We start from the raw sequence: 461,373 nt of genomic DNA, 5'->3' as shown, positions 1-461,373 counted from the left end.
AATATTTTTGTAAGGTCTTTAAAAGCGTTACAGGTGTTTGTGCAGGAAAATACGTTACAATGCATAAATAAAATTGATTAGTTTTTTACACTTTTATTAAAACTTTGGAATTGGATTAGGATATTTTAAGAAATATAATGATAGTAACAGATGCGCATCCTGTATTGTATATGTTTACATTTATCTAAATGAGTTTATGTCGAAGATATGAATTTTAAAGTGGGGGGATTAAATTGAAAAAAACCATATCATTAATAATAAGTGCTGTACTTTCTTTAGGTTTGATTGGCTGCGGATCATCAAGTACTCAACAAACTGCTAGCAATACTAACGGGAAGGTTACACTAAAAGTTTGGAGTTATTATAACGACAATGAAAAAAAATCATTTAATAATTTAGTTGATAAATTTAATAAGTCTCAAGATAAAGTAGAAGTAGTAAATGAATATGTACCATTTGCAGACATAAAGAAGCAGTTTTCAGTAGGAATAGCAGCACAAAATCTACCAGATCTTGCTGTTATAGACAATCCTGATCATGCAGCATTTGCAGCAATGGGAATGTTTGAAGATATAACAGATAAAGTTAAAGACTGGGATGAAAAAGATAATTATTTTGAAGGTCCATGGAAGTCAACAATGTATAACGGCAAAAATTATGGAATTCCTATGGATAGCAATTGTTTAGCGTTATTTTATAATGAGGACCTTCTTAAGCAGGCAGGAGTTACTCCTCCTCAAACATGGGATGAGCTTAGAACAGCTGCGAAAAAACTTACAAAAGATGGGGTTTATGGTTTGTCATTATCTGCTGTGAAAAGCGAAGAAGGTACATTCCAATTTATGCCTTTCTTATTATCTTCAGGAGGAAGTGTAGAAAAAGTTAATTCTCCAGAAGTAGTAAAATCACTTCAATTGTGGACAGACCTACTTAAAGATGGGTCTTTAAGTAAAGAATGTATCAATTGGGATCAACCTGGTGTTGAGAAGCAGTTCGCTACAGGTAAAGCAGCTATGATGATAAATGGGCCATGGCAATTTTCAACACTTAAGAGTGATGCTCCTAATATGAAGTGGGCATGTGTAAAAATTCCTAAAGATCAGAAATATGCTTCAGTTCTTGGTGGTGAGAATATAGGAATTGTTAAAGGGCATCATCCTGAAGAAGCATGGGAATTTTTAAAGTTTATTGGAAAGGCTGATAATGTTAGAGACTTCATAAATAATACAGGATATTTTCCACCTAGAAAAGATTTAGCTAACGATAAAGTTTGGACTGAAGATCCTAATAAAGCAGTTTTCATGGATCAAATGCAGTATGCTATGCCTAGAGGACCACATCCAAAATGGCCTCAAATTTCTGAAGCAATTTACACTGCATACCAAGAATCTTTGACAATGCAGAAGAGCCCTCAAGAAGCATTAGATGAAGCTCAAACAAAGATTGATGCGGTATTAAAGTGATTTTTGTAAATGTTAATATGGTTGAGGTGCTTTAATTAAGCCCTCTATCCATATTAAATAGAAAATGAAAAGAGGTGGTAAAATGCATAAGAATAGAGTGGGTTATATGTTTATTGTACCAGCCGTTATATTTATGCTATTATTTGTTGGTTATCCAATAATATACAATATTTTACTAAGTTTGCAAGACGTTAATGTTATGACTGTAAACAGTCCAATAAAAGAATTTGTAGGGTTTAAGAATTATATAGAATTATTTAAAAGCTCTGTGCTTCTGGTAGCTATCGGAAATACTCTTTATTATACTGTTGTATGCATAATTTTTCAATTTGTGCTAGGTTTTGCATTTGCATTGTTCTTTAATATAGAATTCACTTTTTCAAAATTTATAAGAGGTTTGGTTATGGTATCTTGGTTAATACCAATGACTATTAATGCATTATCATTTAAATTTATGTTTAGTCCAAGTGGTGGAGTTATTAATCAAATACTTATGAATTTTCATGTGATAAATCAGCCTTTGGACTGGCTTTTACAGCCTAATAGTGCAATGTGGGGACTTATTATAACTAACGTATGGGTTGGAATCCCTTTTAATATGATTCTTTTAACAACTGGATTGAGTACGATTCCTAAATCCATTTATGAAAGTGCTAGTCTTGATGGAGCAAATTGGTTTCAAAAATTATTTTATATAACTATTCCATCTATAAAACCTGCAATTTTGTCAGTGTTAATGCTCGGATTTATTTATACATTTAAAGTATTTGACCTTGTTTTTATAATGACAAATGGTGGACCCGTAAATGCAACAGAAGTTTTGTCTACTTTATCATATAAGCTATCATTCAATCAATATAGCTATAGCCAAGGTTCAGCAGTAGCCAATATTCTGTTCTTAACTCTATTTATAGTAAGCCTATTCTATGTAAAATTAATAAAAGAAGATGAGGTGATGTAATTTGGAGGAAAGAAGATATATTAAACCGAGAACTAACATTATTTTAAATATTATAGCAGTAATAGTTGGAGCAATATTTCTATTCCCTTTATATTGGGTAATTATAAGTTCATTTAAAAGTGATGCTGAAATATTTAGAAATCCTCCGACCTTTTTTCCTGAACAGCTTACATTAAGTGCATATGCTGCTCAAATAACTGGTGAATATAGCATATTCAAAAGTTTTTTTAACAGCTGTTTCATAAGTTTTTCGGTTCTTGTGATCACATTGCTTTTTGCAGTGCCATCAGCATATGGTCTTGCAAGGTATAGAATTAAAGGTAAAAAACTATTTATTCAATCATTTCTTATTACTCAGATGCTTCCGGCAACTTTATTATTAACGCCAATGTTTATAATATTTGGGAGATTTAGAATATTAAATACCTACTTATCACCTATTCTTGCTGATTGCACAATATCTATACCATTTGTTGTAATTATACTAAGAACGTATTTTTTATCCATACCTAAGGAACTGGAGGACTCTGCCAGGGTTGATGGGTGCAATACATTCCAAGCTTTTATAAGAATTATACTTCCAGTATCTTATCCAGGTATTATAATGGCTGCAGTATTTTCATTCTTATTTGCCTGGGGGGATCTGATATTTGCTTTAACATTTATGAATGAGCAAAGCATGAGGCCAATGACTGCAGGAATTTATAATTTTATGGGGCAATACGGTTTAGCTTGGAATAAAATAATGGCTTTTGGTACACTCACTATAATTCCGGTAGTAGCAATATTTATATTCATGCAAAAATATATAATCGGTGGTTTAACTAGTGGTGCAGTAAAAGAATAATTAAAATGTAACAGGAAAAAGTTAGGAAAATAAATACTTTAGAAATTCACAATAGACTGAGAAGAATAATAAATAGGAGGGATTAATATGGGACAATTTGATGATAACAGAGAATTTTTATTAGGATATTTTGAGGAAAAGGATGGAGCTCTTTGCTATAGATATGATGCAGAACGTCTTATTATCATGCCATGGGGGCCAAATAGTTTAAGGATTAAATCCACAAAAGAACCAGATATGCCTATGGAGGATTGGGCGCTTATAGAACCAAAACCATCTAATGCTAAGATCAGTATTGAGGAGTATAGTGCAAAAATCGTAAATGGTAAGATTACAGCAGTGATTAATCAGATTGGAAAATTGGAATTTTATAATCAGAAAGGTGAATTGCTGTTAGAGGAATATGTTCGTAATCGTAAGGATATGTATAGTTCTACTTGTAGTTCTCTAGAAGTCGAAGGAAGAGAATTCAAGCCGATTATAGGAGGAGATTATCATCTAAGCATGAGGTTTGTTTCTAATCCAGATGAAAAAATCTATGGTATGGGGCAATATCAACAGCCGTTCTTAGACGTGAAAGGAGCAGATTTAGAGTTAGCACACAGAAATTCTCAGGCTAGCGTGCCGTTTGCTCTATCATCTTTGGGGTATGGATTTCTTTGGAACAATCCTGCAGTGGGACGTGTGAATTTTGGAAAGAATATTACTACATGGGAAGCATATTCTACAAAGAAGCTGGACTATTGGATTACTGCAGGAGACACTCCAGCAGAGATTGAAGAAGCATATGCTGATGCAACTGGAAAAGTTCCTATGATGCCAAAATACGCTATGGGATTCTGGCAATGTAAGTTACGTTATCAGACTCAAGAAGAACTTTTAGAAGTGGCAAGGGAATATAAGAAACGTAATCTTCCTATCTCTGTTATTGTGGTAGATTTTTTCCACTGGCCACTTCAAGGCGAATGGAAGTTTGATCCAACATACTGGCCAGATCCAGATGCTATGATAAAAGAACTTAAGGACATGGGAATTGAATTGATGGTATCTATTTGGCCAACTGTAGATTATAGAAGTGAAAATTTTGACGAAATGATGAATAAGGGATTGCTCGTTAGAACAGATAAAGGTTTCCGCATTTGTATGAATTTCATGGGAAATACTATACATTATGACCCTACTAATCCTGAGGCAAGAGAGTATGTATGGCAGAAAGCTAAGAAAAATTACTACGATAAGGGTGTGAAGATTTTCTGGCTTGATGAAGCAGAGCCTGAATATAGTGTTTATGATTTCGAAAACTACCGATATCATCTAGGACCAAATGTGCAGGTAGGAAACATTTATCCTATGATGTATGCAAAAACATTCTTTGATGGTATGAAAGCAGAAGGACAGGAAGGTATAATTAATTTGCTACGCTGTGCATGGGCTGGATCTCAAAGATACGGTGCATTGGTTTGGTCAGGCGATATACATTCTTCCTTTAAAAGTCTCAGAAATCAGTTTGCAGCAGGATTAAATATGGGACTTGCAGGAATTCCTTGGTGGACTACAGACATTGGAGGATTCTTCGGAGGACATATTGATGATCCAGATTTCCATGAGGTATTGATCCGCTGGTTTGAATACGGAACTTTCTGCCCAGTTATGAGACTTCATGGTTATCGCTGGCCTTTCAAACCTCAGTATGGAACAACAGGCGGAGCTGAATGTGTATCTGGTGCTGATAATGAAGTATGGTCTTATGGAGATAAGGTATATGAAATCTGCAAGAAATATTTGAAAATAAGAGAAGCAATGATGCCTTATATTACAACTTTAATGGAAGAAGCACATAAAAAAGGAACTCCAGTCATGCGACCAATGTTCTATGATTTTCCAGAAGATAAACTCTGTTGGGAAAATGAATCGCAATATATGTTTGGGCCAAATATCTTAGTTGCACCTATTATGGAAAAAGGTCAGACTGAACGTGAGGTATATCTACCAGCAGGTTCAAATTGGACTAATGCATGGACAAAAGAAGAAATGGAAGGTGGGAAAACAATACTCGTAGATGCACCAATTGATCAAATTCCATTATTTTTAAGGGATTATAAGGAAGGATCTTGCACTATAAATATTTAAAATTAATATAATAAATCAGCAATTTGGGGTTATAATACCAGCTGATCAAATCGGTTGATTTTTATCATTGTTAAATAGGATGTATTTAGATAAGAGTTTATGTAATGTAAGCTCTTATTTTTATGGTAGAATATATCTATACTATATTTTTTTGTTAGGTGAAATTAAAATGAATCAAATATAGAATTCAAAAGAACAGATAATATTGCTAAAAGAAATATGTGAAATCCATTATAGTATAAAAGAATCTATTTTATATTAATATATGGAGGAATTAAATTATGAAATATAAATATGAATTTAGTTTTATAGAACCAGCAAATGGTAATAAACGTTTGGTTATTAATCTGCCTAAAGAAATTGAATTAGTGGAAGCATTCCTATTTCAAATGCGCAAAAATGAAAAATACAAGCTTTTAGAAGCTAAATTACAGGAAGAATAAAATAATTTTTAATTTATATTAGTAACTTTCATTTTTAAGCATATATCCTATATAGATAAATTATTTATATAGGAGCGTGTTAAAAATGAGAGAAAGAAAATGTGTTAAATTTAATGTGAATATGTATGAGGATACAAAGTTCAAAATAATAGATAGAATGGAAAAAAGAGATCTTATAAATTATGTTTGGACTAGGCTTGTGGTTCTTGCAGGTAAGGTAAATTTAGAAGGAGAATTATTTTTATCTAGAAATATACCATATACTCTAGAGACTTTGGCTATAGAGTTCAATAGAGAAGTATCTGAAATAGAATTAGCTATAAAAACTTTTATAGACTTAGAAATGGTTGAACTCACTCAAGATAAAATATATAAAGTAAAAAACTTTGTAAAGCATCAAAATATTAAAACAAAAGAAAAAGTTCAAAATAAACATAAGGCAGAAGAAGTTGAAATTAATGATAAGAAACAGCTATCTAGCAGCTGTATAGAGAGCATTAATGTGGAGAGTGAGAATAAACATAAGGATAATAAAGTAATTGATATAAAAGATAATATTGCAAATAAAAATGTCACTACTGCTGATAATAAAAGCTGTATGGAAACAAGTACAAGTGTACATTTAAACAGCTGTAATAAAAATGTAACGGAAGTAGATAATGAAGCTACTCAGAAATTAAAGGTGGAAAAATACAAAAGCAAAGAGCATTTACCTAATGAGATAGTAACTACTTTAGAGAAGAAAAATGTGAAAAATAAAAGTAAGCCTAAGAAAAAAGAGAAGATTAATGAAATTAGTGTTGTTGATGAAGTAGAAAATGATGATCTGATGAAGATCACTGAAGGGGAGCCGGTAATAGGAAAAGATGAGGAGATTGTTTTGGCATTTAGCTTTTAACAGAAGGAAAAACTTCAAGTATATTTAATACTCCATGTAGACAAGCTGTGTATGCTGAAAACCACACAAAAGCTATTGAAGAAAATAAAGCAAATTTAGGCGTAAGCTTAAGTCCATTATCTTATGGAATATGTGGCAAAATCCGTGAAATAGATGATGTTATAGATGCATTATGTTTAGCAATTACAGTAGTTATTGGATTAGAAAATGGATCTGAAACAATATCTGAGGTGCCTATGGACGATAAAAGAGGGAAAAATGCAAATGCTTTATGGGAAATTAAGTGAACATAATAAAATAATAAATTAAAATAATGAAAAAACATACAATAAATTAATAAGATATAAAATATAAGACATAATAAAAGCAGATGGACGTAAATGCGATACTTCAAGTTTAGCTGGAGATGAAAAATACAAACTTTTAAAAGCTAAATTGCAAGAAGCAGTTAATGAATTTTTAGAGGATAAGAATTCAGAAGAATTAGCTGATGTAATGGATTTGGGCTTGCAGATAGCTTAAGTTATAGTGAAGAGGAACTTTTAAAGGCTAGAGATAAGAAGAGAGAGGAACGTGGGGGATTTAAGAAATGGATTGTACTTAAATCCGTTAAGTAAATAATTGGATTAAAATGAGAGTTTATGTAGAGTAAACTCTTAATTTGGTGTTAGAATATGTTATAGTTTGAAATTAGAAAATAAAGAAAAGAGGAAAATTAATGCGTAACGAAAAAACTTTAGGGGTACTATATTCAGTTAGTGCATATGTGTTATGGGGCGTTTTGCCTATATATTGGAAATTTGTAGATAGTGTTTATCCTATAGAAATTTTATGTAATAGAATTGTATGGGCCTTTACATTTACAATATTAATTATTATAGTGACTAAACAATGGAAGGAATTAAAGTTTATAGTTAAATATAAGAAACAAATGTTTTATATATTTATTGCTTCAATACTAATTGCAATTAACTGGGGACTATATATTTGGGCTGTTAATTCAAATAGAATTGTAGATGCGAGTCTTGGCTATTACATAAATCCACTACTAGCAGTACTACTAGGTGTGGTGATTTATAAGGAAAAGCTAAGTTATTGGACAGGCAGTGCACTTTTTATAGCTTTAATTGGAGTAATAATAAAAACTGTGCAATATGGTAAAATTCCGTGGGTTTCTTTAGGACTGGCTATTTCCTTTGGACTGTATGGAGCTATTAAAAAATCAGTTAAGGCTAACTCTATAGTTGGATTAACTCTTGAAGCAGCCATGCTTACACCAATTGCTGTGGCATATATGACATTTAGACATATTAGCGGAGTTGGAGCTTTCAAAACAGAAGGGACACTGGTAATATGTTTACTTATAGGTGCTGGCGTAGTTACAGCCATTCCATTGCTACTTTTTGCAAGTGGTGCTAGAAGATTACCGTTATCATTGATAGGTTTCACTCAATATATTTCGCCAACTATAAGTCTGATTATAGGAATCTTTATGTACAATGAAGGTTTTACAACAGTAGACATGATAGCTTTTGGATTTATATGGGCGGCATTAATTTTATATACTTTTTCACAGGTGAGTTTAGCTAAAAGGTTGAAAGATGTAGAGCAAGTTGGATAGTAAGATGTGAGCTGTTAGTAAGCATGGACAATTTATAAAAGGAAAAACTATAAAAGATATATTTGATTAAACTAGATTTTAATTATATTTAGGATACTCATATATATGAAATAATAATAAGTAAGCTAAACAGGAACAATGAAATTTAAAATGAAAGATTAGCAATAAATATTATAAAATATAATGAGAAATACATATCTTATGGAAGATAAAAGAGGGATAAAAATGCAAATAGATCATGGGAATTTAAAGGAAAATAATAAAATAAATGAGAATAGTGAAAAAACCTATAATAAATTGATAAGAGATAAAATCCCAGAAATAATAAAAGCAGATAGAAGAGAATGTGATACTTTAACAGCAGATGGAGATGAAAAGTACAAGCTTTTAGAAGCCAAATTACAAGAAGAAGTTAATGAATTTTTAGAGGATAAAAATTTAGAGGAATTGGCTGATGTAATGGAAGTATTGTTTGGGCTTGCAGATAGATTAGGTTATAGTGAAGAGGAGCTTTTGAAAGCTAGGGATAAAAAGAGAGAAGAGCGTGGGGGATTTAAGGAAGGGATTGTCCTTAAATCTGTTAATAAACCTTTTTGACAATTTAAGAAGGAAAATATATTTATTTGTAGAATAATTTACTAAAATAAGTATTAACAAGGGGGAATTATAATGAAAAAATTCAAAAAAATTATTGCGAGTTTTATTACATTAGTAGCATTGTTTGTCATGGCCCCAGTTGCAGCTCACGCTGAATGGAAAAGTGATAATATGGGTTGGTGGTATACAGAAGGTAACTCATGGGCTACAGGTTGGAGACAAATAGATGGAAATTGGTATTATTTTAATTCCAGCGGATATATAGCTCATGATACTACTATTGATGGATATTATTTAGGAAGTAATGGTGTATGGACAACCAATACATCTGCTCAAAATACAAATGATAATGTTAGTAATACTTCTAGCGTAAAACAATATGTTGATGCAAATGGAAGTGGACTTATAAAAGGAAGCGCTGATTACATATATCATATTCCAGGCAGTACATATTATGATAGAACTAAAAAAGTTCAACAATGGTTTAAGACAATAGAAGAAGCTGAAGCGGCAGGTTATAGAGCCGCAAAAAAATAGAAATATATAATAAGAACAGAGATGACATTTATATGATTCTATTTGCTGGTTATGTTTTATGAGAGTTTATGTAGAGTAAACTCTTATTTTTGTGTTAAAATGTAGGTGGATTGTATTAAAATGGGTGAGGCTGTATGAATAAAGTATATATACCACAAGAAACTATAATATTGCCAAAGGAAATTTCTAAGTCTAGCCTTCTAGAGGATAGAGCTTTACAGGAAGATCAAGGTTTTGACACTTTATATAAGGGAATTTGTCAGGTGCCTTATAGTAACGAAGTAGATTATGCTACATTTGCAGGAGTATTAAATGATACGGTTGCCAGCTATAAAATGTACTGGTTGTTAGCCATATTAGATGAAGTTTCTTATGATAAAAAAGAAATTGAATTTAGAGAATTAGTAAGTAGGATGGTAGTTAAGGCTTGGTATCCAATTTTAAAATGTAAGCTTAGCTTTGGCTTATGTGATAATTTAGCTAAGGTAGTTAATTACATTTCGGATACTTATAATATAGGAAGTAATTATAATGAAGCTAAACTTTTAGAGCTTATATATAATACTGAAGATAAAAATATAAGAAAAATGCTTAAAGATTTAACTTATAATGTGCCATATAGGTTTTTAGCACCTTTTTTCAAAGGTAAGCTTATTGGTAGAAAGGTTGAAAAGCAAATCGAAGAATTATCAAAACAAGATAATAACTGCGTTTATGAAATATATGTAAATGAGAAAAATGAAAATTCTATTAGGATAAGAGATAACTGGTGCAATTATTTAAAATATAACGGAAAAATTATTGAAGGCTGGGCTTATTATGAACTTACATGTTTTCTACAAAAACGAAATCCAAATGTACCAGGAATAGCAATGAAATTAGAAGCACCTAAAAATAGAGAAGCATTAAGAGAGCAGACAAAAATATGGAGGGAAGTCATAAATCATAAGCATATAAAGGATTTATATACTGGTTTAGCTTTCACAGCTAATAATTATGAGGAATATGGAGTGCTAAGCATAGACCACTTCATCCCTTGGAGCTTTGTACTTCATGATCAAATGTGGAATTTAGTGCCAACTTTTAAGAACATCAATAGTAAGAAAAGCGATAATCTGCTTCCTTATGATTCGTATATAGACAAGTTCTGTGAAATACAATACGAAGCTTTTGATTATGTAGTTAACGAAAATAGAAAAAATCAAATTGATGAATATAGAGAAGTTTTAAAAATACAAAATGCTAAAAGGTTTATTGCAGAAAAAAGAAAAGAAGAATTTGTGAAAAAGCTAAAGCAGGAGATTGGACCTGTTTATGGAGTGGCGGTTAATCAGGGGTTTGGAGTTTTGGAGAAGTTTATTTAGAATATACATATAATGTAGGAAGTAGGTAAATACCGTTGAAAGAAAGTAAGAGAGATATAGCTTATAAAATAGTAGAATTTTGGCACATAATCGAATTTTTGAATCAAGAATCATTCCCTGAAAATACTAAGGATAATGGGAAGAAAGTGGAATTGGTAAAAAAAGCGCAAGAAGGAAAATTGGACAAATATGAAAAAGAAAGACATATTAATATGTTTAGATTATTCTATGATTTTCCGTTTGAACTTGAGATTTCAGAAATTATAGAAAGAGATGATACTTTTTTCGCAAAATATCCTTTACATAGTAGTGCCATACATTTGTGTATAGGAAAAATAAAAAGAGAAATTTTAATTAATAGCTTATATAAATGTTTGAATTTAGATGATGATAGACCTGAGAAAGATATAAGTGAAGTTTGCTTAATTGGACTAAAAGTAAATAAAGATGGTGTATATGAGAAAGATAGTTTTAGAATATCTCCATTAGTATGGGGGATTTACAAATGTCATAAGTTTGGCGGGAAAATAGATGGGGTTATATCAAGTATAAATTATTATAATGATATGAAATCATTTGAAGAGGATATTAGTACTACGAAATCATTAAAAAAAGAGAATATTGAGAATATATATAAAGCTGTCGTAGAAAAATATATAAAACCTATTTCGGATGAGTGGATGAAAATTAATATAAAAGGTAGCTTTATCTACACTAGATATGATAGTAAGAAGACATTTGAAAGAGAAGATGAAAAGGTAGAAGATGTTAGTGAACTTTTAAAAGGGTTTTACACGGATGACTTAGAAATAGTAAAAAAATCTCTTGAATATAATAATAACAGCAGAATGTATTTAGATATAGTAGATTATATAGTTAGCTCCTATTATGAACAACAAAATTTTGATATCTCAATTAATGATGGAAAGCGTATTGATATACGTAATAATAAAAGTGAGATTGAAAAATGGTTACATGCAGATAAAGCACCTTATGGTAAATGGCCATCTAGATTTAGATCAGCATTAATGCAGCAAGTTGCCATTAATATAGGAATTAGTGAAGATGATGAAGTTAGAAAAATATTTTCAGTAAACGGTCCTCCAGGAACAGGGAAAACGACATTATTAAAAGAAGTTATAGCATCCAATATAGTTAAACGTGCAGAATTATTGTGTGAGTATGAGAAAGCTGATGATGCATTTGAAGTTAGATATTTTGAAAATGGTACTTTCACAAATAATGGATACGATAAGTTTTGTAATAAATATTATGCTTTTAAGAATGATAGATTATCTGATTTTAGCATGCTTGTAGCCTCTTGTAATAATGCAGCTGTAGAAAATATTACAAAAGAGCTTCCGGATGAAGAAGCTCTAATTGATAGTCTTAAAATAAATAGTGAGGATAGCGATACTACCGCAAATGGATTAGCTGATATTATTAATTTATTTGATACATCTAAAAATTTAAGTACTGAAACATATAAAATTTTTGATAAAAATGAAGAAGGAAAAGTTGAAGTGAAATTTGTAGAGAAGAAGGATGTATATTTTTCATGGCTGGCATATAAATTAATGGCTGGTAGTGATGAAATAGAATCTTCTTTGGATATAAACAAGTGGGGATTAATTTCTGCGCCTATGGGGAAATCATCAAATATAGGAAAGTATTGTTATACTGTTTTGAATCAAGTTATTGAGAGTTTTTATTATAGTAACCAACTTGTGGAAAAACGACAAGAAAGCTATGTAATTGCAAAAAAAGATTTTAAAAACCAACTATTAAAAGTCGAAGAAATAAAAAAAGAACTATCAAAAATTAGTAGATTACCAGAAGAGTATAAGATAAAGGAAAAAAGAAATAAAAGTGCACTGGAAAATGTTCAGAAAGAGATTAGTAATCTAAAGAATGAGATACAAAAACATTTAAAAGATTTAGAAGACCTGAAAATTAAAAAGCAGGAAAATAGTGACTCTTTATCGGATATTAAAGAGAATGAATTAAAAGTTCTAAAAGAACTTAATGATTACAAAATAGAAATTCAAAATGCAAAGAAAATGATTGAAAAGTTTCGGGAAAACATTATTCAAAAAGAGGATGCTAGAAAGTGGTATGAGATTATATTTGGGAAATGGATGCAAACTCAGAGGTTAAGACAGATTATATCTTTAAAAGAAGAACTAGGTAAAATTGAAAAGCAAATTAAGGAGTTAATAGAGAAAGTTGAAAAAAATCAGGATAAGCATATTTCAATATTAGGATTAAAGGATAAATATGAGAAGTTTATCGCTGAAATTTGCAATAAGATAGAAAGTGAAAAAAATATAATAAATGATTTTGAAAATATGATTAATAGAGATAATTATACCATACAGAATATTAAAAATACTATTTTAAATGATAGAAAAGAATTGCAGGATATTTTAATTGAGCACAGCAAAAATATGGTGGTTATAGATGATGAATTTTGGAAAAAGTTTGAAAGTAAAGACGAAAAAACTAATATAAGTATTCAAATATCAAATCCATGGGTAACAGAAGAGTATAATAGAGAAAGGGAAAAGTTATTTTACTTTGCACTTAAGTTACATAAGGAGTTTTTATTATCATCATATGCTTGTAGAGATAATTTTAAAAATCTCTCTATGATGTGGAAATTTCGTGAGAATTGTAATAATGAATTATGTGCATATAGTCAAACTGATAAAAAGATGTCATATAAACATTTAATAAATACACTGTTTTTATTAACTCCGGTAATGTCTACAACTTTTGCTTCAGTAGGCCGCTTTTTAGGGAATATAATAGAACAAGGGGATTTAGGATTATTAATAATAGACGAAGCAGGACAAGCGGCTCCGCATGTTGCTTTAGGAGCATTATGGAGATGCAAAAAAGCAATCGTGGTTGGAGATCCAAAACAAGTTGAACCAGTAGTTACAGATGATGCTGATGCAATAAAAAGAGCATTTTCAGATAAAACTATTCTACCATATATAGACAAAACAATATCAGTGCAAGGATTTGCTGATAGACTTAATAAATTTGGATCATATATAAAGGACACAGTCAATGAGGATGCTCCGCCTATATGGATAGGCTGTCCTCTCGTTGTACATAGACGTTGCATTAATCCTATGTTCAAGATATCTAATGAATTATCATATGGGGAAACGATGAAAATGCAGACTGTCATAGCTAAAAAAGATGATGAGGATAAATTTGTTTTCAAAAAATCTTGTTGGATAAATGTAGGTGGAAATGAAAACTATAAGAGAAACCACTTTATTGAAGTACAAGGCAAAAAAGCGCTTGAAATAATTACTACCAGTTTTAAAAATTATAATGGAATTCCAAACTTATATGTGATCTCACCATTTACAACAGTTATAAATGGCCTTAAAGCAATGATTAATCAATCGAGAGAACTAAATGAATATAAGGAAGATGTTGAAATCTGGGTTGATAATTATTGTGGCACAGTTCATAAATTCCAAGGAAAAGAAGCTAAAGAAGTAATATTTATTCTTGGATGTGATGAAAAGGCAGGACGTGCAGTTAGTTGGGTTAAGCCGAATATTGTTAATGTTGCTGCAACTCGTGCAAAATACAGATTATATATTATTGGTGACTACAAAGTTTGGAGTAAATCTAGAATATTTAAAATAACAAAAAATATAATTGATAATTATTCTGAAGGAAGTAAATAACTATGTAGTTATATTAAAGTATTTATAGATTAAGCGAATTAAGAAAATGGTAAATTTGGGTAAAAGCATAATTAAGGATTAAAAGTAATCTATAATAAAATAAATAATTATGAAAAGAGTAAAAAGTGATGAAAACCTATAATAAATTGGTAAGAGATAAAATTCCAGAAATAATAAAAGCATATGGAAGAGAATGTGATACTTTAACAGCATCTGGAGATGAAAAGTACAAGCTTTTAGAAGTTAAATTACAAGAAGAAGTGGGTGAAGTTGGCTATGGATAATCCTGTTAAGTTTTTATTAAAGAGCCATGGGGATTTATTTAAAGTTTGTTATGAAGGTTGGATGGGATTGTTGGGGGATATTAGAGAGTATGTTTTGGATGATGTATTTGTGGAACATATGAGGGATGTTGTTGGTTATAGAGTTGAGAGGCCTTATGAGGAGAAAAGTTTTGGTTCAGGTAAATAAATTATTATTTGAAACATAAAATGTTTTGTAAAGTTGCATTAATTTGTATATTATAAGAATAGATGTTCAAATTAATTGAAGACAGATGATAAACGTGGAGGAAAAGATGTGTAAGTATAAATTAATAGATCTATTTGCAGGAGCAGGGGGATTAAGTTATGGATTTTTGCAAACAGAGAAATTTGAAGTTAAATTGGCAGTTGAAATAAACGAAAATGCTCAAAAAACATACAAAGAAAATCATAAGAATGATGAAATTGAGATAAAAAGTAATATACATGATGTAAACTTTTCAGAGATAAAAGATAGGTATGGTGATATAGATTTTGTAATAGGTGGTCCTCCTTGTCAAGGATTTTCTAATGCAAACAGGCAGAGAAACACACTAATATCTAATAATAATAAATTAGTAAAAGAATATATTAGAGCGATAGAGTGCTTGAAACCCAAAGGTTTCATATTAGAAAATGTTAAAACAATGAAATCGTCTAAGCATAAGTTCTATTTATCCAATAGTGATTTAAATGATAATTTAATAGCAGAGAAATTACAAGTGCAGGCAGATAAAATAGGAATTGCAAGAAATAATAAATTGGTAGATGAGTGCTTTGATAGTATAGTTAATATACTAGATTTAAATAATGATTTTACTAAATATAAATTAAATGATAAATTATTGAGTATTCTAAGAACATTAATAAAAAAAGATAAGTCAAAAATTGATATTAAGGTATTGCAAAAGGAATGTGGAAGCACATTAAAAGAATGGTTATCTAAACATTCATCATATTTATGTGATGAATATCAACAAGCATTTATAAATTTAAGGAACAGTATTTTAGATAAAAATTTAGATTTTATGTTAAAGCATATAATTGAAATTGTAGAGATTCAGAGAATAGTTTATAAACTAGTAGAAGTTCAAAATAACGATATTATAATTGATGAAGTTTTGAAAGAGGATAATACTATATATTTATGGTTAAGAAGCTATAATATATTTGAATATGTTAAAGCAAAATTAAGCTCACTAGGATATGAATTAAATGATTTTATACTAGATGCAAGTAACTATGGTGTTCCTCAATTTAGAAATAGATTAATAGTTATTGGAATAAAAAAAGAATATTTGAAGGAAAAAGAAATAACAAAACCTGAAATGATTTTGGCAAATGAAGAATATTTTACAATTAAAGATGCTATATCTGACTTGGAACAGTATGACAATTATTTTAAAGTAGAAGATGATTATGGTGTCAAAAGGAAAAAATATAATAAATTGAGTAAATTGCAAACTTATTTGTGTGATAGTGATAAAATAAAAAATTTAATTATAACTGAAACAAGAGAAGATGCAATGAAAAGATTTGAAGTACTTAAACAGGGTGAAAATTTTCACGATTTAGAAGATGAGCTAAAGGAGTCATATGCTAATCCAGAAAGGACACAAAGCTCAATCTATAAAAGATTAGAATATAAAAAACCATCAGGAACAGTGACTAATGTTAGAAAAGCTATGTGGGTACATCCTATTTTCAATAGAGCTATATCTGTAAGAGAGGCAGCAAGATTGCAATCATTTCCAGACAGCTTTGTGTTTTATGGAAAAAAGGATAGTCAGTATCAGCAGATTGGAAATGCAGTACCGCCTATGTTATCAAGAGCTATTGCGGAAAAAGTACTTGAACTAATAGGCGATAAACCTAAAGAATACTTAAAAGATAAAATAAAATAGAATTATAAATGATATGTATAAGTGAAATGGATATGTTAGATAGGAATGAAATTTATGGATAAATATAATGAATGTGAGTTAATACCAAATGCACATCTACTATTATCTTCATTGCGTTCAATGGGGTATACAGAAGAAACCGCAATTGCAGATATTATAGACAATAGTATATCTGGGGATGCTTCTAATATAGAAATATTTTTTCAATGGGAAAATAAGAGAATTATTATAATGGATAATGGGAAGGGAATGTCACAAAAGACATTGTTGGAATCAATGAAGATTGGTTCAGCTGACCCTAATAGTCTAAGGAAAGAAAATGATTTAGGTAGATTCGGAATGGGTATGAAAACTGCTGCTTTTTCATTAGGGAAAAGATTGACAGTGTTCACCAAGGAAAATGGAATTTGTTCAAATGCTTGTTGGGATTTAGAAAGAATTGAAAAATTAAATTTGTGGAATGTACTTATTTTTAATACTAATGATGAACTAATACCTAATTGTATTGATATGCTAAAAGATTTTGAAAATGGAACTGTTGTAATTATTGATAAGCTAGATAAAATAATAGATAAAAACAATTTGAAAAAATCAGAAAATAAATTTTTCCTAACAATAAGTAAGGTTAGGCTGCATGTTGGATTAGTTTTTCATAGATTTATAGAAGATGATGGATTAATAATAAAAATTAATAATAATGAAGTTAATGCGTGGGATCCATTTATACAGAATAATACGGCTACACAAGAATTAAGTCAGGAGACATATTATGATGGGAATATATCAGTTAAGATAGAACCATTTATTTTACCACATAAAACAAAATTTTATTCTGAAGAAGATTATAAAAAAGCCGGTGGACCTAAAGGATGGTTTCAGCATCAAGGGTTTTATATCTATAGGAATAAAAGACTTCTGATTTTTGGGACATGGTTTAATATATTAAAAAAAGAATTATCATATAATTTAGCAAGAATTAAGATTGATATGGAATCAGGTTGCGATTTTGATTGGCAAATTGATATTAAAAAATCAAAAGCAGTGCCACCAGTATATATTGAAGAATTGTTAGAAAAAGTTGCCGTTATTTGTGCAGATAAATCATCGAGTGTATATAATTCAAGAGGAACATATTCAAAAAAAATTAATTCAAACAATTCTAATTTATCATATGTTTGGGAACAAAGAAAAAGTAGTTCGGGTAACTATTCGTTTTTCTTGAATAAAAAACATCCTATACTTGTAGAATTAAAAAATAAATTAACAGATGAAGAGAAGAATAGCTTAAATGCATATTTATCACTTGTTGAAAATTATTCTCCAGTTATGATGAGTGGCATTACTGAAATTATGCAGAGTACAACAAAGAAAAATAAATATGAATTGAATGAAAGAGAAAAAGATATATTACATATTAAAAAATTAATTCAAGTCTTCAGAAAAAATGGATTTGAAAACGAAGAGATTTTTGAAACTATAAGTAATATGACATCTTATAGATATATGGAAGAGGGTATTAGAGAGTTAATTGAGGAGGAGATTCAATGATTAATTTAAAAAGTTTAGATGAGAGCGAAATGAGAATTTATATGTCAGCATATGAATTCTATTGTTCAAAGTTGGATAAAAAATCAGAAAATTTGGAACAAGCTATTGAAAAAGCACTTAATAAAACAATGGTCATTTTTGGAGAAGAAGTAAATGATACTGGCAGGTTAAAAGAATATCTGCAGCAAGAAATAAGTATGATAAGAGAGCAACAGCCAGCAACTTTTATAACCAATGAAGAAGTAAGGAATTCAGTATGGTGGGATGAATTCTCTGCACAAGAAGAAACTAGAACTGAATATTGGGATCGATATGCAAAATATCTTAAAGAAGATAAGCGATGGGATAGAAGTGCAATAGAAAAGAGCATTGACATAACTACCAATAAGGTAATGAATGCAATTGCTAATCCAAGATTAAAAAATTCAATTGAACGCAAAGGTATGGTAGTAGGCTATGTTCAATCTGGCAAGACAGCGCATTATATTGGATTGATTAATAAAGCAGTTGATTCAGGGTATAAAATTATTATAGTTTTAGCAGGAATGCATAACAATTTACGTGCACAAACACAATCAAGAATTGATGAAGAAGTTCTTGGATTTGAAACAAGTTTGGAATATTTATTAAAACAAATGGAATACAAAACAAATATTATTGGTGTAGGTGAAAAATTCAAAACGAATTTGAGTATTCAAACACTTACTACAAGAGATGATAATGGTGATTTTAATAATGAGAGATCAAAAGTTTTTATTGATCCTGATAATACTACTATTCTTATTGTTAAGAAAAATTATAAAGTTCTAGGTTATTTAATGAAGTATTTTAGAAAAAATCCTAAACATAGATTTGATAAAGAAGGAAATAGAAAATATATGGATGCAAATTATCCACTTTTATTGATTGATGATGAAGCGGATCAAGCTTCAGTTAATACTAATTATGAGTATAGTGATGGTGTGCTTCAAAATGAAGATGACCCTTCAAAAATTAATGAACAAATAAGAGACTTATTCCATATGTTTGATTGCAGATCTTATGTAGGTTATACTGCTACTCCATATGCTAACATTTTTATTCCAAATCAAGTTGATACAACTGTGCATGGTAAAGATTTATTTCCAACACATTTTATTCTTAGTTTACCAAAACCATCAAATTATATAGGAGCACATGAGTTTTTTGGAGATGAAAATAATGTTGCAATGCCTTTAAGAAGAAAAATAGATAATAAAGCATTATGTTTTATTGATGCTAAAAATAAAGTGGTTAATGATTTGCCAGAAGATTTACAAAAAGCTATAAAATCATTTTTATTATCTACTGCAATAAGGATATGTAGAGGACAAAGTTGTGAACCAAATTCAATGTTAATACACGTTGCAAGATTGACAGATATTCAAAAGCAAGTATATATTAAAATTTCTAAATATTTTGATATTTTAGGTTGTAAAATTATTGATGGTCATATTGAGACCATAGATTATTTACAGAATTTATGGCAAAATGATTATGAAAAAACTACAAATCAAATGAGAATTACTCATAGTCGCTTTATGAATGACATAGATAATGTCACATGGGAAGAAGTATTTAATGAAATTAAAAACTTAATTAGCAATGATTTAATTAAGATATATAGTATTAATGGTAAAAGTAAAGATTGCTTATTATATAAAGAGCATAAAGGAAAGCAATATAATGTAATTGCAATTGGTGGAGATAAATTAGCACGAGGTTTAACATTAGAGGGATTAACAGTTAGTTATTTTACTAGAGAAACAAAAATGTATGATACACTTATGCAAATGGGTCGTTGGTTTGGATTTAGACCTGGATATGTAGATTTATGCAGATTATATGTTCAAGATGATTTGTTTGCTTGGTTTAAGCATATTTCATTGGCAACAGATGACTTAAGGGAACAAATAGATTATATGAATAATATTGAAGAAACACCTGAAAACTTTGGATTAAGAGTAGCTACTCATCCTGATATGAAAATATCTAATCCTAAAAAAGTTCAAACAGGAGAAGAAAGAAAGCTTACTTTTAGCAATGTATTTAGTCAAACACGGTCTATGGATATAGATGCAGATAAATATGACAAAAATTTTGAAGCAACTAATAGACTATTGTTGCTTTTGGGAAAACCAGTAGAGAACTATTGGAAATCAATTGAAAGAAAAGATAATACAAGCAAGCATTATTTCTGGAAAAATGTTAATGGTCATATTATTGCAGATTTTTTAATGGAGTATAAAACATCCCAAAATGCAAATAAAGCTAATAGTAAATATATGGCTGAATATATTGAAGATCAAATGAAATATGGCGGATTAATAAATTGGACAGTGTGTTTAATAAATACAGGAGGAAAGCCTCATATAGATATTGCAAATTTAAAAATAGGATCAGGTGTTGAAAGAGAAAATATTAGTATAGTTAATGAAGAATTATGCTCTATTCAAACTTTAACATCAGGTGATTTTCAATACTATGACTTTACAAAGGAAGAATACGATAAAATAGAAGTGCTAAAAGCGAAAAAAGAGAACAAAGGTGAAAAAGCAACAAGTGATTATATAAGGGAGCAAATAAGAAGTGCAGAAAAAGGATTACTTATCATATGTCCTATTGATGTAAATAGAAAAAGTGGAAGTAAGTTATTAGATAAATTAAGGAAACATAAAAATCCACTTGGAATAGCAGTTGTTTTTCCACATAATAAAGGAAAAGGAAAACTGATTTCATATAGAATGAATGAAATAGGTTTAAAAGGTGAATCTGATGAAATCTTTGAGTAAGTTATTCGATGAAATAATTTATGACTTTTCAAAACAAGAGTATAAAAATCAACATATTCTTTCTAGAAGGTATGTTTTTGATAATAGCATTGTTTGTATAATATATTATAATAGTCGCTTAAATACGCGCGAAGTAGCCTTTAGATTGCCGAAAGATTGTGATAGTAGTTTAGTAAGTAAATTTCCAAATTGGAAGGGAATAAATGTTGTTTTAAGTAATATAAGTTATGAGGAATTTGATGATATTTTTATTGTATTTCAACAGCTACCTGAGCATGATAGTTTTATTTATGAAACTGTGATACAAGATTTGATAGATAAATTATTAGTATGTAAAGATAAAAGAACAATTATAAATGTTATTGGAAAAGTATTAAGCAAATGGAAACAATTTTTTGTTATGAATAATGAAGTAATTATGTCTGATGTAAAACAGCAGGGGCTATATGGAGAATTGATTTTATTAAATAAGCTTATGGGAAAATATGGAGACAAGGTTTTAGGTTTTTGGACAGGCTGTAATGGTGAAACACACGATTTTTATATAAATGGTGATGCTATAGAAGTTAAAACTACAAGCTCTAATAATGGAAACAAAGCTACGATTAGTAATGAATATCAATTAGATAATAATGATGTATCAGGCGAATTGTACTTAATGTTTGCATCATTAAGAAGAAGTAAATCTGATGGAGAAACAGTTCCAGAGATAGTCAAAAGAATTTCTGAGCAAATATCACAGATTGAGGCAATTGAGATATTTGATGAAATGCTATTTAAATATGGATATATTAAGAATTTATCAGAATTTTATCAAATAGGATTTACAGAAAGAGAAATAAGATTTTTTCATATTAAAGAGGACTTCCCGAAAATTACAAAATCTTTAATAGCTAATAATATAGGGAATGTTAGCTATGCTATAAATTTAGATGCATGTGATAGATTTTCAATTTTAGAAAATAAGTTTATTGATGGATTAAAGGAGTAAGTAATGGTTACTATTCAAATGGAGGATTTTAATAAAGAACTAGTTGAAGAAGTAAGAGAATATTCATTAAAAAATAAAATAAGCATGGAAGACTCTTTTACAACTATTTTTACATCATATGTTATAGATGCAGGAGAATCATTCTTAGCAAATTGCAATATTTTTTCATATAAAAAGTCTAATGAAAAGATGAAAATTAATGGATATTCGTACGATGAATACTTTCAAACACTAACACTGGTTATATGTGATTATAATAATAGAGGAATTACAGATAAAATAGGAAAGACTGAAATAAATAAAGCTGTTAAATTAGCAACAAAGTTTTTTAGAAACTGCAAAACAGATTATTTTATTAATACTGAGGAGTCAAGTGAGGGCTATCAGATATATGAATTTGTAAAAGAAAATATGCGAAACATCGAAAATATTAAAGTTATTTTGTTAACCAATAAAGAAGCAGTCAATTACATACCTAAAGACATTAAAATTGATAATATTGTTGTAAAATTTGATGTTTGGGATTTAGAGAGAATATGCCAATATATTTTTCAAAATAAAGTTCAAGAAGATTTAGTAATTAGATTTCAAAAGAAATATAATTATAATTTACAAATGATAAAAGTTGAAGATAGTAATGAAGTTTATGATTGTTACATAGGTATAATTCCTGGAAATTATTTAGCTAACATATATAAAGACGAGGGACAAAGACTTATTGAAAAAAATGTCAGGTCTTTTTTGCAAGCAACAGGAAAAATAAATAAGGGTTTAAAAGAAACATTGACTAAGGAGCCACAAATGTTTATGGCATATAATAATGGTATATCAACAGTAGCAGAGGATATAGAATTAGACGAAGAAAAATCCACAGATAAAGTTGTTACAATTAAAGAACTTCGAAATTGGCAGATTGTAAATGGGGGGCAGACCACAGCTTCTATATATAGTGCATTACAAAATAAATTAGATTTAGAGAATGTAAGTGTGCAAATGAAATTAACTGTTATAAAAGATAAGGAAAAGTCACAGGAGATTATTCAAAATATATCAAAATATGCCAACAGTCAGAATAAAATTAATATGTCTGATTTCAGCGCTAATGATGAATATCATATTAAAGTTGAAAGATTATCAAGAAAAATGTATGTACCATCAGAAAAGGGGAAATCAAATAATAGATGGTTTTATGAGCGTGCACGTGGACAGTACATGGTTGAATTAAATAGACAACCTACAACTGCAATGAAACGGAAATTTAAAGAAATGAATCCCAAAAGCCAATGTATTTCTAAAACGGTAGCAGCTAAATGTATAATGGCATGGATGAAATATCCTGATATAGTGAGTAAAGGATTAGAAACTAATTTCATTAAGTTTTCTGAAATGGTTAAAAACAAAGAAATAAAAGAACCGAATGAAGAAAGCTATATTTCTATGATTTCTAAAGTTATATTATTTCAGGAATGTGATAGAATAGTAACAAATCAAAAGTTTGGAGGATATAAAGCACAAGTTAATTATTATACTATTGCTTTAATATCAGAATTTTATGCAAATCAAATTGATGATGAAGAAATATGGAGAAAACAAACAATATCAGCAGATGTCTCATTAATAATTGAAGAACTAGCATTAAAAGTTTGGAAACACTTTATGGATCCAGAAGTAAAGGGAATAAATATAACTCAATGGTGTAAAAAAGAAGAATGTTGGAATTTGCTAAAAAAACGTTATGAAAGTAATCAACTATAGATGATGAAAATTATACATAGCATAAAAGATATTTTGTAGAGATTAATTAAGAGGGAATATTAGATATGAATAATGTTGATAAATTTAAGAGTTGGATGAAGAAAAATAATTATAAGCCTAAGACAATTGGAAATTATAAAACCGCAATTGATAAAATAGATGAGATACTTGAAGAAGAATTAGGAAAAAGGATGAATATTTACGAAATCAATTGTGCTGAAGATGTGGAAGAAATTATGGATTACTTTTCCAAAAGTAAAGTGCTTATTGAACGTAATGAGAAAGAACATTCCAGATATTCGTGTGCTTTAAAATCTTATAAAAGATTTATAGAGAATGATGAATTGGATGAAAGCAACGAAGAAGAAAATGAAGATCAAATAATTTCAGGTGTTGATGTTGAACCAACAATAGAATATATTTATGACTTCATAACTAATCAAGGCTATACCTATGAAAAATCACTAATTAAAAATCTCTACATATCACTAAAAACAAAACCTTTTGTAATTCTCACAGGAATTTCAGGTACAGGTAAAAGCAAAATTGTAGAGTTATTTGCAAAGGCGCTTGGAGCTACAGCAGAAAATAAAAGATTTAATTTAGTTCCAGTAAAACCAGATTGGTCAGATAGTACAGATCTTTTAGGCTTTAGAAATATTGAAGGGAAGTTTACACCTGGAATAATAACTAAGGTTTGTTATGATGCTATGATGAATCCTGAGCTTCCATATTTCATTTGTTTAGATGAAATGAATTTAGCTAGAGTTGAGTATTATTTTAGTGACATTTTATCTCTTATGGAAACAAGAAGATTAAATGAAGATAATGAAATAATAACTAATACTCTTCTTGGTGAAGAACAGATAGGAAGGGATTCTGTATCTATTAGTACTTATGGAGATGTTTATATTCCTCAAAATTTATATATTATAGGCACAGTAAATATGGATGAAACAACCTTCCCATTTAGTAAAAAGGTTTTAGATAGAGCAAATACAATTGAATTTAATAAAGTAGATTTAAGTTATTCTTTTGAAGAGGATGATACAAGCTCTGATAATACTAATATTAATGATGAAATTAAAATTTATCATAATGATTTCTTAAAATCAGAATTCTTAAAAATTCGGGATTGCAAAGAATATAAAGATACAGCTCAAAAGGCCATAAGTGAACTTATTAAAATTAACAGCATTCTGGAAAAATATAATTATCATTTTGGATATAGAGTAAGAGATGAGATAACTTTTTATATGATTTATGCTGTTAAAGATAATTTAATGAGTTTTGATGAAGCCTTTGATTTATGCATTGTTCAAAAGATTCTCCCTAAAATAAGTGGAAGCAGCAATGAAGTTTTGGATATGCTTTTTGATATATTTGAATTATTCAATGATTATAGATTTTCTAATAGAGAATATTTAGAAGAAAAAGAATTGAAAGACTTAAAAGAAAAAGTTACAGATTTAAATGAAGGTTCTGATAAAATAAATTATAAATTCAAATTAACTAATGAAAAAATTATCTATATGATCAGGAGGTTCATAAGAGATGGATTCACAACCTTCTGGCAATAATAATGAACTTATATCTGTAGAAACAGAAAATATAATCTTTGTTCTTAAAGGTGAAAGATATGGCATAAGTGATGAAGCAATCTTAAGGATTAATAGATTTAATAAAGATCCCATCGAATCTGATATTGAATATATAAAAGGCTTATTTCTTAAAGAATACTCCAATTATGAAATTATAATTCAGAGCAAAAATGGCGCTGCAGTAGAGTTTTATCATGAAAATATAAATATAAGAAATAAGGTAACACCAATAACTTCAAAATCAAAGAACTTAAGTGGTGTAATAAACTTTAAAGGAGATATTGGAGCTACTGATTTTGTAGTTAAGGTTAGTAATAAGATAGAACTTGAAATTATCTTAGAAGTATATCCAACAAAAATAAGTTATAAAGAAGATTATAAAGCTATTTTAAAAGATGTAAATGAAGAAATCTATAATTTGGCTTATGGATTTTTAGGAAGAACTTATTTATCTTCTGAAATAAATAATAAGAGCAATAATAATGATAGTGAATTTTATAGCATTTTAAATTATGTCTTTGATAAACTAAAGAAATCCATAGACATAATCTTATATAATCCATATCATGAACTTCAAAAAGATTCAAGGGTAGTAAAATATCATAAAATAAGAAATGCAACTAATCAAACAATAAAATATTTAGAAAAAAGACCATATTTAATGGAAAAGATAAATGGCACCTATTTGCCTAAAGAAGCATTAATCACAAATAAAACTGTAACTACCAATACAAAAGAAAATAGATTCTTAAAGTTTATGCTATTAAAAGTAATTGATAAAATAGATAAGTTTCTTTTAAAGTTAAAAAAGCTTAATAACAATGACAAAGAAATATTAGAAAAATTGAACAGTTTTAAAAGGGAGATAAATAAAAGAATTAATACTTCAATTTTAAGAAATATTCCAGGTGAATATAATGAGGCCAATCTTTCATTAGTATTTTCCATGGGGAATGGATATAAAGAAGTATATAAATATTATCTTATGCTTCAAAAAGGATTGAGCATTAATTCAAATATATTCAGTCTTTCAATGAAGGAGCTTTCATTATTATATGAATATTGGTGTTTTATAAAGATAAACTCATTGCTTAAAAAGAAATATAAATTAGTAAGCTCTGATATATTAAAAATAAATAAAGATGGGATTACAGTTTCACTTGTAAAAGGTGTTGAATCATCATTTACTTATTATAATCAACAAACAAATGAAAAATTCAAAGTTTACTATAATTCCAGAAGAAGCTCCAAAACAGTATCACAAAAGCCGGATAACATATTATCAATGCATAAAGATAGCAGCATTAAATCATATGAATTCATATTTGATGCAAAATATAAGATAGATACATCTCCAGAATATATTCAGGCATATGGAAGTGTTGGTCCTAAGGAAGAGGATATTAATACAATGCATAGATATAGAGATGCTATTGTTTATGATTATAACAAAGATAAATTATTAGAACGTAAAGATAAAATAAAGAATCCTGTCGGAGCTATAAATAACTGCATTTTTGGAGCATTTGTATTGTTCCCATATAATAATGAAGAAGAATTTAAAAATCATAAATTTTATAGGAGTATAGAAGAAGTTAATATAGGAGCTATACCTTTTTTACCTTCAACTACAAATCTCATGGAAGATTTCCTAGATGAAATCATTGATGAATCTTCTTACTCAAGTTATGAAAGAGCAATAGAGCCTGTAGGAAAAGAGGATTATTTAAAAGATGAGTACTTTGATAAAAGAGAGGTATTAATTGGATCATTAAAAGGTAGAGAACAACTAGAAGCAAGCATTAAATATAACTTTTACCACATTCCAAAGAATAAAGTCAATTTAGCTAAAAACAATATCAAGTATATTGCTTTGTATCAGTCAAAAAACAAGTTTGGTGATGATGCAGGGATATTGTGGTATGGGAAAATTAAGAATATTGACATAGTAAAAAGAAGTGAAATACATGAGCTGCCAAAGGCTGATGACACGCTATGCTATAAGTTTGAGATTGAAGAGTGGTATAAGCTTCAAAATAAAATAGAAATATCAAATCAGTCTATTAGAAACTTTATATATACAACTTTGTATCTACTACATAATTCAAAGAAAGTGGCACAACTATATATTAAGACAAAAGATGAATTTAGGCTATTCATGGAGCTAAATAGACTTATAGTGAAATATCTATTGAAACAGATAATAATATCGATGATAAAAGTAAAATTAAAGCTTTTAATATAGATGATGTGAAAATTATTGTTGATGATAAAAACATAATGAGTGTAATAGGAGAAAATGTGATTATGGTTTCTAGGAATGAGTTTTTAAAGAGTCCTTTGAGGTGTATTAAGGAGCTTTTGAAAAATTAGAAATGAAAAAAAATCGTTTAAATCAGATTATGACATTGGTTTTTATATGCAACGAAAGGTATGAAAAGGATTATTGGGTAGAAGTGCCTCAAATACATAATTCAGAAGTACAGATATACTTTTAGACTATCTAATAGAAAAATATATTTCAATAAGATGAGATTTTCTTATATCATAGAAAGTCTCATCTTTAATAATTTAATGAATTAAATAAAAAGGCTAATCAACATAAGAGATGAAATATAAATAAGTGAGAGCAAAGATGATTTTGTATCTAAATAAATCTATTTAAGCGATTTTTATCGTAGTCATAGGCAAATTTAGAAGAATTTTTAAGATTGGCATATTGAGTTAATGATATTCTAAATTCTGATATGAGATTTTTGGAATTTATATGTATATCAGAAGTAAACTACAAAATTCTATGCGAAATTTGGTAAAAAAATTAATATTATGGAAGGAATTTGTATTTTTAGATAGAATAATATACAAATAACTATAAATTATTTGGAGGTCACTATATGTTAACTTTAAAACAGCAGAAAATTTACTCGGAAATAGAAAAAATTATATCAGTTAACAATAATAATAATGATTTTATTTATTTTGAGGGACCAATAGGAAGTGGGAAATCAAAAATAATTCTAGATTTTATTTCAAAGGTTTTAAGCCAATTCGAAAATTGGTCTTTTTATTATATAGAAGGTAAAGATCCCTTGGTAGAATCATATGCGACTATTACACTTTCGAATTCAGATAAGATTAAGTTAAATAATTATCAGTTATCAAATGTAAACTTTAATTTGGGGTTTAGTATACCAACAATAATGAATTTGGGTATCACAACTAGTTTTAAAAAGAATAGCATATTTAATGATAAAACAAATTCTGTATTTGTGGATCTAAATAATGATGTAAATGAAAACATTGTAATAATAGCAGATAGTTTTCAATTATGGGATTCTGCTTCTCAAGAATTATTAAATACTATTATTAATTATCCTAATGTGCTAAAAGACAAAAGGGTGATAGTTTTAATTATAGCTGATGAGGATGATTCTGCTATAGAAAAATGTAATTATATCAATAGATTCAAGAAAAAAAGTCATAATATAAAAATCAAAATGATAGATAAAGATGAATTAAAGGAAATTTCTAAGGTTTTAGGATATACTGTTGACCTGACTAATGAGCTAAAAGATATTATTATGTCTCTAACAGGTGGGAATATTAGTTTTATAAAAATGTTTCTTGAAGAATATACAGATTCAAAATCGGATAATTTTATATTGAATTATAATAATATAGATATTATGAACTTATTAGATAACCGCATGGATCAGTTTGGCGAAAAAAAAGAATATTTCATAGAGGTTTTAGAAGTATCTTCAATTCCTAAAGGTACATTTAATTCAAATGAAATAAAGTATATTTATAATAAAGATATAGTTGATGTGGAGGCTGTTTTAGACGAATCACAGAAAGCATCCATTTTAAAAGGTGAAGCAGAATTTATGTTTTCTAATTATTTAGTTAGAAATTTATTTTATAAAAAACTAAATGGAAAAAGTAAAATATTTCATAAAAAATATGCTGAGTATTTGAAGAAATACAAACCTGAAAATTATATCAGTAGAGCATATCATTTAAAATTATCTAATTCAAACAATATTATTGAAATAATTAATTTATTAACAATAGCTTATTGCAGAAGTTTAGAAAACAATGGCAATTTTTCTGAATCAAATTCAATTTTAATGCAAATTGAAAAATTGAAAGATGAATCGTCAAGTGACAGAGAAATAATAGATTTATATGATAATTTTATTAATTTAAAATCTGCATATGAAAGTTATTATCAAGAAATGTATGATGATGCTAATAATAAATTATTAAAAATACCAATGATAGGCCCTTTTCTATTTACAGCAGAAGTGGCCAGATTTCATCTTATTGTAAAATCATTAATAGATATGGATACTGAAAATATATATGAAGCAACTAAGGTTTTAAGTGGAAAAATGGACGATTTATATACAGATGAAAGAGATGAATGGTGTCGATGCGCATTGGTTCTATTTTCCACATATGCCAATAAATTAAATGATTATAATTCTAGTAAAGAAGTTTATAATCAATTAGAAAAACTACTAAATAAGTCTCATGTTAATAGTAGTTTACAGTATTTAAAAAATATAATATTTAGAAAAGCCTGTATTTTTCAAGAACCAGTACAAGCTGTAAACTATACATCTCAAAGTATAAAATATTTTTATGAAAATGTGGATATATACCAATATTATTTGTCATGTTGTAACCACTCTGGAAATTTAATTATTTTAGGTGAATATGATGAAGCGATTAATTCTTTATATGCTTGTCTAAATTCAATTAGAAAATATAAATTTATTAAATTCCCAACTCAGTCCAAAATATACAATAATCTATATTTAGCCTATTTCTTACGAAATTATTATAGCGATAATATTTCAAAAGAATATACAATTAAAATGAAAAAAAAGTTTGAAAAATTAATAAATGATCAATATAACGAGAGTAATGCAATAATACATATAAATTTAATTAATATCTGTGCTATTTTAGGAGAATATAATGAATGTTTTATAAAACTCAATACTCTTGAAAATGAAATATTGGATAATAATGATGATGAATTTTATAAATATTATTTATGCAATATAAAGTTTGCGCTAAATTCATTAACTCAAAATTGGGAGGAAGCAACTAAGAATTTAAATGAGTTAAACACTTCTTTCCCTAATTATTTTACAAAGATAAAGCGAAAAATAAATTATCGTAACAAATCTCTTCAACTTTTATTGGAGGGAAAAATAACCTTGTTACCAAAAGAATTGGATAAATGGGTATATGAAAATTCAAAAAAGGACGATTGTTCTTGCAACTTTTTTTGTAGGTTATTTCTTTTTTCAGATTTACAATTTACTTCATTATAATGAAGTAAATTGATTCTTATATCTTAAGTAAGTTATACCGATTATTGTTGAGTAAATTTCACTATAAGGAATGCATAAATTATCAAATGCAAAAGCAAAAGAACTATGTTTTGTTGTGTATGGAGTTGAAGCAATATCAATTAAATAAGGGTTGCCTAAATTATCAATTCTAAAGTCAATCCTACCATAGTTTTGCAATCCAATAATTTTAGCTATTTTAGCTGATAATTCTTGAATAAATAAACATTGTTGTTTGTTTATTACTTCAGATAAGTTATAAAAATTATAATCATCTTCAAATGAACGTTCATAAGTCAAAATTTCTTTGTTTAGATTAAGATTATTGTTAATTGATATACCTACAGGAGGCATGGTATGTACTTCATTAGATATTATAAGTGGAACCTCACATTCAAATCCAGATATAAATTCTTGTATAAACAAAGGTTGTTTTCTATTAACAAATATATTTTCTAAAAAATCTAAAGAATTTTTATTGAAAGTGTTAATCGAGTTATTGTCTATATCTATACTTGCGGATTCAGACATAGACTTTACAATAATTTGTGTTCCTATATCGGGTTTAGAATCATTAAGCCATTTATTTTGACCAATATATATCCAACTTTTAGGTATAGATATTCCGTGCGCTTCTAAATATTTAGAATATGTGTATTTAGCTCTGCATAATGAAATTACAAATGCATTTGAGCCAGTATATGGTAATGTTATTAGGTCGCAAAATGATGGAATGAGAGATTTTTTTCCAGGCTTTTTACCGTTTCTTGCCAAGTTATAAACAATTTTGTTTTCAAGGCTAAATTTTTTGTTTAATATATCAGACATAAAATTTAGTTCATTGAAAAAAGCATGCACATAAAATTCTGAAGTCTGAATACCATCTAAAATTTCTGAATATTCTTTATCTGTAAAAAACTCATTTTCATCTGAGTATTGTATTTTCATATTTTCTATAATCTTTGTTTTTGAACGAGAATTACTAATTAGAGCAATTTCAATTTCTTGATTAATTTTTGAAGTTGCTTTAAGTATTTTGTTAATAACATTTTTTATTTCATTCATAGTGAAACCTCCAAATAATTTATAGTTATTTGGAGGTTTTATAATAAAAAGTCAAAGTTTTAAATTATTTCTAGCATTAAATTTGAGCAAAACCTGTTTTTTCCTTTCTGTTGAAACTTCTGTATATATTTGAGTAGTAGTAATACTTGAATGTCCGAGAATTTCTTGAACCGCTCTAATATCAGCACCATTATTAAGAAGTTCAGTAGCAAAAGTATGCCTAAGGTAGTGAGGGGTCGATTTTGAATCAAGCTTAGCTAGTTTTCTATATTTGTCATAAATATCTTCAATTGAGTAAATAGATATATTATTTCCGTATTTATTTATGAAAAGAGCATCACACTTTGGGTTTAAGTTGCTTCTTAAGTTAATCCAATTTTTAAGTATATTTATAACATCGGGACTTGAAATATAGAGCAATCTTTCTTTTCTTCCTTTTCCTTTAATTAATAACGTTTGATCTATGAAATTTATATCACTTAAATCAATGTTTACTAGCTCACCAATTCTTATTCCTATACAATAGAGCAGTTCTATAATTGCTGCATTTCTAATACATATAGTTTTTCTAAATTCTGTTTTTATATTATTAAGATCATCGATAGGGGATTTTAAAAGTTTTATTATATCCTGAGAGGATAATGTTTTTGGAAGCTTTTTTGTAGTTTTAAAAGATATTCTCATATTTTCAAAAGGTGAGAATTCTATCAATTTTTTAGTCAATAAAAATTTGAAAAATGATTTCAAAGTAACATACTTTCTTTTTATTGAAGTATCTTTTAGCTGTTTTGTATTTTGCAACCAAGAGATATATAAGTTAATTAGATCAAGTTCGATTATATCAGAATCACTATTTTTAAGCCAAATAGAAAAACTTGATAAATCAGAATAGTAAGCCTTAATACTTTTTTCAGAGAGATTTCTTTCGATTTTTAAAGTGTTAATGTAATTAGTTATATTATTATATATAGTATCGTTAAAGTGTGACATGATTTTCCTCCAATTCTTTCGCATTCTTATTATAAGTAATTTGGTGGATTATGTCTATATTTGAAAAATTTTAAGAAGTATTATTTATAAAGGAATGAAGGCATTAGGCACAATTTTCAATTTAGCAAGATATATTTTGATTTTATAGTATCTGTTTTTCACTGTACAATACATGACATATCTAGACCTATCCATCATAAAATATCATATAATCAATATTTTATGAGGAAGTATGAAAAAATTATTCTACACAGAAATTAAAGACTCCACCGAAGAAAGAGACATTGAATTAGTCTATAAAAATAATATAAAAGCTCATTTCAAAAACTCTGAAATAACATATCCCTTTAAATGTGATGGCTATTTAGAAGAAACTCTAATGTATGATGATGTAACGAAAGTCTTAAGACTTATTATGGAGTTTAAGTATGGCTTGGATTTTAATATTTCAATTAATAGGGCTAAGGTACTAGTACAGGTTATCTTTTATCTGAAGAAATTCACTTTGAGAGAAGATAAAAAATATATGGACATGCCTAATGTGATTTTAGCTGGTGATAAAACTACTTGCTTTATAATAAGTTCAAACGATGTACAAGCTTATTTAGATAGAAAGTTAGACTGGAGTATAGCCCCATCTGAGGCACCTAACAAATACAAAGATTTAACCATTGAAATAAGCAATAATAAATCCCTTAATCCTATAATTTTTAATATTGATAAGAGCTTTAAGTTTGAACGTGTGGCTTTAGATATTAAAAGATTAATAATTGATATTAAAACAAAGTTTAAGGTTACAGAATCTAATATATTAGAAACTTATGATTACTTTATTGAGCGTATAATAAAAGATCCATCCAAATGTTCTGCATCAGATTTAGTGCAATGTTTTATTGACACTATCTTAGGTGAAGTAGAAATATCTCAAAAGAAAAATAGTAAATTCATTGCAAAAAAAGATAGGCGTATAGAGATAGATTCATATAATTATAATCAATTTGAAGAAGAGTATTCAGTTAAATATTCTATAGAAGAAAAGAATAGATTTATATCTATTAAGGACAGGCTCACTGAAGATACAAAAAGGAGATTAAATGGAGAATTTTTTACTCCTACAATTTGGGTAAATGAAGCTCATAGAGAGCTCTGTTATGTCTTTGGTGAGAACTGGAAGGAGGAATATGTAGTATGGGATTGTGCCTGGGGCACTGGCAATTTAACGAGGGATTATTATTTTAAGGAATTATATTGTTCAACCTTGGATAAAATTGACCTTGAACTTGGAGATAGTTACAATAAAACTTCTCATAAATTTGTATATGACTTCTTAAATGACAATCCAGAATCACTTACTTCTAATAAAATAAACAATTCTTTGATTCCTAAGTCCTTATATAAAGCATTTCTTGAAAATAAGCCATTAATATTTTTTATTAATCCACCCTTTGCAGAGGGAAGTAACGGAAAGCAGGGGGATAAAGAAAGTAAAGATGGTATCTCAAATACAAAGGTTAAGTACATGATGGAAAGAGAAAATCTTAAGGATTCCTCTCAGCAGCTATATATTCAATTTCTTTATAGAATATTAAAATTCAAACAAACATTTAATTTATATAATTTAAACATAGGAATCTTTACACCAACCTTATTTTTATCAGGAGAGAGAAGTGAAAAGTTTAGAGAGCTTTTTCTAAGAAACTTTAAGTTTGAAAGAGGTATTGTATTTAATGCAAGCTATTTTTCTAATGTTTCATCACAATGGGGAGTTGGATTCTCCATATGGAGCTCTGGGGAATGTGAAGAAAAGAATAATTTTAAGTTCCTAATTAAGGAGTTAAGTGATAACGGAAAAATAGAAAGCGTTGGTCAAAAGGTAATATATAATTTAGATGCGCCAGAAAGATTGTCCTCGTGGATTAATAATAAAAAATTCACTAATAAGATTGAAACTATAACCTTAAAATCTGCTATAACTCTTGATAAAAAAACAAGAATGGTAGATAAAAATGCAATTGCTTTTCTTATGAATGACAGCAATAATGTATATGCTAATACTCAAGGCGTATATATATTATCTGCACCAGTCACAAGGCATGTTAAAATTACTCCAATAACAAGGGAAAATTATAAAAAGTGCTGCTGTTTATTTACTGCAAGAAAAGTAATCAAGTCTAACTGGCTTAATCAAAAAGATAATTATATGATTCCAAAGATAAACAGCCTAGAATTTAAACAATATGAAAGCGATAGCATAATATATTCAATCTTTGCAAATGAAAATGGAATCAGCTCCTTTAGAGATATAAAAACAGATAATAAAGAATTTAATATTAAAAATGAAATGTTCTTTATGAGCCTAAAAGAAATTAAAGATTTAGCTAATATTAATAGAAATGAAGCCATATATAATGATTGCTTAAGATTTAATAAAGAAAGCTTTATGTATGAAGAATTAAAAGAGATTGAACTTTCAAAAGAAGGAAAGCTAATCTTAGAAACAGCAAGAAAACTAGTGTGGGAAAGCTTTAAGCATAGAGATGAATTTAATAAACTTCATCCTAAATACAATATAAATACCTGGGATGCTGGCTGGTATCAAATTAAGTTTCTTCTTAATGAATGTACGAAGAAGGATCTAGAATTATTTGAAGATATGATTAAAAGTTTTGAAAATAAACTTAGGCCACTCATTTATGAGTTGGGATTTTTAAAATAATAATAACAATATACACTAATATTCTATAATAGCATATGATTTTAGGCGGTAAATTAATAAAAACTTGATTTACTGCTTTTTCATATGTACCAATATGATACAATTTTGCATAAGTAAAATATTAGATAATTACAGACTTCTTTAAGAGATCAAAAAAACTATGTGAGCTTAAATGGAGTTAATATTCAAAACTTAATAAAGAAGAAATACTGAAAATAAAAATATAATATTCAAATATTAAGACTGTCTACTAATGGAAGTAAAGTATAAAGGAAGCTTAAGAATAATTTGGCTAAACTGTTTTATTATTAAATTTTGTTCTATATTGTGAATATAATCCAACAAATCTAACCAAGTATTATTTCTTGTGTTAGATTTATTTTATGCAAAGAATTTAACAAGTAGATTACAAATGATGGAGAATAAGGAGTAATTATGCTATAATTTTTGATAATAATCTTTTTATTATCGAAATAAGGATAATAAAAATAAGCTTAATATTAACTGAAATTATTTAAAGAAGGTGGGTATAAATGATATGGGGTTTATTTCGAATTTATTAAATATAGAAGGTTCAGAATTTAAAAGTATTACAAAGCCAACAGCAATTAAAAATTTTATAGGAGAAAATGATAATTTAAAAGTTTTAGAGGTGTTATTATCAAAGTTAAATAACGCTGAAAAAAAGGAATTAGTTAATAAAGAAATACGAGCTATGAAAAGAGGATTACAAGGAGAAAAAACAGTTGATTTTGAATTAAAAAATTGCATATTACCTTTTCTATATTTACATGACATAAGAATTGAATATGATGGGCTAACCTCTCAAATCGATTATTTGCTTATAACAAAGAAATATATTTGTGTTATTGAGACAAAACAGCTTTTGGGAGACGTAAATATAAATAGTGATGGAGAATTCATACGAGTTTATAAGAACAAGAATGGATATGAAAATAAGGAAGGTATGCTTAGTCCCATTGAACAAAATAAAAAGCATGTGAATCTAATAAGAAAAGTTCTTAAGGAAGTTTTTGAATGTGATAATGTACCTGTAAGATCTCTTGTTATAATGGCTAATCCAAAAGCGATAATAAGAAAAAAATATGCACCTGAAGAAATCCAAAATCAAATAATAAGAGCTGAAAAATTGGGGAATTACATTGAAAGTTTAGAAAATGAATTAAGGAAAACTGTTTTCAAAGAAGAAATGGCCTTTAAAATAGCAGATTACTTTAAAGAAAAACATACACCTATAAATATAGATTATGAAGCAAAGTTTGGAATAACAGAAGAAGATTTTAGTAAAGAAGCTAGTATTAATATTGTAGAGAAAAGTATTTGTGAAGTATCTGAAGTAGATTTTAACGATATTAAAAATGTAGAAAAATCAAGTAAAAAGAAAATAGATGAAACGGTTGAATTAAGCGAGAGTGATAGTCAGCTTACAGAAAAATTAAAACTCTATAGAAATGAAAAGGCAAAAGAAGAAGGATATAATGCTTTAAAATATCATTATGTTTTTTCTGGTAGCACGATTAATAATCTTGTTGAGAATAAGCCAAAAACAACGGAACAGCTGTTTAATATTAAAGGACTAGGTGAAGTAAAGATTGATAAGTATGGAAATGATATTTTAAAGATTATTGAAGAACATGTTGCAAATGAGGATAAGAAGATTGATGATGAATCTAATACTAAATGGGAATTAGAGATGAGAAATCAATTAAAGAAGTTTAGAATAGAGATAGCTAAAATAGAGAAAATAAAACCATTTATGGTTTTTAAAGATGAGGTAATTGAGGAATTAATTAATGCTAAGCCTAAAAATAAAGAGCAGCTATTAGAAGTAAAAGGGTTTGGTAAAATTAAAGTTGAGAAATATGGAGAGAGAATTCTTAATGTATTTAATATAGATATTCTATATTAAAATCCATAGATAAACTGAAGAATATGTCCGAAGTTATGAAAGTACTCATTCTAAGGAATTAGTATTAAAAAACTTTTGAAGTTAGTTTACAAATAATTAAGTTTATAAAAGGGAGTCAAAGAGTTATGCGTAAAGATAATTTACTTAGAGAGGAAACCCTAATAAAAGAGGCGGGCAAATTAATAAAAGCAAATAAAATGACTCAAAAACATCATAATATTATCTTTAATATTTTTACGGCACTAAATATTGAGAGAGATGAAGTGTTTACACATTCTAATTTGATTTATGCCTTATTAAATCCTAGAGAAAATCATGGAATGGATGATACATATCTTAAGCTATTCTTAAAAGAAATTGGCATTTCTAAAACCTTTTTAAATTATACCTGGGCTGTTGAAAGAGAATGGGTATTTGAAAATGGCAGAATTGACTTTTTTCTTAAATGTGAAAAGATGTGTGTAGCAATTGAGATGAAAATTGATGCAGGTGATCAAGATAAACAACTATTTAGATATGAGGAATATTCAAAAGGTGTAAATTCTAATTATTTAATATATTATTTGACTTTAGATGGAAAATATCCTTCAGAACAAAGTGCATATGCTATAGATAAGAGATATTTAAAATGTATAAGCTTTAAAGAGCATATATTAAATTGGTTAAAAGCCTGTTTAGGAGAAACTAATGAAGATATGACTCCTCACAGCTTGATAAAACAATATTTATATCTTATTGAAAAGTTGGTAGGTGAAGAAAAAATGGCAGAAGCTATGAAAAGTCTTATTAAAAATGCAGATGATTTAATGGCTGCTATTACTATAGCTAATAGTTTAAATGAAATAAAAACTGAAGTGCTTGTGAATTTTATGGACGAGTTAAATAAGCAATTCATTAAGAATAAAGTAGAACCGATTGAATATAACAGAGAAGACGCTGAAGCATATTATCAAGGAAGTTATGAACCAGGTTTAGTATTTAAAATTAAAGAATGCATGTTAGCTGGCGGTAAAAAAGTAAATTTTTCAATATGTATTGCAGTTGAATATAATCTATATTATTATTTCGCTTTTATGGAAAAGCATGAAGATGGATTTTATTATTGTATAAATAGGGAAGCGTTTCGAAAGGAACATAGTAAAGTATTTAATGAATGTAATAATGCAATAGTAAATATTTTAGGAGCGATAAAACGCAGAGGTCCAGGTAGTCTTTTGTGGGAATACGTTCTAGATAATAATGGTCATAATTATGATTTTAAGCATTTTTCAGATAACTGTGTGGAACTTAAAGATAACTATGTAGAAGAGGCAACAAGGATTGCAGATATTATAATTAATTTAAAGAAGGCTGTAGAGAATCAATTACTTTAAAATAATGGTTATTAAATTTCTATATATAAATTCCATTATTTTAGCCAGTTTTATTGCCAAAATATCTATAATTTTTTAAAGCTAGTCACATATTGAAAACCTATGATTAATCAGCTATAATGTTGTTAATAATCAGAACAAAAGATAAAAGATAAGGTAAGGTTACTAAGATGAATAAAACTTTAAAAGAGCTAAACCTTGAAGATGATTTCCTATTTGCAAAAGTTATGAGCGATAAAGAAATCTGTAAGGAATTATTAGAGAAGATTTTAGAGATTGAAATAGAAAAAGTAGAAATGGTTGAAGAGCAGAAAACTATAGATTTGTTACTTGAAAGCAAAGGTATTAGACTTGATGTCTATGTTAAAGATGAAAATAATACAATTTACAATGTTGAAATGCAACGTGGAAAGCATAAAAATTTACCTAAAAGACTACGATATTATCAAGGAAACATTGATTTAGACCTAATAAGTAAAGGTGAAGATTATAGAAAACTAGCTAAAAGTTATATTATTTTTATTTGTACATTTGATTTGTTTGATAAAGGTCGCCATAAATATACATTTCAAAATGTATGCCTAGAAGATAATAGTATAATGTTAAACGATGAAGCTCAGAAAATAATATTAAATTCCAAAGGAATTATGAATGATTTAAGTGATGAGCTATTAGAATTCCTTGCTTATGTAGAAGATTCAACAGATGCTACTGTAAAACATGTTAAAGGAAATCTTGTTAAGAATATACATAAAAGAGTGCAAGAAGTTAAGAATGATATTTTAATGGAGGTGGAGTTCATGACTTTGTTGGAAAGAGATAGAGAGAAAATAGAAGAAGGAATAGAAAAAGGAATAGAAAAAGGTGAAAAAAAGAAGGCATTAGAGATAGCATTAGAGATGCTGAAAGATAATGAGCCAATAGAGAAAATAATTAAATATTCAAAACTCAGTAAAGAAGAAATATTAAAAATTAAAATTTAAAGTATAAAAAATAAGCTAAGATTTTCTCGACTTAGAAAATCTTAGCTTTAATTATTTTATGATAAAGAAATATTTTATAAATTGTTTCTAGGAAGGAATTGCTGATTTTAAGCAATTCCTTTTATCTTTTTTAGTCAGTCTTTAGATAACTCGAAGTTTTTTAAGCATCCTGCTTTAGGAAGCTGTATTGAGCTGAATACAGTTTATAATAATAGCCATGATTTTTAAGAAGTTCATCATGAGTGCCTGACTCAACTATTCTGCCTTTAGAAAGTACAAAAATTTTATCACAATCTCTTATTGTAGAAAGTCTATGAGCTATTACTATTGAAGTCCTTCCTTCCATAAGCTTTTTTATACCTTCTTGAACTAATAATTCAGTTTCAGTATCAATATTTGCAGTTGCTTCATCTAGTATTAGTATTCTTGGATCTGCAATTAAGGCTCTTGCAAAAGCTATTAATTGTCTCTGACCAAGGGATAGTCTTGAGCCTCTTTCATTTACATCAGTATCATATCCCTTTTCTAGTTTTTCGATAAACCCATGAGCATTAACAGCCTTTGCAGCTTGTATTACCTCTTCATCTGTAGCGTTTAATTTACCATAGCGTATATTTTCTTTAATTGAGGTTGAAAATAAAAATGAATCTTGAAGCATTATACCCATTTGGCTTCTTAAGCTTTCAACAGTGACGTCTTTTATATCTACACCATCAATTTTTACACAGCCAAATGTAGGGTCATAAAATCTGCTAATTAAATTAGTTATAGTTGTTTTTCCTGCACCAGTTTCACCAACTAAAGCTATTTTTTCACCAGCTTTTAATTTAAAAGAAGTATTCTTAAGGGCTGGAATATCAGCGTTAGTATAGGAAAAAGTAACATGATCAAATTCGATATCTCCTTTAATTTGAGGGAGAGACTTAATTGATGCTTCATCTACAATATCACTTTTGGTATCTAAAATATCAAAAATTCTTTCGCCAGCAGACATACTAGTGACAAAGGCATTATAAAATGATGAGAGATTTATTATAGGTCTCCAAAGCATTTCAATGTACATAAAAAATGCCATTAAGGTACCTAAGCTTAAATTTCCTTGTTTGCTTAACAAATATCCAGAGCCGAGTAGAATTACCATACTTAAACCACGGAAGGAAGTCAAAAATGGCCAAAAGAAATCTTGAGTAAATACAGCAGTCATAAAACCTTTTGCATGATTTCCAATATGGCTGTCAAATTTATCTTTAGCGTAATATTTTCTGCTAAAACCTTGAATTACCTTCATACCTGATAAAGATTCATGAGTGTATCCAATTAAAGAAGAACGATGTTCTCTAAAAATTTTCCATTTATTATCTGCCTTAATTTGAATGTAGAACATTGCAAATAATAATAGAGGCATTGTAATTAAGCAGATACCAGCAAGCATTGGATTTAATATAAGCATTAGACAAATTACAAGGATAATAGTAAAAACATTAGGAATTAAATTTACAATACTATTATTTAATAAATTTTGAAGAGCATTTACATCTCCAACAACTCTTGAAATAATCTTTCCAACGGGTCTATTATCAAAAAAGTTAAAGCTTAAAGTTTGTATATGAGTATATAAGCTATGTCTAATATCCACTAAGATTTGATTGGTAATCTTAGACATGGCGATAGTTCTGATTCCAGATAAAATCATTGAAAATATATTCATAAGTATTAATCCACATCCAAGAAGAAATAAAGCCTTAACATTTTTATCTGCAACAAAAGTATCTATAGATATTTTCATTAAATAAGGGGTAACTGAATTACAAGCCATTACAATAAGTAAAAGTAAAATTACAAGAGTAACTTTCAGTTTATAAGGTTTAACATAGGTTAATAGTCTTTTTACTATTTGAATCTTTGATGATTCATGTAAAATATCCTTCATATTAATTCGCCTCCAATGTAAGTGCTTCAAAATCTTGAAATTGGTGAGAATATACACTATGATAGTAACCTTTAGCCTTTACTAAACTTGAATGATCACCTTTTTCTACAATTCGACCATCTTTCATAAATAGAATTATATCAGCGTCTTTTACACCAGAAATCCTATGAGCAATTATAAAGGTAGTTGCTTTTTTCTTATCATTTTTTAGATTTTGAAGAACTTTAAATTCAGTTTCCATATCGAGAGCAGAAGTTGAATCATCTAAAATTAAGATAGGTGATTTTCTTAATATTGCTCTTGATATAGCAAGTCTTTGTTTTTGGCCTCCTGATAGGCCAAGGCCTCTTTCACCAATAATGGTATCAAAACCTTCTGGCATTTCTTTAATAAAGGAGTAAGCAGCACTATCTTTAACAGCTTTAATTAAGGCACTTTCAGATTTATCACTTCCAAAGTCTATATTGTTTTTTATTGTATCAGAAAATAAGAAAGTATCTTGAAATACAACAGACATATTAGCTCTTAAAGTTTCTAAGTTCCAGTTCTTAACATTAACATTATCAACTAAAATTTCTCCTTTAGTTACATCGTAATACCTGCCTATTAGAGAAAGTAATGTACTTTTACCACATCCAGTGGTACCCATTATTGCAACAGCACTTCCGTGAGGAATATTTAAATTTATATCATGAAGTACTTCAACATTGTTATAGGAAAAGCTTACATTTTTAAATATAATATCTCCTTTAACTTCAGTAGGGTTATAACCATTTTCCTTGGAAGTAATTTCAGAATTTCTATCTAAAATATCAGTTATCTTACCCATAGAAGCTTTATTTTGTGAAAGTAAGTTAATAAAAAAGCCTAAATTCTTTACACACCAAGAAAGATTAAAAATATAACTAGTAAATGCTACTAAACTACCAAAACTTAAATTTCCTTGAATACATAAATAACCACCATAAACAATCATTAAAATTGGTGCAGCGTTTGTTAAAAGTTCAATTATAGGACCATAAGTCCCAACTATTTTTGCTTGCTCAACATTTAAATCAAAGAATTTTTTGTTTACTTTCAAAAATTTTGATATTTCATATTTTTCACGAGCAAAAGCTTTTACAAGTCTGATACCAGAAACATCTTGCTGAACTATAGAGTTTATTTCTGCTGTTTGGTCACTAATTTGTGAATATACAGTCCAGAACTTCTTGTCCATAATTGTTCCAATATAAGCAACGGGTAATAAAACAAGTAAGCAGATAATAGTTAAAGTTTTATTTATATTAAACATTATAAAGGCAGAAACTGAAAAAAGTATTATTGCTTCCAATAGCAATCTCAGTCCAAAGGATAGAGTGTCCCATACTACATCTACATCTTCAATAATTCTCGAAAGTAATTCACCAGTGTTATTATTATCGAAAAAAGAGAATTCAAAAGATTGAAATTTAGAGTATAAATCTTGTCTCAATTTTTTACACACTATAAGAGCGAATTTATCAAACAAATACTCATTTAAGTAAGAAAATAAACCATGAGTTAGCGCAACTGAAGCAACAACTATTAAAAATATAATTAAATAATTATCCATATGACCAAGAATTATATTATCAATAAATATCTTTTGAAAGTAAGGATAAGAGCTATCTGCACAGATGGAAACTATCATAGCAAACATAGGCAAAAGTAATAATTTCCATTGTTTTGCAATGTAATTTTTAAATAAGGTCATAAAATTTCCTCCTTTTTGGCATATGATTTAAATAATCTGATAGTTTGATATGCCTAGATATTGCATGATGTTTAAAATTTTAAATTTATAAAGTTTTTAATTAGGTGCATGAAGATAAATAATAAGTTTTGAATATGCCCTAAGTTAAACAAAGCAACTTTATAAACCTTTAAACGCAAAAAAGACACAGCTATTCAGAGCTGTGTTCAACGCAAAATAATATAAAAGTTAAACGCTAAAAGTTAATGATAGATATCACATAGCAGTTCTTTCGCGAGGTTTCACAGATGAATAAGTACATGTATTTAATTTTATAAAAGTAATAAATAATATAAATGTATTCATAGTTCAACCTCCTTAAAAAATTATTTTTTAAACATCATGTTGCAAATATACTACAAATTAACAAAAAAGGCAAGAGAATAATTTAATTAAAATTAAAATGTATAATACAAGTAAATGCGCATAATGATGCAAAATGGATGTTTATAGATGATATAGACAGCCTTAACTGGGTGCCAGCAGATATACTAGTAATTGAAAAGCTTAAAACACGTGAAGAAAATTATATTTAATCATTTTATCCAAATCTATGCTATAATAAACATAAAAATTGGAAAACCCTAGAAAGAGTGATTTTAATGAAAGATACAATAAATAGAATAAGAAAATTCAGAAATGACAGAGATTGGAATCAATTTCACACCCCAGCCAATCTATCTAAAGCTATATCCATAGAAGCAGGAGAGCTTCTAGAAGAATTTTTATGGGATGAAGAAAACTATAATAAAGAACATGTTTTAGAAGAGCTGGCTGATGTTATGGTTTATTGTATACATATGGCTGATTCATTAGGAGTAGATTTAGAGAAAATCATAAATAGCAAAATGGATAAAAACGAAGAGAAATATCCAGTAGAAAAATCTAAAGGTAACAGCAAGAAGTACACAGAATTATAAAATCATAAGTACAATTAAATTCAGGAGATAATCCTACTGACCCTAAAGTTGTATATATGCTAAAATTAATAGGCAGTTTATCTTTTTAAGTGATAGACTGCCTATTTTGCAGACTTTCGATAAAGTTCTGGGGTAATACCATAGTGATTTTTAAAGGCCTTTTGAAAGTGGCTTTGGCTGGAATAGTAAAGAAAACTACTTATTTTGCCGATGATTATATTAGGGAAAGGATATGCTATAATAAACATAAATAAACCGAAAAATATTCAAACTAAGTAAGGAAAAATATTAAATATGATGGTATAAAGGTGGAGATTATGTTTAGAAAATTATGCATTGGATTAATAATTATAGGAACAATTGCAATAACTGTCTCATGTAGTGGAAAGACAAATGATTTATCAAAGGAAGCTATGGCAAATAACAATGTTTCCTCTGAAAGTTCTAAAATAGAAAATAATAAGACAAATGGAGATGTAGCTCAAAAGGCCAATAAGTCATCGCACCAAAGTTCATATAAAATAATAAGCGAAACTTATGATGATAATCAAGGGACTAAGATAAGCTATCCTCAAATAACAGATTTTAATGATGCTGAAAAACAAAAAAAATTGAATGAGACTATCAAAAATGAAGCATTAAAGGGTAATAATTATTATAAAGATGTGGACGGTAAGGTAACCATTGATATAAAATATGAAATTGTTTGCCAGGAGCCAGAGCTTCTTAGCATAATTTACTCTGGGGTAGGGAACGTTTCAGGAGCTGCACATCCAAGCAATCTTTTTTATACCACTAATCTTGATATTATAAATAATAAGAAATTAAGATTAAATGATATTGTAGATGTTAATGATGATTTTGTTAATATGCTTATTACTGGAAAATTTAAGGCAGTAAATAGCGATTACGAAGCTCAATATAAATCTGATATTAATACATCTTCTCTTGATGATTGGAAAAAAAGACTTTTAGCTGCAGATCCATCAGATAATATGGGAAGTGAATTTAGTTATATGACTAAAGATTCCTTAGGTCTTAGCGTAGGTGTTATTCATGCACTTGGTGATCATGCAGAATTTGAAATCAAGTATAAGGATATATGGAAATATATTAAGCTTAAGGATGATGCACATTTTCAAGATTTTTTTAAAACTGCTGATTAAAGAAAGATGGGCTATTTTTTGTGAACTTTCTCACTATAAAAGACCATCGATTTGGCACAGGCATAGCTCTTGGTGAAAATCAATATGAGCAGATGGATGAAGAGGTTACAGTAAAGCTATCCACTATGGATGGCTTTTTTCAATATAAAAACAAAATTACTGCCTAGATTTAATGTACTATAAGTTGGGCATATTTGGAACGCAATGGTTAATTAGTTGTAATATTGTTAATAATAAAAACAACGGATAAAAAGTAACGAGTTCTTCTAATTTTAAAATATGAACCTAAAATTAGAGGAGAGAATTTTGTTATATAGATGATTGACGTTTTAAATTATGAATAAATTATAAGTACTAAAAACAATGAAATATAAATATAGGAAGGAATTTAAATGAATAATGCACAAAGAATTTTAATGGCAATTTATTTTCCAATAACTATTTTGATCTTAATTTTTGATAATATTTATCCTAAAGAAAATATGGTTTTATATCTTAAATATGTTATCATGGTTACTCTTTTTTTATCAGCAATAACAATAAAGAAGAAATTTTTAGAGCAAAAACTAATGGCTTTATCCTTCTTTTTCCTTGTTATTGCTGATTTCTTTTTAGTATTTGCATATACGATGCAAATAAATATAGACTTATCTCTATTTGGAGTTTTTGGATTTCTGTGTGCTTATCTTTGTTTAATTGTAGCTTATCAAAAAAAATTTAAATTAAGAAAGGCAGAAATATCAATTGCAATACTTTTTGTAATTATTTTTATTGCAGTGTTTTGCATTTTGATGCCATACATTAATAATTTAGTAATGAAAGCAGGGATCTTAATATTTGGTGCTGTTTTATCTTATATGACTTGGACATCAGTCTGTACTATTTTTAGAAATTATTTTACTAAAAAGGCTTCATGTATAATAGCTGTTTCTAGTTCTTTAATGTTTATCTGTGATGTTGGCGTAGCATTTTCAGTATTTTATCCTCCTTTTGTGCAGCAGACTACATGGCTTACTAATATTATATGGATAGCATATATTCCAGGATGGACACTTTTAGCTGTATTAATTTGTGAGAAAGATTTACTCTATTAGCCAAACGCCTCCTTAACTTTACAACTATTATAAATTATGATATTATAACAAAAAGATTGGCAGAATATTATCAAATCATTATGAAAATATAAATTAAATTATCATAATGATAGTAAAATTAGTAGTACAGTAGGAATGTGTTAATTATGAAAGTGAAAAATTAGGAGGACAGTAATATGGTAGGAAAAAGAAAATTAGCAATGTTATTATGTACAGTTTTAGTAGGTGGAGTGCTTTCTGGATGTGGACAAGATGCAACAGGATCTAGCAAAGAGAAAACTTCTTCATCAGAAGTAAAAAATATTGGAATTATACAATTAGTACAACATGACGCATTGGATTTAACTAATAAAGGTTTTATTGATGCACTAAAAGAAAAAGGATATGAAGAAGGAAAAAACATAAAGATTGAGCAGCAAAATGCTCAAGGTGATCAATCAAATACACAGACCATTTCTAAACAATTTGTAGATAGTAAGAAGGATTTGATTTTTGCAATTGCAACACCAGCAGTTCAAGCGGCATACAATGCCACTAAAGATATCCCAATAGTATGTTCTGCAGTAGTAGATCCAGTAAAAGCAGGAGTTGCAAAGGATTGGAAGAGTTCAGGTACTAATGTTACAGGTACATCAAATAAGACTCCAGTAGATAAACAGATGGAATTATTAGTAAAGTTAATTCCAACAGCTAAAACTGTAGGGGTAATTTACAATTCTTCAGAAACTAATGCTGTGATTCAAGTTAATGAATTTAAGGCTGAAGCAGAAAAACATGGAATTACAGTAAAAGAAATAGCGGTCACTAATACAAATGAAATAAATCAAAACTTAGCAAGTGCTCTTGGTGAAATTGATGCACTATACACACCAACAGATAATACTGTAGCTTCAAGCTATACATTAGTAGGTAAGCTTTGTTTAGAAAAAAACATTCCTGTAATTGGTGCTGAAGACGCTGCAATTAGTAAAGGTGCTCTTGCGACTTTAGGTATAGATTACTATAAGCTAGGAAAAGAAGCAGGTTTTGAAGCAGCAGAAATATTTGAGGGAAAGAAGCCTTCAGAAATTGAAATAACAAAATTAAGTGAAATAAAAGTTGTTATTAATACAGATGTTGCGAAGAAATTGAATATAAAGATTCCATCAGATATAGAAGCTAATGCTGAAAAAGCAACAGGTGGTATTGTTGAATCGTAGGGGGGAATTTACTAAGGCACAATCAAAAAAATGGACTTGTTATTTTATTTCATATCCCAAATTATTAATGGAAGTAGATGGTGATTAAAAATGAGTATAAAAACCCGGAAAATAGTAATAGTTGGAAGTGGAAATGTTGGTTCGCACTGTGCATTTTCTCTAGCAATACAGGGTATATGTGATGAAATTGTAATGATTGATAAAATAGAAAAGAAGGCAAATGCAGAAGCAGTTGATTTAAGTGATACAGTTTCATATTTACCTCATTATGTAAAAAGTAAAAAAGGGACTTTTAAAGATTGCGAAGATGCAGATATTGTAGTAGTAAGTCTTGGAATTCCACCAGAAGATAATAAATCACGTTTAGATTATTTAGAAGATACAATAAAAGAAGTAAATACTATAATAGATCCAATACTAGAATCAGGATTTGATGGTATATTTATAGTTATATCAAATCCAGTAGACGTAATAGCTCATTATATATGGAAAAAAACAGGTTTTCCGAAAAACAAAGTCTTTGGAACTGGAACAACGTTAGATTCATCAAGGCTTAGAAGAATATTATCAGATGAAGCAGGCATAGATCAAAAATCTATACAAGCATATTGCATGGGAGAACATGGGGATTCACAAATGGTACCATGGTCACATGTGTATTTTGGTGGAAAACCATTATTTGATTTGATGAAGGAAAAACCAGAAACTTATGGAAATCTTAATTTAGATGAGTTAGCTAGTAGAACAGCAAATGCAGCATATGAGATAATAGCTGGAAAAGGATGTACAGAGTTTGGAATAGGCGTAGGTTTAAGTGAAATAGTTAAAGCAATACTTCATGATGAAAAGAGAATACTTCCTGCATCTACATTATTAGAAGGACAATATGGTGAAGAAAATGTTTTTGCAAGTGTACCTGTTATATTAGGCAAAAATGGAGTAGAAGAAATTGTTGAAATAAACTTAACGGAAAAAGAAAAATCACAATTTAATCATACATGTGGAATTTTAAGAGAATATATAGAGAAAGCCAATACACTTTAAAGTTGAAAGAACCCTAAAACAAGGGTTCTTTTTTTGCAATTAAATTAGATATTTTATATTAATAAATTTAGCTATTTGGACTTAAGAATCACCTTTCTAAGAAAATTGGGTTTTCAAAAGTAGATGATACAATTCATTTAATCCATATATATATAATCTTATATTATAATTTTATTATAATCTTTGAACATTTGTAGCCATAGGTCCCTTTTCGCCACTTTCAATGTCGAAGGTAACACTTTCATCTTCATGCAGATCTTTATCAGGCCCTTTATCTTTAATTTGGGAATGATGTACAAAAACATCATCTCCTTTGTCACAAGATATAAATCCATAGCCTCTTTCTGTATCAAACCATTTAACTACGCCAGTAACTTTAGCCATGAAAAATTCCTCCTTTTGCAATAATTATATTTTATAGTCTTTGTTAAAAGAATGGATTTTAAACATTAAAATAATATAATAAATCAAAAGTTTAAAGTAAAAAATAATCTACTTTAAGCTTTTTTTGATTTATATTAAATTCTAATATAAAATTAGAAAAAATGTGTTATAATTATAAACAAAAGAATATTATGGGAAAATAGGTTTAAAGTGCGAGTTTATTTGTCGAATTTGGCAATAAAACAGTGCAACAATATTTTTGCAGAGAGTAATGGTATAAAAAATAGCGAAAATGAATTTGGAGGTGATTTTATTTTGAAATTAAGTAATATCAAAATAAAAAGTAAATTACAATTATTAAGTTCAATACTATTGATTTTTACAGTATTTGTTGGTGTTTTCGGTTACATTCAACTAAAAATAAGCAATGATAATATGGAATCAATGTATAATAATAAATTAAATGCAATTAATTGGTTGAATGATAACAGAAATCAGGCAAGGGCAATTGAAGCAGATATGTATTACATAATATTATATCCAGATGATAAAGATAAACAAAATGAAAAAATGAAGGACATTAAACAAAGAACTCAAATGTTTGATGATAACTTTCAAAACTATAAAAAAGTAGAGTTAGATACGTATGAAGAAGATATGATTACAACTATAGAAAACGATTTGTCAAAATATAGGGAAGGAAGGAATGAGATATTAAAACTTGCTTTAGAGGGAAAGCAAAAGGAAGCATTAGAAAAGAATGAAGATATTAAAGATGTGGCCAACAATTTTCAAGCAAATTTAAAAGAGTTAGCTCTGCATACTGTAAAAGAAGCCGATGAGATTAATGAGTTAAACAATGAGAATTATAAAAAGATAACATTAATCTTTCTTATATCTATAGCTGTTTCTATTATAGTAGGATATTTGATGTCTAAGATTATCACAAAAAATATAGTTAAACCTTTAGATATTTCAGTTAACTATTTGGACATACTATCAAGTGGAGATTTTACAAGTGAAGTACCTGTAGAATTTAAAAAGAGAAAAGATGAAATAGGAACAATGGCAAAAGCTTTAGATAATATACATGTAAGCTTAAAATCCTTAATTAAAAATATTGTAGAAGAATCAGATAAAATAGAAGAGGTTGTTAACACAGTAAATAATGAAGTGAAAATTCTTAATGGAAATATAGAGGATGTTTCAGCAACTACGCAGGAACTTTCAGCGACTATTGAGGAAACCTCAGCTTCAGCAGAAGAAACTTCAGCAACTTCTCAAGAAATAGGTAAGGCAGTACAATCAATAGCTGAAAAATCACAAGAGGGAGCGATTCAAGCAGGAGAAATAAATAAAAGAGCACAACAAACTAAAGAAAATATTGAAAATTCTCAAAAGACAGCTCATAATACATTTGTAAATACAAAAGATGGACTTGAAAAAGCTTTAGAAAAGTCAAAAGTAGTTGAAGAAATTAATGTACTATCTGATTCAATTATGCAGATAACAGAACAGACAAACCTATTGGCATTAAATGCAGCGATAGAAGCAGCAAGAGCTGGGGAAGCTGGGCGTGGATTTTCTGTAGTTGCAGACGAGGTAAGAAAACTTGCAGAACAGTCAAAAGATACTGTATCAGAAATACAGAAAGTAACAAATAAGGTTAGAGAAGCTGTTAACGATCTTTCATATAATTCAAATAATCTTTTAGAATTTGTGTCTAAAGATGTAAAGAGAGACTATAGTAATATGCTTGAAGTAGCAGGAAAATATAGTGAAGATGCAAAATTTGTAGATGACCTTGTTATGGACTTTAGTTCAACATCAGAGGAACTTTTAGCATCAATTAATGATATTTTAAAAACTATAGATGGGGTAGCAGAAGCAACAAGCGAAGGAGCAAGTGGAACGGTAGATATAGCAAATAAAGTTTCAGAAATTAGTCATAAATCAAATGAAGTATTAGAACAGGTTACACAAACAAAAGAAAGTGCAGAAAAGTTAAAGACTGAAATGTCTAAGTTTAAAGTTTAGGCTATATATCTATGAAGAAAACTCAAATAAGTAATACAATAAATATTAATATTGGGCCTGTAACAAGGCTCTTTTTTTATTATTTAGGAATTTATATTCTCTCGACTACAACCTCTGAGGGCCATAAATTATATACTTAGTAACTGCTAAATGTATTGGTGTAAAAATTTTCATCTGCAATCAAAGTAAAAACAAAAAATTAAGATGTCTTTGTGATTATATGTTATAATTATTTTTTAGTGAGAAATTATGTAAATATATGAAGGGGATCGAATTAAGTCTCTTCAATGTTTAATACTAGCTTTTGAATTTAGTATACATATATTGTTAGGAGAATAGAAAAAATGAACTTAGATATTGATTTAGACAATTTTGAAATAAAGAGAGAGTTACTTATTAAAGTGGATACAAATGGAGTAATTAAATCTATTTCTAAAAACTGTTATAGGATTTTAGGATTTATGCAAAATGAAATTCTAAATACTAATATTGATAAATTTTTAGGTTATAAATTTAATGATTTATTATCACGTGAAAGTTTTGAGACTTTAGTTTTAAAAAAAGATGGTAATCAGTTACTTTTTGAGGTTGTCTCTAAACCTGTTCTTGATGATGGTTCTAAAATAGTTGGAGCATACCTATCTCTTATAGATATAAGCAAATATCTTCACATTGAAGAGAGGTATAATCAGCTAATCAAAACGTGTGAAAAAACTCAGGACATTTTTTTTGCATTTCAAATTTTACCTGAGTTCAAATTTATATATCTTACTTCTTCAATTGAAGAGATTTTAGGATATGATCTAGAAATACATTATACTAATGCCAATTTGCCATTTGAAATTATTCATCCTGATGATCTTCATATACAAAAATCTAAAATAGATAAAAACTCGGATTTTTCCAAAGCTTTTTGTGCAAGATTTAAACATAAAGATGGACATTATGTCTGGATAGAGGATTTTTTAGTTCCTACATATAATGAAAATGGGGATTTGGTATCTGTATCAGGATTTAGCAGGGATATTACAGAAAGAAAAAAATTAGAAAAAATGCTAGAAGAACAAAATAAATTATTGGAAATGGATGTTACTGCTGAAATAAAGGCGAATAAAATCATGGAAAATACATTGAAAAAGCAGGAAGAGTTATTAGTTAATATATCTCACGAACTTAAAACTCCATTAAATGTAATTTCGGCAACAGCTCAGTTATTAGAAATGTATTATATGGATGATTCAATAATAAATAAAAAGGATATATTTATTAAATATTTTAAATCAATAAAGCTAAATACCTATAGGTTATCAAAGCTTATTAACAATATAGTGGACTCATCAAAAATAGAAGCAGGATTTTTTCAACTTAACCTAGTAAATGTGAATATAGTTAATGTCGTAGAAGAAATAGTTATGTCAGTAACAAGTTTTGTTAAAATTAAAGGCTTAAATATTATTTTTGACACGGATACGGAAGAGAAAATTATTGCGTGTGATCCAGAAAAAATCGAGAGAATAATGCTAAACCTTATTTCTAATGCTACAAAATTTTCAAATGATAATGGTGAAATATTTGTAAAGGTTAAGGATATGAATGAATGGGTTGAAATATCAGTAAAGGATAATGGGATTGGTATTGAAGAGAAAAAATTGGATATTATATTTGATAGATTTGAACAAGCGGATAAATCTTTGTCTAGAAATGCGGAAGGTACTGGTATTGGATTGAGTCTAGTGAAATCTATTGCTCTATTGCATGGTGGCAGTATAAATGTTGAAAGTGAATATAGAAAAGGGAGTAAGTTTACTGTGACCCTTCCAGCTGGAGCAGTAGCTAAGGAAAATATGATATATGATAGAAATATTAAAAATAAGGATGAACGTATAAGAATAGAATTTTCAGATGTTTATTTTTAACTTTTAAAATTATGAATTACTAAGAATTCAAAATATATTTTAGTACATAAAAGAAAATAACAGATCCAAATATGCTGATGAATTAACTTGGTATTTTCTTAATAGTGCCTTAATTGGTACAAACAAAATTAAAAAACCGCACTTAGCATAGATATATACTAAATACGGTTTTTTAAAGAGCATAACAATCTTCACTAGCACAATAATAGATAGCTTATCATCATATTATAATCTTTCGACTATAATACAACAAATCACAACCAATTACCATGTTTCGCTCCACCACACAACATATTTATTCAACTTAATATAACCTCACGGCTGTATTAAATCAATTCAACACATTGAATAATGTTAACTCGACCTTATATAATAAGTTGGAGTACTATTATAATAGATATAATCAACTATAATAAAACTTTTCCCCACCAGATAAAATCTTATCGCCGACTATCATAACAACTATATGTTATAACCATTATAAAATCTTTGTTCGACTTATATACACCCTTATATCAAGAGCATATATAAATCTTTGCTCGACTGTTATGTTCCTTATGATATTAGCATGTGTAGTTTTGTTTTGAATATACATGATACGAAAAATAAATTTAAAAATATTTAATGGAAATTGTATTGCAAAATTGTTTCAAGGATATTAAAAGAGGATTTCTTATAGTTTTTGAGAAAAATAAAGAAGTTGAGAAATGAGGAAAGATAATTGAAATAATTAAAGTCTGCTAGATTAAGGAGTGTCTTAAAGGAGGCTGGTAATTTTTTTATCTACCAAGAACATACGTGCGTATATTTCGCTTGATGATGGAAATAATTGTAATATAGACATATGAGTGATCAAACCTAAATTTATGATATAATGGAGGTAGAAATATGGATAGAAAAAATGACTCATTTATAAACTTATTATATACTATTATTAATCCAGATAGTGTATATGAATTAGGGATTAAAGCGGAAGCAGACGATGAATTTATCACAATGTATGGTGTTGGTGGCGAGCATTATTCTTATAGGAAAAATATTAATTCAGTTAATATAGGAAGAAATTGTCTAGAAGATGTAAATATAGATTTTGGATTAATTGATGAAGAAGGACATATAAATGGTTTACTTGGACTTGATGTATTATTAAAATTAGGTGTAACTATCAACTTAAAAGAATTGAAATTATATAGCAGTTAAGGTACTAGAATCTAGTAAAGAAATATTTATAAGCTAAGATTTTCTTATATTTGGAAAATCTTAGCTTTCATAATTTTATAAAGTTTATGCTATGTTCTTTAGAACAAGTTATATATTCTTTAGCAACTTCAGCCCTTCCGACTTCAGAAGAACCCCTGGGGGAAACAAGGTTTTCCATATGCAAGCATTGCACTAATTTATATATTTCGTGCAGTGCTTTTTTGCTAAGGACGATATAGAAAAAACAATATGTTTCTAAAAAAAATAAATACCTAAAAAGTATTTTTTGTTCCTAAATTCTCGGATAATATAAGTTTTTATTATATTGTGATATAGTAAAATTAAAAAAGATTTTGATGGAATGTTTAAATTACATAGAAAGCAAGATGGAGAGGAAAAAACTACAATGGAAAAAAATAAAATCACGGATTTAACAACAGGAAATCCTGGTAAACAAATTTTTTATTTTGCATTACCTATATTTCTTGGGAGTGTGTTTCAACAAATGTACAATTTGGCGGACACAGTGATTGTTGGACATACACTAGGAGAAAATGCCTTAGCAGCTATAGGGGCTACAACCCCACTGTTTGGACTTATTGTTGGCATGGCGGTTGGTATAAATAATGGATTTGCTATTGTGATTGCAAGATATTTTGGAGCAAAAGAGATGCATAACATGAGACAGGCTGTGGCGATGACAGTAATTCTTGACCTTATAATATCAATAGTATTTACGGCTGTTGGAGTAGGTACAATAATGTATCTTCTTAAATTTTTAAATACTCCAGAAGAAATAATAAACGATGCATATGGATACATTGTAATTATTTTAATGTTTATGATTGTTACTATAATGTACAATATGATAGCAGGGGTTCTAAGAGCATTGGGCGATAGCCGTAGTCCACTTATATATTTAATTTATGCTTCAATTCTAAATGTAGTGTTGGTTTTTACATTTATTTTAGTATTTAAATGGGGTGTTAGAGGTTCTGCTTATGCAACTGTCATATCACAGATTGTAGCTGTAATCTTAGGATTTAATCATATTATAAAAAAATGTCCGGAGCTAAAATTATCCAAAGGAGATTTTAAATATGATGGTACTATGGTAATGGAATTAATTACTTCAGGATTGTCTATGGGATTTATGCTATCACTTGTTTCAATTGGTTCAGTTGCACTTCAAGGTGCAATAAACAGCTTTGGTAAGGAAATAATAACTGCACATATGGCGGCAAGAAAAGTTAGTGAAATTTACATGATGCCACTTGGAACATTGGCAACAGCATCAGCCACGTTTGTAAGTCAAAATTATGGGGCAAAGAAATATGAACGGATAAATATTGGACTTAAAAAAACAGTTATCATGGGTGCAATATGGTCAACAATAGTTGTTATAACTGCCTTTGCCTTTGGAACATATATAATAAAATTTTTAACTGGATCAAATGATACTTTAATTATAGATACAGCAGTAAAATATTTAAGAATTAATACTCCTTTTTATTATGTATTAGCCACACTTCTTATATATAGAAGTACGCTTCAGGGAATCGGAAAGAAATTTACGCCACTAGTTTCTAGTTCAATTGAACTTTTTGGGAAATTTGCAGTTGTAGGATTTTTAGCTCCATCAATGGGTTATTTAGGAGTATGTATATCAGAACCAATTATTTGGATTACATGTGCAATTTTTGTACTTATAGTTTTTTACTCAGATAAAAATTTTAGAGTTGAAGCAAAACAAGAGAAAAACTAAAAGCCATGAGATAAAAATTATAGAAAAGGAAGAAGAAGATAAATGATTAAGTTAATAGCAGCAGATATGGATGGAACATTGATTGGGAAAAATCACGATATAGCAAAAGAAAATATAGAAGCAATTAAGGCTGCACAAAAAAATGGAATTAAGTTTGCAATTGCTACAGGAAGAGCGTATTGTGATGTGGAGCCATTTATACATAAATATGACTTACAATGTGATTGTGTTGTATTAAATGGAGCAGAATATAGAGATATTAATGGAGATATAGTTGAACATACTTATATCGAAAAAAAACGAGCAATAGAAATTTTAGAGGTAATGAAATGTACAGATCTGGCTATAGAAATATACACAGATGATGGATTTTATACAACAAATACAAAAGAAGAAACTTTAGCTGGAATGGTAAAAAGATCTCTTACATTCCATCCAGAATTAAAAGATGAAGAAGAGATATTAAAATATGCTAATAATAATCCGCATTTTAAAAATATGCAATATATTACTGATATGAATGAGTTTTTAAATAGACACAATAATATAGCAAAGTTTGTATCTTTTGCGCAATCAGAAGAAATTATAAATAAGCTTCGTAAAAAGATGGAAGCATTAGAAGGACTAGCTGTATCAGCAAGTTTTGGAACTAACATTGAAGTAAATCATATGGATGCTGAGAAGGGAAAAATTCTTGCAAAAGTAGCACAAAAATTGAATATAAAAAAAGATGAGGTAGTAGTGCTTGGAGATGGCTTAAATGATTATTCTATGTTTACAGAATTTCAAAATTCATTTGCAATGGGTAATGCAGTTGATGAAATAAAAGAAGTAGCTAAATATATTACAGATATAAATGTGAATTTTGGAGTAGCTAAAGCAATATATCGAATATTAAACGGGGAATTATAAAAATATCAAATTCGACAATTGGAAGGATTAAGTATTGAAGAAGTAGCTAAAATAAGAGTAAGGAAAAGGAAGTTCTTCATTGGTTGCAAATGAAATACATGGGTATGATATAATAAAAAGGTTAGTATGCATATTGTTATATAAATTGTAATGATAAAGAGAAAATATGGGATAAAAATGTATGTTTGTAACAATAATGGTAAGAAATATAGAAAAGAGATGATCAAATGATAAAAGCAAATTTTAATGATTATAAGTTAAGCAGTGAGTTATTAAAAGCAATTAGCATGTTAAACTTCAAGGAGTTAACAAAAGTTCAGGAACAGGTTATACCGATTGCGTTAGAAGAAAAGGATATAGTAGTAAAGTCTAAAACTGGAAGTGGTAAGACTGCATCATATGCTATTCCTATTTGCCAATTAGTGGATTGGGAAGAAAATAAACCTCAAGCATTAGTGATTACACCAACAAGAGAACTTGCTATCCAAGTCAAAGAGGATTTTTTTAATATAGGTAGATTTAAAAGAATTAAAGCAGCTGCAATTTATGGGAAGTCACCTTTCTATGATCAAGAAAAGGAACTTAAGCAAAAGACACATATAGTAGTTGGGACACCTGGTCGTATTATAGATCATATAGAAAAAGGTACATTTGATCTATCAAAGATAAAGTATCTTATAATAGATGAAGCTGATGAAATGCTTAATATGGGATTTGTAGAGCAAATAGAAACAATAATAAAAAGCTTATCAAAAGAACGTGTGACCATGTTATTGTCAGCCACAATGCCAAAAGACATAGAGACTTTATGTAATAAATATATGAAAGATCCTATACATATTGAAATAGAGGAGCAAAACAAAGCTGCAGATAATATATGTCAAGAAAGATATAACGTAAATGAATTGAATAAAATAGATCTCTTAAGAGATATAACTATATTAGAAAATCCAGATAGTTGTATGATATTCTGCAATACAAAACAAAAGGTAGATGAAGTTTATAAAGAATTGGCAAAGCTCCAGTATGATTGCAGAAAAATACATGGTGGAATGGAACAAAGTGATAGATTAAGAGTAATGAATAATTTTAAGCTGGGTTATTTTAGATATTTAATAGCCACAGATGTTGCAGCTAGAGGGATAGATATAGATAATATCACCCATGTAATTAATTATGATATACCAGAAGACAAGGAAAGTTATGTACATAGGATAGGAAGAACTGGACGTGCAGGCAAGATGGGTAGAGCAATTACTTTTGTAACACAAAATGAAAGTAAGTTTTTAAATGATATACATGAATATATTGGTAAAGAAATTCCTTTGAAGGAAAGACCTAAAGTGGAAACTGTAAATAATCTTAAAGAAGAATTTGCTTTGAAAATGAACACAAGACCTGAAATTAAAGAAACAAAAGGTGCGAAGCTAAGTAAAGAGATTATGAAATTACATATTAATGCAGGTAAGAAAACAAAGATGAGGGCGGTAGATATTGTAGGCACGCTTTGTAATATTGAAGGCATGACAAAAGACGATATAGGAATAATCAATATATTTGATATATCTACCTTTGTAGAAATATTAAATAATAAAGGAGAGTGGGTGTTCCAGCAGTTACAAAAAACACCTATCAAAGGCAGGCTTCGTACCGTAAGTAAAGTTGATATATAAGAATAAACAAGGTATTCTTATGAATTTGAAAATAATATTTTACCTGATGACGTTTTAATGTTGTGAGAGCGAGTAGTTCTTATGAAGAGGTAATAAAGAAGTCTATTTTTCTATTTCTAAGATAAAAACCCCCGACATCTGTCGGGGGTTATATGTAGTTTCCATACCTAATATTTTAAGTGTAATAGTTTTCATTCGTTTGAATTTACTTATACTACAGTTAAATTATATTTTTAGATTTTAACTTATTAATGCTTTGCTTAACTAAATCAATTGCTTCAGACTTACTCTGTCCTTTATGCTTTATCTCATTATCACCTATTTTTGCAATTGCCTTATATGGGTATTGATTTTCATTATTCTGTATTACGATTATTTCATGATCTCCATATTTCTCCATAAAGCATACCACCTCTATATATTTTTATCTTATTATATCATATTCTAAATATTTTGAATATTCCTTCTTTTAAAAAATTTTTAAAAAAATACTCAAAACTAAATAAGGAAGAAATATTAAGAATTAAGATTTGAATAAATGGATGATATGGGGTATTAGTTTGAATAATGTAAAAAGTAGACTTAATAAAAATTATTATAGTAAATTATTTTTTAGTGTTAATATAAAGTGAGTCGTATAATTAAATTATCTTCTAAAAGTTTAAATTTAATTGATGGTAATAATGGGGCTAAATATGATGAATGAGTTAATACTTATGAAAATATGGGGAAGACTTATTAAGCATTAAGCTACAACAACTTTGAAAATTCAAAGAAAGTACCAATCATAAGGGGAATATGATTGGTACTCTTTATTTATTAGGAAAATTTATTTTGCAGGGGTAAATCCTTGTTTCTTCATTGCATCCTTAACTTTTGGATAATATATATTTTGATAAACACTTGAAGTTAAAGTACTCCAATTTTTTTCTTTGTCATATCTGCCGATGTCTTTTAAGTAAGCTTCCATTTCTTCATCGTAGCTATCAATAGAATTTTCTATAGCTTCTTTGTTATAAGTATCATTGTGTCTAAAGCTTTCAAATGGAATTCTTGGCTTTTGGTGTGATTCATCTGAAGGATATCCAATTGCAAGGCCTACAAGTGGGAATGTATATTTAGGCAAATCTAAAAGTTCTATAACTTCTTCTGGATTTTTTCTTATTCCACCAATTGGAACAGTTCCAAGTCCAAGAGATTCAGCTGCAATTATTGCTGCACCTAAAGTAATTCCACTATCTACAGCACCAACTAGAGCACTTTCAATGTCTTCATGTATTATTTGCTTATAACCAGTTTTTTCGCCAGCTAAATAAGTTCTATAAAAATCCATTACGAAAACTAAGAAAACAGGAGCTTTAGCTACATATTCTTGATTTCCAACAAGTTCTGCAAGTTTTTCTTTTTTTGCCTTATCTCTTATAGCTATGACAGTTGTTTGCTGACCATTTATTGAATTAGGCATAGCTTGAGATGCTTTTATTATTTCATCTATGTTTCATCTGAAATATCCTTATCTAAATATTGTCTAATTGATCTATGATTTTTTATATTTTCTATTGTATTATTCATTTTATTCAATCCTTTCAATTTTACGATTTATTACAATTTCATTATAGTCTTATTTTTAAGGGAAGTTACACCTTCTGGAGTATGAGTTGATAAATAAACTGTATCATTTTCTTTTATAAAAGTTCTGACTTTATTTAATGTTTCAATTGCTTGTACTTTATCTTCAAAGACAACAGATAATTGGTTTTGCCTTAAAGCTTCGTCTGTGTAAGTAACATCACCATGAATCATGTAGTGAATACCGTTATCATAAACAACAATTAATGAATTTCCAGTAGTATGTCCATAAGCTGGCAGCATATAAATATTTTCACTTATAATTTGGCTTTTATCAAAGTTTTTATACTGTCCATCAGTAAAATTAACTTCAACTAAATTGTCGGCTGCAATATTCATAGCCTCAAGCTCTATTTTTGATATATAAATCTTTGCATGATCAAACATTCTAAGTTCACCAGCATGATCTGGATGTTTATGAGTCAAAACTACTTTACTAACATCTTCTGGGGCATAACCTACATTTTTTAGTGCTTCTTTAAAATTAGCAATTTTTTCACCCATATATAAGGCTTGATCAGGTTTATCCTCAAAATCAGGAGTCTCAACTGGTAAACCTGTATCTACTAGAATAACCTCTTTCCCAGTATCTATTAAATAATTTTGCAGGCTTGCAGGGTAATCTTTATTTATATTAATTTTTTCTTTTTCAAGTGATCCTCCAAATGCAAAAGATTCTTTCATTCTTCCATTTTTATAAAATTCCAATGCTAAAATTCTCATAATCTATTCCTCCAAAATAATTAATCTTTATACAATGTTCAGTATGACTAAATTATATTGAATAAAATTAAATTTGTCAATCGATATTTTGGCTTAAATAAATAGAATTTATTAATTACTTGAAAGATTAGGAGAATCATGAGTGATATTGAAGCTACAAAAGAAAGAAATATAGCTGTATGTAATGTAGTAGGGTATAGCATCTCAGTTAGTTATTACATTTATATACTTCTTATTTTATTTTTTTAGTAGAACATATGTACGTATAATTTGTTAGCGGTTGGAAATAATTATAGTATAGATAAATGAGCGCTTAAATCTAAATTTATGCTATAATTGAGGTAAGTGAATGGATTATAAGAGGGCTACAAATAATGTACATGATAAATCATATAAAGATCTTTATTCAAATAAATTAGTGTTTGTTAATTTAATTAAAGAAATGCTTAATGCATCTTGGGCAAAAGAATTAAATGAAGAAAATTTAATTTTAGTAGATAAGCAGTATATATTAGCAGACTATGAAGAAAATGAAGCGGATATTGTATATAGGGCAAATGTTGGTGGAGAAGAAATCATATTCTATACACTTTTAGAATTTCAATCAACTGTGGATTATAGAATGCCCTTAAGATTATTCTTTTATATTAATGAAATACTTAGAGAATATACTAAAAATTTAACAGAGGAAGATAAGAAAAATAGAAAAGGATTTAGAGTTCCAGCAGTAATTCCAATTGTATTATATAATGCTATAAGAAAGTGGAATGTACCTCTTTATTTTAAAGATATAGTAAATAAAAATGAGTTGTTTGGTGAGAATATAGTAAACTTTAAATATTCACTTATTGATGTAAATCATCAATATACAAAAGAAGAATTAATAAAAAACAATAATATTACATCAGCTATATTTTTATTAGATCAAAAGGTAGAACCATTAGAATTTTTTGAGAGGTTAAAGGCTGTAGCGCTAAAATTTAATAAATTAACAAGTAGAGAAAAAGAAATATTGAAACACTGGCTTAGGAATACTGTTGATGAAACCGTAAGAGAAAGTGTTGTTAAAATACTAGAAGCTGATAAAGAAGGAGTGGAAAATATGGTAGCAAATAATGCTTTTATGATTAAAGAAATGAAAGAAAAAGTTGAAAAAGAAACTAGAAAGCAAGATAGAATCGAGATTGCTAAAAATGCAATAAAATTGGGTATGAATGATGAAGATATAAGCAAATTAACAGGCTTAAATGTAGATGAGATATCTAAAATAAGATTCAAGAATTAATTTAAGAGATAAGCTAAGATTTTCTAATATTTAGAAGGCCTCAGCTTTAATTATTCTAAACAAAATTATATTATAGTCGATATAAAAGTGCAAAAGCATAGTAAGAACCAATAAGATAAAAGCTACAATAAATAGAGTTCATCAAAAGATATATTATATATTAAAAGCTTTTAAATATTTAGAATATTTCGAATATCATGTTTTCGCTAGAGGTTGGATTATAAATATGATACAATAACTAATAGAAATTATTATATAACATTAATACTTTATTTTGAGAATTAGAATTAGGAGAGATACGCGATGAAAACTGATTTATTAGAAAAAGGGGCAATATTACAAAGGGATAAGGAAACATATGCAATTGCTCCACATTTAACTGCTGGACTTGTAACTCCAGAGATTTTAAGAAATATTGCAGATGTAGCTGAAAAATATAATGCAGCGGCTATTAAAGTTACAGGAGCTCAAAGAATTGCATTAGTTGGATTAAAAGAAGAAGATTTAGATAATGCTTGGGATGATCTAGGGATGGATCCAGGTGCAGCAGTAGGTCTATGTGTAAGAAGTATAAAAGTATGCCCAGGAACTACTTTTTGTAAAAGAGGTCTTCAAAATTCAGTGGCAGTTGGTTCAAAATTGGACAGCTTATATCATGGAAAAGAATTACCTAATAAATTAAAAATGGGAGTAAGTGGTTGCCCTCATAGCTGTGCAGATAGTGCATTTAAAGATATAGGATTAATAGGAAGCGGAAAAGGATGGATGTTCTATGTTGGCGGAAAAGGTGGAGCAAGACCAAGAATAGCAGATAGAATAGCACTTTCTGTATCAGAAGAAAAAGTATATGATTTAATAGAAAAAGTTATTGAAGTATATAGAGAAAATGCAACTAACAGAGAAAGATTAGGAGATTACATAGATAGAGTAGGATTAGATGAGTTCAAAGAACAAATAAATCTTAATAGTTATCTATAAAGTGAAAATTTTAATACAGGGTTTTATCTGAATAGAAAATTTTCAAATTAATGAACAAATCAATTAGTTTCAATTTAATATATCTAATAGTGTAAAAAATCATGCTAAATAATAGCATGATTTTTTATTATTCCAAGTACAGCAGGAATATCTGCAGGAGCCCATTTCAAAGAAAGCAGACTTTCTGGCTTCAGCCATAATAAAGCTGCATGTTCATTAGCTTTAGGATAGCTATTTACTAATTCGCAGTTAGTAGTTATCAAATTTACAATAAAATCATCATATTCATGTCTATTTTCATTATGTATATTAATATATCGCACTTTACAATTTAATTCTTCAAAAATTTCTCTTTCAATAGCTTCTTTTGGAGTTTCGTTAGCTTCTATTTTACCACCTGGAAACTCCCAAAGATTTGGTGATTTCATAATAGGAGAGCGTAAAGCACATAATATTTTTTCGTTCTCATTTTTTATAATTGCAGCTACAACATTAATAGTTTTTTTCATCATAACACCTCAAAAAATATTTTATAGTATATGGATTGTATTTTCAAATAAACTTATAAAATTTAAACCTTCTTTTAAATAAACCTTTTTAACAACAAACAACATTATGGAATATTATTTATAATTATGTTAAAATACAATAAAATGGTATTTTATAATTTTAGGAAAAATAGGGGGATAATATGAAAAAATTGAAATTAACAAAAGTAATTGCTAGTGCTTTGGTAGTAGCTTCTGTATTAATGTTAAATCCAATAGGTGCAAATGCAGAATGGAAGCAAGATAAAAAAGGCTGGTGGTATTCAGAAGGAAATTCATGGGCTACAGGCTGGAGAGTAATTGATGGAAGTTTATATTATTTTGATACAAAAGGCTATATGTTAGGTAGTACGCCAAATGAGTTTGGGGATAATGTCATTAATAGTAGTGGTCAATTTCAAAATGTCACAATAGAAGGAGCATGGGCTTTTTATAAACAAACTGGTGTAATAATGGCTTATTTAGGTAATGACAGCAATGTTGTAATTCCAGATAAAATTGATAATGTTGCAATAAAAAGTATAGGAAATAAAGCATTTTATCTAAATAAGAATATAACAAATATAACTATTCCAAATGGTATAACAGCCTTAAGAAGATCAGCGTTTTTTGGGTGTACGGGTTTAACAAGCATAAACATTCCTGCTAGTGTACAAAGTATAGATGGATATGCATTATCAGGATGCACAAACTTAAAAAATATATCTGTAGATAGCAACAATATAACTTTTAAGAGCGTTGATGGAGTATTGTATAGCAAAAATGGAACTAAATTGTTAAATTATCCTGTTGGGAAAGTTGACGAAAAATACGCAATTCCAGATGGTGTGACAGATATAGGATGGAATGCATTTTCTGGAGGAGTAAATTTAAAAAGCATAGAAATACCTAGCACTGTAACAAGCATAGGAAGTAGTGCCTTTGATGGATGTAAGAATTTAAGCAGTATAACTATTCCTGATGGAGTTATAGATATAGGAATTGGTACTTTTTATGGATGTACAAACTTAAGCAGTATAAAAATTCCTAATACTGTTATAACAATAGAGCATAGTGCATTTCAAAACTGCATTAACTTAACAAACATAGTTCTTCCTGACAGTATAACTAAAATAGAACAAGGAGCATTTAATGGATGTAAAAATACTTTGTTTAATGTAAAAAGTGAGTCAGTGAAACAACTTTTAATTAAAGCTGGTGTAGATTATAATAAAATTGTAGGGAATTCCTAAGATTAAACAGTAAGTAGTAAATTAGTAATTTTATAAGCTGAGATTTTCTTATATATTGCAAAAAAATTCTTAATCATAATTTTAAAAATATTGCAAGAATTTTAGCCGCAATTGTGAAATGTGCATTGTGAATCGCAATATATATATTTAGAAAGTCTCAGCTTTAATAAATAATATTTCTTAGAAGAATTTGCTGATATTATAGCTTATTTCATACTAGTTTTATTATTTCTTAGGTCAAATTTTTCAATTTGCTCTGGACCTCTTAATATTTTTCTTTTTATATGAAGAATACCCTCTGAATCAGTTCTGATTCTCCATTCAATAAGCATAATTTTTCCATCTACTATTTCAATTCCTTGGATTCCACTTGCCCTAACACATGATCCATCATTGAAGTAAGGTAATTCCTTGACTTTTGGAAAGTGGGGCCTATGAGTATGTCCGCAGATGATCATGATTTTATTCATTTTAATCCAATGACTATAAATACGCTCGATTTTATGAATCCTTTCAGAACTCTTTACAGGGCTTGCAGGATTTATGAATCCTATTGAGTGAAGGAATTTCCAAAAATATCTTACTGTAAGCATATTAAAACGCCACAAATTGTCGTTCATCCTGTCTCCTTGATGACCATGAACAGTTAGTATTTCCTGACCTGTGTTTTTATGTTTAAATACCACTGCCTCATATGGTGTGATTCCAGGAAATAACTCTATTTCTTCTTCGTTATATTCATCATAGAATTTATAATAATTCTTTTCTACATAATTGCTATATTTTAAGTGTACATTGTGATTACCATATAACATAATCAATCTATCAGAATCAAAGAACTTTTTTAATAGAGCATATACTTCATCATGTGCAAGTCTTATATGTTTAAAGTTAGAGTGTTCCCAAAGTTCATCTCCATCGCCAACTTCAACATAAGTATACCCATTATTAAGATAGAATTCTAATGCAAATAAAAAAATATTTTGATTTTTTGCAAATTCATCAGAGGGTGTACCATCACCTCTATGGCAATCACTGAAAAATATGTATTTAGAGTTGTTATCAAAATATTCAATTTTAGCATTCTTATAAGCTTCTGTTAATCGCTTTTCTGCGAGCTTTTTTTCCGCTATCATAGTACACCTCTTTTATGATATTTAAAATTAATTTAATTATATGTAGTTAATCTGCCCCTTTAAAGAAGAATATATGTTAGTCAGATACCATTTTTTATCGTGCTTAAAGCAATTTAAGCAATGATTCTAACTCTTCAGATAAGGCTTTTGCACGTTCAAAATCAGTATTTCTTAGGGAGATGGCTATTTTAATTTCTAAATCTCTTTTCTTTTGTTCAATTTCTAAATAGTCTTTATCAAAGTATTTCGCATAAATCATCTTTCTAAATTTTCTCATATTCATTTTTCTGATTGTTTTATCTTCAATAAGTAAAACATAATCTACGCAATTAATTATGGAATAGTAATCATGAGATATCATTAAAATAGCACCATTGTATTTTTCTATAGCTTCTTCAAGGGCCATTTGTGAATATATATCTAAATGGCTTGTTGGTTCATCTAAAAGCAGCATATTTGCTTTGCTTGCAGAAATTTTGGCTAATTGAAGTATATTCTTTTCACCACCAGATAAATCTTTTACTTTTTGGTTGATTCTTTCTTCTTCAAAATCATAGTTTGAAATGTAAGTTTCAACATCATCATAAGTTTTAAATCCTGCGTCTAAGAATTCTTCAAGTATTGTATTAGACTCATTTAATATTTCGCCTTGAAGCTGTGATAAATATGCAACTTCAATTTCAGAATCTATTTCAATAGCAGGGTTGTCATTCTTAAAGATATCTCTAAGTAAAGTAGTTTTTCCTGTACCATTTAAACCAACAATAGCTACTTTATCGTTAGATTTAATCTCAAAATTAACATTTTCTAAAAGTATCTCATCAAAGCCAGCACTATAATTATTAACTTTTAGAGCAACTTTTTCTTCAACTTGGTTGTTAGTAGTTAAACGTATATAAGGCTGCTTGATTTCAACAAAAGGTCTTTTTATTCTACGAGCTTCTAATCTTTCTAGGAATTTCATTTTACCTTTTAGATACCTTCCAGCAGCAGTTTCCCCTGTAACTTCAGCTCTATCTCTCAGTCTCTTGATTATGCGTTCGTTTCTCTCAATTTCTTCATCATCAGCAACAGATAGTTCTTGAAGTTCGATTTTAGTTTGAAGTAATGTAAAGTTATAGTCTATATAGCTTCCATCAAACTCTTGGAGCTCATGATTTTCAAGGTGAATAATTTTATTGAAACAATTATTCAATAGATATCTATTGTGAGTAATAACTAACATCATTCCCTTATGAGAATTTATTAGGTTTTTAAGAGAATTAAGATTTTCAAAGTCTAAAAATACATCAGGTTCATCCATAATCATTAAGTCTGGACTATTAAGCATTTCCCTAATTACTTGGATAAGCTTAAACTCTCCACCGCTTAAATCAGATATCTTTGAATCCTTAAGTTTACTTAGGTTTGCAAGATTTAATTTCTTACTAAGAGTGCTTTCAAAATCATCTCCACCAATTACATCAAGAGCATCTAAAGCTTCTTGATATTTTTCTAGTAGGGCATCAATATCAGAAGATGTTTCCATTAAGCTACAAATAGAAGTTATCTCATTTTGCAGTTTAATATAATCTTCACATAGATATTCGAAAACTGTTGTTTCTTTTGTGTTATCTACCTCACAGAACTGACTCACATATCCAATCCTACAATTTGGATCAATCTCTAGAGTACCATCAAACATATAGTTCTCAGGATCCATGAGTATATCTATTAGTGTACTTTTCCCACTACCACTAGAACCTATAAAAGCACAATGCTGATCATTTTCTAAAGTAAATGAAATATTATGATATAGATCCTTATTTGGAAATGAGTACGACAAGTTATCAATTTTTATCATTTTATTACCTCGTTTTTCATATGATTAAATTCTATAATTATTTATATTATGTTATATCGTGTGGAATTTTACACTTGATTGTATCATAGATTGGGAAGTTTATAAACATTTGTGAGAGATATATTGTATGACTTAAGAAGTGGCTTATGTTTAATCTATGTAGCTTTACTCTAATGAAGTAAAACTTCAAAGTTGGGCGAGTATTGAAACACTGTCTTTATTTAGCTATAATATTGTTAGTATCAAAGCAAAATATAAACTAATTTGCATTAAAGAAAATATTTAGTGTTTTTTTAGAATGTTGAGTATGATGAATATAAAAAATAAAATTTGAGGAATTAAATGAAGTTAAATAATTCCAAATAAGTGGGAGACCTAAGGGGAAATGTTAGATAGTAACATCATATGAAAAACAACTTGAAGATAAGAGAGGTGATATAAGATGAAGTTAGAAAAAATAAAATTTAATAATCATGAAATATTTAATGATTTAGAGATAGATTTTAAAGATAATAATGAAAAAATATTAGATACAATTGTTATTATCGGTGAAAATGGTTCGGGAAAGACTACTTTATTAAAGTGCATTTATGATTCATTTGAAATAGATGAATGTGATTATGAAGAAGTGGGAGATAATAAAGTGGAGCTGACTCCTGCATTATATACAGCAACTGTGAAGTTAGAGAAGAATGAAGTTGGGATGTTAAGTCCAGAGATTGCTTATGCATTAGGGGATAGGTCTACTGATCCTAAAGTTGTATATATGCCAACAGAAATAAATTTTGAAAAGATTAATAAGGTGGACAATACGTTGAATTTTACACCACATTTTCAAAATATAGTAGATCAAAATATGACTCAAAATGTGCCATCATTTATAGCTACAAGGATTAATAAAGAAATATTTAAAAACAGAAATAAAACTATAGGTCAAGTTATAGATAAAGTTTGTGATGATATAAATAGTATATTTTCTATTATGAATTTAGATATTAAGTTGGTAGGGTTATCTGAAACAAGTGAGACAAAACCTATATTTAGAAATAGCTTAGGCAAAGAATTTGATATTGCTGGTTTGTCATCAGGTGAAAAGCAATTGTTCTTAAGAGCATTGTCGCTTAAGTTTTTAGAAGTAAATAATTCAATAATATTAATTGATGAACCAGAAATATCACTTCATCCTGAGTGGCAAAGAAAGATAATAGATGTATATAAGAGCATTGGAAATAACAATCAGTTGATTATAGCAACTCACTCACCTCATGTAATTGGGAATATAACATCTAATGAGTTAAGAGTAATGGCAAAAGATGAAAAGGGAATTAAGTTAGTTGATAATGATGAATTAAGTGAAACTTATGGAAAAAGCATAGGGGATATCTTAAGTACAACTATGAAATTAGATAGCTTAAGAAATGACGATATCACTGATAAATTAAACAAAATATATGATTTATTAAATAGAAATTTATATGATACAGAAGAATTTAAAAATTTATTTAATTATCTAAGAACGTATTTAGGAGATCTAGATAAAGATATTATGAGAATAAGATTGGATGTATCAGTTAGGAATAAAAAAAATGCTAAAGGTTAATAAAGAACAAGAACCTGACTTTTTATTAGATTATAAGAAAAAACATACTCATAAATCGTGGAAAGATTATAATAAGGACGATATTAGAAATAAAATTAAGGAAAATATATTACTTGTTGAGCAGGAAGAATATTGTCCTTATTGTGAAAAAAGAATATATACAAATGATGACGGTCACATAGAACATATAAAACCAAGAGATTTCTACCCTAAAGAATTTCAGGATTATAATAATATTTTGGTTTCTTGTAATGAAAAGAATAGCTGTGGAATTTATAAAAAGAATAATTATGATGATAAATTTATAAATCCAGTTATAGATAATCCTAATGATTATTTTTATTATAGTATTGCAAGTGGTGAGATAATACCTAAAAGTAATGATAAAAATAGTAATGAATATTTAAGAGCTAATTATACAATAGATATTCTAAACTTAAATAGCTATGAACTAAAAGAAGCTAGAAAGGCTTTAATTGATAATTTATAGGAAACATAAGGGGGAGACATATTAAAGTGCTTTGAAGATACAAATAGTATGAAGCTTGATATTGTTAAATCATTTTTATAAAAGCTGAGATTTGTACCATTAGGAAAATCTCAGCTTTTATATATAATATAAGAAATCACTATTTCTTAGGATTAATATATTTATGTTATGCTGAAATATAACATATGGGATAATAGAATTGTTGATGATATAAATTATATTTTAAGTTAAAGCATATTTAATTACTTTCCATTATCATTAATAGAGTCAGCTAGTAAATTTTCAATCTGCTGCATAAAGTTTATAATATCGCAGATAATAGTTGACCTTGTGCTCATTCTTAAATTTAATGTATCTAATTTATTACCCAAAGAATTCACAATCTCAGTGACAGAGTCAACACCAGTTACTGCACCACTAATTTCAGAGCTTGTACGTTCAATTCCTTTAATTATATGCTGGCTAAACTCTTTGGCTTCAATAGTGCAATCAGTTACTTGTTTGAAATCTTTTTGAACATTTTGAGCATATTCATAGTTATCAGTAATTGTTGTTTTAGAATTTCTGATTTCCTCTCTAAGAGAGTCTATGCTTTCATATAATTCTTTAACACTTTTATCAATTCCACTAACTAATTCTGTTGTTGATAAGGATAATTTTCTAATTTCATCTGCTACAACAGAAAAACCTCTACCTGCTTCACCAGCTCTTGCTGCTTCAATAGATGCATTTAAAGCTAGGAGATTTGTATTGCTAGCTATTCCTGTTATACTATTTGACATATTTTGAATGTTTCTAGAGTTATTTTCTAATTCATGAAAAGCCTCTGTAATTGAATCTAGCTGAGTACATGTTCCATTAATTTTATCTGCCAACGTACCCATTTTATTATCTGCTTGCTTTACTGCACTGTCAGAGCGATTCATAACATCATTAATTTTATTAGCATATTGGCTAAAATCATTAAAATTAGAGTCTATATTGTTAATTACATTTTGTATGGCATTGATTTTTGAATATGTATTGTCGATTTCCTTAATGGATTGAGTCACTCTAACTTCTTCATCCATGAATTCGCCAAATTTTTTTTCCATATGTAAAATACCATAGTTAACATACTTATCGTAATTAGACATTTTTTCTGTGTTTAATTTGTTATTCTGTTCATTTTGAATATTTTCTTCTTCGTTTTGATTTTTATTTTTTTTAAATTTAAACCACTTCATATCGCATTACCTCATTCTATTCAAATACAGCAAGAACCATTGTTTGATTAAAGTGTTGATCTCTAAGCTGTTCTCCATAACCTGCAAAACCTATATAGTTACCTAAAGCATTGCCCATATTTTTAGCAAACTCATTTAAATACCCATCTGCTTCGAAAAGCATTGATCTTGCCAGACAGTTAACCATAATAGCTAATGATGGATTTGGAACTTCTTTTTTCACAGTAGCAATTGTTTCATTAATTACATTTTTATAATCATCAGGCTCTAAGAGAACCATTTTTGAATTATTATATACTTTCGCGTGATACGACATTCCATTATTTTTAGTAACCATTTGGTTCGCTGTAATATACAGGTCACTTCCAATAATTCTACCTAAAGGATAACTATCTAAATATTTAGGAAGATTTTCAACAGTGGTGTTTAATGCTTGTGCCATAACAAGTGCTGCTGGTTTATTATCATATTCATATACTATACGATTTCTTGTATCTACTTTAGTGGCAGTAAAATAATAAGCAGTTTTTTTATAAATATTTTCTCTGTATAATCTGATTTTACCGCTTAAATTTTTGATGATTACAAAAGCACATGTATTTTGGTATACTATGCCGTTAAAAGAAACCATTGTTTTTTCAGCCTTACCTTTGTCACCAGCAGATCCACCAAATAGGGGAATCTTATGTTCATCAAGGACTGAATTTAATGTAGATAAAACTAGTTCTTCACAGCTTATTAAAGCAGTAGAAATTTCAAAGCATATGGTATTAGATTTATCACGAAAATTATTAACACATTTAGTCACTCTGTCTATGTATTTAAGAGGATATTTATCTACCTCTTCTAATATATCGGCATAACATTCAATTCCATCCTCAATGCCCATAACCATCAGTGAATTTTTATAAGCACCATCCATACAAAAGCCTGCAAATGTGGTGGAGCCAATAATAATACTGCTTTGAAATTTTTCTTTAATTTTCTTAGAATATTCTTCAAAAGGTTCAACATTGGAAAAAAATAAAATTAATTTAGGTGCTTTAAGCCCAAGCGTAGCTTCTGATACTGCTTCATTTAAATCACCTTTTGAACTTTTTCCTACTTTATAATTCATACGTACCACCTTCTATAATAAAGTGCATAACATTACATTCAATAAATTTTTTATTATGCAAAATTACTCAATATATCAATAAATTTGTCTATTTATTGATAATTGTACGTACTGCATAAATAAAAGTCAATGAAAATATTGGATTATTTACATTATTTTAACCCGTAGCGTTGTAAGTACAGCTTCCTATTGTAATGAATCATAAGGAAAAAATTATCTGAACAGTATGGTAAACAAGTATGGTACTAAGGAAGAAGCAGTTGATGATTATACAAAGCGAAAAAAATATTGAATATTAAGAAAAAACTGAAAATATTTTTGAAATTACAATTATTCTCATAATAGTTATTGACAATTGTGTAACATACCGTATAATAGATTTATACACAATGGCTGGTGTTAATAACACCAGCTATTTTTTTTACAATAATTTTAACGTTAAAAAATTATCTTACAATAATTCTTTGGAATATATTCAAAATAGAAAAGTAAATATTATTATGCATAATATGGTGAAAACAATAAAATAGGATTAAAAATATTAACTATATGACAAAGGCGTCTATAAAATCAAGGAAGATTTTATAGGCGCTTTTTTTGTATAAAACAGGACTAGTATTAAATAAAAAAATTGAAAATTTGGAGGAGATATTTATGATTAAAAAGACATTTTTCAAAAGAATATTGGGGGTAGTAACTGTATTAGCAATGACAGCAACAATGTTTATGGGGTGTAGTGAGACAGCTAAAGTAAGTTCAAATGGGGGAAGTGCAGCTAGTGGAGATACAATTAAGATCGGAGGAGTATTTCCATTAACTGGTGATGTTCCAGCTTTGGGTGCAGCAATGGAAAACGGATCTAAACTTGCAATAAAAGAAATAAATGATGCTGGTGGAGTTCTTGGTAAAAAGTTAGAGCTTGTTTCAGAAGACGATCAAAATCAAGCAGCAACAGCGCCAAATGCCATTACAAAGTTAATTACGCAAGATAAAGTTTCGGCAGTAGTCGGAACATATGCAAGTAAATGTTCAATTCCAATGGCAGCAGTTGCAAAAGATTCAAAAGTAGTTATGATTACTCCGGGGTCAACAAATGAGAAAGTTACTACTGAAGGTGGAGATTATGTATTTAGAGCATGTTTTATAGATCCATTACAAGGTCAAGTTGGTGCAAAATTCGCGTCAGAAAATTTAAAAGCTAAAAAAGTAGCAATGCTTTATGATATTGGTAATGATTATTGTGTAGGTATTTCAAAAGAATTTAAGAAAAACTTTGAAGCGGCAGGGGGGACTGTAGCATATGAAAAAACTTACAATGCAGGAGAAAGTGATTTCAAAGCATTTTTAACTGAAATAAAAGAATTAAATGTGGATGTAATTTATCTTCCAGATAACTACTCAACTGTTGGATTAATTGCAAAACAAGCAAGAGAAATTGGTATAAAGGCACCATTCTTAGGTAGTGATTCATGGAGTGATCCAGGTCTTGTAAAAGTTGGAGGAGATGCAATTGAAGGATCTTACTTTACAGATCACTTATCGTTAAAATCAGATAATGCATCAATTAAAAAGTTCGTTGAAAATTACAAAAAAGAATATAATGGTGATCCTAGTGCATTCTCAGTACTTAGTTATGATTCAGTATACATTTTAGCAGAAGCAATTAAAAAAGCAGGCAGCACAGATGAAAATGCTATTAAAGATGCAATGGCTAAGTTAGATGCAGATTGTGGAACCACACATTATAAATTCGATGATAAACATAACCCAATTAAGAGTGTAGTTATTAATAAAGTTGTAAAAGGACAATTTGAATTTGAAACTGAGGTTAAATAATTCTAAAGAAAATTAAATTTTATTGTTTAGCGGCTATATTAATGGGGTAAGCTGTAATTTAAGTAGACCTAGAGATATAGCCTTTTATAAAGGAGAGGTGTACATGAGTACTTTATTACAACAAATTGTAAATGGTATATGCCTAGGTAGTGTATATGCATTAATAGCTATTGGCTACACTATGGTATATGGAATTATTAAATTAATTAATTTTGCTCACTGTGATATTTATATGGTTGGTGCTTTCTTAGGTTACTTTGCAGCAACTGTATTAGGTCTTGGATTTATTCCAAGTTTGATTTTTTCTATGGTTTCATGTGCTGTCTTAGGTATGTTAATTGAAAGAATTGCTTATAAACCACTTAGAAATTCACCTAATGTAACATTGTTAATAACCACAATGGGAATGGAACTTATATTACAAAACTTTGTAAAAGCTGATTTTGTTGCAGGTCCAAATACTAGAAATTTTCCAGAAGTAATTCCTTTAATTTCTTATAAAATTGGAGCAATAACAATAAGTAATCTTCAAATAATAGCACTTGCTATTACTATTATATTATGTGTTGCATTACAATACCTTGTAAATAAAACTAGAACAGGTAGAGCAATGAGAGCAACTTCTTATGATAGAGATGCAGCAGCATTAATGGGAATAAATATTAATAGAGTAATTTCTTTAACTTTTGCTTTAGGTTCAGCGCTAGCTGCCACAGCTGGTGTACTTGTTGGTATGCTATATCCTAGACTTGAGCCTGCTATGGGTGTTATGCCAGGACTTAAATCTTTCGTAGCTGCTGTTCTTGGAGGCATTGGAATTATACCAGGGGCCATGTTTGGTGGACTTGCAATGGGACTTATTGAGACTTTATCAAAGGTATATATTAGTTCAGGATTATCAGATGCAATTGCTTTTTCAATTTTAATTATAATTCTTATTGTAAAACCAACAGGTTTATTTGGTAAGAAAAACAATGTGAAGGTGTAGGTGATGAAAATGATAAATAAGATAAGCAAAAATGAAAATAGTACAAGCTTAAGCCTGGTTAAAACCACATACACTAGATATATGATTACAACAGTTGTCCTTGCATTAATTTATGTGTTTCTAATGTTTCTTGTAAACCAAGGAATAATTGGTGATTATATACTTAGAATTATGAAACAAATTGGTATTTTTTTAATTGCAGCCTTAGGTCTTAATCTTATATTAGGGTTTACTGGTCAATTTACTATGGGACATGCTGCTTTTATGTCAATAGGAGCATATGGATCTGCAATAATGACTAAAAATTTTAATATGCCCTTTCCAATTGCCTTACTTGTAGGAATCATATTAGCTGGAATTTTAGCAGCGCTAATTGGATATCCAATATTAAGACTTAAAGGGGATTATTTAGCTATTTGTACCTTAGGGTTTGGAGAAATAGTAAAGGTAGTAATTCAAAATGTAGATTATGTTGGTGGTGCTAGAGGGATTTCAGGAATACCAGGAAGCACTTCTTTCTTAATAGTATTAATAGGTGTAGCACTTTGTTATGCAATACTAAAAAATTTAATTCATTCTTCAAAAGGTAGAGCAATTATGTCAATTAGAGAAGATGAAATAGCAGCAGAAGCTATGGGAATAAATTCTACTAAATACAAGATGATTGCATTTATTATAGGTAGCAGTATGGCTGGTCTTGCTGGGGGCTTATATGCACACTTTAATTCTTTTATTGATCCAGCAAGCTTTGCATTTTCAAAGTCAATTGAGTTAATAACTTATGTAGTACTTGGTGGAATGGGAAGTTTATCAGGAACTGTAATTGGAACTTCAATTCTTATTTATTTACCTGAATGTCTAAGAGGACTTAGTGAGGTATTTAAGACATATCGTATTTTAATATATGCTGTTATGCTTGTGCTCATGATGATTTTCCGTCCACAAGGTATTCTTGGAACAAGGGAAATTACAGTAGATAATATAATAAAATTTTTTAAGAAATTTGGAAAAGACTCTACAAAAAATATAGTTCAAGACGAAAAGGCTGGTGAGTAGTATGTCTTTACTTTCAGTAGAAAAATTAACAATAAAATTTGGTGGTCTTACTGCCGTTTCTGATGTAAATATGGAAATTGGGGAACATCAATTAATTGGTCTTATAGGTCCAAATGGTGCAGGTAAAACAACTCTTTTTAATATGCTTACTGGTGTATATAAACCAACAGAAGGAAAAATACAATTAAATGGTGAACGTATTGATGGAACTAAACCTTATGATATTACATCAAAGCATATTGCTAGAACATTTCAGAATATTAGACTTTTCACTGAATTAACTGTACTTGAAAATGTTATGATTAGTTTTAACTTTCAAGCAAAATCTAGTTTGTTTACATCTATTATTAAGACTCCAGCTCATATTTACGAGGAACAAAAAATGAAGCAAGAGGCTTTAGAAATATTAAAAATTTTTAAATTAGATGATAGTGCAGATGAGCTTGCGAGTAATCTCCCTTATGGTAAACAAAGAAGATTAGAAATAGCTAGAGCATTAGCAGCTAAACCTAAGCTTTTACTTCTTGATGAGCCAGCCGCTGGTATGAATCCTCAAGAAACAGTGGAACTTACTGAACTTATTCGCTGGATAAAAAATGAGTTTAAAATATCTATTTTACTTATCGAACATGATATGAAACTTGTAATGAATGTATGTGAATACATTTATGTACTTTCTTTTGGTGAAATTATTGCTAAAGGAATTCCAAAAGAAATTCAAAAAAATCCACAAGTAATTGAAGCGTATTTAGGAAAGGGGGCGGCACAATAATATGTTAAAAGTAGAAAATATTAATATATCTTATGGTGCAATTCATGCGATTCACGATTTGAGTTTAGAAGTAAATAATGGAGAAATTGTAACTTTAATTGGAGCTAATGGTGCTGGGAAGACTAGTACACTCAGAGCAATTAGCGGTTTAAATCCAATTAAATCTGGTGAAATCACTTATGACGGCAAAATGATTAGCAATATTGGAGCACACAAGATAGTATCTTATGGTCTTAGCCAAGTTCCAGAAGGAAGAAGAGTATTTGGTGATCAGACAATAGAAGAAAATCTTTTATTAGGAGCTTATTTAAGAAAGAGTAAATCTGAAATTAAAGTATCAATGGAAGAGGTATTTACATTGTTTCCAAGAGTAAAGGAAAGAAGAAAGCAGCTTGCAGGAACTATGTCAGGTGGTGAGCAGCAAATGCTTGCAATAGGGAGAGCGTTAATGGCAAAACCTAAATTATTATTGCTTGATGAACCATCAATGGGTCTTGCTCCTATTGTAGTTGAAGAAATATTTGAAATAATAAAAAACATCCGTAAAGCTGGAACAACAATTCTTTTAGTAGAGCAAAATGCAAATGCTGCACTTCAAATAGCTGATAGAGGTTATGTTTTAGAAACAGGTAGTGTTGTATTAGAAGGATTAGCACAAGATTTATTACATGACGATTCTGTTAGAAAAGCATACTTAGGAGAATAAAAGGATGGTCATATGAAATGATAGTGTAAAGTAAGTTATGAAAAAATAAAAAAGTAATTTACACTATTAAATAAAGGGGGAGGCAATATGGATAGGTTTGTAATTGCAATCACAAGAACTTGTGGAAGTGGTGGAACAACAATAGGTAAAATGATTTCAAAGGATCTAGAGATTAATATGTATGATAGAGAATTATTACGTTTAGCATCAGATGATAGTGGGATTAATGAATCACTATTTGCAAATGCAGATGAGCATGTTAAAAGTAGTTTACTATATATGGTGTCAAAGAAGGTATATGAAGGTGAATTGATTCCACCAGAAAGTAATGATTTTACTTCAAATGATAATTTATTTAATTATCAAGCTAAGATACTGCGGGAATTAGCAGAAAGAGAATCTTATGTTGTAATAGGGCGTTGTGCAGATTATATTTTAAAGGATAATCTAAATGTATTTAAGATTTTTATTCATGCATCTAATGAGTATTGTATTAAACATCAAATGGAAAGTTTGTGTATTTCAGAAAAAGAGGCTGCTAAGCAAATTAAGAAATTGAATAAGTATAGAAGAGGATACTATTATTACCACACGGGAAACAAGTGGGAAAACGTAAAAAATTATGATTTATCTTTTGATACTAGTAAATTAGGAATTGAAAATTGTGTTAGATATATTAAAGAATATATTAAGTTAAGAATGAATTCTTAACTAAGGAGATATTTATGGATAAAATGGATTACAAAATATTAAAGTGTTTGAAATCAAATGCCAGAATTAGAGCAGCCTCTATAAGTAATGAAATTCATTTATCAGTTTCAGCAGTTCTTGAGCGCATACATAAAATGGAGAAAAATAAGGTGATTCAAAATTATACCATTATAGTAGATCAAAAAAAGTTAGATAATGATGTGTGTGCTTTGATGGAAGTTAGTCTTGAACATCCAAAGTTCTATGATAAATTTACTTCAGCAATTAAAGGCAATGATAATATTGTTTCATGTTATTATTTAACTGGAGATTATGATTTTATGCTTAAAATAATTTGTCAATCATCTGATCATCTTGAGAAAATTCATCGTGCAATAAAAAGTATAGAAGGAGTATCAGCAACTAAAACGCATTTTGTTTTAAAAAATATAAAAAATACATTTAGTGTAATACCAGAGGTAGAAGAGTAAATAGGCATATTAAAAATTTGAGGTTTATAATTGAATTTTTTAAAATATAAGAAAAAATTTTGGTAATACAGCAAATAACAATAAAATTAACTGGAATTTTAAAAAATATTGAAAAATATTTCTGTGAGATATACTATATGAATATAGTATTAGTTTCAAAGAAAAACCAGATATACTTTAGACGAAGAAGTCAAATTCAAAGGTCTAAAATATGTCTGGTTTTTTATTTTAAGAATTTTAGGAGGAAAATACAATGGAGAATTTAGGTTATTATAATGGAAAGTTTGGATTATTAGAGGAAATGACAGTACCAATGCTTGATCGTGTTTGCTATTTTGGAGATGGAGTTTATGATGCTACTTATAGCAGAAATCACAAGATTTTTGCATTGGAGGAGCATATTGAAAGATTTTACAACAGCGCTGGTTTATTAGGAATTAAAATTCCTTATTCAAAGGAGCAAGTAAAAGAAATCCTTAAGGAGATGGTATTAAAGGTTGATTCAGGAGAACAATTTGTATATTGGCAAATTACTAGAGGAACTGGAATGAGAAATCATGCTTTTCCTGGAGATGAGGTCCCTGCAAATCTATGGATTATGTTAAAGCCTTTAAATATTAAGGATATGTCACAAAAATTAAAGTTAATCACTTTAGAAGACACTAGATTTTTACACTGTAATATCAAAACCTTAAATTTATTACCAAGTGTAATTGCATCTCAAAAAACTGAAGAGGCAGGATGTCAGGAAGCTGTATTTCATAGAGGGAATAGAGTAACTGAATGTGCACATAGCAATGTATCAATTATTAAGGATGGTATATTAAAAACTGCTCCAACAGACAATTTAATTTTACCAGGTATAGCAAGAGCTCACCTTATTAAAATGTGTAAATCCTTTAATATTCCTGTAGATGAAACAGCATTTACCTTGAAGGAATTAATGGAGGCAGATGAAGTTATAGTTACTAGTTCAGGTCAATTTTGTATGGCAACCAGTGAAATAGATGGAATACCTGTAGGGGGAAAAGCACCAGAGCTTGTAAAGAAATTACAAGATGCATTGTTAAATGAGTTCTTAGAAGAAACAAAAACAGAATAGGAGGTAGAATATGAATCAACAAGAATTAACAATATTTAATTTGGGAGAGAATTTAGATAATTTAATGAATTTAGACCCTAGGGGATATGGTGTATGCCGCATTTTATATTCTGCAGCAAGAGAGTATACAAAAGAGCCTTTAACTACAAATGCAGCAAAAAAATTGGTGAACACCTTAAAAGATGGCGACTTAGTCTATATAATGACTGGTTTTGTACTTCTTCCTTTTAAAAAGGCTGAGATGGATGGAATTGTTAGCTCTATGATATTAGCTAGAGCTTTAGTTAAAGCTTTTAATGTCAAACCTGTAATAATATGTCCTGAAGATAATATGGAGGCTGTAAAAAATTTAGCGCAAGTAATAGGAGTCCACTTATATGATAGCATAGAGGAATTAAAAGAATATCCTATATCTATTGCAGCTATACCATTTACAAAGGATGAAAATGTAGCTGCCAAGCAGGCTGATGAAATCATAGCTAAGGGATTACCAAGTGCTGTTATTAGTATTGAGTGTCCAGGAGCAAATTCAATTGGTGTTTATCATAATGCAGTAGGACTAAATGTAACTGAATTAGAGGCAAAACAAGATATTTTATTTACTAAATTACAGGACAAGGGTGTTCTTAATATAGCAATAGGAGATCTTGGAAATGAAATTGGTATGGGAACTATTAGTGAACATTTAGAAGAGTATATTCCATATGCAGCTAAAGGAAAATGTAATTGTGGATGTAATGGTGGAATTGCAGTAGCTACAAAAGCAGACAATATTATTACTGCAACAGTTTCTGACTGGGGCTGTTATGGATTAATTGCAGCAATTGCTTATTTAAAGAAAGATTTAGAAATACTGCATACAAAAGAGTTACAAGAAGAAGCAATGGTTGTAGCTTCAAGAAGCGGAATGATAGATATGTATGGATGGCTTGTACCTGCTATAGATGGATTTGGATTATCAATGAATCTTTCAATAGTTAATTTAATGAGAGAATGTGTATCTTATTCTATTAAATTAGAAGATACCTGTGCTACTTGGTTTGATAAAGTTATTGAATTAGGTTTCTATGAAAATGTTGTGTAGGGGCTGCCCACATGGAATGATTTGCAAGTAGTGATATAGGAATAAGTATTAGGAAGGGGATAATTATGGATTATTCTAAGATGAAACCGAGTGAAGTTCGAAATTTAATACGTGAAGGCAAAATTACAGGAACAACTTCAGGAATGTGTGCTGGATATGCACAAGCTAATTTGGTTATCTTGCCAAAGGAGTTAGCCTATGATTTTCTATTATTTAGCCAAAGAAATCCAAAAGCTTGTCCTATATTAGAAGTTAGTGATGTGGGAAGCAGAAGTTTAAGATATATTGCAGAAGATGCAGATATAGCTAAGGATATACCTAAATATAGAGTTTATGAAGATGGAATATTAACTGGTGAATATACTAGTGTTGAGCATTTATGGAGAGACGATTTTGTGAGCTTTTTAATAGGTTGCAGTTTTTCATTTGAATCAGAGCTTTTAGAGGCTGGAGTACCTGTAAGGCATATAGAAGAAAACTGTAACGTGCCAATGTTTATAACCAATATAGAGTGTGAACCAGCGGGGATCTTTAATGGAAAAATGGTTGTAAGCATGAGACCTATTCCCTATGATCAAATTGTTAAATCAGTAATGGTCACTGGAGCAATGCCGAAGGTTCATGGAACACCAATTCATATAGGAGAACCTTCTGTTATTGGAATTTCAGACATTAGCAAGCCCGATTTTGGAGATAGTGTTAAAATAAAAGAAGGAGAAGTTCCAGTATTTTGGCCCTGTGGTGTGACACCACAATCTGTGGTTATGAATGTTAGACCTAAAATAGTGATTACACATTCTCCTGGCCATATGCTTATAACGGATACTAAAAATATAGACATTAAATTCAGTTAAGAGGCTTAACTCATAACTGATCAAACGGGGGTAATTATGTATAAAGTAGATTTAAATTGTGATTTAGGAGAAAGCTTTGGAAGCTATAAACTTGGTTTGGATGAAGAAGTGATTTCATATATATCTTCTGCTAACATAGCCTGTGGATTTCATGCAGCAGATCCGCTTGTAATGGACTATACAGTAAAACTAGCTAAGGCAGCTGGCGTTAGTATTGGTGCTCATCCTGGCTTTCCTGATTTAGTGGGCTTTGGAAGAAGAAATATGAATGTATCTCCAAAAGAAGCTAAAGCTATGGTGCAATATCAAATTGGTGCTTTAGATTCTTTTTGTAGAGCCCAAGGAGTTAAAATGCAGCATGTAAAACCACATGGGGCTTTATATAATATGGCGGGAAAGGATTTAAAACTTGCTGAAGCTATTTGTGAAGGTATATATGAAGTGAATCCTGAACTGATTTTACTTGCATTATCTGGAAGTGAAATGATAAATGCCGCACAAAATATTGGATTAAAAGTAGCAAGAGAGGCCTTTGCTGATCGTGCTTATGAAGAAGATGGATCTTTGGTTGCGAGGACTAAAGAAGGAGCGATGATTACAGATGAAGAAGTTGCTATTAAAAGAGTTATTAAGATGATAAAAGAAAACAAGGTTACAGCTATTACAGGTAAAGATATACCAATTAAAGTGGATTCTATATGTGTCCATGGAGATGGAGCTAAGGCATTGGAATTTGTAAAAAAAATTAAGCTTAGCCTTGAAGAAGAAAATATAGAAATCATTCCACTACACAAAATATATTAATATATAATAAAGAAGGCTTTTTTATGGGAGAATATTTTAGAACTTATGCAAAAATAGATTTAGAGGCTATTTTGCATAATATAAATGAAGCAAAAAAACGAATAGAAAAAAATGTGAAGATTATGGCAATAATTAAGGCTGATGGATATGGACATGGCGCTGCTGCCTTAGGTAATTTTCTTAAAAGTGAAGTGGATTATTATGGTGTAGCTACTTTAGAGGAAGCTCTAGAATTGCGTCAAGCTGGAATAGAATTACCTATATTAATTCTCGGATATACCTCACCTAGTCAATATATAGAAGTAGTCAAAAATAATATTACTCAAACTGTGTATAATACTGAAATGGCTAAGGAAATGTCAAAGGCAGGAGCAATATGCAAAAAAGAAGCAAAAGTTCATATTGCTCTAGATACTGGTATGACTAGAATAGGATTTGCTGCAAATGAAAATGGAATAGCAGCAGTTCAGGAGATTTTAACTTTTTCAAATTTAGTAGTTGAAGGTTTGTTTACTCATTTTGCTACAGCAGATGAAGCTGATAAAGGTTATAGTAAATTGCAAATAAGCAAATATGATAAATTTGTAGCTTTACTAGAAGAAAGAGATATAAATATTCCTATTAAGCATATGTGTAATAGTGCTGGAATTATGGAATTTGATCATCATCGCTTTGATATGGTCAGGTCTGGAATAATTACTTATGGATTATATCCATCTGAAGAAGTTAATAAAAATGCTATTGCATTAAAACCAGCGCTTCAATGGAAAACCCATGTGATAAATGTAAATATAGTTGATGCAGGTTATGGAGTAAGTTATGGGAAAACCTATATTACAAAAAATGAAACAAAGATAGCAACTCTTTCTGTAGGGTATGCTGATGGATATCCTAGAGCTCTTTCTTCAAAGGGAAGAGTATTGATACATGGTAAATATGCACCAATTATAGGAAGGATTTGCATGGATCAAATGATGGTGGATGTTACACATATAGATAATGTGAAGATTGAAGATGAAGTAACTTTAGTTGGGAAAGATGGAGATAATATTATTTATGTTGAGGAATTAGCTAATATGGCTGGAAGCTTTAATTATGAGTTTGTCTGCGGTATAGGGAAAAGAGTTCAAAGAGTTTACAGAGAATTAGCTTAAATATTATATAGGGATAATGAAAAATAAATAAAATTAGGAAAAAGGTCTAAAGGGGTGAAACATGGATATGGAAAAAAGCAAGTTTAAAGCTAAAATTTCTCAAATAAGTGAAACAGCAGCTTTGGTTGAGTTTGGAAGGGAAATTAGTGAGGATATAAATAAAAAAGTAAGAACATTTTGCACTTATCTTGATGATAAACCTTTTTATGGAATGGTAGAGTATGTACCAGCTTTTACAAGTGTTTCTGTCATTTATAATCCATTGGATATGAAGAGTGAATCCCCTTATGAAGTGGTAAAAGTTATTTTGGATAATATAATATCTAAACTTGATTTTTCTTTAGAAGATGAAGAACATATAGTTGAAATTCCAGTGTGCTATGGCGGTGAATTGGGACAAGATATTGAGCAAGTTGCAAAAATAAATAATATTACTGTAGATGAGGTTATAAAAATTCATTCTGAAGGAAAATATCTAGTTTATATGATTGGTTTTGCTCCAGGCTTTCCATACTTGGGTGGAATGTCTGAAAAAATTGCGGCTCCAAGGCGTGAATCTCCAAGAATAGCAATACCAGCAGGTTCAGTTGGTATTGCTGGAATGCAGACAGGGGTATATCCTATAGAAACTCCTGGGGGTTGGCAGCTTATAGGAAAGACACCATTAAAATTATTTGATTTAAAGAGAAATTCTAAAAGCCTTTTAAAGGCAGGAGATATAGTTAAGTTTTATCCTATTTCTTATGAAGAATATGTACAGTTAAAGGAGGAAGAATAGTGAGTATATCTGTTTTAAATCCAGGACTGCAGTCAACTATTCAAGATTTAGGAAGACATGGATATCAAAAATATGGGGTTATAGTTAGCGGTGCTATGGATGTTTATGCTATGAGAATTGCAAACATTGCAGTTGGAAATGATGAAAATGAAGGTGTTTTGGAAATTACAATGATTGGCCCCTCATTAGAGTTAGAAAAGGGAGCCTTAATTTCTATAACAGGTGGAAATATTTCACCTACTATTAATGGAAAGAAAATTCCAATGGGAAGACCAGTTTATTTAAAGGAAGACTGTGTATTAAATTTTGGAGCGTGTATAGCTGGATGTCGTTCTTATTTAGCTATAGCAGGCGGCTTTGCCGTTCCAGAAGTTATGGAAAGTAAAAGTACATATTTAAGAGCACAATTTGGAGGCTTTAATGGAAGGCCTTTGAAAAAGGGAGATATATTAAATATTGGTACTAAAAGTGTAGCAGCTATTAAAATAATAGAAAAGCTACAAGAGATAACTCAAAAAGGTGAGTTTGCAGCTCCCAGTTGGTATATTGGGGATTCAACAGTAGAAAATATCAATAGCACAATTATTAGAGTTTTTAAAGACAGGCAATTTGATAATATTTCTGATGAAAGTATAAATAAATTTTTTAATTCAGAGTTTAATGTAGATAATAAATCAGATAGAATGGGATATCGTTTATGTGGAGAAAAAATAGAACTTAAAGAAAGATTGGAAATGATATCTGAAGAAGTTTCTGTTGGGACTATTCAAATTCCACCTGACGGTAACCCTATTATTTTATTAGCAGATAGGCAAACTACAGGAGGATATCCTAAAATAGCTCACGTAGTTTCTGTAGATATTCAAAAAATAGTTCAACTAAAACCTAATAGTAAAATTAAATTTAAACAGATTACATTAAAGGAAGCTGAAAGGCTGTACTTTGAAAGAGAAAAATATATTGATGAACTAAAAAAAGCAATAAGACTTACAATATTATAATAGGAAGTGAAATTATGATTAATATAGAGGATATAGAAAAAATCATGCAAGTTATTGATAAATTCGAGGTTTCTCACTTTGAATTTCAACATGAAGATAGCAAGATAATAATAGATAAGAATAAGATATGTGAAGGTTTAGCTGGTACTAATACGTTTACTAAAGGCGAAATTAAAGATGCTCAGTCTAAAATTGAGAAAAGTATCAATGAGGACGTTGAGCCAGAAATTACAGAGAAGGAATATATTAAAGCCGCTTTTGCAGGGAGTTTCTATTCTTCCAAAGAAAAAAATGAACAAGCCTTCGTTAAAGTTAATGATGAGGTAGAATGTGACACTGTTGTTGGGTTGATTGAAGTAATGAAATTATTTAATGAAGTTGAAGCGGGCGTTCAAGGAACTATAGTTGATATATTAGTTAAGGATGGAGAGTTTGTAGAATACGGCCAACCACTATTTGAGATAAAAAGTAAGTAAGTGATTTGAAAAGGAGAAAGATATGTTTAAGAAAATTCTCATAGCTAATAGAGGAGAAATTGCTGTTAGAATTATACGCGCTTGCAGAGAGCTTGGAATTTCAACAGTTGCTATTTATTCAGAAACTGATAAAGATGCATTGCATGTAAAAATTTCTGATGAAGCTTATTGTATTGGTAAAACACTTGTAAAGGATAGTTATCTTAATGTGCAAAATATATTGAGTGTCGCTATACATGCTAAAGTAGATGCTATTCATCCAGGTTATGGTTTCCTTTCAGAAAATACAAATTTTGCTCAAATGTGTGAGGAATTTGGAATTAAATTTATAGGTCCATGTCCTGAAATCATAAGTTTAATGGGTGATAAATCTAATGCAAGAGATACAATGAAGCGAGCTGGAGTGCCTACTGTTCCTGGGACAGATGGAGAAATACAAAATATTAATGAAGCAATAGCAATTGCAAAAGAAATAGGATATCCAGTTATAGTTAAAGCATCAGCAGGAGGCGGAGGTAAAGGAATGAGAGTGGTTAATTCTGAAGACGAATTAATAAGCTCCATTGAAACTGCCCAAAAAGAAGCACAAAACTATTTCGGAAATCCTATGGTTTATTTGGAGAAATATTTAGAGTATACTAGACATGTAGAAATTCAAATAATTGGAGATAATTATGGAAATGTAGTTCATTTAGGTGAAAGAGATTGTTCAATACAAAGACGTCATCAAAAGCTTGTAGAAGAATCACCATCACCAGCATTAAATGAGGATTTAAGAAATACTATGGGTGAAGCGGCTGTAAAAGTAGCTAAAGCTGTAAAGTATAATAGTGTAGGAACTGTTGAATTTCTTTTAAATGAGGATAATAATTTTTATTTTATGGAAATGAATACAAGAATACAAGTTGAGCATGGTGTTACTGAAATGATAACTGGCATTGATCTTATGAAAGAACAAATATTAGTAGCAAGTGGTGAAAAATTATCTTTTACTCAAGAAGATGTTAAGATAAATGGATGCGCTTTAGAATGTAGAATAAATGCGGAAGATCCATCTAGAAACTTTATTCCTTGTCCAGGAAAAGTTGAAAATTATTTATCACCTGGGGGAATTGGTTTAAGAATAGATAGTGCAGTTTATCCAGGATACGTTATTTCACCATTTTATGATTCAATGGTATCAAAAGTGATTGCTTGGGGAAGAGATAGAGATGAAGCAATTCTAAGAATGAAAAGAGCATTAAATGAATTTGTTATTGAAGGAGTTAAAACAACAATTCCTTTTCACAAAAAATTAATGGATAATGAAACTTTTAGAAAAGGAAACTTTAATACAAAATTTTTGGAAATACATAAAATCTGTTAATAAATTCTTATGATTTAATTAGACTGCATATTGGGCATGGAGGTTTTAGATACCATTGGTGAAGATATTAATATTAAAGATTACACATTAATATTTTCAATATAGAGGGTTACAGAACTAAAAAAATTCATCTTTACTATAAAGCCATATAAAATTAAGACTTTTAGAATAATTTAATATATAGTTATCATTAAATATATAAAATTTCTGGAAAATATGTTTATGCTAATATAAAGAAGACTTAAAGTGAGCAAATATTTACTTACTTTAAGTCTTCTTTATTCTTTATGACTTTTTATTCCAGTAAAATCTGTAGACAACTTTAAAAAATTAATTGAATAGTTTTTATATTCTAAAAAGAACAAAAAAGAAATCTTATCCGCCTGCAAATTTTTTACTTATTACATATATTCTTGTCCTAATCTGTTAGCTGTTAAAATAGCAGCGTAGACATCTTCAGGGGTAACTTCAAATGGCATATTATGTGCAGTATCTTCTTTTGAAGTAGCAGCCTTTGCAACTTCCATAATTTCTTCTGGCTTTATTTCATCGATACCTAATTGTTTTAAAGTAACAGGAAGACCGACTCTAGTACAGAAATCTAATACTTCTTCAATTTCATCCATTGGAGCATTTTCAAGAACTAATTGAGCTAATGTACCAAATGCAACTTTTTCTCCATGGTACATATGATGACAAGCTGGCAATACAGTTAAACCATTATGGATAGCATGAGCCGCTGCAATACCACCGCTTTCAAATCCAAGACCACTAAGAAGAGTATTAGCTTCAACTATTTTTTCTACTGATTTTGTACAAACTCCTTCTTCTACAGCAAGTTTTGCCTTATATCCTTCAGTAATTAATGTATCATAGCATAGTCTAGCTAATGCTTGAGCTGTAATAGTAGTAGTACCAAAAGCACATGTTCCAGCATTGGATTTTTCACAAGCTCTTGCTTCAAAATATGTCGCTAAGGCATCACCCATACCAGATACTAAAAGACGAACTGGAGCTTTTGCAATAATACCAGTATCAACCAAAACTATATTAGGATTTTGCTTTAAGAATAAGTATTTATCAAAGACTCCATCATCAGTGTATAAAACTGACAAAGCACTGCATGGAGCATCTGTAGCAGCTATGGTAGGTACAATCACAACAGGAAGATTTGCATAGTATCCAACAGCCTTAATAGTATCAATAATTTTTCCACCGCCAATACCAATGAGAACAGTTAATTGATTTTCATCACAAATTTTGATAATACGATTTACTTCAGTTATAGAGCATTCTCCGTTAAATAAATCATATTTTACACCTATATTTTTAGTCTCAAAACTTTTGTCTATAGTATTTTTTACCCTTTTTAAGCCACTTTCACTAATCAAGCATAATGCTTTTTCACCAAGTACAGATACGTATTCCGCAATATTTTTTAATTCTCCATTACCTTGAATGTATTTACTTGGTGCAATCATAATTTTTGCCATAAAAAACTCCCCCTTAACTCTTTAACAATGTATATTAATTATTATGTCTTAAATTATACCATTTTTATCAGTTGTGGTAAAGTTTACATGTATCAAAAGGAAGTAATTAAAGTAATGTTACATAATACAACCATTGATGATCAAATATTAGGTGATGATGAAGCTTTGATTGAGTAACACAATGCACATTTATATTATAAAATTTACGGAACACACTTTAGATATATAATTTTTCAACAAGACAAACTATATAGGAATTTATAGAAAAACCATTGAGAATTTAAGAAAGAACAATTTAACATATTTTAGTTTAAACTACAATTATTATGATAAATAGAAAGGTATGGTATAATTTTATTCATATAAATATCTCAGATTAAACTTGAACTTATGAATATAGCTCGCTGAAATAAGATTTATTTTAAATTTTAGAATATATAAATGGGGGAAAAATAAATGGATGAATTATTAAATTTACTAAAGGTTAAACTTTGTAACTGTACTATAAAAGATGAAGAAATTATAAAGATTAAAGCTTACATTGAAAGTGGAGAAAATTCTTTAAACGTAGAAGAATTTAATAAATATAATATGGAAAAGGCTCTTAGAAGTCACTATAACATAAGAGCAGATTTTTGGAAGCTAATGGACAGCTTTATAGAGAAAGAAGAAATTTTTAAAAGAATAATAAATGTATTCTTTGCTATAGGAGGAGAGAGCTTCTTTCAAATAATAAATGGAAGATTTTATTCTGTATCTAAAACTGTAAATTATTTAAAACCTATGGAACATAAAGAAAAGCTTCTATTATGGCTTATAAAAAATTGTCTTTATCGTAGAAATGTAATAGAAGTAATTACAATCGTTGAAGAAATGGTATCAGAAGACAAGGAAATATTATCAAAAACTTTTTTAGAAGCAGAAGACGAGTTTACTAAATTGTCATTAGCAGCCTTAGCAATTAAAAATGGCTGTAGTTTACCAGAGAATGAAGAAGAATTTATAAAACATAATTTTGAAGATGCAGATAATATAAATAAATATTTAAAGGATAAGCAAACAGCTTTAGTTGATTTTTTCTCTTATGCTTGCGATAAAAGTGATGAGTTAAAGGAAGTTGTCAGCAATATCATTAGTAAAAGCACTAATAGAAAAATGTTATTTTACGAATTAGTAGAATTTATTTGTTTTTATGATAAAACAGCACAAAGTTATGATATTGCAAATAGATTTAATATTGATAAAAAGCTATATATACATAGATTAATAAGTATATATGTTAGAGAAGAAAATAAGAAGATACGTGAAGAGATAGAAGAAAGGATAAAAGAAATACCTTTAGTTTTTAGAGAAACTTTTGAAGCTCTAAAGAAAAAGAAGCTTGGTCAAGATAATTTTCATGATTTAGAAGTATTCTTACTTGCTTATTTTATTTATAGCTACTCTAAGGAAGAAGCAGATCTTGAAAACTTAAAAAATGCTATAGGAATAATTTTGAATCTTTTCATATGTACAGATAGAACCTTAGAAATTTTAGAGAGAAAAGAAAAAGCTAAAATACTAGAGTATGTATTAGAAGGCAAAAATGAAGATTTATTAGAGGACTTTTTTCATAGGACTGAGAAATTTGATGGACATAGTGGTTATATATGGCGATATCATGGTCTTTGTTTTCAATTAATGTATTCTATAGATGAAATTAGAGATATTATACATAGATTTATATATATATCAGTTAATATTGGAGAATATGCCTTAGTAGCTTCAGTTATATCATATGTAACTGGATATAATGATATAAGTTACATAAGTTTTGCAAAAAAACTTTTAAGTGAAGGTATAAATGAAAAGCACTTAATTCTAGTTGCTGATGCAGTTTTAAATCCAAAAGCCAAGGAATATTTAAAAATGTTATGTGATGAAGAAAATACTGAGATTATAAATATTGTAGAGGATTTAAAAGGCGAGTCAAAAGAAGTTGTACTTGAGGCTTTATTTAAAGTTAATAAGGAAAAATATTCTGAGATTTTAGTTAGAAGTTTATCAGATAATTCAAAGTTTATTAGAGATAAAATTGCAGGTTTACTTAGTTCTTATGAAGGATGCAAAAAGCAAGTTTTAGGGATATTAGCAAGCAAAAAGACAGCTACTAGAGAAATTGCTGCTAAAATCTTAATGAATTTTGATATGAGAGAATTTAAAGCAGAAATCGAAAAATTTGCGGAGAAAGAAAAAAATGAAAAAGTTAAGATTTTACTTTTAAACATTGTAAATGCAGATTATTTGGACACCGAAATACTTGAAAGTGCTAATAGTATAAGTAGTTACTGCAGTGAGAGGCTCAAGAAAACTTCGTATACTGCACCAGAATGGATGGTTGTAAAAGGATTCACAGATGTAAAGTATGAAGATGGAAATGTTTTATCAAAGGATGTAATAACTTATATTATAAGTAAATACTCTCTTGAAAATGTTGTAGAAAGAAATCTTACAGCAGAAAAGGTAATAGAAAGGTGCAATAAGGCTGATTTAGACGCCCTTGGAAGTGAAATTCTAAATCTTTGGATTAATAATGGTGCAGATACAAAACAAAAATGGGTACTAGCTCTAGTTTCAGCAATTGGAGGATTCAATGTAGTAAATACGTTAAAAACTCAAATAGATGTTTGGTCAAAAACTTCAAGAGGAGCTATCGCTTGTGAGGCGGTAAAAGCTTTAGCTTTAAATGGCAGTGATGATGCTTTGATAATAATAGATAGTATAGCTAGAAAATTTAAGCATAAACAGATTAAAAAAGCAGCAGGAGAAGCTTTTGTGTCAGCAGCAAAGATGTTTAATTTAACTGAAGATGATTTAGCCGATAAAATAATACCAGATTTAGGTTTTAACAAAAGAGGAGAAAGAGTATTTGATTTTGGAAGCAGAAGTTTTACTGTAAGTTTCGGATTAGATTTCTCTTTAAAGATTACTGATAATACTGGAAAAGTAATTAAGACTATGCCAAAACCAAATAAATCTGATGATGAGCTAAAAGCTAAAGAGGCAGCAAATGAATTCAAAGCTTTAAAGAAACAGATGAAAACTATTGTTTCAGCCCAAAGCTTAAGACTAGAAATGGCTCTTGCAGTAAACAGACTATGGAAGAAAAAAGATTGGGAAAAACTTTTTGTAGCAAATCCCATTATGCATAATTTTTCTCTTGGCTTGGTATGGGGTATTTATGAAGATGGAGAACTAAAGGATACCTTTAGATATATGGAAGATGGTAGTTTTAATACAGTGGATGAGGAAGAGTATTATCTTATAGAGAATTCTTTTATAGGAGTTGTGCATCCTTTAGAACTTGAAACAGAAATGTTAGAAGGGTGGAAGCAGCAATTCGAAGATTATGAAATAGTACAGCCTTTCCCTCAACTACAAAGGAAGGTTTATGCTGTGACTGAAGAAGAGAAAGAAATGAAGAATATAGAACGTTTTGCTGGAACTAAGATTAATGGGCTTTCACTTGTAGGTAAGCTTACTAAAATGGGATGGTATAGAGGTTCAATACAAGACGCAGGATGCTATTATCAGTTTTATAAGGAAGATGAAAAAATAGGAATAGGTGCAGAGCTTCAATTTGAGTATCTTGGAGTTGGTTATGAAGATGAAGAAACTACTATTTATGAACTTGTTTTCTACAAAGCAAGTACGGTCGAAAGAGGAAGCTATGTTTATGATGAAGTAACTGATGAGAATACAATTGTACCAATGAAGGTTCCAAAAAGATTCTTTAGCGAGATACTTTATGATGTGGAAGAACGTTAGAAGCTAAGACTGGTTTTACAGCTAATTGGAAAATGGATAGGTAAAAATCATGAGATAGTATTTAATATGAAATTGTCTTGAAAAATTTAACAGTAAGGAATGATTCGATGTATATAAAGTTCAAATGGGAGTGGTTTGAGAATGAAAAAGAATACGATACGTATATGGAAATAGTAAATGGATATGCTGAAAGACAAATAATGATATGTGATAACAGATATATAGCCTCAAATAGGGAAGATAAAGATATGGGATTTTTCTTAGCAGAAGGCTTAATTGAAATAAGTGAATTGGATGAAATAGTTAGCAAAAATGAGTTTGAAGAGGTATGGTCTATTCATAGCAAATGCCTTTTAGAAGATTGGTTGCGTGCTAAAGAATATTTCACTAAAGGAAAAGAAGTAGAAGGAATATTGAAAGTGTTTTACCCTCAAGGAGTGATTATAGAATTAGAGAACAAAACAATTGCTATTGCTGATTATGAAGAATGTGCCAGAAACTCAGAAGCAAAGAACTTATATCCTAATCATTTGGTACGTGCAAAGGTAAAAGATTATGATGAAAAAAATATGTGGATAATCCTTGAGGATGCAAGAGTGCAATTATAGACGGCAATGAAAATAATATACAGTTTTGGAATGGAGTATTATTTAGCTTTAAAGAATGGTGTTCTGACTAATTTGTATAAAGGTGTAACATGGAAGTTATCAATCATGACAATTTATAGTGATGTAACAAATAATGATATTTAAAAGATATGTTCTAAAATACTGAATTGATTTTAATCATAATTATCAATATTTCAGAAGAAGCTCAAAAAATAAGATATAGACAATACATAATTGTTAAGTAGGGAAAGTAAGATGAAGATAGAAGGTATAAAAATTATTAATGAATTATAGGTATAGGAGGAGTGTTAAGTAAAATGGGATTGGAACAGCATTTAACAGAAAAAATAAGTAATGTGTTTTTAGATTTAGGCTTAACGTATGAAGTTATTGATGATTTTAAGGAATATGTAGAAGGTAGCATCAAAGAAGAGGATTTCTTTAATAATCTTCCTAGTATAGATATGAAACAGTTAAAGAGTGATGCGGTAGAGGCAGTGGTTAGTGTATATAATTCTTTAGTCAAGCATAAAGCTAATGATTATTTGTCAAAATACTTAAGAATACTATTTCAAATGGGCAAGTCTTCTTTATTTTTTGTCTTAGATAAGACAAGTTATTATAAACCAACTTCTTATTATAAAGAGTTTTTAAAATACGGTTTAAGTCCAGTCTTTGTTATAGCTTATTATGCCACGTCTATCACTGAGCAGGAAAGAACTTTAGATCGTGGATTTATTTTGTTTTATGATAGTCTTTATGAAAAGTATAGAGATTCATTTTTAGAAGCTATTAAGATAAGCGAAATAAATGAAAAAGCTATAATAATAACTTATTTAGCTTACAAGGAAAAAGATAAAGAATATTTCCTGTGGTTAGAAAATGACATGATTGAATCAGTAGGAAATTTATTTAATAATAGTATATCTAAAATGCAGAAAGATGCATTAATTGAATATTTAAAAGAGGGAACTTCAGATTTAAAAGATATAGTGGAAACTCTAAAAAATGACAGCAGATTAGTTTTGAACCTTAATAAATATGTTTTGAGGTTTTTGATAGGAATTAGTTGTACAATATGCGTTGAATCTGAAATAGCAAGAAGATTTACTAAATTTGCTGCAGAATTTGATTATAAAGAGTTTTTTTACGATTTACATAATTATCTAAAATATAATAGATATAATGTAATATCAAACCTTGTGGATGCTCTTGAAATTAAAAGAGAATCATATATCGCATGGCTTGGAGCGTCTAACAATTTAAATTATAACTATACCTATGGAAAAGAACTAAAGGAAGAAGCAGATAAACACATAGAAGAATTTAAAAAAGCTACAGAGATGTGTTTTGGCATGAATAAAGCTTATATGGCCTTCATTCTTTGGCAAAAAGGAGAAGGCAAGGAATTCCTAAATGATGTAGAAGATGCTTTTATACATGAATTTTCTACGTTTATGGACAAGAATGGTATTGAAAGAGAGGTTTACGAAGATTTTATACAATACTTAGAAGGAAATATCTCTTTTAGTGACATAGATAAGTCTTTAGAAGGCTTATTTGGAAAAAGAGATATGTACATGCCTTCATTTAATTTTTCTAAAATTCTGTTTTGGTTAAAGGATCAATCTTCGATGTTTTCAAGGGCTATGGATATATTTATTACCACAGGAAATCCAGACATATTAAGAAATATGTATAATGATTATCTAAAGTACGAGGGGAAAAAGGCATCAGAAGATGATTTGAATTCTTACATTGAACTACTTGTAAATTGTGGAGCATCTATTAAAAACTATATATGTTATTTAGGACATTGTGCTTTCGGTAATTACGTCAGAAATAGCTTAAGCAGCCAAGCAGTTAAAATTATAGAAAAGTTAATTGAAACAAAGGAAGATGAGGTAATAGAAAATATCCCTAATTGTGATGCTGAAAGTAGAAAAGGTATTTTAGAAACATTGAATAAAACTCTTGAGGAAACTAAAAGTGCAAAAATTCTTATAGAGTATTTAGGTGATTCCTCTAAAGTTGTAAAGGAAACAGTGATAAAGCTTTTAAGCTCAAGCAAGATAAAGCAGCAGATGGTGATAACTAGCTTAAGTTCAAAAAAACAGGCAGTTAGGGAATCGGCAGTAAAGGTGCTTTTAAAGAGCAGTGATGAGAAAGCTCTGAGAGCCTTAAACAAAGCCTTGGAAGTAGAAAAAAGTGAAAAGATAAAGGCCATTATAAGAGATGCTTTAAATCTAGAAAGTGATTTGGAAGAAAACAATGAAGAATTAGATATTTTAAAATACTGTAAGCATGGTTTAAAAGGGAATAAAGCAGCAACTCTAAGATGGCTGAATTGTGATACTTTGACAAAGGTAAAGTTTAAGGATAGTGAAGCTTATGCAGAAAGTGAAATTATAAAATATATGCTTGTATGTTATGCTTCTTGTATTGAAATTGGATTAAGTAGTGAAGCTTTAAAGGTAGGAGAACTTTTAGATAAAAAGGACTTATCTAAACTTGCCTTAGAAATTCTACAAAGGTGGCTAGATGCAGGTGCAGAAAGTAAGAAAAAATGGGTACTACCATTTGCTTCAGTTTATGGAGACTATGAAGTAATAAGTTTAATTAAAAAGAATATAGAAGAGTGGCCTAAGAATTCAAGAGGTGCAATAGCTAGTGAAGCAGTTAAGGCTCTTGCTCTAAATGGAAGTAATGAGGCTTTGATAATAGTAGACAATATATCAAGAAAGTTTAAATTTAAGCAAGTTAAAAATGCAGCAGCTTCAGCTCTTAAATTTGCAGCAGAGCAAATGGGAATAGACATAGAAGAGCTTTCTGATAGAATAGTTCCAAACTTAGGCTTTGATGTAAGAGGAGAAAGAATTTTTGATTATGGAGATAGAAAATTTATTGTATCGCTTACTCCAGAGCTTACTTTAGAAATAACTGATGAAAGTGGCAAAAAGCTTAAAAGCTTGCCAGCTCCAGCTAATAAGGATGATGAAGTTAAGGCAAAGGAGGCTTCTGCAGAATTTAAAAACTTAAAGAAACAGTTAAAAACAGTTGCCAATATACAAGCTATTCGTCTAGAAATGGCCTTATCTAGCAATAGAAAATGGACAAAAGAATCTTGGATAAAACTTTTTGTTGAAAATCCTATTATGCATAAGTTTGCTATAGGTCTTGTCTGGGGGATTTATAAAGATGATGTTTTAACTGATAGCTTTAGATATATGGAAGATGGCAGCTTTAATACTAAGGATGAAGAAGAGTATGAATTAGAAGATGGAATGATAATAGGAATTGTTCACCCTATTGAATTAAATAATGAGGACATGGCTTTGTGGACGGAACAATTTGAAAACTATGAAATCAAACAGCCATTTGAACAGTTAAATAGAGAAATATTTACTGTTACAGAAGAAGAAAGAAATAGAAATACTGTAGAGCGCTTTGGTGGAGTTATGTTAAATGGTTTATCCTTACTTGGTAAATTAACGGGCTTTGGATGGATTAGAGGAGCCATTGGCGATGGTGGTGGTTATTATGCTTTTTATAAAGAAGACAATAATCATAAAGTGGAAGTAGGACTAAATTTCAGCGGTGTATCTGTAGGCTATGAAAGTGAAGAAGTAACAGTATATGATTTGTGTTTTTATAAATTAGGAACCATGTCTAAGTATGCGTATATAAATGAGAAAACACATAAACAAAATACTATATCCATAGGTACACTGCCTGAGAGATTCTTTAGTGAAATTCTTTATCAAGTGAGTAGAGCTTTGGTTTCTAAAACAGGAAACAATGATAAATGGAGAGAAGAGAAATAAGGAGGAAAGTATGAGTAAAAATAAAGAGATAAAAGCCTTTGATAGCAAATTCAAAGAGGAGATATTTGAGGTGGCTGCTGTAACGTCCTCTCTAGGAGTTGGTGCAGGCAAAGGTGGAAAAGAAGAGTTATGGAGAGCTTCTATAAACCTTATTGCTTGGAAGGATTTAAACAGCAATGAGCCATCAGTAAAAGAGGAGATTAATCTATCGTGGCTTACTGATAATGAAGGCTTAAAGGAATGGCAAAAGACTATTAAAGGAAATTCAATAATTAAACTTAAACTTAGAAAAGGCGAAAAATCCTTCATGCTTGTGGAGCTCATGGATGCAAACTATAAGGATAAGGAGCTTCAGGATATATTAGCAGAAGAACTTAAACCAGTATTTTATGAAGATGAAATCCTTGGAAAATTTCAATTAGATAAAGGCATTAAGACTTTTCAGAATGATATCATTTGGGCAGGAGAAGAAGGACGATTATATTTTGATCTAGATGAGGAAAAAAGAATGAAAGATTCTCTTAAAACTGCTCATGAGCTTTTCAAAAATCAAAAAGATTGGAGCGATAGAATTAGAGCTTATGCTGCAAGTGAACTTTTAGAACTTGCCAATGATTGGATTGATGAAGAGGATGAAATTGACGAAGTTACAGAAGAAATGTTTATTAAATCTATAGAGTTGGATACCATAAGTGTTTATCCTGAAGGTGAGTTTGAGATTTTCTTTTTTGATGGAGACTTGTTTGCAGGACACTGCATTATAGTCAGCGGAAATATAAATGGTAGTTTTGAGTCAGCAGACATCGCGGGCTAAAAGGAAGAATAAAGGAGAGTATATATGAGTGAAATAAAAGCATTAAAACCTACCGTTGAAATATTATATGCAGAGGAATTAGCCGCATTAGAAGCTAACGATGACGGGCCTAAACCAAAAAATTGGAGATTATCTCCTAAGGCTGTAAGGACTTTTATTTTAGGAAGCAGTAAGCCTTTAAAGTTAAAAAGAAAGAATGTTAATGTTACAAAGAAATTTTATGGAGATGATACTCTTATTGAAAGATGTATTATAACTTTAGCTGGAAACAGAGGGCTTATGCTGGTTGGAGAGCCTGGAACAGCTAAAACCATGTTAAGTGAGCTTTTATCTGCTGCTATTTGTGGATGCAGCACAAATACTATACAGGGAACAGCAGGAACTACAGAGGACATGATTAAGTATACTTGGAATTATGCTTTGCTTTTAGCTAAAGGACCAGTTAAAGAAGCGCTAGTACCTTCTCCATTGTATATAGGCATGCAAAAGGGAGTTATAACTAGATTTGAGGAAATCACTAGATGCTCAGCAGAGGTGCAAGATAGTTTAATCAGTGTACTTAGTGATAAAGTTTTAAATATACCAGAGTTTGGAGAAGAAGGACTGCTTTGTGCATCTCCTGGTTTCAATGTTATAGCTACTGCTAATACTAGAGACCGTGGAGTTAATGAAATGAGCAGTGCCTTAAAAAGAAGATTTAATTTTGAAACTGTATTCCCAATAAGTGATGTTTCTTTAGAAGCTAAGATTATAGAAGGAGAAGTTGAGAAGCTTATTAAGAATTCTAATATTGATATGGAAGTTGATAGAGATGCAGCGAAAATTCTTGCTACAACCTTTCATGAATTAAGGGAAGGGATATCTTCTGAAGGTAGTAGAATTGACAAGCCTTCTGCAGTAATGAGTACAGCTGAGGCAGTGTCAGTTTATTATCAAACTCTTATGAGTAGCTTTTACTATGGAGATTCTAAAATTGATATGAGTACTATGGTACAAAACATACTAGGTTCTGTCCTTAAGGAAAGCCGTGAAGATGTGGATAAACTAAGGAGTTATTTTAATATTGTAGTTAAAGGTAAAAGTACAAAAATGGGTGGTAACTGGAAGGATTTCTATGAAGCTAAAAAGTGTATTAAATAAAGGTGGAGCTAGCATGGGTAAAAATATAGGTAATCAGGATATAGATAATAAAATAAAAAACTATGTTAAAAAAGCTTATAATTTAGAAAGCAAAGTAATGTTTTTCCCAGTAAGACACCACAGTCCTGCCTGTAGCTTTCATCTGAAAAAGGTAATAGAGAGTTATAATCCTGAGATTATATTAATTGAAGGACCTGTAGAGGCCAATAAAGTAATAAAATATATAGCTCATGAGGAAACTAAAGCTCCTGTATGCATTTACTATAGTTATTTTGATAGAAATTCATTTATAGAAGAAAATAAAGAAAAGTATAGGTGCTATTATCCCTTTTTAGATTTTTCGCCAGAGCTTTTAGCATTAAGAGAAGGAAAAAAGAAAAATATTGCCTGCGAGTTCATAGATTTATCATATGCTGAAATACTTATAAACAGCAAAAAACTAGAGGTTATGGGAAAAGCTCAGGAGAAAAATACCTATAATGATGATTATTTAATGAAGGAAAGTATTTTTATTAAAACCCTTTGTGAAAAGGAAGGCTGCAGAAATTATAATGAGCTTTGGGAAAAATTATTCGAAATAGATGGACTTAAGATAAGTACTGAGAAGTTTATAGAAAATATGATATTTTCCTGCTATCTTTCTAGGGAAAGCTATAATGAAGAAATGCTTAAAGAAGATGGATGCCTTTCTAGAGAAAAATTTATGAGTATGAAAATAAGAGAAGCTATTAAAAAATACAATAAAGTTCTTGTAGTAAGCGGAGGATTTCATACTTCTGCTCTTATTGATGGACTTGAATCTAATGAGGAAATAACTCTTCATAATATAGCACAAGAGGATACAGGAGTATATGCCATGTCCTATTCTTTTGAGGAAAGTGATCAATTAAATGGTTATGCCAGCGGAATGCCTCATCCTGCTTTTTATCAACGAGTTTTTGAAAATATTCAAAAAAAGATGGATAAGCCTTACGAAGAAGCAGTTCTTAATTATATTGTACACTGCGGGAAACTTATAAGAAAAAATCATGGAAATCTTTCCACAGCAGATGAAATTGAGGCCTTTAATATGGCAAAGGGACTTAAATCTCTAAGGAACAAGTATGAATGTGGAGTTTATGAGCTTAAGGATGGCATAACATCTTCTTTTGTAAAAGGTGAAATGGATGCAGAGGCACAAGTTTCTTTAAAATATTTGAGAGACCTGCTTACAGGAAATAAAATAGGTAAGCTATGTGCATTAGCAGAAGTGCCACCTATAGTACAAGATTTTAATGAATTGTGCAGAAAATTTAACATAAAAACCACTACTTTAGAAAATGAAGTGCCATTAAGTATTTATAAGAGTAAAAAACATAGGGAGCAAAGTAAGTTTTTTCATATAATGAAGTTTTTAAATACTAACTTTTGCTTCATGGAAAAGGGACCTGATTTTATTAAAAGGAAAAATACCAATTTAGTAAGAGAAGTATGGAAGTATAAATGGACTACTAAACTCCAAGCTACACTTATAGAACTTTCAGTGCATGGCGGGAGCTTAAAGGAGGCAGCAAGTTCTATACTTGCAAAGAGGTTTATCTCTTGTGAAAATGTATCAGGAGAAGCTTCGCCGCTTTTAATAGAAGCTGCACTTATGGGCGTTGAAAGCAGTTTTCAGGGACTTCTTCCTTTATTTGGTGAGATCTTAAATGGAGATGAAGATTTTGTATCAGTTACAAATTCTTGTTACAATCTAAATTTTTTATGTAATTCAGAGGATTTGCTTAACATTACTATGAATGAAAAGCTTAAAGAATTCTTTACTGCTGCTTATAATAAAGCTGTGTCTCAAATAACAAGTTTAAGCACTGTAGATTATGACAATGAAAATGAAGTTATATCTAAGCTAAAAGATATTTATCATATTTCTAATAAAGCTGATTTTGATAGTGAAACCTTAATCGACAGCTTAAAACTGCTTATTAATAAGAAGAATCTAAACAGCGCAGTTGAAGGAGCATCATTAGGTATATTATACGGATTAAATTCTATTAATTCTAAAGAAGTGACAGATAAGGCAATGCAGTACCTTTATGGAACTGGGGAAAAACTTATGAAGTCAGGAAGCTTTTTAAAGGGATTATTTTCTACAGCTAAAGATTTATTACTTATTGAAGAGGATTTACTTAATGGAATAGACAGCTTTATGAGAAACATAGAAGAGGAACACTTCATGGCACTTCTTCCAGATTTGAGATTCAGTTTTACATTCTTTAATCCTTTTGAAATTGACAGCATTGCTAAAGAGGTAGCAAAAGTGTACAGCACTGATGATGATAGCATTCTATATGAAAAGGCATTAAAAGAGGAGGATATAAACCTAGCAGTATCATTAGATAAATATGCAATGGAGATTTTGAAGAAGTGGAATATACATCCATAAAGCACCAGATGTAAGATTCTAGATAAAGTGCAGATTAAATAACTTATATTGTGGGAATTGGTTTGAGTTAACAGTTATATGATGTGAAATAATATTTGCTAAGTGTAAGTTTTACTTTAAAAGAGAAAGGGTAAGGTATGAATGAAGATTTAATTGGTTTAAATAGATGGCGATTAGTACTTGGAAAGTTTGCAGAGGATAGAATAGGCTTTTCGGAAGATAGCAGCAATTACTCAGAGCTTAGTGATTTGCTAGAGTTCTTATATGATAGGGATTATGATGAAGAAAGAGGAATAAGAGTAGATGACCCAAGAGGAGGAAGAGGAAGCTCTAAGTTTACAGTGCCTTCTTGGATAACAAAGGTTAGAAGCTTATTTCCTAAAGAAACAGTGGAAATATTAGAAAAGCATGCTCTAGAAAAGTATAACATGAAGGAGCTTTTAACAGATAAAAAAGTGCTAGAGGCCATGGAGCCTAATGCAGAGCTTTTAAAAAATATATTGCAGATGAAACATTTAATGAAGGGCGAAGTTTTAGATACTGCAAGAAAAATAGTTAAAAAGGTAGTCGATGAAATAACTAAAAGTCTTGAAAATGAAGTAAAGCTTACTATTATGGGAAAAGTGGACAGAAACAAAAGAAGTGCTGTGAAATCTGCTAGAAACATTGATTTTAAAAGAACTATAAGAGCTAATTTAAAAAATTATGATAAAGAAGAAGAGAGAATAATTGTAGATAAAGTTTATTTTTATGGCAGAGTAAGAAAATATAATCCTTGGAACATAGTTGTTGCTGTAGATGAAAGTGGCAGTATGCTCTCTTCTGTCATTCACAGTGCTATAATGGCAGGCATATTTTCAAAGCTCCCTATGTTAAAAACCAGCCTTTTTATTTTTGATACAGAAATAGTGGACTTAACTTCTTATGTGGATGATGCAGTTCAAACACTTATGAGTGTTCAGCTGGGAGGAGGGACTAATATAGGAAAGGCTTTAAGTTATGCAGAAAAATTAGTAGAAAGTCCTTTAAGAACTATGGTGGTAATGGTGACCGATCTTTATGACGGTTATAATTACAACATAATGTATGCAAGGGCTAAGGCAATAATTGAAACTGGAGCTAAGCTTATAATTCTTACAGCTTTGGATGATAAGGCGAATGGCTTCTATGATAAGAAGGCTGCAGCTAAAATGACTGCACTTGGAGCAGATGTTGCAGCAATGACGCCAGGAGGGTTAGCGAAATGGATAGCAAAGATAATTTCTTAAGTAAGTTAGAATCGTATATTCTTTCTATTAATGATGAGTATCTTATTGGAGTTACTAATAAAGGTATATTTAATAGAGCTTCAAAGGATTTAAGCTCTGGTGCTGGTGTTAAAATTACAGTGGAAGAAGCATCTATAAAATGTGAACTGCCAGATGGAAATTCATGCAGCGTAAATGAAGATATCCAAGCCTTTAAGTGCAGCTGTCCATCAAGGAGTATTTGTAAGCATGCTGTAATGAGTTATTTATATATAAAAAATCATATAGAAGAAATCTTTGGAGAGTCCTCTCCTTTAAATGGGGATTCTAGTGAAGAAATGGAAATATCAAAACAACATGAAGAATTTAGTCCAGATTATTCAGAACTTTTAAATATAAACTTAAAGAGTATAAAAACTGCTTTGGGTGACAGAGAATTTGGAAATATTGTTAAGAGAATGGAGTTTGGATTAAGAGCAGATATAAAAGAAGATGCTCTTCTTCAGGTGGAATTTGCAGGAGAAGAAACTATAAAGTTTATTTCTGTGAATGGCGAAAAAAAGAAAGATATATCCATAAAGGATAGCAGTATAGTTAATAATGCTTTGTGCAGCTGCAAGAGTAAAGCGCTTTGTAGACATAAGGCAGAGGCAGTAATTCACTATGGTCTTTACAAAGGTACGTTAAAGAAAGAAGAAGTTATTTATTTAATTGCTAAGGATAAAATTGTAAGTAAGGAAACTTTAGAAAGCTGTATAAAAGAAGTTAGAAAAACTCTAGAGGAAATATATTTTACAGGTCTTGCAAGAATTCCTGAAAGCTTTTTAGATAAGTTGGAACAAGTATCAATTATTTGTCATAATAGCGATATTCCAAGTATTGAGAAGAAGATAAAAGCACTTCAAGGAAAACTTAGATTATATATTAATAAAAATGCTTCTTTTTCTGTAGAAAGTTTTAGGTATTTGCTACAAAGTATTTATATATTAACTATGGCTATGGAAAATTACAGCGACGAAAAAACTTTAGGAGAATTAATGGGAGAGCATAAAAGTTCTTATTATGAAATTCCTCCTATAGAACTTGCAGCAGTAGGAGCTAGCAAGTGGATAACAGAGTCAGGCTATGAAGGAACTACATTTTATTTTACAGTAGAAGGCTTTAACAAATGGTTTACTTACACTATATCTAGAAATTCATCCTACAACAATAAAAACAGCTATAGCAGAGAAAGCTGTCCTTGGGGGATTGCTTCTGATATAGAAAGCTTCTCTAAAGCTAGAGTAAAGCTTATTAATGGAAAAATAAATGGAGATTTTAGGTTATCTTCTAGTGAAAATAGCAAAGGGGAAATTATAGGTACCACAGATATTCAAAGTATTTATCTTAAGGACAAGACCTTTAATTCTTGGAAGGATTTATTTTCAGCAGTTTCTAATAACTCAGGATTATATTTTAATGAAAGAGAAGAAAATTATAATTTATTTCTTATAAAGCCATTAAAGTTTGGAGAAAGCAGCTTTGATAAAATACAGCAGCTATTCAAAATGCCATTATATGATGAAAAAGAAGAATGTGTAACCATTAAGGTTAAGTATTCTATTAATAATAAAAGTCTTATAGAAAAGCTGGAGAGAATGGAAAGAATGAAAAACTATCCGTTTATGCTCTTGACTAAAGTATACCTTAACGAAACTGGACTTACTGCAGTCCCTATAACAGCTTATTATAAAAATGGTACATTAGTGAATTTGACTATGTAGATAGTAATTGAGTTAGCTTGCCTTGTCTTCTTATCTTACAGAAAAGATAGGTAATATAGCTATCAATATGTATACGGTAGTTTATTTAATTCAATTACATAAAGGATGTGATTTTATGGAAAATAATCAAGACTTGAAAATTATGGTTGATGACATAGAAATGCTTTTGGATGGAATTTTATTAAGTGGAGTAAGTGTAACTTTAGACGGCACTTTAAGAGAAGTTAATAGACTCGCAGTAAGTTGTGATAAATTTGGATTAAAGGAAGGAGCATCTATGCTTTTTAAGCTGGAGGAAGCTCTAAAAATGAAAAGACACTCTTTGAATTTTGATCTGGATGAAGTGGTGAAAACTCTTGCGGTGCTTGGAAGTTATGTTAGCTTGATTAAGGATAAGATGAAAAAGCTTTAAGTTTATAAACCACCGAAATCATAAATATTTTGATTCCGAAAAACTATGAAAATATCGCTGAAGGTTCTAAGCAGCAGGTTGTATCCACTTTAGCATGCTCCAACTTTCAGTTTGACAAGCTAAAATGGAACAACCTACAGCTAAAAACCTTTAACAGCTTCATTTTCAAATGTTTTCTCCACAAATATATTTATGGTTTCTAGTGAAAATATGAACTTAAAGTCTTAGAAAACTTGTAAATTTGTTTATCTATATAGTTAATACTCTGAAATATATCTAAACTAGAAATAAGAATTATGCTTTTGTGAAATGTTTCATTAGAAACCGGAACAACATCATAATCATTGTTTCGGTGATCTATATGCATAGATTCAGGTCTAAATTAAGTATCCATATAGAATATTTTATATCTTAAATTTTTCATCAAATTTCTTATAGCGTATATAAATGTGATATACTAGGGCAATTATTAAAAGTAAGAATGCAAGTTTCATTTCAGTTCCATGATAGAAGTAATCCACAAGAGCTCTTATGATAAAGAAAATTGACCATATGAAAATTGTTTTTCCAAAGTAGTTACAGATCTTTACTTCGTCATAGTTTTTTCTTTCTTCTGGAGATGCAAGGTTATATCCTGAAATAAAATAACAACATTTCCCATTGGATTTTATAAATAATACACTCATAATTACAAATGCAGCTGCAATTAATAAATCAATTGAAATATATGTCATTGCGTCACCTCCCTATAGTACAATAGTTATACACAACATAATTATAAATATTCAAGTATTTTCATAGATAAATATATAATGTTTATCTAAATTTAGAGTCATTTAATTATAGATAAGGATATTTAAGCATATTCTTATTTTTTATAGATTTAGAAATTTTTCATATCTAATTTGATCTCTATTATCAATAAATACTCTGTCTACCATCTTAAAACCATTGCTTTCGTAAAAGTTTCTCAGCCTATCTCTAAATGTACCACAATTCAACCTTAACCATTTTACATTATGCTCTTTGCAAATTAATTCAGCAGATTGTATCAGTTTGTGTCCATATCCCTTTTTCACACTTTCTCTACAAACAGCTAACTTGTGCATTATTCCAGATTCATTCTTCTGTAAGTTTGCCCAAAATAGAGGATCATACCATTGCAAAATATATACTCCAATTAAGGTTCCGTTTTCGTAGCATAATTTCATATCATCAATACTATATTTCTTTAGCAATTCCTCACTTGTTATATCTTCATACTTCCACATTGGCTGATTAATAGAATTAAGCCATGTGGCAGAGTTATTTAAAACCTTTGAAAAAATATCGATACTTTTGTGGGTTGCATTTACTACTTCCAAATATATTCCTCTTTTCTATATAGTTTTTAATTTACTTCATTATATAAATTTTGAAAAATCATATTATCCATTAGATTATAGCTTCATATAATAATTATTATATCACTACCAAATGAGACAAGCTTATGAAAATAGATTATTAAAAACTACAAAATTGCCACAATCGAAATGAAATATATTGAGCTTTACTGGTGGTTACTTGGAATATATAATTGGGTTATAAAGTAAAACAAGTAATTTGATGGAGGAGATAAATGGATTTTAGGGATTTAAATATTAAAATATTTGCAGATGGGGCAAATTTAAATGAAATGTTGGAGGTTTATAAGGGAGGTATTGTTAAAGGCTTTACTACAAATCCCTCGCTTATGAAAAAGGCAGGAATTGATGATTATAAGAAATTTGCCAAAAATGTTTTAGAGGAAATTAAAGATTTACCAGTATCTTTCGAAGTTTTCTCAGATGATTTCGAGACTATGGAAAGGGAGGCAGACGTTTTATCCGAACTAGGTGAAAACGTTTATGTAAAGATACCTATCATGAACACTAAGGGAGAATCTTCAATTCCGCTAATTAAAAAGTTATCGGAAAAAGGATACCATCTTAATGTTACTGCAATTTTCACTTTGGATCAGGTAAAAGATGTGGTAACTTCATTAAATCCAGAAGTTAAGAGTATTGTGTCTGTATTTGCAGGAAGAATAGCAGATGCTGGAACTAATCCAATTAAGCTTATGATGACTAGCAGCAAGCTATGTGAAGTCAATAAAGGTGTAGAGCTTTTATGGGCAAGCTGTAGGGAATTATACAATATTGTTGAAGCAGATGAATGTGGTTGTGAAATAATTACTGTAACTAATGATATATTAAAGAAACTCCCTACTATGGGAAAAGATTTATACGAATATTCTTTGGAAACTGTACGAAGTTTTTATAAGGATGCATCAAGTTTAGGATTTTCTATTTTGTAGCATTAAGGAAGGTGGCAAGGCTATGATTGAAAAGTTATTTAATAAAGAAACAATTGAATTAAATGTTGAAGTAAATGATTGGATAGATGCTATAAGATTTTGTGGAAGTCTATTTGTTAAGAATGGAAATACCGAAGCAAAATATACTGATGCAATGATAAATACAGTAAAAAATATGGGACAATACATTGTTATTGAAAAGGGAATAGCTATGCCGCATGCAAGACCAGAAGATGGAGCCAAGAAAATTGGTATGGGGCTTATAAAACTTAAGAAGCCTATAGAATTCGGTAATGAAGAATATGATCCTGTTGATATATTGATTTTTATATGTGCAATAGATAAGACTTCGCATTTAAAAGCCTTGGCCGAACTTATGACACTTATTGAGGATAATGAATTTTTAAGCATTGTAAGAAATTCATCTTCAAAAGAAGATGTTCTTAGTTATATTAATTCAAAAAGCTTTTAAATTAGCTTAAAGGATTTTTAGTAATATTATAAAGGAGATAGAAAAATGGAAATATTAACGGTTTGTGGCAATGGAATTGGAAGCAGTTTAATGTTAGCTATGAAGATTGAGGAAATCTGCAGGGAAAATAATATAAAAGCTAATGTTGAATCAACTGATTTTAATTCTGCACAAGGGAAGAAGGCAGATTTGATAATTACTGTCAAGGAACTTGCTCAGCAGTTTGATAATAGAGATGTTGCAGTAGTGAGAAGTTATATAAATAAAAAGAAGATAACAGAAGATGTTTTGGAAGTTATTAAAAAGAAGTATATGGAATTAAATAAATAGGGGGTAAGTATATGTCAGTTCTTGAGTTTTTTAGAGACGTATTGAAACAGCCGGCTTTATTAATGGGAATTATGTCATTCGTTGGACTTATTGCACTTAAGAAACCTGGTCATAAAATTATGACGGGAACTTTAAAACCTATACTTGGTTACTTGATGCTTGGCGCTGGAGCAGATTTTATTACCTCTAACCTAGATCCTCTTGGAAAAATGATACAAGAGGGATTTCATATAAATGGAGTTGTTCCAAATAATGAAGCTATTGTTTCTGTTGCACAAAAAGTATTAGGCGTAGAGACAATGACAATTTTAATTGTAGGACTTTTAATTAATTTATTGATAGCAAGATTTACAAAATTTAAATATGTCTTTTTAACAGGTCATCATAGTTTTTTCATGGCTTGCCTTTTATCAGCTGTTCTTGGGACAACAGGTATGAGCGGAACTGAATTAATATTATTCGGTGGATTCTTACTTGGAGCATGGAGTTCAATATCTCCTGCGATAGGACAAAGATTTACTAGAAAAGTAACTGATGGTGACGATATTGCACTAGGTCACTTTGGTAGTTTAGCGTACTATATTTCAGCATGGGTAGGATCTAAGGTAGGAAAAACTGAAGAAAGTACTGAAAAAATTGAAATACCAGAGAAATGGGGATTTTTAAGAGATACAACTATTTCTACTGCATTAACAATGATGATATTTTATTTAATTGCAGCAATAGCGGCAGGTCCAACTTTTGTAGCAACTATTTCAGATGGTACTTCACCTATATTATTTGCTCTTATGGCAGGATTAAAATTTGCAGTTGGAGTAACAATTGTTTACAGTGGTGTTAGAATGATTCTTGGTGATCTTATTCCAGCATTCCAAGGTATTGCAACTAGAATTATCCCTGATGCTGTTCCAGCTGTTGACTGTGCAGTGTTCTTTACTTATGCACCTACAGCTGTTGTTATAGGATTTGTATCTTCTTTCATTGGTGGTGTTATTGGCATGATTCTTTTAGGATTTGCCGGAGGAGTATTGATAATTCCAGGACTAGTACCTCACTTTTTCTGTGGAGCAACTGCTGGAATATTTGGTAATGCAACTGGTGGTCGTAAAGGCGCTATAGTAGGTTCATTTGTAAACGGGCTTTTGATTACTTTTGCACCAGCATTACTTTTACCTGTACTTGGTTCATTAGGATTCCAAAACACAACTTTTGGTGATTTTGATTTTGGAGTTTTAGGTATTATACTTGGTAAAGCATCAGAATTAGTAGGAAAATTTGGTATTATAGCTATTGTTGTTATATTACTAGTAGTTTTAATTGTTCCTAATTTCATAAAAACTAAATCAAAAGCAATTAATAATTTAGATTGATATTTCTAATAAATTAAAGGAATTTATCTTAATGACATAATATCCTTTCTCTTCAATATAAATAATATTAGTGGGTTGAAAGTAAATTAAGCTTTCAACTCATTTGCTTAAGTTAATGAATATTTAAGGTATTATCAAAGGAATAGCAAGTCGATGGTATATTTAGGGCAGTTATTTTCTTTCATAGTCATAAAAAAGTGAGTGATCTTATTAAAAGCAGGTGTATAATATGCTAAATAGCAGGTGTTCAGATATACTAAAACTCATAGCAAACAGCAGTGTACCTATAACTATAAAGGATATTGCTCTTAAGTTTAAAATAAGTTCTAGAAGTATAAGATATGATTTAGATAGAATAGATGAATATTTAAAAGAAATAAATTTAAAACCATTAGTTAGGAAACCTAATGAGGGAATATCAATAGATTTAAGGCAAGATGAGAATAAGAGACTTTTAAACTTAATGGAATCCATAAACAGCTATGATTATGTTATGTCTCAAAAGGAAAGAATAATTTATATAATCTATAAGTTATTAGAAAAAAATAGCTATCTAACAATAAACAGCCTGGCTGAAAATATGTTCGTCAGCAGGGGAACTATTAATAATGACCTTAAAGAAGTAAGAAAATTACTTGAAGGTAATAATATAAAGCTTCAAAGTGAAAAATCCAAAGGAATAAAAGCTATTGGAGATGAGAAAGATCTTAGAAAAGTTGTTTCGAATCTTATGCTTGAAAATGTAGCTGACTCAGATTTGATTGGTGTTAATTTTAAAAAGTTATTTAAGGATATGGATATAGAATTTATTGGTAATGTAATAAAGACTGCAGAAGATCAATTGGAAAGTACATTATCTGATTATTCATTTAACAATTTATTAATTCATATTGCAATTGCCATAAAGAGGATTGAACTTGCTAAAGATATTGTGATGGATGATAATGAGCTTAAAAATTTAAGTAAAACTTGTGAATTTTCTATAGCTTCTGCAATGGCAAGAATGCTGGAGAATAGATATGATATAAAAATACCAAAAAGTGAAATTGGGTATATGACAATACATCTTCTTGGAAGTAACGTAATGTTAAAAGAAGAAAAAAATGATGATCTAGTATATATACAGCTTATTTCCGCTACATTGATAAGTGAAGTTGGAAAAAGGACAAAGTATAATTTTGAAGCGGATGAGCATCTTTTAGAAGGATTAATTCAGCATATAAGACCAATGATTTATAGATTAAAACATGAAGTCAGTATAAATAATCCTCTTCTTGATGAAATTATATATAAATATAAGGAAGTTTTTACTTTAGTAGAAGAAAGTCTGATATTTTTGGAAAAGGATTTAAATGCAGAAATAAGCAAAGAAGAAATTGGCTATATAACTTTGCACTTTATGGCATCTTTAGAGAGGATAAAGAATTTAAACAAGATAAAGTCTAGAGTTTTAGTGGTATGCGCTACTGGAGCTGGGACATCAAAATTTGTATCAATAAAGCTTAAATCCATATTTGACATAAACATAATAGATACAGTTTCAAGCCACGATATTGAAAAGATAGCAAAAAGAGAACCTATAGATTTAATTATAACAACAATCCCAATTAATATAATAGGTATAAGATGTATTTTAGTAAGTCCATTTTTGACAGAAAAAAATATCAGTGAGTTAAGCTTATTCTTTTCAAAATATTCACAAGCACTTGATGATATTGAAAATAAGAAAGAGTCTGAAAGTGAAGAAAGTTTTTCTGAATGTTTTAATGAAGATGATGAATATTATAATATGAATTTGGAATCAAAAAGAAGTGTCATAAAAAATATACTAAATATAGTTGATAAGAACTGCATAATAAATAACTACTCAAATTTAGAAAAAGAAATAGTGACATGCTTAAGTTCATACAAAGAAATAATTCAGCCTTCATTAAGTGAAATAATAAATGATAAATACATTAAACTAAATGAAGAAGCAGAAAACTGGAAAGATGCAATAGTAAAAGGTGGACAAATCCTTAAAAGAAACAGTTGCATAAATGACTCTTATATTGATGCTATGATAAATAATGTTGAAAAATTGGGCTCGTATATAGTTATTTTACCAGGAATAGCAATGCCTCATGCAAGGCCAGAAGATGGAGTATATAAAATTGGCTTTAGTATTATGACATTAAAATATCCAATTAAATTTGGAAACCTTGAAAATGATCCGGTAAAGGTAATAATAACTATGTCAGTAATAGATAATAAAAGTCACATGAAGGCTTTGAAGGAATTAATGAAAATAATAGAACAAGATGATTTTATAGATGAAATGAATAGAACTAATTCTGTAGAAGAGGTTTTGAGAATATTTAATTTATCTAGATAAAAAGATAAATGACGATGAAAAGTTCTATATTGATGACAAAAGCAAGTAAGCGTGATTCTTTAAAGCTCAACAGTATAATTGAATAAAACTATTTTTAATATGTAAGCATTGTGCTAAATCGATATATTTAGTGCAGTGCTTTTCATTATTTGAAAACTACCTATTAAGGCAAAGATTTCAGAAAGTATAATAAAAATAGCTTTATCTTGTAGTAAATTATAATTTTGTTAAGTCCGTCGCTGACATACACTATTTGAAGTTATAACTTATATAATATGATTTTCAATTGGTTTGAAAAGAATCAAAAGTATAAAGATGGAAAAAAGTATTCATATTCGTATTATATGGTATAATAACTACAATAAAAGCGTAACATTAATGATAGATGTTAAGGCTTAAACAAATTATATCTATACTGTTTACAATTTTAATACGCATGTTGGAATCAAGTTTCTACATTCCAGGCTTAAGTAAGCATTTAGTTCAGATTTATTATTTCAATATAGATAACATATAAAGAGTTTATGATTGAAATAATAAACTATAAAGGAATGAAATATTTCTAGTGTTTGTACACGCAGTGAACAGTAGATATAAAATTATGAATATAAACTAATTTTTATAAATGGAGGGAATAGTATGGAATTTAAAATTAATACAATTAAAGATAATGAAGCTGACTTGGTTATGCTTCCGGTTTATAGTGAAAATAAAGATTTGCAAGATGAAAAGCTTACAGTGATATATAAGCATTTTAAAGAAAGCAATAAATTTAAAGGTAATGCTGGAGAAATATGTGTGGCTACCAATGTAGTTGAAAGTGGAGTTCAAGACATAATATTTATTGGACTTGGAAGCAAGGATGAGTTGACAACAGAAATTATAAGAGGTTCTTTTGGAAAGGCAATAAAAAAGGCAATTGAATTAAAAGCTAAAAAAATAGCATTAAATATGACATCTAATAAGAAGTTATCAGTTGAAGATATTACGAAGTCTATGGTTGAAGGAATTGGTTTTGGAGAATATAGATTTGACAAATACAAGACTGAAGCTAATGAAAATTCGGAAATTGAAGTAAGTATCTGTACTGATGAAAATGGAAAGCCAAACTCAATAGATGAATATATAGATGAAGCTTTGATACTTGTTGAAACAACTAAATTTGCAAGGGATTTAGTTAATGAACCAGCTAATGTACTATATCCAGAAACTCTTGCAGAAAAGGTTATTGGCTCTGGAAACAAATATGGATTTGAAGTTGAAGTATTCGATGAAAAGAAAATTAATGAACTTGGAATGGAATCTTTCCTATCAGTAGCTAAAGGATCAGAACTTCCTCCTAGACTTATTGTAATGAGATATTTTGGAGATGAAAGCAAAAAGGACGACATATTAGGTCTAGTTGGAAAGGGAGTCACTTATGATTCAGGTGGATATTCTATCAAGCCAACTAGCAGCATGGATTCAATGAAATCAGACATGGGTGGAGCTGCATCAGTTATTGGAGCAATAAGTGCTATAGCAAAGAAAAAGCTAAAGATAAATGTTGTAGGAGTAATTGCTGCATGTGAAAATTTAATATCTGGCAAAGCATATAAACCAGGAGATATAATTGGTTCTATGGCTGGTAAATACATTGAAGTTTTAAATACAGATGCAGAAGGAAGACTTACTCTTATAGATGCGGTACATTATATAATTGAAAAGGAAAAAGTTAATAAGGTTATAGATTTAGCTACATTAACAGGAGCTGCCTTAGTTGCACTTGGAGTTACTACAACAGCTGTAGTATCTAATAACGATGAGTTTTATAAAGAGTTAGAAAGCGCATCACTTAAAGCTGATGAAAAAGTTTGGAGATTACCTGACTTTGATGATTATAAAAAACTTATTAAGTCCGATATAGCAGATTTAAAAAATACTGGAGGCAGGCATGCAGGTACTATTACTGCTGGATTATTTATAGGCGAATTTGTACAAAATAAGCCTTGGTTACATTTAGATATTGCAGGTACAGCATGGACTGAAAAGGAAAGTAGCTATTGTTCTAAAGGTGGTACAGGAGTTGGTGTAAGGACTCTTTACTATTTAGCAAAGAATAGGTATTAAGATCAGTAAAAGCGCTCTAACAGTTTTTATTAAATTTCTTCTAGAAAATAGAACTTATTAGCTTCTAAAAAGCTAGTAAGTTTTTTATTCTTTAGGTATTTATATTCCAGTAAGATCTGTGGGCAACTTAAAAAAGGTTACTTGGATAGTTTTGGCATTTTAAAAAGAAATCTTATTCGCCTGTATAAAATGTTCTTATATGCAGCGGAGCTGCTATCTCTGATGTGCGGATTTTTCTCACATGCATTCAAAAAGGCAGATGCGTGAAAAAAATCTACACATATGAAAAGAGTGCGAAGCACAATACGGAACTTAAATGAAAAGAGTGCGAAGCACAATACGGAACTTAAATGAAAAGAGTGCGAAGCACAATACGGAACTTAACCACAGTCGCCTGTGATTTTTTTATATTTATAGGGCAAACTAGAAATGTGATACATACCTAAAATACTAATTTATAAAAAAATGTTATTGTTGAGCAATTTTATCATGTATAATAGTAATAACATATAAGTTAAAATAGACCAGAGGAGGGGATATGAAGTGGATTTACTAATGACGATATTATTGTTGATGGGATGTTTATTGATTTCAAATATTATTAGTCACTATGTTCCATCTATACCTACAGCTTTGACACAAATTGTTTTGGGTGTAATTATTGCATTTGCATTTAAACATACTTCTTTTGAATTAGAAGAAGAATGGTTTTTTCTCTTATTCGTAGCGCCGATTTTATATAATGATGGGAAATACTTTCCAAGAGAAGAGTTATGGAAAATGAGGCGTTCAATATTCGGAAATTCTTTAATATTAGTTTTATTAACAACTATAGGTGGAGGATATTTCATTCATTGGATGATACCAGGAATTCCTCTTGCAGCTGCCTTTGCATTAGCAGCTATTTTATCACCAACTGATCCAGTGGCTGTAAATGGTATAGCAAAGAGAATTCATATACCTGAAAAAGTACTAAATCTTGTTAAAGGAGAGTCTTTGATAAATGATGCATCAGGTATAGTAGCCTTTAATTATGCTATAGCTGCTGTAGTAACAGGCTATTTCTCATTAAAAGATGCAATTTTAAATTTTTCATATTTATTTTTAGCAGGGGCAGTCTTAGGTGTGATTTTTGCCTTGATCTTGACATTAATAAGATTTAATTTGCGTAAAGAGGGAATAAATGATGTTGTCTTTCACTCCCTTCTGCAGATATTAGCTCCATTTGTAATATTTATAATCACTGAGGAATTTTTACACGCATCAGGAGTAATTGCTGTGGTGGTTGCAGGTATTGTTCATTCACTTATCAGCAGAAGATTTGAAACTAGCATAGCGGAAGAGCAGGTACTTACAGAAAATATATGGTCCATTATTTTATTTGTATTAAATGGAATTGTATTCTTATTATTAGGATTAAATATTCCCTTATCAATGAGTGAAACAATAGCTGATCCCAATATAGGAAATTTAAAGGCCATTGGATATGTTATTGCAATTGGATTTGTTATTTTGGCAATTCGTTTTATTTGGTCTTATATTTCAGCTTTCTATGAATATCGCCTAAGCAAAAGTAAAAATATAGAAGTGCCTAATGTAAAAATAGCGCTATTAACTAGTTTAACAGGTGTTAGAGGTACGGTTACAATGGCTGGAGTTCTATCAATGCCTTTTTTCTTGGATAACGGAGATACATTTCCAGAACGCTCACTGATACTTTTTTTAACTGCTGGCGTAATATTATTCACATTAATATGCGCAACAATATTTCTACCGTTTTTATGTAAAGGTGAATTAGAAGAAGACAAACAGATTGGGGATAAAAACTTAATCGAAGCCAAAAATAAACTTTTACTTGCTGGTATTAAAGCTGTTGAGTCAGAAATAAATGATGAAAATGAATCAGTAGCTTATGAATTAATTCATGAATATAAACATATATCTCAAAATCTTAGATTTGAGCAAACCTCAAGCGCAGTCGAGAAAAATTTTAATCATCAAGAAATGGTTGAAATACAATTAATAGCATTAAAGGCAGAACGAAAATATATTAATGAATTAATGGGTAAAAGTGAGATTGATGAACAAGTATTTAAAGCACTTGATAAATCTTTAGATTATAGAGAAGAAGTCTTTCTAAGAAATCCTAGTCAAGATACTATGTTTCTTGTAAGAAAATTAACGAGAGCAACGAAGATTTTTTACAAAAAGTTCAAAAAGAGGAAAGAAATCAAGCTAAATAATTTGAAATTAGTAAAAGATATTCAATTAAAATCCTTTCAAGCTGCAATTGAAGCCTTAGAGGAATATCTAAGAAGTCATGAAGGATCAAACGCTGCACAAGACGTAATTCTATATTACAGAACCATGATTAATAGATTTAAAGGAAACGTAGTTAAATATAATGAGGAAAGCATAAAACAAAAGGAAGAACTAAGAATTAAAGCCATGGATATAGAGCGTTCAGCAGTTCGTAATATGTATGAATCGGGAGAAATTACTAGAGAAGAATCAAATGAATTAAGAAGGTATATAAATTATATTGAAAGTGTGATTTTGTATAAGCATGCAGAATAATTCATATAGATAAAGCAGTTTTTTATGATATGCAATTGCATTATACGTTTTAATGTTAAAGAGAACAGTGAAACGGAGAATAGAGCAGTAGCTTGATTAGCTACTGCTTTATTTCAGTATTTTATTTAGAAATTTGTATTTCACTTCCTAGATTATATCTATCTATTTGTTCTATATTATCTCTAGAAATTATATCTAATGCCTTATCTTTTTCTACATTATTAAACTCTACGATATATCCAAGAGCAACATTTGGATCTTTATAGAAACTCATATTTTTATCGCTATCATAATTAGAGTAATAAACTTGACCTTCTGTAAAATGATAATACATGCTCATGCTACTTGCCATTAATAAACTTGCCTTTTCTGAACTTCCCTTACAATATACTTTTACAGTATTATCATTTCTTTCAATATTATATATTTCCCCTTTACTTCCATCAGAGAAATCGAAAGATTTTGAATAGGTTACATTATTAGTTGTTTCTTTATTTGTATCTTCTTCTTTATTACCATTTTCATGTGTTTTTCTAAATTCGTCCCAAGTTATATTACAAGTTAAAGGTATTAGGCTTATATCTTTTTGGTCTTTAAGAATATCATAAGTAGCTGTCTTTGATTCATATCTTCCTTTTATTACTTTATCATCTGAAGAGCTTCCAGAGGATCTTAACTTATACATTTTATCTCCAACCTTTAAGATCATTGAAGAATCCATATACCTATCATCATGGTCTTTTTGAGGTTCACTATAAGTAACTGTTGTTCCTAAAACATCAGATTCTAATTTATCTAAAGTCCTGTCAGACCCAGAAATTTTTGTTGATAAATCTTTTTCGATTATATTATTAAATAATCCTGAAAAATCTGCGTTTGCATCCATTCCTATGTTAACTTTATAATTTGGAAATACTACATCTAGCCTTAAATCACCGCTTTTAGGAAATTCTTCATCATGAGTATCTTGATCTATAGTAATTAATAGAGTTTTATCATCTATAAAATCAGTTGACATGCTTTCGCCGCCTCGTTGAGTTTCACCATAAAGTAATTGAATTATCGAATTATCATTTTTAGTTTTATCAAAAGGTTGTATGCTTTCTACTTTAATTACTGCATTTAATTTATGCTTTGTTACCGTTGCCTTTACTAATGTTACTTTTAATCCATTTTGAATAACGCTCTTATTTATATCAACTGAATAATCTTTATAAGTAGCAGCAGCCGAAGTTGTACTACTTGTGTAAGAAGAAATTGCTTGTACATTATCAGCTGCTAAAGCTGGCATTTCTAATGCACTCATGGTTAACATAAATCCCATAATTCCAAAAACTGGTCCTAATAATTTACTAACTTTTTTCTTTATCATTGATAATTTTCCCCCTAACTAAATACTTAATAAGTAATAAGTGATAAGTGATAAGTGAGAGTCCAAATTTTACATTTGGTTTCTCGAACTTAGCTGACAACCGCAGGATGTCAGCCTCCTTTGAAGTTGATATTTGGTTTTTAGAACTTAGTTAAGTTGCTTAGCGACTTAACCTCCTTTACTATATTCGGTTACTCGTATTTAGCTAACAACCGTAGTGCGTTAGCCTCCTTTGAAGTTGACATTTAGGTTTTCAAACTTAGCTAACAACCTCAGAGATTCAGTCTCCTTTGAAATTGATTTTGCTTGCTACAACTTAGTTAAGTCGAGTAAGTGACTTAATTTCATTTATCACATTTGGTTCTTTGAACTTAGCCAAGAATAGTATGGTATTAGCTTTATTTGTAGTTCCTTTGGTATATGAAACTTAGATAATAATATTTAAATTCGACTAAGTTTGTCTTTTTTATCATACAATTAATTATATCCCTATAATGGAAAACAATCAATTAATTTACATAATATTCATTTTACTATTATACAAAATTAATATATTCAACCATTAATTAAGAAATTGATTAGCATTTACACTTATTTTATTTGTGATTGATGGATTAAGTTAAATAATAGTAATATTTTTATATGATAAATCAAAGCGTTTAAAAGCAAGTCACAAATAAATGTTTTTTTGAACGAACATTTTTTAAAATAAAACTTTTTTACAATTTAAAAAGGAAAAAAGTTAAGAAGTTAGAAACAAAAGAAGTTAACAATGTAACAATTTTTATTAGATATAGGGTTAAGATGCATTAAAAGATTTTCTAAAAGACAATTATTATGAATTATGAAAATAGTAAAGATAGCTGAAAAATTATTTCTGCTAATTTGAATAATTTTTATGTAATATTGGTTACAATTTTACATTTTTTTGCGATTTTAAAAACGTGAAATATAAAATATATATGAATTAATTGTAAATTATGAAATTAATTAGAATAAATATTCCGATAATAGAAACTTAGTGATATAATAGTTGGGTAAATTATGTAAAAAAGTGAATCGATATACATAAATTACTAAAGTTTTCTTTTGAGGAGGCAATATACGTTGCAAGATATAGATGAACAAGAAGCCGATTATATTATAGAATCAAAAAAGAAGTGTAGAAAATTAGGATTAGATCCCAACAAACCTAGAGTGTCTCCTAATGCTATATCAGAATTAGAATTAGCTAAAAAGAAAGATATATATAAAGAAGTTTTAGATGTTGTTAAATTTTTTGGCAATAAAATGATTAAATCTTTAGAAGGTACTCCTATATTAGTTACTATTACTGATGAGAACGGGTATTTATTAGAAATTCTTGGGGACGAAGCTATAGGAGAAACAATGTTTGAATTTGGAGTTAAGCCAGGTATTCAATTTCGCGAGGAGGATATGGGAACAAATGTTGTTAGTTTGACTCTTAAGCAAAATCATCCAATACAGATAATAGGAAAGGATCATTATCATAATTCTTTACAGAAGAGCGCATGTTATGGAGTACCATTTCACTATTCAGATGATGATAATTTACTTGGAACTATATGTATAATGACGGCTGTTATACTTCATAATCCATTTTTTCTAATGACATTAACTACTGTAGTTGATGCCATAGAACGAGAACTATTGCTTAGAAAACAAAATCGTAAACTTAATAAGCAAAAAGAACTATTATATGAATCGGAAAAAAAGCAAAGGGAGCTTTTAGAAAAAGACCTTGTGATGAAAGATGAATTTATAACCCTTATTACTCATGAATTTAAAACACCAATAAATGTAATTTATTCAGCTATTCAATTGATTGAACAGGTATATATTAATCAGATTCCTCAATCAGTCAAAAACTTAATAGGAAGCATAAAGCGAAATGCTTTCAGGCAGTTGAGGCTTGTAAATAACTTGTTAGATATTACCAAGTTAAAAGCAGATCAATTTAAATTAAACCAAAAGAACATAGATATTGTATTTATAACACAATTGATTGCAGAATCTATAAAAATATATGCAGATCAAAAAAAGATTATGTTTGGATTTAAAACTAATACATATAGCATAAATACTTCAATAGATGATGAAAAATATGAACGCATAATTTTGAATCTTTTATCAAATGCAATAAAATTCACACCAGAAGGTGGAAGGATAACTGTTGAGATTACAGAAAATATGAAGAATAAAACAGTATCAATTGCTGTGATTGATACTGGGGTAGGGATTCCAGAAGATAAACGTGAAGTGATTTTTGAACGATTTGGACAAGTTGATAATAATCTTTCAAGACAGGCAGAAGGTAGTGGGATTGGTTTAGCATTAGTAAAGATGTTGGTAGAAATATTAGAAGGAAGCATTGAGGTAGAAAGTGAATTAGGAATTGGCAGTAAATTCACAATAACGCTACCTATTAAAGAAGTTACATTTGAGGAGGAAAATAGAGCATTTATATCTTCAGATAATGGATTAGTAAATGCCATTAATGTTGAATTTTCTGATATTTATTTTTAAAGGGATATTTATAAAAGTAATATATGAAAAAATTTTATAGACTGAGCTATTTAAGTATTGAGTTATTTATTTAATGTATCTATATAGATTTTGATAGGTATCGAGAAGGGAATGACAGAGTTATTATGGACTATAAGAAGTTATTTACACCATTTAAAATTGGAAACATGGAGGTTAAAAATAGAATAGTTTTTTCGCCTATAGGAATTAATGCATCCAATAGTGATGGTACTATTTCAAATGATGAAATTGATTATTATGAGGAACGTGCAAGAGGCGGAGCTGGACTTATAATTATGGGCGCTCAGTTTATCTCACATGATATAGCACAAGGGCCTCTTTCAGGTATATTAGAGCATACGTATGTAATACCAAAACTTACTACTCTTTGTGAAACTGTGCAAAGATACGGGGCAAGAATAGCTGCCCAATTATGTTGTGGTACAGGACGTAATGCACTTCCAAACGAATATGGAGAGCCACCGATGTCAGCATCACCTATACCAGCAGCATATAATAGAAAAGTTAATTGTAGGCCTATGAGTCATTACGATATAAAAGAAATTATTAAAAAATTTGCATATTCTGCCAAAAATGTTAAAAATGCAGGTTTTGATGCGATTGAGATACATGGACATGCTGGAGATTTAATAGATCAATTTATGTCTCCAATATGGAATAAACGTGAGGATGAGTATGGTGGAACAGATGAAAAACGCGCTCGATTTCCTATGGAAATTGTTCGTTCAATAAGAAATGCTGTTGGACCAGATATGCCAATATTATTTCGTATGTCACTTGATCATCGTTTTGAAGGTGGGCGTACTATAGAAGACAGCATGCATCTTATTAAACTACTAGAAGAGGTAGGAGTTGATGCCATAGATATAGATGCAGGATCGTCTGAAGCAATTGAATATGTTTTTCCACCTTCATATTTGGGAGATGCATGTATGGAATATTTATGTGAGCCTACACGCAAAGCTGTTAATCTTCCAATACTTAATTCGGGAAATCATACGCCCGAAACAGCAGTTAGGTTAATAGAATCTGGAAATGCTGATCTTGTCATGTTTGGACGTCCTCTAATAGCAGATCCAGAACTACCAAATAAGCTTATGTGTGGTAATCGTGAAGATATAAGACCATGCATTCGCTGTAATGAGGGATGTATAGGACGTATTGCAGCTAGATTTACTAAGTTAAGTTGTTCTGTAAATCCGCAAGCTTGTAATGAAAAGCGTTTTAATATTAAGCATACTAAAATTCCACAAAATGTCGTAGTTATAGGAGCGGGGCCAGCAGGGTTAGAGGCAGCACGTGTTGCTGCAATTGAGGGACATAAGGTTACTCTATTTGAAAAAGAAAAAGTAATTGGGGGCCAGATTGCAGCAGTTTCGACACCTGCTTTTAAGAATAAGTTATGCAGATTAATAGATTGGTATGGTGTTCAGCTTAAGAAATTGAATGTTAAAATTCAACTAGACACAGAAGTTACTGCTGCTGATGAGATATTAGCAAAGTGCGATAAAATCATCGTAGGAACAGGCGCAGTTCCAGCTAATCCTCAAATTCCTGGTATCGACGGTTTAAATATTATTAATTTAATTGAGGTACATAAAAATAAAGAATTATTAAAAGGTGAAAATATTGTTATATGTGGGGGCGGCTTATCAGGCTGTGATAGTGCTTTGGAACTAGCTACTGAATATGGTAAGAAAGTTACGATTATTGAAATGTCAGATTCAGTTGCAAAGGATGCTTTGTTTGCTAATGCAGCATCATTAATACCTATGCTTTATAAATCTGGAGTAAAAATTCATACAAATAGCAAAGTTACATCAATTGATAGTAACGGTGTTTATATAGAAACACATGATGGTTCATCTGAATTTATAAAAGCTGATAGTATGATTAATGCCTTGGGCATGGTAATGAACAATAAACTGGCAGAGGCAATAAAAGCAAAATATTATACAAAAACTAGGTTTATAGGCGATTGTGAAAAAGTTGGGAACGTTGGTACAGCTGTGCGTATGGGATTCTATGCAGCAATTAGTTTGGAATAAGGTAAAACTTGATTCAGGAAGCATATAAGTGTTAGTGTAGCTGGGCATCAGATAAGATGATTAATATTCTAAAATTACTTTTTAGAATATTAATATTAATTATAAAAGGAGAGATACATATGAGAAACATAGCATCTATTTTAGTATCCAATTTTAGGAAATGGGGGATTAATAATGTTTTTGGAGTACCAGGAAGACCTCTTGCTTCTTTGATTATGGAATTGGATAGACAAGATATTAATTTTATTTTAAGTAAACATGAAAGTGGCGCTGGTTATGCAGCAGCAGGTTACTCATTAATTAACAAGAAATTGGGTGTTGCTCTTGTAACTTCTGGACCTGGAGGCACAAACGCATTAACTGCTGCAGGACAGGCTAAAGCTTACCATGTACCAGTACTATTTATTACTGGGCAGCAATCTATGCATAATGTTGGGAAAGCTATAGGACAAGATTCAACAATTTTTGGTACAGATTTAGTTAGGATGTTTGAATCAGTTACTAAATTTAGTGCTAGAGTCGAAAGAGCTGATCAGTTTCAAATATTATTAAAACATGCATTAGAAAAAGCTTATTCAGGTGTCAAAGGGCCAGTTCATTTATCAATACCTCTTGACATACTTGATGAAGAAATAGATGAATTTGAACTTGATTTACCTAACAATATGGATAAACTAATATCCTCGAGATTAGATGAATTTGTTAGTAAACTAAATAATGCTAGAAAACCTGTTATATTGGCAGGCAAAGGAGTACATTCAAGTCTAGCTTACGAAGAAGTTAAAAACATAGCTGAAATTTGGGACATACCAGTTATGACGACTCCAGGAGGAAAAGGAACATTTTTTGAGAACCATCCTTTATCACTTGGCGCATTAGGCTTAGGCGGTACAGATAAATCAAGTGAATATATTAAGAAAGATACAGACTTAATGATAGTCATAGGAAGTAAACTATCTGATATGTCTTTAGTAGGAATATCACCAGACAATTATCCTAAAGAAGTAGTTCATTTAGATTATGATAATACATTCATAGAAAAAGCATTACCAGTTAAAACTCTACCTATTATTGGCGATATCAAAGCTAATCTACAGCTAGTATTAGATAAAGCTAAAGATAAGAGAAGAAAAGAATATACTTTATTAGAAAAGATTTATGAATTTAAAAATAATATTAAAGAAAACAATAAGTATCTTTCATCTGCTCATGCTATGGAAATAATAAGAAAAGTATTACCAGATGATGCTGTCGTTTTTGGCGATGATGGTAGTCATTCTTTTTATGCAATAAGATATTTTAATATCAGAAAACCAGGTACATTCTTTTTTGATGACGTATTTGGAGCTATGGGACATGCCATAGGTTACTCAATTGGAGCACAACTAGCAAACTATAATTCTAGAATTGTTTGCATAACTGGTGATGGATGTACCTTTATGCAGGGAGCTGAAATTTCAACAGCAGCAAATTATAATATTCCAGTTACCTTTATAGTAATAAATAATGGAAGATTAGATATGCCAGAAAAAGCTATGATAAAGTTTTTTGGAAAGACAGTAGGGACCAATTATAATGTACCATTAGATGGTAAAAAATTTGGTGAATCACTTGGTGTAAAATCATATAGATGCTGCAATGAACTTGAATTAAAAGAAGCATTAGAAATTTCAAATTTACATAAGGAAGCAATTCTAATAGAAGTTATGGTTGATCCAAATGAAATACCACCAACTATGAAAAGGGGATAGTAAAATGAATAAAGATTATGAAAACGGAATTAATATGTTAAAACAAATGACAGATGAAAATGGTGAACAGATGATAAATTCTGTAGGAGAGATATTTCCAGACTTTTTGGATAAAATGATTTCTTTTGGATTTGGTCAAATATATGCAAGACCAAATTTGGATTTAAAAACAAGAGAAATTGTAACAATAACTGCCCTTATAACACAAGGCGCATTTGAACAATTAGATTTTCATATAAAAGGTGCTCTTAAAGCTGGATTAAAACAAGAAGAGATCTTAGAAATTATTTTGCAATGTGCAGCATATGTAGGATTCCCTAAAGCTTGTAGCGCATTAGGAATTGCAGGAAAAATTTTCGCTGGAAAGCTCTAAATTGAGGATTGCCTTCCATAGCTTCATGTTTCTACTTTTAGTGTGACAAGTACTAAATTAAATAAGCTCTAGCAGAAAATTTACTCGCGTTTGTTCGCTGATTAAGTTATTATCACACAATCAAAAATTGGAGTTATATACTTGGGAGCGTTTAAATACAACATATTTTTGCGTACTTCTAAGCCATTAATATAAGTACCAAGTTAAACAACTGCTTACTAATAAATTTAAGTGGTCAAATTTCAAATGATTATTTCTTGAAATTAAAAAATGCATATGATATCTGATTAGGATAAACAAAAAGTGTAATAGAAAATTAGTTGAGCTGAGGATTTCTAGTATTTAGAAAGTCTCAGCTTTATTTATTTTATATAAGTTTTTAGGTTTAAGTTGCTTTTATTTGACAAGAAATAGAAAAAGTAAATGAATTTTTAAAGATAGAATATAATTTATTGTGTAATAAGTTATAAATAAATGTAAAGTTGAAGGATTTTGGTATTTGATGTAGAAATTATAGTAATATAAAAGAATATTTAAAAATGGGGTTGAGTTTTTATGGAAATGAAATATTTATTTGAGACTATAATCAAAAATATCAAGCAGTCCTTACTAATTACCGATTCTAATGGAAAGTTAGAATTCTTTAATGCTTCAACTGAAAAAATGTGGAATTATTCTGAGGAAGAGCTTAAAAATATGAATATTAATAATTTATTTTATTTTGAAAGTAGTTATGCAGAAGATAATAAGATACGTCAAATAAGCGATCTATTTCTATTTGAAAATTGGAATGGTGAAATTTATGCTAAAAATAAAGAAAATTCTGTATTTTGTCTAAAGTATCTATATGCCAAATTTTTGAGGAAAATTCAAATGTTAAGAAATATCTTATTATTTCTGAAAATATTGAAGAAAAGGTAAACCTCCTAAGTCAATTGAAACTTAAAGATGAAGAATTGCAAAGGAGCATTAAAAATTTAGAAAATGCTCAATTTATGATGATTGAAGAAGATAAATTGGCAAACTTAGGTCATCTATCTGCTGGAATAGCTCATGAAATTAATAATCCTTTAGGCTTTATCATAAGTAATTTTGGAACTTTAAAAAAATATGTTGAAAAGCTTAATGAGATAATATTGCTATATAAAAGTTTACTGGCTAATTCAAAAGAAGGAATGTGCTTGGTTAAAGATGAAGTGGCAAATGTTGAGAATCTAGAAAGAAAATATAATTTAGATTTTATAATGGATGACATTGATGAGTTATTAAAGGATACAGAAGGTGGAATTGAAAGAGTTCAGAAGATAATAGCCGCAATGAGAAATTTTGCTCATTCATCTGTAGAAAAGAATTTTGAACAATATGATTTAAACTATGGAATAACAAATACTCTGGTTATAGCTAAAAATGAAATTAAATATAACTCTAATATTGAAATTGAACTAGATGAAATACCACAAGTGGAAGCAATTCCTAGTGAAATAAACCAAGTTATATTAAATCTTATTATTAATTCTTCTCACGCTATAAAGGAAAAACAAGAGAAGGCAGATTTAGACTATTTTGGATTATTAAAAATTCATACTTTTAGTGATGATTTATTTGTAAGTTGTGTTATAGAAGATAATGGGACAGGTATACCTAAAGAAAACTTAGATAAAATATTTGAACCTTTTTTTACAACAAAACCTATAGGTAAAGGTACTGGACTTGGTTTAAGTATTGCATATGATATTATAAAAAATACTCATAAGGGAGATTTGATTGTTGACAGTGTTTTAGGAGAAGGTACAAAGATTACTATAAAACTTCCTACTAGACATGAAGAACAGGAAGAGGTGACCCAAAATGAGTAAGTCTATTTTATTTGTAGATGATGAAAAAGCTATTTTAAATTCAATCAGAAGAGAATTTTTTGACAGTCCTTATGACGTATATATTGCAAACGGTGGAAGAGAAGCTTTAGATATTCTTGAAAAAAACCATATTGATCTAATAGTAAGTGATATGAGAATGCCCGAAATGGATGGGTATGAATTATTAAAAAGGGTTAAATTAGTATACCCTGAGGTAACAAGATTAATATTAAGTGGCTTTACAGATGAAAAAACGGTTTTTAAATCTATCTATAATAATTTGGCAAAGCTATTTATAACTAAGCCTTGGAAAAAGGATGATTTTAGAAGGGCTATTGATGAGGTTTTTAAAACTGAGGAATTATTACATAATAATATATCCTTAAATCATATAAAAGAAATGGGCAAGCTTCCGACAATTCCGTCTGTACTACAAGAAATAAACGATGTTGTTGAACATGATGATCACAATATAGATAGGATAGTAAGATTAATTGAGGCTGATATAACTTTAAGTTCTGAAGTCCTAAGAATTATAAATTCAGCCTTTTATGGGATAAAGACAGCTTCAATAAAGACAGCAGTATTAAGCCTTGGGCTGGTAAATTTAAAGGCAATCATGGCTACAGCAGAAGTCTTTAAATCAGAAAATGATTTTTATAATAAAAATGAAATATGGGAGCATTCAAACTTAACTAATAAAATACTAATAGAGCTATATAACAAAGCTTTAGGTAAAAAGATCCCTGATTATTACGGTACAGCAGGTCTTCTTCATGATATAGGAAAAGTAGCTTTCTTTAAGATATATGATAAGGAGTATGATGAGCTTTACAAATTAGCATCTTATAAATCATTAAGTGAAATAAATAGTTTAGAGAAGGAAAAATTTAAAATTGATCATGAAGAATTAGGAGGATATCTATTACAATGGTGGGATATACCTTATGCAGTAGTAGAAAGTGCATTATATCATCATGATCCTATGTCAAGTAGTGAGGTAAATAGAGAGCTGGTATCAATGATTCACATAGCAGATTATTATTCTTGGAAAATAATAAAACCAAGTTATGCACCAAAGCTTTATCTAGAGATTTTGCAAAATTACGGAATAAATGAACAAAGATGCGAACAGATAGTAAAAAACTTATTGGAAAGGAAGAGTTAATATGGACAGATTTAATGTACTTTTTGTAGATGATGAAACTAATATATTAAATTCAATAAAGAGAATAACTATTCAAGAAGATTTTAAATCACTTTTTGCAGCTAGTGGCGAAAAGGCATTAGAACAATTTCAAGAAAATGAAATAGCTGTAATAGTTACAGATATGAGAATGCCGAAGATGAATGGTTTAGAGCTTTTAGAAAAAGTTAAAGAAATATCTCCTAACACTGTTAGAATGGTACTCTCTGGATATGCTCAAATATCTCAGGTAATAGTTACAGTAAATAAAGTAGGCGTTTTTAAGTATATTACAAAGCCATGGAATAATGAAGAGGAATTTCTTCCAGCTATTCATGAAGCTTTAGAGTATTATAAATTAGTAAAGGAAAATGAAATATTTAAAGTTCAAATAGAAGAAAAAAATAAGTTATACAAAAAGATTCTTGATAGTAATAACAATTTAGTAAAGAATAGTCAAAAGGATATTAATTATATTAAAGTGGTTTCAAAAATAATCTTTGATTTAAAAAATAATATGTATGACAATTCAAAGGATGAGTGCTCTAGGCAGAAATATATAAATCAGCTGATAGATAAAGTATATTTTCAATATTTAGAGACTATTCCAAGTATTTCTGAAACCTTCACTTTAAATTCTTTACAGTCCAAGTTTGATGAATTAAAAAGCAGAAATTTACCCATAATTTATGATAATAATAATACTGCTCAAATTAATTATTTAGGTAACAAGAGAGTATTTGAGTTAATATTTAATAATGTTTTAGAAGTTATTACTTGGGATTCGAAAGAAGACGAAATATTATTAAACTTCACACATAAAACTACTTTAAATATCAATTTCTTCATTAGAAATAAGAATAATTTCTTAAAGACTATTAGTAAGACAGAAGCTAAATTAATATTAAATTTCTTAGATAATTTGGGTAAAATGTTTGGAGGTAAGATTACTATAGTTCCTGATAAGTTCTTAATAAACATTAATACAGGTCTAAAAATTGCAGATTAGGAGTTGGGAATTATGAATATTTTAATCGTTGATGATACAAAGTTTAATATAATTACTGCGAAAGAAGTAATTAAAATCAGTGAAATTAAATGCAATATTATAACAGCAGCATCAGGAGAAGAAGCTATTGAAATTATGAATACTCAGAATATAGATATTATACTATTAGATATAGTTATGCCTAAGTTATCTGGAATAGAAACCTTGGAGATTATAAGAAGAAACAATAAGAATGTGATTATTTTGATGTTTACGTCGCTAACAGATAAAAAATACTTAGAAAAGAGTTTTGAATTTGGAGCTAATGACTACATTAATAAGCCAATCGAGCCTATTGAATTCACATCAAGATTAAAATCAGCAATAAAGATGAGGGAATATCAAAATGCTTTGATGGAATCTTATAATAATCTAAAAAATACTAATGCTCAACTTAAGGAGTCAAATGCAAAGCTCAAAACAACACAAATTGAATTAGTAAATAGGGAAAAATTATCTACTATAGGAAGGTTTTCAGCAGGAATTGCTCATGAGATTAATACACCTTTAGGGTATGTTACTTCTAATATATATACAATTCAAAGTTATGCTAAAACTCTAAAAGAATATTTAGATAAATATTTAACTTTTATTAAGGAAAATGAAGAGTGTTTTTTTGATAATAAAGAACTTAAAGAATTAGCTGATTCCAGTAGCAAATTAGAATTTATATTGTCAGACTTTGAACCAGTTATAACTGAGACTAATGAAGGTCTTGAAAAGATAAGCAGCATAATTAAAAATATTATTAGATTTTCTAATGAAGATGCTTATGATAACTTAGAAATGAATAAGATCAGTGAATTAATAGAAGAATCTATGAAAATTTTAAAAATGGAACTTAAAGAATACAAGCTTGATGATTTATTTGACTTAAAACTAGACTTAATTGAGGATGACTATATTAAGTGTAACAGGTTTCAAATTGAACAAGTTATTTTTAATATTATAAAAAACTCTATTTATTATATAGGAATTAAAGATAGAAAAGGCAATATAAATATCAAGACTTATAAGGAAGATGAGTATTTTTGTTTAGAGATAAGTGATGATGGAATCGGTATTGAAGAGGAAAATATAAATAAAATATTTGATCCTTTCTTTACTACAAGGGAACCAGGGGAAGGAACTGGTTTAGGTTTAAGCATTTGTTATGATATTGTTGTAGTCAAACACAAGGGTCATTTGTTAGCCAAAAGTGTATATGGTGAAGGATCAACCATCATCATGAAATTGCCCATTTAATAAAGAGAATTATAGTATTTTGGAGGGCACTGAGGATGAGTATATTTAAAGAAAATAAAGACTTAAAAAAAATACATTTTAATGAAGAATTTGATGATAAGATATTTAATTTAATTCCAAATCCAATGTTTTATAAAGATGTATATGGAAAATATTTGTGGTGTAATACAGCATTTGAAAAAGCAATAGGAGTAAAAAGAAAATTTATAGTGGGGAATACGGATTATGAAATTACAACCAAACAGGTAGCAGATCTATTTGCAAGCTTGGATAATCAAGTGATTAATACTAAGAAAGCTAACAATTATGAGACAACCATTTCTCATGCAGATGGGTTAATGTATGATACTATTGTAAGTCGAACGCCTAATTTGGATGAGAGTAATAAAGTATTAGGGATAATAGGGATAGTTACTGATATTACAGAGCAAAAAAGAATACACAATAAATTAAAAGAAAGTCAGTTAAAAATGAGCAGCCTAATTAAAAATAGACAAGCAGCAGAAAAAAAGTTCTATGAAAAATTATATTTTGAAGAAAGATTACTAGAGATTTCTACACGTTGTGTTCTAGAAAAATTTGATTCGAAAGTTATCAATAAGGCATTAGAAGATATGGGGAAATTAAGCGATGCTGACAGAGTATATATCTTCGTAAATGATTATAAAAAGCAAACTACAAGTAATATTTTTGAATGGTGTGCTGAAGCGATAGAAGCTCAAATAGAATCGCTTCAAGACATACCTTTTGAAGCTATACCATGGTGGATGAATGAAATCACTAATGGTAAGGCTATAAATATTAGAGATATTTCTTTAATGCCAATAGAAGCAGAGAAAGAAAAAGAGATTTTGGAAGCTCAGGATATTAAGGCTATATTAGTACTGCCAATGTATAGTAATAAAAAAGTCATTGGATTTATTGGCTTTGACAGCGTAAAACAAAGCAAAATATGGGAAGAAAGCAATTTATATTTATTAAAGATAAGTTCAGAGATTATTGGGAATGCTTTTGAAAGAGAAGAAAATGAAAAATCACTGATGAGGAGTGAAGAAAAGTATAGAGAACTCTTTAATAATGTTAATAGCTGCATTTTTGTAAATAAGTTTTCAGAAGGCGAAAGTATAGGAGAATTTTTGGAAGTTAATAATTTAGCTTGTGAAAAATTAGGATATACTAAAGATCAGTTTAGAGAACTGTCATTTCTTGATTTGTTAGAAGAAAAAATCAGAAACAACTACATTGACAAAATAAATAGAGCTATTATGAAAAATAGAAATATGATTGAAGTAAATATTAAGACAAAAAGTGGTTTTATTATTCCATTTGAAGTGAATTTACATATATTTAATCTTCAGGAGCAAAAGGTAATTCTTTCAGTTGCAAATGATATTAGTTCAAGGAAACAGGCATATGAAAAAATTAAAGAACTATCTTTGGCGGTTGAAAACAGTCCAAGCAGTGTTGTTATTACTAATATTAAAGGAGAGATAGAGTATATCAATCCTAAGTTTACAGATATGACTGGCTATACTAATGAAGAATTAAAAGGAAAAAATATAAGTATATTAAAATCAGGTTTTCATGAAAAAACTTATTATATAGATTTGTGGAGAAGCGTACTTCTAGGAGATGAGTGGAGAGGTGAATTTTATAATAAACGAAAAGATGGAAGTAATTATTGGGAATATACGAGTATTGCACCACTTAAGAGTGAAGAGGGAGATATTACTCATTTTATATCAGTAAGAGAGGATATTACTTCAAGAAAGCTTATGGAAGAGGAGCTAAAGAAAAATAATAAAGAATTGAAAGAAGCCATAAGCAAACTTAAAATTACTCAAGCTCAATTGATTCAACAAGAAAAGTTGGCAGGAATTGGACAGCTTGCAGCTGGGGTTGCTCACGAAATTAACAATCCTTTAGGTTTTGTATCGAGTAATTTTGAAATGCTGAAAAGTTATACGAAAAATTTGAAAAGTCTAATATATGCATATAAAGAATTAATATTAAAAGCTGAGCAAAAGGATATTGGTTTAATTGAAAGAGAATTAGATAAAATTAAAGAATTGGGAAAATCTAAAAAGATAGACTACATATTAATGGACTTAGATAATCTATTTGATGAGTCAGAAGATGGTATAGAGCGTTTGAGTACAATAGTAAAAGGACTGAAATGGTTCGCGCATGAAGATCAATCAAATCAATTTGAAATGTATGATCTTAATCTTGGAATAAAGAATACTTTAATTATTGCTAGAAATGAAATTAAGTTTATAGCAAATGTGATTGAAGAATATGAGGATATCCCACTAATTCAAGCCAGCAGGCAAAAAATAAATCAGGTTATATTAAATTATCTTAAATTCCGTGTATGCTATTAAGGAAAAAGAGAGCGATGAATTTGGACTTATAGCAATTAAGACATATATGGATGAGAAATATGTGTACTGCGAAATAAAAGATAATGGAATTGGTATAAGAGAAGACGCGCTAAATAAATTATTTGAACCATTCTACACAACTAAACCAGCAGGAAAAGGAACAGGACTTGGACTTAATATTGCCTACGATGTTATTGTAAATATCCATAAAGGAAATATTGAAGGAAAAAATAATCCTGAAGGTGGTGCGTGCTTCATTATAAAAATTCCTAAAAAGCAGGATGTTTAAGTTTATAATTAGTGAAATGTTGCAATTTCAAAAGTAACGCAATTAAATTTGTGTGTAGATTAAAGTATTATAACTTAATCTATGCACAGATTTAAATTTAAAGGTTTAAGAGTGTGTTACGTAAAAAGTTTCAAAAGAGGTGTTTATATGGAGACAGTACTGAAAAGAAAGATAAAAGTTGGAATTAGTGAATGTTGTTTTGGCTCAAAGGTAAGATATAACGGTAAAGGATTTGATTATGTTAAAAATTTTGGCAGAGAAAAAGAACAATTTATATTTTATCCTTTGTGTCCAGAATGCCTTGCTGGGTTAGGAGTTCCAAGAACACCTATAAGTATAAAAGGTGGGAGTGGAGAAGATGTTTTACAAGGAACAGCTAAGATTAAAAATAGAAAAGGCGAAGAGGTTACTGATAAACTCATAAAAGCTTGTGAATTTTCATTAGAATTATTAAAGAGTGAAGGAATTTACATATATATGTACAAAGAAGGTAGTCCAAGCTGTGGCGTATATAGAACAACTTTAAAGGATAAGAGACTTGGTAATCCGCCAGGAATATTTGGCGCTATGTTACTTAATGAAGGATTTTTCTTGGTATGTGCAGATGATTTAGAAAGTCCAATAAAAAGATGGGATATAGTGAGAAGGGTAAACGCATTTACTTGGATAAAAGAAGCAGAAATAGAAAATAAAAATCAACTCTATGAGGTATGGCATACAGTAAAATTTTTATGCCAAGAACTAGATGAAAAAACAGCTAGAAGTTTAGGACATGAATTATCGATTTTAGATAATATTCAAAAAGAAGATATAGAAAAATACAGAAAAAACATGCTAGAGATTATTAGAGAACCATCAACTCTAAAAAAAATAAAAGGATGGCTGTGGAAAAATTATAGTTATTATAGAAAGAATAAGGGTATTGAGCTTGATATAGTGAAAGAACCAACAGATTTAAGATCAAATACAATTTTAGCTGAAGAACTAATTAAGTTAGAAATTAAATTATATGGAGAAGGTTATTCATTTGGATCTAGTCCGATTCTTAACAGAGCTAAAAGATAAGAAATACTGAAAATATATTGTAAAAACTAAATGGTTATAATGTATATTTGTTTTTTTGAATAAGATTAAATTGTTTGATTAAAATAGTGAAATTTAAAATGTGAATATTTACTTCTTTTAGAAAAATATAAGATAATATAGATAAAATTACAATATAATGATATAATTTAAACATAAATTTAATTATTTATATAAAAAATAGGTATAAAAGAAGTATTATTTTGTGATGAATATCAATTAGGAAAAAGTATTCTTAATTTAAGTAAGTATTGCTAAAATCTTTGAGTAAAATTTAATAAATTTTAACGATTAAGAAGTGGGATTAGCTTTATTGATAATTATCAATTGAATAGACTATTTGGGAGGTAATGTAAAAATGAAAGATTATTTAGAAATTGTAGACGTACTTGCAAGGCAAATTTTAGACTCAAGATGTTTTCCTACAGTGGAGGTAGAAATATATTTAGAAGATGGAACTACAGGACGTGCAGCTGTGCCATCAGGAGCTTCAACAGGAATGTACGAAGCAGTGGAATTAAGAGATGGTGATAAAGATAAATTTTTAGGAAAAGGCGTTTTAAATGCAATTAAAAATGTAAATGAAATTATTGCAGAAGAATTAATTGGATGCAATGTATTTGAACAAACTTACATTGATAAAATGCTAATTAAATTAGATGGAACAAACAATAAGAGTAAGCTTGGTGCTAATGCTATATTAGGAGTTTCATTAGCTGTTGCAAATGCAGCTGCAAATTCATTAGATATGCCTTTATATAGATATATCGGTGGAGTTAATTCAAAAGTATTGCCAGTCCCTATGATGAACATATTAAATGGTGGATCACATGCTGATAACTCTGTAGATTTACAAGAATTTATGATCATGCCAGCTGGAGCGCCTACATTTAGTGAAGCACTAAGAATGTGTGCTGAAGTTTATCATACATTAAAGAAAATTTTAAATGATAAAGGTTATGCTACAGGTATTGGCGATGAGGGAGGATTTGCTCCTAACTTAAAATCAAATCAAGAAGCTCTTGATGTAATAATCGAAGCTATAGGAAAAGCTGGATACAAAGCTGGAGAAGAGATCTTTATAGCAATCGATGCAGCTTCATCAGAATATTATAAAGATGGTAAATATGTATTAGAATATGAAGGAAGAACATTAACATCAGCAGAAATGGTTGATTTCTTCGAAGAATGGGTTAATAAGTATCCAATTATTTCAATCGAAGATGGTATGGCAGAAGAAGATTGGGAAGGCTGGAAGCTTATTACTGAAAAATTAGGAAAGAGAGTTCAATTAGTTGGTGATGACTTATTTGTTACTAATACTGAAAGACTTGAAAAAGGTATTAATCTTGGTGTAGCTAACTCAATTCTTATTAAGTTAAATCAAATAGGTACATTAACAGAAACATTAAATGCTATAGAAATGGCAAATAGAGCTGGATATACTGCTGTAGTTTCACATAGATCAGGAGAAACTGAAGATACAACTATAGCTGATTTAGTTGTAGCTGTAAATGCAGGACAAATAAAGACTGGAGCACCAGCAAGATCTGAAAGAGTTGCAAAATATAATCAGTTATTAAGAATTGAAGAAGAATTAGATGATGCTGCTGAATATAGAGGCAAAAAAGCTTTCTTTAACTTAAAATAATATATAGAATAAATAAGAAAGAAGCATAGACTTACAATTTACAATTGTAGCTATGCTTTTTTTGTAGAAAATATTATTTGATTGAATTGTAAAATATTTTATAATTATTTCTTCCTTTTTCTTTCGCTTTATATAATGCTATATCAGCATTTTTTATAAGAGTATCATCATCTAAGCCATTTTCGTAAAAAGCAATACCAATACTTGAAGTAGTAAAAAATTCATATTCTCCAATTAACCATTTATCTTGTAGAGCTTTTAAAATTCTTTTAGCAATATTTTCAGCATTCTCTCTTTCGCTAATTAATAATAACGCGCAGAATTCATCCCCTCCAAAACGTGCTAAAATATCATTTTTTCTTAAACATTCCTTTACTCTTTGAGAAAACTGGCATAAAAGCTCATCTCCAATATCATGCCCAAGTGTATCATTTACTATTTTGAATTTATCAATATCCATAAACATAACACAAATATCTTGTCCTAATCTCTCTTTTTCATTTAAGGCCTGAAGTAAATTTGCTTTGAAAAGTCTACGATTTGGTAATCCGGTTAAAGTATCATGATATGCCATATGTTTAAGTTTTTTTTCAAGCAACTTTCTTTTAGTTATGTCTCTAGCAAGCATAAGAACATGAGAAACATTTTTATGTTCATCTAAAACAGCAGAAGCTTTTGCTTCTACCCAAACCCAATTTCCATTAACATGTTTATGACGAAATTCTACAGTTGCAACATTTTTATTTTTAATTAAATCAAAAAACTTTTCTTTAATATTTTCTACTTCATCAAAATAAACAAAATCTAAAATGGATTTGCCAATATAGGTATCAATAGGATATCCTAAAACAAATTCATAAGAAGGAGATACATATTTTATAAACCCATTAGTGTCTATAATGCTAATTAAGTCAGTCATATTATCTGCGATTAATCTATATTTTTCTTCACTCTCTTTTAATGCCTGTTCAGCTAGTTTTCTATCTGTTATATCACGTACAATAGCAATTATATGTGTACATTCACTATTGTTATTTAAGATTGGTGTAACCTTAGTTTCAAAATGTTTAAACTCACTAGAAGAGTAGGGGAATTCTTCTAAATTTGTATACCATTTAACTAAATTATCTTCATAAGTTACGCAAGTTTTTTTATTAATAGCTTCTTTATATTGTTTTGTAATTAAATCGGCCACATTTTTAGGCATTATTTCATAAATAGTTTTTCCGATTGGACTTTCTTTTAAATGTATATATTTTTTAGCTTGTTTATTTATAAACAGATATCTAAAAATGTTCTCATTATCTATCTTAATAAAGAAAACTAAGTCAGATATGCTATTAAAAATCTCCATAAATAGATCAAGATCATTATAAATATTTAAATCTTTATCAAGCATTAATATCACTCCTTTAAGCAACAAGATAATTAGTTTATATTTTAATTATATTTGTAAATCAATATAAAATCCAACAAGAAATATTTATAATAGAACCATATTTTCAAAAAAACAAATAATATACTAAAATTATATTGATAAATAAAGAAAAAGATTAAGAAATTAAGTGAAAAATAAAAGGAAATTGTATATAAATGTAGAATATATATAATTGGGTAATTAACCAGATATATACTAATTAAAATTTAGGAGGAGAGAATTTATGAAAAAATTTGTTTGTTCAGTTTGTGGTTACGTTTATGAAGGAGAAGAAGCACCAGATAAATGTCCGGTGTGTGGAGTAGGAACAGAAAAATTCATTGAACAAAATGGCCAATTATCTTTTGCTGATGAACACATAATTGGAGTTGCTAAAGGTGTAGATAAAGAAGTAATCGATGGATTACAAGCAAACTTTGTTGGAGAATGCACAGAAGTTGGTATGTACCTAGCTATGTCAAGACAAGCTGATAGAGAAGGATACCCAGAAGTTGCAGAAGCTTATAAGAGAATAGCTTTTGAAGAAGCAGAGCATGCTTCAAAATTTGCAGAATTATTAGGTGAAATAGTAGAAGCAGATACAAAAGCTAACTTACAAGCTAGAGTTGATGCAGAACATGGAGCATGTCAAGGTAAGAAAGACTTAGCAACACTTGCTAAGAAATTAAACTTAGATGCCATACACGATACAGTACATGAAATGTGTAAAGATGAGGCAAGACATGGAAAGGCTTTCAAGGGGTTATTGGATAGATATTTTAAATAGAAATAGTTAGTTATAAATTAGACAAACTATAAACAAAGGTACATTTAATTTTTTTGTTATTGAAGATATAAAACATATTTTATTATTAGCAGTTCCACATGTTATAAGAGAAACTCGAGAAGATTATTTAAAAGAAGTTTCAGATATAATTAAAGAGAATTTATAATAAATTATAAATTAGATGGAATTTCATGATTTATTTTATTTTTGAGATTTTGTAATTTACATGATGATAAAATATTATAAAGCAGGAGTGGATAGCTTATGAATCAGAATGATCCTATTATAGAAGTTGTAAATAAAAAATTAATTAGAAATTCTAATTTTGAATTTATTGCTGAATTAAAAGATTTAACTTTATCCGATATTGACTATATTGAGAAATTTTCTAATATTAAAAATATCAAATCAAAGTTTACTTATCAAATTGTAGATAATATTTATATAAAAATTACTTTTCAATATAACAATGAGGTATAGATATGGAATATATTATAAAAATAGTTTTAAGAAAAACTAAAATAAAAGATGAAACTAAAGAAAAGGATAACAATAAATTGAAATAGAAGGTTTAAATTTTTAGAACGTAAATCAAGAATTTAGGCTAAATATAACAAATAAAAAATAGTATTTAATTGATATTTTAACTAATGAACTATAAAAGTTTATTTTTATAGAATAAGTACAATATTGAATACGGATATCATTATTCTTAACGTGTTTAATAGGAAGACCAATAGAGGAGAAGATAGATTAAATTAAGCTGAGACTTTCTTATAATTAGGAAGTCTCAGCTTTTTTATAACTAATATATAAAATTATTAAGTAGATACAAAATCGATGCATCATAAGAAAAATAAATAAAATAAAAGAAATACTTTCTTCTCCCTAAAATTTGATGATTAGTAGATAAGTTTTACGCCTATGAATATAAGCAACTAAACAGATGAATTAAAAATAGTATGACTGACATCTCATACTAATAGTTAAAATGGTGATATTATAAAAAATTAACTATTGGTTAATTTTTATGAATAAAAGATGAAAAGTCTTCAATTGCTCAAATTATGTAGCTTTGATATCATTTAATTATAAAGTTCCGCGGTGAGAATCAAATTTATGTGGATATAGCCGAAATTGAAATATTTCAAATTTTCAATGAGGAACTCAATAATGTTTTATTTAATCAATAAGGACATAATAAATAGAGGAGTTAATTTTATGATTATAAGTGAAGTTATTAGGCATTATAGAAAAAAGGAAAATCTTACTCAAGAGCAGGTTGCTGATTATTTAAATGTAAGTACTCCAGCAGTAAATAAGTGGGAAAATGGAGTTTCATATCCAGATATAACATTGCTGCCACCTCTTGCACGTGTCTTAAAAATAGATGTTAACACTTTATTGACATTTAATGAGGAATTAACAGATACGGAAGTAAAAAAACTTACAAAAGAGGTAGGTGAAACTGCATCAAGAGAGGGAATTAAAAAAGCTTTTGAGAAAGGCAATGATTTGATTAAACAATATCCAGGTTGTGATGAATTAATATTAATGATATCAGAAGTGCTAAGAATATATTTGTTAGGACCTCAAATTGAGGAAAAAGAAAAATATGAAAGAAAAATTATTGCTTGGCTTGAAATTGTAGTAGCTGGTAATAAGGAAAAAACAGCTTCTATGGCAAAATTAGATTTAGCAGCAATTTATAGGGAGAAAAAAGAATATGAAAAAGCTCAGGAAGTATTAGATAAAATTCCAGAAGTAGACGTAGATAAAAAAATTCAACAAGCAATATTATTTGAAAGTATGGATAAAATAGATGAGGCTTATGGTATTTATGAAGATAAGTTAAGAAAAAATGGTGACGAAACATTTGCTGTATTATCTCTTATAATAAGGCTATTGTATAAGGAAAGGAAATTTAGAGAGGCAGCAGAATACATAGATCGTGCTAAAAAGATTGCTGAGGTATTTGATTTAGGAGCGTACCATAAATATGAATTAGATTTATCTTTGGCAATAGAAAAAAAAGATAAAGAAAAAACTATAGAGATGGTTATAAATATGGTAAATGAAGCAAGTACAATGGATGACTCTATTAAATCAAAATTATATAAGCATATGAAATTTGATGTGACTAATAATTGGACCAAAGATAAATATAAAGATTTAGTAAAAAGGGTATTAAGAAAAAGAAAGAATATTGATTTTGTTAAAGATGATCCAAGAATAAAGTCTCTGTTGGAATAAACAATATTAAGTCTATTTTATTTTAAGATTAGAAATAAAATAGATTTAATATTTATCTAAGTGATTTTTAATTTTGCATAAATTTAAGGATATTGCAGCATACATAATATAAAGTCAAAAAGAATTGTAAAAACAATCTTATTAAAGGAGATTTAAATTTGGGACTAAAAGACAGAGCGAGAAAATTAAAATCAGATATACCTGCCGTATATATATCATTAAGAAAGAAGGAAACACCAGTAATTGCAAAAGTTTTTGCTATGATTACAATTATATATGCGTTATCACCAATTGATCTTATACCTGATTTTATACCAGTTATAGGTTTGCTAGATGATATAATTTTACTTCCAATACTTATTGCAATAACAATAAAATTTATACCAGAAGAAGTACTTAGCAAATGTAAAATTGAAGCAGAAAACTTATGGATTAGCGGAAAACCTAAAAGGTGGTATTTTGCCATACCGATTTTATTAGTATGGATAGCGTTAATATTTCTAACATTAAAACTTCTTTAAATGAAACCTTATTAAAAATAAATGAATGTTCAATGTTTCAATTAAATATTCTTTTAAAGAAACATTGTTTTAAATAAAACTTTTTTACAATTTAAAATGTAAATTATCCAGCCATGTTTAGTAATAGAAAAGAGTTTAGAAATTTAGTATTTAACTTTTTGATGTAAATTACAAGAATATTTGGTGGTTAAGATGATATTCCTATATTATAATATTAGGTTAATTAAACCCCAATATGCATAAATCGATATGCCACATTATTCATAATGAGTTTTGTGGCATTTTTTGCAATGCTAATAATATTTTTGCCTTTGGATCAATTTCTATTGAAAAACAAAATTTTCCAAAAAGAAAAATATAAAGTAAAACATATAGCTAATATAGTTACAAAACACGAAAACTACAAATGTGAAGTTAGCCCATTGATATTTGATACATTAATTGATAGGATTTTTATCAAAACTACTGACAAGATAGTGAAAAACCTACATCTAAGAGATAAAGATTTTTGGGTTAATGATAATTGTAATGGCTGCAGATTATGTGAAAAAATTTGCCCTGTTAATAACATACAATTTAATATTAATAAGCCAGTATGGAAACATAATTGCGAGCAGTGTGCAGCTTGTATTCAATACTGTCCAAAAGAAGCAATTCAATGGAAAACGAAAACTAAGAAAAGAAGAAGATATAGAAATCCTAATATAAGTATTAATGAACTTATATGGTGTTAGTATTAAGATTTATTTATAATATGACAGCATGTTGTCATATTTAGCAATTTATAATGATTATGGAGGTGTTGATTTTGAAATATGAATGGAGAAAAGAGGAAAAAGAGATCTATCTGCCAAGAGAAAAACCAGCTTTAGTTAAAATTCCTAAAGCAAAATATTTCTGTATTAAGGGAAAAGGGAATCCGAATAATGGGGATTTTTCTAATAGAATTGCTGTATTATACTCTCTTGCTTATGCAGTAAGAATGATGCCTAAAAGTGGTTTTATACCTAATGGATATTTTGAATATACTGTTTATCCGTTAGAAGGATTATGGGATATGACTGAAGGTGGCAAGAGTGGTGATGTATTTAATAAAGATGAACTGATATATACAATAATGATAAAACAACCATATTTTGTAAACGAAGAAGTAACAGAGAAAGCCTTTGAAATTGTTAATAAGAAGAAGCCAGATAAATTATTAGAAGAAGTTTATTTTGATGAAATAGAAGATGGATTATCAGTTCAAATGCTACACATAGGTTCTTATGATGCTGAACCAGAAACTTTTAGTAAGATGAAAGACTATATTAACGAAAATAATTTGAAGATTAGAAGCTTAGTTCATAGAGAAATATATTTATCAGACGCTAGAAAAGTTGAAAGAGATAAATTAAAAACAGTATTAAGATATACGGTAACTAAATAATAAACTTAAATTTGTACAAGAGGTAAAATCAATAATTATTTATACAATAAAGGAGAAATACTATGGCATATAAATTGAAAGATATAACAATAAGAACAAATAATTCTGATGAGGGAATAAAAATGATTGATGAACTATGGGGGGATATTGTAAGTGGTAAATTACCTCTTCTTTTTGATAGTGAACATATACTTCAAAAAGATGCTTCTCCAATTTCAAAATATAGCAACTATTCTAGTGATGAAAGAGGGGATTATGACCTTACAATAATGAATGTAACACCTGATTTTTTTGAGAAAATGGAAATGAAAGTGAGAACAGGCCTATATAAAAAATATGATGAAAGAGATGAGGATGGGAAAATAGATGTGTGTGCAAAAAAAGCATGGGAAAAGGTATGGAGTGAGCAAAAATTAGGAGATATAAAGAGGGCATTTTCGGAGGATTATGAAATCACTGTTCCTAGTGAATACGCAAAAGATGGAAATGCACATTGTTATTTATATATTTCTGTTCAGTAAAATAAAAAATAAGTTGAAATACATTTTAAAGCATTATATTATGAATTCAGGCACCGGTGTACATTATTAATAAAGAAGGTAAAGTATGGACATTAATATTGAAATGATACCAGAATATGAAATTGCTTATATAAGGAAAGTAGGTCCTTATGGTTTAGAAAATGTGCAAGTAATGGAAAAATTGAAAAGCTGGGCTGAAGAAAATAGCTTATTTAATGAAAGGTCAATAATCCTAGGAATAACTCAAGATAATCCTGAGATTACAGAACCTGCAGATTGCCGCTATGATGCATGTCTAGTTGTTTCTGATGAATTTGATTTTGAAAGTAAGAATATTAACATTGGAAAAACTATTGGTGGAAAATATTGTGTGTTTAAAATAAATCATACAGTAGATGCTATACAAAAAGCATGGCTTGAAATATTTTCGGAGTTATCAAAAAGAAATTATAAAATTGATGATAAAAGAAAGATTATTGAACGTTATACCATGCAAATGATAAGTAACCATTATTGCGAGATTTGTGTGCCTATATTATAAAAAAATATTCAGTGAATAAGCAGTTTATAAAGTTAGAAAATGCTGTATATAATATACATCTATCTGTAGTCAATAATGAAATACTTACCTAATATGCTATAATTAGTTTATTAAAATTTTATTTTGCATATAAAGGGGGATTAATTATGATAGTAAAAAGTGTAACAATTTATGTAAAACAAGGTCACATAGAAGAGTTTATTAAAGCAACTAAGGAAAATAAAAATAATTCATTGAAAGAAAAAGGAATTATATGCTTTGATTTTTTTCAATGCAAAGATGATTCAACTAGGTTTTTACTTTACGAAGGCTATAAATCAGAAGACGATGTGAACAAACATATGGAAACCGAACACTTTAAAAAATGGATAAATACAGTTGAACAGTTGTTTTCAGCTCCGAGAGATAAAGCTACATACATTCCTGTTCCTTAAATAGTAGAAACGTTAAATGTAGAATGGTTACTCTATTTTGTATTAATATATAAAAAATTTATATTAAATATAATCCTAGACGGTGAGAATAAGTAATAATAAATTAAGCTAAGGTTTTCTTAAATTTAGAGAATCTTAGCTTTAAATATGTTACCTCAAATATCAATAGAATTCAAATCTATTTCAATATTATCATAAATATTAAACTGATTCTTATAACTAAAATAATATCATTAAAAATGCTTTTGTAATCATTTCATATACATATCCTTCTTAAAATTATAGGGTTTTATCACATAATATGGTAAAATTGAAATGTTTAATAAGAATTATAATTAAAGAAAGGAGAAAATATGACCGAAATTATAGTGATTTTTGCATTAACACTAATAACGCTTAGCGCCATATTCTTGGATATCACGAAAAAATTTAATTTGCTACATAAGATTTTAATGTATATATATTTTATATTTGCGCCACATATTGTTGCGTTAGGATATTTTTTAATCCAACATAGCAAATTTGGACAAGATAATGCTATATACAGATGGACTATTTTAACGGAGATAATTATTTTTATTCTATATATTTTTATAAAAATAAACATAATTCCAAATAATAAAAAGCAAATAGTAAACTTTAGATTAAGAATAATGTTAGGCGGAAGATGTCTTGTTTTATATGGATTATATACAGCATTTGTTCAAATTATTATATATTTAATAGGAAATACAATAATGCAAAGATTAGCAATTCCAGAACATATATTAGTAATTGATAGTATTATTGTTATGTTAAACATTATTATTTTAATTATCAATGGAATGCTAAGAATTTTATGTACTTCAAGAAGATTAAATATTGTAAAAAGACTTATAGTAGGCTTTTGGAGTCTTATTCCAATCGTAAATATTTTTGTGATGTTATATGCTTGTCACATTGCAGCAATAGAATATGATCATGAGTGTTATAAAGTAATTAATCATGAAGCGCGTGTTGATTCAGAAGTATGTAAAACAAAATATCCTCTTGTATTAGTTCATGGTGTAGGTTTTAGAGATTTAAAATATATTAATTACTGGGGCAGGATACCTAAAGAGTTAATTCGTAATGGAGCCACAGTTTATTATGGAAATCAGGAAGCTTGGGGAACAGTTGAGTATAATGCAGAAGATATAAAAAATAAAATATTAGGTATATTGAAAGAAACAGGATGTGAAAAGGTAAATATTATTGCACACTCAAAAGGTGGACTAGATTCACGTTATATGATTAGCAAATTAAAAATGGGAGATTACGTTGCATCATTAACTATGATATCATCTCCACACAGAGGATGTAAGTTTGTTGATCTTGCTTGCAAAATTCCTGATAGAATTTATAAATCCATTGCAAGATTTTTTGATAAGCGTTATAGATTTATAGGTGATAAGAATCCTGACTTTTATACTGCAAGCAGACAGTTTTCAACGTATCATAGTAAAAAATTCAATGAAGAGGTAAAAGACGTAGATGGGGTGTATTATCAAAGTTACACATCTGTAGTTAGAAATATATTTAGTGATTATGTTGTTGTAATACCATATATTTTAGTAAAGTTAACAGAAGGTGAAAATGATGGTCTGGTATCTATTGAATCTGCTAAATGGGGAGAATTTAAAGGGGTATTGAGAAATAAACGAAGGCGTGGAATCTCTCATGGAGATATTATAGATCTAAGAAGAGATGACTATAAAGACTTTGATGTAATAGAAAAATATGTGGAAATTGTATCAGATCTTAAAAATAAGGGTTTTTAGGTAGTATTATAAAATTTATATGAAGCATTATAGCTTATAAATAAAGGATTAAAAATACTAAGGCAGGTTTAATTAACTTCGCTTAATATTTTTAATCCTTTATATTTTAAACATTTTTATTTTATCGCCTAAAACCAATATTTATTACTTCTTAAACGTGTCATTTTACAAGTATATTCTGATTCAAACTTTAAAATTTTGTATTATTAAAAAAATCTAAAAGCAGCAAATACTAATAATATTATTATAACTGGAATAGACAAAATAGATGCCATTATACGTCTACCAATTTTACTTCCAAAATTAATAGTGCTTCCTATACCATTTCTCTTATCAACAGATTCAGATGGATTATCTGGATTATAGTAGAAAACTCCAAGTTTCCAATGTCTAGGGTCATCATCTTTATTCACTAGAAATACATCTCCTTATATTTATATACAAATAGTTAATTTTATATTTTTTTAATTATATACCTTTAATTGTAAATATTCAAATGTCTAATGTATCTACATATAAATTTTGAATATTGATTTTGAAAACAGGATGCAAAGCTAAAAATATACTAATTTCATAGTGTATTTACCAAAAAGACTCTGTAGAGATTATTCTATAACTAATAATACTGTACAAGGTTTTAAAATTTTGATGAACAATTATTAATAGTCAAAAATGAGAGTATAGCACCAATACTAGGCGTTACTGTGAAATATAAGTATTCCGTATACTCTCATTATTTCTAATTCATTATTAAAATAAGTAATCGTTCTAAATCAAATATTCTGCTCGTATTAAACATTTCCTCAAGGTCATAAAGGGTTTTTTCTGAATTTTCAACTTCCTTAGAATACATATGCATTATGTCTATTTGATCATTTATATCAAAGTTATAATTATTATCAATCCAGCGTACTACATTTAACTCTTTAATAATGAGATAACTCATGACAGCTAGTGTAACTTTAGAGCATAATTCTTCATCAAAAATAGCTTTCATAAAATATTGGAATATAAAATATACCATTAAGTGTTCATATTCATAGGTTCTAGTTTTATAATATTCATTAAAAGCATCATATTGTTTTTTATAAAAAGTAACATTGTCTATTTTATAAAAACAGTCAATAGCATGATCTAGTATTTGTGGCCAGTTATCATTAATAGGATTGAGATTTTTATACACATTCATACATTTAAGCATATTTTTATACTTATAAGATTGTTTTGCTTTATACTTATCAAACTTATTAAGAAGCTCTTTCTTATAAGATCCGCTAGAATATCTATTTACTATATTTTTAATTTTTGATAGTTCATTTTTATTTATTTCTTCTTGAATATCATGAGCAAAATTAATTACTAATGCAATCCTATGATTTAAATCTATAGATCGGTCTTGTAGAATATCTAAGGCCATTTTCCTAGCTGATATTAGCTGCATGGAAATATCAAAATTTATATCATCATATGGGTTTTCCTCTTCATAATCGTCTGAAACTTCAAAAGTAATTGGCTTAGGACCTTGAAGAATTAATCTTGCAGCCTCAGGGCAGGACAAAGATACCCCCATCTCACGTAAATTACTATATTCCTCTATTAACCTTGGGTATGTCTTGCATGTATAACATAAGCTTTTTTCTCCAAGTTCAGTATAGATATCACAAAGGTTATTTTTATTTAAAAACGGGCAGTTATTATTTTGTAATACAAAACCAGGCTCTCCATCTTCATATAATATTAAATTTGATCTTAATCTTTCACCAAATTCACCACTTACATTGTTATAATTCTTATATGTTTCATCATCAATTATAATTTCCCACCCAGCACAACAAGTATCAGTACATTTTGAAGCGATGCATTTAAAATCTTTATAATAATGGGGTACTATTGTTTTCATGTAAATTACCTCTTATGTTTATTAATTAGGGCATATAGAAGAAAATAGACACATATAAAAAGAGTAGCTATGATACAATACGGAACTTTTCTGATATAAGAACATCCCATAGTGTCATTGACTTGTTATTTACTTGAATATGCCCGAGTTCCATTATAATATACCACTTAATTGAGTATTGAGAAAAGTATTTTAATGAGAGAACAATGTTTTGTGGAATAATACTTGTTTGATTATATGGATAATTTTTTAACTGCAAAGAATAAAAGGATAAATGAAATTACTTTTGATTTTCATAAAATGTCCCTTAGAGATAAAATAGTGGAGAGGGCAGTATTTTTGAATAATGATTGATATTTAGAGAAGTATTGTATTGTGGGTTAGCTACATATTAGGAAAATTATTGCATTTTTATACGCAAAAGGTCTCCTTTTATCTAGCAGATTATTTTTATATAATAATAATATAAGAAATAGGAGAGTGGAGTTCAGATGAGATTTAGTCAGATAATGAGTGACTTCATAGACAATGAAGATTACTGTTCAATTGAATATTTTATTCATAAATACAAAGTATCTAAAAGAACAATTCAAAGTGACATTTCATATCTCATGAGAATTTCGACAAGCAAAGGATTTGAAATACATACAAAAAGGGGAGTGGGGTATTTATTAGAGGTTAAAGACGATGAATTATTCGAGAAATTTCTTAAAACTTTAGATGAAAACATTGTTTTTAAGATAAAAGAAAGACCATCTCAAATACTGGCATTTTTATCAGTCCAAAATGAATACATTTCAATGGATAAAGTTGCAGACACTTTTCAAGTTTCTAAAACACTGATCAAGCATGATGTTAAAGAGGTAGAGGAACTAGCTAAAGGTTATCATCTGGCTTTGGAAAAAAAGAGCCATCATGGAATAAGAATAGTTTCTTCAGATAGAAATCTTAAAAAATACTTATGCCAGGAATATCAAACTAAAAACGTATTTGTTAGAATGGCAGTTGACGGTGTTGTAATGGACTTTTCACATGTTGAGTCCCAATTGATAAGACAGATGAACAAAGAAAAATTAAATATTAATTATAATGAGCTATTAAATATGATAGTTTATCTAAAGTCCATGATATATATTTCACTAAAAGGAAATAAACAACCTGTCCAAGATTATGAATTTCATGAATCTAATCCTATTGAAAAAATTGTTGAATCATTAATTCATACAATGGAAAAGAAATATAAGGTATGCTTTGATAAGGATAGCGTTGAAGAATTGATAGAAGTTATGCAGAAAAATATCCATAGGAAAGATACCTATGTTTCCTTCACTGACAATTTGATTGATGATATAGAAGTTTTTTTAAAAAAAACAGATGAAACTTATGATACTCATTTTTTTGAAGATCAGGACTTGAAACGGCTTTTACTTTCGCATATGTCTCTATTAGTAGATAGGCTTCACAATAAAATTTCATATAAAAATGCTCTGGCAAATGAGCTAAGTATCACATATCCCATGATATTTAATATAGCAATACAATTTTGTGATATTCTCCATGAAAAGTATAATGTAGAATTTACCTTTGATGAAATAGGTTTTGTAGCTATGCATTTTGCAGCACATATGGTAAAGGAGAAACAGCTAAAGCTTCAATCTTACAATAAAATCTGTGTAGTATGCTCTTCTGGCGGTGGAAGCGCATATATGATTAAAATGCAGCTTGAATCCGTATTCCCAAAGGCAGAAGTCAAAACTTTCTCTTTTTTGCAGCAGGATGAGATGATCAGCTATAAACCCGATATTATTTTTACAGTTATACCAATATCTTATGATGCCCACATACCTATCATTTATATAAAAGAGCTTTTGGATGACAAAGATCTATATAGAATTAGGCAGATTCTCGAGTGCGATGATTATGATCCATATACATTGATTAATGAAAATCCAATATACTATTCATATTTCTCAAAGGAATTTTTCAATATAACAGAAGAAGATAACTATGAAAATCTCATTAGAAAGATGGCAGAAGATCTTGAAAAGAAAGGATATGGCAAGGAAGGATATGCAGACTTAGTTATGGAAAGGGAGGCATTCATAAGTACCATTTATTTAAATGGCGTATGCATACCTCATCCTATTGAAACAGATGCCTTAAGAAATGTAATATCAGTCAGTATATTAAAAAAGCCCTTTATATGGCTGGAAAAAGAAGTAAGGATTATTTTTATGATTTGTTTAAAAAAGGAACAGGTAGAGGTCTATAAAGACATTACTAAAAAGTTATATCAGCTTATGCGGGAGCCAAAATACTTAGAAAGAGTTATTCGTGTTAAATCTTTTGAAGAGCTTATGGCAGTGATGAAAGAGATGGGAGGTGTTAATTATGAATGATATTTTATTGAAAGCACTAAGTGATGCGGACAGTATAGCTTCAAATGAAAATGAAGTCAGAGAGATTTTATACAAGGAACTTGCAAAATATAGTGATGAGGTTTTTTGTGATAATATTGGAAGCATTATATTTCATAAAAAAGGGAAAGGTGAGAATCCACTGAAAATTATGTTCTGCGCCCATATGGATGAAGTGGGCTTTATGGTTCGCAGTATTTCTGATATCGGGTTTATTTATCTTATAGCTGTCGGCGGGGTGCAGGATAAAAGCAAAGAAATGCAGTTAGTTAGATTAACAACCTTTACTGGTAAAAAAATAGAGGGACTGTTAAATGTTACAAAAGATAGTGAAGGAAATATAAAAGATATGTACGTTGACATTGGATGTGACACTTTTGATGAGGTTAAATCATTGGGAGTAGAAATAGGCAATATGGTTTGCTTCGCAAGTGAAGCAAGACAATTATCAAATGAAAATGTTTATATGGGAAAAGCAATGGATGACAGGGCGGGCTGCTATGTTATTGCCGAGGCCATGAAGAGTATGAAAGATGACTTGGAAAATGATATTTATTTCGTTGGGACAAGCAGCGAGGAAGTCGGAACTAGGGGAGGGAAAACTTCAGCTTATATAATCAATCCAGACATAGTTTTTGCTTTAGATGTAGCAAATAATCCTGAATTAACAAAAAATAATACAAATCATCGTCTTATTGGTAAGGGACCAATGATTGTGCATTATGATAAGACAATGGCTCCTAATATAAAGCTTCTAAGGTATATCATGAATATGGCGGATGAAAAAGGAATTCCATATCAATGCGATATGTTTAGCGGGGGAGGAACTGATGCTGGAAATGCACATTTAGATCGAGGAGGAAAACTATCATTGGTCTTAGGAATATCACTACGATATTGCCATGGTGCATATTCTTTTGTCCATAGTGATGATTTGGAAAATTTAATTAAACTTGTATATGAGATATGTTATCGTTTAAAACGTAAAGATTACGAAAAATTTATAGATTTTTTAGGAGGATATGAAAATGACTGAAGTAGAACAAAGCATTATTATGGAGATGATTTCTTCCGCTGGTGAAAGTAAGGTGAAATCTTTTGAAGCATTAAAAAAGGTAAAGACGAAAGAGTATGATGAGGCTCGTAAATTATTAAATGAAGCCAGAGAGGCAGATTTGGCTGCTCATCAAATTCAAACAAAGATTATAACTGCTGAATTGTCAAATAGCGAAAATAAACCTGAAGTTGGGTTATTAATGGTACATGCACAAGACCATTACATGACAGCTCAATTAGCTAGAGATCTAATTGAGGCGTTAATAAATATATTTGAAGAAAGGGAGGAAAAGTAAAATGAAGATTGTATTATGTTGCGCAGGAGGCTTTTCAACGACTATGCTTATGGACAGTATGAAAAATACTATTAAAAAAAGTGAAAAACTTAAAGAGGAGGATTTTAAATTCATTGCAATCCCTGTAGATATTCTTGAAAGTGAAGTAGAAGGTTGTGATGCGGTTGTTGTAGGACCACAAATTGCACATAAGCTTGATTATATTAAATCAATTATTGATCCACATGAGATTCCTTATGTCGTTGTTGATAAGGAGACTTATGGCAAAATGGATGGAGCAACAGTATTAAAAAAAGTTCTTATAGAACGTAAAAAAGCTGATATGAAAAAAATAAAGTAAGGAGGCTTTAAAAATGTTTGATAAATTTGAAGCTTTTATGAGCAAGTACTTAGCGCCACTTGCTAACAAGATGGATAAAGAAATTCATTTAAGTGCCATTAAAAAAGCCATGGTAGCTTTAATGCCTTTGTTAATTATTGGTAGTTTTTGTTTGATTCCAGAAGCCATCCCTAATATGATTGGTGAGAATAATCCAATATCTCAATGGATATTAGCTAATCTTGATATTATTTATATTCCTTACAACGTAGGTATGGCATTGATGGCCTTATACGCTACAGCTTTTATGGCCTATCATCTTGCCAATTCCTACAAGCTGGATGTACCAGGGTGTATCAGTATGGCGGTTATTTCTTTCCTTATGATGACTGTTGATTATACAAAAGATGGCGGAATTATAACTAAATATTTAGGACCAAAAGGTCTGTTTGCAGCAATGTTTGCAGCAATTATTGCAGTGGAATTATATCGCTGGTGTAAAAAGAAGAAATTCACAATTAAAATGCCTGATTCAGTACCAGATTTTGTTTCAAGATCTTTTGAAATGATTCCAATATCAATTATTATTATTGGTTTCTTCTTAATTATACGTATTGTGTGTGTTAATGTGTTTAATATTATGCCGCCATTGATTTTTACAAGCATATTTGCACCATTAGTAGGGTCTATGGACAATCCGTTGTCTTATACATTCTTAAAGATGTTGCAATGTTTATTATTTTTCTTTGGAATTCATCCTTCTGTATTGAGTCCAATAACAACTCCAATTTCTACTCAGTTCCTAGCAGAAAATATAGCTAACTATAAAGCTGGATTAGCCATGACTCATTTCTTCGCCCCAGGTCCAGAGTCTGCATTTGGTAACTTTACAGGAACAGGTATAACATTTGGTCTAGTATTCTGGTGCTTATTATCTAAATCAAAGGCCTTAAAGCAGATAGGACGTGTTGCATTAATTCCTGCGTTATTTGGAATAAACGAACCAATACTATTTGGTGCTCCAATTGTATTAAATCCTATATTTTTTATTCCATACGTTATTTGCGGTGGAATTATAGGAACTATCCCTGGTTGGATGATGAAATTTGGAATGTTAAGCTGTTCATTCTTTACACCTCCTTATGTGGGTGTTTTCTTAGAGGGATATCTTACTAATATGGATCCAATGTCCATTGTTGCAAATGGAATTCAATTAGTCCTATCACTTGTTGTATGGTATCCATTTTTTAAGATATACGAAAAACGTTATCAACAAAAGGAAAATGATAAGAATAACATGTCTAAAGAGGATGAAGAAATCTTAAAGGATCTTGACTTGGACTTTTAAAAAGAAGGAGCTGTAGCACAAAGAATAAGGCACAATCAAAAAAATAACAAGTCAATTTGCTAGCCTATTTTCCATCATACTGCGTCGTCAAATTGCCCTAATAGGCCTGCTATGAGACCAATTTATATCCTTGTCTGATGAAAAATATTCACAGCAACTTTAGACTTGTTATTTATTTTCATGTGCCTAAAATCACGATATATTGGATTAGATTTTTAAATCTTAAGACAACATATTATAGTTAAATTTCTTAATGTGACAGCTCCTAGTTTTTAAGGATGGTGATAATATGGCTAAAAGGATAGAAAAAATACACGAGTTCATGAATGATAATAATATTGACGCTCTGCTTATTAAAAGCAAAACTATGAAAAAATGGTTATCGACTATGACAGGCAGCGGATGCAATGTCTTAATCACTAAAAATAAAGGGTTCCTTATATTAGATGGGAGATATTTGACTGAGGCTAAAGAAAAAGAACATGATCTTGAAATCATTCTTCACTCATCTCATGGAATGGGATGTAATTACCTATCGGCAGCTCAAGATATATTGAAGAAAGAAGATTGCCACAATTTAGGGGTTGAAGCTTCTCAGATGTTAGTTAAAGAATACAGAGATGTTGAAAAGATTGGTGTTCCGATTATTCTGCTAGATGAAGAAATAGACAATTTACGTATTGTTAAACAGCAGGAAGAAATAGATATCATGCAAGAGGCAGTTGATATAACAGACGATATTTATAAAAAAGTGCTCGCAAATATTCATGTAGGAATGACAGAGTATGAAATAAGCGCTTTAGTCCAATATTATTCAATTGCACAAGGAGCGCAGCAAATGTCTTTTGATACAATTGTAGCAACTGGGGAGAGAACTGCTTTTCCACATGGCAGGCCAACGGGTCGCAGAGTCAAGGCTCATGAACCCATTATGATTGATTTTGGAATCCAATATAAAAATTATCAGTCAGATATGACGCGCATGTGCTTTCTAGGAGAGCCTGAATCTAAGATTAAAGAAATTTACGATATAGTTTTGAAAGCACAGCTGGTAGGATTGAACGCTATTAATGCGGGAGTTATTGCAAGTGATGTGGATAAGGCTGCCAGGGATGTTACTACGAAAAATGGATATGGGCAGTATTTCAATCATGGCCTGGGTCACGGACTTGGAATCGGTGATGGCTGTGAATTGCCAATTTTGAATTCTACAAGTAAGACCATTTTAAAGGAACATATGATGATGTCCTGTGAGCCTGGAATCTATGTACCGAATATCGGGGGCGTTCGTATTGAAGATGATGTGGTTATCATTGATGGCAGAGGTGTTCCACTAAATAAAACTACAAAGGATTATATAATTTTGGAGGTGAAATAAATGAAATATAATTTTGATGAGGTTCATAATCGCTTGGGAACTTATTCTACACAATGGGATTATATTGAAGATCGCTTTCATAAGAAAGATTTAATACCATTTTCAATTTCAGATACCGATTTTATTATTCCAAAACCAATTACTGAAAAAATTCTTCAAGTTGCCAGCCATCAGATATATGGATATACCAGGTGGAATCATCATGATTTCAAATCTTCTATTACAGAGCATTATAAGAGAAGATTTAATACATGCATTGAAGAAGATTGGATTTTATATAGTACAAGCGTTATGTATTCAGTATCATTACTAATCAGGCTGTTAAGTTGCCCAAAAGATAAGATTTTGACATTTAATCCTATGTATGATTCATTTTTTACAGTTATAGAGGATAATGATCGCATATTGGTATCAAATGATTTAATTCATAAAGATGGTTCATTTGAAATTGATTTTGATCTATTTGAGAAACAGGTTCAGGACTGCAGAATATTCCTTTTATGCTCTCCACATAATCCTACAGGTATGATATGGTCACAAGATGATATGAAACGCATGGTATCATTGTGTAAAAAATATAATACAAAGATAATTTCGGATGAGATACATATGGATATACAGGTTGGGGAAAAGAAACAAATACCACTTTTATCCTATACCCATGATTATGATGAGTTATATACAGCATCTTCTTCCAGTAAAATATTTAATACCCCTGGTTTGATTGGTTCATATGTGATGATACCAAATGAGACGGTGAAAAATGATTTTTTATATCATACTAGGAAGAGAGATTTTTTGAATTCTGCAAGTATATTTGGAATGTATGCCACAATGGTAGGGTATATGCAATGCGATGATTATATCGATGAGTTAAATGACTATATTCGTGGTAATATGAAGCTGGTGGAGGACTTTATTAAGAGTGCGCTGCCAGACTTCAAATTTAAAAAGCCAGATGCCACTTATTTGGCATGGATAGACGGAAGGGGAGTTCCATTCACATCTGAACAGATTCAGGATGCGCTAGTAAATGTGGGTGGAGTTGCTATTATGAAGGGCGAAACCTATGGGAAGAATGGTGCAAAATATTTGAGGATGAATTTAGGATGTAGTCGCTCAAAGGTTGAAGAGGGGGTAAAGCGATTTAAAAAAGCCATGGATTATTTGTATTCAAAATAGGAGGAATATTTTATGCATAAATCATGGGAAAAAGTGACATCATGGATAGATAAGAAGCCGTCGAATGTGAGCATATCAAAACGGCTACTGGCTTACATCATAGATTGGTGTCTGGGAGGAATTATTACAGGATTCCCTGCAGTTTTAATTTATAGTGCGGTGACAAAGAAAGGAGATATGTTTAGCAATCTCTATGTGTTTGCGAGTCTGGGATATTCAAACGGATGGGCATATTTAGCTGGTGGCTATAAATGTCAAGCTAGAAATGTAACTTTTTGATCATTTAAGAATGTGGTTTTTTAATCTTCTTCTTGTTTAAAATGATCTTTTAGTCTATATGATTTTCCATTGATTGTAACAACATGGGCGTGATGTAAAATTCTATCTAAGATAGCACTAGCTATAACAGGATCATAAAAAATATCATCCCAAGAGTTAAAATTTATGTTGGTAGTTAAGATAGTGCTTTTTTTCTCATACCTCATATCAATTAATTGGAAAAACAGTTTCGAATCTTCTTTATCTATAGGTAAATACCCCAATTCATCAATAATAAGAAGTTTATACTTACTAAAATGCTTAAGTCTAGCATCTAACCTATTCTCTAAATTTGCTCGTTTTAGCTGCTGCAGCAAATCATTACACTTAATGAAATATGTACTGTACCGGCGCTTCGCAGCCGCGATTCCTATAGATGTCGCAAGATGTGTTTTCCCAACTCCGCTAGAACCTAAAAATACAATATTTTCTTGTGATTCTAAAAAACGCAGTGTTAAAAAATCCAATATTTGATCTTTATTAATTCCAGGTTGAAAATTAAAGTCAAAATCTTTAATTTCCTTTTGATGTGGAAAAGCCCCAACCTTAACCATTGATTTAATCATATTGGCTTCTTTACAGTCGATCTCGTGAGCTGTAAGCTTAATTAAAGCATCAACAAAAGATAGATTGTTTTTTGTTGTAAAATCAATAACTTCGTCCAAATGAGTAATCATTTGCTTCATCTTCAAATATTCTAAATTATTTATGAGTTGTGTATATGTACTATTCATTTTGATATATTTCTCCTATCATTTTCAAATTATTTCTGGCTACTTCTATCATTTCATATGAATTTTTATTAAATGTTAAACCACTGATTTCAGCATAATGATCAGCATGATAATTTAACTTCTGATTTTTTATTCTATGAATAGTAACTAACTTTGTGCTATAATACACATGTAGTTGATCATCATAAACTTGAAGTTTTAGTTTTTTACCTATATATTCTGGTGGTACAGAATATTGGTTTGATTTATATGAAATCATACTTTGGCGATTTACTTTAACATTTGTGGTGATTATTTTGTGGTGATTTCTTATCTGTACTTTAGGCAGTTCTGATAAGAAATCTTTTTCTTTTTCTAAATGCAATATGGGTATTTTACCAGTTGATGTATGGCATGTACCATTAATTCTATTGTTTAAATCCGAAACAAGCTTATGCAGACCTTCATAATCTAAGGTTCCATTATAGGCCCTTATTTCGTCTAATAGTTTCATAGGAGCCTCAACTTTTGCTTTTGTATTCGGTCTTCCTGCTATGCAGGGACGGACCTTAAATCCATAGTCATCTGCAAATTGTTGAAATTTATTGTTTACTTTTCCCTTAGAATAAGTAGTTCGAGGGTTATCCATAACTGTTTTCATGTTATCTGTTAGTAATTCTTTTGGCACACCTCCAAAAGTTTCGAATGACTCATCTAAAAAAGATAGTAGTATATCTTGCGTTTTATCAATCGATAATTTATATACTCTAAACCTTGAGTATGAAAGGATTACCACAAAAATATTTATATTAATAATTTCACCTGTAGTCAAAACAAATTCTATATTTTCTTTCCAATCCAATTGTGCTTGTTGCCCTTTCTCCGTTTCATATCGCATAGGCGAAGCATTTGATATATGTCCTTTTTTCCTATTATTAAAGTACTCATTAAATTCTGAGTGATTAGAAATGTATCTTCTAAACGAAGATTGTGCGCAATCTAGTCCATGATTATCTTTTAGATATTGCCATAAAATACGTTTATAATAAAATACTTGAATTGAATCTTTGCTAAGAAGCTCTTTTATAATAGGCTCAAAAGCTTCTATTTTAGATTTGCATTTTCTAGTGGTAGGTTTGACATATCCATTTATATATTTGCCTACGGTTCGAGGATCAACTCCAAGTTCTCTAGCTATTTGGCTTTTATTTACTTTCAAATTGTTTACCTCCATAAGTGGCTTTAATTTATGAAGATCTTCTACCTTATTTATTTTAATTTCTGAATAAATGTTTGTTTGTATAATCATAATTACCCCCAATAAATATTGGGTAATTATAATTTATAAAAACTAATTTGTACATTCTTAAATGATCATTTCCTTACATTCTTATCTTATCATTTATAGGTGGCATATGTTTTATTGCAGCTCTAATTTATTATGTATATATACCTTATAAAAAGTACCATGGTCAGACAATTGGAAAGCATTTGGTTAAGATTAAAATCGTAAAAACGGATTATTCAGAAGTAGATTTAAAAACCCTTTTAATAAGACAAATTGTAGGGATCATGGTGATAGAGGGAGCTGCAATTGTTATAACAAGTTATTTAATTCAGCTACTTACTCTTGTGACCGGTTTTTATTTTGAATACTATCTTGGAATAGCAGGCAGAATTTTAACGGTTGTGTCCGGAATCTTGGTTTTAAGTACGCTATCACATAGGGCTATTCATGATTATATTTCTGGAACAACGGTTGTATCAGAAAACGATTAGTATGTTTATGCTATTAATTTTTATCGAGTGAAACTAGATTCGGGTGAAGGGGAATACCAAGCTGAATCTTAGTTGAACTTATCTAGAGATCATATGATGCACTTTTGGCAGCAGATCTTCTTGGAAAAGAAATATTAGGTTAAAAATGGAGATACAGAGGATATAATAAATTTATGAGAGTTTATGTGTAGTAAGCTCTCTTTTTTTAGCAGTAAAATGTACATAATTTATATTAAGTATGAAAATTATTAAAAATATTGGAATATGAAATACAACATTAAATGTTTATATTTAAGAAGAAAGCTATTCTTATTTGGGTACATGCAGAATACATGTAAGAATCAGTATTATTTAGAACATAACTGTTCTCATGTTAAATATATGGGAAATATTCCTTAGTTTAGTAGAAAATGATATACTGAGAATAAGCGAGATAATGAGTAAAAATTATCTTATAGCTAGCATCCGTAATACTCTCCAATATATGAAGATCCTCTTCCTTGCGTCAGATTAGGAAGTGATTCACACTAAATCAATTTTTGATGAGGTTAACTCATGAATGAGTTAACTAAGTTCAAGTGACAAAATTGTAAATTTGTACTTTCACTTATCTGCTTAAGTGTGAGATAACGGCTGCATGCTCCTGGATAAGTTCAACTAAATTCAGATGGAGTTTACCATAAAGGGGCACCAAGAAAACTCCACATGAAAAGTTTCACTTTATGAACATAGAGTTAGGAGGAGAGAAATGAGTATAACTGAAATATCAGTAAAAAGACCAGCAGCCATGTGGATGGCAGTAATCTTATTTATTGGACTTGGAATCATGGGTTATAAAAGCATGGGGGCAGATTTAATGCCATCTATGAATATTCCTGTTATATCAATAATGACAACTTATAATGGTGCTAGCGCAGAAGATATTAAGAAAGATATTGTAAAACCAATTGAAGATGCAGTTTCTGGAATAAGCGGTGTTGATGTTTTAAATTCAACTTCTGGAGAAGGCTATGGTACTGTTACAATAACCTTTAAAATGAGTGCAAATATAAATACCGCATATTTAGATGTCCAAAAGGCAGTTGAACTTGCCTCTGCAAGACTTCCTAAAGCCGCAGATAAGCCTATTTTATATAAAATGGATATGAGTTCCATACCTATGATGATAGTTTCAATAAATGGGGATGCCAGTTATGAGGAACTTTATAATCAATCTGATATCTTAAAGCAAAGATTAGAAAAAGTACCTGGGGTGGGGAATATTTCATTGCTAGGTGCTGATAAGAAGCAATTGATGATAAAAATTGATAAAGCGACTATGGAATATTATGGAGTAAACATTGATACTTTAATGGGCACACTGCAAGCGTCCAACGTTAATGTACCAGCTGGAGAGATTAAACAAGAAGGCTTAGATCAATCTGTTAGAATTATTGGGCAGTTTAGTAGCGTTGATGCAGTTAGAGATCTATTAATACCAACAGGTAATGGAGTGACAATTCGCCTTGGTGATATTGCAAAAGTTGACTTAGAAGTTCCAGATCCTACCGTAGTAACAAGATTTGGTGGTAATAAGACTATAGCAATGATACTAGGAAAGCAAAGTGATTCAAACGTAGTAGAAGTTGCTGATTCTGTAAAAAAGGATTTAGAAGATGTAAAAAGGACACTTCCAAAAGGAACGGAAGTAAATATTTTAATGGATACTACTACGTTTATTAATTCTTCACTTACTCAAATAAAACATAATCTTGCAGAAGGTATCATAACTACTGCATTTGTACTTTATTTATTCTTCCGTAGTTTCCGTTCTTCACTAGTAGTTTTAATTGCAATTCCAACATCGCTGGTTGCTACGTTTTTTATGATGTATCAGATGCACTTTACCTTAAACATGCTGTCTTTGATGGGTTTATCTCTTGTTGTAGGTACTCTGGTGGATGATTCTATAGTTGTTATAGAAAATATACAGAGGCATATGGATATGGGGAAAAATCCTATAGCTGCAGCCATTGAAGGACGTAAGGAAGTAGGAATGGCAGCAATAGCTATAACTTTATGCGATGTTGTTGTATTTGCCCCTGTTTCACTTGTGTCAGGTTTAGTTGGGCAGATGTTTAGAGAATTTGGACTTACAATAGTTGCAGCTACAATGTTTTCTCTAATTGTATCTTTTACAATTACACCAATGCTTTCTTCAAGGCTATTAAAAAATGAAAGCCTTAAAGAGGTGTTAGTAAAAAAAGAAAAATCTAAATTTTTAAGTAAGATAAATTTTAAATTTATCAAAATAATAAGTTCTAAATTCAGTAGAATAAATTCTAAAACAGAAGGCTCTTTTGAGAAACTAGTAGAAACCTATAGAAAAGCTTTAATATGGTCTTTAGATAATAGGAAAAAAGTTTTAGCTATAGTTGTTGCAGGAGTTGTGCTTAGTGTCATGCTTATTCCAATGGGGGCAATAAAGTCAGAGTTTATACCTATGGCGGATCAGAGTTCTCTTCAAATTAGCATGAAGCTTGCACCGGGATCAACTTTAAAACAAACGGATGAAAAGGTCTCTGAACTAGAAAAATATTTGCAAGGAACAAAAGAAGTAAAAAATTATTTTTCGCTTATTGGACATGATGGAGAAGCAACTGCAGATAAATCCATTGCTCAGATTTTCATTAACCTAGTTCCTAAGGATGAACGTAAAAAAAGTCAAAGTGAACTTGCAAGTGAGATTCGCAGATTTGGTAAAAATATGTCTGGAGTAGATTTAAATGTAGCAGAGTCATCTTCGTCTGGTGGTAGTGGTAAGCCTGTATCAATTAAAATAAAAGGAAATGATTCAGATACTATAAGAGATTTATCCAATGAAGTTGAAAAGTTACTAAATACAGTACCAGGAATCACTGATATAAGTAATTCTACAAGTTCAAGAAGCAGTGAACTTAGGGTAAATATAGATAACCTTGCGGCTACTCAGTACAATATTTCTACTACAAATATAGGAAGTGTTGTTAGAATGGCTCTTGCAGGAACCAATGTTGGAGTATACAGATCGAAGAATGAGGAAAATGATATAACCCTTAAATTTGAAAACGGACAAATAAAGAGTGCTGAAGATCTTAAGTCTTTGAAAATTACAAATTCCTTAGGGCAGCAAATTCCACTTAGTCAAGTTGCTTCTATTCAAAAAATAGATAGTGCCCCTTCCATATCTAGAGAAGATAAACAGGATATGGTTACTGTTGAAGCTAATATTCAAGGAAGGGTTCTTGGAGAAGTTACCGATGATATTAATGCTAAACTAAAGGCTCTTTCTGTTCCTGATGGATATAGTATAAGCTTTGGAGGAAATCAAAAACAGATGGCGGAAAGTTTTTCTTCTCTTGGACTTGCTTTATGTGCATCCTTAGCTCTTGTTTATATGATTTTAGTAGTGCTTTATGAGTCCTTTTTAACTCCATTTATAAGAATGATGGCTCTACCTTGTGCTATTATAGGAGCTTTTGGTTTACTGGCTCTAACTGGACAGACTTTAAATTTAATGTCCATAATTGGATTAATTATGTTAGAAGGATTAGCATCTAAAAATGGTACATTACTTATAGATTATACTAATACCCTTATGAAGAGAGGAATGAATTTAAGAGATGCTCTTATAGAATCTGGTGCTACTAGATTAAGACCGATAATCATGACAAGTGCTACAATGATTGTTTCTATGTTACCAGTTGCTTTATCCATGGGTGAAGGAACTGAGATGAAAAAGAGTATGGCTATAGTAATCATTGGAGGAATGGTTGCATCAACAATACTTTCACCAATTGTATTACCAATTATTTATACATTAATGGATGATTTAAAAAAGGTAGTATCTTTTAAAAAGAAGAAAATTCATACCATAGAAGGAGGTAGCACCTATGAAGTTTAAAGGGTTAAAGAAAAATAAAAAACTTTTAATAGGAGGAGTAGTTTTAGCAATTATTGTAGTCATAGTTATTTCTATCTTTGCTAAAAAGAAACCCATAGAAGTAGTACAAGAGGTTAAAAATGTAAAAACGGAAAAAATAACAACTGGAACTATTTCTACAAGTGTAGAATATGCAAGTAACCTAAAGCCAGCAAAAGAGGTAGTGGTTTTGCCGAAAGCAGGAGGAAGAGTTGCAACTGTAGATGTAAAGGTTGGAGATAAAGTTAGTGTAGGTCAAACATTATTTACATTAGATACAACAGATTATGCAGCACAACTTGAGCAGGCAGAGGCTGGAGTGAGTGCAGCTAGTGCTAACTTAGAAAGAACAAGCGACTCAGGGTTTACACAGCAATTATTGCAAGCGGAACAGTTGGTAGGAAAGTTACAAATCCAATATAATAGTGTAAAAGACAGTTATGACAGAGCACAAACTTTGTATTCAGCACAAGCAGTAGCTAAAAAGGATTTGGATGACGCAAAAGCTCAATATGATGCAATAGCTATAGACTTAAAAAATGCACAAGATAGCTTAGAGCTACTAAAGAGCAAGTCAGGGCCTCAAGCTACAAAAGCTGCTGAAGCACAGCTTGAACAAGCACAAGCAGGAGTGAGTGCCGTGCAAAATCAAATAAGTAACGCTACCGTTGCTGCACCAATAGCTGGAGTTGTGTCAGAAAAAGCTGTAGAAGTAGGACAACTTGCAAGTGCGCAATCAGGATCAGTTACTCTTATCGATTATAATAGTCTAAGTGCAGAAATAAATGTTCCTGATAAGATGCTTGAGAAAATTAAAGTAGGTCTATCTGTACCAGTTACTATAAATGCATTACCGGATTCAAAAATAGTTGGAGTAATAGACAATATCAGCCCAAATACAAGTTCTAAAAATAATTTCTACGTTGTGAAGGTTAAAATTGATAATACTAATAACAATATACAGGCAGGTATGTTTGCTAAAATATCATTACCAGCTGAAAATAAGGACAACATCCTGATGGTTCCAAATGAAACAATCAAAATGGAGAATGGTGTAAATTATCTTTATGCAGTTGATAATGGCGTGGTTAAAAAGATATCAGTTGAAACAGGAATTTCAAATGAGAAATTTACAGAAGTAACAGGCAAAGTGCAAGAGGGCATAGATATCATTACTGAAGGCCAGAATTTATTAAGTGATGGAGAAAAGATAAATATAGTACAATAGGAAAATATGAATTTAATCAAAGGTAGTTATAAAAATGAAAAGAGGTTATGTAGGATGTTGATATATTAATAAGGATAAACTTATAAATTTCTTTTCTTATGTTTGTAAACTGAGAATTTCTTGTATTATATTTTAAACATAAGTCATGTTTTTTTATGATTCTAAGATTTTTTATAAAAATTTTTATTTTTTTGCAACACTTCTCTAAGTTGGATTGTATTACTAATATAAAGGCAATCAAAAAATAACTAGTCCATCTGCCAATCTATATTCAATCATGCTTTTCAGGCAGATAACACTAATATGTCCGGTCCACTATGAGTGATATCCGCTTTCTTGGTGAATGATATACCATGGCAATTTTGGACTTGTTATTTTCTTTCAAGTGCCTAAAATGAAAATTTAAGATGCAAGCACATAAAAATAAATACAATATTAGATTGTGCGAGCTTAGAAGGAGAAGATAAGATTATGAAAAAATTAATGATAGGTTTATTAACAGCAGTAACAATTGTGGGGATGTCAGCTCAAGCATTTGCAGCAGATGATATATCAAGGCACAAATCTAATCCAGCGAATATTATTTCTGATACTGTTCCAATATCAAACTATGCACCTAAGGATGTTGATATAAACAAGGTAGCAATATGCGGAAAAAATATTGAAATTGGAAGAAACGGAGTTTCAATATATAAGGGAAAAATTATGGTTCCGCTAAAATTTACGGCAGAGAGTCTTGGGTTTAAAGTTGAGCCAGATAAGGATAATAAAGTTATAAGCTTAGATAATGGTACAATTAAGACAAATGTTTATGTGGGACAAGATAGTTATTATTACTCAAGCAGCAAAGCAATAGGATTAACTATGATGCATGAATTAGGTGCAGAACCTATAATAGAGGATAATATGGTGTATGTTCCAATTAATTTTTATAATTTTCTATTCAGTGATCAAAAAACAGTAGGAAGCTTTTTTGTAAGAGATAAAGATGGACAATGGATTTATTCAGCTAATGGGGAGTTAGCAGTAGGATGGAAATTAATAAATAATAAGTGGTATTTCATGAATAATAATGGCATAATGCAAAGAGGATGGGTTCAAACTAATGGCAATTGGTACTATTTATTAAATAATGGAGAAATGGCTGCAGGTACAGTAACCCCAGATGGATATAAAGTAGATGAAAATGGAAAATGGGATGGTAAACCAGCTGCTACTGTAGTAAATAAACCTGAAGATGCAGATGATATAATAAGTCCTATTGAGAGATTTGATACTATAGACGAAGCACAAAAAGCATTAAAATTTAAGATTACAGTGCCAAAAGAATTATTAGGTAAATACAATATAAAATATATAAATACTATATCAAGAGATTTATTTCAAATATGCTATGTAAACAAACAAAATGACATTATATTTAGAATGGGACAAGGAACTTATGATATAAGTGGTGATTATAACAACTATAAAATCAATAATACTGTAAGTATAAACGGAATCAATGTAAAAGTAAAAGGAGATGACAATCTTATTAAGGTTGCTGTTTGGAGCGTAAATAATATGTCATATTCTATCTCACTAAATGATGGTATGAAACAAGAGGATATTATTAATATTATAAAAAGTACTTTTTAGTTATACAGAAAATCAACACAAAGACCTAATTTGTGCCTCAAATGATAGAAATTCAATACATATTTCTTCATATGGATTGATGAAATTTTTACTGGAATGTTCGAAGAAGAAGGTTTTATCTATTTATGTATATTTCATAAACAAATTTTAGAGATGCAATATCTAGGACAACCTCTATCTAAGGATATTTATTAAGATAAATTTCAAGTAACACCATAGCAAATATATATCTTGTTTCTATCTAGAGGTACAAAACAGGTTTTGTAAAAAAATATAGATACATATTAACCAAGTTTATGATTATATATTCTAGCAAATAATTCTCATTACATATTATTATAATTATAATTAAATAAAGTAAGTTAATCAGAACTTGTATTAGAAAGAAATTTAAATAACAAGTAACATAAGTAGAGACATGAATAATAAGGAAGAGTTAATTTTGGGACTATGGATAAACAGTTTGAAATATAGATTTAAGCAATACTATAACGTTTCATATGGTATTTATTAGATAAAGATATTTAGTTGCTAAAATGGTGAAATCTACACCTTAGAATCTTCGGCGATATTTTCATAGCTTTTCGGAACAAAATATTTATGATTTCGGTAAGTTACCACATAAATTTAGTTTTAAAGTTGAATATCTACAATACATTGTTGTGCTACTGGATGGAAGGATGAGTTTTTTAATGAAAGATGTTTCATTGCGTACGGATGAAATTATTTCACAAGATTTAGATCATTATGGAGATATGCTGCTGAGGCTTGCATATTCATATATGAAAAATATATACGATGCAGAAGATGCTGTTCAAGATGTTTTTGTACAATTGCTTAAAAATATAGAGATATTTGAAAGCGACGATCACAAAAAGCATTGGCTTATTTGTGTTACCAGAAATATATGCAAAAATAAGTTGAAATCAGTATGGTTTAAAAAGCATGTAGAGTTAACTGATATGCCCTATTACGATGAATACAAAGATAACAATGTTTTAAATCAGGTTATGAAACTTCCACTGAAATATAGAGAAATTGTTCATTTATATTATTATGAAGGCTATACTACGGTTGAAATATCAAATATAGTAAATAAGAAAGAAGCTACAGTAAGATCATTACTTAGCAGAGGAAGAAATATGTTAAAAATAGAGCTGAAGGAGGAGTATGATTTTGAGTAAGAAATATAAAGAAGAACTAAATAAAATAGTGATGAATGATGATATGAAAAAAAGAATACTCCAAAATGTTTTGGCTGAAAATAAGAAGGATAACAATGAAGAAAAAGAAATAAAAGTAAAAACTACTATGCCAAAAGTAAAGAAATATAATGCTAAAAGAAATATGCAAATGGCGGCAGCCTGTGGTGCAATACTTATATGTTTAAGCGTAGCTAAAAGTTATCCTATGCTTTTCAAACATCCGTCTAATGATTTAGAACAAAATGAAGTGGAAGAAAATCATGAGGATAAGAATAATGATTTAAAATCTATTGAAGATAGTGAATTGGTTTATAATAAGGATAGTAAAGAAGCATCTGACAATGATCATAAAGAAGATATAGCTGTAGATCAAAATAATACAAATAATAACAAAAATAATAATAACTATAATAATGGCAGTAATAATGTGAACAAAAATACCAATAATGTCTCAAAAGCTGGGCAGGAAGGAAAAGACAACTCACAATTTAACTCAGGATCAGAGGAAAAGAAGAGGCAGATACCCGAAAATAAAAATAATGATGATAAAGCTACTGATAATAAGGCTATAGAAAATTCAAATACTTCTTCAAAAACAAATCATAAAGATGATATTAATAATAAAGAAGAAAAAAATCCAACAAGCACAGATCAAAAAACAGCTCCAGAAGATGTAAAAGAAAATAAAATATCAGAAGATAATACAGATGATAGTGTTTCTAATACATCGGTTGCAATGGACAAAGATGTAGGTTATAGTCAAGAATATAAGACACTAGATGAAGCAGAAAAAGCATTGAATTTAAAAGTGAGTCCATTAAAAACATTGCCTAATGGATTTAAAGTAGAAAATGTAAGTATTATATCAAATGAAATGATACAAGTAGATTATAACAATGGTAATAACAATATGATTTTCAGAGCAGGTAAAAGCACTGATAATATAAGTGGAGATTATAATACCTATCAAGTTAAGAATACAGTAAAAGTAAATGGGATAGACGTAACTCTTGAAGGAAATAAAAATGAAGAGTATAACTTAGCAACATGGAAAAAGGATGATATATCATATTCAATTTCAACTGAAGATGGTATTAATGAAAAAACAGTATTAGATATGATAATGTAACCACACTATTTTTTTAAGCTTATGAAACCATGAGGTATCTTATAATGATATTTCATGGTTTTAATTTGCTTTGTAATGGACAACACTAATTTTTTTTAGATATTTAGTGTTGTTATTTTTATAAAAAAATAAATTAGAACCAATTCTCCTTAATATTTAATTCGTAATATTCTTACAGAATATGTTATAATTAGTTAGATATGGACAGCGGTTTAATTAACTCAAAACAGAAAGACATTGGGGGATGGAGAGGTAAAGAGTGGCGAAGTTAATAATTATAAGAGGCAATTCTGGAAGTGGTAAGACTACTACAGGAAAAGCCTTGCAGAAAAAAATTGGACAAGACACAATGCTAATTTCGCAAGATGTTGTTAGAAGGGACATCCTATTTGCAAAAGATGGACCCAATCCAAAAGCAGGTGAATTAATATTTGAACTTGTACTATATGGAAAGAGCCATTGTAATATAGTAATTTTAGAAGGAATTTTAAATTCAAAGTGGTATAAAAAATTATTTCAAGATTTATCAGACGAATTCGGCAATCAAATCTTTGCATATTATTTTGATATACCATTTGAGGAAACTTTAAATCGTCATAGGCAAAAGTCCAATTCACATGAATTTGGAGAGAAAGAAATGAGAGAATGGTGGAACGAAAAAGATTTATCAGATGTTATTTCAGAAGTATTCTTACATAAAGAATTAAGCTTAAATGAAATAGTGGATATAATCTATCAAGACGTTATAAAGTAAAACAGAAATTAAAATTTATAGGGTGGATTCCAGTATGGAAGATTTTCCTGAGTTTATGAAAAGAGAAATGAATAAAGTTCCATCGGAACAGCAGAATACGAGAGATATTGAAGGGTATTATTATAAATACTAAATTAAAGATTAAGGAGAGCAATATGGAACAAATATGGGAAAAGCTTTATAAAGAAGCCATTAATGTAATAAATCCACATGAAATTTCAAGTACAATGTGGGTTAGAAGCGTTGCTTCAGCTGTGCTAACAAAAAGAGGAAATATTTACACAGGGATTTGTATTGATACGACTAGTTCATTAGGAATGTGCGCGGAGAGAAATGCTTTATCAACAATGCTCACACATGGAGAAAATGAAGTAGATAAAGTAGTTTCTGTTTACAAGGATGGTAAAGTTATACCTTCTTGTGGCGCATGCAGAGAATTTATGATGCATCTTGGAAAAGATTCAGATAACATTGAAATATTGCTTGATAATCAAGGGAGGTCAATCAAGCTAATTGACTTACTGCCAGAATATCCAAGATATAAATAGTTTTATTAAATTTGAATTATAAATTCTAATTTAATGCTGCGCATTATAAATAGTAATTTGTAAAGGAGAAAGAATAAAATGAACTATCCTATTCCTAGCCATATTAAAGAGTTTTTTCAATTAGCTGATGCCAATGACAGCGAATATAAAGTAAAAGGGAAATTAAAATGTTCTTGTGGTACTGAGAGCTTTAATGTTTATCAAAGTAACAACAAAATGATTGTAAAGGCGACATGCCAAAAATGTAATAAAGAAATCAGTATTTTTGATGCCGGAAAGCATGGATGGAACGGTTTTGTATGTAAGTATGATTCTTTAGATAGAACCCAATTATTTAAGAAAGTAATTTGTGAAAAATGTAAAGAAGATGCTTTCGTAATATCAATGGAAATTTATTCGCAAGGAAAACAGGATTTTATCGACGAATGTGTCAGTAACGATGATTCTTTTTCAGAAGAAGATTGGGTTAATGGTTTTGAATGGATATGCATTTCGCTAAGTTGCGCAGAATGTAGTAATCATAGTGAGAATTGGATGGAACATGAGACGATGTAATATAATAGTTTTTGACAAATGGAGGTAAGAGATGATTTTCTTTGATATAGATGATACATTATTAGATCATAAAAGTTCTGAATTACTTGGGATAGAATAATTTTATGAAGAGTATAAGCATTACTTTAAGCTTGAAAAAAATAAGAATACTATTTAGATAAAAGGGAGAAAAGAATGATAAAATTAGGAAATGTAATCATCATTTTAGCATTTATAGCCGCTTTATTTTTTGCTGTTATTGCAATAATTAGAGGATATAAAGGGATGAAGATGAGTAAACGCTTTGATACATCAGATAAAAAAATAAAAGTTAGTTATTGGTTACTTTCTGCTATACACATGTGGGTCGGCATTTTGATAACATTGTGTTATTTGATTGCAGGAGTATTCATTTTAAATAAATTATAGGAGAGGTGATATAATGGGATTTATAATTTTCTTTCCATTCTTTGCAGCTATAATTGGAATTATCATTGCTCTTATCTGTTTTATAGGAACAGGTTTGATAATTATCGGTGGCACAGGCATAGCGATGAATAAAATATACTTGAAACAGATGAAAACAAAAGACAGTACAGTAAATTTTTCATTTAATATAGGTTCAATAATTTTAGGAAGCATATTTATATTATTTCCTTTAGGATGTGTTTTATATGGTATTATTTTTTCATTAGCATCAAAATAAGCGTATAAGCAGTGTTTATATAATAAATATAATCAGTAGTAGACTTAATATAAAATATTCTATTGTTATATATGAAATTTAATGAGTGGCTGTAAGTTAAATATCTAGTCAATAGCGTGAAAAATTTTAAAAAGAGTAAATGTAAAGAGGATTATATATGGACTTTCAAACTTGCTTTGATAAATCTTCATCTATTTTAATGGAGGGAGCTTTAGGAGAAAGATTAAAAAGAGAATTTAATATTATATTTGATGAGAAGGTTGCGATGGCTGGGTTAGTTTATAATTCTGATTCAAGACAAGCCATGTGCAGCATTTTTCAAGAATATTTAAAAACTGCTGAAAAATATGAATTACCATTTATTGCGACAACACCTACAAGAAGAGCAAATAAAGAGCGTGTCGTAGAATCTGAATTTACTGAAAAAATAATAGAAGATAATGTGAAATTTCTGCAAGGAATAAAAAGTAATGCAAAGATAGATATGTTGTTTGTAGGTGGTTTAATGGGATGCAAAGGGGATGCATACAAAGCCAGTGATGCCTTATCAATAGATGACGCAAAGGAATTCCATTCATGGCAGGCAAATTTATTTAAAGAGTCGGGAGTAGATTTTCTATTTGCAGGCATTATGCCTGCGATATCTGAGGCAATTGGAATTGCAAAAGCTATGGAAAGTACAGAATTGCCATATATAATTAGTTTTATGATTAGGGATGATGGACGGCTAATAGATGGAACTACTATTAATGACGCAATTTTACATATAGATAATGCTACAGTTAAAAAGCCTATTTGCTATATGGTAAACTGTGTTCATCCAGTAATATTAAAAAAATCTTTATCTTATTCTTTCAATAAAACAAAATTAGTTAAAGAAAGATTTCATGGAATACAAGCAAACACTTCGCCATTATCCCCAGAAGAATTAGATAATTCTACTGATTTGAAATTTTCTGATAGTGTTAGTCTTGCTGATGACATGATGGATTTATATAAATATTTTGTTCCTAAAATTTTAGGAGGTTGTTGTGGAACTGACAATACTCATATAGAAGAAATAGCGAAAAGGTTAAAGTGTAAAAAAGTATGAAATCTGATGCAATTAAAATAAAAAGAAGAAGGCATCTAATATCTCTGATTCAAAAATGGGAAATGAATGTTAAATAATAACAAATATATGAGTTATAATATGGAGGATAATTATGAAAAAATGGTATGATGAAGAGTACGAATGGGAAATTGAGGTAACAGGATTTATTCGAAGTGACCACACAGAGAGGTATTGCCGAAATGGTGAGGAAGTTGGAGATAAGTATACATGCACCTATGGTTGTCCTGTAAATAAGGATGGACAGGGGATTTGCTCAAAAGTAATGATGATTATGTTTCCAATCATGGAGGCTGTCAGAAGTGGTGGAGATTTAGAGAATATTGGTGGAGATAGCAAGTATACTAAAGATGTTGTATGTCCAGATGGCTGCGTTATATTTAGAATGACGGCGAAGAAACTTGAAAATGAGAATTTTTATACAGGGAAGTTTTTCGATTAGGCTTAAATTTATATTATGTTAAGCTTAAAGATAGTCCGAATATATAAATTTCAGTTTAGTAATCTGGAAAACAGGAATTGAAATTTGAATTTTGTTCTATAGTTAGGTGGCAGAATGGAAAATGTACCTTTGAATACTGAATTTGTAAGCATTTAATATTGAACATTATAAATAGTCATTTGGAGATGAATTGATATGAATTTAAGATTATCTAATTTAAATGATTTACCCAGACTTAAAGCTGTGTATGGAAACATAATTGATAATATGAATAGAAACAACATACCAATTTGGGACGAAATATATCCGTGTGAGTTTTTCAGCAAGGATATTGAAAATAATCGCCTTTATTTGCTAGTTGAGAAAGATGATAATATAGTTGGCTCCTTTGCATTATGTGAATCAAATGCTGGAGAAAGTTGTGTGAAATGGGAGAATCCCAACTCTAAAGCATTATATATTGAACGTTTTGGAGTTAATGTTGATTATTCAAGACAAGGAATTGGCAGTATAATGCTTGAGCATGTCATTATACTAACTAAGCAGATGAACGTTAAATATTTAAGACTTTTTGTTATTAATATAAATAAACCAGCCATAAATTTATACCTAAAAAATGGATTAAGGCAGGTAGATGGAATCTATGAAGAAACAATTGACGCAAACATTACATTTCATGAATATGGATTTGAAATAGATGTATTAAGATAACACAAGTTTCAATTTCTCTAAGCAGGCAAAGCTAGACTATTATTATGTTATTAATAGATTTTCTTAAAAGGATTAGAATTATTATATCTCTATTAGTGACATAATGTATTCATAAGTATTTTATTTCTAAAACTTATGGAGGTTGTTGTGAAACTTAAAATGTTCATATAGAAGAAATAGCGAAAAGATTAGATTTTCTGGATTAATTTTAAAATGGAAAAAAATAAGATATACGTCATACAAAGAACTTTCTATGAGGTATGAGCTAAAGAACTTTTACTTCAGGGGAGTTTTGAATATTATAAAGAATTAAAAGAAATCACAGAAAATGAAACAAGTTTCTATAGTGATTTAAAGCAAGAACTTAAAAATAATAATGGTTATCAAGCTAAGAGTATTTTTCTTCAGATAATATTAGAAGAAAATGATTTGGATGAAATAATGGAATATGTAAGAGACAATCCAACAAGTATCGATAGCTATGCAGAAATTTTAATGTCTAAATTTAAAGATGAGGTTATAGAAATTTATAAAAAATACATAATGTTTGAAGCAAGTCGTGCTGTAAATAGAAGTCATTATAAAAATGTATGCAGAATAATTAAAAAATATAAAAAGATTCCAGGAAAGCAAAGTCAAATCCCAATAGTTAATGAATTAATAGCTTTATATAGAAAGAAACCAGCATTTTTAGATGAACTTAGCAGGATTAAATAAAGAATTAAGACAATATTTTTTCGTAAGATAAAATTAAAATATAAATAATAAAATTACCTCTTGACTTTAACCTTAACTGGAAGGTTTATACTACGATTGTCGACAGGAAGGAGAATTAATTGTGTACACCATTGGACAGTTTTCTAAAATTGGGAGAGTTTCAACTAAGACACTTCGTTATTATGATGAGATTAATCTGTTAAAACCTATGTATGTGGACAGAGATACTCAGTACAGATATTATGCATATGAACAGGTTTTAAAACTTCTTTCTATATCTGAATTAAAAGAATATGGATTGAAGTTAGAAGAAATTAAAGCCATTATGGATAAGGAAGATGCTGACTTGCTTAAAAAGTTTTTACAGGACAAAATTGCTGAGATTAATAAGGAAGTTCAAAACAATATATGAATAGTGTGATATTTTCTTGTTATGGAGGTATAACATGATCTTATAATAATTTTTATATTTACCATTCTAAGCACAATCTATATAGATAGATTAGTAAGCATTAAGTTTCGAGATGAAAGAAGATCTGTATGGAAAGCGATACATATAGTTGCTTATATAATAATATTTATTCCTTTGCTGTGTATAGCATACTTAGTATCTGACGGAAACTTAATTGAAATTGGAATATTGTTTCTTAGCATATTATTATATTTAAGCTTTAAAAATATAATAAGCCCAAGATTTAACTATATGGTTTAGCATAATTTAAACCTTGTCAAAAATAAATAAATTTTCAAAGTTTCCATTAAACATTCTTTTAAAGGAACATAGTTTTAAATAAAACTTTTTTTAAATTTAAAAATGAGCGAATTTAAGAAGAAAAAAGAAAAAAAGTTAAGAAGTTAAGAATAAAAAAGGTTAACAATTTATAGGAAACATGGAGGCTTAGAGATGTTGAAAAGCTTTTAAAAAATAATATAATCTGAAAATTTAAAGGATGAAATATTTATTTGTGATATATTTAGCGATAAATATAGATGATCTAATTAATATTTGATGCAGTAAATAAAAAATGTACTACTAGAAAACATAATAGTATAACATTTACAAAACATGCTATAATTTACTTATAAACAAACATAATATTCATAGAGTATTAAATAATGATTTAAGCAACTGAAATCAGGATAATAAATTAGAATTTATATGATACGTTTAGGAGGATAATATGTTTCCAAGTAGAGAAGTGGCTGAAAAAGAATTAGAAATAGCAGGACAATTAAATCAAGGACCATGGACAGAGCATTCTATAAATGTTGGATTAGCAGCACAAATTATTGCTGAAAAATGTAGTAATCTTAATCCAGACAAAGCTTATGTGCTAGGACTTCTTCATGATATAGGTAGAAGATATGGTATAAGCGCAAGAAGACATGGCATTGATGGATATAAATTTATGTTGGAAAAGGGGTGGGATGAAGTAGGAAGAATTTGTTTGACACATTCATTTCCGGTTCCTGACTTTGATAAAGAAATAGGACAAAATGATATGAGTGATGAAGAAAGTGAATTTGTTAGAAAATATATTAATGATTTAACCTATGATGACTATGATAGATTATTAATTCTTTGTGATTCACTTGCTGACGCTCAAGGATTTTGTATGTTAGAAAAGCGATTTGTTAATACTACAAGACGCTATGGAACATTTCCATTTACAGTAGAACGTTGGAATGCAACATTTGAAATGAAAGATTATTTTGAAAAGCAGATGAATTGCTCTATATATGATATTCTTCCTAATATAAAAGAAACTACATTTATGGAGGCGCCATTATGGAAACCACCAGTAAAATAGAAATAGATAACATTCCAGCGATCTTATGGGGAGAACCTTCAGATAAAATATATATATTTGTTCATGGAAAAATGTCTAGCAAAGAAAGTGCACATGAGTTTTCACAGATAGCATCAGAAAGAGGATATCAGGTTCTTAGTTTTGATCTCCCAGAACATGGTAAAAGGAAAGATAAAAACTATCTATGCAATGTTTGGAATGGAGTACATGATCTCGAAAAAATTGGAGCATATGTACAAGAAAATTGGAAAGAAATAAACTTATTTGGGTGCAGTCTTGGCGCGTATTTCAGTTTGCACGCATATAAGAATCTTCCAATAAAGAAATGCTTATTTCAATCACCAATTGTTGATATGGAGCATCTTATATGCAAAATGTTCAAATGGTTCAATGTTACAGAAGAGTTACTTAGAGAAAAAAAGGAAATATATACTCCAATTGAAACTCTTTCATGGGATTATTACAGCTATGTAAAAGAACACTCAATTAATAAATGGAATATACATACTGCAATTATTTATGGATCAGAAGATAATTTGCAAAGTCATGAGGTTATAGATAATTTTTCAAAAAAATTTAATAGCGATTTAACCGTATCAATTGGAAGTGAACATGATTTTCATACAGAGGAACAATCCCGAGCTATCACAAAGTGGTTGGAAAAATACATCTAAACGTAAGCCTGGATTTGCATTCTACAAATCCAAGCTTATAATAGGCTATAATCATAGTGGGTGGCAGCTCAAAGAAAACTAAAATAAACTAGAGTGTTTTACTATAAAATTTTTCTGTATTTTTCAGAATGTTGTTTTTAACATATGTAAAAGTTTTGTCTTCTCCTTCATTGGCGAGTTTATTAAGCAAATTTTCTAAAAGAGCACGTACATCTTCATGTAATACATAATAATGTTTTCTGTTTTCGTAATAACTAAGAGGACTTTCATCAATATATTTTTCTTTTAAATAATTTTTTGAAGCACAAACCCTGTCTATAAACATTTCTACAACATAATTAACAGGCATTTTCATTCCTTTAAGACCTTCTGCTTCATTTACTCCATAATCAATCCAATATTCGAAATGATGCTTATTCCTACCCTTATGATGTAGCCATGCTGATGAATATCCTTCAACAGCTTTTTGAACACCATTAGGACTTGCATACCCCTTATAATACTTTATTCCAGCTGAAAACTCTACAAACGAATATTTAGACAGATCATGAAGTAATCCTTGCTTATATAAACCTACTTTAAAACAATATTTCATAACTAATAGTTTATGATTAGTTATAGTTTTAAAATGATTAATAAAATTCATAATTCTTATTTTCTCCTATCTGAAACTAGGCTTATGTTTAAATCAACTGAAGTAATAAATATTTTTGATTCGAAACACTATTAAGATACTTATCATAAAATTATATTACTAATTTCGGTGAGTTATATTTATAGACCTAGGCTATAGTTTTGCTATATATTTTGCAATTCACAATGCACATTTCACAATTCACAATTACGGATAAAATTCTTATAATATTTTTAGAATTATGATGAAGGATTATTTTTGCAATATATATATTATATATTTTTTGTGTTTAAACATAAAGAGGTTAAACTCAGAATAAGAATAATGAAAATATCTAAGAATTATAGATAACTAAACTAATACCTGAACTTATGAGTGTGCCTCATCGAAATGAATAACACACTTTTGTTCCAAAAAGCTATGAAAATATATTTATGATTTCTGATTGAAAGATATTTCATAGTCTAAGTATAGTTTATGATTATGTTATCTATACACAATAATTTTTTAATAAATATCAAATTTTTTTATTGGAAAACAGTTGACTAATTTTATCAATAAAGTTAATATAATATTATAAAATACAATATAACAAAATTTAATTTTATAAAATTTAATTATTAATTTAGAACAACTTATTGAAATTTTTATAAATTGTATATTATCAAAGAATATATAAATGATTATTAGGAGAGGTGTTGGTAATATGAAAGATATTATTATAATTGGAGGAGGACCAGCTGCCCTTACAGCAGCATTATATGCAGGTAGAGCCGGATTAGATGCATTAATGCTTGAAAAACAATATGAAGGTGGCCAGATAGTTACTACAAATGAAGTGGAAAATTATCCTGGTTTTCGCAGCATAACAGGTTCAGAACTTGCCAATACTATGTATGAACATGCAAAAGATTTTGGAAGCATTATGAAATATGAAGAAGTAATAGATATAAAAGTTGATGGAGATATAAAAAAAGTTATAACTGGTGTGAATACTTATGAAAGTAAGGTCATAATCTTATCAATGGGTGCAAAGCCTAAAAAATTAGGAATTGATAGAGAAGAAGAACTTACAGGTAAAGGTGTATCATACTGTGCTACTTGTGACGGAGGCTTCTTTAGAAAAAAAGTAGTTGCTGTTGTAGGTGGTGGAGATACAGCAGTAGAGGATGCACTTCATCTTTCAAGAATTGCTGAAAAAGTATATGTAATTGTCAGAAGAGATTCACTTAGAGCAAATAAATCTGCACAAAAAAAGTTATTTGAAACAAATAATGTAGAAATAATCTGGAATAGTGGAGTTACAAAACTTAATGGAGAAGAAAAATTAAGTGGTATAGAAATTAAAAATAATAAAGATGGTAAGATAGATAATTTAGAAGTTAATGGTGTTTTTGTAGCAATTGGAAGTGATCCATCATCAGAATTAGTTAAAGACTTAGTAGCTTTGGATAAAAGTGGTTATATTATTGCAGATGAAAGCTGTAAAACAAATGTAGATGGTATATTTGCCATAGGAGATATTAGAGCAAAAGAAGTTAGGCAAGTACTTACAGCTGCTGCTGATGGAGCCGTTAGTATATATGGGGCAGAAAAATATTTGATAAACCACTAAGAAAATAGTTAAAATATAATATTAATAATTTAGGAGGAATGAATTATGAAAGTTAAATTTCAAGGAAATGAAGTAACATTAGAAGGAAGAGAAATTAAAGTTGGTGATACTGCACCAGACTTCGTAGTAACAGATAATGGTTTAAATGCTGTTAATTCGAAAGATTTTACAGGAAAGAGAGCATATGTAAGTGTTCCATCAATAGATACACCAGTATGTGATCTTGAAGTAAGGAAATTTAATGAAGAAGCTGGAAAATTAAACAATGTAAAGATATATGTAGTATCAATGGATCTACCTTTTGCACAAGGAAGATGGTGCGGAAATCAAGGCATTGATGCAGTTCAAACATTATCAGATTATAAGGATAGGAGCTTTGGTAAGGAATTCGGAACTTACATTAAAGAATTAGGGCTGCTAACAAGAGCAGTATTTGTAGTTGACGAAAATAGCAAGGTTACTCATGTAGAATATTGCGAGGAAGTAACATCAGAACCAAATTATGAAGCTGCTTTAAATGCATTAAAGTAAGTTGAATTTTAATTGGGCACTGAGATATTGTTATAGCTTTGCATCCTTTGTGTACCTATAAGATGTCTTCTAAAGAAGAAAAACCAATAAAGATTAAAGTTCTCTAATATTATTTATAGAAAGGAGGATTTTAGTCTTTATTTTTATTCTATAGAAACTTCCCATTAAGGCAAAAGTCTTTAAAAAGTATAATAAAAATAGTTTTATTTTCGTGTAAATTATATCTTTAGATAATTTGTGAACATTGTAGGTCTGGATTATGAAACCTAATAACTGGAAAGTTAAGTTTTAGTAGAAGAAAAAATAAAATATATTCGTATACTAGATTTTTATCACATATGTTTGAAAAAATAGACGCATAAAAAATCTCAGGCTACTGTTGAACCTGAGATTTTGTTCTATGTATACATTTACTTTTTTGATAAATAGAGTAGTATAGTTAAAGTGACGATATCTATTTAATAATTGGACCTGGTGAAGGGTAGATTTGTCTGCCAAAAGCGGTATTAACAATAATTGCAGCTGCAAGATAAATTCCTAAAATACCTGCTATTAATAATCCAAAGGCAGGTATATTTGAAAAAATCTTTGGTAATACTCCTAAATCAATTAGAGAAATACAGAGTGAAGATAGATCTAAAGCTAAAATGATTAGCGACAACACTAATGGTGTTTTGAGGAATGCGGGTGTCCACATAATAAGTGAAATACTAAGTACTAACCATGCCCAACCATCCATACGCGTATCTAGGGAAATTCCGTTAGTTACCGCATTAAATTTAATGAGCATTTCAATTCCACCCGTTAACATAAAAAATGCACTAAAGAATAAAAATGTGTTTCCACCAGTAGTATTACCGCCTTTTAAATCAATTAAGGCAACTACAACTTGTACTACAAATCCTCCAATAAGCCAACATCCAAGAAGTGGTAAGGCTCCGCTTGTTACTCTTCCTGATAATAAGGCAAAAAAGCAGAAACTTGCTACTGCTAAAGCAACTAGGCCTGCGGGACTAGGATTAGACCATTCTTTCGTTCCGTTTACCTGGTTCAATATGATACCCTCACTTTCATAATATTATTTTAAAGTTTGGAGAAAAGATTATTTTTCCATCCTTTAAAGATAATTATATAGGATACAGTACAAATAATCAACGTTTTTCGAGCAATTTTGTTAATTATTTATCACCTTTAATAACCTTTTTTTACTTTATAAGTTAATAAGATAATATTAGTATTGAAAAATACTAATATATGAGTTTCACCGCTATTTCATTAAAATTTAGAAGGAAAAATTAATAATATGTAATATAAAATAATTCTATAGCAATATCGTTCATCTACGATATTGCATAAAAAGCGTGAAATTTATTGTTAAAGTTTTCTCAATTCATTTTATTAAATATAAATGGCTCAATATTCATATAGACTTACTGACTTTGTAAAGAATATGTACACAGTAGAGAAATTTTTCTTATATACTACGTATTAATAAAATGCAATAAATTATTAGAAGCAATATACAAATCATGAAAGCTATGCTATAATTTTGTTAATAAATAATAATCATTATCAATTAATTACTTTTATAAATCTCATTGGATTTATAAAAGTAACACATAATAAAATGGAGAAAATTTAATCAATATATTTTTTTAAAATTAGATAATTCTAACTTGATTGATATTATAGGGGAATTATTAAAGATTATTTATAAATTATATGAAGTATCAAGGGAGGTTACGAAATGGGAAAAAATAATATACTTAAAATAAGCAAGCTAAGTTCACAGTGGCAGACAAGTGATCCTTTTATATTTTGTGCACATCATAAGGATGCTTATCCAAAGGGTAATGGTGAGATGGGACCAGATGCTTCTTTGTATGGGAGAACTATTGGCAACGACTTTAGAGGAATTGATGGATGGAATATGTATCATGGGGATACCATTCCAGGATTCCCTCAGCATCCTCACAGAGGGTTTGAAACAGTCACAATAGTTCTAGATGGATATGTTGATCATGCTGATTCAGCTGGTGCTACAGGACGCTATGGAGCTAATGATGTGCAGTGGCTGACTGCAGGTAGAGGCTGTAATCATACAGAAATGTTCCCTTTAGTTAATACTGAAAAGGAAAATCCACTAGAATTATTTCAAATCTGGCTCAATCTGCCTAAGAAAGATAAATTCGTTGAACCACATTATAAAATGCTTTGGGCAGAGGATATACCCGTTATAAACTCAAAAGACAATAATGGAAAAACAAGTACTGTAAAAATTATTTCGGGTACCTATAATGGTACTAAGAGCCTAGAACCTTCGCCTAATTCATGGGCAAGTAAAGATAATAATCATGTAAGAATATGTATTATACGTATGGAACCTGAAGCAAGTATAGAACTTCAAAAGGTATCTTCAACATTAAATAGAACTATTTATTTCTATGATGGAGAGGCAATAAGGATTGAAGGAACTGATATTGATGTTTATAATAGTGTAAAACTTGCAGGTGATGAAGTTTTAAAAATAGAAAATGGCGCTAAGGAAAGCTGTATTCTGCTTTTAGAAGGAGAACCTATTGGAGAGCCAGTTGTAAGTTATGGACCTTTTGTTATGACATCAGATAAAGAAATTATGGATGCTTTTGCAGACTACAAGAGCACTGGCTTTGGTGGCTGGCCATGGGAATGTGACGATTTTGTTCATCCAAGAGAAAAAGGGAGATTTGCACGATATCCCGATGGAACCACAGAATTTAGATAATATTTTTAAAATAAAATATTAATAATAATCTATAAGAAAAAATTAAAGGCGTCTAAATTTACTAGACGCCTTTAATTAATGTGCAAATATAGACCATTTATCTTAAAGATATAATTAAAATCTATTTTATAAATTGTCAGAATCACCAATCACTTCTGATGAAAATTTAAAGTTAACCTTTAAAGTTTTGTAAGTGTAAATACTAGTAAATAAAGATCCAATACTTCCGCAGATAATGTCCCCCATAGTATCCACTAGACTATTATTTTGGCTTCTAAGACCAAATAATCTATCAGTTGTAAACTCGTAAATTTCCCAAATTCCAGCCATAGCTATTGCAAAGAAAAGGCTAAAAAGAATGATTGTTTTCACATTAAGCTTATTTGTTTCATTTTTATTTATAAGCTCCAATATTAACGAACCTATATAGAAGAGTATAACCCCTGACGACAAATGTTCTATTTTATCAAGATAAGGTATAAATGAATAACCTTTAAATTCGTTAGCAAAAAACATAGTAATAAAAATAAATGCTAAAACAGAAAATCTTAAGCCAGTCGAAATTGGAATTCTACTTTTATTTATTAATACTTTTATAAAAGTTAACACTAGGATTATTAATATGGGTTGAAGTGTTCTTTGCATATCGCCCCTAATAAGAAAATAAATAGAACAAATTACAGCAAGAGCATATAAAAACAACTCAAAGTAGTCATTAAAACCATAGTTTCTTTTAGTTTTCATTTTCTATTCTCCTGTCTTAGAAATTTTTATTTAATATTATACAGTAATTAGATTTCTACATCTTAATCTAAACTCAGCATTTGCTTTACTAGGATTTCAAATGTATTATTTATCATTAAAGCAGTTTACTGAGGGGTAACAACAATATTAGACTAAAATTAATTAACAATCAATTATATTTTAAAGTCATATTTACCACATTTTTCTTAATAAAAGAATATTAAATCGGCTATTGGCAAAAAGTTCAATTTGTTATAATATACATATATTATATAAATTGTTGATGAGGTGGTTGCAATGATGGATTCTGTTGAGGAATCTTCAAAAATGAAATATAGAGAAGACAAAAACGGAAATAAGTTATCAATATTAGGTTATGGCTGTATGCGTTTTACTAGAAAAGGAACCAGCATTGATATAGATAAAGCAGAAAAAGAAATTATGGAAGCAATAAATAACGGTGTGAATTACTTTGATACGGCTTATGTTTATCCAGGTAGTGAGGCTACACTTGGGGAAATTTTAAAAAGAAATAAATGTAGAGAGAAAATATTTATTGCAACAAAGCTCCCACATTTTATGGTTAAGTCAAAGAAGGATTTAGAAAAATATTTTAAAGAACAATTAAGAAGGCTCCAAACAGATTATGTTGATTATTACCTTATGCATATGCTTACTGATGTGCAGACTTGGAACAGATTAAAAGCATTAGGCGCAGATGATTGGTTAAAAGAGAAAGTTCAAAATGGGCAAATTCGTAATGTTGGCTTTTCCTATCATGGAAATACAGAAACTTTTCTTCAGTTACTGGAGGTTTATGATTGGGACTTTTGCCAGATTCAATATAATTATTTAGATGAACATAGCCAGGCAGGAAAAAGAGGATTAAAGGCTGCTAATAAAAAAGGTCTTCCTGTAATTATAATGGAGCCATTACGTGGTGGAAGATTAGTTAATTTATTACCTGAAAAAGCTAAGAACATAATAAAGGAAAATTCAAAGAAACGTACTCCAGCAGAATGGGCATTTAGATGGCTCTGGAATCAGCCTGAGGTTACGTGCGTATTATCAGGAATGAACTCCCTTGAAATGCTTCGTGAAAATATAGATATTGCAAGTAATGTGGAGGTTGATGAATTCACCAAAGAAGATTTTGACTTAATAGAACAGATTAAAAATGAGCTAAATAGAAATATTAAAGTTGGCTGCACAGGCTGTGGATATTGTATGCCATGTCCTAAGGGGGTAGATATACCAGGAACTTTTCATTCGTACAATCTTATGTATTCTGAGAATAAAAAGTCAGGCAGGCATAATTATCTAATGTGTACTGCAGTACGTAAAAATCCAAGCAGTGCTTCACAATGTGTTGAATGTGGTAAATGTGAAAAGCATTGTCCACAGCATATAGAGATTCGAAAAGAACTTAAGAATGCAAGCAGAGAGCTTGAAACACCTGTATATAAAATTGCAAAAACAGCAGTAAAATTATTTAAGCTATATTAATTCTATAGAAAGTCATCCAGTGAAATGGATGGCTTTTGCATTTTTATAAGAATTAAACGCACATTTTTAAGAATAAAAGGAATATTTATAAAAAGATATATTGAATATTTGCGTTTTGTTCTAAAATATGAATGTTTAGAGAAATGGGTGTTTACTTTGGTTTTTTATCAGAGTATTATCAAGGTATAAAGTAAAGCATACACATCGCAAGCAGCATATCATAAAAATAGTCCTTTACATAACTATAAAATTCTCGTTTATAATGAAATCACCAATGAATAAAGCAATATTGATAGCTCATTTTCAAATGTTTTCTCCATATTATGACTCTTGTGGTTACAAATATATTTATAATTTCTAGTGAAGATATTAACTTAAAGTTTCAGCAACTTTGTAAATATAGTCATCTAATAAGTTAAATTATTGTTGTCTAGTAAATGGAAGCATTCTATGTATACGTTTTAATTAAGTTCTCGACATAAAACCTACTTCCAGTTACTAATTAAATAAATTCAGTTAAATAAGTTTAATAATATGATATTTACTTTCATCATGCTTAATGCTAAAGCGCTTTAGTATTAGGTATTAGTGAAGTAAAATATAAAACTTAACCTCAATACAGTTAAGTAAATTAATGTCTTTGTTGCAACAAAACAAGTAGAGTATTTTTAATTAAGAAGCTAAATATTCAAAATATAAGGTTAAATTGTATTTTTAGGAGGTAGTTTAATAATGATTAGGAGAAATAAAAGAATTTTATCATTAACTCTTTCAATGGCTGTCTTTACTACTATGTTTATGTCAACTTCATTTATCACAAAGGCTGAAACTGTAAGTTTAGGAGCAAACAGTGAAATTACCTCAAATGCATCTACAGAAAGTGCAGCAGTAGCAACTAATATTGCGTTAAATAAGTCAGCAACTTCATCTTCAGTTACAGGTGGAAATACTGCTTCTTTAGCTGTTGATGGAAATGCAGGAACCAGGTGGGAGTCTTCTCAAGGCAGCGATCCTCAATGGATATCTATTGACTTAGGTGGAAGTTATAATATCTCAGGAGTAAAACTAAATTGGGAAACTGCTGCTGCAAAAGATTATAAGATACAAGTATCAACTGATAATAAAAATTGGATAGATGCTTATACAAAAACAGGAGGAACAGGAGGAGTAGAAAACATAGCTTTTAATTCTACTGCAACTGGAAGATATATACGAATGCTTGGAACAACAAGAACTACACAATATGGGTACTCTCTATGGGAATTTGAAGTATACGGTACTCCAGATGGTAATACAGTTAACAATGTGGATTTAGGTCCAAATGTTAAAATATTTGATCCATCAATGCCAAGTTCTGATATCCAAAATACTGTTGATAGCGTATTTAGTAAGATGGAGACAAATCAGTTTGGAAATGAAAGATATGCCTTTTTGTTTAAGCCAGGTTCATATAACGTAAATGTAAATGTAGGTTTCTTTACATCTGTATTAGGACTTGGAAAGACACCAGATGCTGTTAATATAACTGGTGCAGTACGTTGTGAAGCAGATTGGATGGGTGGAAATGCGACTTGTAACTTTTGGAGATCGGTTGAAAATGTTGCTGTGACTCCAACTTATTCTTCTAATAATTTAGCTCCAGCAGGCACATTAACCTGGGCAGTATCACAAGCTGCACCAATGAGACGTGTTCACATTAAAGGTGGATTGTCTTTATGGGATCCACTTGGAACTAATTATGATGGAGCTTGGTCTAGTGGTGGATTTATAGCTGATTCGAAGATTGATAATTCAATTACTTCTGGATCACAACAACAATTCTTTACTAGAAACAGTCAAATGGGATCTTGGAATGGTGCAAACTGGAACATGGTTTTCGTAGGGAATAATGGAGCACCTACGGATGACAATGCATATCCATCAACACCAGATACAGTAGTCAGTCAAACACCAGCTATTAGAGAAAAACCATTTCTTTATATTGATGATAGTGGAAATTACCAAGTTTTCATTCCTGATCTTAGGAAGAATTCTCAAGGAATAACTTGGGCAAATGGTCTAGGACAAGGTACATCATTACCTATAGATCAGTTCTATATAGCAAAACCAGATACATCCACAGCTGAAAGCATAAATGCAGCCCTTAGCCAAGGAAAGAACATTATATTTACACCTGGAGTATATCATCTTAGTGATGCTATAAATGTAACAAAGTCTAATACAGTTATATTAGGTCTTGGACTTGCAACTTTGATCCCAGACAATGGTACTGCTGCAATGAATATTTCAGATGTTGACGGAGTAAAGGTTTCTGGAATTCTTTTTGATGCTGGAGCAAAGAATTCACCAGTATTATTGAAAGTTGGACAAGATGGAAGTTCTGCTGATCACTCAGCTAATCCTACAAGTCTTAGTGATTTATTCTTTAGAATTGGTGGGGCAGCAGTAGGAAATGCTGATACAAGTCTAAAAATAAATAGTAATAATGTTATAGGCGATGATTTCTGGGTATGGCGTGCAGATCACGGTGCAGGAGTAGGCTGGACAGTTAACAACGCAAAAAATGGTGTTATTGTAAATGGTAATAATGTTACACTATATGGATTGTTTGTAGAGCACTTTAAGGAGTATCAAACTATATGGAATGGTAATGGTGGAAAAGTATACTTCTATCAAAGTGAATTACCATATGATGTTCCAAATCAAGCATCTTGGATGAGCAATAATGGTACTCAAAACGGATATGCTTCTTACAAAGTGGCTGATTCAGTTACTTCTCATCAGCTTTTTGGATCAGGAATTTACTCATACTTTAGGGATGCTGTAGTATCAGAAAATAATGGAATAGAGGTTCCAAATGCATCTGGAGTTAAAGTACACCATGCATGTTCAGTATTTTTATCTGGTAATGGTGAGATAACACACGTAGTAAATAATACAGGTAATACTGCAAAATCTGGTAATATGAAGCAATCAGTTACTGACTATCCTAATTCTTAAAATTAAAAGCGTATAAATTTCTTGATTTTCGATTCGTAAAAAGAACTCTCATTTTATCTGGGAGCTCTTTTTCTATTTTAGGAACTACCTATGAAGGAAAAGTCTTTACAAAGTATAATAATTATATTTTCGTAGAAAAATATAATGTAATTAAATCTGTAGGTAAATTATAAAACAATATTTTCAAATTATCTTGAATTCAATCACGAGAATAAAAAAATAAATTCACCTGTCAGATTTTTTTTATATGCATTAAAAAGTGCAGAGGGCCACAGAATATCTAGCTTAGAAGTATCATAAGACTTTATTACTAAACTATTAGGGCATTGACAGCATTTTAGTAAATAATGTATAGTATATTATGAGTTTATATTTGTAAACTATTAATGTGGTTTACAATACAGCGCCGGAGGGAGGGATAAAAGTATGTCAGAAATTAAAGTAGGAGAAAATGAATCTCTAGAGCAAGCATTGAGAAGATTTAAAAAGAAATGTTCAATGTCTGGAATCCTTTCAGAGGCAAAAAAGAGACAACACTATGAAAAGCCAAGCGTAAAAAGAAAGAAAAAGTCAGAAGAAGCTAGAAAGAGAAAGTTTAAGTAATAAATTATAGCGTTACTAATAGTATTAACTATTATAATATAAAACTATTTTACTTACAAAAAAGCGACTTCCGCATTTTGTGTCTCGGAAGCATTCTTGGGGAAATTAAAAATTTACAGGTAGTTATTATTTAACTACCTGAATATTAACAGACTAAAAATTTTAGCCTAAAGTTGAAAGTATTTTTTTAAAATTTTCTGCTTTAGGCTCTTTTTATTAAGAAAAAATAATTTGAAATAGAGGAACTATAAAATGAAATTACTATTTGATGGCGAAGGAAAAGTGAATTATGACAAAATTGCTAAAAATACAACAGTTAAAGATGTGTTAGATGCAATTGATATATTTTTAAATAATAATCCTCTTGATTGTAATGGATGTGAGGAGAGCTGCTGCAAAAAGTCTTGGTCTGTTGAAATGGATAATGTATGTGTGAATAAACTAAGTAATTGGGATAATGAAGCTGCTTCGAATTTTGTGCAAGAAAGGTTAGTTAAAAAGAGAAATTACTATAGGGATTTTGATCAGTATGTATTAGATAAGAAAACTGACTGTAATTTCATAACAGAAACAAATCTATGCACTATATATGAAGAGAGACCAGTAATATGTAGGCTTTATATCTGTAGCGCGAGAAGTTATAGGTATAATGTGATTAGAGAACTGATAGGAAGTACATATTTAAAAGCACTTGTGCTTGAAGAGAAGATTAGAAAGAACGATTTCCCTGAACAAACGATTGATAAATATAAAAGAAATCCAGCAGTTTTTGCTAAAGAATACGATATACTTTTAGAAGAAATATTTGATTATGCAGAAGATGAAGGCTGGCTTTACTCAGATGAAAGAGATGAATTGTACGAAGAAATACCCCTAAATCTTTAACATAATTTTCGGTATAAAAGCATTGTACTAAAGTCATATACGCGCAGTGCTTTCTTATAGTCCAGATTTTTCTCAAATATAATTACAAGCAAGATGAATAAAAAATAACCATAAAAATGTAACTTTAGTGGAAATTAATTGAATAGAGGTATACAATAGTAATGTACATAAAAAATAAATAAAAGGACTTGATAAAATGGAATATCTATATTCAATATCTACAGTATTAAGCTACATATTTCTAGTATTATTTTTTATCAGAGTATTTATAAATAAGAAAGAAATCGACTTTAAAAGTAATAAACTTGAATGGCAGGTGCTTGCGAGTCTAATAATTTTAAGTATTGTACCAATGGCAAACACATTCTTAACTGGTTCAAGCATTTACTTTTCAATACTAATGAAACATGATGACTTTATAAAGCTTATGAACAGAGAGCTTTAGAAGAGTTTCAGGCTATCTATTATATATAGATAGTAACCCAGCTATTCCGACTTCAGAAGTATCAGTAAGATCTTGTTGAAGAAAGAATAACTGAACTTTCTATATGAAGTTAAAGTAAATTTATTTCAATTTACATTACCTTCCTTAGAATAATAATGTTTTATTGAGTTGTTTTTCCATTATCTAGTAACATTCGGCCAATAACCTTCTTAGGTCTTTTATTATTTTTAATGTTATTTCCCTTTTGTTTCTTTTCTTCTATTAATTTCTTCATCATTTCTATTTGTTTCTCATTCATGTTTATCCCTCCAGTGTAAGGCCTATTCATAAAATAACAAGTCGTAACTCTCGTATATTTTCTTTCATATGCCTATAATAAATCATATAATCCAAATGATTTTACAATTTTATAATTGATTGTATCATAGATTCAAAAGTTTATAAACGAAAATAGCAAATAATTAACTTATTCTAAATAAAATGATATAATTAAAAAATGTTTTTATAATATATAAAAAAGAACAGTAAAAGTTCCACATATTCATGTAAGTATGTAAATAAGTAGGGCAATAATTATAGTTATTAGATTATTAAATTAAAGGAATTGATTTGAGTTATGAATTTTAGTATTAAAAAATTATCTGAGAATTTTGAAGGAAAAATACAATTTCTAAAAAAACAAAAAGGAAACGAATTAGTTAGGGCTGGAAAGGTATTGAACTTAAGAGAAGTAGTTGACAGGGAAATGGAATTTATAGAGATTACTTCAAAAGTTTACTCTCAAACAAGTTATTCTCATTATGATGTAAAGGTGCTGATAGATGGAAATTCTAGCGAAATAAATGGTACATATTGCGATTGTTTAGATTTTCATAATAATACAACCCCAAGAAATAAGTATATATGTAAACATATATGTGCGGTATTGTCAAAATATATATTTGCAAGAAAAGCTAAAAACGAAGAGATTGCAAAGAAAGCCGAAAATATGGGGGAGGATATATTAAATAAGCTTAAAGTTTTAAAACATCCAAAAGAGAAAATTAAATTAGAGGTTAATTTAAACTCTAAGAAAACTAGTGGATATTTTCAAGCAGACTTTAAAATTGGAAACAAAAAAATGTATGTATTAAAAAGTGTAAAAGATTTTATAAAAGCGAGAACTGCAGGTCAAAATATTGAGTATGGAAAAGACTTTACCTATAATCCATTGGTGAATATATTTAACGAAATCGATGAAGATATAGTGGGGGTTATAGAAGAATATGTGGCTAACGATGAAATAACATATAGATATAGCAGTGGATTAATTGAGGGTAAATATCTCAATATTAATGATGTTTCTCTTAGACGTTTTTTACATATAGTAAAAGAAAAAAATATCACATATGATTTAGAAAAAGTTAAGATTATTGAAGATAATATTCCTTTAGAAATGGATATTGGTGAAAATAACGAAAAATATATTATAAAAATAAGTGAGGATTCATTTAAACCGCTAACTAGCAAATATGATGTTTTTTTATTTAATAAAAATATTTATTTGCCATCAAAGTCACAAATTGAGAGTCTTAAGATATTTTACGAGTATTTTAAAAATTTCAAAAGGCTGGAATTCAAAAAAGAAGCGGCTTTAGATATATTTAATGAAGTAATGCCAAAATTAGAAGTTATAGCTTCTAATATTAAAATAGATGAAAAAATTGATAACTTGGTAAAAAATGATTTAATAGCTGAATTCTTTTTGGATATAAGAAAGAAGCAAATAGTTTTAGATGTAAACTTAATGTATGGTGAAGAAAAATTAAAATATTTTTCTGGCCCAGAGAATAAAAATAAAATCATCATACGTGATTCAAATAAGGAAGAAAGTATTTTAGAAGTTTTAACTAACCTCAATTTTAATTATAAGGATAATATATTTGAATATGATGGAGATGAATATGATTTGTATTTATTTCTTGGAGATAAATATAAAGAACTTGAAGCATTAGGGGATGTTTATTATTCAGATAGGTTTAGAGAGAGGAAAGTCTACTATACACCTAAAATCCAGGCCAATATTAAAGAGAGTGAAGATAACTTTTTAGATTTTAATTTTGAAATAGATGATATATCTCCTAAAGAATATAAGAATATTTTAGAGGCTTTTAATAATAAAAGAAAGTATTATAAGCTAAAAAATGACAGCTTTATTAATCTTGAAGGAAAAGAAATTCAAGATTTTCTTACCTTGGTTGATAACATTACAAACGGCAATAAGGAAGGAAAAATAAAATTACACAAAAATAAAGCTATTGTATTAAATGATTATTTGGAAAATAGCAACTTGTCATTTATAAAAGGAAAAAATGTTGTAAAAGACATTGCAAATAAGGTTTTAGAATTAGATAAACTTGAATATATTATGCCGGATAACTTGAAAACGCAGCTCCGAGATTATCAAATAACTGGCTTTAAGTGGTTTAAGAATTTAAGTTATTTAGGTTTTGGCGGAGTACTGGCTGATGAAATGGGACTTGGAAAGACAGTACAGACTATTGCATTTTTACTATCTGAAAAAGATAAGAAGTCTTTAATAATTGCCCCAACTTCTTTAATATATAATTGGAAAAATGAGTTTTTAAAGTTTGCCCCATCTATGAACATATGTGTTGTCCATGGTAATAAGAATGAAAGAGTAAAAAACATAGAAAGCATAGATGAATATGATGTGGTACTAACTACTTACGGTACTTTAAGAAATGATGAAGAAAATTATGAGAAATTACATTTTGATTATTGTATCCTTGATGAGGGTCAGAATATAAAAAATCCTTTGGCTCAAAGTACAAAATGCGTCAAAAATATAAAAGCAAAAAACAAATTTGTATTAACAGGAACTCCCATTGAAAATAACTTAATTGAGCTGTGGAGCATTTTTGATTTTATTATGCCTAATTATTTATATAACTCAACGTTTTTCAAGAAAAAATTTATAGATAATGACAGTTCTGCAATTGAACTTCAAAAATTTATAAGACCTTTCATGCTTAGAAGGCTAAAAAAAGATGTTATTAAAGAATTGCCTGATAAAATTGAGAAAAATTATTATGTGGAACTGACAAAAGAACAAAAGAAAGTTTATTCTTCCTATGTGAAAGATATTAGAGAAAAAATGGAAGCCGAAAATTTTGAAGGGGATAAGATAACTATATTTTCCTATTTAACAAAGCTAAGACAATTATGTCTCGATCCATCCATAGTAGTAGATAAATACACAGGAGGAAGTGCAAAATTGGAAGAAGCTTTAAATCTTATAGAAGATAACATATCTAATGGACATAAAATCCTTTATTTTCACAGTTTACGTCTGTTCTTAATAATATTTCTAAAGAATTATCAGAAAATAAAATTAAGCATATGTATCTAGATGGAAGTACAAAAGCAACTAAGAGGTCTGAACTTGTAGATGAATTTAATGGCAGTGATAAGTACAAGGTATTTCTAATTTCACTAAAAGCTGGCGGGACAGGACTTAATTTAACTTCTGCTGATATTATTATACATTTTGACCCGTGGTGGAACCCTGCCGTAGAAGATCAAGCTACTGATAGAGCCCATAGGATAGGACAAAAGAATGTAGTTCAAGTATTTAAATTAATTTCAGAAGGAACTATTGAAGAAAGAATTATAAATCTTCAAGAAAGTAAAAAAGAACTTATTAATGGTATTCTTGAGAGTGATTATAAGAGCGAAAACACGCTCGGAAGCCTTTCAAAAGAGGAACTTATAGAGTTATTTTCATAGGAAAAATATATACTATGCATTTTATATAAAGACTCATATGTTATCAAATATAAAGATTAAATAAGTATACGTTGTTAGAATATTCTGTTGACATAAATTGAGATGTATCAAAATAACTTTAAAAGTTACTTTGATACATCTCGTTTTTACAGATATGAAATTTAAAGATTTGGATTATTAGATAAACATATTTATAAAGTTGTTAAGAATTTAAATTCGTATCTCAACTAGAAATCGTAAATATATTTGTGGAGAAAACATTTGAAAATGAGCTGTTAAAGGTTCTTAAGCAGAGAACCCAAATCTTTGATTTGGTGAGAATCGCTCAGTGAACGAATGTGAGTCGAGTTTCCGCTATTGGTTGTTCCATTTTAGCTTGTCAAACTGAAAGTTGGAGCATGCTAAAATGGATACAACCTGCTGCTTATAATCTTCAGCGATATTTTCATAGCTTTTCGGAACAAAATATTTATGATTTTGGTAAGTTACCACATAAATTTAGTTTTAGAGTTGGATATCTATATAATAATAGAAGTAAAAATAGGTTTATACTTCAGGTTCCTTGGCTGAAATATTATCTTTCTTTTTAGCTATCTTTGATTCTTTAGAAGAACTATTCTCTGATTGATTAGTTATATCAGAATGTGCAGGTGTAACAGTATTTACTATTGATCCATTAGCACTAGCCATATTAGCTAAAATCATGCTTAAAATTCCTTCCATAGCATTAGGAGTTTTTCCATCAGCCCCTCCCATAATTACTGTTTGTGGTACAAGAGGGGATTTGCTTATCTTTAATGCTTCTGCAAAAGCAGTTAATACGCTTTGTTGTACTTGTAATTCAGGACCGCCATAAGCATCAACTAAGGCTTTAGCAGCAGTACCTTTTGCAAGACCAACCTTTGTTTCTTGTTCTGCAGTAGCTTCTGCAACAGCTTTGATATTTAAAGCTTGAGCTGCACCGACTTTTTCAAGTTTGAAAGCTTCAGCTCCAGCTTGTAATTCTACTTGTTTAGCATTAGCAGCTGCATTAAGTTCAGTAGCTTTAGCGTTAGCGGCAGCTTCAGCTTCTTTTGTATATCTTAAAGCATCAGCTTCTTGAGTTCTCTTGTACTTATCAGCTTCAGCAAGTTTTTGAGTCTTTAAAGCTAATTGTTCAGCAAGTTTTAATTCAGATTTACCTTTGTTATCAGCAACTTCTATATCGATACTTGATTGAGTAAGAGCCGCTTGAGCTGCACTTTTAGCAATTGCTTCATTAAGTTCTCTTTGTTTTTCTGCTGACTTTTGTTTTGCTTCATTTGTTTTAATTTCTTCCAATGCAACTTGTCTATCTCTAAGTTGTGCAAGGATTAGATCAATTCTCTTATCTGTTGAAGAAGCGGCAGGTGTACCAATTAATACTTCCTGTAATTCTAAATCATATAATTTGAATTTTTCCTTCATTTCTTTAGAAGCTTGTTCTTGAATAGCGCTTCTATCCTGTACCAATTCAATTAAAGTCTTAGTTTGTCCAATATTCTTAAAGTAACCTGCAACCATAGGATCTAGTGATTGTTCAATAAGAAGTTTAATATCACCAAATCTTTGGATTACTGAAGAAGCTTTTCTATAATCAATATTAAACACTACAGTAAGTGGGAGATTAGGTTCAAAAGCATCCTTAGTTATAAGATTAATTTCTTTTAAATTATCATCTAGTTTATGATCTCCAACCTGACCGCTAATCCATTTTAATATAACATTAGTAGTAGGAACTGGAATGATTTTACCCGCATAAGTATTAAATGGATACTTACCTGGCATCATACATTCTCTCCAAATACCTTTCTTGCCTTGCTCAACAAGTTCTCCATGAGAGTAATCTGATCCAGATACATCTTCACCTTTTTCACCAAAGTAACTAACAACAACACCTACATAACCAATATCTATAATACTTTTTGGAACTATGTCCACATTAGCAAATAACCTATTAATAAAGTAAACACCATCTGTCAATACCTGCATCTGCTTACCTTTTCTACCACCAGCAGCTAAGAATTTTTCAGGTTCTTGGAAGTTACTATGGTAATATTCATTTGTAATACCATCACCAACTATTGGAGCGATTATAGCTCCGTTATCTGGAGTAGGTCCTTCATTAACAGTTACTATACCAATTGTATCTTTAGTTTTAATATTGTTTCCAAATTCATCTTGTTCAAGATTTTTTGAGCTCGAGATAACTACAGGAATGAATCCATTAACTCTAAGCAAGTCACTTCTCATAGTTTCTATTTGTTCTGATTCATCCTTTGAAGTAAATATTGAATGTACTTTATCCTTTGTAATTATGATAAACTGAGCTAGATTAAATGCATAAGTACCTTCACGAAGAATTTGCCTTTGAGGACCTTTTTGCCCTCTATTATTTAAAAAAGCTACTACATCCTGAAAGGATTTACACTCAGGAATAACTTTTCCTAAAGTTTGTCCATCTGCAAGACTTTCTCCTGATCTTGCAAATACATAACCTATCTGTCCTTGTGGAATTGTTACAAGTCTTACTTTCTTAACCTTGTACTTAAAAGGAGTTTTAAAATGCACTCCAGCTCTTAGAACGTGTGGCTGATAACCAGCTTCACCTTTCAATGCAATTAAACCATCAGCAGGTACAGACCCTTTTAAACTCCACCATTTTTCTACTATACCTACCTCATCAGTTCCGATACTTGTAAATCCTATGCCATAGAGTAATATAAATAGCGCTAAGATTCCAATACCCACATAAATTAAAATTGATATCGTTTCTGAATTCATAAAATTCCCTCCATAAATTTATTGTATTTTTTTTAGACATTTACTTGTTTAGGCACATGAAAGAAAATAATAGATCAAAGATGCGCTGAATATTTAGTGTCAGATAAGGAAACAAATTAAGCTAATAGCAGGTTTATTAGCTTAATTTGCTGACGCAGTATGACGCGAAATAGGCAAGCATACTGGTTTATTATTTCTTTGATTGTGCCTTGATTGGTATAGATAGTAATATATTATATTAGGCATTAATTGTAAATGTCCAAATTAGTCAAATTTCTTCATTAGATTTGTTGCGGTTACCAATTAGAATAAACTAAACTTTATTATCTTTCTCAATATCGTTAAATCGCTTTAAATCTACCTCCCATACATTTACTTTTTAAGAATATTTCAATGCATGCTGATTTATGAGCACTTTTTAGTAACTATTCCATTAAAGACTCCAATTATTAAATTTTTTTAATGTTATGTTTGCATAAACTAACACAATTGGATCACTTGCTTTTAAATGAATATCTCTTAGGGATAAAGGGCTTTTATCCATGGAGTGCACCAGTTTTACGTCCACATGAAGGAATTGGAAGGACCTTTATTCCATCTACTTTAAGCATGATATCTCTAGTAGTTAATTTTTTAATTGGGCTCGCTATATCAATTAGAAAATATAGATATGTTGAGTAAAGATGTAGCATAAATCTAAATTTATGTGGTAACTTACCGGTACGCCAAGCAAGGACGTAAAAGATAATGAGGGCTAACCTTCCTCATTATTACTATATAGCAGGTGGGAATCCTGCATGACAAAGGCCAGCAACCAGTCATTAGTTAGTCTTGGGCTTATTATGGCGATGTAATAAGTTAAGTGTAGACAAACAAGGTACCAGGCCGCAAGCGAATGCTGAAACTACTAGCCACGAAATTATCACAAAGTCAGAAAGGACGATAATATCGGTAAATTAGAAGTCAGAACATAGATAATCATTATTGCAAGAATATCTGTGCTTTCTCGTGGTTTTAAGGTGTAGCATGGTATACATTGATATAGTACGTCAACTTGGGAGGACTCATTATTCTCTGACTTCAGAGTATGGAAAACAATGATTAGAAATCAGAGGTATTCAAATGATAATGAGTAGTCGGATTACACCATAGTACTGAAGAAATGAGTAATGACCATGGAGGGAAGGGTGTAACATATTATAGACCTTGAAAAGAGAAACAGAAATTCTCACACAGAGGAGGAAAAAAATGTACACAAAACTTGAGAGGATAGCAGAAATAGCTGGAAATAATCCTAAAGAGAAATTTACATCACTAATGCATTTAGTTAACAAGGAAATGCTAATTTTATGCCATTATGAACTGAGCGGAAATAAGGCTACAGGAGTGGATAAGGTAACAAAGGAAGAATATGAAACTAACTTAGAGAATAATATTGATAATCTACTAATTAGAATGAAGACTTTTAAATATAGACCGCAGCCTGTAAGGAGAGTATACATAGATAAGTCTGGTTCAAACAAGAAAAGACCTCTAGGTATACCGGCATATGAAGACAAAGTTGTACAATTAGCCATTAATAAAATATTAAAATCAATATATGAACAAGATTTCATTGATAGTTCTTTTGGGTTTAGACAAAATAGAAGTTGTCATGATGCTCTTAAAATCTTAAATGTATATTTATCTGAAAAGAATGTGAATTATGTTGTAGATGCTGATATTAAAGGATTCTTTGATAATGTTGACCACAAGTGGTTGATGAAATTTCTTGAACACAGGATTGCAGACAAGAACTTACTTAGATATATAGGTAGATCTTTGAAAACTGGAATAATGGAAAACGGAAAGTATAAATGTCAAGCTAGAAATGTAACTTTTTGATCATTTAAGAATGTGGTTTTTTAATCTTCTTCTTGTTTAAAATGATCTTTTAGTCTATATGATTTTCCATTGATTGTAACAACATGGGCGTGATGTAAAATTCTATCTAAGATAGCACTAGCTATAACAGGATCATAAAAAATATCATCCCAAGAGTTAAAATTTATGTTGGTAGTTAAGATAGTGCTTTTTTTCTCATACCTCATATCAATTAATTGGAAAAACAGTTTCGAATCTTCTTTATCTATAGGTAAATACCCCAATTCATCAATAATAAGAAGTTTATACTTACTAAAATGCTTAAGTCTAGCATCTAACCTATTCTCTAAATTTGCTCGTTTTAGCTGCTGCAGCAAATCATTACACTTAATGAAATATGTACTGTACCGGCGCTTCGCAGCCGCGATTCCTATAGATGTCGCAAGATGTGTTTTCCCAACTCCGCTAGAACCTAAAAATACAATATTTTCTTGTGATTCTAAAAAACGCAGTGTTAAAAAATCCAATATTTGATCTTTATTAATTCCAGGTTGAAAATTAAAGTCAAAATCTTTAATTTCCTTTTGATGTGGAAAAGCCCCAACCTTAACCATTGATTTAATCATATTGGCTTCTTTACAGTCGATCTCGTGAGCTGTAAGCTTAATTAAAGCATCAACAAAAGATAGATTGTTTTTTGTTGTAAAATCAATAACTTCGTCCAAATGAGTAATCATTTGCTTCATCTTCAAATATTCTAAATTATTTATGAGTTGTGTATATGTACTATTCATTTTGATATATTTCTCCTATCATTTTCAAATTATTTCTGGCTACTTCTATCATTTCATATGAATTTTTATTAAATGTTAAACCACTGATTTCAGCATAATGATCAGCATGATAATTTAACTTCTGATTTTTTATTCTATGAATAGTAACTAACTTTGTGCTATAATACACATGTAGTTGATCATCATAAACTTGAAGTTTTAGTTTTTTACCTATATATTCTGGTGGTACAGAATATTGGTTTGATTTATATGAAATCATACTTTGGCGATTTACTTTAACATTTGTGGTGATTATTTTGTGGTGATTTCTTATCTGTACTTTAGGCAGTTCTGATAAGAAATCTTTTTCTTTTTCTAAATGCAATATGGGTATTTTACCAGTTGATGTATGGCATGTACCATTAATTCTATTGTTTAAATCCGAAACAAGCTTATGCAGACCTTCATAATCTAAGGTTCCATTATAGGCCCTTATTTCGTCTAATAGTTTCATAGGAGCCTCAACTTTTGCTTTTGTATTCGGTCTTCCTGCTATGCAGGGACGGACCTTAAATCCATAGTCATCTGCAAATTGTTGAAATTTATTGTTTACTTTTCCCTTAGAATAAGTAGTTCGAGGGTTATCCATAACTGTTTTCATGTTATCTGTTAGTAATTCTTTTGGCACACCTCCAAAAGTTTCGAATGACTCATCTAAAAAAGATAGTAGTATATCTTGCGTTTTATCAATCGATAATTTATATACTCTAAACCTTGAGTATGAAAGGATTGCCACAAAAATATTTATATTAATAATTTCACCTGTAGTCAAAACAAATTCTATATTTTCTTTCCAATCCAATTGTGCTTGTTGCCCTTTCTCCGTTTCATATCGCATAGGCGAAGCATTTGATATATGTCCTTTTTTCCTATTATTAAAGTACTCATTAAATTCTGAGTGATTAGAAATGTATCTTCTAAACGAAGATTGTGCGCAATCTAGTCCATGATTATCTTTTAGATATTGCCATAAAATACGTTTATAATAAAATACTTGAATTGAATCTTTGCTAAGAAGCTCTTTTATAATAGGCTCAAAAGCTTCTATTTTAGATTTGCATTTTCTAGTGGTAGGTTTGACATATCCATTTATATATTTGCCTACGGTTCGAGGATCAACTCCAAGTTCTCTAGCTATTTGGCTTTTATTTACTTTCAAATTGTTTACCTCCATAAGTGGCTTTAATTTATGAAGATCTTCTACCTTATTTATTTTAATTTCTGAATAAATGTTTGTTTGTATAATCATAATTACCCCCAATAAATATTGGGTAATTATAATTTATAAAAACTAATTTGTACATTCTTAAATGATCATTTCCTTACATTCTTATCTTATCATTTATAGAAAGTTTTATAAAGTATATGAAGGAACTCCACAAGGGGGAATAATATCTCCAACATTAGCAAACATTTATTTACATTATGTTTTAGATATATGGTTTAATAACTTTATCAAAAAGAAGTGTAAAGGACAGGCGTACATAGTACGCTATGCGGATGATTTTGTTTGCTGTTTTCAGTATGAAGACGAAGCGAAAGCTTTCTATGAAGCATTGAAAAACAGATTAGACAAATTTAACTTGCAGGTAGCTGAAGATAAAACTAAAATATTATATTTCGGTAAGAATGCCTACTATGATAGAAAATTCAAGAGAGCATGAAAGTTAGAATCATATAAAGATAGAACTTTTGATTTTCTAGGATTTACACACTTCTGCAGTTGCAGAAAGAATGGAAGTTTTAGAGTTAAGAGGAAGACTAGCTCAAAGAAATTTGGAGCTAGCATAAAGAGATTGAATGAATGGTTAAAGAATAATAGAACAGTGCCGCTCACATTATTAATGGAGAAACTGACACAGAGACTAATAGGATATTATAGGTATTACGGAATCACTGACAACAGTTTAAGTCTCGCAACTTTCAGATATTTAGTAAGAAAACTAACTTTTAAATGGCTAAACAAAAGAAGTCAGAAAAGAAGTTATAACTGGAGAAGTTTTGACACTATGTTTGAGTGCTTCAAAATACCTAAAGCTAAAATATATGTTAATATTTTCAACTTAAAAGAAGATATATCATATATACTGTGAATTATAATGTGGGGAGCCGTATGCGGGAAATCCGCACGTACGGTTCTGAGAGGGGTTAGGGAAGTGATTCCCTAGTCTACTTACCAAATCATAAATATTTTGGTTCCGAAAAGCTATGAAAATATCGCTAAAGGTTCTAAGCAGCAGGTTGTAGCCACTTTAGCATGTTCCAACTTTCAGTTTGATAAGCTAAAATGGAACAACCTACAGCTAAGAACCTTTAACAGCTCATTTTCAAATGTTTTCTTCATATTATGACCCTTGTGGTTACAAATATATTTATGATTTCTTGTGAATATATGAGCTTAAAGTCTTAGCAAATCTGAAAATATATTCATCTAATAACTCAAATTATTAATTTAGATATCTATAAATGATAAAAACAAAGACTTAAAGTAACTAACAGATACTTTAAGTCTTTGTTTTTAAAAAAATCTAATATTTATTACGAATTAAATCTTAATAATTTATATAGATAATACAATCATAAACTATGCTTAGACTATGAAATACCTTTCAACCAGAAATGAGTAATATATTTTTGTGGAATGTTTCATTGGTGATTTTGATGGATGTGATTCTTTGGCTATAAGTTGTTCCAAATGTGCTAGTTCAAAGCTTGTTCTTTGAGGCTAGCACTTTGGGTGCAACTTTATAGCCTTAGAATCACCCATCAGAATTACCTAGAAACTGGAACAAAAGTATATTATTCATTTCGGTGAGTTGTATGCATAAGTTTAAGTCTCAATTAGCTTATCTATATCTCTAATTCTATTTATAGATTGTGATAAGAAATTTTATTAGGTTTTAATCCTTTTTCTAGTGAAGTATATATACGTTTGTTTCTTGGATCTATTAATTCCTCGTTATTATAATAGATTCTAGGAGTTTTCCAAAGAAGCTTCAAAGCACTTAAAAGTGGCATTTGATGATATCTATCTGGCCATAGTTTTAATATTTCTTCCTTTACTAGAGAATAGTATTTAGGATTCATTCCTGGAAATAGATGATGCTCTGTGTGGTAAGAAAAATTAAAATGTAGAACATCAAGCCACTTTGGAACTGTTACTGAAAGACTATTAACCAAAGGATCATTTATAGGTACAAGAGGATTTAATCTATGATTACTTGATATATAACACATTACAATGAAATTTCCTATAAGGAATGGAAGTAAATATGAGAAAATCCATTTATCAGTTTCAACTAAGAAGAATAAACCTATCCATATAATCCAAGGGAGTATAAACTGAATCCATAGTTTTATGCTTTTTTGTCTTTTAAATTCCTTAACATATATAAAAAACATGCGAGTTCCATGAAGTGTAAATGAAATACTTAATGCTGAGAAACTAAATAGTGAGCGAAACCACAAAGGAAGTTTATAAATGTACTTTATAAAAGCTCTATTACTAAATTGCTCAAAGCTCATCCAAGCATCTGGATCATTTATTTCATGTTGAGTATTAGCATGATGACTCATATTATGCCACTTAATCCAAAGGTTTGGACCTATGCTTAATGGCAAAAAAGCTATCCCTCCAAGCAAGTTCTTTAACCAATGTGTTTTTACAACAGTGCCATGTAAGATTTCATGCCCAAGAAATCCTATGGATGCAAAACTAAAGCCTAAAACTAAAGATATTAAAAAGTTTATAATGTTATTAAATCTACATAGAGTAATTGTGAGTATTCCACAAATTATAATAATTGTATATGCAAGTCCTCCAAACAGCCTTGAAGGTACTGGTTTAAATGCATTTTTAGGTAGTTTGGGGGATATCTTACTAGCATACCACCCTATATTATGAAGTTCTTTCATCGATTTTACCGCCTTTCGTGATCTATAAAGTATCAATAATATTTATCTAATCAACGTACATGGATTTAAAATATAATTTCCAAAGTACTTAATTTATGTTAACAATAATCATTATCAGTTGTCAATAATTATTTGTTAATATTCTTTTGCAAAACTAAATTTGTTAATTTATGAAACAAAATTTCAAGCATAATCATTTTTTATGAAATTTTATTAAATTAAAACCAAAAGCGGGTAATAATACGGTTAGCACTAAAATACATATATTGTAAAGCAGCATTTAAATATATTGCTAATTGAAGGGGGATATTGTTATGAAAGTTTTAATGGTTTGCTCCGGGGGAATGTCTAGTGCAATTGTTGTACAAGCGATAAAAAAGGAAGCTGATAAAGAGGGATTTGATCTAGAAATCAAAGCAGTAGGAACTAGCGATTTTGAGGATGAAATTCAGCAAAATAAATATGATTTAGTTTTAGTTGCGCCTCAGGTAAGACATAGGTTAAATGGTTTTAAAGATCAAGCTAATGAATATAATCTTGAAGTAACTGCTATTGAACCAATGGGATATACACCACTTGGTGGAGCAAGAGTTCTTAAGCAAATAAAGAGCTATTGTAAGTAAAAACAGTAATAAAAGATAAGGAGGAAGTATGAATAAATTTTTTAATTGGCTAGAAAAGTACTTATTGCCACCAATGACTAAATTATCTGAGCAGAGGCACTTAAAAGCTATTAGGGATGGTATAGTATCTACTATTCCACTAATAATAATTGGAAGTTTTTTTCTCGTAATTGCAGTTCCGCCAAACGACTGGCTAAAGCAATTAGTGGCTCCATATGTTAATCAGATAATGTTTCCATATCGCTTAAGTATGGGCATAATGGCTTTATATGCATCTTTTGGAATAGCATATAATCTAGCAAAGTCATATAAGCTAGATCCTTTGTCTGGTGGAAGCTTAGGTCTTGCAGCATTCCTGCTTACAAATGTTCCATTAAATATTGATCCTAACGGCTGGATGTTATCGTTATCTAGTTTAGGCGGATCTGGTATGTTTACTGCTATTATAATGTCTATTTTTGCTGTAGAAATCTTTAGATTATGCAAAGAAAAAAATCTAACTATTAAGATGCCAAAAGAAGTCCCAACATCAGTTGCTAATTCTTTTGCAGCTCTTATTCCAGCAGCTTTTATTATAGTACCAATATGGATTATAAGAGATTTATTAAATTTTGATATTCAAAAATTTGTGCTAAGTATATTTACGCCTTTGGTAACTGCAGGTAATTCACTTCCTGGAATATTAGTTCCAATCTTACTTATTACACTTTTATGGGGATGCGGAATACATGGAGATTCTGTTGTTGGTACTGTTGCAAGGCCTATATGGCTTGCAATGCTTGATGCTAATGTAGCAGCTCAAGCAGCTGGACAGCCTATTCCTAATATAGCACCAGAGCCATTTTTTCAATGGTTTGTATGGATTGGAGGGTCAGGAGCAACTATAGGACTTGTAATATTAATGTTAGGCTCTAAATCAAGATACTTAAAAGATATCGCTAGAGCAAGCTTAATTCCAGGAATCTGTAATATTAATGAACCGGTCATATTTGGAGCTCCAATTATGTTAAATCCATTATTAATAATACCATTTATTCTTGGGCCATTAATTTGTGGGTGTGTATCATACTTTGCTATGACTTTAAATTTAGTATCTAAACCAGTTATTTTGGCACCATGGACATTGCCAGCGCCTATTGGTGCGTATCTTGCAACTGGTGGAGACTGGAGAGCAATAATTTTAGTATTAATAAATATAGCTATTGTAACTGCTTTATATTTTCCATTCTTAAAAGCATATGAAAAGAAATTAATTAAAGAGGGTATGGAGAATAATTAATAAAAATTGATTATAGTTTTGAATTTGTTATGCAGTTATTGTACAAATGCTGCATAACAAAATCAAGTTGGAGGCGCAAGATGAGTGAGTTGAAAATTGTAATAATTGGTGGAGGAAGCAGCTATACTCCAGAAATAATAGAAGGCTTTATAAAGAGAAAAGGCGAACTTCCAGTTAAGGAAATAGTTTTGGTTGATATAGAAGAAGGGAAAGAAAAGCTTAATATAGTAGGAGCTCTAGCAAAGCGAATGTGTGAAAAAGCTAATTTAGACATTAGAATTTCTTTAACCTTGGATAGAAGAGAGGCGCTACTTGATGCTGACTTTGTAGTTACACAATTTAGGGTTGGAGGATTAGATGCGAGGGCAAGAGATGAGAGATTCCCTTTAAAGTATAACGTATTAGGTCAGGAAACAGTTGGCCCTGGAGGTTTTGCAAAAGCTCTCAGGACAATTCCTGTAATTTTAGATATTTCAAGAGATATAAAAGAATTATGCCCTAATGCATGGCTTATTAATTTTACTAATCCATCAGGAATTATAACAGAAGCTGTATTGAAATATACAGATATTAAATGTATAGGCCTATGTAATGTTCCAATACACATGAAGATGGATGTAGTTTCAATGTTAGATGTGGACAGTAAGGATGTTTTTATAGAATATGTAGGACTTAATCATTTAGTATGGGGACGAAATGTATGGTATAAAGGCATAAATGTAACTGATAGAGTTATAGAAAAATTAAAAGATGGCGCAGAACTTACAATGAAAAATATATCAGATTTAAAATGGCCAAAGAAATTTTTAGATGCTTTAGGAATGATACCATGTCCTTATCATAGATATTACTATATGACAGATAGATTGTTGAAGGAGGAAAAAGAGGCAGCTAAAACTATTGGGACACGTGCAGAACAGGTAAAGAAAATTGAAGCAAGCTTATTTGAAAAATATAAAGATAAAAATTTAGACGTTAAACCACCTGAGTTAGAAAAAAGAGGTGGAGCATATTATTCAGATGCAGCTGTATCACTCATAAGTTCAATATACAATGATAAAAAAGACATTCATACAATAAATGTTAGAAATAATGGAACCATTAAAGGAATTCCAGACGATTCCGTTGTTGAAGTTAACTGTTTAGTAGATAAGAGAGGTGCAACTCCACTATCTTTGACGCGACCTGTAGAAGAAAAAATTTTAGGCCTTATTCACAGTGTAAAATTTTATGAGATATCAACAATAGAAGCTGGAGTACATGGAAATATAAATCAAGCTATAATGGCACTAGCTAATAATCCACTAGTCCCATCAGTAGATATTGCAATTAAGCTATTTGAAGATTTGTGTTCATTAAACAAAGGATATTTACCGCAATTTAATAAATAATATTAGGAGATGAGCTATATGGAGCAAGAAATATTTGAAATAATATTACATGCAGGAGACTCAAGAGCATATGCCTTTGAAGCTCTCGATGAAGCTGAAAATAAAAACTACGATAAAGCAGAAGAATTTTTAAAAAAGGCTAGAGAAGAACTTAAACTAGCTCATAGCACTCAGACAAAATTGATTCAGGCTGAAATAAATGGAAAAGGAATTAAAATAACATTGCTTATGGTTCATGCGCAAGATCAATTAATGACTGCCATGTCTGAAAATGTCCTAATTGAGAAAATGGTAAGAATGTATAAGATTATGAATGAAAAGTAAAATAAATTAAATATTATGTAATTAAATGAATAGTCTAAACAAATTTATGAAAAAATAGAATGAAAAAAATCTATATAGGATATAAAAAAATGTAGTGGAGGTAAGTATTTATGAAAAAATTTAAATGTATAGTCTTTGGGATTTTTTTAGTCTGTACTTTCATATTACCTGTTTCTTATTGTAATGCAGAAGAAACTACTACTACGATTGAAGCTAACAATAGCAAAGTTTATGACTTACAGCAAGATGCTTTTAAATATTATCAAGTTGAACATAAAGGAGCTTTAGGAATTCCAGTGTCCTACTCATGTACAGAATCTGAGGCCGGAGATATTAGAAAATATACCGTGGAGCCTAAGTATTCTGAAAGCATTGATGGAAATAAAGTTGAAATACTTATTTCGCAGGTTAATGTTACTGGTGAATCTGATAACTTCGATTCAGTTTTAAAAGATAATAAATATATAAAGAATATAAAGCTAGATAAACTTGATAATAATACAGCAAAAGTTGATATTGAGACTTCTGGAAAACTTAATGTTAAAATAAATCCTGTAAAAAGGAGATATTCTTCCTTAGGGGACAATAAATATGAGTTTAAGACATTTATAGATGTTACATTTGAAGAAAAAGTTAAAGATAACTCGAACATAATAATTATCGACCCTGGTCATGGAGGCTCAGAGCTTGGAGCAACAGATAATTTCACTTATGAAAAACAGTTAAATTTGGATATATCTAAAAGAGTAAAAGAAAATCTTGAAAAAGCAGGATATCGTATATATATAACTAGAGATAATGATAGCAATGTTGGATTATTAGATAGAACAGATCCAGCAAATCTTTTGAATGCAGATTTATTTTTCTGTATACACAATAATTCACTTCCATTGGATGTTAATATGCAGTCTGTTTATATGTTTAGGGGAACTACGGTACTATATAATTCTACTGCTCCAAAACCAGGAAGAGAATTTGCAACAATACTCATGAGAGAAGTGTCAAGCACCATAAAAACTAACACATATCCACTTCAAGATAGGCCAAATCTCGCAGTGCTATCATCAGCGTGGTGCCCTGCAGTACTCATGGAAACGACTGTTGAGTGCGATGATGGTGATGCAAAGATGATGATGCATAGACTAAACAGCCAGAAAGTTGCAGATGCATCACTTAGAGCTGTAAATAAATATTTTATAAAATAAAAAAGAATCAGGGGTGGATGTATAGATGTCAAAAAAAGTTATTAATAGATTATTCTCAGTCATTACTATTACATTATTGATTTTTATGACATGTAGTACAAGTGCAAAAGCTGATACAACTGAAACTGATTTTTCACATACGGATTTTGGTACCGTTTCAGGTTTATCAGTTGAGAAGCAAAATCCATATGTCGAATATGCAGGAGTTGATCATTATCCAGTGTTAAGTGGTGACACTATCAAGATAAATATGAGTTCCAAGTATGATGGAGATTATTCTGACTACAGCAATTATGATCCAGTGCAGTATAGAGTATTTATAGCAAAGGGTGAAAATGAAGATTACACAGAATTAACCAATGGATATTCAAATGCAATATCTGCATATAATGAATTTACAATAGAAGATAATAATGCATTAGCTGAAGGTAAATATAAAGTTATGATTTTTGTAAAAAAGTCTTCATCTAATGGAACAAATCAAAATTCGTATGGAGCTTATGATAAAATATATAATTTTAATTTTACTTGCTACAATAGCTCAGATGCACCTAAAAATGACGATTCAAAAATTTCTAATTCATCAGGCAATATTGTAAATGATGGAATGGCTGTAGAAGATAATGATTATATATATTATATAAATAGGGTAGGAGATGTCTATGGAGCAGCTCCTGATTATTTGTATAAAGTAAGGAAAAATGATCCGCCTAGAAAGGATATATGTGATTTAAGTTACAATACACAATTAATTCCAAATAGAGTGTGGAATCTTAATCTTGTAGACAACTGGATTTACTATAGCAATTGGAAAGATGCTTTTCATCACAGTATAAATAAAGTTAAAACAGATGGAACAGAGGACACGTGCATAGCAAATGAAGCGGTAGGAAATATGTTTGTAGAAGGAAATTGGATATATTATGTTAAAAGAACTAATTCACATTCAATTGATCTAAATAATATATACAAAATATCTTTAGATGGCAGTTGTAGAATTAGACTTAATTCCTCTGCTACAGAAGACATGACTGCAAGCAATGGCTGGATATATTACACTAATATATCTGATGGATATAAAATCTACAGAATGAGATTAGATGGAAGTGAGAATACAAAAGTATGTGATGATGAAACTTTATTTATGACTGTTTGTGGAGATACCGTTTTTTATAGCAACAAATCAGATAGTGATAAGTTATATAAAGTAAATGGAGATGGAACAGGAAAAGCTAAGTTATCTAATGACAAAGCTACTTTTATAAATGTAAGCAAAGATTATGTCTATTATGTGAATTATTCAGATAATGAAAATCTTTATAAAATTCCAGTTGGAAGAGGAAGATCTGAAAAGATCACAAACGAATATGGAACTAATATAACAATTTTAGACGATAAAATATTTTTTAACGGTATGTTTTATGATAAATAAATCATATCAATTAAATAGAGAAACACTATATTTAAAATACTTGTTAGTGAAAAGCTATAATAAAATATGGATAGACCAAGTTGAGATATGAATCTATGAATATAGTTCTCCGAAATAAGGAGCATGATTATGCAGTTTGGTTTGTCAGACTGAAAGTTTGGGCAGGTTAAAGCGGATATACTCCGCTGCTTAGAAACTTCAGCGATATTTTCATAGCTTTTCGGAACAAAATATTTATGGTTTCGGTAAGTTATCACATAAGTTCAGTTCAAAGTTGCTTTATCTATATAATAAAAATTATAATTAAGGGAGATTTTTTAATGAGAAGGCTAGGAATATCAGTTTATCCTATGCACAGTAGTGCAAGAGAAATAGAAGATTATATAAAATTGGCATATAAATATAACTTTAAAAGAATTTTTACATGCCTTTTATCATTTGATGGAAGTAAAGAAGTAATAATCAATAATTTCAAGAAAATAATACAATGTGCAAATGAAAATGATATGGAAGTAATAGCAGATATAAGTCCTAAAGTATTCGATGAACTTGGAATTGATTATAAGAATTTAGATTTTTTTAAGGAGCTGGGACTTTATGGTATAAGACTTGATCTTGGATTTACTGGTTTAGAAGAATCTATTATGTCATTTACAAGTAAGAAATTAAAAATAGAATTAAACATGAGCAATGGGACAAAATATATAGATAATATATTCTCTTATATGCCAAATGCAGATAACATATTAGGCTGTCATAATTTTTATCCACACAGATATACAGGATTAAGCTACGAACATTTTATAAAAACCAGCAAGCAGTTCAAATCGTTAGGAATTAGAACAGCAGCATTTATTTCATCTCACAGTGCAGATCATGGTCCATGGCCTGTAAACGAGGGATTATGCACTCTTGAAATTCATAGAGAGCTTCCAATAACAGTTCAAGCAAAACATTTATGGACATCTGACTTAATAGATGATGTAATTATTGCAAATGCCTTTGCTAGTGAAGAAGAATTAAAAGCATTAAGTGAAATAGATCCTTATGTTTTGACTTTAAATTGTGAGATAAATAAAAATGCACCTGAAACAGAGAAGAAAATAGTTCTTGAAGAATTTCATTTTAACAGAGGAGATGTATCTGATTATTTAATAAGATCAACTCAAAGCAGAGTTAAATATAAAGACCACAATTTTGAAGTATTTAATACTCCAGATATAAGAAGAGGAGATATTATTATAGAGAGTTCATTATATGGACATTATGCAGGAGAAATGCAGATAGCTAAAAAGCCTATGAAAAACTCTGGCAAATCAAATGTAATAGGAAGAATCGCAGAGGAAGAACTGTTTTTGATTGATACAATAGCTCCATGGCAGAAATTTAAATTAGTAAATAATTAATGAAAAAGATGTTATAATCTATATAGATCAAATTGAAATAAAAGATTTATATGTTTTAAAAAGTTTATTATATTGAGATTTACTTTAAACTATGGATATCCAAATTAATAATTATATTTGCAGAATACAATTTATGATCAGATTTATTAAATAACAAGTTGAAATTAGGGACAAGTCAATTTAATTTTTTAGATTTTTTACATAGGAAGAGATGTGACGATATATGAGATTAGATAAATTTCTAGCAGAATCAGCTGTTGGAAGCAAAAAAAGTGTCAGAAATTACATTAAAGAAGGTAGGGTAAAGGTAAATAAAGAGATAGTTACAGAGCCTGCAATGGAAATTGATGAAAACTGTGATGTCATTGAGTATCTTAATGAGATAGTCAACTATGCTGGAAAATTATATTACATGTTTAACAAACCAGCAGGTTGTATTACTGCAAAAACTGATGAGATTCATAAGACCGTATTTGATTTTTTAGGCGAAGCTGGCACGAAAGGAATATTTCATGTTGGAAGGTTAGACAAGGATACAGAAGGATTATTGTTATTTACAAATGATGGAGAATTTGAACATAAGGTCATGTATCCAGAAAAACATGTTGAAAAAACTTATTTCTTTTGGGCATTAGGTTCTTTAAGCGAAGAAGATAAGAAACAATTAGAGCAGGGAACTTATATTGGACAAGGCAAAATATTAACTAAGCCAGCAAGAATAGAAGTAGATAAGTTTGGCATATATGAAGATCTTAAACATGAAATGGCCACCAATAATGTGAACAATATAAACTCAAATCATCATACGCAGCCAGTCGTTTCTGGATATCTTACTATTTCAGAAGGACGCAAGCATCAAGTAAAGCGTATGTTAAAGTCCGTAGGCTGCTACGTTGTATATTTAAAGAGAATTTCAATTGGTGGACTAGCTTTAGACAAATCACTAGAGAAAGGCCAGTATAGGTCTTTGACAGAGTTAGAAATTCAAAAGGTGCTAGGAAATTTATAAAGTAGCTGATAATTAATAAGCTAAGATTTTTTGCATTTAAAAAAATCTTAGCTTTAATTTTTAAGAAAATATGTATTATAAATAGAAGTTTAATTCATTAAAATTTATTTCGAAAATTTCTTAAATATTGACTTTATTTTAGCATAAATAACGCTTAATAGGTTAATTAATGTAAATTTATGATATAATATGTATAAAATCGATAAGTATTAAATAAATAAGTTATCAAAATCAAGTTAAAATAAATAAAATGTAGAATTTAAGCTAAAGTAATAGAATTTTAGAAAGATAGGAAGTGGGTTAATCATGATTGGATTTCAGCTAATATTTTTCGTTTTCGTAGCTTTTATAATTTTTATAAACATCAGTAAATATATTAAAAATGAAAACTCACCAATTATATCCACTAAGGCAAAATTAATTAAGAAGAAAAAAGAAACGTGTACAAATACAGACAGTAATGGAGTTATGACAACTACCGAAAAGTTAATTTTAGAATTTGAGTTAGACACTGGGAGTGAAATTAAATTTACAGTTGGAAGACGTGTCTTCAAAAATGTTCCAGAACATGAATGGGGAACATTAACTTTTCAAGGAACACGCTTTTTAAAGTTCAACTCATCAAATGGAGTTGTTGAAAAATAGCATTATTTACTAAGGCAAATTTTTATATTCTATTAAAACAAACTTAAATAGTCATGAAATCAAAATCTGAAGTTTTCTTACATATTGGAAGATTTCAGATTTAATTTTTTTGCTTTATAATTCATAAAACACCTGAAATCATCTTCTAAACTAGCAATGACTTATTATATTAAGTTAATTGGAAATATTATCAAAATCGCTTTTGCCATAAACTTTGCAGTACCACTAAACTCTTACTGTACTTTATGCGAAAGTAACTTGCTGCTTAGAAGCTTCAGTGAAATTTTTATAGTTTTTCATAATCAAGATATTTATGATTTCGCTAAATTCATACATGAATAAGACTCTTACTTATAATACCTATACAGATAAACAATTATAAATTAGATTTATACTATGAAATATATCCCAACTAGAAATAAGAATTATGCTTTTGTAACCACAAGGGTCATAATATGAAATTTTTCATTAGGAGTTTGATGATTTTGAGACTTAAGTGAACGGAGTGAATCGAGTTGTTCCAAGTATGCTAGTTCAAAAAGTGAGAATCGAAAAGTGATGCTCCAAATCTTACATTTGGTAAGCAGAACTTTCTCTATGAACATTTTACATTCAGTTCTTCGAATTTTCTTTGTGAGAACTCACCTTTGAGGCTAGCATCTTGAGTGCAATTTGCGATCTTAGTTGGGTTGCCTATAAGATATCTAATTTAAGAATTCGACTTATTAGATGAAATTATTTATAAAGTTGCTAAAACTTTAAGTTTATATCTTTACTAGAAATCATAAATATATTTGTGGAGAAAACATTTGAAAATAAGCTGTTAAAGGGTCTTAGCTGTAGGTTGTTCCATTTTAGCTTGTCAAACTGAAAGTTGGAGCATGCTAAAGTGGGTACAACCTGCTGCTTAGAACCTTCAGCGATATTTTCATAGCTTTTCGGAATCAAAATATTTATGATTTCGGTAAATTATCACATAAATGCGGTTTTAAATTTGAGTATCTATATACCTGTTCTAAATTTTGTAGGAGTAAGAGCAGTTAGTTCTTTGAAAATTCTATTAAAATTTCGCTGACTTTCAAAGCCACATTCTAAAGCTATAACGGTAACTGGAAGTTCTGTTTCGCTAAGGAGTTTTTGAGCTTTATTTATTCTCAATCTATTTATGTAATCATTAAATTGGTAGCCAATCTTATTTGAAAAAATTCTTGAGAGATAAAATTTGCTGAAACCTAAATCTTTCGCTATACTATCTAGTGAAATTTTCTCATGGTAATGAATCTCAATATATTTAAGTAGATTTTGCATTGTACTGTTATAAAAAGTGCTGCTTTTTTTAAATGTAAAATGCGAATCAAGTTTTCCAAGTATGGTGTATAAAAGCCCTTTAATAACGTATTTGTTATTAACGCTTGTATATTCGTCATGGAGCATATATAGAAGAGAACTTATCCCATCATCGACAATATTTTTTGACATAAATGGATTCTCCAGTGTTTTGTCCATTCGTATACCAAAGAAGCTACGTGTAAGATCTGGTGAGAAAATAAATAGAATAATTTTTGAAAATCCGTCACTATTAAAAGTATGAATATCATTAGGGAAGCAGATAGAAACTTCACCAGCTTTAAGGCAGCATGGAGTATCGTTTATTGTAACTTCTATAGATCCTTCAATAACATAAGCTATTTCTACATATGGATGTAAATGTGGAGGAAAACTGAAATTTTCTAATATTTTTGAACTAAAAAAGTTTTGATCACCTGATTTATTTGCTTCAAAAAAAGGATACATATAAGACCTCCAAATATTTAATATATATAATTAGTATGTAGATAGTTCAATGGTATTACAAGATATTGATAGAAATATAATCCTTACAAAATTCTAAGAAGACCGATTGTAAAATAATATACACTTAAATTAAATTTAACATAAAAAATATAACATGCACTGCAATATATGTCTATATTGGGTTAATATATTGCCAGCTTAATTTGTTAAATCCATGTAATATTGAAGTAAACAAAAGAAGGAGAGTTTCAAATTATGTCTGTAAAATATGTACATGATATGACTGAAGGTAATGAAGTTTCCCATATTATAAAATTCACTTGGCCAATGCTTATAGGCAATGTATTTCAGCAGTTTTATAACTTGATTGATTCAATAGTTGTAGGAAAGTTTGTTGGTGCTAATGCTTTAGCAGCAGTAGGTGCTTGTGGATCTCTAAGTTTTCTTTTTTTCTCTGTATGCTTGGGATTGTCTGTTGGTATAGGTATAATTATTTCTCAATATTTTGGAGCTAAGAAGGAAGAACAGGTAAAGAGAGCCATTGCCAATTCAACTTATGTGATTGGCGCATCTGGTGTTGTTATGAGTATATTAGGAGTTGTTTTTGCACGCCAAGTTTTACAGCTTTTGAATACACCACCTGAAATCTTAAATGATTCTGTAGCTTTTTTGAGAATAGCATCAGGAGGAATGATAGCTGTAGCTGCCTATAATGCTATAGCTGCCATACTTAGAGCATTAGGTGACTCAAGTACACCTTTAGTTTTTTTGATTATTTCTTGTGCAATTAATGTGGTCTTAGATTTAATTTTCGTACTAAAATTTGGACTTGGTGTATCAGGTACTGCCTATGCTACTGTTATTTCTCAGGCATGTGCAGCAATTGGATGTCTGTTTTTTGCCTTGATCAAGAATCCATATTTTAAGTTGAAGAAAGAGCACTGGAAAATAAGTGAATCAATAATAACTAAATGCATAAGGATAGGAGTGCCTGTAGCAGCTCAGAATTCGCTGATTGCTTTTTCACTAGTAGCGCTTCAGAGCGTAGTAAATGGATTTGGAGAGACAGCTGTAGCAGCATTTACTGCTACTAGCAGAGTAGAACAGCTAATACAGCAGCCATTCAATTCATTAGGGGCAGCTATGTCTACATTTGCAGGTCAAAATATGGGAGCTAATAAACTGGATAGGGTAAAAAAAGGATATCATAAAAGCATTTTAATAGTAGCTGGATTTAGCCTTTTAGCATTTATTGCAGCTCAATTTGGCGGTCAGGCTATAATGGAAGTGTTTGTTAAAGATGAATCAGTAATAAATCTTGGAGATAAAGCAATAAGAATTACAAGTTGTGCATACTTTCCCCTTGGAATGATTTACGTTACAAGAGGTGTACTAAATGGTACAGGAGATGCATTTTATGCTATGGTTAACGGTTTTGTTGAAGTGGCTGGAAGAGTTGGATTTTCAAGCGGACTAGCTATGATTCCTTTCCTAGGAGTTTGGAGTGTGTGGGTAACCAGTGGACTAACTTGGACTATTACAGCTATAGCAAGCGTAATACGTTACAGGCAAGGAAAGTGGCAAGATAAATCCATAGTTAAACCAGTTGAAAAAACTATAGAGTACAAAAAGTGTGCCGAGGGTAAGTAAATGAACATTAGATAAAGTTCTGTAAGAAAAAGAAGAACAAGTTAAAATAATTTTAGGGCAAATATTGACTACAAAAAGGCTGCGTTTTACGTAGCCTTTTTATTTGGATATTTACGCTTTGTCTGTGCTATACAGTTAAATATCCCAACTAGAAATAAGAATTATGATTTTTGGGGGCCAGTATCTTGAATAAAACTTTTATATAGATAAATAATTTAAGAATTTGATTTATTAGATGAACATATTTACAAAGTTACTAAAACATTAAGTTCATATTTTCATGCTTTTCAGAACAAAATGTTTATGATTTCAGTAAGTTATCGCATAAATCTATCTTTATAGATAACACAATTATAAACTATGAAATATTACTCATTTCGGTGAGCTATGCTCATAAGTATAGCTTATAGTTAGTTTATCTATATACATAAACTAATTAGAATAGTATAATCATTCTGTTAATGATATTTTAGTAAAAGTAATTTTTAACTTTACTTTTAGGGAGGAATTGTTTTGTCAGAAAAAAATAAAAAATATAATATCACTAAGGCTTCAAATTCGAAAGTTAACGAGAGTTCTGGAGCTGTAGTTGAAGCTGGAAAGCCTTTATCACAGTCAATGTTATGGAAATTGCAGACAGAATTTTTTGCAAACCAAGGTCCAGAGGCTTGGATTAAAGGTATTGTACCACAATATATAACAACCAATCCGTATATCGCAAATCAATACGCTAAAACTGTCTTTGGATATTTGCGAGACTATGTTGGAAGAGAAGATGTAGATAAAAATACTGTTATATATATTATGGAGCTTGCAGCAGGAGTTGGACGATTTACTTATACGTTTCTAAAAAGATTTTTACATATGATTGAAAATTCTTCGTTAAAAGATATAAAGTTTAAATACATAGTAACGGATTTTGCTGAAAGAAATATTGAATATTGGCAGAATCATAGCTTTTTAAGTCCTTATTTCGAAGCTGGAATACTTGATTGTGCAACTTTTGATATATCTAAGGATGATGAAATTAAACTTAGACATAGTGGTGAAGTATTATCAAAAGGGAAAATGAAGAATCCTTTAATTTTATTTGCTAATTATACTTTTGACAGTCTTCCACAAGACACTTTTTATGTTAATAACGGAGAGATTTATGAAGGAGTAATAACAATAACTTCTCCAGACGAAAAAGGAGATCCTAATGATAAATCAATTCTTGCAGGATTAGATTATTATTATACAGATAAAAAAATTGATGGGAATAGTTATTACGAAGATAAGAATTTAAATGATGTTTTGATGCATTACAAAAATTCTTTAGAGGACACAGCATTCTATATGCCTATAATTGGATTAAGATGTATTTCAAGATTAAGAAAGTTGTTTAATGATGACGTGATTTTAATATCTGCTGATAAAGGTTATAAGAATGAAGAAAGCATGGATAAAAATTATCATCCATTTTTATCAAAGCATGGATGTATTTCTATGACGGTAAATTTTCATGCTATAGAGTTATATTTTAAAGAACTCGGCGGAAAAGCAATACATAGTATATATGAACACGAAAACATAAATGTGTCTCTATTTATGGTAAGTAATAGTGATAATGATTTTATTGAAACTTCAATGGCTTACAATGAAATTATAGAAAGTGTAGGTCCAGATGATTTCTATATAATGAAAAAAGCAATTATGCCTTTGAGTAACTCTTTGACCACTAAGGAACTTTTGACTTTTCTAAGATTTACAGTATGGGATTCAAGAACTTTGCTTGAGTTATACAATATTTTAATTGAAAGAATAGAAAATGAAGAAAACTTCCCTAAAGATGAACTTGCTGATGCTATCAATAAAGTTTGGGAATACTATTTCCCTATTGGTGAAGAAGGCGACTTAGGATATTATTTTGGTTCTATATTAGGTTATCTTGGCTATGATAATGATGCACTAAAGCTTCTAGAATCTTCACTAGAGTTTTATGGTGAATGCCCAGAAACAAATTACGAAATTGCACTTTGTTATTATAATTTACAGCAAATTGATAAAGCCTTAGAGTATACAGAGAAATCTATTGGATTAGATTCGGATTTTGAACAGGGTAAAAACTTAAAAAATATAATTGAAGATATATTAAGCGATAACTAAAATTTTAATTAAAATAAAAACAGATGTGAATTAGGGAAAATTATTCTAATTCACATCTATTTTTTTACTCAAGAGCTCAGTGAAATTCAAATCAATTATTTTATTTAATAAATTTATAACTCATTATGTCATATAAATTGAAAATGGTAATTCTTATATACTTCCATATGTTACAAAATAATTTATAAAAACTTATTAGACGTTATGCTTTCGATTTTTGGATTTAATTGGAATATAAATTCATAAATAATAATATTATTATAACAGTTAAATTTCTAAAAGGGATAATTGGTCTTAAATAATAATTTTTCTTTTATAATCGATAGCATATTATAAAAATCTGGAGGTGTATAGAGAAATGACAAAGATTAAGACAGTACAGGAAGCAGTAAAAAATATTAAAGATGGCATGAAGATAATGACAGCAGGTTTTTTAGGAGTGGGTGCTCCATTAAAGATGATAGAGGAGCTAGCGAATACAAATATTAAAGATCTTACACTTATTCAAGCTGTATCAGCTCAACCAGGAGAGACTCATGATGTTGGTAAGCTGATAGCAAATAAACAAATAAAAAAATTTGTAGGTGCACATATTGGGACTTGCCCTGAAGCACAAGAACAATATAATGCAGGCACATTAGAAGTAGAATTTATACCTATGGGAACCATAGTTGAATGTATACGAGCTGGTGGTGCTGGACTTGGCGCAGTTATAACACCAACTGGACTTGGCACAGAAATTGAGAAGGGAAGAGATAAACTTATTGTAGATGGAAAGGAATATTTAGTATTTCCAGCTATAAAAGCAGACGTTGCATTAATTAAAGGCTGTAAGGCTGATAAGTTCGGAAATATTTTATATAGAGGAACAACAAAAGGAACAAATACAAGTATGGCACTTGCTGCTGATTTAGTTATAGCCGAAGTGGATGAAATCGTTGATGTGGGTGAAATCCCTCCAGATAGTATTGGAACACCGGGTATATTAGTAGATATAATAGTTCAAGGTGATTCTTTTGAAGATAGAAGAAAATATTTTGAAGATTTATGGACAAGAACTAATAAAATGAGATAGGGGTGAAAATGATGAATGGTAAAGAGATAATTGCAAGAAGAATCGCAAAAGAATTTAAAGAAGGAATGGTTGCTAATTTAGGATTCGGTATACCTAATATGGCTGCCAATTATTTACCAAAGGGAATGGAAATAACACTACAATGTGAAAATGGCGCATTGAAGTTTGGCGCAACTCCAAAGATAGGAGAATCTGACCCAGATCTAGCTAATTCAGGTGGATCTCCAATCACTTTACTACCAGGATCATCAACCTTTGATATGGATTTATCTTTTGCAATAATAAGAGGTGGACATGTTGACATAACTGCATTGGGCGCTTTAGAGGTAGATCAAGAAGGAAATATTGCAAATTGGAAAATACCTGGTATTTTTTCGCCTGGTATGGGAGGCGCAATGGATCTTTTAGTGGGAGCTAAATATGTAATAGCTGCATTAAGCCATAATGATAAAAAAGAGAACTCAAAAGTATTAAAAAAATGTACATTGCCTTTATCGGCTGCCAAATGTGTCAATCTAATAATTACAGATAAAGCGGTTATGAAAGTTACAGATAAAGGATTAGTTCTAATAGAAGTAGCACCAGGTTTAACTGTTGATGAAGTGTTGAAAACAACGGATGCCGATTTGATAATAGATGATAATGTTAAGGAAATGGAAATATAAATATGAAGTAAAAGTTGTCCCTATCTTTGTTTGCTATGAGATTCCTTTCGTGCATTTAGAGATGGTCTGTTAATCAGTTACTAGAATTTTATAATTATCTATAAAGACGGTTTTGCAGACTTACCAACAAAACCAGGTCTAGGACTTATTATTGAAGAGAATAAAGTAAGAGAAGTTAATATGAAAGGTCTTAACTAATCTAATCCAAATTAGAGAAATTATGATGGAACAAAAGCTGAATGGTAGAATAATATAAACTATATAGGAAATAAGATTAAGGGATAACTATAATAATTATGGTTATCTCTTTTTCAATGTAATATTGACCAACATATACCAATATTAAAGCAATATACAAGAAAAGTGATTATAATTCCATTCTACTTTATTTCCTGGCCATTAGATAAAATAAAGATTTCTAAATCTTGACGTAATAGGCATGATAAAATATAATTGTTAGTGATATTCATTATCAATAATAATTATAAGGAGTAGAAATATGATCTTTATTTGCACATTAATTCTAGTAACGATTTTATCATTACTTTTAACATCATCTATTAAGAAAAATTATTATCTTTATTATTCGCTGGCAACGGGTATTGCGATAATCACATCATTTTATGAAATAATACTACGAATAACATCTAACGCAAAGCTTGAAGGGGTTATTCTAACCCTTGAAAAAACTTCAATAAGAGGATTGATATCAGTATCCTTTTTTATATTAGTAATGTATGCAGGAGCTTTAAATCAAAAATGGACAATAACCAAGAAATTACGCAGCATTAGAGCAGAATTAGCTATTATAGGTGCAATCATGCTGTTACCCCATGGAATAGTATATTTTATTCGTTTTATAATACTCAAGCTTCCTAGAATCATTAATGAAGGTTCGCTTCCTGTATTATACTTAAGCTATATAGCAGTTGGACTCATTGGATTTATTATAATGATACCATTATTTATAACCTCATTTAAGAAAATAAGGCGTAAAATGCAAGGAAAGCAATGGAAGAGGCTTCAAAGATGGGCATATTTGTTTTACTTTTTAACATATTTTCATATTTTACTTATACTTTTAAATGAAAAGGAAATAGATTGGGTAAGGTTAATCAGCTACACCATAGTTTTTATTAACTATATGGCTTTAAAGTTATTAAAAAATAAAGAAATCAATATAGCAAAATCATTTAAATTAAGTAAAATGAACAACTAATATTTAATATAAAATTTATGAAGTTAAAATATCAATTTCTCGCTAATCGAGTTTGTGATATTTTCTTATCATATTTAGAAAACAGCAACAAACATGAGAGTATTCAATTTAATTATATAATCAATTATTTATCTTTATTGCAATAATTTTAATGTTTTATAGAATGATTAAATAAATGTTTCTTATATATTAGTTTATAACTTACTTATTTTCGAACAAACACTTTATATGAATAAATATGTAGAAAAATAAGTGATATAAAATTGAAGTTATTTTCACATAAAGACAATAATTTACAAGAAAATAAGTTATAATGTCAAATGAGAAAATACAATAGGCTATTTAGTTTATCTCTATTTCGAGCTAACTTAGCTTTTAACTTTTTGTAATATTATATTAAGGAATTATTAACATAATCTAAAGATAATAAACAGAGATTTATAGTAACATATAAACATGAAAAAGCTGTACTAAGAGATTTAGAAATAAAACAATATTAAGGCGGTGATTTTATTTTATGAAAGATGTAAATGTAGATACAATCAAAGAAACAATAAAATATCTTCCTGAAGATGAGCAAGAGATAATATTACATTTGACAGAAATATTTGAAGGCGAAGAAGAAAATATTAATGAATATGTTAAAAATGAATTAATAGGTGAATAAATTAAATATTAGTAGCTATTTTTATTTTTGGGTGTATGTATTTATTAGGTTCATTTAATTAAAATAGAAGAACTAAACTAGATAATTACAAACTTTCTTATAGAGCGGTTCATTTAATGAGGATAATAAACAGTAGAAATATTGTTTATTATCCTTATTTTTGTTTCTGCATTAAAACTAAGTTTTATTTATTATTCTAAGCTTAAGTTATAGAATCAAATGTCAAATATCCTCTTGTTTAAGTTTTAGTACTTTGTTTAAGTTTTCAAATACAGACTGATCATAATCTTGGTGTACTGAAACTTCGATAACATCATAGAGTTTTTCTAATTGCTTTATTATTTGATCAAGCACAGAATCATTTTTGACAAGTAAATACATTTTACTTGTAGAACCATCACCTATTTGTGCACATAAAATTCCTTCTAAATTAAATGCACGTCTTGCAAAAAGCCCAGTTATATGGCTCATAACACCAGAATGGTTTCTAACATGTAGCTCTATAAGATAAAATTTAGTATTAATCATTTAAATTTTCACCACCAATCATATCTATATTTGATTTACCAGGAGGAACCATAGGAAGTACATTTTCAGTTTCTTCAATAGGTATATTAATTACACATGGTCCATCTGTAGTTAACAATTCTTTTAATTTTTCTAAAGGTTTTTCTTCATTACCTAAATCACAAGATTGTATTCCAAAGCCTTCTGCTATCATTTTGAAGTTAGGATTTGATATAAATTTTGATGCTATATAATGTTCATTATAAAACAACTGTTGCTGCTGGCGTACTAGGCCTAAATGATGATTATTCAAAATAATTACTTTTATATTCAGATTAAAGTCAGCAAGGGTAGCCAGTTCCTGGATATTCATTAAAATAGATCCATCACCACAGAATGAGATTATAGTCTTATCTTTATTGGCCAATGCAGCACCTATAGCTACTGGAAGTCCAAATCCCATAGTTCCAAGACCACTAGAAGTTAGTAAAGCCTTTGGTAATTTAAAAGGGTATCTTTGAGCTACCCACATTTGATGCTGCCCAACATCAGTAGTAATAACAGCATCACTAGGAACTATGTTGCCTACAAAAGGAATTATATTAGCAGGATGCAATATGTTTTTATAAGAAGGGAGTGGATATTTAGATTTAAAACATTTAACTCTTTCCCTCCAAGTGTTTCGACTTTTACTTTCAATATGTGGAAGTATATCTTCTAAGAAGTCATCAACATTTGCGATCATAGATAAACTACTGGTTTTAACTTTATTTATTTCAGATGGATCAATATCAATATGAATTATAGAAGCATTAGGACAAAACTTTTCTATATTACCTGTAGCTCTATCATCAAACCTTACTCCTAGGGCCAAAATTAAGTCAGCTTCGTTTAGAAGATAATTTGTATATGGTGCGCCATGCATCCCAAGCATTCCAATACTCAATTCATCATCACAAGGAAAAGCACCAAGCCCCATAAGACTTAAAGAAACTGGTATATTATTTTTCTTTGCAATTTTATATAAGTTGGATGAAGCATTTGAATTAACTACACCTCCACCTGCATAAATTATAGGCTTCTTTGAATCATTAATTAATTCAGCTATGCAATAAAGAGTAGAGCTTTTTATTGCATCTCTTTTAGGCAGATTTTCAGATGCAATTTCAGAAGGAAAGTCTTCTAAGTCTATAAATTCATTCTGAATATTCTTAGGAATATCAACAAGCACTGGTCCAGGTCTTCCTTCTAAAGCTATTTTGAAAGCTTCTTTTATAACTGTAAAAAGTTCATGTATGTTCCTAATTAAGAAATTGTGCTTAGTAATTGGAATTGTTAATCCATAAGCATCAACTTCTTGAAAGGCATCAGTACCTATTGCTGATAGAGGAACCTGACCTGTTATAGCTACAAGAGGAATTGAATCAAGTTTAGCATCTGCAATAGCAGTTAGAAGATTAGTTACTCCAGGGCCAGAAGTTGCAAAGCATACCCCAACTTTATTTGTACTTCTTGAAATGCCTTGTGCAATAAATCCAGCGCCTTGTTCGTGACGGGCTAATATATGTTTGATTTTTTTGCTTTTATATAAAGCATCATAAAGTGGGAGATTAAATCCTCCTGGAATGCCTGATATATATTCTACTCCTTCGTTCTCTAATAATTTAATAACTATTTCAGCACCATTATATTTCAAAGAAATCACTCCTTACATAAATATCTTAGAATATTTCATTATCTTTATTGATTAAATAAAAGTTCGATTTTATTACTTTTTGATTACTTGATATAAGATTAAATATTATTTTGTGTAAAAAAAAACTCCCAATCCTATAAATATTATAGGACGAAGAGATAATCACCGCGGTACCACCTAATTTTGTATAATCAAATACACACTTATTAATAATACGGGTTAAAGAACCGATATTATTGTCCTTTTAACGGTAGACAATCCGTTTAATTCTACTCTCTAACAATTAAGATTTCGATTAAAAACTCCAAGGCTACATTCCATATATACATCATGAGAATTTCCAGCAATTATTCTCTCTCTTTATTTCAGTAATATATGTACTCTTCCTCTTCACAGTTTTTAAATTATATAGGTTTGTATAAATTATAGTCAAAAGCTATAAGCATTGTCAATAATTTTTTGAAAATTCTGCAAAATTATAAATTAAGAAAACAATAATCAAGAAATTGATGTAAATAGAAATAAAAAAAAGCAAAATAGTATATCGTTTACATATGGATTGTGTTATAATAAATATATAATCAGATCCATATTAAAGGGGGAATAATTATGCTAGGAATAGTAATTTTTGTTTGTGCTTTATTGATTGGTTGTAATGCTTTTTATAATACAGAAGATAATGAAGAAAGATATGAAATCTCAAGTCAAAATCTTAAAAAAAATAAATGAATCATTAATATATACAGTAATTATTTGAAACAAGATATGTTACTTTTAGACTATCTATATTATATAGGTAGTCTTTTTTTGTTTAAATTCAATCTAAATTTCTGTTTATGAGCATCCTATGTTAAAATAGTATGTATATAATCACATAAAGGAGTTTAAAATTAATGAATATAATTACTTTGGAAAATATAAGCAAGAATTATAGTGATAAAATATTATTAAATAATGTTTCACTAGGAATTAATGATGGAGATAAAATTGGTTTAATTGGAATAAATGGTGCTGGTAAATCAACATTTTTAAAAGTAGTTTCTGGCCGAGAGGAATTTTTCGATGGAAATATAGTAAAGGGTAAAAATGTTAGAATTGAATATCTTGATCAGAATCCTTTATTTGATGAAGATGCAACTGTTTTAGAACAAATTTTTAAAGGTGACACTAAAGAAATGAAACTTTTAAAAAGATATGAGGAGTTATTAGATAAGATCAATAGTTGCAATGGTGAAAACTTTGATTCTTTAAATAATGAATTACTTAAGGTTCAAAGTGAAATTGACTCCTTAAGCTTATGGGATATGGAGAGTGAAGCAAAGACAATTTTAAATAAACTTGGAATAAAGAATTATTCGGAAAAGGTTGGAAACTTATCTGGAGGACAAAAGAAGAGAATAGCACTTGCTTGCTCACTTATAACACCATGTGATCTTCTTATATTAGATGAGCCTACCAATCATCTAGATTCAGATTCCATTGAATGGCTTGAAGAGTTCCTAAATTCTAGGAAAGGCGCTCTTTTGATGATCACTCATGATAGATATTTCTTAGACAGAGTTACGAATAGAATTATTGAATTGGACAGAGGAAATTTATATACTTATCCTGGAAATTATACTGCATTCCTTGAAAAGAAGATTGAAAGAATTGAAGTAGAACAATCGCAAGAAGAAAAGAAAAACGCTCTTATAAGAAACGAATTAAAATGGGTTAGACGTGGTGCTAAAGCCAGAACTACTAAGCAAAAGGCAAGGCTTCAAAGATTTGACGAGTTAGTAAGCGAAGAAAGCATTAAAAGACAGGAAGATGTAGATATATCATTTGTTGGTTCTAGGCTTGGAAAAAAAGTAGTTGAATTATACGATATCTCTAAGTCATTTGGAAATAAAGTTATAATTAAAGACTTTAATTATATATTTTTGAGAAATGATAGAATTGGTATCATTGGAGAAAATGGTGCTGGAAAAACAACTTTAGTTAATATTCTTAGAAATAAACTTCCAATAGACAGCGGAAAAATTGAAATTGGTGATACAGTTAAAATAGGATGTTTTGCACAAGATAATAGTAACATGGATCCTAAACTAAGAGTAATTGATTATGTTAAAGAAGGCGGAGAATATATACCAGTAGAAGATGGAACTAAGATAATGCTTCTACTATGTGTGAAAGATTTCTATTCGATAGCACTATGCAGTATACTCCGATTGAAAAATTATCTGGTGGGGAAAGAAGAAGACTTCATCTTTTAAGAGTGTTAATGGAATCACCTAACTTTTTGATATTAGATGAGCCTACTAATGATTTAGATATCGAAACCTTAAAAATATTAGAAGACTTTTTAGATAAATTTATGGGTGTAATCATTGTTGTATCCCATGATAGATATTTCTTAGATAGAATTTGTACGAAGATATTCTCTTACGAAGGAAATGGGTATATCAAAGAGTATAACGGTAACTATAGCGACTTTTTGATTTCAAAAGAAATTGAGAAAATTAAATCTGTTGAGTCAAGTGAGAAAAGTAGCAATGAATTTGCAGCAGATAAAGGGAAGGGAGTTAAAGAAAAAACTAAAGACAATAAACCTAAGTTTACTTTTAAAGAACAAAAAGAATATGAAACTATAGATGAAGATATTGCTAAGCTTGAAGAAAAAATCAATTCTTTAGAAAAGGAAATGGCAAAGAACTCTTCAAACTATGGGAAACTAAATGAATTGATGCATGAAAAAGAAGACGTACAAAGTGAACTAGATAATAAATACGAACGATGGGAATATCTAAATGAAATTGCTGAAGCAATTGAAGAATTCAAAAATAATAACTAAATATAATTTTAAAAGGAGGATATTGGGATTATATTTAAATTACTAATTTAAATAATCTCACCTAATGAAATGGAAATACATATATATTTAAAAGGAAAAAATGAACCTACTATATTTAATGCTGAAAGAATTGATATATTAGATATAAATATTGAAGGCCGTGACTATAAGCAAATAAGATATTTTAGAAAAGGGGTTTCTAAATCCCAATATATCAGTGTAGATTTAATTAAAAGAATTAAAGAAGTTAAAAATAAAAATGCAGGTGATAAACATTGATAAAACAAATTTTACTAGAGGGTTTTAATAAGAACATAACAAATTCATCTCTTACAAAAGGTCAACGTGTTCTAAAAAATGATTTGTTAAGAGAAATAAATGTTAAAGTAGATAAAGATTATATAAAAATAAACTCAACTGTAGTTTCAGAAAGCCTTCTAAGTGAATATTCGTGTAAGCTTGAAATTGATAATATGACTAAAGAAATTATAGGAACCCATTGTAGTTGTCTAGACTTTGAGAAAAACGAATTTTCTCGTGATAATTACTGTTGTAAACATATAATAGCTACTTTTTATACATTCTTAAGAAATATTGATGAAGATGAAGAGTTAAGAACCAAGTTAAATAATAATTTATCTCTTAAAGATAATAAAGCTAGAATTAAGGAGAATTCTAATGATGATTTATTATCTTTACTTGTTGGGGATACGGATAAGGAAAAGCTAAAATTCGAAGTTATTATTAATAAAAACAATTGGTCCTCTAAACTTCAAATCGAGTTTAAAATAGGATTAAGAAAAAGCAATAAGATGTATATAGTTAAAGATATTAATCAATTTTTGACATGCGTTTATAATAAAGTACCAATTAAGTACGGAAAAGAATTTATTTTTGATATAAAAACTCAAAGTCTTTCTTATGAAGATAGAAGATTAATAAAATTCATGAATAATATAAAAAATTTAGCAGATCATGATAGAAATTTTAGACGTTATCAGGATAAGTTTATAGAAGGAAAGACCCTTACAATTCCTGATATGATGTTTAAAGAATTTTTATACATTATAAAAAAGAATAGAGTTTTTTTAGGCGATGGATTCTTTTATAGAATATTAGAATCTGAAATAATAGAAGGGGATATGCCTATTCCATTTGCTTTATTGAGTAAGAATAACAATATAATTTTAGAAGCTCCTAATGGAATACCAGAATCATTAACTCAAGATGAAGATGTATTCTTATTTGGTACTTCCATATACATTCCATCAATAGAACAATGTGAGAGATTATCGCCATATTTAAAAATATTTAATGCTACTAACAAAGTTAGTTTCAATAAGATCAATGAAAGTAGAATTTTAAAAGAATTAATACCTTCGATTCAAAAAGTAACAAATGATTTAGTTTTATCTAAGGATATTAGAGAAAAAGTTGTAATCGCGCCTGTAATCTTCAGGTTTTATTTTGATAAAGATAAGGACATTTCGTTGTTATTTAAGGTATCATATGAAGGACATGAATTTAATTTTTTTGAAGAATACAAAGATAAAATTATTTACAGAGATACTAATAAAGAATATGAAGTTTTAGGAGTATTAAAAAGTCTTGGATTTGAAGAAGTCAATGGAAGATTATTCTTTTTAAGAGATGATGATGAGGCTTTTAAATTCTTTAAATATGAAATAGAAAAGCTCCAAAGATATGGTGAGGTATTTTATTCTGAGAGATTTAAGGGAATAAAAGATATTAAGAAATCAGATTTTGTTGGAGAAGTTAGAAAAGGTAAATTCAACTATTTTGAGTTTGAATTTAAAATTTCTGATATATCTCCAGAAGAAACTGCAAAAATACTTAGAAGCTTTAGAGATAACTTGAAATATTATAAGCTTGAGAATGGAGAATTCTTAGACCTAGAAGATGAAGCATTGAAAGAATCATTGACCCTTATAGATAATTTACTTTTAGAAGAGAAATTAAATGAGAATCTCATTAATGTTCCAATTAACAAGGGAGCTTATCTTGAAGATTATTTAGAAGACAAAGAGTTAAGGTATATAAATAGTTGTGATGAAATTAAGGATCTTAAAGAAAGATTAAGTAACATTAAAGATAAAGCCTTTCAACCTCCATATGGACTTCAAGCTAAACTTAGAAAGTATCAAAAAGAAGGCTATAATTGGCTTAGAACTTTAGATTACTTAGGGTTTGGTGGAATACTTGGTGATGAAATGGGACTTGGAAAGACACTGCAAACAATAACATTATTGCTTTCAAAGCCAGATTCAAAAACTCTTATTATTGCACCTACTTCTTTAACCTATAATTGGAAAAATGAATTTAATAAATTTGCTCCATCAATGAAAATTGCTATTTGCAATGGGGTAAAAGAAGAAAGAGAAGAATTGATTAATAACTATAAAGAATATGATGTAATCTTGACTACCTATAATTTATTGAGACGTGACATAGAATTATATAATATGAATTTTGATTACTGTATCTTAGATGAGGCTCAAAACATAAAGAATCAATCTTCTTTAAGTTCTAAGTCAGTCAAGGAAATAAAAGCAAGAATAAGATTTGCGTTGACTGGAACACCAATAGAAAATTCATTAATGGAATTATGGTCAATATTTGATTTTATAATGCCAGGGTATTTATATAATGAGAAGAAATTTGTAACTAGATATCATAGGAGGCTTGAAGAAGGACCAGAAATTCTTGAAGAGTTAAATAGACTTGTAAAACCATTTATTCTTAGAAGGTATAAGAAGAATGTAATTAAAGAATTACCTGATAAAATTGAAAAAAGACTTCTTGTTCCTTTAAGTGATGAGCAAAAAGTCGTATATGAAACCTATGCTAACTATACTAAAGATTTAATTCAAAAGAAAGTCGAAGATTTTGAGTTTAGTAAGAGCAAAATAGAAATTTTGGCTTATATAACTAAGCTTCGTCAGATATGTTTAGATCCGTCTGTAACTATGGATAATTACTTGGGAAGTAGTGGAAAAATTGATGCATTAATTGAATTATTGGAACAAAGTATAGATGAGGGACATAAAATATTAGTATTCTCGCAATTTACTTCTGTATTAAAGAATATAAGCAAAATACTTAAAGAAAAAAATTTCTTATTTTCATATTTAGATGGATCAGTTTCATCAATCAATAGAATGAAGATGGTTGAGGAATTTAATAATGGTGAAAACACTGTATTCTTAGTATCCTTGAAAGCTGGTGGTACGGGGCTGAATTTAACAAGCGCGGATATAGTGATACATTTTGATCCATGGTGGAATCCTGCAGTTGAAGATCAAGCAACTGATAGAGCACATAGAATTGGTCAAAAAAATGTAGTAGAAGTGATTAAGTTAATTGCCCAAGGAACTATAGAAGAAAAAATAGTGGAATTACAGGATTCCAAAAGAGAGCTAATAAATAAGATTTTAGGTGATGATTTATCCGTAGGAGAATTCATACATTCGTTAAATGAAAATGAAATTTTAGAATTATTTAATTATAATTAACAATAAGATACCAGCAATTATGAAGGTGGTTATATGGAGAATACAATAAATGAACTGACAAACTACTTGAGGGAAGTTAATACTGCATCTATAATTTTAAGGCTTACTCTTGCTACAATTTGTGCAGGGATTATTGGGCTTGAAAGAGGAAGAAAAAAAAGGCCGGCTGGTCTTAGAACTCATATATTAGTTTGTATTGGTGCAACTTTAATTATGATAACAGGACAATACATGAGAGATATATTACACATTCAAGATGATGTAAGCAGAATGGGTGCTCAAGTTATAAGTGGTATTGGATTTTTAGGAGCAGGTACTATTATAGTAGTTGGGCGTAATGAAGTTAAAGGCCTTACAACTGCAGCTGGTCTTTGGGCCTGTGCATGTATGGGACTTGCCATTGGAATTGGTTTTTATGAAGGCGCTATTATTTCATGCTTTTTTTTATTAAGTGTATTAACAGTACTTCATAAAGCAGATTTACATTATAGGGCTAAGTCTAACGAATTGGATGTATATGCTGAACTCAAGCATATAGCAGGCGTTACGAACTTTATGAATGCAATAAAACTTGATGGAACAAAAATTTCTAATCTAGAACTTAAGAAAGCGAAAGAGCTTGACAATCATATAATTGGGCTTAGAATGACTTTAACATTACCTGAAAAAATTAATCATTCAGAGTACATTTTAAAGCTTCATAGCCTTGAAAATGTAATTACAATAGAGGAAATTATGTAAGTTTTTATAAAAATACGAGAAAGCAAGAATTAAAAAGTAATCTTGCTTTTTTTGTATTTAAATAAAAAAATCGCAGGCGATTGTGGAGCCGGAGATCTTTTTCACACATCTGCCTTTTCGAACGCATGTGAGAAAAACTTGGCAGGCGAATAAGATTTTCTTTTTATTCTTTTTTTAATATCCAAACTATCCAATCAACCTTTTTAAGTTATCCATAGATTTTACCGGAATATAAATTCCTAAAGAATAAAAAAAATTTATCATTGTTAAAATCAAAACATAGTGGTAGAATATCAATGGGTAGTATCGAAAAAGAGTTACACCAAATTTTTTAGCATTAATTATATATAATACAACTCATATCTATAATGAATGAGATTGAAATTAGGATGTTGTATCACTCACACGTATATGGAGGTGATACCATTAAAATTGGATTTATTGGCCCAGGGAAGGTAGGCGTGAGTTTAGGACGCTACTTTACTCATAAAGGGATAGAATTAAGCGGTTTTTATGGAAAAGATGACTTAAATGCCATAGATGCAGCAAATATTACAAAATCTAAATTTTATAACAACATTCAAGATATTATTAAAGATAGTGATATATTATTTATTACAACTCCTGATGACATCATTTCAATTATAGATATTGAATTATCAAAATTTGATCTAAATAACAAATCTATTTGCCACACAAGTGGTTCACTCAAATCAAATGTATTATGTAATGCGAAACATTCTGGTGCAATGATTTATTCTCTACATCCAATATTTGCATTCTCTAGTAAAGAAACAAACTTGAAAGAATTGGAAGATATATATTTTTCAATTGAAGGTGATATTTTAGAAGATTCATCTATTATTAGTGTACTTAAGCTTATTGGAAATAAGTACTTTGTTAGAAAAGCAGAAGATTCCTCAACATATCATTTAGCTAGCGTTTTTGTATCTAACTTAGCATTATCTTTGCTTGATATAGGAACGAGTTATTTAAAAAAACTTGGACTAGATGATGAAGAAGCTTTAAATGCTTTAAAACCTTTAATAAAGGGTAACATTGATAGTATTTATGCAAAAGGGTTTGTTAATTCTTTAACAGGTCCTATAGCAAGGGGAGATATTACAACAATTGAGAAGCATATTTCTGTTTTAGAGGACAAAGATAAAGATTTATATAAGATATTATCTTTTAATCTATTAAAACTTGTGGCCTTGAGAGATAAAAATAATGCAGATATTACAGAAAACATAGAAGAATGTTTCTATGACATGAAAAATAAGAGTCAAATAGAAAATGTATTAAGTAATTCAAAAAAGCATTTGGAAATTTATAAGTTTTTAGGAGGCGTAAATTAGTGAAAAATACAGTATTAACTTTTAAACAAGCCAAAGAAGAGAAACGAAGATTAAGTATGCTTACAGCATATGATTACTCAATGGCAAAAATCATTGATGAAAGTGGTGTTAACGGGATTTTAATTGGAGATTCTCTTGGCATGGTTATTAAAGGGGAAGAAGATACATTAGCTGTTACTATGGATGAAATCATTTATCATACAAAAGCTGTTAAGAAGGGTGCTAAAAATGCTCTTATTGTAAGTGATATGCCTTTTTTATCATATCATGTATCTATCGAACAAGCAGTTTTAAATGCAGGAAGATTAATAAAAGAAGGTGGAGCTAATGCTGTTAAGCTTGAGGGCGGTGCTAATGTTGCAGCCCAAATTAAAGCTATTGTAGATGCTCAAATACCAGTTATGGGACACATAGGATTAACTCCTCAATCAGTAAATGCTTTTGGAGGATTTAAAGTTCAAGGGAAGAGTGAAGCAGCGGCAAAACAGCTTATAGATGATGCTGTACTTATTGAGAAAGCAGGAGCATTTTCAATTGTTCTTGAGGGAATTCCAGAAAAAGTTGCAGAGCTTATAACAAATGCAGTTTCAATTCCAACGATAGGAATAGGAGCCGGAAAATATTGCGATGGTCAAATTTTAGTTTATCAAGATATGTTAGGCATGTTTAATGACTTTGTGCCAAAATTCGTAAAACAATATGCAAATGTAGGTAACGTTATGAGAGAGGCCATTAGCTCTTATGTTAAAGAAGTACAAGCTGGAGATTTCCCAGAAGAAAAACACACTTTTAAAATAGATGAAAATGAATTAAAGAAATTGTACTAAATCTTAGATTTATGCGATAACTCACGAAATGAATAATATACTTTTGTTTGGAAGATATTTCATGATCTAAGTATAGTTTAAGATTGTAGTATCTATATAGATATTCAACTGTAAGTTTATACTTATGTGATAATGAACCTAAATTTTAGTATTAGGATGAGAAGGGGGATCAGTAATGTTAGTTAAAGAGATTAAAGAGCTTAGAAGCTTGATTAAGGCATGGAAGAGAGAGGGGCTTTCTGTAGGGTATGTTCCAACAATGGGAGCTTTGCATGAAGGTCATGAGAGTCTTATAAAAAGAGCTGTTGAAGAAAATGATAAGGTCGTTGTAAGCGTATTTGTAAATCCAACACAATTTGGTCCAAATGAAGATTTTGATAGTTACCCAAGAAACATAAATAAAGATTTGGAACTTTGTATTAATGCAGGCGCAGCAATAGTGTTCAATCCAGAACCAAGTGAAATGTATTATGGAGATAAATCTACAAGTGTTAGTGTATCGGGTCTTACAAGTGTACTTTGCGGTGCTAAAAGACCAGGGCATTTCGATGGAGTATGTTTAGTTGTTTCAAAATTTTTAAATATAGTTACTCCGGATAAAGCTTATTTTGGAGAAAAAGATGCTCAACAAGTGGCTGTTATAAAAAGAATGGTTAGAGATTTAAATATTGATGTAGAAATAGTTGCTTGCCCTATAATCCGTGAAGAAGACGGACTAGCAAAAAGTTCAAGGAATACTTATCTTTCTAAAGATGAAAGAAAAGCAGCATTAGTATTAAGTAGAAGTTTAGAAATAGCTAAAGATGCCTTAAGAAAAGGTGAAAGAAATGCTAATAATATTAAGAACTCGATAAAAGAGGTACTAAATTCAGAACCATTAGCAAAAATAGATTATGTAGAAATCGTAGATAGTGATTCACTAAAAAGCGTTGAAATCATTGAGAGAAATGTATTGATTCCAATTGCAGTTTATATAGGAAAAACAAGATTAATAGATAATTTTACATTTGAAATATAATAATATAGATATTTGAGGTGAAAATGTACTTATGCGTAAAATCCACCGAAATAAAGATCATGCATTTGTTCAGGTTACTGAGGATTAAGCTGTGAATTTCTAATAGCAGGAGTTGCACCATTTCTGCATGATCCTGAAACGAGTTCAGGATAAGCAAAAATGGAACAACTTCCACTAAAGAAATATCTACAGCTAAATCCTCTAATGTAGCGCTTCCACAAAAGCATGACCTTCATTTCTGATATGGAATATACTTCAAAAGATAAGTTCAATTTAATGAGAGTATCTATGAAGATACCGAAAAGGAATATATACTAATTTGATTATTATGAACAGATAAATAAACAGATTTTCAGGAGGAAATTTTAATGATACTTACAATGTTAAAGGGAAAGATACATAGAGCTACAGTTACGCAGGCAGAATTAAATTATGTAGGAAGCATTACAATAGACAAAACATTAATGGAAGCAGCAGGTATCTTAGAAAACGAAAAAGTTCAAATAGTTGATATAAATAATGGTGCAAGACTTGAAACATATGTGATTCCGGGTAAAAGGGAATCAGGAGTTATTTGTTTAAATGGTGCTGCAGCAAGGTTAGTACAACCTGGTGATAAAGTTATTATAATAGCTTACGCACAAATGAATGAGGATGAAGCTAGAAAATATAAGCCTTCCGTTGTTTTTATGAATGATGATAATACAATAAAAGAAATAACTAATTATGAATCAAATGAATAAAATTTTATTTTTATCTTTGGAGTTAAAGAGTGAGATTAATTTAAAATCTCACTCTTTAATTTATTACACGAATTATGATATTTTCTATATGTCTTCCACCAAACTCATCTTCAATCAGTACTTGTATTAAATCATAACCACAAAATCCAGCTGTTGGCTTATATACAAGAATAGAGGGTTCAACTGAATATAGCTTGCCATTGTGAGGACATGATTTTATCCTTAAACGGCTTTTAGCACTATAACAGTCTAATACTTGTAAGTCTAAAAAAATATAATTTCGTGAGTGTACATAAAAAGGCTTTATTTCTTTAATATTAACTTTGAAGTTACAAGGATGTACATTAAATTCATAATTTTCTTTTTTAGTTTCGTTATCCTTCAAAATCCCACTTCCTTTCACTAAAGAAAATAAATCGCTACTAAAATATTAATTCTATAAATTTAAAATTAATTTAGTCTACAATGTAATAAAAAGTTTTATTTTAATACATATTATGTTTTTATATTACCTTTTGTACCATTTCTAATAATATTTAATACATTATTATATAAGAGAATATAAAAAAATCGCAGGCGACTGCATGCAGTAAGTCTTTAATTGACTTAATGCTCTTTTAATAGGCAATTGGTCTTGATTGCACTTCGTGCTTTTTTAATAGGTGTATATTTTTTTATTCTCTTTCTATACAGAACCTAATTAAGTATCTTTTTTTATAAGTGTCCACAGATTTTACTTTATTATAAATTTCTAAAGAATAAGCTAAATCATTAATACCAGTAATTGGAGGAAGTAGAATGGATAATGAAAAAGAGACATACAATAAAAATGAATCTAAAAAAATATGTGATGACGAGAATTTTGTAGATGATGATTTTTTTGATATAGAATGTGACTATTGTTTGAATGAAGAAGAAAATGTAGAAAATTTTGGGAAAGAGGAAAATAAAAAACACGACACTTGTTTCCAAGGAAGCGAACCTAAGATTTATGCTAGTTGTAATCTAAAAGTGGATTTCGATACAATAAATAAAATGCTTTATTTAATTCCAGGCGAATCTCAATTTTTTACAGTTGATGTATCAAAATGTTGTGGAGATGTAACTATTAGATATAATGGATGTTCTTCAAATAATGGAATTCGTGGAAATCTTGCAGTATATAAAATAGTGCACTCTGGGATTATAGCTGAAACTTATTCCAAATTAGATCCTAAGAAAAAAGATATCTTACATTTCACAGCCACAGATAAGTGTAGTCATGAGTCTTATGATTTTGTTGCAATATTCTCGTGTAATTTATGTAGACGTTATTGTTAAAAAGCCTAAATTTAAATGAAATTATTAAAATCTAATGAGCAGTTTATAACAAAGTAGATTGATTAAGTGTAACAATTAAAAAAATTGTTTATATAATAAAATATAACAGTTATAAATAAAGTGATGAAATTAGGAAAAACAATTTATAGAAATAAACAGTTATACTCTAAATTCTAGGAGGAAAATTATGGGTATTGAAGAAAAAGAGATTATTGAAGAAAAAGAAACTGATAAATCATGTGCTAATAAGTGTGAAGCTCCAGTAATGAAAATAAATTGTAATCTAGAAGCTAGCATTGGAAATGAAAATAAAATAATTTATGTTTATCCAAACAAATTACAATATTTCACAGCTAGTGCAATATGTTCTTCAAACTGTGATACACTTGAAATAATATACACTGGCTGCAATAAAAAATGTATTTGTGATGAAGTTTTTATTTGTGGACGCCTAGGATATTATAAAGTAGTTAGTTCAGGTATAATATTTATGCCAAAGCACAATCTAAAAAAGTTGCTTAATTGTGGTTATCCATCTGATATCTTACATTTTAAGGCTATAAATAAATGTGGAGATAAAATTGAATTTGTTGTAGTGTTTACACTAGGCTCAATCTGCTACAAATAATAACTATAAAAATACAATTAAGTATATACGCTTTAGAAATATCTAATATAATTATATGACTTTTCTTAATATAAGAATATCATGCGATTATTATTATAATAACGCAATTGAATAGTCTGTGTACTTTATGAAAGATAATTATAAAAGATTATCCTAATAAAATATACATAGACTATTTTTGTGTTTAATATTAATAAGAAATACAACGATGCTGTAACTTATTCATAAAAAGATAATATTATATAATTAATTGAATTCTGAAGCAAAATAATATAACAGAATCTCTTTACATTGATAAAAGCAAGTAGTAATTATTATATAATCTGGAAACAAATTATTTAAAATAGATGTCTTAATAAAAATGTATTGAATTTTGTTTGATTAACATAAGTCTAAATATACGTTGGATATCTATAAATTCACAAAAGATCTTAGCAAGTTTAACTTAATAAATAAAAGGAGGATAAAAATGCACTTTAATGATGTTCCATTATTAACAGTCCATATGTTTGTTGATAGAAAAATTTCATTAGATGAACTTGAAAAAATGTTGAAAGAAATTATTGAAAGTGGAATAAAAGTTGAATTATACAAAGTAGAAAATACAACATTAAAAATAAACCCTAAAGCCCCACGTGTATATGTTTCAATAGGAGGCGATGCAGACCAGTTTACAACACTATATGCATTACCATATCATGAAAGAAAACGCTGGCTGCATTATGATTCAATAAAGGATATTCAACCATCTCATTTATTCTATTGCTGGCTAAAATGTACAGATCTCCTTCCAGAAAATAAAAAAATACCAATTACTAAGTTTTCTTCTGATGTTCCATTAGTGTCAATTTTTACAGCCGCATACAAATCTAAGGATAAGATTAAACGCGTATATAATTCACTCTTGAATCAAACCTACTCAAATTGGGAATGGATAATTGTAGACGATTCTGGTGATAATGATACCACTTACAATCAGGACTTACTAATTCTGGATGATCCGCGTGTAAGAAGATATAGGCAAGATCACCGCAACGGCTATATCGGTGCTACAAAACGCTATGCTGCAGGTATATGCACTGGTGAAATTTTATTAGAAGTAGATCATGACGATGAATTAACACATGATTGCTTAGAAAAAATTGTAGCTGCATTTAAACGTCATCCTGATTGTGGATTTGTATATGGAGATTGCACTGAACCATATGTCGGAAGCAATATTTCAAATTGGTATGGATGGGATTGTGGATATGGATATGGTGTATATTATCGAGTCTGGGTTCATGAAATGCACAGATGGCAAAATGTATTAAGAAATACAGTAATAAATGGAACGACTATACTTCATTTAGCTGGATTACCAAATCATCCTCGGGCATGGACCAAAGAGTGCTACCATATGATTGGCGGTCATAGAGAAGAACTATTAGTTGCAGATGATTACGATATATTAGTTCGAACATTTCTTTGCACAAAATATATATGTATTCCTGATTTGCTATATATACAATATAGAAATGAAAATGGAGATAATTCAACTTTTACCAGAAACAAACAGATTCAAATTTTAATAGGAGAACTGTATAAATATTATAGTGAGAGAATTCACAAAAGAGTTGAAGAGCTTGGATTACAGGAATTTATATCATATAATCGTGTATGGGAGAGGGAAGAAGGAGACTTAGCTTTAAAATCAGCGAATATAATTGATGAAAATTCTAATAAACTTTCAATAATATTTCCAATTCCATACTCATCTCCTGTAAATGTAAATAAAAGATTGATAGATACACTAAAAAAAGGATTAGAAACTAACTTTAAAGATATTGAGGTATTGGTTGTCGGGCGTATTCCTGAGGAAATTGAGCTTTTTGCTTCTAAGGCACCTATGGGATCAATTCGTTGGTGGCCTATGGAACCAACGGATTCACTGGAAACATGTATTAAGTACGCAAAATTTTGCTCCTCATGCAATGAGAAATTGGTTGTAATTCCAGAATAATAAAATTATATTTGGTCTTTTATTTTACTCTATTTAAATATAAGACTATAAAAAATAGTGCACCAAGTATACTTTAAGCATCTTGCACTAAACAAATAAATTCAGGCAATAAGTAAGTCTATTGTTTATTATCTGAATTTACTTAATCAGTTTGATGCAAAATTAGCAGAGCTACGTTTTTTGTCCCTAAATTAAACAATTAAGAATAGAGTGTTGATTTTATTATCAACACTCTATTTTTAATTAGGACTTTGATATTTATGGTAAAGTTAATATAATAGTAGCTGCAACTCCGTTAATTAAATCAGCAGTGTTACCAACTCTAGAAATTCTAACACTTAATAAATCGCATTGATTTACAGATAAATTAGCAGGGACAGATGCACAACAATTTGTAGGATTTGGTCCTGTTACTGTTGCTATGATTCCTGTTGCTGTAGAATTAACACCACAATTTGTGCTTCTATATATCTCTGCACTTACAGATTGATTTAAATCCAAAGGCTCATTCCTAATACTAAAAATTAGCCCAGTAATTGTAGCGTTTTGAGGTACAACTACACTGCTTGCTTGGAAATCAATCGAGTCTATACCTATTCCAAAGAAATAATTATTAGGAATTGATTGTTGTGAACTAAGATAAATATTAATTACTCTCGAGCCTTGAGGTCCTTGAGCACCTTGGAATCCTTGAGGTCCTTGAGTTCCTTGTAATCCTTGAGGCCCTTGAGGTCCTTGAGCACCTTGAAGTCCTTGAGTTCCTTGAGGTCCTTGAGCTCCTTGGAATCCTTGTGGTCCCTGAGTTCCTTGTAATCCTTGTCCACCTTGAGTTCCTTGAGTTCCTTGAGTTCCTTGAGTTCCTTGAGGTCCTTGAGCTCCTTGTGATCCTTGAGCACCCTGAGCACCTTGAGGTCCTTGGAATCCTTGAGCACCTTGTGATCCCTGTGGTCCTTGAGCTCCTTGGAATCCTTGTGGTCCCTGAGTTCCTTGTCCACCTTGTGGTCCTTGAGCACCTTGTGATCCCTGTGGACCTTGTGCGCCTTGGAATCCTCGTGGCCCTTGGGTTCCTTGCAATCCCTGTCCACCTTGTGGTCCTTGAGCTCCTTGAGTACCTTGAAGTCCTTGAGCACCTTGTGATCCTTGTGCACCTTGAGCTCCCTGAGCTCCTTGTGGTCCTTGGAATCCTTGAGCACCTTGTGATCCCTGTGGACCTTGTGCACCTTGGAATCCTCGTGGCCCTTGTGTTCCTTGCAAGCCCTGAGTACCTTGTGGTCCTTGTGATCCTTGAGCACCTTGTGGTCCTTGTGGACCTTGTGCACCTTGGAATCCTCGTGGTCCTTGAGTTCCTTGTAATCCTTGAGGTCCTTGAACTCCTTGTGCGCCCTGAGCACCTTGTGATCCTTGAGCACCTTGTGCGCCTTGAACTCCCTGAGCACCTTGAGCACCTTGAGCTCCCTGAGCACCCTGAGCTCCTTGTGCGCCTTGAGCTCCTTGTGCACCTTGAGCTCCTTGTGGTCCTTGGAATCCTTGAGCACCTTGAGTACCTTGTGGTCCTTGAGCACCTTGAGCTCCTTGAGCTCCTTGTGCACCTTGAGCTCCTTGAGCTCCTTGAGCACCTTGAGCTCCTTGTGCGCCTTGAGCTCCTTGTGCACCTTGTGCTCCTTGAGCACCTTGAGCACCTTGTGCGCCTTGTGGTCCTTGGAATCCTTGAGCACCTTGAGATCCTTGGAATCCTCGTGGTCCTTGAGCACCTTGAGCACCTTGTGCGCCTTGAGCACCTTGAGCACCTTGTGCGCCTTGAGCTCCTTGAGCACCTTGAGCTCCTTGTGCGCCCTGAGCTCCTTGAGCTCCTTGTGGTCCTTGTGCGCCTTGAGCTCCTTGTGCGCCTTGAGCACCTTGAGCACCTTGTGCGCCTTGAGCTCCTTGAGCACCTTGAGCTCCTTGTGCACCTTGTGCTCCTTGAGCACCTTGTGCGCCTTGAGCACCTTGTGGTCCTTGTGGCCCTCTCTTACAGTTATCAAAATCTATTAATCCCATTAAGCATTCTAAGTCATATCTATCGTCATTTTTTTTATCAATAGAAGAATATTTTCTTTTGTTATCTATATTCTCATCAAAAAAATCATCGTATCCCACAATTTTTTTAACCCCCTTTATAAACAAACATAGCATTGTATGCCATGCTATTACATAGTATGATTTGTATTATATTTTGTTACAAATGGGGGATATTGCATTAATGACAACTTAAATTTTATGATTTTAGAAAGTAACTATATAATATACTTTTTCATAACATAATTAATAAACGAATTTATTCTGAAGTTAGACAATTAATCAGAATATTATGGGGGATTAAAATGAAAGGAATTATTTTAGCAGGCGGTTCTGGGACTCGTCTCTATCCAGTGACAAAATCGATATCTAAACAAATGGTGCCAATATATGACAAACCAATGATTTATTATCCAATGTCAGTATTAATGCTTTCGGGAATTAAAGACATTTTAATTATATCGACTCCAAGAGATATAAAAAATTTTAGAGAATTATTTAATGATGGAAAAGAGTTAGGATTAAATATTGATTATGCTATTCAAGAGAAACCCAATGGACTTGCAGAGGCATTCATTATCGGTGAAAAGTTTATTGGTAATGATAATGTAGCAATGATACTTGGAGATAATATTTTCTATGGACAAAGCTTTTCAGAACATTTAATGAAAGCGGCTAATCTAGATAGTGGAGCATATATATTTGGTTACTATGTTCAAAATCCAAAGGCCTTTGGAGTGGTTGAATTTGATGCTAACGGCAAAGTCATTTCATTAGAAGAAAAACCAGAAAATCCAAAATCAAAATATGCTGTACCAGGTCTCTATTTTTATGATAATACAGTAGTCAAAAAGGCTAAAGAGTTAGAACCTTCTGCCAGAGGAGAACTAGAAATAACAGATCTAAATAAAGCCTATATGAATGAAGGAAAATTGAAAGTTGATCTACTAGGAAGAGGAATGGCTTGGCTAGACACAGGAACACATTCATCTATGCTTCAAGCATCTAATTTCGTTGATGCAATTCAGAATACCCAAGGAATATATATAGCGTGTCTTGAAGAAATTGCTTATAGAAAAGGCTGGATAACATCAGAAAAAGTTATAGAACTTGCTAAATCATTAATGAAGACAGGATATGGAAAATATTTAATGGATATGGTAGAGGAAGGCGAAGTTCATGAATATAATAATAACAAGTGTATTACAAAGTTAGAGGTGTAAATATGGGAAATTTCAGTTTTTACGAAAGCAAAATAAAAGGCCTTTATATAATAGAGCCTAAAGTTTTTGGGGACAATAGAGGTTACTTTATGGAAAATTACAATAAAAAACAATTTGAAGCAGCTGGCTTTAATATGAATTTTGTTCAAGATAATGAATCTAAGTCAGTTAAAGGGGTTCTAAGAGGGCTTCATTTTCAAAGAGAGCATAGTCAAGGTAAGCTTATAAGAGTAACAAAAGGTGAAGTTTTTGATGTGGCCGTTGATTTAAGAAATGGCTCCAAAACTTATGGTAACTGGGAAGGAATCGTTTTAAGTGAAGAAAACAAGAAACAGTTCTATGTTCCAGAAGGTTTTGCCCATGGTTTTTTAGTAATTTCCAATGAAGCTATATTAAATTATAAATGTACAGATTATTATGCAAAAGAGTATGAATGCGGAATTATGTGGAACGATCCAGATATAAATGTTAATTGGCCTTTAGAAAATATAGAAAATGTGATTTTATCTGAAAAGGATAAAGCTAATTCAATGTTAAGTGAGTTAGACTTGAGTAAATATCCAGATTATAATATATGATTTAAAGAGGTATAATTTAAACTTATATATATTGCAAAAATAATTCTTCAGGATAATTCTAAAAATATTGCAAGAATTTTAGCCGTAATTGTGAAATGTGTATTATGCATTGCGACATATATATATGTAATTTAAGAATAATGCTCATTTTTGAACTTACCGAAATTATAAATATTTTTATTCTGAAAAAATATTTATAATTTCTAGTGAAGATATTAACTCAAAGCCATTGCATAGCCCTAAGTTATATATTTTTTATCTATATCAGATGATTAAATAATTATTTTTATATGAGTAATGTTATTAATTAAATGAAAAAAATTTTTTTTAAATGTCACCACTTTTATGTTCACACATATGATGTACTATAAATACTAAATAAATTTACATTTATCATAATCTTTCAAGAGGAGGAAAATTTATGTCCATTAACTTCAAAAAATTCTCACCACGTCCTGGTATTGTAAATAAACAAGGACGTTTACCAGATCCTTCTGAGTTAGTTTGCGTTGAAATACCTAAAATCTTTGATCAATGCTTAATAAAAAGATGTCTTGTATACTGCGAAGGTCCTGATACAAATACTACAGATTGCGAATTAAGAAGCGATCCACTAATAGATCCAAAGAGATATATTGGAAGTAGAGACTTCAATGTAAAATTAATATCGGTAGATAAGATTCCACTTAAAGGAAAACCTGGCTTTAAGAAAATAGTCATTTCTTACATTATTTCTTTTTATGCAGATTATATTGACTGCAATGGTGTAAACAAAAGTGAATTATATGAAATTAATAGAACGGATGTAATTGGTAAGTTCTATTGTCCTGATTCTGTAGCACAAATTTCTGCAAGTTATGTACCAGTTATAGATGCACAAGATTTAGATTCTAATATAATAAAACTTGAAATGGTTGCTCAAGCTTTAAATGGTGAAATAGTTGAAGATGAAAATTGTGACAGTGTTTTAGATATAACTTTAGGTTACTACATTGTTGTAAAATGTGAACTTATTGTACAACTTCTCATTCCTGCTTATGATTATTGTCCAGTACCAAAAGAACCATGTAAAGAAGAACCAGAGGAAGACCCATGTGAAAAATTTGTACGAGCTCCAATTCCTAAGTTCTATCCTGATCAAAACTTAGAGCCATTGTTCCCAGATTGTGATGATAATGCTGACGAGAACAATTAGCAAATATTTCTTTTAAATGATAATCTTCTAAAAGTTTCTTTTAGCTCTATTAAACCTTGTTCTATAACAAATATTAGAAAATAGACCTTTTAAGTTCTTTTAAAGAAAATTAAATTGTGATTTTCAGAATCATTTGTAAGAGCTTTGTCTACAAGGATGATTGTTATTATTTCGAAATTAGAAATTTTACTTTTAGATGTTTCTTCTATTTTGTATAGAACTATGCATTATTACATTATACAAATGATTACTTAATATAAAGTAAACTCTAAAATTTCAATCATCCTTTTTATTATTGAGTCTAATTTCATTACAATTTATTGTGTTAAATATTAGTAGAGTCTATTAGAACAATTGAATTGGTATAACACTTATATTTAATAAGGAGCTTTATATGATTTATTTAGATAATGCGGCTACGTCATTTCCAAAACCATCAGAAGTTTATAATGAAGTACTAAAATGTATGAAAAGCTATGCTGCTAATCCTGGAAGAAGTTCATATGACATGGCTATAAAAGCGGCTTCGAAAATTATGGAAACAAGAGAAGAAATATGTAAGTTATTTAATATTCCTAGTCCATTTAATTTGATTTTCACAAGCAATGCAACAGAAGCTTTAAATATAGGAATTAAAGGAGTTTTAGAAAAAGGAGATCATGTTATAAGCACAGTGATCGAACATAATTCCGTTTTAAGGCCACTGCACTCTCTAAGTGAAAATGGGGTTGAAGTAACATTAGTAAGTGCTGATAAAGCTGGTTATGTTAATATTAGGGATATTAAAGAGGTGATAAATAAAAATACAAAAATGGTCATTATTAATCATGTATCCAATGTACTTGGGAGTGTTCAAGATATCAAAAACATAGGAAACCTTTTAAAGTCAAAAGGAATTATATTTATGCTAGACGCATCTCAAAGTGTTGGAGCCATTCCAATTGATGTAGAAGAAAATAATATTGATTTATTGGCTTTTTCAGGACATAAGGGATTGCTAGGACCTCAAGGAACAGGCGGCCTATTTATAAGAGAAGGAATAAAATTAAAAAATTTTAAAGAAGGTGGAACAGGAAGCAATTCTCATTTCATGATTCAACCAGACTTCATGCCAGATCAGTTTGAAAGTGGAACATTAAATACACCTGGTATTGCTGGCCTTGGAGAAGGTATTAAATTCATTAATCGAATTGGAATAGATAACATACAAAAATGTGAAAAGGAATTAATATCATACTTATTGGAAGAACTGAAAAAACTTTCTTATATAAAGATCTATGGAAGTGATTCTGTAAAGAGAAGAGGATCAGTAATTTCATTCAATATAGATGGAATTGATGCTTCTATTGTTGGTGACCAATTGAATGAAGAGGGAATTGCTGTACGAACAGGTTACCATTGCGCACCATTAATACATGAACTTATTGGTACAGAATATGCCGGCACAGTAAGAGTTAGTCCTGGATATTTTAATACATTTGATGATATAGAAAAACTATTAGTTGCAATAATGAGAATTTATAAAACAGGATAACATCAGACTAAAGAAGCGGTACATATATAATTATATATGTAATAAAGATATTAGGATGTGAAAGTTATGAATTCTTATAATAATTCAAACTCTCCTTACCAAATAGATAATCCTGGCGAGTGCGAAAGACATACCATGCTTGAATATATACTCAAGTTACAAAATAGATTAGATGATCTAGAGAATATAATTGATTTAATGAGCCCTCCAGAAGATATAACAAATATTTGTCCAATAGGAATAGCTAAAGATACAAAGGTAGCAGTAATTGGTGCTGGAGAAGCTGGTTTAGCTGCTGCCTTTGAACTTAGAAAGACAGGATGCAACATTACTTTATTTGAAGCAAGTCAGAGGATAGGAGGAAGAGTATACACCCATTATTTTGATAGAAATAAAAAATATTATGGTGAATTAGGGCCAATGAGTATACCTATATCTCATGAAACTACTTGGCATTATATAAATCTCTTTAAACTTCATACAAGTCCTTTTGTAAATAATAACGATAATGCTTTGTTATATGTTAGAAATGAACGAGCAGTAAATGATGCTAAAGGAAAAAGTGTAGAAAATAATATATATTCTAAATTTAATCTGAGTGAAACAGAGAAAAAACAAATATGGTTTGAATTTTATGGAAAGATATATGAAAAATATTTGAAATCGCTCCCTACAGAAGTAAGAAGGGAATTGATTCAAGTAAAAGCAGAATACTCAGATAGTATAATAGACATAGATAAATTAAGTTATAGAAATGCGTGTAAGAATATGGATGTCAGTCAGGATTTTATAACAATGCTTGGCTGCTTGGGAGGTAAAGAACAATTTTTTAATTTAAGTCTTACTGAGATGCTTCAGCAATATTATACAGCAGATTTTGAATATAACTATCGTATTACTGAAGGAATGATAAATTTACCTCATTCTTTATATGAAGCGCTTTGTGATAGAAATGAAGAAGCTTATAATGGCATTAGTAAAGAACAATTAGGGAAAATTGAAATAAAAATGGGATTCCCTATTTGTGGAATATATAATGATTCTACAAAAGATAAAATTATACTTAAATATACAGATAATAGAGATAATAGAAAAACATCTGAAGAATTTGATTATGTAATATGTGCAATACCATTTTCTGGCTTAAGAAGAATTGAAATAGAACCTCTTTTTACAACAAAAAAAATACAAGCTATAAATGAAATGAACAATGAGACATCACATAAGATATATCTATTTCTTAAGGAAAGATTTTGGGAAATGGGAAATGCATCAAAAAAGATAATAGGAGGATGCTCGTTTACCGATCTTCCATTAACTTCAATTTACTATCCTTCTGATCACTCTAAAGCTGTAGTTAATAAATATGGTAAATGGGTATTAAAACCTGGAGTAACTCCAAATGAAGCAGGCGTATTATTAGCTAGTTATACTTGGTGTCAGGAAGCAATGAGACTTGGAAATGAAAGTCCAGAACTATTAATTGATGATGTAATAAGGTATATAGAAAAAGTTCATGGCCTTACTCCTCATTACCTTGATGACAAAGTAATTGATTACAAATCATTGATTTGGTCAGATGTACAGTATATATGGACGGCAGGAGCATTATCAAAGCCTGAAGACAAAACACTGTTTTCTTATGATGTAACGGTTCCTGAAATGGAAAATCGAGTATTTTTTGCAGGGGAGCATATATCACAAAAACATGTAAGTCAACAAGGTGCCCTTCAAACTGGTATGATTGCTGCAAATGAAATCGCAAAACAAATAAAAGGTAAATTAAATAAAGAAAATAATTAAGTATTTATATAAAAGGATCTACAAAATAAAAATGTAGGTCCTTTTGAGCATTTGCTAGTATATTACTAAAGAAAAAAATTTTATTCTCGCGACATTTACCACTTGTTTAAAGTATCTATTATATAATTAATTTCATTTTTATTCATTCCATACCACAAAGGCAAGCTTAATTCGGTATTTGATATATCTTCTGCCACTTTAAAATCGCCTGGTTTATATCCTAAATCTTTATAGGCTTTTTGAAGATGAATAGGTACTGGATAATGAATTAAAGTGCCAATTCCATTAGTTTTCAAATAACTTTGTAGATCATCTCTAAATTCTGTTCTTATAGGAAAGACATGCCATATGGATTCTTGAATAGAGTCTACATATGGAAGAATTATTTTATTATTATTAATTCCATCTAAATAAAGTTTAGCAGTTTTTTGCCTATCAAAATTCCATTTATCAAGATACTTAAGCTTTATGCTCAAAAATCCAGCTTGTATTTCATCTAGCCTGGAATTAACTCCTTTATATTCGTTATAATATTTAATTGTTGATCCATAATTTCTTATAGCTTGGACATTCTTAGCCAAAATATCATCATTTGTTAAGATAGCTCCACCATCACCTAATGCACCTAAATTTTTTCCGGGATAGAAACTAAAACCAGCTGCATCACCAAGATTGCCTGCCTTCTTTCCACCATATATAGCACCATGAGCCTGAGCAGCATCTTCAATTAGCTTTAAGTTGTATTTCTCGCATAATAATTTTATTTTATCTGTTTCTGCCGGTCTACCATATAAGTGAACTGCAATAACTGCTTTCGTTCTTGAAGTAATAGCAGCTTCAATTTTATTTACATCTATATTAAAGGTTTTAATATCGGGTTCTACCAGAACAACTTTAGCACCAACATAAGAAACAGCAAGTGAAGTTGCAATGTAAGTGTTAGAAGGTACAATAATTTCATCACCTTCTCCAATATCATATCCTCGTAAAATTATTGAAAGTGCATCTAATCCATTTCCACAACTTATACAATGGACGACATTGCAGTATTTAGCAAATTCTCTTTCAAAAGCAGTTACACTATCTCCTAAAATAAAGATATTTTTATCATATATTTTTTCGAAAGCAGATAAAATTTCATTTCTTATTTCAGCATGCATTCGTTCAAGTTTTAAAAAAGGTATTTTCATAAAATCACTTCCTAATATCTAGTTGCAGCTTCATTCATATAAAAATCAATATTTCGTATATAATCATTTTCATTATAATAATCCGATGCAAGTACTAAGAGAATCGCATCCTCACTAAAATCATACATTTCTCTCCAAACGTAAGGACCAATATATAATCCATCAGATGAGTCGTTTAATATAACTTCTGATTCTTCCTTAGGATTTTTTAATTTTATTTTTACAGATCCGTTTATACATATGAGCACCTGATGAAGTCTTCTATGAGCATGAAAACCTCTTGATACACCCTGTGGGACATTAGTAATATAATAAATTCGTTTTATGTCAAAAGGAACATCAAATACCTCCTCAATAGGCGTTAGATTTCCATAGTTGCTATTTATACTTAAAAATTTAAACATGGAACAATTATACATTTATTCATCTCCATATCATAAAAAAATTGGCTCATCTATATATTCTATGCTGATAGTAAGAAAGTGTACTTAAAGCTTACATGGAATAAATTTAAAAGCAAATTTTAGAATATAAACTTGTTTTTTATTTGATTTTATATTAATAGCATTTTTAATAAAAGATTATTGGATGGTCTATAATGGTGATAAAAAACATAAATTAGAAAGTATTATATATATGTTGCAATTCACAATCACGACTAAAATTCTTGAGATACATTTAATATTATGATGAAGAATCATTTTTGCAATATATGATAAATATTTAAGGAGAGGTATAATGTGGACTTAAAATCAGATATATTTGAGAATTTGAGTTATGAAAAATTTAAGGAATTAGCCCAAAATGATAAATTAAATGATATTGAAAAAGTTGGTTTTCCAATTGAATATAGACAGAACAAGGAAAAAATTATATTTGATGACATAATAACTAAGCTTGGAATAGAAGATGAAAAAAATAAAACAATTTTAGATATTGGATGTGGTTGTAGTAACTTAACTTTAATGCTAATTGAATACTGCAAGACAAATAAGCATAAGTTAATACTCATTGATTCAGAAGAAATGCTGAATCATCTGCCGGAATATGATTTTGTATTAAAAGTCAAAGGATATTATCCTAAATCATGTGAAAAATTTATAGAAAATTATATAGGAAAAATTGATTGTATTATAACTTACAGCGTAATTCAATATGCATTTACTGAACAAAGTATATTCAATTTTATTGATACCTCACTTACTCTTTTAAAAGAATTAGGAGTAATGCTTATTGGAGATATCCCTAATATATCAAAAAGAAAAAGATTTTTTTCTTCAAATCAAGGTATAAAGTATCATCAAAATTTCACAGGTACTAAAGAGCAACCTATAGTAAGATTCAACAATATTGAGGCAAAAAATATGGATGACTCGGTTGTAATGTCAATTATTCAAAGGTGTAGGCTAGCAGGATTTGACAGTTATATACTTCCTCAGGATAAAAAGCTTCCAATGGCAAACAGGAGAGAAGATATATTAATTATAAAACCTTAATTTAGGAGGATAAATAAATGGATAAAAATAAAAAATTAATAATTATTGGTGATAGCGCATTTGCGCAAATAGCATATGAATATTTTACTTATGATTCTGATTATGAGGTTGTAGCCTTTTCTGTTGAAAAAGATTATTTAAAAGATAAAGAAATGCTTGGATTACCAGTCATTCCTCTTGAAGATATAGAAAAATCGTATGATCCAGAAAATCATTATGTTTTTGTTGCGACAGTCTATAAGAAATTAAATAGATTAAGGACAAGGTTAATGAAGGAATGCAAAGATAAAGGATATAAATTAGCCTCATATATTAGTTCACATGCTTTTGTATGGAAAAATGTAAAGATGGGGGAACACTGCTTTATATTTGAAAACAACGTGGTGCAGCCATTTGTTGAATTGGGTAATAATACTGTCTTATGGAGTGGAAATCATATTGGCCATCATTCAAGGTTTGGAGATAATTGCTTTGTAGCATCTCATGCAGTTGTATCTGGATTTTGTAATATAGGCGATAATTGTTTTATAGGGGTTAATGCAACGATAATAAATAATATTAATATAGGAAGTGACTGTATTATTGGAGCAGGTGCTTTAGTTTTAAAGGATATTGAGAGTGGTAAAATTGTAAAAGGTAAAGCATCTGATGTGGAATTTTTATCTGAAAGAACAAAGAATTCTTTAAAGGAATGATTTTATGAAATGGAATAAGCAAGGATTAATATTTTCACCTAAAGGTGAATTTGAGTGGATGCAAAGCTATGCACTCATTCCAACCGCAGATATTATAAGTAATGACACTGTAAGGATTTATTTTGCCACACTGGATAGAGAAATGTATGGTAGAATCGGCTATATTGATGTGGACATGTTAAACTTAAAAAATATAAAAAATATAAGTGAGAAGCCAGTCTTAGATATAGGAGATATTGGGACCTTTGACGATTCTGGGGTTAATCCATCCTGCATCTTAACAGTGGATAACAAAAAATATTTATATTATTATGGGTGGCAAAGATGTGAAAGAGTACCTTATATGCTTTTTGCAGGTTTAGCTACAAGCGAGGATGGGGAGAATTTTACTAAAATCTCCAAGGTGCCTGTTCTTGATAGAACGAAAGAAGAACCGTATCTGCGTTCTGCAACAAGCATAATAGTAGAAGATAATATTTTTAAATGCTGGTATGTTTCTGCTATAAACTGGATTCTAGTAAATGATAAAAGTTATCCTAAATATGTTATAAAATATGCCTATTCATATGATGGAATTGAATGGATTAGTGAAAATCATACATGTATAAGCTTTAAGAATGAATATGAATATGGTTTTGGAAGACCATGGGTTGTAAATGAAAATGATATGTATAAAATGTGGTATTCAATAAGAAGCACCAATGAACCATATAAAATCGGATTTGCAACATCAAAAAATGGACTTGATTGGACAAGACTAGATGAAGAAGCAGGAATTGAAAAATCGGAAAGTGGCTGGGATTCAGAAATGATTTGTTATCCTAATATAGTAAAATTCAATAGTAAAACTTACATGTTTTATAATGGAAATAGGCATGGTAAGACAGGCTTTGGCTATGCAATTTTGGAGGAGTAATTATTTAATGTATTTAGAAGTGTATAGTGAAGATAAAAAAAGCATTTGGAATGAATTTGTAAGGAAAAGTAAAAACGCTACATTTCTTATTATGAGAGAATATATGGATTATCATAAAGATAGATTTACTGATATGTCTCTTATGTTTTACGACAATAAGAAAAATTTGATAGGGATACTTCCAACAAATATAGAAGGTAATGAGCTTATGAGTCATGGCGGGTTAACCTATGGTGGCTTTATATTAGATAAGAAAATGAAAACAACTACTATGTTAGAAATGTTCAATTTACTAATTAATTTTTGTAAAGGGAAAAATATTAAAACAATCTTATATAAGCCTATTCCTTATATTTATCATGAAATTCCTTCACAGGAGGATTTATATGCATTATTTATAAATAATGCTAAACTCTATATTAGAAATATTTCATCTTCAATAAAATTAAATACAAAGAATGATTATGAAACCAGAAGGAAAAGACAGATAAATAAGGCCTTAAAAAATAATATAATTGTCTTAGAAACTAATGACTATGATAAATATTGGGTGATTTTAGAGCAGAATCTCATGGAAAAGCATGAATCAAGACCTGTTCATACAGTAAATGAAATTAAAAGTCTTGCTAGTATCTTTCCTAATAATATAAAGTTGTTTTGTTCTTACAAAGATAATACTTTATTAGGCGGAGTAGTAGTTTATGAAAATAAGGAAAATGTTCATGTTCAATATATATCGGCATCAGAAGAGGGTAAAGCAATAGGTGCTTTAGATATTATTTTTGATAAGTTGATTAATGAAATTTATAAGGACAAGGAATATTTTGATTTTGGTATATCAAATGAAAACAAGGGAAGATATCTAAATGAAGGATTAATAAATCAAAAGGAAGGTTTCGGTGCATCAGCTGTGGCATATGATCAATATATACTTTATTTATAAGATAAAATTACCTATCAATATAAATAATTTCAACAATTATTGGACTTAAGCTTATATCAAAACATTGAAGTTAGGCACATGAAAATAAATAACGAGTCCCAAATAGCCTTGCAAGTGGACTTGTTATTTATTTGATATTATCTTATATTAAACTTCGATTGATATAAGCTTAAGTTTAGTAAATGATGCAATTACTCTAATAATATATTTATAAATTTAGCGTAACAACGTATATATTCATCTTTAAGTTTCATTACTTCTTCATTATTTTCAGCTTCATTATTATATTGTTCAATAAATCTAATGAGGTCTCCACTATATTCTTTATACCATGCTAAAAGACTTTGCAGAAGCTCTCTTTTATCTTTAAGAAAAAATCCATCTTCATATGAAGAAATAATCAGCTTAAAAAAATCAAGTGAAGCCCAGAAAGCTAAAGTGGTATCTTGAATGCTCTGAGAATTATGAATTCTAAAATTACTTAAAGGTTCAGAAATATACATCATATTTCCTTTTTGCAATAATTTAAGCCACAAGGATATATCACCTAAACAGTATATTTGGTATTTATCATAGTCGATTAAATTATGGTTTTCACAGTCAAATTCCAAGGCTTTTCTTTTAAACATAGCAGTAGTCAGTTCACCAATATAGTTAATCATTGATAAAAGAAGTTTTTTTCCAGCTTCTTCTCCGGTTAAGAGAGTATCATAAGAATATTGACAGACAGTTCTAAAATTATCGTTATAATAATTACCATTCTCATCAATCATTTTTCTATAGCTTGTTACTAGAGACAGGGTATCATCATAAAGAAAATAATCAATCATTTTAGCTATTTTATTAAAGTCCCAAAGATCATCGTGTAATAAATAGTTTATATATTCGCCTGATGACTCTTTAAAACACTTATTAACGTTAAGCTTACCTCTATGACCAAGTGGACCACCATTATTAAAATACTTAATTTTGTTGTTTTTTAACATATAGTGTTCAATCAAAGCTTGTACATCATTAGTAGTACTATCATCACATATAATAATTTCAGTATTTCGGTATGTTTGGTTTAGTGCGGAGTCAAGTGCAGACTTTAGATATTTAGTTTGATTGTAAGCAGGAATTAATATGCTGACTAAAGGAAATATGTCTTTAGAGTAAGTATCCAGGAACTTATTGCGATATTCTTCAAAACCGTTTGTTGTATTTACAATTCCGCAATCATGAATGCACCACGGAAATTTTTGATTAGGAACTACTACCTTAAAGCCATTTTTTATAAATTCAATGCTCTGTGAGGCATCATAAAAATGCCATCCATCAAAAATATCTTCCATCCAGGGAAGATCATATTGTGTTATCATCATAAATCCATCTATTCCTTTTACTTCGGAATATAAATCATTAATTTCATTAAAAATTAATACGTCCATGGTTCCACTATGACTGTCGTAGACTTTTCCTACTTTTTTGGAATCCTCCCACCATATTCCTGATACTGGAATGATTTTTGCTCCAACCATACCAATAAGCCCTATATTTGAATCTTTTTTAAATATATTTAATATTTCATTTATAAAATTGCTATTTTGTATATAAACATCTTGATGAAGATAAACCTTATATTTAGAGTCACTTTTTTGAATTGCTTCATTATATGCAGATGCTATACTTTTGGCATTTCTTATGGCTATTATTTCAATTTCAATACCACTAGGTACTGGAAGTTTATTAACATACGATAGACTTCTTTCATATGAAGCTTCATCATCTACGCACGTAATAAATGCGATTTTATTTTCATTTATATTTATTACCATTTGATACTGCACCTTCCCTAACAGCTTAGTTAATTGAAACTACCTTTATCATATTAATATAATAAAAGAGTTTATCTAGTTAGTTTTTAAGAGAGTGTTTAGAAAATTTCTTAAATATTCTTCATTTAATATAAAAGTACCTTGATAATATGGCATATTGGAGTGCCCTGAAAGACCTCCATCTAGAAAATAGTATTTTAATTCAGATATACCAGCTATAGTTGAGTACCATGGTGATTGGATGTTCTTTGGCTGTATAAATATTATATTTGCATTTTTATTTGCAAATATTACATTTGTAAGTCCAGCACCAGATGCACCAGCTATGAATTCTGCTTCAGAAAAAGTCTGCAATTGATCATGAAAAGACATATCTTGAGGAAATATAATTTCGTAACCAAAGGATTTAAAAATATTTTCTACCTCAATTTGATTTTCTAACCTTGGTATGGGAGATTTTCTTCTTGAAATATATAATTTTCTATGAAGATTATTATTTTGTATTGATAAATTTTTATTTAGAGGTTTAATAGCCAAATCATCAATGATAATATCTTCGTATTTTACTAAAAAGCCTGGTTTTAGATTTAAGGGATAAATCGCTAGATCTGAAATGTATATTAGTTTATTTACTTTATAACTATAACCGCTAATTAAAGGGATAATCTCTCTTCCTTGCTTATTTAACATCTCCAATTCTTCTTTTAATTGAGGTATAGTAAGACAAATCGCATCAACTAATATTGGAATGTCGTTATATTCGGAAATTTCATTTACAAGTAATAATTTAGAAGCTACTTCAATTTGAAAGTGGGAGTAATTAGAAGAGGCACTGGAAGTAAGTATTATTCCTTCCTTAATAATTTTAGATGATTCAGTATAACCAATAAAAGCTTGACGATTTTTCATGTCAAAAATGTTATTGCCTCTAAAATCAAATTTATTTTCATGATTCTTAAATGCTAAATCATAGATACAAAAATTTTTATCATCAAAAATTATAGGGTTAGCACCAATTAAATTTACATTAGATAATTCAGCTGTATAAATTTCAGGAAATTTACTATCTATAGAAGCAATCGCTTCGGTATTATCACTATAATTTGGCAAGTATATTTTCTGAGGATGTGCTTCTTTTATAACAGAATATTTATAATTATGAGCATTACAATATTCTTTACAAGTAATATTTGTTAAAACTTTTTGGACAGGCATTAATTATAAGCCACCTTTCAATTTGGCAATAATAACTTAAATTCATTTGTTTTTTTATTACATCTGTAGCAGCTATTTATAATATTAAATAGGTTCTTTAAAATATTCGGTTTATTTATAATAGACAATTTAAAATTAATATATTTTATGAATTTCATAATGCTATTGTTACTTGAAGTTTAATAAAAAAGTACAGAGTAACATAAAGATACTCTGTACTTTTTTAACCAATTCCTATACTTTTAAAATAGTTTCTATTGTATAGTATGCGTGAATCATTAGGCCTAAATTTGGCAGCAATTTCATTATGCTCATATGCTAAGTTGTGATCTCCAAGTCTATCATAGCAAACACATAGTTGTAAATGAGGTAACCATGTCCAACATGCATCATTGAAAAATCCCCAGCTGTCTTTTGGTTTTTCTAGTTTTGTAGCCTGTTCGTACCAAAAAGCTGACTGCTTATACTTCTTTTCATGTAAAAAAGAAAAGCCTATTTTACAGCAAGCTTCAGCTCTAGGAGTGTCATATTCGAAGCTCCTAAATGCATATCTTCTTCCATCTTCTACCTTATCTATTGATTGATAATAATCACATATTTTTTCACAGACTCTGATATTATCTTCAAACCAGCCTTGCTTTGAATCCAAAAATTTATTATAGTATTGCAATGCTTCATCAAACATTCTATGGTCATATAATTCATTACCGTAGTAGAGAATATCTCTTGGTGTAAATACAACTCCTTCTTTTAATTTATTCTGATAAATTTCTAGATTTCGTTTTGGAGTTTGTTTTAACTTTCTATGAGTTATTGCAATTTCACTATTGATTATATTTCCCCCAACTGCTAGATATTCATGAACGAAGCCAAACCATTGAAAATTATTACTCCTCTTAACTAGGCGATTACGCCTGTAACTTGCAGTGACATTTCCGTATTCATCAAAAGCTGTATTATACTTGGCAGTTACAGAATCAACAGTAGGATCTAAAGTTTCTTTTAAATCTTTGAATTTCTCGCCATCTTCAGGCAATACAACATCATCAGCATCTAACCAAAGAATATAATCTTTGGTAGCTTTACTAAAAGCAAAATTTCTTGCGGCAGAAAAATCATCAATCCATTTAAAATCATAAATTTTATCTGTATATCTTTTAACAATTTTTTTTGTCTTATCATCAGAGCCAGTATCAACAATTATCATTTCATCGACTATATCTTTTACTGATTCCAAGCAGTTTGCAATTACATCTTCTTCATTTTTAACTATCATACAGAGACTAATAGTTATCAAATAACCACCTTCTTTAAAGTTTTACACTATATAATATGGTAGTAAAAATATTTTGATACAGATTGAATTGCTAATAAAGAGTCTAATTTTACTTTTTGGTCAGCAGTAGTAGTTAATCTACCTTGCTTTAATATATGTGAAATAATATATTTCTATATAAAAGGAAAAAAGATTCTGTTTTATTAAAAAACAAACAGAGGAAAGGATGCTCAAGAAGAGCATCCTTATAAAAATTAAAAAATCATTAGAAAGCTATACAGTTTAAATATCTATTAATTGCAGTGGCAGAAACGACATTAGTAGCTGTTAGAAAAACAAGTCTTACGTCATAGGTCGTTGTTCCTGTTGTCGTTGCTGTGTCAACGTAAGTGTTACTAATAGGGAAACGCTGAGTTCCAGCACTTGAAATTACTCGCTCAACTTCTCTGGACGCAACCAAAGTACCATTACTGTATAGTCTTAATTGGAAGGCTATGGAAGAATTTGCAGTAGTAACTACCTGAATGCCAACTGCAAAATCAACTTTAACATTCTGACCAGTTGTCGTACTTATATTTGTACTTACTACTGAGGTTTCAGTGCCAATAGTAATAGAAGCAGCAAGTGTACCGCCAGCATCGGTGAAGGCTAGTTGCGGTGCGCCAGTAGGTCCAGTTACACCGGTAACTCCAGTAGCTCCGGTTGCGCCAGTAGATCCGGTAGAACCTGTAACTCCGGTAGCTCCGGTTGCGCCAGTAGATCCGGTAGAACCTGTAACTCCGGTAGCTCCGGTTGCACCAGTAGATCCAGTGGAACCTGTAATTCCGGTAGCTCCGGTTGCACCAGTAGATCCAGTGGAACCTGTAATTCCGGTAGCTCCGGTTGCACCAGTAGATCCAGTGGAACCTGTAACTCCAGTAGCTCCGGTTGCGCCAGTAGATCCGGTAGAACCTGTAACTCCAGTAGCTCCAGTTGCGCCAGTAGATCCAGTGGAACCTGTAATTCCGGTTGCGCCAGTAGATCCAGTGGAACCTGTAACTCCAGTAGCTCCAGTTGCGCCAGTAGATCCAGTGGAACCTGTAATTCCAGTAGCACCAGTGCCGCCGGTAGATCCAGTGGAACCTGTAACTCCAGTAGCTCCAGTTACGCCAGTAGATCCTGTAGAACCTGTAACTCCGGTAGCTCCGGTTGCGCCAGTAGATCCGGTAGAACCTGTAACTCCAGTTGCACCAGTGCCGCCGGTAGATCCAGTGGAACCTGTAACTCCAGTAGCTCCGGTTGCGCCAGTAGATCCGGTAGAACCTGTAACTCCAGTAGCTCCAGTCGCACCAGTAGATCCTGTGGAACCTGTAACTCCAGTAGCTCCAGTTACGCCAGTAGATCCGGTAGAACCTGTAACTCCGGTTGCTCCGGTGTCGCCAGTAGGTCCGGTTATTCCGGTAGATCCAGTGGACCCAGTAATTCCGGTAGCGCCAGTTACACCAGTAGCTCCAGTGGAACCTGTAACTCCAGTAGCTCCGGTTGCGCCAGTAGATCCGGTAGAACCTGTAACTCCAGTAGGGCCGGTAATTCCAGTGTCACCGGTAGCTCCGGTTGCTCCGGTGTCTCCAGTAGGTCCGGTAATTCCAGTCGTACCTGTAGGTCCTGTGACTCCGGTATCGCCAGTAGGACCGGTAATTCCAGTATCTCCTGTAGTTCCTGTTGTTCCTGTGTCTCCAGTAGGGCCGGTTATTCCAGTAGCTCCAGTTACTCCAGTGTCACCGGTAGATCCTGTTGTTCCTGTGTCTCCAGTAGGACCGGTAATTCCAGTATCACCAGTATATCCTGTTACACCAGTAGATCCGGTTGCTCCAGTATCTCCAGTAGGGCCAGTTGCTCCAGTGTCACCTGTAGGTCCTGTTACACCAGTATCGCCAGTAGGTCCAGTAACTCCAGTGCCTCCAGTAGGACCGGTAACTCCAGTATCACCTGTAGCCCAGTTACTCCGGTGTCGCCTGTAGGTCCTGTTGCTCCAGTGTCTCCAGTAGGCCCGGTAATTCCTGTGTCACCAGTAGGTCCTGTTACTCCAGTATCACCAGTAGATCCTGTTGCTCCAGTGTCTCCAGTAGATCCTGTTACACCAGTATCACCTGTAGCTCCAGTAACTCCAGTGTCTCCAGTAGGTCCTGTTACTCCGGTATCGCCTGTAGGGCCGGTAATTCCAGTCGCACCAGTAGATCCTGTTACTCCAGTATCACCAGTAGGTCCTGTTACTCCTGTGTCACCAGTAGATCCGGTAACTCCGGTATCGCCTGTAGATCCTGTTGCTCCGGTGTCACCTGTAGGTCCTGTGACTCCGGTATTGCCTGTAGGACCGGTAACTCCAGTATCACCTGTAGATCCTGTTGCTCCAGTATCTCCAGTAGGGCCAGTTGCTCCAGTGTCACCTGTAGCTCCTGTTACTCCAGTATCGCCAGTAGGACCGGTAACTCCAGTATCACCTGTAGGTCCAGTTACTCCAGTGTCTCCAGTAGATCCTGTTACACCAGTATCGCCAGTAGGACCGGTAACTCCAGTATCACCAGTAGATCCTGTTACTCCTGTGTTTCCAGTAGATCCTGTTACTCCGGTATCGCCAGTAGGACCGGTAATTCCAGTATCTCCAGTAGATCCGGTAACTCCTGTATCGCCTGTAGGTCCTGTTGCTCCAGTATCACCTGTAGGTCCAGTAACTCCAGTGTCTCCAGTAGGGCCGGTAATTCCAGTATCACCAGTAGGTCCTGTTACTCCAGTATCGCCAGTAGATCCCGTAATTCCAGTTGCTCCAGTAGTTCCTGTTACTCCAGTATCACCTGTAGTTCCAGTTGCTCCTGTGTCTCCAGTAGAGCCTGTTACACCAGTGTCACCTGTAGTTCCAGTTACTCCGGTATCGCCTGTAGGACCGGTAACTCCAGTATCACCTGTAGCTCCAGTTACACCAGTGTCGCCAGTAGGTCCAGTAACTCCTGTGTCGCCTGTAGGTCCAGTAACTCCGGTGTCACCTGTAGTTCCTGTTACTCCAGTGTCTCCAGTAGGGCCGGTAACTCCAGTATCGCCTGTAGGTCCTGTTGCTCCAGTATCACCTGTAGGTCCAGTAACTCCAGTGTCTCCAGTAGATCCGGTAACTCCAGTATCGCCAGTAGGACCGGTAATTCCAGTATCACCTGTAGGTCCAGTTACTCCTGTGTCTCCAGTAGGTCCGGTAATTCCAGTATCTCCGGTAGCTCCGGTAACTCCTGTATCGCCTGTAGGTCCGGTTGCTCCAGTATCACCAGTAGATCCTGTTGCTCCAGTGTCTCCAGTAGATCCGGTTACTCCTGTGTCTCCAATAGATCCTGTTACACCAGTATCACCTGTAGTTCCTGTTACTCCAGTGTCGCCGGTAGATCCAGTGGAACCTGTAATTCCGGTAGCTCCGGTTGCGCCAGTAGATCCTGTAGAACCTGTAACTCCAGTGACTCCAGTATCTCCAGTAGGTCCTGTTGCTCCTGTGTCTCCAGTAGGACCTGTTACACCTGTGATTCCAGTAGCTCCGGTTACACCTGTAGATCCTGTAACTCCAGTAGCTCCGGTTACTCCAGTGTCACCGGTAGATCCTGTTGTTCCTGTGTCTCCAGTAGGTCCGGTTATTCCAGTCGCACCAGTAGATCCTGTTACTCCAGTAGATCCAGTAACTCCAGTGCCGCCGGTAGATCCAGTGGAACCTGTAATTCCGGTAGCTCCGGTTGCGCCAGTAGATCCTGTGGAACCTGTAACTCCAGTAGCTCCAGTTACGCCAGTAGATCCTGTAGAACCTGTAACTCCAGTAGCTCCGGTTGCGCCAGTAGATCCGGTAGAACCTGTAACTCCGGTAGATCCTGTTGTTCCAGTGTCTCCAGTAGATCCGGTTACTCCTGTGTCTCCAATAGATCCTGTTACACCAGTATCACCTGTAGCTCCAGTTACACCAGTGTCACCTGTAGTTCCAGTTACTCCGGTATCGCCTGTAGTTCCAGTTACTCCGGTATCGCCTGTAGGACCAGTTACTCCGGTATCGCCTGTAGGACCGGTAACTCCAGTATCGCCAGTAGGTCCTGTTACTCCTGTGTCACCAGTAGCTCCGGTAACTCCAGTATCTCCAGTAGGTCCTGTTGCTCCAGTGTCACCTGTAGGTCCTGTTACTCCAGTATCGCCAGTAGGACCGGTAATTCCAGTATCACCAGTAGATCCGGTAACTCCTGTATCGCCAGTAGATCCTGTTACTCCTGTATCGCCAGTAGATCCTGTTACTCCAGTGTCTCCAGTAGGTCCGGTAATTCCAGTATCACCAGTAGATCCGGTAACTCCTGTATCGCCAGTAGATCCTGTTACTCCAGTGTCTCCAGTAGGTCCGGTAATTCCTGTGTCACCAGTAGGTCCTGTTACTCCAGTATCACCAGTAGCTCCGGTTGCTCCAGTGTCTCCAGTAGATCCTGTTACACCAGTATCACCTGTAGCTCCAGTAACTCCAGTGTCTCCAGTAGGTCCTGTTACTCCAGTGTCTCCAGTAGGTCCGGTAATTCCAGTCGCACCAGTAGAACCTGTGACTCCAGTATCACCTGTAGCTCCAGTGTCTCCAGTGTCTCCAGTAGATCCGGTGGAACCTGTAATTCCGGTTACTCCAGTGTCACCTGTAGTTCCTGTTACTCCTGTGTCTCCAGTAGGACCTGTTACACCTGTGATTCCAGTAGCTCCGGTTACACCTGTAGTTCCTGTTACTCCAGTATCGCCAGTAGATCCAGTAACTCCAGTGCCGCCGGTAGATCCAGTGGAACCTGTAATTCCGGTAGCTCCAGTTACTCCTGTGTCGCCTGTAGGTCCAGTAACTCCGGTGTCTCCAGTAGGTCCTGTTACTCCAGTATCACCTGTAGATCCAGTAACTCCAGTATCACCTGTAGGTCCGGTAATTCCAGTCGCACCAGTAGATCCTGTTACACCAGTATCGCCAGTAACTCCGGTGTCTCCAGTAGGTCCTGTAATTCCAGTCGCACCAGTAGAACCTGTGACTCCAGTATCACCTGTAGCTCCTGTTACACCAGTATCGCCTGTAGATCCAGTAACTCCAGTATCACCAGTAGATCCTGTTACTCCGGTATCGCCTGTAGGTCCGGTAATTCCAGTCGCACCAGTAGATCCGGTAGAACCTGTAACTCCGGTAGATCCTGTTGTTCCAGTGTCTCCAGTAGATCCGGTTACTCCTGTGTCTCCAATAGATCCTGTTACACCAGTATCACCTGTAGCTCCAGTTACACCAGTGTCACCTGTAGTTCCAGTTACTCCGGTATCGCCTGTAGGACCGGTAACTCCAGTATCACCTGTAGCTCCAGTTACACCAGTGTCGCCAGTAGGTCCAGTAACTCCTGTGTCACCTGTAGTTCCTGTTACTCCAGTGTCTCCAGTAGGGCCGGTAATTCCAGTATCACCAGTAGGTCCGGTTGCTCCGGTGTCACCTGTAGGCCCAGTAGATCCTGTTGCACCTGATGAAAATTCTATGCTAAGGAATGGTCTTTGAGTTTCAACTGCCCACTCTTTTGAGAAATAGCCTATAATAGTGTCAATTATATTTTCGATACCAGTTAATGTTAAACCAAAATTTGTTGCTGGGTTATTTACCCAATCAATCACTAAATTAGTTATATTAATACTTATATACATACCGACATCTGCATCAGTAACATTTGTAGAATAAATTGTTGGATTTATTGCTGGCGCATTATTCCACGTAACTGTATCTTCAGAAAAATCGCTTGCATTTGTAAATACGCTGACGGTTTGTGGGGATAAAACAGCATCAGGTAAATCTTTTCTAAAAACGAATAAATTTAAGGAAGCATTTGTTATAGTACTTCCGAATGGAAGAGACCCAGTTAAATTAAATTTTAATAAACTTCTAAATAGATCATTAGGCTGAACAAATCTCCCTGTAAATAAAAGACTCGAAAATCCAAAGTTCGTGTTTGGATTTAACAATGATATATAAGCATCTGCAATAGGGACAAGAATTGCAGTAGGCATTGTGTCATCTCCTTAATTTCTTTATTTTTTCCTAGATAAAAAAAGATACATCACTAATAATATACGGAAAATTGTAAAGTCTTGGCACAATATAATGCAATTATGTATATAAAAATGGAACAAATTTTAAATTTTATGTACTATAGAATAGATAAAAAAATCAATATTTCTCTATACTGAAACTTTAAATAAATAATGAATGCTATGAAAATGTACTTGATTTTATATCAAAGCCCTCTGATTTTAACAGAGGGCCAATCTTATATTCTAATCCAATTTTTTAATGGTTAATTGAGAGCCAACTCCTGGAGCCAATGTCATTACTAAAGGAGTTGCTGAGTTATTTCTTAAAGTGATGACATCTCCGGCAGCAAGAGTTAATATAGCGCTTCCGAATAATTCACCAGTAGCAACTAAAGCTGTTATAGGAGTAGATGCATCAACAGTACCATTTACAGCAATTGCAATTTGTGCACCAACACCTGCTGTTATACTTACACCATAATTTATTTCATAAGTGCCAGCACTTGCTACGGTAATAGTAGTGGTACCTGGTGTATGAGTTATACCACTTAACGGTCCATTGTTAGAGAATGGAACGTCTGCACCACCAACAACAGTTGAATCGGCTATTGTTGCAAGTTCATATACATAGCCATCAGCAGCTAGACCTGCACCTGTAGCTCCAGTAGGTCCAGTTACTCCAGTGTCGCCAGTAGGTCCGGTCACACCTGTATCACCAGTAGGTCCAGTTACACCGGTATTACCTGTTGGTCCTGTTGCTCCAGCGTCACCTGTTGGTCCGGTCACACCTGTAGATCCTGTTGCTCCAGTGTCTCCAGTAGGTCCAGTTACACCTGTATCACCTGTTGGTCCTGTTGGTCCTGTTGCTCCAGTGTCGCCAGTAGGTCCAGTAACTCCAGTGTCTCCAGTAGGGCCGGTTAGTCCAGTAGGTCCAGTTACACCAGTATCACCTGTAGGTCCGGTTACACCAGTATCGCCAGTAGGTCCGGTAACTCCAGTATCACCAGTAGGTCCGGTTACACCAGTATCACCAGTAGGTCCGGTTACACCAGTATCGCCTGTAGGTCCGGTTACACCAGTATCACCAGTAGGTCCGGTTACACCAGTATCGCCAGTAGGTCCAGTAACGCCTGTATCACCTGTAGGTCCGGTTACGCCTGTATCACCAGTAGGTCCGGTTACACCAGTATCGCCTGTAGGTCCGGTAACTCCAGTATCACCTGTAGGTCCGGTTACACCAGTATCGCCAGTAGGTCCAGTAACGCCTGTATCACCTGTAGGTCCGGTAACTCCAGTATCGCCTGTAGGTCCGGTTACTCCAGTATCACCTGTAGGTCCGGTTACACCAGTATCACCTGTAGCTCCGGTAACTCCAGTATCACCAGTAGGTCCGGTAACTCCAGTATCGCCAGTAGGTCCAGTATCGCCTGTAGGTCCAGTAACTCCTGTATCACCTGTAGGTCCGGTTACGCCTGTATCACCTGTAGGTCCGGTAACTCCAGTATCACCTGTAGGTCCAGTAACTCCAGTATCACCTGTAGGTCCGGTAACTCCAGTATCGCCTGTAGGTCCGGTTACTCCAGTATCGCCAGTAGGTCCGGTAACTCCAGTATCGCCTGTAGGTCCGGTTACACCAGTATCACCTGTAGCTCCGGTAACTCCAGTATCGCCAGTAGGTCCAGTAACTCCAGTATCGCCTGTAGGTCCGGTAACTCCAGTATCACCTGTAGGTCCGGTAACTCCAGTATCGCCTGTAGGTCCGGTTACACCAGTATCGCCAGTAGGTCCAGTAACGCCTGTATCACCTGTAGGTCCGGTTACGCCTGTATCACCAGTAGGTCCGGTTACACCAGTATCACCTGTAGCTCCGGTGGCGCCAGTAACTGCGCTGCCAGTATTTCCTGCAGGTCCAGTTTCTCCAGTGGCACCTGTAGCTCCGGTAGGGCCGGTAGGGCCTGTAGCACCAGTAGCGCCAGTTCCTCCAGATGAGAATTCTATGCTAAGGAATGGTCTTTGTGTTTCAATTGCCCACTCTTTTGAGAAGTAACCTATAATTGTATCAATTACATTTTCAATACCAGTTAATGTTACACCAAAATTTGTTGCTGGGTTGTTTGCCCAATCTATTACTAAATTAGTTATATCAATACTTATATACCTACCAACATCTGCATCAGTTACATTTATAGAATAAATTGTCGGATTTATTGCCGGTGCATTATTCCACGTAACTGTATTTTCAGAAAAGTCGCTTGCATTTGTAAATACGCTGACAGTCTGTGGAGACAAAACAGCATCAGGAAGATCTTTTCTAAAAACAAATAAATTTAAAGAAGCATTTGCTATAGAACTTCCGGATGGAACAGAACCAGTTAAATCAAATTTTAATAAACTTCTAAATAGGTCATTAGGCTGAACAAATCTTCCTGTAAATAAAAGACTTGAGAATCCAAAGTTCGTGTTTGGATTTAACAATGATATATATGCATCCGCAATTGGACTAAGAATTACACTAGGCATTTTGTCATCTCCTTAATTTTCTTTTGTTTTCAAATGACTTAACTATTATTATAGTTATCTAATATAATATATGTTGAATCATTAAAGCTGCTACAATTATGATAAATGACTATAATATTCAGATTATTATTATCACTTTTATTTTATAAGTGTTATATATGGACAGTTTAATCTATAATTTTCTTAGATTAAATATACTTAAAATAAATGCTTTAAATCCTCATGTTCTTCAAACCCGCATGTTTCCTATAAATATTTATATATTTTTATATTTAAATATTAAAATATGTTTATATAAAACCAGATACCTATAAATATATATTTCTATATAAATATTTTTCTATGTATTGATTCTAGTATAGTTTTACGGACACATTCCTGAAATAAATTATAATTAAAGTAAGAGAGCCGTATCCGAATGAGAGGGAAGATAAAAAAGATGTTGAAGAAATTTCTAAATTAAGAAAATAAAATAAAAAAATCAAAATGGAATTTGTGCGGAAATTTCCAATTTAGCTTGTCACTCAAAAAGCGGTGGCATGCTAAATTGGATGCAACTTACAGCTTAGGGACTTCAGATATATTTCTATATTTTTTCGGAATACTACAACCATTGAGGTTGCAAAAACATTTATTATTTTGATAGGTTACCACATAAATCTGAATTCAGATTTTGGTATCTATAAAAGTATTGTTTTGAAATTTCGCTACATACTGGTAGGACATAAAAAAGCCTTTCATATTGCTTCCAACAATATCACATATTTGATCTAAAAAATTATCATCTTCTTGTGATATTTCTCTAGAGTAATGAAATATATATGGATTTATATATCCACATTCCTCGAATATTTTTTGTATATCTGGTAATGTGAAAAATTTTGTGCACTTTGGATTTAATATGGAATCGTGATTATAGATAAAAGTTCCCTTTAATAAACCTTTTATAACAGAATAATGCATTAAATTTGGTATTGTGGCAATTATATATCCATCAGGCTTTAAATATTTTTTTAACTCAGTTAGTAATTTCCATGGATCCTTACTAAATTGAAGTTTATTCCCAATAATTATATAATCAAAAAAGTTAGTTTTGCTTTCTTTGAAGTTCATAGTATAGTTTTCTTCAAAATCCCCAGTCATTGTTTCTATTATTTTTTCACATATTTTGGCTACATTTCTATTTGGCTCTATACCATACAGCATTGCATTAGGATATATATATTTTAATTTAAGTAGGGTAGACCCCAGACCACAATTAAATTCAAGAATATTTAATTTTTTTTCTATTGGTTCATTTATACGGTTTATAATATCAAACTTTAATAAACTTTCTGAATTAGAATTGAAGCCCCATTTTTCTTCAAACTTATGAGCATTTGTTTTTAGAATATTATTAAATTTAGCATAATCACTCTTAAAAGATGTGCTTCCAAAATGGTGTATGAAACTATCATTACAAACCATGAGTTTATATCCGGCCTCCACAATTCTCGTGCATAAATCATCATCTTCAAAATTTCCAGGAGTAAACCGCTCATCAAAGGTTCCGACTTTATTAATAACTTCTCTTTTAATTAACATGCAGAAGGCTACCAATCTTGATTTTTCTTCCCACATCTCTGAATTAGAAATATTGTTTTTATCTGCAAAATCTATCATATCTTCTATATCTGTATATGGAACATTTATTGCCTGATAGTTGGAACAATTATTAGTAATTGCGGCCACAGCACCAATTTTTTCATTGCTGTATAGGCAGGCTTTAAGGTTATCAAGCCATCTTGGTGTGACTTTTGTATCATTGTTTAAAACTAAAATATCATTATCTTTTTCAGCTGCATTTATTCCAAGATTACAGCCTTTTGGAAAGCCCAAGTTCTCATCATTTAAAATTAGTTTAATATCAGTTTGTTCTTTAAGCCATTCTCTAGTTCCATCACTAGAATTGTTATCTACAATGATTATTTCATAAGTGCCTAAAGTAGTATATTTTCTTATACTTTCAAGACATATTTGATTATAATTAATATTATTATAGGTTAGGATTATTATTGAAGTTTTTTTGTTTTGAAACATTATTTTAATATCTCCTGTAATAGATTAATATAGTAATTGTTTATTTATAAACAACAATACTTAAAATCATACTAGTCCTTTATTGTATTTTATGAAAATTAACAAAAAGCGTGAAAAATAGAGCTTAAAATATCTTGATCTTGCCATATTCTAAAAGAAAGAGTTTATTTTTTCGCAGATTTTTATCCACTCAAAGTTATCTCGTGTATTAATTTGAATATCATTGCACACCTGTTCAAGTAGTTTTTTGTTTGAGCATGTTGAAATCAATTTCTTTGAAAGTTCCTCAAAGTTATTTATTTGAAAGATATCCCCGTATTTTTTATCATCTGTAATATCTATTGCTCCCTCTACATCAGAGGATATAATATAATTTCCATTAAAAGCAGCTTCACCAAACACTTGAGCAAAAGCCTCAACCCTTGAAGTCAAACAAAATACTTTTGACTTTTTGTATTCTTCCATGAGCAACTTTCTATCATAAATAGGTCCTGTAAAAATAACTCTGCCTTGTAACTTAGGATAGTACTTATACAAGTAGTTATTAATATATTCATTAAAGCCTGGTTCAATGGTTCCTACTAATTTTAATTTCCAGTCAGGAAGTTTTTCTGACGCTATTTTAAAGGCTTCCATTATAATTTCAGTAGCTTTTTCATAAGAACCTAGCCTGCCAACTGTTAATATGATATTTTCCTTATCCTTGTAATCTATCAATGGACTATCAAAAAAATCATAAAATCCATTAGGTATATGCTCAACCTTTATAGGCCAAGTATCATCAATTATTTTTTTTAGATTTTTAGATTCTACGGAAACCAAACTGTTATTACTTAACAAATTAATGCTTCGATTATTAAAAGTTATTCTATTTAGCCAATATCTATTTAAATCTAGTTTTAAATAAATCTTGCCATTGGGATTTACTGATTTAAATCTTTCTATCATATTTAAATTAAAGTCATATAAGCCAATAAACATAAGGACATCGGTTTTTTGCAATAAGGATGTCACTGAAGCTTCATCGTCCATAAAATTAAGAGTAATGTTTTTTGTAAGTTTTTCATCATAATGTTCTTCATTTTTGCCACATAAAATAGAAACCTCATAATTTAAATGCTTTTGAAAGACATAAGGGATTAAACCTACATCTTTTGTAAGATGAAAATTTTGAAGTCCAGGCCAATATAAAGTAAAATATTTTTTCATGGTTCCTCCTATTTTTTTATATAGAAAAACTCAAGGCATTAACCTCGAGTTTAAACTATTTTTAATTCTAGATTTTACAACTAATTAAAGAATAATTTACGTTAGATTTTACTATTAGCAGCATGAACTTGATCCACAAGTTGCTATTGCACCTAAAGTTGCATTATTAATACTTAAAGTACCAACAGTAACTGCACTAGTAACTGTTGCAGATACAGTATAAGTGCAACATTCATCACAGCAGAAATCTCCACAGTCACAAACAAAGAAAGAGAATGTTTGTGAACTTAATAATGCTACTAAGTTAAAAGTGTATGCAGGTCCAACTGGGATTGGAGTAGATTGATTTCTACAAACTTTAAATACTTGGAAATTTATTGTTCCTGTGAATGCAACAGAAGCAACAAGATTGCTTGTAAATTCTAATTTCACACAAGGGTTTTTTAAACATTCAGTGTTTACAGTAAGAGCAGTAAGAGGAAAAGATGTTCCCAATACTGTAGCTGCTGGAACTGTTACTGAACCGGCTTGACTACATTTTATAACTGTTGGACATAAATCTTTTTCTTTCTTGCAATTATCATGATTATCATGACATTTTGACATTGAATTCATAAATAGAATCCTCCTTTTAATTTAGATAAATTTTTATAAAAATTTCTATATGGATAATTTAGAGTTCTTTGGTTCTTCTACTATAATATATGAACTTTATCAAAGAAGGTGATGATAATACTTGAATTTTATAATTGAATATAATAATTCAATAAAAGGATATCATCACATCTTTATATCTATTTTTAGCAAAAGACCTCAATCTATTTATCTACAGAAATTCTAATAATCCTTGTAATTATAATGTTAATTATTTTGTTAATAATACTATTGATCATTATCATCACAGTCTGAGAATAATGGCTCTAAGTTTTGATCAGGATAGAATTTAGGAATTGGAGCCTTTTCAAATCTCTCACATGGGTCTTCCTCTGGTTCCTCTTCACATGGTTCTTTTGGAACAGGGCAATAATCATAAGCTGGTATAAGAAGTTGAACAATAAGCTCACATTTTACAACAATATAGTAACCTAAAGTTATATCTAAAACGTCGTTTCCTTCTTCATCTTCTAATAATTCACCTGCTAAAGCTTGGGCAACCATTTCAAGTTTTATTATATTAGAATCCAAATCAGCTGCATCTTGAACAGGAACAAAGCTAGCAGAAATTTGAGCTATAGATTCAGGGCAATAAAATTTTCCTATTACATCGGTTCTATTAACTTCGAACAGTTCGCTTTGATTTACACCATTTGCATCTATATAATCTGCATAGAAAGTAATTCTATAGGAAATAACTATTTTTTTGAAGCCAGGTCTGCCTGCAAGTGGAATCTTATCCACAGAAATTAATGTTAAATTAAAATCTCTACTACCAATATATCTTTTAGGATCTGTTAGTGGATTGCTTCTTAATTCAGAATCTGTTGTATTTGTGTCAGGACCATCGCCATATACAAGACATCTTTTTATTAGGCATTGATCAAAAATCTTTGGTACTTCAATGCAAACTAATTCAGAAGGATCTGGTAAATGTCCTTGTTTATTTACAAGGCCAGGACGTGGCGAAAATTTCTTGAAGTTAATGGGCATATATTTTCCTCCTCTTCAAAAAGTCTATTGAATATAAGTCTATTCAACATTTACAATACATTATATGAAATTACATTATGCTGGTGATAATAAAAGTTAAATTAAAATAAGTTTTACAAAAAAGCATAATAAACTTCTATTAAAAATATAATTTTATTAAGGAGGGAGTGGCATGAATAGTATATATGTTGATTATACTGATAACATATGGAAATTTTTCCGAAATGATAATAGAGAATTGTGTTATAAAATTATGTATGAAGAAGGAAAATGGACTAAAGAAAATTTGATTAATAATGAAGTATTGGGGTTTGCTGTTTATGTTGAGGGGGATGAAAGAATACATATAGTATACAGCAATATTAAGGGTGAATTGAAATATTGCACAATGAAGGATAAACATTGGGTCGGAAAAACTCTATATCAAATGGATTTTGATGAGTTTCAAATAGAGCATTTAAAGATTGAAATTATTGGAGAAGAAATGCATATATTTTTTTTGCTCATAAGCAATGATGGCAGTGATCACGGTGTGTTAATGCATTGCGCCTGGAATGGAAAAGAGACGAAATTTTTCTCGCTGCAAGATATCGTCTTGGTACCTAACTTAAAGGAATATTATTTAGTAAACACAAATGAACAAAGTGGTCTTGAAGTATTTTTCATCACAGATGAAGGAGATGAAGTCTCACTAAACTATTGTAACTTTGAAAATCGTAAATGGTCTTCTGCTAAAAGACTTTATGGTATTCAAGGAGATGATATATCTTTTGAAGTGTTAAGGGACCAACAACAGGATGTTCATATATTAAACAAATCTAGAGAAGATTTATTGTATTTTATTGATCACGTTTGTATAGATATTAGTGGTAATATACAAGTTTACAGAGTTCGTGAAAGTAATATGAAATTAATCGATCCAATATTATTTATTGGAAATAACGAATTATGTGCCTGTTGGATAGAACAAAATAAGATATTTTATTCATTTTTTAATAATGAGCAATGGGAAAGCCCTATATATTTTGATAAAGGTAATGAATTTACAGTAATGAGATACCATTGTTTTATGCATTATAACAGAGATAATTCCGTTAAATTACTAGAGACTTACGGAACAGATGAACCTGATTTAAATCTATATATTCCAAATAGATTTACTATGAATAATTCATTGAAACATGAGACGAATCAAGTTAATAATGAAATTTCATTTAATGAAAATGAAGAAATTCAAAATTTAAAAATCGAATTATCTAAAGTGAAATTAGAAAAGAAAAATTTGGATAGGAAAATTGATTCATTAAATATGCAATTGCAAAAAAAACAAAGATTCATGGATGATTATGAAGAGAGAATTGCAATAATATTAGAACAAAAACGTAAGACAGATGAGAATTATAATGTATTTATAGAGTTACAACAAAATCTTCAAAAGGAATTTGATGATACAAAAAAGCAGCTGGATGATGCAAAAAAACAGTTGGATGAAGCAAAAGATCAATTACTAAAAGAAAAAGATATTAGGATAAGTATAGAAAAAAAATTATTAGAACTTGAAAATGAAAATCTAATAATTAGACAGAAAGTCATGACAATAAATGAAGAAAAGAATAAATTATATGAAGATCTTGAATTTGAAAGGAATCAATCTATTATGGAACGTTTATTAAGAAAGAAGCCAAGTGGAATATAGAATCACTTCTAAAATTTTAGAACATACAATAAAGTAGAAATATCTTATAAATAATATTAGGATAACACCAGATAGAGGCGATTTATATGAAAGCAGAAAAGTATGATTATATAATGGTATTTACTTGTCATCAGAGAGCACTATATATATATGAGCATTTAACTAAAAGAAATATTAAAACAAAATTAGTTAGTGCTCCTAATAAAATTAATATTAGCTGCACTCAGGCTGTCAAATTCAAAGACATAGATATGGAAATTGTTCAAACAGAATTATATAAGAATAATATTTATCCAACCGCAATGTATAAGATTTTGGGAGAAGGAAAAAATGAAACTTATGAATTAGTTGAATAAGATCTGGTTAAACCAGGTCTTTTCATGTTTTTGTTGCATAATAACGAAGAACAAAGCATAAATTTTAATATAAGGAAATGATGGGGTGACAGCAAACTTATGATTGATAAACTAGAGAAGATGATTTATTATGTATCAAATATAGGCACAGGTAGAGTATCTATTATTGATGGTGATACTTATCGCATTATAAAAGAAGTTGAAATTGGTCCAAGGCCTCAAAATATAGTTATAGACGAAAAAAACAATATATATATAGCTAGTGATAGAAATAATAAAGTTACTCTTATTCATGATTTGTTTAATTCTGATAAAACATGGAATATCCCCAATAATGGTAATATAAAAGTGGATTCCAATAATAAAAAGATATATGCATGCGATACGGAAGAGGTATGCATTTATAATTTAGAAACTAGTGAAAAGATTGGTTCTTTGAAAGGCTTTATAGCGGCAAATTGCTTGGAACTTGATAAATCTAAGAAAAGATTATTTGTATTGGATATTTTACAGAATGAAATTAAGGTATATGATACATCAGATTTTCATTTAATCAATCTATATAAAGAAGTTGGCATTTTACCAAACTATATTATTATAGAAAAAAATGAGAAATGTATCTATATCGCTAACAAAGGAGCAAATAAAGGAAATTATAAAGGAAATGTCTCTATACTTAATCTTGAAAATGGAGATATTTCATATATAAGCCTACAAATAGGTTCTATAATTACAGCTCTAGAGCAGAATGAAACTTTTTTGTATGCAGCTAATAGTGGCTTGCATAGAATTGAAGTTATAGACTTGCTAAAGAAAGAATGCATAACAAATATAAAAACTACGCTTCCCAAAATACAAAGGCTTCGATTGTCTCCAGACAAAAAAATACTCTTAGTAACAAGTCGAAGTGATGATGGGAGAGGAGTAATTGATAGAATTGATACTTCGAATAATAAAATTATAGATACATTTACTTTTGAACAAAATAATAGTCTTCCATATGATATAGGGATAGTAACTAAAAGTAAACTCCAAGCTCAGGAGGAATTTTCTAATTTAACAGATTCAGAAGAAAAATTAAAACAGGAAAATAGCATTACTATAATCGCAAAAAAAGTTCTATCTACTTATCAAGAAAAAATAATTTTCTCTGAAATTTCAATTAGACTACCCTTAAATAAGGATGCAATTATAAACCTAGAATATATTAAATTTAAAAAATGTGAAGTTATAAATGAAACAAAAAATGTAACTATTGTAGATACTCGAAAAGATTATTCAATATTACAATATAATTTTTACATACCATATATCGTGGAGTTTAAAGGTAAGGATGAAGAAAAATATATTGTAGAAGGAAAGATTGAAGGAATGCAGAAAGCAAGGTTATATATCCCGGTTTATGCAGAACAACAAGGAGTAGAGTTTGTAGTAAATTCTTTTGCTACAATAACAAGCAATCCAGTTGTTGCAAATGAAAAAATGAAGTTTGAAGTTAGTGTTTTGATTTCTACAAAAGCAATTGTAGATGAAATGATATCCATACCTATATACAATAACTATAATCTATGGAATATTAGAGGAGAGCAAAAGAATTGAAAATAATGACGAATATATTTGCAGCATTCCTCTAATTTTTACATATCATTATATAATAAAGCTTATTTTATATTCCGTAAGATTTTTCATATTGATTTTTAGTACTTTATGATGAAGCTATATTTAATTATAAAAGTACAGATTTTTATGCACTTTAGTACAGGGAATGGATTAAGAGGAATGATACTAATTAAACGTTGCATAACTTTTATAGAAAGTTATTAAGGTAATTTTATCAGAAAATGATAAAGTTAATGTAGGAATAAATGAAATTTTTTAAGGTAATATCCAGATTATAATATATAGTTAAAAGAGGTGCTTATTTTATAATGAAGATATTAATAACTGGAGCAAAAGGACAGTTAGGTAGAGAGATTACTGAAATAATAAAAATCGGAAGAGCTGATATAGGAGAAATATCGGAGAGTATAAAAGTATCTGAAGTTATTGGCTTTGACGTAGATAGGCTAGATATAACAAATTTAGTCAAGGTTAAAGAGGCACTGAGTTATTTAAAGCCAGAGGTAGTAATAAACTGTGCTGCAGCCACCAATGTTGATAGATGCGAAATTGATGAAGATTTTGCGTTTAGAGTTAACTCAATAGGACCAAGAAATCTTGCTATAGCTTGTGACTCAATAGGCGCTAAACTAGTACAAGTTTCTACCGATTATGTGTTTAACGAAAATACTCATAAGCCATTAAAAGAATATGATTTAGCTTCACCATCTAGTGTATATGGTAAAACTAAATTTCTAGGAGAGCAGTATGTACAGCTATTATGTTCAAAGCATTTTATTGTAAGAACAGCGTGGCTTTATGGTTATGTAGGAAGTAATTTTGTTTATACCATAATGAAACTTTCTAAAGAAAAAAACTATATTAATGTTGTAAATGATCAAATGGGAAATCCTACTTATGCTAATGATTTAGCATATCATATCTTGAAGCTAATAGAAACAGAAGATTATGGAATATATCATTGTACCAATAATGGCGAGTGTACATGGTATGAATTTGCTAAAAGAATTGTTAAATTATCTGGAGAAGAATGTGAAGTAAGACCTTGTACGTCTGAAGAGTATAGGACTCAGGCAAAAAGGCCTAAATATTCGTCTCTCGATAATGCGATGTTAAGAAATACTGTTGGCGATGAAATGAGAGATTGGAAAGATGCAATAGAAGCGTTTATAAGTAAATTAGGCAAGTGAAATGAAGGAGTTGTAGTCATGAAAACTTATTTAGTTACAGGTGGAGCTGGATTTATAGGGTCAAATTTTATTTTATATATGCTAAATAAATACGAAGATATTAATATAATAAATTTAGATAAGTTAACTTATGCAGGGAATTTAGAAAATCTTAAATCAATAGAGAATGATAAAAGATATGAATTTGTTCAAGGAGATATTTGTGATAAAGAATTAGTTGCAATACTTTTTAAGAAATATCATATAAATTATGTTGTCCATTTTGCAGCAGAATCCCATGTTGATAGAAGTATAAAAGAACCTGAAGTATTTGCGAAAACAAATATACTTGGTACTGTTAATATCCTCAATTGCGCAAAAAATGCTTGGGTAAATGATCAAGGATTTGAAGAAGGCGTTAAATTTCTTCAAGTATCAACGGATGAAGTTTATGGTTCCTTAGGCTCTAAAGGCTTTTTTAAAGAGACTACCCCTTTAGATCCTCATAGCCCATATTCTTCAAGCAAGGCAGGGGCAGATTTAATAGTTAAAGCTTATTATGATACGTACAAAATGCCTATAAATATAACAAGGTGCTCAAATAATTATGGACCTTTTCAATTTCCAGAAAAGTTAATTCCTTTATTAATAAATAATTGTTTAAATCATAAGAGACTTCCTGTCTATGGAGATGGAATGAATATAAGAGACTGGCTTTTTGTAGAAGATCATGTAAAAGCTATTGATATGGTAATTAATAATGGCAGGATAGGAGAAATATATAATATTGGTGGTCATAACGAAAGAACTAATATACAAATTGTTAAAACCGTTATTTCTTATATTAACGAAAATGTAGATAAGAATGTAAGTGAAAGCTTAATAAAATATGTTGAGGATAGAAAAGGACATGATAGAAGGTATGGCATAGCGCCAGACAAAATAAAAAAGGAATTGGGGTGGTATCCAGAAACTGCTTTTGAAGTTGGAATAAAACAAACAATAAAGTGGTATCTAGATAATAAAGAGTGGATGAAAAATGTAACCTCTGGTGATTATCAAAAATATTATAAAAACATGTATAAATAATATAATTAATAAAAAGGCTCTAAACTATATTCCTAATGAAGACTGCATGTTTGAGCAAGAACCTTTAATAAGTCTCGTTAAAGATAGACAAGTGTTAATCAATAATAGAGCATATAATTAAAGTTCTTGCTCAAATAATTTTACTATTACCTGAACAAGAACTTTAATTATACAATACATATTGAATGATTTTTTATTGTAGTCTAGTTTACGGGCTCAGCTTTTATGGAACAAATCAATTTCGTTAATGAATTCAAATTTGACGATACTTCTAATAATTGAGAGCTTATAGAGTTCAAATTAGAAAAATCAGGTTTCCCTGTCTTAGTAAATTCATTAATTGTCTCTTTTAGATTCTCAATATTTACACTTAAATTAGGTAATAGAGCTTTTAATTCCAATAGCTGATTATTTAATGATGACATATTTATATTTAACGTTTCAATATCATTTTGTTTTAAATTAGTAGAATCTTCATCTAATGAAGATATTTTATCACCGATATCTGCAACTTTGTTTGATAGGATGTTTATTTCTTGGCCTAAAGATTCACTGTAAGAGTTCAGAGAATTTAGTTTCAAATCTTGATTTACTAAGATCTCCATAACTTTATTAAGCAAATGATTAATTAATGTAACATCTTCTTGATCCTTTACACTATCTCTTTCAACATTTGAAGATTCCTTTGATGCAGAAATATCCTCAGAATTATTAGTCTCAGTCTCCTCATCATCGTAAATATTCTCTTCAACAGGTTCTTCAATATAAGTTTCAATATTAAGTTCTTCCGATAAATCTATATTATTTGTCGAATCTGTATTATATGTTATTATATCTAAATATGGAGGATATTTTGACTCGAATGAAGATAATTTAATAATTGAATTAGAATCCTGATTTTGAGGAAGTAAAAATATATTATAGCTTTCGTTATGTGTTGCTAAAGATCTAATTAATGAAGTAACATTAATTTTTAAATAATGTCCCATATTATATCCATGTACTATATGATTTAATAACTTTGTATAATCCTTTTTGGGCAAGCTCGACCAATCAATAGCAGCTATATCTATATTGCTATAATTACCTAAAATACCAAAGCTAAAGGAATTCTTATAATCTGGTTTAATATCTTGAATAAACAAATATAAATATGCTTTCTTTACAGCGTTAGGATGTAATTCAGATAGTTGAAAGTTTAATAAAGAAATATAGCGATTATTGCCTAGTGACCTATTGTTTATGGACCCAACGAGTAATGAATCATTACTTGAAAAGTTTGTATTCGAATGATATTTATCCAAGTATGTTGAAGTATTGCAAATAGCTTTAATTGAATTTTCCACTTTTACTACTCCTTAAATTTTAAAGGTTTCCTATTATACTATGAAATTTTATATTATTAGGTGCTTTTTGCTTATATACCAATATAAATTTATTTTTTGAATCCTAGTATTTTCCTCCTAAAAGATTTCTTCTACTATGTATATTTAGCGACAGGCTATTTTATACATTTCTTTTAGGAGGAACTAAAAATAAATAATTTTCTATATAATATTGTAGTTTTTTAAAGCATATTTAATTCCATCATCCTCAATATCCTTTGTTACAAATGATACTAATTCAAATAATAATGGAGTACTATTTCCCATAGCAATACTGTTTTTTACATATTTAAGCATAGATAGATCATTTGTACTATCACCAATAGCATATGTGTTTTCGTGATGAATGTCTAAATAATTTATTAAGTATTCTATACCTGATGCTTTAGAAAATCCTAAAGGAACTAATTCATAAAAGCCTTCACCACGATGGATAAATTCAAATAAACTTTTGAATTCGTTATGAAAGCTTTCAAAATCACTATTTTCATTAGTCCAAATTACAAATTTATCAAAGTTAATTTCAGTATCATCAAAAGTTTTACCTTTATAAAATCCTTCCCTTATGTGACGTTCTTTGATTCTAAGAACTTCTTTAGAATGTATATTAGTATCGTAATAAATGTCATTCTTACCCTCTAATATAGCATCGATATTATATTTGCGAAGCTTGGCTACAATTTCTTTTGATAAATCTATTCCAAGATTCCTATGTAGTATTTCTTTATTTTTAAATTCTATGTAAGTTCCACATCCACAAACATAACCATCAAAATTTAGTTCTTTGACACAATCATCTATGCCTATAATTGTTCTCCCTGTATTAATGAAGATTAGATGCCCATTTTCTTGTGCTTTTTTTAGAGCCGCCTTAGCACTGTTAGGGACTGTATAAGTCTTTTCATTAAATAATGTTCCATCAATATCAAAAAATATAATATTGGATTCCATTATGTCACCTTCCTTTTTCGTTTGTATATCCATATTTAAATTGCCTTATTTTACTTTGTTTATTATAACTATTTTATAAGATTAATACAATGTTTGACCAGCTAATTAAAGATTTTTCGATAATCGACAAACAAATTTACGTTACTTCTCTAAACTTTACATACAGCTATTAAGTATAGTATAATTACAAAATAATTAAGAATTCATGTTCGATTTATAAAGTGAAATTCAATGAAAAAAGGAGGGGAGAAATATGGAATTTGGCAAAAAACAAAAAAAGATAATTAATAATAAGCCAAATGGTCATCTATTAATAAAAGGTCCAAAAGGTTCTGGAAAGACTACTGCATTTATACATAAGATTCCATCACTACTTAATAATTACTGTATATCTAAGGATGATAAAATACTTGTCGCAGCTTGTAGCGAAGAATATTCTGATTATTTTTACTCTGTCTATAGAAATATTGAAGGTGAAAAATATCATCAAAATAGCTTCTTTGATGAAGATAATAGTGATAAATTAGAAATAAGGACAATAGATTCTTTAGTCTCTTATTATTTAAATAAATATGTAAAAAATAATAATATAAATCTTACTTTGGCATCTTTTGAAGAACGTGAAGCTGAGCTTAAAGATGCAATACGTATAGTGTCAAAAAGATACGAAAAGAAAAAACCGAATATATTAAATTTAGATCATATTGAATTCATAAAAGACGAGATTAAATGGATTAAATCATGTAATTATTTAAAACTTGAAGAGTATCAATGCGCTAATAGAGTTGGTAGAATTAATAATTTGAACACTGAGATATCTAAAATTCTTAGAAGAAACTCTAAGCAAAGACAAGCTATCTTTGAAGTTTTAGAAGAATATACTAATAACTTAAGAAAACTTAATAAAGTAGATGCTCAAGACATGGAACTTTTAGCTTTAAATGAAGCAAAAAAAGCTCCAATAATTAATTATACCCATATATTCATAGATAATAGCCAGCAACTTACGAAAGTTCAATTAGAATTAGTTAAATCAATATATAATGAAAAATCTTATTCTAGTATAACATTTATTATGGATACTTTTGAAACCGCTATTCCTAATGCTTGGCTTGTTAAGGGACGCCGCTTTTCTAGTTTAGGATATGATATGAAGGGAAAATGTATTTCTTTGAATGAATCTTACAAGGAAATAGAAGTTGAAGATATCGAAAAATTTGGAGATAGCAGTGATAAGTTGATTCAAAAAAATGAGACTAATAAGAATTCATTACAAAGTTCATCTCTTACATTAGGGTCTATAGAATATATAGATTTAAAGAGAAATATATCTCATAGATTTATAAAAGATTCAGGATCAGTAGATGAAATATATGTAGATTATAACAATTTTGAAGAAAAAGTAGACGACGTAGTAAATATTCCTGTATTTAATGAGATTGCAGCGGGTAATCCAATTTTAATTAATGAATATATTGAGGATAGCTACTCATTACCAAAGGATTGGATAAGAACTTCAAAAGATGTTTTTATGCTTAAAGTTAAAGGTGATTCCATGATAAATAAAAATATTTATCATGGAGATTATGTAGTAATAAGTAAGCAGAATATGCCACGTATTAAGGATATTGTTGCTGTTGATATTGAAGGTGAAGCAACGCTTAAGACTTATAAAGTCATTGATGGGAAAATTGCTCTTATACCTGAGAACGACAAATATCAGCCAATTATTATAGAGGATCAACAATTTAACGTTTTAGGTGTAGCTATTGGGCTTATTAAAAATTCATAGATTTAATGAAAAACCTTGTAATTATTGATATAATTGTTACAAGGTTTTTTTATTCTTAAAGAGTGCGAAGCAAAATACGGAACTTAACCACAGTCGCCTGCGATTTTTTATCTATAATAAAGTTTATGTCATCAATCAATTTGAATGATATGTGCGGAAATGATTACAAACGCTATATAATGAGGAAGTGAATTAATATGTTTGAAATTAGAAATATAAAATTTAGAAATATATTAGATATCAAATTTCTGAATATAGATAAACCAATTACATGTGTTGTAGGGCCTTCTGGTAGTGGAAAGACAACTTTACTTCGTATGTTAAACCGTTTAAACGTACCCGATGAAGGAGTTATACTTTATAATAATAAAGATATTTCTAAAATTGATACAATATTATTACGTAGAAATGTAGTTATGCTAGGTCAAACTCCTGTTATTTACAGTGGTAATATAGAAGACAATCTCCAAATTGGATTGGAATTTTCAAAAAGACTTCCTGCATCAAAGAGTAGAATGAAAGAAATTCTTGAAAGAGTGGAACTTAATAAAAAACTCACTGATGGATGTGGTAACCTTTCTGGAGGAGAGAAACAGCGACTATGCCTAGCTAGAGTAATGTTAATGGATGCTGATACATATTTGTTAGACGAGCCTTCAGCTGCACTAGACAAAGATACTGAACAATTTATAATAGATAATTTTTCAAAGTTTGTGTTAGAAAACAATAAGGAACTTATAATGATCACTCATTCAGAGCAAATAGCCCAAAAATATAACAATTCAATAGTTAGGATTGAAAATGGAGAGGTTGTGAAATCTTATTATGAATAATGCAGTAATGAATCTATCAGTCTTCCAACTTTCAATTGCTTATATTTTTGTACTAATAATGCTTATTATTTTTAAATCACGAGGCATCAAAAGAGAAAAACAAATATTGATTGCTTCAACTAGAATGACAATACAACTTACTATAATGGGCTATGTTCTCATGTTCGTATTTAATAATCCAAGTTGGTGGTTAACTTCTTTTATGATTATAATTATGATTTCTTTTGCAATTTATAATTCAATAAAAAGAGTTAAAGTTCAAATGTCAAGGGAATTAAAAAGTATAATTGCTATTTCAATGACCTTTGGAGCTCTTTTGACTGCAGCTTTTTTTATAATAGTCGTTCTTAGTGTTCGGCCATGGTTCAATCCTCAATATTTTATTCCTATTTCAGGTATGATTGTTGGTAACAGCATGACAGGTATTGCACTAGGAGCTAATAAACTATGTAGTGATTTTGAAGATAAAAGAATTGAAATAGAAAATTCGTTAATGCTTGGTGCAAGCCCACTTGATGCCACTAGACAAATTGTTAATAATGCTTTCGACAGCGCCATACTTCCAACTATGAATAATATGCTAACTATGGGAATTGTATCTCTACCAGGAATGATGACTGGACAAATTCTTTCTGGAACATTTCCTATCACTGCAATAAAATATCAAATTGGTATAATGCTTGCTATATTAGGTAGTACTGCTGTATCCACTGTTTTGTTTGTAACTCTTGGATATAGAACATTCTTTACTAAAGATAACAGGCTAAAATAACTAATTTTTATAAGCTTTATATGAAGAGGTATTGGATATTTTTAAAGTTTTAATTAATATGAATTTTAATCTTAAATTTTTCATAAAATTCATAAGAAGTAATTTTTTATATTCCATACTTTATAACAATAAGCCGTATTTCCAAGAATAAAAATATATTAATTATTAAATTTTATTAATTTATCTGGATATAATATAAGAATTAGTATATTATATTATTAAATGATAATTAATATTAATTAGTAAATTGTATTAAAGAGGTGAAGGAATGTTTAATTGTATAAAATGCGAAAATAATAACTTTAAAAATTTAATAAATGGTGAATGGGTTGGTAGTAAAGATAACAAAGTAATTGAAATCTATTCGCCACTTGATAATTCATTAATTGGCACAGTTCCTGCTATGACAAAGGAAGATGTTGATAATGTAATAAGTATTGCAAAAGAGGGCCAAAAAAAATGGAGTAAAGTTCCAATGAGTGAAAGAGCCGAGATTTTATATAAAGCTGCTGATATTTTAGTTGAAAGAACTGATGAAATTGTTGATATTATGGTCAGAGAAATTGGTAAAGACAGAAAGAGCTCAAAGTCTGAAATTCATAGAACAGCAGATTTTATAAGATTCACTGCTGATACAGCTAAGAATATGTCTGGTGAAAGTATACCAGGCGATACTTTCCCTGGATTTAAAAGAAATAAAATCTCAGTTGTAAATAGAGAGCCATTAGGAGTAGTTCTTGCAATATCTCCATTTAATTACCCAATAAACCTATCAGCATCAAAGATAGCGCCTGCAATAATTGTAGGAAACTCATTAGTATTAAAGCCTGCTACTCAAGGTAGCCTATGTGGTTTATACTTAGCAAAAGTTTTTCAAGAAGCAGGAGTACCAAATGGGGTATTAAATACAATCACAGGTAGAGGCAGCGAAATAGGAGATTACGCAGTTACTCATAAAGGCGTAAACTTTATTAATTTCACTGGAAGTACAGACGTTGGTGTTAGAATTTCAAAACTAACTAGCATGGTACCACTTTTAATGGAGTTAGGTGGAAAAGATGCCGCTATAGTTTTAGAAGATGCGGACTTAGAGCTTGCAGCCAATAATATTGTAGCAGGTGGTTACTCATACTCTGGCCAAAGATGTACTGCAGTAAAAAGAATTTTAGTATTAGAAAAAGTTGCTGATAAATTAATTTCTAAAGTTAAAGAGAAAATGAATAAACTTGTGGTCGGAAATCCATTAGATAAAGATGTAGATATTGTACCATTAATTAGTACTAAAGCGGCTGATTATGTTATGGAATTAATAGATGATGCTAAAGATAAAGGTGCAGATCTAATTGTTGGTGGAAATAGAGAAGGTAATTTAATATACCCAACACTTTTTGATAATGTTACTACTGATATGAGGCTTGCATGGGAAGAGCCTTTTGGACCAGTTCTTCCAATAATAAGAGTAAAAGATAAAGATGAAGCTATTGAGATAGCGAATAAATCAGAATACGGACTTCAAAGTGCAGTATTTACAGAAAATATTGATGATGCATTTTATGTAGCTGACAGATTAGAGGTAGGTACAGTACAAGTAAATAATAAAACAGAGAGAGGTCCAGACCATTTCCCATTCCTAGGAGTTAAAGCTTCTGGAATAGGAACTCAAGGAATAAGATATTCAATTGAATCTATGTCTAGACCTAAAGCAACAGTAATAAATTTAGTAAGATAGACACATAAAGTTTCAACAAATTATTAGCTACTTTTAATTATTTGAGATTTGTTGCGTTGATATAAAATCAAATGATAAAATCTTATAACAATCACTATATAGAGAAAATGCACCAAGTTGAATTCAGATTTCTTGGATTTAACTTGGTGTATTTTTTATATTAATATAATTTTTTGTTGTCACGGCATTAGGATATATACTTTTCTCTAATTTAGCTTAAGTGACGTTTGAGCTTTAAAAGTGTATAATTCAGCGGTTTTATGTAACTAAGGCTTATTACTTGTACTACTATATTTATATAAGTAAGTAGGAGGTAAAAAAATGAGCAATCAAGAAGATGCATATGTAATTTATGATGATTTTAATGAGTAGGCATTTAAAATTCTAAGTGCCTACTCTAAAATATTAATATATTCAGGGAGAGTGTTGTGATATGGAATCAAAAAATGATATTCATTATGGAATGGTTGATGTATTACGTTTAGTTTTTGCAATTGCAGTTGTATCAATTCATACAATGGCTTTCAAATCCATAAATGATGACTTATGGATTGCTACTAGTATTGGTATTGCTAGACTCGCTGTGCCATTTTTCTTTATGGTTTCGGGTTATTTTTTATATAATAGAATTGGTTCCGAAAAAGAGCCTAAATCAACTATTAAGCATTTATTACGTATCTATTTTTTATGGGTGCTTATTGAGATTATAGCTTTATTTCCACTTGTCTTAAGCAGTTTAAGTGCTCCACCTATTTTAATTATTGAAAGATTATTATTTGCAGGGATCACAGGAAGCCTTTGGTATATATCTTCGCTAATTATTACTATCTTTATAATTTCCCCATTATTAAAAAGAGACAAGCTGTTTTTCTTGTTTATAATTGGATTTGTATTATATCTATTTGGGACAACTGGAGATACCTATTATGGGTTGTTTGAAAAAACTATGATAAATCCATTAATCAACGGATATACTTCAATATTTATGCTTCCACAAATAGGCATTACTGAATCAATTCTTTTTGTATCTTTAGGTGCAATCGTTAGCAAATATAAATTAAATGAAAAAATACAAAAGTCAGGATTACTAAGTATACTTTCAATTATATTACTTTTAATTGAAACCTTTGTGTTAAATAAAACTGGAATTGCTAAGGACGCTAATATGTATCTATCAGCAATAATTGCAGCCCCTTTAATCTTAATTTGGGCAATTAATTCCACAAAAAATATTTCTACTAAGGTTTCTAAAGCCTGCAGGGAATATAGCTTAGGAATATATTGTTCTCATCAAATAGTTATGATATGGCTTGCAATGTTTATACCAGTACTTTTTGCAAATACAATTCTTAGGTTTATCTGTTCTTTATTATTGTCTGCCTTAATAATTACAATTTTAAGAAAAACTAAAATTAGAAAAATCCTTTTAAGATAAATATTTATATCTATTTTCAGTTAAATAAAATATTAATGAAAATCTCTAAGATAATTGTTATAATTGTTCTAGGGATTTTTAGATGTATAATGAAATTTATATAAATATTCCCTTAAATTAAATATATATAAATCTAGGTCGATAAATAGTGTAACCTAGCTACATAAAAAGGAGGAAATTAATTATGGCTTTAACGCCAATGATGGTTGAATATATGAAAACAAAGGAGGAATACAGTGATTGTATTCTATTTTATAGATTAGGTGATTTTTACGAAATGTTCTTTGATGATGCAATAACTGTATCTCGAGAGCTTGAATTAGTTCTTACAGGAAAAAATTGTGGTCTTGAGGAAAGAGCTCCTATGTGTGGAATACCACATCATGCAGCAGCAGCATATATACCAAGGCTTGTTAATAAGGGGTATAAGGTAGCAATATGTGAACAGCTTGAAGATCCAAAGGAAGCAAAAGGAATTGTAAAAAGAGGTGTTGTAAAAATAATTACACCAGGAACATTCATAGATGCTAATAGTTCTCTAGAAAATGATAATACATATTTAATGACTATATATGAAAGTGATGAAAGAATAGGTTTAGCAGTTTCGGATATAAGTACTGGCGAATTTAAAACAACTTCCTTTGATAATATTAAGATAACCTTACTAGATGAGATTTCAAAGGTTGCACCTAAAGAAATTTTAGTAGATAAAAACATTAGCCAATCTTTAATAGATGATATAAAGGGTATAACTACTGCACTTATTACAGAGAAAGACTTTAATGAATTTATCGTATCAAAAGAAGAAATTATAGATCAATTTTCGGATTTAGAGGTTTCTGGATTAGTAAATGAAAGAGAAATTTCAAGTAGAGTACTACTTAAATACATATATGAAACTCAAAAAATGAGTTTAACTAATATAAATTTGCTAGAACAATATGAAATAATTAATTACATGACAATCGACGGAAATTCAAGAAGGAATTTAGAACTTACTGAAAGTATACGAGAAAAAAGCAAAAAAGGGTCTCTTTTATGGGTTCTTGATAAGAGTTCCACATCTATGGGTGGTAGAACAATTAGAAAATGGATTGAAGAACCGTTAATTATTAAATCTGAAATAGAAAAAAGACTAAGTGGTGTTAGCGAAGCATTTAGTTCAATTAGTTTTAATGAGGATTTAAGAAGTTCTTTAAAAGATATTTATGATATAGAAAGAATTGTTGGTAAAATTTCAAATAAAAATGTGAATGCAAAAGATATGTTATCTCTTAAAGCTTCATTAGACAAATTACCATCTATAAAAGAACTTTTAGGAACTGCTAATTCAGAACTGCTAAAAGAATATTATGAAGATTTAGATGAGCTATCAGACATAAGAGAATTACTTGAATCTTCCATTAAAGAAGAGCCCTCTTTAAGTATAAAAGAAGGAAATATAATTAAAGATGGTTATAATTCAGAAGTTGATGAATTAAGACAGTCAAAGCTTCATGGTAAGGAATGGATTGCAGCTCTGGAAAATCGTGAAAGAGAATTTACCGGAATCAAATCTTTAAAGGTAGGTTATAACAAAGTATTTGGATATTACATAGAAATTTCAAAATCAAATTATAATTCTATTCCAGAAGGTAGGTATGTAAGAAAGCAAACTCTTGCAAACGCTGAGCGATATATAACAGAAGAACTTAAAATTATGGAAGATAAAATTCTAGGTGCAGAAGAGAAGCTTATAAACTTAGAATATTCTTTATTCACTGATATAAGAGATTCCATTGAGAAGGAAATTGCAAGACTAAAAAAAAGTGCTAGAATAATTTCTAATCTAGATGGTATTTCCACCTTGGCATTAATCGCTCTTGAAAATGATTATGTAAAACCTGAAATCAACGAGGATGGAATTATCGAAATAGTAGATGGCAGGCACCCAGTTGTTGAAAAGGTAATTGGAAGGGGTGAATTTGTTTCAAACAATACCACATTGAATCAAAGTGATAAGGAATTGCTATTAATAACTGGACCTAACATGGCAGGTAAGTCAACATACATGAGACAGGTTGCCCTTATTACGTTAATGGCCCAAATAGGATCTTTCGTACCAGCATCTAGTGCTAATATTTCAATTTGTGATAAGATATTCACTAGAATTGGAGCTTCTGATGATTTAGCTGGTGGTAAATCCACATTTATGGTTGAAATGTGGGAAGTATCAAATATACTTAAGAATGCAACTTCTAAAAGTCTAGTATTATTAGATGAAGTAGGGCGTGGAACATCAACTTATGATGGACTTTCGATAGCTTGGTCTGTCATTGAATACATAACTGGTAACGAAAATTTAAGATGTAAAACTTTATTTGCAACACACTATCATGAATTAGTAAAACTTGAAGGAGTTTTGCCTGGTGTTAAGAATTACTCTGTAGCTGTTAAGAAAATGAAAGATAGCGTAATCTTCTTAAGAAAGATAGTCGAAGGTGGTGCGGATGAGTCTTACGGTATAGAAGTTGCAAAACTTGCCGGACTTCCTGATGATGTCATTAATAGAGCAAAAGAAATTCTTCTAGGCCTTGAAGGCGAAAATAATTTTGATATACACAAAGTTACAAATACAGAAATTATAGAAAATGAGGTTGCTGTAGATATAAATGGAGGCAGCAGTGTAGTTACTATTACTGAAAAAGCCTGTGAAAGTAAGAGTCAATATATAGAAAAAGTTGAAGCAAAAGATTCCTTTGATAAAGCAGAAAGTGATAAAGCTGATTATAGAATTGATGAAAAGACTGAAAATTCATCTAAAAAGCATAAGAATAAGGAATCTTCTAACAATATGCAATTAGATTTTACTTTTATAGAAAAAGAGGCATTTCTAAAAGAAGTTAGCGAAGTGGATATATTAAGTTTAAATCCTATGGAAGCCATGAACACTCTATATAAGTTAGTTGCTGAAGCTAAAAAATTAAAATAAAAACTTTCTAATCCTATTAAAGTAGTTTAATAGTTCCAATTATGTTAAAATAATTCTAAATGTAGTTGGAACATAAGCTTTTAAATAAATAATACAATATTTTAATGCTAAATTACTTGCTATAAGTTACGACTGTGTTATATATACTATTACGGGGTGAGTTACTTTGACATATATAAACGAAAATACATTTGAAGAAGAATTATTTGAAGATCTAAAAATTAATTGCCAAGAATGCTTTGGTTTTTGTTGTGTTGCATTATATTTTTCGGCTTCAGACGGATTTCCAAACAACAAAAGCGCTGGAAAGCCTTGCTTAAATTTGCAATCAGATTTTGGTTGCTCTATTCATAAAGATTTGAGAAAAAAAGGACTTAAAGGTTGTACAACTTACGACTGTTTTGGTGCTGGACAAAAGGTTGCTCAAATTACATATGCTGGACATAATTGGAGAGAAAATCCTGAATTATCCGATAAAATGTATGAAGTCTTTTTGATTATGAGGCAGCTTCATGAAATGTTGTGGTATCTAAAACAAGCTTTATCAATTCAAACTAATGAAAAGATACAAAATAAAATAAATAATCTAATATCCAAAACAGAGGATATTACTAAATTGGCACCCGACCTCCTTATGACTTTAGATATAGAGATCCATAGAGATAATGTTAATGCTCTACTCAGGCAAACAAGCGAATTTGTTAGGGCCAAAGCGCTTGGTAACAGTAAAACTAACTTAAAACGTAAAAAAACAATTGCTGGCAGATTGGATTGCATTGGTGCAGATTTTAAAAAGATTAATCTTAAAGGCGCGGACCTAAGAGGGGCATTTCTCATAGCAGCAGATCTTAGAGGAAATGATTTGAGTTATGCGGATCTTATTGGAGTTGACTTACGTGATGCAGATATTAGAGGTGCTAATCTTAAAGATAGCTTATTTATTACGCAATCTCAGATTAATTCAGCAAAAGGAGATTCTAATACAATCTTACCAAAGTCAATAGTGCGTCCAACTTCTTGGTAAAGGAATCAATGTTAGATTTTTATAAAATGTTATAATCATAAAGTATTTTGCATTTTTAACAAAAATAAGCTTTTACAAGCTTATTTTTTTGCAAAGAATTATTTAAGTATTAGAATATGATAGAATAATTTAAAAGAAGAATTAAAATACAAGGAAGTGAATATAATGCCTATATTTAGACTAACAAATGAGATATTATTTCCTAATCCTGAGCTTTCAGAAAAAGATGGACTTTTGGCAATTGGAGGAGATTTATCATTAGAAAGACTGCTATTAGCTTATTGTAATGGTATATTTCCATGGTATAACGAAGGTGAACCGATTCTTTGGTGGTGTCCCAAGCCAAGATTTATATTAATACCAGATGAAGTTAAAATTTCTAAATCAATGAAGAAAATTATAAAAAAAGAGATGTTTCATGTAACTTTCAACAAAGATTTTTATGGTGTAATTAGTAATTGCAAGGATATACGAGAAGAAAATAATGAGGGAACTTGGATTAATAGTGATATGAAGGAAGCATATGTAAATTTGTTTAATAAAGGCTATGCAATGAGTGTTGAGACATACATAAATGGAGAGCTAGTGGGAGGCTTATATGGCGTCAAAATAGGAAAATGCTTCTTCGGAGAGAGTATGTTTTCTAAGGTAAGTAATGCATCTAAAATAGCATTAATAAAGCTTGCAGAAAAACTAAAAAACGAAAATTTCATATTTATAGATTGCCAGATGCATACAAAACATTTGGAAAGTATGGGTGGAAAATTTGTAGAATGGGATACTTTCAAGGAATTATTAAAAAAAGGTATACTGTAGTTGCAAGATTGACCTAACTAAAAAATTTTCAAGTCTGAAATTATCTATAAATAATCATAGTATTATAGATAAAATTAATATAAAATATAAAAATAGGTTTAAAAACTAATATATTAATACTGTTAGTAAACAAGATTATTGAATATAAGGTGAGTTGAAGTATGGAAGAGTTAAAAAAAGCAATTAAAGAAATAATAGAAGACAATGTTATAAAGCTAGTTATTAGCAATAAAACAAATAAAAATTTTGAATATAATAAAATAGTTATAAATCTCAAAGAAAATAATAAAAGAACGTACTATCAAATAGAAAAATATACTGATAAGCAGGTGTTCCATGAAAACATTGATACAGATATTTTGGAAGATAGAATTATAGAGTATGTGGAACCAAATTATAAGCAAATTTCTGCATGGTCAAATTCGGCTAGCTTTGAGGTGAAAATATCAAAAAAGGGTAAGGTTCTATTAAGTAAGAAAAAAAGTGATAATCAAAAAACACTTGGCAAAGCGCATAATAAAGAAAAAAATTATATATTAAAAGAGGGTATGATTATTGAGCCATTAATAGATTTAGGTGTATTTACAAAAGAGGGAAAAGTAGTTAACTCAAAGTATGATAAATACAAGCAAATTAATCGTTTTGTTGAAATTATTGATGATGAAATCAAGAAAAATGATTATAAAGAACTTACTGTTTTAGATTTTGGTTGTGGAAAATCTTACTTAACTTTTGTATTGTATTATTACCTTGTAGAAATAAAGAATATTAAAGTAAAGATGATTGGATTAGATCTTAAAGCCGATGTTATAAAAAAATGTAATGATATAGCCCAAAGTTATAACTATGAAAATTTACACTTTGAACTTGGAGATATAAATGGATTTAAATATAATAATAAAGTTGATATGGTAATAACATTACATGCATGTGATACTGCTACTGATTACGCATTATATAATGCTATAAAATGGAATGCCAAATTAATATTCTCTGTCCCTTGTTGTCAGCATGAATTTAACGCCCAAATGAAGACAGATTCACTGTCAATACTAACAAAGTATGGAATAGTTCAAGAAAGAATTGCAGCACTTATGACTGATTCTGTTAGAGCTAACCTTTTAGAAAGCATAGGATACAAAACACAACTTTTGGAATTTATTGATATTGCACATTCTCCCAAAAATATATTGATTAGAGCCTCTAAGTCTAATATATCTAAGGATAAAAAAGAAAAAGCGTTATTAGAAGTTGAAAATTTAATTGGTCAATTTAATTTTAATCCTACATTATATAATCTGTTGAAAGATGATAATTTAATTTAAAGTTCATAAATCCACGACATTATTTAATTTTTGTCGTGGATTTATGATTTTAGTGTCTTTTCTTTTTAAATTCAGTATGAGAAGAAGGCTCAGCTTCCCCAAATGGACTTTCTTGATGTGCTTTTTCTTTTACTACCTTATTATAATTTTGTGATGCTGGATCAGATACACTTTTAGTTGAATTATAAAAATCTTTATCATTCATATTAAAGCCTCCTTATAGAAAATATTTAATTTCTCAATTAGCTTAACCATATTAACAGCAAATATTATTTATTGTAAATATATTTTGTGTTTAGATTGTTACTTATATGTAAATTAAATATAATCTTGTTCTAATGGAAATATTAATAGAAATACTAAAATCATTTAGAGTATACAATAAAAAGCATAGTCAAAAAGATATATTCGAATTACAACTCATTCCTATACCAGTATTTCAATATTATTGAATATATTAAACAAGTATGTAATAATAACAATGTATTAGAAATAAGTTAATTTGTTCATTAGAAGGCTTATTTTAAAGTGATTTTCTCGCTTACATTTTACGCCCATAAGCATTGAAAGGAGGAGAGGACATCTTGAAGAGAATAAATATATTAAATGAAGACACAGCAAATAAAATTGCAGCAGGAGAAGTTGTAGAAAGACCAGCGTCAGTAGTCAAAGAGTTGATTGAAAATTCAATTGATGCAAATTCTAAAAACATAATCATTGAAATAGAAGAAGGTGGAATTTCTCTTATTAGAATAATAGATGATGGAGACGGAATCTATAAAGATGATATAGCGAAAGCATTTCTTCCGCATGCTACAAGCAAGATACAAGAGTCAGAAGATATTTATAATATACATACTCTTGGATTCAGAGGCGAAGCACTGCCATCTATAGCCTCTGTAGGTAAAGTTAATTTAAAGTCTAAGCAGGATAAAGAAGCTTTTGGGTATGAAATATCTATTGAGGGCGGTAAAGCATCAGAAGTAACAGAGTGTGGAATAAATAAAGGCACTATACTAGAAGTGCAAGATCTATTCTTTAATGTTCCTGCTAGGAAGAAGTTCTTAAAATCTGTATCAAAAGAGAGTTCATTAATAAATGATATAGTAACAAGATTATCACTTGCAAATCCTAAAATAAGTTTTAAATTGTATAACAATCATAAAAAAGTATTACATACCTTTGGTAATGGAGATCTCAAGGATGTAATAAGAACTATATATGGTAAATCTATAACAGATAATATACTTTACTTTAGTGATAGTTCAGATTTAATAACTGTTTATGGCTATGTAGGAACTGAGGAAATAGCTAGAGGATCAAGAAATAATCAAAGTATTTTCGTAAATAGAAGATACATAAAAAATAGGGCGTTAGCAATAGCTGTAGAGCAAGCATTTAAGTCATTTTCAACAGTAAATAAATTTCCGTTCTTTATATTATTTATAGAAGTATATCCTGAATATGTAGATGTTAATATTCATCCAACAAAGGCTGAAATAAAATTTAATGATGAAAGAATGATATTCAAAAAGATTTTTGGAGCAGTTCATACTGCATTAAAAAATGAAGTTTTTGAGACTTTTGCGATAAAAGAAGAAGAAAATGCAAAAAAAGAACCACTACCAACATTTGAGGAGATTACTTTTAAAATAAAAGAAGAAGAAGAAAAGGTTAAATTTGCAAGTTCTGCAGCAAAGACTTTAATATCTCAAGGAAAAGACCTTAAGGCTAATAACGAGAGTAGCTTTAAAAGTGTATATGATCCAAGCTTGAATAATATTAATAAAACAATAGTTGAGGAAAGCACTGATTATAACAAGGAAAATGAAGAGCCTATAAGTATTCCTGTAGACCTTAAACCTAATTCATATATAGAAAATTTGGTGGATGAGTATAATGATAATGCAGAAGATGAAATAAAATCTAATTCTGAACCTATAGAAAACGTAATTACAGAAAACAAATACGAAAATATTAAGCTAAATCCTATTGCTAAGTTTCCACCAATTACTATAATAGGTCAATATAATAAAACTTATATATTAGGAGAGTATGACGGTACCTTATACATGATTGATCAGCATGCTGCTCATGAAAAAATATTATTTGAAAAATATCTTAAAGAAATTGAAGAAGGTACTATTATAATTCAACCTCTTATTGTTCCAAGTATAATTGATTTGAGTATTGATGATTATTCTTATTTTGAAGAGAATAAAGACATATTTAGAGAAGCTGGTTTTTTATTAGAAGAGTTTGGTGGAAGTTCATTATCTTTAAAAGAAGTTCCGTACTTCTTAGGACGACTTAATCCTAAAAACTTGTTCCTAGATATACTTGATAATTTAAAAAATTTAGGAAACGGAAAAACAAGTGAAGTAAAACATAATGCTATTGCAACTAAAGCATGTAAAGCAGCTATTAAAGGAAATGATAAATTAGAAATGAATGAGATGATTAAATTAATTGAAGATTTAAGATATATAGATGATCCTTTTCACTGCCCACACGGGAGGCCTGTAATAATAAAATTTACAAGTATAGACATTGATAAGAAATTTAAAAGAATAATATAATGCTTTTATATTATTCTAAATGAATATAAACTTTAAAATTATTAACGAAGGGATAAAATAATGAAGCAAAAATTATTAGTTATTGGTGGACCTACTGCAGTAGGAAAAACTGATCTTTCAATAAAATTAGCCAAAAATTTAAATGGAGAAATTATTTCAGCTGATTCTATGCAAATCTATAAATATATGGATATAGGTTCTGCAAAGGTAACTAAAGATGAAATGAACGGGATAAAGCATCATTTAATTGATGCAATAGAACCTGATACTCCTTTTTCAGTAGCAGATTTTAAGCAACTAGGTGAAGAAGCATTAGAAAAAATTATATGTAACGGAAAATTCCCAATAATATCAGGAGGAACGGGTTTATATATTAATTCATTAACTTGCAATATGACCTTTACAGAAGCAGAAAAAGATGAAAGTTATAGAGAATATCTAGAAAATTTAGCATTAGAAAAGGGTAATGAATATATACATGAAATGCTTAAAGATATTGATCCTATAAGTTACAAAGAAATTCATGCTAACAATAGAAAAAGAGTTATCAGAGCGTTAGAGGTTTTTAAACTTACTAATAAGCCTTTTAGCTCATATAATGTTGGATTGGATTTTTACAATAGTGAATATGATGTATATTATTACGTACTAACTATGAATAGAGAAAAATTATATGATAGAATCAATAAAAGAGTTGATTTAATGATGGAAAAGGGCTTGCTAAATGAATGCATAAGATTAAAAGAAATGGGATATAATTCAGATATTCAATCTATGCAGGGGATAGGATACAAAGAGATATTATATTATCTAGAAGGTAAAATAACTCTAGATAAAGCAATAGATATGATAAAACAAGGATCTCGAAATTATGCTAAAAGGCAACTTACATGGTTTAGACGTGATAAAAGATGTATATTTTTAGACAAGGATATTATGAGTGATGATGAAATTTTAGATAAAGTTATTAATGACATAATAAAGAACTAGCGTTATAATATTAGTAATAAAATCACTTATGGAGGTGTTATATTTTGGTCAATAAGCAACAAAACAACCTACAAGATATATTTCTAAATAATGCGAGAAAAAATAAAATACAAATAATAATACACTTAGTAAATGGATTTCAGTTAAAAGGTACTGTAAAGGGTTTTGATAATTTCACTGTTATTTTGGATTGCGATAATAAGCAAATGCTTATATATAAGCATGCAATATCAACTATAACGCCAACTAAACCAATTTTATTTGCAGATAACGAATACGAAACTACTTAGTAAATAGGCATTTTTGCCTATTTATTTTTGAGTATTTCTAAACTTTGGAGGATGAGACTTAGATATGTTAAAAAAGACAGAAGAATTTTTAATTAAGAATTATAATATTAGCGAAAGGACATTTGAAATATATAGACAGGCTTTATCTGATACTGAAGCTCAATTTAAAGAATATGATGAAATTAGAGAATTTAATCAACTTAAAGTACTGAAAGCATTTCAATTAGAAAAAATTAGCGACTCTCACTTTACAAATACTACAGGTTATGGACTTGATGATTTAGGGCGTGACTCATTAGATAAAGTATATGCTAATATCTTTAATACTGAAGCCGGACTTGTCCGTCCACATTTTGTTAGTGGTACACACGCTATTGGATGTGCTATCGCTGGTAATGTTATGCCTGGAGATAAGATCTTATGTGTTTCTGGACTTCCTTATGATACTTTGCTTGGCGTTCTTGGACTATCAGAAAAGAAAAACGCTGGTTCATTAGATCAATATGGAATTAAAACCGATATAGTAGATTTAGATAATAAAGGTAAATTTCAATTTGATAAAATTCAAGAAGCATTGAGAAATGATCCAAGTATTAGACTTATACATATTCAAAGAAGCACTGGTTATGCTTCAAGAAAATCTTTTCTAGTTTCTGAAATAGCTGAAGTTATTAGACATATAAGAGAAATACGAGAAGATGTAATTATATTTGTGGATAATTGTTACGGAGAATTTATTGAACCTGTAGAACCTACAGAATATGGTGCAGATATAATGGCTGGATCACTTATGAAGAATATAGGTGGAGGTATTGCTCCAGGTGGAGGATATATCGTTGGAAAGAGACAGTATGTTGATGCAGCTGCCAATAGAATGACTGTGCCAGGTGTAGGAGGCGAATATGGCGCTACATATGGACTTATGAGAAGTTTATATCAAGGATTGTTCTCCGCTCCTCACGTAGCCATAGAAGCTGTAAAAACAGCAATATTCTGCGCTCGTGTAATGGAAATTGCAGGATTTAAGGTATTTCCTTCATCAACAGATAAAAGAACTGATATAATTCAAGCAATTGAATTTGGCGATGCTAAAAAATTAATTAATTTTTGTAGTGGTATACAAGCCGGATCTCCTATAGATGCATTTGCAGTATGCGAGCCATGGGCAATGCCTGGATATGATAGTGAAATTGTAATGGCTGCTGGCTCATTTATCTCAGGTTCAACAATCGAATTATCAGCTGATGGACCAGTTAGAGAGCCATATATAGCATATATTCAAGGCGGATTAAACTTTGATCATGGAAAAATAGGAATACTTATTGGGTTGAGCAAAGTATTAGAAGTCAATAAATAATATCACTAATTTATCACTAGCTTCCCAATATGTCAGTGGGCATAAAATTAAAAATAGACTATTAAATTTTATAGATCATAAAATTTAATAGTCTATTAATTTACTATCTTATAATATAATTTCGAAATCAATAACAAAGTAATTTGTTTAAAATGATCTGAATATACCTACAAGTTTTCCTAAAATCATGCAATCATCTACTATTATAGGATCCATAGCATCATTTTCTGGTTGAAGTCTAATATGATCTTTTTCTTTAAAAAATCTTTTTATTGTAGCACTATCTTCTATTAAAGCTACTACTATATCACCATTTATAGCTGCTTGTGCACTTTCTATAATAGCTAAATCATTATCTCTAATACCTGCATTAACCATGCTTTCGCCAGAAACACGCAGCATAAACAATTCTCTATCATGTTTTATAAAATCCAACGGAAGCGTAAATGTGTCTTCTATGTTTTCAGTTGCAAGTATTGGAGAACCTGCTGTAATTTTGCCTATAATAGGAATGTTAATCATTTCTTTTTTCGGCATTGAAAGTTCTGCTATTTCTAAAGCCCTTGGTTTAGAAGGATCTCTTTTAATCATTCCCTTTTTTTCTAATCTTTTTAAATGTCCATGAACAGTTGAAGTTGACCTTAAAGAGACTGCTTCGCAAATTTCTCTTACTGAAGGCGGATAACCTTTGCTCTCTGTATAACTTTTTAAAAATTCATATATCTCTGATTGCTTATCTTTTTCGTCTGACATTACAAACACCTCACTATTCTTCTAATAATTATAACATATACTATATAACATAGCAAACTTGTGTTCTAAAGTGTTTATAGGTAGTATGTATTTGGTTTAGATACAACACTAAATTGGAATACAATATATTAACTAAGTATTCCAATTAATTAAAAATGGTAGTATTATTTTATAGTAGAATAACTAAGGTTATAAAATTATTTTTTGGGACGATAGTTTCAAAGTGAGGCGGTAGTAAATATGTTTGATATTAAAATTTTTGAAGGCATGAGTACAGAAAGTAAATTAGACAACATGCTTATAATGCTTGAAGGTTTGATTCAAGGAGATGAAGATTCTCCAATAACAAAGCTTTGTAATGCATCAGCATTAATTAATGCACTTATAGATCGAATAAATTGGTGTGGATTCTATTTAGTTAAAAATAATACTCTTGTATTAGGGCCGTTCCAAGGAATGCCTGCTTGTACAAAAATTGAAATAGGGAAGGGTGTTTGTGGAAAAGCTGCATTAGAAAAAGAGACTTTACTTGTTAAAGATGTACATAATTTTGAGGGACATATAGCGTGTGATGCTGCCTCAAATTCAGAACTAGTCATTCCTATAATTAAAGATGAAAATCTTATTGGAGTTTTAGATTTGGATAGTGAAGAATTCGAAAGATTTACTGAAGTAGAAAAGATTTACCTAGAAAAAGCTGTTTGTATACTTAGTAAATATATAGAATGGGATGATATAATTTAGATTGAATAATTAGATCGCATTTAATAATTTAACATAGATAAATTAATTTATTCTTTATTAGATATTTATCTTTGATAAAAAATTTGATTTAATTTATTGCTTTTGATATAATTAAGTTTCCATAATAAAAAAATGAGGTGTTTTAAATGACATATAAATATACTGATGATGATTATTGCGATATCTATGAAAATAAAATATGTGATAATTGTGGTAAGTGTTTGCAAATCAACGGCATAGATACAAAAGCCATTAAAATAGAAGACATTGCGAAAACACAAGAAGAGAACGAATTACTAGAAGAAGAATTTTTAAATGACTTAAAAGCATCCTTAAGTGAAGATGAATTACATGAAATTAACGAAGATAAATTAGATTTAAAATCTATATATAACAAGTTTGCAAAAACATCAAATGACATTGACGTAAATGACTTTAATCTTGAAGACAGCGCTTACGAAGATGCTTTTGATCATATTGAATATTTAGATGAGATCAGTTTAGATGATGATCTGATCCTCGATGAAATGACAGAAGAAGTATATCCTGGAGTTAGAAGATTAAAAAAATCAATCGAATAAAAGAAGCTTGTAGACTACACTAAAGAAATGCATAGATTTTCGCTTTATTTCACATAATAATTTCGTAGAAGATTTCACAAGAAAGGATGAATTATTATGAAGCGAAAATCTATTTTAGCGTTGAATTTGACAGCAATTCTTTTGGTTTCAATATCTTTGTTTGGGTGTGGTAACATATCAAGAACAAGAACAAATAATGATGTCACTAGACAAAACGACATAACAAACGATGGCATTAGAAGTGGAAGTGTAGACGGAACAGGTACTGGCGCTAATAATGCTCAAAATGGTACTGACGGAAACATGCAAGGTGGAACTAGCGGAAATATGCAAGGCACAGCAGGAAATGGAACCGCAGGAGGGAATACCAATCAAAATAATACAGTAGGGGATACTAATCAAAACAATGTAGCCGGATCGACTTCAGATGCTACGAGGGATAGAACAGGTCTAACTACTAATGATACAACATACAGAGCCGCCGATTTTAAAAACGATTTCACAAATGCCGGATATGATGTTAAAGAATCAACTAACACTAATAAAAATGATTATTTTAAAGGAAATGAAACAGATTATTTATTAGGTGGAGATGTAGTTAGAATATACGAGTATAATTCTCCAACAGAGCTAGAATGGGCCATCAATAGAATCGTACCAAATGGAATGAATGCTAGTAGCAATAATGCAAATAACAATGCGAGTCCTTATTATTATAGAAAGGGAAATACTCTTATCGTTTATGAAGGAAAAGAACCTGCATATGTTGACGAGTTTGGAAAAATGTACGGAAACACACTAAGACCACAACACTAAAAATATTTATATTAAGCACAAAAAGGTTACGATAGAAAATAAAGTAACCTTTTATTTTTTTAATTTAAACAATACCAAAGTATAGTAGGAGAGTAGTAGTAAAGTTTTATTATAAATTTTAATAATAAGCTTTACAATTTTGAAAGAGGATTCGATTTTACAGCATCTCTCAACGAATCATCGTCAACATGCGTGTAAATTTGGGTAGTCGAAATATTTGTGTGACCTAATATACTTTGCAAGCTTCTTATATCTACGTTTCCGTACTTATACATAAGAGTTGCTGCAGTGTGCCTCAACTTGTGTGGGGTATATTTATCATCAGTTAACCCTGCATTCGTTATATGTTTTTTTATCATTATCTCAACCGTACGTTTATTTATAGGAACATTTCTAGATGATAAAAATAAAAACTTTTTGTTTTCTAGTAAAGCCTTAGAGTCATCTCGTACATTTAAATAATTTGCTAAAGCTTTAAGGCATGCGTCATTTAAATAAACAGTTCTTTCTTTATTTCCTTTACCTATGATAGTAAGAGTATCATCTCTGATTTTATCAATTTGAATACTACAGAGTTCAGAAAGTCTCATTCCGCAATTCAAAAAGAACATCAAAATACAATAGTCTCTGAAGTAGTTTTTATCATTTTTGTTTAAAGACTCCAATAAATGAATACTTTGATTTAGAGTAAGATATACAGGATGACGCTTATTTATTTTAGGCGATTCCAACTCCAAAGCAGGATTCTCCGTGATCACTTTAGCTTTCCCAAAAAGAAACTTAAAAAAAGATTTTAAAGTAGCAACTTTTCTAGCTCTAGCATATGAACTATTGTCTCTATATTTCTCTGTAAAAGAAAGAAACGCATATAGATCTCTAAGTTTTATACCTCTTAAAAATTCATCATCTATAATACTTATATCTATATCTTCAAACTCAACAGAGTCGGAATTTACCCTTCCTTTATAAATCATCATAAATCTAAAAAAGATAGTCAAATCTATTCTGTATCCATCAATCGTATTTATAGACGTACTTTTAATCGTTTCTAAATAATTTAAAAAATCAACCAAACTTTCTGGCAGATTATTATTCTTAAGAACCTGGATATCGTATTTCATTTTTTCACCTGCATTATTTATAAATTTCTTATTAATTAAGTTACGATATTAATAATTTAAATCATCATTGATAAAATTTATTCTAATAAAGTAATTTTATACTAAGTTAAAAATATTATATCAAATATCATAAATTTATGCAATTATTTCGCTAAATGTATATTTAGCGAAATAATTATTAGCTATTTTTATAATAATTTAGTTGATTTTATTATAATTTTAGTCTTTGCATTTAAATGAATATCAGAATTATCCCTGTGCTTTCTTATTAAAAGCCATTTATAATCAATACTTTATAATAGACTTTTATAATTCAGTTCTTCAAATATCATAGGTTATTAAAACTCAATCCAAATTTATAACTTCAATCATAAATTCTAAAAGAATATTTTTTAATCTTATTTGAAATAAAAAACAAATTATTTTTCATATAAAAAAACATTAATTTTAAACACTATCAATTTTTTCTTTTATTTACATATTGATAATAATTATCACTGTACTGTTTTCTCTCGCAATTTTACGATTATATCTCCATTAAATAGCATTCGATTCTGATAAAAAAATAAATTCGAACGTTATTCAATACTATATTTTATACATTTAACGAAAGTTCAAATTCATAATAACCAAACTCAGTTTTTGATCAAATTAAGATAATTTTTGTATCTAAAATTCACATATAGAAATAATCTCAAAATAAAAAACTATATCTGCTTTTATGATATAATTTAAATAAACAATGTTATTAATCATTAGTAATGAATATAAACTAAAACTTACGGAGGAATGTTGAAATTATGGCTCAAGGAAAAGGAAAAACTAATGCTATGAGAATTCTAGATAATAATAAAATAAATTACATAACTCACAGCTACGAAAATAATGATGGTAAGATAGATGGTGTTGCAGTTGCACACAAAATAGAAAAAGACGTTAATCAAGTTTTTAAAACTTTAGTAACTCAAGGTCATTCTAAAGAATTTTATGTTTTTGTTATTCCAGTTGCTGAAGAATTAGATATGAAAAAAGCCAGCAAAATCGCAGGCGAAAAAAATATAGAAATGATTCATGTTAAAGATATAAACAAAGTAACAGGATACATTAGAGGTGGCTGTTCCCCACTCGGTATGAAAAAAATATTTAAAACTTTTATTCAAGAAAACGCATTATTATTTGATACAATTGTATTTAGCGGAGGAAAAATAGGTTCTCAAATAGAAATGAATCCAAATGATCTAAAAAAAGCAATAGAATGTTCATTTGTAGATATAATCAAAAACTAATTAAACAATTGTCACAATCAAAAGATAAGTTCTTTATAGATATCCAACTCTAAAACTAAATTTATGTGATAACTTACCGAAATCATAAATATTTTGTTCCGAAAAGCTATGAAAATATCGCTTAAGGTTTTAAGCAGCAGGTTGTAGCCACTTTAGCACGTTCCAACTTTCAGTTTGACAAGCTAAGCTGGAACGACCTACAGCTAAGAACCTTTAAAAGCTCATTTTCAAAGGTTTTCTCCACAAATATATTTATGATTTCTTGTGAATATACAAACTTAAAGTCTTAGTAAATTTGAAAATATATTCATCTAATAAATCTAATCCTTAAGCTGTTTATCTATATATTTTAAAAAATAACAAATTAATTCTTATATTTTACAGAACAAATGTTCTCATGTGATAAAAATGGCATTTATTCCACAAGATATCATCACAGCATGAAATATTTTTTTATTTTAACCAACTAAAGAAAATAGTCTGTATGATCATTAGGGAAAGTTATAACACCTCTCCTATTAAGAATCTATACAGACTATTTTAAATTCATTTTATTTAAATCATAAATTTATTTTTTACTTTTCAACTTCTCCAATTAAAGAGAACGAATTAGCTTTAATTATTTTTACATTAACTAATTTCCCTATTAGGTCTTCCCCACCCTCAAAGTTAACTAGTCTTCCATTCCTCGTTCTACCTGTTAGTTTTGCTTCATCATTTTTGCTATAACCTTCAACTAAGACTTCATATATCTTTCCTTCTGCATCCTTATTTCCTTTAGCTATGCCCGTATTAACTATCTCAACTAATCTGTTGAAACGTTCATGTTTAATTTCATCTGGTATCTGATTCTCCATTTTATCCGCCGGAGTATGATTTCTTCTCGAATAAATAAATGTGAAAGCAGCATCATATCGAACTTCTTTAGCTAGCTCTAATGTTTCACTAAAATCTTCTTCAGTTTCTCCAGGGAAACCAACGATTATATCAGTAGAAAATGTTACATCTGGAATTTCAGCTCTTATCTTTTTTGCTAACGTGATGTATTGTTCCTTTGTATAATGTCTATTCATTTCTTTTAAAATTCTATCAGAACCACTTTGCACTGGTAAATGAATTTGCTCGCATACTTTATCACAATCTCTTATAGCATATACAACATCTAAAGTTAAATCTTTTGGATGAGAAGTCATAAATCTAATTCTTTCAAGTCCCTCTATTTCATTAACTTTTCTTAGAAGGTCTGCAAAAGTAATATTTTCTTCCAATCCTTTTCCATATGAATTAACATTTTGTCCTAAAAGAGTTACTTCCTTATACCCTCTTGTTACCATATCTTTTATTTCATTTACTATATCTTCTGGCTTTCTACTTCTTTCTCTACCTCTAACATAAGGAACTATACAATATGTACAAAAGTTATTACACCCATACATAATAGTTACAAAGCCCTTAATATCGCTTTTTCGATCTATAGGTATCCCCTCTACTATTTCAGTTTCCTTATCAATAATCTCTTTAATTTGAACACCTTCTGTTTTAACTCTATTTAAATATTCAGGAAACTTATACGAGTTATGAGTTCCAAATATTATGTTTACATATGGAAATCTCTTTAATATATCGTCAGCCATCCCTTTTTGCTGCATCATACATCCACATATTCCAATAACTAAATCAGGATTCTTTTCCTTTTGCTTTTTTAAAGCGCCAAGATTTCCAAAAACCTTATTTTCTGCATTTTCTCTAACACAGCAGGTATTAAATATAATTATAGATGCTTCATCTCTATTCTCAGTATTTTCATACCCCATCCTTTTAAGCATACCTGAAAGTTTCTCTGAATCTTCTTCATTCATTTGACAACCATAAGTTTGTATAAAGAATAATTTTTTTTCATCACTAGCCATTTGGCTATCTAGTTTTTCTATATCAAAGTTCATTATTGTTCCTCCGTATAAATTACAATTTCTATAGTATTATAACAAATAATAATTCTAAATAAAAGACTATAATTATGCATAATTAAAGGAGTTATACTCATAGACAACTCCTAACGCTAATTAATTAATTTTTTTATACCAACTAATAAAAGATTGATATTCCCTAAATCCAATTTTAGTGTACAAAGATAAGGCTTTTAAATTATTCTTTTCTACTCTTATATAAACGGTTTTTATAGAATTTCTATAACATAAATCTATAAGATATCTAACTAATAACTCTCCATACCCATGTTTTCTGTATTCTTCTAATATTCCTAAATTAACAATAGTATAAAATCCTCTATTGAAAATAATTTGACCATATCCGACAACTTGTCCATTATTGTTGCATATAAAAACGCCAAAATCTTTTATATAATAGTCTTCCTCTTCTTCCCTATATATATCATCAACCGTTAAAGGAACTCTATTTTTTTCATTAAAAACCGAATTTTGAATTCTGCATCTTAATTCTTCATCTTGTCCTTCTTTAAAGTGTTTAAAAAATATTCTATTTTCATAAAAATTATTTTTAATATTGCTTGTCCTTATCTTCATTAAAATATTATTAGAATTAACATCAAAATTTAATTTTTTCATTATAAAAGAAGCCTTTGAGTTTGCTAACATATCGAATCTAAAGGCACTAGCATTAAAGAATGATAAGATTTTAGAATTAATTAAATGTATATATTCATCTTTCAAATATATAGAATATATATTACTAAAACCATTATACGAAGGATATTCGTACCATATATATCCCACATATTCGCTATTAACTCTAAAAAGTCTAATTTGTTTACGAATTATATATTTTACTATAAAAGATTCTTCATCATAAATTTCAAAAAAGCTTTTATCGCACGAATATGCATCTTCACTCCTATTATATAATCTCTTGAAATGATTCATGTTGAATAAAGATAATTTTTCTAAAAAAACCATAAAAATTCCTCATTTCCCCTTTAATAAATAAATTATAAATCTTACAAAAATTATAGTCAACTTTTGATAGACTTAAACAATGTGTTAATATATAGAATATTATATAAATAAATATATATTAGGATATTTTCAATTTAAAAGTTTAAGTAATTAAAAATATAATATCGTAGTTTATTGATAATAGTATGATTCATAAAAATCGTTTCCTTCATATAGGTAACAGCAAATCTATATGAAGGAAACTTTAAGTATTTTATATTAATATATATACTTAATTTATATTTTTATTCATTAACACCATTTACTATTTGATAATTGCTTATCTTTTATTTTACCTTCAAATCCTTTTACAGTATAATGCTCTGTTAAAACTTCAGGGTCATAAGAAATATATCCACCTTGATAATCATAATAACCATCATTCATTTTATCAGACTCACGTTTTTTATTTTCTTCACTCATAATATCCACTCCCTCTTTATTTAAAGTAGTATTTATTACAGTAAATTCTTACTTAGATGTAGATGTCCATTGATTATTAGTAGCAGTTTTTTCATGTTTATGTGTAGACTCTTCTTTGTCATAAGTACGTGGTACAGAATCCCATTGATTACACCCTGCACTTTTTTGTTCTCTAAGTTCTTCTTTGCTAGATAAATTAGAATCACTAGTGCCACCTGTACTAGAAAAGTTTTGAAGATTGTTTGATTTTGATTTTGATTCATTACTCATTATAAACACTTCCTTTCTACAAGAATATATTGTGCACTATTGTAGACTTTTATCCTTATTTTAATTATCCTCATTTTTCATTTTTATCATATTCTAGATTATTTAATACTTCTAAAAACATATTATACATTTCTACCTTACTATCTTCATTTGAAAGAATTTTGAGCCCAAATACTAAAATCAATACAATATATATACCCAAGAAAGTCGGACTAAGTTTCTTTATATAATTATCTATATAAGAAAAAATGCCACTTGCTGTTAATCCTGCTAAAATTGATGCACCTATTCCACATCCTCCAAAGGTATATGAGTCTAACTTCGATTTAATATAAATTCTTTCAATGCTAATATCTAGATAACTTTCTTGAGAATAGTAATTATAAATCTTTCTATATAGCAGGAATTTTGCCTTGACTTTATCCTCATTAATTTTTAATAATCTTCTTTGGCAATCCTTATACTTTTCTATCATTTCAGGAGTATATATCTTGAAATTATTTGAATTTACTTTTTTTGAAGATTTATTATATTTTAGTTTAATTAAATTATTTTTTTCCATCTATATTCTTCCTTCAAAAATAATAACATCATCATTTTTTATTACTATATAGATATTCAATAAATATATATTAATTGCAAAATAATAGGTTCATAAAAAAAGTATTTTTGCATATCTATTATTATTATTATTAACTCCTTTTTTAAGAACTAAAAAAAGGAGCTTTCATTTAAAACGAAATACTCCTTTTTTACCATTTACATATTTTCTATAAGCCTAATAACATAACTTAATGTATAAAAATCTCTATCAATCTCATATCTAATATAATGTAGACCTTCTAAAAGCGTTGGTTCATCAAATTTCTCTTTTAGAATTAATAAAGATAATGTATTTATTTTTCCTTCTTTAGTATCAAAAACCCTTGATTTTTTTATAAATTCATTTTCCATCACATTTGAAATCAACTTTTCTAATTCATCGCTTATTTCAACTTCTGGCATTGTATCAAAAATTCTGATGTTCTTGTTATCTTCACTTATATTCTTAGCCTTAGTCACATCACAGTTTACAAATATGGTATTTTTGAATTTAGCATCTTCAAAATTTACTCCATCTAAATTTGCTCCTTCAAATACTGTGTCTTCAAATTTAGCTTCCCTAAACTTACATCCTTTTAAATTCGACCCTATAAACTCTGCTCCTTTAAAACTACATCTAAAAAAATTACACTTCTTAAAATGAGCCCCTCTTAAGCTAGCAAAATCAAAATTTGAGTTTGAAAAATTACAGTTATAACATTTACTTCTTTTAAGATTTTTATAAATAAAATTTTTATTAGTTTTCTCCGCATTGTCATAATAAAAATTTTCTGGTGCACTTCTGTTTATCGACATTTTATCTATCCTTCCGTATTACAAATAAATATTTTTAGTAGTTTACAATAACAATGTATTATATATTAATAAAATAATAATAACTTTTTTATAACTTGTCCTCCTTAATTCTTTCTATATTTATCTAATTCTATCATATAAAACTAGATAAATCTTTATAATAGGAAAATTTCTATCTCAAAATATATGTAAGTAAATTTAGTAGAATGGAATTCTACTAAATTTCTATTAATTTTTACTTAATATTTTGAGATAGATTAAATTTTAATGTTTTTGATTAATTGTAATATCTCTCCCCCTAGATACCACCTTGTTTGTTGTTTCTTCTCTCTCAACAAAAGATTTAACTTTAGATTGCGACATATCTCCAGTTTTTTGTATCGATTTTTCCTTCTTTTTATATGTCAATTATATCATCTCCTCTCTTATTTATATTATTAGTTTTGCAATAATACTTATGTAACATAATAATAAATATTATTTGATAAATTATGTTATATGATGTAATATATTAATATATAGTTAAAAATTTCAGAATATAAAGTTAAACTTTTATGCTATAGGGTATAGTTTTTCTGGATTTTTTAAAATTATGTTAATGATAATATTTTTATTTATGGGAGGTATTAGTATGTTAAGTGAAAAACTGATCGCAAAGCTAAATGAACAAGTTAATTTTGAAATTTATTCGGCCTATACTTATTTATCAATGGCTTCTTACTGCGAATCTATTGATCTAAGTGGGTTTGCTAATTTCTTTAAAGTTCAATCTCAGGAGGAATTATTTCATGCCATGAAATTCTATGATTACATATTTCAGAAAAATGGAACTGTAACTTTAGAACAAATTGAAAAACCACATTCTGATTTTGGCAATATCCTAAATGTCTTTGAGGCAGGTTATGAACATGAGCAAATGGTTACTAGCAGGCTATATAAAATTGCAGATATAGCTACTGAGGAAAAAGAACATTCAACAATCGGTTTACTTAATTGGTTTATTAACGAGCAAGTTGAAGAAGAAAATACATTTAACACTATAATCAAAAAGATTAGGAGATGCGAAAATAACTCTGCAGCATTGTATATGTTAGACGACGAACTTGCTACAAGAGTATATACGCCCCCTACAACAACTAATGCTTAAATTATTATAAAAAATACAGAGCTAGTAAAGAATTCTTTACTAGCTCTTATCACTTTATTAGCTAAAAAGTTATAGAATATTCCAAAACAAATCACAAACTTTTAATATAAAGTTACTGTTTTAACGTACCCTCTAGCCAATTTATAAATTGAATTGCTGTTCGTGGTGAACGAGCATTATACCATCTTACCCATTTCAATGCTTCTGCATGCAAATATTCCTTCTCAACTTTAATCCCTCTTGCTTCTGCTACTCCATCTATTATCTTTAAGAATTCTTTCTGATCAGGCGAATAGAACGATACAGTCATACCAAATCTATCTGCTAGAGAAAGTTTTTCTTCAATTGTGTCATTAGCATGCACATCATCACCAGATCTTTCGCTAAATGTTTCTTTTACTAGGTGTTTTCGATTGGTTGTTGCATAAATTAGAATATTGTTTGATCTATTCTCTACTCCACCTTCTAATATTGTCTTTAAAGCTGAATAACTAGCTTCTCCTTCTTCAAATACTAAATCATCAACAAAAATTATAAATTTTAAATTCTTACTTTTAAGTATCCTAATTATCTTCGTAAAATCGCATAATTTATTTTTATCAACTTCAATAAGCCTTAAGCCATCATCGTAATACTCATTTATAATAGCTTTTACAGTTGAAGATTTACCAGTTCCTCTTGATCCATATAGTAGCATATTATTCGCTTGATATCCATTTAAAAACTGTTTTGTATTATCTATTATAATCTCTTTTTGATATTCATACCCTACTAAGTTTTCTAGCCTAACTGGATCTGGTGATTCAATACCTCTAAGATAAGGTGCTCCATCTTCGTGTTCCCATACAAACGCTCTATACTCCCCAAATATGCCAGTCCCATATTGCTTGTAGAATTCTACAATGCTCTCCAATGCATCTCCCCAATTATCACAATTTAATATATTTACCTTTAACTTATCAATAGCTTTGCTTGAGATATTACATTCCAAGTCAGAATCAAAATCCATAAGCGACTTAACTATACCTATTTCAAACTCTTTAACGTTTCCTTTAATAATTATAGCATCTTTAATCGCAGAAGATTCTATACTAGATATGTACTGCAAAGCATTTAACTCATAATGCACTTGATTAAAAAGTTTATCACATGAATTTTGTTCGTCAATTATTTTAGTAAATGGATTATTATCGAGAAAAATCATATCAATTATATACTTTTTTAATGATTTTCCATCAGCTTTGTTTAATAGTTCATAAATAAAATCAGTATATAATTCAATGCCCTCCTCCACTGATATATCCTTACTATTAAGGTACTTTAGTAGCGTCTTATATTTTAATAAAACACTGTCATCTTTTAGATTCTTAAAAATACATAATGAATTTATCATTATGCTTGCTTTGTTTATTTGTTCAAATTCTGTATACATACTTGTATGCCCCCTTTATAAAATACGTATAGTAATATATTACTACTCTTAGTGTTGTTTTACTATTCTTTTCTTATTTAAATCACAATGTGTATACGTAAGGATCGATTATAAATATATTCTTCAAAATTTGTGATCAAACATTATTTTATTATTCTCATGCAATACTATGGAGTATAAATGAATTGTATAAGATTTCAAGCTATATATAAAAGTTGACATAAATGATAATGATGTTATAATTAATATGCGCATTTTAGCGTGGGAGGGTGAGGGAGTTATGAAAGATAGGTTGAAAGGATGGAAAGATTTTTTAAATTAAAAGAAAACAATGTTACAATTAAAAGCGAAACTATAGCAGCGCTGACTTCTTTTGTTGCTGCAGTTTACATCATTATCGTCAATGCCAGTATATTAAGTGATGGTGGCATTTCTATGGAGCCTCTAATCATCGCTACAGCAATATCATCAGCTGTAGGTTGCTTGTTAATTGCTTTAATAAGTAATACTCCACTTATAATTATGCCTGGTATGGGAATTAATGCATTATTCACATATACAATAGTTCATACTCTAGGCTTAAATTATTGCCAAGCATTAGCTTCAGTTTTTGTCTCAGGATTAATATTTGTACTTATAGCAACAACTCCATTATCAAAGTTTATTATTGAAGCTATTCCTCAAAATTTAAAAGAATCTATTACAGTAGGAATTGGTTTATTTATAACTTTTGTTGGATTTCAAAAATCTAAAATTATAGTATCTGATTCTTCTACTATGTTAAAACTTGGAGATATTACAAGTATTCAAGTACTAGCTTTTATATTCATAATGATTCTAACATTAATTTTATTCCTTAAAAATATACCTGGAAGCTTTTTAATTTCAATTATAGTCGGAACTATATTTTGCATAAAGCTTGGTATCGTTGAAACACAAGGTATAAGTTATACTATGCCAAATTTTAATGAATATAGTAATATACTTTTCAAATTAGATTTTAGTGGAATAAATACAATTAAATTTTGGGTTGGAACATTTTCATTAACTTTAGTACTTGTTTTTGAGAATATTGGGATACTTCATAGCCAGGTTTCAGGAATACTAAAAAAATCAGACAAAACCTCTAACGCTATGATAGCAGTATCATTATCTACAATTGGATGTGCACTTTTTGGTTCAAGCCCTTCTGTATCAACAGTTGAAGGAACTGCAGGAATAACAGCTGGAGGACGAACAGGTTTAGTTTCATTAATTTCTGGTATACTATTTCTTCTATCAATTTTTTTTATACCGTTTATTTCTATCATACCAGATGTAGCTTTAGCTCCTATTTTAATTATAATAGGCTGTTTAATGAGTCAGAACTTAAAGAATTTGAACTTTAATGATTTAAGCGAACTATTCCCTAGTTTTATGACAATAATATTAATTCCATTAACATATAGCATTGTTGATGGTATAGCATTAGGCTTTATATTGTATCCTATTTGCAAGCTGTGTTATAAAAAAGGAAAAGAAGTATCTATTCTGATGTATTTTACATCATTTATTTTCTTATTATATTTCGGTTTAAATTCAGTAATTAAATAATATGAAAATATATGAATCCATATATTTCAATTAATTTTATACACTCTAAACTTAATTAAAGACTCTGTTTATTAGATCTTTAAGCGTAAATTTATTATCTACAAAAACTTATAATAAAAAACTGGTCTACACAAAAAAAGTGTAGGCCAGTTTTTTATTATTGAAATACTTTTTTTCCTAGCAAAGCAAAACTTTGAAGGAGCAAAAAACATTTAATGTCAAATTTCTCCTTACTCTGTATAAGTTCTTTAGCTTCATCTTGAGATATTAGAAGTGCCTCAATACATTCATCGTCTTCAAGGTGTTCATCACTTATTTCGCCTTCACAAGTACAATAAACCATAGCTAACGATTCATCTGTCATTCCTGCAGAAACATACACCTTATCAAGACTCTTATTATTGATAACTTCAACTAACCTAAGACCTGTCTCTTCCATTAGCTCTCTTTTTATTGTACTAATAGAATCTTCCCCTGGATCGATGAGACCTGCTGGTAATTCATAAACATAATCATTAAGTGGTATTCTAAATTGTCTTATTATAACAATCTTATTTTCATCTTTATGGTATGCTGCAATTATTGCACCATCTGCCGTATCTTCTTTATTTCCAAAAAACTGTTTTTGTATAGTTTCATTATTTTTTCTGGATGCTATTGTCCACGTTCTTATATTTCCAACTTTATTTTCATACTCTGCTTCATATAAACTCAAAAACTTAGTCTCTACTAAAGATTTTACTTTAGTAACTTTATTTTGTTTCATAAGTATATAGCCTCCTAACAATTAAAATTTAAATATTACGAACTTTAGATATCCAATAATCATTACGCATAGTAATATTATACTTCAATTCTTTACCTTATGCATATAATTAAAATCTACGTATACCTTACCTATTTCTAGAGTTAAAATAATTTCATAAAAATTATTTTAACTCTACATAAAAAAAACAAAAAAGTAGAAGAAAATATTCCTTCTACTTTTTTGTTTTATACATCTTTTATACTTAAGCTTATTCTTTTATTTTCTTCATCAACACTTAATATCTTAGCTTTAATTTCTTCACCAATTTTTAAAACTTCAAAAGGGTGCTCTATTCTATTATGAGATATCTTTGATATATGAACTAACCCATCTACTCCTGGTTCCAATTCTACAAAAGCACCAAAATCATTTAATCTAACTACTTTACCAAGTACAATAGACCCTTCTGGATATTTTTCTTTAGCATTATCCCAAGGCTTAGCTACAAGTTCTTTAATGCTTAAAGATAGCTTTTTAGCTTCCTTATCAAGACCAATGATCTTAACATCAATAATTTGACCTTCTTTTAATACATCACTTACCTTTTTGATATGATTCCAAGAAATTTGTGATAAATGTAATAATCCATCTATACCATTGACTTCCACAAAAGCTCCAAAGTCTGTAAATCTTTTTACTTCACCTTTTATAACATCCCCAAGATTAAAACTCTCCCAAGCTTTTGCGTCTTCAGAATTCTTGCTTTCTTCTAATAAAACTCTTCTTGAAGCAACTAATTTTACAGGATTCTTTAGAGAAAAATCTATCAATTTAACTTCTAATTTCTTCCCAACATATTCACTTTTATCTTTAGTAAACTTTATGTCAATTTGTGATGCTGGAATAAATATTCTAGCTCCCTTATAATCTGCTACTATCCCTTTTTCTCTAGCTTCTTTAACATTAACTTCAAATGTTGTTCCTTCTGAATATATTTTTTCAAGTTCTTTAAAAGCTTCTTCTCTTTCATATTCTAATCTTGATAATACTACATACCCATCATTATTTTGTAGTTTTATAACTTTTGCATTAATAGTATCACCTATATTAAGTTTATCTGCAAATGTTAGTGGATCTTCTTTTGCAGATAACTCTGTAAATGGAATCACTCCATCTGACTTGTATCCAACAAGTGAAACTATAACTGAATCTCTAGTCTTTGAAAGTATTTCTCCTTGTACCTCATCGCCAATAACAAATCTTTTGTCTAATTCGTTCATTAATGATAATTGATCTTCAAAATTATTATTTTCTGTGTTCATAATATCTAGTACCTCCCTAATAATCCAATCTGGTGTTGATGCACCAGCTGTAACTCCTATTTTGTTTATATTATTATTTTTTATAAAACTTATTGGTAGATCTTTTGCGTTTTCAATATGAATTGTATTTTCACAATTTTCTTTAGCAATTTGATATAACTTAGTAGTATTCGAACTATTTTTTCCGCCAATAACTATCATAGCATCTGTTTTTTGGGATATTTTATTCGTACTTCTTTGTCTAACATCAGTAGCTGCACAAATTGTGTTAAAAGCTAATATTTCTCTTGCATAACTTAAGTTTTTCAGTGTTTCTTCCCAATTCTTCATCTTTTCAGTTGTTTGAGATACAACACATACCTTATGCGGCATATTTTCTTCATCAAAAGTACCATCTTTAGTGATAATTGCTTTATCATCACACCATCCATTAATTCCAATGACTTCTGGATGATTTTTATCTCCTAATATTACTATATGATATCCTTCTTTTGAATATTTCTTAACTTTTTTTTGAATATTAGCAACAAAAGGACAAGTTGCATTTATGACTTTTAGTTCCTTTTGTTCAAGTGTATCTAAAACTGTTTCAGATACACCATGAGATCTTATAACAATAGTATCCCCTTTATTTAATTTATCTATTTCTTCAAATTCTATAGAAAATATATTATTTTCTTCTAAATATTTTACTACATCATTATTATGTATTAAAGGACCTAAAGTATAGATTTTCGAATTATGTTCTTTTTGAATCCGTATAGCTTCATTTACAGCTCTTTGAACTCCAAAGCAAAAACCTGAATTTTTTGCTAGAATAACTTTACTCATTACTATCTCCTTGTTACTTTCCTTTTCCTATGTACTCTGCAATTACATTAACAACACCATTAATGTCTAAATTAGTAGAATCAATCTCAATTGCATCCTCTGCTTTTTTCAGCGGATCTGTAGCCCTATGAGTATCCTTATGATCTCTATCTATTATATCTTTTAGTATTTGATCATAAGAACACTCTATATTTCTTTCTTGCAATTCTTTAAATCGCCTAGTTGCTCTTTGTTCTGGACTAGCTGTTAAGAAAAACTTAAAATTTGCATCTTTTAGAACAACGGTTCCAATATCTCTTCCATCCATTATTACACTAAATTTGCTTGACATTTCTCTTTGAAGTTTTACAAGAATAGCTCTAACTTCCGAAATACTAGCATATCCAGATACAATACTACTTATGTTTGGAGTAGTTATTTTATCCTGTATATTTTCGCCATTTAAAATCAAATCATCATTTTCAAAATGCATTTCCATAGTTTTTATTATATTACAAATTTCTTGAACATTTTCTGGTTCCAAGTTTTGTTCTTGTGCTTTTAGCGCCACAGCTCTATACATTGCTCCTGTATTTATATACATAAGATCAAACCTCTTAGAAACCAATTTTGCTATAGTGCTTTTTCCTGCTCCAGCCGGTCCATCTATTGCTACTGAAATTTTCAAAACTTTCTCCTCATTTCCAAATCCTATAAATTTATGCCTTCATTAAGATTATATAATTTTTTACCTTTCCAAACAAGGAAATATTTTTTATATCAAAATATTACTTCCTGCTATAAATCCTGTAGAAAAAGCTATTTGTACATTATAACCACCTGTAAAAGCATCTACATCCATAACTTCTCCTGCAAACGAAAGATTTTCTATTATTTTAGACTTCATGGTAGACGGATCAATTTCTTTTATATCTACACCTCCTGAAGTTACAATTGCTTCATCTATAGGCCTTAATCCTTTTATATCAAAGCTTAAATCCTTAATAGCATTTACTAAAGTCTTTCTTTCCTCTCTCGTTATTTCATTTACTTTTTTATTTTCTAATATTCCTGAGTTATTTATAATCACGGGAATTAATTTTTGTGGTAATAACTCGTCTAAAGAATTTTTGAAATCTTTATTTAAATATTTATTAAAATCCTTTTGGATACGTTTATCTAATTCTCCTAAATTTAATGCAGGTTTTAAATCTATATGCAAAGTATATCTTTTTCCTTTTTCTATAAATCTACTTCCACTTAATATAAGGGGCCCTGAAACTCCAAAATGGGTAAATAACATTTCACCAAAATTCTTATAAACTACTTTCTTGTCATTTTCTTTAATTATAACTTCCACATTTTTTAATGACAAGCCCATCAATTCTTTTGTTTTGGAATCAACAACTTCTATCGGAACAAGAGCTGGCATTAATTGAGTAACATTATGGCCAAGCACACTTGCGAATTTTTGCCCTTCTCCTCTTGAACCAGTAAGTGGATATGATGCACCACCTGTCGCAAAAATAAAATGATCTCCATATAATCGTTCTTCATTATTAATTTCTACTGCTATAATTCTATTACTTTTAAATTCTATATTAGTAACCTTTGACTTTAATCTTATTTTTACATTAGTTCTACTTAAAGCGTTTGATAATCCTCTTATTATATCTGAAGACTTATCAGATTCTGGGAAAACTCTGTCTCCTCTTTCGATTTTTAATTTAATTCCTTCGTTTTCAAAAAAATTCATTGTATCATTATTGGTGAAACTATATAATGAACTATAAAGAAAATGAGGATTACCTGGAATATACTCAAAAAACTCAGATATATCTTTTGCATTTGTAACATTACATCTGCCTTTTCCAGTAATGAAAAGCTTTTTTCCAATTCTTTCATTACCATCTAATAATATTACATCATGTTTCTTTGCTGCTTGTATAGCAGCCATCATTCCTGCAGGCCCTGCACCTATAACAATTACTTTACTCAATTTAAATATCAGCTCCTTAATAAAAATGTATTGCAGTCATTGCTTTGCTAATTAATATAAATCATTTATGCAATACATTAGGTTATTATCTATTATCTACTTTCTCAGGATACATATCATGATTCATCATTCTATAATTAGCCATATCCTCAAACTTAGTTCCTTTCATTCCATAATTGCAATAAGGATCTATACTTATACCACCTCTTGGTGTAAATTTTCCCCATACTTCAATATATTTTGGATCCATAAGTTTTATTAAGTCTTTCATTATAATATTCATACAATCTTCATGAAAATCTCCATGATTTCTAAAACTAAAAAGATATAGTTTTAGCGATTTACTTTCTACCATCTTTATGTTTGGTATATAACTTATATAGATTGTTGCAAAATCTGGCTGACCTGTAATTGGGCATAAACTTGTAAATTCAGGGCAATTAAATTTTACAAAATAATCATTATCTGGGTGTTTATTTTCAAAAACCTCTAATACTTCAGGGGTATATCCATAATCATATTTTGTTCCTTGATTTCCGAGCAATGTTATCCCCTCAAGTTCTTTTGATTTTCTTCCACTTTCACTCATTGTTCTTTCTCCTTAAATTCATTTTATATTTTATATTTTAATTTTTCTTACTTTCTAAATACTTATCTAAACCATTTTTTCTAAGCTTACAAGCAGGACATTCTCCACAACCGTCGCCAACAATTCCTTTATAGCAAGTAAGAGTCTTTTCTCTTATATAGTCTAACTTGCCAAAATCATCTGCCATCTTCCATGTCTCAGCTTTATCTATCCACATTAATGGGGTATGAACTACAAAATTATAATCCATTGCTAAATTTAAAGTTACATTAAGAGATTTTATGAATATATCCCTACAATCAGGGTATCCACTAAAATCAGTCTCACACACTCCTGTTACTATATGTTTTGCGCCTTTTACTTTGGCCAATACTCCTGCAAAAGTTAAGAATAGCATATTACGACCTTCAACAAATGTTGATGGAAGGGAACCATTTTCTCCAGCTTTTATTTCTATATCATTTCTTGTAAGCGCATTAGGGGCTAATTGATTAAGAAGCCCCATATCTAATATATGATGCTCTATTCCTAACTCCTTTGCTATACTAGTTGCACACTCTATTTCTTTTCTATGTTTTTGATTATAATCAAAAGTTACCGCTATAACCTCATCGAATTCCTTTAATGCCCAAAATAGACATGTAGTAGAATCTTGTCCTCCACTAAATACAACTACTGCTTTATTACTCATATTCAAAACCTCCTAAAATAAATTAATTAAATAGAAATATACCAAAGCACTACTGCTTCTTCGTTCGTTACTTATCTCATAATTAGTAAAGCTTCTTGTCTTAGTAGATCATTAGTTTGAAATTTTCCTGTAAAAGTAGTTGTTGTAGTCAATGTTCCAGGTTTTTTTATTCCTCTTGAAGTCATACATCCATGCTCTCCAGTTATAAGTACACCAACATCACTACTTTTTGTAACCATAGAAACTATTTCTGCTATATCTGTTCCAATACGTTCTTGAAGTTGAAGTCTTCTCCCAACCATATCTGCAATTCTTGAAATTTTACTAAGACCAATTATCTTATCTTTTGGTATATATACTACTGTAACCTTCATATTATACATAAGCGCTAAGTGATGTTCACAATAACTATGAATTGGTATCTCCTTAACCACAACCATATTATTATGAGTTTCTGAGTCATAATCTTCATTCTCAAATGTGGTTCCAAACGCTTCTGCTATTTCTCTGTTTGAAAGTGTCATTCCTTGAAAAACTTCTTCATACATTTTTGATACCCTTTTAGGTGTATCTAGTAATCCTTCCCTATCAGGATCATCTCCTAAAGCAACAATAATTTCTCTTATACATTCTTCTATCTTTTTTGTATCTATCTTCTTTGGCATAACTTAAGCCTCCTTGTATTTCTAAACCTTTTATAAAAATAAAATTTACTATAAGCTAGTCTATATTATATATAATAACCACTTAATTATTAAACTCCGCGTGCATTTTTATCCCAGATAATTTTATGTAATTGTACTTGCAATCTTACTTTATTCAAATTTTTATCTTTCATAAATTCTACAATTTCTTGCATTTCTATGTTTCCCGAAACTGGACTCAAATAAACAAAGCATTTTGATGTTAAATTGTACTTACATATTATTTCGTATGCTATTTGTAAATCTTCCTTACTTCCTATCACAAATTTATAAACATCACCGGATTCTATAATACTTAAATTATTGAAATCCATTCTATCCATCATATTACTGCTAGGAAGTTTAAAGTCTATAATATAACTGATATTATTATTTATAAATTTATTTTTAAAAGTTCCTATGTTAACAGCACCATTTGTTTCTATATGAACTTTTAAGTTATCATCTGAGTTCAAAAGTTCTAGTAATTCATGTATATTTTTTTGAATAAGTGGCTCTCCACCAGTTAAAGTAACATTAGTAACTTTATTTTCTTTTATATACTTGTAAATTTCTTCTGCAGTTAGAACTTCTGAAGTATTTTCTTTATCCCATGAATAAGTTGTATCGCACCAAGAACATCTTAAATTACAACCTTGAAATCTTATAAATGTTGCAAGTTCACCAGAAGTAGGACCTTCCCCATCTATTGATAAAAATTTTTCAATTATATTAAACATAATTTCCCTCCATTAGTCCTCTGTATAAATGCAGCTATTATTAGGAGTTTCAAATAATTCTACTTCACACACTGACAATCCTTTAGCTTTTAATCTATTAAAAATATCTCTAGACATTTCTTCTGCTGTAGGTCTATAGTCAACCAAATAAATGTTGAAATTATTTTGTAGTTCTTCCAACTTCTTAACCAAAGCTTTCCCATCTTCATTATTTTCAATAATTAATTTATGGTCAAAAGTTTCTGCAATCTCTTTTAATATGTTTTTAAAATTTCCGAAATCATCTACCATTCCCCTAAGCTGACCATCTTGATGTAACTTTTCAGATTTTAGTTTTGCAATTAATTTATATCTATGGCCATGAATGTTAGAACATTTTCCTTCATACCCACTTAAATAATGTGCCATATCAAATTGTACTTCACTTTTTATTTTAAACATATTTTTCTCCTCACATAATTTCTATAAAATTTTCGAAATCAGTTTTATAAGGCTTATCCATAAATTAACTTTCCATTTAAATATAAAAAAGATTAATTTTGTAACATCTAAAACTAGCGCAACAAAATTAATCTTAAATTAAAATAATTCAAAATTAAAATGCCTAGTTTTTTTTAATGACAGGATGGTCTTAATGAACTGTCCGTATTTAATTTTTCATAAATTTTTTTGATATTGGTAATGATAACATATTTCATTTAATTATGCAAACTTTCTATTGTATTTTTATCCAATGTGTTATAATTATCAAGAATCAGTTAAATTTATCTAACTTTTCTTTTAGGAGGTCTTTTTTTGAAAAAAATAATGGGATTTAAAGATAAATTCGCTTATAGTTTCTTTAATTTTGAAGCATACAGCGAATTCTTAGCACAAGGACTTAGAAAGTCAATATTATATGTTTTTCTTGTTACATTACTATTTTCAGTAATAACTAATGTTAAGGAAATAAATATGATTGCTAGCGAAATATCGGTAGTACAAAATGATCTTTCAAATAATGCACCAAATTTTGAATTTAAGAATGGCGTATTATCTGTTGATTCAGATGAAACTATTTACAATAAACATGAAGGTGATTTTCTATTTTATTTAATATCAAGTTTTATTGGAAACATAAATACAGTAAATTCACTTGACTCTGATGCCATAAGTATTCAGGACAACCTTGAAAATGATTCCTCAACTTTTAGTATCGATGACTCAATGCTCAGCGTAAGTACTGATCAATCAAATTATTATACTTTTATTATTGATACTAAAGGTAAAACTGACAAAAATATTCTAAATTCTTACAAAGATGCTGTATTTCTTGATTCTAATAACATATATCTTAGAAAAGATTATAGAACAGTTGGAACTATCAACTTTTCTGATTTTTCAAGTATAAATATTAATAACGAAAATTCAGGATACTATCTTTCCATAATTAAAATACTTACACCGATAGTTTTTTTTGTTGTTAATCCTATTAATTCCTTTATTACTAATTTGATTTTAGGATTCTTAATATTTGGTCCATTTGCTGTTTCTATAGGTTCATTTATGGGAGTAAAACTAAAATACTCTAGAGCTTGTACTTTAAGTTTCTATGCGATGAGTTTACCACTTTTACTTGAAGCCTTAATACATGTTGCTGGAATAATAATGCCAGAATTTTTCCTTATATTCTCCATTATTACATTAATCTATTGTAGCTTGGCCATAAGAGAAATTAAAAATAGTGATAAATCTGAATTGAATTTTATGAAGTAAAATTATATTATATGCTATTAAATTCTTAAAATATGCTATTTGTTGTTTCCAACATAATGCACCTTATAAAAATATCCTAAAGATTTACTAATCAATCTTTAGGATATTTTTATTCTTTAGGGAATTATAATGCAATTAAATCTGTTGATAACTTTATAGTAGTATATTTTACTAGGGTTAATAACTATAAAAGAATAAAAAACAAATCATATTCGCCTGCCAAATTTTTCTCACATGCGTTCGAAAAGGCAGATGCGTGAAAAAAATCTTCAGCTCCACAGTCGCCTGCGATTTTTTTTATATTTTATCTATGAGTGAATGTAAATATTGAAGTTATGTGAAGCATGTCAAGTAGCATTACTATATTAATACATATAAGCATTCCACATAATATATCCTCAATTTTACTATTTGTCTTTATCATACAAATAGAAAACCTCTTTTTACTAAACGGGTAAAACCATGGCAATCCTCCAATCGTTAGGCTATCTAGAACTAAATGAGAAAATATTCCTAAGAATATCCCCTTTATTCCAATTAACATAAGCTTATCTGTAAACATACCAATGGCAGTCGAATATAAAAACAAATATACAAGTGGCGCATGAAATAACTTTCTATGGCCAGCCAATTTATTTATTGCTTTTGATACCCCTTTAGTTTTTTTCCCAATATAACTATTTCCATGATCTATATCTGGGAATATACTACCAACAAAAGCTCCTCCAAGTAATACTGCCGTAGACATAAGTGGTATATTTGCCAATTGGCAATTCGTATATAATCCTAATAGTATTCCACCATTTATATGTGTTTTGTAATTCATTTTTTAATTCCTACTTTCGGTTTCTTATTTTATCTTAGGTTTAAATTTCTTCATTTTGTTATTATACTATAAATCATTTTATAGTTTAAAGAAAAATCCACTAAAACGCTATGCTTTTAGTGGATAAGTTTATATATTTAATATTTTTTATTATTGATTATTAGGCTTATTTGTTTGAACAATTTTTATACCTGTATTACTTTTGTCTGAACAGATTTTCTCAGATTTACAGCCCTTACATCCACAGTTGCATTTTCCTTTTGAAGAATTCTTAAAAGATTTAAAGATTATAAATCCAGCAAAAGAAATTATTATAATCGTGATTAATATTTCTATCATTTAAGCTTCACCTACCTGCTATTATAAAAGTATGATTTAAGTCTTGATAATGATACTTAATCATATTCTTAACAATTATTAAAAAAACAAACTATTCATTTTTAAAAATAAATGCACAAGGTTATAAAGAAAACCACCCAAATTAAATACTAAGAAAGAAGCAATCCATGCGACAATTAACTGAAAGAAAATTGAAAACAAAGTTAATTTATTTCCATATTCTTTTTGCATCGTACCAATTGTTGATATACATGGAGTATATAGTAGTATAAAAACTAAAAAAGCATATGCAGAAATATTAGTGAAATGAATTGGTAAAATCACCGATAAATCCCCTGCAAAAATTACTTGCATAGAAGCTAAAACTGATTCTTTAGCTAATAGTCCTGAAAGTAATGATACTGCGGATTGCCAATTACCAAAACCTAAAGGTTTAAAAACTGGTGCGAGAACATTGCCTATTGATGCTAATATACTATCATCAACTTGATTCACCATACCATGAAGATTAAAGTTAGATAAAAACCATACTACTACGCTCATTGCAAAAATAATAGTTGCAGCTTTTTGTAAAAAACCGCTAGCTTTATCTAATGTTTGTTTATATATAGATGATATTTTAGGCATCTTATACTCAGGAATTTCAATTATAAAAGGTTCTTCATCTTTTTTGAAATATGTATTTTTGAATAAAATACCAAGCAAAAATGCTACTAAGACTCCAATTAAATATAGTGAAGATACCACTAATCCTCTATGAGATTCAAAGAATACAGCCGCGAATACAGTATAAACTGGAAGTCTAGCGTTACATGACATAAATGGAACTAGCAATGCTGTAAGTTTTCTATCTTTTTCACTTTCTAAAGTTCTAGCAGTCATAATTGCTGGAACTGTACATCCAAAACCTATTATCATAGGAATAAAAGCTTTTCCAGAAAGCCCCATCTTTCTCATCAATTTATCCATCATAAATGCGACTCTAGCCATATAGCCGCTATCTTCCAAAATAGTTATACATATAAATAATACTAATATTATTGGAAGCAACACTATAATTCCTCCAACACCTGAAATAATACCATCTACAATTAGAGAACTAAACCAATCAGAAGAATTGGATAATAGTTGGTGAGCAGTCGGTATAATATTATTATTTAAAAGGTCATCTAAGAAATCCGAAATCGGTTGTCCAACCCAAGAAAACGTCAACTGAAACATTAAAGCCATAAGTAAAAGAAAAATAGGGTATGCTAGAACTGGATGTAGAACAAACTTATCAAGTTTCTCAGTAACACTTTCTTGCAAGTTTTCCTTTATTGCCACACACGATTTTAATACATTTTCTATAAATTTATACGCTTCTTTTTCAGATGAAAAATCAAACTTTCTATGATTCAATGGTTTAGTAAAGTTTCCTTCTTTAAGTCTTTCCTTAACTTTATCTACTCCTATATTTTTTCCTGCAATAATTGGAATTACTTCAACATCTAGTTCTTTAGACAACTTATCATAATCAATAACAATTCCTTTATTTTCACAAACATCAATCATATTTAAGGCTAATATTATGGGTTTATTAAATTGTTTAAGTTGAGTTGTAAGATATAAATTTCTATTTAGATTAGATGCATCAACAATATTTAATATTAAATCAACATCACCTTCTTCTAAAAATTGCTTGGACACTTTTTCTTCATTTGAGAAAGTGTCCATTGCATATATTCCCGGCAAGTCAACAATTTTTATACTTTCAAAAAGAAAAACCTCTTTTTTATCTACAGTTACACCTGGCCAATTACCAACATACTGATTAGAGCCAGTGAGTAAATTATATAATGTAGTTTTTCCTACATTAGGATTACCAAGTAAAGCTACGTTTATCATTTATTTAAGTCTCCCCTATTTTGCTAATAATTAAAATATTTAAGCCCCAATTATTATAATTTTTTTAATAGTATATTCTTAGCATCCTTTTTTCTAATAGCTAAATCAAAACCTCTAAAGTTTATAATAATTGGATCACCAAGTGGTGCTGTTCTCCTAAGTTCAACCTCAGTTCCTTCGATGCATCCTAACGCAAATAATCTCTTAACTAATTTTGAATCTCCTTTAATAGATGAAATTATTCCTTTCTCCCCCGGATTTAAACTGCAAATACTCATAATAATGACACCTCCTAAATGAAATTATTTATCATATAATTAAGAATATCATTATTGTCTATAATAATCAATATGAAATTGGTATATTTACTCATATTTTTAATATATTTAAGTTGCTTTTTTCTCATACAGCAATGCGAAATTAATTTGCATACAATTTAGCACAAATAATATTTTAGATCAAACAATCAATTGTATATATTTAGCAATTTATATTGCTATTCTATTACTTATGATTATATAAATCAAATATATAAGTATATTTAGAAAAATTGCTTAAAATTTATAATTATTTGATTTTCTATAAATAGATATATTTCAAAATTATTGATTAAATTACTAACTATTTCAAATATTTCAATGATCATTTTATTTAAAAATTAATATTTATTTAAGTACTTAAAAAAGGCGCCTTAATATTACAAATAGGCACCTTTCTTGAAATCTTTTTACTATTCTTTGATCTCGCTAATTATATGCTTTGATTCACTATAAGAATTTGCTAATTGTTTAAGTGGCGAATCATAAGGATTTATCCATCCTCTGTTAACAGCTCTTTGCATTGCTAATGCATTATACCACCAAATTACATAATTTATGAAATCAGTTTTAAAATATACTTCCAAATCGTTTTAAACTTCTATCTAGATCTTCATTATAGTCATTTGAATTTTTATTAAAACTATTTATTTTTACTACATCATTACTTGTTGATGAATGTATATATTTGCCATCGCCTAAGTACATAGCAACATGTCCTGGAAAAAATATTAGATCTCCTTTTTTTATTTGCTTAAATGTTATTTCTTTAATAGGAAAACCTTCTTTAATCTTTGCATCTCTATAAATTAGAATCCCATTCAACATATATGCCATAGAGCAGAGGCCCGAGCAATCGATTCCAAGAGGAGTTTTCCCTCCCCACCTATACTGTGTTCCAATATAGGATACAGCCGATGATACTAAATTATTCCTAAGACCTTCTTCATCATTTATATCATAACCGCTCTTCAAATTGGATATGAAACTACTTCTTATCCAGCCCATACTAAGATTAGGTAATATAACTTTTGTAAACTTATTATCTTTGCTGCATTCGTAGGTAGAAATTAAATTAGCTCCTCTTGTCAGTGTTGCAATTGGAAATCCAGATGCTTGCGGTTTATTAAGAATATCTGCAAAAGAATTAATAACTATTGAATTTTTTTCTGCTTCCCATTTTTCTGATAATTTATCATTTATTATTAAATAAATACCATTAATATATCCTTCGTAATTGTAGCGAGTTCTTACATAAAACCAATTATTAAATTCCTCCTTGAGTATTTCAACATTCATTCCAAATAGCACTTCATCTACGCTTTCTGAATTATTTTTTGGCTCACGTTTTAACATTCCTATAGTATTATTAACTATTGCATTTTTCATCAAATCACTCCAATGTATAATGTTTGATAATAAATTAAAGAATAACTATTTCGCTTCTTTCTCCATTTATCTTTACTCTTGCTCCTAATGGAATACTTATAGTAGGAGCACAATGTCCGCAAGCCAAATTATAAATTGTTGGAGTATTTTCTGGCTTTATCAATTCTTCAAATATCTCCATTAATGTTAAACTGTTATTCCCTTCTATTGGATCACAACCAGTCCATGAACCTAAAATAATGCCTGCAGCATCTTTAAATTTTCTACACTGTTTTAATTGAAGTAACATCCGATCTATTTTATATGGATATTCATCTACCTCTTCTAAGAATAATATCTTTCCTTTTGTATCTAGTTCATATGGAGTTCCCATAGATGATGCAACTAAAGAAAGATTTCCCCCAACCAATTTCCCTATTGCTTTTCCATTTACTAAAGTTTTTATTTCTTGTCCATCTGGATTTTTTAGTATTCCTAATGGCTTATCACTAAATATATTTTTTATAAAATAATCCATTGTATAATCATCTACACCTTTATAAAATTCGGTTGATATCATTGGAGTATGAAAAGTTATAAATTTACATTTTTCATTAAATACAGTATGAAGAGCTGTAACATCACTATATCCTGCAAAAACCTTCGGATTTCTTTTTATCATATTGTAATCCAGCATGCTCAAAAGTCTTCCTGCTCCATATCCGCCCCTTATTGCAAAAATACCTTTTATAGTCTTATCATCAAACATTTTATTAATATCATTTGCTCTTATTTCATCACTTCCAGATAAATATCCATGATAACACTTGCAACTTTTCCCTAAAACAACTTCAAACCCCAGCTCTTCCATAGCTTTAATTGAGGGTTTTATTCTATCTGGTTTTGTTGGACTTGAGGCTGCAATTAATCCTATTCTATCACCTTTCTTTAAAGGCCTTGGTCTTATCATATATATACCTCACTTGTATATTTTTATATTCAAATTTAAATAAAACGACCATTGTATTTAATATAGTTTACTAAAAATTACATGAATAATATTTTGCAATACAATGATATTTCATAATCATTTGCCAAATCTATTTAATTATATGAATAACCAATATACTTTATAATATATACTTAAAATTTTTGTAGACTCTAAGACTCTACGATGTAATATAACGTAGAAATATTACTATTGGAATGAACTTTTAAATAAAGCTAGTTCTTGAAATCTGTTCAGCGTTTATTCAGAAATAATGTATATAGTTAAAATATACATAAGTATTTTAGTAATCTATGTTTAGGTTAACGCTACTGCATATTAATATAGATTTACAATAAATATATCAATTTTATTGATATATTTGTTTAACAATATTATAGTTGAAGTAATATTGATTGCTGAATAAGACACTTCAGCCAGAGTAATTCGTTTCTTAAAAGGGTAATAAACAACTTTAATTTCTATAAGACTGATAGAGTATCTTTGCGTTGATATAATGGATAATCATTATAATTATAAACCTATTGACAAACGCTCTTTATAATCATTAATACAAGTTTATAGATACTAGCTTATTTTTAAGGGGATTGTTCCATTGGACTTATGTTAATTATAAGTTCATGGTTTCATCAATATGGTTTATAGTAAGCTTCAACTCTTATTCATTTGAATAATACTAAAATATATTCAGAAAATACATAATGAAATTAAATAAAAAATAAGATTTCTCATCTTTACTAAATTAATTAGCATAGATGAGAAAATTTGCAGGAGGAAACTTATGGATAATATAGTTCAAAAATTCAAAAACACTTTCTATACAAAAGAATTTGTTACTTTTTTAATAATAGGGGTTATAAATACATTTAACGGAACTGTTTTTTCTTATATATATTCAAGTTTTTTAAATGAGAATATAGCATTTATAGTTGGCTATATTTCGGGTTTGATTATATCGTATTTATTGAATAGTCTTATAACTTTTAAAGAAAAACTACAATTAAATAAATTTATAAAATTTGCAATATCCTATATCCCAAATTTTATTATCCAAAATATAGTTGTAATAATAGTTTTTAATTTCATGGGATTAAATAAACTTATTGCTTATTTATTAGCCGCAATCATAGGCGTTCCAATCACATTTATATTAATGAAATTTTTTGCATTCAGAAAAAAAGTTGATTGAGTATTTCTCCAAAAATTACATTGGTAAAATCAATGAAAGAAATTAGACTTCTAATTTTAAACCTGTATAATCAATATTAGGCTTACAAAATAAGTTATAAATATGTATGCCTTAAGTCATCTTTTAAGAAATTGGAGGTACTTAATGAATAAGATAAAAAAATACTATATTATTATTCCTATAATAACAGCTATCCTGTCTCTTATAGTAATGGTAGTAACATCAATAAATTCAAAGGTAGTTAATAAAGGTTATTCTTATTTTACTGAAGATCTTAATTCTAATAAAATATCAACTGTAATAGTTGATACTTCTCCTAAAATGACTGTAATACTAAATAGCGGTGATAAATACTCTACAGATAATCCGCATACTGATACTTTAAAAGAAAAGCTATTACTAAATGGAATAGAAGTTAAGGACGAGACCACTCCCCCTATTTCAAAAACTATTCCTTCTGGAATTTTAGGATTATCACTTTTTGCAATAGTTGCGATGCTTGTATATAAATCAAAAGGTGGCGTTTCTTCTGTAACATCGATGGAAATGCAAGATTTTAGCAAAGATAAGAAAGCAGCCCTAAATTTTGATGCTGTAGCTGGAAATGAAGAAGCTAAAGAAAGTTTAATGGATGTTGTAGATTTTCTTAAGAACCCAGAAAAGTATCAAAAGTATGGTGCTAGAATGCCAAAGGGCGTTATTCTTTACGGTGATCCAGGTACAGGTAAGACATTACTTGCAAAAGCAGTTGCAGGTGAAGCGGGAGTTCCATTTTATGCGCTCAGTGGTTCTGATTTTGTCCAAGTATATGTTGGAGTTGGTGCTGCAAGAGTAAGAAATTTATTTAAGAAAGCAAAATCTCAAGGAAAAGCTGTAATATTTATTGACGAGATCGATGCTATAGGTAAAGCAAGAGGTAATGGAAAAAACGGATCTAGTAACGATGAAAAAGATCAAACATTAAATGCGCTTTTAACTGAAATGTCTGGATTTGGACAAGAAGAAGGAATTGTAGTAATTGCAGCTACAAATAGACTTGATATGTTGGACAAAGCTCTTCTTAGACCAGGAAGGTTTGATAGACATATAGAAGTTGCATTGCCAGATGTTAATGCAAGAGAAAAGATCTTATCTCTTCATTTAAAGAACAAACCACATGAAAATATTGATATTAAAGATATAGCTAAAAAAACAGTATATTTTTCTGGTGCAAAGCTAGAAAGTTTAGTTAATGAAAGTGCTATATTAGCAGCCAAAGACAACAGTGATTATATAACTTATGACCATATAGAAAACGCATATTCTATAACTTTAGCTGGCCACGAAAAAAAAGAAAGAAGTTATCTTAAAGAAGAAGATAAACTTCTTACTGCATATCATGAGGCAGGGCATGGATTAGTTAATATGCTATTACTTCCACAGGATAAAGTTTCTAAAATAACAATTATACCGACAACAAAAGGTGCTGGAGGTTATACATTATCTATTCCTGAAGATACCAATTACCACAGAATAGATTATTTGAAAAATAAAATTAAAGTTTCACTAGGTGGTAGAGCTGCAGAAGAAATAATTTTTGGTAAAGATAAAATTTCTACTGGAGCGCATGGAGATATATCTCAAACTACTGATATTGCTTTAAAAATGGTTACTGAGTATGGTATGGGAGAAACCTTAGGGCTTATAAATCTATCAAGTGTAGGTCCTTTATATAGTAGTTATGGAAATCCTGTTATTGAAGAATGTAAAAATATTGTTAACGATCTATACAATGAAACACTGAAACTTTTAAATAAAAATAGAGCTTCTCTTGATAAGATTGCTATAGAATTATTAGAAAAAGAAACTTTACACGAAGATGAATTGAATAAATTAGTTTGACATGCTATTAAAACTAATTTATAATATTTCTGATTAATTATAGTAATCGTGTGACGAATTTGGGAGATGCTACAAGCAATGTAGAGCCGAAGGTGAAATCGCAACAAACTCTCAGGCAAAAGGACCGAATTCTGACGAAACTCTGGAAAGTCTTATGACACCCAAGAAGCAATCTTTTTAGTTAACTATTAAAAGAGAATCTTTCAGGTAAAATAACAGAGGCGAATTGTTTATGCAATTCGTCTATTTTTATGCATAAAATTTAATTGAAAGAGGTGTTTGATTTATGAATGATATTAATATATTGGAGTATCTAGGCATATTTGCATTTGCAGCATCTGGGGCTCATGTTGCAATTGAGGAAAAATTCGACTTATTCGGTATATATATTCTCGCTACTGTCACAGCTATGGGAGGAGGAGTTCTCCGTGATATTGTAACGGATGTTGGAATTCCATTATTTTTTGAAAACTATACAACTATTCCTTTTATCATTTTAGGTGCAACAATTCCTGTTATACTTCGTGGAAAACTAAAATATAATAATATGTTTGTGATAATAGATGCAATAGGGCTTTCAGCTTTTTCTGTCTCTTCTGGAATTAAAGCTCTTGAAAGTGGCTATAATTTAATGCTATTTCTATTTGCTACAAGCATTACTGGGGTTGGTGGAGGCGTACTTAGAGATATAATTACCAATAGAAAGCCTGAAATTTTTAAAACTGATGTTTACTGCATTGCATGTATCCTTGGTTCAATTTTACTGTGGTTTCTATATCCTCTTTTAGGAACTCATGTATCCCAGCATATATCATTAATCGTTATTTTTTCAATCAGAATGATTTGTTATATAAAAAAAATAAATCTTCCTGTAATTCATAAGAATTAATTATAGAAAGGCCTCCTACTAGAGTAAATTAATATAAAAGCAGTTTACTCTAGGACAAGCCTATTCCTAAATGCACATATTTTTATATAAAAAAGGAAAAGATATCATTAGATTTAGACTCCCTATAAATATTTATAAGTATATACATTAAAAAGGGGTTGATTTTAATGATTAACAAAAGCAGTAAAATTGGCGTAATATTAGCAATATTACTTGAAATATTAATTATTATTACGGCTATTAGGACCGCCTCATCAAATCCGTGGAGTTATCTACTTTTTTTACTCTGGGATGCTATAAGCATATTTATTCCTTTTATCGTTCTTAAAGTTGCTAATTCTAACAAAATAACCCTTCCATCTAGTTTTTTATCAGCATCAATAATATTTATATTTGCTACTTTATATCTAGGAGAAACTTTAAAGTTCTATAGTATGTTCTGGTGGTGGGATTTATTTCTTCATGGTATATTTGGTGTATATGGGGTTATAATTGGAGTACATCTTTTACAGGGAATTATAGAAAAAACTAAAAATACAACCAAGGAAAAATTTTCTAAATTCACCTTAATATTTGCCTTTTGTTTCACAATTGCAATAGGTACCATCTGGGAGATATATGAATTCTTAGCAGATTATTTTTTTAAAACTGATATGACAAATGGAAGTCTTGAAGATACTGCAACCGATCTTATGATAAAGATTACATGTGCCTTTATTACATGCTTAATATATTATTTTTCTAAATTAAAAAAGGCAAATAATGTTTAACAACTTAATAAGTTCATTAAACATTATTTCCCCAACTACAAAAAGTATTATTAATTATTATTAAGTCAATCATTCTTAAATATAGGGTGCCTGAAAATCACCCTATATTTTCTTTTGGTTCTGAAAAATAATATCCCTGAGAATAATCTACATTCAAATCTTTTATTTTATTATATATTTCTTCTTCAGATACAAATTCTGCAATAGTTTCTATCCCTAACTCTTTTGCAAATAATACTATAGTCTTTGTAACAATTTCTGCTGACTTATCTTTATGAACATTTTTAATAATTGATCCATCAATCTTTATATAATCTACATTTAGCTTCATAAGATAGTTAAAATTTGAATAACCAGTTCCAAAATCATCAATTGCAATTTTTGATCCATATTTTTTTACTTCTTTTATAAATTCAGTAACTTCATTAAAATTTTCAATACCTTCCGATTCAACTATTTCAAATACAATCTTCTCAGGGTTTCGTACCTTCTTTAATTTTTTTATGATTAGGGCTCTAATTTCGCTGTTCATTATATCCTGAAGAAGAAGATTTATAGATATTTCATAATTAGTTTTATTTAAAACTTCAAAAGTTTTTTCTAGCATTATTATCGTTAGTTCTTTATATAATCCAGCTTTTTTTGCTATATCCAAGAAAAAATATGGAGATATAACTTTTCCGTTTTCATCAATCATACGAATTAAAGCCTCGCATTTCTCAATTGTCTTTAAACTATTATTAACTATTGGTTGAAAAAATGGAACTATTCTATTTTCAGCTATAGCATCTTTAATTTTTTTAGTCCATATTATATTTTCCTTGATTCCCTCATATATGTTAAGATCTTCCCTATATATTTGAAATAATTCTTTATTTTTTTTTGCATAATTTAAAGCCATTTCTGCTTTCTCAAATAATAATTCTTCTTCTAACGCAACTCCCATTACAATTGTTAAGAAAATCTTACCTTCTTCGTAAACGAAACATTGATTGTTTATTTCATTTTGTAAAAATTGTATTCTTGCAATGAACTCTTCTTTTGCTATATCACTACTTGCTATAGCAAATATATCTGAATTCACTCTGTAAGAATTTAATTTATTCTCATTACAGTAACAACTAATTAACTTAGAAATATCCTTCAATACCTTATCGCCTATTGTATTTCCATAAAAATCATTTATATCATTAAAGGACCTTATATCAACAATTGTAAGTTTAGTGTATTTTTCTACACACAAGTCATTAATTAGTTTATTTCTATTTTCTAAACCCGTCAACTTGTCCGTATAATATTGTTTTTCTAACTCATCTGTTTTTTCTTTTATTTTTTCCTCTAATTTTATATTTAATTGATTTAATTCTTCCCCAGTATTCTTTATCAGGTTGTATAATGCTGAATCCTCCTCATTAAAATAAGAGTATTCATCATCAATTTCTGATATAATTTTAATTCTTGCATTGACATCTTCTGAAAGTACTAATACGGTCATTGTTTCAGTGTAAAACATATTTTTATTATTAACATTATTAAATTCACCAAAGGTATAAAAACCACCTACAGATAAATCTTTAAACGGTATTATTTCCTTTGCATTTACTTTCTTAAATATATTTTTTCTTGAATCACATGAATATATTAATAAACTCTCACATGGGCACCTTGTAATCTCGCTATACATTTCCTTTGCACTTTGCAAAATCTCTCTTAAGTCACCAAAACCAATCCTTATTTTTTCACCAATATCCAGCTTTGTAGATACAAGCGCTTCTTCTGCATTTATGAATTTTAATATGTGAGCACTAAAATATCTGTTATTTCTTTTTACCATTAATGGGAACTTATTTCCCATACGTAGAATTTGATCATTATTGTTAGTACCTAAATACTTGTTATAAAATTCTTTTACTGATATAGTTCCTATCTTTTTTACTATGTTATCTTCTACCAATGTTATCTCGTGTTCTTTCCCTATAGGTATGCAATTAAAACTACTTCCGTTATTTACATTTAAAAATTCACCTTTTAATGCAACTGCAGCTACTGCGTTTTTTTCTACTCCCTCTTCTGTAAAAACATATGTTTCATACGCCGGATCGCTCTTCCCAGCAATTCCACCAGCTACCAGAACATGATCATTTACAGAATTTATCCCATTTAAAAGTTCCTCGCCCATAATGCTTGAATCGCCAAAAGATATTATTGCCTTCGTATCTGTACTAATTAGACAATTAGCTATTTTCACACCTTTACTAAAATCAGATATATTATCCTTAACTAAGATGGATTTAATTATGGTTTTCTCAAAAACACTTATGGAGATTATGCACTCCCGTTCAAATATATCTCCATTTAGTATTTCACCTGACGACGTAGCCCCAACTATTTTGCATTGAGGAATTAATAATTTTAAATTTCTTATTACTTCATTTATAAACTCTTTATTGCATATCCCAGAAAACACCTGTACTAATATATTATTATATTTCATTATGTCATTGCTATTTACATATAATTGTAAAGTTTTAAAGTCCCTATATTTAACATTATAGGTTTTCATAATTCACCTCAATAATCTGATATTAGATTTTTATACACATATATTCAATTATACCATTTAACGAGGTCTTATTCATTATTTTTCTACATAATTTAGCAGAATTTTCGTTTTGAATCATAAAAGTTAATACAACAATATTACATTTATTTATAATATTAAATAATTTGAGAAAGTTAGTCTTATTAAGATTATATTATTAGTATACTATGTACTATTAAATATTACATTATGCTTCCATTAACATATCCTTATAATATACAAAATTTATTATAAAACAAAAAGATATAAGCGAACATTCCACCTATATCTAAATTAATACATAGCAAATTCACTCTAAGCTTGTAATAATAAAATCATTATTATATTTTTTCTAAAAGTTCCTAAGGGTTTCATCCAATTGAATATTAACAATATTACATATAATTTTATAAATATTTAAATTGAAAGATGTAACTTCCCTTAGGATATTTGTGTAAATAAAATCACCGATATTAAAGTAATTTTAAATTTATACTTATTCTTATTCTAATAGATATATAGTAGTAGTTTTTCTACCAAATTGTTTAGCCTCTTCATATGACGGGACCCAAACATCTATTACATAAGTGCCATCTTTTTTTACCTTAATTGCTCCACCTCTATCTTCAACATCAAACATGCCATCAGGCTTATAATTTTCCAACTCCGGAATATACATCTTGCTTCCAAGCGGTATATTAGATGGGGCCGCAATAACACCTATTCTTGTTGTTGTCTGCATTGCTGTTTGTGACTTCCATTTTCCCGAACATCTAGGATCATCACTATATGCAGTTAATTCTGCTTTAATAGGTTTACCTATTTGCTTTTGATTTTTTACCGATGATGTATTTACTGAATCTGATGAACCTTCATCTGATTTCTCTACTGATTCTGCATATTTATCAGTATCGGCACTTTCTTTTTTGAGATTAAAGTCTTCTTTATAGCTACCTGTAACAATTCTATTTATTTGAATATTTTTAGTTTGCTGATCTAAAAAGTTTGTTTCAAATCCTAGCAAACATACTCCTAGAAATATACAAGTTTTTATAACATTTATTTTTAATTTAATCAAATTACCACTCCTTGTGTTTTATTTGTGACCTAATAATATTCTAGGTTACTTTCCCCACCGATATGGTATTGCCCTATTATAGGATAAGAATGTATCAAACACAAAAGTAATTTTTGTTACATATAGATATAATTTTCATAATTGCATATGAAAAGGTTATATATGTTGTATTCTCGCATATTTCTTGGTAATATAGGCAGCAAATAATATTTGAAAAATTTTAATTTTAGTATTCTTTAGGTTCATTAAATAAATCATATGATTTTTTAGATTAGTATAAATAATAATAAAATTTACTAAAATAGACCTGCATTTTAATAAATAAAATGCAGGTCTATTTTAGTAGATAAATCGCTCTATTCCTAAAGCTACTCCATCATTTTGTACAGTATCAGTTACTTCCTTAGCGTGTTCTTTAACGTAATCCTCGGCATTCCCCATAGCAATTCCGCATCCTACTGTAGACAACATTTCTATATCATTCTTACCATCTCCAAAGGCATAGCTATTTTCTATTGGAATATCTAAAAAGTCCAATACTCTTAATATTCCAGTTGCCTTTGTATTTGATTTTGAATATAGTTCAAAAGATTTTTCCTCTATATTATGAATATAATCGTAATCATCATTCGCTAAATTCAAGCAATAATCCATTCCACTTTTATCATTATATAACATCTCAATTTTGTACGTCTCTACTTTTTCTAGATCATATTCAGATTGGAAATATTTTTTAGATATACTAAAAGAATCATAGAAAGAATGTAGTTTTTTATATTCATCTTTAATGTATGAATATGTTTCTCCTTGCAAAATATATTGAATATTACGCTGCTCAAAATTATACACTAATTCTTTTATGGAATCCCTTTTAAGACATTCTTTATATATACATTTTTCCTTAACTTTTACATATGCCCCATTGGTAAGGACAAAGCCATCAAATCCAAAATTATACAAAGACTCATTTAAAAAGGCATATGGTCTGCCCGTTGCAATAAATACATAATCTCCATTTGCTTGAAGTGAGCGAATTGTTTCTTTTACTCTAGGCCTAATATCTGTTATTCCATTTAAACAGTCCATTAAAGTTCCATCTATGTCAAAAAAAACTGCTTTATTCATGATTACATCTCCCCCATAGTAATTCATTCTCATTTAATATACTTTATTATCGTTTAATATCATTCTATTTTATTTATTCATCATTGTCAAACCATTTGATTATGTTTTAATAACATAATCATTAAAATAATATTAAACGAGAATTAACTATAGCAACATCTATATATCTAGTGCGTTCTTTATATGATTAAAACCTAGTCTACTTATTGTCATTCCTAATCTTTCACCTTTGATAGCATTATTTTTATAATACTCAATAACCATTTCTGTAATAACTTCCAATTCATCAGGCTGGTAAAGTTTTTTAAGACGATTTCCTATTCTTAAATTTCTTCCAAACTTGCCACCTAAATATACTGCAACTCCTTCATTATCTAACTTCATAGCTTTAAAAGGACATGCTTTGATACATTGCCCACAAGAAATGCATTTATCATAATCTATTACTGCTTTTTTATGTACCATTGATATCGCGTCAACTTTACAAGTACGTTCGCAAATCTTACATCCTTTGCACATATCTGTCTCAACCTTTGGTTCATTTTGAGCTAAAAAACCCAAATCACTGATTGGAGCTTTTACACAATTATTAGGACATGCTGCTACTCCAATTTTAAATTTACCTGGAAGATCTATTCCTAAAAACTTTCTATCGAGATTTTTAGCTATTTCTTGTGAATCTAATAATCCGAACCTACAAAGTGCTCCTTTGCAAGCAGCTACAGCTACAACCCTTGTACCAGTGCCTCCTGTCTTGATTCCTGCGTTTAATATCCTTTTCTTAACCTCTGGAATCAAATCTTCTCTAATCCAAGGTATTTCAACACATTGCCGTGTTGTAAATCCCATGTATCCATTTCCATATAATTCAGATATTTCTGCTAGACAAACCATTTCATTAGAACTTAAATTTCCTGCATCTGTCAATATTCTAAGTGAAAAATATTCTTTATCTTGTTGCTGCATGAAACCTTCTAATTTTAATGCTTCAAGCTCATTTTTAGTCATTGTTTTTTATCTATCCTTTCTGCGCAAGCGGTCTATGTGCTAATTTTAGCTAAAAGTAATAATTTATATTACTAAATTACAGTATCACGATTTATTATATAAAACTGTGATTGATATCACGTTTATGCAATTACTCATATAATCTCTTTATAAAATTACATTTTATTTTATAAGTCCTTCCTTAAATATACTTAATTAAATTTTCATATTACTTGTCAAAATCAATCATTATAGCGAATGGGACAACTCTATATATTGTATGAATACTTTTTTATAAATACAACATATTGTATTTTATCATAAAATGATTTAAAATAATGTTATTATAAAACTTGAAGATATTATAATTCAAAAGAATATAAGGATTAGAAAGAAATTATTAGCTTATTAAGTAAAACTGGAGGAATATATATGAGCGAACTATTATCAGAATCATTTTTAAACAAATACAGAGAAATTAGGAATACGCCTTTAAGCAATATCGGTGAATTTGTTTATTTACGAACTTATTCTAGATATTTAAACAATAAAAAACGAAGGGAAACTTGGTTTGAAACAGTTCTTAGAACAACAGAATATAATATTGAACTTGGCATAGAATTTAAAAAGAAACAGGGATTAAGCATAAATTTACAAGATGAAGTAAAAGAAGCTGAACTGTTATTTGATAATTTATTCAATTTAAGGACCTTTACATCAGGTAGAACTCTTTATATGGGTGGAACTGATATAGTAAAAGAATATCCACTTTCAAATTATAACTGTGCATTTACAATGGTTGAAAAATTCCATGATTTTGTAGACATATTCTATCTTCTCATGATTGGTTCAGGTGTCGGTGTTAGAATCGATAAATCTCTAATATTAAAAATGCCTAATATAAGGAGAATATATCTAGACAGCGAATATAATGAAGATATTCATAAGTTCATGCCAAAAGAATATATGGAAAACACCAAACTTATTTTAGACAAGGTAAATCCATCAGTCGCTAAGATTAAAATTGGTGACAGCAAAGAAGGCTGGTGTAATGCTCTAGAAACTTACTTTAATTTGATTACAAGTCCTGAATATATTGATATTAAGAAAATTACATTTGATTACAGTTATGTAAGACCTGAGGGTGAAAGATTAAAAAGGTTTGGTGGCAGAGCATCTGGTCATAAATCGTTAAAAAGAATGTTTGAAAAAATAAATAAGGTTTGCAGTAATCTTGTTAATGGAAGCTTAAGGTCCTTAGATGTGCTTGATATAGCTACTATAATAAGTGAAAATGTAGTTTCTGGTGGAGTTAGGCGTAGTGCAATGATGATAATTTGCGATGAAAATGATGAAGATGTTATAAATGCAAAAAGTAAACTATATACAATAGTCAATGGAAATTGGATTGAAAATTCAGAAGTATCTCATAGGAAAATGAGCAATAATTCCGTTTTATATAAAGAAAAACCATCGCTTAATAAAATAAAGAAAATCCTAGAATCCATAAAGATAAATGGTGAACCTGGTTTTATTAATGGAAGTGAAGCTATGAGAAGAAAAAGTACATTTAAAGGTTGTAACCCCTGTGGAGAAATTTTACTTAATTCACATCAATGCTGCAACCTATCAACTAACAATTTAGCCTCATTCGTAAATGAAGATAATAATCTAGATATTGATAAATTAGAAAAAATAATAAAACTATCTACTAGAGTAGCTATTAGAATGACCCTAGTAGACGTAGAACTTCCAGATTGGAATAAAATCATGCAAAATGATAGAATCGTTGGAATATCATTAACTGGAATGATGGATATGGTAAATAGAACAAACATGACTTATAAAAATTTAGGTTTATTGCTAAAGCGTTTACGAGATGTAGTTAGATGCGAAGGTATTAAATACTGCTCAGAACTTGGAATTTCCATTCCTGAGCTTATGACCACAATTAAGCCTGAAGGATCTCTATCCACACTTCCATGTGTAAGTTCAGGAATACATTATTCACATTCTAATTATTATATTAGAAGAGTTAGAATCTCTACATCTGATCCTCTATATAAAATGATAGAGAAGCTAAAATGCTATCCAATTTATAATGAAAATGGTCAAAGTGATGAAAATTGCACAACAAAAGTTATAGAATTTCCAATCAAAGCTCCTTACGGAAAAACAAAATATGATGTTGGAGCTATAGAACAACTTGAACTTTATAAATTATCAATGATAAATTGGACTGATCACAATACTTCAATTACCGTACATGTAAGAGAAAATGAGTGGGATGATGTTGCCAATTGGCTCTATGAGAATTTTGACTATGTGGTTGGTATAACTTTCCTTCCTCTAACAGACGAAACTTACCCTCTTTTACCTTATGAATCTACAACAAAGGAAGATTATGAGGAACGTATAAAAAATGTTAAACCTATAAATTATGAATTATTAGCTGAACTTGATGATGATGACGAACATGAAATAATTGATAAAGAGTGCGCAAATGGAGTTTGTCCAGTAAGATAATATAATATTTTATATTATTATATTAAAAGAAACTACTAAGTAATTGAAAGAAGCCAGTGCTGTAAAAACACTGGCTTCTTTCAATTATAAACACAAACTTTTATTTTATAGATAACTGCCTTTTTAGGTGTCAATATATTATAGGGTTCTATAATGAGAGCCAGACTTATATGTATATCAGCGAAAATTGAATACATATTTACTCCATATATATGTTGCAATTAAGTGTCTGTATCTCCATACTTTTAAATATAGATAATATATGTAATTAATTAATTGATTTATATATTTGATATAATAGTATAATAAATTAATTAATGGAGTAAATAAAATTATGAAAGCAAAAATACTTTTTTTAGCGCCCTACTTTGGCTTAAAAGAAATCGCAATGTCAGTTTCATCTGAATATAAGAATTTCCAAATTGATGTATATCAAGGGAATTATGAACAAGGACCAAAAATTCTGAAACAAGTAAATATAAACCAAAAATATGATGTAATTATAACAAGGGGTGGTACTGCTGAAGTTTGCAGGCAAATTACTCAAACTCCTATTGTTGAAATTCATATTAATGCCTTTGATATACTTAGAATTTTAAAATTATCTGAAGGATATAAAGGAAAAAAAATATTCTTATCTTATCCAAATATATTTAAATCATTTAAACAGCTAAGTGAACTTTTAGGTTATTCAATCGAATCAAAGTGTTATTTTGAACATAAAGATATTCGAGACTTAATTAAAGAACTAAAACAAGAAAACTATGAACTCGTTATTGGTGATAATATGGTATATGAAACAGCGCAAGAGTTTGGAATTAATAGTATACTTATTACAAGTGGAATTGAAGCTGTAAAAAGCGCTATTGATGAAGCTATACGCTTATGCAACGCTCTTTCTAATAATAAAGATTTAAAATCTGAAGCAGTTGAATGTACATATTATGAAAAAAGAGAAAAAAGTAATATTGATGATTTTATAAAAATATTAAATCCAGATGAAATATCAACAAGCTTTGTACATACAGTATTTCCTCAAACAATTCTTTCTCAAATATCATATCTAAGTAACACACCACTTCCAACAATTATTACTGGCCAAGATGGAATGTGTAAAAATGATATCGGATATTTATGCACTTACTATGGTCCTCAAAAAAGAAAAAGCTTAATATGTATAAGCTGTCACTCTATTCCTGAATATTACAACTACGACTTTCTATATAAAATCATAATTAATAAATTTAAAAACGAAGGAGGCACATTATTTCTGGAGGATATTGATACGTTATATACAGAAGGACAAAAAAAGATTGCTAATATTTTAAAAAAATTATCTAGAACTAATGATATTAAAATAATTGCATCTTGCGAATTCCCTGTTGAACTCTGTGTTAGCAATGGAAATTTACTTAGACAACTCCGTTCAATAATTGATGAAGTTAGAATTGAATTAAATCCTTTAAAAAATTACAGTAATGAAATCAGCAATATGGTAAGTATGTATCTTTCAAAACTAGATTTAAGATGTGCAAGTCAGGTTGTAGGTATAAAAGAAGGTGGTATAAAATTACTATCTGAATACGATTGGCCTGAAAATATACGACAATTTATGAGAGTTGTAAACCAATTAGCACTTAAATGTAATGGCTCTTATATTAATGTTGATGAAGTAAAAACAGCCTTAAAAGTAGAATTTGAAAATCACAAAAATGCTTCTCTAATCCCTATTAATTTAAATGGAAGCTTAAAAGAAATAGAAACTCGTATTATAAAGCATGTAATGGAGGAAGAAGGAATGAATCAGGTCAAAGTTGAGAAAAGATTGAAAATTAGTCATAGTACATTATGGAGAAAGTTAAAATGATTTCAAAATGAAACATTTTCTCTAATTAGTTTGTTGAATACGTAATCTAACCTTTAGTATAATAACCTAATGAAGAAATATTAAGGAAGTGAAAATTATGACTAAAGATATGACTAAAGATATGACTAAAGGGAATATACATAAGCATCTTATAAGCTTTTCTATTCCATTAATACTCGGAAATCTGCTCCAACTTACTTATAATGCCGTAGATTCGATCATAGTAGGAAGATTTTCTGGTACAGATGCTTTGGCAGCTGTTGGAACGGCTAATCCTGTAATGAATATTGTAATTTTAGGAATAACAGGTATATGTATTGGAGCATCAGTTCTTATGAGTGAATTTTTTGGAGCTGGGAAATATGAAGAATTAAAAAAAGAGATTTCGACAACTTTAATATTCGGATGTTTTTTTTCTCTAATAATTGTAATATTAGGCTTAATCCTCTCTAAGAATATATTAATCCTCCTTGGAGTTCCAAATGAAATTCTCGAATCTGCAACACTCTATCTAAGAATAATATTTGCCGCAATGCCTTTTACATATCTATATAATGCAGTATCTGCAGCAATGAGAAGTGTTGGGGATTCAAAAACACCAATAAGATTTTTAGCTATAGCATCTATTTTAAATGGATGTCTTGACTTTATTTTTATAGGAGGCTTTAATATGGGAGTACTTGGAGCTGGACTAGCCACAACTATCGCTGAAGCTTGCTCCGCTCTATTTTGTATAATTTACATATATAAAAAAGTACCATTGTTAAGACTATCTAAAAAGGATATAAAATTAGATAAAACGCTTTTAAAACAAACTCTCCAGCATGGATCAATAACAGCTTTGCAGCAATCTTGTCAGCCAATCGGCAAATTGTTAATTCAAGGTGCTATCAATCCATTAGGGGTAGCTACAATAGCAGCCTTTAATGCTGTAAACAGAGTTGATGATTTTGCTTTCACTCCACAACAAAGTATATCTCATGGAATGATGACTTTTGTTGCTCAAAATCGTGGTGCAAATAATAAAAATCGTATTAAAGCTGGATTTAGAGTTGGCTTATTCATAGAGTTTTGCTATTGGATAATAATCTGCTTGGTTGTATTAATTTTTAAGACACCCATAATGAAATTATTTGTCTCTTCTAATGATAATAACATGGTTGACTTAGGTGTGAGTTACTTAGGACTTATGGCATTTTTTTATTTATTTCCTGCATTTACAAATGGTATTCAAGGTTTCTTCAGAGGCATGGGAAACATGAAAATTACATTAATCTCTACACTTATCCAAATATCCTTTAGAGTAATATTCGTTTTTATATTAGTTTCTCATGTAGGGATGATAAGTATGGCCTATGCAAGCCTCATAGGATGGATATTCATGTTAGCTTATGAAGTTCCATATTACTTCATATTTAAAAGGAAGAATCATTTATTAAAAGATTACGACAAAGCTGAGAAGAAATTTCAAGTTTAAAGCTAAAATTTCACCTTAAAAAATCAATTAAAAGAAGGCATTAAAATAGTCTTAGAGATCATTTTAGTGCCTTCTTTTAATTAACTTATATATGAAGTCAAAAGTTATAATTTATACAATCCTATTTGACTTCAAAATTTTTATTTGCTTTTACTATATATCCATTGTCATCTATTTCTGAATATGTTAATACATTTACACATGCAATTGAAACAATACCCTGAGTTTTATCTTTTTCATTTGTTAAAGTATAATAGTTATACCCAGTGTTCTTAATCTTATCATTATAAAAATTTATTAAAGCTTCATCTGTTATTTTATCAGGATTATATGTAACTTCTCCTCTTTTTCCTATTTCTTCTCCTGAATTATTTAGAACTGATCTCTCTTTTATTTCTTTTATATGTATTCCTGCATACTTATTACTATTAATATATTCATTTTTCACCTTCTCTGGAATGCCGCTATATCCAATTATTGAAAATAATACGAAACCAAATATTAATCTACTAACTATTTTTTTCATTTATAATTCCCCCTATATCCTAATAAGATAATTGTATATTGTTTGATGTTTTTGTCAATTATTACTTAGTAGAAATATTGATTACTTATGTTATATAAATAAATATCTATAAAAAAACAAACTATATTATGTATCTATATATACTTTTAAGATTGTTAAATAATTATTTTTTATTATGATAATTTATACATATTCTTCAAATTGAACTTATAATTAGCTAGTTTTTTAACAATATAAAATAAAATTCAGAAAATTCACAACAACCACTTGAATAATTAGTAACATATTGTTATAATACTTAATAAGATAGTGATATAAATATCTATATTTTTTTAAATCTTATTGTTAAATAATTAACGTTAATTATTTAACTTCTTCTACTTCTATGTTAGTAGAAATCATAGTAAAAAATTAAAATCTATAAATATGAGGGGGATAAATACTATGATAGTAAAAAAACCAATTCAATATGCAGTTATAATCGATAGACAAGGAGATTGTGGAGTTTTTGACACCATGGAAGATGCCATTAAATTAGCTCATGTTGCTTGTGAAAAATATAAGCAATACAGTGAACAAAGAAAGAATGAAATAGTAGATTCAGTAATTAAAGAATTAGAATTGCACTTAGAAGAAGTTAGCTTAATGACTTGTAAAGAGAATGGTGCTAGCTCCTACAATAATATTCTTTACAATAATACTAATGCATTAGATAAATGTTTAAATGATAACTATCTTGAATCTAGGTTCTCTATAATTAACGGTGATAATTCTTATACTGTAAATGGCGTTATTGTTGAAGCATCTAATCCTATCGAAACAATAATTAGAAACAGCATTCTGATGCTTAAAGCTGGACATGCAGTTGTATTTTCATCAAATGAAGATGTAAAAGAAGTATTTTCTTATACTATTAAACTTATAAATAGAGCTATAGAGGCAGTAGGTGGCCCAAGAAATCTTGTAGTAACAGTAAAAAAACCTAGCGTTGAAAGCACTGATATCTTGATTTCACACGAAAGAATAACTCTTATTTCTGCAATAGATAATCAAGATACTAGAAAAATAGCTCTTTAGTCAGATGGTATTTAAATTGTTGAAAGGCATACACTTAAATAAATTTAATTCGATCTATAGCTTTGAGTGACTATATGATGGTATATATTCCAAACCACATTCATTTAAATATTTATCACCTCCATTGTATTTTCACTCATTTTGTTTAATTAAAGCACCCCAATTGGGGCTTTTTTATTTTTCTTAATTTATCATCTAATATATCAAAACTGCACCAATATGAAGAGATACCTGATCAATCGTTAATATTTTGCTTAAGTTAAGCACTATGTTTTTAGACTATTTATAATTGAAAATACAGCAATTAAATTATTAACATATAAAAAATAACCACTAACTTATAATAAATTAATGGTTATTTTAATGATATAGACTATTATTTTTTACTAATTAACTATTTTTCATTATTTACCTATAAAAGTTTTTATTCCAACCAAAATAATAAATATTCCAAAAGCTTTTTTCATTATACTTGCTGGAAGAATATTAGCAAGCTGGCCTCCAAATTTTGCACTAATTAGCATAGTAACACAAATAATTATACCAGCAGTTATATTTGTATTACCTTTCTTATAATATTCCATGAATGCAAGTAAGCCAACAGGTGGAAGCATTGCAACAAGAGATGTCCCCTGAGCTGTGAGCTGCGAAAATCCTTTTAAATACATCAATGCAGGAATTATAATTATTCCACCACCAATTCCAAACAAACCACTTAAAATACCTGCTGCGGCCCCTATTGCTATGTAAATTATAATATCTAACATCACATCATCCTCCAATAATATCAAATAAATTCTTACTTTAATTTTAAAATAACATTTATTCATTGTCATTTCATAGAATATATTTACTTTTAATAAATTAATTTATAGCTATTTATAATAGTATATTGCAATCGATTTTCTATATGCTAATATTAGTTAAATACTTAGCTTACCATATCTTTAAATGCACATTTATTATTACAACACATATTCTATTGATTATAATAAAATAAGATTCCTAATTCACTTTTTAGAATTATTTAATTATATAATGTTAGGTTGTTTATAAACACCTAAATTTATTCCTTATTAATAAAAAATTAAAGAATACATTTTCTATTAATAACTGCATTCTTTAATCTCAACTAATCTACTAAGCATATATATCTTTTCAGTATAAATAACGATTTTTCTATTTTTGTATTAAAATTTTATTTGTATTCTTCTAGTGTTTTTATTAAAGTTTGAGTATCAAATGGTTTCTTTATATAACTCTTAGCTCCTAAGGCTAAGCATTCATCTTTGACATCATCATATCCTACTGCAGATATAATAATTACTACTGCTTCAGGATCAATACTCATTATTTGGCTTAAAACATCAATGCCATCTTTTCTAACTTCAGACATATTTAAATCTAAAATTATAATATCAGGACTTTCAATCTTATATGTTTCTATTGCATCATCTTTACCTGATGCTTCTAAGATCATATAAGTTCCCCTTTTTTGAATAATTTTTCGTATAAACATTCGCATATACGATGAATCATCAACTATCAAAATCTTCTTCATATTAAAAACTCCTTCATCCTCATTTTTCAGAATTTGACTGCTATTATTAAATTATATTTTATAAAACAAATCTTTTATTTGTCCAAAAATCTCATTACATTCATCTAACTTTTCTTCTAAAGCTTTTTTATCAAGCATTTTAGCTAATTCGTGAACAGAATTTATTCTTAGTGTTCCAGATGAACCTTTTAACTCATGAGCAAACTTTGCTAGTTTCTTTAAGTCCTTAGTATTAATGGCATCATTAATTCCATTTAACAAATCAGGTAAGCACCTTATGTAGTCTTCAAATATTTCTAATGCATCTTCTATATCAAGACCGGTATCTCTAGAAAATTCATTAATATAGTTATCTATTATTCTTGAATAGTCTATAGTATTATGTTTTTTATCTATGATACTTTCTTCAATCATCTTAAATACAATACCAAAATTAATAGGTTTAGTAATGTAATTATCCATTCCAGATTTAATACACTTTTCCGAATCACCTTCCATTGCATTAGCAGTTACTGCAACAATTTTTGTGTGCTTTCTATTTTCTTCAATTCTTCTTATTTCAGCAGTAGCTTCATATCCATCCATTACTGGCATCTGACAATCCATGAATACAATATCATAATCTTCTTCCGATACTTTTCTTAATGCCTCTTTACCATCTAATGCCACATCGCAAGTAATACCACGAGATTTAAGCATGCTTATAAAAATTTTTCTGTTAACTTCATTATCTTCTGCCAGTAAAATTCTAATTTCTGATAAATTATAAATGTTTTTAACTACATTTTTATTTGAGTCTTCAAAATATTCTTCATCTTCTTTCTTCAATCCTAAATTTACAGCAATACAATCAAGTAAATCATCTCTTTTTAGTGGCTTGGTCAAATAAGACGAAAAGCCATACTCCATTGCTGCCTTAAAGTCCCCTTTATACCTCGACATTAACAGTATTAACTTGATATGTTTGGCTATTGGTATATTTTTTAACGTTCGTGCAAGTTCATAACAATTCATTCCTGGTATCTCGCACTCAATGATTACAATACTTATTTTATTTTTTGTATCATTATTAGAAATAATTGTTGAAATTGCTTCACCAGCACCATCAACCTCAATTATATGTAATCCAGTTCCTTTCAGGTAAGAACTTGTAATCTTTCGACTATTTTCATCATTGTCAACAATCAAAATATTCACGTCATTAACCTTTTCGAAAATAGAGATATGTTCAGAAGCCCTTTTAGATATTTTTAATCTTACACAAAATCTAAAAGTAGATCCTTTATCTAATACACTATCAACGGTTATTTCACCATCCATCATATTAACCAGTTCTCGGCATATAGAAAGTCCAAGTCCAGTTCCTCCATATTTTCTCGTTGTAGATGCATCTGCTTGGTTAAAAGATTTAAAAAGTTTCTGTATATCCTTTCCGCTAATTCCAATTCCAGTATCCCTCACTTCAAATGTAAGAAGTGCGATATCATTTTCTTCCTCAAAATAATCAACCTTAATTGCAATTTCACCCGCATCAGTAAATTTAACACCATTGCTCAAAAGATTAGTTAATATTTGCTTAAGTCTAGACGGATCACCTATAACCTCATCTGGAATAGTTGGATCAATTATTGTATAAAGCTGAATTCCTTTTTCCAAGGTTTTAGGAACAAAAAGTGAAACAGCATCTTCTATAACAGTTCTCAAATTAAAGCTTATTTTTTCTAGTACTAATTTTTTAGCCTCAATTTTTGAAAAGTCCAATATATCATTAATAATATTTAGTAAAATATCTGAAGCAGATTTTGCTTCGCGTACAAATTCTTTTTGTTCCAGAGAGAGATTTGACGATTCCAATAATTCTAAAAATCCAAATATTCCATTCATTGGAGTTCTTATTTCATGTGACATATTTGCAAGAAACTGACTCTTTGCTATATTTGCAGATTCAGCCTCTACTTTTGCTTTATATAATTCAGCTTCTGCAATTCTTTGCTCCGTAATATCCTGTGCTGTACAAACAAGATATTTAATGTTACCTGATTCATCTTTAATAGGTTTACTTTTAACCTGAAGGAGCCTGTCCTCGCCTTTCCAATTCTTAATTTTAAGCTCTTTCTCTGCTAGCCCATCATTCCTAAATAATTCCCAATTATTCTCAGACAACTTATTTGCAGTATTAACATCAAATATGTCATATAGGTCTTTATATTCTAAATCGCTCTTTTTCTTACCAAAGAATTCTGCATGAGCCTCATTAACAGTTGCATATGAAGTAACATTACTTAGTGCCCAAATCTGTGATGCAGCATTATCAAGTAAAATAGTCTGACCATTAAGAAGCGATTCGTATTCTTTTAATTTTGTAATCCTAGCTTTTATGAATTCTAAAAACTTTGAAATATTATTTAATACTTTTATCTGTTCCGATTGCCATATTATTGATTCCGATAAGGTTTCAAATCCTATAAAACCTATTAATTTGTTTTTATCTTTTAATGGAAGTATAAGAGACGATTTTATCCCCTCCATATTAAAAGCTTCTAATTCAAATGTTGCATCAACCGGAAATTCAGTTATATTATTTAAAACAATAAAATCCTTACTTTTAATTTGACGGATTAACCATGGAAAAGCGTAAACTACTTCATCCTCTATAATTTCCCTTTTTGGTTTTATAAACTTTTTATTCCATTGACATTCTATTTTCATAAAAGTAGGGTCTTTAGAAAAATGATATATATATATTCTATCTAAATCAAAAAATTCTCCAATTTCCTCTAATGATTTTCTTAATAACTCATTATAGTTTATAGAATTCACCTCTAAAAATCTCACATGAATACTATTCATTAATTTTAGGAAATCATTAGAATAAATATTTATTTCATCCTTGTTTTGATTCTTCATATTATCCTCCTAAAATTAAATTTCACTAGTCTTCGTAATAAAAAGGGTTAATTCTTTCAGTAGATCGACTTCATAAGGTTCAGATAGTAAACTTCCCGTTTCATCATACAACACCTTTACTACAGGGCGCATTGGCATTGAGTTGTTTTGTTTTACTACTAATCCCTTTTCATTTGAATTTAGAATAACACCACTTCCTGTAGGAAAAGCTGCTATATTCATAGTAAATTTTTTCACTATTTCTTCATCAAAATAAATATTACTCATACCTATTAGATATTCAATTGCTTCATACACAGTTTTTCGTTCATTTTCTTCTCTGCCGGATATCATATTGTCAAACGTATCACAAATCGATACAATTTTCGCCAATTCATTTATTTCGTCTCCTTTTAGCTGCAAAGGATATCCACTTCCATCATTTCTTTCATGATGCATTAAAACAGCCACTTTAACATATGCACTCCAAACATGCTGGTCCCCTAGCAAATCATACCCAATCTTAGGATGCATTAATTCCATATATCTATTGAATTCATTTTCATCTTTAAATTCAGACGAAATTTTTTTATCGTTCATAATTGTTATTTTGCCAATATCATGCAAAAGTGCACCTGCAGCTATATCTTTTAATTTTGACATGCTGTATCCCATATGAGTTCCTATTATTGTAGCTAATACGCATACATTTACAGAATGAGAATATATATTATTATCACTAGCACTTATTTCTGCAACATTTATTAAAACATCTTTATTTGATAGTATATCTTCAATAACTGAGTTGACAGAATTCATAACGCTGTTATTATCAGTTTTTCCTTCACGGCAATATCCGTCTATCATTTTTTTTACTGCATGTTTGCTCATTTGCCGTGTCTTATCAGAAATACTTTCTTCAATATCAAGATTTTTTGATATATCATCATCAATATATACCGAATAAATACCAAGTTCTTTAATTTTTTCGATATAATAAGGTTTCAGCCTAACTCCAACACTAAGTAAAATTCTACCAGATTCATCAAAAATCTGTTTTCCTAGTATTTCATCTCCCTTTAGGCTGGAAACACTAACAACTCTCATATACACCTCCGAATGAAATAATTAAATATAAGTTTGCTTACAACACAACTTCTAAAGAAAGCAAATTCATACTAAAATCTATTTGGATTTTTATTAACTATACTTAAAAGAAAAAACTTTCCCAAATAGGTATTCATATTTAAATATTAGCATAATCTTACACATTTGACTACCTAAAAAATATCGATATTAATCGATTTAATGCCCATGAATACAAACTTCGTACTCGTATATTCAGATCCTCAAAACAAGAACAAAATCCCAGGCGAATGTATCCTCTTTTTTATTCTCCTTACAAACCATAACTTTCTTATAAAACTTTAATTAAGCGCTTTAAAATACTAGCTGAGCATAATACTTCTTAAACATTGATTACAGTGTATAATTCGGGTGTATAAAAATAAAGGATGAAGATTGCATTGCATCCTCATCCTTTAAAAAATCTTATTGTATTTTTCCACCTTCAACTACAAGGCTATCTTCAAATTCAGCACCATATACTGATTTTAATGTTTCATCATAAGCTTTGTGCACAAAGTTCTCTTTCCCTAAACTTTCAAGTTCAGTATTAATCCAATCTCTAAGTTCTGTATTACCTTTAGTAACAGCTGGAGCAATGGTATCTGTACTTCCAAGTGATGGTATACCAACAGAGAATCCAGGATTATCTTTAGCCCAGGCAATAACTTCTGTGTTATCACTTAAAATAGCGTCACCACGTTTATCTTTTAATGCTTGGAATATTTCTGAATATTGTTCATATTTTACAAGTTCAACGTCTGGATGATTTTTAGTCATATAAGTTTCAGCAGTTGTTCCCTTCGCTACAATAACCTTCTTGCCTTTAAGTTGATCTTCTGAAGTAATTTTAGCGCCATCTGGTGAAACTACACCAAGTGATACTTTCATATAAGGATTTGCAAAATCAACTTTTTCTTTTCTCTCATCCGTAACAGTAAAGTTAGCCATTATTATATCAACTTTTTTAGATTCTAAATAAGAAACTCTACTTGCTGCATCAACTAAAACAAATTCAACTTTTGACTCATCTCCAAGTAAATCTTTAGCAAATCTTTTTGCAACATATACATCAAATCCTTGGTTTTTTCCTTCTGAGTCAACATATCCAAATGGAGCTTTATCACTAAATACACCAATCTTTATAGTTCCACGTTTCTTTATATCTTCTAAAGAACTAGATGATGCTTTATTGGAATCACCATTATTAGTTTGTGCCGAATTACCACAGCCAACAAAACTTCCAACTACTACTGTACTTAACAGTAAAGCTGCCACTATTTTTTTTATGCTTTTCATATTTGTCATCCCCTTATTAATAATTAAAATTGAAATATATTTAGAAAGTGCTTAGCACGTTCTGTCTTTGGATTAGTAAAGAATTCGTTTGGATTCGATTCTTCACATATTTTACCCTCATCCATAAATATTATCCTATCTGCCACCGATTGAGCAAATCCCATTTCATGTGTCACAATTACCATAGTCATGCCTTGCTTAGCTAAGCCTAATATAACATCTAGTACCTCCCTTACCATTTCTGGATCAAGAGATGCTGTTACTTCATCAAAAAGTATTATCTCTGGATTCATACATAATGCCCTAACTATAGCTATTCTTTGCTTTTGGCCCCCTGAAAGTTGACGTGGATATGAATCTTTCCTGTCAAGTAATCCAACCTTATTTAAAAGTTGTTCTGCTTGCGCAAGTGCCTCAGATTTATCTCTCTTCTGAACCTTTAAAGGACCTAAAAGTATGTTTTCAATAACCGTCATATGAGGAAATAATTCATAGTTTTGAAAAACCATTCCTATTTTCTCGTGAATCTTTTGCCAATCGGCATTTTTATCTGTAAAACTTTGTTCCTTAAATTTAATATCTCCACCTTGAATTTTTTCTAGTCCATTGAGACATCTCAAAAAAGTACTTTTCCCACAGCCTGAAGGTCCTAAAATAACTAATACTTCTCCTTTATGAAGACTTAAGTCAATACCTTTCAATATTTCTTTTTCATCGTATTTTTTGTGAACATCCTGTATTTCAAGCAAGACAGGATTATTATTCTTATCCATGTATGTTCCTCCTAATTATTCCACTTTGATTCTAGTCTTTTCGATATTTTTGATAGTGGATAACATATTATAAAGTACAAGAAGAATATAAAACCATAAATCCAGAAAGAAGCAGTAGGAAATTGAAATCTTGAACTTTCAATAATCTGCTGACCCATCTTAACTACATCTATAACACCTATTAAAACTACAAGAGAAGTAGTTTTAATCATTCTAGTTGCTAAATTGATGGTTCCAGGTATCATTCTTCTGATAGCTTGAGGCATAAGCACATATCTATATATTTGATAATAATTTAAACCTAAAGCCTTCCCAGATTCAATCTGATGTTTTGGTAATGATTGAAGAGATCCTCTTACTATATCTCCCATTTCTGCTGCACCCCAAAGACTGAATACAATAACAGAAACAACTTCTCCACTAAGGTTTATATTTAATGCTGTAGTAACTCCAAAGTAGAATACAAATAACCAAACCAACGTTGGTATTATTCTAAAAGCTTCTAGATAAACTCTGTTAATAAAAAGTATTGCCTTCGATTTTGTAGTCCTACTCAAACCTATAAGTATTCCTAGTATAGATCCTATAATAATAGATATAAAAGCAATTTCTGCTGTTACAAACAGCCCTTCAAATAAACGCTTAATATTGTTCTCTTGAAAAATAACACTAATTGCCGAATTCTGCATATCGAACCTTCCTTTCTATCCAAGACATTAGAAATGATAAAGGTAGAATCATGATAAGATAAATCAAAACTAGCAATGATAATGATTCAAAAGTTCTATAGTACATTCCTATTAAATCTTTTGTTAAATTTGTGAGATCCATTATTGATATAGCTCCAAGCACAGAAGTTTCTTTCAATAAAAATATGCAATTTGCACTTATTGAAGGCATACTTACCGAAAAAGCTTGTGGAATTATGACATATCTAATAAGTTGGCCTTTCGAAAGACCAATGCTTATGCCAGATTCAATTTGTGTTTTACTTACAGCCTCAACTCCGCTTCTGAAAGCTTCAGCCATATAGCTACCACCAAGAAATGCTAAACCAATTATAGCACAAGTAGCTTCTCCCATTTTAAATCCTAATTTGGGCAAACCAAAATACAGAAAAAATATCTGTACAAGTAGTGGAGTATTTCTTGAAAGCTCAATATAAGCTTGTACGATTTTATCCAAAACTCTTACTTTAAAGTATAATATTATTCCGCATAGTAATCCTATTACCAATGATAAAAGTATTCCTACAATAGCTAACTTTAATGTGAGCCATGCAGCTTTCTCATACAAAGGCAAATTAGTCACTACGAAATTCCAGTCAATATTCATTTAATTATCACCTTTTAATTCTTTTTTTAATTCATACAATTCTTGTAGGAATACTTTTATACTAACAACTATTTACTAGTTTGTCAATCTTATTACTTTATATTATTAATTAGTCAATATATAGTGCATTATTTTTATTTTTTATCTTTATAAAGAACATTTTATTGATAGACCTTCAAAATAATTAAGATATTGTTGATATTTTATCAATAATACTATATTAATTTTCCTCTTTTCAAATAAAAAAAGTGTCCCTATATTTAGAAACACTTCCTTTTAGATATTATAATAATTGAATATTCTCTTTATAAATTTAAGTATCACTGATCTCTAAACAAGCTTGTCTAACTCAATCTGAATTAATTGCTTCCTGGATTTAATTATTAGAATTGCGATTATCAATTATTTTAACACTTATTTAGATTAGTTAAACATTTTCATTTTTCTTTAATTGTCGGATTTTCCAAATACCGTAACCTTAACAGTTTTCCTACCCCAATTATCACATTCGCTATCGCTATCAAAATAAACATCAATAGAATTGCCTTTTATAGCACTTCCACTATCTGCAGCTATTGCATATCCATAACCTTCTATATATAAATATGTTCCAAAAGGAATTACGCTTGGATCCACTGCTACTGTACTTATCCCACTTGCATTTCTCTTTGCTATTTTTCCGCTTGCTGTCACACTTCCTGACTCCGCTGTGTACGCTGTTGTTGAGCAGATTATATCTTTATTTTGTGTCGTAGCTGCTTTAGCTAAATTAGCTGAAAAAGCAGTTCCAATACCTAAATAAATACTCAAAGCTACAGAAAAAACGATTGATTTTTTTGCAACTTTTATCCATTGATAACTTTTTGACATCAAATCTCTCCTTTTCAATTTCCAGAATACGTTTTTTATTATACCATAAATTTCATTAGTTGTTAAGTGTAAACGTATAAATTTTATGTCTTTTTTATTACTTTTTAAATTTTTTATATGATTTTTTATTAAAATTAGTTTTAGTTTTACATAATAATTCTAATATTTTTATTATCTTAAATACATAAGCCCAATGATTTATGTATATTTCACAAAATGAAAAAAGGGCTATATTATGTCTCGCCCTTTTTTAGGTATTTTTTATTTTATTAAAAATTTATTAATATTATTATTTAAAATTAGGTTCCACAATAAGTTCGATACGAGCCACAAGATTTTGGAGGCAATTTTTCATATTCAGATTGATTATCCGAATATGCGTAAGGATTAGATAGTACATTTAATAGTTTATTCATAACAGTATAATCGCCTTCTTCAGCAGCCGCCAATGCTTCCTCAACTCTATAATTACGCGGTATTACGTAAGGATTTGAATTTTTCATTAGCATATTAGAAGACTCTTTAGATTCCTGCTGTCTATCTAATCTTGCCTTCCATAATTCATGCCATTGCTCAAATTCTTTAGTCTTAAATAACTCCATATCAGAACATCTATCTAAAGTTAAAGAACTAAATGTATTAGTATAATCTGCTTTATATTTATACATAATACTTAGCAAATTTTCAATAAGTGCTTCATCTTGAGATTCTTTATTGAATATTCCAAGTTTTGATCTCATTCCTCTAATCCAATTATCATGATATAAATCTGCAAACTTTGAAAGTTCATTTTTTGCAATTTCTACTGATTTTTCATAATTATTATGGATTAATGGCAATAAGGTTTCAGCAAATCTAGCTAAATTCCATTCAGCTATAGGTGGTTGATTTCCATATGAATATCTTCCTTCTCTATCAATAGAACTAAATACTGTTTCCGGATCATATGTATCCATAAAAGCACAAGGTCCATAATCTATAGTTTCTCCACTAATAGCCATGTTGTCAGTATTCATAACTCCATGAATAAAACCGACTAATTGCCATTTTGATATCAATGAAGCTTGCCGTTTAATAACTTCTTGGAGTAAAAAAATATAAGGATTCTCTAAGTTATCAATATCAGAAAAATGACGTTTAATAGTATACTCAGCTAGAGCTTTGAGTTCCTCTATAGTTCCCCACTTTGCAGCATACTGAAAGGTAGCGACTCTAATATGGCTTGAAGCTACCCGAGTTAGAATAGCACCTGAGAGCACGTTTTCTCTAATTACAGGTTCTCCAGTTGTCACTACTGCTAGACTCCGAGTTGTTGGAATTCCAAGACCTTGCATTGCTTCACTAATAATATATTCACGCAACATTGGTCCAAGCGCTGCTCTTCCATCACCACCTCTAGAGTATGGTGTCCTGCCTGATCCCTTTAGCTGAATGTCAAATTTTTCACCGCTTGGCGTAATTTGTTCACCAAGTAATATAGCTCTACCATCACCCAACATATTAAAATAGCCAAATTGATGTCCTGCATAAGCTTGTGCAATAGGTAAACTGCCTTCTTCTATTTTATTTCCAGCAAATATTGCTACATTGTCACTATCATAAAGTATTTCTGCCTTCAGCCCTAATGATTCTGCAAGCGGCTGATTAAGAATAACTAATTTAGGCGCCTTTACAGGTGTTGGATTTTGCTTACTAAAAAGTGTTTTTGGCAAATCAGCATAAGTATTATCTAATTTCCATCCAGTTTCTGATTTTATTTTTATATCTTGCATTATATTTCTCCTTTCTTCTTTTGTATTTTATTTCTTTTATTTTATAATTAAAAACGATATATAACCAAAAGTATTTTTCTTAATTTCTATCATATTTACATAATTACAGCCCTTTTTATTATCTGCTTATGTCCAATTATTATACTCTTGTAAATAATCACAGCAATAATACTTTTCACTTTTCAAATAATTGCCGAATACTATTTATTCAATATAAGTTCAACTTCTACTAATTATCCTAATAATTAATATAGACAGTAAATCTAATTTAATAAATTTACTGTCTAACAAAGATTTATATTATCTAAACGTATTTTTCATCATTTTGCATTTCAAATATTTTTATTATCTCTTATATTTATCTTGTTTAAATTGACATTAAGATTGAGATATAAGACTTCCTGTTACAGAGAATGTTCCATATTTTGTATCAACAGATGCTGACAATAGATTACCATTTAAAATACCTTTAGCAGAATATTTTAACTTGGCCAATAGAATTTTTATTTCTCCAGAAAATTCAAAATTGTTTCCATGAATTCTTCCGTTATTGAATTTGCTTTTAAATCCCATTCCATCAATTGCTCCTGTTAAAGATTCACCATTTATTACAAAAGTAATTCTGCCCTGCTGACTACCAAATGGAGCATTTAATACAACATCATATATTTTTGTCAATTTAGCTGCACCCCTTTTTCTTATCTAGATTGTTTATTATATATTAGAATATGATAATTATTCATTAAATTCTTCTATTAAAATAAAAATTTAATTTAATTTCCTAAATTTAAATCACAATATACCAAGGCAGCTAATTCTATAAGCAATTCTTTTATAAAAATATTTTACCAATTCTAAATTTAAATAATATTAATTCCATTTAAAATGCAAAAATCTTGAATTGTTTAGATTTCACACAGCACTTCGCATTATTAATTATTTTAATGCTAATTAAACTCTCATTACTTCAACTACTTTATGAATTCATTATACTTTAAATGAACTCTAAATCCAGTTTCATCAAATTTATATTTAGTGTTTTCAAGGGGTGATTTACCATAAGCCAAATTCATACCGATAGAATAAAGAGCTTCAGCAAGATCGCTAGGTTCTACAACAACAGTTCCCGACATAAAACCTTTTTTTATCAAATCTTTAGCAGTTGGCATGCCGTCAATACCTACAACTGGAATTGTTTTAGATTTACCGCCTTTGTTGTATCCATATTTCTGCAAAGCTTCAACCGCTCCTATTGCCATCGCATCATTATTTGAAACTATTGCTTCAATTTTGTCACCATATTTAAGAAATAATGACTCCACAGCACTTTGGCACAATCTTCCATCCATTCACATGATGGAGACGCAAGTTCCTCTGTTTTTATTCCAGCATCATTAAGCGCTAAAATTGAGTATTTTGTCCTTAACGATGTTAGAGGGCTTCCGATTCTACCTTTTAGCATAATATACTGCAATGCATCATCGTGATTTTTATCTATTATCTGCTTATTGGATCTCCATTCATTAACAAGAATACTCCCTTCCATAGTACCTGATTGTTCAAAATCAGCACCGACAACAACAAAACGTTTATATGGTTTAACAAAGTTTATTATTTCTTGTACTGGATCAGGATTCAAAATTATAGGAATATCTTTTTCCATTATTTTGCGCAAAGTACTTTCTACATCTTTTAAATTGGGAGAGATTATACTTATAATAAAAAGATCAAAGTCTTGCGAAAGAGCTTTCTCTATGCTTTCATTTTGTTTAGCCTGATTGTCTTTAGCATCAAAAAACGTAAACTTGACTTTGTCTTCATTTTCTTTTTCAATACGTTCTAAATTTTCTTTAAGAAGAGAAATATACATAGCGCTAGAGTTATCCGAAAATACTGCTATTTTAATAGGAGTGTTTTTACTTAAATTGGGGATAGCACATACATTTTTTGTTGAAGTATCTAATGATGTAATTATTAATAAAACTAAAATTATAAATGTTATTATTTTTTTTAAGATGCTCATTATAGATCCTCCATTTTTTTCGCCGAGTTATAGTATTTAAATTTATCATGTGTTTTAATATAAAAAATATTCTTAATTTAAAGTAATTAGGTTATAATTATATAAACTTAAAAAGTGCAGTACCAAAACATATTTTTAGTACCGCACTTTTTTCATTCTACAAACTTATAGTTGCCATTTATTACATTTCAGTTCTAGGAATTCCTCTTACAGGTTTATGTCTTTTCCTATTTTTTGCTGGCATAGATGTATTTGTGGTATTTGACGAATCATTTTCATTATTATTTGTAATAAATTTATAGTTTGTCATTTTTTCTCACCTCATTTTTTAGTTTATACCTTTTCTAATTTTTATATTCATGATCAAAAATGAAATACTATCTAAATATTATTAGAAATATATATCAGAAAATTCAACATTAATGGCATTTATTAACCTGTTATCATATCTTTGTGATATTTTACTTTCTTCATTAACTATCTCCTCTTTAATAGGTAAAGTTATAGTAAACTTACTTCCACATCCGACTTCACTCTCAACTTCTATTTCTCCTTCTAATATAATTACTAACATCTTTACAAGAGCTAATCCAATACCACTACCTTCTGCTAACCTCGAAAGATTATTTTCAACTTGTCCAAATCTATGGAATATTACCTTATGTTTCTCTTTTGGTATGCCAACCCCAGTGTCAGTTACAGATATATCTACTGTTTTATCATTGCTATTTTCTTTAAGCTCAACAGTTATTGAGCCTCCTTCAGGTGTAAATTTTATAGCGTTTGATAATAAATTTAAGATTATACGTTCGTATTTTTCATCATCTATTGAAATATTTTTATTATTAACATTAGTTTTAAAATAAAGGTTAATTCTCTTTTGATCCGCATAAACTTTTATTGATTCTGTAATTAATCTTGTTAAAAACACAATATCCAAATATTTCAAATTTAATTTAAACTGATCCGATTTTAATTTTGTAATATCTAACAAATTATTCACAAGTCTCAATTGTCTAAATGTATTGCGTTTTATGCTTCCAATAAGTTTATTCACTGATTCAGGAATTTCACTAATATACACATGTTCAATCAATTGTATAGCTGAATAAATAACATTTATTGGCGTTTTAAATTCATGTGTGATTAAAGTTATAAATTCATCCTTCATTGCTAAATCTTTTTCAAGAAACTCTCTTTGTCTCTTTTCTGATTCATATAATAATTCTTTTTGTTCGGTTATCTTTAGATTTTGCTTTCTTAGCAATAGTTCACGCTCTATTGCATCAACTACAGTAGTTAATGTCATTAAAAAAAATGGATTATGAAGTATAATCGCAGTCATAATACATATACTTCCTAATAAATTACCATCATCTGAATAATGAAATGGAACTCCATAACATGCACTGTCTTGAAAGCATTTATGATAGTGATTGCTTCCTATTAGTTGTATTGGATGGTTTTGCTTAAGTGTTAAACTAACTACATTTGTACCCATTTCCTCTTCTCGAAATTGTATACCCGGCTTAACTCCAAATTTAGACATTGTTTCCCTAATAGATTTATCTCCAAGAACATCTAGCAAATATCCATCTTCATCTGTAATTGTTATCAATACAGGCGTGCCTTCTAATAATTTTATCATCTTATTACTAAAAAATTTGACAACTTCTAGAATTTCGTCATAGGCATCTCTTTTTTGTCCTAATTCCAATTCAGACATAATATTCTTAGGCATTTTAGGATTATTTGAGTCCAACCCTAACCCAAGACATTTCTTTTTTGATTCTATAATATAACTTGCTTCTTGATCGCATTCGCGTTGAAACATATATTGCTACCCCCTGAAAAAGAAAATCAGTAACTCAATATATACTCATTAAAATAAGATTCCTAACTACTTTACTAATTAAAAAAACTTTATGTATTAATAATATCAAATATGTATTAGTGTTATTAACATAGAAACTTATCTTAAATTAAATGGAATTTTGATTTTAACGAAATAAAATTTTATGAGTTACTATGAAATATAGTAAACAAAAAGAAATTAATATACATACATGTATATTAATTCACTTTTTTACACAATTTTCTTATGTAATTATAACACTAACTCTCTTTAACTGGAATAACAATTTTATAAAAATAGGAAAATGGTCAACTTATCCTTTAAAGATTATATCATATATTGTTGAAGAAGCTTATAAAAAGTACAGCACTAAATTTAAATCTAATACTGTACTCAAAATATGATATCAATAATATTTACTACATACTCATTTTCTAATCATGGTAATTTAACTTTAAAATTTTAATTAAAGTTATTAAACTTTACATTCCAAATTTTCAGCTAGTTAATGATAAATTATAATATTTTTTCAGACTCGAATGCTTTCCATGGAATATTAACCTTGCCATCTGAATTTATAATTTCATCAATATGAGTTATCATTGGAAAATCACTAAGTTTAACTACTCCTCTTTCTGCTAGACAACGCACGTATTTTGCAGCACGGGTAGCAATAACTACTGATTCTAATGTAACTCCTTTTAATTGTTCCATAGCTTCCTCAAATGAAAATCCTTGGCCTAATAAGGTTCCTATTCTACGAGTACGTCCACCAAATACAGTTACATATAAGTCGCCACCAAAATATATAATGTTTTCTTCTCCTCCACCGACTATTTCAAGAATACGTTTGGCTTCCTTTATGCTTTGTCCAAAAAGTGCAGCCTGAGAATTATAATGCTCTTTTCCGGAACCATCAGCTCCAATGGCTAACCCAATAGCTAGCGATACGCCTAAAGCATAAGCATTCTTTAGAGCTACTGCACATTCAACACCTACAATATCTGTAGATAAGCTAATATGGTAGTATGATGTTTCAAATAAACTCTTAAACTTTCTAAGTAAATTTATGTCATCTCCGCAAAATACAACTTCAGAATTATCTTTATCTGCAAGTTCATAACTAGTACATGGGCCGCCAACGGCGCTAATAGATAGTTTTTTATTAGAAGGAAGTTTACTTAAAAAGTATTGAGGATAATTTATCATTTTGCCATCCTCTTCGGTAATCATTCCTTTTGTTATTGAAAGAATAGGAATCTCTTCAGGTATAATAGGTAATATATTGTCTGCAAACCAGTCGACACCAAAGCTGCTGACTCCGCAAATAATAAGCTCTGCTCCATCTATTGCTTCATTTACATCTTCAATTTGATAGTATTCAATTCCTGTTTCAGGTAATTGACGTTTTAATGTCGAATGAAAACCTGTAGCCTTTGCTGTATTTATGATTTCTCTATCTAACGGTGTACCCACAAGTCTTATCTTATTATTATTTTCTGTTGCTGGAAAAGTTAGTGCAGATGCCATTTGACCTGCTCCAATAATTGTTATAATGCTCATAATATTGCCTCCTAATTTTGAATATTAACTTCTTTTTAATTTTTCAAAACTCATAGAATACAATTACTTTCCATGAATTTTCAATGCTTTTTTACATACAATGACTAGATAAAATTCTTCTAATCATCAAGGTCTTAAATAAAGCTTTCATAAAACTGCATCAGCTCTTCACCAATATATTTAATTGATGAAAATACATAATCTGCAGTTATGTCAGATTCTCTATACATAGCTTCTGATGTCTCACCACTTAATACAAGAATGCTAGTTATTCCTGCATTCACTCCAGTTTTAATGTCAGTGTAAAGTCTATCTCCTACAATTGCCACTTCTTCTTTTTTAAGCCCATACTTTTCAATAATAGCTTCTACTATATATCCATATGGCTTCCCTATAACCACAGGAGAAATACCTGTGGATGATTCAAACATTCTTATCATAGAGCCAGTATCGGCATATATTTGCTATTTTCAATTGGGCAATTGAAATCTGGATGAGTAGCTATAAATGGTACTCCATCTCTTATATAATCACAAGCTGTCCATATTTTTTCATAAGTTAGTGTAGTGTCAAACCCAAGAACTACATAATCCGGTTTGTCATTTTTGTCCTTAACTAGTATAAAGCCAGCTTTTCCAAATTCTGCCATAAGCGGTTCTGTACCCATGAGATATATCTTGTTACCTATGCAGTTTTTCTTCATATACCATATGGTTGCTTCACCAGATGTGTAAATCTGTTCTTCATCAACATAACAGCCAAGTGCTGAAAGTTTTTGCTTATAAGTCGATTTATTTTTCGAAGAGTTATTTGTTAAGAATATAAATTTCTTTTGTTGACTTTTTAAAATGTCTAGAAAGTCTAGAGCTCCATCAATAATTGTATTTCCAAGATAGAAAGTCCCGTCCATATCTAATAAAAAACATTTAATATCTTTTAACTCATTCATTTTTACCTCCATATTAAAACACATAATTATCTTATATGTTGTTGGATTTAGGAACATGAAAGAAAATAACAAGTCCAAAATGCCATGATTATTTTTCATCAGGCAAGGAAGTAGATTTGTCTCATAGCAAGTCTATTAGGCAATCTGCTGAAGAAGCATGATGGAAAATAGGCTTGGCAGATGAATTTGTTATTTTTTTGATTGTGCCTTATATAATTTATCGGCAATTAAATTAGCAATTTTTCTGTCAATCCAAGATCATCAATTAAATGCACAACGCCATATCTTGTTCTTATGTCCTTTGCAGCAATAAAAGTCTTAATAAATAAATTCTTATCTATTCCAAGCTCTTCAGGATGCCATACACATCCACCGTCCTGTAGTATCTTCTTTACTTTCTCAGAACTTGGAACTATAGTATGTCCAATATCAAGAATTTCTTTCCAGTTTGCTGCTATCTTTTCTGCATTTTCTTGTCTCTTATCAGGATCCAATTCAATTGCATCCTTTTTATAATTAATTACATTAACTGCCACTTTACCAAATACGCTTTCAATATTTTGTCTCCATTTATTCATATCGTAGTATCTGAAGCTTTTCTTAGCCATAACACTTTCTATATCTATATCCTTTAATGCTTCAAATAACATAGCCATTACAACTGTACCTACTCCAACAAAGTTTCCATGTACCCATTTTTCTTCACTATTTCTTGTATGAAACATTATTTCCCAGCCATGAGCAATATGATGCTCCGAACCTGATGCAGGTCTTGAAGAACCTGACATTCCTATAGTTATTCCCGACAATACTAGCGCATCTGTTATATTTTTTACTACTTCATCATTCCTTTCTGGAATCCTTGGTGCAGCAGCAACACACTTATTTACTGTAGATTGAACCATATCTGCAATAGTCTTACAATAATACTCCCCTGTTAAGAGGTTTGTAATTGACCAGTCTGCAAGAGCAGTATATTTACCTAATACGTCCCCAAGTCCTGAACAAAGTAAATACATTGGAGCATTCTTCATAATGTCAATATCCGCGTATATTCCATAAGCATAGGCTGCTTTATGAGATTCTTTGAATCCATCTGTAATTAAAGGCGATACTACAGATGCATATCCATCCATGGATGGTGCAGTACATACTATGGCATAAGGTACATGTGCTCTGTAAGCAACATACCTGCAGATATCATTTATAACGCCTGAGCCTACACCAAGTATAAGTTCTGTATCATCTTCTATTTCTATTAAAACTCTTCCAAGAGCATATACATCAGGCAATAAGTGTTCCTGTGGAAACACATATTTCTTTAATAAAAAATCATTATTTAATGTTTCTTCAACTCTTTTTCCTGCTATATCATATGTGTGGACATCCTGTATAATTAATATTTTTTTATTCCTAAACTCTTTTAGGAATTCTGGAAGCCGTTCTATTATATTGCTTCCTATTTTTACAGAATTAATTTCTACACTGTGCCTTTTTCCACATTCACACTTAAAATCCATTCCAATAAGTTCTTCTACTTTTAAATTTGTTACTTCCACTATAACCATCATCCTTTCCTTGTAAATATCCAATGGCATTAAAGAGTACTAATAAGCACTCTTTAACAAATTAGGTTATTTAATCTTATTTGATGTCTAGCCACTGTAACACTCCCATCTTCTATTAAAGTGAGAGATAACAGTGGCACGACCCTAGATAACTTCAACTAACCTTCAGTGAAGGTTAAAACTCCCTCTGAAGCTAAGTTTCACTTTATAGACTTCCTGTGAATAATTGGAATATCTTAATTACTATCCAGTTTAAGAAATTTCCTCCCATATCTAAACTTGAAATAGTTGATGTTCCTGCCGGCATTGTAAATTGAGCCATTTGAGCCATTTGAGTATGGAATCCCGAAATATTTGTTGCCATTAGTAATCCTAATGCCATAACAATTGTACCTGATATAACTGAGTGAACTATATTACCTTTTGCTGCACCAACTATAAAGGCAACATAAAAACATATTGTAGCTAAATCTCCAAAAGGTAGAACTTGATTTCCAGGTAATATTACTGCTAAGAATAATGTAATAGGAACTAATACAAGTGCTGTTGCAATAACTGCTGGATGTCCAACAGCTACTGCTGCATCCAAACCAATTGTAAGATTTCTATCTTTCCCAAAATTTTTCTTTTGCAAGAATTCTCTAACTGATTCTGAAACAGGAATTAAACCTTCCATAAGTATTCTAACCATTCTAGGCATTAAGAACATGACACCAGCCATTGAAATACCTATCTGCAAGATTTTATCTACACCATAGCCAGCAAGAATTCCAAGTACAATACCAAGAATAAGTCCCATCATCATAGGTTCTCCAAAAACGCCGAATCTTTTTTGAATAGTTTCTGGGTCTGCTTTTAAATTTTTTATGCCTGGAATTCTTTTTACTACACTAACAATAGGAATTCCTATAAGACCACAAGCTGCAGTTGAACCGGTTGGCAATGATACTCCCTCAAGTCCAAAGAATTCTTGAACCATTGGAGCTGTTTTATCTGCAATTTTAATAACAGCAACTTCGTATAAAATACCAGCCAAAATAGCAAGTAACCAGTTACCATTAGTTAATACGTATACACTTGCACCAGCTGCAGTAAAGTGCCAATAATTCCATATATCAATATCAACTACATTTGTTGTCTTTGTAGCTAACATTACTAAATTTACTAGCATAGCTATTGGAATCATTATTGCTGCTATAGGAGATGCCCAGCTTATTGCAGCTGCTGCTGGCCAGCCTACATCTATTATGCTTAGCTGTAATCCATATCTAGTAACCATTTGTTGTGCTGCGCCACCAAGATTTGTTGTAAGCAATCCAACAACCAAATTTATACCAACAAAGCCGATACCAATTGTAATACCTGATCTAAATGCTTTTTTAAATCCTTGTCCAAATATAATACCAATGATAGTAATTGTTAATGGCAGCATAACAGTTGGTCCTAAGTTCAAAATGTATTGCACTACATTTAATAACATTTTCTTTCCCCCTATATTATCAAATTTTATTTACTTTTATAAATTTTCAATTAAGTGTTCATATTATAAATTTATATATACGATTTAGTTTTTGAAGAACAAAATCGCAGGCGACTGTGGAGCCGGAGATTTTTTTACGCATCTGCCTTTTCGAACGCATGTGAGAAAAATCTGGCAGGCGAATATATTTTCTTTTTTATTCTCTTTTAAAAGTCAACCTTCTGAATTAACCTTTCTTATAGGTTATCCACAGATTGTCCATTGATATAATTTACTAGAGAATAAAAAATACTATTAATTAAGATGTGTTGTCCTGAGCTTCAAATACATAATTTTATGTGCTATAATAATTAGTAGTCCAATTAAATTTTTTATATAGGTCCACCTTTAAAGTGGCCTATCTTTTTTTATTTCAAAGCATCTATAATTCCTTGGTCGACTTTTCCTGGATTAATGTTAGTTAGATAGTTCATAGCATTAATTACAGGGAATTTATAATTTCGTGATGAAATTGTAGTTGTTACTAAAAGATCTGCTTGATCTTCATAACCTGCCACCTCTGAAATCTTGCATTGTATAATTCTCGCATTAATCCCATTAGTTTTAATCAAGTCTTCCACCTTTTTACATACAACTGTTGAAGTTGCAATTCCTGTACCACAAGCTACTAATATTAATTTTTGTTTGTCCATTTTTTTGCCTCCTTAAAATAAAATCATATAATTTAAATAATTGCTCATTACTTATTCGCAATTACAATTAAAGCTTGAAACGATATCATACACCTCGTCGCTATTTTTTGCTTGAAGCATATTTTCGAGAATGCTTTCATTCTGGATCAAAAACATTAATTGCTGTAACATTACTATCTGACTATGAGGTTCATTTAAAGCCATAGTAAATACTATATTAACATCTACACTTCCATTTCCATCCATGCTATTAAATTTCACTGGATTTTTTAGTGTTGCAATGGCTATTGCTGGTTTCTTAACATGTATGGCATCTGTATGGGGTATTGCAACATTGTATTTTCCAAGTAATAAACCTGTAGGAAATTTACTTTCTCTATTTACTAACCCATTAAAAAAGGAATCTTCTACAAATCCTGCTTCTAATAATATTGGAGACATCTTCTTAAAGACATCCTCTGCTGATCTAGCTTCAAGATTATTTACTACTAAATCTCTTCTTAAAAATTCTTTAATACTTCTAGTCATTTAACTTCCTCCTTTTTTGTAAGTATTTTATACGTTTTCATCCATGATTACATCTTCATAATATTTACAAAGCAATTATCATGCCAAAACTATGTTGAAAAGGTAATAATATATATTTTAAAACCCAACTTTAAATTTAGCTTCAAGGTTATTTAACGCTAAATTTCTTCTCAAGAGTTTCTAAATGCTTCAAGTCATTAAACTACCTCCTTTTTTGTATAAAATTTCTTTAATATTTCTAGTAGTCATACTTCTTCTTCACTTGATGTTGTTTTTTTATACTTTTTTATATTTGATTACATCTTCACAATATTTCTAAAGCAATCGCCGTGCCAAAACTATGCTGAAAAGGTAATATATATTTAAAAATATAAAGTTACAAGATAAAATTTTCACTTTTTACCTTGTAACTTAAAATAGTTATTAGATTTTTAATAATATGTCTGAAATCTCTTTCGGAGAATTTGATTTTCTTAATTTATTAGCTACTTCTGTCTTTGATAAGGTATCAAATAATTGTCTAACCACTTTTCCATCATTTTCTTTAAGTGCTAACATAATCACAACGTCTACCATACAATTATAATCCCATAAAATAGGATTATTAAGTTTGAAAATAGCTATAGATGATTTTTCAACGAATTCTGATAGGCCATGAGGTATTCCAAATGTTCCTTCAAACAAGGTTCCTCCAAGCATTTCTCGCTTATACACACTCATTGTAAAATTCTCACTAACTCTTCCTTTTGATATAAGAAGACTACACATCTCATCTATTAAATCACTTTTGGTAAAACTATCATTATTAACTTTTATTAATTCCTCATCAATTACATTTATTAAAGGATTAAACTGCTTCTTATTTATTCCAAGGAATTCTTTTAATCTTAATTTACCTGATTCTTTTAAAATATCCTGAAAAGATATAAATGGAATACTTTCTAATTCAGGATCTATAGTTCCGACTATTGCAGCTATATCATGATCTCTACTAATTTTAATTATTTCATTTTGAGCATTATCTTTATTTATAATTCCAACTGATATAATTCTTAAGTTCTTATTTGTATTTCCTAGTACTACATCTTTAAGATACTTTTTTATTTTTAACGCGGTCCCTTCACCTGTTATACATATTGTAATTATAGTTTTAGTATATTTATTCGCCCCTTTAACTTTCCCAACGTAAGCCTTGTCTCCATCAAGAGCTTTAGAAATTTCGTATAAGTTACTATTCTCCATTAATGATCTTCTAACTGCTTCTAATACCATTACAGTATCTACCCTACCAATAACTCGAGTTGGAATTCCTGTTTCTTTTGTTATTATTTCCCCAAATGTAACCAGTGATCCCATATCAACCAATATCAAGCATCCTTTACCTTCATTAACTCTTTTAACCACCTCTATAGCTCTTTCAAGTAAAGTTTGAGGATTTTCATCTAGTGACATTTCAATTCCAACTGCAAGATTTGTACCTAATAGTTTATTTGCTACATCGACCATACCACAAGCAACATGTCCATGGCTTAATACAATAACAGCCACTCTACTTACATTTTTATCCACCTCGGAAAACGTTTTTAGGTACACGGCAATAAAGCCTATTTCGTCTTCTGGAAGTTCAATATCTAAGCTATTATTTATTTCTTTAGTTAATATTTTTGCAATTCTGTATTCATTGTAATATTCCTTCTTTATATAATCTGATTCAGGATTCCTTACTATTCTTCCCTGTTTTAGTCGTTCATAAGTTGAATTCAAATGCATTGCTACACAATAATAAAAATTTTCCTGGATATTTTCCATATATTGTTTTGCAATATCAGTTACTTTTTCAACCACATTTAATATTTTTTCATCTATTATATTTTTTAGTTCTTCCTTTGGAAAAAACATATTTGATTCTATATTTTTTGCAAACTTACTTAAATTGAATTCCACCTTGCTCCACAATATTTTATTAATTTCATCTTTACTTAACCCCTGCTTTTCAAGTTTATAATACTTTTCCTCTATATTACTATATATTCCATCGGGTAACATATATCTATCATCTTTGGATTTCTGTGTCACAACATCATTAGGATTAACAACCAAATCTTCATTAAAAATATCTTCCGACACTAGTTCTCTATCCTTAACACTTAATATTTCTAGAGGAACATGCTTAGGCAAATCTTTTATATCAATAGCAACTTCATTTGAATTATTACTTAAGGAATTACAAAAACCTCTTGCACATGCAACTTGTATATCACTTCGCAGCTGTCCTATGTTCCCTGGACAATTATATAATAGTAACGATCTGATGACTTCATATCGTATGGTAATTTCCTTTCCGACTCTAGCTGATTCTTGTGAAAAAAAACTTTTAATCAAAACATATTTTTCATTAACGGGCCTGTTGTTAATAGACGGAAGTTCAATTATCATTGGAATTCTTCTTCTGAATGTTAGCAGCAAAGATGATTTTGGATCTTCTGTTGTTGCTGCAATTATCATTACATTTGCTGTCCTACTATTTTCAGTTTCACCAAGCCTTCTATACTTTCCTTTATCCAACAGATAAAACAATATTTCCTGACCTTCGCTTGGTAATCTATGGACTTCATCTAAGAATAGTATCCCATTGTTTGCTTTCTCCACTAGTCCAACTTTATCCGTGATGGCGCCAGTAAAAGCACCTTTACTGTAACCAAACAATTGAGAAAGAAGTAATTGTGGATTATCTACATAATCAGCACAGTTAAAAAGTACAAATGGTGCATTCTTATCAAAATGCGAAGAACTAATAGCAAAATTATACATAGCCTCTGCAAAAAAACTTTTTCCAACACCAGAAGCTCCAAGCAAAAGAGTATGGAGCCCATGAGGTGGATATAACACTGCTGCTTCTGCTTGACTAATTGCATTTTTTAACGAGCCGTGATATCCTATAATATTTCTTAAATAATTAGTGTTACTTTTATCGCCCTTATTTGAATTATCTATATTGGAGCTATTATTAATTTCAGTCCCATCTTTATCAACTACTGATTTAACTGTTATAAAATTTTTCGGTTGATTTTTATTTAAATTTGATTTTTCAGCAGCATTCTGCGGAAAAACTTCTGAAATTATACTTTTTTTAATCTGCGATACTGAATATCTAGAAATATCATATCCAAGAATAGATAGTCTTTTGCATAACTGCCTATCTGAAATATCTTTATCTTCAATAATTATTTCCTTTATATCACTATATAGAATTGCTTCTTTTCTTTGGCGAGAATTATTTATATTTTTTTCTGTTCTAAATTGAGTTATATATTCTCTAGTCGTATTTACTAATTTAGCAATATCACTGTCGGTTAATGGCTTTCTTTTATCCTCATTTTCAATTAAATCTAGTATTTTATTTTCCAGCAAAATTCTCCCCCCAGTATTAGTGTAATTATATATGTTACAAAAATAATTCTTCATCATAATTCTAAAAATATTTCAAGAATTTTAGCCATAATTGTGAATTGTGCATTGCAACATATATATTATTTAAAACTCTATGAATAATCGTTAGTAACAATTATATTATAAATCATTTTACTACTTTTTCCATATATTTAGGTTCACTTATTTTGCCATAATACATTAAATTTACAAAAATATTCCGACTTAAATGCAGTATTGTTAAAAAAGCTCTGCTTTTTGTATAGTTATTTATAATACTAAACTACTCTAGTACCATGTATTTCAACTGCACCTGTATATTCCAAGAGAAAATCTCTATTTTCCTTATTAACGCCTTTTCCTGGCATTATTGAAATTCTACCGTCTGCATATTTAACTAAATCTTTTAAACACTCTTTTCCAGCCATAGCGTTTTCACATCCGCCCTTAGTAAGTATTCTATCTATTCCTAATTTAATTATTTCATCTACGGCTATCTTTTTATCCTCAACTTCGTCAAATGCCATATGAAAAGTTATTGTCATAGGCTTTGCCAAATTAACTAACTCCTCTATTATTTCTTTATCTACCTTAGAATCTTTTACAGAACCAATTACCACACCTTGAACTCCAAGTTCTTTGCACATCTTCACATCGTATTTCATTATTTCTAGTTCTTCTTTTGTGTAAGTGAAATTTCCACCGCGTGGCCTTATAATAACCATAACTGGTATATCTATATCCTCAACAATTTTTCTTATTGTTCCGTAACTTGGAGTTGTTCCTCCCTCCATCAAATTATCACAAAGTTCTAGTCTATTAGCTCCTCTTTCGGCAGCTAAAATCGCCTCATTATAATTCCCCACACATGCTTCAAATATTTTCATAACTTGCCTCCTATTTTCTTACTCGAGTTTTTTATAAACTTATAAATTAATCCCTATGTATAACCATAATTAACTAATAAATTAATTTTTTATTCTACTAGTCTATACGTAGAACTTGTCTATATTTTAACATTTCTCGGTCACTCAAATAAATACATATATAAATTCCTAAAAAAATATTTATAATAAATTTTTATCTAACTTATGAAAACATTTAAATTGGCCTTACCAATTATAGAAATGTATGTTATAATTTGAGTGTAAATACAATTATTTTTATTTAGGGAGGTTATTTTATGGCTTCGATCGAGATTCCATACTCAACAAAATCTTTAAAAATAAACATTGATGATAAAAATCTAAAGGGCATTTTAGTTTCCAAGGCAAATACCTATAAAGCTGATATTTCACAAAATGATATAGTGAATAAGGCTCTTGATAATTGCATAGGTAGTAAATCTTTAGAGGAATTAGTAATTGGTAAAAATAATATGGTTATTATAACTAGTGATCATACACGACCTGTTCCTAGTAAAATTACCATGCCAATTTTATTACAAAGAATAAGAAACGTTAATCCCAATATAAACATAAAAATTCTTATAGCCACAGGCTTTCATAGACCAACAACTAGAGAAGAAATGATAAATAAATTCGGACAAACCATCGTTGATAACGAGGAGATTATAAACCATATTTCAACAGATGAAAATAGTTTAATAAATGTGGGAACATTACCTTCTGGTGGTGAGTTATTCCTAAACAAATTAGCGATGGAAACCGAGCTCCTAATAGCAGAAGGTTTTATAGAACCACATTTTTTTGCTGGATTTTCTGGTGGAAGAAAAAGCATATTACCTGGAATAGCTTCAGCAAAAACCATAATGGCAAATCACTGTTCTGAATTTATTAACAGCAATCATGCAAGGACTGGAATTATAAAAGATAATCCTATACACAAAGATATGCTCTATGCTGCTGAAAAAGCAAATCTTGCATTTATACTAAATGTAGTTATAGATGAAGATAAGAATATTATAAATGCTTTTGCTGGTGATAGTAAACTTGCTCACGAAGAAGGTTGCAAATTTGTTATGGAACTTTCCAGTGTAAAAAGTATACAAGCTGACATTGCAATTTCAAGCAATGGTGGATATCCACTAGATCAAAATATATACCAAGCTGTAAAGGGTATGACAGCTGCAGAAGCTACATGCAGGAAAGATGGAGTAATTATTATGATAGCCGCTTGTAACGATGGACATGGTGGTCAATCTTTTTATGAAACTATAGCAAATTCAAAATCTCCTGAAGAACTTCTTGAACAAATATTAAAAGTTCCTAGAAATGAAACAATTCCTGATCAATGGGAGATTCAAATTTTAACACGAATTCTATGTAATTACACTGTAATCGTTGTTACAGATATGTGTGATCCGAATATGATTAAGAGCATGCATATGAAACATGCTTATACTTTTGACGAAGCATTAAACATTGCATATGACATAAAAGGTAAAGATGCTGATGTTGTAGTTATTCCAAATGGTGTAGGTGTGGTTGTCAAATAATAATCAATAACTTATAACAATATTAAAAAGCTGGTATTTTTTAAACAAAAGTACCAGCTTTTAAAATATTACTTCGAAGCATTTTTGCTAACAATCTCAGATATAAATATCATAAAAAAAGTTTTACTATTTATGATTCACTAATGTTACGTATATATGTATCATATGGAAATGGTATTATGATTTCTCCGTCAACAACTTTGTAATCGGTATTTTCTGTTGGGCTTAAATTTTTAATTAAATTCATTCCAACTTTATATAAAACTTCAGCTTCAATCATTGGATCTTGAATAACAGTTCCAGTCATGATTCCTTTATCAATTAAATCTTTTGCTTCTTGTAAGCCATCAATTCCAACAACGGCTATATTTTTTGACTTATTATCCTTGTTATAACCATATTTTTGCAATGCCTCAATAGCTCCTATTGCCATAGCATCATTGTTTGAAATTATTGCTTCAATTCTCCCATTATATTTAAGGAACAAATTATCAATGGAACTTTTAGCTAGATCCTTAGACCAATTAGCATTTACTCTGGCAAGTTCTTGTGTCTTTATTCCAGAATCATTAAGTGTTGATATTGCATATTTACTTCTATCAATGGGCTGTGGGTCATCAGATGGACCTTGCAACAAAACATACTGTAATATATTATCACCATTTACATCTAAACTACTTTTATTTTTATTCCAAAAATCAGCAATGATTTTACCTTGAGCAATGCCAGCTTTTTTCGAATCAGGAGTTACAAAAACAACTTTCTCATATAATTTAGAAGCTCTTGATGCTACTTCAGGTATAATATTCATTAGTATTAAAGGCTTATTCTTTTGCTTAATCTTGTTAATGGCACCTTCTACAACATTTTCTCTTCTGTCTGGTAAATATAATATAAATAAATCATATTTTGTTTGTAAAGCAGCATCTAATATTTCATCTTGTATTGCTATATTGTTCTTCGGATTTAAAAAAGTAAATTTCACTCTATTTTGATTCTCATTTTCTATATTTTTTAAGCTTTCAATAACTTTCATAGTAAATGGATCATCAGTTACGAAAAATATTACTGCTATATTAGACACTCTACTAGTGTTAAGATCCAAACTTGCTATTGTTTTAACTTGAGTTATAGATATCAATAAAAAAATAGTTAAAGTTAGCAATATTATCGCAATTCTTTTATTTAATATTTTCATTATAATGCCTCCCATTAGATATAAATACTCAAAATTATATATCTACTCTTGATTAGGTTGCATATAAATATAAAATTTATTCAAAATTAGTCATTTAGAAATAAAAGGATTCTAAAAATATTGCAAAAATTTTAGCCGTAATTGTGACTTGTGAAATGTGCATTGTGAATTTCAATATATATATAGCCATATCCTATAATGAATGATGCTAACAAAAGAATTCATTAATAAAATATGGCCAAAACTTTTAGATAATATTATTTATACATATACTCTCTAGTCCAATGTAAATTATTATTTACTCCTTTGCCAAATAGAAATTGGTGTATATGAACATTTCCACTATTAAAAGATGCTGCACAGGCATTTAAATATAATCTCCACATTCTTATAAATGTTTCATCCTTAGTCTTTCTTATTTCAGGCAAAGCATTTTCAAAATTACTTGCCCAATGTTCTAGTTTTTTTCATAATGAAATCTAAGATTTTCTACATCACTTACATTGAAATGTTTATCTGAAATTGAGCAGATCAATTCTGAAACAGATAGAACATATCCATCTGAAAAAATATACTTATCTATCCATAAACTAGATTTTAAAAGAGATCCTTGGTTTTAACAAATATATTTTTATATCTTTCTTTATTTATTGAATCTTTCTTAAACTCAATTGCTGTCTGCGGACATAAGTGGATGCACGCCAGACATTGCTCACATCGATGTTCCCATGAAGGTTTTGCTTCTATAATTTCTATATTTTCAGCTGGACATACATTAGAACAAATTCCGCAGCCTATACATTTCTCGCTAACCCAGAAATTTTCATCAATGTTATTTGGGTTAAAATCTTCATACATCTTTTCTTCTTTATATCTGTTTTTTATGACAGGGATATTATTTTCATAATTATTATTAATCATTCTTGCAATATTAATTGTTATCCTTGATTGATTATTCATTCGATTAATGAAATCTTCTTTAGGATGAGGATAATACATAAACCACATATTTCCAGGCATCTCAACACTAAAATTTGCAGAAAGTGATTTTCCTTTACTTCTTAACAGGATATCAATTTGCTCAAAGGTTAATGCAGCATAACTCCCAAAATTAGCTACTGCAAAAAAGTATTTGCCTAAATTAACATCTAAGTTTTTTATAAAATTTGCAACCATTTTAGGAAGCCCTCTATAGTAAACAGGAAAAACAAATCCTATTCTTTCAGAAGTCACTTCATTTATATTCATATTACGTTTGCATATGCGTATCAATCGACAATTGGTGATATTTTCACATAAATCTTTAGCTATCTTCAGTGAATTTCCTGTACCAGTAAAATAATAAATAGTTGTCTCCATTTAAAATCTCCTTAATAAATATTCTATAACTTGAATTTTACAACTCAAATATACATCTTATACAAATTAAGAAGCTATCCATTTTTAGCATGCGGATAGCTCTTATATCTATATTATCTTTTAGTAAAATACTTCTAATTTTTATGATTTCATAGTTTCAGTTTCCTTTTTAATAAATCTATGCTCAAACTCCAATGCTTCCATTGGTTTTCCTATTAAGTAACCTTGAATATAATCACAGTTAAGTTCATTTAGAATCCTAAATTGTTCTTGAGTTTCAATTCCTTCTGCAATAATCTTAAGATTCAGACTATGCCCTAAAGTTATTATTGATCTAACAATCATTACACTTTTATAATCCTTTTCCAAGTTCCATACAAGTGACTTGTCAATTTTTATCATATCAATAGGTAATCTATTGACATAGCTAAGGGATGAGTAGCCTGTACCAAAGTCATCTAAAGATACTCTAACTCCTATTTTTCTTAACTTTTCTAGTATTCCTATGATTGTACCAGAATCCTCCATAGCCTCATCTTCAGTAATCTCCATATTTAAACATCTTGCCGGAAACGAATAATGATTTAATATATTTTCAACCATTGGTATGAACTCAGATTGCTTTAATTGCGAATAAGAAACATTAACTGAAATACTAAATTCACTTCCTCCGAGCTCATGCCATATTTCACATTGCTTACAGGCATTTTCTAATACCCAATTATCAATTGATATTATTTCACCCACACTTTTTGCAATTGGAATAAACTCTATAGGAGAAATAATTTTATCAGCTTGTTTCCATCTAATTAGAGCTTCTGAATATAGCACTTTCATTGATCTTAAACTTATAATTGGTTGATAGTAAATTACAAATTCATTATTTTCCATGGCTTTATTTAATTTCTCTTTGATATTCATTTTATTAAGAAATTCATCATTTATTTTCGATGAATACAAGGCATAATCATACCCACCTTTTTTCTTAACTTCATACATGGCTACATCTGCTTTTCTAATCAATGTATCTGCATCTTTACCATGTTCAGGAAATATACTTATGCCAATACTGGCTCCAACACATAAATCTTCCTCATTATAAATAAAAGGAATTTTCAATGCTTTTTGAATTCTTTCAGCAATTTCCTTAACATAAGTAGTAGATTTTATATCAGTTGTTATAATTACAAATTCATCTCCACCAATTCTGCTTATTATATCAACATTACTTATTATACCTTTTAATGTGTCCGCAACATTTTTGAGAACTTTGTCACCAACTTGATGTCCATAATTATCATTTATACTTTTAAATCCATCTAAATCTATGAAAAGTATTGCGAAACTATTATTTTTAATTTCTAAAAGCATATTAAGGTTTTCTAGCATCATTTTTCTATTAGGAAGTTCTGTAAGAGGATCATAATAGACAAAATGACGAAGTTTCTCCTCAGCTCTTATTTTATCTTGAATTTGATTTTTAAGCATCATATTAGCTTCTTCTAATTTTAAAGTACAGTTCTTTTCCATTTCTAATATTTTTTTTCTTTCCGAAATATCATGTAGTAATATTAATATTCCTAATATATCGCTATATTCATCATATATAATTGTACCTGACAATTCACATGTAATGTTATTTCCATATTTCGTTTCCAAGTTAACTTCTATATTTTTTGCACAAGAATTTTTCGTTATACTACTTAAGTCAAAATCAACATTATCCAGTAATTCACTAAATATTTTTCCTTCTACTTCTTCAATTTTATAATTAGTTACACTTAATGATGCATCATTACAATTTTTAATAATGAAGTTCTCATTTAAAATAAAAATCGGCTCATTTACAGTGTTAAAAATATATTCTGATATATACTTCGGAGTCGTCAACATCAATCTATGCTTGTTTATTGCATAATAAATACCACCTAAAGCTATAGTTCCCGTTAATACTGCTGATGGAAAAATAGTTACTCCTAGTAAAGGCAAAATAAAATCTGTAATTATTCCTATAATGATACTTACTGTACAAGTTATTAAAATAATTTTGTTTTGCTTTTTTACTCTATTCTTCTTAGAATATTTTCCTCTTAAATACAATACTATAACACCTGCAAAATCTATTACTATCGCCCATATTATATATAGAATTTGTGGAAACAACTCTGGAGCCACATCAATCCAGCCATAATATTCCTTAGTCATTGCTGAATAAGGTTCTACTATAATGTTTCCAATAAATAACAGTGTAGTTGGAACATATGCTAAAAATTTTATTATTGAAATATACTCAAAATCGTCCTCATTATTCAGTAAATATGCAAAGTATAGCCAAAGTCCATTAAAAAAGCAATACCCTAGAACCGAAGAATTTCTCCAAAAAAATGCTGTATTGATATTATCAGATGTTAACATCATTGCATATCCGCCTGACCAAAGTCCAAAGCAAATACATATATATATAAATATCTGATTTGTTTTTGATTTTTTATCCATTCTATAACCGTATATTCCTAAAAATAAATAAAAAATACAACATGAAAATAATAATATAAATAACGCAGTCTTAATAATATCACCTCCAGTATGAGACACAAAAAAGCTCAGATTTACATAACTAATAATCTATACTAGATTTTAACTCTTTAAAACATTTATTTTTATCTTAATGACTTCATACTATATATCTTTAGGCATGTTTTATCGTGATATATACTATATTTAACTGTAAAATAATAACAACTAAAGATATAAAATAATTATATCATATTTTTTTAATATAAGCTTTTGATTGATTAATTTTAAATAATTTAGACAACTTAATAATCTACAGTTTTTTAAATAATATGAACTACATTTTATACTATTCTGAGCTTAAAATTAGTTTAACATATATTAATTATTGTTTCTGTACATACACGATTTTGACGAAAGAATAAATAAAGGCGGATTAAGTATTTCTACCTAATCCACCTTTATAAATATTTTTTGTTAACAACTTTAGATATTTTCTTTATGCAAAATATCTATCTAAAAGTCCTTTGAAAGCTTTTCCATGTCTAGCTTCATCCTTACACATTTCATGAACTGTATCATGTATTGCATCTAAGTTTAATTTCTTAGCAAGTGTTGCTAAATCCTTCTTACCTTGACATGCACCATGTTCTGCATCGACTCTAGCTTGTAAATTAGCTTTTGTATCTGCCACTACTACTTCTCCAAGTAATTCAGCAAATTTAGCAGCATGTTCTGCTTCTTCAAATGCGATTCTCTTATATGCTTCTGCAACTTCTGGATACCCTTCTCTATCAGCTTGTCTTGACATAGCTAAGTACATTCCAACTTCTGTGCATTCTCCAATAAAGTTCGCCTGTAATCCATCGATCACTTCTTTCTCAACGCCTTTAGCAACTCCAATTACATGTTCATCAGCAAAAGCTAAGTCACCACTTTGTTCTATGAACTTTTCTGATCCTACACCACATACTGGACATTTTTCTGGTGCTGCTTCTCCTTCATGAATATAACCACACACTGTACAAACAAATTTTTTCATAAATTCTCTCTCCTCGCTATCATTTCAATAAATATTTATTAGGCTAATTACCTTATTATATATATTTCAACATCTATATCCTTTTTTCCTTCTATTCTTTCGCACTTTCATAACCTTTATTTCTACATTTTTATACACAATATGCATATTTCTATCTTTTTCCTCTATAAAGAATTGGAGTCGATCCCAAAGAATATCCTTCATTATATAGTTTGTTTTCTAACTTAATTAGTTCTTCAGCCAAAATTGTATTTGATCTTAGATCTGTTGGTTCTTTCACTATATCAAGTTCTATACCTTTATATTTTCTATAGTAACTATAATTTTTCCATAACCATGCCTTTATTCTACTTAAAGTTGATGGCTTTCTAATAATATTAAGGATCATTTGTCTGCATTCTTCAATATCTTCTTTTTGAGTATCGTTTAAATTTGATAACTTGTTTCCTAAACTTCTAGCCGCCTTCTCATCTAGTTCTTGACATAAAAATTTGAGAGCATGCCATACATTATAAAGTTGATTTTTATTCTCTATTTCTACTTCTCTTGCCCAAACAAAAGCGTTTAATCTTCTTATATCCCACCTTTTTATTGGGCTTTCTAAATCATCTGCACATACTAAAAAGAATCCTTCTTTAAGTAACATCGCTCCTAATACTCCAGGTGGGTTTCCAAGTCTTTTGTCCTTAAACCCATTAAGCATTTTTATATAAAACACTCTCATACTCTTTATTTTTATCAAATTCCTTTTTTGCAAAAACACATACTGGCATTATCTTCTTATTTTCTTCTATCGCAAAATCTACAACTTTCCTTATTAAAAGTTTTCCTGCTCCTTTGCCCTTCAACTTTTCGCCTACAAAAGTATGCTCAATTTTTATTACATCCTTACTAGTATCACTTAATATTACTTCTGCTAAAGTATTTTCTTCCGTTTCTCCAATATAGAATTTATTCAATCCTTTTTTAATATCAAACATAATACATAACACCATCCTCTCCATAATTTTATTCATTTTACAAAAACCCTTTATTAATTCCTTATATATCCACAGAACTATTATATCATAGTCACATAATATTTTAATGTCAAATTTTTATGCTTTTTTTAATTTAATTCACTATCTATTTTCTCAAAAAATAAGGGTTCATCTTTGATAAACCCTTATTTCTCGTACTATATTTAAAATAATATTAATATATTTATCTAAAAGAAAAAGTATGCAAAATTGCATTCATAAGTTATTTGTATAACTAAAATTCTTTAAAACAGTTGAATCACATTTCCATTGCGTCCACAGCACTTCTTGTACTTCTTTCCACTTTGACATGGGCATGGATCATTTCTTCCAATCTCTTTTTTGCTTTCAATTGTTTTGTTATTTCCTTCTTTTTCATTTATAGTTGCACCTTTATATTTCCATAATGGTATATTCTTAATAAATTTATTAACAATATTAAATACTCTGATTTCATCTTCCTTGTCAAGTTTTGCATCTATTCCATTTATTATGTCTTCAAGTATTTCTTCAGAATTTCTATATTGTATATCCAAAGCCAACATGTTCATAGTTCCAGCAGCATCATTTTTATCAACTAAAAACATAGATGAAAATTCTTTTGAAAACTTCCTCCCAATACTACTTCTTTCCAAATAATCTTCGTTAGACATAGAAATTAGATCATCTTTACTAATCATAGAATAATCCAAATTATTGTCTATATCATTTAATATTTCTTCATAATCCTCTATTTCCACATTAACAAATATAATTTTTCCGTCATCGTCAATTGTACCATAATATTCATTATTATAATAAAAAGATCCTTCTTCTAATATAGATAACAATATTTGCTCTTCTACATTGTCATATCTTTTCATTAATCCTTTAACATCTTCAAAACAAAGAACACCATATAACTTAATCATACCTCTAAAGATATTCATGATTTCACTATTTTTCTTCATTAACTTTCTAAACTCTAGGGTATCACATTGCTTAACAACGGCCTGCATTAGTTCAGGCATTAATAAGATTGGTTTTCTATCTTTTAAGCACGGAAATACCATCCCTTGATTCATAAAAAAAGCATGTTTATCCGCATAATTTTCTGCTTCATTATCAGAAACTGAAATTATTCCATTATTCTTAATGTATTTTAATAATATTTTATACATATCATCATTAATCACATTCATTTTATTTCTGATATTTTTTTCATATTCATCAATATATTTTTCAATCACCTGATTTTTATTCAAATTATATGATAATTTAAGACCAATGTTCTCTGCTAGGCTACAAATTTCTTTTTTAGGATATGGCTTGATCAATTCTTCTAGGTCAAAAGAATATGTATCCTTGAAAAACGTATGTATAAAACTATTTGTAAATTTATTATAATGTTTTAAAAAATCATTCTCTATCATTTGTTCAGAATCGTCAAAATCTGAAAAAGCATCATTGTTATGTATCGGCTTTTTATTACTAACTTTGTATTTATTGTTATTTCCAGGCAAGTATTCTTTTTCCGAATTTTTATTTCCTATATACCCGCAAGCCCCATCTCTTGGAGAATTATTAAGTTTACCTTCTTCTGGATTATTTCTAGCAATAACTTCCATTTGGCTAAATTCGCTTGGAACTTGTATTATATCTACAACTTCTAAAGTCAAATAAGTAGTTGAACCAAAATCATATTCATATTCGAACTTTTTATTAACATTTAATACATCTTTTAAATAAAAATTCATCTCATATTGTTCATCACTATTATCATGATATATTTCTTCATCAATATAAAACGCACTTAAATGTCCACAACATTCTACCCATATATCTCTTATAAATTTGTCCAAATGCTGAAGTTGCAACTTTGCATCTATCGAAACATAAATACAATATAAACTAGGATTATACTTATCTTTCATGGATATTATGAATTGCTCTCTTACCCCTTTAGTATAATTCATCTTTTCTTCAATTGATTTTTTCATTACTGAACAACTCTTTGCATGTCTTTTAATTGTTCTTTCAGTTAATTCTTTATTACAATAATAACATCTACCTTGCACGACTAAATCTCCTCTTAAATAATATAATTACTATATAAAATTCCAACATGCACAATTATATACTAACATTATGTTTGTCTGCAAATTTTTTATAAAATTTCTATATTTACAATTCTATTAAGGGTATTAGATAAGTAGATCTTATAGCTTATAATATTTATAGCGTATTAACTTCTTGCAACTATTAGTAACTGGTTGAATTTTTATTAGCTATATCTTTGGCATACATGTCGCAGAGAGAATTCTCAAAATGGTTAGAATGTGCTTTTACCCACTGAAATTCAATATATTTTCCATTACAAGCTTTATCAAAATCAAGCCACTTTTCTATATTCTTAGCTGGTTCTCCATTAATAGTTTTAAAGTCATTCAATTTCCATATAGGTAACCATTCTGTGAGTCCTTTTCTAACATACTGGCTATCAGTTATTATTCTTATTTTTTCAACATCTTTTAATAATTCAAGTGCTTTTATGGCTGCTTCAAGTTCAGCTTGGCTGCTTCCTATGTCTTTCACTTTTTCTGTATATAAATTATAATTTTCTTTCAAATCTTCTATTATAAAAGCAAATCCACCATGATTTTTCTTCTCAAAATAACTGGCATCTGTGTAGATTTTATAGATTTTCTCTTCAGCCTTACTTTCCTCTATTGCATAACTATCATAATTACTATTTCGTTTATCTAAAACTAAGATTTTACTTCTATCATTAAAAGCAGCTACATCTTTATCTTCTCTTATGACTACTTTTACATTAAACCCTACATAGTATGTATCTGGTCGCTTATTATGAAGCATTTTTCTAAATTGGTATTCCTGTCCTTTAAAGAAATCACTTAGGTTGTTATTATCTATAAAATGTAATTCTTTTTTTAAAGGATTAAATTCTACTAAGGAGTTCTCAGTACCATTACTGACTTTAATTTTATAGTTATTATTTTCTTCATCTATTATTTCTAGTGTAAAAAGTATCATTTTCATAAAAATTACTCCTTAAAACAAATATCTCATTATAAATATATTTATGTCACAATTAAGTTTCTACATCTATCCTTAATTGAGTGTCTGACTTACTAAAGCTTTAAGTATAGATTTATTGTTGAAACATATATTTTATCATAAGTATAGTAAATTCAAATTTATTAGTTATTTTAGTAATAACTACTTTATATTTTTCTTTTATATCATAAAACTTACCACTGTATAAATCATTATAACAAAATTAAAGCTGAAATTTTATATATTACCTAAAATTTCAGCTAATAATTATTAATTTAATCTAATAATTTACGTAGAATTTAAACTTTTGCTAACGGAAGTGAAATTGTCACTGTTGTTCCCTTCCCATATTCACTATCAATTTTAAGAATGCCATTATGCATATCTACAATATTGCTAGAAATAACCAATCCAAGTCCTGCGCCAATAGATTTAGGATCAATTTTATAGAATGACTCCATAACATGATTTATATCCTCTTTTTTAATTCCAATACCTGTATCGCTAATTTTAATTAAAATGTACTCTTCACTAACTGATTGAATAACATAGATTTTACGATTTTTATATGAGAACTTAATTGCGTTATCTAATACATTTAGTATAACTTGCCTCAATCTATCACCATCTGCTGTAATAATTGCTGGGTGCGTTTCAGCCACTAATTTAATTTCCTTTTTTTCTGCTTTCTTTTGAAGCTGGAAGGTTACTTCACGAATAATTTTGTCTATCTTGATATCAGATAAGATTAGTTTAATTCGATCTGACTGATATCTTGAAAAATCTAAAAGATTCTCCACCAGGCTAATAAGTCGATCTGATTCATCATTAATAATTCCCAAACCAAATTTAAACTCCTCAGCCGATAATTCGTCTGGATTCCGCATAGTTTCAATCCATCCCTTAATCCCTGTCAAAGGCGTCCTAAGTTCATGAGAAATTGATGATATAAAATCATTCTTTAAACGATCAGCTTTTAATATTTCATCGCCCATGTAGTTAAGTGTTTTTGCTATTTCTCCAAGTTCATTTGGATAAGTATCTTTGATTTTTTCCTTGTATTTTCCCTCTGCTATTTTCTTTGTAAAATTGATAATATCATTTAATGGTTCTACAATTATATTCCCTAAACGCAAACTTACAAAAAACACGATAACAGCAATAAAAATGCAGATGATAATCCCATAAATCAACAGATTAATAATTAAAGCATTTACTTGTGTTAAGGATGTTGTATACCGCAAAATCCCTAATACTTGCCCGTCAAAAACAAGAGGTGTATATACTGCCATAATCTTTTGACCTGAATATGAATTTTTCTCAATTTTATATGTGGTTTTCAAATCCAATACATCAGAATCTATCAAATAAGTTTTATCTTCATAAAAACCTGTAGATGATTGAATTAATTTCCCATTTCTTTTTAATAGTTGTAGTTCAGATCCATTAATCTGATAATTTTTAATAATTTCATCACTGAATTCCGCCAAGCTTTTATTAGTAAAATTAGTTTCTCTTGCTAGCACAGAAGGATTTGCCTCTACTTGACTTTGAAATGTATTAACAATCCCTTGGTAATAATATTGCCTTATTCCAATTCCAAATACTATCATAACAAGACTTAATGTAAGTAAACTAATGATCATAAAGTAAACAATGATCCTTCGCTTCATAGTTTTACTCCTTCCATAAGTACCCATATCCCCAATCCGTGCATAAATACTCTGGAGCTGATGGATCATTCTCTATTTTCCTTCGTATACGTCTTATATTTACATCGACAACTTTTTCATCACCAATATAATTTATTCCCCAAACTTCATCCAAAATATCATTTCGTGTAAATACCTTATTCTTATTATTTATTAAAAATTGAATCAAACAATATTCTGTTGGAGTTACTTTGATATCCTTTCCAAAGCGAGATACTTTTTTATTTATTACATCAAGCTCAAATGGTCCTGATTTAATAACTGAACTTTCTTTCTTTGAATATACATGATTCAACCTTCGCGCTAAAGAAATAATTCTTGCCTCTAGCTCAACCATGCTAAATGGCTTTAGTAAATAATCGTCAGCTCCTTCTACAAGACCTTTTACTCTATCTTCTTCCTGAGATCGTGCCGTTAACATGATAATCCCAACAGATTGACTTATATCTCTAATTTTCTGACACACCTCAAATCCATCAATTCCTGGGAGCATTAAATCTAATAAGACAATATCAATCTTTCTATTATTAAAAATAGATAAGGCCTCTTCTCCATTCTCAGCTTCTAGAACTTCGTACTTTTTCTTTCTTAAATTTAGGCAGATAAAACTTCTAATTGACAGTTCATCCTCAACAACAAGAATTGTTTCCATATTTTCCTCCATTAAAATTCATCTTTAAGTAAATGAAAATTTTCCTTTGAAATAGGTTGTTCTTCTTTAATATCATCATAAAATATAATATCCTTCGTTTCTCCAAGCTTGGTTTTGTTCTCACCATATGAACTTTTGCTTATCCATTTTACTTCAAATAAATTATCCTGACTTTCATTATCTATAAGTCTAACACCTTGATCAAGCTTCTGAATTGTAACTTTGCTATGCCATTTGGAAGAAATTGTAATATAAAAATGCTGTACACTATCTGTATATCTTTCTTCTACAATTTCATGTGTTCCATCTTCTTTATAATCAGAGTAAGTATAAATAAAAGGGATTTCTGCCATCGCTGCATCTTCAAAACCTTTAGGAATATACATTCCTCCAACATCTATAATACCGTCATTGTTGATATCTCTACTATATAATGGGTAAGCCTTAAATAAAATACCATCATTTTCATCTCCAATTTTAATAAATCTTCCCTTATAGCAAGTAACAATTTCAGTTAACATTGAATGGGCCCCTAATGCACTATCAATGAATAACGCATTATTCCCATCTGCTAATTTTCCACCAACGACATTTTCAATTACCCCCTCAGGATTTAGACCCACAAACGTGTGAGATTTTAATTGATTATTTTCATAATTAAACATCTCTGCTGTTTTTGATTTGCCTATTTCTCCATCAATTATTATAACATCAGGTTTCTTATCTTCATTGCAATCCGATATATCTATCCATTCGTAAGTACGATTAACTTTATTAACTAATTCTTTTCCATTCAATTCATATATAAATAACTGTTTACTTAGTTCAGAATCTGATACTGAAGTACCTAAAATCACTTCTTTTTTCCCATCCCCATCAAGATCTTTAAGAGTAAAATAATCAAGAATATTAAAATTAGTGGCTACATCAAATACTTTATTCCATTTTTCATTTTCTTCTTTAAGCATTAATAGATGAACTTGTCTATTTTCTTTCATATCCCTATATAATATAAATGCTTCATTTTTACCGTCTTTATCAACATCATCTATAAAAATACTTTGTTTTTCTTGTGAATTCTTAGGTACTAAGAATTCACTGCCAGGCGTTAAAATTTCTTTTAGCTCTTTATTAATTTTATTTTCTTCTACATTTTCGAGCATAGGGGCTTGAATTAAGCTAGTTGTGTTTACAACATTCCCACAGCCTGTTATAATACTCCCTAAAGAAATAATCAGTATTATAACTCTTGCATATTTTCTCATAACATATACACCCCATTTTTCATTCTGTTATTATTTAGTATTACCTTATCCATGATATATAATTACTTCATATCCATAATTTTTAGCTCTTATGTTAACTATACGTTTTTATTATATTTTCACTAAATGCCTGTGCTTCAATGCTTAGTTTTTAGCTATCATCCTATAATTTTAAAATAAGAAAGTAGTTTTTAATTTACTAAAAATCATTCTTTAAAATATATATTGCATAGGTTTGTCCTGTGTTTGCATCATAATTTACAGACAAAAATATATTTTTATACTTAAAATGTGCATCTCCACTTTTATCACTAACTGGATTTCCGAAAACTTCTTTAAATCTACTTATCTTATCACCAATCTTTACACCATTTAAATTCAAATCATTTCTCATAGTAAAGATTTGCTCTACCTTATCATTATTTTTCTGATCAAACCAAACTCTAATACCAGCTTTTTTAAATTCCACTCCACCTTCTCCTATAGAATTTGGCTTTTCATTTAATGTACTTATAAGTTCATCTTTACTAAAACCTAATAGATTCATGTATTCTGTAAAATTATTCTTTCCATTATCCGACTTTGAGGCATCAATAGACTTGCTATCTTCAATTATTTTTACTGAATCATTTTTCTTTTTTACTTGTGAAGATACTATTTCTTTATTATCCTCATTATTAGCAGATTTTTCAATGCTGACTACTTCTTCTGATATTTTTTCACCTTCTGCTTGATTGCTATTTTCTGAAACTTTCTCAACTGACACTTCTTTATTTTCAGCATCTATTTCAGATGACTTTTTAGGACTACACCCCACTATACTTGCAGAACTTATAGTGATAGCACATATTATAGCTGCTGAAAACAATAATTTAAATCTCTTTTGAATTTTATTTATCATAATTATTCTCCTAACTAATTTTTATCATTTTTTTGTATATAATTAATCTACTTAGAAGTTCAAAATATATATACTTTAGTATTTTTTTATCCTATAGATAACGCAATCATAAACTATACTTAAACTATGAAATATATTCCAACTAGAAATGAGTAATATACTTTTGTGGAATGTTTCATTGGTAATTTTGATGGATGTGATTCTTGGCTATAAGTTGTTCCAAATGTGCTAGTTCAAAGCTTGTTCTTTGAGGCTAGCACTTTGGTTGCAACTTTATAGCCTTAGAATCCCCCATGAAAATTACCCAGAAACTGGAACAAAAGTATATTATTCATTTCGGCGAGTTATATGCATAAGTTCAGGTCTTAGTGTGGTTATCTCTATCTAAAGTATAAAAGATTTTTAAACTAAAAGCGTTACAAAAAAGTTACAATATTATGGTGAAAACTTTCAGTAAATTCCTTTGTTAATTAATAAAAAAATTCTATTGCAATAATATTAATTGATTATAATAAATAATTTTTTCGTTTTGAGGCATATAAAAAAGCCATCCTTTAAGGATAGCTTTTCTTTTAAGCTGCTTTGCTTGCTTTTTGGGTGAAACATTTAATTGCTAAGAATATCTTGTGTAAATTCATCTAAGTCTACATCTCCATAGATTCCATCGATAACACCTTTATCTGTATATTGATGTCCTGCTCTAGAATTCCATACACTATTAGCTGGTAAGTTAAATGGACTCTTATAATAATTTGCTTCCCATAATGTATATTTAGATAATCTACTATCTAAATTATTTTTTATAAAATCTGAATATGTATATATACAAATGTCCATATTACTTAATTTTTTGAATTCATCTATGAACCTTAATGCATAACCCATGACATCAAATCCATCTTGTTCTATATCCAAAGCAGGTTTTAGGTTATTCTGCTTATCTTTTATGCTATTGTAAAAATTACGTGCTTGTGTTTCAGGAGAGCTTGTCCCAACTAAAAAATGATAAAAACCTGTCTTTAATCCAGCATTTTGAGCACCACTATAACTAATTTCCAAATAATTATCCACATAGGTTGTCCCTTCTGTAGCTTTTATGTATACACATTGGATCCCTGAAGCTTTGACCTTTTTAAAATCTATGTCTCCATTGTAGTGACTAATATCTATACCTTTTAATAAAGTATCAGAACTATTATTGACTGGATTTCCTGGCCCTATCTTCTTGCCATCAGAACCGATTTTATAGCCATCTATTGTAGAATTTGTAACTAAAGCTCCAGATGATTTATCTAAATAATAAGTATCACTTCCAGAATTTATCCATCCTGTTGACATTGCTCCACTAGATTTTAAATAATACCACTTTTCATCAATATTAACCCATCCTTTAGCCATTGCACCAGTATCATATAAATAATACCAAGTTCCATTATCTTTAATCCATCCAGTTGCCATGCTTCCACTACTGCTAGAGTAATACCAATTATCACCTGATTTATACCATCCTGTAGCCATTTCACCACTACTATAAAACATGTAAATTTTATTATCAATTTTATTTAGTCCTGTTACCATAGCACCTGAACCGTTTAAGAAATACCAAACATTATTTAATTTCCTCCAACCAGTAACCATACTGCCTGATTGATCTAAATAATACCATATGCCATTGACATTAAACCATCCAGTTACCATTCTTCCATCGTATTTTAAATAATACCACTTGTTATCTGGTTTTATCCACCCAGTTGCTCTTGTATTATCTGATTTACAGTAATACCAGTATCCATTCTCTTTTTTCCACCCAATAGTTGATGTTATGTTAACTTTTCCATCATTACTATTTACAATATCTTGGGTACTATATTTATAAATAACATTTAATTCACTTGGCTTATTTTCAGGTATACCTGGATTAGGAATTTCATCTGATATATTGCTAACAGTATTGCTAGATACTACAGTTGAATCAGTAGTTGTAGCTTGTACATTTATCACTTGTCCAAAACTTATACTAGTTAATAAAACAAGTATAAATGAAGTAAGTTTCTTTCTAATATTCACATGGATCATTCTCCTTTTAATTTTCATTAAGTGCTTACTTATTTTTTAATCCGCTTCAATCAATTCATCTAAAATTATACAATTAATGTAATTCTCAATCAATTGATTTACTATGGATGTAGAGGAAACTTATGTCAACATCATCTTATATAGCTTACTAACTTCTTTCTTTAGCCAACTATAATAGGAACTATACCAGTATTTATTCTCTAATTGTATATATAAAATTTACTAGGTAAAAAAATTAATAAATTTTATATATACATCATAGATTTATAATAAGACTGGAATAAGAAAACTATTATGCTTTTTTATTCCACAAAAATAAATGTATTATAATGGATAATAATTATTATTTATTAATAAAACGTTGCAATTTTCCGAATATTCCAATATAATTAATATAACATATAGGTAAGGAGTGATGTTAAATGAAAAAAATACTCTCTAAGGCTTTTGCTAAGAAAATTATCGAATTTTTGATATATGGTCCAGGGTATAAAGCTCCTGAATATGCATATGTTCGTGTAACTCCTCCATCTTCTAACAGAGATATTTGCGAAGATAACTTGAGGCGATAAAATTATATTTTTAATATATACAACTTATTAATAGTAGATATTTACGTGTGCATATAGAAAAAATAACTAGTGGAATTTAATCTGCTAGTTATTTTTTATTAACACTTCCTTATATACTTTAAAATATAAATAATTTAATTCTTTACACATTTTTTTATTGCTTTTCATATGTAATTTTATAAATTTTCCTTTTTAACTTTAAAACAATTTATACTTAAAACCATAAATTTTTAAAAAAGGTTTATTTTAATATTAAAAACACTCTTTTTCTTAATCCTTACCAATTTTTATTATTCTTGAAAAATATGAAAATTTTTAGTACTATAAAATTATTATAATGTAACATATCTAATAATGAATCTATATTTATTGAGAGGAGAAATTTGTTCGATGGAATTTAATTTAAATGAAGGTACTTCATATATCAAAGAGTTTAAAGTTACAGAAAATGAAACAGCTATAAAAATGGGATCAGGTGATCTAGAGGTCTATGCAACCCCTGCTATGATTGCTCTAATGGAAAATGTATCAAAAAGTTTAGTAATAGAGGAACTTCCAAGTGGTTATACTACAGTGGGAATTGACATGAGTGTCAAACATATTAAATCATCTCCAATTGGCGCAAATATAAAATGCAAATCTACCCTTACAAAAGTAGATGGAAAAAAATTATTTTTTGATGTGGAAGCAAGTGATGACCAAGGTACTATCGGAAAAGGTTCTCATATAAGGTTTATTGTAAACTCAGAAGATTTTATGAGAAAAACTAAAAATTGCTAAATAAATGATAATAACTATATTTAAAGAGATTCTCTCTTTAAATATAGTTATTGCTTTAAGATTGATTTAAATTGGACTTACTCCGATACTTTTCCACAAATATTTAAAATTAGTTTTGAATAATAAATTTATATCGATATTTTGATTCATTGCCCAAAGGACCATAGAACTTTGCAACATCGACACAATACTCTTTGATGTAGATAGAGAATCAATTTCTGGCAAAACCTCACCTAATTCTTTTCCTTCTTCTACAACATTGTCTATCCCTTCCAATAATCTATGGTTAAAATCATTTACTAAATTTTTATTTTCGTAACTTTTTAATCCTTCAATTGTTATAAATGTGACAGCAATATAGTTAAATTTATTTATATTTAGAATCTTTTTTAAATATGGTATTATTCCACAATATTTTATAAAAATTGTTTTCAGCTTTTTTTTTGCGGATTCATTGCATAAATTGGTAGCGCCTATAATTTCATCAAAGTATGGAGAACAAAACTCTTCTATCACTTTATATATAAGCTCATCTTTACTTTTAAAATACTTATAAAAAGCACTTTTATTTATGTTAATTTGTTTAAAAATATCTCTAATAGACACTTCAAAAAAACCATTTTCCATAAATAGTTTGATAGATGACTTTAAAATTTTTTCTTTAATTTCCACCCTAAAATTCTCCCTTTTTTATTTAGCATTTTCCACCATTAATAAAAAAAACAAACTAAATATTATAATATAAACTTAGTTTGTACCATTTTAATGCTGCTGAACTTTTATATATACGTTATAATTCTAAAAATATTGCAAGAATTTCAGCCGTAATTGTGAATTGCAACATATATATTATAAATAATTCATACTAATCACCTTATTTATATGGTAATTAGTATGAATATATTTCTGAAGTCTTTAACTCTCTAAAATCTGAATTTGAAATTAATATGTTCTTATTTCTTAAGTATTTTAACCATTAGGTTTGTAAATAAGCTAATATTTATTTAAGTATTATAAAGTTTCTTAATGTTAATTCTATTTTGCTCCTGAAAATGCTATCCAAGGTTTTTGAATTTCTTGCTTTAATGTGTTATAAGTATCAATTTGACTTCTTAATTGAATGTTTAAATCTTCACTACTCAAAACTTGGGTATTATAAGCAGATTCAGTTATCATTCCTAAGTCATATTTAAGTTTTGCATCACTAAGGTTCTTATTACTTAATTCTATATTTTGTTTAATATAATTAATATTATCTTCTGCTGTAATAAGATTTGTATAAAGTGTTTTTAGTTGGTCTTTAAACTGCTTTTTACTCTCGTTTAAATTAGTTTGATTTTCATCAATAGTTAGCTTTGTGCCTAGGTATGACAAACGTGCAGGTAATGCATTTGAATATTTGCTTTCTGCTTTATCATATGCTTCTTTTTTTTCATTAATTGTTTCCTGATCAGCAGGATCAGTACTATTTTTAACGTCATCATATTCTTGTTTTGCATGAGCCGCAGCTTCTTCCAAGTCATTAACTCCACTAGCACTTAACTCACTTATTTTATATTCATTTCCTGATACAGTTATATAATTATCTTTATCATTATAATACTCATTATTAATCTTAACTAATTGTTCACTGTATTTTAAATAATTATCTATAACTTTATCTAAGTAACTATCTATAGATCCATCTATTTTAAATGCCTCATACGGAATATCCTGTTCCAAAGCATATTGTGTTACATCCTTACCTGTCAATACTTTAAAGCTATATTCAGCGTCCTTTAATGTATTTTCACTTGTTTTTTGTGTTATTTGTAAATTTTGAATTTCAAGTTCAGTTGATTTCAAATCACTTGATGTTACCATTCCTAGACTGCTTTTGAGTTTTGCATCGCTTAATGTCTTGTTTTTAATTTGTAATTCTTTTTCAGCTTTATCTATTTTTATTTGACTTGTAACAATATTGTTGTATGCTTTAGTAACTTTTTGAACTAAAACATCTTGATCAAAATCCCTTTGCTGTCTAGCTTTATTTGCATTAGCTTCTCTAGTATCATCATTAAAGTCTTCTTCATCTCCACTAACATCTTTAGAATCATCTAAGTCTTCATTTATGTCATTAGTCTTATCTTGGTAAGTTATTTTACTAGTATCAAGTTGTAATATTTCGCTTATGCTGATTGCCTCTTTTACAGCTTCATCTAAAGTAAGCAGTTGCTTTCCGTTTACGATTTGTGAATTTGTTGCAGTGCTTGTACTAGTAGTTGTTTGTTGAGTTGAATCTGCTGCAAGCGCTGGTACAACGCTACCACTCATGACACTAATCCCTATTGCAAATGCTATTATCTTATTTATATTTTTTCTCATGTATAAATCTCCTCTTCATTAATATTTATTTTAATATAAATTCGAATTCTCTTTTTATTTACTAGATTATTTTTCTGTTGTAGCTTTATTTTACTACAATTTTATTGTTTAGTAAATGTAGTCATAATTTAGGATTTACTCCTGAACTTTGTATTTAAACTAATACACTTTATATATGGATCATACTAAAACTTAATTTTAGTATGATCTTATTAAAATTACCAATTTCTTTGTTATATGCCTACATTTGATTCGCTATCAATTGGCGTTGATTTTTTTCTATGAATTTTTTTTGCAAATCTTTTTTTCAATCCATCAAGTATTGTATAAACTATTGGAACTACGAATAATGTTAATATTGTTGAAGTGATTAATCCTCCAATTACCGCTTGTGCCATCGGTTTACGCATTTCAGTACCTGCTCCTGTAGCTAATGCTGTAGGAATCATACCAAATATCATTGCTAAAGTAGTCATGATTATAGGACGTAATCTTACAAGACCAGCTTCTACTAAAGCCTCATTTCTTGGCATTCCCTTTTTAATTCTTTCCTTTGCAGCATCAATAAGCAATATACCATTTTTAGCAACCAGTCCCATAAGCATTACAATACCTATTGCTGCCATCATGCTTAATTGACTTCCACCAACATATAATCCTATTATTGCTCCAATCAATGCTAGTGGTAGAGCGAACATTATAGCTATAGGGTCAACAAAACTTTCAAATTGGGCTGCCATAACTAAATATAATAAAAGAACTGATAAAACTGAATTTTGCACCAAACTAATCATACTCTTCTGCATAGTTCCATTCATTCCTCCAACAGACAAAGAAACTCCCGCCGGCAATTCACTTTTTATCTTAGCTAAATACTTATTTTGTAAAGTTCCAGTAGATAAACCCCTTACATTACAAGAAAGCTCGACTTGTGCCTGCTTATTGTATCTATGTAATGTTGAAGAAGTTGTTCCAACAACTTTTTTAGTTACTTCAGTTAGCGGAACAAGCTTATTGTTTGAACCCGAAACGTAAATTCCATCAAGATTACTAAGATTTTTACGCTGCTCATCTTGAAGCAAAACTTTAACATCATATCTATCTTTTCCACCATCATACTTAGTTACAGTTGAACCATTAAATAATGTAGCCAAGGTACTAGCTACGTCTGAACTGTTAACACCTAAATCAGCAGCTTTATCACGATCAACAGTCATTTTTACCTCTGGTGTACCTGAATTGGTATTAACACCAACATTAGTAGCATCTGGATCTTTAGCCATCTCTGCTTTCATCTTTTCTGCGAAAGCTTGAACTTTTGCTCTATCATCACCAACAAGATTAATAGCTACATCTTTTGAAGATCCGCCACCACCTCCCATAGATGCAGCTGATGCTGTAATATCCATTCCAGGCAGTATCTTTAGATCTGTTCCAAGTTTTTGCGCCATATCTCTCGAGCTAATCTTACGTTGTTTCTTATCTACCAATGTAAGATTAACTGTTGCTTTACTATTAGTAACTGTTGAATATACATATTCAATTTCTGGATTTTTCTTAACAATCTCTTCAATCTGTTTAGTTTCCTTACTTGCAGTATCTAATGTTATTCCTGAATCAAAATTAGCATTAACTGTTATTTGTCCTTTATCAGTTATAGGTATCATTACGAAACCTAATGATGGAATAAGTGAAAGACTCGCTATAAACATAACTGCGCAAACAGCCAAGACTGTTATCCTCTTATGAAGAAGAAAAGCTAATAAATATGAATATTTCTCGGCAAAAATGTCGAATTTATGATTAAACCATCCAAAAAACTTACCAATAAATGTTTTACTTTCTTTTCTTTCTGATCTAAGCATTCTAGATGACATCATTGGTACAAGGGTAAATGATACAAACAATGAAACTGCCATACTAAAAACAATTGTAAGTGCAAACTCAATAAAGAACTTTCCAATTATTCCAGCTATCATTGCCATAGGCAAGAATACTGCAATAACAGCTAAAGTTGTTGCTATTACTGCAAATCCAATTTCTGAGGTAGCATCCTTAGCAGCATCAATTGGATGTTTTCCCATATGAAGATGCCTTACAATGTTTTCTATAACAACTATAGCATCATCAATTAAAAGCCCTACTGCAAGTGATAATGCCATTAAAGACATAGTATTTAATGTAAAGTCCATCTCTTTCATACAAATAAAAGTAGTTATTATAGATATCGGAAGAGATGATGCACTTATAAGGGTACTTTCCCATTCATTTAAGAATAAAAATACAATAACAACTGCTAATATACATCCTTCTATGATAGTATTCATAACATCATCTACTGTATCTTTTATTGATGTTGAATTATCAGTAACAATATCAGCATGCATACCTTCTGGTAATGAAGTTTTAACTTGTTCTAATGCTGCTTTAGCTTCTTTTGCAACTTCTACTGTATTAGCACCAGATTGCTTAACGATATCAATACCAATTGACGGATTACCTTGATAGTAAGCTTGGCTCGTTTTTTCAACAATCCCATCTTCAACTGTTGCAATATCTTTTACTCTAATCTCTGTTCCGTTTTTGTTGGACACCAAGATATTCTTAAAATCTTCTACTTTTTGTATTTTACTGTTTGTTGTAATAGATATCTGGTTATCTCCATCAATAACTTTACCAGTTGACTGATCAATATTATCACTCTTGATACTATTTATTACAGCACCTGATGTAAGGCCATATTGTAATAATTTATTATTATCTAACTTTATATGAATTTCTCTTGTATCCTCACCTGATACATTTACGGCTCCAACACCCGATACCGCATATAACTTTGGTTTTAGAGTATTATCTACAAAGTCTGTCATTTTTTGATTATCAGTTGAACCATAAACAGCTATTGATATAATTGATGTCGCCGACATATCAAACTTAGAAATTATCGGATCATCAGCATCAGTTGGTAATTTACCTCTAACACTTGAAATTTTATCTCTAACTTCTTGTGCTGCAACTTCACCATTTTTACTTAAATCGAATTCTATAACAGTTTGTGACATCCCTGAACTTACACTTGAAGTTATATTTTGAACTCCAGAAATTTGCTGTACTGCATCTTCTATCTGTTTTGTTACTTTACTTTCTATATTTTCTGGTGTAGCTCCATTTTCTGTTACTACAACGGAAACATAAGGCATATCAGCATTTGGCATATCATTAAGTGTCAATCCCTTATAGCATACAAATCCTAAAATAGTAAGGACAATCATTATAACTGATATAAATACAGGTCTTTTAATACTAATATTTGCTATATTCATTTATTATCCCTCCTACTTATTTGTTGTATCATCTGCACCGCCATCTTGTTCAGAAGCTGTGTTATCTGAAAAACTATCGTCCTTTATAATTGCATCTACTTCACTACCCTCTTGAAGCGTACTTATATTAGTACATATTACCTGATCCCCTTCTTTAATACCATCTGTTATTTCAACGTTATTTTCATTAGTTTCACCAATTGTAATTTTTTGCTTTTTAGCTATTCCATTATCATTTAAGAAAACAGAATAATCTCCTTCGTTACCAGCTAAAGCACTAATTGGAACAGTTATAACTTGTGCTTTTTCCTCGCTAATAAGCTGTACCTTTCCAAAAATGCCAGGTAACAGTGATTTATCGCCATTATCTATTTTTACTTTACAATTGAATACTCTAGTTGTAACATCCGCTGCAGAGTCCATAGCTTCAATAGTGCCATCATATGTTTTATCATTTCCATCTACCGTAATTGTTGCAGCTTGACCTATTTTTACTCCAGTTATTTTCTCTTGTGGCACTTGTATTGTTGCATATACAGACGATATATCATTAACTTTTGCAAGAGCTGCCCCCTGAGATGCCATTTGTCCTACATTTAAGGCTTTATCGCTTATAACTCCGCTTATAGGTGCTTTAATCGCTGTGTTAGCCAAATCATTTTGAGCCTTCTGTAAATTTACTTTTTGTGCTTCTAAGCTTGCTCTTGAACTTTCAATGCTTGCTTTCGCTGATTCAATACTTGCTAATCCCGAACTATAATCAGCTTTAGAAGTGTTTAGAGCTTTTTCAGCTGATTCAAGATCTGTTTTTGATATAGCGCCTCCATCAAAAAGGGTCTTTTGTCTATCATAATTACGCTGTGCATCGTCCATAAGAATTTGCAATTTCTGTAGCGTTACTTGCGATGAATTTAGTTGTTGCTGCGTTGAATTTACTTGCTGCTCACTAACTTCTACCTGAGCTTGTGCAGTTTTTATACTATTTTGTATATCTTGGTCATCAAGCGTAGCTATAGTATCACCAGCATTTACATATTGTCCATTTTCAACTGATACACTAACAACCTTTGCTGCTATCTTACTAGTTACTATTCCTTGTTGATAAGCTTCTAAAGTTGCTTTATATGAATCCCCTAAACTTTTTTCTTCTGCTTTAGCAATCTGTGCTTCAACAGTGGTTTTACTCACAGCAACAGCAGTAGTTTCTGCCTTTTTAGCTGAAAACAATTTGGTTTTAGCTACTGCTGCACAACCTATTACGGCTATAACAATTACAGCGTATATAACTATTTTTTTTACATTTTTCATGTTTCACACTCCTAATTTGTAAACATATAGTTTATTTTGTTAATTTATATATTATAAAATTAATTTTTCTTTGCACCAATTCCACCCATAATAAAATTTATCAGCTTTTCATTTTCCTCTCTTCTTTGTTCTACTGAATAATAATTTTCATGACAAGTCCGATGACAATGTAATGCCACCATTCCTCCTATAACATTTGTAGCAAAATCAATGTCTATGCCTGTATCCATTACCGCCCCCTCTTCGATTCCTTGCTTTAGAATATTGTATGTAATATTTTTTCCATTTCTTTTTATATCTTTTATAAAATCTTCAAGATCACGTTTTGCTTCAGGATTTAATTCTGAAATCTCATTTGTTATATAATAACTTATCCTTCCAGCCCTTTCTATAACAGCATGCTCAGTTAATTCTATAAGCTTTCCTAGCTTTTTAAGAAATGATTCTTCTTGTGATATCTTCTGGTTTGCATTCATAGTGAAATTTCTATGGTCGTACTTTAAAGCTTGTACAAATAAATCATCTTTACTTCTAAAGTATTCATATATTGTACCCTTACCTATCTGTGCCTTGTCCGCAATATCCTGCATATTAGTTCCCGAAAAACCTTTTTTGAAAAATATGTCTATTGCAGCGGCAAGAATTTCATTTTCCTTATTTTTTAATCTTGCCAAAAAAACCACCTCACTTATAAAAATACTGTATTACAATAAATTACTGACTCATTATATTCACATTTTATTTAAATGACCGACCAGACAGTCAATGATTCACATGCAAATAAATCATTGAAATATTTTATATGTACATGAAAATAATACCACACTTTTAATTTTTATACTTTGTTTGTAACCTAAAAAATATCTTAATTTTTATGATCTACAAAACATATCAGCCTAAAATTATTTGGATTATTATTTATCTATAGCTATCATTTGCTACTTATGTTATTTTAATATGGAGTGTATCATAGAATTATTAACTGAATTTAAACTTTTCTATTTATTTCAAATTTAATTATTATAGTAAATATTTAATCTATAATTAAATACTTGAATTTATATATAGATATGATACTTTTAAACATAGATAAAAAAGTAGTATAATTAGTGCATAAAATGGAGGTATATAAATGTTTCATATTTTGATTGTAGAAGACGACAAAGAGTTAAGAGAATTATTTTCAACTGTTTTACTTAAAAATGGATATAAAACTACTGGTGCGAAAGATGGAATCGAAGCGCTTAATGTTTTGGATAAAGAATATATTGATTTAATTATTTCTGATATCATGATGCCAAATATGGATGGTTTTGAACTAATAAAATCTATTCGTGATGCTCAATTTAATCTGCCTATATTAATGATTACAGCTAAGGAAAGATTTCAGGATAAGCAACGCGGTTTTCTTCTTGGAATTGATGACTACATGGTTAAACCAATTGATGTTAATGAGATGGTGTTAAGAGTAGGTGCATTACTTAGAAGGGCTCAGATTATTAGTGAAAGAAAACAAAGTGTTGGTGATACCATGCTTGAATATGATTCCTTGTCAGTATATCAAAATGGTGAGGCAACAGTCCTTCCACAAAAGGAATTTTATATTTTATATAAGCTTATTTCGTATCCTAATCGCATATTCACAAGACAAGAACTTATGGATGAATTTTGGGGACTTGATTCTGAAACTGATATAAGAACAGTAGATGTGCATATTAACCGTTTGCGTGATCGCTTTAAAAATAACATAGATTTTGATATTTTGACTGTAAGAGGACTCGGATATAAGGTGGTAAAAAATTATGAATGATAAACCAAATTTAAAATTAGGATTAGTCTTTTCATTTATTATTTTTTCAATAATGTTTGTGTCATCAGTACTTACTGCAATTTTAGCTATATTCTTTCATCCAAATTTCTCTTCGGAAGCTAATAAGTTTCTTTGGCCAATTATCGATCTATCTATAATTAGTATAATAGTTGGGACAACCATATCAGCTATAATAGGTAAAAAAATATTAGCTCCACTAGTAAAATTTAGTGAAGCAATTATGGAAGTCGGAAAAGGTAATTTTAATATCAAATTAGATGAAGATAAGTATTACTACGTTGAAGAGCTAAAAAAAATGTCTCAGAACTTTAATATTATGGTAGACGAACTAAATAACATAGAAACTTTTCGAAGTGACTTTATTGCTAATGTGTCCCATGAATTTAAGACTCCCCTTGCATCTATTGAAGGTTACACAACTTTGCTACAAGATAACAATCTAAGTAAAGAAGAAAAGTCTAAATATACAGATAAAATACTAAATAATACAAAAAGGCTATCAAGCTTAGTTGGCAGCATATTACAGATCTCAAGACTAGAGAATCAAGATATAATAGCAGAAAGAAGCAGATTCAAATTAGATGAACAACTAAGACAAACTCTATTGCTTTTAGAATCCAAATGGTCCAATAAAAATATTGACTTAGATATAGATTTAGACTCAATTACTTTTCATGGAAATGAAGAACTGTTGATGCAAGTATGGATAAACATACTTAGTAATGCAATAAAATTTACACTTGAAAATGGTACTATTAGATGCACTTTAAAGAAAGATAAAAACTGGATTACAACAAGCATTTCAGATAATGGCATAGGCATGAACGAAGATACACAAAAGCATATCTTTGATAAGTTTTATCAAGGCGATAAATCACATTCTTCTGAAGGCAACGGTTTGGGATTAGCCCTAGTAAAAAGAATTGTTGACTTATGTGGTGGAGAAATAGATGTATATAGTGAATGTAAAAAAGGATCTACTTTTATAATCAAGTTACCATGTTAATTCTTAATTTCTATAAACACAAAAAGGCTATCTTAATTAATAGATAGCCTTAAATTATATCTGCTTAGTTTTTTAAAAAATCCCATTCAGTTTTATAAAGTTAGTCTAATTTTGCTTGACGATTTCTATTTTTCAACTTTTATCCGTATCATAAAAAGCATTACATGCAATTAATACTATGCAGACCAAAATAACTACCGCCAACATACTTATCCCCTTCTAACTAAATATATAATCCTTTGTATTATTATATATTAATTATGTATATCTTGTGCCTGTAATCGTTTGTTGTTATAAATTAAATTTATAAACCCTGTTGTAGTGTAATTATTTCACAATCACTCATTTATTTATCAAACAATGCACTCTTAATAACTGCAATGGATTCCCTAGCATATGTTGAAGGTACAAAATACCAAGGCATAGTGCTGGAATAATTATCAAAATTTTTATACCCATTCTTCTTTGCTAAAATACTACTTCTAAAAGCATGAAAGTCTGTTGTTACTATTTTTACTTTTATATCACTTATTGATTTGCCACTAAATTCTTCAATCTTTTCTTTAGAATATTTTAGATTTTCATTAGTATCTCTTGATTTATCCTCTAATATTATCTTGTTTTTTTCTATCCCTTTAGCCTGTAAATATTCACTCATGGCCTGTGCCTCTGATGTACTTTCATCTGTACCTTGTCCTCCAGATAAAACGATATATTGAGCCAAATTTTCTTTCGTACATTTTATAGCAATATCAAGTCTTTCCCGAAGTATTAAATTAGGAACTCCTCCATTATCAAGTCCTGCGCCAAGTACAATAATATAATCGTCACTATTTCGATTATACTTTGGATAGTTTATTATTAAAGCTTCTATTATTATAAAACAAATAAATATGATGCAAGATGATATTTTTATGTATCTAAAGATCTTATAAAAAAACACATTCTTTTTCATTCTCTTTTTAGAAAAGTAATATACTAAAATTATAATTCCTAAAACTATAATTGGAAAACCAAACGCAATCCATAATTCCGATAACATATATCTAATTTTCATCAAACTCATCTCCTCCAGACTAATTATCTATACATAATTTAGTTAATCTTAAACTTCTTATAAATATTATATCTGTAACTGAGAAAGATGAAATACCCTTATATAAATCTTATAAAATATATAATAATATCGTAATATTGTTGTCATATATATCAATAATTTCATATTTAGAAATTATTTTCCTAAACAAATTTATAATTACTTTATGATGAAAAATCTTCATATACTTTTTATTGGTAGTTTATAGAGATAATAAATTCATGAAAAAATAGCCTTAGATTCTACTAAAGCTATTCATTGATGAATTTTATAAATTTTTCCTTTTTCATAAAAATTGACGCATATATACTTGAAACTGCAAAAAATATATTAATTATTGGTACAATACTAATAACAAGTATAGTGATTAGTAGACCTCTTTTTTCCTTGTTACCAAAAATATTAATATTATTCTTGTTTAAAACAAGCCTAAATAATAGTAATATTAAGGATAAACAACTTAACTTTATTGATATAGTATATAAATATAACATATTATTCAACTCCTTTGAGTATATGTTTAATTGTCTTCTTTTACATTTTATACCATATTGTAAAGTAATTCCATATAAATTTTTAGCCATCTATCTCATTTTATTTTCATTATTTTTCAGAATCTCATCTATGCTTCTAATTTCTTTTATTCTCTTTTATTTTTCATATATTTCGCTTGAATATAAATTCATATATAATAAAAAAAGCTAGTAGAATAAATAGTAATTAACTATATTCTACTAGCTTTCACTTTAGGATGGATGGTAATTTAAGAACTGAGTTAAAACATTAAGTATCTATTTTTAGAGACTTTGTTCGTAACTTTCTATCATTCTCTTAACCATTTCTCCGCCAACACTACCATTTTGTCTTGAAGAAAGGTTCCCTTTATCAATGTTTTCATAGTTATTTAACCCAATTTCTGAAGCTACCTCAGTTTTTAATCTGTTTAAACCTGTTTTTGCCTCTGGAACTAAAGTTTTATTTCTTGAAGCCATCTTAATCTACCTCCCTTAATCTATGATTTTGTTTGGCATTAATATATTAACCACTCTCACAAATTTTAATCTATGCAAATACTTGTAAAAAAAGTGTTAAAATCCTCCTTTCCATTAATTCTTCACAAGTTCCATTCATTTAAATTCAATAATTTATCAAGTATATTTTACTATAAATTTATAAAACTAATACTGATATGGAGGTGTTAAATTATGAGCAAAAGGCCTTTAGTTCCCAAACTAGAGCAAAACTAGATAAGCTAAAAATAGAATTTGAAAATGAACTTGGCATAGAACTTAATGATAATTATAAAGGAAATAAATCATCAATGTTAAATGGTCGTGTAGGTGGACCAATTGGAGGATTGATGACAAAAAAATGATAGAGGAATACGAAAAAAATTTGATTGACAAGTAATCTCCTTTTCAAAACCATAAATGACTAGTTACTACAATTATGTAACTAGTCAAAATAGCATATCTATATTCTTTTTCATTTAAGTTTGTATTGCTGCTTATATAAATTCCTCAATTCTTTCATTTGAGTTTATATTTTAATTCAATATCATATATACACTAAACTTAACAATTATAAAAATATTAACATTACTCATATTAGTGCAAAAAATTATTCCGTTACTACTACATCAAACGAAGTCTTAATTCCATTAACATTTATTGTAATAGTAGTTTTTCCTGCTTTGTATGCAATAACTGTTGGATGAATCTCTTTAAAAAATCCATCCTCCAAACTTAAATTTATTCCTGAAACCGCAATACTATCATCTTCACTCTTAGACATTGCTATTAAATTGGGAAATGATGAACTTTTATCATCTACGCTACTTACTTTTATCATTCCTAAATCTATAGCTTGATTAGTTCTACAATATAAAGTATTTCCATTAATAGTTGCCCTTGGTTTAGTATTGTCTAATTTGTAACCTGCTCCATCCTCAATTCTTACTCCATCCTTTTCTGGTTCATCTGAATTGACATCAGTTATAGTAAGCATATTACTATCATCTAATTTAACTTCGTAGTTCTCTGTAGTTGATTTAGTAGTCAGTGCATATTCTGGACATAAATTATAATTTTTGTCACTAAGACATTCTATAACCTTGCCATCATCCCCCAAGCTATATTTTCTACCACTTTCCGACGTATATTCGTCTTTTTGCAACACACCATTTTCATCAAAAATATATATATTACCATCTATATTCCATACACCTTTTAAATAATAGCTATCTTGAATTTTAAAATACGTATTTCCATTTTCCTCAAACAAGCTAAAATCTGAGGTTGTACTCATTTTTTCCTCTGAAGGAGGCCTGCTAATATTCATATTAACATTTCTATTAGGAAGAGCATTATTTATCCATTTCCCATTATTATCAAGCTCATACTCCTTACCTTTAATTGATGTTTTACCAGATGCCATAGCACCATTATCCTGTAAATAATACCACCAAACCTTATCTAAAATCCATCCTGTCTTCATATAACCATCATTACCAAAATAGTACCATAAGCCATTTATTTGTTTCCAGCCAGTACTATAAGATTTTCCTTCCTCATACCACCAACCAGTATTATTATGCTTCCATTCTGCTGAAACTTCTTTTGGTATTACAGAAACTACCGCCGCTACAATAAGTAAACTGTAAATTATTTTTTTAGTCATCTATTTCCCCTCATTCCCAAATCTTATAGTGTATATAGCTTCTCCATTTGTTTTATATAAAACATTCCATATTTTCTTTATTATCTATAGTATATTACCTTCATCGGAGATTATTTTTTATATAGCCAATTTTGTGTAATTAATAGCTTATATGAAAATTATACCACAACTTAAATATCTTAATCCTATATTTCTAACTTACATTAGTTAAAAACATATAAATTAGAATTTTGATACAATAATTTAAGTGATAATTAAATAATTATTTCATTTATCGATTAAAAGCATATGCGTCCTAATATAATAAAACTAAGAGGGTCCTAATAATATTAAGGAGGAAAATATATTGTGGATACTTCTAAATTTTCAAATAATGAGAATATAGAACTAGATATAAATACTTTAAAAAATACTGTAAATTTCGATGAATTTGTAAAAACGCTTCAGAAAAATTTAATTCCCACCGACGAATTTGAGGGATTTAAAATTCGTCCTGGATTTTATCTAGAAAATGGTGCAGTAGTTATACCTGGAGGTGTTAACTTCACTATCCACTCTCAGAACGCAACATCATGTAAACTACTCTTATTTAAGCCAGCTATGTGCGAACCTTATGCTGTCATTCCTTTTCCTGAATATTATCGAATAGGTAATGTATACTCTATGATAGTACTTGGATTAGATATTGAAGAATTTGAATATGCATATAGTGTGGACGGTCCATATATACCTGAAAGAGGATTAGTTTTTAATAGTAGTAAATATTTACTTGATCCCTACTCAAAAGCAATTGCTGGACAAAGCGTATGGGGAACAAAAACAATATGTGGAAATCAATATAAATCAAGAGTTGTCTCCAATGATTTTGATTGGGGAAACAGTAAAAGACCTTTAATTCCTATGAAAGATTTGATTATTTACGAGTTGCATGTAAGAGGCTTTACTAAGCATCCGTCGTCAAAAGTTAATTATCCTGGAACATTTGCTGGATTAGCCGAAAAGATACCTTATTTAAAAGAGCTTGGAATCAATGCTGTAGAACTTATGCCAATTTTTGAATTTGATGAAATGCTTGATGCACGATATGTTAGAGGTAATTTGCTTTGTGATTATTGGGGATATAATCCTGTATGTTTCTTTGCTCCAAACACCAGTTATACTGCTGGAATTGAACGAAATAAAGAAGGCGATGAACTAAAATCATTGATAAAGAAATTTCATGAAGATGGAATAGAGGTTATTTTAGATGTTGTTTTTAACCATACTGCTGAAGGCAATGAGTATGGTCCATATATATCTTTTAAGGGGTTTGATAATAATGTCTATTACATGCTTACAACAGATGGGAAATATTACAACTTCAGCGGATGTGGAAATACTTTAAATTGCAATCACCCAATAGTCCATAGAATGATTTTAGATTGCCTTCGCTACTGGGTTACAGAATATCGTGTTGACGGATTCAGGTTTGATTTAGCTTCAATTCTTGGTCGAAATGAAGATGGATCACCAATGAATAATCCTCCACTATTGCAAAGCCTAGCATTTGACCCTATTCTTGCAAATACAAAATTGATAGCTGAAGCATGGGATGCAGGTGGATTATATCAAGTCGGCAGTTTTCCATCTTGGAAAAGATGGTGTGAATGGAATGGAAAATATAGAGATGATATTCGCAGATTTCTAAAGGGCGATTCAGGCTTAACTGCCACTGTTGCTGAAAGAATTACCGGATCTTATGACCTCTATAATCCAGATATAAGAGGGAAAAATGCTTCAGTAAACTTTATTACTTGCCATGATGGATTCACCTTATATGACTTATATTCTTATAATGATAAACACAATGAAGAAAATGGTTGGAATAATACAGATGGTGAGAACAACAATAATAGCTGGAATTGTGGTGCTGAAGGTGAAACTGACGATGAAAATATAATAAAGTTGAGAAGAAAGCTAATAAAAAATGCTTGTGCTGTTCTTCTTTCAAGTCAAGGAGCTCCAATGCTTTTATCTGGAGATGAATTTGGAAACACACAGTTTGGAAATAACAATCCATATTGCCAGGATAATGAAATTTCATGGTTAAACTGGAGTCTTCTATATAAGAATCATGATTTATTTACTTTCTTTAAAAATATGATAAATTTTCGAAAACGGCATCCTGCTATTAAGGACAGGATTGAAGAAACACGATGTGGCTTACCTCCTGTTAGTAAGCACGGTATAGAACCTTGGTATTTAGATCCATCAGATAGTACTAGAACAGTTGGGATAATGTTTGCAGGATGGAATAAAAAAGAAAAAGAAGATGACATTGTGTACCTTTGTATCAATGCTCATTGGGAAACTCAATATGTAAGATTACCCGAACTCCCTATATACTTAGAATGGAGAATCGCTGTAAATACAGCCATGCCTTTTGGAGAAGACATTAGCGATTCAATTAATGAGATGCTCCAAGTTGGAGATACACTTGAGATAGAACCTAGGTCTGTTATGATTCTTATTGGTATAAGTAAAATATAAATCTATAGGATAATAAGAGCTTAATTTACTTTGAGCTCTTATTTTATTAATATTATTGTTTATTATTAAACCTTCTTCTATAATTTAATTAGTTATAGAAATTTTAATAGGATATATTATCTTAATAGTAACAAAGGAGATGTAATGATGCCAAAATACAGTCTATCAACTGATGAAATATCTGACAACTTACGATATTTAGAATTACTTTCTAAACAATATCCAACAATTAATGAAGCTTCTACTGAAATAATAAATCTGCAGGCAATTTTAAATTTGCCAAAAGGAACTGAACATTTTCTAACTGATATCCACGGAGAGTATGAGCCTTTTATTCATGTATTAAAAAACGCATCAGGGGTCATAAAAAGAAAAATTGAAGATCTTTTTGGTAATAGCTTGATGCAAAGTGAGAAAAAAAGTTTAGCAACCCTTATATATTATCCTGAACAAAAACTAGAGATAGTATTAAAGCAAGAAGAAAACATAGATGATTGGTACAAAATAAATTTATACAGGTTAATTGAAATATGCAGATACGTTTCTTCTAAATATACACGTTCAAAAGTAAGAAAGGCTCTTCCAAAAGATTTTACTTACATAATAGAAGAGCTCTTACATGAACAGCCTAAAGGAATAGATAAATATGAATATTATGAACAAATTATTAGAACTATTATAGACACAGATAGATCAAAGGAATTTATAGTTGCTCTTTCTAAATTGATACAAAGACTTGTTATAGACAGACTTCATATTTTAGGGGATATATTCGATAGAGGTCCCGGTGCCGATATTATTATGGATACTTTAGTTGAATATCATTCTGTTGACATCCAATGGGGAAATCATGATATCTTATGGATGGGTGCTGCCTGTGGTTCAGACGTATGTATTGCTAATGTTATAAAAAATTCCCTAAAGTATGCTAACTTGGATACTTTAGAAAATGGATACGGAATTAACCTTCTCCCTCTAGCAACTTTTTCTATGGATTTTTATAAGGATCATCCCTGTAATATCTTCTTACCTAAGATGGATTGTGATAAAAAATACAGCATTAATGAAATTAATTTAATAGCTCAAATGCACAAAGCTATAGCTATAATATTATTTAAACTCGAAGGTCAGGTGATTTTAAGGCATCCTGAATTTAATATGAATCATAGGCTTTTATTAAATAAAATTAATTATGCTGAAGGAACTATTAGCTTAAACGGTAAAACGTATAAATTAAAAGATTCATTTTTTCCTACTATAGATCCTAAAAATCCATATGAACTTACTCATGATGAGAAAGAATTAATTGATAAGTTAAAAACCTCTTTTGTTAATAGCGATAAATATAATAAGCATGTTCGATTCCTATATTCAAATGGCAGTTTATATTTAAAATTTAATTCTAATTTACTATATCATGGATTCATACCATTAAATGAAGATGGAAGCTTTAAAAAAGTCAAAATAGCTGATAAAGAATATAAAGGTAAAGAACTTTTAGACAAATTGGATATGCTAGCAAGAGAGGCCTATTTTTCAAAAGACAAGGATGATTCTGATAATAAAGAAGATATAATGTGGTATTTGTGGTGTGGTGCTTCTTCGCCATTATTTGGTAAGGATAGAATGACAATATTTGAACAGTATTTTATTGAAGAAAAAGAAACTCATTATGAAAAGAAAGATCCCTATTTTAGCTTAAGAGATAATGAGGATATCTGCAAAAAAATACTAAAGGAATTTGGGCTTAGTTCACCAGAATCTCATATAATAAATGGCCACATGCCCGTTGAAGAAAAAAATGGAGAAAGTCCTATAAAAGCAAACGGAACTCTACTAGTTATAGATGGAGGTTTTTCAAAAGCATATCAGCCCAAAACTGGACTAGCTGGATATACGTTAATATATAACTCTTTTGGGCTTCAGTTAGTATCTCATCAGCCATTTGAATCCACTGAAGCAGCCATAAAAGAAGAAACTGACATATTATCTACAACTCTCTTACTAGAGCAAGTTGTAAATAGGAAAAGAGTTGAAGATACTGATGTAGGTGTAACTCTCAAGCAGCAAATAGATGACTTAAAGATGCTTCTTAATGCTTACAGAAAAGGACTAATAAAGCAGCAAAATAAAATTTAGTTAAGTTAAATGAGAATAAATTGCGTAAATAATTTATTCTCATTTTTTATAAAATCACACTATTTCAATAACAGTTCCTGAGTCTTTCATTCTTTTTTCTATATTCTCAGGCGGCTCTTTTGTAGTTATTAATAAATCTATTCTATCAAAGGAAATGGCTTTAAACGTGCTGGAATTGAAGAACTTTTCACTATCAGCTATAACACATACAAAAGTACTTCTTTCTGCTACCTTTCTCTTTATATATGAATCCTCAAAATCAACTACATAAATTCCATCTTCACTAATTGCTGCAGCCCCAAAAAATGCTATATCAAAATGTATATCTTCGATTTGATTTATTGTGCCACTGCCATATAAAAAACGATTTTTGCGTTGCAATTTTCCACCCAATAAATGAACGTCACAATTTTTTTCAGCAAGTATTTCCATGTTGTCTAAAGAATGCGTATATATAGAGATATCATCCTCAACACACTGACATAACGCTTCAATGGTAGTAGACACATCAAAGAAACATACTTGATTTGTTGAAACATATTTAGCTGCATATTTACCCAATTTTATTTTTTCTTCTGAATTTATAGATAAGCGGCTCTTATAATCCTTAATTTCAGTTCTTATAGATGGCACTGCAATTCCTCCATGAGTTCGAATAGCAACTCCTTCTTCTACTAATCTAACAATGTCTCTTCTAGCAGTATCCCTTGATATATTAAATGTTTCCATTATTTCTTTATTAGATAACACAGTTTTTTCTCTAAGTATATTTAATATTTCATATAATCTTTCTTCTTGATACATAAAATGTCCTTTCACTTCTAACTATCTTTTAATTACATACTATAATAAATTATATTTTAAAATAGTCATTTGTCAATTTTTTCATGAATGTCAGCACTCATGAACTTTAATGGATTTATATATCCTTATTTTCCTTGAATTGACAGCTTTCTTATGCTAAACTCACAATATATAAATTACTGTAATATAAATTCTCTTAATACTTATTTTACAGAAATCTTCTATCTTATATAAAGGGGTGCAATAAATGAATAAAAGAATATTATATGTAACAGATTTAGATGGTACCTTATTAAATTCTAATGGAGAAGTTTCACAAACATCACTAAAAATCTTAAAGAAACAAATAGAAAAAGGCACATTGTTTAGTATTGCAACTGCACGAAACCTTCAGGCTGCAAAAAGATTGATAAGTGAAATTCCAATTAACATTCCTATCATATTAAATAACGGTATAGGATTTTATGATTTAAATAAAGAGCAATATCTAAAAATTAATGAATTTCCAATATCTCAGTTAAATCACCTAATAAAAATATTTGATGAGTATAAAAGCTATGGATTTATGTATGCATTGAAAGATGGAGATATCCACTTCATATACAACAATCTTGATGACCCATCTGATCTTGAGTATTTTAAAGAAAGGCATTTATTATACAAAGGTCGTTGTCATCAATATGATGATTTTGAACAAGTTCCAAAGGATGGGTATACAATTTTATATTTTGTTTTGTATGGTTCTTTTGATCGTATAAAAAATGTTGAAAATTGCATTTTAGATAACCCTATATTAAAATGTGTTCCTAACAAAAATGTATATAAAGATAATTACTTTTTAGATATATTTAGTTCTAAAGCATCTAAGGCCATTGCTATAAAAGAATTAAAGGAACTGATTGGTGCAGATGAAGTAATTGCTTTTGGGGATAATTTTAATGACATTGAAATGTTACAATCTGCAGATCGTTCGTATGTTCCTGAAAATGGAGTTTCTGAAGCAAAGGCAGTTGCAACAAGTGTCATCTCAAGCTTCGATGATGATGGAGTTGCAAAGTTTATCGAAAAAGACACCAGTATTAATTAAAAACTTTCAACAAATTTATAAATTTAACAAACAGAAAAAGCAGGTATATTAAGAAAATCTCCAATGTACCTGCTTTTATATATTAAGTTTATATACATGGCTAATCTATTAAAAATAAACTAATTCTTCCTCAAGCTTATCTATTTTTTTATAATCTTGAACCACTATATATGGAATCTCCCTTTGTTCTTGCTGTATATATTTTTTATGAATTATACCTTCTAACTCGATCCATTCCTTATCTTTAAAATTAAATGCCTTACTCGTTTGACACAGGATACCTAAAAATGATATATCATCTTCACAGCAAGTCATTGCATTTCTGCCAAATGCAAAAACACCTTTAGGATACTTAGGGTTGCTATAAGCAAGACCTTTTACCTTTATATTTTTACCATCATACTTTTCTGGATATTCTGTTGCATCTAAGTACCAAACCCCATAATCGTAGTCTTTAAATTCTATTACTTTCTTATGTATATCAAATGGTAATTCTAAGGGACTATCATCAATCTCGCCATTTTCTAATTCAAACATCATATTAGCTCTTGAATTAATAGCTTTTACACTATTTCTAAATTTCAATTTATTTGTTTTATCGTTGCAACGGTTAAATATAATCAAATCTGAATTTTTAAATTGCTCTATTAATAAAGACTTCATATTACTCATATAACTTTCAAATGTTGATGCATCAATAGTTGTTATAATTTGAGCAATCTCCCATCTATCAGGAAACTTCATATTATCAAAAATGTCAAATTGCCACATCCCATTGTATTCTAAAACAACCTTGGTTGGTTTGTATTTCTGATTGAATTCCTTTAAAGCTAACTCTGTAAATTCTTCTATATTGCTGATGCTAACAATATTTGCATTGTGTTTTTTCAAAAATTCAACTTCATATTCTTCTACACCATTCTCGCAAACAATTAAAAGAATTTTTTCCCCATCATAAAACTCTGGATCATTAAATATTTCTTTTATAAAAGTAGTCTTACCACTCTCTAAAAAACCAGTAATAAGAAAAACTGGTACATCAGTCATAAATCAATTCCTTCTTTCACTTATTTTTCTAATTAAATGTAACATAATTCTATCTATAAATTTACATTCATAATTTAAGTTTTTTAATATTTCAGAACTTAAATTGTTTTTTCTTATGAATTTCTATTGCTAATTCTAAATTTCTTTCCTCATAATTATAAATACTTTATCTTAAAATTTCATTTAATGTATATTTTATTTATATTAGTGTAACCTACTACATATTAAATTCTATGAAAAGAGGTAATGTCCATGAATAGGAAATTACTACAGGACTATCAAAAAAGAATCTTATTGATAATCAAGGCCTTAGGTGAGAAAAATTCTCTAAATATCCCTGAAATCGAAATAGATGAAAGTCCTTCTTCAGATATAAGTCAAAAAAATGTCATAATATCACTAAATAAACTCAAATGAATTTAAATTATTTGAATTCATTAAAGAGAGGAGTTTTATTATAGATACCCAACTTTAAAACTAAATTTATGTGATAACTTACCGAAATCATAAATATTTTGATTCCGAAAAGCTATGAAAATATCACTGAAGGTTCTAAGCAGCAGGTTGTATCCAATTTAGCATGCTCCAACTTTCAGTTTGACAAGCTAAATTGGAACAACCTACAGCTAATACCCTTTAACAGCTCATTTTCAAATGTTTTCTCCACAAATATATTTATGATTTCTAGCTAAAGATAATAATTTATATATAGTAAATGTGGAAATATGTTCTCATAATAAATCTAATTAATAATTGGGATATCTATGTATATAAGCCAATTATAAGTTAAATTTATACTATGAAATATATCCCAACTAGAAATGAGTAATATACTTTTGTGGAATGTTTCATTGGTAATTTTGATGGATGTGATTCTTTGGCTATAAGTTGTTCCAAATGTGCTAGTTCAAAAAGTGAGAATCGAAATTTTATATTTCGTTCTTCGAACTTTCTCTGTGAGCGCTTGTTCTTTGAGGCTAGCGCTTTGGGTACAACTTATAGCCTTAGAATCACCCATCAGAATTACCTAGAAACTGGAACAGAAGTATGTTATTCATTTCGGCGAGTTATATGCATTAGTTCAGGTCTTAGTTTGGTTATCTATATTATCAGTAATGTTCACTCCTCTTCCTTAATAACAATTTTTATATAAATCGAAATATTTAGCTTGTATCTATACATCAAATAATTCTTCTATTTCATTCTTATTTAAATTTGTACCTATAACGCATAACCTTCCTGTATAATCTGCTATTCCTTCACGTACTTCATACTCGCCTGGAACTAAATCAAAGTTTATCCATCCTCCATCTGAGCAAGGGATTATACCTTTAGCACGCAATATAATTCCATAATCAGAAGATTCCGATAAAGTTTTTAATATATTATTTATTTCTACTTTTGAAAACTTTTTTGGTGTTTCCATTCCCCAGCTCGTAAATACTTCATCTGCATGATGATGATCATGTGAATGATGATCGTGTCCACATCCACACTCATGATCATGAGTATGATGAGCATGGTTATGATCATTACAATTACAATCTATATGATGTTCATGATTATCACATTCACATTCTTCCTTAGTATGGTTCTTATGATTATTGCAACAGCACTCTTCGCTGTGTTGATGATTTTCAGACTTATTATTCTTTACTTCTACTAAAAGCTCTTTTTCAAGGGACTCTTCCCTTTCCATTGCAGATAGAATTTGCTTTCCATTAATCTCATCCCAGTTTGTTGTTATTATTGTTGCAAAACTGTTGTGTTCTCTTATTTGGGATACACATACTTCTAATTTTTCTTCTGAAATCTTTTGAGTTCGGCTTAAGACAATAGTATTTGCATTTTCAATTTGATTATTAAAGAATTCTCCAAAGTTATCCATATACATTTTGCATTTTACAGCATCAACAACTGCCGTAAAACTATTAAGTTTAATATCTACTTCGCTTTTTATATTTTCTATTGCCTTAATTACATCTGATAATTTACCAACTCCCGATGGTTCTATTATTATACGTTCTGGCGAATATTTATCTAATGCTTCTTTAAGTGCAACTCCAAAATCTCCAACTAAAGAACAACAAATACATCCCGAATTCATTTCTGTTATTTCAATTCCTGAATTATTTAAAAATCCTCCATCAATTCCTATCTCGCCAAATTCATTTTCAATTATCATGAGCTTTTCACCCTGAAATGCTTCTTCTATTAATTTTTTAATCAAAGTAGTCTTTCCTGCCCCAAGAAACCCTGAAATAATATCTATTTTAGTCATATAAAAAATCCTTTCTATGTAAATATTAATTATATATTTAAAAGTTATTCCTTCTGGAAATATTTAAAGTCGTTTCCAGAAATATTTCATTTTTATCCTACCCTTAAAATCTAATACTGTCAATAATGATAAATCGATGATTTCTCTATTATTGACATTTTTAATGAATTACTTACTTATAAAATGATAATATTATAAGTAAAATGAAAAAAGGAGTGTTTTCATGGGTGATTTATTTAAACCAAATGTCTTTTTTAGTAAATGTTTAGGTTTCGAAGCCTGTCGTTACAATGGACAAATGATAACTGATGCATTTGTTGAAAAATTGAAACCTTTTGTTAATATTATAAATGTTTGTCCAGAAACTTCCATAGGACTTAAAGTTCCACGACCAACAATTAGAGTTGTCTCTGAAAATAATGAATTAAAATTATATGAGCCAAAAGAAGGAAAAGAATTCACAAAAGAAATGGTTGAGTTTTCAGAATCATATTTGAAAGATTTAAATAATATAGACGGTTTTCTCTTAAAAAGCGCTTCACCCTCCTGTGGACATAAAAATGTAAAAATTTATAATGGCACAGCTAAGGTTACAGGAAGTACAAGAGGTGCCGGAATATTTGGAAATAAGATTAAAGAGAAATTTCCTTATGCAGCAATAGAAGATGAAGGCAGATTACATAATTATAGAATTCGAGATAATTTTCTTACAAGAATTTTTATTAATGCAGATTTTAGAAAAGTCAAGAAATCTAATTCACTTAATGAATTAATACTTTTTCAACGCAGAAATAAATTACTACTCATGGCAAATAGTCAAAAGTATACTAAAATCTTAGGTAGAATTACAGCAAATGGTGAAAATAATGATATAAAAAGTATTATGGCTGAATATGAGAAGAATTTGAATTTGGCATTTGAAAAACTTCCTAAGTATACAAATAATATAAATGTTCTAATGCATGCCATGGGATATTTTTCAAAATACATAACTAATGAAGAAACTCAATTATTACTGGATTCCTTAGAAAAATACAAGATGAAAAAACTTACAATAATGTCTCCTATGCTTTTAGTTAAATCGTATGTAGTTAGATTTAATATTGATTACCTTTTGGAACAAACTTATTTTAATCCTTACCCAGAAGATTTGATTATATTAGAAGATTCAGAAAAGATAGAAATATAATTCAATTTTTGATTAAATTTTAACGGCGATATATTACCGCCGTTAAAAAATATTAGCTTTATTTATTCTCTTAAAGGTACTTATAATTAATATCATGATGATAATACTACTATTATAGTATCTTATCTAAATATTCTTCATAACCTTCTTCCTTCATCTTGTCTTTGGGGATAAACTTAAGTGCTGCTGAGTTTATACAGTATCTTAAACCTCCCATATCTTCGGGTCCATCAGTAAATACATGTCCTAGATGTGCATCACCAGTACTGCTTCGAACCTCCGTTCTTACCATGCCATGACTTTTATCTATTTTTTCTTTTATTGCCTTTCTATCTATTGGCTTGGAAAATGCAGGCCAGCCACACCCAGAGTTGAATTTATCGGTTGATACAAACAATGGCTCACCCGTAGTTATATCTACATAAATCCCCTTTTCAAACTGATTATCATATTCATTAGAAAATGGAGCTTCTGTACCATTTTCTTGTGTAATTCTATATTGTTCATCTGTCAGACTCATCTTTAATTCTTCATTGGATTTTTTTACATACTTTTGACTCATTTGTTTCCTCCCTGTTCTCTTTTGAAATATTTATTTCTGTATACATATCAATATTATGTGACAAAGGAATAATACTAATTCATTTATAGTAATCTTATTCTTATATGCGAACCTTATATCTTCACACCTTAAATCTAAGCATACTTATTCAACTTTCTATTTTTCCAGTAACTCTTCAAGTTGATTAGCAAGAAGAGGTTTGCTAAAATAATACCCTTGAATATAATCACATTTCATTCTTTTAAGTATTAAAAGCTGATCTTCAACCTCAACTCCTTCAGCAATAACTTTTAATTCCATACTATGTGCCATTTGAATAATATTTTTTATAATCGCTTCTTCTTTCTTATTTAAAGAAATATTGTCTATAAATGATTTATCAATCTTTAATGTAGTTATAGGAATTCTTCTAAGATAGCTTAATGATGAATATCCTGTGCCAAAGTCATCAAGCGCAATTCTAATTCCCATGTCCATTAATTTCTTTAATATTTCAATACTAGAATCAAAGGATTTCATAAGAACAGTTTCAGTGATCTCAAGCTCAATCATATTCGGATTAACAGATGAACTTTCAATAATTTCTTTAACATTATCTAAGAAATTTATCTCTTGCAAATCAACTGATGAGATATTAACGCTTATGCTATTAAATTTATAGCCCGCTTCAAACCACTTAGCACTTTGTTTGAAAGATTCCTTAAGCACCCATAAAGTTAATTGTGTGATATATCCAGATTCCTCTGCTATTGGAATAAACTCTGCAGGAGATATAAAACCAAGTTCCCTACTATTTAATCTAAGTAATGCTTCAAAACCAAAGATTTTATTTGCTTGTAAATCATACTGAGGTTGATAGTTAATGATAAGTTCATTATTATCAACTGCTGTCCTTAATATTCTTTCTATGCTAGTCTTTCGTTCAAGGCTTAGATACATTTGTGGATCAAAAAGAGAAAATCTATTTTTACCTAATTCCTTTGCCCTGTACATAGCAGCATCTGCATTTCTTAAAATCGTACTACTATCCCTTCCATCTTTAGGATACAAAGCTATTCCAACACTGGCAGTTATATACATATGCTTGTTATCAATTTTAAATACTTTATCGAACAAACCTAATAGCCTGTTTGCATAAGTTTGTATTTCATCTTCTTTTGAATCGGGATGAAGTAATATAAATTCATCTCCACCAAGTCTAGATATTGTATCTTTTTCTTCAATTAAATTTTCAAACTGTTTTGCTAAACTTATTAGCAATTTATCTCCATACTCGTGTCCCATAGTATCATTTATATTCTTAAAATTGTCTAGATCTATAAAAAATACAATTCCTTGTTTATTGGCGTAATTAGATAATTGTAGTTGTTCATTTAGCCTATTCATAAACAATGTCCTATTAGGAAGTTTTGTTAAAGAATCATAAAACGCCATGAATTTTATTCTATCCTCTGAAATCTTTCTTTCAGAAATATCTCTAATAGAACCAGTTATTTTTATAACTTTTCCTTCAGAATTTCTTAATGCTTTACCACAAGAGAGAATCCAAACGTACGAACTGCTCTTAGTTCTTATTCTAAATTCAGAGCTATAAACATCTGTAAGCTGATTAATATGATTTTTGAAATCTTTTTTCACTTTATCAAGATCATCTGAATGAACATTCTCATACACAAAGTTTCTCAAATTATTTATCTCATCCAACTTGTATCCAGTAATATCAATTAATTTATCAGAAGCAAAGAATGTATCTGTAACTAAATTCCATTCCCAAATCGAGTCATTTGCACATTCTAGTGCGAGTTTGTATTTTTCTTCACTAACTCTAAGTGCTTCCTCATTTTGTTGTAATTCGTTATATTGTACTCTTAATTCTTCTTCTGTCGCTAGCAATTCCTCATAAACTGATGATAATTCCTCATAGCTTGAACGTAACTTACCAATCATCAAGTTGAAAGATCTTCCTAATTTTCCAAACTCGTCATTTGAATTAATACTAGCTTTTACTGATAAATCCCCATTTCCAGCCGCTTGCATTAAAGGAACTAATTCTGTAATCGGTTTTGTTACCTTCTTAGTAACAATGAGTGTAACGAAAATAGCGAGAAATGAAACACCCACTGTTATCATAATTATTAAATATCCCATCTTGCTAGCTTTGCTTTCCAATTCACTTTTTGGTATAACTGAAGCCATCTTCCAACCAGTATCCTTACATGTATAAACATTAACTAAAACAGGATTTCCATTTATATAAGTTTCAAAACTTCCATTATCCAAATCTATAAATTTATCATAGTTATCAAATGAAAATTTTGAAGCTTCATCTGTTTGAGAATATGTATAACCTAACTGATTTAAATGTAAGATATTTTTAAAGTTTAAATCTATATCTGGGTGAGCTAACATAGTTCCATCTTTTAAATAAAGAAAAACATAACCTGTATCTCCAATCCTAATATTTCTTATTATTTCAGATAACTTTTCCAAACTTAAATCTATACCCATAACTCCAACAATGCTTCCATCTTCATTTTTTACTGTTGTTGACGCACTTATAATTACATTTTTTGAATTATCAACTGCCGAAACGTAGGGATCTGAAATTACCACTTCATCTGGATTTGATAATGCCAAAGAATACCATGGTCTTGTCCTTGGATCAAATGTATTAGTACTTAATCCATCAGGCCATTGAATATACCCTCCCCATTTAGTACCAATGTACACATAAGTTGTTTCTGGATGAGATGTTCCATAAGCCTCGAGCACATTATATATAGCACTCTCTATCCCAGGTATTTGTTTTGAGTATTTTTTATTTATCGCAATATCAGGAATATTAAATAGAGCTGAAATAGATTGGTCTGCTTTTTTTGCATCTGAATAAGTTGCAAGAAACTTAGCATTGTACTTTATTTGCCCTAACATGTTAGAAAAGTTGTTATCAACCTGCACCATTTGGGCTTTAGCGCTTGAAAATAGATGCTCTTTAAGGGATTTATACATATAATTATAAGTTATTAGTGCAATTGGAATAGATATAGACAATATAATTCCTACAAAATAAAAGAATAGTTTTAATCTAAAAGTAAGCTTCATAGCAATGCTCCTTGATTATTTAATTTGTATATTTTCTAATTTAGGACCTTTTTCACTAATATAAAAATCAATGCTAGATAATGATATTAATATATATTTTACCATTTATACTTAATAATTTCAATTCTTTAGCTACCTATCTTCATACTGATAAATTATAGTTCTCTTAATTAAAATCTATATGTTGAAATCGAATTTCTATATTTTGTCTTAACTGAGCGAATAAGATTTCTTTTTTATTCTTTTTTAAATACCCAAACTATCCAATCAAAATTTTTTAAGTTATACCCTCAAGGAGTACCTCGTCAACTGATTTTACTGGAATATAAATTTCTAAAGAATAAAAAAGCTGCAGAGCAAATCTATGCCTACAGCTTTTGAATAAATTTATTTAACATCTTTTATGCAGAAATTTCACTTAAACTGCTCTTAACTTCTTTATTTCAATATTAATTATATTATTTTAAGTCTTGGATTCTTATGTTATCCATATCATCGAATGTTATATTCTCGCCACACATTCCCCATATAAATGAATAATTCTGAGTTCCAATGCCCGAATGAATTGACCAGCTTGGTGAAATTACTGCCTGCTCATTCTTCATTACTATATGCCTTGTTTCTTGTCCTTCACCCATAAAATGAATTACTGCTTGATCTTCAGGTACATCAAGATATAAATATACTTCCATACGTCTTTCATGAGTATGACATGGCATTGTATTCCATCCACTTCCTGGCTCAAGTATTGTTAATCCCATTACTAATTGACAGCTTTCACATACTGCAGGATGAATATATTGGTTTATTGTTCTTTTATTCATGTTTATTTCATCGCCACATTTTATCTTATTAGCTTTTTCTAAATCTATTTTTACTGTTGGATATGATTTAAGCGCTGGTGCAGAATTTATATAAAACTTAGCTGGATTTTTTCCATCAGATGATTTAAATTCTATATTTTTAGTGCCTTGTCCAACATATAATCCATCTCTATAATTTAGATTATATTCTACTCCATCAGCTATAATTGTTCCTTCTCCACCTACATTAATAACTCCAAGTTCTCTTCTTTCCAAAAAGTAATCTGTTCCTAATTCTTTAGACGCTCCAAGCTTTAATGCTTCTTTTACTGGTGTAATTCCTCCAAATATGATCCTATCATTATGGCTATAAACTAAATTCACTTCTCCATCTACAAATACTTTCTCAACTAAATAGTGTTTTCTTAAAGTTTCTGTATCATAGTGCTTAGAGTCTTCTGGATGATTTGAGTATCTAATTTCCATTTGCATAATAATCTCTCCTTACAATTTCCAGGCACACGTGTTCCCAATTGAGTAAAAAAATATTCAAAGTTTATATATACATTTTATCAAGAAGGTTTTACTAAAATTCCTAACCTTAATATTATGTAATTTCCTTTGCACACGTGTTCCCTTTTTCTTAATACAAGTATATACGCTTATGTAAATATTTGCAATAGTTTTTTGTTCTCATTTTGAATTAAATTTTAAAGCTATAGTGAGGAAAACTTTTGCTTCACTATAGCTTTATATAATTTATTCTAATTTAAATCTTTAATTGAATTACCTAATTCCAATTCTGATTCTATATATATTTTCTTAGTTGTTATATCTTGTTCATTATTTAGCAATCTTAAAAGTAGTTCAGTAGCAATTCTTGCTATTTCTCCTATAGGCCTTTTAATTGTTGTAATACTTGGAGTAATAAATCTGCCAATTTCATTCCCATCAAATCCTAGTATTGAAATATCTTCTGGAACCCTTAATCCATACTCTGTAATAGCTTTTATTGCCCCAGTTGCCATTTCATCATTAAAAGCAAATATGGCTGAAAACTTTTCATTCATTTCTATTAATTCATTAGCTTTTTCATATCCACTTTTGACAGTAAAGTTCCCATTTAGCACCAGATTTTTGTCCAATTTAATATTATAGTTATTGAAAGCCTTTAAGTATCCATCTCGCCTCATTTTAGTTGAATCGAAATTGATTGCGCCTTCTATTATTGCAATATCCTTATGACCCTTTTTTATCAATTCCTCTACTCCCTTATACACCCCAACACTCTCATCTGTATATACATTTATAACATCATGATTTACCTTTCTATTTATGACTACAATAGGTATCTCTTTCTCTAATATTTCTCTAATAAAATCATCATCATCTATTTTTTGACTTACTACTAGTATTCCATCATAATTTTTAGGATTTATAGTATTTTTTTCATACATATCTATTCCTTTAACAATGACATTATACTTTTTGTCTATATTCTTGTAGACATTATTTATAACAGTTTGAAATACAAATGGTGAGGTTCCATTACTTATAGTTGAAAAAAATACACCAATATTATAAGCTTTATCTATCTTTAAACTCCTCGCATTCATATTAGGAATATAGTTTAGCTCTTTAACTGCATTAAGTACCGCCTCTTTGGTCTTTTCATTTACAGATTTAGATCCAGTCAGTACCCTTGAAACAGTTGAATGTGATATTCCTAGTGCTTTCGCTATATCTTTAATCGTAGTAGCCATATTAATCCTCCAAATTTTTAATAAATAAAGCGCTTTTATCTCTAGCAAAGAATTAATTTTTAGTACGCAAATATAGCCAGAGGTTATAAATAATTTCTTTTACGCTCAATAATTACACACGTGTTCACAATCTTGTTTATTATTTTATAGCAGTAATTAGTAAATTACAAGCTTTGTGAGTATTTCTAATACTAGGATACGTTATATTGTTTAAAACTTATATAATTAATTTCTTGATTTAAAAATTAACTTAATATACAATATTAACCATAATATATTTTAAAATTTTTGTCAAAAATGTATAATAAATTTATAGATTAAAGAAGGAAATAATATGTTTAAAAAATGGGATATAATTATAATAGTTATTCTACTATGTATATCACTTATTCCTGAACTTGTTTTTGGGGTAATAATGGGCAAACATTACAATGGAACATATGCTGAGATAACTATAGACGGTAAATTTTATAAGAAAATCAACCTATCTGAGCATAGAGGTGAGGACCAAATAGATATTAAAACTTCATATGGTGATAATATAATAAACGTCAAAGATAAATCTATTAAAGTAATAGATGCAGATTGCAAGGATAAAATATGCGTTAGATCTGGATTTATATCAGAACCAGGCCAAATTATAGTTTGTCTTCCACATAAACTTATGATTGAAATAAAAAGCAGTGATATAATGGCAAACAGTTTGAGGTGTTTAAATGAATAAAACTTTTCGTATAGTATTTATAGGTATTCTAGTATCACAAGCTTTGGCTTTGTATACAATTGAAAGTATGATTCCTGTTCCATTTATTGCACCTGGTGCAAAACTTGGGTTAACTAATTTAATTACTGTCATAGCATTATACATATTGAATAATAAAAAAGATGTTTTTTTAATTATAATATTAAGGCTTCTTCTTTCAACTATGTTTGGTGGAAATCTCTCTACACTTATGTATGGTGCTGTTGGAGCGTTGCTTAGTTTTTATATAATGCTTTTCGTAAAAAATATTGGGAAAGATAAAGTTAGTATAATAGGTGTAAGTGCTGCTGGAGCATTTTTCCACAACGTAGGACAATTAATTGTAGCCGCAATTATAGTTCAAAATATTGCAGTTACACTTTATTTACCAATCTTATCCATAGCCGGAATTGGTACAGGTATTTTTATTGGTATAACTTCTAATTTTATAGTCAAACATATGTCCAAGCTTCCTTTCTTTAATGATTTAAATATTAGTCATGAGTTTTATCACTATTAATAGGTTGTTGAATAAACAGAATTTGTAAAAAATAAATAAGTCATCCCTTTGTGATATAATAATTTCGCGAAAAACCCAAATATATCACATAAGGAATGACTCAAATATGATTATATCATCAAATATTAAAAGTGAAAATGACCATTATAAAATTTTTGAAGCTGTTAAAATTGCATTTGCTAAATTAAATTCGAATATTAAAAGTACTAAAGGGCGACCACGTAAGTATTCAGATGAACAAATAGTTGCATGTATATTATATGGCGTTAAAAGTAGTATTTTCAGTTTAAGAGAGCTTGAATATCGTATAAAGCAAGACTATGTGTTTCAGTCTATAATTCAACTCAATCAAGTACCAGATTATTCTACATTCTCATTAAGAACTAAAATTTTAGAGAAACATATATATTATGGTATTTATGCTATGCTTGTTGAACTTATCAATCCTGAAACTAGACTGTGTGCAATAGATGGAACTGCTTTAAGAAGTTCAAAATACGATAGCGAAGCTAAATCCGGTAAGGGTACCCGCCTTGGATATTATAAAGGTTATAAATTACACTGTATTGCAGCAGTTAGTGATATTATAATTCCTCTAGTTTTTTATTTAACAACAGCTAATGTTTATGATAATCAAGTCTCAGATTTACTATATGAAGCTAAAATTTATAATCCATTTTTAATACTTGCAGATGCAGCATATGATTCATTAGAATGGTTTGAAATTGCTTCTAGCTTAGAATTTAATTTGTTAACTGATATAAATATGCGTAAGGCTAAAAGTATTGAGTCATTTACTGATAAACGATATGAAAATGCTTTGTTTATTCAATCTCCTATTGGATCAAAATTATATAAAAACAGATTGAAAATAGAGCAATTATTCTCTGTATTAAAGGGATTATATAACTTAGAAAACCCAAGGCTTTATGGGCAAGCCCGATACGAACGTCATATAAAATGGGTCTTATTAGCGTACTTAATAGATGAATTTAACAAAAAGCAGCAAGGAATAAAAACTAGAAAATATCCTTGGAATATATAATTTCTAAGAATATTTTCTTAAATAACCATTTGTAAAAATTAGTTATTCAACAACCTATATTAATAATAAAAATTCTCTCATACGTTTACTACAATGCCCCACTAATTACAAAATGTATAGCCAGTAGAAATGCACATTTTTTTCATCTCTACTGGCTATACATTTAATAAATATTTTATATTAAACCATAATTTAATATAAAATACTGTAAATTTTAAATTGTAACTTTTACTGTGTCTGAATTTTTATTAGCAATTAATTCATTCGCAACTTTTATTGCTCCTGTTGGACATTTTGCCAAACATGTTGCTTCACTACATTTTTCAGCACATATTTTCTGATCCACCACTGCGAGATTATTTTGAACTTGAATAGCTCCATAGCTGCAATTCTTTGCACAAAGTCCACAGCCTATACAAGCAGCACTACATAACTTTCTAGCAATAGCTCCCTTATCTTTTGAATTACAATCAACTTTTACTCTAGCATTTATTGATATCATTTGTATGACATTTTTAGGACATGATTCTTCACACTTACCACAACCAGTACATTTTTTTCTATTAACAACTGGAAGTCCATTTTCTCCCATTGTCATAGCTCCAAAAGGACAACTACTTACGCAAGTTCCAAATCCAATACATCCATGCTTACAGCCTTTGGGGCCTCCTTGTATTAGGCTTGCTGCCTTACAATCATGAACTCCTTTGTAATTATAACTTAATGCTGCTTTTTCACTTGTTCCTTTGCATCTAACATGAGCTATTCTTGGTTCCACTTCTTCTGCTTTTTTACCTGTAATTTCTGCTACAAGTTTTGCTACAGCATCCTTTCCTGGAACGCATAAATTAGGAGGAACATCATCTTTCATAACTACTGCTTCTGCATATGCTGCACATCCCGCATAGCCGCATGCACCACATTGTCCTTTAGGAAGAATATCTTCTACTTCATGAATTAGTGGATTCACCTCCATAGCAAATTTTCTATTTGCAAATGCTAAGATAAAACCAAAAACCGCACCTATTCCTCCAAGAACCACTAAAACCATTATAACAGTAAACATAATCTTTACTCATCTCCTTTATATCATTCCTGAAAATCCCAAGAATGCCAATGCCAACATACCTGCTAATATAAAAGCAACTCCTGTTCCTTCTAGTGGTTTTGGCACATCTGCATAAACCAGCTTTTCTCTTAAACTTGCCATAAGTACTAAGGCCAGTGCAAATCCCATTCCTGATCCAATTGAGAACACTACACTTTTTACAAACGAGTAGTTTGACTCAACACTTAATAATGGAACTGATAATACAATACAGTTTGTTGCTATTAAAAGAAGATATATTCCCCACATGCTGTATAATGTAGGTGCTTGTTTCTTTATAATTAATTCTAATAATTGCACAAAACTTGCTATAAGTATTACGAAAACAATAGTTGTTAAGAATGTCAAATGATATGGCAAAAGTACAAAATTATATACAACCCATGCTAACATTGAACTTAGAGTTATAACAGAGGTAACTGCCATTCCCATGCCTATTGATGCATCTAAACTTTTAGAAACTCCAAAAAATATACAAAGTCCAACAAATTTTGTTAAAACAAAATTATTTACAAGTAACGCACCTATAAACAATGTAAAATACTCTCTCATTATGCTTCACTTCCTTCTATTTTTTTAGCTTCTTTATGTGCATTGTGGAGCTTTATTGCTCCTATCATGTAACCTATTAGTATAAATGCACCAGCTGGTAGTATCATAATTAAAGGCGCGTTGTACCATGAGCCTAGTATTTTAACCCCAAGAATTGATCCACTTCCTAAAAGCTCTCTTATTACAGATATTGAAAGCATAGCTAATGTAAAACCACATCCCATTCCAAATCCATCTAAGAATGATGGAAACACTTTATTTTTTGATGCGAATACCTCTGCTCTTGCAAGTATTATAGCAAAAACAACTACTAAGTCTAAATAAATACCAAGAGCACTATATAATTCAGGTGATATTGCCTGCAATGCAAGTTCTACAACGGTAACTATAGTAGCTATAAATGTAATATAAACTGGTACTCTAACCTTTGGGTTTACAAATTTTCTTGTAAGCGATACAACTACGTTATTGCTTGTAATAACGAAAGTTACACATAAGCCCATAGTAAAACCATTTATCACTGATGATGTAACAGCTAATGCAGGACAAAGACTTAAGCATAACATAAATATTGGATTTTCATCGTACAAACCCTTGCTAAAAATTTTCCACTTTTCCTTCATATTATTTACCTCCTGCAAACTCTGTTACTTCATGCACAGCATTTTTGACAGCTAATGTTACAGCTCTAGATGAAATAGTTGCGCCTGTCATAGCTTGAATATCATCTTTATCAGAAGCATCTTTTGTAACTGTTAAATTTGCTTCTTTTTTTCCTTTAAATTGACTTCTAAAAGGTTCTTTTGAAGCATTATCTCCTAGACCTGGAGTTTCATTATGTGCTAGTATCTTATAATCTATTACTTCTCCTGCTGGTGTAATAGCTACAAGCATTTTAATTTCTCCACCATATCCTCTGCTTTCTCCTGGAACTACATATGCAATTACTTTACCGCCTTTTTCGGCTGTAAACCAATCGGCCTTATCTGGAACAGCCTTGAAATTATCGGCATCACTAACTAATGCTCTCATAGATTCTTGTTTTGATATTTCTCTCTTTTCAGATGCAATTGGTGCCGTAACATAATATACTAGTCCTATTATTAAACCAGATGCCAAGCAAGTTATTATTAAATTTATCGCTATCTGAAAAATAGAATACTCCTTATTAATAGCATGTTCATTGGACATTTTACTACCCCCTTGCTCCAAATTGTTTTGGCTTTACAAAACGATCTATTAGTGGTGTTACAGCATTCATAAGTAAAAGCGAATAGCAAACGCCTTCTGGATAACCACCTATTAATCTAATTAATGATGTTATTAGTCCAGCTCCCACTGCAAAAATTATTTGCCCTTTTAAAGTTATAGGTGCTGTAACCATATCTGTTGCCATAAAAAATGCACCTATAATTAATCCTCCAGCCATCATATGGAAAATAGGATCACCACTAAATAAACCTGAAGGTCCGAAAATCCAGGTTATTATTCCTACTGTTCCTATCATGCATACAGGAACTTGCCATTTTATATATCCCTTATATATAAGATACGCGCCTCCAATTATAAGAAGCATTGTTGAAGTTTCTCCTGCGCTTCCATTTCTTGTGCCAATAAACATAGCTTTATACAATTCTGTATTGCCACCAAAAGTTTCAATCAATTTAGAATATCCTTGTTGTTTTAATATGTTCAATGGTGTAGCAGAGCTAACAACATCTACTGAAGTTGTCATCTTTGTCCATGTTGTCATTGCAACTGGCCAAGATACCATTAATGCTGCTCTTCCGATATGAGCTGGATTAAAAATATTATATCCAAGCCCACCCATAGAATGCTTAGCTATTACTATGGCTACAAACGAACCCGCTATTATCATATAAACAGGTAACGTTGGGGACACACACATAGCTAGCAATAAGCCAGTTAAAAATGCACTTCCGTCAAATGCTGTGATCTTCTTTTTACGGAATTTTTGAACCAAATATTCAAAAGCAACTGCTGAAGCTGCACCAACAACTAAGTTAATTAATGCAGGGATACCAAAATAATATATAGAAAAAATAGCAGCTGGTGCTAATGCTATGTTTACATTCCACATTATCTTTGAGATTGATTCATCACAACGAATATGTGGAGATGCTGATACAGTAAAACTATTTTCCTGTGTATCAGCTTCTTTTGCTTTAATTCCTTGCACTTTACTTTCTTGTACTCCAATTTCGGAACTCATTTTACCCCTTCTTCCTTTACTTTTTTTGTGCCATTGCTAAATTTTGTGATTTTGAATATTTTATATACTGAACTATGTTACGTTTTGCAGGACATGTATAAACACAACTTCCACATTCAATACAATTTAGCAAATTATATTCCTCTTTGGCCTCTTTAAATTTATGACGTTCACCTAATATGCTTAGCATACTTGGGATTAGACCCATAGGACACGCCTCAACACATCTTCCACATCTTATACAAGGGGACTCCTCACCAGAATTTATGGCATCTTTACTTAATGCTAGAATTCCAGATACACCTTTAATTACAGGAACATCTAATGAAAATTGAGCCATTCCCATCATAGGCCCTCCCATAATTAGCTTCTCTGGTGTTTTGCTAAATCCACCACAATAACTTATGGCTTCTTTAAAACTTGTTCCTATTCTTAGTAATAAATTTTTAGGTTCCTTAATTGCATCTCCTGAAACAGTAGTAACTCTTTGAATTATTGGAATGCCATTTACTACTGCATCATAAATAGCTATAACTGTACCAACATTTTGTACAACAACTCCAACATCCATAGGCAATCCACCAGATGGAACTTCTCGACTTGTAAGCACTTTTATAAGCATCTTTTCTGCACCTTGGGGATACTTTGTAGGTAGAGCTACAATGTCAACTGATGTACCCTTAAATGCTTCTTTCATAACTTTTACTGCTTCTGGTTTATTATCTTCTATTCCTATAATTCCTTTGCTAACTCCTAGTGTTTTCATAACTATCTTGACTCCAGTTACTATACGGTCAGCATATTCAATCATCATTCTATAGTCTGCTGTCAAGTATGGCTCACATTCAGCAGCATTTACGATAAATGTATCAACTTCCTTGTTTGGAGAAAGTTTAACGTGTGTAGGAAATGTAGCACCACCCATTCCAACTATTCCAGCATTTTTTATGATATCAAGAACTTCTTTCTTCTCAAGATTTTCCCAATCTCGTTCTAATGGTATTCCATCGACCCATTCGTCTAACCCATCACTTTTAATAACAACTGATAAGCATTTTACTAACGATGTATGTGGCATTTCTGCAATACTTGTAACTTTTCCTGATATTGATGAATGTATTGGACTATGCATAAATGCTTCACTAGTTGCTATGACCTGTCCTTTTTTTACTATATCCCCAACTTTAACTATAGGTGTACATGGTGCTCCAATATGTTGGCTCATAGAAATAGTTACTGTTTCAGGTAATGGTGGTAACTCAATGGCTTTATCAGAAGTATACTTTTTACTGTCTTTCGGATGAATTCCTCCGAGAAAACTTTTTAACATTAATAATCGCCTCACAAACCTCTTAAGAATAAATTATTTACAATTAAATTTACATAACTACAATAATTCGTAAGATAATATTTATAATACAAGTAAATAATATTTACAATATGAGTAATATATACTTGAATAAATAATAGTTCATCAATTTTTTATTTAAATATCGAGAAATAAATCTATCATAAAATACGAATAATTACTGGCTTGGACTTTTCATTTGCAGCACTTGCCTTATCGAAATGTTTTACAATAACAATAGATAAAGCAAATATAACTACCCCACCAATCACTTGGAACATAAATTTATTAACTCCTATATATTGACCTATAAAACCTCCTAACATCACACCAATAAATAAAGCAATTAACGGCAGAATAAATACAATAAAAGCTGCTCTCAGAACATTGTTTTCTTTTATTTCAAGAATTACTCTTTGCCCTGGCTTTGCTCCTATTTTATTATTCGCTTCTAAGATTAGGCTTTCGCTTCCCGGGCAAGCACCACAGTTTTTGCAATCACTATGTCTGCCAACTTTAATTCTCGCCGAATTTCCAACCACCTCAATTACTAGGCCTTGTTCTGTTTTCATCGTTATCAAACTCCTTAAAATTGCTTATAACTTATTACACGAATACGTTTCTATTAACTTTCATCCAGTTAAAAAATATAGCATAAATAGATCACCTCACAAATATACGTTTTCATAACATTCAATATAATACATAAAATGTAATACCTTATTAATTAATGAATTATCTGGTATTTGTTTTATTATAAACCTTTATATTTTTAATTTAAAGAATAGTTTTTAAATTAACATTTTTAAGACGTTAATTCTTTAACATTCAAATTGCTAATTAATGTTTAAATAAGTTACTATTTAAACATTAATTAGCAATTGACTATCTTTACTGTGTAAAAAATACACATTTAACTTTAATCTCTTTATTGAATTTTGGTTATATAATTGATATTTTTTTAACATAGTTTTACATTTAATAAATTTTTTACTAAATAATAAAACTCATTATTTAATTTAAAATATATATTATGAGTTTCTCTATTAATTAATTGAGTCGGCATATAGATTCCTTGATGAAATCTTTAATATTTTAAATTTTGTGGATTATTTTTATCTTTTGGATAAACTATTAAAGTATAATAGTTTTAATAAATAAATTTGAACTTTACTTGGAAATAGAAAGGAGAATCATTTTGGTTGAGATTAAGGAAGGTAATCATAAATTTTATATTGGAGATGACGAAGATAATATAAAAGCTGTAGTAACATATATGGATAGTGGAGAAAATAACATTATACTTGATCATACTTTTGTATCACCAGAACTTAGAGGAAAAAATATCGGTCAGCAACTGGTTAAAAGGGTCGTGGATTTTGCTAGACAACATAACAAAAAGATAATACCACAATGTTGGTTTGCAGAAGAGGAATTTGTTTCACATAAAGAATATGAAGATGTTTGGTTCAAATAAAATTTTACCATTTCATGAGTATATTTGCTTATTTAAAAATAGATTAAAATTAATTAGAGAGAGTTACTATAGAAAACTCTCTCTAATTTAGTGAATAATTTTTGTATAATTAAGATTAATTCTGGATAATTTATGCACCAATTGTTGCTAACATTATCGCTTTTATAGAATGCATTCTATTTTCTGCTTCGTCAAATACTACAGATTGTTTTCCTTCGAATACTTCATCCGTAACTTCCAATGCAGTCATGCCAAATTTTTCTCCTACATCTTTTCCCACTTTAGTTTTTAAATCATGGTAAGCCGGTAAACAATGCATAAATATTGCGTTTTCATTTGCATTATTCATAACATCCTTGTTTACTTGATATGGGCTCAACAATTTTAGTCGACTTTCCCAAACTTCATCTGGTTCACCCATTGATACCCATACATCAGTATAGATCACATCTGCATTTTTAGTTCCTTTATTAACATCTTCTGTTAAAGTTATCGTACCTCCAGCTTCCTGAGCTATCTCCTTACATTTTTCCACTAACTCTTCTGATGGAAATAATTCTTTAGGTGCACAAGCAGTAAAATTTAAGCCCATCTTTGCACAAGCTACCATGAGAGAGTTTCCCATATTATTTCTTGCATCGCCCATATATACAAAATTAACACCTTTTAGTCTCCCAAGCTTCTCTTCTATTGTTAGAAGGTCTGCAATCATTTGAGTTGGATGAAATTCATCAGTTAATCCATTCCATACTGGAACTCCTGCATACTTAGCCAATTCTTCAACTATTTCCTGACTAAAACCTCTATACTCTATTCCGTCATACATTCTCCCAAGAACCCTTGCTGTATCTGCTATACTTTCTTTTTTTCCCATTTGAGATCCTGCTGAATCTAGGTATGTAACCCCCATCCCTAAATCTCTTCCAGCCACTTCAAATGAACATCTTGTTCTTGTAGATGTCTTTTCAAATAATAACACTATGTTCTTACCTTTCAGCTTATCATGTAAAATCCCAGTTCTTTTTAATGTTTTTAATTCCTTAGACAAATCTAACAGATATCTAATCTCTTCTGGTTTAAAATCTAATAACTTTAAAAAACTTCTTCCCCTTAAATTTACTGCCATGCTCATTCTCCTTCTATTTATAATATTTTTATAAATAAAAAATCTATTTTATTTAGTATATATACTGTAAATAAGTTTATACATAATATAGATGTCCAACTTTAAAACTAGACTTGTGTGATAACTTACCGAAATCATAAATATTTTGATTCCGAAAAGCTAAGAACCTTTAACAGCTCATTTTCAAATGTTTTCTCCACAAATATATTTATGATTTCTAGTGAAGATATGAGCTTAAAGTTTTAGCAACTTTGTAAATATGTTCATCTAATAAGTCTAATTCTTAAATTGTTTATCTACGCATAAACAATATATAACTTAGATTTACGTAATAATTTTTTATTTAATCCATATATTATTTATTATATGAATAATTATACAATAAATAGCATTATTATTCAATGTTTTAATACTATTTATTTATATTCAATATTTAAATAATACTTTTTCATTTAGAATTCCAACAAGCCAAGTCATTAATAAAAAGGAGCATCGTTTATGATCAAAATATAACCATTTTACGATACTCCCTTCTTTAATTATTATCTTTTATAACCGTATACGATATCTGTTAAATATTATAACATATTAATATTAATTCAACTTTATTTAGAAGGTGTAAGAGCCTCTATTATAGTTGTTTCTTGATCAGTTGTTATTGTTCCTGCTGTTACTAATCCATCTAATTTAGTCTTTATCATCTCTTTATATTTTTCAATTCCTTTAGATTTATCTTTTTCTCCTAATTGCTTTTCTTGTGGTTTTAACGCATTCTCTATTGCTGTTTCTTTATCTGAGGTCAATGTTCCAGCTGTTACCAAATTATCTAAAACTGTTTTAAAATTCCCTTTTGCATCTTTAAATGCTGTTTCTATTGCTGTCTGATCATCTGCTGTTATTGTTCCAGCTGTCACTAAATCTGATAGTTTAGTCTTAAAGAAATCTTTATGTCCTCCATTTTTAGCTTCTGGCTTTAATGCATTTTCTATTGCTGTTTCTTTGTCTGAAGTTAATGTCCCATTTGTTACTAGATTATCTAAAACTGTTTTAAAGTTTCCTTTAGTATTTTCAAGTGCTGTTTCTATTGCTGTCTGTTCATCTGCTGTTATTGTTCCGGCTGTCACTAAATCTGATAATTTAGTTTTAAAGAAATCCTTATGTTCTCCATTTTTAAATCCGCCTTGTGGCATTAATGCTTCTTTTATAGCAATTTCTTGATCTGAAGTTATCGATCCTGCTGATACTAAAGAATCTAATTTTGTTTGGAAACCATTCTCTCTACCTTGATGTTGAACTGCTGACTTATTGTTTGAAACATTTAATGAATCTGCCGCAAATACTCCTGTACTTGCAGATATCACCATACTCGCTAAAATAACTCCTGTCATAACTTTACTCTTAATACTTTTATTTTTCATTTAAATTACATCCTTTCAAATATGTTATTCTATAGTCTAATTATTTTTGTATTAACTTATGTTTTCTTAAATTATATAAGATAATTTTTACAGTTTTGTCACAGAATTTAGTCAAAAATGTTACAAGAATAAAAAAATTCCATAATTACTTATCTTATTATGTAAAATCAAATAATTAGTAACTTTATATTTTTTGATCATAATATGATTGATTACACAACTTTATAAGAGTATAATTTTTTAGAATGTAAATTTACAATTTGTTATAATTATGTATTTTAAGGGAGCTACAGGTGTATGACTAAGAATTTATTAAATAAGTACTTATTTAAATTAGATGCAAATATAGGTAAACAACCTAATAAAAAGACTGTTTTAATTATATTAATTTTAATTGTTGTATCTTTAGCTAGTTTGTTTTTTATTTCTACTAATGAAAATTCATATGGAAATCCAATAGCTAAAATAACATCAATAACCGAAAATGAATCCAAAGAAGAAAATTCTACTGGAAAAATAGAACCTATGAAAAATCAAAAAATTGAAGCTATTATTATGAATGGTACATTTAAAGGAAATTCCATTGAACTTAATAATACAACATCATTTTCTCAAGTTAACGACTTAGATTTAAAAGTAAATGATGAAATTTTTATATCTCTGCAAAGTGACGATAATAATGAAATAACTTCTGCAAAAATTCTGGATCTAAAGAGGGACAAATATGTTATTTATATGATAAACATTTTTATAGCTCTGATATTACTCGTTGGAGGAATAAAAGGTTTTAAATCCTTAGTAAGTGTTGTTGTTAATATTTTAATTGTATTTTCAATAATTGGTCTATTTTCCAAAGGTTATGACTTAGCTATACTTTCTATAATAGGAAGTATACTTTTTATAATTGCTTCTTTATTTATAGTATCAGGAAAAAATAAAAAAACAGCTTCAGCCATAATTGGAACTTTAGCAGGTACTTTAACCTCCATGCTAATAGCTGGTATTGTGATTAAGTTAAATAATTGGAGTGGAATTCACTTTGAAGAAATGGAGTTTCTAACTCATCCTCCAGAAAAGATATTTTTCATTGAACTTATTATAGGTACACTAGGTGGAATAATGGATATTGCAATTTCTATATCTTCTGCCATAGATGAGCTTTATGATAAAAATCCTAATATTGATAGTAAGTCCATAATTAAATCTGCTCGAGAAATTGGACAAGATATTATGGGAACAATGTCAAATACATTAGTTTTTGCTTATCTAAGTGGTAGTATGCCAATAATATTACTTCTGCTTAGAAACGGGTTACCTATAACTTATATTATAAATATAAATCTTTCTCTAGAATTTATGAGAGCGCTTATTGGAAGCATCGGAATAGTTTTAAGTATTCCAATAACAATTTTTACATCTATTGCTATTCTAAAAAAACATAAGATTGGAGAAGCTTAAGATCATGAATATAATACTAATATTATTAATTATTTTATTTATTCTTATGACAATTGTTGGAGGCACAAGAGGAATTAAATCATTTTTTACTTTAATCTTAAATTTCTTTACTTTTTTCTTTATGCTTATTCTAATTGGTGCAAAAATTGATCCTATTAAAGTTACTTTTATTTGTGCAATTTTCATTAGTTTTTTTAGTTTATTTTTTATTAATGGATTTAATAAAAAAACATTTTCTTCTTTATTATCTGTTATAATAGTTATTTTCTTAGTTATGTTTATAACATATAATATGAGTATGAATGCTCAAATACAAGGTTTTAGCAATGAGCAGGCAGAAACTGTTGCATTCCTATCTCTATATGTTCAATTGAACTTTTCAAAAATTGTAATATGTGAAATTCTAATTGGATTATTGGGTGCAATTATAGATGTATCTATATCAATATCATCATCAATGAATGAAATTTATAAGAATGATCCTATGTCAAGTAAGTATAGCTTATTTAAATCTGGAATGAATATTGGTAAAGATATCTTAGGAACCATGACTAATACTCTTCTCTTTGCATACATAAGCGGATTTATGACATTAATAATATATTTTAATGAACTCAATTACCCTATCTCTACTATTATAAACGAAAAAGTTTTTTGTTCTGAAGTATTTCAAGTTTTAAGCTGTGGCATAGGTATTATTCTTATCATTCCTATTACTGCATTAATATCTTCAAGACTTTTAGTTTTAAACATGCGCTCAAAGAAAAATATGACCGTATAAATATTGTTTTAAAAAATAAAAAACTATTTTGTTGTCTATCTATCCTTTTAAATATTTAAACAACAAAATAGTTTTTTATTTCTATATCCCTCAATTTAGGTTAAATTAACTTAATCTAAATTCCTTATATAATTTCCAAGTTCCTTCTTCCCATTTATAAATAGTTATATTATCGAAGCTACACTTAAACTCACAATTATATCCATGAATGTAATCCCAAACTTTATCATAAATAGATTTTAAATTCTTTGATGCCAAGGTCACATGAAAAGTTTTATTTTTTTCATCTTTTCTATCAAATGTAACATAAGGTATCTCACTCATTTTATCTATTAGTCTATCATGAACTTCTTTTGCCTCCTTAGACATATTTACCTTCATAAAAATTACCCTATCATCAAAATGATCATATCTATCAATTGTAAATGGCTCTGCTTTTTCCACTTTGATAAATTCATCGAGAACATTATTTAAATCTGTAATTACATCATCATATTCAAAAGGTGCCTTAATTGTAAAATGTGCAGGAAGTTTAGATGATTTTGCTTTAAATTTTCTAAAAAGCTCTTTTCTTAAATTATTATTAAAATCTCCTGCTTCACCGTGTACTACAGAAACTATTACATATCTCATATCTATTTCTCCTTACATAATCAAACTTACTGTAATTAAGTTTATAGTTTATAATCAGATTCCCATTCATAATTCTATTTTTTCATTACAATAAAATATTATGTAAATATCTATCGGTATTATATCTTATCAATTTTATGCGCTGAGGGCATTTCCATCCATATCTCAATAACTATAAATTCTTTATCTTAGAAACTATTTTATCATATACTTTCTTCATGTGTAGTTCATTAGAAAATATATTTATTTCATCAATAGGTATCCATTTAACAGCACTGTTTTCATCTGGCTTAACAATAAGTTCCTCAGTTTCATCAGCTTCAATAATATATGCTAGAGAAGCATGTAAATGTGGAGAAACAAATTTTCCTTTTTTTATATGCCCAAAAACAGGTAAAATGTCTATTGAAGCTATTTCATTATTAACGGGTATTAGTTTTTTTACCCCAGTCTCCTCTCCTGCTTCTTTAATTGCAACAAACAACAAATCTTTTTCTCCATCAGCGTGGCCACCAGTCCATGCCCATGAATTATATATATTGTGATAAACCATTAAAACCTTGCTTCTAGATTTATTAATCACAAATGCCGAACTTGTCATATGTATAATTTCATTATCTCTAGTTAAAATATCATCAAATATTCTAGAATACTTTAATATAATTTCCCTATCCTTCATTTCCTGCTCGTTACAAGGATTGTATTCCTTTACTGCATCAATCCACTCCATAATTTATCTCACTCTCACTAATTTTATATATTCTATAAACTACTATACCATATATTTAAAGTCTTTCAAGTTAATGCTTAGCAGGCCTCTAAATTGGACATTATTTCATATTTGACATACTATTGACACAATAATGATATATATTATATTTGAGATAGTAATTTAATTATTATTATTTCTCCCCATAATTAATAATTATATAAATGCTAACAAAGGTGTAAATAATGACTTATTCCCCTAAATAGGTCATTATTTATATTTTGCGCTCTAATGAATAAAATTTTTTTAAATATTAATAATATTATTAACATCAATAATCTATATTAATATAAATTCAAGAGGTGAAAAAAATGCTTAAAGCTTTGAGTTATATAGGAAATAAGTTTAATGATTTAAATATCGTTTGGGGCGCTGGGGGATCAGTCTTACTAAGTCACTTTGGTCTTTTAAATAACCTAAATGATATATCTATTTTCGTTAATGTAAACGATATTAGAAAAATTGATGAAATGTTTAAAGATATGAGCAATGAAATAGCAAACAAAGAAAGTAAATTATATTCACCAAAATATTTTCATAAATCTATTATAGAAGGCTCTGAGGTTAATATTATAGCTGGATTAAAGATTAATCACAGCAATGGTACATTCAAATATATTTTTCATTCTGATTCAATCTCAGAATTAACGGACATTAATAAAATTGATATCCCATTAATGTCCTTAGAAGATTGGTATGTACTTTATCAATTAAATCCTAACACAAAAGAAAAAGCAGCGCTAATAGAAAAATATCTATTAACAAATGACATAAAAAATCCTAATTTACTAGAAAGATCTTTAAGAGGTGATTTACCTTTAGAATTAATAAACAAAATCGAAAGAATGTTAGTATGATTCAGACCTCTAATTTTAACATTCCGTGTATATTAGTATGATAACTTCTATTTCTAATCTTTCATAATTTAGAACATTATCATAAGTTAAACATATTCCTATTTTATATCTTAATGTAATGTAACTTAATTCCAAACTATTAATATTTAATCAATGCTTCTTTTCATTTTGTATTTAATAAATAATCTTATTGATAAGTAAAATCTATATTGTAAATTAATATATTAGGCAAACTTATCTTTCTGCTCAAAAAGGATATGAATAATATCACATCCTTTATGCTTTTAATATCTAATCTAATCAAAAAAAAGTCTATTTCTTACTATTGATTCGTCTCTAGTGGTGCCTCCGGTTCCCATGCCACCACCTGTTGTTCCTCCAGCGCCCATGCCGCCGCTTGTTGTTCCTCCGGTTCCCATGCCACCACTTGTTGTTCCTCCAGTTCCCATGCCACCGCCTGTTGACCCTCCAGTTCCTGTGCCACCGCCTGTTGTTCCTCCGGTTCCCATGCCACCGCCTGTTGTTCCTCCGGTTCCCATGCCACCGCCTGTTGTTCCTCCGGTTCCCATGCCACCACTTGTTGTTCCTCCGGTACTTGGTCCTCCTAATAAAGTGGTTGCTCCTGTATTCTGCCACTGTTGAACTTGTGTAATTGCTTCCTGAGGAGTTTTACCTAAGCCAACAAGCACTCCTAGTAAAATAGCTTTTTGATATGAGCGTCGTGCACCAACACCTTGTAATCCAGCTCCCTGACTAGTATCATTCAAAGAATAACTCACTATTGGCTCAATATATCTAATCCAATCATCTGGTCTAAAATTCGATGTATTTTGCTTAACTTGCCTCTTCATATTTTCATTGATATCAAAATTCATGTCACGCATGTTATTATCATCTACTAATATACCAACTTTAGGTGCATTATTAAGAATTTGCATCATTCCATGACAAGAATTAAATTGGTCTGTTAAATCCTGACCTGCATTAAGACCATGGTGTGTCCCTCCGCTCCAATTTGATTCATTGCTTACATCATAAACGACACCTTCTATAGCTACATACGCAGGTTTTCCTCCTCTTCCATCATATTGTGATAAATCATCTAATGTAAGTTCTTTAGGTTGCCTAAAAGAATTGCTTCCTGTAAGTTCATTAATAGTTTTTAAATCAAAATAAATAGACATAAATACCTCTCAAATATTTTTACCTATAAAATATATGCAGTTTCCTTGAAATAAATTCCTAAAAAGCACTTAAATTGTAAATAATAAAAATGTTCCATTTATCTTTTCTGTCTCTGTTCGTAAATCGAACAAAGACAGAATCTACTTTGATTACTATTTTGTAAATTTTCTTAACATATTTATAAAAAACTTAAAATATTTTTGATAAATTCTAAACGTTACTAGATTTTTCAGCAATTATATAGTAATATAGATATACTAAATTTGAATTTTTTTCAAATGATGTATACTTCTTTTAAAATAATATAACGTTATATCATTTATAGTATACAACATATTTCTTTCATTCATTTTTAGATATATATAATTTTATACAAGGGGGCTTTACAATGAGTTTTGTAAATGTAAGAAAAATACCATCTCCAGAGGAAATAAAAGAAATTACTCCTCTAGCTGACAATCTAAAAAGGATTAAAGCAGAAAGAGATGAAGAAATCAAGAAAATATTTTCAGGCAATAGTGATAAGTTTGTAGTTATAATAGGACCTTGCTCGGCAGATGATGAAAATTCTGTTTGCGATTATGTTAACAGACTTGCAAAAGTAAATGAAAAAGTTAAAGATAAGCTTTTTATTGTTCCTAGAATTTATACAAATAAGCCTAGAACTACTGGTGAAGGATATAAAGGAATGTTTCATCAACCAGATCCTGAAAAATCACCTAATATTCTTGAAGGATTGATTTCAATCAGAAAGATGTTTATTCGTGCTATAGAAGAATCTGGGTTAACTCCAGCAGATGAAATGCTTTATCCTTCGAATTATATGTACTGCGATGATTTACTTACTTACGTGGCTATTGGAGCAAGAAGTGTTGAAAATCAACAGCATAGACTTACAGCCAGTGGAATTGATGTCCCTGTTGGTATGAAAAATCCAACAAGCGGAGACTTATCAGTAATGTTTAACTCAATTCAAGCAGCTCATGCAAAACATAACTTTTTATATAGGCATAATGAAGTAAATACTACTGGTAATCCTTATGCTCATGCAATTATGCGTGGTTCAGTTAATAAGCATGGTAATAATATTCCTAATTATCACTACGAAGATTTAATGAGAGTTTCTGAACTATATGGAGAATGCAACTTTCCATATCCATCAGTAATTGTCGATGCAAATCATGCTAACTCTATGAAGAAATTTGCTGAACAACCCCGCATAGTTAAAGAAATACTCTACAGCAGAGGATATAACAATGATTTAAAAAAATTAGTTAAAGGTGTTATGATTGAAAGTTACATAGAAGAAGGATCTCAAAAAATTGATGAACACATTTATGGCAAATCAATTACTGATCCTTGCTTAGGTTGGGCTGCTACTGAGCAATTGCTTTACTATATTGCAGAACAAGTTTAATAAAATATATTAATTAAATAATCAAGTCAGTATGAAAATTTTATCATACTGACTTGGTATTTTGGGGAACTAATTACACGATTTATTAAAAAGTATCGGATTTAAATTTGTATTTTTATATATAGAATTTAAAATTATTGCTCTATGACACATCCCTCAAACACTTATATTTATGTATCTCTATCTTTACACTCTAATATCTTCTCTTTGTATATCTATTATTTCTGCATCTGTATTATTTTCTATAAAGGTTATAAGGTTCTCCATAGTAGAATCAGATTGAGCTGAATTAGAACATATTCCTGCAATACCTATAACTATTGTTTTATGAACATCTTGTTCATAAGCCTCAGATACAGATATGTTAAACTTATTTTTTAATTTTTGTGTTACGCTTTTTACAATCATTCTTTTCTCTTTTAATGAGTGAACCCACGATGCTCTTAATGTGACTTTCATAAATAAAATATTCATATAATAATCGCGTCCCTTTTCTTAAACTATAAATATAATTTAGTTTCAATTCTTCTGTCATATTCTGACCAGTTTCCTGGCTCTGTTCTATCTTTTATTTGAGAAATTTTATTCATTGTTGCATCTATTGAATCTGCATAATTTATTATAAAAGATTCTTCCATTCTCATTTCTCTAGGTGAACCATATTCAAGTTTTCCATGATGTTGAACTACACAGCCTTTTATTCTCATGATAAAATCTTCACTATAATATGAAGGATTTTTCATGATTGCCTTATCTATCATTTCAACACCAATAACGATATGCCCTTCCATTTCACCTCTAAGAGTATATTTAAACGGTCCATCATAAGATAACTCATAAATCTTCCCTATGTCATGCAGTTTTGCAGCAAGTATGGCAATTTCTGTTCTTCTGCAACCATATCTTTCGCAAAGCATTAAAGTTAAATGCATAACATTTAATGTATGTTCCGCAAGTCCTCCTATGTAATTATGATGCATCGATACTCCGCCTATACCTCTTTTAAATTTGTCTAGAAACTCTTCATCTTTAAAGAAATAATCGTTCAAGGCTTTAGCCTCTTTTGAAATTATATACTTACTTGTATAAAACTCTATTTCCTGCATAATATCATCAACAGGCCTATTTACTGTTGGAAGATAATCTGAAATGCTATAGCTTGTAATAATTTCATATTTTTTCGCATCTAGAATTCCATCTTTAATTCCCTCAACTTCTAAAACTATTCCATCTGTAATATCATCTTTCTTGTTGGGTAAATTTGCCTTCGTTTCTCCACTTTTATCAGCCAATATGCAGACTATTTTTGCAGGATCTCTAAATAATATTTTCATGACCATTAGTGATATTTTTACGCTTTCACCGCTTTTCACATTGCTTAAAAAATTCTCTTTTGTATTCATTGTTTCCTCCAATTTTATCAGCTTATTTTATATATTGCTTCTAAGTTAAACATAGTATATGCAAAACAGTAACTTTATAATATTAAAAATTATATTTGTATCATCTTTCATTGTTTTATCTCTTCATTTTAAATTCACCTTGCTCTTAATACAAGATACTATCTACATTTTATAATATCAAATAAACTGTAAAAATGGGTAATTTTATAGAATTTTAGAAAAAAAAGGGGTATAATATTAATGCATTTGTTTAATCAACTTTTTATGTTAAAACAAATTTCTGATAAATTATAAATTTATATATACTTAGCCAAGCCTATATACATAGCTAATTATTTAAACATATGGAATAGTCACTTTTACTTACAAAATCGCTATTGAATAATATATGATCTATTAGTAAAAATCAGCTATGAGGTAAATTAATCTCTTAGCTAAAATGGGAGGATAACATGAAAACTAATTTGGGTATAGTAATTTGTGAAAATTTTATTGAAGAGATTGAATTTGCAGTAAAGACTTATAATATAAAAAATGTTATGATTATACCATTTACATCCACATGTTCAAAAGCAACAAACACAAAAAATCACTGTTTAATAGAGGCTATTAATTTATGTGAAAAAATGTGTAATAAAATTTTTGTTATTATTGAAAATAATTGTTGCAGCTCTAACTTAGAAGATTTTATTAATAACAAAGAAAAATGCACACTATATAAAATGGAACACTGTCTTAACTTATTTATTAATAAAGATGTAGTTAATAATCTTTTAGATACAAATTCATATGTTATAACATCAGGCTGGCTTAAAAACATGGATAAAGATAATACCTCATTTATTTTAGATAAAAAACCCAATAAGCTTCTCCTATTAGATACAGGAATTTATGAGGACAGCACAAAAGAAATTCAAATACTAGCTAACAACTTAAATTTACCTTACGATTCTTTTTTTGTCGGTTTAGATTTTTTTCATATGTTTATTGAAAAGATTATGCTTGATTGGAAGCTCGAATTAAAAAATAAGAAAAAAATTAGTAATATAAAAATTCTCAGAGAAGAGAAATATAAAAAACTAAAAGACACTTATAAGTTAATTGAAAAGAAAAAGGGGCAACTCTTATACATATTAGACAGTATTTATGAGGGAGTTTTTATTTTAGACACAAATTATAAAATACTTTTTGTGAATAAAGGCGTGGAAAAACTACTAAACATTAACAATTTTAAAAGTATTCTAGGTAGAGACTTATTTGAAATTGGCATTGTTCATAAGGATTATCGCGATATTATACTTAATAGATTTGAAAAAGTGCTTAAGCATAATATATCAGTACCTATAATCGAAGAAAAAATGATTCAATTCGATGGAAATATTATTCCAGTAAATATATACTCTGGAGCTATTGAATATGAAGGTAACCCATGTATATTAAGTGTTATCCGAGATATTTCGGAACATAAAAAATCTGAAAATCTTAGATTAAAAATACAAGAGCAAAGTCGGTTATTAGATAAAGCTGCAGAATATGATAAACTTAAAACAGAATTTTTTGCAAATTTATCTCATGAATTTAGAACCCCACTAAACGTAATGCTTAGCACACTGCAACTTCTAAATTTAATTGGAGCAAACAAAACTAATACAGATAGTAAAGACAAAATAAGCAAATACTATAATATTATGAAACAAAACTGCTATAGGTTATTAAGGCTAGTAAATAATTTAATAGATATTACTAAAATTGATGCTGAATACTTTAAACTCAGCTTAAAAAATGAAAATATCATATCCACTATAGAAGATATAACTTTATCTGTAACTGATTATGCTAAAAACAAAGGTTTAGACATTATTTTTGATACAAACATTGAAGAAAAGCTAATGGCTTGCGATGCGGATAAAATCGAAAGAATAATGCTTAATCTTCTTTCAAATGCCATAAAATTTACTTCTTCTGGAGGAAGCATATTTGTAAATATACTAGATAAAGATTCAAGCATTATAGTCTCTGTAAGAGATACTGGTGTTGGAATCCCTAAAGATAAACAATTATCCATTTTCAAGAGATTTGTTCAAGTAGATAAATCACTTTCGCGAAAAAGAGAAGGAAGTGGCATAGGACTTTCTCTCGTAAAATCCCTTGTTGAACTTCACAATGGTACAATTAAAATCAATAGTGAATATGGCAAAGGCAGTGAGTTTATAATAGAGCTTCCCGTTAAAGTTTTGCCAGAAAGCGAAAATGTTACTTCAGATGAGGATTTAGCAAAAGAAAGTAATATTCAAAGAATAAAAATAGAGTTTTCTGATATATATGATTAAATATTTTTAATATCAGTACATAAGGCCGCTATTAATATTTTAAGTACCTTATGTGCTGTAATTTTTAATATGACTCTAATCTAATACTCTTCCAACATATTTCATATTGGACCTACTTAGTCTGCTTATTTTAACAACATCTCCAGTTCGAGGCGCTTGAATATACATATCATCCCCTATATACATCCCTACGTGTGTAGATTCTGATGGTTTATTAAATACCAAATCTCCTGGTTTAATTTCAGATATGCTAATTGTTTTCGCAAAACGCTGCTGGTCCTGTGATATTCTAGGTATATATATCCCTTGCGACTTAAATACATATTGAATCAAACCCGAGCAATCAAAGCCTGATGGTGACTCTCCTCCCCATAAATAAGGAACTTTCAAATATTTTTCAGCTTCTTCTATTAGAGACCTTTTCTGACCAGTAATATCAGATGATAATGTAACCGGAACAGTTATGCCTGTATTCCTGCTCAATAATATATTATTATCTTTAATATATTTTAATAGTTTATCTTTTTGATCCTCTAATTCTACAACTTGATTTCTAATATCGTTTTCATTTTTTTGCAAATCAGCTTTTCCTTTTTCTATCTCTTCATTTACTTCTATGATCCTTTTTTCGGACTCTTTTGCTTGTAAAATCATATTTTTATCATTTTCACATATTTTATATATTAATGATGCCTTATTCATTGCTTCTAAAACATTTCCCGAAGAAATTAAAGCATCTAAGTATTGAAGCGTTGTTGATTCAACACCTCCATTTAACTGTATACCTTTTAATCTATCGGCTAATTTCTTATCTTTCTCTTCTACATCTTCCTTAGCTATCTTTAATTGTTCTTCATTATCCTTTATTTGCTTTTCCTTTTGAGAAACTTCTTCTTTAATCTTATTTAGCTTGTCTATATTATTATCAATTTTGCTATCACATTCTTGAATGTTTTGTATAGCTTGTTCGAGTGATAGTTCAGGTTCTGCAAAAGCTGGCAATTCATTACTCATCATTGTCATAAAAAATAGTAAAGCTACTATTAACGCAAATTTACACCTAATTTTCATCTTATCCTCCCCTGGCATCTACTAAATATGAATCTCGACATTCTAAAAACAAAATCTTAATATATGAATATTCTTAACTAACAATAACAACATAATTTATCTGATGTCTAGTCACATTTGTCACTCACTTTTTAAGCGGGTGGAAACTGTGGGTAGACCTAGATAAGTTAAACTACGATTTAGCCGGGTATTCCCCACCTGAATCAAGTTTCACTTGATATTATATAGTTTTATAAAAAGTTATTTTACTTAATTCTCTTTCACATTATATATATTAACTAATCATAACTTTTATTACTGTATTGTTACTAAAATATATTAAATTTTTAATCCATTTCAGAAGAAATTTGTATTAAATTTATTAATTATTAACATTTACCAAACCTTTATTACTATAAAGATAATATTAAATTTATTTTCATAAATATCTTCAGAAAATTGCCTACAATTTTACCAAATGGGAATTTATATGAGGATGCAGTTTTTATATAAATGATTTATATTATTAGTATAGAAGTAATAAAAAATTAAATATCATTAAAAAATACAAATTATTTTTTAAACTGGAGGGATTATTATGAACGGTAAAGCTATTAATAAATCTAATTTTAAATTGGTAACCTATACAACTAACAAAAATATTTCCCTTAATAAAGTTTCAAAAGGTATATCTAAAATTCTAAATTATGCATTTAAACTATGTAAGTCTGTTTTAAATTCACTTTTCAGTAATTCAGAATATATTTACAATAAAAATTCAGCACATTCTAAAGGTAGTGAATATAATTATGATATAACAGATGCTACTGAGCTTAGATTAATAGCATCAAGAAGAACATTTTTATAATTAACATTATTGTAGTATGTACACTGCTTTATTATATAAATTTACTTTCACTACTATAACTATTAAAAAGAGCTACTTAATTACTTAAATGAAATTGTTATTTCATTTAAAAACCTAAGTAGCTTTTTTCTTATAAATATAGATATAAAGTAATTACTTATTTAATAAGCTATGTATTATTCTTGTCGCATCCATGTATTTAGCAATTGATCTTCCATAATTTAATCTATTGATAATTCTAGCACAAAGCTCTGACATATCAACGCTCTTAAACCAAGCTGAGTCTTTTAACTCTTCTGGTATATATGTTAAATTAGTAGAATATATTCTTGCTAATAAACCTTCCTCATGAGCCTTATTAAACTTTTCAACGCCTTCTGTAAAGAAAGCAAAAGTTGCTGCAACATATATATTCTTAACATTTCTTTTCTTTAATTCCTTAGCTATATCAAGAACAGACTCTCCTGATGCTATCATATCATCAACTATTAATACATCTTTGTCTTCAACAGCTCTTCCCATATATTCATGTTGAACAATAGGATTTTTTCCATTAACAATTGTAGAATGATCTCTTCTCTTGTAGAATAAGCCAACATCTACTCCTAAAGCACTTGAGTAATATATAGCCCTATCCATCGCTCCGGTATCAGGACTTATTACAAGTAGCTTTTCTTTATCTAATTCTAATGATTTCTCATTTGATAAGATTCCCTTTACAATATCATATGTTGGATATACATTTTCAAAAGATAGTAAAGGAATAGCATTTTGAATATTAGGGTCATGTACATCAAAAGTGATAATTTCATCAACACCTAATCTTTCAAGTTCTTGAAGTGCTAAAGCACAATCCAAAGATTCTCTACCTTTACGTCTATGTTGTCTTGATTCGTATAAAAGAGGCATAATTACAGTTATTCTTGCTGCCTTACCTCTAATTGCTGCAACAGTTCTCTTTATATCTTGAAAATGTTCATCAGGACCCTTGTGATTTTCAATCCCAAACATCTTATATGTACAGCTATAGTTTCCAACATCACATAAAATATAAATATCCTTTCCTCTGATAGATTCAGAAATTTTTACTTTTCCTTCTCCATTAGAAAATCGTATTTCATCAAGTGGCACTAAGAATGACTCAGTACAATTTCTGTTTTTTTGGATATACTTGTCTATAGCATTTCCTAATTCTGAACAACTTTCTAATGCTATAATTCCAAGTTCATGATTTAATTCACTCATTTGCGTTCCCCTTTTTAAATTATTTTGTAAATCGGCTTATTATTATAAAAAAACTCAAACAATTAAAGTATACCTCAAAATTGGATATATATAAATATATTATTACAATTTTCAAGAAAATTTTATGATAATTTTAAAGTTAACCTTTTCAATTCCTTATAAAATTCCATTTTAATATAATCATTGAGATAAATTTTCAAATTCGTATATTACTTTAGCGATGTTATTGGTATTTGTAAACAACATTTCATAAATGTGCTATACTATTACAATAATACGGAATTATTTAATATGGAATATCAATAAATAATTTGAGTTTATATTTTTTAACAAAGATGCTTTTCCCCAATAATTTTTCCATCTTTTATAGTTAATATCCTTTGGGTTTCACTTGCTAAATTATTATCATGCGTAATTAGCACTATAGTCTTTCCTTGCTTTTCATGTATTTTATGAAATAAATTCATGACTATTCTTCCTGTTTCTGAATCAAGCGCTCCTGTTGGTTCATCAGCAAGTATAATATCTGGATCATTTGCTAATGCACGAGCAATAGCAACTCTTTGCTTCTGCCCTCCTGACAGCTCACTAGGCAGGTGAGTTAACCTATCTCCCATTCCAACTAACTCCAATAGTTCTTTTGCTCTATTAATTCTTGTTCTTCTATCCATTCCATAGTATAGCATTGGCAGCTCTACATTTTGGATAGAATTTGTTCTAGCTATTAAATTAGAAGTCTGAAATACAAATCCAATTTTCTTATTCCTGATCTCTGCTAATTTATTATCGCTTACTTTACTAACATCTATTTCATCAAGAACATACTGACCTGATGTTTGTCTATCAAGTACTCCTATAATATTCATTAATGTACTCTTTCCAGATCCAGATGAGCCAACAATGGCTATAAATTCACCTTTTTGTACATTAATATCAATATCCTTAAGTATATCTAATTGATTTTCTTTCCCTATAAAAAAACTTTTAGTAATTTTATTCATTTCGATAATATTATTACTCAATCAGCTACCTCCAATATTTCATGAAAAATTGAAATAGGACAAATTTATCTATTAACATTATTACTCTATGTTTTCAATCTCATATTATTGTCCCTTATCATATTTTGTTACTAATTTTAAATCTTTCTTAGGTTGCTAATTTTATAATGTTTATTTTGAAATGTGTTTTTACGAAATAATAGGTAATAACAAATTTAAGTAAGCTTAATACTCAATTTATTATTACCTATTACATCATTAATTATTGATATTATTAAAGTCTTAATAATATATCATTTATTTCTTCACTTACTTTTAATCTCTCATCATAAACCCATTGAACGTCTAGTTTTAAATTAAATATTTTAGAAAATGAGTAATACATGTTTATCTTCTGATAATAAATCTCTAAATCATCCAAACCACCATTAAAGTTTTGGGGTTTAAATAATTCTTTCTGTTTATTCACAAATAGTTCATCTACATAATTTAAAAATGCATTCATAAGTTCATCTCTAGACACATCAAATGGAACTTTCAGTAAATCCCATTGAATTTCTTCATTAAGCTTGTATTTCCTTAGCCTATCCAAGATCAAAATATATTCACTTACATCCATCTTAGTATAATAATCTAATTTTTCTGTTCTTGTACTCCAAAGGGCTAATTTTTCATTTAAAGGCAGACTTCTAATCTTAAGTATTGCTTCTGATGGCCCTATAACAGCTTGTTTTATAACCTCGTCTTCTGTTTCTAATTTAGATTTAATTATATCTGCATTGCCGCCAACACTGGCAATATACCCAACGTCATAAATACCAATCCTACCAGCACGCCCTCCTACTTGCTTTATTTCCTGCGAAGTTAACTCTCTTACTTCTTCTCCATCAAATTTCCTTATACTCATAAATATAATTCTTCGAATAGGAAGATTGACTCCCATTCCTATTGCGTCAGTAGTCACAAGAATCTTTGTTTCTTTATTAATGAACTGTTCGTATTGCATTTTCCTAACTTCAGGTGGTAAATCACCATAAATTATACTTGCCTTGATGTTTCTACTTGAATATTCCTCTGCTATTTCTAATACTCTTTTTTTAGAAAAGACTACAACAGCATCACCTTCCTGAACATCATTATAACTAAAATTCTTATATTCAACTTCTAATGGTATAGCTCTTATATATTCTCTTATTTCATATTCATCTTTACAATCACTTATAATTGTTTCTAATATATATTTAGCATTAGCAGCTCCACATATATGTATTTCATCACATTGAAGCCCTAGTAGAGCTTTACTCCATGCCATTCCACGAAAAGGATCACTTATCATCTGAATCTCATCAATTACAGCTATATCATAATGTTCTTTTAAATTAACTTTCTCTATTGTACATGATGTGTGAGTAGATCCTACATTTATTATTTCCTCTTCACCAGTTAAAAGATCACAAATTACTCCTTCTCTATTTAACTTTTCAAAATTTTCTAAAGCTAGAATTCTAAGTGGTGATAAATAAACACCTTTTTTTGCACTTTTAAGACGTTCTAAAGAATTATAAGTTTTACCTGTATTTGTATCGCCTAAATGTATGTAGAACTTTCTTTTCATGCTTCTTGCTTGACGATACTCATCTTTAGGATTACTTGGGAAATTTTCTTCAAATTCTTTTGCAACTAATTTGGGAATATGTTGTTTAGTTAATATTGTCATTAGTCCTTGATTTAAAAAACTATTATAATTTCCACGCACTACTTCATAAAAATCAAAACTTGTATTATTATTTTTATTATAGTAATCAAGCATTTTCTTTGAAACAGTTTCTAATAGCTCTTCATATCTCTCATAAACCTCATTAAAATCTCTTAAACTCTGATTTTCTAATTCCTTAAGATGTCTAAGTTTCTTTCTTATTGAACTCTCATGCTCTAATAATGCTCCTGGCTTTGAATGCTCAACTATTTCTTCTATTTGATTTATCTGACCCTTATACTTTTTAAATTCTCTTTGTGCTGCATTATTTTTCATTTATCCCACTCCATATACTAATATAATATTTAACTGCAAAAATATTTCTTATTAATAATATAACTATGATTAAATATATTTATTCCTTTATAAGATTACATGAAAATTATACCATAACTCATATCGGTGATAAAAATCACTTTAATATTATTATGTAATATTTCATAAGCTAGACTCATATACTTAGTTATCAGTAAATTTATTTAATACTTTTATTTTAATTAATAAGTATAAGGCGGTGCGTTCATGGAATTAATGTATGTAAAATATATAAATGGCGAAAGACATTCTATAATAAAAAACGGAGATGATATTATAATGAGCAATTCAAAAATAATAAAATTCGATTCAGCTAAAAAGCAAAAATCTAATGAACATACTCCTTGTTTAAAAAAGAAAAATAATCAAGTCCATAATAATTCTAATGATAAAATTAATGAAGAAATTACCGACTTTTTCTTTAATGCTATTCACAAGAACTACCTATCTAATAGAAATAAATAGAATAGCTCGAACAAGCTATATTAGTAATTTTTATACTATTCTAAGCATAATAACTTAAATCTATTATTTATGGTGATTTCTATATACTCTACAAACCCTTATGTTCCCTATAAATTATTAACTTTCTAAGTTTTTTTATTGTTAAAAATTTAAATTCTTATATTCCTTTATTCTTAAATTCTTAAATTCTCGACTTTTTAAAAAGTTTCATTTAAATACATCTTCCATTAAAAAAGTATTCATTAGTAAGAACTTATATATTTTCTGCATTTTATAAAATAATATAATAATACCTCAGGCTCTTAATGTAATTAAAAACCTGAGGTATAATATTTAATTTAATAATTCATTTTTTATAATCTCATATTTTCACTTGTAATTTAATCCAAAAAATTTATTTCAGATTAAATATTCTCATTTATTGATTTGCATATCTCTTTAGAATTTCTATTATAATTTCAGTGCAAATGTCCATACTCTCAACTGCAATATGTTCAAATTCACCGTGGAAAGCATGGCCTCCTGTTCCAAGGTTAGGACATGGAAGTCCCATATAACTTAAAGTAGCACCATCAGTACCTCCTCTAATAGGTTCTATTATTGGAGCAACACCTAAATCTTTCATAGCATCTGTAGCGTTATCTATTAAATGCATACAAGGTTTTATAAGTTCAACCATATTTTTATATTGATCTTTTAATGTAACCCTAACTGTTCCTTCACCATATTTTTCATTCAATAATTTTTCTATTAATTGCATTGTTGATTTTCTATTTTCAAACTTTTCCTTATTATGATCTCTCAAAATATACTTTAGTGATGCATGTTCAGTATTTCCATTAAAACTATCTAAATAATAAAAACCTTCATATCCTTCTGTATGCTCAGGTCTTTCGCATGATGGCAGCATAGAATTAAATTCAATAGCTACATTTGTTGCATTAATCATTGTATTCTTTGCAGACCCTGGATGAACTGATACCCCATGAATATTCACTTCTGCTGCTGCAGCATTGAAATTCTCATATGAAATTTCACCTTCCTCGCCTCCATCAATTGTGTATGCAAAATCTGCCCCGAAATTTTTTACATCAAATAAATGCGCTCCAAGTCCAACTTCTTCATCTGGAGTAAATCCGACACATATTTTCCCATGAGGAATATTTTCATTTATTATAGTTTCACATGCAGTAAGTATTTCTGCAATACCTGCTTTATCATCAGCTCCAAGCAATGATGTTCCATCTGTAGTAATTATAGTCTTACCTTTTAAGTTTTTTAAATGTGGAAACTTTTTAGGTGACAAAATGCTATTATTTCCTTTTAAAATAATATCGCCGCCATCATAATTTTCTATGATTTGTGGTTTTACATTTTTTCCATTAGCCGCTGGTGCTGTATCCATATGAGCTATAAGCCCTATACTTGCTTTATTTTCATATCCTTTTGTTGCAGGAATAACTCCATATACATAACAATGTTCATCAACTTTACAATCTTGAAGTCCAATTTCCTTCATTTCTTCAACTAATATATTAGCTAAATCAAATTGTCTTTTAGTTGTTGGATGTGTTTCTGAAGATTCATCTGAGGTAGTATATACCTTAACGTATTTTAATAAACGTTCATAAGCTTTCATATCTTTGTCTCCTTTTTATTTTATATAGCTTTCCAATAAAGAATTTCATATATTGGGAATTAATTATATATCTATTTTACTTTTTAGAATGACATAAATCAATAATTGATTTAAGAAAGTACTATACTCCCTTTATCCCGATAAAGTATTTTATTTTATATCTTGTGTATATTAAACACAAAAAAATGAATTCCATTGAAAAAAAGTTATATAAAAAATAATTTTTATATAACTTTTTAATGACTATTAGATAATTTAAATGCTCTGTAAAATATTAAAAGTTGTTCAACTTTGCTTGTATTATGCAAAATTGAACAACTCTAATTTATAAGATCTTTATTAGACACTCTTTAAAATGCTATAGATAAACAATTTAAAAATTCGACTTATTGATTAACATATTTACAAAATTGCTAAAACTTTAAGTTTATATCTTCACTAGAAATTATAAATATATTTGCGGAGAAAACATTTGAAAATGAGCTGTTAAAGGTTCTTAGCTGTAGGTTGTTCCATTTTAGCTTGTCAAACTGAAAGTTGGAGCATGCTAAAGTGGATACACCTGCTGCTTAGAATCTTCAGCGATATTTTCATAGCTTTTCGGAATCAAAATATTTATGATTTCGGTAAGTTATCACATAAATCTAGTTTTAAAGTTGGGTATCTATAATAAATATAATTTAATTTTTACTTTGTAATAAAAATACTTTATTTAGCAAATTCTATTATACCTTTTGATAGTTTCGCTATTCTTGCCAAAGAGTATACATCATATCCTTTGTCCTTAAGCATTTGAGCTCCTTTTTGGAATGACTTTTCTATTACTATTCCTATTCCTGCAACTTTTGCTCCAGCTTCTTCTATCAAACGTGCAGCCCCAAGTGCCGCTTCGCCATTTGCTAAAAAATCATCTATAACTAATATATTATCTTCATCATTTATATATTTTTTAGATAATGTCAACTCATAATCTAAACTTTTAGTAAATGAATGTACAGTTGTTTGATAAACATCACCATTCAGTATTTTTGAGTTTTGCTTTTTTAGAGTAACCATAGGCAAATTCATTTGCATTGCAGTCATCACAGCAGGTGCTATACCAGAACTTTCAATTGTAAACACCTTTGTTATTTTATGATTCTCAAAGTAATTTTTAAAGTATGTACCCATTTCGTACATTAATTCCGGATCCACTTGATGATTTAAAAATGAATCAACTTTCAGTACATTTTCTGACAATGCTTGTCCTTCTTCTAAAATTCTTTTATGTAAGCTTTCCATTCTATTCTACTCCACTCTTTTCTTGTTTTAATAATAAATTTAATATTAGCGCTGCAATAGTTCCAGTCGAAATACCTGATGAGAAAATCATTTTAAGACCTTCTGGTAATTGACTTATAAAATCAGGACGGAATGTAATTCCAACACCAAGTCCAATTGCTGTTGCTATTATTAATAAATTACGGTTATTTAATTCTACTCTGCTTAAAGTCTTAATACCCGATGCCGCAACTGTACCAAACATTACAATACCTACTCCACCCAAAACTGGTTGAGGCATTATATTTATTAGTGCTGCAAATTTTGGTAAAAACCCTAGTATTACGAGTATTATCCCAGCCATCATAGCCACATATTTACTTGCTACTTTTGTTAACGGAATTAAACCTACATTTTGACTGAAACATGTATTAGGGAAAGTTCCAAGAATACCTGCAAGCATGCTTCCAAGTCCATCAGATAATACTCCTGCTCCAATTCTCTTATCGTCCATTTCAACCTTTGAAACTTCTCCGATAGCTTTTAAACATCCTACTGTTCCAATTGTTGTAACAAAATAAGCAGGAATAAATGGAAGTACTAATTTAGGATCAAAGTTAACTCCATGCTCAAATATCTTTGGAAATGATATAAAACTTGCTGAACTTACTGATGAAAAATCAACCATTCCAAGAGGAATACAAACAATGTATCCAATTGCCATTCCAATTAATATTGAGGCACTGCTTACTAATCCCTTTCCATATCTGTTTAACAATAAAGTTATAATCATTACAATCATAGCAATTGAAATATTAGTTAAGTTTCCATAATTAGGCGAACCACTACCACCAGCAGCCCAATCCATCGATACAGGTAATAGAGTTAGTCCTATCAATGTTATCACTGTTCCTGTAACAAGTGGTGGAAATAATTTCATCATAGGTCGTATTACAAAGCTTAAACCTATTCCGACTAATGACCCAAGTATTGTCCCACCTAATATTCCTGGAAGTCCGTAAATACTCCCAATTGCAATTGATGGTGCTACAAATGTAAAATCTGTTCCCATTATACATGCAACTCTTGCACCAACAGGACCAATACCTTTCGATTGAATAAAAGTTGCTATCCCAGCTGACAATATAGTTGCACTCATAAGTGCTGTTGATGTAACTATATCAAAACCTAATGCACTAGAAATAACTAATGGAACTACTATAATTCCTCCAAACGCAGCAAATATGTGCTGAAATCCTAGCAAAATTTGTGTAGATAAATTAGGCTTGTCTTCAACTCCATAAAGAAGCTCGCTAATTTCTTCATTTTTACAGTCCAAATCTTCGATTAAAATCTCTTTGTTACTTAATTCCATTTTCTTTCAATCTCCCTATGTAAAATTTAATCATACATAGACACGCAAATTCTTTATACATATATTCAGAAAAGTTTTCAAAAAAATACAACACCCCATCTTAAAGCTGAGGTGTTGTATTTATATGCGAATATAATAATACTTAGCACTAAAACACTACCTCGTAGTCTGCTAATTTACGGATAGCAGGTAGAGACTTTCCAACCATAATATCGGAAATATACGAGTCTTTTGTATGAACTGTTGACTTATTATATCACATATATATTTTTTAGACAAATACTTACTTATTATTTTTATAATTCTTTAATTTTCTCCAAAAATTCTTTTAAAACAAACATATTCTTTCGAACCATCATACCCTATATTTTTTATATTTTTAGAGTAGGTAGTTTTACAGTGCCGTTTTACCAAATTCAATTGCCCTTTTCTCACTATTAAAATATACATTAATATTTTTCAGATCTTCATCCAATGTAACCTTTGTCCTACCAAAGCAAAATACTGTGTTTGTATATGCTTTAGCAGCAGTTATTCTCCCATACTGTGGTACCATTAACGTTGTAGGTATATATGCTCTGCTCCCTACTACTCCTAAACTTATATTTTGACCGGCAGATAAGACTCCCCTCTGGCCACCGAATCAGATCTTGTAAAAATTATATCCTTCATTGCAGTTAACTTTGAAGTATATTCACCTTTACCACCTATGATAATATTTCCTGTAGATTTTATCTCGCATTCTTGACAATAACCAATCCGAATATCTAGGGGGACTATTATATTCTTATCATAATAATCTATTTCATTATCCAATATGTTAAGTAAAGTTTTTAGATCATAAATTGACTTTATTTCCAAGATATTAAGTCCTAATATCTTTCCTTTTATAAAATCTACAAGTTTGCTGCGTTTTGTTTTATTTTTTATATTTAAAGAAATTATATTTAATGCTACTTTTTGAAAATTCCCAAAATTCTTCTCAGTCAGTGTCTTTACAAAATCTTTTCTTTCAAAATTTTGTAGATTCAATCCGTTAATATACTCTATCATACTAACTAAAATATTTTTAAATTCAGTAAGTACATCTGAATATTCTTTTTTTCTTATATCTACTTGTCCTGATAATATCTTTGAATTAATTGTGTTTCCTAAGATTGTTATTTCTCCACCTGTAACAACATTAGCCATATTAACATTTTGACTTACATCTAATGAACCTCCAGCGCTAACAAACATATTATCCTGTACGCTATCATAAACTTCTACATCTCCATAAAATTTAATGTTGCAAGTTTTCATATTTACTGATTCTACGGTGTAAATAGGATTTACGCTTACACTTCTATTAGCAATATGTGCTTTTCCATCAATAAGAGATATAATATGATTATTTTCAATCTTACATCCTTTTGATGCATCAATTGGTAAGCTTCGAATATATTCACGCTCTATAACTTTACCCAAAATATTCATTCCATTCTTTCCCGGAATCTCAGGGATTATTTCTGCGATTTTATCTCCAGCATTAACATTGGAAATTCTAAATAAATTTTTAAAGTCTACTTTCTCATTAGAATCTGGTTCTGGAAAAACCATTTGAGTTGGTGTAAAAAACAACTTTACCTCACTCGGTGTATCCTTAACTGGCTCCAATCCTTCTGCGACCAAAACTTCACTCGAGCACCCTTTTAAGATCAATTCTAAAGATTCTTCCTTTATTCCAAAAACTATTCCTTTTTCTTTTAGTTTTTTATATAACTCTTGAACAGTAAAGTATTCAGGTTCTTCTTTCAACAGAACTTCAGTAGATACAGCTAAATTTATGTAAAATTCCCTGTCCTTTATTTTATATTCAGTCTTAGGTGTATACTCCACTGTCATATAAGCTTTCATTTTATCTTCAGATATAGTTATATTTACTTCTCTCTTTGCAGGAGTTGTCTCACAATTATAAGTAATCTTATCTTTTGAACTTACTTCATATGGTTTAAACTTTTCACATTCTACATCATTAATAAATAGATTTACATTTTCTTTAGCTTTTATAGTTATAATTTCCCCATTTATCCCATCAGCTATTATTATTTTCCCATTAACAACTTTAGCGCCTACTTCTTTTTCCATTCGTATCTATCCCCCAAAATATGACTTGGTTTTATTTTGTGTTAAATTCTTTATTGATTTCCAGAATATCCATAACTGAGTCTTTACTTATCTCAGGTGGAGTAAATTCTGGTTTGCTAAAATAATATCCTTGGAGATAGTCAACTCCAAATTCTATAAGTTTCGTTAATTCTTCTCTTGTTTCAACCCCTTCAGCTACAACTTTAATTTTTCTTTGTTTAGCATAAGATATGAGGTTTTTTGAAATCTGCTGCCTATTTAAATCTTTATCAATTCCTCTTACAATTTCCATATCTATTTTAACATAATCTGGTGTAATTGCTAACAATACTGCTTCATTATTATATCCTGAGCCAAAATCATCAATAGCAAGTTTGGCATTCCACTTTTCAATTACTTTTCTTTTTATAGAAATGTTATCTCCATTAGAGCGTTCATTTTCAAGTAGTTCTATTACTAATCTATCAAGATGTTCTCCATACAATTCTTCAAACCTCTTCCTATCCTCATATGATAAGACATAGTTTGGCAAAGAATTTATAAAAAGTTTAGCATCCTTGAATTCCTCTTTATTCCTTACAAAGCTCTCAAGAGCTTTAAAAAATGTAATTTTCTCTATTTCATATAATCGTGAATCAGCAGTTGCAAGCTTTATTATATGAAGCGGATTTTTAAGGGACTCTAACTGTGAACGCATAAGAGCTTCATACGCAAATATTTTTCCTGTTCTTGCATCTATTATTGGCTGAAATGCATACTTAATAAGTTTTTCATCAAGTAATTTATTTAAATCTTCTTGACTGCTGAACAAGAAAGAATCCTCAGTATATTCTTCTTTGTTAAACTCACTTATATTTCCTTTTACTGTTTTCTTAATTTTATACATTGCGAAATCTGAATATTTAGCTAAATCCTTAAAAGTTATAGCATCATGTGGATACCATGCTATCCCTGTTGATATTCTAACTTTCAATTCTCTATTATTAGGTAACTTAAGTACTGAATTCTCGATACCAGAATGAATACTTTTTACAATTTTTCTAATTTCGTACTTATCTTCATATCCGTATAAAAATGTATAGAACTCATCCCCTGATCTTCTTCCAACAACTCCTCCATATTTCTCAAATTCCTTTAATATTTCGGATGCTTTTCTTATGTATTCATCGCCATAATCATGTCCATAAGTATCATTTACATATTTCAAGTTATCTAAATCCCACATTATAAATGCTCCTACTTTAAGATCCTCGCTTTCTAATATTTCTTTTACTGTATTATGAAATGCTCTTCTATTTAACATATTAGTAAGTATATCATAATCTCTTTCATACTCTATTTTTTGCTTTTCTAAAATTTCTTGTGTAATATCACTTACTACTCCTAGAGTTCTAGACTCTTCCTCTAAAATTTTTAACTTAATCCACTTAGTTTCTTTATTCGCTCCTTTAATCCTATAAGTTTCTTCTTGAAAACTTTCTTTCTCCTCTGTTATCTTCTTTATAATTTTACTAAAATATCTTTTATCTACGTATGAATCAAATCGCTTTGATTTTTCAATTCCTATTACATCAAAAAATGTGTCTGTACATAGCACTACTTCATGTCCTATTTTATATTCAAAAGCGCCTATGGGCATATTGAATAATTTTATAATTTGAGACATTTTCGAAGCAGAGTCTGCCACGTTAGAACTTAACGTCATTATTGCTGATGACAACTCATCGATTTCTGAGATACTTATTTTCCCAAGTTCTATTGGTTTACTAGGATTACTTTCTCTAACATCCTGAGCTAAATTTCTTATTGGCTTCGTAACCCTTTCACCTACAATAACAATTACTATTATTCCCCCCAGAGTCGAAATAATTAATGATACCGATAGAAGCCTTTCAAATCTCTCTGAATAATATAGAAGATTATCCTTTTCTATTATTCCAATAATTGCCCAAGTATCTTTTTCAAATGGTGTATTTGTATTATATAAATTAATATATTTTGTTGATGCATAAGCTATATTTTTTGAATCTGGTTCTTTTATCTCATATATTGAATCATATATTTCTTTTTTATTAAACTGAATATTTTTTTCTTCTCCAAGTATTTTTCCTGCTAATGGTCCTGTTGTTGTAATCTTTTCAAAGTTCATATTCTTGTTATCGTCAACGCCTACTAGATAAACACCTCTCCCATTAGAGTCTATTTCATCATATGAAAGTAATGAATTTAAATAATTTAATGAAATAGCAATTCCAAGAACTCCGTATGGTTTGCCATTTTCATCTAACAACGGAACTGAATAAGTAACAATTTGTATATCTTTATCACTTAATGAAAATGGTTTACTCCAATATCCTAAATCCTTATAAGATAATCCTTTATTATCTACAGCTGCGTTGATAGGCTTTGAAAAAAATTCTTCTGGAGATGAATTCTTATTCTGATTAAATATAAACCTGTTATTCCACCATGTATCTAAAGGAATCCCCAAATTTTGTGCAATGGAAGCAGGACCTCTTTCCATCAATAAATCTGATTTATCACTTGGATTTGAATTAGGATCTAAATCTCTAAAATATAATCCTACTTTTTCTTCAGAATTATTATCAAGTATTAAAAATGCTCCAGTTACATAATTCTTTCTGAGCATAAATATCAAATCACTCGAAACATCTTCCAATAACTCTTTAGTGAATTGTGTGTTGCTGTCCAAATCCTTTACCGTAATCCCATTACTATGAAGCTTGTGCAAAATATTAGCATTAATCAAGCTTTCAGATTCACTAACATTACTCCAATGTTGAATCATCTCATTTTGAATGTAACTACCTCTTGATTGAATTTTCTGGTTTAACAAATTAAATGAATTATTTTTAAGAATCCCAACAATTCCACTCAATAGAACCACACTTACAAAAAGCACTACTTGTGCTAATACAACAATTACCATTGGAATAAGTAACTTTCTAATTATAGAGTTCTTATTTTTTATTAAGAACATTATTTCACCCCGCTCGCAGTGACTTTGAACCTTTGTAATTTTATGAATTACAAATCAAATTAAGTAACTGCATTAATGCTTTTTCTTAAATCTTCAAGCCAATTATTAAAATTATCATCTGTGTTAAAACTCTTTATAGCTTCTTCTCTAGAAATTCCTTTTTTCAACAAAGATTTAACTTTTTCTCTATCTATTTTTGCTTTTTCCAGCATAGATTTTTCTAAAATATCTCTTGCTTCATCTGCGCCATTAAAAGCTTTACTTGCATAAAACTTGTATGTTCTTTCCTGATCTATAGCTTCTAAAACAGCTTCTTGTGACTTTTTGGGGACATCCAAAACATCGTTATTATTAATTTTCCCCTCAATAAATTCACTATGATTTGCTTCTTTCTTAACAGGTAAATATCCAGCTGCTATTGAAAACTTAGCATTTCTATCAGACTCTGTAAACCACTTCAAAAATTCTGTAACTGCATATTCATGTCTAGAGTCAGATTTAATCATGACCATACCTGCACCTTGCTGTGGCATATACGCAACTTTTGAATCTTTAAACTTAGGAAGCGGTAAAATCATCGATTCAATTTTATAGTTTTGATCATCATTTGTTATAACTGAATCTGGAAAATACCCTGCTCCAGACGTAGATCCTACTAATGCGATTATATTTCCTACCTTTGCATCATCAGAACGAAATCTGCCATATGCTCCGTAATATCCATTTATATATGGCACATAAAAATTATCCCATAGCTTTCTCATAACCTTTTCATTAATATTAACCTCTAGCTTGCCATTAGTAACCTTGAATATCTCCTCACCCAATTCTTGACTTCCAATTATCATGTAATTTGCCATAGCATCTCTTCCGAAAAACGTTTTCCCGTCATCTTTAGCTTCTGTTTTTCTATCAGTCCAATCATAGTATTTTTTAGCTAAATTTGCGATCCCTTCCCAAGTATTAAACTCACTTATATCTGCGTTTGTTTCTTCGGAAAACGTTTCCCAATCTGTTTTGTTTACTATTAAAATTTCTGTAGATTTAGCTAATGGAAATATAGTTAGCTTATCTTCAGTATCCAATTTTCCTTCATTTATGTAACTGTCTATATATTTATTTATTTCATTCTCTGACATATATTTGCCAAAGTCTGATAAAAGTCCTAACGTCTCTATCTCATAAGCTGTATCTGGATATGCCATAAAAGCATCTGGCATTTTTTCTGCTCCAACTTTTTTCTTTGTGATATCAATGACCTTATCCGTAAGTTCACTTACGCTTCCTTGATTAAATGCCTCAACAATTATTCCTTTGTCTTTACCTACGCTTTTATTAAATTCCTCTACCATTTTATCAAACTGTATTTTTTGTATTCCATTATAATAATGCCATACTTCCACTGCAACAGGATTGTCCTTATCCAGACCATAATTATCTCTTGTATCAATTTTACATCCTGTAAAAGCAATAGAATTTATTAATAACATAACTATTGTTATAGATAATGTCCTAAAGTTTTTTAACATTTTCCCCTCCCATTATAATATTTTCATTATGTACTATATAATTATAGGTTAAAATTCATATAAATTCCATAAAATAATGTAAAAACCATGTATATAAAAGAATCACTTCTACTCGCACATGGTTTTTCATATAAACTATAGTTTTATTTTTCCTCCAATTATTATGCATTTTGAACTTTTGCTATGACCAATTTCACTAGTTTTTATAATTGGAATATTAGAATTTTCTACTATCTCTTTAGTAATTTCCAAAATGTTTGGAACGTGTTTTTCTCTTTCCATTTCACTGAATTCACCAAGAATTATTCCTTTAACTTGTTCAAATACTCCCAGTTGTTTATATTGTGTCAAATACGTGAACATCTTTGGAACGTCACCACCTAAACTTTCTAAGAAAATAATTTTATCTTTAAAATCTGGCATATATTTTGTACCTGCCAGTTTTAATAAACATCGAAGATTTCCTCCTACCACAATTCCTTCCATAGCACATCCTTGCACCCATTCATAATTAAATGTTAAAAGTTTACTTCCATTATCCATAAATGTATTTTTAAATTCTTCCACTTGAACTTCTCTTCTATCACCAATTAAATTCCTTATTTGATATAAATAAGTCTTCATATTTGTTTGAGAATATATAGCATTAATAAGTACAGACAAATCACTATACCCAAAAAATGGTTTCATATTATTTCTTATCGTTTCAAAATTCAAATGATCCAATATGCCATTAGCTAAGTCTCCACCGGATACATCAAAAATCCCCTTAATATCATTATCTATAAAAAAATTCATTAATATTTCAGCTTTTTCTTTATTACTCCCATTAAATACAGAATAATTTTTATATAAATTATCACTAAATACAGGTATAAGTCCTAATTCTTTCAACGCTTGTCCTAGCTCGTTCATCTTTAATATATTACTTTTATCTAAGCCATTTGAACAAGCAACAATTCCTACTTTATCACCTTTACTAAATAATTTCATAAACATTATCTCCCTCTAAATTTATATAGTATTAACGGCAGTAAGTATACTGCCGTTAATATTTTAGTATATAATTTTCATAAAATTTGTACGCTATTAATCTAATATATTTAGACTTTTCTTACACAAGCGTACACTGTGGTATTTGCTAAAGTGCTGCTTTAAAAATCTTTAATATATCATTTTCATCTAATGGCTTAAAAGCATACTTAAAATATGGATTCATAGCCTTTTTTGCCATTAATTCTAACTTATCTTCTTCAATGCCAACTTCCCTTAAAGTACTTGGTATACCCAATTCCTTAAAGAATTCAGATGTCTTTTCTATTGCTTTATTTGCTATTTCAAACTTATCTAAGTTTTTATCTATTCCCCAAACATTTATTCCATATTGAGCAAACTTAAAAACAGTAGTATCGTCTAAAGAATATTTCATCCAATGAGGTGTTAATATAGCCAATCCAACCCCATGTGTTATATCATAAAAAGCACTCAATTCATGCTCCATTGGATGTACCACCCAAGGTGAATTTGTTCCATATGAAATCAAGCCATTAATAGCCCAGCTTGAAGCCCACATTAAATTTGCTCTTGCATCGTAATCCTTTGGATTCTCTATTGCAATCTTACCATATTTTATGCAAGCTCTAAGTAATCCTTCGGCTGTACTATCTTGGATATCCACACCCTTTGTATGATTAAAATAAGTTTCAAATATATGACTCATAATATCAGCAGTTCCAGCTGCAGTTTGATTTTTAGGAACTGAATAAGTATACTCAGGATCTAAAATTGAAGCTTTTGGTTTCATATTTTCATGACC

General features: G+C 29.6%; 383 protein-coding genes, 8 pseudogenes, 2 riboswitches and 1 other annotated feature (2 of these 394 running past the window's edge). Of the genes and pseudogenes, 230 read left to right on the top strand and 161 right to left on the bottom strand.

Annotation, left to right across the window (positions count from 1 at the left end; translation table 11 throughout):
- From AXY43_RS02120 to AXY43_RS02010, 24 genes and pseudogenes are all read left to right on the top strand, one after another.
- Positions 1 to 71, top strand: partial view of a response regulator transcription factor gene (locus AXY43_RS02120; RefSeq protein WP_105410897.1) — the final stretch only. Its footprint begins 1,471 nt before the window's first position; the window shows 71 of its 1,542 coding nt (coding positions 1,472-1,542); the start codon falls outside the window, past its left edge; its stop codon occupies positions 69 to 71.
- Between the two features lie 162 nt (positions 72 to 233).
- Entirely contained in the window at positions 234 to 1,463 is a 1,230-nt protein-coding gene (locus AXY43_RS02115) for a sugar ABC transporter substrate-binding protein (RefSeq protein ID WP_017210700.1), read from the top strand.
- Positions 1,464 to 1,545: 82 nt separating this feature from the next.
- Positions 1,546 to 2,424 (top strand): carbohydrate ABC transporter permease, encoded by an 879-nt coding sequence (locus AXY43_RS02110; RefSeq protein WP_031276110.1) that lies wholly within the window; start codon positions 1,546 to 1,548, stop codon positions 2,422 to 2,424.
- A 1-nt stretch (position 2,425) separates the two neighbouring features.
- The gene (locus AXY43_RS02105; RefSeq protein ID WP_105410896.1) at positions 2,426 to 3,271 is read left to right on the top strand and encodes a carbohydrate ABC transporter permease; all 846 of its coding nucleotides are present in this window, start codon (positions 2,426 to 2,428) and stop codon (positions 3,269 to 3,271) included.
- A gap of 87 nt (positions 3,272 to 3,358) precedes the next feature.
- Complete coding sequence (locus AXY43_RS02100; protein WP_023976073.1) at positions 3,359 to 5,401, top strand: glycoside hydrolase family 31 protein; 2,043 nt, start codon at positions 3,359 to 3,361, stop codon at positions 5,399 to 5,401.
- 281 nt (positions 5,402 to 5,682) lie between these two features.
- Entirely contained in the window at positions 5,683 to 5,844 is a 162-nt protein-coding gene (locus tag AXY43_RS27440) for a hypothetical protein (RefSeq protein WP_171983626.1), read from the top strand.
- Positions 5,845 to 5,929: 85 nt separating this feature from the next.
- Positions 5,930 to 6,742, top strand: a complete 813-nt coding sequence (locus AXY43_RS02095; protein WP_105410895.1) for a phage replisome organizer N-terminal domain-containing protein — start codon at positions 5,930 to 5,932, stop codon at positions 6,740 to 6,742.
- Between the two features lie 14 nt (positions 6,743 to 6,756).
- Positions 6,757 to 7,029, top strand: a pseudogene (locus AXY43_RS02090) (DUF429 domain-containing protein); the annotation flags it as partial.
- A gap of 70 nt (positions 7,030 to 7,099) precedes the next feature.
- Positions 7,100 to 7,359, top strand: a pseudogene (locus tag AXY43_RS02085) (nucleoside triphosphate pyrophosphohydrolase).
- 101 nt (positions 7,360 to 7,460) lie between these two features.
- Positions 7,461 to 8,363 (top strand): EamA family transporter RarD, encoded by a 903-nt coding sequence (rarD, locus tag AXY43_RS02080; RefSeq protein WP_105410893.1) that lies wholly within the window; start codon positions 7,461 to 7,463, stop codon positions 8,361 to 8,363.
- A gap of 225 nt (positions 8,364 to 8,588) precedes the next feature.
- Entirely contained in the window at positions 8,589 to 8,960 is a 372-nt protein-coding gene (locus AXY43_RS02075) for a nucleoside triphosphate pyrophosphohydrolase (protein WP_105412488.1), read from the top strand.
- Positions 8,961 to 9,032: 72 nt separating this feature from the next.
- Positions 9,033 to 9,497 (top strand): sunset domain-containing protein, encoded by a 465-nt coding sequence (locus AXY43_RS02070; protein WP_105410892.1) that lies wholly within the window; start codon positions 9,033 to 9,035, stop codon positions 9,495 to 9,497.
- Positions 9,498 to 9,631: 134 nt separating this feature from the next.
- Positions 9,632 to 10,861 (top strand): HNH endonuclease domain-containing protein, encoded by a 1,230-nt coding sequence (locus AXY43_RS02065; RefSeq protein WP_105410891.1) that lies wholly within the window; start codon positions 9,632 to 9,634, stop codon positions 10,859 to 10,861.
- Between the two features lie 35 nt (positions 10,862 to 10,896).
- Positions 10,897 to 14,574 carry a DEAD/DEAH box helicase gene (locus AXY43_RS02060; protein ID WP_105410890.1) on the top strand — a complete coding sequence of 1,226 codons (3,678 nt, stop codon included), beginning with the start codon at positions 10,897 to 10,899 and terminating at the stop codon, positions 14,572 to 14,574.
- Between the two features lie 128 nt (positions 14,575 to 14,702).
- Positions 14,703 to 14,843 (top strand): annotated as a pseudogene (locus AXY43_RS02055) (phosphoribosyl-ATP pyrophosphohydrolase); the annotation flags it as partial.
- A 7-nt stretch (positions 14,844 to 14,850) separates the two neighbouring features.
- The gene (locus tag AXY43_RS02050) at positions 14,851 to 15,045 is read left to right on the top strand and encodes a hypothetical protein (protein ID WP_105410889.1); all 195 of its coding nucleotides are present in this window, start codon (positions 14,851 to 14,853) and stop codon (positions 15,043 to 15,045) included.
- Between the two features lie 106 nt (positions 15,046 to 15,151).
- Positions 15,152 to 16,780 (top strand): DNA cytosine methyltransferase, encoded by a 1,629-nt coding sequence (locus AXY43_RS02045; RefSeq protein WP_181246047.1) that lies wholly within the window; start codon positions 15,152 to 15,154, stop codon positions 16,778 to 16,780.
- A 54-nt stretch (positions 16,781 to 16,834) separates the two neighbouring features.
- Entirely contained in the window at positions 16,835 to 18,328 is a 1,494-nt protein-coding gene (locus AXY43_RS02040; protein WP_105410887.1) for an ATP-binding protein, read from the top strand.
- Positions 18,325 to 21,138 carry a Z1 domain-containing protein gene (locus tag AXY43_RS02035; protein WP_242986072.1) on the top strand — a complete coding sequence of 938 codons (2,814 nt, stop codon included), beginning with the start codon at positions 18,325 to 18,327 and terminating at the stop codon, positions 21,136 to 21,138. The genes AXY43_RS02040 and AXY43_RS02035 overlap by 4 nt, the downstream gene beginning before the upstream one ends.
- Positions 21,122 to 22,129 carry a PD-(D/E)XK motif protein gene (locus AXY43_RS02030; protein ID WP_105410886.1) on the top strand — a complete coding sequence of 336 codons (1,008 nt, stop codon included), beginning with the start codon at positions 21,122 to 21,124 and terminating at the stop codon, positions 22,127 to 22,129. Before AXY43_RS02035 ends, AXY43_RS02030 begins: the two co-directional genes overlap by 17 nt.
- A 3-nt stretch (positions 22,130 to 22,132) precedes the next feature.
- A complete protein-coding gene (locus AXY43_RS02025; protein ID WP_105410885.1) occupies positions 22,133 to 23,884 on the top strand; it encodes an AIPR family protein in 1,752 nt (583 codons plus the stop codon).
- 65 nt (positions 23,885 to 23,949) lie between these two features.
- Complete coding sequence (locus AXY43_RS02020) at positions 23,950 to 25,464, top strand: McrB family protein (protein ID WP_105410884.1); 1,515 nt, start codon at positions 23,950 to 23,952, stop codon at positions 25,462 to 25,464.
- Positions 25,439 to 27,730 (top strand): DUF2357 domain-containing protein, encoded by a 2,292-nt coding sequence (locus AXY43_RS02015; protein WP_105410883.1) that lies wholly within the window; start codon positions 25,439 to 25,441, stop codon positions 27,728 to 27,730. Before AXY43_RS02020 ends, AXY43_RS02015 begins: the two co-directional genes overlap by 26 nt.
- Before the next feature lie 649 nt (positions 27,731 to 28,379).
- Positions 28,380 to 30,833 carry an ATP-binding protein gene (locus tag AXY43_RS02010; RefSeq protein ID WP_105410882.1) on the top strand — a complete coding sequence of 818 codons (2,454 nt, stop codon included), beginning with the start codon at positions 28,380 to 28,382 and terminating at the stop codon, positions 30,831 to 30,833.
- Here the strand turns inward: AXY43_RS02010 and AXY43_RS02005 are convergent.
- Both AXY43_RS02005 and AXY43_RS02000 read right to left on the bottom strand, forming a co-directional pair.
- Positions 30,828 to 31,916, bottom strand: a complete 1,089-nt coding sequence (locus AXY43_RS02005; protein ID WP_105410881.1) for a hypothetical protein — start codon at positions 31,914 to 31,916, stop codon at positions 30,828 to 30,830. The two genes, AXY43_RS02010 and AXY43_RS02005, sit on opposite strands and share 6 nt — an antisense overlap.
- A 51-nt stretch (positions 31,917 to 31,967) precedes the next feature.
- Complete coding sequence (locus tag AXY43_RS02000) at positions 31,968 to 32,906, bottom strand: tyrosine-type recombinase/integrase (protein ID WP_105410880.1); 939 nt, start codon at positions 32,904 to 32,906, stop codon at positions 31,968 to 31,970.
- 232 nt (positions 32,907 to 33,138) lie between these two features.
- Here AXY43_RS02000 and AXY43_RS01995 point away from each other — a divergent pair, with 232 nt between their 5' ends.
- From AXY43_RS01995 to AXY43_RS01980, 4 genes are all read left to right on the top strand, one after another.
- Complete coding sequence (locus AXY43_RS01995) at positions 33,139 to 35,622, top strand: hypothetical protein (RefSeq protein WP_105410879.1); 2,484 nt, start codon at positions 33,139 to 33,141, stop codon at positions 35,620 to 35,622.
- A gap of 538 nt (positions 35,623 to 36,160) precedes the next feature.
- Positions 36,161 to 37,552 (top strand): HRDC domain-containing protein, encoded by a 1,392-nt coding sequence (locus AXY43_RS01990; protein ID WP_105410878.1) that lies wholly within the window; start codon positions 36,161 to 36,163, stop codon positions 37,550 to 37,552.
- Positions 37,553 to 37,677: 125 nt separating this feature from the next.
- Positions 37,678 to 38,925, top strand: coding sequence for a PD-(D/E)XK nuclease family protein (locus tag AXY43_RS01985; RefSeq protein WP_105410877.1), 1,248 nt, complete (start codon positions 37,678 to 37,680; stop codon positions 38,923 to 38,925).
- A gap of 170 nt (positions 38,926 to 39,095) precedes the next feature.
- Positions 39,096 to 39,908: an Rpn family recombination-promoting nuclease/putative transposase gene (locus AXY43_RS01980; protein WP_105410876.1), complete on the top strand. Its 813-nt coding sequence runs from the start codon at positions 39,096 to 39,098 to the stop codon at positions 39,906 to 39,908.
- A 160-nt stretch (positions 39,909 to 40,068) separates the two neighbouring features.
- Here AXY43_RS01980 and AXY43_RS01975 read toward each other — a convergent pair whose 3' ends face one another.
- Together AXY43_RS01975 and AXY43_RS01970 are read right to left on the bottom strand one after the other, a co-directional pair.
- Positions 40,069 to 41,838, bottom strand: a complete 1,770-nt coding sequence (locus AXY43_RS01975; protein WP_105410875.1) for an ABC transporter ATP-binding protein — start codon at positions 41,836 to 41,838, stop codon at positions 40,069 to 40,071.
- 1 nt (position 41,839) lies between these two features.
- Positions 41,840 to 43,573 carry an ABC transporter ATP-binding protein gene (locus tag AXY43_RS01970; RefSeq protein ID WP_039768628.1) on the bottom strand — a complete coding sequence of 578 codons (1,734 nt, stop codon included), beginning with the start codon at positions 43,571 to 43,573 and terminating at the stop codon, positions 41,840 to 41,842.
- 641 nt (positions 43,574 to 44,214) lie between these two features.
- Between AXY43_RS01970 and AXY43_RS01965 the strand changes: the two genes are divergently transcribed.
- Positions 44,215 to 44,532, top strand: a complete 318-nt coding sequence (locus AXY43_RS01965) for a nucleotide pyrophosphohydrolase (protein ID WP_105410874.1) — start codon at positions 44,215 to 44,217, stop codon at positions 44,530 to 44,532.
- A gap of 101 nt (positions 44,533 to 44,633) precedes the next feature.
- Here AXY43_RS01965 and AXY43_RS01960 read toward each other — a convergent pair whose 3' ends face one another.
- Positions 44,634 to 44,780, bottom strand: coding sequence for an AraC family transcriptional regulator (locus AXY43_RS01960; protein ID WP_105410873.1), 147 nt, complete (start codon positions 44,778 to 44,780; stop codon positions 44,634 to 44,636).
- 69 nt (positions 44,781 to 44,849) lie between these two features.
- Between AXY43_RS01960 and AXY43_RS01955 the strand changes: the two genes are divergently transcribed.
- From AXY43_RS01955 to AXY43_RS01935, 5 genes are all read left to right on the top strand, one after another.
- The gene (locus AXY43_RS01955) at positions 44,850 to 45,698 is read left to right on the top strand and encodes a hypothetical protein (RefSeq protein WP_023976500.1); all 849 of its coding nucleotides are present in this window, start codon (positions 44,850 to 44,852) and stop codon (positions 45,696 to 45,698) included.
- A gap of 20 nt (positions 45,699 to 45,718) precedes the next feature.
- A complete protein-coding gene (locus AXY43_RS27435) occupies positions 45,719 to 45,865 on the top strand; it encodes a hypothetical protein (protein WP_023976499.1) in 147 nt (48 codons plus the stop codon).
- A gap of 225 nt (positions 45,866 to 46,090) precedes the next feature.
- Positions 46,091 to 46,792 (top strand): lysoplasmalogenase family protein, encoded by a 702-nt coding sequence (locus AXY43_RS01945; RefSeq protein ID WP_105410872.1) that lies wholly within the window; start codon positions 46,091 to 46,093, stop codon positions 46,790 to 46,792.
- A gap of 176 nt (positions 46,793 to 46,968) precedes the next feature.
- A complete protein-coding gene (locus tag AXY43_RS01940) occupies positions 46,969 to 47,991 on the top strand; it encodes an ABC transporter substrate-binding protein (protein WP_077841435.1) in 1,023 nt (340 codons plus the stop codon).
- Positions 47,992 to 48,081: 90 nt separating this feature from the next.
- Positions 48,082 to 49,035: an L-lactate dehydrogenase gene (locus tag AXY43_RS01935; RefSeq protein ID WP_105410871.1), complete on the top strand. Its 954-nt coding sequence runs from the start codon at positions 48,082 to 48,084 to the stop codon at positions 49,033 to 49,035.
- Between the two features lie 174 nt (positions 49,036 to 49,209).
- Here the strand turns inward: AXY43_RS01935 and AXY43_RS01930 are convergent, their stop codons facing one another.
- Complete coding sequence (locus AXY43_RS01930; RefSeq protein ID WP_023976494.1) at positions 49,210 to 49,419, bottom strand: cold-shock protein; 210 nt, start codon at positions 49,417 to 49,419, stop codon at positions 49,210 to 49,212.
- A 231-nt stretch (positions 49,420 to 49,650) separates the two neighbouring features.
- Between AXY43_RS01930 and AXY43_RS01925 the strand changes: the two genes are divergently transcribed.
- From AXY43_RS01925 to AXY43_RS01900, 6 genes are all read left to right on the top strand, one after another.
- Positions 49,651 to 51,456, top strand: coding sequence for a methyl-accepting chemotaxis protein (locus tag AXY43_RS01925; protein ID WP_242986074.1), 1,806 nt, complete (start codon positions 49,651 to 49,653; stop codon positions 51,454 to 51,456).
- Between the two features lie 344 nt (positions 51,457 to 51,800).
- On the top strand, positions 51,801 to 53,372 hold the full coding sequence (locus AXY43_RS01920) for a PAS domain-containing sensor histidine kinase (RefSeq protein ID WP_023976492.1): 1,572 nt from the start codon (positions 51,801 to 51,803) through the stop codon (positions 53,370 to 53,372).
- A gap of 888 nt (positions 53,373 to 54,260) precedes the next feature.
- Positions 54,261 to 54,572 carry an aspartyl protease family protein gene (locus tag AXY43_RS01915; RefSeq protein WP_023976491.1) on the top strand — a complete coding sequence of 104 codons (312 nt, stop codon included), beginning with the start codon at positions 54,261 to 54,263 and terminating at the stop codon, positions 54,570 to 54,572.
- Between the two features lie 361 nt (positions 54,573 to 54,933).
- Positions 54,934 to 56,337: an MATE family efflux transporter gene (locus AXY43_RS01910; RefSeq protein WP_105410870.1), complete on the top strand. Its 1,404-nt coding sequence runs from the start codon at positions 54,934 to 54,936 to the stop codon at positions 56,335 to 56,337.
- 42 nt (positions 56,338 to 56,379) lie between these two features.
- Positions 56,380 to 57,249 carry a Cof-type HAD-IIB family hydrolase gene (locus tag AXY43_RS01905; RefSeq protein ID WP_105410869.1) on the top strand — a complete coding sequence of 290 codons (870 nt, stop codon included), beginning with the start codon at positions 56,380 to 56,382 and terminating at the stop codon, positions 57,247 to 57,249.
- Positions 57,250 to 57,476: 227 nt separating this feature from the next.
- Positions 57,477 to 58,922, top strand: coding sequence for a DEAD/DEAH box helicase (locus AXY43_RS01900; RefSeq protein WP_105410868.1), 1,446 nt, complete (start codon positions 57,477 to 57,479; stop codon positions 58,920 to 58,922).
- A 220-nt stretch (positions 58,923 to 59,142) separates the two neighbouring features.
- Here the strand turns inward: AXY43_RS01900 and AXY43_RS01895 are convergent, their stop codons facing one another.
- The 3 genes from AXY43_RS01895 to AXY43_RS01885 form a co-directional block, all read right to left on the bottom strand.
- Positions 59,143 to 59,322, bottom strand: a complete 180-nt coding sequence (locus AXY43_RS01895; protein WP_017210666.1) for a hypothetical protein — start codon at positions 59,320 to 59,322, stop codon at positions 59,143 to 59,145.
- Between the two features lie 429 nt (positions 59,323 to 59,751).
- Positions 59,752 to 60,387: an NADPH-dependent oxidoreductase gene (locus AXY43_RS01890; protein WP_243099153.1), complete on the bottom strand. Its 636-nt coding sequence runs from the start codon at positions 60,385 to 60,387 to the stop codon at positions 59,752 to 59,754.
- 137 nt (positions 60,388 to 60,524) lie between these two features.
- Positions 60,525 to 61,274: an MBL fold metallo-hydrolase gene (locus tag AXY43_RS01885; protein WP_077867958.1), complete on the bottom strand. Its 750-nt coding sequence runs from the start codon at positions 61,272 to 61,274 to the stop codon at positions 60,525 to 60,527.
- A gap of 349 nt (positions 61,275 to 61,623) precedes the next feature.
- Here AXY43_RS01885 and AXY43_RS01880 point away from each other — a divergent pair, with 349 nt between their 5' ends.
- Positions 61,624 to 62,559: an Rpn family recombination-promoting nuclease/putative transposase gene (locus AXY43_RS01880; protein WP_238892898.1), complete on the top strand. Its 936-nt coding sequence runs from the start codon at positions 61,624 to 61,626 to the stop codon at positions 62,557 to 62,559.
- A gap of 303 nt (positions 62,560 to 62,862) precedes the next feature.
- Positions 62,863 to 63,537 (top strand): NAD(P)/FAD-dependent oxidoreductase, encoded by a 675-nt coding sequence (locus tag AXY43_RS01875; RefSeq protein WP_012058982.1) that lies wholly within the window; start codon positions 62,863 to 62,865, stop codon positions 63,535 to 63,537.
- Between the two features lie 104 nt (positions 63,538 to 63,641).
- Here AXY43_RS01875 and AXY43_RS01870 read toward each other — a convergent pair whose 3' ends face one another.
- Positions 63,642 to 64,046 carry a (deoxy)nucleoside triphosphate pyrophosphohydrolase gene (locus tag AXY43_RS01870; protein WP_087701919.1) on the bottom strand — a complete coding sequence of 135 codons (405 nt, stop codon included), beginning with the start codon at positions 64,044 to 64,046 and terminating at the stop codon, positions 63,642 to 63,644.
- Positions 64,047 to 64,228: 182 nt separating this feature from the next.
- On the opposite strand from AXY43_RS01870, the gene AXY43_RS01865 reads away from it, so the two are divergent.
- Positions 64,229 to 65,317 carry a leucine-rich repeat domain-containing protein gene (locus AXY43_RS01865; RefSeq protein ID WP_039768607.1) on the top strand — a complete coding sequence of 363 codons (1,089 nt, stop codon included), beginning with the start codon at positions 64,229 to 64,231 and terminating at the stop codon, positions 65,315 to 65,317.
- Between the two features lie 206 nt (positions 65,318 to 65,523).
- Here the strand turns inward: AXY43_RS01865 and AXY43_RS01860 are convergent, their stop codons facing one another.
- Both AXY43_RS01860 and AXY43_RS01855 read right to left on the bottom strand, forming a co-directional pair.
- Positions 65,524 to 66,453, bottom strand: a complete 930-nt coding sequence (locus tag AXY43_RS01860; protein ID WP_039768605.1) for a metallophosphoesterase — start codon at positions 66,451 to 66,453, stop codon at positions 65,524 to 65,526.
- Positions 66,454 to 66,556: 103 nt separating this feature from the next.
- Complete coding sequence (locus AXY43_RS01855; protein ID WP_105410867.1) at positions 66,557 to 68,296, bottom strand: ABC-F family ATP-binding cassette domain-containing protein; 1,740 nt, start codon at positions 68,294 to 68,296, stop codon at positions 66,557 to 66,559.
- 442 nt (positions 68,297 to 68,738) lie between these two features.
- Here AXY43_RS01855 and AXY43_RS01850 point away from each other — a divergent pair, with 442 nt between their 5' ends.
- Together AXY43_RS01850 and AXY43_RS01845 are read left to right on the top strand one after the other, a co-directional pair.
- Positions 68,739 to 69,896: an AAA family ATPase gene (locus AXY43_RS01850; protein ID WP_105410866.1), complete on the top strand. Its 1,158-nt coding sequence runs from the start codon at positions 68,739 to 68,741 to the stop codon at positions 69,894 to 69,896.
- Complete coding sequence (locus AXY43_RS01845; RefSeq protein ID WP_105410865.1) at positions 69,859 to 70,386, top strand: retron system putative HNH endonuclease; 528 nt, start codon at positions 69,859 to 69,861, stop codon at positions 70,384 to 70,386. The genes AXY43_RS01850 and AXY43_RS01845 overlap by 38 nt, the downstream gene beginning before the upstream one ends.
- A 242-nt stretch (positions 70,387 to 70,628) precedes the next feature.
- Here the strand turns inward: AXY43_RS01845 and AXY43_RS01840 are convergent, their stop codons facing one another.
- A complete protein-coding gene (locus AXY43_RS01840; protein ID WP_039768599.1) occupies positions 70,629 to 71,612 on the bottom strand; it encodes a methyl-accepting chemotaxis protein in 984 nt (327 codons plus the stop codon).
- A 16-nt stretch (positions 71,613 to 71,628) separates the two neighbouring features.
- Entirely contained in the window at positions 71,629 to 72,729 is a 1,101-nt protein-coding gene (locus AXY43_RS01835; protein ID WP_087701924.1) for an FIST signal transduction protein, read from the bottom strand.
- 654 nt (positions 72,730 to 73,383) lie between these two features.
- Between AXY43_RS01835 and AXY43_RS01830 the strand changes: the two genes are divergently transcribed.
- From AXY43_RS01830 to accC, 16 genes are all read left to right on the top strand, one after another.
- The gene (locus tag AXY43_RS01830) at positions 73,384 to 74,565 is read left to right on the top strand and encodes an ABC transporter substrate-binding protein (RefSeq protein WP_012058975.1); all 1,182 of its coding nucleotides are present in this window, start codon (positions 73,384 to 73,386) and stop codon (positions 74,563 to 74,565) included.
- 103 nt (positions 74,566 to 74,668) lie between these two features.
- Positions 74,669 to 75,553, top strand: coding sequence for a branched-chain amino acid ABC transporter permease (locus AXY43_RS01825; RefSeq protein WP_012058974.1), 885 nt, complete (start codon positions 74,669 to 74,671; stop codon positions 75,551 to 75,553).
- A 9-nt stretch (positions 75,554 to 75,562) separates the two neighbouring features.
- The gene (locus AXY43_RS01820; protein WP_105412485.1) at positions 75,563 to 76,609 is read left to right on the top strand and encodes a branched-chain amino acid ABC transporter permease; all 1,047 of its coding nucleotides are present in this window, start codon (positions 75,563 to 75,565) and stop codon (positions 76,607 to 76,609) included.
- A gap of 1 nt (position 76,610) precedes the next feature.
- Positions 76,611 to 77,381, top strand: a complete 771-nt coding sequence (locus AXY43_RS01815) for an ABC transporter ATP-binding protein (protein WP_012058972.1) — start codon at positions 76,611 to 76,613, stop codon at positions 77,379 to 77,381.
- Position 77,382: 1 nt separating this feature from the next.
- Positions 77,383 to 78,087 (top strand): ABC transporter ATP-binding protein, encoded by a 705-nt coding sequence (locus tag AXY43_RS01810; RefSeq protein WP_012058971.1) that lies wholly within the window; start codon positions 77,383 to 77,385, stop codon positions 78,085 to 78,087.
- A gap of 87 nt (positions 78,088 to 78,174) precedes the next feature.
- The gene (locus tag AXY43_RS01805) at positions 78,175 to 78,798 is read left to right on the top strand and encodes an AAA family ATPase (RefSeq protein ID WP_105410864.1); all 624 of its coding nucleotides are present in this window, start codon (positions 78,175 to 78,177) and stop codon (positions 78,796 to 78,798) included.
- A gap of 14 nt (positions 78,799 to 78,812) precedes the next feature.
- Positions 78,813 to 79,268, top strand: coding sequence for an Lrp/AsnC family transcriptional regulator (locus AXY43_RS01800; RefSeq protein WP_023975451.1), 456 nt, complete (start codon positions 78,813 to 78,815; stop codon positions 79,266 to 79,268).
- 253 nt (positions 79,269 to 79,521) lie between these two features.
- Positions 79,522 to 80,370 (top strand): D-amino acid aminotransferase, encoded by an 849-nt coding sequence (locus AXY43_RS01795; RefSeq protein ID WP_105410863.1) that lies wholly within the window; start codon positions 79,522 to 79,524, stop codon positions 80,368 to 80,370.
- 10 nt (positions 80,371 to 80,380) lie between these two features.
- Entirely contained in the window at positions 80,381 to 81,454 is a 1,074-nt protein-coding gene (locus tag AXY43_RS01790; RefSeq protein ID WP_105410862.1) for a DUF4392 domain-containing protein, read from the top strand.
- Positions 81,455 to 81,519: 65 nt separating this feature from the next.
- Entirely contained in the window at positions 81,520 to 82,308 is a 789-nt protein-coding gene (locus AXY43_RS01785; protein WP_105410861.1) for a putative hydro-lyase, read from the top strand.
- Between the two features lie 36 nt (positions 82,309 to 82,344).
- The gene (locus tag AXY43_RS01780) at positions 82,345 to 83,112 is read left to right on the top strand and encodes a LamB/YcsF family protein (protein ID WP_105410860.1); all 768 of its coding nucleotides are present in this window, start codon (positions 82,345 to 82,347) and stop codon (positions 83,110 to 83,112) included.
- Between the two features lie 23 nt (positions 83,113 to 83,135).
- Positions 83,136 to 84,266 (top strand): alanine racemase, encoded by a 1,131-nt coding sequence (alr, locus tag AXY43_RS01775; RefSeq protein ID WP_105410859.1) that lies wholly within the window; start codon positions 83,136 to 83,138, stop codon positions 84,264 to 84,266.
- A 67-nt stretch (positions 84,267 to 84,333) separates the two neighbouring features.
- Positions 84,334 to 85,044, top strand: a complete 711-nt coding sequence (gene pxpB, locus AXY43_RS01770; RefSeq protein ID WP_087702135.1) for a 5-oxoprolinase subunit PxpB — start codon at positions 84,334 to 84,336, stop codon at positions 85,042 to 85,044.
- The gene (locus AXY43_RS01765) at positions 85,044 to 86,045 is read left to right on the top strand and encodes a biotin-dependent carboxyltransferase family protein (protein WP_105410858.1); all 1,002 of its coding nucleotides are present in this window, start codon (positions 85,044 to 85,046) and stop codon (positions 86,043 to 86,045) included. The genes pxpB and AXY43_RS01765 overlap by 1 nt, the downstream gene beginning before the upstream one ends.
- Before the next feature lie 14 nt (positions 86,046 to 86,059).
- A complete protein-coding gene (locus AXY43_RS01760) occupies positions 86,060 to 86,521 on the top strand; it encodes an acetyl-CoA carboxylase biotin carboxyl carrier protein (protein WP_105410857.1) in 462 nt (153 codons plus the stop codon).
- A 22-nt stretch (positions 86,522 to 86,543) separates the two neighbouring features.
- The gene (gene accC, locus AXY43_RS01755) at positions 86,544 to 87,887 is read left to right on the top strand and encodes an acetyl-CoA carboxylase biotin carboxylase subunit (protein ID WP_023975445.1); all 1,344 of its coding nucleotides are present in this window, start codon (positions 86,544 to 86,546) and stop codon (positions 87,885 to 87,887) included.
- Between the two features lie 401 nt (positions 87,888 to 88,288).
- Here accC and AXY43_RS01750 read toward each other — a convergent pair whose 3' ends face one another.
- Positions 88,289 to 89,380 (bottom strand): glycerol dehydrogenase, encoded by a 1,092-nt coding sequence (locus AXY43_RS01750; RefSeq protein WP_105410856.1) that lies wholly within the window; start codon positions 89,378 to 89,380, stop codon positions 88,289 to 88,291.
- A 456-nt stretch (positions 89,381 to 89,836) separates the two neighbouring features.
- Between AXY43_RS01750 and AXY43_RS01745 the strand changes: the two genes are divergently transcribed.
- From AXY43_RS01745 to AXY43_RS01705, 10 genes are all read left to right on the top strand, one after another.
- Positions 89,837 to 93,187 (top strand): DUF4132 domain-containing protein, encoded by a 3,351-nt coding sequence (locus tag AXY43_RS01745; protein ID WP_243099152.1) that lies wholly within the window; start codon positions 89,837 to 89,839, stop codon positions 93,185 to 93,187.
- 77 nt (positions 93,188 to 93,264) lie between these two features.
- Positions 93,265 to 93,795, top strand: coding sequence for a hypothetical protein (locus tag AXY43_RS01740; protein ID WP_236891958.1), 531 nt, complete (start codon positions 93,265 to 93,267; stop codon positions 93,793 to 93,795).
- Between the two features lie 6 nt (positions 93,796 to 93,801).
- Positions 93,802 to 93,939, top strand: a complete 138-nt coding sequence (locus AXY43_RS27430) for a hypothetical protein (RefSeq protein ID WP_157983154.1) — start codon at positions 93,802 to 93,804, stop codon at positions 93,937 to 93,939.
- A 173-nt stretch (positions 93,940 to 94,112) separates the two neighbouring features.
- Positions 94,113 to 97,619, top strand: coding sequence for a DUF4132 domain-containing protein (locus tag AXY43_RS01735; protein WP_105410855.1), 3,507 nt, complete (start codon positions 94,113 to 94,115; stop codon positions 97,617 to 97,619).
- Positions 97,620 to 97,629: 10 nt separating this feature from the next.
- On the top strand, positions 97,630 to 98,433 hold the full coding sequence (locus AXY43_RS01730) for a DUF2262 domain-containing protein (RefSeq protein WP_023975440.1): 804 nt from the start codon (positions 97,630 to 97,632) through the stop codon (positions 98,431 to 98,433).
- 24 nt (positions 98,434 to 98,457) lie between these two features.
- The gene (locus AXY43_RS01725) at positions 98,458 to 99,573 is read left to right on the top strand and encodes an ATP-binding protein (RefSeq protein ID WP_023975439.1); all 1,116 of its coding nucleotides are present in this window, start codon (positions 98,458 to 98,460) and stop codon (positions 99,571 to 99,573) included.
- Entirely contained in the window at positions 99,548 to 101,995 is a 2,448-nt protein-coding gene (locus tag AXY43_RS01720; RefSeq protein WP_105410854.1) for a DUF5682 family protein, read from the top strand. The genes AXY43_RS01725 and AXY43_RS01720 overlap by 26 nt, the downstream gene beginning before the upstream one ends.
- 137 nt (positions 101,996 to 102,132) lie before the next feature.
- Positions 102,133 to 103,263, top strand: a complete 1,131-nt coding sequence (locus AXY43_RS01715) for a VWA domain-containing protein (RefSeq protein WP_105410853.1) — start codon at positions 102,133 to 102,135, stop codon at positions 103,261 to 103,263.
- Complete coding sequence (locus tag AXY43_RS01710) at positions 103,239 to 105,005, top strand: SWIM zinc finger family protein (protein WP_105410852.1); 1,767 nt, start codon at positions 103,239 to 103,241, stop codon at positions 105,003 to 105,005. Before AXY43_RS01715 ends, AXY43_RS01710 begins: the two co-directional genes overlap by 25 nt.
- A 115-nt stretch (positions 105,006 to 105,120) precedes the next feature.
- Positions 105,121 to 105,417, top strand: a complete 297-nt coding sequence (locus AXY43_RS01705) for a hypothetical protein (protein WP_038457616.1) — start codon at positions 105,121 to 105,123, stop codon at positions 105,415 to 105,417.
- Positions 105,418 to 105,821: 404 nt separating this feature from the next.
- On the opposite strand, the gene AXY43_RS01700 is transcribed toward AXY43_RS01705, so the two are convergent.
- Both AXY43_RS01700 and AXY43_RS01695 read right to left on the bottom strand, forming a co-directional pair.
- Positions 105,822 to 106,151: a DUF3784 domain-containing protein gene (locus AXY43_RS01700; protein WP_023975434.1), complete on the bottom strand. Its 330-nt coding sequence runs from the start codon at positions 106,149 to 106,151 to the stop codon at positions 105,822 to 105,824.
- Positions 106,152 to 106,292: 141 nt separating this feature from the next.
- On the bottom strand, positions 106,293 to 106,781 hold the full coding sequence (locus tag AXY43_RS01695; protein ID WP_105410851.1) for a GNAT family N-acetyltransferase: 489 nt from the start codon (positions 106,779 to 106,781) through the stop codon (positions 106,293 to 106,295).
- Between the two features lie 254 nt (positions 106,782 to 107,035).
- Between AXY43_RS01695 and AXY43_RS01690 the strand changes: the two genes are divergently transcribed.
- The 7 genes from AXY43_RS01690 (at position 107,036) to AXY43_RS01660 (ending at position 116,984) form a co-directional block, all read left to right on the top strand.
- On the top strand, positions 107,036 to 107,752 hold the full coding sequence (locus AXY43_RS01690) for a transaldolase (RefSeq protein ID WP_105410850.1): 717 nt from the start codon (positions 107,036 to 107,038) through the stop codon (positions 107,750 to 107,752).
- A 22-nt stretch (positions 107,753 to 107,774) separates the two neighbouring features.
- Positions 107,775 to 108,224, top strand: coding sequence for a PTS sugar transporter subunit IIA (locus tag AXY43_RS01685; RefSeq protein ID WP_012058947.1), 450 nt, complete (start codon positions 107,775 to 107,777; stop codon positions 108,222 to 108,224).
- A 45-nt stretch (positions 108,225 to 108,269) separates the two neighbouring features.
- A complete protein-coding gene (locus AXY43_RS01680; protein ID WP_039768568.1) occupies positions 108,270 to 108,554 on the top strand; it encodes a PTS sugar transporter subunit IIB in 285 nt (94 codons plus the stop codon).
- A gap of 11 nt (positions 108,555 to 108,565) precedes the next feature.
- A complete protein-coding gene (locus tag AXY43_RS01675; RefSeq protein WP_105410849.1) occupies positions 108,566 to 109,924 on the top strand; it encodes a PTS ascorbate transporter subunit IIC in 1,359 nt (452 codons plus the stop codon).
- 229 nt (positions 109,925 to 110,153) lie between these two features.
- The gene (locus AXY43_RS01670; RefSeq protein WP_105410848.1) at positions 110,154 to 112,298 is read left to right on the top strand and encodes a BglG family transcription antiterminator; all 2,145 of its coding nucleotides are present in this window, start codon (positions 110,154 to 110,156) and stop codon (positions 112,296 to 112,298) included.
- A 639-nt stretch (positions 112,299 to 112,937) separates the two neighbouring features.
- Entirely contained in the window at positions 112,938 to 114,407 is a 1,470-nt protein-coding gene (locus AXY43_RS01665) for a leucyl aminopeptidase (protein WP_105410847.1), read from the top strand.
- Between the two features lie 543 nt (positions 114,408 to 114,950).
- On the top strand, positions 114,951 to 116,984 hold the full coding sequence (locus AXY43_RS01660; protein WP_105410846.1) for a Na+/H+ antiporter: 2,034 nt from the start codon (positions 114,951 to 114,953) through the stop codon (positions 116,982 to 116,984).
- 121 nt (positions 116,985 to 117,105) lie between these two features.
- On the opposite strand, the gene AXY43_RS01655 is transcribed toward AXY43_RS01660, so the two are convergent.
- A complete protein-coding gene (locus AXY43_RS01655) occupies positions 117,106 to 118,356 on the bottom strand; it encodes a hypothetical protein (protein ID WP_105410845.1) in 1,251 nt (416 codons plus the stop codon).
- Between the two features lie 1,107 nt (positions 118,357 to 119,463).
- Between AXY43_RS01655 and AXY43_RS01650 the strand changes: the two genes are divergently transcribed.
- The 13 genes from AXY43_RS01650 to eno all read left to right on the top strand — a co-directional run bounded on the left by AXY43_RS01650 (position 119,464) and on the right by eno (position 135,838).
- Complete coding sequence (locus AXY43_RS01650; RefSeq protein WP_105410844.1) at positions 119,464 to 120,903, top strand: ATP-binding protein; 1,440 nt, start codon at positions 119,464 to 119,466, stop codon at positions 120,901 to 120,903.
- Positions 120,904 to 121,028: 125 nt separating this feature from the next.
- Positions 121,029 to 122,972, top strand: coding sequence for an NAD(P)/FAD-dependent oxidoreductase (locus AXY43_RS01645; RefSeq protein ID WP_023975422.1), 1,944 nt, complete (start codon positions 121,029 to 121,031; stop codon positions 122,970 to 122,972).
- Positions 122,973 to 123,091: 119 nt separating this feature from the next.
- Positions 123,092 to 124,723 (top strand): thiamine pyrophosphate-binding protein, encoded by a 1,632-nt coding sequence (locus AXY43_RS01640; RefSeq protein ID WP_105410843.1) that lies wholly within the window; start codon positions 123,092 to 123,094, stop codon positions 124,721 to 124,723.
- A gap of 4 nt (positions 124,724 to 124,727) precedes the next feature.
- Entirely contained in the window at positions 124,728 to 125,096 is a 369-nt protein-coding gene (locus AXY43_RS01635) for a carboxymuconolactone decarboxylase family protein (RefSeq protein WP_012058935.1), read from the top strand.
- Positions 125,097 to 125,651: 555 nt separating this feature from the next.
- On the top strand, positions 125,652 to 126,017 hold the full coding sequence (locus tag AXY43_RS27425; protein ID WP_243099151.1) for a PAS domain-containing protein: 366 nt from the start codon (positions 125,652 to 125,654) through the stop codon (positions 126,015 to 126,017).
- A 14-nt stretch (positions 126,018 to 126,031) separates the two neighbouring features.
- On the top strand, positions 126,032 to 126,952 hold the full coding sequence (locus AXY43_RS01630) for a sensor histidine kinase (protein ID WP_243099150.1): 921 nt from the start codon (positions 126,032 to 126,034) through the stop codon (positions 126,950 to 126,952).
- A complete protein-coding gene (locus AXY43_RS01625) occupies positions 126,945 to 128,120 on the top strand; it encodes an HDOD domain-containing protein (RefSeq protein ID WP_039768554.1) in 1,176 nt (391 codons plus the stop codon). The genes AXY43_RS01630 and AXY43_RS01625 overlap by 8 nt, the downstream gene beginning before the upstream one ends.
- 1 nt (position 128,121) lies before the next feature.
- Entirely contained in the window at positions 128,122 to 129,147 is a 1,026-nt protein-coding gene (locus tag AXY43_RS01620; protein ID WP_039768551.1) for a response regulator, read from the top strand.
- 12 nt (positions 129,148 to 129,159) lie between these two features.
- Complete coding sequence (locus AXY43_RS01615; protein ID WP_023975417.1) at positions 129,160 to 130,431, top strand: sensor histidine kinase; 1,272 nt, start codon at positions 129,160 to 129,162, stop codon at positions 130,429 to 130,431.
- Between the two features lie 35 nt (positions 130,432 to 130,466).
- Entirely contained in the window at positions 130,467 to 132,815 is a 2,349-nt protein-coding gene (locus AXY43_RS01610) for a PAS domain S-box protein (protein WP_105410842.1), read from the top strand.
- Between the two features lie 46 nt (positions 132,816 to 132,861).
- Positions 132,862 to 133,104 carry a sensor histidine kinase gene (locus tag AXY43_RS01605; protein ID WP_243099149.1) on the top strand — a complete coding sequence of 81 codons (243 nt, stop codon included), beginning with the start codon at positions 132,862 to 132,864 and terminating at the stop codon, positions 133,102 to 133,104.
- Between the two features lie 147 nt (positions 133,105 to 133,251).
- Positions 133,252 to 134,169 carry a DUF523 domain-containing protein gene (locus AXY43_RS01600; RefSeq protein WP_105410840.1) on the top strand — a complete coding sequence of 306 codons (918 nt, stop codon included), beginning with the start codon at positions 133,252 to 133,254 and terminating at the stop codon, positions 134,167 to 134,169.
- Between the two features lie 376 nt (positions 134,170 to 134,545).
- Positions 134,546 to 135,838, top strand: a complete 1,293-nt coding sequence (gene eno, locus AXY43_RS01595) for a phosphopyruvate hydratase (protein ID WP_077870040.1) — start codon at positions 134,546 to 134,548, stop codon at positions 135,836 to 135,838.
- A gap of 73 nt (positions 135,839 to 135,911) precedes the next feature.
- On the opposite strand, the gene AXY43_RS01590 is transcribed toward eno, so the two are convergent.
- Complete coding sequence (locus AXY43_RS01590) at positions 135,912 to 137,237, bottom strand: sensor domain-containing diguanylate cyclase (protein WP_051144756.1); 1,326 nt, start codon at positions 137,235 to 137,237, stop codon at positions 135,912 to 135,914.
- Positions 137,238 to 137,499: 262 nt separating this feature from the next.
- Here AXY43_RS01590 and AXY43_RS01585 point away from each other — a divergent pair, with 262 nt between their 5' ends.
- The 10 genes from AXY43_RS01585 (at position 137,500) to AXY43_RS01540 (ending at position 145,540) form a co-directional block, all read left to right on the top strand.
- The gene (locus AXY43_RS01585; RefSeq protein WP_077870042.1) at positions 137,500 to 138,042 is read left to right on the top strand and encodes an NADH peroxidase; all 543 of its coding nucleotides are present in this window, start codon (positions 137,500 to 137,502) and stop codon (positions 138,040 to 138,042) included.
- Positions 138,043 to 138,306: 264 nt separating this feature from the next.
- Positions 138,307 to 138,522, top strand: a complete 216-nt coding sequence (locus AXY43_RS01580; RefSeq protein WP_023976407.1) for a hypothetical protein — start codon at positions 138,307 to 138,309, stop codon at positions 138,520 to 138,522.
- Positions 138,523 to 139,263: 741 nt separating this feature from the next.
- On the top strand, positions 139,264 to 140,295 hold the full coding sequence (locus AXY43_RS01575; RefSeq protein WP_039768544.1) for a helix-turn-helix domain-containing protein: 1,032 nt from the start codon (positions 139,264 to 139,266) through the stop codon (positions 140,293 to 140,295).
- A 158-nt stretch (positions 140,296 to 140,453) separates the two neighbouring features.
- Positions 140,454 to 140,816 (top strand): YkvA family protein, encoded by a 363-nt coding sequence (locus tag AXY43_RS01570; RefSeq protein ID WP_105410839.1) that lies wholly within the window; start codon positions 140,454 to 140,456, stop codon positions 140,814 to 140,816.
- Positions 140,817 to 141,142: 326 nt separating this feature from the next.
- The gene (locus AXY43_RS01565; protein WP_241394818.1) at positions 141,143 to 141,550 is read left to right on the top strand and encodes an EFR1 family ferrodoxin; all 408 of its coding nucleotides are present in this window, start codon (positions 141,143 to 141,145) and stop codon (positions 141,548 to 141,550) included.
- Positions 141,551 to 141,624: 74 nt separating this feature from the next.
- Entirely contained in the window at positions 141,625 to 142,245 is a 621-nt protein-coding gene (locus AXY43_RS01560) for a GyrI-like domain-containing protein (RefSeq protein ID WP_023976403.1), read from the top strand.
- Positions 142,246 to 142,307: 62 nt separating this feature from the next.
- A complete protein-coding gene (locus AXY43_RS01555) occupies positions 142,308 to 142,766 on the top strand; it encodes a hypothetical protein (protein WP_023976402.1) in 459 nt (152 codons plus the stop codon).
- An 85-nt stretch (positions 142,767 to 142,851) separates the two neighbouring features.
- Positions 142,852 to 143,307: an AraC family transcriptional regulator gene (locus AXY43_RS01550; protein WP_023976401.1), complete on the top strand. Its 456-nt coding sequence runs from the start codon at positions 142,852 to 142,854 to the stop codon at positions 143,305 to 143,307.
- Between the two features lie 146 nt (positions 143,308 to 143,453).
- A complete protein-coding gene (locus AXY43_RS01545) occupies positions 143,454 to 143,741 on the top strand; it encodes a putative quinol monooxygenase (protein ID WP_077869852.1) in 288 nt (95 codons plus the stop codon).
- 353 nt (positions 143,742 to 144,094) lie between these two features.
- Positions 144,095 to 145,540, top strand: coding sequence for a lipase family alpha/beta hydrolase (locus tag AXY43_RS01540; RefSeq protein WP_105410838.1), 1,446 nt, complete (start codon positions 144,095 to 144,097; stop codon positions 145,538 to 145,540).
- Between the two features lie 206 nt (positions 145,541 to 145,746).
- Here the strand turns inward: AXY43_RS01540 and AXY43_RS01535 are convergent, their stop codons facing one another.
- Together AXY43_RS01535 and fliB are read right to left on the bottom strand one after the other, a co-directional pair.
- On the bottom strand, positions 145,747 to 145,953 hold the full coding sequence (locus AXY43_RS01535; RefSeq protein ID WP_039768535.1) for a DUF5808 domain-containing protein: 207 nt from the start codon (positions 145,951 to 145,953) through the stop codon (positions 145,747 to 145,749).
- Between the two features lie 326 nt (positions 145,954 to 146,279).
- A complete protein-coding gene (gene fliB / locus AXY43_RS01530; protein ID WP_077869853.1) occupies positions 146,280 to 147,440 on the bottom strand; it encodes a flagellin lysine-N-methylase in 1,161 nt (386 codons plus the stop codon).
- 491 nt (positions 147,441 to 147,931) lie between these two features.
- Between fliB and AXY43_RS01525 the strand changes: the two genes are divergently transcribed.
- The 8 genes from AXY43_RS01525 (at position 147,932) to AXY43_RS01490 (ending at position 155,715) form a co-directional block, all read left to right on the top strand.
- Positions 147,932 to 149,839, top strand: a complete 1,908-nt coding sequence (locus AXY43_RS01525) for a BglG family transcription antiterminator (protein WP_105410837.1) — start codon at positions 147,932 to 147,934, stop codon at positions 149,837 to 149,839.
- The gene (gene ypdE / locus AXY43_RS01520; RefSeq protein WP_105410836.1) at positions 149,832 to 150,893 is read left to right on the top strand and encodes an aminopeptidase; all 1,062 of its coding nucleotides are present in this window, start codon (positions 149,832 to 149,834) and stop codon (positions 150,891 to 150,893) included. The genes AXY43_RS01525 and ypdE overlap by 8 nt, the downstream gene beginning before the upstream one ends.
- Positions 150,886 to 151,209, top strand: coding sequence for a PTS lactose/cellobiose transporter subunit IIA (locus AXY43_RS01515; RefSeq protein ID WP_105410835.1), 324 nt, complete (start codon positions 150,886 to 150,888; stop codon positions 151,207 to 151,209). The genes ypdE and AXY43_RS01515 overlap by 8 nt, the downstream gene beginning before the upstream one ends.
- 1 nt (position 151,210) lies before the next feature.
- Positions 151,211 to 151,549 (top strand): PTS sugar transporter subunit IIB, encoded by a 339-nt coding sequence (locus AXY43_RS01510; protein ID WP_039768523.1) that lies wholly within the window; start codon positions 151,211 to 151,213, stop codon positions 151,547 to 151,549.
- Positions 151,550 to 151,562: 13 nt separating this feature from the next.
- Positions 151,563 to 152,876: a PTS sugar transporter subunit IIC gene (locus AXY43_RS01505; protein ID WP_105410834.1), complete on the top strand. Its 1,314-nt coding sequence runs from the start codon at positions 151,563 to 151,565 to the stop codon at positions 152,874 to 152,876.
- 289 nt (positions 152,877 to 153,165) lie between these two features.
- Entirely contained in the window at positions 153,166 to 154,254 is a 1,089-nt protein-coding gene (locus tag AXY43_RS01500) for a M24 family metallopeptidase (RefSeq protein WP_023976391.1), read from the top strand.
- The gene (locus AXY43_RS01495) at positions 154,255 to 155,436 is read left to right on the top strand and encodes a MalY/PatB family protein (RefSeq protein ID WP_105410833.1); all 1,182 of its coding nucleotides are present in this window, start codon (positions 154,255 to 154,257) and stop codon (positions 155,434 to 155,436) included.
- Positions 155,437 to 155,448: 12 nt separating this feature from the next.
- Positions 155,449 to 155,715: a hypothetical protein gene (locus AXY43_RS01490; RefSeq protein ID WP_243099148.1), complete on the top strand. Its 267-nt coding sequence runs from the start codon at positions 155,449 to 155,451 to the stop codon at positions 155,713 to 155,715.
- A 20-nt stretch (positions 155,716 to 155,735) separates the two neighbouring features.
- On the opposite strand, the gene istB (AXY43_RS01485) is transcribed toward AXY43_RS01490, so the two are convergent.
- Positions 155,736 to 156,488 carry an IS21-like element helper ATPase IstB gene (istB, locus tag AXY43_RS01485; RefSeq protein ID WP_078114545.1) on the bottom strand — a complete coding sequence of 251 codons (753 nt, stop codon included), beginning with the start codon at positions 156,486 to 156,488 and terminating at the stop codon, positions 155,736 to 155,738.
- Positions 156,481 to 157,776: an IS21 family transposase gene (gene istA, locus AXY43_RS01480; protein WP_077857071.1), complete on the bottom strand. Its 1,296-nt coding sequence runs from the start codon at positions 157,774 to 157,776 to the stop codon at positions 156,481 to 156,483. The genes istB (AXY43_RS01485) and istA (AXY43_RS01480) overlap by 8 nt, the downstream gene beginning before the upstream one ends.
- Positions 157,777 to 157,853: 77 nt before the next feature.
- Between istA (AXY43_RS01480) and AXY43_RS01475 the strand changes: the two genes are divergently transcribed.
- From AXY43_RS01475 to AXY43_RS01385, 18 genes are all read left to right on the top strand, one after another.
- Positions 157,854 to 158,246, top strand: a complete 393-nt coding sequence (locus AXY43_RS01475; protein ID WP_105410832.1) for an RDD family protein — start codon at positions 157,854 to 157,856, stop codon at positions 158,244 to 158,246.
- A 748-nt stretch (positions 158,247 to 158,994) separates the two neighbouring features.
- Positions 158,995 to 162,168 carry an efflux RND transporter permease subunit gene (locus tag AXY43_RS01470; RefSeq protein WP_105410831.1) on the top strand — a complete coding sequence of 1,058 codons (3,174 nt, stop codon included), beginning with the start codon at positions 158,995 to 158,997 and terminating at the stop codon, positions 162,166 to 162,168.
- Entirely contained in the window at positions 162,158 to 163,414 is a 1,257-nt protein-coding gene (locus AXY43_RS01465) for an efflux RND transporter periplasmic adaptor subunit (RefSeq protein WP_105410830.1), read from the top strand. Before AXY43_RS01470 ends, AXY43_RS01465 begins: the two co-directional genes overlap by 11 nt.
- A gap of 471 nt (positions 163,415 to 163,885) precedes the next feature.
- A complete protein-coding gene (locus AXY43_RS01460; RefSeq protein ID WP_105410829.1) occupies positions 163,886 to 165,052 on the top strand; it encodes a stalk domain-containing protein in 1,167 nt (388 codons plus the stop codon).
- Positions 165,053 to 165,744: 692 nt separating this feature from the next.
- Positions 165,745 to 166,236, top strand: coding sequence for an RNA polymerase sigma factor (locus AXY43_RS01455; protein ID WP_077829490.1), 492 nt, complete (start codon positions 165,745 to 165,747; stop codon positions 166,234 to 166,236).
- Positions 166,223 to 167,386 (top strand): hypothetical protein, encoded by a 1,164-nt coding sequence (locus tag AXY43_RS01450; RefSeq protein WP_105410828.1) that lies wholly within the window; start codon positions 166,223 to 166,225, stop codon positions 167,384 to 167,386. The genes AXY43_RS01455 and AXY43_RS01450 overlap by 14 nt, the downstream gene beginning before the upstream one ends.
- Before the next feature lie 259 nt (positions 167,387 to 167,645).
- Positions 167,646 to 168,140, top strand: a complete 495-nt coding sequence (locus AXY43_RS01445; protein WP_105410827.1) for a kinase — start codon at positions 167,646 to 167,648, stop codon at positions 168,138 to 168,140.
- Positions 168,141 to 168,295: 155 nt separating this feature from the next.
- The gene (locus AXY43_RS01435; protein ID WP_105410826.1) at positions 168,296 to 168,688 is read left to right on the top strand and encodes a cytidine deaminase family protein; all 393 of its coding nucleotides are present in this window, start codon (positions 168,296 to 168,298) and stop codon (positions 168,686 to 168,688) included.
- A gap of 78 nt (positions 168,689 to 168,766) precedes the next feature.
- A complete protein-coding gene (locus AXY43_RS01430; RefSeq protein WP_105410825.1) occupies positions 168,767 to 169,243 on the top strand; it encodes a hypothetical protein in 477 nt (158 codons plus the stop codon).
- 174 nt (positions 169,244 to 169,417) lie between these two features.
- Positions 169,418 to 169,651: a hypothetical protein gene (locus AXY43_RS01425; protein ID WP_105410824.1), complete on the top strand. Its 234-nt coding sequence runs from the start codon at positions 169,418 to 169,420 to the stop codon at positions 169,649 to 169,651.
- A 13-nt stretch (positions 169,652 to 169,664) separates the two neighbouring features.
- Positions 169,665 to 169,928: a hypothetical protein gene (locus AXY43_RS01420; RefSeq protein WP_023976378.1), complete on the top strand. Its 264-nt coding sequence runs from the start codon at positions 169,665 to 169,667 to the stop codon at positions 169,926 to 169,928.
- A gap of 157 nt (positions 169,929 to 170,085) precedes the next feature.
- Positions 170,086 to 171,021: a homocysteine S-methyltransferase family protein gene (locus tag AXY43_RS01415; protein ID WP_039771071.1), complete on the top strand. Its 936-nt coding sequence runs from the start codon at positions 170,086 to 170,088 to the stop codon at positions 171,019 to 171,021.
- Between the two features lie 112 nt (positions 171,022 to 171,133).
- Positions 171,134 to 171,481: a TIGR04076 family protein gene (locus tag AXY43_RS01410; protein WP_023975621.1), complete on the top strand. Its 348-nt coding sequence runs from the start codon at positions 171,134 to 171,136 to the stop codon at positions 171,479 to 171,481.
- A gap of 195 nt (positions 171,482 to 171,676) precedes the next feature.
- Positions 171,677 to 172,192, top strand: coding sequence for a GNAT family N-acetyltransferase (locus tag AXY43_RS01405; RefSeq protein ID WP_105410823.1), 516 nt, complete (start codon positions 171,677 to 171,679; stop codon positions 172,190 to 172,192).
- A gap of 429 nt (positions 172,193 to 172,621) precedes the next feature.
- Positions 172,622 to 172,909, top strand: a complete 288-nt coding sequence (locus tag AXY43_RS27420) for a hypothetical protein (protein ID WP_023975619.1) — start codon at positions 172,622 to 172,624, stop codon at positions 172,907 to 172,909.
- Positions 172,910 to 173,030: 121 nt separating this feature from the next.
- Positions 173,031 to 173,321: a MerR family transcriptional regulator gene (locus tag AXY43_RS01395; protein WP_023975618.1), complete on the top strand. Its 291-nt coding sequence runs from the start codon at positions 173,031 to 173,033 to the stop codon at positions 173,319 to 173,321.
- A gap of 769 nt (positions 173,322 to 174,090) precedes the next feature.
- Complete coding sequence (locus tag AXY43_RS01390) at positions 174,091 to 174,720, top strand: HD domain-containing protein (protein ID WP_039771068.1); 630 nt, start codon at positions 174,091 to 174,093, stop codon at positions 174,718 to 174,720.
- Positions 174,699 to 175,394 (top strand): alpha/beta hydrolase, encoded by a 696-nt coding sequence (locus tag AXY43_RS01385; RefSeq protein WP_105410822.1) that lies wholly within the window; start codon positions 174,699 to 174,701, stop codon positions 175,392 to 175,394. The genes AXY43_RS01390 and AXY43_RS01385 overlap by 22 nt, the downstream gene beginning before the upstream one ends.
- An 88-nt stretch (positions 175,395 to 175,482) precedes the next feature.
- Here the strand turns inward: AXY43_RS01385 and AXY43_RS01380 are convergent, their stop codons facing one another.
- Entirely contained in the window at positions 175,483 to 176,040 is a 558-nt protein-coding gene (locus AXY43_RS01380) for a DUF5662 family protein (protein ID WP_087701966.1), read from the bottom strand.
- Between the two features lie 694 nt (positions 176,041 to 176,734).
- On the opposite strand from AXY43_RS01380, the gene trxB reads away from it, so the two are divergent.
- Together trxB and tpx are read left to right on the top strand one after the other, a co-directional pair.
- Positions 176,735 to 177,643 carry a thioredoxin-disulfide reductase gene (gene trxB / locus AXY43_RS01375; protein ID WP_023975614.1) on the top strand — a complete coding sequence of 303 codons (909 nt, stop codon included), beginning with the start codon at positions 176,735 to 176,737 and terminating at the stop codon, positions 177,641 to 177,643.
- A 45-nt stretch (positions 177,644 to 177,688) separates the two neighbouring features.
- Entirely contained in the window at positions 177,689 to 178,174 is a 486-nt protein-coding gene (tpx, locus tag AXY43_RS01370; RefSeq protein ID WP_023975613.1) for a thiol peroxidase, read from the top strand.
- Between the two features lie 454 nt (positions 178,175 to 178,628).
- Here the strand turns inward: tpx and AXY43_RS01365 are convergent, their stop codons facing one another.
- Entirely contained in the window at positions 178,629 to 179,228 is a 600-nt protein-coding gene (locus tag AXY43_RS01365; protein WP_012058887.1) for an acetate uptake transporter family protein, read from the bottom strand.
- Positions 179,229 to 179,921: 693 nt separating this feature from the next.
- On the opposite strand from AXY43_RS01365, the gene AXY43_RS01360 reads away from it, so the two are divergent.
- Positions 179,922 to 180,938, top strand: coding sequence for a pirin family protein (locus AXY43_RS01360; RefSeq protein ID WP_105410821.1), 1,017 nt, complete (start codon positions 179,922 to 179,924; stop codon positions 180,936 to 180,938).
- Positions 180,939 to 181,064: 126 nt separating this feature from the next.
- Here the strand turns inward: AXY43_RS01360 and AXY43_RS01355 are convergent, their stop codons facing one another.
- A complete protein-coding gene (locus AXY43_RS01355; RefSeq protein ID WP_105410820.1) occupies positions 181,065 to 181,682 on the bottom strand; it encodes a hypothetical protein in 618 nt (205 codons plus the stop codon).
- A gap of 297 nt (positions 181,683 to 181,979) precedes the next feature.
- Here AXY43_RS01355 and AXY43_RS01350 point away from each other — a divergent pair, with 297 nt between their 5' ends.
- From AXY43_RS01350 to AXY43_RS01330, 5 genes are all read left to right on the top strand, one after another.
- Positions 181,980 to 183,188, top strand: a complete 1,209-nt coding sequence (locus AXY43_RS01350; protein WP_077306969.1) for an aldo/keto reductase — start codon at positions 181,980 to 181,982, stop codon at positions 183,186 to 183,188.
- 732 nt (positions 183,189 to 183,920) lie between these two features.
- Positions 183,921 to 186,188 (top strand): discoidin domain-containing protein, encoded by a 2,268-nt coding sequence (locus AXY43_RS01345; RefSeq protein WP_105410819.1) that lies wholly within the window; start codon positions 183,921 to 183,923, stop codon positions 186,186 to 186,188.
- 426 nt (positions 186,189 to 186,614) lie between these two features.
- Positions 186,615 to 186,791, top strand: coding sequence for a 30S ribosomal protein S21 (gene rpsU / locus AXY43_RS01340; protein ID WP_012058882.1), 177 nt, complete (start codon positions 186,615 to 186,617; stop codon positions 186,789 to 186,791).
- A 252-nt stretch (positions 186,792 to 187,043) separates the two neighbouring features.
- Positions 187,044 to 187,676, top strand: a complete 633-nt coding sequence (locus AXY43_RS01335; RefSeq protein WP_087701971.1) for a YkgJ family cysteine cluster protein — start codon at positions 187,044 to 187,046, stop codon at positions 187,674 to 187,676.
- 196 nt (positions 187,677 to 187,872) lie between these two features.
- A complete protein-coding gene (locus AXY43_RS01330; protein WP_023975607.1) occupies positions 187,873 to 188,121 on the top strand; it encodes a hypothetical protein in 249 nt (82 codons plus the stop codon).
- Positions 188,122 to 188,281: 160 nt separating this feature from the next.
- Here AXY43_RS01330 and AXY43_RS27415 read toward each other — a convergent pair whose 3' ends face one another.
- A complete protein-coding gene (locus AXY43_RS27415) occupies positions 188,282 to 188,419 on the bottom strand; it encodes a hypothetical protein (RefSeq protein WP_167514414.1) in 138 nt (45 codons plus the stop codon).
- Between the two features lie 318 nt (positions 188,420 to 188,737).
- Here AXY43_RS27415 and AXY43_RS01325 point away from each other — a divergent pair, with 318 nt between their 5' ends.
- Both AXY43_RS01325 and AXY43_RS27410 read left to right on the top strand, forming a co-directional pair.
- Positions 188,738 to 191,533, top strand: a complete 2,796-nt coding sequence (locus AXY43_RS01325) for an SNF2 helicase associated domain-containing protein (RefSeq protein ID WP_243099147.1) — start codon at positions 188,738 to 188,740, stop codon at positions 191,531 to 191,533.
- A complete protein-coding gene (locus AXY43_RS27410) occupies positions 191,488 to 191,910 on the top strand; it encodes a DEAD/DEAH box helicase (protein ID WP_347501435.1) in 423 nt (140 codons plus the stop codon). Before AXY43_RS01325 ends, AXY43_RS27410 begins: the two co-directional genes overlap by 46 nt.
- A 546-nt stretch (positions 191,911 to 192,456) precedes the next feature.
- Here AXY43_RS27410 and AXY43_RS01320 read toward each other — a convergent pair.
- Positions 192,457 to 194,712 carry an SPFH domain-containing protein gene (locus AXY43_RS01320; RefSeq protein WP_023975604.1) on the bottom strand — a complete coding sequence of 752 codons (2,256 nt, stop codon included), beginning with the start codon at positions 194,710 to 194,712 and terminating at the stop codon, positions 192,457 to 192,459.
- Positions 194,713 to 195,960: 1,248 nt separating this feature from the next.
- Here AXY43_RS01320 and AXY43_RS01310 point away from each other — a divergent pair.
- Positions 195,961 to 196,596 carry a reverse transcriptase domain-containing protein gene (locus AXY43_RS01310; RefSeq protein WP_105410818.1) on the top strand — a complete coding sequence of 212 codons (636 nt, stop codon included), beginning with the start codon at positions 195,961 to 195,963 and terminating at the stop codon, positions 196,594 to 196,596.
- 20 nt (positions 196,597 to 196,616) lie between these two features.
- On the opposite strand, the gene istB (AXY43_RS01305) is transcribed toward AXY43_RS01310, so the two are convergent.
- On the bottom strand, positions 196,617 to 197,369 hold the full coding sequence (istB, locus tag AXY43_RS01305) for an IS21-like element helper ATPase IstB (protein WP_078114545.1): 753 nt from the start codon (positions 197,367 to 197,369) through the stop codon (positions 196,617 to 196,619).
- Positions 197,362 to 198,657 carry an IS21 family transposase gene (gene istA / locus AXY43_RS01300; protein WP_105410817.1) on the bottom strand — a complete coding sequence of 432 codons (1,296 nt, stop codon included), beginning with the start codon at positions 198,655 to 198,657 and terminating at the stop codon, positions 197,362 to 197,364. Before istA (AXY43_RS01300) ends, istB (AXY43_RS01305) begins: the two co-directional genes overlap by 8 nt.
- Positions 198,658 to 198,718: 61 nt before the next feature.
- Between istA (AXY43_RS01300) and AXY43_RS01295 the strand changes: the two genes are divergently transcribed.
- Positions 198,719 to 199,072 (top strand): reverse transcriptase domain-containing protein, encoded by a 354-nt coding sequence (locus tag AXY43_RS01295; RefSeq protein ID WP_105410816.1) that lies wholly within the window; start codon positions 198,719 to 198,721, stop codon positions 199,070 to 199,072.
- A gap of 132 nt (positions 199,073 to 199,204) precedes the next feature.
- Positions 199,205 to 199,501, top strand: coding sequence for a group II intron maturase-specific domain-containing protein (locus AXY43_RS28710; protein WP_171786255.1), 297 nt, complete (start codon positions 199,205 to 199,207; stop codon positions 199,499 to 199,501).
- Positions 199,502 to 200,276: 775 nt separating this feature from the next.
- Here the strand turns inward: AXY43_RS28710 and AXY43_RS01290 are convergent.
- Positions 200,277 to 201,323 carry a fatty acid desaturase family protein gene (locus tag AXY43_RS01290; protein WP_023975601.1) on the bottom strand — a complete coding sequence of 349 codons (1,047 nt, stop codon included), beginning with the start codon at positions 201,321 to 201,323 and terminating at the stop codon, positions 200,277 to 200,279.
- 314 nt (positions 201,324 to 201,637) lie between these two features.
- Here AXY43_RS01290 and AXY43_RS01285 point away from each other — a divergent pair, with 314 nt between their 5' ends.
- The 9 genes from AXY43_RS01285 (at position 201,638) to AXY43_RS01245 (ending at position 210,637) form a co-directional block, all read left to right on the top strand.
- The gene (locus AXY43_RS01285) at positions 201,638 to 201,946 is read left to right on the top strand and encodes a PTS sugar transporter subunit IIB (protein WP_023975600.1); all 309 of its coding nucleotides are present in this window, start codon (positions 201,638 to 201,640) and stop codon (positions 201,944 to 201,946) included.
- 28 nt (positions 201,947 to 201,974) lie between these two features.
- Positions 201,975 to 203,225, top strand: coding sequence for a PTS sugar transporter subunit IIC (locus AXY43_RS01280; protein ID WP_023975599.1), 1,251 nt, complete (start codon positions 201,975 to 201,977; stop codon positions 203,223 to 203,225).
- An 80-nt stretch (positions 203,226 to 203,305) separates the two neighbouring features.
- Entirely contained in the window at positions 203,306 to 204,616 is a 1,311-nt protein-coding gene (locus AXY43_RS01275; RefSeq protein ID WP_105410815.1) for a 6-phospho-beta-glucosidase, read from the top strand.
- A gap of 18 nt (positions 204,617 to 204,634) precedes the next feature.
- On the top strand, positions 204,635 to 204,940 hold the full coding sequence (locus AXY43_RS01270; protein WP_087701976.1) for a PTS lactose/cellobiose transporter subunit IIA: 306 nt from the start codon (positions 204,635 to 204,637) through the stop codon (positions 204,938 to 204,940).
- A gap of 110 nt (positions 204,941 to 205,050) precedes the next feature.
- On the top strand, positions 205,051 to 206,145 hold the full coding sequence (locus AXY43_RS01265; protein WP_105410814.1) for an N-acetylmuramoyl-L-alanine amidase: 1,095 nt from the start codon (positions 205,051 to 205,053) through the stop codon (positions 206,143 to 206,145).
- Between the two features lie 25 nt (positions 206,146 to 206,170).
- Entirely contained in the window at positions 206,171 to 207,577 is a 1,407-nt protein-coding gene (locus AXY43_RS01260) for a DUF5050 domain-containing protein (protein ID WP_087701978.1), read from the top strand.
- A gap of 320 nt (positions 207,578 to 207,897) precedes the next feature.
- On the top strand, positions 207,898 to 208,983 hold the full coding sequence (locus AXY43_RS01255; RefSeq protein WP_087701979.1) for a DUF871 domain-containing protein: 1,086 nt from the start codon (positions 207,898 to 207,900) through the stop codon (positions 208,981 to 208,983).
- 223 nt (positions 208,984 to 209,206) lie between these two features.
- Entirely contained in the window at positions 209,207 to 209,992 is a 786-nt protein-coding gene (locus AXY43_RS01250; protein ID WP_039771041.1) for a pseudouridine synthase, read from the top strand.
- Between the two features lie 306 nt (positions 209,993 to 210,298).
- Entirely contained in the window at positions 210,299 to 210,637 is a 339-nt protein-coding gene (locus AXY43_RS01245) for a DUF2500 family protein (protein WP_041896828.1), read from the top strand.
- A gap of 1,002 nt (positions 210,638 to 211,639) precedes the next feature.
- Here AXY43_RS01245 and AXY43_RS01240 read toward each other — a convergent pair.
- A complete protein-coding gene (locus AXY43_RS01240; RefSeq protein WP_105410813.1) occupies positions 211,640 to 212,431 on the bottom strand; it encodes an AraC family transcriptional regulator in 792 nt (263 codons plus the stop codon).
- A 255-nt stretch (positions 212,432 to 212,686) separates the two neighbouring features.
- Here AXY43_RS01240 and AXY43_RS01235 point away from each other — a divergent pair, with 255 nt between their 5' ends.
- From AXY43_RS01235 to AXY43_RS27405, 6 genes are all read left to right on the top strand, one after another.
- Positions 212,687 to 214,081, top strand: coding sequence for an MATE family efflux transporter (locus AXY43_RS01235; protein ID WP_105410812.1), 1,395 nt, complete (start codon positions 212,687 to 212,689; stop codon positions 214,079 to 214,081).
- A 513-nt stretch (positions 214,082 to 214,594) separates the two neighbouring features.
- Complete coding sequence (locus tag AXY43_RS01230) at positions 214,595 to 216,229, top strand: hypothetical protein (RefSeq protein WP_077830817.1); 1,635 nt, start codon at positions 214,595 to 214,597, stop codon at positions 216,227 to 216,229.
- A gap of 358 nt (positions 216,230 to 216,587) precedes the next feature.
- Complete coding sequence (locus AXY43_RS01225; RefSeq protein ID WP_023975589.1) at positions 216,588 to 217,304, top strand: CoA transferase subunit A; 717 nt, start codon at positions 216,588 to 216,590, stop codon at positions 217,302 to 217,304.
- A gap of 11 nt (positions 217,305 to 217,315) precedes the next feature.
- Entirely contained in the window at positions 217,316 to 217,969 is a 654-nt protein-coding gene (locus tag AXY43_RS01220; protein WP_023975588.1) for a 3-oxoacid CoA-transferase subunit B, read from the top strand.
- A gap of 499 nt (positions 217,970 to 218,468) precedes the next feature.
- Positions 218,469 to 219,188 (top strand): ferric reductase-like transmembrane domain-containing protein, encoded by a 720-nt coding sequence (locus tag AXY43_RS01215; protein ID WP_105410811.1) that lies wholly within the window; start codon positions 218,469 to 218,471, stop codon positions 219,186 to 219,188.
- Between the two features lie 517 nt (positions 219,189 to 219,705).
- Positions 219,706 to 219,855, top strand: coding sequence for a hypothetical protein (locus AXY43_RS27405; protein WP_012058857.1), 150 nt, complete (start codon positions 219,706 to 219,708; stop codon positions 219,853 to 219,855).
- Between the two features lie 222 nt (positions 219,856 to 220,077).
- Here AXY43_RS27405 and ilvN read toward each other — a convergent pair whose 3' ends face one another.
- Complete coding sequence (ilvN, locus tag AXY43_RS01210) at positions 220,078 to 220,383, bottom strand: acetolactate synthase small subunit (protein WP_012058856.1); 306 nt, start codon at positions 220,381 to 220,383, stop codon at positions 220,078 to 220,080.
- Positions 220,376 to 222,058 carry a biosynthetic-type acetolactate synthase large subunit gene (gene ilvB, locus AXY43_RS01205; protein WP_105410810.1) on the bottom strand — a complete coding sequence of 561 codons (1,683 nt, stop codon included), beginning with the start codon at positions 222,056 to 222,058 and terminating at the stop codon, positions 220,376 to 220,378. Before ilvB ends, ilvN begins: the two co-directional genes overlap by 8 nt.
- A gap of 143 nt (positions 222,059 to 222,201) precedes the next feature.
- Positions 222,202 to 222,461, bottom strand: a binding site (T-box leader).
- A gap of 490 nt (positions 222,462 to 222,951) precedes the next feature.
- On the opposite strand from ilvB, the pseudogene AXY43_RS01200 reads away from it, so the two are divergent.
- The 8 genes and pseudogenes from AXY43_RS01200 (at position 222,952) to panD (ending at position 233,111) form a co-directional block, all read left to right on the top strand.
- A pseudogene (locus AXY43_RS01200) lies at positions 222,952 to 224,891 on the top strand (ABC-F family ATP-binding cassette domain-containing protein).
- Positions 224,892 to 224,960: 69 nt separating this feature from the next.
- On the top strand, positions 224,961 to 225,170 hold the full coding sequence (locus AXY43_RS01195; protein ID WP_012058853.1) for a hypothetical protein: 210 nt from the start codon (positions 224,961 to 224,963) through the stop codon (positions 225,168 to 225,170).
- Positions 225,167 to 228,424 (top strand): DEAD/DEAH box helicase, encoded by a 3,258-nt coding sequence (locus AXY43_RS01190; protein WP_105410809.1) that lies wholly within the window; start codon positions 225,167 to 225,169, stop codon positions 228,422 to 228,424. Before AXY43_RS01195 ends, AXY43_RS01190 begins: the two co-directional genes overlap by 4 nt.
- A 33-nt stretch (positions 228,425 to 228,457) precedes the next feature.
- Positions 228,458 to 229,165: an MgtC/SapB family protein gene (locus AXY43_RS01185; protein ID WP_105410808.1), complete on the top strand. Its 708-nt coding sequence runs from the start codon at positions 228,458 to 228,460 to the stop codon at positions 229,163 to 229,165.
- Positions 229,166 to 229,533: 368 nt separating this feature from the next.
- Complete coding sequence (locus tag AXY43_RS01180; protein ID WP_039771024.1) at positions 229,534 to 230,523, top strand: Rossmann-like and DUF2520 domain-containing protein; 990 nt, start codon at positions 229,534 to 229,536, stop codon at positions 230,521 to 230,523.
- Complete coding sequence (gene panB, locus AXY43_RS01175) at positions 230,523 to 231,350, top strand: 3-methyl-2-oxobutanoate hydroxymethyltransferase (protein ID WP_039771023.1); 828 nt, start codon at positions 230,523 to 230,525, stop codon at positions 231,348 to 231,350. The genes AXY43_RS01180 and panB overlap by 1 nt, the downstream gene beginning before the upstream one ends.
- A gap of 175 nt (positions 231,351 to 231,525) precedes the next feature.
- Positions 231,526 to 232,368, top strand: a complete 843-nt coding sequence (gene panC / locus AXY43_RS01170) for a pantoate--beta-alanine ligase (protein WP_012058820.1) — start codon at positions 231,526 to 231,528, stop codon at positions 232,366 to 232,368.
- 368 nt (positions 232,369 to 232,736) lie between these two features.
- The gene (gene panD, locus AXY43_RS01165) at positions 232,737 to 233,111 is read left to right on the top strand and encodes an aspartate 1-decarboxylase (RefSeq protein WP_012058819.1); all 375 of its coding nucleotides are present in this window, start codon (positions 232,737 to 232,739) and stop codon (positions 233,109 to 233,111) included.
- Between the two features lie 55 nt (positions 233,112 to 233,166).
- Here the strand turns inward: panD and AXY43_RS01160 are convergent, their stop codons facing one another.
- Complete coding sequence (locus AXY43_RS01160) at positions 233,167 to 233,496, bottom strand: hypothetical protein (RefSeq protein WP_012058818.1); 330 nt, start codon at positions 233,494 to 233,496, stop codon at positions 233,167 to 233,169.
- Positions 233,497 to 233,909: 413 nt separating this feature from the next.
- Here AXY43_RS01160 and AXY43_RS01155 point away from each other — a divergent pair, with 413 nt between their 5' ends.
- From AXY43_RS01155 to AXY43_RS01145, 3 genes are all read left to right on the top strand, one after another.
- Positions 233,910 to 234,431 carry a hypothetical protein gene (locus tag AXY43_RS01155; protein WP_105410807.1) on the top strand — a complete coding sequence of 174 codons (522 nt, stop codon included), beginning with the start codon at positions 233,910 to 233,912 and terminating at the stop codon, positions 234,429 to 234,431.
- Positions 234,432 to 234,618: 187 nt separating this feature from the next.
- Complete coding sequence (locus tag AXY43_RS01150) at positions 234,619 to 235,059, top strand: hypothetical protein (protein ID WP_105410806.1); 441 nt, start codon at positions 234,619 to 234,621, stop codon at positions 235,057 to 235,059.
- Between the two features lie 469 nt (positions 235,060 to 235,528).
- Complete coding sequence (locus AXY43_RS01145) at positions 235,529 to 237,061, top strand: glycosyltransferase (protein ID WP_017210505.1); 1,533 nt, start codon at positions 235,529 to 235,531, stop codon at positions 237,059 to 237,061.
- A gap of 258 nt (positions 237,062 to 237,319) precedes the next feature.
- Here the strand turns inward: AXY43_RS01145 and AXY43_RS01140 are convergent, their stop codons facing one another.
- Entirely contained in the window at positions 237,320 to 239,197 is a 1,878-nt protein-coding gene (locus AXY43_RS01140; protein WP_243099146.1) for a collagen-like protein, read from the bottom strand.
- 224 nt (positions 239,198 to 239,421) lie between these two features.
- Here AXY43_RS01140 and rfbA point away from each other — a divergent pair, with 224 nt between their 5' ends.
- The 5 genes from rfbA (at position 239,422) to AXY43_RS01115 (ending at position 245,449) form a co-directional block, all read left to right on the top strand.
- Positions 239,422 to 240,339 (top strand): glucose-1-phosphate thymidylyltransferase RfbA, encoded by a 918-nt coding sequence (gene rfbA, locus AXY43_RS01135; protein WP_105410804.1) that lies wholly within the window; start codon positions 239,422 to 239,424, stop codon positions 240,337 to 240,339.
- Positions 240,340 to 240,341: 2 nt separating this feature from the next.
- Positions 240,342 to 240,917 carry a dTDP-4-dehydrorhamnose 3,5-epimerase gene (gene rfbC, locus AXY43_RS01130; RefSeq protein ID WP_012058812.1) on the top strand — a complete coding sequence of 192 codons (576 nt, stop codon included), beginning with the start codon at positions 240,342 to 240,344 and terminating at the stop codon, positions 240,915 to 240,917.
- A gap of 421 nt (positions 240,918 to 241,338) precedes the next feature.
- A complete protein-coding gene (locus AXY43_RS01125) occupies positions 241,339 to 242,112 on the top strand; it encodes a hypothetical protein (RefSeq protein ID WP_012058811.1) in 774 nt (257 codons plus the stop codon).
- Between the two features lie 394 nt (positions 242,113 to 242,506).
- Entirely contained in the window at positions 242,507 to 243,646 is a 1,140-nt protein-coding gene (locus tag AXY43_RS01120) for an aminotransferase class V-fold PLP-dependent enzyme (protein WP_087701998.1), read from the top strand.
- Positions 243,647 to 243,712: 66 nt separating this feature from the next.
- On the top strand, positions 243,713 to 245,449 hold the full coding sequence (locus AXY43_RS01115) for a flavin monoamine oxidase family protein (protein ID WP_105410803.1): 1,737 nt from the start codon (positions 243,713 to 243,715) through the stop codon (positions 245,447 to 245,449).
- 95 nt (positions 245,450 to 245,544) lie between these two features.
- Here AXY43_RS01115 and AXY43_RS01110 read toward each other — a convergent pair whose 3' ends face one another.
- Both AXY43_RS01110 and AXY43_RS01105 read right to left on the bottom strand, forming a co-directional pair.
- A complete protein-coding gene (locus AXY43_RS01110) occupies positions 245,545 to 246,639 on the bottom strand; it encodes a DegT/DnrJ/EryC1/StrS family aminotransferase (RefSeq protein ID WP_105410802.1) in 1,095 nt (364 codons plus the stop codon).
- 11 nt (positions 246,640 to 246,650) lie between these two features.
- Positions 246,651 to 247,058, bottom strand: coding sequence for a sugar 3,4-ketoisomerase (locus tag AXY43_RS01105; protein WP_012058807.1), 408 nt, complete (start codon positions 247,056 to 247,058; stop codon positions 246,651 to 246,653).
- A gap of 321 nt (positions 247,059 to 247,379) precedes the next feature.
- On the opposite strand from AXY43_RS01105, the gene AXY43_RS01100 reads away from it, so the two are divergent.
- The 4 genes from AXY43_RS01100 to AXY43_RS01085 are packed head-to-tail and all read left to right on the top strand — an operon-like array spanning position 247,380 to position 250,689.
- Complete coding sequence (locus AXY43_RS01100; protein WP_017210499.1) at positions 247,380 to 248,135, top strand: class I SAM-dependent methyltransferase; 756 nt, start codon at positions 247,380 to 247,382, stop codon at positions 248,133 to 248,135.
- 17 nt (positions 248,136 to 248,152) lie between these two features.
- A complete protein-coding gene (locus AXY43_RS01095) occupies positions 248,153 to 248,830 on the top strand; it encodes an acetyltransferase (protein WP_017210498.1) in 678 nt (225 codons plus the stop codon).
- A gap of 4 nt (positions 248,831 to 248,834) precedes the next feature.
- Positions 248,835 to 249,746: a hypothetical protein gene (locus AXY43_RS01090; RefSeq protein WP_105410801.1), complete on the top strand. Its 912-nt coding sequence runs from the start codon at positions 248,835 to 248,837 to the stop codon at positions 249,744 to 249,746.
- Positions 249,747 to 249,753: 7 nt separating this feature from the next.
- On the top strand, positions 249,754 to 250,689 hold the full coding sequence (locus tag AXY43_RS01085; protein ID WP_077856409.1) for a GNAT family N-acetyltransferase: 936 nt from the start codon (positions 249,754 to 249,756) through the stop codon (positions 250,687 to 250,689).
- Between the two features lie 191 nt (positions 250,690 to 250,880).
- Here the strand turns inward: AXY43_RS01085 and AXY43_RS01080 are convergent, their stop codons facing one another.
- The 10 genes from AXY43_RS01080 to AXY43_RS01040 form a co-directional block, all read right to left on the bottom strand.
- Positions 250,881 to 252,506: a glycosyltransferase gene (locus tag AXY43_RS01080; RefSeq protein WP_017210495.1), complete on the bottom strand. Its 1,626-nt coding sequence runs from the start codon at positions 252,504 to 252,506 to the stop codon at positions 250,881 to 250,883.
- 75 nt (positions 252,507 to 252,581) lie between these two features.
- Positions 252,582 to 253,721 carry a glycosyltransferase family 61 protein gene (locus tag AXY43_RS01075; protein WP_017210494.1) on the bottom strand — a complete coding sequence of 380 codons (1,140 nt, stop codon included), beginning with the start codon at positions 253,719 to 253,721 and terminating at the stop codon, positions 252,582 to 252,584.
- A gap of 223 nt (positions 253,722 to 253,944) precedes the next feature.
- Positions 253,945 to 254,997, bottom strand: coding sequence for a glycosyltransferase (locus tag AXY43_RS01070; protein WP_023976830.1), 1,053 nt, complete (start codon positions 254,995 to 254,997; stop codon positions 253,945 to 253,947).
- 675 nt (positions 254,998 to 255,672) lie between these two features.
- On the bottom strand, positions 255,673 to 256,092 hold the full coding sequence (locus AXY43_RS27400; RefSeq protein WP_243099145.1) for a hypothetical protein: 420 nt from the start codon (positions 256,090 to 256,092) through the stop codon (positions 255,673 to 255,675).
- An 804-nt stretch (positions 256,093 to 256,896) separates the two neighbouring features.
- Positions 256,897 to 261,048, bottom strand: a complete 4,152-nt coding sequence (locus tag AXY43_RS01065; RefSeq protein WP_243099144.1) for a beta strand repeat-containing protein — start codon at positions 261,046 to 261,048, stop codon at positions 256,897 to 256,899.
- 267 nt (positions 261,049 to 261,315) lie between these two features.
- Positions 261,316 to 263,592, bottom strand: coding sequence for a DNRLRE domain-containing protein (locus AXY43_RS01060; RefSeq protein ID WP_105410800.1), 2,277 nt, complete (start codon positions 263,590 to 263,592; stop codon positions 261,316 to 261,318).
- Between the two features lie 666 nt (positions 263,593 to 264,258).
- On the bottom strand, positions 264,259 to 265,671 hold the full coding sequence (locus tag AXY43_RS01055; RefSeq protein ID WP_105410799.1) for a glycosyltransferase: 1,413 nt from the start codon (positions 265,669 to 265,671) through the stop codon (positions 264,259 to 264,261).
- A gap of 150 nt (positions 265,672 to 265,821) precedes the next feature.
- On the bottom strand, positions 265,822 to 266,880 hold the full coding sequence (locus AXY43_RS01050) for a glycosyltransferase family 4 protein (RefSeq protein WP_105410798.1): 1,059 nt from the start codon (positions 266,878 to 266,880) through the stop codon (positions 265,822 to 265,824).
- 114 nt (positions 266,881 to 266,994) lie between these two features.
- Positions 266,995 to 267,495, bottom strand: a complete 501-nt coding sequence (locus tag AXY43_RS01045) for a DUF4489 domain-containing protein (protein WP_105410797.1) — start codon at positions 267,493 to 267,495, stop codon at positions 266,995 to 266,997.
- Between the two features lie 267 nt (positions 267,496 to 267,762).
- A complete protein-coding gene (locus tag AXY43_RS01040) occupies positions 267,763 to 268,527 on the bottom strand; it encodes a hypothetical protein (protein WP_012058794.1) in 765 nt (254 codons plus the stop codon).
- Between the two features lie 172 nt (positions 268,528 to 268,699).
- On the opposite strand from AXY43_RS01040, the gene AXY43_RS01035 reads away from it, so the two are divergent.
- The 5 genes from AXY43_RS01035 to rfbB all read left to right on the top strand — a co-directional run bounded on the left by AXY43_RS01035 (position 268,700) and on the right by rfbB (position 274,457).
- Positions 268,700 to 270,223 (top strand): coiled-coil domain-containing protein, encoded by a 1,524-nt coding sequence (locus tag AXY43_RS01035; RefSeq protein WP_105410796.1) that lies wholly within the window; start codon positions 268,700 to 268,702, stop codon positions 270,221 to 270,223.
- A gap of 86 nt (positions 270,224 to 270,309) precedes the next feature.
- On the top strand, positions 270,310 to 270,579 hold the full coding sequence (locus AXY43_RS01030) for a DUF3343 domain-containing protein (RefSeq protein ID WP_012058792.1): 270 nt from the start codon (positions 270,310 to 270,312) through the stop codon (positions 270,577 to 270,579).
- A gap of 99 nt (positions 270,580 to 270,678) precedes the next feature.
- Complete coding sequence (locus tag AXY43_RS01025) at positions 270,679 to 272,178, top strand: YncE family protein (RefSeq protein WP_105410795.1); 1,500 nt, start codon at positions 270,679 to 270,681, stop codon at positions 272,176 to 272,178.
- Between the two features lie 329 nt (positions 272,179 to 272,507).
- A complete protein-coding gene (gene rfbD / locus AXY43_RS01015) occupies positions 272,508 to 273,389 on the top strand; it encodes a dTDP-4-dehydrorhamnose reductase (RefSeq protein ID WP_077856106.1) in 882 nt (293 codons plus the stop codon).
- A gap of 18 nt (positions 273,390 to 273,407) precedes the next feature.
- A complete protein-coding gene (gene rfbB, locus AXY43_RS01010) occupies positions 273,408 to 274,457 on the top strand; it encodes a dTDP-glucose 4,6-dehydratase (RefSeq protein ID WP_077856107.1) in 1,050 nt (349 codons plus the stop codon).
- A gap of 203 nt (positions 274,458 to 274,660) precedes the next feature.
- Here rfbB and AXY43_RS01005 read toward each other — a convergent pair whose 3' ends face one another.
- Together AXY43_RS01005 and AXY43_RS01000 are read right to left on the bottom strand one after the other, a co-directional pair.
- The gene (locus tag AXY43_RS01005) at positions 274,661 to 275,803 is read right to left on the bottom strand and encodes a DNRLRE domain-containing protein (RefSeq protein WP_105410794.1); all 1,143 of its coding nucleotides are present in this window, start codon (positions 275,801 to 275,803) and stop codon (positions 274,661 to 274,663) included.
- A gap of 201 nt (positions 275,804 to 276,004) precedes the next feature.
- Positions 276,005 to 276,793, bottom strand: a complete 789-nt coding sequence (locus AXY43_RS01000; RefSeq protein WP_105410793.1) for an HAD family hydrolase — start codon at positions 276,791 to 276,793, stop codon at positions 276,005 to 276,007.
- 253 nt (positions 276,794 to 277,046) lie between these two features.
- Here AXY43_RS01000 and lexA (AXY43_RS00995) point away from each other — a divergent pair, with 253 nt between their 5' ends.
- The 9 genes and pseudogenes from lexA (AXY43_RS00995) to AXY43_RS00955 all read left to right on the top strand — a co-directional run bounded on the left by lexA (AXY43_RS00995) (position 277,047) and on the right by AXY43_RS00955 (position 289,490).
- Positions 277,047 to 278,585, top strand: a complete 1,539-nt coding sequence (gene lexA, locus AXY43_RS00995) for a transcriptional repressor LexA (RefSeq protein ID WP_105410792.1) — start codon at positions 277,047 to 277,049, stop codon at positions 278,583 to 278,585.
- 197 nt (positions 278,586 to 278,782) lie between these two features.
- The gene (locus AXY43_RS00990) at positions 278,783 to 279,418 is read left to right on the top strand and encodes an ABC transporter ATP-binding protein (protein ID WP_105410791.1); all 636 of its coding nucleotides are present in this window, start codon (positions 278,783 to 278,785) and stop codon (positions 279,416 to 279,418) included.
- Positions 279,411 to 280,190, top strand: coding sequence for an ABC transporter permease (locus AXY43_RS00985; protein ID WP_105410790.1), 780 nt, complete (start codon positions 279,411 to 279,413; stop codon positions 280,188 to 280,190). Before AXY43_RS00990 ends, AXY43_RS00985 begins: the two co-directional genes overlap by 8 nt.
- Before the next feature lie 268 nt (positions 280,191 to 280,458).
- Entirely contained in the window at positions 280,459 to 281,919 is a 1,461-nt protein-coding gene (locus tag AXY43_RS00980) for an NADP-dependent glyceraldehyde-3-phosphate dehydrogenase (protein ID WP_017211594.1), read from the top strand.
- A gap of 433 nt (positions 281,920 to 282,352) precedes the next feature.
- On the top strand, positions 282,353 to 283,354 hold the full coding sequence (locus AXY43_RS00975; RefSeq protein ID WP_105410789.1) for an acyltransferase family protein: 1,002 nt from the start codon (positions 282,353 to 282,355) through the stop codon (positions 283,352 to 283,354).
- 184 nt (positions 283,355 to 283,538) lie between these two features.
- A pseudogene (gene mutS, locus AXY43_RS00970) lies at positions 283,539 to 286,001 on the top strand (DNA mismatch repair protein MutS); the annotation flags it as partial.
- A gap of 490 nt (positions 286,002 to 286,491) precedes the next feature.
- Positions 286,492 to 287,349: a pentapeptide repeat-containing protein gene (locus AXY43_RS00965; protein ID WP_105410787.1), complete on the top strand. Its 858-nt coding sequence runs from the start codon at positions 286,492 to 286,494 to the stop codon at positions 287,347 to 287,349.
- Positions 287,350 to 287,514: 165 nt separating this feature from the next.
- Positions 287,515 to 288,165 (top strand): leucyl/phenylalanyl-tRNA--protein transferase, encoded by a 651-nt coding sequence (gene aat, locus AXY43_RS00960; RefSeq protein ID WP_077869105.1) that lies wholly within the window; start codon positions 287,515 to 287,517, stop codon positions 288,163 to 288,165.
- 161 nt (positions 288,166 to 288,326) lie between these two features.
- Positions 288,327 to 289,490, top strand: coding sequence for a class I SAM-dependent methyltransferase (locus AXY43_RS00955; protein ID WP_105410786.1), 1,164 nt, complete (start codon positions 288,327 to 288,329; stop codon positions 289,488 to 289,490).
- Positions 289,491 to 289,539: 49 nt separating this feature from the next.
- Here AXY43_RS00955 and AXY43_RS27395 read toward each other — a convergent pair whose 3' ends face one another.
- Positions 289,540 to 289,695 carry a hypothetical protein gene (locus AXY43_RS27395; RefSeq protein WP_017211601.1) on the bottom strand — a complete coding sequence of 52 codons (156 nt, stop codon included), beginning with the start codon at positions 289,693 to 289,695 and terminating at the stop codon, positions 289,540 to 289,542.
- Between the two features lie 379 nt (positions 289,696 to 290,074).
- On the opposite strand from AXY43_RS27395, the gene mutL reads away from it, so the two are divergent.
- The 4 genes from mutL (at position 290,075) to AXY43_RS00935 (ending at position 294,706) form a co-directional block, all read left to right on the top strand.
- On the top strand, positions 290,075 to 292,069 hold the full coding sequence (gene mutL, locus AXY43_RS00950; RefSeq protein ID WP_105410785.1) for a DNA mismatch repair endonuclease MutL: 1,995 nt from the start codon (positions 290,075 to 290,077) through the stop codon (positions 292,067 to 292,069).
- Positions 292,070 to 292,129: 60 nt separating this feature from the next.
- Entirely contained in the window at positions 292,130 to 293,059 is a 930-nt protein-coding gene (miaA, locus tag AXY43_RS00945) for a tRNA (adenosine(37)-N6)-dimethylallyltransferase MiaA (RefSeq protein WP_039768907.1), read from the top strand.
- A 44-nt stretch (positions 293,060 to 293,103) separates the two neighbouring features.
- On the top strand, positions 293,104 to 293,349 hold the full coding sequence (gene hfq, locus AXY43_RS00940) for an RNA chaperone Hfq (RefSeq protein WP_012058774.1): 246 nt from the start codon (positions 293,104 to 293,106) through the stop codon (positions 293,347 to 293,349).
- A gap of 64 nt (positions 293,350 to 293,413) precedes the next feature.
- Positions 293,414 to 294,706 (top strand): aminotransferase class I/II-fold pyridoxal phosphate-dependent enzyme, encoded by a 1,293-nt coding sequence (locus tag AXY43_RS00935; protein WP_039768909.1) that lies wholly within the window; start codon positions 293,414 to 293,416, stop codon positions 294,704 to 294,706.
- Positions 294,707 to 294,853: 147 nt separating this feature from the next.
- On the opposite strand, the gene lexA (AXY43_RS00930) is transcribed toward AXY43_RS00935, so the two are convergent.
- Positions 294,854 to 295,459, bottom strand: coding sequence for a transcriptional repressor LexA (lexA, locus tag AXY43_RS00930; protein WP_039768911.1), 606 nt, complete (start codon positions 295,457 to 295,459; stop codon positions 294,854 to 294,856).
- 240 nt (positions 295,460 to 295,699) lie between these two features.
- Between lexA (AXY43_RS00930) and AXY43_RS00925 the strand changes: the two genes are divergently transcribed.
- The 3 genes from AXY43_RS00925 to AXY43_RS00915 all read left to right on the top strand — a co-directional run bounded on the left by AXY43_RS00925 (position 295,700) and on the right by AXY43_RS00915 (position 297,600).
- Entirely contained in the window at positions 295,700 to 296,203 is a 504-nt protein-coding gene (locus AXY43_RS00925; protein WP_087702024.1) for a GAF domain-containing protein, read from the top strand.
- A 146-nt stretch (positions 296,204 to 296,349) separates the two neighbouring features.
- On the top strand, positions 296,350 to 296,784 hold the full coding sequence (locus tag AXY43_RS00920) for a hypothetical protein (RefSeq protein ID WP_012058770.1): 435 nt from the start codon (positions 296,350 to 296,352) through the stop codon (positions 296,782 to 296,784).
- Between the two features lie 96 nt (positions 296,785 to 296,880).
- Positions 296,881 to 297,600, top strand: coding sequence for a hypothetical protein (locus tag AXY43_RS00915; RefSeq protein WP_105410784.1), 720 nt, complete (start codon positions 296,881 to 296,883; stop codon positions 297,598 to 297,600).
- 131 nt (positions 297,601 to 297,731) lie between these two features.
- On the opposite strand, the gene AXY43_RS00910 is transcribed toward AXY43_RS00915, so the two are convergent.
- Positions 297,732 to 298,721, bottom strand: a complete 990-nt coding sequence (locus AXY43_RS00910; RefSeq protein WP_105410783.1) for a tyrosine recombinase XerC — start codon at positions 298,719 to 298,721, stop codon at positions 297,732 to 297,734.
- An 800-nt stretch (positions 298,722 to 299,521) separates the two neighbouring features.
- On the opposite strand from AXY43_RS00910, the gene ybaK reads away from it, so the two are divergent.
- A complete protein-coding gene (gene ybaK / locus AXY43_RS00905) occupies positions 299,522 to 300,007 on the top strand; it encodes a Cys-tRNA(Pro) deacylase (RefSeq protein ID WP_023976155.1) in 486 nt (161 codons plus the stop codon).
- Positions 300,008 to 300,582: 575 nt separating this feature from the next.
- Here the strand turns inward: ybaK and miaB are convergent.
- From miaB to AXY43_RS27385, 7 genes are all read right to left on the bottom strand, one after another.
- Positions 300,583 to 301,950 carry a tRNA (N6-isopentenyl adenosine(37)-C2)-methylthiotransferase MiaB gene (miaB, locus tag AXY43_RS00900; protein ID WP_012058766.1) on the bottom strand — a complete coding sequence of 456 codons (1,368 nt, stop codon included), beginning with the start codon at positions 301,948 to 301,950 and terminating at the stop codon, positions 300,583 to 300,585.
- Positions 301,951 to 302,070: 120 nt separating this feature from the next.
- Positions 302,071 to 302,940: a GNAT family N-acetyltransferase gene (locus AXY43_RS00895; RefSeq protein WP_065416783.1), complete on the bottom strand. Its 870-nt coding sequence runs from the start codon at positions 302,938 to 302,940 to the stop codon at positions 302,071 to 302,073.
- A 291-nt stretch (positions 302,941 to 303,231) separates the two neighbouring features.
- Positions 303,232 to 303,402, bottom strand: coding sequence for a hypothetical protein (locus AXY43_RS27390; RefSeq protein WP_012058764.1), 171 nt, complete (start codon positions 303,400 to 303,402; stop codon positions 303,232 to 303,234).
- Positions 303,403 to 303,450: 48 nt separating this feature from the next.
- Complete coding sequence (locus tag AXY43_RS00890) at positions 303,451 to 303,672, bottom strand: hypothetical protein (RefSeq protein ID WP_077869985.1); 222 nt, start codon at positions 303,670 to 303,672, stop codon at positions 303,451 to 303,453.
- 70 nt (positions 303,673 to 303,742) lie between these two features.
- Entirely contained in the window at positions 303,743 to 304,234 is a 492-nt protein-coding gene (locus tag AXY43_RS00885; RefSeq protein WP_039770945.1) for a hypothetical protein, read from the bottom strand.
- A gap of 197 nt (positions 304,235 to 304,431) precedes the next feature.
- Positions 304,432 to 305,070 (bottom strand): pentapeptide repeat-containing protein, encoded by a 639-nt coding sequence (locus AXY43_RS00880; RefSeq protein WP_012058761.1) that lies wholly within the window; start codon positions 305,068 to 305,070, stop codon positions 304,432 to 304,434.
- 264 nt (positions 305,071 to 305,334) lie between these two features.
- Entirely contained in the window at positions 305,335 to 305,478 is a 144-nt protein-coding gene (locus tag AXY43_RS27385; protein ID WP_017211617.1) for a hypothetical protein, read from the bottom strand.
- A 223-nt stretch (positions 305,479 to 305,701) separates the two neighbouring features.
- On the opposite strand from AXY43_RS27385, the gene AXY43_RS00875 reads away from it, so the two are divergent.
- Positions 305,702 to 306,217, top strand: a complete 516-nt coding sequence (locus tag AXY43_RS00875) for a ferritin (RefSeq protein ID WP_023977072.1) — start codon at positions 305,702 to 305,704, stop codon at positions 306,215 to 306,217.
- A 112-nt stretch (positions 306,218 to 306,329) separates the two neighbouring features.
- Here AXY43_RS00875 and AXY43_RS00870 read toward each other — a convergent pair whose 3' ends face one another.
- Positions 306,330 to 307,649, bottom strand: coding sequence for an ATP-binding protein (locus AXY43_RS00870; RefSeq protein ID WP_039770941.1), 1,320 nt, complete (start codon positions 307,647 to 307,649; stop codon positions 306,330 to 306,332).
- Positions 307,650 to 307,949: 300 nt separating this feature from the next.
- On the opposite strand from AXY43_RS00870, the gene AXY43_RS00865 reads away from it, so the two are divergent.
- Positions 307,950 to 309,242, top strand: a complete 1,293-nt coding sequence (locus AXY43_RS00865) for an NCS2 family permease (RefSeq protein ID WP_023977074.1) — start codon at positions 307,950 to 307,952, stop codon at positions 309,240 to 309,242.
- A 157-nt stretch (positions 309,243 to 309,399) separates the two neighbouring features.
- Here the strand turns inward: AXY43_RS00865 and AXY43_RS00860 are convergent, their stop codons facing one another.
- From AXY43_RS00860 to AXY43_RS00820, 9 genes are all read right to left on the bottom strand, one after another.
- The gene (locus tag AXY43_RS00860; RefSeq protein ID WP_023976905.1) at positions 309,400 to 310,008 is read right to left on the bottom strand and encodes an NUDIX hydrolase; all 609 of its coding nucleotides are present in this window, start codon (positions 310,006 to 310,008) and stop codon (positions 309,400 to 309,402) included.
- A 227-nt stretch (positions 310,009 to 310,235) separates the two neighbouring features.
- Positions 310,236 to 312,143: a bifunctional 4-hydroxy-3-methylbut-2-enyl diphosphate reductase/30S ribosomal protein S1 gene (locus AXY43_RS00855; protein ID WP_105410782.1), complete on the bottom strand. Its 1,908-nt coding sequence runs from the start codon at positions 312,141 to 312,143 to the stop codon at positions 310,236 to 310,238.
- A 13-nt stretch (positions 312,144 to 312,156) separates the two neighbouring features.
- Positions 312,157 to 312,810, bottom strand: a complete 654-nt coding sequence (gene cmk, locus AXY43_RS00850; protein ID WP_039770933.1) for a (d)CMP kinase — start codon at positions 312,808 to 312,810, stop codon at positions 312,157 to 312,159.
- An 87-nt stretch (positions 312,811 to 312,897) separates the two neighbouring features.
- Entirely contained in the window at positions 312,898 to 314,121 is a 1,224-nt protein-coding gene (locus AXY43_RS00845) for an NAD(P)/FAD-dependent oxidoreductase (RefSeq protein WP_105410781.1), read from the bottom strand.
- Positions 314,122 to 314,206: 85 nt separating this feature from the next.
- On the bottom strand, positions 314,207 to 314,710 hold the full coding sequence (gene queF / locus AXY43_RS00840) for a preQ(1) synthase (protein ID WP_012058753.1): 504 nt from the start codon (positions 314,708 to 314,710) through the stop codon (positions 314,207 to 314,209).
- Positions 314,711 to 314,747: 37 nt separating this feature from the next.
- Entirely contained in the window at positions 314,748 to 315,401 is a 654-nt protein-coding gene (queC, locus tag AXY43_RS00835) for a 7-cyano-7-deazaguanine synthase QueC (protein ID WP_012058752.1), read from the bottom strand.
- A gap of 71 nt (positions 315,402 to 315,472) precedes the next feature.
- Entirely contained in the window at positions 315,473 to 316,066 is a 594-nt protein-coding gene (gene folE / locus AXY43_RS00830; RefSeq protein ID WP_023976901.1) for a GTP cyclohydrolase I FolE, read from the bottom strand.
- Positions 316,067 to 316,155: 89 nt separating this feature from the next.
- The gene (gene queE / locus AXY43_RS00825; RefSeq protein ID WP_105410780.1) at positions 316,156 to 316,824 is read right to left on the bottom strand and encodes a putative 7-carboxy-7-deazaguanine synthase QueE; all 669 of its coding nucleotides are present in this window, start codon (positions 316,822 to 316,824) and stop codon (positions 316,156 to 316,158) included.
- Positions 316,825 to 316,836: 12 nt separating this feature from the next.
- Complete coding sequence (locus AXY43_RS00820; protein ID WP_105410779.1) at positions 316,837 to 317,265, bottom strand: 6-pyruvoyl trahydropterin synthase family protein; 429 nt, start codon at positions 317,263 to 317,265, stop codon at positions 316,837 to 316,839.
- Between the two features lie 354 nt (positions 317,266 to 317,619).
- Between AXY43_RS00820 and AXY43_RS00815 the strand changes: the two genes are divergently transcribed.
- Positions 317,620 to 318,579, top strand: coding sequence for a DUF1189 domain-containing protein (locus tag AXY43_RS00815; protein WP_039770929.1), 960 nt, complete (start codon positions 317,620 to 317,622; stop codon positions 318,577 to 318,579).
- Positions 318,580 to 318,883: 304 nt separating this feature from the next.
- Here the strand turns inward: AXY43_RS00815 and AXY43_RS00810 are convergent, their stop codons facing one another.
- From AXY43_RS00810 to AXY43_RS00780, 7 genes are all read right to left on the bottom strand, one after another.
- On the bottom strand, positions 318,884 to 319,405 hold the full coding sequence (locus AXY43_RS00810; RefSeq protein WP_105410778.1) for a metal-dependent hydrolase: 522 nt from the start codon (positions 319,403 to 319,405) through the stop codon (positions 318,884 to 318,886).
- Between the two features lie 150 nt (positions 319,406 to 319,555).
- Positions 319,556 to 319,744, bottom strand: a complete 189-nt coding sequence (locus AXY43_RS00805) for a FeoB-associated Cys-rich membrane protein (RefSeq protein ID WP_017211632.1) — start codon at positions 319,742 to 319,744, stop codon at positions 319,556 to 319,558.
- Between the two features lie 78 nt (positions 319,745 to 319,822).
- Positions 319,823 to 321,631 (bottom strand): ferrous iron transport protein B, encoded by a 1,809-nt coding sequence (gene feoB / locus AXY43_RS00800; RefSeq protein ID WP_105410777.1) that lies wholly within the window; start codon positions 321,629 to 321,631, stop codon positions 319,823 to 319,825.
- A gap of 53 nt (positions 321,632 to 321,684) precedes the next feature.
- Positions 321,685 to 321,909, bottom strand: a complete 225-nt coding sequence (locus AXY43_RS00795) for a FeoA family protein (protein ID WP_017211634.1) — start codon at positions 321,907 to 321,909, stop codon at positions 321,685 to 321,687.
- A gap of 452 nt (positions 321,910 to 322,361) precedes the next feature.
- A complete protein-coding gene (locus AXY43_RS27380; RefSeq protein WP_243099143.1) occupies positions 322,362 to 322,535 on the bottom strand; it encodes a hypothetical protein in 174 nt (57 codons plus the stop codon).
- On the bottom strand, positions 322,519 to 323,337 hold the full coding sequence (locus tag AXY43_RS00785; protein ID WP_039770923.1) for a C40 family peptidase: 819 nt from the start codon (positions 323,335 to 323,337) through the stop codon (positions 322,519 to 322,521). The genes AXY43_RS27380 and AXY43_RS00785 overlap by 17 nt, the downstream gene beginning before the upstream one ends.
- 34 nt (positions 323,338 to 323,371) lie before the next feature.
- Complete coding sequence (locus AXY43_RS00780) at positions 323,372 to 324,286, bottom strand: S66 peptidase family protein (protein WP_105410776.1); 915 nt, start codon at positions 324,284 to 324,286, stop codon at positions 323,372 to 323,374.
- An 820-nt stretch (positions 324,287 to 325,106) separates the two neighbouring features.
- Here AXY43_RS00780 and AXY43_RS00775 point away from each other — a divergent pair.
- The 4 genes from AXY43_RS00775 to AXY43_RS00760 all read left to right on the top strand — a co-directional run bounded on the left by AXY43_RS00775 (position 325,107) and on the right by AXY43_RS00760 (position 329,054).
- Positions 325,107 to 325,514, top strand: a complete 408-nt coding sequence (locus tag AXY43_RS00775; RefSeq protein WP_087702041.1) for a GtrA family protein — start codon at positions 325,107 to 325,109, stop codon at positions 325,512 to 325,514.
- 144 nt (positions 325,515 to 325,658) lie between these two features.
- Positions 325,659 to 327,395, top strand: coding sequence for an ATP-dependent metallopeptidase FtsH/Yme1/Tma family protein (locus tag AXY43_RS00770; RefSeq protein WP_077869651.1), 1,737 nt, complete (start codon positions 325,659 to 325,661; stop codon positions 327,393 to 327,395).
- Positions 327,396 to 327,445: 50 nt separating this feature from the next.
- A riboswitch (glycine riboswitch) is annotated at positions 327,446 to 327,532 on the top strand.
- A gap of 149 nt (positions 327,533 to 327,681) precedes the next feature.
- The gene (locus AXY43_RS00765; RefSeq protein WP_023974678.1) at positions 327,682 to 328,284 is read left to right on the top strand and encodes a trimeric intracellular cation channel family protein; all 603 of its coding nucleotides are present in this window, start codon (positions 327,682 to 327,684) and stop codon (positions 328,282 to 328,284) included.
- A 167-nt stretch (positions 328,285 to 328,451) separates the two neighbouring features.
- Positions 328,452 to 329,054 carry a hypothetical protein gene (locus tag AXY43_RS00760; protein WP_039770914.1) on the top strand — a complete coding sequence of 201 codons (603 nt, stop codon included), beginning with the start codon at positions 328,452 to 328,454 and terminating at the stop codon, positions 329,052 to 329,054.
- Between the two features lie 97 nt (positions 329,055 to 329,151).
- On the opposite strand, the gene AXY43_RS00755 is transcribed toward AXY43_RS00760, so the two are convergent.
- The 4 genes from AXY43_RS00755 to AXY43_RS00740 form a co-directional block, all read right to left on the bottom strand.
- The gene (locus tag AXY43_RS00755) at positions 329,152 to 331,617 is read right to left on the bottom strand and encodes a bifunctional diguanylate cyclase/phosphodiesterase (protein ID WP_105410775.1); all 2,466 of its coding nucleotides are present in this window, start codon (positions 331,615 to 331,617) and stop codon (positions 329,152 to 329,154) included.
- Positions 331,618 to 332,137: 520 nt separating this feature from the next.
- Entirely contained in the window at positions 332,138 to 332,713 is a 576-nt protein-coding gene (locus AXY43_RS00750; protein ID WP_105410774.1) for a 3D domain-containing protein, read from the bottom strand.
- 339 nt (positions 332,714 to 333,052) lie between these two features.
- Positions 333,053 to 333,838: a Cof-type HAD-IIB family hydrolase gene (locus AXY43_RS00745; protein ID WP_023974674.1), complete on the bottom strand. Its 786-nt coding sequence runs from the start codon at positions 333,836 to 333,838 to the stop codon at positions 333,053 to 333,055.
- 159 nt (positions 333,839 to 333,997) lie between these two features.
- Complete coding sequence (locus tag AXY43_RS00740; RefSeq protein ID WP_039770907.1) at positions 333,998 to 334,846, bottom strand: 4Fe-4S binding protein; 849 nt, start codon at positions 334,844 to 334,846, stop codon at positions 333,998 to 334,000.
- A 411-nt stretch (positions 334,847 to 335,257) separates the two neighbouring features.
- Here AXY43_RS00740 and nrdJ point away from each other — a divergent pair, with 411 nt between their 5' ends.
- From nrdJ to AXY43_RS00725, 3 genes are all read left to right on the top strand, one after another.
- The gene (gene nrdJ, locus AXY43_RS00735; RefSeq protein ID WP_105410773.1) at positions 335,258 to 337,351 is read left to right on the top strand and encodes a ribonucleoside-triphosphate reductase, adenosylcobalamin-dependent; all 2,094 of its coding nucleotides are present in this window, start codon (positions 335,258 to 335,260) and stop codon (positions 337,349 to 337,351) included.
- Between the two features lie 334 nt (positions 337,352 to 337,685).
- Entirely contained in the window at positions 337,686 to 339,218 is a 1,533-nt protein-coding gene (locus AXY43_RS00730; RefSeq protein WP_039770902.1) for a sigma-54-dependent transcriptional regulator, read from the top strand.
- A gap of 109 nt (positions 339,219 to 339,327) precedes the next feature.
- On the top strand, positions 339,328 to 340,695 hold the full coding sequence (locus tag AXY43_RS00725) for an MATE family efflux transporter (RefSeq protein WP_012058731.1): 1,368 nt from the start codon (positions 339,328 to 339,330) through the stop codon (positions 340,693 to 340,695).
- A gap of 121 nt (positions 340,696 to 340,816) precedes the next feature.
- Here AXY43_RS00725 and AXY43_RS00720 read toward each other — a convergent pair whose 3' ends face one another.
- A complete protein-coding gene (locus tag AXY43_RS00720) occupies positions 340,817 to 341,221 on the bottom strand; it encodes a hypothetical protein (RefSeq protein WP_039770901.1) in 405 nt (134 codons plus the stop codon).
- Between the two features lie 444 nt (positions 341,222 to 341,665).
- Here AXY43_RS00720 and AXY43_RS00715 point away from each other — a divergent pair, with 444 nt between their 5' ends.
- Entirely contained in the window at positions 341,666 to 342,298 is a 633-nt protein-coding gene (locus tag AXY43_RS00715) for an aldehyde dehydrogenase family protein (RefSeq protein WP_023974668.1), read from the top strand.
- Positions 342,299 to 342,702: 404 nt separating this feature from the next.
- Here the strand turns inward: AXY43_RS00715 and AXY43_RS00710 are convergent, their stop codons facing one another.
- From AXY43_RS00710 to AXY43_RS00605, 23 genes and pseudogenes are all read right to left on the bottom strand, one after another.
- The gene (locus AXY43_RS00710; RefSeq protein ID WP_012058728.1) at positions 342,703 to 343,065 is read right to left on the bottom strand and encodes a TSUP family transporter; all 363 of its coding nucleotides are present in this window, start codon (positions 343,063 to 343,065) and stop codon (positions 342,703 to 342,705) included.
- Positions 343,066 to 343,496: 431 nt separating this feature from the next.
- Positions 343,497 to 343,859 (bottom strand): response regulator, encoded by a 363-nt coding sequence (locus AXY43_RS00705; protein WP_012058727.1) that lies wholly within the window; start codon positions 343,857 to 343,859, stop codon positions 343,497 to 343,499.
- 51 nt (positions 343,860 to 343,910) lie between these two features.
- Positions 343,911 to 346,766: a response regulator gene (locus AXY43_RS00700; protein WP_105410772.1), complete on the bottom strand. Its 2,856-nt coding sequence runs from the start codon at positions 346,764 to 346,766 to the stop codon at positions 343,911 to 343,913.
- Between the two features lie 15 nt (positions 346,767 to 346,781).
- Positions 346,782 to 347,852: an HD-GYP domain-containing protein gene (locus tag AXY43_RS00695; protein WP_023974665.1), complete on the bottom strand. Its 1,071-nt coding sequence runs from the start codon at positions 347,850 to 347,852 to the stop codon at positions 346,782 to 346,784.
- Between the two features lie 444 nt (positions 347,853 to 348,296).
- On the bottom strand, positions 348,297 to 349,169 hold the full coding sequence (locus AXY43_RS00690; protein ID WP_012058724.1) for a cysteine ABC transporter substrate-binding protein: 873 nt from the start codon (positions 349,167 to 349,169) through the stop codon (positions 348,297 to 348,299).
- 23 nt (positions 349,170 to 349,192) lie between these two features.
- A complete protein-coding gene (locus AXY43_RS00685) occupies positions 349,193 to 349,942 on the bottom strand; it encodes an amino acid ABC transporter ATP-binding protein (protein WP_012058723.1) in 750 nt (249 codons plus the stop codon).
- Between the two features lie 11 nt (positions 349,943 to 349,953).
- Positions 349,954 to 350,631: an amino acid ABC transporter permease gene (locus AXY43_RS00680; RefSeq protein ID WP_012058722.1), complete on the bottom strand. Its 678-nt coding sequence runs from the start codon at positions 350,629 to 350,631 to the stop codon at positions 349,954 to 349,956.
- Positions 350,612 to 351,277 carry an amino acid ABC transporter permease gene (locus tag AXY43_RS00675; protein WP_012058721.1) on the bottom strand — a complete coding sequence of 222 codons (666 nt, stop codon included), beginning with the start codon at positions 351,275 to 351,277 and terminating at the stop codon, positions 350,612 to 350,614. Before AXY43_RS00675 ends, AXY43_RS00680 begins: the two co-directional genes overlap by 20 nt.
- A 447-nt stretch (positions 351,278 to 351,724) precedes the next feature.
- Positions 351,725 to 352,147: a 3D domain-containing protein gene (locus tag AXY43_RS00670; protein WP_041897086.1), complete on the bottom strand. Its 423-nt coding sequence runs from the start codon at positions 352,145 to 352,147 to the stop codon at positions 351,725 to 351,727.
- A 299-nt stretch (positions 352,148 to 352,446) separates the two neighbouring features.
- Positions 352,447 to 353,919 carry a protein adenylyltransferase SelO gene (locus AXY43_RS00665; protein WP_105410771.1) on the bottom strand — a complete coding sequence of 491 codons (1,473 nt, stop codon included), beginning with the start codon at positions 353,917 to 353,919 and terminating at the stop codon, positions 352,447 to 352,449.
- 378 nt (positions 353,920 to 354,297) lie between these two features.
- Positions 354,298 to 354,597: a hypothetical protein gene (locus AXY43_RS00660; protein ID WP_012058718.1), complete on the bottom strand. Its 300-nt coding sequence runs from the start codon at positions 354,595 to 354,597 to the stop codon at positions 354,298 to 354,300.
- Between the two features lie 293 nt (positions 354,598 to 354,890).
- Positions 354,891 to 355,942 (bottom strand): annotated as a pseudogene (locus AXY43_RS00655) (galactose ABC transporter substrate-binding protein).
- A 181-nt stretch (positions 355,943 to 356,123) separates the two neighbouring features.
- Positions 356,124 to 356,252 (bottom strand): hypothetical protein, encoded by a 129-nt coding sequence (locus tag AXY43_RS28350; protein WP_017211662.1) that lies wholly within the window; start codon positions 356,250 to 356,252, stop codon positions 356,124 to 356,126.
- An 81-nt stretch (positions 356,253 to 356,333) separates the two neighbouring features.
- The gene (locus AXY43_RS00650; RefSeq protein ID WP_105410770.1) at positions 356,334 to 357,776 is read right to left on the bottom strand and encodes an ATP-binding protein; all 1,443 of its coding nucleotides are present in this window, start codon (positions 357,774 to 357,776) and stop codon (positions 356,334 to 356,336) included.
- A 537-nt stretch (positions 357,777 to 358,313) separates the two neighbouring features.
- Entirely contained in the window at positions 358,314 to 359,360 is a 1,047-nt protein-coding gene (locus tag AXY43_RS00640) for a glycerol-3-phosphate dehydrogenase (protein WP_023974660.1), read from the bottom strand.
- A 134-nt stretch (positions 359,361 to 359,494) separates the two neighbouring features.
- A complete protein-coding gene (locus tag AXY43_RS27375) occupies positions 359,495 to 359,800 on the bottom strand; it encodes an HAD hydrolase-like protein (RefSeq protein ID WP_243099142.1) in 306 nt (101 codons plus the stop codon).
- Positions 359,797 to 360,309, bottom strand: coding sequence for an HAD-IIA family hydrolase (locus AXY43_RS27370; protein ID WP_243099141.1), 513 nt, complete (start codon positions 360,307 to 360,309; stop codon positions 359,797 to 359,799). Before AXY43_RS27370 ends, AXY43_RS27375 begins: the two co-directional genes overlap by 4 nt.
- 227 nt (positions 360,310 to 360,536) lie before the next feature.
- On the bottom strand, positions 360,537 to 361,868 hold the full coding sequence (locus AXY43_RS00630; RefSeq protein ID WP_243099140.1) for a sn-glycerol-1-phosphate dehydrogenase: 1,332 nt from the start codon (positions 361,866 to 361,868) through the stop codon (positions 360,537 to 360,539).
- Between the two features lie 214 nt (positions 361,869 to 362,082).
- Positions 362,083 to 363,357: a PTS galactitol transporter subunit IIC gene (locus AXY43_RS00625; RefSeq protein ID WP_012058712.1), complete on the bottom strand. Its 1,275-nt coding sequence runs from the start codon at positions 363,355 to 363,357 to the stop codon at positions 362,083 to 362,085.
- Positions 363,358 to 363,764: 407 nt separating this feature from the next.
- Positions 363,765 to 364,049, bottom strand: coding sequence for a PTS sugar transporter subunit IIB (locus AXY43_RS00620; RefSeq protein WP_012058711.1), 285 nt, complete (start codon positions 364,047 to 364,049; stop codon positions 363,765 to 363,767).
- Between the two features lie 51 nt (positions 364,050 to 364,100).
- Positions 364,101 to 364,577 carry a PTS sugar transporter subunit IIA gene (locus AXY43_RS00615; RefSeq protein ID WP_012058710.1) on the bottom strand — a complete coding sequence of 159 codons (477 nt, stop codon included), beginning with the start codon at positions 364,575 to 364,577 and terminating at the stop codon, positions 364,101 to 364,103.
- Positions 364,578 to 365,000: 423 nt separating this feature from the next.
- Positions 365,001 to 367,988: a sigma 54-interacting transcriptional regulator gene (locus tag AXY43_RS00610; protein WP_105410769.1), complete on the bottom strand. Its 2,988-nt coding sequence runs from the start codon at positions 367,986 to 367,988 to the stop codon at positions 365,001 to 365,003.
- A 296-nt stretch (positions 367,989 to 368,284) separates the two neighbouring features.
- Complete coding sequence (locus AXY43_RS00605; protein WP_023974656.1) at positions 368,285 to 368,893, bottom strand: copper homeostasis protein CutC; 609 nt, start codon at positions 368,891 to 368,893, stop codon at positions 368,285 to 368,287.
- 296 nt (positions 368,894 to 369,189) lie between these two features.
- Between AXY43_RS00605 and larA the strand changes: the two genes are divergently transcribed.
- Complete coding sequence (larA, locus tag AXY43_RS00600) at positions 369,190 to 370,464, top strand: nickel-dependent lactate racemase (protein ID WP_023974655.1); 1,275 nt, start codon at positions 369,190 to 369,192, stop codon at positions 370,462 to 370,464.
- 130 nt (positions 370,465 to 370,594) lie between these two features.
- Here larA and AXY43_RS00595 read toward each other — a convergent pair whose 3' ends face one another.
- The 14 genes and pseudogenes from AXY43_RS00595 to AXY43_RS00530 all read right to left on the bottom strand — a co-directional run bounded on the left by AXY43_RS00595 (position 370,595) and on the right by AXY43_RS00530 (position 387,250).
- Positions 370,595 to 371,662 (bottom strand): galactose ABC transporter substrate-binding protein, encoded by a 1,068-nt coding sequence (locus AXY43_RS00595; RefSeq protein WP_105410768.1) that lies wholly within the window; start codon positions 371,660 to 371,662, stop codon positions 370,595 to 370,597.
- A gap of 257 nt (positions 371,663 to 371,919) precedes the next feature.
- Positions 371,920 to 372,257: pseudogene (locus AXY43_RS00590) on the bottom strand (class I SAM-dependent methyltransferase); the annotation flags it as partial.
- A gap of 2 nt (positions 372,258 to 372,259) precedes the next feature.
- Positions 372,260 to 373,021 carry an EFR1 family ferrodoxin gene (locus AXY43_RS00585; protein ID WP_077830232.1) on the bottom strand — a complete coding sequence of 254 codons (762 nt, stop codon included), beginning with the start codon at positions 373,019 to 373,021 and terminating at the stop codon, positions 372,260 to 372,262.
- A gap of 141 nt (positions 373,022 to 373,162) precedes the next feature.
- A complete protein-coding gene (locus tag AXY43_RS00580; RefSeq protein ID WP_077723663.1) occupies positions 373,163 to 375,616 on the bottom strand; it encodes an EAL domain-containing protein in 2,454 nt (817 codons plus the stop codon).
- A 418-nt stretch (positions 375,617 to 376,034) separates the two neighbouring features.
- Complete coding sequence (locus AXY43_RS00575; RefSeq protein WP_012058703.1) at positions 376,035 to 376,577, bottom strand: NADH peroxidase; 543 nt, start codon at positions 376,575 to 376,577, stop codon at positions 376,035 to 376,037.
- 151 nt (positions 376,578 to 376,728) lie between these two features.
- A complete protein-coding gene (locus AXY43_RS00570) occupies positions 376,729 to 377,301 on the bottom strand; it encodes a hypothetical protein (RefSeq protein ID WP_243099139.1) in 573 nt (190 codons plus the stop codon).
- On the bottom strand, positions 377,273 to 377,557 hold the full coding sequence (locus AXY43_RS00565) for a GNAT family N-acetyltransferase (RefSeq protein WP_023974648.1): 285 nt from the start codon (positions 377,555 to 377,557) through the stop codon (positions 377,273 to 377,275). The genes AXY43_RS00570 and AXY43_RS00565 overlap by 29 nt, the downstream gene beginning before the upstream one ends.
- Positions 377,558 to 377,841: 284 nt before the next feature.
- Positions 377,842 to 379,653 carry an SEC-C metal-binding domain-containing protein gene (locus AXY43_RS00560; RefSeq protein WP_105410767.1) on the bottom strand — a complete coding sequence of 604 codons (1,812 nt, stop codon included), beginning with the start codon at positions 379,651 to 379,653 and terminating at the stop codon, positions 377,842 to 377,844.
- A 184-nt stretch (positions 379,654 to 379,837) separates the two neighbouring features.
- Positions 379,838 to 380,635 carry a ribonuclease H family protein gene (locus AXY43_RS00555; protein ID WP_105410766.1) on the bottom strand — a complete coding sequence of 266 codons (798 nt, stop codon included), beginning with the start codon at positions 380,633 to 380,635 and terminating at the stop codon, positions 379,838 to 379,840.
- Between the two features lie 317 nt (positions 380,636 to 380,952).
- On the bottom strand, positions 380,953 to 382,326 hold the full coding sequence (locus tag AXY43_RS00550; RefSeq protein ID WP_105410765.1) for a sensor histidine kinase: 1,374 nt from the start codon (positions 382,324 to 382,326) through the stop codon (positions 380,953 to 380,955).
- A gap of 4 nt (positions 382,327 to 382,330) precedes the next feature.
- Positions 382,331 to 383,017, bottom strand: a complete 687-nt coding sequence (locus AXY43_RS00545; RefSeq protein ID WP_077868722.1) for a response regulator transcription factor — start codon at positions 383,015 to 383,017, stop codon at positions 382,331 to 382,333.
- Positions 383,018 to 383,028: 11 nt separating this feature from the next.
- Complete coding sequence (locus AXY43_RS00540; protein ID WP_105410764.1) at positions 383,029 to 384,282, bottom strand: hypothetical protein; 1,254 nt, start codon at positions 384,280 to 384,282, stop codon at positions 383,029 to 383,031.
- Positions 384,283 to 384,481: 199 nt separating this feature from the next.
- Positions 384,482 to 385,183 (bottom strand): hypothetical protein, encoded by a 702-nt coding sequence (locus AXY43_RS00535; RefSeq protein ID WP_105410763.1) that lies wholly within the window; start codon positions 385,181 to 385,183, stop codon positions 384,482 to 384,484.
- A gap of 606 nt (positions 385,184 to 385,789) precedes the next feature.
- Positions 385,790 to 387,250: a GH25 family lysozyme gene (locus AXY43_RS00530; protein WP_105410762.1), complete on the bottom strand. Its 1,461-nt coding sequence runs from the start codon at positions 387,248 to 387,250 to the stop codon at positions 385,790 to 385,792.
- A gap of 431 nt (positions 387,251 to 387,681) precedes the next feature.
- Here AXY43_RS00530 and AXY43_RS27365 point away from each other — a divergent pair, with 431 nt between their 5' ends.
- Together AXY43_RS27365 and AXY43_RS00525 are read left to right on the top strand one after the other, a co-directional pair.
- Positions 387,682 to 387,831: a hypothetical protein gene (locus AXY43_RS27365; protein ID WP_181246051.1), complete on the top strand. Its 150-nt coding sequence runs from the start codon at positions 387,682 to 387,684 to the stop codon at positions 387,829 to 387,831.
- 390 nt (positions 387,832 to 388,221) lie between these two features.
- The gene (locus tag AXY43_RS00525) at positions 388,222 to 388,611 is read left to right on the top strand and encodes a thioesterase family protein (protein ID WP_012058693.1); all 390 of its coding nucleotides are present in this window, start codon (positions 388,222 to 388,224) and stop codon (positions 388,609 to 388,611) included.
- Between the two features lie 66 nt (positions 388,612 to 388,677).
- Here the strand turns inward: AXY43_RS00525 and AXY43_RS00520 are convergent, their stop codons facing one another.
- The 5 genes from AXY43_RS00520 to AXY43_RS00500 form a co-directional block, all read right to left on the bottom strand.
- Positions 388,678 to 389,283, bottom strand: coding sequence for a TetR/AcrR family transcriptional regulator (locus tag AXY43_RS00520; protein ID WP_077869906.1), 606 nt, complete (start codon positions 389,281 to 389,283; stop codon positions 388,678 to 388,680).
- Between the two features lie 363 nt (positions 389,284 to 389,646).
- Positions 389,647 to 390,975, bottom strand: coding sequence for a TolC family protein (locus AXY43_RS00515; protein WP_105410761.1), 1,329 nt, complete (start codon positions 390,973 to 390,975; stop codon positions 389,647 to 389,649).
- A gap of 233 nt (positions 390,976 to 391,208) precedes the next feature.
- Complete coding sequence (locus tag AXY43_RS00510; RefSeq protein ID WP_087702061.1) at positions 391,209 to 394,298, bottom strand: efflux RND transporter permease subunit; 3,090 nt, start codon at positions 394,296 to 394,298, stop codon at positions 391,209 to 391,211.
- A gap of 12 nt (positions 394,299 to 394,310) precedes the next feature.
- On the bottom strand, positions 394,311 to 395,606 hold the full coding sequence (locus AXY43_RS00505) for an efflux RND transporter periplasmic adaptor subunit (RefSeq protein WP_105410760.1): 1,296 nt from the start codon (positions 395,604 to 395,606) through the stop codon (positions 394,311 to 394,313).
- A gap of 59 nt (positions 395,607 to 395,665) precedes the next feature.
- Positions 395,666 to 396,289, bottom strand: a complete 624-nt coding sequence (locus AXY43_RS00500; RefSeq protein WP_243099138.1) for a TetR/AcrR family transcriptional regulator — start codon at positions 396,287 to 396,289, stop codon at positions 395,666 to 395,668.
- 449 nt (positions 396,290 to 396,738) lie between these two features.
- Between AXY43_RS00500 and AXY43_RS00495 the strand changes: the two genes are divergently transcribed.
- Positions 396,739 to 397,416, top strand: coding sequence for a response regulator transcription factor (locus tag AXY43_RS00495; protein ID WP_012058687.1), 678 nt, complete (start codon positions 396,739 to 396,741; stop codon positions 397,414 to 397,416).
- Positions 397,409 to 398,443: a HAMP domain-containing sensor histidine kinase gene (locus tag AXY43_RS00490; protein ID WP_105410759.1), complete on the top strand. Its 1,035-nt coding sequence runs from the start codon at positions 397,409 to 397,411 to the stop codon at positions 398,441 to 398,443. Before AXY43_RS00495 ends, AXY43_RS00490 begins: the two co-directional genes overlap by 8 nt.
- 346 nt (positions 398,444 to 398,789) lie before the next feature.
- Here AXY43_RS00490 and AXY43_RS00485 read toward each other — a convergent pair whose 3' ends face one another.
- From AXY43_RS00485 to AXY43_RS00475, 3 genes are all read right to left on the bottom strand, one after another.
- Positions 398,790 to 399,500, bottom strand: a complete 711-nt coding sequence (locus tag AXY43_RS00485; RefSeq protein WP_087702063.1) for a YdcF family protein — start codon at positions 399,498 to 399,500, stop codon at positions 398,790 to 398,792.
- A gap of 290 nt (positions 399,501 to 399,790) precedes the next feature.
- On the bottom strand, positions 399,791 to 400,033 hold the full coding sequence (locus AXY43_RS00480; protein ID WP_017211696.1) for a hypothetical protein: 243 nt from the start codon (positions 400,031 to 400,033) through the stop codon (positions 399,791 to 399,793).
- Between the two features lie 303 nt (positions 400,034 to 400,336).
- Positions 400,337 to 400,531 (bottom strand): alpha/beta-type small acid-soluble spore protein, encoded by a 195-nt coding sequence (locus tag AXY43_RS00475; protein ID WP_012058685.1) that lies wholly within the window; start codon positions 400,529 to 400,531, stop codon positions 400,337 to 400,339.
- Between the two features lie 197 nt (positions 400,532 to 400,728).
- Here AXY43_RS00475 and AXY43_RS00470 point away from each other — a divergent pair, with 197 nt between their 5' ends.
- Complete coding sequence (locus AXY43_RS00470; protein WP_420022547.1) at positions 400,729 to 400,914, top strand: alpha/beta-type small acid-soluble spore protein; 186 nt, start codon at positions 400,729 to 400,731, stop codon at positions 400,912 to 400,914.
- A 245-nt stretch (positions 400,915 to 401,159) separates the two neighbouring features.
- Here the strand turns inward: AXY43_RS00470 and AXY43_RS00465 are convergent, their stop codons facing one another.
- The gene (locus tag AXY43_RS00465; RefSeq protein ID WP_105410758.1) at positions 401,160 to 402,218 is read right to left on the bottom strand and encodes a cell wall-binding protein; all 1,059 of its coding nucleotides are present in this window, start codon (positions 402,216 to 402,218) and stop codon (positions 401,160 to 401,162) included.
- 348 nt (positions 402,219 to 402,566) lie between these two features.
- Between AXY43_RS00465 and glgX the strand changes: the two genes are divergently transcribed.
- Together glgX and AXY43_RS00455 are read left to right on the top strand one after the other, a co-directional pair.
- Complete coding sequence (gene glgX / locus AXY43_RS00460) at positions 402,567 to 404,747, top strand: glycogen debranching protein GlgX (RefSeq protein ID WP_087702064.1); 2,181 nt, start codon at positions 402,567 to 402,569, stop codon at positions 404,745 to 404,747.
- Positions 404,748 to 404,894: 147 nt separating this feature from the next.
- Complete coding sequence (locus AXY43_RS00455; RefSeq protein ID WP_105410757.1) at positions 404,895 to 406,886, top strand: fructose-1,6-bisphosphatase; 1,992 nt, start codon at positions 404,895 to 404,897, stop codon at positions 406,884 to 406,886.
- 54 nt (positions 406,887 to 406,940) lie between these two features.
- Here the strand turns inward: AXY43_RS00455 and AXY43_RS00450 are convergent, their stop codons facing one another.
- Positions 406,941 to 407,690 carry a DeoR/GlpR family DNA-binding transcription regulator gene (locus AXY43_RS00450; RefSeq protein ID WP_105410756.1) on the bottom strand — a complete coding sequence of 250 codons (750 nt, stop codon included), beginning with the start codon at positions 407,688 to 407,690 and terminating at the stop codon, positions 406,941 to 406,943.
- A 247-nt stretch (positions 407,691 to 407,937) separates the two neighbouring features.
- Here AXY43_RS00450 and AXY43_RS00445 point away from each other — a divergent pair, with 247 nt between their 5' ends.
- Positions 407,938 to 408,777: a Cof-type HAD-IIB family hydrolase gene (locus AXY43_RS00445; protein ID WP_087702066.1), complete on the top strand. Its 840-nt coding sequence runs from the start codon at positions 407,938 to 407,940 to the stop codon at positions 408,775 to 408,777.
- A 108-nt stretch (positions 408,778 to 408,885) separates the two neighbouring features.
- Here AXY43_RS00445 and AXY43_RS00440 read toward each other — a convergent pair whose 3' ends face one another.
- Positions 408,886 to 409,824, bottom strand: a complete 939-nt coding sequence (locus AXY43_RS00440; RefSeq protein WP_023974628.1) for a TIGR03943 family putative permease subunit — start codon at positions 409,822 to 409,824, stop codon at positions 408,886 to 408,888.
- Positions 409,825 to 410,076: 252 nt separating this feature from the next.
- On the opposite strand from AXY43_RS00440, the gene AXY43_RS27360 reads away from it, so the two are divergent.
- Positions 410,077 to 410,241, top strand: a complete 165-nt coding sequence (locus AXY43_RS27360; RefSeq protein ID WP_181246052.1) for a hypothetical protein — start codon at positions 410,077 to 410,079, stop codon at positions 410,239 to 410,241.
- Between the two features lie 757 nt (positions 410,242 to 410,998).
- Here the strand turns inward: AXY43_RS27360 and AXY43_RS00435 are convergent.
- Complete coding sequence (locus AXY43_RS00435; RefSeq protein ID WP_023974626.1) at positions 410,999 to 412,105, bottom strand: CobW family GTP-binding protein; 1,107 nt, start codon at positions 412,103 to 412,105, stop codon at positions 410,999 to 411,001.
- A 223-nt stretch (positions 412,106 to 412,328) separates the two neighbouring features.
- On the opposite strand from AXY43_RS00435, the gene AXY43_RS00430 reads away from it, so the two are divergent.
- On the top strand, positions 412,329 to 413,294 hold the full coding sequence (locus AXY43_RS00430) for a YbgA family protein (RefSeq protein WP_023974625.1): 966 nt from the start codon (positions 412,329 to 412,331) through the stop codon (positions 413,292 to 413,294).
- A 112-nt stretch (positions 413,295 to 413,406) separates the two neighbouring features.
- Here AXY43_RS00430 and msrB read toward each other — a convergent pair whose 3' ends face one another.
- The 4 genes from msrB to AXY43_RS00410 all read right to left on the bottom strand — a co-directional run bounded on the left by msrB (position 413,407) and on the right by AXY43_RS00410 (position 419,524).
- Complete coding sequence (msrB, locus tag AXY43_RS00425) at positions 413,407 to 413,856, bottom strand: peptide-methionine (R)-S-oxide reductase MsrB (RefSeq protein WP_023974624.1); 450 nt, start codon at positions 413,854 to 413,856, stop codon at positions 413,407 to 413,409.
- A gap of 156 nt (positions 413,857 to 414,012) precedes the next feature.
- Positions 414,013 to 416,958, bottom strand: coding sequence for an EAL domain-containing protein (locus tag AXY43_RS00420; protein WP_105410755.1), 2,946 nt, complete (start codon positions 416,956 to 416,958; stop codon positions 414,013 to 414,015).
- Between the two features lie 458 nt (positions 416,959 to 417,416).
- Positions 417,417 to 418,253 carry a 5-dehydro-4-deoxy-D-glucuronate isomerase gene (gene kduI / locus AXY43_RS00415; protein WP_023974623.1) on the bottom strand — a complete coding sequence of 279 codons (837 nt, stop codon included), beginning with the start codon at positions 418,251 to 418,253 and terminating at the stop codon, positions 417,417 to 417,419.
- A 272-nt stretch (positions 418,254 to 418,525) separates the two neighbouring features.
- A complete protein-coding gene (locus tag AXY43_RS00410; RefSeq protein ID WP_023974622.1) occupies positions 418,526 to 419,524 on the bottom strand; it encodes a LacI family DNA-binding transcriptional regulator in 999 nt (332 codons plus the stop codon).
- 334 nt (positions 419,525 to 419,858) lie between these two features.
- Here AXY43_RS00410 and AXY43_RS00405 point away from each other — a divergent pair, with 334 nt between their 5' ends.
- From AXY43_RS00405 to AXY43_RS00395, 3 genes are all read left to right on the top strand, one after another.
- Positions 419,859 to 420,248, top strand: a complete 390-nt coding sequence (locus AXY43_RS00405) for a NusG domain II-containing protein (protein WP_023974621.1) — start codon at positions 419,859 to 419,861, stop codon at positions 420,246 to 420,248.
- Positions 420,241 to 420,786: a Gx transporter family protein gene (locus AXY43_RS00400; RefSeq protein WP_105410754.1), complete on the top strand. Its 546-nt coding sequence runs from the start codon at positions 420,241 to 420,243 to the stop codon at positions 420,784 to 420,786. The genes AXY43_RS00405 and AXY43_RS00400 overlap by 8 nt, the downstream gene beginning before the upstream one ends.
- Positions 420,787 to 420,892: 106 nt before the next feature.
- Entirely contained in the window at positions 420,893 to 421,831 is a 939-nt protein-coding gene (locus tag AXY43_RS00395) for a transposase (RefSeq protein WP_054249135.1), read from the top strand.
- Positions 421,832 to 422,045: 214 nt separating this feature from the next.
- Here AXY43_RS00395 and rnfB read toward each other — a convergent pair whose 3' ends face one another.
- The 7 genes from rnfB to AXY43_RS00360 form a co-directional block, all read right to left on the bottom strand.
- Positions 422,046 to 422,897 carry an RnfABCDGE type electron transport complex subunit B gene (rnfB, locus tag AXY43_RS00390; RefSeq protein ID WP_023974619.1) on the bottom strand — a complete coding sequence of 284 codons (852 nt, stop codon included), beginning with the start codon at positions 422,895 to 422,897 and terminating at the stop codon, positions 422,046 to 422,048.
- 18 nt (positions 422,898 to 422,915) lie between these two features.
- Positions 422,916 to 423,491, bottom strand: a complete 576-nt coding sequence (locus AXY43_RS00385; RefSeq protein ID WP_012058667.1) for an electron transport complex protein RnfA — start codon at positions 423,489 to 423,491, stop codon at positions 422,916 to 422,918.
- Positions 423,491 to 424,114 (bottom strand): electron transport complex subunit RsxE, encoded by a 624-nt coding sequence (rsxE, locus tag AXY43_RS00380; protein ID WP_017211714.1) that lies wholly within the window; start codon positions 424,112 to 424,114, stop codon positions 423,491 to 423,493. Before rsxE ends, AXY43_RS00385 begins: the two co-directional genes overlap by 1 nt.
- Position 424,115: 1 nt before the next feature.
- A complete protein-coding gene (locus AXY43_RS00375; RefSeq protein WP_012058665.1) occupies positions 424,116 to 424,682 on the bottom strand; it encodes an RnfABCDGE type electron transport complex subunit G in 567 nt (188 codons plus the stop codon).
- 4 nt (positions 424,683 to 424,686) lie between these two features.
- Positions 424,687 to 425,724, bottom strand: coding sequence for an RnfABCDGE type electron transport complex subunit D (locus AXY43_RS00370; protein WP_023974618.1), 1,038 nt, complete (start codon positions 425,722 to 425,724; stop codon positions 424,687 to 424,689).
- Between the two features lie 16 nt (positions 425,725 to 425,740).
- Positions 425,741 to 427,054: an electron transport complex subunit RsxC gene (gene rsxC / locus AXY43_RS00365; protein WP_105410753.1), complete on the bottom strand. Its 1,314-nt coding sequence runs from the start codon at positions 427,052 to 427,054 to the stop codon at positions 425,741 to 425,743.
- A gap of 179 nt (positions 427,055 to 427,233) precedes the next feature.
- Positions 427,234 to 427,644, bottom strand: coding sequence for a SoxR reducing system RseC family protein (locus AXY43_RS00360; RefSeq protein WP_017211716.1), 411 nt, complete (start codon positions 427,642 to 427,644; stop codon positions 427,234 to 427,236).
- Positions 427,645 to 428,270: 626 nt separating this feature from the next.
- On the opposite strand from AXY43_RS00360, the gene AXY43_RS00355 reads away from it, so the two are divergent.
- Positions 428,271 to 428,549 (top strand): GNAT family N-acetyltransferase, encoded by a 279-nt coding sequence (locus AXY43_RS00355; protein WP_039772431.1) that lies wholly within the window; start codon positions 428,271 to 428,273, stop codon positions 428,547 to 428,549.
- A 130-nt stretch (positions 428,550 to 428,679) separates the two neighbouring features.
- Here AXY43_RS00355 and argF read toward each other — a convergent pair whose 3' ends face one another.
- Together argF and AXY43_RS00345 are read right to left on the bottom strand one after the other, a co-directional pair.
- Complete coding sequence (gene argF / locus AXY43_RS00350; RefSeq protein WP_023974615.1) at positions 428,680 to 429,675, bottom strand: ornithine carbamoyltransferase; 996 nt, start codon at positions 429,673 to 429,675, stop codon at positions 428,680 to 428,682.
- A gap of 605 nt (positions 429,676 to 430,280) precedes the next feature.
- Positions 430,281 to 431,093 (bottom strand): hypothetical protein, encoded by an 813-nt coding sequence (locus tag AXY43_RS00345; protein ID WP_105410752.1) that lies wholly within the window; start codon positions 431,091 to 431,093, stop codon positions 430,281 to 430,283.
- Between the two features lie 297 nt (positions 431,094 to 431,390).
- Between AXY43_RS00345 and AXY43_RS00340 the strand changes: the two genes are divergently transcribed.
- Both AXY43_RS00340 and AXY43_RS00335 read left to right on the top strand, forming a co-directional pair.
- Positions 431,391 to 432,551: a YibE/F family protein gene (locus AXY43_RS00340; protein ID WP_105410751.1), complete on the top strand. Its 1,161-nt coding sequence runs from the start codon at positions 431,391 to 431,393 to the stop codon at positions 432,549 to 432,551.
- Positions 432,552 to 432,555: 4 nt separating this feature from the next.
- On the top strand, positions 432,556 to 433,332 hold the full coding sequence (locus AXY43_RS00335; RefSeq protein ID WP_039769735.1) for a YibE/F family protein: 777 nt from the start codon (positions 432,556 to 432,558) through the stop codon (positions 433,330 to 433,332).
- Positions 433,333 to 433,437: 105 nt separating this feature from the next.
- Here AXY43_RS00335 and AXY43_RS00330 read toward each other — a convergent pair whose 3' ends face one another.
- Together AXY43_RS00330 and AXY43_RS00325 are read right to left on the bottom strand one after the other, a co-directional pair.
- A complete protein-coding gene (locus AXY43_RS00330; protein WP_023974612.1) occupies positions 433,438 to 433,965 on the bottom strand; it encodes a 2'-5' RNA ligase family protein in 528 nt (175 codons plus the stop codon).
- A gap of 172 nt (positions 433,966 to 434,137) precedes the next feature.
- Positions 434,138 to 434,695 (bottom strand): NUDIX hydrolase, encoded by a 558-nt coding sequence (locus tag AXY43_RS00325; RefSeq protein ID WP_023974611.1) that lies wholly within the window; start codon positions 434,693 to 434,695, stop codon positions 434,138 to 434,140.
- A gap of 350 nt (positions 434,696 to 435,045) precedes the next feature.
- Here AXY43_RS00325 and AXY43_RS00320 point away from each other — a divergent pair, with 350 nt between their 5' ends.
- Positions 435,046 to 435,591, top strand: coding sequence for a hypothetical protein (locus AXY43_RS00320; protein ID WP_023974610.1), 546 nt, complete (start codon positions 435,046 to 435,048; stop codon positions 435,589 to 435,591).
- 296 nt (positions 435,592 to 435,887) lie between these two features.
- Here the strand turns inward: AXY43_RS00320 and AXY43_RS00315 are convergent, their stop codons facing one another.
- On the bottom strand, positions 435,888 to 436,775 hold the full coding sequence (locus tag AXY43_RS00315; RefSeq protein WP_105410750.1) for a cytochrome b5 domain-containing protein: 888 nt from the start codon (positions 436,773 to 436,775) through the stop codon (positions 435,888 to 435,890).
- Between the two features lie 389 nt (positions 436,776 to 437,164).
- Here AXY43_RS00315 and AXY43_RS00310 point away from each other — a divergent pair, with 389 nt between their 5' ends.
- On the top strand, positions 437,165 to 438,193 hold the full coding sequence (locus AXY43_RS00310) for a 3-deoxy-7-phosphoheptulonate synthase (protein WP_023974608.1): 1,029 nt from the start codon (positions 437,165 to 437,167) through the stop codon (positions 438,191 to 438,193).
- A gap of 186 nt (positions 438,194 to 438,379) precedes the next feature.
- Here AXY43_RS00310 and AXY43_RS00305 read toward each other — a convergent pair whose 3' ends face one another.
- Both AXY43_RS00305 and AXY43_RS00300 read right to left on the bottom strand, forming a co-directional pair.
- Positions 438,380 to 438,667, bottom strand: a complete 288-nt coding sequence (locus AXY43_RS00305; protein ID WP_023974607.1) for a DUF503 domain-containing protein — start codon at positions 438,665 to 438,667, stop codon at positions 438,380 to 438,382.
- A gap of 26 nt (positions 438,668 to 438,693) precedes the next feature.
- Entirely contained in the window at positions 438,694 to 439,596 is a 903-nt protein-coding gene (locus AXY43_RS00300; protein WP_023974606.1) for a 3'-5' exoribonuclease YhaM family protein, read from the bottom strand.
- Between the two features lie 452 nt (positions 439,597 to 440,048).
- Between AXY43_RS00300 and AXY43_RS00295 the strand changes: the two genes are divergently transcribed.
- The gene (locus AXY43_RS00295; RefSeq protein WP_023974605.1) at positions 440,049 to 441,926 is read left to right on the top strand and encodes a sensor histidine kinase; all 1,878 of its coding nucleotides are present in this window, start codon (positions 440,049 to 440,051) and stop codon (positions 441,924 to 441,926) included.
- 75 nt (positions 441,927 to 442,001) lie between these two features.
- Here the strand turns inward: AXY43_RS00295 and AXY43_RS00290 are convergent, their stop codons facing one another.
- Positions 442,002 to 442,997, bottom strand: a complete 996-nt coding sequence (locus AXY43_RS00290) for an NlpC/P60 family protein (protein ID WP_012058648.1) — start codon at positions 442,995 to 442,997, stop codon at positions 442,002 to 442,004.
- 577 nt (positions 442,998 to 443,574) lie between these two features.
- Here AXY43_RS00290 and AXY43_RS00285 point away from each other — a divergent pair.
- Entirely contained in the window at positions 443,575 to 443,844 is a 270-nt protein-coding gene (locus AXY43_RS00285) for a hypothetical protein (protein ID WP_012058647.1), read from the top strand.
- Positions 443,845 to 443,997: 153 nt separating this feature from the next.
- Here the strand turns inward: AXY43_RS00285 and AXY43_RS00280 are convergent, their stop codons facing one another.
- From AXY43_RS00280 to AXY43_RS00270, 3 genes are all read right to left on the bottom strand, one after another.
- The gene (locus tag AXY43_RS00280) at positions 443,998 to 445,089 is read right to left on the bottom strand and encodes a ribose-phosphate pyrophosphokinase (protein WP_012058646.1); all 1,092 of its coding nucleotides are present in this window, start codon (positions 445,087 to 445,089) and stop codon (positions 443,998 to 444,000) included.
- Between the two features lie 326 nt (positions 445,090 to 445,415).
- Positions 445,416 to 446,111: an ABC transporter ATP-binding protein gene (locus AXY43_RS00275; RefSeq protein WP_023974604.1), complete on the bottom strand. Its 696-nt coding sequence runs from the start codon at positions 446,109 to 446,111 to the stop codon at positions 445,416 to 445,418.
- Positions 446,112 to 446,364: 253 nt separating this feature from the next.
- On the bottom strand, positions 446,365 to 448,122 hold the full coding sequence (locus AXY43_RS00270; protein ID WP_039769745.1) for a helicase-related protein: 1,758 nt from the start codon (positions 448,120 to 448,122) through the stop codon (positions 446,365 to 446,367).
- Between the two features lie 246 nt (positions 448,123 to 448,368).
- On the opposite strand from AXY43_RS00270, the gene AXY43_RS00265 reads away from it, so the two are divergent.
- Positions 448,369 to 448,626 carry a hypothetical protein gene (locus AXY43_RS00265; RefSeq protein ID WP_012058643.1) on the top strand — a complete coding sequence of 86 codons (258 nt, stop codon included), beginning with the start codon at positions 448,369 to 448,371 and terminating at the stop codon, positions 448,624 to 448,626.
- 418 nt (positions 448,627 to 449,044) lie between these two features.
- On the opposite strand, the gene pepT is transcribed toward AXY43_RS00265, so the two are convergent.
- From pepT to AXY43_RS00225, 8 genes and pseudogenes are all read right to left on the bottom strand, one after another.
- A complete protein-coding gene (gene pepT / locus AXY43_RS00260) occupies positions 449,045 to 450,265 on the bottom strand; it encodes a peptidase T (RefSeq protein WP_012058642.1) in 1,221 nt (406 codons plus the stop codon).
- Positions 450,266 to 450,973: 708 nt separating this feature from the next.
- A complete protein-coding gene (locus tag AXY43_RS00255) occupies positions 450,974 to 451,546 on the bottom strand; it encodes a xanthine phosphoribosyltransferase (protein ID WP_023976518.1) in 573 nt (190 codons plus the stop codon).
- Between the two features lies 1 nt (position 451,547).
- Positions 451,548 to 452,900: a nucleobase:cation symporter-2 family protein gene (locus AXY43_RS00250; RefSeq protein WP_023976519.1), complete on the bottom strand. Its 1,353-nt coding sequence runs from the start codon at positions 452,898 to 452,900 to the stop codon at positions 451,548 to 451,550.
- A 144-nt stretch (positions 452,901 to 453,044) separates the two neighbouring features.
- A riboswitch (purine riboswitch) is annotated at positions 453,045 to 453,146 on the bottom strand.
- A gap of 148 nt (positions 453,147 to 453,294) precedes the next feature.
- A pseudogene (locus AXY43_RS00245) lies at positions 453,295 to 455,027 on the bottom strand (flagellar assembly protein A).
- Positions 455,028 to 455,058: 31 nt separating this feature from the next.
- Positions 455,059 to 458,028, bottom strand: a complete 2,970-nt coding sequence (locus AXY43_RS00240; protein WP_023976521.1) for a bifunctional diguanylate cyclase/phosphodiesterase — start codon at positions 458,026 to 458,028, stop codon at positions 455,059 to 455,061.
- Between the two features lie 59 nt (positions 458,029 to 458,087).
- Entirely contained in the window at positions 458,088 to 459,557 is a 1,470-nt protein-coding gene (locus tag AXY43_RS00235; protein ID WP_105410749.1) for an extracellular solute-binding protein, read from the bottom strand.
- Positions 459,558 to 459,692: 135 nt separating this feature from the next.
- On the bottom strand, positions 459,693 to 460,550 hold the full coding sequence (locus tag AXY43_RS00230; RefSeq protein ID WP_105410748.1) for a S66 family peptidase: 858 nt from the start codon (positions 460,548 to 460,550) through the stop codon (positions 459,693 to 459,695).
- Positions 460,551 to 460,698: 148 nt separating this feature from the next.
- A protein-coding gene (locus AXY43_RS00225; RefSeq protein WP_017213095.1) for an iron-containing alcohol dehydrogenase crosses the window boundary here: on the bottom strand, positions 460,699 to 461,373 show its 3' portion. Its footprint extends 489 nt past the window's final position; 675 of the gene's 1,164 nt are visible here — the last part of the coding sequence; its start codon lies beyond the right edge, outside the window — the gene reads right to left on this strand; its stop codon occupies positions 460,699 to 460,701.

The sequence above is a fragment of the Clostridium sp. MF28 genome, assembly GCF_002969175.1.
GTDB lineage: Bacteria > Bacillota > Clostridia > Clostridiales > Clostridiaceae > Clostridium > Clostridium beijerinckii.
Note: the sequence above shows the minus strand (reverse complement) of the source record. Positions and strands in the feature narration are given on the sequence as shown.

Bases quoted from the DNA above. Each gene is read 5' to 3' on its own strand.
- AXY43_RS01515 (WP_105410835.1), top strand. From the start codon at position 150,886: ATGACTGAAGTAGAACAAAGCATTATTATGGAGATGATTTCTTCCGCT.
- AXY43_RS00385 (WP_012058667.1), bottom strand. From the start codon at position 423,491: ATGAGAGAGTATTTTACATTGTTTATAGGTGCGTTACTTGTAAATAAT.
- AXY43_RS00910 (WP_105410783.1), bottom strand. From the start codon at position 298,721: ATGAAATACGATATCCAGGTTCTTAAGAATAATAATCTGCCAGAAAGT.
- AXY43_RS01730 (WP_023975440.1), top strand. From the start codon at position 97,630: ATGAGTAAAAATAAAGAGATAAAAGCCTTTGATAGCAAATTCAAAGAG.
- AXY43_RS00505 (WP_105410760.1), bottom strand. From the start codon at position 395,606: ATGAAAAATGTAAAAAAAATAGTTATATACGCTGTAATTGTTATAGCC.
- AXY43_RS02035 (WP_242986072.1), top strand. From the start codon at position 18,325: ATGATTAATTTAAAAAGTTTAGATGAGAGCGAAATGAGAATTTATATG.
- AXY43_RS01240 (WP_105410813.1), bottom strand. From the start codon at position 212,431: ATGTATCCTTTTTTTGAAGCAAATAAATCAGGTGATCAAAACTTTTTT.
- AXY43_RS01785 (WP_105410861.1), top strand. From the start codon at position 81,520: ATGGATTATTCTAAGATGAAACCGAGTGAAGTTCGAAATTTAATACGT.
- AXY43_RS01260 (WP_087701978.1), top strand. From the start codon at position 206,171: ATGTCAAAAAAAGTTATTAATAGATTATTCTCAGTCATTACTATTACA.
- AXY43_RS00955 (WP_105410786.1), top strand. From the start codon at position 288,327: ATGGAAGAGTTAAAAAAAGCAATTAAAGAAATAATAGAAGACAATGTT.
- AXY43_RS01810 (WP_012058971.1), top strand. From the start codon at position 77,383: ATGTTAAAAGTAGAAAATATTAATATATCTTATGGTGCAATTCATGCG.
- AXY43_RS01940 (WP_077841435.1), top strand. From the start codon at position 46,969: ATGGTAGGAAAAAGAAAATTAGCAATGTTATTATGTACAGTTTTAGTA.
- AXY43_RS00255 (WP_023976518.1), bottom strand. From the start codon at position 451,546: ATGGAAAGCTTACATAAAAGAATTTTAGAAGAAGGACAAGCATTGTCA.
- AXY43_RS00855 (WP_105410782.1), bottom strand. From the start codon at position 312,143: ATGAGTAAAGTTATTCTAGCAAAAAATTCAGGTTTTTGCTTTGGAGTT.
- AXY43_RS01335 (WP_087701971.1), top strand. From the start codon at position 187,044: ATGAAATTACTATTTGATGGCGAAGGAAAAGTGAATTATGACAAAATT.
- AXY43_RS01270 (WP_087701976.1), top strand. From the start codon at position 204,635: ATGGAGCAAGAAATATTTGAAATAATATTACATGCAGGAGACTCAAGA.
- AXY43_RS02045 (WP_181246047.1), top strand. From the start codon at position 15,152: ATGTGTAAGTATAAATTAATAGATCTATTTGCAGGAGCAGGGGGATTA.
- AXY43_RS02075 (WP_105412488.1), top strand. From the start codon at position 8,589: ATGCAAATAGATCATGGGAATTTAAAGGAAAATAATAAAATAAATGAG.
- AXY43_RS01510 (WP_039768523.1), top strand. From the start codon at position 151,211: ATGAAGATTGTATTATGTTGCGCAGGAGGCTTTTCAACGACTATGCTT.
- pepT (WP_012058642.1), bottom strand. From the start codon at position 450,265: ATGAAAGCTTATGAACGTTTATTAAAATACGTTAAGGTATATACTACC.
- AXY43_RS01870 (WP_087701919.1), bottom strand. From the start codon at position 64,046: ATGAAAAAAACTATTAATGTTGTAGCTGCAATTATAAAAAATGAGAAC.
- AXY43_RS01290 (WP_023975601.1), bottom strand. From the start codon at position 201,323: ATGAAAGAACTTCATAATATAGGGTGGTATGCTAGTAAGATATCCCCC.
- AXY43_RS01125 (WP_012058811.1), top strand. From the start codon at position 241,339: ATGTCCATTAACTTCAAAAAATTCTCACCACGTCCTGGTATTGTAAAT.
- AXY43_RS01710 (WP_105410852.1), top strand. From the start codon at position 103,239: ATGGATAGCAAAGATAATTTCTTAAGTAAGTTAGAATCGTATATTCTT.
- queE (WP_105410780.1), bottom strand. From the start codon at position 316,824: ATGTTTAATATAATTGAAAAATTTTTATCAATAGATGGGGAAGGTCCT.
- AXY43_RS01075 (WP_017210494.1), bottom strand. From the start codon at position 253,721: ATGCCTGTCCAAAAAGTTTTAACAAATATTACTTGTAAAGAATATTGT.
- AXY43_RS00865 (WP_023977074.1), top strand. From the start codon at position 307,950: ATGGAAAGATTTTTTAAATTAAAAGAAAACAATGTTACAATTAAAAGC.
- AXY43_RS00445 (WP_087702066.1), top strand. From the start codon at position 407,938: ATGAATAAAAGAATATTATATGTAACAGATTTAGATGGTACCTTATTA.
- AXY43_RS00555 (WP_105410766.1), bottom strand. From the start codon at position 380,635: ATGAAAATGATACTTTTTACACTAGAAATAATAGATGAAGAAAATAAT.
- AXY43_RS01025 (WP_105410795.1), top strand. From the start codon at position 270,679: ATGATTGATAAACTAGAGAAGATGATTTATTATGTATCAAATATAGGC.
- AXY43_RS00495 (WP_012058687.1), top strand. From the start codon at position 396,739: ATGTTTCATATTTTGATTGTAGAAGACGACAAAGAGTTAAGAGAATTA.
- AXY43_RS00715 (WP_023974668.1), top strand. From the start codon at position 341,666: ATGATAGTAAAAAAACCAATTCAATATGCAGTTATAATCGATAGACAA.
- AXY43_RS00525 (WP_012058693.1), top strand. From the start codon at position 388,222: ATGGAATTTAATTTAAATGAAGGTACTTCATATATCAAAGAGTTTAAA.
- eno (WP_077870040.1), top strand. From the start codon at position 134,546: ATGAAAGATTATTTAGAAATTGTAGACGTACTTGCAAGGCAAATTTTA.
- AXY43_RS01465 (WP_105410830.1), top strand. From the start codon at position 162,158: ATGAAGTTTAAAGGGTTAAAGAAAAATAAAAAACTTTTAATAGGAGGA.
- AXY43_RS01110 (WP_105410802.1), bottom strand. From the start codon at position 246,639: ATGAAAATACCTTTTTTAAAACTTGAACGAATGCATGCTGAAATAAGA.
- AXY43_RS01945 (WP_105410872.1), top strand. From the start codon at position 46,091: ATGAATAATGCACAAAGAATTTTAATGGCAATTTATTTTCCAATAACT.
- AXY43_RS01055 (WP_105410799.1), bottom strand. From the start codon at position 265,671: ATGTTTCAAAACAAAAAAACTTCAATAATAATCCTAACCTATAATAAT.
- AXY43_RS01685 (WP_012058947.1), top strand. From the start codon at position 107,775: ATGATTGAAAAGTTATTTAATAAAGAAACAATTGAATTAAATGTTGAA.
- AXY43_RS01385 (WP_105410822.1), top strand. From the start codon at position 174,699: ATGGAAACCACCAGTAAAATAGAAATAGATAACATTCCAGCGATCTTA.
- AXY43_RS00780 (WP_105410776.1), bottom strand. From the start codon at position 324,286: ATGATAAGACCAAGGCCTTTAAAGAAAGGTGATAGAATAGGATTAATT.
- miaA (WP_039768907.1), top strand. From the start codon at position 292,130: ATGAAGCAAAAATTATTAGTTATTGGTGGACCTACTGCAGTAGGAAAA.
- AXY43_RS00535 (WP_105410763.1), bottom strand. From the start codon at position 385,183: ATGATAAATAAAATTCAAAAGAGATTTAAATTATTGTTTTCAGCAGCT.
- AXY43_RS02110 (WP_031276110.1), top strand. From the start codon at position 1,546: ATGCATAAGAATAGAGTGGGTTATATGTTTATTGTACCAGCCGTTATA.
- AXY43_RS00770 (WP_077869651.1), top strand. From the start codon at position 325,659: ATGAATAAGATAAAAAAATACTATATTATTATTCCTATAATAACAGCT.
- AXY43_RS00270 (WP_039769745.1), bottom strand. From the start codon at position 448,122: ATGAAAAATAATGCAGCACAAAGAGAATTTAAAAAGTATAAGGGTCAG.
- AXY43_RS00235 (WP_105410749.1), bottom strand. From the start codon at position 459,557: ATGTTAAAAAACTTTAGGACATTATCTATAACAATAGTTATGTTATTA.
- AXY43_RS02070 (WP_105410892.1), top strand. From the start codon at position 9,033: ATGAAAAAATTCAAAAAAATTATTGCGAGTTTTATTACATTAGTAGCA.
- AXY43_RS00935 (WP_039768909.1), top strand. From the start codon at position 293,414: ATGTTAAAAAAGACAGAAGAATTTTTAATTAAGAATTATAATATTAGC.
- AXY43_RS01895 (WP_017210666.1), bottom strand. From the start codon at position 59,322: ATGGAGAAATATGGAGATCATGAAATAATCGTAATACAGAATAATGAA.
- AXY43_RS00870 (WP_039770941.1), bottom strand. From the start codon at position 307,649: ATGTATACAGAATTTGAACAAATAAACAAAGCAAGCATAATGATAAAT.
- AXY43_RS01430 (WP_105410825.1), top strand. From the start codon at position 168,767: ATGAACTATCCTATTCCTAGCCATATTAAAGAGTTTTTTCAATTAGCT.
- AXY43_RS00475 (WP_012058685.1), bottom strand. From the start codon at position 400,531: ATGGCTTCAAGAAATAAAACTTTAGTTCCAGAGGCAAAAACAGGTTTA.
- AXY43_RS01995 (WP_105410879.1), top strand. From the start codon at position 33,139: ATGAAAAAATTATTCTACACAGAAATTAAAGACTCCACCGAAGAAAGA.
- rsxE (WP_017211714.1), bottom strand. From the start codon at position 424,114: ATGAAGGAAAAGTGGAAAATTTTTAGCAAGGGTTTGTACGATGAAAAT.
- AXY43_RS01235 (WP_105410812.1), top strand. From the start codon at position 212,687: ATGTCTGTAAAATATGTACATGATATGACTGAAGGTAATGAAGTTTCC.
- AXY43_RS01975 (WP_105410875.1), bottom strand. From the start codon at position 41,838: ATGAAGGATATTTTACATGAATCATCAAAGATTCAAATAGTAAAAAGA.
- AXY43_RS00450 (WP_105410756.1), bottom strand. From the start codon at position 407,690: ATGTATCAAGAAGAAAGATTATATGAAATATTAAATATACTTAGAGAA.
- AXY43_RS01780 (WP_105410860.1), top strand. From the start codon at position 82,345: ATGTATAAAGTAGATTTAAATTGTGATTTAGGAGAAAGCTTTGGAAGC.
- AXY43_RS27425 (WP_243099151.1), top strand. From the start codon at position 125,652: ATGGAAATGAAATATTTATTTGAGACTATAATCAAAAATATCAAGCAG.
- AXY43_RS01615 (WP_023975417.1), top strand. From the start codon at position 129,160: ATGAATATTTTAATCGTTGATGATACAAAGTTTAATATAATTACTGCG.
- AXY43_RS01380 (WP_087701966.1), bottom strand. From the start codon at position 176,040: ATGAATTTTATTAATCATTTTAAAACTATAACTAATCATAAACTATTA.
- AXY43_RS01035 (WP_105410796.1), top strand. From the start codon at position 268,700: ATGAATAGTATATATGTTGATTATACTGATAACATATGGAAATTTTTC.
- AXY43_RS27395 (WP_017211601.1), bottom strand. From the start codon at position 289,695: ATGAATGATAAAGATTTTTATAATTCAACTAAAAGTGTATCTGATCCA.
- fliB (WP_077869853.1), bottom strand. From the start codon at position 147,440: ATGAAAACAATAGTACCCCATTATTATAAAGATTTTAAATGCATCGCT.
- AXY43_RS01825 (WP_012058974.1), top strand. From the start codon at position 74,669: ATGAGTACTTTATTACAACAAATTGTAAATGGTATATGCCTAGGTAGT.
- AXY43_RS27365 (WP_181246051.1), top strand. From the start codon at position 387,682: ATGAAAAAAATACTCTCTAAGGCTTTTGCTAAGAAAATTATCGAATTT.
- AXY43_RS01225 (WP_023975589.1), top strand. From the start codon at position 216,588: ATGACAAAGATTAAGACAGTACAGGAAGCAGTAAAAAATATTAAAGAT.
- AXY43_RS01460 (WP_105410829.1), top strand. From the start codon at position 163,886: ATGAAAAAATTAATGATAGGTTTATTAACAGCAGTAACAATTGTGGGG.
- AXY43_RS00315 (WP_105410750.1), bottom strand. From the start codon at position 436,775: ATGTCTATTTATTTTGATTTAAAAACTATTAATGAACTTACAGGAAGC.
- AXY43_RS01970 (WP_039768628.1), bottom strand. From the start codon at position 43,573: ATGACCTTATTTAAAAATTACATTGCAAAACAATGGAAATTATTACTT.
- AXY43_RS01550 (WP_023976401.1), top strand. From the start codon at position 142,852: ATGGACATTAATATTGAAATGATACCAGAATATGAAATTGCTTATATA.
- AXY43_RS01985 (WP_105410877.1), top strand. From the start codon at position 37,678: ATGCGTAAAGATAATTTACTTAGAGAGGAAACCCTAATAAAAGAGGCG.
- AXY43_RS00690 (WP_012058724.1), bottom strand. From the start codon at position 349,169: ATGAAAAGCATAAAAAAAATAGTGGCAGCTTTACTGTTAAGTACAGTA.
- AXY43_RS00765 (WP_023974678.1), top strand. From the start codon at position 327,682: ATGAATGATATTAATATATTGGAGTATCTAGGCATATTTGCATTTGCA.
- AXY43_RS01760 (WP_105410857.1), top strand. From the start codon at position 86,060: ATGATTAATATAGAGGATATAGAAAAAATCATGCAAGTTATTGATAAA.
- AXY43_RS01665 (WP_105410847.1), top strand. From the start codon at position 112,938: ATGGAATTTAAAATTAATACAATTAAAGATAATGAAGCTGACTTGGTT.
- AXY43_RS01295 (WP_105410816.1), top strand. From the start codon at position 198,719: ATGATCATTTCCTTACATTCTTATCTTATCATTTATAGAAAGTTTTAT.
- lexA (WP_105410792.1), top strand. From the start codon at position 277,047: ATGGAATTTGGCAAAAAACAAAAAAAGATAATTAATAATAAGCCAAAT.
- queC (WP_012058752.1), bottom strand. From the start codon at position 315,401: ATGAGTAATAAAGCAGTAGTTGTATTTAGTGGAGGACAAGATTCTACT.
- rfbB (WP_077856107.1), top strand. From the start codon at position 273,408: ATGAAAACTTATTTAGTTACAGGTGGAGCTGGATTTATAGGGTCAAAT.
- AXY43_RS02040 (WP_105410887.1), top strand. From the start codon at position 16,835: ATGGATAAATATAATGAATGTGAGTTAATACCAAATGCACATCTACTA.
- AXY43_RS00375 (WP_012058665.1), bottom strand. From the start codon at position 424,682: ATGTCCAATGAACATGCTATTAATAAGGAGTATTCTATTTTTCAGATA.
- AXY43_RS01655 (WP_105410845.1), bottom strand. From the start codon at position 118,356: ATGATAAAGAAAAAAGTTAGTAAATTATTAGGACCAGTTTTTGGAATT.
- AXY43_RS00310 (WP_023974608.1), top strand. From the start codon at position 437,165: ATGAGTTTTGTAAATGTAAGAAAAATACCATCTCCAGAGGAAATAAAA.
- AXY43_RS01490 (WP_243099148.1), top strand. From the start codon at position 155,449: ATGCATAAATCATGGGAAAAAGTGACATCATGGATAGATAAGAAGCCG.
- AXY43_RS00680 (WP_012058722.1), bottom strand. From the start codon at position 350,631: ATGCAGAATTCGGCAATTAGTGTTATTTTTCAAGAGAACAATATTAAG.
- AXY43_RS01065 (WP_243099144.1), bottom strand. From the start codon at position 261,048: ATGCCTACTGCAATTCTTGTCCCTATTGCAGATGCTTATATATCATTG.
- AXY43_RS00915 (WP_105410784.1), top strand. From the start codon at position 296,881: ATGAAGCGAAAATCTATTTTAGCGTTGAATTTGACAGCAATTCTTTTG.
- AXY43_RS00430 (WP_023974625.1), top strand. From the start codon at position 412,329: ATGGGTGATTTATTTAAACCAAATGTCTTTTTTAGTAAATGTTTAGGT.
- AXY43_RS01180 (WP_039771024.1), top strand. From the start codon at position 229,534: ATGAATGAGATTGAAATTAGGATGTTGTATCACTCACACGTATATGGA.
- AXY43_RS01720 (WP_105410854.1), top strand. From the start codon at position 99,548: ATGAAGCTAAAAAGTGTATTAAATAAAGGTGGAGCTAGCATGGGTAAA.
- istA (WP_077857071.1), bottom strand. From the start codon at position 157,776: ATGATTATACAAACAAACATTTATTCAGAAATTAAAATAAATAAGGTA.
- AXY43_RS00810 (WP_105410778.1), bottom strand. From the start codon at position 319,405: ATGAATTACAAAACACATATAAATGGTGGAATACTATTAGGATTATAT.
- AXY43_RS01880 (WP_238892898.1), top strand. From the start codon at position 61,624: ATGGATTATAAGAGGGCTACAAATAATGTACATGATAAATCATATAAA.
- nrdJ (WP_105410773.1), top strand. From the start codon at position 335,258: ATGAGCGAACTATTATCAGAATCATTTTTAAACAAATACAGAGAAATT.
- istB (WP_078114545.1), bottom strand. From the start codon at position 156,488: ATGAATAGTACATATACACAACTCATAAATAATTTAGAATATTTGAAG.
- aat (WP_077869105.1), top strand. From the start codon at position 287,515: ATGCCTATATTTAGACTAACAAATGAGATATTATTTCCTAATCCTGAG.
- AXY43_RS01990 (WP_105410878.1), top strand. From the start codon at position 36,161: ATGGGGTTTATTTCGAATTTATTAAATATAGAAGGTTCAGAATTTAAA.
- AXY43_RS01885 (WP_077867958.1), bottom strand. From the start codon at position 61,274: ATGAGAATTTTAGCATTGGAATTTTATAAAAATGGAAGAATGAAAGAA.
- AXY43_RS00670 (WP_041897086.1), bottom strand. From the start codon at position 352,147: ATGTCAAAAAGTTATCAATGGATAAAAGTTGCAAAAAAATCAATCGTT.
- AXY43_RS01865 (WP_039768607.1), top strand. From the start codon at position 64,229: ATGAAAAAATTGAAATTAACAAAAGTAATTGCTAGTGCTTTGGTAGTA.
- AXY43_RS01220 (WP_023975588.1), top strand. From the start codon at position 217,316: ATGAATGGTAAAGAGATAATTGCAAGAAGAATCGCAAAAGAATTTAAA.
- AXY43_RS01840 (WP_039768599.1), bottom strand. From the start codon at position 71,612: ATGAAGTGGTTTAAATTTAAAAAAAATAAAAATCAAAACGAAGAAGAA.
- AXY43_RS27440 (WP_171983626.1), top strand. From the start codon at position 5,683: ATGAAATATAAATATGAATTTAGTTTTATAGAACCAGCAAATGGTAAT.
- AXY43_RS01145 (WP_017210505.1), top strand. From the start codon at position 235,529: ATGCACTTTAATGATGTTCCATTATTAACAGTCCATATGTTTGTTGAT.
- AXY43_RS01455 (WP_077829490.1), top strand. From the start codon at position 165,745: ATGAAAGATGTTTCATTGCGTACGGATGAAATTATTTCACAAGATTTA.
- AXY43_RS00420 (WP_105410755.1), bottom strand. From the start codon at position 416,958: ATGAAGCTTACTTTTAGATTAAAACTATTCTTTTATTTTGTAGGAATT.
- AXY43_RS01435 (WP_105410826.1), top strand. From the start codon at position 168,296: ATGGAACAAATATGGGAAAAGCTTTATAAAGAAGCCATTAATGTAATA.
- AXY43_RS01790 (WP_105410862.1), top strand. From the start codon at position 80,381: ATGAATCAACAAGAATTAACAATATTTAATTTGGGAGAGAATTTAGAT.
- AXY43_RS00785 (WP_039770923.1), bottom strand. From the start codon at position 323,337: ATGAAAAATGCAATAGTTAATAATACTATAGGAATGTTAAAACGTGAG.
- AXY43_RS01640 (WP_105410843.1), top strand. From the start codon at position 123,092: ATGAGAAACATAGCATCTATTTTAGTATCCAATTTTAGGAAATGGGGG.
- AXY43_RS00295 (WP_023974605.1), top strand. From the start codon at position 440,049: ATGAAAACTAATTTGGGTATAGTAATTTGTGAAAATTTTATTGAAGAG.
- AXY43_RS27430 (WP_157983154.1), top strand. From the start codon at position 93,802: ATGAAAATAATATACAGTTTTGGAATGGAGTATTATTTAGCTTTAAAG.
- pxpB (WP_087702135.1), top strand. From the start codon at position 84,334: ATGGAAAAAAGCAAGTTTAAAGCTAAAATTTCTCAAATAAGTGAAACA.
- AXY43_RS00335 (WP_039769735.1), top strand. From the start codon at position 432,556: ATGAATATAATACTAATATTATTAATTATTTTATTTATTCTTATGACA.
- AXY43_RS01890 (WP_243099153.1), bottom strand. From the start codon at position 60,387: ATGCCTAATTCAATAAATGGTCAGCAAACAACTGTCATAGCTATAAGA.
- AXY43_RS01245 (WP_041896828.1), top strand. From the start codon at position 210,299: ATGATTGGATTTCAGCTAATATTTTTCGTTTTCGTAGCTTTTATAATT.
- AXY43_RS01120 (WP_087701998.1), top strand. From the start codon at position 242,507: ATGATTTATTTAGATAATGCGGCTACGTCATTTCCAAAACCATCAGAA.
- AXY43_RS01820 (WP_105412485.1), top strand. From the start codon at position 75,563: ATGATAAATAAGATAAGCAAAAATGAAAATAGTACAAGCTTAAGCCTG.
- AXY43_RS02050 (WP_105410889.1), top strand. From the start codon at position 14,851: ATGGATAATCCTGTTAAGTTTTTATTAAAGAGCCATGGGGATTTATTT.
- AXY43_RS01345 (WP_105410819.1), top strand. From the start codon at position 183,921: ATGATTAGGAGAAATAAAAGAATTTTATCATTAACTCTTTCAATGGCT.
- AXY43_RS01830 (WP_012058975.1), top strand. From the start codon at position 73,384: ATGATTAAAAAGACATTTTTCAAAAGAATATTGGGGGTAGTAACTGTA.
- AXY43_RS00665 (WP_105410771.1), bottom strand. From the start codon at position 353,919: ATGCAAGATATAAAAATAAAATCAGAAACTGGATGGAAATTAGATAAT.
- AXY43_RS01610 (WP_105410842.1), top strand. From the start codon at position 130,467: ATGAGTATATTTAAAGAAAATAAAGACTTAAAAAAAATACATTTTAAT.
- AXY43_RS00550 (WP_105410765.1), bottom strand. From the start codon at position 382,326: ATGAAGCGAAGGATCATTGTTTACTTTATGATCATTAGTTTACTTACA.
- AXY43_RS01250 (WP_039771041.1), top strand. From the start codon at position 209,207: ATGAGATTAGATAAATTTCTAGCAGAATCAGCTGTTGGAAGCAAAAAA.
- AXY43_RS00885 (WP_039770945.1), bottom strand. From the start codon at position 304,234: ATGGAAAAAAATAATTTAATTAAACTAAAATATAATAAATCTTCAAAA.
- AXY43_RS00820 (WP_105410779.1), bottom strand. From the start codon at position 317,265: ATGTTTAAAATAAAAAGTGAAGTACAATTTGATATGGCACATTATTTA.
- AXY43_RS00880 (WP_012058761.1), bottom strand. From the start codon at position 305,070: ATGTCGATAAACAGAAGTGCACCAGAAAATTTTTATTATGACAATGCG.
- AXY43_RS00570 (WP_243099139.1), bottom strand. From the start codon at position 377,301: ATGAGAGTGTTTTATATAAAAATGCTTAATGGGTTTAAGGACAAAAGA.
- AXY43_RS00410 (WP_023974622.1), bottom strand. From the start codon at position 419,524: ATGGCTACTACGATTAAAGATATAGCGAAAGCACTAGGAATATCACAT.
- AXY43_RS00625 (WP_012058712.1), bottom strand. From the start codon at position 363,357: ATGTTATTAAATGTAGTGCAATACATTTTGAACTTAGGACCAACTGTT.
- rsxC (WP_105410753.1), bottom strand. From the start codon at position 427,054: ATGTTAAAAAGTTTTCTCGGAGGAATTCATCCGAAAGACAGTAAAAAG.
- AXY43_RS01115 (WP_105410803.1), top strand. From the start codon at position 243,713: ATGAATTCTTATAATAATTCAAACTCTCCTTACCAAATAGATAATCCT.
- AXY43_RS02000 (WP_105410880.1), bottom strand. From the start codon at position 32,906: ATGTCACACTTTAACGATACTATATATAATAATATAACTAATTACATT.
- AXY43_RS00740 (WP_039770907.1), bottom strand. From the start codon at position 334,846: ATGACTAAAAATGAGCTTGAAGCATTAAAATTAGAAGGTTTCATGCAG.
- AXY43_RS01910 (WP_105410870.1), top strand. From the start codon at position 54,934: ATGTTTAAATTACATAGAAAGCAAGATGGAGAGGAAAAAACTACAATG.
- AXY43_RS01585 (WP_077870042.1), top strand. From the start codon at position 137,500: ATGAAAAAATTTGTTTGTTCAGTTTGTGGTTACGTTTATGAAGGAGAA.
- AXY43_RS01070 (WP_023976830.1), bottom strand. From the start codon at position 254,997: ATGATAGTTAAAAATGAAGAAGATGTAATTGCAAACTGCTTGGAATCA.
- AXY43_RS01845 (WP_105410865.1), top strand. From the start codon at position 69,859: ATGTATCAGTTAGGAATAAAAAAAATGCTAAAGGTTAATAAAGAACAA.
- AXY43_RS00240 (WP_023976521.1), bottom strand. From the start codon at position 458,028: ATGTTCTTAATAAAAAATAAGAACTCTATAATTAGAAAGTTACTTATT.
- panD (WP_012058819.1), top strand. From the start codon at position 232,737: ATGATACTTACAATGTTAAAGGGAAAGATACATAGAGCTACAGTTACG.
- AXY43_RS27370 (WP_243099141.1), bottom strand. From the start codon at position 360,309: ATGAATGAGTTAAAAGATATTAAATGTTTTTTATTAGATATGGACGGG.
- miaB (WP_012058766.1), bottom strand. From the start codon at position 301,950: ATGAACTTTGATATAGAAAAACTAGATAGCCAAATGGCTAGTGATGAA.
- AXY43_RS01155 (WP_105410807.1), top strand. From the start codon at position 233,910: ATGGATAATGAAAAAGAGACATACAATAAAAATGAATCTAAAAAAATA.
- AXY43_RS02010 (WP_105410882.1), top strand. From the start codon at position 28,380: ATGTTAACTTTAAAACAGCAGAAAATTTACTCGGAAATAGAAAAAATT.
- larA (WP_023974655.1), top strand. From the start codon at position 369,190: ATGGCTTCGATCGAGATTCCATACTCAACAAAATCTTTAAAAATAAAC.
- AXY43_RS00470 (WP_420022547.1), top strand. From the start codon at position 400,729: ATGGAGGTGTTAAATTATGAGCAAAAGGCCTTTAGTTCCCAAACTAGA.
- rfbA (WP_105410804.1), top strand. From the start codon at position 239,422: ATGAAAGGAATTATTTTAGCAGGCGGTTCTGGGACTCGTCTCTATCCA.
- AXY43_RS00710 (WP_012058728.1), bottom strand. From the start codon at position 343,065: ATGTTAGATATTATAATTTACATAGCAATAGGGGCCGCAGCAGGTATT.
- ilvN (WP_012058856.1), bottom strand. From the start codon at position 220,383: ATGATTAATACTAAATTTTATCTTATAGAGCTACATGTTAGAAACCAT.
- folE (WP_023976901.1), bottom strand. From the start codon at position 316,066: ATGCCAAAGAAGATAGATACAAAAAAGATAGAAGAATGTATAAGAGAA.
- AXY43_RS01855 (WP_105410867.1), bottom strand. From the start codon at position 68,296: ATGATAAAAATTGATAACTTGTCGTACTCATTTCCAAATAAGGATCTA.
- AXY43_RS01965 (WP_105410874.1), top strand. From the start codon at position 44,215: ATGAAAGATACAATAAATAGAATAAGAAAATTCAGAAATGACAGAGAT.
- AXY43_RS01255 (WP_087701979.1), top strand. From the start codon at position 207,898: ATGAGAAGGCTAGGAATATCAGTTTATCCTATGCACAGTAGTGCAAGA.
- AXY43_RS01390 (WP_039771068.1), top strand. From the start codon at position 174,091: ATGTTTCCAAGTAGAGAAGTGGCTGAAAAAGAATTAGAAATAGCAGGA.
- AXY43_RS00720 (WP_039770901.1), bottom strand. From the start codon at position 341,221: ATGAAAAAAATAGTTAGTAGATTAATATTTGGTTTCGTATTATTTTCA.
- AXY43_RS00395 (WP_054249135.1), top strand. From the start codon at position 420,893: ATGATTATATCATCAAATATTAAAAGTGAAAATGACCATTATAAAATT.
- AXY43_RS00305 (WP_023974607.1), bottom strand. From the start codon at position 438,667: ATGAATATTTTATTTATGAAAGTCACATTAAGAGCATCGTGGGTTCAC.
- AXY43_RS00485 (WP_087702063.1), bottom strand. From the start codon at position 399,500: ATGAAAATTAGATATATGTTATCGGAATTATGGATTGCGTTTGGTTTT.
- AXY43_RS01415 (WP_039771071.1), top strand. From the start codon at position 170,086: ATGGACTTTCAAACTTGCTTTGATAAATCTTCATCTATTTTAATGGAG.
- AXY43_RS01325 (WP_243099147.1), top strand. From the start codon at position 188,738: ATGAATTTTAGTATTAAAAAATTATCTGAGAATTTTGAAGGAAAAATA.
- AXY43_RS01040 (WP_012058794.1), bottom strand. From the start codon at position 268,527: ATGCCCATTAACTTCAAGAAATTTTCGCCACGTCCTGGCCTTGTAAAT.
- AXY43_RS00515 (WP_105410761.1), bottom strand. From the start codon at position 390,975: ATGAGAAAAAATATAAATAAGATAATAGCATTTGCAATAGGGATTAGT.
- AXY43_RS01410 (WP_023975621.1), top strand. From the start codon at position 171,134: ATGAAAAAATGGTATGATGAAGAGTACGAATGGGAAATTGAGGTAACA.
- AXY43_RS01625 (WP_039768554.1), top strand. From the start codon at position 126,945: ATGAGTAAGTCTATTTTATTTGTAGATGATGAAAAAGCTATTTTAAAT.
- AXY43_RS01715 (WP_105410853.1), top strand. From the start codon at position 102,133: ATGAATGAAGATTTAATTGGTTTAAATAGATGGCGATTAGTACTTGGA.
- AXY43_RS01540 (WP_105410838.1), top strand. From the start codon at position 144,095: ATGACCGAAATTATAGTGATTTTTGCATTAACACTAATAACGCTTAGC.
- AXY43_RS00985 (WP_105410790.1), top strand. From the start codon at position 279,411: ATGAATAATGCAGTAATGAATCTATCAGTCTTCCAACTTTCAATTGCT.
- istA (WP_105410817.1), bottom strand. From the start codon at position 198,657: ATGATTATACAAACAAACATTTATTCAGAAATTAAAATAAATAAGGTA.
- ypdE (WP_105410836.1), top strand. From the start codon at position 149,832: ATGAATGATATTTTATTGAAAGCACTAAGTGATGCGGACAGTATAGCT.
- AXY43_RS00775 (WP_087702041.1), top strand. From the start codon at position 325,107: ATGGATAATATAGTTCAAAAATTCAAAAACACTTTCTATACAAAAGAA.
- AXY43_RS01090 (WP_105410801.1), top strand. From the start codon at position 248,835: ATGAAATGGAATAAGCAAGGATTAATATTTTCACCTAAAGGTGAATTT.
- AXY43_RS00620 (WP_012058711.1), bottom strand. From the start codon at position 364,049: ATGGACAAACAAAAATTAATATTAGTAGCTTGTGGTACAGGAATTGCA.
- AXY43_RS01150 (WP_105410806.1), top strand. From the start codon at position 234,619: ATGGGTATTGAAGAAAAAGAGATTATTGAAGAAAAAGAAACTGATAAA.
- AXY43_RS01265 (WP_105410814.1), top strand. From the start codon at position 205,051: ATGAAAAAATTTAAATGTATAGTCTTTGGGATTTTTTTAGTCTGTACT.
- AXY43_RS27375 (WP_243099142.1), bottom strand. From the start codon at position 359,800: ATGATAAGAATGTTTGAATCATCCACAGGTATTTCTCCTGTGGTTATA.
- AXY43_RS00925 (WP_087702024.1), top strand. From the start codon at position 295,700: ATGTTTGATATTAAAATTTTTGAAGGCATGAGTACAGAAAGTAAATTA.
- AXY43_RS02030 (WP_105410886.1), top strand. From the start codon at position 21,122: ATGAAATCTTTGAGTAAGTTATTCGATGAAATAATTTATGACTTTTCA.
- AXY43_RS00975 (WP_105410789.1), top strand. From the start codon at position 282,353: ATGGAATCAAAAAATGATATTCATTATGGAATGGTTGATGTATTACGT.
- AXY43_RS01085 (WP_077856409.1), top strand. From the start codon at position 249,754: ATGTATTTAGAAGTGTATAGTGAAGATAAAAAAAGCATTTGGAATGAA.
- rfbC (WP_012058812.1), top strand. From the start codon at position 240,342: ATGGGAAATTTCAGTTTTTACGAAAGCAAAATAAAAGGCCTTTATATA.
- feoB (WP_105410777.1), bottom strand. From the start codon at position 321,631: ATGATAAACGTAGCTTTACTTGGTAATCCTAATGTAGGAAAAACTACA.
- AXY43_RS01725 (WP_023975439.1), top strand. From the start codon at position 98,458: ATGAGTGAAATAAAAGCATTAAAACCTACCGTTGAAATATTATATGCA.
- AXY43_RS01705 (WP_038457616.1), top strand. From the start codon at position 105,121: ATGGAAAATAATCAAGACTTGAAAATTATGGTTGATGACATAGAAATG.
- AXY43_RS00755 (WP_105410775.1), bottom strand. From the start codon at position 331,617: ATGAAAACCTATAATGTTAAATATAGGGACTTTAAAACTTTACAATTA.
- ybaK (WP_023976155.1), top strand. From the start codon at position 299,522: ATGGCTCAAGGAAAAGGAAAAACTAATGCTATGAGAATTCTAGATAAT.
- AXY43_RS01545 (WP_077869852.1), top strand. From the start codon at position 143,454: ATGATAGTAAAAAGTGTAACAATTTATGTAAAACAAGGTCACATAGAA.
- kduI (WP_023974623.1), bottom strand. From the start codon at position 418,253: ATGCAAATGGAAATTAGATACTCAAATCATCCAGAAGACTCTAAGCAC.
- istB (WP_078114545.1), bottom strand. From the start codon at position 197,369: ATGAATAGTACATATACACAACTCATAAATAATTTAGAATATTTGAAG.
- AXY43_RS02100 (WP_023976073.1), top strand. From the start codon at position 3,359: ATGGGACAATTTGATGATAACAGAGAATTTTTATTAGGATATTTTGAG.
- AXY43_RS01875 (WP_012058982.1), top strand. From the start codon at position 62,863: ATGAAAACTGATTTATTAGAAAAAGGGGCAATATTACAAAGGGATAAG.
- AXY43_RS00540 (WP_105410764.1), bottom strand. From the start codon at position 384,282: ATGAGAAAATATGCAAGAGTTATAATACTGATTATTTCTTTAGGGAGT.
- AXY43_RS00320 (WP_023974610.1), top strand. From the start codon at position 435,046: ATGCTTAAAGCTTTGAGTTATATAGGAAATAAGTTTAATGATTTAAAT.
- tpx (WP_023975613.1), top strand. From the start codon at position 177,689: ATGAAAGTTAAATTTCAAGGAAATGAAGTAACATTAGAAGGAAGAGAA.
- AXY43_RS00575 (WP_012058703.1), bottom strand. From the start codon at position 376,577: ATGAAAAAATTTGTTTGTACAGTGTGTGGTTATATTCATGAAGGAGAA.
- AXY43_RS01735 (WP_105410855.1), top strand. From the start codon at position 94,113: ATGGGATTGGAACAGCATTTAACAGAAAAAATAAGTAATGTGTTTTTA.
- AXY43_RS27405 (WP_012058857.1), top strand. From the start codon at position 219,706: ATGAAAGATGTAAATGTAGATACAATCAAAGAAACAATAAAATATCTT.
- AXY43_RS01105 (WP_012058807.1), bottom strand. From the start codon at position 247,058: ATGTATAATTGTTCCATGTTTAAATTTTTAAGTATAAATAGCAACTAT.
- AXY43_RS01045 (WP_105410797.1), bottom strand. From the start codon at position 267,495: ATGAATTCAATGTCAAAATGTCATGATAATCATGATAATTGCAAGAAA.
- AXY43_RS00465 (WP_105410758.1), bottom strand. From the start codon at position 402,218: ATGACTAAAAAAATAATTTACAGTTTACTTATTGTAGCGGCGGTAGTT.
- AXY43_RS02015 (WP_105410883.1), top strand. From the start codon at position 25,439: ATGGATTCACAACCTTCTGGCAATAATAATGAACTTATATCTGTAGAA.
- AXY43_RS01680 (WP_039768568.1), top strand. From the start codon at position 108,270: ATGGAAATATTAACGGTTTGTGGCAATGGAATTGGAAGCAGTTTAATG.
- AXY43_RS01590 (WP_051144756.1), bottom strand. From the start codon at position 137,237: ATGCTTGATAAAGATTTAAATATTTATAATGATCTTGATCTATTTATG.
- AXY43_RS00330 (WP_023974612.1), bottom strand. From the start codon at position 433,965: ATGAGATATGTAATAGTTTCTGTAGTACACGGTGAAGCAGGAGATTTT.
- AXY43_RS01980 (WP_105410876.1), top strand. From the start codon at position 39,096: ATGAATAAAACTTTAAAAGAGCTAAACCTTGAAGATGATTTCCTATTT.
- rpsU (WP_012058882.1), top strand. From the start codon at position 186,615: ATGTCAGAAATTAAAGTAGGAGAAAATGAATCTCTAGAGCAAGCATTG.
- AXY43_RS01750 (WP_105410856.1), bottom strand. From the start codon at position 89,380: ATGGCAAAAATTATGATTGCACCAAGTAAATACATTCAAGGTAATGGA.
- trxB (WP_023975614.1), top strand. From the start codon at position 176,735: ATGAAAGATATTATTATAATTGGAGGAGGACCAGCTGCCCTTACAGCA.
- AXY43_RS00875 (WP_023977072.1), top strand. From the start codon at position 305,702: ATGTTAAGTGAAAAACTGATCGCAAAGCTAAATGAACAAGTTAATTTT.
- AXY43_RS01470 (WP_105410831.1), top strand. From the start codon at position 158,995: ATGAGTATAACTGAAATATCAGTAAAAAGACCAGCAGCCATGTGGATG.
- AXY43_RS00895 (WP_065416783.1), bottom strand. From the start codon at position 302,940: ATGGTTTTTTTAGAAAAATTATCTTTATTCAACATGAATCATTTCAAG.
- AXY43_RS01505 (WP_105410834.1), top strand. From the start codon at position 151,563: ATGTTTGATAAATTTGAAGCTTTTATGAGCAAGTACTTAGCGCCACTT.
- AXY43_RS00345 (WP_105410752.1), bottom strand. From the start codon at position 431,093: ATGAAAAATAAAAGTATTAAGAGTAAAGTTATGACAGGAGTTATTTTA.
- AXY43_RS00545 (WP_077868722.1), bottom strand. From the start codon at position 383,017: ATGGAAACAATTCTTGTTGTTGAGGATGAACTGTCAATTAGAAGTTTT.
- AXY43_RS02065 (WP_105410891.1), top strand. From the start codon at position 9,632: ATGAATAAAGTATATATACCACAAGAAACTATAATATTGCCAAAGGAA.
- AXY43_RS01700 (WP_023975434.1), bottom strand. From the start codon at position 106,151: ATGACATATATTTCAATTGATTTATTAATTGCAGCTGCATTTGTAATT.
- AXY43_RS00285 (WP_012058647.1), top strand. From the start codon at position 443,575: ATGAACGGTAAAGCTATTAATAAATCTAATTTTAAATTGGTAACCTAT.
- AXY43_RS01405 (WP_105410823.1), top strand. From the start codon at position 171,677: ATGAATTTAAGATTATCTAATTTAAATGATTTACCCAGACTTAAAGCT.
- lexA (WP_039768911.1), bottom strand. From the start codon at position 295,459: ATGTCAGACGAAAAAGATAAGCAATCAGAGATATATGAATTTTTAAAA.
- alr (WP_105410859.1), top strand. From the start codon at position 83,136: ATGGGAGAATATTTTAGAACTTATGCAAAAATAGATTTAGAGGCTATT.
- AXY43_RS01330 (WP_023975607.1), top strand. From the start codon at position 187,873: ATGGAATATCTATATTCAATATCTACAGTATTAAGCTACATATTTCTA.
- AXY43_RS00455 (WP_105410757.1), top strand. From the start codon at position 404,895: ATGCCAAAATACAGTCTATCAACTGATGAAATATCTGACAACTTACGA.
- AXY43_RS00405 (WP_023974621.1), top strand. From the start codon at position 419,859: ATGTTTAAAAAATGGGATATAATTATAATAGTTATTCTACTATGTATA.
- AXY43_RS01215 (WP_105410811.1), top strand. From the start codon at position 218,469: ATGATCTTTATTTGCACATTAATTCTAGTAACGATTTTATCATTACTT.
- AXY43_RS01080 (WP_017210495.1), bottom strand. From the start codon at position 252,506: ATGGTAATAAATATAAATGAAAATAAAATCGCATTTATTACGTGCGTA.
- AXY43_RS01805 (WP_105410864.1), top strand. From the start codon at position 78,175: ATGGATAGGTTTGTAATTGCAATCACAAGAACTTGTGGAAGTGGTGGA.
- AXY43_RS01185 (WP_105410808.1), top strand. From the start codon at position 228,458: ATGGAGAATACAATAAATGAACTGACAAACTACTTGAGGGAAGTTAAT.
- AXY43_RS01935 (WP_105410871.1), top strand. From the start codon at position 48,082: ATGAGTATAAAAACCCGGAAAATAGTAATAGTTGGAAGTGGAAATGTT.
- AXY43_RS00490 (WP_105410759.1), top strand. From the start codon at position 397,409: ATGAATGATAAACCAAATTTAAAATTAGGATTAGTCTTTTCATTTATT.
- argF (WP_023974615.1), bottom strand. From the start codon at position 429,675: ATGGCAGTAAATTTAAGGGGAAGAAGTTTTTTAAAGTTATTAGATTTT.
- AXY43_RS01960 (WP_105410873.1), bottom strand. From the start codon at position 44,780: ATGTTTATTATAGCATATCCTTTCCCTAATATAATCATCGGCAAAATA.
- AXY43_RS00585 (WP_077830232.1), bottom strand. From the start codon at position 373,021: ATGGAGACAACTATTTATTATTTTACTGGTACAGGAAATTCACTGAAG.
- AXY43_RS01320 (WP_023975604.1), bottom strand. From the start codon at position 194,712: ATGAATTCAGAAACGATATCAATTTTAATTTATGTGGGTATTGGAATC.
- AXY43_RS00615 (WP_012058710.1), bottom strand. From the start codon at position 364,577: ATGACTAGAAGTATTAAAGAATTTTTAAGAAGAGATTTAGTAGTAAAT.
- AXY43_RS00565 (WP_023974648.1), bottom strand. From the start codon at position 377,557: ATGTTTGATATTAAAAAAGGATTGAATAAATTCTATATTGGAGAAACG.
- AXY43_RS01690 (WP_105410850.1), top strand. From the start codon at position 107,036: ATGGATTTTAGGGATTTAAATATTAAAATATTTGCAGATGGGGCAAAT.
- AXY43_RS02025 (WP_105410885.1), top strand. From the start codon at position 22,133: ATGGTTACTATTCAAATGGAGGATTTTAATAAAGAACTAGTTGAAGAA.
- AXY43_RS00250 (WP_023976519.1), bottom strand. From the start codon at position 452,900: ATGGAATTAAGTAACAAAGAGATTTTAATCGAAGATTTGGACTGTAAA.
- AXY43_RS01620 (WP_039768551.1), top strand. From the start codon at position 128,122: ATGGACAGATTTAATGTACTTTTTGTAGATGATGAAACTAATATATTA.
- rnfB (WP_023974619.1), bottom strand. From the start codon at position 422,897: ATGTTTACTGTTATAATGGTTTTAGTGGTTCTTGGAGGAATAGGTGCG.
- AXY43_RS00745 (WP_023974674.1), bottom strand. From the start codon at position 333,838: ATGAATAAAGCAGTTTTTTTTGACATAGATGGAACTTTAATGGACTGT.
- AXY43_RS28350 (WP_017211662.1), bottom strand. From the start codon at position 356,252: ATGACAAACTATAAATTTATTACAAATAATAATGAAAATGATTCGTCA.
- AXY43_RS00230 (WP_105410748.1), bottom strand. From the start codon at position 460,550: ATGAAATTATTTAGTAAAGGTGATAAAGTAGGAATTGTTGCTTGTTCA.
- AXY43_RS01900 (WP_105410868.1), top strand. From the start codon at position 57,477: ATGATAAAAGCAAATTTTAATGATTATAAGTTAAGCAGTGAGTTATTA.
- AXY43_RS27360 (WP_181246052.1), top strand. From the start codon at position 410,077: ATGAATAGGAAATTACTACAGGACTATCAAAAAAGAATCTTATTGATA.
- AXY43_RS01425 (WP_105410824.1), top strand. From the start codon at position 169,418: ATGATAAAATTAGGAAATGTAATCATCATTTTAGCATTTATAGCCGCT.
- AXY43_RS00265 (WP_012058643.1), top strand. From the start codon at position 448,369: ATGGAATTAATGTATGTAAAATATATAAATGGCGAAAGACATTCTATA.
- AXY43_RS00605 (WP_023974656.1), bottom strand. From the start codon at position 368,893: ATGAAAATATTTGAAGCATGTGTGGGGAATTATAATGAGGCGATTTTA.
- AXY43_RS01555 (WP_023976402.1), top strand. From the start codon at position 142,308: ATGGCATATAAATTGAAAGATATAACAATAAGAACAAATAATTCTGAT.
- AXY43_RS00730 (WP_039770902.1), top strand. From the start codon at position 337,686: ATGAAAGCAAAAATACTTTTTTTAGCGCCCTACTTTGGCTTAAAAGAA.
- AXY43_RS01310 (WP_105410818.1), top strand. From the start codon at position 195,961: ATGTACACAAAACTTGAGAGGATAGCAGAAATAGCTGGAAATAATCCT.
- AXY43_RS01955 (WP_023976500.1), top strand. From the start codon at position 44,850: ATGTTTAGAAAATTATGCATTGGATTAATAATTATAGGAACAATTGCA.
- AXY43_RS01285 (WP_023975600.1), top strand. From the start codon at position 201,638: ATGAAAGTTTTAATGGTTTGCTCCGGGGGAATGTCTAGTGCAATTGTT.
- AXY43_RS00685 (WP_012058723.1), bottom strand. From the start codon at position 349,942: ATGGATAAGAATAATAATCCTGTCTTGCTTGAAATACAGGATGTTCAC.
- AXY43_RS00435 (WP_023974626.1), bottom strand. From the start codon at position 412,105: ATGACTAAAATAGATATTATTTCAGGGTTTCTTGGGGCAGGAAAGACT.
- AXY43_RS00325 (WP_023974611.1), bottom strand. From the start codon at position 434,695: ATGGAGTGGATTGATGCAGTAAAGGAATACAATCCTTGTAACGAGCAG.
- AXY43_RS01800 (WP_023975451.1), top strand. From the start codon at position 78,813: ATGGATAAAATGGATTACAAAATATTAAAGTGTTTGAAATCAAATGCC.
- AXY43_RS01850 (WP_105410866.1), top strand. From the start codon at position 68,739: ATGAAGTTAGAAAAAATAAAATTTAATAATCATGAAATATTTAATGAT.
- AXY43_RS01500 (WP_023976391.1), top strand. From the start codon at position 153,166: ATGGCTAAAAGGATAGAAAAAATACACGAGTTCATGAATGATAATAAT.
- AXY43_RS02020 (WP_105410884.1), top strand. From the start codon at position 23,950: ATGAATAATGTTGATAAATTTAAGAGTTGGATGAAGAAAAATAATTAT.
- AXY43_RS01745 (WP_243099152.1), top strand. From the start codon at position 89,837: ATGGATGAATTATTAAATTTACTAAAGGTTAAACTTTGTAACTGTACT.
- AXY43_RS00805 (WP_017211632.1), bottom strand. From the start codon at position 319,744: ATGATAGAAATATTAATCACGATTATAATAATTTCTTTTGCTGGATTT.
- AXY43_RS00705 (WP_012058727.1), bottom strand. From the start codon at position 343,859: ATGAAGAAGATTTTGATAGTTGATGATTCATCGTATATGCGAATGTTT.
- AXY43_RS01060 (WP_105410800.1), bottom strand. From the start codon at position 263,592: ATGCCTAGTGTAATTCTTAGTCCAATTGCGGATGCATATATATCATTG.
- rarD (WP_105410893.1), top strand. From the start codon at position 7,461: ATGCGTAACGAAAAAACTTTAGGGGTACTATATTCAGTTAGTGCATAT.
- AXY43_RS01580 (WP_023976407.1), top strand. From the start codon at position 138,307: ATGAATCAGAATGATCCTATTATAGAAGTTGTAAATAAAAAATTAATT.
- AXY43_RS00700 (WP_105410772.1), bottom strand. From the start codon at position 346,766: ATGAAGAATCAAAACAAGGATGAAATAAATATTTATTCTAATGATTTC.
- AXY43_RS00920 (WP_012058770.1), top strand. From the start codon at position 296,350: ATGACATATAAATATACTGATGATGATTATTGCGATATCTATGAAAAT.
- AXY43_RS01275 (WP_105410815.1), top strand. From the start codon at position 203,306: ATGAGTGAGTTGAAAATTGTAATAATTGGTGGAGGAAGCAGCTATACT.
- AXY43_RS01860 (WP_039768605.1), bottom strand. From the start codon at position 66,453: ATGATAGCGGAAAAAAAGCTCGCAGAAAAGCGATTAACAGAAGCTTAT.
- AXY43_RS01905 (WP_105410869.1), top strand. From the start codon at position 56,380: ATGATTAAGTTAATAGCAGCAGATATGGATGGAACATTGATTGGGAAA.
- AXY43_RS01350 (WP_077306969.1), top strand. From the start codon at position 181,980: ATGATGGATTCTGTTGAGGAATCTTCAAAAATGAAATATAGAGAAGAC.
- AXY43_RS00640 (WP_023974660.1), bottom strand. From the start codon at position 359,360: ATGAGCATTATAACAATTATTGGAGCAGGTCAAATGGCATCTGCACTA.
- AXY43_RS00980 (WP_017211594.1), top strand. From the start codon at position 280,459: ATGTTTAATTGTATAAAATGCGAAAATAATAACTTTAAAAATTTAATA.
- AXY43_RS01000 (WP_105410793.1), bottom strand. From the start codon at position 276,793: ATGGAATCCAATATTATATTTTTTGATATTGATGGAACATTATTTAAT.
- AXY43_RS00480 (WP_017211696.1), bottom strand. From the start codon at position 400,033: ATGTTATATTTATATACTATATCAATAAAGTTAAGTTGTTTATCCTTA.
- AXY43_RS27390 (WP_012058764.1), bottom strand. From the start codon at position 303,402: ATGAGTGAAGAAAATAAAAAACGTGAGTCTGATAAAATGAATGATGGT.
- AXY43_RS01195 (WP_012058853.1), top strand. From the start codon at position 224,961: ATGGAAATACATATATATTTAAAAGGAAAAAATGAACCTACTATATTT.
- AXY43_RS01635 (WP_012058935.1), top strand. From the start codon at position 124,728: ATGAATAAAGATTATGAAAACGGAATTAATATGTTAAAACAAATGACA.
- AXY43_RS00890 (WP_077869985.1), bottom strand. From the start codon at position 303,672: ATGAGTAATGAATCAAAATCAAAATCAAACAATCTTCAAAACTTTTCT.
- AXY43_RS01355 (WP_105410820.1), bottom strand. From the start codon at position 181,682: ATGAAAACTAAAAGAAACTATGGTTTTAATGACTACTTTGAGTTGTTT.
- AXY43_RS00990 (WP_105410791.1), top strand. From the start codon at position 278,783: ATGTTTGAAATTAGAAATATAAAATTTAGAAATATATTAGATATCAAA.
- AXY43_RS01835 (WP_087701924.1), bottom strand. From the start codon at position 72,729: ATGAATTATAAAGTAGGAAAAAGTTCAAAAGGTGATTTAAATGAAGCA.
- AXY43_RS00290 (WP_012058648.1), bottom strand. From the start codon at position 442,997: ATGAAAATTAGGTGTAAATTTGCGTTAATAGTAGCTTTACTATTTTTT.
- AXY43_RS01525 (WP_105410837.1), top strand. From the start codon at position 147,932: ATGAGATTTAGTCAGATAATGAGTGACTTCATAGACAATGAAGATTAC.
- AXY43_RS00440 (WP_023974628.1), bottom strand. From the start codon at position 409,824: ATGACTGATGTACCAGTTTTTCTTATTACTGGTTTTTTAGAGAGTGGT.
- AXY43_RS01420 (WP_023976378.1), top strand. From the start codon at position 169,665: ATGGGATTTATAATTTTCTTTCCATTCTTTGCAGCTATAATTGGAATT.
- AXY43_RS00760 (WP_039770914.1), top strand. From the start codon at position 328,452: ATGATTAACAAAAGCAGTAAAATTGGCGTAATATTAGCAATATTACTT.
- accC (WP_023975445.1), top strand. From the start codon at position 86,544: ATGTTTAAGAAAATTCTCATAGCTAATAGAGGAGAAATTGCTGTTAGA.
- AXY43_RS01600 (WP_105410840.1), top strand. From the start codon at position 133,252: ATGGAGACAGTACTGAAAAGAAAGATAAAAGTTGGAATTAGTGAATGT.
- AXY43_RS01450 (WP_105410828.1), top strand. From the start codon at position 166,223: ATGATTTTGAGTAAGAAATATAAAGAAGAACTAAATAAAATAGTGATG.
- AXY43_RS00675 (WP_012058721.1), bottom strand. From the start codon at position 351,277: ATGAATATTGACTGGAATTTCGTAGTGACTAATTTGCCTTTGTATGAG.
- AXY43_RS00595 (WP_105410768.1), bottom strand. From the start codon at position 371,662: ATGAAAATATTAAATAAAAGAATTGCGATAATATTGCTAACTTTAACT.
- AXY43_RS00370 (WP_023974618.1), bottom strand. From the start codon at position 425,724: ATGAGTTCCGAAATTGGAGTACAAGAAAGTAAAGTGCAAGGAATTAAA.
- AXY43_RS00360 (WP_017211716.1), bottom strand. From the start codon at position 427,644: ATGAAAACAGAACAAGGCCTAGTAATTGAGGTGGTTGGAAATTCGGCG.
- queF (WP_012058753.1), bottom strand. From the start codon at position 314,710: ATGAGTGAAAGTGGAAGAAAATCAAAAGAACTTGAGGGGATAACATTG.
- AXY43_RS01645 (WP_023975422.1), top strand. From the start codon at position 121,029: ATGGACTATAAGAAGTTATTTACACCATTTAAAATTGGAAACATGGAG.
- AXY43_RS00795 (WP_017211634.1), bottom strand. From the start codon at position 321,909: ATGAGTATTTGCAGTTTAAATCCGGGGGAGAAAGGAATAATTTCATCT.
- AXY43_RS01495 (WP_105410833.1), top strand. From the start codon at position 154,255: ATGAAATATAATTTTGATGAGGTTCATAATCGCTTGGGAACTTATTCT.
- msrB (WP_023974624.1), bottom strand. From the start codon at position 413,856: ATGAGTCAAAAGTATGTAAAAAAATCCAATGAAGAATTAAAGATGAGT.
- AXY43_RS02095 (WP_105410895.1), top strand. From the start codon at position 5,930: ATGAGAGAAAGAAAATGTGTTAAATTTAATGTGAATATGTATGAGGAT.
- panC (WP_012058820.1), top strand. From the start codon at position 231,526: ATGTTAGTTAAAGAGATTAAAGAGCTTAGAAGCTTGATTAAGGCATGG.
- AXY43_RS01930 (WP_023976494.1), bottom strand. From the start codon at position 49,419: ATGGCTAAAGTTACTGGCGTAGTTAAATGGTTTGATACAGAAAGAGGC.
- AXY43_RS27415 (WP_167514414.1), bottom strand. From the start codon at position 188,419: ATGAATGAGAAACAAATAGAAATGATGAAGAAATTAATAGAAGAAAAG.
- AXY43_RS01670 (WP_105410848.1), top strand. From the start codon at position 110,154: ATGCTAAATAGCAGGTGTTCAGATATACTAAAACTCATAGCAAACAGC.
- AXY43_RS00280 (WP_012058646.1), bottom strand. From the start codon at position 445,089: ATGAGTGAATTAAATCATGAACTTGGAATTATAGCATTAGAAAGTTGT.
- AXY43_RS01095 (WP_017210498.1), top strand. From the start codon at position 248,153: ATGGATAAAAATAAAAAATTAATAATTATTGGTGATAGCGCATTTGCG.
- AXY43_RS02005 (WP_105410881.1), bottom strand. From the start codon at position 31,916: ATGAATGAAATAAAAAATGTTATTAACAAAATACTTAAAGCAACTTCA.
- AXY43_RS01050 (WP_105410798.1), bottom strand. From the start codon at position 266,880: ATGAAAAAATATTTTACTTTATATTGGCCTGGACTTCAAAATTTTCAT.
- AXY43_RS01360 (WP_105410821.1), top strand. From the start codon at position 179,922: ATGGGAAAAAATAATATACTTAAAATAAGCAAGCTAAGTTCACAGTGG.
- AXY43_RS00510 (WP_087702061.1), bottom strand. From the start codon at position 394,298: ATGAATATAGCAAATATTAGTATTAAAAGACCTGTATTTATATCAGTT.
- AXY43_RS00725 (WP_012058731.1), top strand. From the start codon at position 339,328: ATGACTAAAGATATGACTAAAGGGAATATACATAAGCATCTTATAAGC.
- AXY43_RS01280 (WP_023975599.1), top strand. From the start codon at position 201,975: ATGAATAAATTTTTTAATTGGCTAGAAAAGTACTTATTGCCACCAATG.
- AXY43_RS01575 (WP_039768544.1), top strand. From the start codon at position 139,264: ATGATTATAAGTGAAGTTATTAGGCATTATAGAAAAAAGGAAAATCTT.
- AXY43_RS00695 (WP_023974665.1), bottom strand. From the start codon at position 347,852: ATGAGAGTTGTTAGTGTTTCCAGCCTAAAGGGAGATGAAATACTAGGA.
- AXY43_RS01920 (WP_023976492.1), top strand. From the start codon at position 51,801: ATGAACTTAGATATTGATTTAGACAATTTTGAAATAAAGAGAGAGTTA.
- AXY43_RS01815 (WP_012058972.1), top strand. From the start codon at position 76,611: ATGTCTTTACTTTCAGTAGAAAAATTAACAATAAAATTTGGTGGTCTT.
- AXY43_RS00650 (WP_105410770.1), bottom strand. From the start codon at position 357,776: ATGTTTCAACGCGAATGCGATCAAGAAGCAAGTTATATTATAGAATCA.
- AXY43_RS01030 (WP_012058792.1), top strand. From the start codon at position 270,310: ATGAAAGCAGAAAAGTATGATTATATAATGGTATTTACTTGTCATCAG.
- AXY43_RS00340 (WP_105410751.1), top strand. From the start codon at position 431,391: ATGACTAAGAATTTATTAAATAAGTACTTATTTAAATTAGATGCAAAT.
- AXY43_RS00400 (WP_105410754.1), top strand. From the start codon at position 420,241: ATGAATAAAACTTTTCGTATAGTATTTATAGGTATTCTAGTATCACAA.
- AXY43_RS01795 (WP_105410863.1), top strand. From the start codon at position 79,522: ATGGAGAATTTAGGTTATTATAATGGAAAGTTTGGATTATTAGAGGAA.
- AXY43_RS01675 (WP_105410849.1), top strand. From the start codon at position 108,566: ATGTCAGTTCTTGAGTTTTTTAGAGACGTATTGAAACAGCCGGCTTTA.
- AXY43_RS00860 (WP_023976905.1), bottom strand. From the start codon at position 310,008: ATGAAACAAAATAAAGTTACTAAAGTAAAATCTTTAGTAGAGACTAAG.
- AXY43_RS01605 (WP_243099149.1), top strand. From the start codon at position 132,862: ATGGATGAGAAATATGTGTACTGCGAAATAAAAGATAATGGAATTGGT.
- AXY43_RS01915 (WP_023976491.1), top strand. From the start codon at position 54,261: ATGGATAGAAAAAATGACTCATTTATAAACTTATTATATACTATTATT.
- AXY43_RS00300 (WP_023974606.1), bottom strand. From the start codon at position 439,596: ATGAATACAAAAGAGAATTTTTTAAGCAATGTGAAAAGCGGTGAAAGC.
- rfbD (WP_077856106.1), top strand. From the start codon at position 272,508: ATGAAGATATTAATAACTGGAGCAAAAGGACAGTTAGGTAGAGAGATT.